This window comes from Pseudomonas sp. NFACC41-3 (genome assembly GCF_900109505.1).
GTDB classification, from domain to species: Bacteria; Pseudomonadota; Gammaproteobacteria; order Pseudomonadales; family Pseudomonadaceae; genus Aquipseudomonas; species Aquipseudomonas chlororaphis.
Window position 1 is genome coordinate 1 of sequence record NZ_FOAE01000002.1, and the last position, 453268, is coordinate 453268.

The window sequence follows — 453268 nt, forward strand, 5'->3', positions numbered from 1 at the left end:
AGTGAAACGATGCATCGCCGATGGTAGTGTGGGGTTTCCCCATGTGAGAGTAGGTCATCGTCAAGATTAAATTCCGAAACCCCAATTGCGAAAGCAATTGGGGTTTTGTTTTTGCGCGCGGAAAACGGTTCTTATCTCCAAACAATTTTGCACAGTTATTTTCGGGACGGACCTCTAGAATAGCTTCACGCCTTTTCAGAGCCAGAGCCTTGTATGTCAGATACGGTTGACGCCCCCCGGCTGTCGGAGTTGCCGCTGGACGATCTGGTGGCCTGCCACGAATGCGACTTGCTGATGCGCAAGCCAGAGCTGGCCCACGGAGAAAAAGCCCAGTGTCCCCGCTGTGGTTACGAGCTATATGCACACCGCCATAACGTCGTGGATCGCAGCTTGGCATTGGTTATTGCCGCGCTACTGCTCTATGTCCCCGCGAACTTTTTACCCATCATGCAGCTCAATCTACTCGGACAATCCTCTGAGGACACCGTGTGGAGCGGCGTTATCGGTTTGTTCAATACCGATATGCAAGGCGTGGCGGTGGTGGTGTTTCTCTGCAGCATGGGTATTCCATTGCTCAAGCTGGTCTGCCAGTTGCTCGTGCTCCTGAGCATTCGCCTGGACATAGGTCGCAGTTACGGCCTGTTGCTGTACCGCATTTATCACCACTTGCGGGACTGGGGCATGCTCGAGGTCTACCTGATGGGGGTATTGGTTGCCATCGTCAAGCTGGCGGACCTGGCTGCCATGACGGTCGGCCTGGGGTTGGTGTGTTTTGTCAGCCTGTTATTGGTTCAGGTGTGGCTTGAGGTGGTCATGTCGCCCCATCAGATATGGGATGCCCTGGCCGGGGAGGATGCGTATGCGGGCGATTGATGCGGGCATTCTGGTCTGTAATGAATGCCACGAGCTGAACCGGCAGGAACCCGATACCGATGAGCAGATCTGCACTCGCTGCGGAGCCCTGGTGCATGCTCGTCGCCCCAACAGCATCATGCGTACCTGGGCACTGCTGATCACCGCGGCGATCCTGTACATCCCGGCCAATGTGCTGCCGATCATGACGGTCACGTCACTCGGCCAGGGTGACCCCAGCACCATCATGTCGGGGGTGATCGTACTGGTGCAGCACGGCATGATCCCGATTGCGGCGGTGGTGTTCATCGCCAGTATCCTGGTGCCCACCTTCAAGCTGGTGGGGATTGCCCTGTTGCTGTTTTCGGTCCAGCGCCACCAGCCATTATCGGCGCGGCAACGCATTTGGATGTACCGCTTTATCGAGTTCATCGGCCGTTGGTCGATGCTGGATATCTTTGTGATCGCCATCCTGGTGGCGGTGGTGAATTTCGGCCGACTTGCCAGTATCGAGGCCAATCTCGGTGCAGTGGCCTTTGCCAGCGTGGTGATTCTGACGATGCTCGCCGCAGTAACTTTTGATCCCCGACTGATCTGGGATAACACGGAGTCGGACGACGACAATGAGTGATTTGCCTAAAGCTAAAACCCGTCCGGCTTCGAACTGGTCGGCCATCTGGGTCCTGCCCCTGATCGCGTTGCTGATCGGCGGATGGTTGGGCTGGCGTGCCTACAGCCAGACCGGTATCGAGGTCCAGGTGCGCTTTGAAAGCGGCGAGGGCATCCAGGCCAACAAGACCGAGGTGGTCTACAAAGGGATGTCGGTGGGCAAGGTCAAGGCCCTGGCCCTGGACGACGAAGGCAACACCAGAGGGGTGATTGCCACTGTCGAGATGAACAAGGACGTCCAGCAATACCTGAAGAGCAGCACACGCTTCTGGCTGGTCAAGCCGAGCGTGACCCTGGCCGGGATCACCGGACTGGAGACGCTGGTTTCAGGCAACTACATCGCCATCAGCCCGGGAGAGGGCGAGCCTGCTCGCAAGTTCAAGGCGCTGGCCGAAGAGCCGCCGTTATCGGATGCCAAGCCGGGCCTGCACGTGACCATCAAGGCGGATCGCCTGGGTTCGCTGAACCGCGGCAGCCCGGTGTTCTACAAGCAGATCCAGGTGGGGCAGGTGAAAAGCTACCTGCTCTCCGAAGACCAGAACACGGTGGAGATCAAAGTCTTTATCGAGCCGACTTACGCCAACCTGGTGCGCAAACATACGCGTTTCTGGAACGCCAGCGGCATCAGCATCGACGCCAACCTGTCCGGTGTGAAAGTGCGTAGCGAATCCCTGGCCAGCATCGTCGCCGGCGGTATCGCCTTCGCCACCCCGGAGAATCGCCGGGACAGCCCGCCAACCGACCCGACCCTGCCGTTCCGTCTCTACGAAGACTTCGACGCGGCGCAGGCGGGCATCCGGGTCAAGGTCAAGCTGAGTGATTTCGAAGGGCTCCAGGCAGGCCGCACGCCGGTCATGTACAAGGGGATTCAGGTCGGCAACCTCAAGGCCCTCAAGGTCGACCCGGATCTGTCCAGCGCCACGGCGGAACTGACCCTGGACCCCTTGGCCGAGGATTATCTGGTGCAAGGCACCCAGTTCTGGGTGGTCAAGCCTTCGATCTCCCTGGCGGGTATCACCGGTCTGGAAGCCCTGGTCAAAGGCAACTACATCGCGGTGCGCCCAGGTGACAAGGGCGCTGCTCCGCAACGCGAATTCGAGGCCCGGCCCAAGGCACCGCCGCTGGACCTGCGCTCCCCTGGCCTGCACCTGGTGCTGTTCACCGAGAACCTCGGTTCGCTGGAGGTGGGCAGCCCGATTCTGTACAAGCAGGTCAAGGTCGGCTCGGTGCAGAGCTACCAGTTTTCGCGGACCCGCAAGCAGTTGGTCATCGGCGTGCACATCGAGAAGGAGTACGAAGGGCTGGTGAACGGCTCGACGCGCTTCTGGAATGCCAGCGGTGTCACCTTGACCGGTGGCCTGACCGGCGGCATCCAGGTCAAGAGCGAGTCGTTGCAAAGCCTGATGGCCGGCGGTATCGCCTTTGACACGCCGGAACCCAACGTGCCGCTGAAAAAGCGCATCCCACGTTTCCGCTTGTATGCCGACAAGGAGCAGGCGACACAGAAGGGCACCCTGATCAGCATCAAGGTCGATCGCGCCGATGGCCTGCGTCCAGGTACGCCTATCCGCTTCAAGGGGCTGGATGTCGGCAAGGTCGAAGACGTCGACCTGAGCGGCGATCTGCAGTCGGTGCTGCTCAAGGCTCGGATTACCGAGGTGCCGGAGCGAATCGCGCGGGTTGGCAGCCAGTTCTGGGTGGTCAAGCCGGAGCTTGGCTTGATCAAGACCGCCAACCTGGAAACCCTGGTGACCGGGCAGTACATCGAAGTGCAGCCGGCGGCGAAGAACCTCGGCGCACAAACCAGCTTTGTCGCCTTGCCCCAGCCACCGGAAGCTGCGATCGCCGAGGCCGGCCTGAGCCTGGTGCTGAGCGCGGCGCGGCGCGGCTCGCTGAAGGTCGGCGTGCCGGTGACTTACCGCGAGGTAACGGTGGGCAAGGTCACGGGCTACGAACTGGGCCAGACCGCCGACCGGGTGTTGATCCATATCCTGATCGAGCCGAAGTACGCGCCGCTGGTGCGTGGCGGTACGCGTTTCTGGAACAGCAGCGGGTTCGGTATCGACATTGGCCTGTTCAAGGGTGCAACTGTCCGTACCGAGTCGCTGGAGACCCTGATCCAGGGCGGCATCGCCTTTGCCACGCCGGATGGCGAGCGCATGGGCAACCCGGCACGGCCGGAACAGACCTTCCCGTTGTTCGACAAGTTCGAGGACGAATGGCTGACCTGGGCACCGAAGATCCCCCTGGGCAAATAACCCAGAAAACAAAAAGGCCGTGATCGAAAGATCACGGCCTTTTTGTTTTACGGCTTCGGGCGGGTTACACCTCGTCCAGCTCCGCTTCGGCTTCCGGTTCGACGTTCAGGGTGGCCTTGACCTGATCGTGACGGCGGATGTACTTCCAGTCCGACTCGTCGATGTAGATACCGTTCGGGCCGCTGCCGCCTTCCAGGTCGATGGCGACCTGGGCCGACACCTGCGGCTTCACACTGGCCAGGATCGGCACAAAACCCAGTTGCAGGCTGGTTTCCAGCAGCGCTGCCTGGTTCTTCTCGTCGATGTCCGCGGCCTCGTCGAGGTAGTACGGCAGGCGGATGCGCCCGGCCTGTTCGCGATCCATCAAGTGCAGCAACAAGTACATGTTGGTCAGCGCCTTGATGGTCATGGTGGTGCCGTTGGACGCCGCGCCATCGATATCGGTGTGGATCACCGGCTGGCCATGGACCTTGGTGATCTCGAACGCCAGCTCGAACAGGTCCTTCAGGCCCAACTGGTTGTGGTTGGCCGCTACCAGGCGGGCCAGGTATTCCTTGGCCTCTTCGTTCTTGCTGTCCTGTTCGGCGCTCTGGCTCAGGTCGAACACCGACAGGGTCTCGCCTTCTTCGTACTGGCCGGCGCTGTGGATGATCTGGTCGATGTGCTTGAGGGCTTCCTTGTTCGGCGCGAGCACGATACGGAAGCTCTGCAGGTTGGACACCTGGCGTTTGTTGATCTCACGGTTGAACAGCGCCAACTGGTGCTCGAGGCTGTCGTAGTCGCTGCGGATATTGCGCAGGGTCCGGGCGATGTCGGTGACGGCCGCGCGACGCGCCTTGCCCAGGGTCAGGGCTTCGTCGGTGCGGTGCGCATAGGCGTTGATCAGCAGTTGCAGGCGGCGCTCCATGTCGTCTTCGCTGTCGAACTTGGCCACGCCCTTGAGGCGCACCTGGGCGTACAGCGCCTCGATCTGGCCATCGACCCGCTGCAGGCCCTGCCAGCTGTCCTGATAGTCGTTGAGCAGGGGCAACAGGTTGTCCATGGAGTCGTCCACCGGCTCCATGAACGGCGTGCCGAACGGCAGGTCCGCCGGTAACAGCTGGCGACGGCGCAGGGCGTCGTCGAGGGTGCGTTGCTTGGCTTCCATGTCGCCGATCTGCCGGCCCACCAGTTGCAGCTTGGCCGACAGTTGCTGGACGCGTTCGGTGAAGGCGTCGCTGGAGCGCTTGAGTTCGTCCTGGGCGGCTTCCATCTGCGCCAGCTGTTCCAGCTTCTCGCCTTCCTCGGCGCTCAGGGTCTGCGCGCGGCGGAAATCTTCCAGGGCTTTCTGCGCATCCAGCACCTGCTGGTACAGCGCTTCGGTCTGGGTCTTGCTCGCGGCGCGGTCGGCGGCCACCGCGGCCTGGGTTTTCAGCTGCTTGAGTTCTTTGTCCAGGCGCTCTTTCTGGTCGCGCAATGCCGCGCGGTCCGCCAGGGCCTGCAAGGCCGGTGGCTCGATGTGGGAAATGTCGATGGACAGCCCCGGCACTTCGAAGCGCTCGCCCTTGAAGCCATCGAGGATCAGCTCCACGGATTTGACCCAGTCGCCGTTCTCGTCCAGGGCGATGCCGTGTTCGCCCAGCGGCAGGCTGAACAACTGGCTGTTGAACAGGCGCATCAGGCGCTCGACGTCCTGTTGCGAGAATTCCTCGCGCAGGCGCGCATAGCTGTTGTTGTCGGCGTTATCGAGCTGCTGCTTGACCGACTTCAGGCGTTTTTCCAGGTCCCGCAGGCGCTCTTCCAGGTCCTCGGCGGAGAACTGCCGGGACTGGGCCAGGGCGCCGGCCAGTTCGTCGTGGGCATCCTTGGCCGCCAGCAGTTGCTGCTCCAGGACCTTGACGTCATCCACCAGGGCGAAACGATGCTTGAGCACCGAGAGCTCGCCGAGCCAGCGCTGGGTGCCGGTGATTTCCCGCTCCAGGCGCATCATTTCCTGGGTGCTGCTGCGCTGGTCGTTCTGCAGTGCGTCCTGCTCGTTGCGGTAGTGCTCGGCCTGGATGGTCAGCTCTTCCTTGCGCGCGCTGGCGTAGTCGGACCAGGTGCCCAGCAGCGAGTCGAGCAGCGGCGACAGGCGATGCAGTTTGCCGCGCAGGATGTCGCGCTGTGTCACGCCGTTGGCCAGGGCTTCCACCAGGGGACCCGCGGCCACCAGCGAGTTGTAGTCCTGCTCCATGCGGCGCACGTCGCGGAAGGCGTCTTCGCAGGCGGCGATGTAGTCGACGCTGCCGGAACGCAGGCTGTGCTCGAAGGCATCGAGGAACAGCTGCTTGAGCTTGGCCGCGGTGATTTCGCGCATGTGCAGCAGGTTGATGAACAGCGCGCGGAAGGTCTTCAGGCTCTGCTCGCTGGTGGAGCGCAGCGGGATCAGGGTCAGGTCCAGCGGAATCGAGGTATGCCCGCCCACCAGCAGACGGCGCAGTTCATCCGGCTTGAGTTCATAGGCCTTCAGGCCCTGGCGCTCGAGGTTGGTGAACAGCTCTTTCTGCCGCAGGCAGGTGTCGTCTTTCTGGTAGTGCGCCAGGTCCAGCGAGCCGGCATAGGCGAAGAACTGGTGACCGAAACTGCCGCCCGGACCGCGCCCGGCCACGCCGATCACATGCGGGCCATGGGGCAGGGACACTTCCACCAGGATGTAGCTGGTATCGGTGGCGAAGTAGAAACGCCGCGACTGTTCCAGGCTGTACTTGCCGAAGCTCATGTCCGACATGCGTGCCAGGATCGGGAATTGCAGGGCGTTGATCGAAGCGGACTTGCCCAGGTTGTTCGCGCCGTAGACCGACAGCGGTTCTTCCAGCGGGAACAGGCCCAGGCTGTAGCCGGCGGTGTTCAAAAGGGCAAAGCGGCGGATGCCGTAGCGTTCCTTGCTCATGCGTCGAGCTCCTGTTCTTCGGCAATGGCGCGGGCCAGTGCGTCCTCTTCACTTTCCGATTCGACGAATTCGCTGAGGTCCAGCGGGTCGTCGGTCTGCAGCAGTTTTTCGTCGCTGTCTTCGTCGATCAGCACCGGCGTCGGCAACGGCAGCACGCTGTGCAGGCTGGCGGCCAGGTCACGGTCCTGCTGCACCGACAGGCACACATCGAGGAAGCGGTGCATCGGCGGCAGGAAGCGGTAGATGCCCGGCTCCTCGCCGGCAAAACCCAGTTGGGTCATGCGCCGCATGATTTTTTCTTCCAGTTCTTCATGGGTCTGCACTTCGGCCTGGATGAACAGGTCGCGGTACTTCTCCAGCAAGGACGGCAGTTCGTCGCGGCCGAGGCTGCCGCCGTCGAGCACGGCGACCGGGTCGCGGCCCTGGTCGGCCAGGTGCTCCACCAGGATGAAGGTGAACAGCGCCAGGCGCTGGGCGGTCTTGTTCACCTGGGCGGCGGCGTTCTCCGGCACGAAGTAGTAGAAGCCACGGGTGTCGCACACCAGTTCGAAGCCCAGGGCTTTGAACAGGGTGCGGTACTGGTCCTGGAAGTTCGACAGCTGGGAGTACAGCTCCGGGTCGCGGCGGCTGACGTGATAACCCTTGAACAGCTCGCGAAAGATCGGCGCCAGCTGGGACAGTTCGGAAAGATCAAGATGCATGGGGAGTGCTCGCAGAATTCTCAGCGGCGTCATCGCGGGCCGAGAGCAGGGCGAAGGAGCGCAGGCTGACCTGGTGCTCGTGGGTGTGGTAGTCGCGGCGTTCCAGACGCTCGCGCTTGAAGCGTTTTTCCCGCGACAGGCGGGAGAACCAGTACAGCAACTCGTCGGTGGCACCGTCCGGTTCCTGCTCCAGCAGCCAGGTCATCAGGTCCGGCATCGGCAGGGCATCTTCGCAGCGGTCGAGCATCTCGCGGACCGTACGTGGCGCCCGTGGCGCATTGCCGCCCTTGTGGGTCTTGTGCGCCTTGGGGAAGCGCGTCGGCTTCGGCTCGAAGCTGGCCAGGGCATAGACATAGGCCTCGACCTGGCCGGAGCTGCCGAGGAAGGTGCTTTGCGGACGGGTGAACAGTGGCATGGCCGCTTGCGGCACGGCGTCGATGCCCTTGCGCCGGATGGCCGACAGGGCCAGGGCCGCGCCGCGGGTCACGGCGTTGTGCCGGCGGGCTTCTTCACGCAGCGGCAGCAGCAGTTCCCGGGCGTGACGCAGGGTCAGCTGGGCGCTGGTCTGCATTTCCAGGATCCGCGCGTGGGTGCGCAGCAGCATGTCGTCGTCCACCAGGTGGCCCAGGCGCTGCTGTTCGGTGAGCATGCGTAGCAGGACGTTCTCGACCTTGCGCACGCCTTGCTCGAAGGCGCCGTCGGCGTTCACCAGCTGGATCATCGGCTCGACGTATTCGTCCCAGGTGGCCAGTACCTCGGCGTACCGCTGGCGCAGGGGAATCTGCCGGTCGCTGGTCTTGGCCCGCTCGGCGACGGCCACCAGGGCCTGTTCGTCGTTGGCGAGCTTTTTCAATACATCGCGCACGCGCATGTCCAGCAACCGCAGCTGGCGGGCCAGGTCATGGCCGTCGCGGATGTCGAAGGCGTCCTGGATGTAACCGGCCAGGCGTTCGAGGTGGCGCAGGTAGGCTTCGATTTCCAGGCACAGGCCCAGGCGGTGCTCGCGCCGCAGGTAGGCGAGGAAGTCGTGGATCTGTGCGTTGAGCTCGAAACGGTTCGGGCTTTTCGCCACCGGAACCAGGATATCCAGGCGGATCCACACGTCCAGCAGGCTGGTAATGTCCTGTGGCGTACTGTCAATTTGCTGGGTGGCCAGCTGTGAACGCAGTTCGGCGAGGCTCAGGGTGCCTTGGTCGAAGTGCTCGCACAGTGGCTCCAGAAGTGCCCAGTGTTCGGCGAGGGCGCGCAACACGCGCTTGGGTTCGATCATCGGAATGGCCGGCTGGTTGGCAATGAAAAGCAGCGATTGTACTGCATCGGAAGGCCGACGATTCACCCCTCGGTCTTGTCATGGGCTGGACCGGTGTTTTTGTGACGAATCAACTGCGGGCGATCTTCGGCGAAGGACGGTAGAATCCCCCCACTTCAGTTATCCACAAGTGGCCGACCTTTGCTTATCGAGTCCCGCCGTCGCGCTTATCTGTCCGCCATGCAGGTGGTCAGCTGGCTGCCGCGCACCGAATTGCCCTTTGCGGCGCCGTCCCGTCCCGAGTTGCTGGTGATTGCCGAGCCCGTGGTCGAGGCCCCGGCAGCCCCTGCACCTGTGGCCAAAACGGTTGCCGAGCCTGTGGCCAAGCCTGCCGAGCGGCCGAAAATCGAAGTGCCGCGTCCCACCGGCGCTGCCGTTCGTCCGGTCAGCAAGCCCGTGGTCGATGCCGAGGAAGCCCCGGCGCCGGTCAAGGCCCCGCCCGTGCCGCCACCGCGTTTCGCCCTGCAATTGCTGCGCGCCGGTCGTTGCCTGCTGCTGGTGGAGTTACCCACAGGCGAAGCCTTCCAGAGCCGCGACCCGGCCTATCTGCTGCTCAAGGACATGCTGCGCGCCGCCGGCCTGCCGGACAGCCCGCAGATCCTCGCCGAGCCGGTGCGCTGGCCGATGCTGACCCGCGGCAATCTCGACCAGGGGCCGGACGCGGCGCGGGATTTCGTCCAGGCCTTTGTCGGGGCGCGGGTCGAAGAAGAACCTTGTGTCTGCCTGTGGCTGATCGGCCTGCCGGCGGTGCGTTTCGCGGGCGAGGCTGATGCGCAGTCCTACAACCGTGAACTCCAGGTCGAAGGCCTGGGCTCGGCCTGGGCGCTGCCTGGGCTGGAACTATTAATGGAAGAGCCACAGCGTAAGGCTGATGTCTGGCAAGCCATGCGTCGGCTGATGGCGCGTTGGAAAAGTAGCAATGAGTGACGCTTTATCGTTCCGCCAGGCTACCGAGGCGGATCTGGATGCCATCCTGAAAATCGAATACGCGGCGTTCAGCCATCCCTGGACCCGCGGCATTTTCACCGATGCCCTGAAATCCTATGAAGTCTGGCTGATGTTCGAAGGCAGCCAGCAGGTCGGCCACGGGGTGATCCAGGTGATCATCGACGAAGCCCACCTGCTCAATATCACCGTCAAGCCGGAAAGCCAGGGCCGTGGCCTGGGCCTGCGCCTGCTGGAAGAATTGATGAAGCGCGCCTACCAGAAAGACGCGCGCGAATGCTTCCTCGAAGTGCGTTCCAGCAACCAGACCGCCTACCGGCTGTACGAGCGCTACGGTTTCAACGAAGTGGGCCGCCGCCGCGATTACTATCCGGCGACAGGCGGGCGCGAAGATGCGCTGGTGATGGCCTGTACCCTGGTCGATTGATCGCACTGGCTGATGTAGGAGCGAGCTTGCTCGCGATGGCGTCAGCGGTGACGCCGCCTGCTGTCAGGTTTTAGGTGTGATGCTGGTCCTGCTGGCGCTATCGCCGGCAAGCTGGCTCCTACAGGGGCTCGGATAGCGCTTCAGCGTTTTCCATCCAGCGGATCGCGCTGGGCCAGCTCGGCTTCGTCCAGGCCATTGCCGCCGCCGATATCGTCTTCATCGACAATGCTCAGGTCCCAGTCGGCCGGCTGGTCTTCACCGGCTTCATGGGCGGAGCGGGCGCCGTCTTCGCGGATCAGGTTTTCCGGGGTCAGCTCATCGTCGTTGGGCTCATCCTCGGCGTTGCCGGTCAGGCCGGAGCCATGGATGTGCCTGTGGGGAGTACGATGCTCCACAGGGCTGGAAGCAGGGTCGCCGACCCTGGCGCCGGGTTCTTCTTCATCGAAATCCAGCTCTTCCATGGAACCCATGCGGTCTTCGTTGTCGTCGATGGGCTCGGGCTGAGGCGCGCCATAGGGACGTCGTGATTCAGTCATGACGGTTGCTCATACTTTTGGGCTTAAAGAGTGGACCCACCAGACCTGGCAAGATTCAAAGGGGTGGATAAGCGGTATCTGCATAGACGCGCGTGACCCCGACAGACAGTCGTCTGTCATAGCAACGCATCAATCCTGAGGCTTCATAGCATGAACGAACTACAAGACCTGATTGATAACAACGAGCGTTGGGCCGAAGCGATCAAGCAGGAAGATCCTGAATTCTTCTCCAAGCTGGCCCGCCAGCAGACGCCGGAATACCTGTGGATCGGTTGTTCGGACGCCCGTGTACCGGCCAACGAGATCGTCGGCATGCTTCCCGGGGATCTGTTCGTACACCGCAACGTGGCCAACGTGGTGCTGCACACCGACCTCAATTGCCTGTCGGTGATCCAGTACGCGGTGGACGTGCTCAAGGTCAAACACATCCTGGTCACCGGTCACTATGGCTGTGGCGGCGTGCGCGCCTCGATGCAGGATCGCCAGCTGGGCCTGATCGACGGCTGGCTGCGCTCGATTCGCGACCTGTACTACGAACATCGCGAAGTCCTGGGGCAACTGGCCACCGAGGAAGAGCGGGTCGACCGCCTCTGCGAGCTGAACGTGATCCAGCAAGTGGCCAACGTCGGCCACACCAGCATTGTGCAAAACGCCTGGCATCGCGGGCAGAGCCTGTCGATCCACGGTTGCATCTATGGCATCAAGGACGGTCGCTGGAAGAGCCTGAACGCCACCATCAGTGGCTTCGAGCAGCTGCCGCCGCAGTATCGCCTGCGTCCGGTCGGGGCGCTCTGAGGCGCTGAAAACCCATCGCGAGCAAGCTCGCTCCTACGGGCGATGTGCCGTTCTGTAGGAGCGAGCTTGCTCGCGATGGGATGTAGCCGTTACCGCTTGTCCGTCAGATATGCGGCGGTGCTTCGGTACTCATCGACGGTGCCGGCGCCTTCAGCTGCTTCAGCTGGGTCTGCACCGGCGTGGTGGCGCACTTGGCCTGGGCCTGTTCCGGCGTCAGCTTACGGATCGAGGTGTAGAACAGGGCGCAGGTCTGCTCTTTGTTGGTCACCTGCCAGTTCTGCGTGCAGCTTTTGAGCTGCACTGTCGGGTCGCTGCCCGGCTTGCTGCCCATCCCGGCCTGCCAGCAGGCCGCGCTCAGATCCTGCCCCATCACCTTCAAACCGGCCGCGTCGGCCTTGGCCTCGTCGCCGTCGTAGTTCTCCGGATCCGCCGCGTACCAGATGTAACTCGGGTGGTTGGAGCCCAGCACCGGCACCTTCAGGCCCGCGCTCGGGCTGATCTGCGCCAGGCCCAGCACGTTCACGGTCGGGCCGTACTGCTGCTTGATCCAGTTACGCACCGGCGCGCCGAACGCCACCATTGGCAGGGCGGCGCCGCTGGCACTCTGGCTGATTTGTTTGACCATGGTGGTCTGGTAGTCCTGGAAGTAGCCGTAGACGCCTTCCAGGTCCTTGCCCGCGCTGGAGGGGGCGGCGATCGGTGCAATGTCGATGATGGTCTGGTAGCCCGGGGTCTGCTCGGCGGGAATGCCATTGGTGGTGAGCAGGGTGGCCCAGCGGTCGGTGGTGGCCGATTTCAGGTAGTCCTGGGCCTGAGTCAGCGAGTAGTCCGGCGGGAAGTGCAGCAACTCGACGCTCTTGCGGTTTTCCAGGGCCATGCCCAGGGGCAGGAACAGGTACCAGCTGTAGGTCCATTTACCGTCGCTGTTGAGCTTGCTGGCGCCCTGGTAGGCCAGGTCGCCGGCATCCAGCAGGGCGGTCAGCGGCTTGCCATAGTCCTTCGGAACACCGCTGATGTTGGCGTACAGCTGGTTGTTATCGGTCTTCACCTTGACCTTGGCGGTGCTGTAGCCATCGCGCTTCACGCTTTGGGTCAGGTAATGCTCGACGGTCTGTTCCAGCGTCCAGTTGCGAAAGCAGATCACGTTGCAGTTGTTGGGGTAGGAGAAGAGTTGGGTGACGCGCTGGGTGTTGCCCAGCTTCAGATCGACGTTGGCCTGGGCTGCGGTGCTCAGGGTCAGGCTACTTAGGGTCAGGCCGCCCAGGGTCAGGGCGGCGAGGGGGAGGGACAATCCTGCGAGTTTCATGCTTGGCTCCTTGTCAGCGTTGGCCTCGTCTGGGCGAGGTAAGTTCCGTACTGAAACAGTAGCGGGTGACAAGGAAAAGGGTGGATTTCTTTTGCACCCGCAGACGGCCGCCCGGGCGGCCGCTGCCGTCGGTTCAGGCCGGGAAGTGCAGGGCATTGCTCAGGTCGCCCATGGGCGCCTGCCCCCGGGCGGTCATCGCCGCGTCCCGTTGCTTGAGGCCGTCGAGCGGTTCCAGCTGGAACACCCGGGTGATCAGCCGCAGGATCGACGCGGTGTCGTACACCGTATGGTCCACCGTGCCCTTGCGGGCGAACGGTGACACCACCAGCGCCGGGATGCGTGTCCCCGGCCCCCAGCGGTCGCCCTTGGGCGGGGCGACGTGGTCCCACCAGCCGCCGTTCTCATCGACCGTGACGATCACCACCATGTTCTGCCACTGCGGGCTTTCGCGCAGCACCTTCAGGGCACGCACGATATGCCGGTCGCCCGCGGCCACATCGGCATAACCGGCGTGCATGTTGAGGTTGCCCTGGGGCTTGTAGAACGCCACCGGCGGCAACTTGCCGGCCTTGGCATCGGCGAGGAAGCGGTTGCTGCTCGACTCATCGCCCAGGCCCGCATCGCGCAGGTGATGGTTGCGTTCGTTGGGATGCTCGGGACCGAACTGCGCGAAGTAGTTGAACGGCTGGTGGTGGTACTGGAAGTTGGGGATCTTCGGAATCCCCGCCGAATCCTTGTAGGCGTCCAGCGTGACCTGCCAGGCGCCGGCGTACCAGGCCCAGTCGATGTCCTTGCGCGAGAGCTTGTCGCCGATGGTGTCGTGGCGCTGCGGCACCAGCACATTGGGCAGGTCGGCCTTGGCATAGGCCGGGCGCTGCGGGTCGCGGATCCAGGTCGGCCAGTACGGCGGGGCCATGGTATTGACCGCGTAGCCGTCCGGGGTCAGCAGGCTCGGGCCGAATTGCGGCGGGCCGCTCATGGCGCTGGCCGGGGATTGCTCCAGCGGCTTGAGGCGGGTGTCGAGCGGGTCGTCGCTCTGCAGGGTGGCGATCTGCGGCTTGGCCACCGAATTGGCCGCGTCCGGATAGAACGGCACGGCGGCGCTGATCAGGTACTGGTGGTTGAGAAACGAGCCACCGAAGGTGCCCTGGAAGAAGTTGTCGCACAGCACGAATTCCCGGGCCACATCCCACAGGCGCAGCTCATAGCGGCTCTGGGCGTAATGCCCCATGGGCAGGCCGCCGGAGTCGGCCCAGGCGACGAAACCATCGTTCTTGCCGCCGTTGATCTGCATCTGGTTCTGGTAGAACACGTGCCACAGGTCGCGGGTGACCAAGCCCAGGGGCAGGTCTTCGCCATCGGGGCCCTTGAGGGCGAAGGGCGCGTTGGGCAGGTGCTCCTGGTACTGGGTGCCGACCGGATAGGTCACGCCATCCAGGGCCTGGGGCCCGACCTGGGTGACGCCACCCCAGACCGGCGGCAAGACCGACAACAGGCTGCCGTCGCGGTCGCGTTGCTGATAGTCGGCGGGCTTGAGGGCCGAGAGCGGTTTTTCCAGCCCCGGGAAGTCGGCGAACAGATTGTTGAAGCTGCGGTTCTCGGCATAGATCACCACCACGTTCTTCACGTTGTCGCGCAGCGCGCGGTCCAGTTCGGCCGGCGACAGCGGGCGTTCCACCGGCTTGCCCGGCGCCGGGTCGTTGTGGCCGCAGGCGCTGAGCGTCGCGCCGACCCCCAGCACCGCCACGCCGCCGAGAAAACGCCGGCGGCTGGTGTCGGTGGGTGGCTCCGTGGCCTTGGAATGTTCTGGGTCTTTCGAGTGTTCGTCGCTCATGCGGGTCCCTGATTACCTTTCGATCAATTCGTAACAAAGTATTTCGGCTGCACGGTAGCAACCGAATATGACGGAAAGACTACAGAAAAGGCTCTGGGACGGGGCTTAGACGCTGGTAGGGGGAAGCTGGAAGGCGTGTAGGGTTGCTTCTGCAGGAGCGGCTGGTCGACGCTCGATTGCCTGCGATGACGGCATGACGGCGCCCTCGGCCTGGCGGCCGATCGCGAGCAAGCTCGCTCCTACAGGGGAGCGAGCCGCTGGCAACAGATTACGGCGCCACGGGCGGCATGTAGCTCAAGGTGGTGCCCAGTGCCCACAGCAGCACCAGCACCAAGGGTGCGTGGACCAGCAACTGGACGAAGGAGAAGCCGATCAGGTCCCGCGCCTTGAGCCCCAGCACCCCCAGCAGCGGCAGCATGTAGAAGGGGTTGATCAGGTTCGGCAGTGCCTCGGCGGCGTTGTAGATCTGCACCGCCCAGCCCAGGTGGTATTGCAGGTCATTGGCCACCTGCATCACGTAGGGCGCCTCGATGATCCACTTGCCGCCGCCCGAGGGAATGAAGAAGCCCAGCACCGCCGAGTAGACCCCCATCAGCAGCGCGTAGGTGTCGTGGGAGGCGATCTGCACGAAGAAGGTCGAGATGTGGTGGGCCAGGGTCTGGCCGTCGACGCCTTTGACCACCGTCAGCAAGGCCGCGATGGAGCCGTACAGCGGGAACTGGATCAGCACCCCGGTGGTGGTCGGCACGGCGCGGGCCACGGCTTCGAGGAAGCTGCGCGGGCGCCAGTGCAGCAGCGCGCCGAGCATCAGGAACAGAAAGTTATAGGTGTTGAGCCCGGAAATCGCGGTGATCGCCGGCTTGGTGGCGAACTCATGGTAGAGCCAGCCGGCCGCCAGCAGGGCCAGCAGGATGGTCAGCAGCGGGCTGTATTCCAGCCACTCGCCGGGGCGGGTGCGCGGTTGTGGCTTGGGCATGCTGAAGCTCGGGTCGATGCCGCAGGCCTTGGCGTCGCGCGCCGAGCTCGGACCGGGGGCGGTGGCATAGGCGATGACCAGCGAGACGACGATCAAGGCCAGCAGCAACACGCCCGACTGCCAGAGAAAGATGGTCTGGGTGAACGGAATCACCCCGGTGATCGACAGGATCGACGGCGGTAGGCTGCCGGGGTTGGCCTGCAATTGCGCGGCGGAGGACGACAGGCCCAGGGCCCAGACCGCGCCCAGGCCCAGGTAGGCCGCGGCACCGGCGGCGCGGTAGTCCATGCGCAGCTCGGTACGCCGGGCCAGGGCCCGCACCAGCAAGCCACCGAACACCAGGGACAGGCCCCAGTTGAGCAAGGAAGCGACCATGGAAATCAGCGCCACCCAGGCCACGGCGGAACGGCCGTTCTTCGGGATGCGCGCCAGTTTGTCGATCAGCTTCACCGCCGGCGGCGAGCTGGCGACCACATAACCGCCGATGACCACGAAGGCCATTTGCATGGTGAAGGGGATCAGGCTCCAGAAACCGTCGCCGAAGGCCATGGCGGTGTCGGTGGGCTTGGCACCCATGGCCATGGTGGCGAGGGCGACGATGATCACCGCCAGCGCGGCGAACACCCAGGAGTCGGGGAACCAGCGCTCGGCCCAGTTCGAGCAGCGCAGGGCAAAACGGGCGGAACGGCTGTCTTCAATGTCTGTGGACACGTCGATACCTCAAGTCTTTTTTATGTTTATCAGGAGGTCGGTCGCCTCAGGCTGGGGCGATCGAGAACTGTGCAAGAATGCGGCAATTGGTACCCACTGCAAAGGATTGAAGTACATGCCATTCCCGCTCGAAGAACGCCAGGCGCTGCTCAAGCTCAAGGGTGTCGGCGAAACCGTGGTCGCCCGCCTCGAACAACTGGGTATCGATTCCTTCGCCCAACTGGCCCGGGCCGATGCCCTGGAGATCGTCACCCAGTCCTCGGCCCTGGTCGGTTCCAGCTGCTGGAAAAACAGCCCCCAGGCCCGCGCGGCGATCCGGGCGGCGATCGCTCTGGCCAAGGGTGCCTGAAGCGGTGAGCCGCGAAACGCCTTTCGCCTATCAGGCCGTCTACCGCTACCTGGTGGAGTGGCTGGACGGTGCCAGCGCGGCCGAGCAGCGCCTGCCGTCATTGCGCGCCCTGGCCCAGCGCCTCAAGGTCTCGGTTTCCACCACCAAGTACGCCTACGCGTTGCTCGAAGACGAAGGGCGGATCTACGCCCGGCCCAAGCGGGGCTACTTCAGCCGCCCCGTGCCGGCGCCAGGGCTGGCGCCGGATACGGAGCTGCTGGACAGGGTCTATGCCTACGCCCGCCAGCCAGGAATGCTGGCGCTGTGCAGCGACGCCCCGGCGATATTGCTGTCGCTGGACAATCCCCTGTTGACCGCCGAGCGCGAGCTGGTGCGCCAGTACCCGCGCTCCCAGGCACCGCTGTACCAGCCGTTTGGCGAGGCGGAACTGCGCACGGCGCTGGCCGAGCGCTACACCCGCTCGACCACGGATTACTGGCAGGCCGAGCAGGTGTTTCTCGGCACGGATTTGCGCGCGGTGCTGGCGTTGTCGCTGGATGCCCTGGAGCTGAACGGCAGCGTCGCCCTGGTGGAGTCGCCTTGTTCCTGGGCGATCCTGCGGCAATTGCAGGCGGCGAAGATCCGCGTGATCGAGCTGCCGCTGGACGCCGCAGGACGCTTCGATCGCCAGCGCCTGCAGGAGGTGCTGCAACGCGAACCGGTGCGCCTGGCGCTGCTGTCTTCGACCCTGAGCGCGCCCCACGGCAGCCTGATGCCCGCGGCGGACAAACGGCAGCTGTGCCGCTGGCTGGGGGAGCGCGGCATCTGGCTGTTGGAAAATGACAGCTATGGCGAGTTCTGCTTCACCCCGGGGCCGGCGCGGTATCGCGATTACGCCGATCCCGAGCGGCTGCTGGTGTTTTCCACCTTCGACAAAGTCATAGGTTCCGAGGCGCCCTTCAGCTATGTGTTGTGCCGTGGCCAGGGCGCGCGCTTGCAGCGGCACTTTCTCGAGCGCGCGTTCCGCCTGTCACCGATCCGCCAGAAGGCCGTGGCCAAACTGCTGGGCAGCGGCCGGGTCGATCAGCACCTGGTTCAGTTGCGCGGCTTGCTGCGCGAACGCATGGGCCAGCTGCAGGCGCTGCTGGCCGAACACGCCGCCGAGCAGTTGCGGGTGGTCACCCCGGCCGGGGGCGCGACCCTGTGGGCCGAGGCCACGCGCCCGGTGGAGATGCTCCAGGTCTATGAGCAATTACTGGGGCAGGGCATCGTCATCGCCCCGGGGCAGATGTTCAGCCAGCAAGGCCTGTGGCGCCATCACCTGCGCCTGAGTTTCACCCTCGACTGGCGCCAGGACATTGCCGGCGCCGTGCAACGCCTGGCCCGGGCCATCGATCAGACGCCGTAGCAGTGTCGCGCCTCGGGGAAGCGGCCGTCGCGCACCTCGGCGGCGAACCGCTCGCAGGCCTGGCTGATCAGCGCGCCGGCATCGGCGTACTGTTTGACGAAGCGCGGCACCTGGGGCCCGCCCAGGCCCAGCAGGTCCTCGGTCACCAGCACCTGGCCGTCGCAGGCGGGGGAGGCGCCGATGCCGATGGTCGGCATCGCCGAGAAGTCGCTGATGCGCCGCGCGAGGTTTTCCGCCACCCCTTCCAGCAGCAGGCTGAACGCCCCGGCCTCGAGGTGGGCGCGGGCGTCGGCCTCGATGGCCTGGGCGGTGGCATCGTTCAGGCCCTGGGCCTTGAAGCCGCCCATGACATTCACGTACTGGGGCATCAGGCCGATATGCGCCATAACCGGAATCCCGCGCTGCACCAGGAATTCTACGGTCGGCGCCAGGGCCAGCCCGCCTTCGAGCTTGAGCGCGTCACAGCCGGTGCGCGCCAGCACCTCGGCACAATTGCGGTAGGCCTGTTGCGGCGATTCCTGATAACTGCCGAACGGCATGTCGGCGATCACGCAGGCCAGCCGGGTGCTGGCGACCACGGCGCGGGTGTGGCCGATGATCTCTTCCAGGCTCATGTCCAGGGTCGAGGTGCGGCCGTAGCCGACCATGGCCGTGGAGTCGCCGATCAGCACGAAATCGACGAACGGGTCCATCAGCCGCGCCATGTGGCTGGTGTAGGCGGTCAGGGAGACGATCTTCTGCTGGCCTTTCATGGCCACCAGTTGCGGCACGGTCAGGCGTTTGCTGCGGGTATGGATGCTCATGGCGGCTTTCCTGTTGCGGGTGGGAAAGTCGCCGATTATTGGCGTCCGCGGCGCCGATTCAATGCACAGGAAAAGCCTAAAAACCGACCCAGAAGGGGGTTGCGGTTGTCCCTCGCGGCGTTTGCGTAGACCATGGGCGCCTTGAATTTCGCCCAACACCGAGTGGCTTTATGTCCTTTTCCCCTGACGCGCGGCCGGCGCCGTTTTCCCGGTCCGACTACAAGACCCTGGGCCTGGCGGCACTGGGCGGCGCCCTGGAAATCTACGATTTCATCATCTTCGTGTTTTTCGCCCTGACCCTGAGCCAGCTGTTCTTCCCGCCGGAAATGCCCGAGTGGCTGCGGCTGTTGCAGAGCTTCGGGATCTTCGTTACCGGCTACCTGGCGCGCCCGCTGGGCGGCATTCTCATGGCGCACTTCGCCGACCGCCTGGGGCGCAAGAAGGTGTTCAGCCTGAGCATCCTGATGATGGCCCTGCCGTGCCTGCTGATCGGCATCATGCCGACCTACGCGCAGATCGGTTATTTCGCGCCGCTGTTGCTGCTGGTGCTGCGGGTGCTGCAAGGCGCGGCGGTGGGCGGTGAAGTGCCGAGCGCCTGGGTGTTCGTCGCCGAGCACGCACCGGCCGGCCATCGCGGTTACGCCCTGGGCTTTCTGCAGGCCGGGCTGACCTTCGGCTACCTGATCGGCGCGCTGACCGCGACCCTGCTGGCGCAACTCTTCACCCCTGCGGAAATCCTCGATCACGCCTGGCGTTATCCGTTCCTGCTCGGTGGAGTGTTCGGCGTGATCGGCGTCTGGCTGCGCCGCTGGCTCAGCGAAACCCCGGTGTTCATGGCCATGCAGGAACAGCGCGACAGCGCCGTCGAACTGCCGTTGCGCACCGTGCTGCGCGAGCATCGCCTGGCCCTGTTGCCGGCGGCGATTCTCACCTGCGTGCTGACCTCGGCGGTGGTGGTGTTCGTGGTCATCACCCCGACCATGATGCAGAAAACCTTCGGCATGAGCGCCAGCCACACCTTCGCCCTGAGCAGCCTGGGCATCGTGTTCCTGAATATCGGTTGTGTGCTGGCCGGGCTGATCGTCGACCGCATCGGCGCCTGGCGCACGGTGATGCTCTACAGCCTGCTGCTGCCGCTGGGCATCGGCCTGCTCTACGGTTGCCTGATCAGCGGCGGCGCCTGGGTCGGCCTGGCTTACGCCATCGCCGGCCTTGGCTGTGGCGTGGTGGGCGCGGTGCCATCGGTGATGGTCGGCTTGTTCCCGGCGCGGATTCGCGTCTCCGGCATTTCCTTTACCTACAACATCGCCTACGCGCTGTGGGCGAGCACCACGCCTTTGCTGCTGATCGGCCTGATGCCCTGGAGCCCGTGGATCTGCGTGATCTATTGCGCGGTGATGGGCGCGGTCGGGGTGGTCAGCGCGGGGTACTTCGGTACGCGCATGCCGAGGCTGGCAGGCAGTGGGGCGCCTGGGGTCTGTGCCGGGTCCTGAAGGCGCTTTCGCGCAGGGGAAAATCGCCCCCGGCAAACGCCTGAAGACGCCGGGGAACGCGGGCTAGAGCCTTCGCTGCCAGCCCGCGTTTTAGCCCGGCCAAGACCGCTGAAAGTTGTGCTTAGCCAAGGCCCATTTACCCGCTAATCTCTCGAAAAAAACGCGCGGTCCACGCGCCAGTTTTCGGGAGCTGCCTTGATCCGGTCCGCCCTTCGTTCCCTGCGTGATTTCTCCACGCTGCCCCCGCTGCTGCAGGCGGCGTGGTTGTCCTTTGCCATTGGCCTGTTCATGGCCCTGCTGCATCTGTGGATCTTCAACTTTGTCGACTATGGGCTGGACGGTGCCAATGTCGAATCCCTCAGCGGCAAGGTGCTGTATGCCGACCGTGGCGGGATGCTGATAGAGGACGCGGAGAGTGGCGAATACACCCGGCTCAAGGTGGTTCGTGGCATCAGCTATCTGAACGTCGGCCATGACCAGATCCTGGGTCGCACGCTGAGCTTCACTCACCTGCGCGACGCGGTGCTGACCTGCACCCTCGATGGCCAGGAGCTGTGCATCGCGCAATGCGCCAACGCCATGGAATGCCTGGACAGCCGCCGCGAGCGCGAGACGCCGCAGGGCATGTTGATCGTCGCGTTCGGTACCAGCCTGGTGTGCCTGGGCTTGCATGGGCTGCGCCGGCGCAAGCCCGCGTCGGGTAGCGGGATCTTTTGAATTGCCGCCGGGCACCGTTGCCCCTAGGCTGTGCGGCATCCGTTTCAGACCAGGAGCCCCGCATGCAGGTCGTGCCGATACTCGAGACTTGTGCACAGGTGCAGGCGCGTGTGCGCGAGCTGCGTAACCAGCCGGATGTGCGCAAGTACATGTACACCTCCCACGAGATTTCCGAGGCCGAGCACCGTGCCTGGCTCGACTCGCTGGCGGGCAATCCGCGGCAGTCGGTGTTCGTGGTGCTGCAAGAGGGAGTCGCCTGTGGCGTGGTGTCGCTGAACGCGATCAATGCCCTGCACAAGAGCGCCGACTGGGCGTTCTATCTGGACAGCGGCTTGCAGGGCAAGGGCCTGGGCAGCCAGCTGGAATTCTGGCTGCTCGACCATGCCTTCGGCGCCGCCGGCCTTGCGAAGCTCAACTGCGAGGTGCTGGCGCTGAACCAGGCGGTGATCCGCCTGCACCAGAAATTCGGTTTCACCCTCGAGGGCGTGCGCCGGCAGAACGTCGAGAAGGACGGCCAGCGCATCGACGTGGTGCTGCTCGGCATCACCCGCGAGGAATGGGCCGCCCGGCGCCCGGATATGCTCGCGGTGATGGCGCGCCTGGGGCGCTGAAAGCCGTCATCCATAACCGCCAGATGGCAGCAGCATGACCATTGCGTCATTTTGCCGGGGCCGGCTGCCCGGGCCGGCTATCATCAGCCACGACGATTTCCACAGGTGGGGGCTTTCATGGGCGCAGGGCACAGTCACGGACAGGTTCGGGCCGGACACGAACGCAAGTTATGGATGGCCCTGGGGCTGACCGGCAGTTTCATGATCGCCGAGGTGATCGGCGCCTTTGTCACCGGCAGCCTGGCGCTGCTGTCCGATGCCGCCCATATGATGACCGACGCGCTGGCGCTGGCGATCTCCCTGGTGGCGATCCAGGTCGGCAAGCGCGCGGCCGATCGCAAGCGCACCTTCGGTTATGCGCGCTTCGAGATTCTCGCCGCGGCGTTCAACGCCCTCCTGTTGTTCGTGGTCGCCTTCTACATCCTGTTCGAGGCCTGGCAGCGCCTGTCCGCACCGGCGGAAATCCAGTCCACGGGCATGCTGGTGATCGCGGTGCTGGGGCTGGTCGTCAACCTGATTTCCATGCGCCTGCTGGCCTCGGCGAGCGCCGAAAGCCTTAACGTCAAGGGCGCCTACCTGGAGGTGTGGAGCGACATGCTCGGCTCCATCGGCGTGATCGTCGCGGCCTTGGTGATCATGTACACCGGCTGGGGCTGGGTCGATTCGCTGGTGGCCGCGGCCATCGGTTTCTGGGTGCTGCCGCGCACCTGGACATTGCTCAGGGAGAGCATGAACGTACTGCTGCAAGGCGTGCCGGACGGCATCGATATCGATCAGGTCGAGCAGGGCATTCGCGCCATCGACGGGGTGACCGAGGTGCACGACTTGCACCTGTGGGCCCTGACCAGCGGCAAGAACGTGATGAGCACGCATCTGGTGGCCGACCTGGGGCGGCGCAGCGAGCAGCAGATCCTGGCCGAGGTCACCGAGTTGATGCACGAGCGCTTCGATATCTCCCATGTGACGGTCCAGGTCGAACAGGCCGGCTTTCACGAACAGGGGCACGAAGAGCACGTACATTAATCACCTGTAGCCGCTGCATCTTGCGGCTACATCCGAACCTGTAGCCGCTGCCGAGCCCGCGAGGCTGCGATCGACCGCGCAGCGGGCGCTGCTCTTGAACTCGCAGGAGGTCCTTCGGACCTATCGCAGCCTGCGGCAGCGGCTACACCGATCCCATGCACCGAACTATCGGGTTGCACCCTGTAGCCGCTGCCGAGCCTGCGAGGCTGCGATCGACCGCGCAGCGGGCGTCGCTCTTGAACTCGCAGGAGGTCCTTCGGACCTATCGCAGCCTGCGGCAGCGGCTACATCTGCATCTTGCGGTTACCCCCGCGCTGTCAGTCGCGCTCTTCGAGCACGTAGCCGACGCCGCGCAGGGTGTGGATCAGTTTGCTCTCGAACGGGTCGTCGATCTTGGCCCGCAGGCGGCGGATCGAGACTTCCACCACATTGGTGTCGCAATCGAAGTTCATGTCCCACACGAACGAGATGATCTGGGTCCGCGACAGCACCACGCCGCTCTGGCGCATCAGCAGATGCAGCAGGGCGAACTCCTTGGTGGTCAGGTCGATGCGCTGTTTGCCGCGAAACGCCCGGTGGCGGCCCTGGTCCAGCTCCAGGTCGGCCACCCGCAGCACGTCGGGGGTCGGCGACTGCTCGCTGCGTCGCAACAGGCTGCGCACCCGCGCCAGCAACTCGGGGAATTCGAACGGCTTGACCAGGTAATCGTCGGCGCCCAGGTCCAGGCCCTTGATCCGGTCCACCAGGCGTCCCTGGGCGGTGAGCATCATGATCCGCGTATTGCTGTTCTGGCGAATGCGCTGCAGCACTCCCCAACCGTCCAGCTCCGGCAGATTGACGTCGAGAATCACCAGGTCGTAGGCGTGCTGGCGGGTCAGGTGCAGGCCGTCGGCGCCGTTATTGGCGCAATCGACGACGTAGCCGCTTTCGCTCAATCCCTGATGCAAGTAGTCGGCGGTTTTCGGTTCATCCTCGATCACCAGAATGCGCATGCTGAATTAGCCTCGGTGTTTAATGCAGTGGGGCAGTCCCATAACTTCGTTGGAAGTAACGGGCTGGATGATTCAACTTTCAAAGTTCTTGATTTAAAACTTTCGAAGTGGCGTGCGGGGAGAAGTTGTTTCTCTATATTTCAAGTTGTTGGTTGTTGCACTTGCCTTCGGGGCGATGGCCCGGATGTTAATACACAAGCCCGTGGCAGAGCGTTTGCTAACGGATTTGTAATCTTTGCGCCACCCTGTCGATAAGTACCGAAGGCTACATTTGGCCGGCACTAAATACTCACCTGTTAGTTGTTTTATGGGTGGAGTGTGGATGCGTCGTGCCGGTTCAATTTCCTCGCACCGCAGAGCCTCCGCCGTCACTCTGTACCGGTAAGGGGCCAGAACGCGTTATGCCAACCCTCATTAAAAAACTTGCCTGGATAGTCGGGGCATTGTCCGGCGTTCTGTTGTTGGCCAGTGCCGCGCTGCAGGACGCCGCGGCGGCCGAGAGCCGGGTGCTGAACCTCGACAACGCCTTGGCCAGTGCCTTTGCCAACAACCCCGAACTGGCGGCGGCGCGCTGGGAAATCGACATCGCCCAGGGTGGTCGCCAGCAGGCCGGGTTGATCCCCAATCCGGTGTTGTCCTGGGACGCTGAAGACACCCGCCGCAGCTCGCGCACCACCACCGTCAAGCTCAGCCAGACTCTGGAGCTGGGCGGCAAGCGCGGCGCGCGCATCGATGTCGCCAGCCGTGCCCAGGACGCCGCGGCGCTGGAGCTGGAACGCCAGCGCAACCAGCTGCGCGCCGATGTGATCGCCGCCTTCTACGGCGCCTTGCGTGCCCAGGAGCGCAGCGATCTGGCCGGCCGCTCCCTGGCCCTGGCCGAGCGCGGGCTGACGGTGGCCAAGGGCCGGGTGAGCGCCGGCAAGGCCTCGCCCGTGGAGGCCACTCGCGCTCAGGTCCAGCTCTCGGAAGTGCGCCTGGAGCTGAGCCGCGCCGAGATGGACCGGGCCAACGCCTATCGCCAGTTGGCGACCGTGACCGGCGCCGCCACCACCGACTTCAGCGCCGTCGCGGAGCCGGCCAGCGGGCTGCCGTCGCTACCGCCTTCGGCGCAATTGCTGGCGCGCCTGCAACAGACCATCGAACTGCGCCTGGCCGAAATGCAGGTGGTGCAGCGCGAAGCCTCCCTGGGGTTGGAAAAGGCCCAGCGCATTCCCGACCTCGATATCAGCGTAGGCAGCCAGTACGACGCCAGCGTGCGTGAGCGGGTCAACCTGGTCGGGGTGTCGATGCCGATTCCGCTGTTCAACCGCAACCAGGGCAACGTCCTGTCGGCCGCGCGCCGCGCTGATCAGGCCCGGGACCTGCGCAACGCCGCGGAGCTGCGCTTGCGCAGCGAAACCAAGCTGGCGCTGGATCAGTGGAGCACCGCCAGCAACGAAGTGCAGTCGTTCAACCAGGTGATCCTGCCGGCCGCGCAAAACGCCGTGGACACCGCGACCCGCGGCTTCGAGATGGGCAAGTTCAACTTCATCGAGGTGCTCGACGCCCAGCGCACGCTGATCAGCGCCCGCACCCAGTACATCGCCGCCGTGGCCCAGTCCACCGATGCCTGGGTGCGCATCGAGCGCATCTACGGCGATCTCGCCGGCCCCGATCGCACGCTGTGAGAACCGCGTTGTTCGTCCTGTTGGGCCTGGGCGCGCTGCTGGTCACCGATTGCAGCGTGCCGCTGCCGAGCCGGGTCGAGGAGGACTCGGCCCATTGGTGCCTGCATGAGTTGCATCGGGCGCTCGGCGATTTCTTTTTTCCACAGACCTCATGACGCGTCGCTGTTGCCGGTTGGCGCGTCGAGTCGATTTTTTCAGGAGCATGCATGGACAAGAAACGAAGCACAGCCTTGGCGTTGGCCGTGGCGGTCGCGCTCGGCGTGGCCGGGTTGATGTGGCAGGAGCTGTTCCAGGCGGCGTCGGTGGCCGCGCAGGCGAAACCCGCGGCCAAGGCGGACACGCACAAGGACGGCGAGGCGCATCAGGAAGGCGAAGAGCGGCAGTCGGAAGGTGAGGCCCATGCCGAGGAAGAGGGCAAGGTCGAACTCAGCGCCGAGCAGATCCAGGCCGCCGACATCCAGCTGGCCGAGGCCGCGCCACGGGATCTCAGCAGCTTGCTGACGCTGACGGGGGAGATCCGCTTCGACGAGGACCGCACCTCGCACATCGTGCCGCGCGCGGCCGGGGTGGTGGAATCGGTGGCGGTCAATCTCGGCCAGACGGTGAAGAAGGGCGAGCTGCTGGCGGTGATCGCCAGCCAGCAGATCTCCGACCAGCGCAGCGAGCTGGCCGCCGCCGAGCGCCGGGTCGAGCTGGCGCGCACCACCTTCCAGCGCGAGCGCCAGTTGTGGGTCGACCAGATCTCCGCCGAGCAGGATTACCTGCTGGCGCGCCAGACCCTGCAGGAAGCCGAAATCGCCCTGAACAACGCCCGGCAAAAGATGAACGCCCTGAGTGGCAGCGCGGTGCTGGCGGGCGGCAACCGCTATGAGATGCGTGCGCCGTTCGACGGCGTGGTGGTGGAAAAACACCTGAGCGTCGGCGAGGTGGTGGGCGAGACCAGCGCCGCTTTCACCCTGTCCGACCTGTCCCGAGTCTGGGTCACCTTCGGCGTGTTTCCCAAGGACTTGAACAAGGTCCGAGTCGGCAAGCCGGTCCGGGTGCAATCCACGGAACTGGGCACCCAGGTGCAGGGCACGGTGGCCTATGTCGGCAGTCTGCTGGGCGAGCAGACCCGGACCGCCACGGTGCGGGTCACGGTGCCCAACCCGGACGATGTCTGGCGGCCGGGGCTGTTCGTCTCGGTGCAGGTGGCGACCGACACCTACCAGGCCGGGGTAACCGTGCCGCAGAGCGCGGTCCAGACCGTGGAAGACAAGCCTGCGGTGTTCGTGCGCGTCGCCGACGGTTTCCAGGCCACCCCCGTGGTGCTGGGCGGCAGCGAAGGCGGCTTCGTCGAGATCCGCGAAGGCTTGCGCGTCGGGGCCCAGGTGGCGACCACCGGCAGCTTCATCCTCAAGTCCGAACTGGGCAAGGGCTCGGCCGAGCACGGCCATTGATCCGCACTGAGTGTTTCCCTGGAGAGTGACTTCCCATGTTTGAACGCATCATTCAATTCGCCATCGAGCAGCGCATCATCGTGCTGCTGGCGGTGCTGCTGATGGCCGCCGTGGGCATCGGCAGCTACCAGAAACTGCCGATCGACGCGGTGCCGGACATCACTAACGTGCAGGTCCAGGTCAACGCCAGCATGCCCGGCTACTCGCCGCTGGAAACCGAGCAGCGCATCACCTACCCGGTGGAAGTGGCCATGGCCGGCCTGCCGGGCCTGGAGCAGACCCGTTCGACTTCGCGCTCGGGCCTGTCCCAGGTGACGGTGATCTTCAAGGAAGGCACCGACCTGTACTTCGCCCGACAACTGGTCAACGAGCGCCTGCAGGTGGCCCGTGAACAGCTGCCCGAAGGTGTGGAGGCGAGCATGGGGCCGATCTCCACCGGCCTCGGCGAGATCTTCTTCTGGACGGTGGAAGCCGAGCCCGGCGCGCTCAAGGAAGACGGCACGGCCTATACGCCGACCGATCTGCGGGTGATCCAGGACTGGGTCATCGCCCCGCAACTGCGCAACGTGCCGGGGGTGGCCGAGATCAACACCATCGGCGGTTTCGCCAAGCTCTATCAGATCGCCCCGGACCCCAGGCGCCTGGCGGCCTACAACCTGACCCTGAGCGACCTGATGACCGCCCTGGAGCGCAACAACGCCAACGTCGGCGCCGGCTACATCGAGCGCAACGGCCAGCAGTTGCTGATCCGTGCGCCGGGGCAGGTGAAGTCCATCGAGGACATCGCCAACATCGTGATCAACACCGTGGATGGCACGCCGATCCGCGTCAGCAACGTGGCCACCGTGGACATCGGCCGTGAGCTGCGCACCGGCGCGGCCACCGAGAACGGCCGCGAAGTGGTGCTCGGCACGGTGTTCATGCTGGTGGGGGAAAACAGCCGCACGGTGTCCCGGGTGGTGGCGGAAAAACTCGCCGAGATCAATCGCTCGCTGCCCAAGGGGGTGACGGCGGTCACCGTGTACGACCGCACCAACCTGGTGGACAAGGCCGTGGCCACGGTGAAGAAAAACCTCATCGAAGGCGCGCTGCTGGTCATCGCCATTCTGTTCCTGTTCCTGGGCAATATCCGCGCCGCGCTGATCACCGCCATGGTGATCCCGCTGGCCATGCTGTTCACCTTCACCGGCATGTTCACCAACAAGGTCAGCGCCAACCTGATGAGCCTCGGTGCGCTGGACTTCGGCATCATCGTCGACGGCGCGGTGGTCATCGTCGAGAACGCCATCCGCCGCCTGGCCCATGCCCAGCAGCATCACGGGCGCATGCTCACTCGCTCCGAGCGCCTGCACGAAGTCTTCGCCGCGGCCAGGGAAGCGCGCCGGGCGCTGATCTACGGGCAACTGATCATCATGGTGGTGTACCTGCCGATCTTTGCCTTGTCCGGGGTGGCCGGGAAGATGTTCCACCCGATGGCCTTCACCGTGGTGATAGCCCTTCTGGGGGCGATGATCCTCTCGGTGACGTTCGTCCCGGCGGCGATTGCGCTGTTCGTCACCGGCAAGGTCAAGGAGGAAGAAAACTTCGTCATGCGCGGCGCCCGCCGGGGTTACGAACCGGTGCTGCGCTGGGTGATGAGCCACCGCTCCCTGGCCTTTGCCCTGGCCGTTCTCAGCGTGCTGCTCTCGGGCCTGGTGGCCAGTCGCATGGGCAGCGAGTTCATCCCCAGCCTCAGCGAAGGCGACTTCGCCCAGCAGGCGATGCGCGTGCCCGACGCCAGCCTCACTCAGTCGGTGGAGATGCAGAAGACCCTGGAGAAAACCCTGCTGGCGCAGATCCCGGAAATCGAGCGGGTGTTCGCCCGTACCGGCACCGCCGAGATCGCTTCGGACGTGATGCCGCCGAACATTTCCGATGCTTACCTGATGCTCAAGCCCAAGGCGCAATGGCCGGACCCGGGCAAGTCGCGCGAGGCGATCATTGCCGACATCGAACGGGTCAGCAACAGCCTGCCGGGCAACGTCTACGAGCTGTCGCAACCGATCCAGCTGCGCTTCAACGAACTGATTTCCGGGGTGCGCAGCGATGTCGCGGTGAAGGTCTTCGGTGATGACATGGCGGTGCTGAACAAGACCGCCGAAGAGATTTCGCAGACCTTGCAGAAGATCGACGGCGCCGCCGAAGTGAAGGTGCAGCAGACCACCGGCCTGCCGGTGCTGACGGTGAATGTCGACCGCGACAAGGCCGCGCGTTTCGGCCTCAACGTCGGTGATGTGCAGGACGCCGTGGCGATTGCCGTGGGCGGGCGCAAGGCGGGCATTTTGTATGAGGGCGACCGGCGCTTCGACATGCTGGTGCGCATGTCCGATGCCCAGCGCACCGATATCGACGGGCTGTCGCGCCTGCTGATTCCGGTGGCCGCCGCCGCGGGCAGCGTCAACGGGCAACTGGGTTTCATCGCCCTCTCGGAAGTCGCCAGCGTCGACCTGGTGCTCGGCCCGGCGCAGGTCAGCCGCGAGAACGGCAAGCGCCTGGTGATCGTCAGCGCCAACGTGCGTGGGCGCGACATGGGTTCCTTCGTCGAAGAGGCGACCCGGGCCATCGGCGACCAGGTGAAGATCCCGACCGGCTACTGGATCACCTGGGGCGGCCAGTTCGAACAGTTGCAGGAAGCCTCCAAGCGCCTGGAGATCGTGGTGCCGGTGGCGCTGCTGCTGGTGTTCGGCCTGCTGTTCATGATGTTCAACAACCTCAAGGACGGGCTGCTGGTGTTCACCGGGATTCCCTTCGCCCTGACTGGCGGGATCATGGCCCTGTGGCTGCGCGACATCCCGCTGTCGATCTCGGCGGGGGTGGGCTTCATCGCGCTGTCGGGGGTGGCGGTGCTCAACGGCCTGGTGATGATCGCCTTTATCCGCAACCTGCGCGAAGAAGGGCGGATGCTCGCCGCGGCGGTCAATGAAGGCGCGCTGACCCGCCTGCGCCCGGTGCTGATGACCGCGCTGGTGGCGTCGCTGGGGTTCATCCCCATGGCCCTGGCCACCGGCACCGGCGCCGAAGTGCAACGGCCGCTGGCCACCGTGGTCATCGGCGGCATCATCTCCTCCACCGCCCTGACCCTGCTGGTGCTGCCGGCGCTGTACCACTGGGCGCACCGCAAGGAAGAAGAACAGGAGCTGCAGGACCTGCTGAACGACTGACCCGCGACTGGCGTCAACCCACCCCGCCGGCGTCATACGCAGGCGGGGTTTTGTTTATCCAGAGAGCACACCCTGTAGCCGCTGCCGCAGGCTGCGAAAGGTCCGCAGGACCTCCTGCGATTTCAGAAGCGGCGCCCGCTTCGCGGTCGATCGCAGCCTCGCGGGCTCGGCAGCGGCTACAGGCCGATGTGTAGCCGCTGCCGAAGGCTGCGAAAGGTCCGCAGGACCTCCTGCGATTTCAGAAGCGGCGCCTGCTTCGCAGTCGATCGCAGCCTCGCGGGCTCGGCAGCGGCTACAGGGGGGAGTGGGGGCAAAAAAAAGCGTCCCATGCGGGACGCTAAAAATTCATCTCTTTCCAAAGGAGCATTCGAAAAAACGCTTCAGAGATGAATGTGCTCGGGGTGGGCCGGCGTCAGCGGGAGGCTGTGCATGCCTGGGGCCCTGCGGTTCTGTGAGGGGCGGCGCCGGTTGCGTCGTTGTGGTTGTTTTCGCCGTTGTGCTGTTGCTGGCCGAGCCAGAATTGTTCCAGGGCATGCCGGGCGCGTTCGCTGCTGTTATCGCTGGGAAGCGCGCTGGGCTGGCCAGGCGGAGTCAGGTGGGCAGGCTTCAAGACATGATCTCCCGCAAGTGGCTGGCCGCCAGCGAAGCGCTGTCGGCTCGGGCATGCGGGCAAGTATACGAAGGCCAACCTGACGAGAAGGTGAGGGCGATATTACAGTTCTGAAAGACAGGCGTCTGTGAAGAAGTTTTAACGTCGGGCGGGCCTCTCACCCGCCCGGCGCAAGGGCTCAGAGAATGGCCAGCGGGTATTCGACGATCAGGCGGAATTCCTCCAGGTCGGATTCGAAGCTGCTGGAGCGCACGGTGGCCTGGCGGATGCGCAGCGACAGGTCCTTGAGCGTGCCGCCCTGCACCACGTACTTGGCTTCGATATCGCGTTCCCAGCGGCGCTGGTCGGTCAGCGGATTGCCGTCCGCGTCGCGGCGCATGTAGACCGCGTTGGCATTGCTGTAGTCGGCGTCGCTGCCTTTGCCATAGCGGGTCATGAACGACAGGCCGGGGATACCCAGGGGTTGCATGTCGAGGTCGTAGCGGACCATCCACGAGCGTTCCTTCGGCGAGTTGAAGTCGCTGTACTGGATCGAGTTGTCGAGGAAGATCGAGTCCGACTGGCGCAGGTAGTCGAAGTCGTCGTCGCCGTTGTTGCGCTGGTGCGACAGGGACAGGGTGTGGGCGCCATAGGTGGCGCCGACCTTGGCGCTCCAGATGTCGTTGTCGAACTCGCCGAGCAGCTTCTTGCCCTCGTCCACCGCCTTGTAATAGTTGAACCCGGCGAACAACGAGAACTGGTCGGAGATTGGCCAGGTCGCCGCGGTGCCGAAGTAATACTGGTCCCAGGCGTCCTTCAGGCGGCTGCTGTAGAGGCTGAAACTGAGGTGCTTGTTCAGGCTGTAGTCGCCGCCGAAGTAGGCGACCCAGGGCGAGTCGACCTTGCCGGCATAGAAGGTGGCGAAACCGTCGCGCAGGCTACTGCTGTCGGGCTGGCTCATGCTGTGCAGGCGCCCGCCCTGGAGGCTCAGGCCGTCGATGCTGGTGTTCTCGAAGGTGGCGCCGCGAAAGCTTTCCGGCAGCAGGCGCGAGTCGCCGTAATGCACCACCGGGGTTTTCGGGAAGACGTCGCCGACCTTGATCACGGTGTCGAGCAGGCGCATTTTCGCCGCGCCGCCGACCTTGCTGTAGTTGTCGGCCGGCTGGTTGTCGCTGTCCACCGGCAGCATGCCGAACGACCCGCGACCGCCACTGCGGCCGGCGCCCGAGTCGAGCTTGAGGCCATACATGGCAAAGGCGTCGAGGCCGAAACCGACGGTGCCCTGGGTAAAGCCGGATTCGAACTTGCCGATCAGCCCCTGGGCCCAGGCCTGCGAATAGCCGTTGCCGGTGGGGCTGGACTGGCCCTTGCGATCGTCGCGATTGAAGTAGTAGTTGCGGGCCAGCACGTTGAGGCTGCTGCCTTCGATAAAGCCTTCGGGCTGGTCGTCTGCCGCGTTCACGGCCAACGGGCTGAGCCCCAGTACCGCGCAAAACACGGACAGGGACCAGCGGGTTTGAGTGCGCATGTTGTTTGCTCCTGGATATGGGCAGCTATCAGCTGTTATGTCGCCTGGGGCGTTCTTGTTAGTTGTACTCGCGAACCGTCTGGTTAACGGCTGGAGTCAGCGTCGATAGTTGCAAACAACAGATAACGCGGAGGTGACCCGGTTATTACAATTCTGCAAGGATAAAAGTTGTAAGTTGTATTTGTTTTTAGTTGGAGGCCTTGTTTTATATGGGGTTTTCTCAAGGGCAAGAAGCGGTCTCGGGTTTATTACATATAAGTAATGTACCCGTGATCTTCCCGACAGGGTCCGCTGGTTATCCTCGTTGCAACTAACCAGAACGAGGAAACAGTCATGAAGTTATTTAAATTGAGTATCGCCGCCCTGGTACTTTCCTTGTCATCCCTGGCCATGGCCGAAGGCGGCGGCGACCGCACCTTCGACCGCGCCATGCAGGCGAACGAGCGGGCCATGGCGGCCTACGCGGCGAAACAGGGCAAGGAGGCGCCGGTGGTGGAAAACTATCGCTACGGCATGCCCCTGGACATCAAGAAGGTGGTCAGCGTGACGCCGCCGGCCAAGGGCTGCAACCCGGTGCCGTCACGCATGACCTATGAGGATTCGGCCGGACAGCTCAAGACCCTGGAGTATCAGGTGATGGGCCAGTGCCGCACCAATGGCAGCTAGGGTCTGTAAGAAAAGTGGCTGCGCTCGGTCATGCTGCGTTAAAAACAGGCTCGGAATGCTCATGTAGGCCCCTACAGTCGAACGCGACCCCGGCCGTTCCTCGCCTGTTTTTGCCTTGCCTGACCTTCGCTCGCCGACTTTTCGTACAGACCCTAATCCTCAACGTCTTCATGGGGCGCGGGAAGCGGTTCGAGGGCCACGATCATGTCGATTTCCACCGCGGCATTCTTCGGCAGCTGATAGACCCCGAGGGACGTGCGGGTGTGCACCCCGGCCTCGGCAAAGATCGAATAGAGCACTTCGGAGGCGGCGTCGGCGACTTCGCTCTGCTGGGTGAAGTCGGCGGCGCTTTGCACATAGACGTTGAGCCGCAGGACTTTTTTCACCCGCTGCAGATCGCCCAGCAACTGGGCGAGGATCGCCAGGGCACGCATGGTGCAAATACGTGCGGCATACCGGCCGTCTTCCAGCGAAACATCGCCACCGACCCGCCCGACCACTTTCACGGTGTTGTCGATGCGTGGGATCTGCCCGCTGACGTACACCTCGTCGCCGTTCTGCACCGCGGGCACGTAGTTGCCGCCGATGCGCATTTCACCGTCGAAAGCGTGTCCCAGACGCGTTGCCACCTGGTCGAACAGGGCCTTGCGTGAAGCCTCCATAGATTGCACTCCGTCGATTGCCGTTGATTTTCCAGAGCACGACTATAGCCCCTCTTCCGGGCTCCGGAGCATGGCTCGTAGCCCCGCAGGGTCGGGGCCTGAGGCGTTTCAAAGTTTTTTGGTCGGATATGTCTTATGGGGTCTTCAGAAAAATACTCAAGCGCCGATGGCTAGAGACAATGCTGCCCACTATTACTGCCCATCGGTGCATCCCATGTTCAACAAAAGCTTGAAGCAAGAGCTGTTGGCTCTACGCGAAGAACTCTCGAGCCTCCAGCAAGTGAAGGACAGTCTCGACAGCGAAATGCTGGTGCTGATTCTCGATCCCGATGGACGCATTTTGTCGGCCAACGACAACTTCAACCAGGAAATGCTCTACAGGGGCAGCGAACTGGTCGGTCGTCACATCGAGGACATTGTGCCGGCCCACGTCAAGACCGATGAATTCCACCACCGTTTCAAGGCGACGCTGACCCGTGGCGAGCATTTTGCCGGCGCGGTACGCCTGCTGCGCGGCAACGGCCAGGAAGCCTGGCTGCGCTCGATCTCCCAGCCGGTTCGCGATTCCCAGGGGCGGATCAAACAGTTCTCGATCTACTCCAGCGACCTGACCCGCACCATCGAAGCCTCTCGCGAACACGAGAACCTGATCGGCGCGCTGGTCCGCTCCACGGCGGTGATCGAGTTCGACCTCAACGGCAACGTGCTGGCGGCCAACGAGCGCTTCCTCAGCGCCATGGGCTACAGCCTGGCGCAAATCCAGGGCAAGCATCACCGCACCTTCTGCGAGCCCGAGGAATACAACAGCGCCGAGTACCTGGCGTTCTGGAAGCGCCTGAACGCCGGCGAGTTTGTCGCCGGGCGGTTCAAGCGTATCGACAGCTACGGCCGCGTGGTCTGGCTCGAGGCTTCCTACAACCCGGTGGTCGATGCCAACAACCGGCTGTACAAGGTGGTGAAGTTCGCCACCGTGATCACCGACCAGGTGAACCAGGAGCAGGCAGTCGCCGAGGCGGCGAACATCGCCTACAGCACCTCCTTGCAAACCGACAACAGCGCCCAGCGCGGCACCACCGTGGTGACCGAGGCGGTGAACGTGATGCGCGACCTGGCCAAGCACATGCAGCAGGCCGGCGAAGGTATCGAGGCGCTGAACGAGCAGTCGCTGGTGATCGGCACCATCGTCAAGACCATCAGCGGCATCGCCGAGCAGACCAACCTGCTGGCGCTCAACGCGGCGATCGAAGCGGCGCGGGCCGGTGAACAGGGACGCGGCTTTGCCGTGGTGGCCGACGAAGTCCGGCAACTGGCCTCGCGCACCAGCAAGGCCACTGACGAAATCGTCGGCGTGGTGCGGCAGAACCAGGACATGGCGCGCGAGGCCGTGGCGCTGATGACCGATGGCAAGGCCCAGGCCGAGCAGGGCCTGGCCCTGGCCGCCGAAGCCGGCACGGTGATCGTCGAGATCCAGGACGGCGCGCAGAAGGTGGTGAACGCCGTCGGCCAGTTCGCCAGCCAATTGTCCAACTGAGTCCTGTCCCGGACCCGGCGTCAGGCCTTTTCCAGGCCATGACGTCGGGTGCCGAGTGGCCGCCAGGTCGACGGCCACGATCTGCTCCAACGCCAGCGCGCCCTGCGCGGGCGGTTAGGAAGTTTCCTGTCTCTATGGAAGATAAATCCTAAAGAGCCTTGAGCGTGTCAAGAACGCGTTCCCAACGCCGATGGTGAGGCTGCTGCAGTCTCCAATCACAGGCTATCGGTGTATCCATGTTCAATAAACGTTTGAATCAGAAGCTCCTCGCGTTGGGTGAGGAGTTTCGTGCGCTCGAGCAGGTCAAGGAAGGTTTCGAGCGCACCCTGCTCAGTGTCCATCTCGATCCGCAGCGCCGGATCCTGGTGGCGAACCGCAACTTCACCCAGTGCCTGCAGTATTCCCCCGAAGCGCTATTGGGCTGGCCCATCGACAATCTGCTGCCGGACGATGCCCGGCCCGAAGAGGCGCACTCGCGTTTCATGACGGCGCTGGCACGCAGCGAGCCTTTCGACGACACCCTGCGCCTGCGTCGTGGCGACGGTCATGACGCCTGGCTGAGGGTGATCCTGCAGCCGATCTTCAGCACCGAGCGGCAACTCAGGTCCTTTTCCCTGATCGCCAATGACCTGACCGAAACCGTGGAGACCGCCTGCGAGCACGACAACCTGATCGCGGCCCTGCTGCGTTCGACCGCGGTGATCGAGTTCGACCTCAAGGGCCGGGTACTGACCGCCAACGAGCGGTTCCTGAGCTGCATGGGCTACAGCCTCGAGCAGATACTGGGCCAGAACCACAGCCTGTTCTGCGAGCCGCAGGAGTACAACAGTCCGGCCTACAAGGTGTTCTGGGAGCGACTGAATGCCGGCGAGTACGTCGCCGACCGCTTCAAGCGCATCGACAGTCTCGGCCGCGTGGTCTGGCTCGATGCCTCGTACAACCCGGTGGTCGATGCCAACGGCAAGCTCTACAAAGTGGTGAAATTCGCCACGGTGATCACCGAGCAGGTCAAGCAGGAGCAGTCCGTCGCCGACGCCGCGGAGATCGCCTACACCATCTCGCAGCAGACCGACAGCAGCGCCCAGCGCGGCTCTTCGGTGGTGACCGAGGCGGTGCAGGTGATGCGCGACCTGGCGACCCACATGCAGCAGGCCAGTGACAGCATCGAGGCGCTGAACGAGCAGTCGCGGGTGATCGGCAGCATCGTCAAGACCATCAGCGACATTGCCGAACAGACCAACCTGCTGGCGCTCAACGCGGCCATCGAAGCGGCCCGCGCGGGTGACCAGGGGCGCGGCTTCGCGGTGGTGGCGGACGAGGTCCGGCAACTGGCCTCGCGCACCAGCAAGGCCACCGACGAGATCGTCGGCGTGGTCCGGCGCAACCAGGACATGGCCCGCGACGCGGTGGTGCTGATGGCCGACGGTAAGACCCAGGCCGAGCAGGGCCTGGGCCTGGCCGCAGAAGCCGGCACGGTGATCGTCGAGATCCAGGACGGCGCGCAGAAGGTGGTGAGCGCCGTCGGCCAGTTCGCCCATCAGTTGTCCGGCTGATGGGTTGGCATGGAGGGGGCCGCTGTCAGTCCTGCCGGTTGTTTTCCAGATGGGGCGCGATCAGGGTTTCGAACCATTCGATAAAGGCGTTCAGCCGGCGCGAGCGATGGTTGCGATTGGGATAGAGCGCGGAGATCGCCATGGATGCGGGGCGAAAACCGGGCAGGACTTCCACCAATTCGCCCCGCTCGAGCAGGTACTGCACGTCGAAGCGCGGGATCTGGATCAGGCCCAGCCCGGCCCTGCAGCAGGTGATGTAGTTTTCGGCATTGTTGACGATCACTCGGCTGGGCAAATTCAGTTCCAGCTCGTGACCTTCGGCCAGGTATTCCCAGGGCTGTTCGCGGCCCGTGCTGGGGGAGCCGTAGCCGACCATCCAGTGACCGTCGGCCAGGTCGCCCGGCGTTTGTGGCTGGCCGTGCCGGGCCAGGTAGGCGGGGCTGGCGCAATTGATCAGGGCCAGGTGGCCCAGGCGCCGGACGATCAGGCTGCTGTCGCGCAGGGCGCCGACGCGGATCGCGCAATCCACGCCTTCCTGCACCAGGTCGATGGAACGGTCGGTGGAACCCAGCGCCAGCTTCAGGCTGGGGTAGCGGGCGAAAAGTTCGGGCAGGGCGGGGGCGATGAGGCGCCGGGCAATGCGGCTGGGCACGTCGACATTGAGCCGGCCACAGACGTCCAGTTGACGGGTGTGAAACAGCTGCTCGAGTTCCACCGCATCGCTCAGCAACAGGCGCGCGCGCTCCAGCAGGACCGCGCCGTCGGCGGTCAGCTGAACCTGGCGCGTGGTGCGGTGCAACAGGCGCGTGGCGAGGGCGGTTTCCAGTTGCTGCACCGCTGCCGAGACGGTAGCCCGGGGCAGTTCAAGGGCGTGCGCGGCCTTGATGAAACTACCCATGTCAGCCACCTGGATGAATACACGGTACTGCTCGAGCTTATCCATGGATGGGGCATTGTTCCGGAGCTTGTGGGTGGTGCGCTGGGTACTGTTGTAGGTGCGAGCAAGCTCGCTCCTACGGAATCATGTCGCACCTGATGGCGATCTTTTGCAAACGCCAATCTACCTCGCCCCTTGGCGGATTACTCGGGTCGATGACAACCGTCGATCAGAAGGACGGGCCTCACTTGGTGGTGTAGCCACCGTTGATCAGCAGGGTCTGGCCGGTGATCCACCAGCCGTCGGTGACCAGATGACGGATGAAGGGCACCACGTCCTTGATGTCGGTCAGGCCGGTCTTGCTGAAGCCGGACAGCGCCGCGGCGGTCTTGTGGTAAGCCACGGCGTCCGCGCCCTCGGCCGGGTAGAAGAATGGCGTGTCCATCGGCCCAGGACCTACGGCGGTCACCGAGATACCGCGGGCACCGAACTCCTTGGAGGCGGCGCGGGTAAAGTGTTCCACCGGAGCCTTGGCCCCGCCGTAGGCGGCATAGAAGGGCGTGTAGGCGCCGAGCAGCGAGGTCACCAGCGACACCAGCTTGCCGTGGTCCTCCAGGTGCTTGCCGGCTTCCTTGATAAAGAAGAACGCGCTCTTGGAGTTGACCGCGAACATGTCGTCGTACTCGGCTTCGCTGATCTCGACTATGGGTTTTTTCAGGACCTTGCCCACGGTGTTGATGGCGATGTCGATCTTGCCGAAACGCGCCTTGGCGTCGTTGAAGAGTTGCTCCACGGCCGCGGCGGCGGTCAGGTCGGCCTGCCAGGCGTGGGCATCGACGCCCAGGTTCTTGATCGCCGCCACGGTCCGGTCGGCGTCGGCCTTGCTGGCGGCGCTGTTGTAATGCACGGCGATGGCCTTCACGCCATGGGCGGCCAGGTCCCGGGCGATCAGGCCGCCCAGGTTCTTCGCGCCACCGGCGATCAACGCCACCTTATTGTTCAAGGAATGGTCTGCCATGGAAAAACTCCTTCAGCCTGTGAGGTGAAGGCCCAGTCTAAGCAGCCGCGAGTCAGGGATAAGCCCGGTCAATCTGGATGGATTGTCCAGGGAAATTGCCCAATCCCGACTGCGGTGCCGGACCGGGATGCCGCTACAATCGACGTTTTTTCTCCTGGAGCCTTACCCATGAGCCCATCCCATCGTCGTCCGGTTCCGCTGGCCAAGGCCTACCGTCTGCTCAACCACGGGCCGACCGTGCTGGTCAGCGCCACCCATGGCGGCCAGCGCAACATCATGGCCGCGGCCTGGGCCATGCCGCTGGATTTCGAGCCGCCGAAAGTCGCCGTGGTGCTCGACAAGTCCACCTGGACCCGGCAACTGCTGGAAGCCTCCGGCACCTTCGTGCTCAACGTGCCGTGCGCCGCCCAGGTCGATATCGCGCAGACCGTGGGTTCCACTTCCGGCCTGGAACTGAACCGCGACCAGGGCCGCGACAAGTTCGAGCGCTATGGCCTGTCGACCTTCGCCGGCGAACTGATCGACGCGCCGCTGCTCGAGGGCTGCGTGGCCTGGCTCGAATGCCGGCTGCTGCCGGAACCGCACAACCATGAACGCTACGACCTGTTCCTCGGCGAAGTCATCGCCGCCCAGGCCGATGAGCGAGTGTTCAGCGACGGCCGCTGGCATTTCACCGGGCACGATGCCTTGCGCACCCTGCACCATGTGGCGGGCGGGCATTTCCTGACGATTGGCGATGCGCTGGATGGCAAGACCCTGGCGCCGTGATCCGGTTCAGGGAATCAGCCGACGCTCGCGCAGGTTCTGCAGGTGCTCGCGGATGCTCTGGTGGGTGTCGATGCAGCCGTGGAAACCGGCCTGGCGGATCTTGATGGTGCTCTGCACCATGTCGTAGCCGGTATTCAGCCAGCCGTCGACGAACGGCCAGGCGGCGAGCTGCTCCCAGGGCGTCGGTTGCAGGCCGTGCCTGGCCACGATGCGTTGCCACAGCGCGGCCTTGTCGGCCATTTGCACCTGCAGGTTCATCGGCTGCGGCGCGGCGGCCGGCAGGTCGAAGAACTCGGCGATCTCCGGCCACACCTGCTGCCAGCGGAAGTGGTCGCCATTGGTGATATTGAAGATTTCATTGCGTGCGCCGCTGGCGCTCAGCGCCCAGAGCACGGCCTGCGCCAGCAGGCGGGCATCGGTGCTTTGATGCAGTGCATTCCAGGCCGGCAGGCTGCCGGGGAAACGCAGGGGCACGCCCAGCTCCTGGCTGATCGCGGCAAAGGCCGCCACCCCGGTGAGGATGTTCATCGGCGAGCCCAGGCTGGTGCCCATTACTCCGTCCGGGCGCAGCACGGTCCAGCCGAATCCGTCCTGCTCGGCACGCTTCCACAGCAGGTCCTCCTGATCGTTGTAGAAGATCGGTCCCATCATCCGGCCGTCGCTCTCCTTGGCCGGGGTCTTGTAGTGGCCCAGGTGCTCGCCGTAAGACTTGCCGCCACCGATCAGCACCACATGCCGCAGCTTCGCCCCGGCCTGTTTCAGGGCCAGCAGGCTGTGCTCGAGCATGGCCACGTTGGGCGCCACGCTGGCGGCCATGGTTTCGCGTTCGCTGTAGGCGCAGAACACCAGGTCGGTGACCTCGCGCAGATCGCTGAAGGCACGGATCACCGTGTTGGCGTCCAGCAGGTCGACGCTGACGTGGGCCGGCGCGGGGCTGCCGTCGGCCAGTTGCGCGGGGGCGCCGCGGCGGGCGGCGGTGGTCAGTCGCCAGTCGGGTTGGCGAACCATGTGTTCGACGATGGCGCTGCCGGTGACGCCGTAGCCGCCGACCACCAGCAAGTGGCGCGCGGGGGAGGTTGGAGTGTTCATGCCTGAGGTCCTTGAGTGGGTGTGCGGACCATCATAGAGTTGGCCTCTGCCGTGAAATAGACGGCTATCCGGCACATCATCTGTGAGTTGAATTCATATGGCTGGCAGCGACATCAACCGCTTCGCCGAGATGGAAACCTTCGTCAGGGTCGTGGAATCCGGCGGCATGTCCGCCGCCGCGCGGCTCAAGCGCACCACGCCGTCCTCGGTGAGCAAGCTGCTGGGTCGCCTGGAGTCGCGCCTCGGCGTGCGCCTGCTCAGCCGCTCGACCCGCCAGTTGCAACTGACCCCGGAAGGCCGGGCGTTCTATGACAACTGCGTGCGGGTCCTGGCCGATGTCCGCGAGGTGGAGCGCGAGGCCACCAACGGTCGCGAGCCGGTGGGGCGCATTCGGGTCAACACCAGTGCGTCGTTCGGCCTGCATGTGTTGGCGCCGTTGGTGACGGAGTTTCTCGGACGTTATCCGGCGGTGTCCCTGGATATCGTGCACACCGATTCGCTGGTCGACCTGTTGGGTGAGCAGACCGATGTCGCGGTGCGCGCCGGGCCGCTGGAGAACTCGCGGCTGGTGGCGCGCAAACTCGGCGAGAGCCGTTCGATCATTGTCGCGGCGCCTGCTTATCTGGCACGCCACGGGGCGCCCCAGACACCTTCGCAACTGGAGCGGCACAACCTGATCGGCTTCGACTATGCGCGGGCGGTGAAGGGCTGGCGCCTGATGGAGAACGGCACTCCCGTGCCGGTCCAGCCCAACGGCCGGGTGCAGGCCAGCGACGGCGAGGCCCTGCGGCATCTGGCCCTGAACGGGGTCGGCATCGCCCAACTGGCGGCCTTCACCATTGTCGACGACCTGGCCCGGGGGCGGCTGATTCCGTTGCTGGAAACCTTCGACGACAGCCGGCCGGAAAGTTTCTACGCGGTGTACCTGGGGCAGGGCGGGCACCTGCCGTCCCGGGTCAGGGCCTTTATCGATTTCCTCGCCGAGCGGGTACGCCTGTAGCCGTGGGTTACCAGCTGACGGTGCTCAGGGCGTCGGCGAAGACCTTGAGTTTGGGCGAGTACTGGCGCGACGGCGGGTAGACCAGCGACAGTGCCCGGCTGCGCCCGGAAAAGGCCTGCAGGATCGGCACCAGGCGGCCGTCGGCGAGGGCGTCCTCGACGGCGAAGTTCATCAACTGGGCGATGCCGAAGCCTCCCAGCACACCGTCCACCAGCGCGTCGCCGATATCGAAGATCAGCCGGCTGGGCACGCTGACATCGCGCACCTTGCCGTCGCGCATGAATTGCCAGTCCACCAGGCGCCCGCTGCGCAGGTTACGCACGGTCAGGCAGTTGTGCTGTTGCAGCTCTTCCACCGTCTGCGGCGTGCCATGGCGCGCCAGGTAGGCCGGGGAGGCCACGGTGACCCAACGCAGTGGCGCCAGGGGCCGGGCGATCAGGCGCTGGTCCTGGATCTCGCCGGTGCGCAGGATGGCGTCGAAGCCTTCGTCGACGATGTCCACCAGGCGATCGGTCATCACCGCCTCGATGCTCAGGTCCGGGTATTGCTCGGTCAGGCGGCCGATCAACGGCATCACCACCTTGCGTCCGAACAGCGACGGCGTGCTGATCTTCAGCAGCCCGGTGGGCGAGTCGCGACGGTCCAGCAGCAGGCTTTCGGTCTGCGCCAGTTCGGCCAGCAGCGGCGCGGCGCGCTCCACCAGCAGCTGGCCGTCCGGGGTCAGGCTGACGCTGCGGGTGTTGCGTTGCAGCAGGCGCACGCCCAGTTGCTGCTCCAGGCGCGAAATGGCCCGCGACAGGCCGGACTGGGTCAGCCGCAGATCGCCGGCGGCGCGGGTAAAGCTGCGGGTCTCGGCGACCCGGACCAGCAAACGAACGGCGTTCAGATCCATGATTAAAGTCATCACTGAAAGAGCAATGACGGTATTTATCATCTAATCGGCATCAAAGAAACTGAGGGTCCTTGATTCATCCCCCCTTTATTTTCCACACAAGGACTCGACGTGATGCCCGCTACCTCTTCAGCCAGGCCGTCAGGCTGGATGCTGCTCCTGCTGGCCAGCGCGCAGCTGATCATCGCCCTGGACGCGACCATCGTCTTCGTTGCCTTGCCGGAGATCGGCAGCCACCTGGGGTTTTCCGCGCAACAGCTGCAATGGGTGGTCAGTGCCTACAGCGTGGCCTTCGGCGGCTTCCTGCTGCTGGGCGGTCGGGCGGCCGACCTGCTGGGCAAGCGGCGTTTCTATATCGTCGGACAAAGCCTGTACGCCCTGGCTTCGCTGGCTGGCGGCCTGGGCGGCAGCGCACTGCTGCTGGTGCTGGCGCGGGCGGTGCAGGGTGTCGGCGGGGCCATGCTGTTCCCGGCGACGCTGGCGCTGATCAACAGCCATTACCCCGAAGGGCCGGCGCGCAACCGGGCGTTCGCGGTGTGGAGCGCGGCCTCGGCGGCGGGCCTGGCCCTGGGCGCGTTGCTCGGTGGCGTGCTGACCCAATGGTGGGGCTGGGAGGCGGTGTTTCTGGTCAACGTTCCGCTGGCTGGGGCCTGCGCCTTGCTGGCCCGGCGCTGGATTCCGGCCGATGGCCAGCGCGAGCGTGGCCGGCGTTTCGACCTCAGCGGCGCCTTGACCGTGACGGTGGGCGGCACGCTGTTGGTGTTCGCCATCGTCCAGGGCCCGGAATGGGGCTGGAGCGCCCCGGCGACCCTGGGCTGCGGGGCGCTGGCGCTGTTGCTGCTCGGTGTGTTCGTGTGGCTCGAACAGCGTGGCCACGACCCGCTGATGCCGTTGCGCCTGCTGGCCCATCGCGAGCTGCGCCTGGCGATGTTCCTTACGGCCTTGTTCATGAGCAGCTTCGGCGTGCAGTACTACTTCCTCGCGTTGTACTTCCAGCAGGTCTACGGCTACAGCGTGCTGCAAAGCGGCGTGGCGTTTTTGCCGGCGACACTGCTGTGCACCGTGGGCATCTGGCTGGCCGAACGTTCGTTGCTGCGCTTCGGGCTGCGGGCGACCCTGGTCAGCGGCTTGCTCCTGGGTGCGCTGGGCATCGGCGGGGTGTATGTGGCGCTGCCCGACGGGGCGGGGTTCTGGAGCCTGATGCCGGGCATCGTGGTGCTGAGCATCGGCCAGGGCATGACCTGGACCGCCATGTGGGTTTCGGCCGGGCAGGGCATCGCGCCGGGCGAGCAGGGCGTGGCGGCGGGCATTGCCTCCACCAGCCAGCAGATCGGCGGCGCGCTGGGGCTGGCGCTGCTGGTGTCCCTGGCCAACGCCGGGCTGGGCGGCTCACAGGCGGCCGGCATCGAGCAGGCGGTAGGCGCCAGCGCCTTGCTCGCCCTGCTGGGGGCGCTGCTGGCTCTGCGTTTGCGAGTGCCGACAGGCCAAGGCCTGGCGGCAGCCGCCGAACGCGGTTGAGTGGCAGCCGATGACGGTGCTGTAGCCGCTGCCGAGCACCGCGAGGCTGCGAACGAGGACGCAGTCCTCGCCAAACCTGCGCATGCGGTTTGCCTTGAGGAACGCATTGCCCGCCTTTACGGCCGCTGCGCTGCCGATCGCAGCCTCGCTTCGCTCGGCAGCGGCTACAGAGGCTCAATCCCGGGGCAACTCAGATCCACACATCATTGGCGGCCGTGCGTTCGCCGCCTTCTTCACCGGTGTTGCGCACGCCCTTGGGTTCGATCAGCAGCAGCTTGACCTCCTGCTCGGCGTACGGCTTGTGCTTCATGCCCTTGGGCACGACAAACATCTCGCCCTGGTTGATGGTCACCTGGCCGTCGGCGAAGTCGATGCGCAATTGGCCTTCGAGGACGATAAAGGTCTCGTCGGTGTGCGGGTGGTCGTGCCAGATGAAGTCCCCTTGCAGCTTCACCAGTTTGAACTGGTAGTCGTTCATTTCGGCGATGACGCGGGCTTGCCAGTGATCGTCGAACAGGCTGAGTTTGTAGGCGAAATTCAGGCTCTGGTAAGTGATGGGCGTGGTGTTGGCCGGGTTCATGCTGCGGCTCCGTAAAGAGGGGATCGAGCCTCTACGGTAATCAGCGCGGTGCTGCAGTTCTTGTACGATTGTGCGTGCCGGGGCGGCGTTCAGCGGCCGTGCATTTTCAGCCAGCGCGCCGGGGGCAGGCCGTAGGTCTTGCTGAATTGCCGGGTCATATGGCTCTGGTCGGTAAAACCGGCCAACAGCGCCGCGCTGACCAGCGACTGGCCTTGCAGCAACAGCGCCCGCACCAGGTCCAGGCGGCGCATGGTCAGGTAGCGATAGGGGCTGGTGCCGAACAACAGGCGAAAGTCCCGCGACAGGCTCCAGCGGTCGCGGCCGCTGTGGGTGGCCAGTTCGTCGAGGGTGATGCTCTGGTCCAGAGCGCTGTGCATGTATTCCCGCGCTCGCTCCGCGGCCTGATAGTCGAAGCGCTGCGCCGGCCGGGAAACGCCGGATACGGCATTCAGCGCATGGGCCAGATCGAACAGTGCGTCTTCCTGTTCCAGCGGGTCCAGCGGGCCGTCCATGCTGCGCAGCAAGGTGTCGGTGGCGGCGAACAAGCGTGGGTCGGTGGACAGGCCGTTCTTGATGAAGGGCAGCGGCTGGCCGCCGAGGATCTGCTGGATCAGCGCCGGCTCGATATACAACATGCGGTAATGGAAACCGTCCTGGGTGCCGGCTTCGCCGTCGTGCACTTCATCCGGATGCAGCACCATGGTCCCGCCCGGCAGGTTATGGCGCCAGCCACCGCGGTACTGGAAGCTCTGCACCCCCGACAGCGTGCGACCGATGGCGTAGGTGTCGTGACGGTGCAGGTCGTAGCCATGCCCGGCGAAAAACGCCTCGATACGCTCCAGCCCCCGGGCGGGAGGCGCGCGGTGGACCCAGTCTTTGCGGGGGGCGGGCTTGCCCATGAAACTGTCCTCGACACAACGTCAGGCCCGTACGGTAACCCAGGCGCGTGCGACTGTCTTCAGCGCGTCATCCGCCCGCGTCGGCTTTCCTGGCCTCTTTGCCGAGGGTGCCGAACTCGATCGGCGTCTTGATGTAGAACAGCGCAATGTCCTCGTCCTCCAGGCGTTCGAACAGCCGGGCCGACTCCTCTTCGGAGAGTGCCAGGCGCACCTCGATGGGCTGGTCGGCCAGTTCGAAAAAGTGTGCGGAGTGCAGCCGGCCGGTGTGGCCGAAGCCTTCGATGGCGGTGCTCATCGTCGCGCCGCGCAGGCCCAGTTCGTTGGCCAGGTCGACGAGCCAGTCACCCAGCATTTTGCCGTGGTAGCGGCGGTTTTGCTGGGTGAAGAAAATCACCAGGAAACCGTTCATGAGCGTTCTCCAATGGCCTCCATTACTTTCAGCATAGCCCCGGGGGTATCGCGGGAGCGCTATGTCCATTGTCGTTCTGCCGGGCGGGATACGGGCCCGACGCAAGGTCAAGTCCAAGGGCCTGCGGCTCGCGACCCTGGACGCGATCTGCCAATACCTGGAGTGTCAGCCGGGCGACCTGTTGATCCATGAGCCCGAGGTGGAGTAGCGTCAGCGTCCCCTCTCATGTGACAAAAGGCGGTCTGTGTCATGGCGCTTGAACATTGGCTGTATGCCGGCCCGCTGCTGTCGCTGGCGTTGCTCTGGACCGTGGCCGTGGTCACGCCGGGGCCGAATTTCTTTACCACGGCGCAACTGGCCGCCAGCTGTTCGCGCCGGCATGGCATGACCGCGGCGCTGGGCGTCGCCACCGGCACGGTGCTGTGGGGGCTGGCCGGCGGCCTGGGGATCAAGTCGCTGTTCAGCGCGGCCCCGGCCTTGTACCTGGCCTTCAAGATCGCCGGCGGCTGCTATCTGATCTACCTCGGCCTCAAGCAGTTCAGGCGCAAGCCGGCGCCGACCGGGGCAGGCAATGGCTTGCCTGGCGAGTCGGGCCGTAGCCTGTTCTCGGCCTATCGCCTGGGCTTTCTCGGCAATATGACCAACCCCAAGTCGGCGCTGTTCGTCGCCACCATTTTCGCCACCTCGATGCCGGCGTCACCGCCGCCGTTGCTGCTGGCCCTGGCCGTGCTCACCATGGCTTCGCTGTCATTCACCTGGTACTGCTGCGTCGCGCTGTTCTTCGCCAGCAGCCGCATGGTTGCCGTCTATAGTCGTTCACGCAAATGGCTGGACCGTTTTGCCGGCAGTTGCTACCTGCTGTTCGGCGCCCATCTGGTGGCCAATCGCTGAAACCGCGGCCGGGTGTATTACATGGATTTCCAGGGTCAGGAGACAGGACATGAGCTTCACTTTTCGCCCCGTGCAGGATCGGGATATTCCACGGATCTGCGGTTTTGCCGGTAATCCTGAGGAGCTGTTTTTCTTTTTCCCGGCGGCCACCTGGCCGCTGACCCACGAGCAACTGCGCGACGCCATTGCCCAGCGCTCCGATTCGACAGTGATCGAGCGGGACGGCCAGGTGCTGGGTTTCGCCAACTTCTACCAATGGGGCACCCACGGCACCTGCACCATCGGCAATCTCATCGTCGATCCCGAGGCCCGCGGCGTCGGTGTCGCCGGGCAGTTGATCGGCGAGATGCTGCGCATCGCCCGGGACAAGCACCAGGCCGCGCAGGTGACCCTGTCCTGCTTCAATGACAACGTGGCGGGCCTGCTGCTGTATCCCAAGCTCGGTTTCGTGCCGTTCGCCATCGAAGAACGCCGGAACAAACAAAATGAGCGGGTGGCGCTGATTCACCTGCGACATCAGCCGGCTTGAGCGGTCCGATACAAGCGCTGAACCACTTTTTTAACGGGAACAAACCATGAGCAAGCTGCGGGTCGGGATTATTTTTGGTGGCCGTTCGGCCGAACACGAAGTGTCGCTGCAATCGGCGCGCAACATCGTCGATGCGCTGGATCGCGAACGCTTCGAGCCGGTGCTGATCGGCATCGACAAGAACGGCCACTGGCACCTCAACGACACCTCGAACTTCCTGATCAACCAGGAAAACCCGGCGCTGATCGCCCTCAACCGGTCCAACCGCGAACTGGCGGTGGTGCCGGGCAAGGCCAGCCAGCAACTGGTGGAAACCTCCAGCCAGGAACTGCTGGGCCACGTCGATGTGATTTTCCCCATCGTCCACGGCACCCTCGGCGAAGACGGTTGCCTGCAGGGTCTGCTGCGCATGGCCGACCTGCCGTTCGTGGGTTCCGATGTGCTGGGTTCGGCGGTGTGCATGGACAAGGACATCAGCAAGCGCCTGCTGCGCGATGCCGGCCTGGCGGTGACGCCTTTTATCACCCTGAACCGGGCTACCGCGGCGCGCACCGACTTTGCCCAGGCGCAAAGCAAGCTGGGCCTGCCGATGTTCGTCAAACCGGCGAACCAGGGTTCGTCCGTAGGCGTGAGCAAGGTCACCAGCGCAGCGGAGTACCACGCGGCCATCGAGCTGGCGCTGGGCTTCGATGAAAAGGTCTTGGTGGAGTCGGCGGTCAGTGGTCGCGAGATCGAATGCGCGGTGCTGGGCAACGATCAGCCGATTGCCAGCGGTTGTGGGGAAATCGTGGTCGGCAGCGGTTTTTATTCCTACGACAGCAAGTACATCGACGACCAGGCGGCCCAGGTGGTGGTGCCGGCGGACCTCAGCGAAGAGGTCAGCGAGCGCATTCGCACCCTGGCTGTCGAGGCGTTCCAGGTGCTGGGCTGTTCGGGGTTGGCGCGGGTCGATGTGTTCCTGACCCAGGGCGGCGAAGTGTTGATCAACGAGATCAATTCGCTGCCCGGCTTCACCCGCATCAGCATGTATCCGAAGCTGTGGCAGGCCGCGGGCATGACCTACAGCGAACTGGTCAGCCGCCTGATCGAGTTGGCGCTGGAACGCCATGCGGCGCGCCAGGCGTTGAAAATCAGCCGCTGAATTCCGGAGTGAACAATGAGCGTTGCCACTGAAGCGTCGCAGTACCTGTTTTCCTACGGCACCTTGCAGGACAAGGCCGTGCAACTGGCCAACTTCGGTCGCGAGCTGGAGGGCAGCGCGGACGCGCTGCCGGGGTATGAACAGGCCTGGGTGCAGATCACCAACCCCGAAGTGCTGGCCACCAGCGGCAAGACCCATCACCCGATCCTGCGCCCGGGCAGCGCGGCCAGCGCGCCGATCCCGGGGACGGTGTTTCGCATTACTGCCCAGGAGCTGGCTGCGGCGGACAGCTACGAGGTGGCGGACTACAAACGCGTGAGTGTGGTGCTGCTGTCCGGGATCGAGGCGTGGGTGTATGTGAGCGTTTGAGGCCCGGGGTCAGTTCACAGTCGTGGCCATGTAGTACAGCATCGTGCACCACAGCGTTGCCCCGAGAGCCATGAACACATAGTTGATCGGGGTAAACCGCGCGTTGCTTTCGCCCAGCGGGTCACCAGCGGCGGCGTTGAGGCCGCGCTGGCCCTTGAAGGTCACCAGTGCCTGGATCGGCAACAGCACCAGGCTGGCGATATCCAGCCACAGATTGTCGGGATGCCTTTTGGACATGCCATCAAGGCCGTGGCTGATCAGCAGTATCACTACGAACTGCGAAGCCAGGTCCCAGGGTAGCCAGTCATGGCGACGGCCGTTTTTCTTGATCAGGGTATTGGCTTCGCGGTACAGCGCGTGGGTGTAGAACAGCATGAGCATGGCCCGGGCAATGGGCCACATGGGTTGTCCGCTGGCCTGCTTGAACTGCTGCCAGTTCTTGTAGGCCCAGTACAGCAGGTAGAGGCCGAAGGTCAGCATGAACAGGGTCATGAACTTGGTCTTGGACACTACGTAGAAAGGGTGCTGCACGTCGCTGGCAGTGGCCAGCTGGGCTTGAGGCGGGGCATAGAGCTTGTCAGACACGATCATTCCTTTGTGGGTCTACAGGGCGCGCAAGATTAACCCGGTGCGGCGCCAAGGACCTATCGCGATAAATCTGAAGATGCGGTTTCAGGCGCGCCCGATCCAGGAATACTGAAAGGACTTCTCCTCGCCCCGGTGGCCGCGGCGGCGATAGCTGGCCAGGGTCGCGCTGGAACAGTAGGTGCAGTGCTCGCAGTGTTCGATCTGCTCCTCATCGATGCCTGCCGCGCGCAACAGGTTCAGGGCATAGAGGCTCAGGTCGAACCACAGCGAGTCCGGCCGGGTTGGCGCTGGCGGGGCAATCTCCGGGGGCAGTCGTGGCGCGGGGCGCTGCTGGCTCCAGGGTGTCTGCTCCGGCGACCACAGGTGGCCTTGGCTGGTCGACAGGGTGTTAATGAAATCCGGGCTGACTTCGTAGCAGCAAGGCTTGATCGACGGGCCGAACGCCACCCGCAACTGATGGGCGGCGATGCCCTTGGCGGCGAAGTGCTGCAGCACATTGTCGATGATGCCGCCGTGCAGGCCTTTCCAGCCGGCATGGACCGCGGCGACCCACGAGGCGTCCTCGCTGCTGATCAGCAGCGGCAGGCAGTCGGCGGTGATCACCGCAATGGGGCGACCGGTGCGGGTGAACACCGCGTCGCCGCGGATGATGCCGCTCGGCAGGGTGGTGCTGGCCTCCACCACCTCGCCGGTGTGGGCTTGGGAGCAGAAGAACAGGTTGGCGGGCTTTGTCGCCCCGATACGCGAAAACTCGTGACGGATGCCCGGTATCTGCTTCAACACTGGCGCCTGGAAACTCATCGGACCTTCGCTCTGTTGCCTTGGACTGCTACAGAGCATAGCGGGATCATGAGTCCTTTTGCTGACAGAGGCCTGTCAACTGGTCGGCAGCTCATCCGATCGCGGCATCAGTTTTTCAGCGGGATATAGAGTTCGACCATCTGCTCCGGCTTGTAGTAGCGATAACCGTTGTCCTGCCCGGTCAGCGACGGGGTGAACAGACCGATGCTGTCGTAGTGGCGCAAGGTCTTGGTGGTGAGGCCATGGCAGCGGGCCATTTGACCGATGGTGAGCATGCAAACGTCCTTTTTTGTGGTGAAGGTCGAGCGGCACTTTAGGGGTTTACCTAGGGGCAAACTCAAGGCTGTTCCAGGGTGTTTTTTAAGTGTCCGAGAATCTTTCAGAGAAGTCTGGAGGGTAAATAGGCGCGGGATGACAGCCAGGTTTTGTTCATAACCCTATAACGCGTAAGTGCTGAGCATTGGCGCTTTGTATTTCTATGTGGGTATGAACATGAAACGACTGGTTTGCCATCTAGATGTTGGGGGGTATTCCCTGACGCAAATAGAAAGCCCTTTTTTTGCGCTTTATGAGGTTAAGCGAGCACTGGCAGATCCAGAGGGGTTAACGGGACTGCGCGATCTGTTTGAGGCTTGTGGATTGTCAGTTGGGCAAAACTACACCGAGCAAGACCGGTGCAAGGTTCTGGAAAAAGTTGAATCGGGTGATTGGTTGATGGTGTCGGATGATCCCTTCAGCCCCCTGAGCGCTGATACGTTTGGTAAATACTCAAACCTCTCGGGCAGGACGTTCTCTTTGGGGAGTTACACCTTGCGCCAGCTTTCCGCCTCGGATTTGCCATTGGTTCAGGGTGAGGTGCTCACGCTGGAGAGGGTGGCGACAGATTCTCAGAAGGTAGACGGTCCGGGCAAATGGGTTCTCAAGAAAATTGATTACGATGGTGTCAGGAATTCATTAGTGGTCTTTGCCAACCGGCTGACTTCATTTGGCGAGGAGGGGCGGATGTTTTTGGGAGAGGGAAAGGATTTTATGAATACTTCCCGAACCTTGATTCAAGAGTGGGTACCTCTCACTGAGGAAGAGCGTCATTTTTCACATCAGTCTTCTGTTCATCGATATGGCGAGTTGCGTCATATCAGTCAGCGCTTCATTGAAGGGGCAGACAGCTGGCCTGTCTCTGGGAGTTCCTGGCACTGGCAGCCAGTGACCGCTGACGTTGTCTATGAGTACAAAAAGGAGTGGTAATGTTTTTTTTCAGGAAGCTGAGCCGGACCCGAATCTGGCAGTTTTGGGGCGGGCTCGATGTGCTCTATTTGTTGTGGTACGTCACGAGCAGTGTACGGCTGGGCAAGACTCCGTTCTGGAATGACCTGACTGTGGCGACTGAAGTGCTCAAGGATCATGGAACCGCTGCTGTGGTTATGGTGATGATCAATTGGGGTTTGCAGCTATCGATAGTCGTCAGCGCTTTCCTGTTTCTGTTTCAGCGCAAAGAAGCCAAGTGGCTGGGGCTTGCACAAATCCCTTTGCGTTTGGTGTTTGTCGTGCCGTCTTTTTCCGTGCTTCTGATCGGCGCGTATCTTTTCCCGAACTACAACCCGCTGATGCTGCTGGGGATGATTGTGCTGTCTGAAATCATCAAGGGCTGGAGTTTATGCGCGATCAGGAATAACCCCCGCTAAGGGCGAGGGTGCAAGGCCTGAGTCATTGGAGCCTGATCGAGGATAGAACCGCTCAGACCGACTTCACCGGCTTGATCAGGCTCTCGGCGGGGATGCCGAACAGTTGGTGCAGTTTCCAGATCATTGGTAGGGTCAGGGCGCGTTTGCCGTTGAGCACTTCGTAGACCCGGTTGGTTCGGCCGATGGCGGGAGCCAGGTCGGCGGCCGACAGGCCCGATTGCTCCATGCGGAATTTGATGGCATCGATCGGGTTGGGCAGGTCGACCGGGAAGTGCTTGGCTTCATAGGCTTCGATCAGGGTGACCATCACGTCGAAGTAGTCGCCTTCTGCGGTGCCGGGTTCCGGCTCGTTATCGAACAGCACCGACACTTGTTTGAGCGCCGCGCGGTAATCCTGGTCGGTGTGGATGGGGCGAATCTGCATGCTCGTTACTCCATTTCAACGCGGTCGGCGTCGATGGCATCGTACTGCTGGTGAGTGCCAACGAACTTGATGTAGAGGGCGCCAAAGCGGTAAGCCACGGCGACTACCAAGCGGTAGTCATTGCCTTTGATGTTGAACACCACGCGACGGCTTTTAAGAATGCTGGCGCTGCAAAACTGCTCCTTGATCTGTGCCGGGTTGGACCAGTTGGCGTTGCGCGCTTCATCGATCCAGGCCAGAAGCGGTTGTTCGACATCCGGGTGCTGTTCCCAGAACGTCTTCAAATGACTGACGGCGATAATCCTCATATCTCGATCCTAGTCCCGCCATGGGACTTAAGCAATGAGGTGAGAGAGGAAGGCGATGGACGGATAGTCATCGAGGCTACCCGTCCCAGAGGTGTTGCTTAGTGTCGATCAGCGCCTGCTGTCATCGCGGTGTGCACATCATCCATCACCGCTTTACCCATCTCACCCAGGTAATGTGCCGCCCAAGCATAGCGGTCCGCCTGTGGTTCCATGGCCGCGTCCAGGGTCAACTGTTTTGCCAGATGTAGCAGCAACGAAGCGTGTTCCAGGGCGTCGGCCAGGGGCACGTCGGCGTTGACCCGCAGCAGCGGGCGTTGGCCTTCGCCACAATTGGCAAAGGTTATTTCGCCGAGGGTGTGCAGGGAGGAAGGGGACGGATTGAGGGTGTGTTTCATGGTGAACCTCCTTGATTCGAAGAATCATCACCGTCTGCCGCCAAACAGATCAGGGTGACGGGTTACGCAGGATTGGCGGACCGGGAATCAAGGCAACCGGCGAACCCGAAGGTTCTCCCACGCAACCCGTCATAACGCAGGTATGCGGGCGCAAAAAAAAGCGCCTGCAAGGGTGGGGGCGCTTTTGCGCCTCGATTCTATCAGGCCGCCAAGCCTGTTCGCTGGTTTTGCAGCGATGGTCGAACCATAGGTTGGAAGAGATGGAGTCGCAACGCTGTTACTGCGACATTCTGTGACTATGGGATATGCGCATTTCTTGAAGCCATAAAGGATTCTGTAGCCGCTGCCGAAGGCTGCGATCGACCGGAACGGTCGCGGCGATCTTTCTGGCGCCGAAGGCCCTTCGGTCCTTATCGCAGCCTTCGGCAGCGGCTACCCAAAAGGCCTAACGCACCAGTCGAAGGCCCACTGGTTCCTGTAGCCGCTGCCGAAGGCTGCGATAAGGACCGAAGGGCCTCCAGCGGTCTCAAGATTCCTGCGCCCCCTGCGGGGTCGTTCGCAGCCTCGCGGGCTCGGCAGCGGCTACAGGCCGGTGTTCAGTGCCTTGGCCATTTCCGCGGTGGCCGCCCAGCCCAATCCGGCATACACCGGCTTGCCCACCTCGGTCGCATGCAGCACGGCAAAGCTCAGCCCGCGCTGGATGAATTCGGCTTCCGCCAGCTTCCACCCCCCATGCCTGTACTTGCGCGGCGTGAAAAATAAAAAGGGCCCACCTCGCGGCAAGCCCCTTGGGTTCTCCTGCGTTGGCCTCAATCCCCCAGCGCTGCCCCTTCACGGCGTGGATCGGCGCCGCCGGCCCACGAGGTTTTACCCTGGGCATCGCGCACCCGCACGATCGCCTGGGTGCCGCTGGTCATGTCGATGTCGCTCAGCTCATGCCCCTTGGCTTTCAGCGCTGCTTTCAACCCTGGGGTGAACTGGCCTTGTTCCAGTTCGGTCGGGCCGTTGCGGCTGCCGAAGTTGGGCAGGCTGATGGCGGCTTGCGGGTCGAGGTTCCAGTCGAGCATGCCGATCACTGACTTGGCCACGTACTCGATGATCTGCGAGCCGCCCGGCGAGCCGACGGTGGCCAGCAGTTCACCGCTGTCGCGGTCGAAGACCAGGGTCGGCGCCATGGACGAGCGTGGGCGTTTGCCCGGCTGCACGCGGTTGGCCACCGGCTGGCCATTCTCTTCGGGGATGAAGGAGAAGTCGGTCATCTGGTTGTTGAGCATGAAGCCCTGGACCATCAGGTGCGAGCCAAAGGCCGCTTCCACGGTGGTGGTCATGGACACCGCGCCGCCCTGGTCATCCATCGCCACCACTTGCGAGGTGGAGATGCGCATCGGCGAACGGTCCGGGGCGTAGGCCACCTGGATGCCCTGGGGCTTGCCGGGCTCGGCCTTGGCCATGCTGCGCTCGCCGATCAAGGCGGCGCGCTGGGCCAGGTATCGCGGGGCGACCAGGCCGGCGATCGGCACCGGGGCGAAGTCCGAGTCCGCCACGTACAACGCGCGGTCGGCGTAGGCCAGGCGTTCGGCTTCGGCGATCAGATGCACGGCTTCAGGCGCCGGTTCGAGGCCGGCCGGCAGATGGGTCTTGGTCGGTTTCAACGGTGGCAGCGCATAACGCGGATCGCGGGCTTCCAGCGCCTGCAGGGTGCCGAGGATCTGCGCCAGGGCGATACCGCCCGACGAAGGCGGCGGCATGCCGCAGACCTGCCAGCGCTTGTAGTCGGTGCACAGCGGTTCGCGCTCCTTGGCGCGGTAGCCTTGCAGGTCGTTGAGCGACAGGCTGCCCGGGTTGGCGTGGCCCTGCACCTTGGCGACGATTTCCCGGGCGACCGGCCCTTGGTACAGAGCGTTCGGGCCTTCCTTGGCGATGCGTTCGAGCACCGCGGCCAGCTGCGGGTTTTTCAGCAGGGTGCCGACGGCTTTCGGCGTGCCATCGGCCTGCAGGAAGTAGGCGGCCATATCCGGCGATTTCGCCAGGTACGGATCGGCGACGATCATGCTGTGCAGGCGCGGGGAGATCGGGAAGCCCTGGTCCGCCAGGCGAATCGCCGGCTCGAACAGCTGCGCCCACGGCAGGCGGCCGTGTTTTTCATGGGCCAGTTCCAGGGCGCGCAGGACGCCTGGCGTACCCACCGAGCGGCCGCCGATCTGTGCCTGGGGGAACGGCATGGGCTTGCCGTCGGCTTGCAGGAACAGCTTCTCGGTGGCCCCGGCCGGCGCGGTTTCGCGACCGTCGTACGTGCGCACCGCCTTGCCGTCCCAGAGCACGATCAAGGCGCCGCCGCCGATCCCCGACGACTGCGGCTCCACCAGGGTCAGCACCGCTTGCATGGCAATCGCCGCATCGATGGCCGAACCACCCTTGCGCAACATTTCGCGCCCGGCTTCGGCCGCCAACGGGTTGGCCGCGGCCGCCATATGCCGGTCGGCGTGCTGCACTTGCAGGTCGGTGCGATAACCCGAAGCGATTTCCGGGGCGGGGGGCAGGGCGGTGTGGGAAGGGGCGGAAGCGTTGCAGGCGGCGAGGCTTAAGGCCACGGCTAGCAACGAGAAACTGGCAAGCCGGCGGTGACGCGGATTGAGGGTCGAGAACACGCGTTGAACTCCGTTCACTGGGTAAATGATGTGTCGTCCGTGGGGAGGAATGTACAACAGTGAGCGGGCCCATGCTGACCCTTTCGCTGGTCGCTACGGTGCCGATATGGCTGGCGCTTCTGGGCCGAGGGTCGATGCTGGACGCTGGCCTGGAGGTGGCGCTTGGGGGGCTGTGACGGGTCTTGGGCTTTGGTATTGAAAGCGCGGCGCACCTGTGTGCATGGGCGCTGGTGAGCGCCTTGTTTTCTCCGGTGGCTGGCGCCTGGGCCTGGAACCAGGCGACGCGTTTCACTGCATTCCCGGATGCCACCCGGACCAAGCGCCCTACTGACGTTCGGTACGGGTGGCAAGCCAACCGGCGACAGGCTGACCGCTACAACTGAACGAGCCTGCCAAGTGGCATGGCTCGAACAAAGGGGGGGTCGGTAAACCTGGCTTGTCTCGGACCGAGATCCCGTGCAAGCGTAGCCAGGCATCCAGCGCCAGCGCTGTAACGGGCTCCTGCTGTATTCATTTGGATGCTAATGGGGCGGTGTACTACCGTTGAAGGTTGGAAGCTTACGGGATGCCAGGGGCCGGAGGCGGACAACCCTTCATTCGTGCCGAGTTCAGTCGGCACGAATGAAGGGTTGCGCGGCGCCTACACGGCAATCAGGTCTATTTGGCGTTGAGCCCCACTAGGCGGCGTATCAGGTTTGTGCTTTCGCGGTAGTCGTAGTCCAGCACCAGGTTATCGCGCAGCAGGGGCTCGCTGAGTGCGTGCTGTTCTTCAAACACCAATGCACGTGTGGAGTGCTCACTGGCAGCCACGTCCCACACTAGGTTCATCAGCAGGTTCTTCTCTCTGGCGCCCACGCTTTGCGTGTCAAGAAACCAGGAGAACTTCTGGCCAAAGGTGGCGTCGGCGGCCAAGTCTTTCTCGTTGAACCTGAGGATCAAGCCCTGTCCGCACAGCTCTCTGAGCAAATGCAGCACCCGAGGCAATTTCTCCATGGCAAAAACCCTTCCGGCGGCCAGTGCGTTGGGGCCAGGCAGCAATATGTCGCCGTCGGACATCTCGGCCGTTTCGATGGAGGCGATGCACATGCCTTTGAGTATTTCCGCAAGCTGCACTATTTCGCTGACCCGCTGGCGAACCACCGCAATCCCCTCAAGGCCCAGGACTTCCATGATCACCTTGGCCAGTCCGGCATACAGGTCAGCCTTGGTTTCCAGGCGCACGAGCGTGTACCAATGGCTGTATGAGGTCCACAGGCTGAAGAAGCCGGCGCTGGCCAGTTCCGGCACGTTCGCCGCCATGATTCGCCAGCGTGGAATGAACACGTTATCGAATACCACCATCGCCTCGGCTTCTTCACCTTTGGATATGAGCGGGTGGTCATAGGCGCTGGCGTGAGGCTGGGAGACAATCTCTCGGCAAAAAATCTTCACCCCCGGCGCATCGACAGGGACGTAAGCCCAGAATGACTCCTCGGGCGCTGCGGGGAACAAGCTGCCAACAAATATTTCATTGGACTGCGGTGCTGCCGTGCCCACGCCTTTGACGCCGCTGATCCAGATGCCCTCGGCGTTCTGCTTGTTGATCCTCATCACGGCACGATCGGGCGGCGGCAGGTTGAGGTCGGTGCCGTGGGTACGTGCCCGATAGCCCTGTGGATCAACAATGGTCTCAGACAAATACAGGCTGTTGCGCTCGGCGTAGTCATGGTATTCGGTAATGTTTTCTGCGTACTCAGGGCATTTTTTCCTGAATGTCGGCAGATATCCCATCATGCCGACGGTGAAGCTGGCGATCATGTCCAGGTTACGGCAGTGGGTGCCCCAGGTTTTTTGCGAGACGTACATGATTGCGCGGCGTCGCGACGCCAAGTCTTCTTTGTTTCTAGGGGGCATATAGGCAGAAGAGGCCAGGTAACCGTCGGGGCGTACGTAAGTCAGAATGTCGTCGTGTTCACCGCTGAATTGTTCTTCGTAGATTTCTGCAACTTGCGATATGCCTCCAGCCGTAGAGAAGTGTGTAGTCACATCCTCAACAACTTGGCCTTGATAAATAACAGTGCGGTTATCACGCAGTGAAGCTTTGAAGGATTCTGCACTTTTCAGATATTTACGCTTGTTTTGAAAATCTAGCATGGTAGCAGCCTCAGTAATGTCTGACTTTGTTTATGTAGGTTCTGGCCCGATGTCTATCGCTGGGTCAAGGACAACGTTCTAGAGCAACTATAAAATTCAGATAGGAGTTAATGTCGTTACACACTTTGGTGATCCGGACTCTCTGTTTGGTATTTCGAATACGCGTTCTTTCGCATCTGGACTTTTCTCATGTTGACCGGGTGTCATAAGTGTTGAAGTTTACGCAATGAGTTCGAAGCTGGAGCAGCCAGGCACTTCAAAGCATGTTTATCGCGGGACCCTATGGCTGTAACCGGCGATGTTTCCAGCCTTCAGCGCTGCGGTCATAGCGCAAGCGTTCATGCAGGCGCTCCTCGCCGTTACCCCAGAACTCCAGCGATTCAAGCCGTAACTCAAACACGCAATAACCCTCGGGACGCGGCAGCGGACCTTGAACCTCGGCCAGTTCCCTGGCGGCGTTGCGCATGGCTTGAACATCCTTGAGTTCTTCACTCTGGCGAGACACCGATGACATCGGATGCGTGGCATAAGGGCGCTTCAACCAGGCCTCGTCAGCCTTGGCATCCGGCATGCGCACGGCCTGGCCATTGAGGATGATCTGCTGGCTGGTTTCGCGCCAATACAGCGTCCCCGAGGCCCAGGGGTTCTCTGTCAGTTCGCGGCCTTTCTGGCTTCCGGCATGGGTGCTGAACAGCACCCCGGTGTCGCTGATCTCACTGATCACCACGATGCGTGTCGAAGGCCGGCCCTGGCTGTCAGCCGTGGCCAGCGCCAGCGCACGGGGTTCGCGGATGCCCACGCGGCGTGCGCGTTCGAGCCAGTTGTGCAGCACGCTCATGGGATCGGCAGGCGGCTTCTGGTATTCGGGGAACGGCGCATCCAGTGTGCCGGTCAGCGATTCCGACATGCCTTTACCCAACAGCGGCTTGCCTAATACTGAACTGTTCATAGAACGATGGTCCCCCGTCCGAAGGTGATGCCATTGCCTGATACTTCGACCCGCGTCAGTTGATCGGCGCAGCCCTCGGCCCGGGCGAACATGAGTGAGGGGCGGCCGATTTCCACGCCCTGAAGAATTTCGATCTGCTGGCCGAACTCGATCTGGCCATGCCGCGCCAGATGGATCGCCAAGGGCCCGGCAGCGGAGCCCGTGGCCGCATCCTCGACCACCCCATAGGCCGGCGAGAACATCCGGCTGCGCCAGCGCCGTCCCGCACCGGCAAAACAGTTGATGGCCATGTCGTGGAAGCTGCACAGGGCACGGTGGTCGGGGTGCAGGGCCGACAGCGCGGCGATGCTTGGCAGGCCGACAAACACATGACGCGGGCCGTTGTGATAGATCTCGATGGGAAAGGTCGAGTCGCTGATGCCCAGGGCCTTGAGCAACTCGGCGTCGCGCCCCAGGGCCGTCCAGGTCGGTATCGGCTGGTCCATGCTGGCGGCGATGACGCTGCCATTCTGGCGCTCCAGCTCAAAGGCGATGGTGCCCATCTGGGTTTCCAGGAACAGCCGGTGATTGTCGGTGCGCGCACCCAGGGCAATGGCCGTGCCCAGCAACGGGTGCCCGGCGAAGGGCAGTTCGTTGACCGGGGTGAAGATCCGGATCAGCGCATCACCACAGTTACGTGGCTTGAGCACGAAAGTGGTTTCCGACAGGTTCATCTCCCGGGCAATGCGTTGCATTTGCTCGGCCGACAAGTCATCGGCGTCAAAGAACACCGCGACCGGATTGCCTTCCAGCGGGACGCTGGCAAAGGCGTCGATGATGACGTAATGGTGCATGGTTATCTCCCGGCGGCCGAAGCGTTGTTCTCGACAGGTGTGTGGATCAGGGCGTGCCGCAGCAGGTCGGCGATGATGCGCGGACCTTCCTGGGTCAGCAGCGACTCGGCATGAAACTGCATGGAGGCGAATGAGGGGCCACGCAGGGCATGCACCTCGCCGGTCTCGCTGTCGCGGCTGATTTCGACGGTGCCGATGCCGTCGATGTCCAGGCGGTCACTCGAGCTCTGGGCGGCGAAGGTGTTGTAGAAACCCACCCGTTCGGCGTTGCCAAACAGGTCGATCTGTTTTTGCACGCCCTGGTTGGGAATGGCTTTGCGCTGCAGTTCCAGGCCCAGGCACAGGCTCAGCACCTGATGGCTCAGGCACACCGCGAGGAATGGCCGCTGCTGGCTGAGCAAGGAGCGGATGGCCACGTGCAGGTGGTTGATTTTCGGCTGTTGGACTTCGCTCGGGTTGCCGGGGCCGGGGCCCATGATGACCAGGTCGTAGCCGTCAAAGCTGTATTCGTCGCTGAAGCTGCACACCGTCACTACCAGGCCCAGGGCCCGCAGTTGCTTGGCGATCATCGAGGTGAAGGTGTCTTCGGCGTCGACGATCAGCACCTGGCGCCCACTGAAGTCGGCCTGGATCTGCTCCCGCTGCTGGCTGTCCATCAGCCAGAAATCCGAGACGTAGGCATTGCGGCTGGCCAATGCGGCGCGCACTTGCAGGTGATTGCCGAAGCGCGAGGGCGCCTGGTTTTTCAGTGCGCTGATCAGGCCAGTGGCCTTGGCCCGGCTTTCGGCAGCCTCGGTCATCGGGTCGGAATGGCGCACGATGGTCGAGCCCACGCTGATCCGCACCTCGCCGCTGTTATCGATGTCGGCGGTGCGAATCAGGATCGCCGAGTCCAGGGAACGCCCGCCCTTGCCATCGCTGCCGATCAGCGCGGCCATGCCGCTGTAGTACGCGCGGCCTTGCGGCTCATAGCGCTGGATGACCCGGCAGGCGCTTTCCAATGGGCTGCCGGTGACGGTCGGGGCAAACAGGGTTTCGCGCAGGATTTCCCGCACATCGCGATGGGTCTTGCCTTCGATGAAGTACTCGGTGTGGGCCAGGTGCGCCATTTCCTTGAGGTAAGGGCCGAGGACGTGGCCGCCGTCCTCACAAATGCGCGCCATCATTTTCAGCTCTTCATCCACCACCATGTAGAGCTCGTCGGCTTCCTTGCGATCCGCCAGGAAGTCCATGACTTCCGTCAGGTTAGGGCCGGCGGGCGGATAGCGGTAAGTGCCGCTGATGGGGTTCATCACCGCGAGCCCATCCTTGATGCTGATGTGGCGCTCGGGGGACGCACCCACGAAGGTACGGCTGCCGGTGTGGATGATGAACGTCCAGTAGGCGCCTTTCTCCCGTTCCAGCAGATGGCGAAAGAACGACAGCGCACTGGCCGGGCCGTACTCGCTGATCTCGGCCAGGAAGGTGCGCTTGATGACGAAGTTGGCGCCTTCCCCGGAGCCGATTTCATTGGCGATCACCTGGCTGACGATCTCGGCGTAGCTCGCGTCGCTGAGGTCGAAGCGTTCGCTGTTCAACTGGATCGGCACGTTGGGCAGCATTCCCAGCAAGCGCTCGATGCTGATGGATTGCTGCTCGGTGATGTTCATCGCCAGCAGCGGCGACTCATCGTCCACCGCCTCGAAACCGCGTTCGGCGATCTGGCGGTAGGGGATCAGCGCCAGTACATCCAGGCGAGGCGCGCCGATCGAGGTGGCAGGCAAGTCGATATCGGCCAGGACCTGCGGTTCCGACATTTCGCCGATCAGCACGTCCAGCAGGCCGGGGCCACTGGATTCCGGGCGGTACAACAGGGCAAACGGCTCGGGAGCCGGTTGCAGGATGCGTTCCATGAGGTGGGCTGCGGTCTGGCTCATAGCACCACCTCGTCGGTGGTGATGACCATGGCGCAACGGCTGGCGGCGTATTCGATGGCCATCCAGTGGTGCTCCTTGCTGAAGTCGGCGATCGCGTCGGCAACGAGGAACGGCTGGATATCGTTGGAGTAGGCATCCACGGTGGAAATCAGTACCCCGACATGGGCGTACACCCCGCACAGGATCAACTGATCGCGCCCGTTGGCGCGCATGCGTTCCAGCAGGTCGGAGTTGAAGAACGCGCTGTAGCGCCACTTGGTCAGCAGCCAGTCGCCGGGCTTGGGCGTCAGGGCGCCGACCACCTCGCGGTCGGCGGGGCTGGCCTTCATGCCCGGGCCCCAGAAGTCCTTGAGCAGCCCGCGTTGCTCCTCGCTCATGCTGCCGGGCTGGGCGGTGTAGGCCACCGGAACGCCGTTGTCGGCAGCCCACTGGCGAATGCGCGCGGCATTGCTCACGACTTCGTCACGCAGGGCGTCGGGCAAGGGCCGCAGGAAGTAGCGTTGCATGTCATGCACCAGCAGCACGGCACGCTCGGGGTCGATGCTCCATTGCGCGAGGTTGACGGGCAGGTCGCGGTTGGTAGGCAAGGCGTAAGGGACGATCGATGGAATGCCGGTCATGACGACAAACTCCAGTCAAAAGGAGGCAAGGGTTGAAGAGGGCTGGTTTTTCCAGGCCATCACTGCAGTAATGGCTTGCCAGGGGTTCAGGCGCGGGTCGCACAGGCTTTTGTAGCGGCTGGCGACCTGATGCAGGCCGGCGGCATCGGAAGCGCACTCGCTGACGTCGTCAGGGGTGGTTTCCAGGTGCAGGCCGGCGGCCACGCCACCGGCGGAGGTCACGGCATGCTTGAAGGCGGCGATTTCCTCGGTGATGGCCTGCACCATGCGGGTCTTGTTGCCGCAGGGCGCGACGATGGTGTTGCCGTGCATCGGGTCGCTCAGCCAGATGATCTTGTGGCCGGCCTGGCGCACCGCTTCGACCAGCGGCGGCAGGCGCTCGGCGACCTTCTGGGCACCCATGCGGGCAATCAGGGTCAGCCGGCCGGGTTCGCGCTTGGCGTCCAGGCGTTCACACAGGCTCAGCAGCTGGTCCTGGGTAATGTCCGGGCCGACCTTGCACGCCACCGGATTGAGCACTTCGCTGAGCAGCGTCACGTGAGCGCCCGTTAACTGACGGGTACGCTCGCCGATCCACGGCCAGTGGGTAGAGCCGAGAAATACCCGGCCCTGTTCGTCCTGGCGCAGTTGTGGCAGTTCGTAGTCGAGTACCAGCATTTCATGGCTGGTCCAGGCCGGTGAACCGCTGAGTTGTTCCTGGCTTGCCGACGCTTTCCAGCCCAGGTGTTGCATGATGTCCCGCGCGGCGCTATAGCCTCGAACCAGGCGTTGCGCATCGTGCTGGCGATGACCGCAGACGGCCTCGCGACCGTTGACCATGTCGCCGCGATACACCGGTAATTCGACATCGCCGATGCGTTCGTTGTTGTTGGAACGCGGCTTGGCAAACTGCCCGGCAATCCGTCCCACCCGTACCACCGGTTGTTGGGTCACCAGCCGGAACGTACCGGCCAGGATGTCCAGCACCGCGGCTTTGCGGGTCACATGGTCGGGAGTGCTTTCATCCATGTCCTCGGCGCAGTCACCGGACTGGATGACCATTGCTTCGCCGGCCGCTACACGCGCCAGCGTGGCGCGCAGCACCAGGATGTCTTCCACTCGTATCAATGAGGCGCTGTCCCTGAGGTAGGCCTGCGCGTCATGCAATTGTGAGGGCTCGCTCCATTGAGGCTGCTGGAACGCTTCACAACTTAAAACCCGTTTCAGTAAGTCTTCCATGATGCGATCACTCTCACGAGGGATTAAGTTGGAATGCCTTCGCGCTTGATTTGCGGTACTGGAATACCCAGGGCGCGCAGTTGCTGAAAGACGTTCATGAATTCGCGATTGCGTTTTACTTTGCCGTCTTCCAGTTCGAAGGAGTGCAGGAAGTGGTTCTCGTAATAGCCTTCCGGATAGCCGGGAAAGAGGATCTTGCCGTGGCCATCACACTCGACCCAGATATGGTTAGGGTCATCGGTTTCAAATACTTTGACGTTGTACCACTCCCAGTCCGGGAAGCACTTGAGTGACCAAACAGCATGTTCGGCCAACTTGGCTTTGCCACTGATTACAATCGGCGCGCCGGTATCGGTGGTCCATAAGCCGCCTGTACCATCTTCGGTAAATAGTTCATGGCGGCGCAGGCGGTCCTGGCCTTTGGTGCGCATATATTGCTCGACCGTGGCGCGGTTCTTGCGGCGAAGTTCAGTGGTGTCGTTAGCGGTTAGTTGTTGCGCTGCACTATTAGACATGCTCAATCTCCAATGAATCAGGGGGTTATGAGGCGGGGATACCTTCACGCTTGATTCTTGGAACGGGGATGCCCAAGGCGCGAAGTTGTTCGAAGGGGTTCATGAACTCACGGCTCTGCGTGATCTTGCCGTCATCCAGTTCGAAAGAATGGATGTAATGATTTTCGCAATAACCTTCGGGATAACCGGGAACCAGAGTCTTGCCGCGACCGTCGCTTTCCACCCAGAAGTGGTTGGGGTTATCGGTTTCAAACACCCGGACGTTGTGCCATTGCCAGTCCGGAAAGCACTTCTCCAGCCATACGCCGAGGGCCGCCAGCTTCGTGTGGCCTTTAAACACAAGGGGTTTACCGGTTTCGGTGTTCCAGGAACCGCCACTGCCATCCTGAGTGAACAGTTCATGTCGACGCAGGCGATCTTTGCCGTTAGTGCGCATGTACTGTTCGACCGTGGCGCGATTTTTCTGGCGAAGTTCAAGGTGATCATTAAAGCCGCTAGGGGAAAGCGAAGCAGGCATGGGCAGCATCCTCCTTAGTTGGGGGTGATAGTGTTGAAAGTAAATATTTAGTTAACTGACGTGGGTAAATATTTACAGCGTTTAACTGTTGTTCCTGCGTGGCGGTGCTGAGTGGGTGTTGTTTATACACCTGCATTTCTTGGGGGTGGAACTACCAGATCTTGTAGTGATTAGGGGCATGAGTGGGCTGGCTGCAGCCCGCCGGATGAACTGTTGCATTATTGTGAAGAGGCGGGTTCATTCGTCGGCTGAGAGACGGTAATGGCTTACTAACATCGCCCGGATGCAATGTTCTAAGTAGTTAGTTGGATTAGGCACAATGAATCTAGTGCTAGCGCGAAGCCGTCTATGACGGTGTGATTTTGCTTGTTGACAGAGGTTCAGGTTGGTCTAGTCTAACGGCCTGTTTTCAACTTTGGTGGTGCTCAAAATGGAATTAGGGCAGCAGTTGGGATGGGATGCGTACTTTTATAGTATCTTTGCGCGAACCATGGATATGCAGGAGTTTACGGCTGTCGCGTTGAGGGCCTTGCGCGAACTACGGTTTGATTTTTTTGCCTACGGCATGTGCAGCGTGACTCCGTTCATGCGGCCCAGGACTTATATGTATGGCAATTATCCCGAGGACTGGGTGCAGCGATATCAGGCGGCTAACTACGCGGTGATCGATCCCACGGTGAAGCACAGCAAAGTCTCGTCGTCCCCTATTTTGTGGAGCAATGAGTTGTTCCGTGGGTGCCCGGATCTGTGGTCCGAAGCCAACGACTCGAATTTACGCCACGGCCTGGCACAACCCTCGTTCAACACCCAGGGGAGGGTTGGGGTGTTAAGCCTGGCGCGCAAGGATAATCCCATCAGTCTTCAGGAATTTGAGGCGTTGAAGGTGGTGACCAAGGCGTTTGCCGCAGCGGTCCACGAGAAGATTTCCGAGCTGGAGAGCGACGTGCGTGTGTTCAATACGGATGTGGAATTCAGCGGTAGGGAATGTGATGTGCTGCGCTGGACGGCCGACGGCAAGACCTCGGAGGAAATCGGCGTGATCATGGGGGTGTGCACCGATACGGTGAATTACCACCACCGCAACATCCAACGCAAAATCGGCGCCAGTAACCGCGTGCAGGCAGTCTCTTACGCCGTCGCGATGGGCTATATCTGAGGGTCATTCAAGAAGGACGACTCGGCCTGTATCAAGCGGTCTCTCTCAATAATGTGTCGGACATGAAGGCTGACGGTGCGACTGCGCTGCGGTGATGCTCGCGGTGGGCCGAGAGTTTGATGGCGAGGATTTTTTCATTCTGGTGCACCGTGACCGGGCCCAGTCGTTCGTAGTGGACGCCGTTGATTTTGTAATAGCGCTCCATGGTGCTGTTGACGATCCCGACGATGGCATCTGCGCCCGCCAGGCTGGCTGTCTTGAGGCTTCTCCAGAACAACGGCATCGCCAGTTGCGGTTCGCGGGTGGTGAAGCGAGTCATTTCCCAGATGGCTGGATGCTTGGGCGGGGCCCCGGCGCAGGTATGGCCGAACACGCCTTCAAGCAGGTTGGGGAACGTGGTGGGAATCAGGCGGGCGCAGCCAACGATGGCGCGGTCTTCATTGAACGCCAGGAGGTAGCGGGCGTGCTCGGTGTCGTATTGATCCCATTCACAACCTGCCTGGCTCGGATGGGCCGGCAGCCGCCATCCGAGTTTCTCGACGAACTGTTCGTGCCGAAAGCGGCCGAGCATGAGTTTCAGCTCGTCGCTCATTTGGTTCAGTGTGTGCTCTTCCATGTGCATTACTGAAGTTTTCCTTAGGGATAAAGGGAGTGCAGTTTTATAGAGGACTTGTACCGGCTTGGCACCTGCAAGATCTGGTAGGGGCATCGGTGGCATCGAGGTGAAGCCATTCGCTGGGGACTTTGCCGAAACGAACGGCGGCGACAGTGGCGTTGATCCGGCCGCCGGCATTGAAGGCGGCAGTCTGGCCCAGGTAGTCGTAGAGAATGATTCGTGCGCTCATGCGGTAAGGAAGTGGAGTTTTATCTCGGATTGCTTCGTTTGGCGAGGATAGGGGGATACGAAGAGGGACAGCCAGAAACAAGAAAGCCCGCACTAGGCGGGCTTCTTGAGGTGATTCATAGACTGCTGTAGCCATCTATGGAACGGTACTCAACCCTACGAAGACAATCCCAAACCGTGGATACCAGCCGGTCGGATGGTCAATGCCTAGGCAATTGTTTTAGCGAGATACGTCGCTGTCGATGGGCAAAGCGACTTGAACTGTTCTGATTGATTTATATGGTCTGGAGCTAAGGCGCGAGGACACTCTGAGTAGCCATGGGCCTTGAAGAAATTTGCGGCAGTGTTGGTAAGCAGATGCAGTTTTATCGCGCCAAAGGTTGCTGCCATGGCTTCCATTTGTTCAAGCACTGCAGCTCCCCAGCCTTGGCCACGTTTTTCAGATTCAATGACTAGCGAGCGAAGCAGCACATCCTGTCCTTGCCCTTCCAGTCCTCCGTAGCCAAGCGGCACACCCTCATAGTCGAAGCGAAAGAACTGTCGCGCAGGTAATACCAAGTCAGCGGTAGGCAAGCCCGCACGTTCGAGAGACAGGCGCAGAGCGTCTATTTGGTCAGCACCAATTGGTACCACTTGGATGTCTACCGCATTCTTCATGAAGAGCTCCCTTGAATTCGGCCTAAGCTGGATATCTGCCGATCTGGCCAGCTTCAGCAACCTGACATTGACCAGCTCAAGGTCAGAGGCCGCTGGATGACTCCGTAACGCAGATTCCTTTTACGGAGGTAACCAGGCTGAGGTGGTTACTTTTGGTGGTTACCGCGCAATTCAATCTGATGAATAGTGGTAGGTGGCTCACGCATGTGAGCCGCCTGTCGTTCCCTATCCCCTCGGTTCGATTATTTTTCGAGGATACACAGCGGGAAGGTATAGGGGGAGACAAGGAGATACAGCCAGAAACAAGAAAGCCCGCACTAGGCGGGCTTCTTGAGGTGATTCATAGACTGCTGTAGCCATCTATGGATCGGTACTTGGTGGTACACAGACATTTGAACCGGATAAGTAAGCTACTGTATTTACTGGTTATTTGTGATCTTTTGTTTTAGAGGGATACACGTGGGGATACACGGTGCAGTCTGCTGGGGTGTTTTTGGCCCGCTTCAGACCGCTGGTGAAGGTCGTAACGGATCGTTGTTTCGTAAGCGTATAGCCAACACATGTTCACATGACCGACGGTGTGTGGTTCAGCCCGTCGACTGCATCCAGTATTTGCCGTACCCGATCTGTAACGGACATGTCCCCCTCAAGCTTTAAGACAGCACAAGTAAGCACAGACAGCCATTCCTGATGCCTGGCCAAGCTCCGCCCAGGGACGCATCCCTCATCATACTGAGCTGCCCAAGCCAGAAACTCCGGACTTGCTTGACCGAAGCGTTTTACCTCTCGACGTTTTAGTCTCTCTAACCTGAGTTCAACAGGAAGATAAAGGAACACCACAAGATCAAATTCATCCTCAAGCGGTTGACCCCAGCCCATTACTGATCCGGCAACCACGGCACGGCCATGAGAGCGCATTTCTTGTAGCAAGCGCTCTCCTCGCTGCGTTTTGTCTGCCAGATGCTGATATGGAGGGTTACTCGGCAGCCACAAAAAATCATCTGCTTCCAGGTGAGTTGTGCTCAGTTCCTTTGCTAAAGCATCCGCTAAGGTCGTGGTGCCGGTACCTGCCGCGCCTGTGATCAAGATGTAACGTGCCGTCTCTTTTGTCATTTCGCTTTCAGCCACTCTAAAACGAGTTTGCCATCTCCGATAAATTAACAGTGCCCCACTGATGCGGCAGCAGTCGAGCGATCTCACTCGCCCGCTGCGTTGGCAGGCGAGTAAGAACGTCCTTCAGGTACGCATACGGATCATGCCCATTCATGCGCGCAGATTGGATCAAGCTCATGATTGCTGCCGCCCGTTTGCCACTGCGAAGCGACCCGGCAAACAACCAGTTTGAGCGCCCAAGTGCCCATGGCCGAATCTGATTCTCCACTTGGTTGTTGTCGATGGGCACGGCTCCGTCTTCCAGATAGCGCGTCAGCGCTACCCAGCGTTTAAGGCTGTAATCCAGGGCTTTGGCCGTTGATGATCCATTGGGCACAAGATCGCGCTGGGCCAGCATCCAGTTATGCAGCGTTTTGATGATCGGGGCTGCCTTTTCCTGGCGTATTCGCCAACGATCCTCATCACTCATGTCCCGAGCTTGGCGTTCGACTTCGTACAAGCCGCCAATCGAGTACAGCGCTTGTTCAGCCAGCTGGCTTTTGTTCGCCACGTGCAGATCGAAAAACTTGCGGCGGGCGTGGGCCATGCAGCCAATTTCGGTGATGCCTTTCTCGAAACCGGCTTTGTAGCCAGCGAGATCGTCGCATACCAGCTTGCCGTTCCACTGCCCAAGGAAGTTGCGCGCATGCTCGCCTGCACGGCTGGGACTGAAGTCATAAACCACAGCCTTGAGTGCCGAAAACGGCGTGGTGCTGTAGGCCCAGACGTAAGCGCGGTGAGTTTTCTTCTCGCCTGGCGCGAGCATCTGAACCGGAGTCTCATCGGCGTGGATCACGCCTTGAGCCAACACTTGTTCACGCAGCGCGTCGACCAGAGGCTGGAGTTGCACACCGGTCTGTCCGACCCATTGCGCCAGTGTCGAGCGAGCAATCGCCAGCCCGGCCCGACCAAAAATCTTCTCCTGCCGGTACAGCGGTAAATGGTCGGCGAACTTCGCCACCATTACATGGGCCAACAGGCCTGCGGTCGGGATGCCCTTGTCGATAACTTGGGCCGGTACAGGCGCCTGGATCAGTGTTTCGCACTGGCGGCACGTCCATTTTCCACGCACATGCTGCTCAACGGTGAACACGCCTGGGGTGTAATCCAGCTTCTCGCTGACGTCCTCACCGATGCGCTGAAGTTGACAGCCGCACGCGCACTGGGTGTCTTGCGGTTCGTGATGGATCACAGTGCGAGGAAACTGCGGCGGCAGTGGTGCACGCTTGGGCTTCTGACTTGGCTCGGCCGGTGCGGCCGGCGGATTGGCTGCCTTCAGCTCGGCTTCGATAGCTGCGATATCGGTATCGAGCAGATCGTCGAGCAGTCTGCCTTGGTCGGGGCTCAGTTGCTCGCTGCGCTTGGCGAACTTGTGCCGCTTGAGGATGGCGATCTCATGAGCGAGTTGCTCGTTGACCGTTTCAAGGCGGTGGATTTTCTGGCCCATCGAGTCGACCTGGGACAGCAACTGCAAGGCCTGTTCTGCCAAGGCACGTAGCTGTTCCGGTGTCATTTGATCGAGATTGGGCGAGGAAGTCATGCCGCCGATTGTGCCAGAGCCGGAAGTCAGCAGCGATAAACTGATGGGCTAATGGCAGGCGTTACAGCACTGTGATCAAGCCGCCAGCACCGACCCGTTGCCATGGCAAACCCAGTACCAAAGCCTGAAGTTGCTCGTTATCGAGTTCGACCTCCGATCCGTGCCGAATGCCGGGCCAGTGAAACTTGCCTTGATTCAATCGTCGCGCCGCCAGCCAGATGCCCATGCCGTCATGCACCAAGACTTTCATCCGGTTGCCTCGGCGGTTGGCGAAAAGATAAGCACAGTGCGGCTTTGCCGCACCGAATACGGCAATCACTCGGGCCAATGCAGTCTCGGTGACTGCGCGCATGTCCATCGGCTCGGTGGCGAGCCAGATGGAGTCGATGCGGATCATCGCAGCAGGTCTCGAAGAAAGGTCGCGCAGGCAGCGGCATTGTCGGTTGGCCAGTTCACTTTGACGGTACCACGCGGGTGCTGGATCTCAACGCAGATGTTCGACGATGTCGCTTGAGAGTTTGCTCCGGCCGACGGTAGGGGTAACGGAATAAATGCAGGTTGCAGCGCGGCACTGTTCTGCGTGTGTACCCGAATCCATTTATGGACGAGGTTTGCGTTGAGGCTATGGCCGAGTGCGATGCTGGCAATCGACGCGCCGGGCTGGACACACTCTTGAATGACTTGGGCCTTGAAGGATTTTGAATAGGAACGGCGTGTTGGCTGCATGAAATACCCGCTTAAAAGGCTAGAACTGGTGCCCACTTAAATTTAAGTGCACACCATGTCTTGGCTTTGCGGGGCCGGGTAGATGACTTGGCCAGACGCATACGTTGTTTCGCCCCCGACGAATGGTAAGCCCATTTTGATAAACCGCCGAAGGTGAAGGCGTGGTCATCATCACCATACCTTGAATCGATCCAAATCTGGATCGACCGACCATCTCCACACTTTTGTGGTGATGCCGCCGGCGCCATGTGGCATTTCCATCACACTGAGGCGTTCTTGCCGGCACCACCCTGAATCGGGGTAGTGGTCATTCATGGGGCGTTTCCGCAATGGGGTTATTCAACATCGGATGGGTGCGCTTTTGCCTCATTCGTGGTTTTTTCATGACCGGCGTTGGCGATCACGGGAGGGGTGTTCTTACCCATTGTTTAAGCGATCGGGTGGGTGGTGTTCTTAGCCTGTGCACTGATCACCGCTTCGACCCTTTTGTCTCAATGCTAACGCAGGGGCTGGGCTCACATTTAGGAAGCGCGGTATGCGGCTGTAATTCGCAGGGCTATTTACGTGCTGGAGGCTGATCGATGTATTAGGTAGACGGTTATATGGCACTTTGCTAGCCTCGCGAGCGGTTAGGATCTGCAGTTAGCACAGGACGGGGCTTTTCCGATTGCACAAGTGATGGTCATCGCCAGCGCTTCCTGAGGATTTCTAAGAGGTGATTCGCACAGGATTCTCTTGATCCTTTAGTGATAAGTAAATCAGGCTACGACCTTTCCATGGTGAGGTAGTGCTTTGGACAATTTAGAGTTCACCGCAAAGGTGATAGAAGCATTGGCGTGGCCTGTCGGAGTGGTCACGCTTGTCGCCATGCTGCGCAAGGAAGTGCTGGAGCTGATTCCGAAGCTCACCAAACTGGAAGCGGGACCATTGAAGGCGGAGTTCTCAATCGAGGCAAAGAAGGTATTGGTCGAGGCACAAGAGATTCAGCTTGCTCCCTTGGAGGGGGCGGAGGTTAGTGTGCCGAGTGATATTCCACGGGACGATGGGATGGACCAAGACCCCTTGTCCATAGCCATGTGGCGCACTGCTGCTTTCAGTCCTTCGACGGCAATTGTTGATGCCTGGAAGGATATCGAAGAGGCGTTATTAGCGATAATTGCGGATCGTGGAGTATTTATACCCGAGCGCAGCACGCGCAACGTTGCAGTTTGGATCAACGCAATCTCTCAGGAAGGTATCCTCCCTCTTGATACTGTATCTGTGATCCATGAGCTTAGGGAATTGAGAAACAAGGCCGCGCACGCTGGTTTTGATCCCACACCTGAAGCAGCTCAAGATTATCTGTTAGCAGCTCAGCGGCTAGTGAGAGTACTGCGCAGTTATCTGAGTAAAGGTGCCTAGTTAGGGTATTTTTTAGCCCACAGAAATTGATGGTTAGGAAATATCGAAGCGATTTTTTCTTCAGTGATAGGGTTTTAGATCAGAAGTCCCGTACCTAAGTTTGGGTGGTGCGATGTTTTCTGTCAGAAAATGGGAGCTCATGAAGTTGTTTAAACATTTGCCTAAGCAGGCTGAGCCTTGCATCGATCTTCGCGCTGGTCGAGTAGAGGATCTAAAAGCCTTTGGTGGCCTGCTGCAGTTTGAGGCTGCGAATGCGCATTTTTTTGGCTTAAGCACCTCTAAGGAAATAGAGGGATATTTAGTCGAGCTGCAATCTCAGATTGAAACCTTAGCTAAAGAAAAGCCGGTTCGTGTGTCACTCATTGTAATCACGGTTGATGTTATTCCAGTTGGCTATCTGGTACTTATGGCTACTCCTGATGTGAGGGTGATGGATCTGAATGTACTGGTCATTGATCCGCAGTGGCGTGGTCGCGGGTTGGCGCGCTTTGCTGTTCGTGAGTTGGTTTCACAACTGAGGTTGGGAAGCCGGCGGATGCTGGTTCGTTGCCTACCTGCGTCGAAAAGTATGATGACCTTGTTAAAGCGATTAGGGTTTAAGGAAGTCCCCAGTACTGATCTGATTGTGCGCCACTTCATGTCACCGATATTGGCCTCCGAAGGCCGCGCATAAAAACGCCTAGGCAGTAGCCGGCGGCTGAGCAAAGCATCCACGCCAGTCGATCCTCATAAGTTTTTTCCTTGACGGTGTTTTGACGAGCACGCCGACAATTTTAGACGCTACTAGTGGTGCTTTGATGGTCTTTGACGCTCGTAACCCTTATATTCCGTGGCTCTCAGCTTCTCCTTCAGCGTCGGCGGTCGCAAATACGTCTAGAGCCTGTCAAAAAAATCGTCAAGGCCCTGTCAAGGCTGGTCAAGGATTTCGGGAGTGCTTTTCCATGTGCTGCTCTGGGCTTCCGGCCTCACAAGTCAACGTCGCGGGCTCCTCCCGGCTTCTGGACGTGGCAGCTATCCGGTCGCCCGCCTGATCTGCCGCCGCCCATGTTGGCCGTGGCTCCTAGGCGGAGCCAGAAACCTACCGCCGCCGGCCGTCCAGAGCCTGTCCAGAATCCGTCAGGGGGCTGTAGGGGGTATGAGACGACCAAGCCTGCTAGTTTGACAGCCTCCGCATGGATAAAGCCTCAGACACCGATCAGGCGCGAGTTTCGTCTCATACCTGTCTCACATTCCGTCAAAGCGTGGTCTGTGTGGCGCTGTGATGAATAGCTTTCCTGAAGGAGCAGGAGGAGGGGGAGAACATAGGTGCTATAGGCTGTGCTGCTTCAGGAATCGAGCAATCTTTATTTTGACGTCGGGGGAAGTGTCAAAACCTCCTCGAATCCGTAGGTACTCGTCGGTGAGGAACGGATCGTGAGTTCTGATCTGGTTTTGCGCTACGCCGGTCTCGAGAGCGTCCACTCTTTTTATCACCGCTTCACGGTAAACGACCCAGCTGTCATGTTTAACGAATCGGTGTGAGCCCGGCGAAAGTATGCATGTCGTGTCTGCGTATTTACCCGGATAGACGGAAGAGATGTTCACGAGCAATACAACGTTATCACCCTGAAACGGACAATAAACTGGGTCGTTGATCACTATGTGTAAATGATCAGAGCCGCCAGTAGGGATCAACAAAGTTCCTTTCTGAAGTATTGTCCCTGGCATCAAATGAACTCAGATATTTTCCTAGCAAGGGCCCGCCGCTCACGGAGATCCTGCGCTTTGCTTTCAGCAAGATCTTCACCAACACCGAGGGCTATGAAGGTAGATTTCGGATCAATATCTACCGAGGTGCCGTGCGGGTCGTGCCATTCGGGGATGTGTTTATGAGTGTAGTCCCGAAGCTGGTATTTGCTCATGTACCCAAATTGTTGCCAAACGGAGTCAAGTACCGAAAAGTCCGAACGGCTCAGTTCATCCAGGTCGTCGAAGTTTTGCAGTTCCCTAGCCAATTTCACTTCGTTATCAGACGGCGGAGAAATCCATGAGCTCCACTCAGCCGATCCGCGCTTACCTTTGATTAAATCTAAGGTCGCAGACAAAACGGGGCCGTGAGGCATCGAAACTGCTCGATCCTCTGACATTGGAACGTCAAACCTATTCATCGACTCTCTATCAGCCAAATACATCAGCTTGATGAGCTTCAGATTTGGCAGCGAACCTTCGGCGCGGGCCAAGAAGAAAGCCGCAATCTGCGCTACCTTCTGTTCACTGAAAATCACGTGCTACCTCTCTTCCCCGTTCCTTGGGGGTAGTCCAGCATACAAACGGTCGCGAATTATCAGCCGACCTACAGGTTAGTCAATAGGCCTGCCCACAGGTTCAGCCCAACGGTATCGACCTCTCCGGCGAACGGCGCACGCTATTTGCGTTAGCTATAGCACTCGTTGGGCACCCACGCACGTCCAGCACCATAAAGAATCGATATAACCCTTCTGCTCGACTGAGTAAACCGTTGAGAGCGGGAAGTGTTTTGTTCATGACGCGGGTACTCCACTGCAGAACGTTTGCTCTAAAAGTTTCGAGATTTCCAGTCGAAACACCTGCTTTTGGATGAAACTGCCGTGGAAACTTCGCGTCTGGCAACCGTTCGATCTGGTGGCCGCGGCGATAACTGTCAGCCAGGTTCGCACCAGCATCGTGTAGGAGGGTGCGAGCCATGCGGTCGGTACTTGACTGCGTACCGTGACGGATTGCACGTATGCGGAGTGCGTGACAATGATGCGTGATGGCTGAGTGAAACCGCGGCACGGTATACCATCAATACCCTTGGCATACGCTCTGATCGGGCATGACTTCTCCCGCATAGTGCTTCTGGGCACATACGGCTACATCCACTCCGTATGGAAGCGGCAGGTGCACTACCTCCCCATAGGCCACCTCGATTATCTTCGAGATCACCTGGTTGGCATGCAACACCTGCACATCAGACGGTATCTCTTGCTTGAATTGGTGGCCATTTGCATTGAGCGAGTAACTCCGCCCCACCTGGTAGCTCAGGTTGATTGCCACTGTTGCACTGGTTGCGCTCGACGAAATGATTTTGGCGGTGCCATCGACTACCCCGATGCCCAACAAACAGGCTGTGTTGGATTGGTTACAGGAACGCAAATCCATAGGCGGATAGCTGAGCTGGGTTGCTCCTTCCGAAGACTCTAGGACATCCGAGCGCCCCCCGACACCATGGGCGTGCTGACCGAACAGATCAGGGCCATAGGCGGATACAGTGACAACAGCCGAATTTCCCGGGACAGATTTTCCACCTGCACAACCCGCAATTACCGCGTAGGCAAACACCGCGACGAATCGAAAGCCCATCTGCATGAAGCGTGCTCCTTTAATACATTGAATGCGCCTACCTTCATTTTCGGCGCTAGGGGCAACATATAGGGGATGCAGGCAGAATGCATTCCAACTCAATGCAGTTTGAGCGCAAAGCAATCGGCGCTTGGCCAGACTGAACGTCGCTATCTCGCGAAAACCTAACATTGGAACGGCTTATGCAGCGGATTGCATGGGGCATAATTAGGGCTAGGGTTGCCAGGAAGTCACTGCAATACCGCGGAAACCACACTGGAAAGCAGCGCCCGGCAACATCAACATTTCTCACCAGGCAGGTCGCCCAGGTTCGCACAATGGTGAATGCGAACCAGGCGTGCGAACCTCGGGTGTGAACTTGCGGCTGGTTCGCATTGACGAGTACGTACCGGTGGTGTGTATCTGGCTGTGTACTTGGTGAATACCACCACTGAGGCTGGTATTCAAACTATCCATTGGGTGTTTCGGCGCTTCTCTTTCTGACCGGCTTTCGCCGCTTGAGGGACGCGGGCTCTTCGAAGGGCGGCCAGCCAGGCGTCATATCGCTTCAGGCTGTACATGATCGACCGTCGACCTCTCTCTATGTCTGGGGGGAATCGCACCTCTTGAGCGCCTTCCCTGTAGAGCCCTTGAGGTGGCCCCTATCAGCTCAGCCATAAGCGCCTCAGAAACCTTGTCCCAGTTGTCCGTGATTTCGACAAGGCTAGGCATAGGTTCGATCGGGAGCTCCGAATCTGGCTGAGCTGGATCAAGCTTGTTTAGTAGCGTTTGTCGAGCGACCTTGGGCTGACCATCACCACCACGGATGAATGGAATTGCGTTAGCTCGAAGCCAGCGAGCCTGGATTGCGGGGCGTGGATGTCCGGTCAACTCTGCAATGTCCTGTTGACTGATGAACATCGATTCCGACGGGTTGGTCATGTGAATGTGATCTCAGGGCTCTCATATCTGCGACAGCGTAGTACTTGCCTGAGTCGGCGTGCGTGCCGTTCAAAGTGCGTGAGGACGCTGCGTGAAGGGCTGTGTGAAACGTTGCCGGTCGCCGCACAGGCCGGGTACGTGATGGGTGTGCGCGAAAGATGGTCACCGCTTGATCTGGTCAGCGTCAGCGACTTAGTAAAACCTAACCCTCAGCGGCTTCGGTTTTTATTCTCGGTCTAGATCGGCATTCAGCTGCGCCCAGATGTTATGTAGTTCGTCCTCGTAGGTATCACCGAAGGCTATACGCGCCGATACGATGTTCGCTATCGCATCAAGCCGCTCTTGGAAGTCAACAATCGGGATCAGAATCTCTTCTGGAATGTGTTCTACGTGTCTGCGGGCGCCGCCCTTCGGCTTTTCCGATGACGAACTGTATCTCGACCAGGTGTCCGTTATCTCGACTCGTCCCATATCTTCGATCAGACTGCCTAGAGTCACTGGCGGCATTGGGACATCAAGTGCGGCGCCAAACTCTAGGAGATGCCCATGGAGAGTCTGGAGGTTATGGCTCCTGCGCAAAGCTGCCATCAGCTCGTCGCTTGCTTCCTGTTGGGATCGTCCTAACTCGTTGCGAAGGTCGGAGATGCTGGTTAGCCACGTCAGCAAACCTTTCAACAACAATTCTATAGCGTGTCTCTGAAGGTAAAAGGCCGGTAGCCCTATTTCATCCAATGTCCCGGTTTCTCGTCCCTGTTCGATAAGCAGAGATGCTGAGTGCAGGTAGGCTTCAAAGTAATTCGGGTGACGCCAAAATCCACCGATCCGAGCCACGCCCGCTTCAAGGTCTCTCGTCGTTTGCTCAGGGCTCTTACCCCCAATCATTACTTTTCGGGTGTTGAGATTGACGTGAAGAGTTTCATCAAATTTCACCATACCCAGCTCTCCTATTGGCTGATTGCTGCCGTCTACATATCCGGTGGTGCTGTTAACAATTGTCAAGGTTGACCGGCGTCGGGCGGTTCCGTGATTGCTATGGCTCATCTACAGGCTTCGTATCTATTACGATCACGTTTGTGGATTTTTGAAGCAGCTTTTGAACTTCAGAAGCCGAATAGCCTTTTGCATGGATCGAGTCACCCGTTTCTGTATGAATGATTATTTCTCGGCTTTTTCTTGCCTCAATCCACGCAACCGCCACCTTCGCTATAGCGTTCCAAGGCATAGCGTCGGACAGGGCCGTGATTGCTTCAACAAAGCCCGAACCTTGAGGATTGGTTGAGAACATATGGATGGGGGCATGAGGAATTTGGGCCTCATCTAGCGCAGCCAAGAATGGCCCAGCGCTATGTTTGAAGAGTGTTAATCGGACCAATGCATATGTCTGTGTGCTCATTCTGTTCTCGTTGGCAGGCTTGAAAGTGGTAGCCACGTCAGCTGATAGTAAATGTTAGTGACTAAGCTGGAACTGGCGGGCGATCTATTAACAATTGTCTTGAATAGGCGAGGGTTACGCGGGGTAAGTGGCATACACCTTTGTGGCGACGAAACAGAAAAACGAAAGCAGCATTGTGCGGTTTCGCAGCAAATACATTGTCTTGGTTCGATCGGCTACCCTATCAACTGCCTCTCGAGCCATATGACGCATTGAGGTGTCGTTTAACTGGCCCATCTCAATCATGTGCAGATAGCTTGAGTTGGCATTCATAGTTGAGATCGTCGCTTCAATCCGAAGAAATCCGAATACCGCGCTCAGTGCCATTAAAAACAAGGTCGCCAAGTACATCGTAGACACGTTAAGGCCGACGGGGCCGAAGGGCATTGTCTGCGCGAGATAGGCGCAAGCCGCCATTGAGGCCCCGAGGACGAAGCGATCAAAGTTTGCAGATTCGGTGCTCGCGCTTTGGTGGAGCTTTACGCTCCTTTCATCCGCACTCATTTTCAGCTTCCCTGATTGGTTAGCACGTTATTGGTGCATCATGGCTCGATACAGACCATATGGTCTACCTCACCTTAGAATGCGGTAGGCGAGAGGTCCATACTCATGCTTGTGTCGATCGAGATCTGATACTTCTTGGTGCCGCCCGGCTCCATGACGAGGGATCGCTCTTTCAGCCCACTTCCACACATTGAGGTGGAGTTCACTCCGATGATTCTTTCGCCGGCAGGAATCAAGAATCTAGCAGTTTCGCCACTTCCTACCTCGGCAGACTTCTTGCCATCGATGTAAAACAGAGTGTTACAGGCAGCGCCCGTAAACCCTGTATCGTGAGTTACGATCAACGTTCCGAACTGCCCAGATGGCTTGCTTTGATACGCTGAAAGTCTTTCTGCTGGCACTGGGTCAGCCAGGCTGGAAGAAATTGGGGAGGTAGAGCAACCGGCAAGGAATATTGATGAAAGCGCTAGCAGTCCGATTAATCGCATAGTCCTATTTCCATTTATGACTCAAAGAAGCGTGGAAGCTACCACGCTCCCAAGTGAGTTTTAAGCGTTAGGCGATCGGCCTTACGTTTTGTCTTCGGCGTAGATTGATGTGGAAATGATCATGTCACCCCACCTGCGTTTACCGATGGGGATCAGGACATTGTTGCCACTCGCAGTGGTGTTCCGCGAGCATTCCAAATGCATAACTCGGCAGGTTCCCGGGTAGTGCACACAGCAAGATATAAGGAGGGAAGGTGCAGAGGGGGGGCGTCAGGGAGATACAGCCAGAAACAAGAAAGCCCGCACTAGGCGGGCTTCTTGAGATGATTCATAGACTGCTGTAGCCATCTATGGATCGGTACTTGGTGGCTACACAGGGACTTGAACCCCGGACCCCAGCATTATGAATGCTATGCTCTAACCAACTGAGCTATGTAGCCAAGTGGCGCGCATTATTCGCGTAGAACGGTAAGGCGTCAAGCGCTTTTTATAAAAAAAATTATCTACGCTATCAACCGTTTATCCAATTCCCTCCTGTAGCCGCCAGCGCATCCTGCGATTGCACGCGCAACGCGCCGTGAACCCTGGCCCGCGTTTTAGTCGCTACACCGTATTGGCCGGTTTGCGTCGGCCGTGCCGCTGAACGCAGGCTTCGATGTTTTGCCGTGCCGCGCATCAAGAAAAATATTCAAGTCGTTAGCAAGCTAAGGGGATAGCCTCGGTGCACCGAAAAATGGCACATTGGCCACCCCTGCAACTGCGCATCCATCTGCTGTACGGAAACTCTCATGGCTATCAGCAATGTTCAGTCCGCCTCTGTGGCGACTCCCGCGCCTTCCCACAGCAGCCCCCTGGTGCTGCGCATCATTGGCGCGGTGGCGCTGGCGCATTTGATCAACGACCTGATCCAGGCGGTGCTGCCGGCGATCTACCCGATGCTCAAGGCCAGCTACGGCCTGACCTTCACCCAGGTTGGCCTGATTACCCTGACCTTCCAGCTCACGGCTTCGCTGTTGCAGCCGTGGGTCGGTTATTACACCGACCGCCATCCCAAGCCGTACCTGTTGCCGGTGGGCATGGTCTGCACCCTGATCGGCATTCTGATGATGTCCCAGGTCGGCAGCTTTGCCTTGATCCTGCTGGCGGCGGGGCTGATCGGTGTCGGCTCCTCGACCTTCCACCCGGAAGCCTCACGGGTGGCGCGGCTGGCCTCCGGCGGGCGTTATGGCCTGGCGCAATCGACCTTCCAGGTCGGCGGCAATGCCGGCACGGCCTTCGGCCCGCTGCTGGCGGCGGCCATCATCATTCCCTTCGGCCAGGGCAATGTGGCCTGGTTCGGCCTGTTGGCGGTGTTCGCCGTGGCGCTGCTCTACGCCATCAGCCGCTGGTACGCCAACCACCTCAAGCTGTTCAAGCTCAAGCAGGGCCAGGCGGCGACCCACGGCCTGTCCAAGGGGCGGGTGCTCAGCGCCCTGGTGGTACTGGGGCTGCTGGTGTTCTCCAAGTATTTCTACATGGCCAGCCTGACCAGCTACTTCACCTTCTACCTGATCGAGAAGTTCGACCTGTCGGTGGCCAGCTCTCAGCTGCATCTGTTCCTGTTCCTCGGCGCGGTGGCGGCCGGGACCTTCTTCGGCGGGCCGATCGGCGACAAGATCGGGCGCAAGGCGGTGATCTGGTTCTCGATCCTCGGCGTGGCGCCGTTTACCCTGCTGCTGCCCCATGTCGACCTGTTCTGGACCAGCGTGCTCAGCGTGGTGATCGGCTTCATCCTGGCGTCGGCGTTCTCGGCCATCGTGGTCTACGCCCAGGAGCTGGTGCCGGGCAATGTCGGCATGATCGCCGGGGTGTTCTTCGGCCTGATGTTCGGCTTCGGCGGGATCGGCGCGGCATTGCTGGGCCACCTGGCGGACATCCACGGCATCGAGTACGTGTACTTCCTGTGCTCGTTCCTGCCGCTGTTCGGCCTGCTGGCGATCTTCCTGCCGCGGACCCGAAAAGCCTGAGTGCATGCCTTGAGCGAAAGGGCCCGGGATGTGCCGAGCTTGGGCCTGGCCGAAGAGTCGCTGGCAGCTGCCGACAGTGAGTTGATCTGCCGGGAACATCCGTTCTCCGCTGAAACCATGGAGTAAGGTCATGACCCCTGAGCGTATAACCCTCGATGCCCTGTTGACTGGCCGCGCCGTGGCCTACAGCCGGCCGGGGTCCATGAGCGCGATCGCCAAGACCCCGCGCGCCGGCAGCCTGCAGGTCGGTCCCCTGGGCCTGCTGGAAGACGAGCAGGGCGACCGGCGGGTGCATGGCGGCACCGAGAAAGCCATTCATCACTATCCCCGCGAGCATTACGCCGCCTGGGCCGCCGAGCTGGGGCCGCATGCGTTGCTGGAGCAGCCGGGCGCCTTTGGCGAGAACTTCAGCAGCCACGGCTGGACCGAGCAGAACGTCTGCCTGGGCGACCGGGTCCGGGTCGGCAGCGTGTTGCTGGAGGTGTCCCAGGGCCGCATGCCGTGCTGGAAACTCAATGACCGCTTTGCCGTGAAAGACATGTCGCTGCGGGTCCAGCAGAGCGGGCGCACCGGCTGGTATTACCGGGTGCTGGAGGCGGGCAGCCTGAGCGCCGGGGACATGTTGCAGCAGGTCGAGCGCCCCTTCGAGCAGTGGCCGCTGTCGCGCTTGAGCGCGGTGCTGTTTTCCCGCGAGGTGGCACTGGAGGAGATTCGCCTGTGCCTGGAGCTACCGCTGGTGCCCTCCTGGCGCCGCACCCTGGAGCGCCGGGTCGAGCAGGCGGCGGTCGAGGATTGGGGCCCACGCCTGCAGGGCACTGAGCGGGTCGATGAGGAGTCGGCCCGCTGAGCGGCGGGCGCGATCAGTTCGCCTCCAGGGTCAGGCGCGCCTGGACCAGGGCCTGAGGGTCGACCTCCAACTGCAGCGACACCAGGTTGACGCCCTGGTTTTCCACCTCGTCCAGCCAGGTCAGCAGGTCTTGCAGCGCGCCGCCCAGGTTGAGATTGAGGCGTCCGGATTCTTCGCTGTCCATGCGTTCGATGCTCAGGTTGGCCGCGGCCGTGCTGGCGGTGATCAGGCCGGCCAGGGTCCGGCCGTTGGCCTGTTGGCCGCGGGCCTGGGTGGACGAAGGGAGCTTGAGCAGATCGGTTTGCAACTGTAGGGCCTCCTGGAACTGCTGTTCAGCCTCTTGCAGGGCCTGGCGCTGAGGACTCCAGAGCAGGGTCCAGAACAGCGTCACGGCCAGAAACAGACTGAGCAACTTCAGGGCCAGGCGATCGCGAGGCGGTAGCTGCTGCCAGCGGTTCGAGTAACGATTGAAAAGGGTGGTCATGGGTTAGTCCGTGATTTTCAGGCGGGCGCTGACCCCGTCGGGAGCGAGCACGGCCGAGTCGGCCTGCACATTCGCGCCCTGCTGCGCGAGGGCTTCGCGCAGGCGTTCGAGGGTGGAGAAATCCGGCGCGTTGACTTGCAGGGTCCAGCCTTGCGCCTGTTGGTAGTCCAGCCGGCGGATTCGCGTATCGCCGCCATCGCTGCCGGTCCATTGGCTGGCCAGGCTGTCGAGCCGGCGCGCCAGGCTTTGCTGGGGCTGGCCGGCCAGCTGGGCACGGGCCTGGACCTGGCGGGCGAGGTCGATCACCCGGGGCTCGTCGGGGAAGCGTTGGCGCCAGAGTTCCAGGCTGGCCTCGGTCACCTCGGCGGCCTTGTGTTGCAGCAACCAGCGATGGCCCACGTCCTGGGCCACTTGAGCGCCGCAGGCGATGACCAGGATTGCCAGCAGCGCCCGCCATGGCGTGCGCGACGGGCTGCGCAGGGCGAATGCCCCTTGGCGCAGATCGATGGCCTGCGCGCTGCCCCGGGCCAACAGCGGCCAGGGCGTTTCCTCGCTGCGTTGCAGGTTGTCGGGCAGCAGCGGGGCCAGCTCTTCGAGGGCCTGGTCGTCGAGCACCAGGCGTTGCTGGCAGGCCCCGCCGATCAGCCAGCGGTCGTGGCAGCGCAGGGCCAGGGCCTGGCTGTCCGGCAGGCAGTCGGCATCGACATGAATGCGCTCGGCCGTCAGGCCATGGCTGGCCAGGCGCTCCAGCAGTTGCTCCAGCCACTGGCGTTGCAGGACGAACAGCCGGCAGTGCCGGCGCGCCTGCAACGGCCCACGGGCCAGGTGCAATTGCTCGGGGTCGTCCAGCAACCGTTCTTCCAGTACCGAATGGATGGCTTGCTGCAACCAGCGGCCGCTGCGCGGCGGTACGTCGAAGCGGTGATGGCTGGCGATTTCCGCCGGCAGCAGCAGGGTCAGGCGCTGGCCGGCCAGCACCGCCGCCTGTTGCAGCGTGCCGTGCACCGGCTCGCCGTCGGTTTGCCACCAGGTGACGGGCGAGTCGTCGTCCACGGTCACGGTGGTGAGGTAAAGCCAGGCTTGCATGGGGTTACTCCGGAAAACGGGAAGGGGCGGCGAGGGTGCGCTGCAGTACGCTGACCTGACCGTCCGGCTCGATGCGCAGGCGGCTGATCAGGCGCAATTGGCGGTCGCCCAGTTCGACATCCAGCACCGCCTGGAAATAGCGGCTGCTGACATCGAGCCCCTGGCTGTTGATCTCGTGCTGTTTCAGCACGGGGGTGTCGAGAAACTCCTGCACCGTCTTGTAGCCATCGACGGGACGCGCCTGCACCAGGGCGATGGCCTGGGCCAGGTCGAGCTTGCCCAGGCTGGCCAGTTGTTCGGCCGGGGCGGTGTTGAGGTTCAGCGCCCCCGGCGTGGTCCTGACCCAGGGCCGCAGGCGTTCCATGACCGTCGTGTCGACGCCTTCCAGGCGCATCAATTCGCTGCTGTCGTTCCAGGCCAGCGGCTTGCCGTCGAAACCACGCACCGGCGGCAGGCGCCTGGGGTCGTGGGGCGGCAGGCCGAGCACTTGCAACAGGCGTTGATAACGCAGGCGACTGATGCGGTCGTTGGGCGTGCGCAGGGTGCCGAGGTTGAAACGCGCGCCGAGGTCTTGCAGCTGGATGCGGATACGCCCGCCGTCGATGTCGAAGGTCGGCGTGCTGTGCGCCCAGCGTTGGCCCAGGTGTACGCGCTTGGGTTCCGGCTCGTCGCGCCAGTCGTCGCGCAGTTGGCCACGGGCCCAGGCTTCGCCGCTGAGCGCCAGTTGCCACAGTTGTTGCTGCAACAGCTGGTTGGAACTGCCGATCAGGCTCAGGCGCTGGCGGGCCAGCATGTCACTGACGATCAGGGTCGCCAGGGAGGTGATCAACAGCACGCTGATCAGCGCGATGCCTCGTTGTCTACAGGCATTAACCATGGTCCAGCCCCTTGAAGCCCGGCAGCAGGATCACCCGCCGCAGGCCGGGATAACCAGGGGCGTCGAGTTCCAGCTCGATGGCCTGGGGCAGGCTCAGCGGTGCCTGGCCGACGGGCCAGTTGGGGTGGGCCTGACCCTGGTCGTCGATGTAGCGCAGGCGTTCGAGGCGGACGCCATCGAGCAGCAGTTGTTGCGCGGCAGTGCCGGACAGCTCGGGACCGTCCACCGGGCTGCGGTACTCGCGCAGCCATTGGCTGTCGCTCCAGCGATAGGTGACCAGCAGCAGGTCGTTGCGCGCCTGCTGCAAGGGATTGCTCCAACCACCGCGTACCAGCTGGATGCGCCCGGGTTCTCCGATCAGGGCCTGGCGCGCCGAGCTGCCGTTGACCGGGTAGGCGATGGCCTGGGTCAGGTCGCGCTCGAAGATACCCACCGCGCGTTGCAGGCGCCGCAGTTGCAGTTCGTGCTGATGAATCCGCTGGTCGGTGTGCATCATGCGTTCGAGCAACTGATAGCAGGCCAGGCCGAGCAGGCTGAACAGGGCCATGGCGATCAGCACTTCGAGCAGGGTGAAACCCTGTTGCCGGCGTTTCATGGGCGGGCCTCCAGGTAACCAGCCAGGCGCGCGCGCTGCCGCGGCATGGGGGCGTCGGTGGAGACTTCGAGCACGATCTTCAGCAGGCGCGGGTCGGGCGCGGCGGCGGTTTCGCTGGTCAGCAGCCAGTCGCGCCCGGCGAAGCGCACCGGTTCCTGGCGCTGGCTCTGGGGTTGGCGCATGCCGGCGCGCAGCTCGTTCAGGCGGTTGTCCGCCAGCCACTGCGCCAGGGTCCGTTCGCTGAGGCCGCCGTTGTTGCCGATCAGGTGTTCGGTGGCGCTGTAGAGCGACAGCGACAGCACGGCGAAGATGGCCAGGGCGACCATCACTTCCAGCAGGGTGAAGCCCGCCTGTTTATTGCACCGGCGCAAGACGCACCTCCTCGACACCGTCGCTGGACAGCGACAGCAGCGGCTGCTGGCGGTATTCCAGCAGTAGATTGAAGGGCGAGATCTGGTCGTTGGCCAGCACCCAGAGTTGCGGCTCCTTGCCCTGGCCCAGGCCTTTATTTGGGCCTCGTGGCTCCTGCAGGTTCAGGCGCAGTTCGCCGGGCAGCCGGTGTTCCTTGAAGCGTTTGTCGGCCTGCCACTGGCCGCCACGGTCGAGGCTCAGCACTGTGTAGTGGTCCGGCTCCAGGCGCAGGCCGTGATTGAGGTTGTTCAACACCGCGTCTTCGCGCAGCAAGCCAATGAGGTTTTGCAGGCGCTCGGCCTCGCGCCGGGCCTTCTGCCCGCCCGAGTCGCTCTGGACCAGCCCGACCATGCCGGCCAGCAAGCCGATGATCACCATGACCACCAGCAGCTCCAGCAGGGTGAAACCCGCCATTGGCTTGCGCACTTCAAGGCTCCCAGTTGCCGATGTCGGCGTTGGTGCCGTCGCCGCCGTTGCGGCCGTCGGCACCGAAGGAATACAGGTCGTAGGCCGAGCCTTCGCGACCCGGGGCGAGGAACTGGTAAGGGTTGCCCCAGGGGTCCTTGGGCAGGCGCTTGAGGTAGCCGTCGGGGTTCCAGTTGAGGGCCGCCGGCATGCCTGCCGGTTTCTTCACCAGAGCTTCCAGGCCCTGCTGGGTCGACGGGTAGTGGTGGTTGTCGAGCTTGTAGATTTCCAGGGCGGTGGCCACGGCCTTGATGTCGCTGCGGGCGGCGGTGACCTTGGCCTGGTCCGGGCGGCTCATGATCTGCGGGACCACCAGGGCGGCCAGGACACCGAGAATCACCACGACCACCATGATCTCGATCAGGGTGAAGCCGCGTTGGCGGGAAGGGTTGCGCATGTTGTGTGCTCTTCAGGTGATGAGTTGGTTGAGGTTGAGAATGGGCATCAGGATCGCCAGGACGATCACCAGCACGCTGGCGCCCATGAACACCAGCATCGCCGGCTCGAACAGCCCGACCAGCATGGCGATGCCGTTGGACAGCTGGGTCTGCTGCTGGTGGGCGGCGCGTTCGAGCATGCCGTCCAGTTCCCCTGAGCGTTCGCCGCTGGCGATCATGTACAGCATCATCGGCGGGAAATCGCCGCTCTGTTCCAGGGCCCGGGTCAGCCCGCTACCTTCGCGTACGGCACGTGCCACGTCTTTCATACGAGTACGAATCTGCTGGTTGGCGACCACTTCGCCGGAAATCTCCAGAGCATCAACAAGTGGTACGCCGCTGCGTCCGAGAATCGCCAGGGTGCTGACAAAACGGGTGCTGTTGCTGGCCTGGATGACCCGCCCGATCACCGGCAAGCGCAGCTGGGCCTGATGCCAGCGCATGGCCAGGGCGGGCTTGCGCAGGGCCACGCGCAGGCCGGCGGCGAGGCTGCCGAGCATCAGCAGCAGGAGCAGGCCGTAGTCCCGGGCGAAGTCGCTGGTAGCGATCAGGCCGCGGGTCAGCACCGGCAGTTGCTGGCCACTGTCGATGAACACCTTGACCACATCCGGCACCACGAAACTGAGCAGGAAGCCGACGATGCCGAAGGCCGCCAGCAGCAGGATGCTCGGGTACAGCATGGCCAGTTGCAGCTGCTGGCGGGCGGCATGCCGGGCCTCGGTGTAGTCGGCCAGTTGCATCAGTACCTGGGCCAGGTGGCCGGCGCGTTCGCCGGCGGCCACCGTGGCCCGGTACATCGAGGTGAAGGCGCGCGGGTATTCGCCCATGGCTCGGGCCAGGTCATGGCCTTCCAGCACCCGTGCGCGGATCGCCAGCATCATGCTTTGCTGCGCGCGTTTGCTGCATTGCGCGGCGACCGCGGCCAGCACTTCTTCCAGGGGCAGAGCGGCCTGGACCAGGGTCGCCAGCTGGCGGGTGAGCAAGGCCAGTTGCGCCGGGCTGAGGCGTTGGCTGCTGGTCAGCGTGGCGCCGGAGCGGTCCTTTTGCCCGCGGGCCGGCTTGACCTGCAGGGCGATCAGGTTGCGTTCGCGCAGCAACTGGCGGACCTGCCGCTCGCTGTCGGCTTCCTGCACGCCACGGGTCTTGCGCCCGGCGTTGCACATGGCGAGGTATTCGTAGGCGGCCACGGTCAGTGCTCCCGGGTTACACGTAGCAGTTCTTCGACGCTGGTGACGCCTTGCAGCACCTTGTCCCGGCCGTCGGCGAACAGGCTGTGGGCATGCTGGCGCGCGTAGTGGGTCAAGGCGGCCTCGCCAGCCCCTTCATGGATCAACTGGCGCAGCGGTTCGTCGAACAGCACCAGTTCGTAGATGCCCTGGCGGCCGCGATAGCCGCTGTGCTGGCAGGCCGGGCAGCCGACCGGGTGATAGAGCAGCGGGGCCTGTTGCGGGTCGAGGTGCAACTGGCGGCAGGCCGCGGCGTCGGCCGGCGCGGCGCTCTTGCAATCGCCGCAGAGCACCCGCACCAGGCGCTGGGCGACCACGCCGAGCAGCGAGGTGCACAGCAGGAAGGGCTCGATGCCCATGTCCAGCAGGCGGGTGACGGCGCCGATGGCGCTGTTGGTGTGCAGGGTGGACAGCACCAGGTGGCCGGTGAGGGAGGCCTGCACGGCGATGTCGGCGGTTTCCCGGTCACGGATCTCGCCGACCATCACCACATCCGGGTCCTGGCGCAGGATGGCGCGCAGGCCACGGGCGAAGGTCATGTCGACCTTGGTGTTGACCTGGGTCTGGCCGATGCCGGCCAGGTGGTATTCCACCGGGTCTTCGATGGTCAGGATGTTGCGCGTCTGGTTGTTCAGGCTGCTGAGCCCGGCATACAGCGTGGTGGTCTTGCCGGAGCCGGTAGGGCCGGTGACCAGCAGGATGCCGTGTGGGCGCAGCAGGGCGTCTTCCAGCTTGTCGCGGATCGCCTCGGCCATGCCCAGCCGCCCCAGGTTCAGGCGTCCGGCCTGTTTGTCGAGCAGGCGCATGACCACCCGCTCGCCGTAGGCCGAAGGCAGGGTGGAGACCCGCACGTCCACTTCATGGCCGCCGATGCGCAGGGCGATGCGGCCGTCCTGGGGGATGCGCTTCTCGGCGATGTCGAGCTTGGACATGACCTTGATCCGCGACACCAACAGGCCCGCCAGTTCCCGGCGCGGACGCAGCACTTCGCGCAGCAGGCCGTCGACCCGCAGGCGCACGGACAGGTGCTGCTCGAAGGTTTCCAGGTGGATATCCGAAGCCTTGACCTTCACCGCCTCGCCGAGGATCGCGTTGATCAGGCGAATGATCGGCGCGTCGTCTTCCTGCTCCAGCAGGTCGGTGATCTGCGGCAGTTGCTCGGCCAGGCTGGCCAGGTCGTCCTGGCCGGCGATTTGGTCGCCCAGGCCCTCGGCCATTTGCATGGCGTCGTCGCGGCCATCGCGATAGTGCTCGGCCAGCAACTCGGCGAACTGTGCGGCGTCGAGTATCCGCTGGCCCCGCAACGGGCCATGGCAACGGCGGACCTCGGCGAGGATTTCCACCGGCGTGTCGGCCCGGCAATAAAGCCGCAGGCCGTTTTCCAGGGATTCCAGCAGGACCCCATGACGCTTGGCGAAGCCAAAGGGCAGGCGCGCGACCGGGTTCATCGGCGTGGCTCTCTGGCGCGAATGTCGAGGGTCCCATCCTGCGGCGCGGCATCGAACAACTGGCGCGAGTCGGCGGGCAGGGCCAGGCCGCTGCGGCTGTCACCGTTGGCGCGCAGCTTGCGCAGGTCGTCGTACTTGCGCTGGCTGACGTTGACGGCATCGGCGCTGCCGCGCACCAGGGTCGGCCGCAGGAAGACCATCAGGTTGGTCTTTTCGGTGACGTCCTTGGTGCTGGTGAACAGCCGGCCGAGCAGGGGAATGCTGCCCAGCACCGGCACCTTGCTGACCTGGGTCTTGACGTTGTCCTTGATCAGGCCGCCGAGCACGATGATCTGCCCGTCGTCGGCGAGGATGGTGCTTTTCACCGAGCGCTTGTTGGTGATCACGTCGCTGGTGGTGATGCCGGGCGGGGCGCTGGCCAGCTCCGAGCTTTCCTGCTCGACCTTCAGGCGCAGGGTGTTGCCCTCGTTGATGTGCGGCGTCACCTTGAGGGTCACGCCGACGTCCTGGCGTTCCACGGTGGTGAAGGGGTTGCTGGCGCCGGCGGTGTCGGTGGTGTACGAGCCGGTCTGGAAAGGCACGTTCTGGCCGACGAGGATTTCCGCCGCTTCGTTGTCCAGGGTCAGCAGGCTCGGGGTGGACAGCAGGTTGTTTTTCGAGTCGCTGGACAGGGCGGTGACCAGCGCGCCGAAATTGCTGGTGCCGATGCCGATGATGGCGCCGTCCGGCAGGGTGATGTTCTTGTCCTTGCCGTTACCCAGCAGGGTGCCGATCGACAGGCCGGTGCCACTGAAGTTGGTGCCGCCGGCGACGTTGCCGGCGCGCGCCGCCCATTGCACCCCGAGGGCTTCGTTGATGTCGCCGCTGACTTCGACGATGGCCGCTTCCACCAGCACCTGGGCCCGTGGCTGGTCCAGCTGGGTGATGACTTTATCGAGCATGCTCAGTTGCGCCGGGTCGGCCATCAGCACCAGGGCATTCTGGCTTTCGTCGGCGCTCACCAGTATCGAGTTGCCGCCGCCCTTGCCTTCGCCGCCACCGCGATTACCGTCTTCCAGGCGCTTGCCGATGCCGTCGAGCAGCTTCGAGAGTTTTTTCGCATCGCTGTGGTGCAGGCGTACCACCCGCGCGCTGTCATTGGCATTGCTCGGCACGTCGATGGCCTTGACCAGATCGGCCATGCGCTGGCGGGCCTGGGCGGAGCCCGCGAGGATCACCCGGTTGCTGCGGGCGTCGCCCACGGCCTTGGCGTCGCTGGGGCCGTTGCCCGTCTGGCTGATGCTTTCGTTCAGGGTCCGGGCCACATCGCTGGCCCAGGCGTGCTTGAGCGCCACGGTGCTGAACGAGCGGTTGCCGGCCTGGTCCAGTTCGCTGACCACCTGGCGGATGCGTTCGACGTTGCTGGCGCTGTCGGAAACCACCAGCGCGTTGGAGCTGGCCGAGGGCGCGACATAGGCGTCGTCGCTCACCAGCGGGCGGACCACCCCGGAGATTTCCGCGGCGTTGGCGTTGCGCAGGTCCAGGACCCGGGTCACGAACTCATCGCCCGATTGCTCGCTGGATTTGGTCTTGGCTTCCACCGCCGGCACGATCAGCACCCGGTCGCCCTGGTCCAGGGCGACGAAACCCTGGCTGCGCAGCACGCTGAGGAACAGCGAGTAGATACCGTCCTTGTCCAGTGCATTGGACGATTGCACGCTGACCTTGCCTTGCAGCCGGGCATCGACCACCAGGGTCTTGCCGGTGATTTCACCGACTTCGCTGGCCAGGTCGCGCAGTTCGGCGTCCTTCATGTTCAGCGTCCACAGGCGCTGGGTGGTGAGGGCCGCGCTACTGGGCATGGCACTCAAAAGAAGGCCGAGGCTGAGCACGGCGCCTGCAATCTTGGACAGTTTCATGGTGTGTTCTCTATCGCTCGCAGAAGGGCCGTGGCTTTTCGGTCGGCGACCTCCGGTGGGGTTGTCTGGGGGCTGAGCAGGCGCAGCTGGCGCCCGGGTAGCAGCAGGTTCTGTTCACGGCCGTTGCGCAGCACCACCACCTGATCGGCGTTGACGCTCTTGAGCAGCGTGCCGTCGGGCAGGCGTTCGCCCGGGGAGTAGAAGGCCCGGCTGTCGGCGTACTGGATCAGGGCCCTGGATTGTTCGGGCTGGTTGCCCAGCAGGCTGGCGAGCAGGACCAGCGGCAGGCTGGCCTGCGCGCTGTCGAATTCGACCGGCACGGCGCCGAACACCCTGGCGATGTTGCGATCGTCCAGGGGCGCGGGCAGCAGCTTTTCGGCGCTGGCGCTCGGTACCGCGCTCGGCACCGGCTGGCCCGCCACGACTTGCCGGTAGCTCCAGCTGTCGAGGCCGAGCCAGCTCAGCCAGAGACCCAGGGCGACCAGGCTGGCGGGCAGCAGGTAGCGTTGGCCGGAGCCGCGCGGGCGCCATGAGAGCAGCGTTTTCATGGGCGTTTGGGCAGCATGCGTCTGAGCACGCCCTGCCCGCGCCATTGGTGGAGGATCACCGCGGCGATATGGCCGGCCACCAGCAGGGCCAGGGCCATGCAGCTGTAATGGTGAAGCTCTTCGAAAAAGGTGATGGCCGCCGGGTCCTGCAAGGGTTGCGGGAGCCGCAGGCCGAACAGGTCGATCGGGCGCGACATCATCAGCACGCCGCTGAACAGCACGGTACCGAGGGTGACCAGCAGGGCGGCATGCCCGGCATGCACCAGCTTGCGCTCAGCCGCGCTCTGATGGGCGGGCGCCGCCGGAGCGGGATGGCGCAGGAGGTAGAACAGCCGCAGGACGAACAGCGGCACCAGCAGGGTGGTCAGCGAGACATTGATAAAGGCGATCGCCTGTTGGACCGAGCTTGGCGGCTGCAACAGGGCGCTGGCATAGCCGCTGATCGTGGCCCACAGCACAACGGCGGCGAACAGCCAGTGCAGCAGCCTGCGCGGTCTTGAGTAGTGAGGGTGATTCATGTCGATTCCCAAGGTCCGCAACGCGGTGCCGGGGCACCACGCTGCGGTTGGTCAGGTTATGGATTACTTGCGAATCCAGGCGTCCTTCCAGTTGCTGCCCACGCCAGGCTCGAACTGAGTCGCGCCAGCGTTCCACTGGATGCAGTAGCCGCTGTAAGGGAACGGCTTGCACTCATAGACGTTGCCGTCCTTGGCCAGGACCTTGGTGCCGGCCTTGTAGCCGGTCAGGCCTTTGGGGAAGACGAAGTCGTAATCACCGCCGCCGCCCACTTCTTCGGCTTTGAGGGTGATGCGCTGGCTTTGTTGCAGCTGCTCGCCTTTCTCCGGCTTGGCCACGACTACCACGTCGTACTCACCTTCGCTGACGTTACGCAGCGGGATGGAGAAGTGCGGCGTGTTGTTGCCAGGCTCGGCTTGTACGTGAGCAATGCTTTCGTTCTTGCCGTTGAAGACCGTCGAGCTGATGGTGTACTTGCCGCCCTGGGCAATGGCGTTGAAGTGCAGGTCGGTGGCGTTGTCCTTCAAGGTGTACTCGGCCTGCAGGCCGGAAAGTTTCAGCTCGCCAGGAATGCTCGGCTGCTCTTTCTGGATTTCCACACGCACCACGTCGCTGTTGTTCTTGGCGTACATGGTGTTCTTGCCGTAGTTGGGCACGACTTCGTTGTTGGCGTTGAGCTCGCCCATCACATAACCGGCATTGGCCTTGTTGACCTTTTCCGCCAACAGGAACGGCCAGGTGTTGGCGTTGGCCTGCTCGGCGGTCTCGATGTTCAGGCGGGTCTGGCGGTTCTGCTGTTCGCCGGCATTGGTGAACACGCGAGTGCTGACCTTGTCGCCGACTTGCAGTTGTTCAGGCTGTACGGCACCGAGGATTTTCCAGTCAGGAATCGGCGCGCCATCGTTGTCGATGTTGACGTCGATGGCCTGGTAGAAGGTGGCGGCGGTGTCGGCGATTTTCCAGGTCGCCAGGATCACGTGGTAACCGCTGCGGTCAGCAGGAATGTTGACCTTGTGCTTGGTCTTGCCACCGGCCGGCGGACGCACGCCACCGGCGTTTTCATTGAGCAGCGGGGTCATCTCGAAGGAGTCGCGGGTCAGCGGCTGGTTCGGGTTCCAGTCTTTCTTGGTGATGTAGAACTGGTAGTAGGCGCTGGCGTGACCGGCGGAGTAGTGCCAGGTGAATTCATTCATGCCCGGCTTGATCGTGGTTTTCTGCCAGCGGGTCGCCGTCTGCTCGTTGAGCTGCGAGAAGCTGGTGATACCGCCCGCCGGGATGGTGCCGTTCGCCGGACCGCATTTGGTGAAGTCGCCCGAGCAGTAATCCTTGGGGTAGTGATGCTGGACCGATGGCGAGTACTCGACACTCTGCGGTTCGTAAGTGACGGGGCCGCAATCGCGGTTGAGGTTGCCGCCGGTGGCGGAGCACATGAAGGCACGGGATTTCGGACTTTCGACATAACCGTGGGCGAAGGCTTGCTGGCTGGCCAGTGAAGCCAGGCCGAGGGTGATGGCCAACGGAAGCTTGCGCATGGCGCTGGCGCGGGTGTTATGAAGCATCGAATCACCTTGAATTAGGGATGTGAAAGAGTCTTTTTTGAGTTCTTCGATGCCGGCCGCCCAATGAGTCGACCTGGAATGTTCCTGGTCCGCGGCGCCCGGTTTCGAAGGGGGCCTAGGATGCCGAGCGGGGCTTTTGCCTTGTATGAGACGAGTACGAAACGGCGAGCCAGGGAATGGAACAAAATGTTTCAGGAGGGCAGCCTGGGGTTACCCAGGGCCGGAATTGTTGCTCAGGGCTGTCCGGGATGGGTCAGGCGTGGCGTTCGATATCGCGCAGCATGCGTTCGATGACCGAGAGCACCGCGTGGCGTTGCGCCTCCAGGGCCTGCTCGCCTTCATGAGTCGCACGTTGCAGGTCGAGGCAGGCCCGCATCAACGCCGGCGAATCGACCGTGCAGGCCAGGCCGCTGACCCGGTGGACCCACTGTTCGAGGAACTCCGGCGTGTCGGGCAGCGGGGCGCTCAGCAGCTCGCGCTCCTGTTCCAGGTTCCGGCGCAGCTCCTGGAGCAAGCGCTCCTTGAGCTGCGGATCGTTCTGGAAACCCTCCAGGTAGGACAGGTCGAACGTCGCGGCAGCCTCCGCGTCAGGCGCTGGGGCGGGGGGCGGGGTGAGGGGGGCGTTGAGGGATGAACTGGATAGCCCGGGCGCTTTCAGCTTGCCGAGTACTTCCCGCAGACGCTCGAGGACGATGGGCTTGATCATCAGGTCGTCCATGCCGGCCGCCTGGCAACGCTGCTTTTCGTCTGCCAGGGCACGGGCGGTGTAGCCGATGATCGGGATCCTGGGCAGCCCGCGCGCCTGTTCTGCGGCACGGACATTGCGGGCCAGGGCGTAGCCGTCCATGTGCGGCATGTTGCAATCGGTGACCAGCACATCGAAGTGGCCCTGTTCCCAGGCTTGCAAGGCCGCCTTGCCATTGCTGACGTAGGTCCCGCGATGGCCGAGCCTGAGCAGTTGCTGTTCGAGCACCAGGCCGTTGGTGGAAACGTCGTCGACGATCAGTACATTCAACCCGGCCACCGCCGTAGCGCCTTGAAGGGCATGCTGCGGCTCGTCCTCGTCCGGTTGCCAGGGCAGGGTCAGTTCGAAGCTGACCCGGCAACCCTGGCCCGCTGCACTGGCGAGGCGGATGCTGCCGCCCATGAGTTCGACCAGCTGTTTGCAGATGCTCAGGCCCAGGCCGGAACCGCCGTGCAGGTGGGCGATCTCGGCGTGGGCTTGCTGGTAAGGCGCGAAAATCTGCGGCTGCTGATCCTCGGCGATGCCGATGCCGGTGTCGCTGACATGGAACATCAGGCGGCTTTGCCGAGGCCCCGAGTCCAGCTCCTGGACCGACAGCTCGACCCAGCCCTGGTTCGTGAACTTCAAGGCGTTGGACAACAGGTTGTGAAGGATCTGCGTCAGGCGCAGGGCGTCCACCTGGTAGCGCCGCTCGGGGGGCAGGCGGTGTCGCAGCTTCAGCTCCAGGTGTTTTTCCCGGGCCTGCGCGGCGAACAGCTCAAGGCAGTTGGCCAATAGTTGATCGAGGGCGGTGGGGCTGGGCACCAGCTCCATCTGGCCGGTCTCGACCTTGTCCAGATCGAGAATGTTGCCGATCAGGTCGATCATCGATTGCGCCGACTGCTGGGCGATGCTGAGGTTTTGCGAAGGGGTGGACGCGCCGCTGGTTTCCAGCTCCAGCAGGCCGACCATGGCATTCAGCGGGGTGCGCAGCTCATGGCTCATGGTCGCGAGGAACTGGCTTTTCGCGGCGCTGGCGTCGACTGCCTGCTGCTGGGCTTCGAGCAGCTTGTGTTCCAGGTGCTTGCGCACGCTGATGTCGATCCAGCCGCCCAGCAGGCCCTGCTGCTTGCCGAGTGCGGTGTAGAAGGGCACCAGCCATTGGTAGATATGATGGGCCTGGCCATCGACCTCGATCACGCTGTCGAGGAATTGCGACTGGCGGTTATCCAGCAGCCGTTGGTGTTGCTCCTCCAGGTCCAGGGCCAGGGCGCGTGGGGCGATGCCTTGCTCTTGCGGCGTGGTGCCGCGCATCTCGTCCAGGGACCGGCCGAAGAACTGCTCATAAGCGTGGTTGCAGGTGCTCAGGCGCCCTTGCAAGTCACGCACGTAAAGCGGGATGGGCAAGCCGTTGAGCAAGGCGAACTGGAAGGCCAGTTGGTCCTTGAGCTGATTCTGCGCGACGCGCCGCTGGCGGATCTGAATCCGCAGGCGCCAGTTCCAGTAAAACGACAGCAGTACCAGCACCAGGACCAGCGCGGCGCTTTGCCAGACCCAGCTCGGCAGATAGGCCCAGAGCGAACCCTTGGTGGCGGGCCGCGCCAGGATGCTGATGCGGTGCTGATTGCCGTCCGAAGTTTTCAACGAATACAGGAGCTTGTTGAGAATACTCAGGAGTTCGGGGTGCTTGGCCGATACGGCGAACACCAGGGGCTCGGCCTGGGCCTGGAACTGCTTGCCGGCCCGGAGCCGGGGATTGTCCAGCTGTTGGGCATCGGCTGCGCTGTTCAGCGTGGCGTCGACCATGCCCTGTTCGACCAGATGCAGGGACTGGGAGTAGTGGTCGGTGAGTACCAGTTCGATGCTCGGATAGCGGCTCTGGAGCAGAGGCTGCAGGGGATGTCCGGCGGCGATCGCCAGGCGCCTGCCCCCCAGGGCCGCCAGCGAACTGGGGGAACTGGCGCCTTCGCGGGTAATGAAGGCCCAGTAGTCGGTGCCGAAGCCATCGCTGAATAACAGGCGCTTCTGCCGGACCGGAGTCGGTGCCAGCGACAGGGCGATTTGCGCCTCATCCCGTTCCAGGCGCTGGCGGTCGATGTCCGGGGACTGGCTGTCGATGATGTTCAGTTGCAGTTGATAGTCGTCGGCCAGGCTGCGCAGCACATTGAACGCCAGTCCGGCCCATTGGCCGTCGTCCTTGCGGTACAGGTAATTGGGGATTTCGTGGGCGATCAGGTTCAGCGAAGGAAGATGCTTGAGCCAGTTGTCTTCCGCGCTGTTGAGGGCGAAGGAGTCGGTCGGCGCGAACAGCCAGGGCGAGCGTTCCCAGTGCTGCAATATCTCCTGCTTGCGCTCCCGGGAAACCGTCTTCAGCGCGGCGTTGATCAGGGGCACCAGATTGTCCTCATGCCCGCGGGCGGCGAAGCTGAAACCCATGGCCGGCAGATTGGCGACGTACTTGTTCTGCAACTTGAGGTTGGCCAGGCTGCGCATGTAGAAATTGGTGCGCAGCTGATCGCCGATCAGGGCGTCGGCTTCGCCGTCGGACAGGCGCTGCAGGCCTTCGACAATGCTGTTGATCACGATCAGTTCAGCCTTGGGATAGGCCTTGCCGACTGTTTCAGCCTGCACATAGTAGGCTGGAACCAGCACGCGTTTGCCCGCCAGGTCAGGGGACAGATCCTTGTCGGCGATGCGCCCGACGATGATCGGCTCGTTGTCCAGGTAGGGCTGGCTGTAGACGAACCCTGGCTGTTTTCTTTCGTACTCGGTGGCGCGGGGCATCAGATCGATGTCCCCGTTTGTCAGGCCGGCGATGGCACTGTCCACCGAAGGGTAGGGCACGCGCTGGATCGGCAGTTCGAGAAACTGGCTGATGTGTTCCAGGTAATCGTTGGTGATCTGGTTGAGCACATCGTTGCCACGAGGCTCGGGTTGCTCGTTGGAGGCGCTCACTTCGGCGACCCGTAGCGGGCGAGGGGGCAGCGTCTGACGCATGGCCATCAGCGTGGCCAGGGACAGCGGAGCAGGCTCAGGCTCGGCGGCGCCCAGGGACGCGACACTGGTCAGCAAGAGCATGATCCAGAGGATCAGGCGCAGCAGGCCGGCTAGAGGGTTCGGCATAGTCTCAGGCCAGCCCGACTTCCTGGATGTACAGGTAGAGGCTGGCGTTGCTGTCCAGGCCCAGCTTGCGCATGGCACTGCTCTTCTGGCTGCTGATGGTCTGCTTGGAACGATTGAGGTGCGTGGCTATTTCATTGACCGACAACCCGGCGCCGTAGAGGCGTAGCACCTCGACTTCGCGAGGGGACAGTTGTTCGACCTCGGCCAGAGGCTCCACGGAGTCGAACAGATGACGGATGGACGGGGAGACGAAGGGTTTGGCCTGGCTGGCGCGAATGGCCTTTTGCAGGTCGCCTTGTACCCCGCGTTTGCTGATCAACCCCTGGACCCCCAGCTTGAGGATCGAGGCCAGCAGCGCCGGGTTGTTGAGCATGGTCACCACGATGACCGCGATCTGGGGGTAACGGCGGCGCAACTGTTCGATCAGACGGATGCCGTCGGCCTGTTCGCTGTGGGGCATCATCAGATCGGTGATGACCAGATCGCAGGGCTGTTCGGCCAATAGCTGGAACAGCCCTTCGACATTCTGTGCTTCGCCGACGATCTGCAGCGTCCTGTCGCTGCTGAGCGAGGCGCGGATGCCAATGAGCGTGAGCAGGTGATCATCGGCGACGATAACTTTCTTTTGCATCTTGTGGCTGCCCCTATCCAGTCATGGCAATGAGCGAGTGCATAGAGTTAAGCAGAGCGGTTGCAAGTGTCTGCTTGTATCGGCGCTGCTGTGGGTTTCAGCAGAAGTGCTACCAATTAACCTTGGCCGGAAACGGGCATGGGGCATCGTCGGAGAGTGGAGCGTCCGGGAAATATTGGCAAGAGGGGAGCGTTGAGTAACGGTGGGTTGTCGTGACAGCTACCGGGTGAAAGACTCGCCCATGTGCGATAGAACCACGCAACGAGCCCCTGGCTTGTCGTATCAAGCCAGGGGGCACTGCTGTTGCAGCGTTGGATCAGACGTTGAAGCGGAAGTGCATCACGTCGCCGTCCTTGACGATGTAGTCCTTGCCTTCCAGGCGCCATTTGCCGGCTTCCTTGGCACCGGCTTCACCCTTGAACTGGATGAAGTCGTCGTAGGCGATCACTTCGGCGCGGATGAAGCCTTTTTCGAAGTCGGTGTGGATCACGGCGGCGGCCTGCGGGGCGGTGGCGCCGACGCGAACGGTCCAGGCGCGTACTTCCTTTACACCCGCGGTGAAGTAGGTCTGCAGGTTGAGCATTTCGTAACCGGCGCGGATCACGCGGTTCAAGCCCGGCTCTTCCAGGCCCAGGGCCTCGAGGAACATGTCTTTCTCTTCACCGTCGTCCAGCTCGGCGATTTCCGCTTCGATCTTGTTGCAGACCGGAACCACCATGGCGCCTTCTTCTTCGGCGATGGCCTTGACCACGTCCAGCAGCGGGTTGTTCTCGAAACCGTCTTCGGCGACGTTGGCGATGTACATCACCGGCTTGGTGGTCAGCAGGTGGAAGCCGCGGATCACCAGCTTCTCCTCGGCGCTCATGTTCTTCATCAGGCTGCGCGCTGGCTTGCCTTCGGTGAAGTGCGCGATCAGTTGCTCGAGCAGGGCTTTCTGCGCCACGGCGTCCTTGTCACCGCCCTTGGCGTTGCGCGCGACTTTCTGCAGTTGCTTTTCGCAGCTGTCGAGGTCGGCGAAGATCAGTTCCAGGTCGATGATCTCGATGTCGCGTTTCGGGTCGACGCTGTTGGACACGTGGATCACGTTGTCGTCTTCGAAGCAGCGGACCACGTGGGCGATGGCATCGGTTTCGCGGATGTTGGCCAGGAACTTGTTACCCAGGCCTTCACCTTTCGAGGCACCCGCCACCAGGCCGGCGATGTCGACGAACTCCATGGTGGTCGGCAGCACGCGCTCGGGCACCACGATGGCGGCCAGGGCGTCCAGACGCGGATCCGGCATCGGCACGATGCCGCTGTTCGGCTCGATGGTGCAGAAGGGGAAGTTCTCGGCCGCGATACCGGATTTGGTCAGGGCGTTGAACAGGGTGGACTTGCCGACGTTAGGCAGGCCGACGATGCCGCAGTTGAATCCCATGGTGTTTCCCCTCGGGTAAGAGTCAGGCCTTCTGGCTGTGCAGGTTTTTCATCGCACGGTTCCATTCACCGGCGAAGATATCCGGCAGCACGCCGAGGGCAAAATCGATGCTGGCATCGAGCTTTTCCTGTTCGGCGCGCGGCGCACGACCCAGGACAAAGTTCGAGACCATGCTGGCGACGCCTGGGTGGCCGATGCCAAGCCGCAAGCGGTGAAAGGTATTCTGGTTGCCCAGTTGCGCGATGATGTCGCGCAACCCGTTGTGCCCGCCATGCCCGCCGCCCTGTTTGAGCTTGGCGACGCCGGGTGGCAGGTCGAGTTCGTCATGCGCCACCAGGATTTCTTCGGGCTTGATGCGGAAGAAACCGGCCAATGCCGCCACGGCCTGGCCGCTGCGGTTCATGTAGGTGGTGGGTATCAGCAGACGAATGTCCTGACCCTGGTGCGAAAAGCGCCCGGTCAGGCCGAAATATTTGCGATCGGCCACAAGGCTGACGCCTTGTTTCTCGGCGATGCGCTCAACAAAAAGGGCCCCTGCGTTATGCCGGGTCTGTTCGTATTCGGCGCCTGGATTACCCAGGCCAACGATCAGTTTGATGGCAGTCACGATAGGGGCCCTTCCTTGGAGTTGTGGATAACATCGCCGCGACTGGAACGTGCGGCGAAAGTGGACGACAAGTGCTCATTTACCATTATGTAAACTCCGCGTTCCCGCCCGCTTTCTCGCTACGTTCCAGTCCGCGATGTTTCCGGTAACTCCGGCAAGCAGAGTGAATTACTCTGCAGCGCCTTCTGCAGCTTCTGGAGCAACACGTGGAGCGTGAACGTTGGCAACAGCCAGGTCGTTACCGTGAGCCAGAGCAACGAACTCAACGCCTTTAGGGGCTTTGATGTTCGACAGGTGAACGATGGTGCCGATTTCAGCGTCGCCCAGGTCGACTTCGATGAACTCAGGCAGGTCTTTCGGCAGGCAGGACACTTCGATTTCAGCGATAACGTGCGAAATCTCGCCGCCTTTCTTGACCGGAGCAGCTTCGTTGATGAAGTGCACTGGAACGATAGCGGTCAGTTTCTGACCAGCAACAACGCGTACGAAGTCAGCGTGCATCACGTGGCCTTTGGCCGGGTGACGTTGCAGCGCCTTGATCACGACGTTTTGCTTGGTGCCGCCAACGTTCAGTTCGATAACGTGGCTGAAAGCCGCTTCGTTTTCGAGCAGTTTGGCAACTTCTTTGGCCAGCATGCTGATGGATTCAGGGGCTTTGTCGCCACCGTAAACTACAGCTGGAACCAGGCTTGCGAGACGACGCAGGCGGCGGCTCGCACCTTTCCCCAGGTCGGAACGCAGTTCAGCATTCAGAGTAAAATCGTTCATGTTGTATCTCCAAAATAACCACACTCGCCCCAGCGTTTGCGACCAGCGCTAAAGGCGATATGGGCAAAAAAGCCCCGCCCCAACAGGAATGCTGGGGCGGGGCGCTTTTCGTCATCGAGATGTAAGGCTAGGGCAGGGCCCTAGCGGAACATCGCGCTGATCGATTCTTCGTTGCTGATACGGCGAACCGCTTCGGCAACAACCGGTGCGATATCCAGTTGACGGATACGCGCACAGGCTTGTGCTGCAGCGGACAGCGGGATGGTGTTGGTCACCACCAGCTCGTCCAGCACGGAATTTTCAATGTTCTCGATTGCTCGACCCGACAGCACAGGGTGTGTGCAGTAGGCAAAGACCTTGGCAGCGCCATGCTCTTTCAGGGCCTTGGCCGCGTGGCACAGGGTGCCGGCGGTATCGACCATGTCGTCAACCAGGATGCAGGTACGGCCTTCAACGTCACCGATGATATGCATCACTTCAGAGTGATTGGCTTTCTCGCGGCGCTTGTCGATGATCCCGAGATCCACGCCCAGGGATTTGGCCACGGCACGTGCACGCACGACGCCGCCAATGTCCGGGGAGACGATCATCAGGTTTTCGAAACGTTGGTCTTCGATGTCATCCACCAGAACCGGGGAGCCGTAGATGTTATCTACCGGAATATCGAAGAAGCCCTGAATCTGGTCAGCATGCAGATCAACCGTGAGAACACGGTCGATGCCGACTACGGTAAGCATGTCAGCCACGACTTTCGCGCTGATAGCCACACGTGCGGAACGCGGACGGCGATCCTGACGGGCATAACCAAAGTAAGGAATTACAGCAGTGATTCGAGTCGCTGAGGAGCGGCGGAAGGCATCAGCCATCACGACGAGTTCCATCAGGTTATCGTTGGTCGGAGCGCAAGTCGGCTGAATAATGAAGACGTCTTTACCGCGGACATTTTCATTGATCTCAGCGGTAATTTCGCCGTCGGAAAATTTACCGACAGAGATGTCACCGAGAGGGATATGCAGCTGACGTACGACACGCCGAGCCAGATCGGGGTTAGCGTTCCCCGTAAAGACCATCATCTTGGACACGCGCAGTACCTGAAGGCTGAGGGTATACCTGGATGAGTATAAGGAAAATGGCAGGGGCGGCTGGATTCGAACCAACGCATGGCAGGATCAAAACCTGCTGCCTTACCGCTTGGCGACGCCCCTGTATCTGTTGCATCAAGTGCCTGGCACTTGGTTCCTTTTAGAGCAGACTTTGCAGCTTGCGATGCAACATCGAAACGTTGCTTCCTTTTGCTACAAACCCTGTAAGGGTCTCTGTAAGAAGGGCCGAGACTTTATCAGCTTCAGCTTTGCTTGGGAAGCCCCCAAACACACAACTTCCAGTTCCGGTCAGTTTTGCTTCGGTAAATTTACCTAGCAAATTCAATGCGTTACGTACATCTGGATAACGCCTTGCAACCACCGGCAAACAGTCATTTCTGCCGTTTCCCTTGGGAACGGGGCGCACTTTAATGGGCGGAGTGTCACGTGTCAACAGCGGATCTGAAAAAATTTCTGCTGTACTTACAGAGACTTGCGGCACCAGCACGAGATACCAAGGTTCCTCGGGGTCTACCGGGGTGAGTTTTTCTCCCACGCCCTCGGCGAAAGCTGCATGCCCACGCACGAAAACCGGCACGTCGGCGCCCAGGGAAAGGCCCAGCGCGGCCAGGCGATCTTCGCTCCAGCCCAGTTGCCAGAGGTGATTCAGGCCCAGCAGAGTGGTCGCCGCATTGGAACTGCCGCCACCGATGCCGCCGCCCATGGGCAGGACTTTCTCGATCCAGATATCGATGCCCAACGGGCATGCGGACTGTTCCTGAAGCTGTTTGGCCGCGCGCACGATCAGGTTACTGTCGTGGGGGACGCCGGCGAACTCCGTATGCAGGCGAATGACGCCGTCATCGCGCACGGCAAAGGTGATTTCATCGCCGTAATCGAGAAACTGAAAAATCGTCTGCAGTTCGTGATAGCCGTCTTCACGGCGGCCGAGGATGTGCAGCATCAGATTGAGTTTTGCCGGGGAGGGCAGGGTCAGTCGTGGCGCGTTCATGCTTACTGCCCCAGCTTGCGTGGTTGCCATTCCTTGATCACCAGCGTGACGTCAAGGTCGCGGCCATGCAGCTTGATCCGCTCCGGCAGCCAGTAACCGCTCTGTTGTGCATAACTGAGGTATTCGACCTGCCAGTTGTCCTGTTCGAGATTGGACAGGCGGCTGTCGCCGTCCAGGGTCAGGCGACTCTTGCTGTCGGGGGCGGGCAGCCCGCGAACCCACCAGGCCAGATGCGAGACCGGCAGGTTCCAGCCCAGCTGTTCCTCGAGCAGGGCTTCCGGAGTCGGGGCTTCGTAACGTCCCTGGTTGGCGACTTCCAGCGCGACCTTGCCGGGGCGTCCGGTCAGGCGGGCGGCGCCGCGACCCAGCGGGCCGGACAGGCGGATATCGTAGTAATCCTGGCGCTGCAGCCAGAACAGCGTGCCGCTGCCCGAATCCTTGGGGGCGCGAATGCCGATCTTGCCGTTGATCTGCCAGCCGTCGAGGCCGCTCAGTTGCTGTTTGTGCTCGCGCCATAGCGCGGGGCTGCCGTGACCCTCGACAGATTCGCGGGTGCCGAAACCCGAGCAGCCGGCGAGCAGAGCGATAAAGCTGAAAACGATAAGGTGGCGCAAAAACATAGTCTTAAAGGGTCTCTGATCCGGTCAGGCGCTTGATGGTGCTGCGCAGGATAGGGCTGTCGGGCTGGTCCTTGAGGAACTTGCTCCAGATCTGCTTGGCTTCGCGTTGCTTGCCATTGGCCCAGAGCACTTCGCCCAGGTGCGCGGCGACTTCCTGGTCGGGAAAGCGTTCCAGCGCCTGGCGCAGCAGGCGTTCGGCCTCCGCGAGGTTACCCAGGCGATAGTTCACCCAGCCCAGACTGTCGAGTACCGCCGGATCGTCCGGGGTCAGCTGGTGGGCCTGTTCGATCAGGGCCTTGGCTTCGGCGTAACGGGTCGTGCGATCCGACAGGGTGTAGCCGAGGGCGTTCAATGCCATGGCGTTGTCCGGTTCGCGCTTGATGATCAGGCGCAGGTCCTTTTCCATCTGGGCCAGGTCGTTGCGCTTCTCGGCCTGCATCGCACGGGTGTAGAGCAGGTTCACATCGTCCGGGTATTGCTGCAGGGCTTGCTGGAGAATCTTCCAGGCCTTGTCGCCCTGTTTGTTGGCGGACAGGGTTTCGGCTTCGATCAGGTACAGCTGGATGGCGTAGTCCGGCTGGGTGTCGCGGGCGGAGGCCAGGCGTTTTTCGGCTTCGGCGGTACGGCCGTTGTTCATCAGGATGTCGGCCTGGCGCAATTGTGCCGGCAGGTAGTCGGCACCTGGGCCGACCTGGCCGTATTCCGCCAGCGCGCCTTGCGGGTCGTTGAGCTCTTCGGCGATGCGGCCCAGGTTCAGGTGTGCCGAATCGACGTGGCTTTCCCGGGCGATCAGGTCTTCCAGGTAACCCTTGGCCTCTTCCCAGTCCTTGGCTTCCAGGCAGACCAGCGCCAGGGAGTAACGCAGCTCGTCGTCTTCCGGATACTGCTGGACCAGGCTGGAGAACTGGGCCTTGGCGTCGTCCATGCGATCCTGCTCGACCAGCATGCGCGCGTAAGTCAGGCGCAGGCGCTTGTCGTCCGGGTACTTGCGAATGCTTTTTTCCAGTAACGGCAGGGCTTCGTCGGCGCGGCTGAGGCTCTGCAGCAGGCGGGCGCGCAGGAGGATCGGCGCGATCTCGCCTTCTTCCGGCGGGTTCTGCTCCAGCAGCTTCAGGGCTTCGCGGGTGTCGCCGTCCTGTTGCAGCAGCAGCGCCTTGCCGAACACCAGTTGGCCGTTGTTCGGGTGTTTTTGCAGCAAGCGGTCGAAACTCTTCATCAGACCGTTGCGGGTATCCTGGTCGGTGTCGGCGGCCGACAGCGCGAGGAAATCGAAATGGGTATCGCCCTTGCCCTGCAGGACTTTCTCCATATAGACCATGGATTCGTCGTAACGCCCGGTGCGGGCCAGCTGGATGGCGGCGGCACGCTGGGCTTCCAGGTCGTCCGGGGCGTTTTTCGCCCAGATCAGCGCAGTGTCCAGCGCGGCCTGGTCGGCACCCAGGTATTCGGCGATGCGGAATGCCCGCTCGGAGATGCCCGGGTCCTGGGTATTGATGGCCTGGGTGACATAGTTGTCCAGGGCAATGTCGAAACGATTGCGTTGGCCAGCCAGTTCCGCGCTCAGCAGGCTGAAGACCGTGTCTTCGCTGAACGAGGAGTAAACCTTGGGCTTTTCAGGAGCCGGGGTAGTGTCTTCGACCGGCGGCGTACCGTCCGGTGAAACGGGTGCCAAGGCCTGGCAGCCGCTGAGGAAGACAAAAGCGAGGAGCAACGCGGAAGATCTATTCATATAGGAAGAGGACGACTAACCTGCGGTCGGATCATCATGACACAAGCCTTCGGCCAAACATAACCGAGACTCAGCGGATGCCTTACAGAGGCAGTCTATTGGGACAATAGTCGGCAGTGGTTGTTCTGAATCTTTCGAAGTAGGACAATTGTCGGCTTCTCGACATCATCAGCGACCTTGAATGGCCTTCCTCGCACTCGGTATTAACCACAAGACTGCTTCAGTAGACGTCCGCGAGCGCGTGGCCTTTACCCCTGAGCAGTTGGTTGAGGCCTTGCAGCAGCTCTGCCGCCTCACCGACAGCCGCGAAGCTGCGATCCTCTCCACCTGCAATCGCAGTGAACTCTATATAGAACAGGATCACCTTTCGGCGGATGTCGTGCTGCGCTGGCTGGCCGAGTATCACCATCTGAGCCTCGAAGACCTGCGCGCCAGTGCCTATGTGCACGAAGACGATGCGGCCGTTCGTCACATGATGCGTGTCGCCTCGGGGCTGGATTCGCTGGTGCTGGGCGAACCGCAGATCCTCGGGCAGATGAAGTCCGCCTACGCCGTGGCGCGTGAGGCCGGAACCATTGGTCCGCTGCTGGGGCGGCTGTTCCAGGCCACCTTCAGCGCCGCCAAGCAGGTACGTACCGACACCGCCATCGGCGAAAACCCGGTTTCCGTGGCCTTTGCCGCGGTGAGCCTGGCGAAACAGATTTTCAGCGATCTGCAGCGCAGCCAGGCGCTGCTGATCGGCGCCGGCGAGACCATTACCCTGGTCGCCCGCCACCTGCATGACCTGGGGGTCAAGCGCATCGTGGTCGCCAACCGCACGCTGGAGCGCGCCAGCACCCTGGCCGAACAGTTTGGAGCCCATGCCGTGCTGCTGTCGGATATTCCTCAGGAGCTGGTGCACAGCGATATCGTCATCAGTTCCACCGCCAGCCAGTTGCCGATCCTTGGCAAGGGCGCGGTGGAAAGCGCGCTGAAGCTGCGCAAGCACAAGCCGATCTTCATGGTGGATATTGCCGTGCCGCGGGATATCGAGCCGGAAGTCGGCGAGTTGGACGACGTTTACCTCTATACCGTCGACGATCTCCATGAAGTGGTCGCCGAAAACCTCAAGAGCCGCCAAGGCGCGGCGCAGGCGGCGGAAGAGCTGGTGAACATCGGCGCCGAGGACTTCATGGTGCGCCTGCGCGAGCTGGCTGCGGTGGACGTGCTCAAGGCGTATCGTCAGCAGAGCGAGCGCCTGCGCGATGAAGAACTGCAAAAGGCCCTGCGCATGCTGAGCAACGGCAGCAGCGCCGAAGACGTCCTGATGCAACTGGCTCGCGGCCTGACCAACAAACTGCTGCATGCGCCCAGCGTCCAGTTGAAAAAACTGACCGCTGAAGGCCGCCTGGATGCGCTGGCCATGGCCCAGGAACTCTTTGCCCTCGGTGAGGGCGCTTCGGACTCTTCGGATAAAAAACCGCAATGAAAGCGTCACTGCTCAATAAGCTGGATGTCCTCCAGGACCGTTTCGAAGAACTGACCGCGTTGCTTGGCGACGGCGAAGTCATTTCCGATCAGGCCAAGTTCCGCGCCTATTCCAAGGAGTACGCCGAAGTCGAGCCGATCGTCGAGACCTATAAACAGGTGCTCAAGGTCCAGGCCGACCTCGAGGGCGCCCAGGCGCTGCTCAAGGACAGCGATCCGGACATGCGGGAAATGGCGGTGGAAGAAGTCCGCGAGGCCAAGGAACAACTGGTCGAGCTGGAAAGCACCCTGCAACGCATGCTGCTGCCCAAGGACCCCAACGACGGGCGCAACGTGTTCCTGGAAATCCGCGCCGGCACCGGTGGCGACGAGGCGGCGATCTTCTCCGGCGACTTGTTCCGCATGTATTCGCGTTATGCCGAGCGGCGTGGCTGGCGGTTGGAGATCCTCTCGGAAAACGAGGGCGAGCACGGCGGCTATAAAGAAGTCATCGCCCGGGTCGAAGGCGAGAACGTCTACGGCAAGCTGAAATTCGAATCCGGCGCCCACCGCGTGCAGCGGGTGCCGGCCACCGAGTCCCAGGGCCGCATCCATACTTCGGCCTGCACCGTGGCGGTATTGCCCGAGCCGGACGAACAGGAAGCCATCGAGATCAACCCCGCGGACCTGCGGATCGATACCTACCGCTCCTCCGGTGCCGGTGGCCAGCACGTCAACAAGACCGACTCGGCGATCCGCATCACCCACATCCCGTCGGGAATCGTGGTCGAGTGCCAGGAAGAACGCTCCCAGCACAAGAACCGGGCGCGGGCCATGTCCTGGCTGTCGGCCAAGCTCAACGACCAGCAGACCAGCGCCGCGGCCAACGCGATTGCCAGCGAACGCAAGCTGCTGGTGGGTTCGGGCGACCGTTCCGAGCGCATTCGCACCTACAACTTTCCCCAGGGCCGGGTGACCGATCACCGCGTCAACCTGACTCTCTATTCCCTCGATGAAATCCTCGCCGGTGGCGTCGAAGCCGTGATCGAACCGCTTCTGGCCGAATACCAGGCCGATCAACTTGCGGCACTGGGCGAGTAAACATAAATGACCATCATCGCCAGCCTGTTGCGCGCCGCCCAATTGCCCGATTCGCCCACGGCCCGCCTGGATGCCGAGTTGCTGCTGGCCGCTGCCCTGGGCAAGCCGCGCAGCTTCCTGCACACCTGGCCCGAGCGGATCGTGCCCAGCGAAGCGGCGCTGACCTTCTCCAGTTACCTGCAGCGGCGCCGTTCCGGCGAACCGGTGGCTTACATCCTTGGCCAGCAGGGCTTCTGGAAGCTCGACCTGGAAGTGGCGCCACACACCCTGATTCCGCGTCCCGACACCGAATTGCTGGTGGAGGCGGCGCTGGAACTGCTGCCCGCCACCCCGGCCAGAGTGCTCGACCTGGGCACCGGCAGCGGCGCCATCGCCCTGGCCCTGGCCAGCGAGCGCCCGGCGTGGCGGGTCACCGCGGTCGACCGGGTGCTGGAAGCCGTGGCCCTGGCCGAACGCAACCGTCAGCGCCTGCAACTGGACAATGTCACGGTGCTGAGCAGCCATTGGTTCAGTGCCCTGCAAGGCGAGCGTTATCAGTTGATCATCAGCAATCCGCCCTATATCGCCGACGCCGACCCGCACCTGGCGGCCGGCGATGTGCGTTTCGAGCCGGAGAGCGCCCTGGTCGCGGGCAAGGACGGGCTGGACGACCTGCGCCTGATCATCGCCCAGGCGCCAGAGCACCTCGAGGCTGGCGGCTGGTTGATGCTCGAGCATGGCTACGACCAGGCGCCGGCCGTACGCGACCTGTTACTCAGCCAAGGGTTTGCCGAGGTGCACAGCCGTGTCGACCTGGGCGGTCATGAACGCATCAGCTTAGGAAGCCTGCCGTGCTGAACGATCAGGAGTTGTTGCGCTACAGCCGGCAGATTCTGTTGCAGCACGTCGACATCGACGGCCAGTTGCGACTCAAGGCCAGCCGCGTATTGATCGTCGGCCTGGGTGGCCTGGGCGCTCCGGTGGCCTTGTACCTGGCCGCCGCGGGCGTCGGCGAGCTGCATCTGGCCGACTTCGATACGGTCGACCTGACCAACCTGCAACGCCAGATCATTCACGACACCGACAGCGTCGGCCTGAGCAAGGTCGATTCGGCGATGGGGCGTTTGTCCGCGATCAATCCCGAGATCCAGCTGGTGCCCCATCGCGTCGCGCTGGATGCCGACTCCCTGGCGGCCGCGGTCACGGCGGTGGACCTGGTGCTCGATTGCACCGACAACTTCTCGACCCGCGAGGCAGTGAATGCCGCCTGTGTCGCCGCCGGCAAGCCGCTGGTCAGCGGCGCGGCGATTCGCCTGGAAGGGCAACTGTCGGTGTTCGACCCGCGGCGTCCCGAGAGCCCGTGCTACCACTGCTTATATGGGCACGGCAGCGAAGCCGAATTGACCTGCAGCGAGGCCGGTGTGCTCGGGCCGCTGGTGGGGCTGGTGGGCAGCCTGCAGGCCCTCGAGGCCTTGAAGCTGCTGGTGGGGTTCGGCGAGCCGCTGGTGGGCCGCCTGTTGTTGATCGATGCCTTGGGCACGCGCTTTCGCGAACTGCGGGTCAAGCGCGACCCGGGCTGCAGCGTCTGTGGAGGCCAGCATGCGTGAAGCGCCGATCGGCGTCTTCGACTCCGGCGTCGGCGGCCTGTCGGTGCTGGCGGAGATCCAGCAGCGCCTGCCCCATGAATCGCTGCTGTATGTGGCCGATTGCGGCAACATTCCCTACGGCGAGAAAACCCCCGAATTCATCCGTCAGCGTTGCAGCCTGGTCGCCGGGTTTTTCCGCGAGCAGGGCGCCAAGGCGCTGGTGCTGGCCTGCAACACCGCGACCGTGGCCGCTGTCGCTGACCTGCGTCGGGACTACCCGGACTGGCCTATCATCGGCATGGAGCCTGCGGTCAAGCCGGCTGCCGCCGCCACCCGTAGTGGCGTGGTCGGCGTGCTGGCCACCACCGGTACCTTGCAGAGTGCCAAGTTCGCTGCCTTGCTCGATCGTTTCGCCACCGATATCAAGGTCATCACCCGGCCATGCCCGGGCCTGGTGGAACGGATCGAAGCCGGGGACCTGCACAGCCCCGCGTTGCGCCAACTGCTGCAGGGTTATGTCGAACCGCTGCTGGCGGCCGGCTGTGACACCCTCATCCTCGGTTGCACCCACTATCCGTTTCTCAAGCCGTTGCTCAAGTCGATGATCCCCGAGGACATCAGCCTGATCGATACCGGGGCCGCGGTTGCCCGCCACCTGGAGCGCCTGCTCGGCGAGCGCGAGCTGTTGGCTGCGGGGCCTGCACGCCAGGCCCGGTTCTGGACCAGTGGCGATCCGTGTCACTTCAGACATATTCTGCCGTTGCTCTGGAAAGAGGCGGGAGAGGTGCAAAGCTTCGCTTTATAAAAAATCCTGCAGAAGCGCTGATTTGCGCTGAACTTCTGTTCAAGCACAGATTTCTATTAACGTGTCTGCGGAATCTGTACAACACCATACAAATCGTTTGAAAAGGATGTTCCTGATGAGACGAATGTTTTGTTTGGCTGCACTTGCAGCTGCACTACTGGGGCAAAGTTTTTCGGCACAAGCGGCCGGCGTCGAGTTTTCGGTGGGGCAGACCGGCGATTCGACCCAGACCTATCGCCTGGGCATGCAATTCGATTGGGACAAGAGCTGGCTGCAAAGCGATGTCGGTCGCCTGACCGGCTACTGGAGCGGCGCCTATACCTTCTGGGATGGCGACGAGAAGTCCAGCAACCACAGCCTGTCGTTCTCGCCGGTGCTGGTGTACGAATTTGCCGGGCAGAACATCAAGCCTTACATCGAGGCGGGGATCGGCGTGGCGGTATTCGCCAACACCGAGGTGGAGGACAACAAGCTCGGTTCGGCGTTCCAGTTCGAGGACCGCTTCGGTTTCGGCCTGCGGTTCAACGGCGGGCATGAAGTCGGTCTCCGTGCCACGCACTATTCCAACGCTGGCATCGCGACGCCCAACGACGGTGTAGAGAGCTACTCGCTGCATTACACCATGCCGTTGTAAGACCCTTTCAGCGATACGCCGTGGCGATGCCGCGGCGTTCGTTGAGGCAGTCCACTTCCCCCATCTCGAACTCCCGGCAGATCAGTGGCCGTTGTTCGTAGATGCTGCACAGCATGCTGTTGCGATCCAGCGCGGCACACCAACCATCATCCAGTCGCAACATGACTTCGCCGCCCCACTCGTCGGTGTCGATAAAACGTTCGGGCACCCCGGTTTCGGTGATCAGCATCACTTCCAGTTGGCAGCAGCAGGCCGCGCAGCTTGCGCAGGTGACCGCCGTTTCGGCGATCTGGGTGACAGGAATAGTGGTCATAGGCGCGCAGTGTAAGGCAGTGGCCGCAGGCTGTGTGAAACCACTGACGGACGCCTGCCGCCTCTTACTCCCGATATTCCTCGGCAGCCACCCGTGACGGCAGGTTCTTGAAGGCCGCCAAAGCGCGCTCGCGGGACATCGACAGATCGACCATCGGCGGCGGGTAATCGGCCACGCCGAACAGGCCGCCCATGGCGGCCGGGTTGTGGATATCTTTTGCATTCAACCCCGCCAGCTCTGGCAGCCAGTGCTTGATGAAAGCCCCTTGGCTGTCGAACCTCTGCGACTGGCTCAAGGGGTTGAAGATGCGGAAGTAGGGCGCCGAATCGGTGCCGGTGGATGAACTCCATTGCCAGCCACCGTTATTTGCCGCCAGATCGCCGTCGATCAGGTGGCGCATGAAAAAGCGCTCGCCCTGGCGCCAGTCGATCAGCAGGTTCTTGGTCAGGAACATCGCCACGATCATCCGCAGGCGATTGTGCATCCAGCCGGTTTCCAGCAACTGGCGCATGGCTGCATCGATGATCGGCAGGCCGGTGCGGGCCTGCTGCCAGGCCGCCAGCTCATCGGGGGCATCGCGCCAGGCCACGGCTTCGGTTTCCGGGCGGAAGGCCCGGTGCCGGGACACCCGCGGGTAGCCCACCAGGATGTGTTTGTAGAACTCGCGCCAGAGCAGTTCGTTGATCCAGGCGACGGCGCCGGGGCTGCCGCTGGCGAACTCGCCCCGGTTGTTCTGCAGCGCCGCGTGCAGGCATTGGCGTGGCGACAGCACGCCGGCGGCGAGGTAGGGCGAAAGCTGACTGGTGCCGGGCCTGGCCGGCAAGTCGCGCTCGGCCTGGTAGTGGTCGAGCTGGGCCTCGGCAAAATACGCCAGGCGTTGTTGCGCCGCGGTTTCTCCGGCCGGCCAGAGCGCTTGCAGGTGCGGGCCGGGTGTCGGGAAGCCCTCGACCTGCCGGGGCAGCGCATCGGCCTTTATCCTCAGCGCGGCTTGCGCCCTGGGAGCCGCCAGCTGTGGCGGCAAGGCGCTGTGCAGCCGGTTGTAGCAGACCTTGCGAAACTGGCTGAAGACCTGGAAGTAGCCGCCGCTCCTGGTCAGCACGCTGCCGGGCCGGAACAGCAGTTGGTCGAGGTAACTGTGGAAGCCCACGCCCTGGCTCTCCAGCAGGCTGGCCACCGCCATGTCACGGCGACTCTCGTGAATGCCGTATTCCTCGTTGACGTGCAGCGCCTCGATGGCCAGTTCCCGGCACAGTTGCAACAGCACCTGGGGTGCCTGCTCCCAGCTTGGCGCCTGGCGGATCAGCAGCGGGATGTTCAGCCGGGCCAGGTCGCCGCTCAGTTGTTCAAGGTTACGCAGCCAGAAGTCGACCTTGCACGGCGCATCGTCATGCGCCTGCCACTGCCGCGGGCTCAGCAGGTACAGGGCCACAGTCGGCCCGCGCTGGGTTGCGGCGCTCAGCGCGGTGTTGTCATGCAGGCGCAGGTCGCTGCGTAGCCAGATCAGTTGCATGGGAATTCCTGCATTAGAGAAGCCTTAGCCCGATCAGGGCCTGGTGCGCGGAGAGCGGGTCTGCGGCGAGGTGCAGATTGGCGATCTCGGTAGTGCAGATGGCCAGTTCGGCGTGGTGGATGCTCACTGCTGGGCCGACGATGAGTACCGGGCAGTCGAGGCCGCCGAGCAGGCGTGGCAGTTGCCGCAGGTTGATCGACTGGCTCGAGTACAGCAGCACGCCTCGCGCTTTCAGGTGTTCGGCGGCCAGGGCCAGTTCACCGGGGGGCAGCGGCCAGTCGAAGACTTCCACGGGGCAGTCGGCATTGCTGATCAGCCAGGCGCAGAGCCACAGGTGTGGCTCCAGCGGCAGGTCCGAGTGATTGATCAGCAGCAGCGGGGCGCCTTGTAGCTGGCGATTGTTGTGATAGACCCGCACCGCGAATTTGCTACGCAGCCAGGAATGGAAAAACACCCGCTCCATCTGCATGCCGAAGCGGCCCTGCCAGCGCTGTTCGAGTTCGTCCAGCAGCGGTAGCAGCAGGTGCTCGCACAAGGTTCGTGGCGGATAGAGTGCCATGACCTGGTTGAAGCTTTCGTCGACCTGACGCTCGGCCAGTTGGCTGATGGCCTGGACCAGGCGCTGGCGTTGCAGGTGCCAGTCGTTATGGGCCGGTTCGCTGGGCGCCGGCTCGGCGTCCAGCAGGTGCTTGACCTGGCTGACCGCCACCCCGCGATCGAGCCAGGTCAGGATCTTCAGGATGCGCTGCACGTGTTCGTTGGAAAACAGTCGGTGACCCTTGGCGGTGCGTTGCGGCACGATCAGCCCGTAACGGCGTTCCCAGGCGCGCAGGGTGACGGCGTTGACCCCGGTCTGGCGGGTCACCTCGCGAATCGGCAACCAGCCTTGCTCATGGGTGCCATCGGATTCGCTGGCGGGTGCATCCGGGTCGAGCCTCGAGTCGTTCATGGTTCAGAGCGCGTTGCGCAGGCTGAGGCTTTCCGGGTGGGGCTGCAGGTACACCTGTTGCGCGATGTAGGGATCGGGGTGCCGGCGCAGGTGATGCTTGAGCAGGGTCAGCGGCACCACCAGCGGCACGATGCCGCGGCGGTACTGGCCGATGAGGTGCTGCATTTCCTGTTTGTCGTCGCGGCTGATGGCTTGCTTGAGATAGCCGCTGATGTGTTGCAGTACGTTGCTGTGGGTACGGCGGGTGGCGCACTTTTTCAGGGCCGCCATCAGTTGGCTGAAATAACGTGGGCCGATTTGCGCCGGATCGCTTTGGCCCATGCTGCCCAGCAGGGTGCCGAGGGCCTTGTATTGCTCCGGGTTGTGGGCCATCAGCAGGTATTTGTAGCGCGCGTGAAAATCGGTCAGGCGGCGACGGCTCAGGCCTTGCCTGAGCACGTCCTGCCAGGCGCTGTAGGCGAATACCCGAGTCAGGAAGTTTTCCCGCAGCACCGGATCATTGAGCCGACCGTCTTCTTCCACCGGCAGGTCCGGATGGCGGCTGCAGAAAGCCTGGGCATGGATACCGCGTCCGCTGAGCTCGGCGGGGCGGCCCTGGTCCTGGTAGACCTTGACCCGCTCCAGGCCGCAGGACGGAGATTTCTGCATGAAGATGTAGCCGCAGAGGCTGTCCAGTTCAGCGGCCATGCGCTGGCCGTAATCGGTGAGTGCCCGGGTGACATCCATGGTTTGGTCGACGCTGCCAACGGCCCGCGGTTGCCGTGGATCGCCCACCAGGCGGATCGGTTCGCGGGGTGTACCCAGGCCAATGGCGACTTCCGGGCACAGCGGGACAAACTCGAAAAACTCAGCGAGGGCTTGGCTGCACAGGCGCGATTCCTTATGCCCGCCGTTGTAGCGCACAGGCGCTCCCAGAAGGCAGGCGCTGATGGCGATTCTCGGCTTGTCGGCCTGGGCTGGATTGTCGGGCATGTGAGAGGCTCCGGGTTTCATGTACAAAAATAAGATCTTGTACAACTTTTCATCATCATAGGATCAAAGGTGTGCAAGTCAAATATTTTGTACAGCTTTGCCGCCCAGCCCTTCGGGTTGCGTCCTGCTCATCTGTCGTTCGATTGCTGGCTGGCTAACGCATGAGATTTTTGGCGCGCGCTTTTCTTCGTCTCGGAACGGTCCGATCGGCAGAAGTGTGTTCGAGTCTTGAGCGGAGGAGACAGGCTGCTGTCCATTGCGACAGCAGCAAAACGTTACGCGGGGTGATGCGCTTACAGGTTTTCGTGCAACCGGCGGGCGGCCTCCTGCCCGCTGAGCCAGGCCCCTTCGACGCGACCGGACAGGCACCAGTCGCCGCACACATAGAGTCCCAGGTCGACATCCGCCAGGGCTCCCCATTCATGGCTGCTCGCTGGGCGGGCGTAGAGCCAGCGGTGGGCGAGGCTGAAGGTCGGGGCGGGCATGGCGCTGTGCAGCAGTTCGGCGAATGCGCCGTGCAACTGTTCGATCACTGCTTCTTTCGGCAGATCGATGTGCTGGCGGCTCCAGGTGCTGCTGGCGTGCAGGACCCAGGTGTCGAGGCCGTTGTCGCGCCCTGGCTTGCTGCGGTTGCGGGCCAGCCAGTCCAGCGGGCTGTCCTGTACGAAGCAGCCTTCCACCGGGGTTTCCAGCGCGGTCTCGAATGCCAGGGCGACAGCCCAGGTCGGGTCCATTTTTACCCCGGCGGCGGCACTCGCCAGTTTCGGTGCGGCGGCCAGCAGGGCGGTGGCCTGGGGGGCCGGCGTGGCGATGATCACGTGGCTGAACGGGCCGTGGGTGAAACCTTCGGCATCCTGCAGGTGCCAATGCTGTTCGCCGCGGTAGACCTCGGTGATGCGGCAGGCGAAATGCACCTCCGTTTCGCCCAGCAGGCCACGGGTAATGGCACTCATGCGCGGGGTGCCGACCCAGCGGGTCTGTTCGTCCGGCGACGGGGTGAGCTGGCCGCCATGGAAGTTGTACAGCTGCGGCGTCCATTCGGCGGCCCAGCCATTGGCTTGCCAGCGCTGGACTTCGGTGACGAAGCGCCGGTCGCGGGCGGTGAAATATTGCGCGCCCATGTCCAGCGCGCCGGCGTCGCTGCGCTTGCTGGACATACGTCCGCCGCTGCCGCGGCTCTTGTCGAAGAGTTGCACGACATGCCCGGCGTCTCTCAGCGCCTGGGTGGCGGAGAGTCCGGCGATGCCGGTACCAATGATTGCGATGGGTACGGTCATAGGGGCCTCGTTTACCTTTCTGTGCAGACTACGCCGTCGTTAAAATCTGTACAATTTTGTTTTTTGGTATAACTTTCGGCGTTATCGGTTTTACAGGGTGTCCTATTGTTAAACACAGAGCCTGCCCGATTGAAAAGATCCCTGCTTATAAAAATAGACTAGTGATCCGGGTAAAACGCCACGCGAGGAAGATGTCATGCACATATTGCTGACCGGCGGTACTGGTTTGATAGGACGTCAGCTCTGCCGTCACTGGCTGACTCAGGGCCATCAGTTGACCGTATGGAGTCGTCGGCCCACCGAGGTGCCCAAACTCTGTGGCGCTCAGGTTCGCGGCATCGCCCGCCTGGACGAACTTGCAGAGGAACCGGTCGACGCCATTATCAACCTGGCGGGAGCACCGATCGCCGATCGGCTCTGGACTCACAAGCGCAAGGCACTGCTCTGGAGCAGCCGCATTACCCTGACGGAAAAGTTGTTGGCCTGGCTGGAAAGCCGGAGGCAGAAACCCGGGTTGCTGATCTCCGGGTCGGCCGTGGGCTGGTATGGCGATGGCGGGGAGCGCGAGCTGAACGAGGATTCGCCCCCGGTCAGTGAGGATTTCGCCAGCCAGTTGTGTATCGCCTGGGAGGAGACCGCGCAGCGTGCCGAGGCCATGGGCCTGCGTGTGGTGCTGATTCGCACGGGCCTGGTGCTGGCGGCCGAGGGCGGCTTTTTGTCGCGCTTGCTGCTGCCCTTCAAACTGGCCCTGGGCGGGCCGATCGGTAACGGTCGGCAGTGGATGCCGTGGATTCATATCAAGGATCAAATCGCCCTGATTGATTTTCTTCTGCACCGCAGTGATGCCAGCGGTCCTTATAATGCCTGCGCGCCGAAGCCGGTGCGCAATCGCGAGTTCGCCAAGACCCTGGGCAGCGTCTTGCACCGGCCGGCGGTAGTGCCGCTGCCGGCCTTTGTCTTGCGTGTCGGCCTGGGGGAATTGTCGTTGTTGCTGCTGGGTGGTCAGCGCGCGGTCCCCGCGCGGTTGCTGGCCGCCGGATTCACTTTCCAGTTCACTGATTTGCGCGCGGCCCTGGACGACTTGTCCAGCCGCCTCTGAAATAGGACGTTGCATGACCGATCACGCGTTGCTCCTGGTCAACCTGGGTTCGCCGGCCTCCACCTCGGTGGCGGATGTGCGCAGCTACCTCAATCAATTCCTGATGGACCCTTACGTGATCGATCTGCCGTGGCCGGTTCGGCGGTTGCTGGTATCGCTGATCCTGATCAAGCGTCCGGAGCAATCGGCCCATGCCTACGCTTCGATCTGGTGGGAGCAGGGTTCGCCGCTGGTGGTGCTCAGCCGCCGCTTGCAGGAAGCCATGACGAGTGAGTGGAAGCACGGCCCGGTGGAACTGGCGATGCGTTATGGCGAGCCGTCCATCGAATCGGCGCTGCTGCGCCTGGTGGCCCAGGGGCAGAAGAAGATCACCCTGGCGCCGCTCTATCCACAATTCGCCGACAGCACCGTGACCACGGTGGTGGAGGAAGCCCGGCGGGTGATTCGGGACAAGAAGCTGGATGTGCAGCTTTCGGTGCTGCAGCCGTTTTACGATCAGCCGGAGTACCTCGACGCGCTGGTGGCCAGTGCCAGGCCGCACCTGCAACAGGACTTCGATCATCTGCTGCTGAGCTTCCATGGCTTGCCCGAGCGGCACCTGAAAAAGCTCAATCCCGGCCATAGCCTGGAAGGTGATTGCTGCCGCGACGCGACCCCTGAGGTGGCCGCCACCTGTTACCGCGGCCAGTGCCTGAGCACGGCCCGGGCGTTCGCCAAGCGCATGGGGCTGGCGGACGGCAAGTGGTCGGTGTCGTTCCAGTCCCGTCTGGGGCGTGCCAAATGGATCGAGCCCTACACCGAGGCGCGCCTGGATGAATTGGCCCGACAGGGCGTGAAGAAGATCCTGGTGATGTGCCCGGCGTTTGTCGCCGACTGCATCGAGACCCTGGAAGAGATCGGTGATCGCGCTCGCGAACAGTTCCGCGAAGCGGGAGGGGAGGAGTTGGTGCTGGTGCCGTGCCTGAACGACGACCCGCAATGGGCCAAGGCATTGAACACCTTGTGCGAGCGCGCGCCTTTGGCGTTGTAAACGTATCGCGGGCAAGCCTCGCTCCTACGGCAATACCGTCTGTAGGAGCGAGGCTTGCCCGCGATGGATTTCCGGCTGACGCGGATCCTCAGATCAGCGGTTCCTCAGCCCTCTTGTTCTTCCAGCTGTCGTTGCCCGGCAGGATCAGGTTCAGCGCAATCGCGACGACGGCGCACAGGGCGATCCCTTTCAGGCCGAAGTCGTCCGGACCGGTCCCGGTACCGATCAACACCCCGCCAATGCCGAACACCAGGGTTACCGAGACGATCACCAGATTGCGGGCTTCGCCCAGGTCGATCTTGTGACGGATCAGGGTGTTCATGCCCACCGCCGCGATCGAACCGAACAACAGGCAGAGAATCCCGCCCATCACCGGTACCGGAATGCTTTGCAGCAGCGCACCGAACTTGCCGATAAACGCCAGGCTGATGGCGAAGATCGCCGCCCAGGTCATGATTTTCGGGTTGTAGTTCTTGGTCAGCATGACCGCGCCAGTCACTTCGGCGTAGGTGGTATTGGGCGGACCGCCGAACAGGCCGGCGGCGGTGGTGGCGATGCCGTCACCGAACAGGGTGCGATGCAGGCCCGGCTTTTTCAGGTAGTCGCGACCGGTCACGCTGCCGACCGCGATCACCCCGCCGATGTGCTCGATAGCGGGGGCCAGGGCCACGGGGACGATGAACAGGATCGCCTGCCAGTTGAACTCCGGCGCGGTGAAGTGCGGCAGGGCCAGCCAGGGGGCCGCGGCGATCTTCGCGGTGTCGACCACGCCGAAGTAGAACGACAGGGCAAAGCCCACCAGCACCCCGGAGATGATCGGCACCAGGCGGAAGATGCCTTTGCCGAACACTGCGACGATCAGGGTGGTCAGCAGCGCCGGCATCGAGATCATCATCGCCGTCTGGTAATGAATCAGCTCGCTGCCGTCGCCGGCCTTGCCCATCGCCATGTTGGCGGCGATCGGCGCCATGGCCAGGCCGATGGAAATGATCACCGGGCCGATCACCACTGGCGGCAGCAGCCGATCGATGAAACCGGTGCCCTTGATCTTCACCGCCAGGCCCAGGAAGGTATAAACGAAACCGGCCGCCATCACGCCGCCCATGGTCGCGGCCAGGCCGAACTGGCCCTTGGCGAGAATGATCGGGGTGATGAAGGCAAAGCTGGAGGCCAGGAATACCGGTACCTGGCGCCCGGTCACGAGCTGGAACAACAGAGTCCCGAGACCCGCCGTGAACAGCGCCACGTTGGGGTCGAGACCGGTAATCAGCGGCATCAACACCAACGCGCCAAAGGCCACGAAGAGCATCTGCGCGCCAGACAGCACTTGGCGCCAGAGCGGATCGTTGAACTCATCCCGCATGCTCAGGCGTCCTTCTGCTTGGTGCCGAAGATCTTGTCGCCGGCATCGCCCAGGCCCGGGATGATGTAGCCGTGCTCGTTGAGTTTCTGATCGATGGAAGCGGTGTAGATGGTCACGTCCGGGTGCGCTTTCTCGACGGCTTCGATGCCTTCGGGGGCGGCGACCAGCACCATGGCGCGGATGTCCTTGCAGCCAGCCTTTTTCAGCAGGTCGATGGTCGCGACCATGGAGCTGCCGGTGGCGAGCATCGGGTCGATGATCATGGCCAGGCGTTCGTCGATTTCCGGAACCAGTTTCTCCAGGTAGGTGTGCGCCTGCAGGGTTTCCTCGTTGCGGGCCACGCCCACGGCGCTGACCTTGGCGCCCGGGATCAGGCTGAGCACGCCTTCGAGCATGCCGATACCGGCGCGCAGGATCGGCACCACGGTAATCTTCTTGCCGGCGATCTTCTCGACCTGGACGGGGCCGCACCAGCCCGGAATCTCATAGGATTCGAGCGGCAAGTCTTTGGTGGCTTCGTACGTCAGCAGGGCACCGACTTCCTGAGCGAGCTCGCGGAAGTTCTTCGTGCTAATGTCGGCGCGGCGCATAAGGCCAAGTTTGTGTCGGATCAGCGGATGGCGGATCTCACGGATGGGCATAGGGAAAGGCTCCGGCGGCGGGCAAAAAAACCGGCCTAGATTAATCTATCCGAGGGTGTTGTCCTATAGACATCTAAGTACGTTAGTCCAGAAACGCTTGATCTGACCGGGCCGGATGCGTACCTTTGCTCGCTTTTCCGAAACTGCCACCCCCCTGGAGAGCGCCATGTCCGCTGATCTCGAGCATATCCGTCAAATCATGCGCGAGGCTGACTGCCTGTACACCGAAGCTGAGGTCGAGGCGGCCATCGCCCGAGTCGGTGCACAAATCAATGAACAACTGGCGGAGCGCAATCCGGTGGTTTTCTGCGTGATGAACGGTGGCCTGATCTTCTCCGGCAAGCTGCTGACCCACCTGAAATTCCCGCTGGAAGCTTCCTACCTGCACGCCACCCGCTATCGCAACGAAACCAGCGGCGGCGAGCTGTTCTGGAAGTCCAAGCCGGAAGTGTCCTTCATCGACCGTGATGTGCTGATCATCGACGACATCCTCGACGAGGGTCATACCCTGGGCGCGATCATCGACTTCTGCAAACACGCCGGTGCCCGCGCGGTGCACACCGCCGTGCTGATCGACAAGGACCACGACCGCAAGGCCCGTCCCGACCTGAAAGCCGACTACGTCGGCCTGCCCTGCGTGGACCGCTACATCTTCGGTTACGGCATGGACTACAAGGGTTACTGGCGCAACGCTGCCGGCATCTTTGCCGTCAAGGGCATGTAAGCCATGAGCGGGCCGAGCTATCTGGATCAGTCGCTGTTTGCCGAACTGGCCGAAAAAGCCTCGGCCAGCCCCCGTGGTCGCCATCACCACAATTTCCATCAGATGCAAGAGCCTTGTCACCGCATGGCGGTGGGGCTGCAGCCATCCACCTATATCCCGCCCCATCGCCACCTGAGTGACGACAAGGCCGAGACCCTGCTGGTACTCAAGGGACGCCTGGGCCTGCTGATTTTCGACGACGCCGGTCAGGTGCTGGAAAAACGTGTGCTGCAGGCGGGTGGCGATTGCATGGGCGTCGACCTGCCGGTCGGCGTCTACCACGGCCTGGTGGTGCTTGAGCCCGATAGCTTGATGTTCGAATGCAAGGCCGGGCCTTATCGTCCGGTCGGCGAAGGTGAACTGGCTGCTTGGGCGCCCCGCGAAAGCGAGCCGGGTGTGGCTGAATACCAGGCCTGGATGCGCGCCCAGTTCGACTGAGCGCCATCCTTGCGCTGGAGCTGTAGCCGCGCCTGCAAAAATCTGCGCTGACCCATGCTAGAGTGCCAGGCCTTGTGTCCGGAGCCTGTCATGAGCCTTTTGATTCGCAGTTGCGCGGCCTTTGTTCTGATCCTGAGCCTGCCCCTGGCCGCTGCCCCGGCGCCCATGCACGCGCAGTTCCTGCCCCCCGATGACCTGACTCTGCGTGACGTTGCTCCCGAGCAGCAACAGTTGTTGCAGGTCACCGAATACTCGGTGGTCATCGGCAGCCAGCGCCAATCCAACCAGCAACCGATCCCGGTCACTTCGCCGCTGCTGGTCCGGCTCAAGGGCAAGCCGCTGAACAAGGGCGCGACCATCAGCCAGGTGCTGGTGAATTTCGACGGCGAGAGCAAAAGCCTGAAAAAGCCCCAGTTCGATGCCAAGAGCAAGACCCTCACCCTGTTCTATCCACTGGCCCAGTATCGGGTGGTGATGGACCTGTTGCGCAACGACACGGTGTATTGCCAGTTCCTCAGCTACGCCAACGGCCACATCTGGGCCGATCTGCACACCGGCGCCGTACGCTCGCGTTGAGGCCCGACGCGGCCTGGGGGTAAACTGCCTGCCCCGTGAAATGTCTGCGAGCTGGAGTCGGCAATGCGTAAAGATAAGAAACAAGTGATTGGTGACGAGATCGGCGATGCGCAGATCAAACTGTTCCTCGATTTCGAGCCGGCCGACGCCACTTCGCCGTCCCTGCACAAGCTGATCAAGGCCTATCGTGGCCTGCGTATCGACGATTTCGAGCGTTTCCTGGTGTTCTTCGTCGAGGCCGGCTACGACCTGGACGGCAAGGACGAACATGGCAAGGACTTTGTGGCCCTGATCCAGGACCAGCGCAATGCCGCCGACTACATCGAACTGATCGAAAAAGCCCGCGGCTGAAAACTCACCGCCCCGGTTGTGGCTGTGGGTAAGCGGCCATAAAAAAACGCCCCGTTCTCCAAGAGAGCGGGGCGTTTTTCATGAGCGCGGCTTAAGCGTAGCTTTCGGCTTCGCTGCTCTGTTCGACCAGCTCCAGGCTGACGTTGTTCTCGCTGTTGATCTTGCGGTACAGCGCGGCGTCGGTTTCCAGGGCCTTTTCACGGGCCGGGAAGATTTCCTTGAGCTTGCTGGCCCACTCGCCGCTGGCCTTGGCCGGGAAGCAGCGCTCGATCAGTTCCAGCATGATCGAGACGGTCACCGAAGCGCCTGGCGAAGCGCCGAGCAGGGCGGCGAGGGAGCCGTCCTTGGCCGCGACCAGCTCGGTACCAAACTGCAGCACGCCGCCTTTCTTCGGATCCTTCTTGATGATCTGCACCCGCTGGCCGGCCACTTCCAGGCGCCAGTCTTCGGCCTTGGCCTCCGGATAGAAGCGACGCAGGGATTCCAGGCGCTGCTCCATGGATTGCATCACTTCGCTGACCAGGTACTTGGTCAGGTCCATGTTGTTCTTGGCCACGGCCAGCATCGGGCCGATGTTGCCGGCGCGAACCGACATCGGCAGGTCCATGAACGAGCCGTGCTTGAGGAACTTGGTGGTGAAGCCGGCGTATGGCCCGAACAGCAGGGACTTCTTGCCATCGACCACGCGGGTGTCCAGGTGCGGCACGGACATCGGTGGCGAACCGACCGCGGCCTGGCTGTAGACCTTGGCCTGGTGATGCTTGACCACTTCCGGGTTGTCGCAACGCAGCCACTGGCCGCTGATCGGGAAGCCGCCGAAGCCTTTGCTTTCCTCGATGCCCGAGGCCTGCAGCAGCGGCAGTGCCGCGCCACCAGCGCCGAGGAACACGAACTTGGCATCGACTTCACGGGTGTTGCCGCTGTTGACGTCCTTGATGCTGACGGTCCAGCCGTTGTCCTTGTTGCGTTTCAGGCCGGTCACGCGCTTGCAGTACTTGACCTGGGCATCGGGTGCGCTGGTCAGGTGCTTGAGCAACTGGTTGGTCAGGGCGCCGAAGTTGACGTCGGTGCCGTTGATCACACGGGTGGCGGCGAGGACTTCGTCTGCCGGGCGGCCCGGCATCATCAACGGCATCCACTCAGCCATCTTGGCCTTGTCTTCGGTGTATTCCATGTCCGCGAAAGCGTGGTGCTTGCTCAGCACTTCAAAGCGCTTCTTCAGGAAGGACACACCGCTGTCGCCCTGGACGAAGCTCAGGTGCGGCACCGGGCTGATAAAGGACTTGGACGAGCCAAAGGTGCCTTTCTTGGTCAGGTAGGACCAGAATTGCTTCGACACCTCGAACTGGGTGTTGATGTGCACGGCTTTCTTGATATCGATGGAACCGTCGGCGGCCTGTGGCGTGTAGTTCAGCTCACAGAGGCCGGCGTGGCCGGTACCGGCGTTGTTCCACGGGTTGGAGCTTTCCGCGGCACCCGAATCCATCAGCTCGACGACTTCCAGCTTGATCGCGGGGTCGAGCTCCTTGAGCAGTACAGCGAGGGTGGCACTCATGATGCCGGCCCCAACCAATACGACGTCTACTGCTTCGTTATGCGCCATTAACGCGTCTCCAAAATCTGCAGCACCAAATTGACGGCATAGCTGCCAGGAGTAAGGGGCGGTTCACGTTATGCCCCGGGTCACTCATGGCCAGGATCGCCATGTCCGAATCTTCGCAATTTTTCGCAACTTCGACGGACGCTACCAACCGGGCCTGATCCGCGTATGAACGCATTTCAGGGCAGGGCGGGCAATTCGACTTATGGTCAAGAGTCCGTTTGTGCAACCAAAATCCGTAGCGGACAGGCTTCAAGCGCAAGTATCTGAGGCGTGCTCGGTCCTGTGTAATCGGGCTGTTGTAGACGCTAATGGTGCCAGTACAGACGCAAAACTATTCATTTGCTCGCCACACTCTTGTGAAGTTGTGAAAACCCGTTTTTTCACGCTCTTTTGAAGACGTGAACCTCAAAAAAGGGCTGTCCAAGCCTGGCACCGGCCCGAGGGGTGAATGCCGACATGGAGCACGTGGCATTAACGGGCGAACAGCTTAGTGGCCGAGCAATGGCAGCTCTGCAGATGCGCGAAAAGCGGTGGGTTGCAAGATGAACAGCAAGCACGCCGGCTTCACTCGATCTGTGTGGGCGGCTCTCTGTGGGCAATGCGGGGGAGCTGAAGCTGATGCATCAGCGATGCTGCGAGGCCCGATCAGGAGACGTCCTTATAATCGGGGGGAGATTGTAACGAAGAAACGCGCAGAAATGATCCTGTTTAATGACTTTTATTAGGCTTTTGGTCAGGCGGCCATCATCGGTTGCACCCGGGTGCGGGCAATGCGTGGGCTGACGCGGGCGCTGGCGGGTAGCTGCTGGTGCAACCAGTTGAGACGGATTTCCTCGATTTCCACCCAGCCGTCGCCCATTGGCGGCACTTTGCAGTGCTTGAAAGCCTGGCAGCGGCCCTGCGGGTCGAGCATGACGAAGCTGCGGTATTTCTGGCGCGGAGCGAACAAGGACCAGAGGAAGTGCATGGCGATGTACCTGTTGGGCAGTTGCGATGAAGAATGCCGCCCGGGCGTTACATGGCCATGTAACGCTCGTGACGGGGAGGTTACAGCAAGCGCCTGGTACCGAACCTGTATGAGAGCTGACTGACTCGCGCCGGGCCGCTGGTTAGCGGCCGCTGACCCCCGCTATACTGCGCGTCTGTCTGTGCCTGATTTCTGGAGAAATGAGCATGTTGCAACGCCTGTTGTTCGGTTTGATCACTGTGACCAGTTTGACGCTGGCTGGTTGCGCCCATAGCCCGCAACAACTCAGCCCGGAACCGAAGCTCACCACTCAGCTTGCGCCGGTCGGCCATGGCCAGCCCGTGGTCGTGAAAGTGGTCGATGGCCGTCCGTCGCCAACCCTGGGTACCCGCGGCGGGCTGTACCCTGAAACCAGCGCGATTACCGTCCAGGGCGCGCAGATCCTGCCGAAGCTGCAGGCCCAGGCCGAAGCCGCGGTACGCCTGCTGGGCTTTACTCCGACTGCCAACGCGCTGAACGCTCCGCAACTGACCGTGACCCTGGCCGAGCTGAAGTATCAGTCGCCCAAGGAAGGCCTGTACGTGACCGAGGCCACCATCGGCGCGACCTTCCGTTCCGATGTGCAGAACGCCAACCGCCGCTACAGCGGTCGCTACGGTGCGTCCCTGGACCAGCGTTTCGGCATGGCGCCGAACCAGGAAACCAATACCAAGCTGGTCAGCGACGTACTCAGCGACGCCTTGACCCGTCTGTTCAAGGACCCGAGCATCGGCCAGATTCTCGGCGAATAATGTGAGCCCTGTAGCCGCTGCCGCAGGCTCGGGCCGCGTTCGGACGATAAGGCCCGAAGGGCCTTGCTTGACGCCTTGAGCTCCCTGCACAAAAAAGCCCGGCTTCCACAGAAGCCGGGCTTTTTATTGGCTGTCGATTTGTTTCGAGTCCGGCCTCACGCCGCCTCGACGTAAAAATCCAGCACGCTGACGCCTGTCAGCAGGTCGGTTTCCGGCAGGTCGGCATGCTGGTGCCCGCCGAGGGCGCAATACACCAGCCAGTGGCGGTCCTGGACGTTGAAGGCCAGGGCGCCGACCAAGGCTTCCTGTTCGTCGCTGGGGGCGATCAGGTAGAGGCGGTCCTGGTTTTCTGCGTGCAGCATGACAAGCTCCGTGTCGGTTTCGAGGGGCGCCAGACTGGCCTGTTTGTATGACGAACGTATGACAGAGCGAATTAACCGGCAGGCGGCTTGTTATCTGTCGGAAAGCCCAGGCAGAAAGTGGGCCTTTGGGTAAAATCCGCGCCGCGAGCCGCCAGGGCTCGTTATCCGGTTTCATTCGAGGTTCGTGATGTCGCTGCAACTGATCTGGTCGCTGTTCAGCGCCCACCCCGCCAAGCTGATCAATATTCTTGCCTTGCTGTTCGCCTTTCCCGGTAGCTGGTTGCTGCACGCCACCCGACGCCGTGAGCAGCGTGCGCTGGCCAATCTGGCCGCCCAGGGCCAATCCCGCTCCCAGGATCTGCCGGCGCAGGCGTTGGACGATGCGACCTTGCGCATGAACCGGTTCTTCTACCGCTTCGGTTTTGCCTGCCTGGGGCTGGCGTTGCTGGTGTCCTGGATCAGCACCCGATTCTGAAAGCCGAAGCCGCTCTCGCGAGCAAGCTGGCGATCGGCAGCGTTTCCCGGCACACATTGCACAAACGACAACGGCGCCTTACTGGCGCCGTTGTCGTGTGCGGTCAGCGTTATGGCAATGCCAGTCCCGCCTTGACCCGATACTGATTGCGCACCGGTGTCGCATATTGCAGCACCAGGTACGGGCGATGTTCCTCCGGGCAGGCGTCCAGGCGCCGTTGCCACTCTTCCTGGGCCTTGGCCAGTTCGTCCGCCGGGAACACCTGGGCCGCGCTCGGCACCTGCAGCGCCGGGTCGGCATCGCTCCACTGGGCGTAGGCCAGGTAATGCACCGGGAACAGGCGATAACCGCCGAGAATCTGCCGGTCCATCTCCACCGCCAATTGCTTGGTGTCCTCGAACAACTCGCTGATCGGCGCGGCGAAGTTCACGTGGACCCGGCCTTTATAGCCGGTGATGCCCTTGGCGATGCTGATGTCGTCCTCACCCGGGGCCTTGGTGTAGCTGCCGGTGGTGGCGCGGATATACAGCTCGCGGGCCTTGGCCTGATCGCAAGGGTCGTATTCGTAGCTGATCGACACCGGGGTCAGGTTCAGCGACTGGATGACCTCGCCGAACGGCTCATCCTTGCGGCTCATGTGGAACATCTTGAGGATCGCCGACTCGGTACGGTCGTCGCCGTCCTTGGCCCGGCCTTCGGCCTGGGCGATCCAGATCGACGCGCAATCGTTGCGGATCGAGTGGTTGATGTAGGCCGACAGCAGCTGGTAGGCGGCCATCTTTTCCCGGCGTCCGGTGATCGAACGGTGCACGATGAAGCTCTTGTTCAGGCGCATCAGGTCGCTGACGAAAGGCTTCTGCAGCAGGTTGTCGCCGATGGCGATGCGCGGGGTCGGCAATCCGGCGTGGTACACCGCGTAATTGACGAAGGCCGGGTCCATCACGATGTCGCGGTGGTTGGCGATGAACAGGTAGGCGCTGCCGGACTTGAACTGCTCGACACCGGTGTAGGTCACGCCGTCGGTGGCCCGTTCGATGGTGTGGTCGACGTAGAACTCGACCTTGTCCTGCAGGGTCGCCACCGACGTGACCGCGGCGAACTCACGGCGCAGCCGATGAGCTATAAGGGGTTTGAGCAGCCAGCCGAAAGCGCCGGCAAAGCGCGGGAAGCGGAAGTGGGTGAGGATATCTAGAAACGCCTTGTCGCCGAGCAGTCGAGCCAGCACCGCTGGTACTTCACTGTCGTCGTAAGGTCGGATGGCATCGAATTCGCCCATCATGCTCTCTTGTTGGAAACGGCTAGGTAAGAAAAGGTTTGGATCGAAAAATAGCCGGGCGCGGTCTGAAAAGTAAGCTCAGATCTCAATAGCCCTGCAAATAGACCGGCGATTATACGCACAAGTCACTCCGGAGGCCGCGATGCTGGAAACCGAGCGCTATCAATGTCCCTACTGTGGTGAAGAGGCCGAGGCTGTACTGGACCTGTCCGGGGGCGATCAGCAATACATCGAGGATTGTCCGGTCTGTTGTCGGCCCATTGTGTTCACCCTGCAGACCGACGGTCAGGAATGGATGCTCGACGTGCGCAGCGAAAACGAGTGACGGGGGGCTTTATGCAGCGAATCTACGAACCGGAAAACCTGCTGGAGGCGGAGTTGCTCCAGGGCATGCTGGCCAGCGAGGGGGTCGAGGCGCATCTGGTGGGGCGGGATTTGCTTGGCGGTACCGGGGAGTTGCCCATGTTCGGCCTCCTTGGGCTGGCGGTGGATAACGACCAGGCGCAATACGCTCGGGAGCTGATCGCCGCGTACAATGCCGCGCTGCCGATGCCCGGCGACGAGCCGGCCAATCATGCCGGCGTGCTGATCTGTTAGGCTGGCCGCCGATTTTCCGAGAGTTGTTTGCCCCATGTGTGGACGTTATGCCCTGTTTCGCTGGAACCAAGCGTTTGCCGCCTTGCCCGGATTTCCGGCGGACCAGCAGGCGCAGTGGAACATTTCGCCCAACGATTCGGTGCTGATCCTGCGCAGCAGCGACGGCCAGCGCAACCTTGCTCGCGCCCGCTGGGGCCTGACGCCGCCCTGGCTGACCGATCTGTCGCGCACCCCGGCCCATGCCCGCGCCGAAACCCTGGCCGAACAGCCGATGTTCCGCGAAGCCTTTCGCCAGCGCCGCTGCCTGCTGCCGGCCAACGGTTTTTACGAATGGCGCGGCGGCACCCGCAAACGCCCGTACTGGCTGACGCCGGGGGAGGGTTCGTCGCTGTTCTTCGCGGCGATCTGGGAAGCCTATCCGGTGCAGGAACAGGTCTGGCTGAGCACCGCGGTGGTCACCCAGCCGGCGGCCAGCCAGCGTCGGCCATTGATCCTCGATGCCCAGGGCCAGGAAGCCTGGCTCGACCCCGATACACCGTTGCCGGTGCTGCAAGCCTTGCTGGCCAGCCCACCGGCGGCCTTGCGCGAGCGGGTGCTGGCCAACCTGGTGAACGATCCGAAGCTCAACGCCCCGGAATGCCTGACCCCGGGTTGACGCCGTCCCTGAATCGCGTGACCTGATTCGGCGAGCGCTTCGCACGGAGTGCCGCCCAACTCGATCGCTGCCGCAGGCTGCGCAAGGTCCACAGGACCTTTTTTACACCTTGAACTGATTGATCAGGCGCCGCTGCTGCTCGGCCAGCTTGGTCAGGCCGGCGCTGGCCGCGCTGGACTCGTCGGCGCCGCCGGCCACTTCGTTGGCCACCTGGCCGATATTGATCACGTTGCGGTTGATGTCCTCGGCGACGGCGCTCTGCTCTTCGGCGGCGCTGGCGATCTGGGTGTTCATGTCATTGATCACCGACACCGCCTGAGTGATGGTTTCCAGGGCTTCGGCCGCTTTCGCCGCGTGCTGCACGCTTTCGTCGGTGCGGTTCTGGCTGTCCTCCATGACCCGCACCACATCGCGGGTGCCTTGCTGCAGTTGCTGGATCATCGACTGGATTTCTTCGGTCGCCTGCTGGGTCTTCTGCGCCAGGTTGCGCACTTCATCGGCCACTACAGCAAAGCCGCGGCCCTGTTCGCCGGCGCGGGCGGCTTCGATGGCGGCGTTGAGGGCCAGCAGGTTGGTCTGCTCGGCGATACCGCGAATGGCGATCAGGATTGCGTTGATGTTCTCGCTGTCCTTGGCCAGGGTCTGCACGACGCCCACCGCCCGGCCGATTTCAACGGCCAGGGCGCCGATGGCAGTCGAGGTGTCGCGCACGATCCGCATGCCCTGGCTGGCGGCCTGGTCGGCATGGTTGGCGGCTTGCGCGGCCTGGGTCGCGTTGCGGGCCACGTCCTGGGCGGTGGCGGTCATTTCATGCACGGCGGTGGCCACCTGGTCGATCTCGGCCATCTGCTTGTGCACGCCCTGGTTGGTGCGAATGGCAATATCGGCGGTGTGTTCGGAGGAGTCGCTGACGCTCTGCACCGAGGTCACCACCTGGCTGATCATTGCCTGCAGCTTGGCCAGGAAGGTATTGAAGCCCTTGGCGATCGAGCCCAGTTCGTCGGCGCGGTCGCTGCTCAGGCGGCGGGTCAGGTCGCCTTCGCCCTGGGCGATATCGTCGAGCATGGCCACCATTTGCTTGAGCGGACGGGCGATGCCGTGGCCCACCAGCCAGATCACCAGCAGGCCGAGGCCGGCGATGACCAGGCCGACCATGGCCATGCCGAAGGTGTCGGCCTTGCGTTGTTCGGCCAGGTCGTTCTGCAGTTTCTGCAGGTCGGCCATGACAGCGTCCAGCGGCAGTTGCAGCATCAGGGTCCAGCGGGCGTCGGTCTGGCCAATGCCGAACGGCAGGTACAGCTCGATCCGTCCGTTGGCTTGATCGACGTTGTAGTTCACTTCGCCGCGCTTGAGGTTGCCCAGCTTGGCGACTTCCTCGCTGTCGAGAATGTCGCTGACTTTTTCGCCGAACTTGCTCGGGTCCTTGGTGTAGGCCACCAGCCGGCCATTGCCACCGATCAGGGCCATTTCGCCCACGCCGTTATAGAGTTGCCGGTTGGCGCCCAGGAGCATGTCCTGGATGAAGTTCACCGACAGGTCGGCACCGACTATGCCCTGGAAGGCCCCATCGAGCAGGATGGGTTCAATAAAGGAGGCGAGCATGACGATCTTGTCGCCGACCTTGTACGGCGCCGGGTCGATCACGCAGGATTTCTTGCTTTCCTTGGAGCACAGGTAGTACTCGCTGGCGCGTACGCCGGTGGACAGGACTTTCTGGTCGTCCACGTCCACCAGTTTGTCCAGGCCCAGGCTGCCGTCTTCGTTGCGGAACCACCACGGCAGGAAGCGTCCGTTGCTGGCATCGATACCCACCACCTTGGTGTCGACATAGGCGCTGTCGTTATGGTCGATGGCGTTCTTTTCCCAGCCTATATAGGCACCGAGAATCTTCGGGTTCTGCGCGACGTTTTCCTTGATCAGGTTGATCAGCTGCTCGCGGCTGAGATTGAGCTGTGGGTTGCCGTCCGCGCCCTTGCTGCCGATCAGTGCGTTGACCCGCACCAGCCCGCCGGCGATCAGCAGGGGCGCCTCGAGTTCACGCTGGATCTGGCTGACCTGGGTCTGCGCCAGGCCGACCAGTCGCTGCTCGATGACTTGCTCGAACTGAGCCTGGGTTTGCTGCTGCACCATCTCCTGGGTCCGGGCGCCGGCGAACAGGGCGTACAGCACCAGGGCAACGACCACGCTGAGGACGATGGCGCCGGCCAGGGCGGCCACGGAAAACTGGATCGACTTGAATTTCATAAGGGCTCCGGACGCAGGAATGACGTCTGCCCCGTTGTATCGGCAAGGCCCTCGCCGACCATGAGCGAGGATCGGAAAAATGACTGTTTTGTAGGCTGGCATGTCGCAAATGGACAGCTGCCGGCCGTTGTCGGGCGCGGCGGGGAGGGCTCTGTGAATTTTTTCCTACGCTGCTCCGTATCTGAAAACAGCGTGCTACACGTCCGTTGTATCTGGCGTCGATACACAACTGAGCCTAGGATACGCGCCATGTTTTCAGGGAGCGTTTTCATGAGTAAGAAGCAGGTTTTGGGTGCACTCACCGCTGCGTTGCTGCTGTCGGGTTGCCAGTCGGTCAACACCACCAGCGGTGGCGCTGTCGGCGTCGATCGCAAGCAGTACATGTTCAGCATGCTGTCGACCGATGAGGTCAACCAGTCCTACGCGCAGTCCTATCAACAGACGATCGGCGAGGCGAGCAGCAAGAACGTGCTGGACAAGTCCAGTGCCAATGCCAGGCGCCTCCAGGCGATCGCTAATCGGCTGATTGCCCAGGCCCCGGTGTTCCGCCCGGATTCCGCGCAGTGGAATTGGGAAGTCAACCTGATCAAGAACGATGAGCTCAACGCCAACTGCGGCCCTGGCGGCAAGATCATTTTCTACACTGGGATCATCGACAAGTTGCAGCTGACCGACGATGAAATTGCCGCGGTCATGGGCCATGAAATCGCTCACGCCTTGCGCGAGCACGGTCGTGAAGCGATGTCCAAGGCCTACGGTGTCAGCGCGCTGAAGCAGATCGCCCTGATCGCCGGCGCGCCTCAGGAAGCGGTCGCCGTGGGCGACAACGGGGTCAACCTGTTGATGACCCTGCCCAACAGTCGCGGCAATGAAAACGAAGCCGACCTGATCGGCCTGGAACTGGCGGCCCGCGCCGGCTACAACCCGAACGCGGCCATCACCCTGTGGAACAAGATGAGCAAGGCTTCGGAAGGCGCGCCACCTGAGTTCCTCAGTACTCACCCGGCGTCCGGCAGTCGTATTTCCTCTTTGGAAGCGGCGATTCCGAAGGTGATGCCGTTGTACCAGCAGGCCAAGAGGCCCTGATCGCCTGGCGTCGTTGTTGACGACAGGGTCGTGAACAAGCCGGCCCCTGCAAAAGAAAGCCCCGACTGGTTCGGGGCTTTTTTGTGCTCGCAGGTTTGCCTGGAGGCGTGCCTGCTGAGGGTGCGCTTACAACCAGCCGCTGCTCTGCATGGCCTTGTACACCGCGACAATGGCCAGGATGAAGAACGCCGAAGCCGCGAGGCGACGGATCAGGGTCAGGGGCAGTTTCTCCGCCGCGAAGTTGCCGGCCAGTACCACCGGGACGTTGGCGATCAGCATGCCGGCGGTGGTGCCGATGATGACCAGCCACAGTTCCGGGTATTGCGCCGCGAGCATGACGGTGGCGATCTGGGTCTTGTCGCCGATTTCAGCGAGGAAGAACGCGATCAGCGTGGTCAGGAAGGGGCCGAACTTGCGGGCAGTGCTGGCTTCGTCGTCGTCCATCTTGTCCGGCACCAGGGTCCAGAGCGCGGTTGCGGTAAAGCTCGCGGCGAGGATCCAGTGCAAGGTCGCGTCCGAGAAGAAGCTGCCGAACCAGGCGCCTACCGCACCGGCTGCCGCATGGTTGGCCAGGGTCGCGGCGACGATGCCGGCGATGATCGGCCAGGGTTTGCGAAAGCGCGCGGCGAGAATGAGGGCAAGCAGTTGCGTCTTGTCGCCGATTTCGGCCAAGGCAACGATCGCGGTGGGAACCAGTAGAGAATCCAGCATCAGGGCATTCCTAAGGGGCGGGTCGACACGGCTATGACACGTACAGCCTTCCCGCCCCGGGTAAGGTGTGCGTGTCATAGGTCTTGTCAAACCCTGCGGTCCGTCTGTGCGGACTCTTGGGTCGCATGCGCCATGATCTGAGGATCAAGTATGTTGACGCATGCCGGGCGAGCGTGGCGCTCGCGGGAGACTACTCCCCTAGGACGGAGCGGATTCTGCCTAGGCAAAATCCATTCGGCAAGCGTTCTTTTGCAAAAAGGTTTTCAGCCGCGCTTGGCACTGTAGATGCGAAAACCCTGGCCTTCGGCCTTGATCGAACAAGGGCCGAGATGCTCTTCGATCAGCGGTTGATAACGCAGGAAGCTGTTGGCCACCAGCCGAAGTTCGCCCCCTGTTTTCAGATGTTTGGCTGCTTTTCGCAGCAGGTTCTCTGTTGCCTGGTAGTCCGTGTGGACCCCGACATGGAACGGCGGATTGGTTAGGATGGTGTTCAAGCCCATGGGCGCGGCATCGATGCCGTCCCCGGTCAGGACCTCGGCTTCCAGGCCATTGGCGGCCAGGGTCAGGCGACTGCTGGCAGCGGCGAAGGCATCGACATCCAGCAGGGTCACATTGTTATGCGGGTAGCGACGTTTGATCGCCGCGCCCAGAACCCCGGCGCCGCAACCGAAATCCAGCAGGTGGCCGCTGGGCAGTTTGTCCAGGTGTTCCAGCAACAGGGCGCTGCCGCGATCCAGGCGACCATGGCTGAACACCCCCGGCAGGCTGACCACTTTCAGCGGCCCTTCGGCCAACGGCAGTTCATATTCCTGGGCCAGGTTTTCCAGGCTGACGGCTTGTGGCGCGTTGTCTACTGTCACTTGCCACAGCTGGCAGTGCCGCGCGCTGTCGAGCTTGCGCGGTTTGCCGAAGGGGTTGAGCTGCTTGGCCGCGCGTTCGATGCCGCTGCGTTTTTCCCCGACCAGATACAGCTCGCGCCCGGCCAGGCGCGAGGCGAGGGCGTTGAGCAGGTAGTCGGTCAGTTCCTTGGACTTGGGCAGGAACAGTACGGCGTTGGCAAAGGCTTGCTCGGGGGCCGTCACGCCGAAGTGGCTGCGCCCGGCGAAACGCGCATCCAGGGCGGCCTGATCGCCGGCGTGCCAGCACCAGCCATGGGCGCCCGGCAGGCGGCCGAGCAGGTCATCGGCGGGCAGGCCGGCCAGCAGCAGCGAGCCTTGAAACAAGTCAGCCTGACGAAGCAGTACTTCACTGCGCGGATCCATAATCTGCTCCTGGGAAAAAAGTGGCGCAGTTTATCAACTGACGACCCGCAGCGCTGTACCGCTGAAAAACGCCTGGGCGTTTTCCGCCAGCTGGCCGACGATGCGCTGCCGGGCTTCGCGGCTGCCCCAGGCGTTGTGTGGGGTCACGATCAGCCGCGGGATGTCATGGGCCAGCAGCGGGTTGCCAGCGGTCGGTGGCTCGACGCTCAACACGTCGGTGGCCGCACCACCCAGGTGACCGCGGCGCAGGGCGTCGGCCAGGGCCTGCTCGTCGATCAGGCCGCCACGGGCGGTGTTGACCACAAAGGCCTGGGGCTTGAGCAGGGCCAGCTCCCGGGCGCCGATAAAGTGCCGGGTATGTTCGTTGAGCGGGCAGTGCAAGGTCAGTGCATCGACTTGTGGTAGCAATTCATCCAGCGGCAGGCGGTCGGCGCGGGCCGGGCGGCCGGGAATCTGCCCCAGCAGCACGCGCATGCCGAAGGCTTCGGCCAGGCGGGCGACGGCGCCACCCAGTTCGCCATGGCCCAGCAGGCCCAGGGTCTTGCCTTGCAGTTCGACGATCGGGAAGTCCAGCAGGCAGAACTGCCGGGCCTGCTGCCAGCGACCGTCGCTGACCGCCTGGCGGTAATCGCCGAGGCGGGTGGCGAGGTTAAGCAGCAGCATGAGGGTGTGCTGGGCCACCGATGGTGTGCCGTAGCCCTGGCAGTTGGCGACGGTGATGCCCTGGGCGCGGGCGGCGGCCAGATCGACATTGTTGGTGCCGGTGGCCGCCACCAGGATCAGTTTCAGTTGGGGGCAGGCGGCCAGGGTTTCGGCATTGAGCAACACTTTGTTGCTGATCGCCACCTGGGCTCCCCGCAGGCGCTCGACCACCTGTTCGGGGCGGGTCCGGTCATGCAGTTGCAGTTCGTCGAAGCTGTGGCGCAGCGCGCTGAGGTCGAGGTCGCCGAGGTCCAGGGAGCTGTGGTCGAGGAAGACGGCGCGGCGATTGTTAGTCATCAACTGTACCTTTTGCACGAGGGTCTGAAGGCGTAATCTGCCGAGCCTAACAGATGAAATAATTAGAAACACAGGAGTGTCCATGTACCTCGCCGAGTTCTTGACCGTCGCCCTTATTCACCTGCTCGCAGTGGCCAGCCCGGGCCCGGATTTCGCCGTCGTGGTGCGCGAAAGCGTGACCCACGGGCGCCGCGCCGGCACCTGGACCGCCTTGGGCGTCGGCACCGCGATCTTCCTGCACGTGGGGTATTCGCTGCTGGGTATCGGCCTGATCGTGTCGCAGTCGATCGTGCTGTTCAACGCGCTGAAATGGGCCGCCGCCGCTTACCTGCTGTACATCGGCTACAAGGCCCTGCGGGCGCAGCCGGCCAAGCCCGCTACCGAGAACCTGCACCTGGAAGCTGGCGAGCGCACCGCGCGCGGCGCCTTCACTTCCGGCTTCGTGACCAACGGCCTGAACCCGAAAGCGACGCTGTTTTTCCTGTCGCTGTTCACCGTGGTCATCAATCCGCATACGCCCCTGGCCATTCAGGCCGGTTATGGCGTGTACCTGGCGGTGGCGACGGCTACCTGGTTTTGCCTGGTGGCGCTGCTGTTCAGCCAGCAGAAAGTCCGCGCCGGTTTTGCCCGCATGGGCCACTGGTTCGACCGCACCATGGGCGCGGTGCTGATCGCCATCGGGGTGAAGCTGGCCTTTACCGAGATGCATTGAGGCGGTCTTTCTCGTTCAGGTTGATCGGATATTTCTGATCCTTAATTGGGATTAATCGTACAATCGTCCGCTTTTATGCCACTCCGGCCGGTCGAGCCCGTTGACCGGCCGGAGAGCGCGCGAGACCGGACGCTTGATGACGATACAAAAAGTACCGCAGCAGTTGCTCTATCTGGTTTATGGCGGCAAAGAGGTTTATCGCCATGAAGCGAAATTCAGCATTCTGACGGCCCTCGACCAGAGCAAGAGTGCCGAACCGCTGGTGATTCGGGTCATGACCGACCGCCCCGAGGATTACCGCGGCTGGCCGGTGCAAGTGGTGCCGTTGAGTGAGCAAACGCTGGTCGAGTGGCAGGGTGACCAGGGCTACTACCACCGGCGCAAGGCCTGTGCCTTTGCCGCAGGCCTCGCGCTGGCGGACAAGACCCTGTTTGTCGATACCGACACCTTGTTCGAGGCCGACCCGCAGCGGCTGTTCGATCGCATCGCCCCCGGCCAGTACCTGATCGATGAAGACGAGTTTCTCTGGTCCGAGGTCCGTACCCGCCCCGAGTTCGTCAAACTCGACCGCTACCTGCAGGCCAGCGGTCAGTCGGTAGCCGACGACCAGCGTCTGTTCAACAGCGGGGTTTGTGGCCTGACGGCCGGCGATGGTCCGCTGATGCAAGCCTCGATTGCCTTGATTGACGAATGGAGCGCCCACATCAAGGACCTGCACACCCTGGAACAGATCGCCTTGTCATTTGCCTTGCGCGGTCAATCCGTGGGCGAGAGCAAGAGTTGCATCTATCACTACTTCTCCGACAAGGACTTCTTCCACGCCATGCAAGCGCTGTTCTTCCAGCGCCATGGCGAAGCCTTCCGGCCGGAGTTGCTGCGCCTGCAGCGCGAGGTCCCACGGCGTAAACCCTTGCCGTCGCTGTTTCAGCGCTCGCGGATCAAGTTTTACTTGAGGCGGCAGAACAAGGACATGCAAAAAGTCGGACGCGACCTGCTGTATGGCAGCTGCGGTCCGATCTCGCCCTATGTCGAGGCTTGCCGCCATGTCTGGTGGGATCAGGGGCTGCGCCAGATCCAGCGCCGGGACATGAGCCAGCAGGCGCCGATTCGCGCGCTGGCGCGTGGCGAATGGCCGGCCGGGTTGCCCAGGCCGCGTAACCGCGATGTGGAAAAACGTCTGCGCAGCTACCTGCAACAGCATTTGCAACCGCACGGGCCTGCACACGGGGCTAAGTGATGGGGCCTAGCGCCTTGAACTGATTCAGGGCGCCGAGGTATTCCCGCGGAGGGTGGCCGAGCAAGCGGCAGAACATCGCGCTGAAGGCTCGGGCGCTGCCATAACCCAAGGCCGTCGCCACTTGCTGCAGGCTCTCGCCGGCGATCAAGCGTGGCAGGGCCTCCATCAGGCGCAGTTGCTGGCGCCAGGCATTGAAGCTCATGTGCAATTCCTGCTGAAACAGCCGCGCCAGCGTTCGTGAACTGGCGCCGACCTGCTGCGCCCAGTCTTCCAGGGTATTGGCATGATCCGGCATCTGCAGCAGCGCCTGGCAAATGGCTTGCAGGCGCCGGTCGCGGGGCATGGGAATATGCAGCGGCAGGTTCTCCAGGCGGGCGACTTCTTCCAGCATCAGTTGCTGGATCAGTGGGTTTTCCGCGTGTTCGCGACCCTGCACGGCCCGCAGGATCAGTTCGCGCAGCAGCGGCGTGACCGCCAGCACGCAACATTGCTGCAACGAGGGCGGTGACAGCTCGGGGGCGATGAACAGCGAACGCATGTGCACATCGCCGGCCATGAAGATTTCATGTTCCACCAGGGGCGGAATCCACACCGCTCGGGTCGGTGGCAAGACCCATGCGCCCTGGGCCGTTACCACGCGCATGGTCCCGCGCACTGCGTACAGCAGTTGCGCCTCGCGATGCCGGTGCAACTCCTGGTGGGCGCCGTCGAGATAATCGCGTGGATAGGCGCTGACCGGGCCGTGCTGAAAGTGGCTGATTAACATGTCCGATCCGATGACTTTATTGTCAGGAGTGCGTTTTATAGCCAACCTAGCATAACGGCATACCTACAACGAAGCAGTGTGCCGTCATGAATCAATCTCGAAACGTAATCCGCTACATCAACGCCGCCCATGTGATCGATCACATGTTCATGCTGATCTTCCCCGCCGCTGTGCTCGGGATGACCCGGGCCTTCGACCTGGACTATGCCGCGCTGATCGGTCTTTCCCTGGGTGGCTTCATTGCCTTCGGTGCCTGTTCGCTACCGGCCGGCTGGCTGGGCGACCACTGGAGCCGGCGGCAGATGATGCTGCTGTTCTTCTTCGGTATCGGCGCCTCGGCGATTTTCACCGGCCTGAGCAGCAGCCCGACGATGCTGGTGGTCGGCCTGACGCTGATGGGGGTGTTTGCCGCGATCTACCACCCGGTGGGCACGGCGATGCTGGTGGCCTATGCGCAGAACCGCGGGCGGGAGATCGGCATCAACGGCATGTGGGGCAATCTCGGCGTGGCCTTTTCGGCATTGATCACCGGGCTGCTGGTGGCGCATTTCGGCTGGCGTTCGGCGTTCATCCTGCCGGGCGTGGTGGCGATTGCCCTGGGCCTGGGGTTTGCCTGGCAGGTGCGTGAAGAAGCCATCCCGGCAAGGCCTCATGTGCGGCTCAAGGGCGCGGATGGCCAGCGTATTTCCATGGCCATGGTGTTTGGCGTCCTGGCCCTGGCAACCGCGACCGGTGGGGTGGTGTTTAACGCCACCACCATGACCTACCCGAAGCTGTTCCAGGAGCGCCTGCAGGACCTGTTCGCTTCGCCGCAGACCCTGGGCCTGGTGGTCAGTCTGGCGTATGCCTTCGGCGCTGTGGCACAACTGAGCATTGGCCGGGTGCTGCATCGCTTCAGTCTGAAATGGCCCTTTATCTTCTTGACCCTGTGCCAGGCGCCGCTGCTGTTCGGCCTGGCCGAGGTCGAGGGCTGGTCGGTCATCGTCCTGGGAGCGGCCTTTATGTTCGTGGTGTTCGGGCAGGTCACGGTGAACGATGCGATGGTCGCCAATTTCGTTGCTCCGCAGTGGCAGTCCCGGGTGTTTGCCTTGCGCTATTGCCTGTCGTTTGGCGCGAGCGCCACGGCTATTCCGTTGATTGCCTTTGTCGAACCGCGCCAGGGGCTGGCCGGGCTGTATCTGATCCTGAGCGGTTTCGCTGCGCTGACCTTCGCCGCCGCGTTGATCTTCCCGCGTACCCCGGCGGAAGCCGCGGCGGGGCAGGCCGCTTGAGGGGGCACAGGAGTGTCTTCGCGTGAATCCACGGTCGCGCGAATGCTGGCTTGGAGCTAGCATTCGTACGGCTCTGCAAATCATTCCTTTGGCTGATTTGGCAGAGCCAGCGGCGCTCTAGAGTGAGCGTTCTTCAGCCACGACCGTGCAGTCACGAAAAGGGATGCTTATGTTGCAGACTCGCGTTATTCCGCCAGCCGAAGGCGCCTACCAATACCCGCTATTGATCAAGCGGCTGCTGATGTCCGGCACCCGTTACGAGAAGACCCGTGAAATCGTCTACCGGGACAAACTGCGTTACAGCTACCCAACCCTGATCGAGCGCGTGGCCAGGCTGGCGAACGTGTTGACGGCTGCCGGGGTCAAGGCCGGGGATACCGTGGCGGTGATGGACTGGGACAGCCATCGCTATCTGGAGTGCATGTTCGCCATCCCGATGATCGGCGCGGTGATCCATACCATCAACGTGCGCCTGTCGCCGGAACAGATCCTGTACACCATGAATCACGCCGAGGACCGCTTCGTGCTGGTCAACAGCGAGTTTGTCGGGCTCTACCAGGCGATCGCCGGGCAACTGAGCACGGTGGAGAAAACCCTGCTGCTGACCGACGGCCCGGACCAGAGCGCCGACCTGCCCAACCTGGTGGGCGAATACGAGCAGCTTCTGGCGGCTGCCAGCACCCAGTACGCCTTCGAGGATTTCGACGAAAACTCGGTGGCCACCACCTTCTACACCACAGGCACCACCGGCAATCCGAAGGGCGTGTACTTCACCCACCGCCAGCTGGTACTGCACACCATGGGCGTGGCGGTGATTATGGGCAGCATCGACAGCGTGCGCCTGCTGGGCACCAGCGATGTGTACATGCCCATTACCCCGATGTTCCATGTGCATGCCTGGGGCCTGCCTTATGTGGCGACCATGCTCGGCCTCAAGCAGGTCTACCCCGGCCGTTACGACCCGGAACTGCTGGTGGAGCTGTGGCGCAAGGAAAAGGTCACCTTCTCCCATTGCGTGCCGACCATCCTGCAGATGCTGCTCAATGCCAAGGCGGCCCAGGGCACGGATTTCGGCGGCTGGAAGATCGTCATTGGCGGCAGTGCGCTCAACCGTGCGCTGTACGAGGCCTCCAAGGCCAAGGGTATTCAGCTGACGGCGGCCTATGGCATGTCGGAAACCGGGCCGCTGGTGTCCTGTGCCCACCTCAACGAAGAACTGCTGGCGGGTACCGAGGATGAGCGCACTACCTACCGGATCAAGGCCGGCGTACCCGGACCTCTGGTGGAGGCGGCGATTGTCGATGGCGACGGCAACTTCCTGCCGGCCGATGGTGAGACCCAGGGTGAGCTGGTGCTGCGTGCGCCCTGGTTGACCGAAGGCTATTTCAACGAGCCGCAGAAGGGCGCGGAGCTGTGGGAAGGCGGCTGGCTGCACACCGGCGACGTGGCGACTCTCGACGGCATGGGCGTGATCGATATTCGCGACCGGATCAAGGATGTGATCAAGACCGGAGGCGAGTGGGTATCGTCCCTGGCCCTGGAAGACCTGATCAGCCGCCACCCGGCGGTACGCGAAGTAGCAGTGGTGGGGATCCCCGATCCGCAATGGGGCGAGCGCCCGTTTGCTTTGCTGGTGGTCCGTGAAGGGCATGCGATCGAGGCCAAGGAGCTCAAGGAGCATCTCAAGCCGTTTGTCGAACAGGGGCACTTGAGCAAGTGGGCGATTCCCAGCCAGATCGCCCTTGTTACTGAAATTCCCAAGACCAGTGTCGGCAAGCTCGACAAGAAGCGCATCCGCCTCGACATCACCGAATGGCAGGCCAACAACAGCACCTTTCTTTCGACGCTATAAACACCCTCTACCGTGCCCGAAAGGGCACGGTAGAGCCCACCAAGCAAGCGCTTGCCTTGTCAAATCCGAATTTTCAGCCATCCTTGCCGTGCCGGCATTTGCCGGACTGGCGAAAGGACCGTTCCAGAGTGGTTGGAGGCTGCAAATCACACTTTAGAGGGATCAAGCCGTACCACCCGCTGGCTATAGTCCGCCCAAGGATTTTTAAGAACGGGGCAACCGCACAACATGGGGCGATGCAACTTTGAACGACTTCGGGGCTGACTGGGTTCCGCCCGTTCAGAGCGTTTTTAAAAGTGCTCACTGCCATAACAATAAAGCACATGGAGTAGCGTCGATGACATCAGTAAACCAGTTCTGGCGCCGGGCGAAACTGCCTCTGGCCGTCAGTCTCGCCTCTACGCTCGCCGGACCTGCCTTCGGCGTCAGTTTCAACATCGGTGAAATCGAAGGTCAGTTCGACTCTTCTCTATCGCTGGGTGCGAGCTGGTCTACCCAGAGCCCCAACAAGAATCTGATTGGTGTCAACAACGGCGGTCATGGCCTGTCCCAGACCTCCGACGATGGCCACGCTAACTTCAAAAGCGGCGAAACCTTTTCCAAGATCTTCAAGGGTATCCACGACCTTGAACTGAAATACGGCGATACCGGCGTCTTCGTCCGTGGCAAATACTGGTATGACTTCGAGCTCAAGGACGAAAGCCGCGAGTTCAAGGACATCAGCGACAGCAACCGTAAGGAAGGCGCCAAGTCCTCCGGCGGGCAGATCCTCGACGCCTTCATCTACCACAACTACTCGATCGCCGAGCAGCCGGGTTCCGTGCGCCTGGGCAAGCAAGTCGTGAGCTGGGGTGAAAGTACCTTCATCGGCGGCGGCATCAACTCGATCAACCCGATCGACGTATCGGCTTTCCGCCGTCCTGGCGCGGAGGTCAAGGAAGGCCTGATCCCGGTCAACATGTTCTACGTCTCCCAGAGCCTGACCGACAACCTCTCGGCCGAAGCCTTCTATCAGCTGGAATGGGACCAGACCGTCGTCGACAACTGCGGCACCTTCTTCTCCCAGCCGGACATCATCGCCGACGGTTGCACCGACAACCTGCGGGTGCTGAACAAGCGCTCGACCATACCGTCGATTGCCCTGGGGCCACTGGCCGCCGCGGGCGTCGACGTCAATCAGGAAGGCGTGCTGGTGCGTCGTGGACCGGACCGCGATGCACGGGACAGCGGGCAGTGGGGCGTGTCCTTCAAGTACATGTACGAGCCGCTCGACACCGAGTTCGGCGCGTACTTCATGAACTACCACAGCCGTGCGCCGATCTTCAGCGCCACCGGTGCTCCGCAGTCGGTCTTCGACCGTGTCGCGGCCTTGCCTCCAGCGTTCCGCGCCCTGGGCCCACTGGTGGTGGCGGGCAGCTCCGAGTACTTCGTCGAGTACCCTGAGGACATCCGTCTCTACGGCCTGAGCTTCTCCACCACCTTGCCTACCGGTACCGCATGGAGCGGTGAGATCAGCTATCGCCCGAACGCTCCGGTGCAGCTGAACTCCACCGATATCCTGTTCGCCGGTGTTCGCCCCCTGGGTGGCACCCTGGCCAATGCCTCGCTGCTCGACGGCTCCCCGGGTCAGGACCTGCACGGTTATCGCCGTAAAGAAATCACCCAGCTCCAGACCACCTTCACCCACTTCTTCGATCAGGTCATGGGCGCGAGCCGCCTGACCCTGGTTGGTGAAGTCGGCCTGACCTACGTGGGCGGCCTGGAAAGCACCTCCAAGGTTCGTTATGGCCGCGATCCGGTCTATGGCCCGGGCGAACTGCCTGCCACCGGTAGCCTGGACACCTGCTCGCAGATCCTCAACACCAGCACCATCAACGGCGCGGGTCCAGGAACGGCAACCAACAATCGCAGCCGCAACTGCAACGACGACGGCTTCACCACCTCGACTTCCTGGGGTTATCGCGGTCGTGCCATCTGGGAATACAACGACGTGTTCGCCGGTGTGAACCTCAAGCCGAACGTGGCCTGGTCCCATGACGTCAGCGGTTACTCGCCTGGCCCTGGCGGCAACTTCGAGGAAGGTCGCAAGGCCATCAGCCTGGGCGTGGATGCCGAGTACCAGAACACCTACACCGCGAGCCTGGCGTACACCAACTTCTTCGACGGCAAGTACACCACCGTGGATGACCGTGACTTCGTGGCCCTCAGTTTCGGCGTGAACTTCTAAGCACTGCATTTTCAGGAAGAACAAGAATATGAAAGTAACCAAGAGTCTGTTGCAGGTCGGTGTCCTCGGGCTGTCGCTGCTGGCGACCGGGGTCATGGCCGCGGTCTCGGCCGATGAAGCGGCCAAGCTGGGTACCTCCCTGACGCCGATGGGCGCGGAAATGGCCGGTAACTCAGCCGGCACCATTCCGGCCTGGAAAGCCTTGCCGACCAACGCCGGCAGTGTGGATGGCAAGGGTTTCCTGTCCAACCCGTACGCCAGCGAGCAGCCGCAGTTCACCATCACCGCGCAGAACGTCGAGCAGTACAAGGACAAGCTGGCGCCAGGGCAGTACGCGATGTTCAAGCGCTACCCGGAAACCTACAAGATGCCGGTCTATCCTTCCCACCGCGGCGCCACGGTGCCAGCCGATGTGTTCGCCGCGATCAAGGAAAACGCCACCAAGACCAACCTGGTCAGCGGCGGCAACGGCCTGGAGAACTTCAAGACCGCCATTCCGTTCCCGATTCCGAAAAGCGGCGTGGAAGTTATCTGGAACCACATCACCCGCTATCGCGGCGGCAGCGTGACCCGCCTGGTGACCCAGGCGACGCCACAGGCCAACGGCTCGTTCAGCCTGGTGTACTTCCAGGACCAGTTCGTGTTCCGCGACAAGATGAAGGACTACGATCCGGCGAACCCGGGCAACATCCTGTTCTACTTCAAGCAGAAAGTGACCGCGCCGGCGCGTCTGGCCGGTGGTGTGCTGCTGGTGCACGAAACCCTCGACCAGGTGAAGGAGCCACGTTCGGCGTGGGTCTACAACGCTGGCCAGCGTCGTGTGCGTCGCGCCCCGCAAGTGTCGTATGACGGTCCGGGTACCGCCGCCGACGGCCTGCGTACCTCCGACAACCTCGACATGTACAACGGCGCGCCGGACCGCTACGACTGGAAGCTGGAAGGCAAGAAGGAGATGTACATCGCCTCCAACAGCTACAAGCTCGACTCGCCGCAGCTGAAGTACGCCGAGATCATCAAGGCCGGCCACATCAACCAGGACCTGGCTCGCTACGAGCTGCGCCGTGTCTGGCACGTGGTCGCGACCCTGAAGGAAGGTCAGCGCCATATCTACGCCAAGCGTGACTTCTACATCGATGAAGACACCTGGCAGGCCGCGGTGATCGACCACTACGACGGTCGTGGTCAACTGTGGCGCGTGGCCGAGGCGCATGCCGAGAACTACTACGACAAGCAAGTGCCGTGGTACGCCCTGGAAACCCTCTACGACCTGCAGTCCGGCCGTTACCTGGCACTGGGCATGAAGAACGAAGAGAAATCAGCCTACGACTTCGGCTTCACCGCCACCACCAGCGACTTCACTCCGGCGGCCCTGCGCCAGGATGGCGTTCGTTAACCCGCGGTAAATCGAGGCGCATCCTCGATCGACGCCCCGACTGGTTCGGGGCGTTTTTTATTGTCTGCGTTTTTCTACAAGGCGCGGGGTGGCCTCTGTAGGAGCGAGCTTGCTCGCGAAAAAAACTCCAGACAATGCCATCTCCCGGTAAAACCGCGCTGCCCTATCGCGAGCAAGCTCGCTCCTACAGGTATGCGGGGAGTGCTGACAAACCTGGTTGTATTCTTTTTCTATCCATCTGTAGCAAAAATCTTCAACAGGGGGCTTTTTACCGCTAGTCTGCCGACATCTGTATTGCCGACAACAGCACTTCAATAAGAGTTGGCCATGACTGATCTGTCCCGTATCCAGGGGCCTGCCGGTGCGGCCATTCCCGCGCCGGAAGGGCGCTTCTACCGACCTCCCTTGCCCGACGGCTACGTACTGCGGCCGCGTCTGTGCGAGCGCCTGAGCGCGGGCCTCAATGGCCGGCTGCTGTTGGTCAGCGCACCGGCCGGTTTTGGCAAGAGTTCGCTGGCGGTGGAGTTCTGCCAAAGCCTGCCGCCGCACTGGCGCAGCCTGTGGCTGGGGCTCAGTCGCCGGGACAGCGATCCGGGACGTTTTCTCGAGCGCCTGCTTGAGGGGCTGCAACAATATTTCGCCCAACTGGGCAACCAATCCCTCGGGCTGCTGAAGATGCGCCAGCGCCACCAGCCCTTCGCCTTCGAAGAGTGGCTGGACGGGCTGCTCGATGAGTTGGCGGCCCATCTTTCCAGTGCATCTCCCTTATTGCTGGTACTGGACGATTACCACCTGGCCCAGGGGCCGGTGCTCGATCGCTGCCTGCAGTTCTTCCTCAATCATTTGCCCGACGGCTTGCTGGTGCTGGTAACCAGCCGCCAGCGCCCGGACTGGCACCTGGCGCGTCTGCGCCTGTCGCGGCAGTTGCTGGAACTGCATGAGCAGGACCTGCGCCTGACCTACGACGAATCCCTGACCCTGCTCGACCGGCACAGCAGTTCGCTGCGCGGCGAGGCGCTGGAAAGCCTGATTCTGCGCAGCGAAGGCTGGGTGGCGGGGCTGCGTTTCTGGCTGTTGGCGGCCTCGGAGGCGGGCAGTGGCGCGACCTTGCCGCAGTCGCTGAATGGCGGCGAAGGCCTGATTCGCGATTATCTGCTGGAAGAGGTCATCGATTGCCTGCCTGCCGAAGTGCAGTCGTTCCTCTACGACACGGCGCCCCAGGAACGTTTCTGCAGCGACCTGTGCGATGCATTGCGCGAGTCCCACGACAGTGCCGAGATCCTGCGTTACCTGTTGGCCCACCAAGTATTCCTGGTGCCGCTGGACGAGCAGGGGCACTGGTACCGTTATCACCACCTGTTCTCCGACCTGCTGCGCACCCGGCCCACCGCCAACGCGATATTGCCGCCGGCCAGCCTGCACCTGCGGGCCTGTCGCTGGTTCAACGCCCAGGGGCTGCTGGACGAAGCGGTGGAGCAGGCGTTGCGCGCCGGGCACCTGGACGTGGCGGCGAACCTGGTACAGAACCTGTCCGAGGAACAACTGCTGGCCGAGCAGAACGTCGGCATGCTGCTGCGCTGGAAAATGGACTTGCCCGACAGCCTGCTGATCAGCACCCCGCGGCTGATCGTGCTGTACAGCTGGGCGCTGGGGCTGGCGTGCCAGCTGGACGCCGCCGAGGAGCTGGCCAGCCATTTGAGCCGCTTTCTGCCGGCCCCTTCGGCCACCGCGCAGAAATCCATGCTCGCGCAATGGCTGGCCTTGAGCGGGATCGTCGCCCGGGGGCGTGGGAATCGCGAGCTGACCCTGCTGTATTGCACCGAAGCCCTGGAAACCTTGCCGCAGAAGCGTTACGGGCAGCGGCTGGTGTGCCTGTCGACCCTCTCCAACCTGGCGATCGCCGATGGCGACCTGTGGCGTGCCCGGGGGCTCAACCGCGAGTCCCTGGAACTGGCGCAGCGGGTCGGCAACCCCTTGTTCGAGGCCCTGGCCCATTACGACCGGGCCCGGGTGCTGCAAGCCCGCGGTGAGATCTTGCGGGCGCTGGATGAAGTCCGCCAGGGCTTGCAGCGCTTGTATGGCCTGTCCGCGCAACGCCTGTACGCGGTGCGGGCGCGGCTGACGTTGTATGAGGGTTACCTGCTGGCGTTGCGCTGCCAGCCCGAGACCGGACTGGCGCGCCTGCGGGCGGGGCTGATCGAGGCGCGGGCCTGTCGCGATATCAGCGTGCTGATCGGCCATTGCGTGATCGCCAACCTGGAAGGTCACAACGGTGAGTTTGCCAAGGCCTTTGCCGAACTGGCCGAGGCCGAACGCCTGATGCACATCTGGGACGTACCGCCGATCTACTACCTGGCGATGATCACCCTGGTCAAATGCGAACTCTGGCTGGCCCAGGGCCGCACGGACCTGGCGCAGGCCTGGCTGGCTCGCCTGGGGCAGACCTACACCGGCGACCAGGCCGCCGCGGCACCGGAATTTCATCCACAACTGCCGCTGCATATCGAGTTGCAGCAAGCCTTGCTCGACAGCATCCAGGGCGAGCCGGCCCTGGCCGAGCAGCGCCTGGACAAACTGCTGGAGCATGGCCGGCAGACCGGGCGGCAGATGCTCAATGTGATGGCGTTGAACCAGAAGGTCGCGCTGTTGCTGGCCCAGGGGCGCGACCCCGAGGCCCGGCAGGCCTTTGCCCAGGCGCTGGAGGCTGCCGTGGGCGGGGCATTGCAACCGTTCGAATGGGCGGTGCGGGCGCATCCGGCCTGGGTTCGCGAGCAACTTCAGCAGGGGGCGGCGACACCATTGCGCCAGACCTTGCTCGAACGCCTGCCGGTCGCCGTGGCACGTGATTCCCTGGAGCAGCATCACGGCGAAGCCCTCAGCTCCCGCGAGCTGGCGGTGCTGCAACTGATCGCCCAGGGCTGTTCCAACCAGGAAATCAGCGATCAGTTGTTTATCTCGCTGCACACCGTGAAGACCCACGCCAGCCATATCAACAGCAAGCTGGGGGTGGAGCGTCGCACCCAGGCCGTGGCCCGGGCCCAGGAGTTGGGATTACTGGGCTGATTGAGCGGTCAGCTGATCTTGCTGGTATCGTCCTCGGCTCGCTCCTGGGGCGAAGCAGGGGGCTCTGCGGTGTTGAAGTCCAGGGTCACGGTGAAGCGCTGTTGTTCGGTGAGGACCTGGATGTGCCAGCCCAGCCTGGCGCACAGCTGGCGCATCAGCTCCAGGCCCAGGCCGTAGCCGAAGTCGCTGGATTCTTCCGCCTGGCTGGTATCACGGATACGGTTGACGATGCGCAGTTGCAGCTGTTCGAAGGTGATTTCGATGCTGCCTTCTTCAGCATATTGCAGGGCATTGCGCAGAAAATTACCAACCACGATTCGGCAGGCGGTCAGGGGCAGGCGACAAGGCTCGTTGCTGATGTCGAGGATCAGTTCGATATCCCGCTTGCCGATCAGGTAGCGATGCTCCTGGATCAATTCGTTGAACAATTCGGCCATGTCGATGGCTTCTTCCGGCAAGGGTTCAACGCGCTCGCGGCTCATCCACAGTAGCGTCTCGGCAATGCGCTGCATGTTCAGCACCGAGCGTTCGATACGTTGCAGAGGCAGGGGCAGCGAACCGCCGGCCTGCAGGGTCAGCAGTTCCAGGTTGGCCTTGAGCACCGCCAGCGGCGTGCGTAACTCATGGCTGGTGTAGCGCAGCAGGCGCCCTTCGCGCTGGCTGGCGGCCTGCACCTGCTGCACGCTCTGGGCCAGGGAGTCGGCCAGGACATTGAACTCCTTGAAACGGAAATTCGGGCGTTGGCTGGACACCTTCTCCGGATCTTTCAGGGTGGTGGACCACTGGGCCAGCCGGCCGAGGGGGCGCACCAGCCACCAGACCAGCAGGGCGATGATGATCAGTGCCGGGATGAATACCGCCAGACTGATGACATTAATGCTGTTCAGTTCGTGATCGAGATAGGCATCGGACAACGGGGTCTCGACCTCGCCACCTTCTTCATGGTCGTGGTCGACATCGAACATGTAGAGGATTTTGCCGTCACCCAGGGGCTGGGCCAGGATCGCCTTGACTTCATCCTGTCCATCGGCGTCCAGTTCACCGAACACCTGCACGGCACCGAAGGACAGGGTTGGCGGCGTATCCAGCAACTGGCGAATTTTCGGCGGCAGCGCTTCCTTGCCAATAACGCTGCTGAAGAAGTAGTTCTGCGGCGGGGCAAGGCTTGGGTCTTTCTTGTAGTGCCTGACGAAATACAGGGCTTCTTCTTCCATCATGGCGCTGGCGGTATAGAGCAGGCCTCGGATGCTATAGCTCGATAGCAGCTGGCTGTAGATCAGCAGCACCACGGCGATCAACAGCAGGAAACTGCCGCTGATCACCCATTTCAGACTCAGCCCTTTACGCATGGGGTCCTCAGCTGCACACCGACGCCAGAAATAGTGTGGATCAGCGTTTGGCTGAAATCCTTGTCCACCGCCTTGCGCAAGCGGTGCATGTGTACCTTGAGGGTATTGCTGTCCGGCGGCTCGTCGCCCCAGACCGTCGCCTCGAGACGTTCGCGCCCCACCGGCTCGGGACTGGCACGCATCAGGCATTCCAGCAGGGTCCAGCAGGTGGGCGACAGGTGCAGTTCCTGTCCGGCGCGGCTGACCTTGCGGGTGGACAGATCCATGGTCAGGTCGGCCACCTGTAGGCGGCTGGCCTGGCCGCTGCGCCGCAGGCTCAGGGCGCGGATCCTGGCCACCAGTTCGGCCAGTTCGAAGGGCTTGACCAGGTAATCGTCGGCGCCCATGGCAAAGCTGGCGAGCTTGTCCGGCAGGGCATCCAGCGAGGTGAGCATCAGGATCGGTGTCTGTTTGCCCTGTTCGCGCAGCTGTTTGCACAGCTGTTGGCCGTCCAGGCGCGGCAGCATGATGTCCAGCAGGATCACATCATAGTGTTGGCTCAGCGCCAGGTTCAGGCCGGTCTGGCCATTACTGGCGTGATCGCAGACGATCCCGGTGATTTCCAGGTATTCGATAACGGTGTTGGCCAGGTCGAGGTTGTCCTCGACCAGCAGCAGGTGGATATGCACGGGAACGTCCCCTTGGACCTGTGTCGCTCAGTGGCCCAGAGGATAACGGAGCCGGCGCGTTTTTTACCGATGTTTACCTGGCGTTAACCTGTCGGACTCTAGGGTGGCGGCTTTTACACCAAGAGAGCGCCACCATGAACCTGTCTCCTGTCGCCAAAGGCATTCTGCTGGTCTTGATTGTCATCGGCCTGATGGCCTGTGCCTTGTCGCCCGGCACGTCTGTGGCGCGCCTGGGCGGGGGTGGGCCGCTGTCAGGGTTCTTGACCGGGAATGGGGGCGGGCTGGCAGCAGGATCGGGCTCTATTGCCTATGCCTTCTGAAAAGACCTGCGCGGATTACACCGACCAGTTGGTGCTGTGCCTGTTGCTGATTCTTTGCGTGGCGCTTGCGCTGGGCACCTATATCGTCCGGCTCAATGCGCGTATCGATCAACAGCGTGAGCTGTCGCCGGTGCATCTGCTGGAGTGCGGCAACGGGCGCGGGGCTTTTATCGTCGATCCCCATGGCCGGCGCAGCAGCAGTGACAATTGTTATCTGATCGAAGAGGATGAGTAGCCGATGTAGCGGCCCCGGGAAAATCCGGCACTGAGTTCAAGCGCAAGAAACGTAGTTCTTGCGCTTGAATGTCGATCTACAGTGCAGGCGTACCGAGATGAAGGCCAGGTCCGGGCCTGATCTCCCTGGAAGATAAAGGAGGCTTGTCATGTCCTGCGTATTCAAATTGATCAACTCGCCTGTCGGTCAACTGACCCTGGTTGCCAGAGGCACGAAGCTCGCCGCGATTCTCTGGGAGAACGAACGCGAAAACCGGGTGCGTCTCGGCCCGTTGCAGCCTGCCGACGATCATCCGGTCTTGCTGGAAACCGAGCGCCAGCTCAAGGAGTACTTTGCCGGTAGCCGCGATCGCTTCGAGCTGGAACTGGACTTTGTCGGCACCGAGTTCCAGCGCAAGGTCTGGCAGGCGCTGCTGACCATTCCTTTCGGTGAAACCCGCAGCTATAGCCAGATTGCCGCGCAGGTGGGCAGTCCCAAGGCCGTGCGAGCAGTCGGTGCGGCCAATGGCCGGAACCCGATCTCGATCATCGCGCCTTGCCACCGGGTGATCGGCGCCTCGGGCAGCCTCACCGGTTTTGCCGGCGGCCTGCAGGCCAAGCAGTTTCTGCTGGCGTTGGAAGGCGAGGAAACCCTGCAGTTGGCGTTCTGACTGTGAATGATTGCCGCCCCGGGGGCGCGGGCGGCAGTTGTCGTTGTCTGCATTACGCGGCAAAGCAGTGGCTGCAAGCTGTGCGAGAATGGCCTATCGATTTCTTCAGGAACATCCCATGGAAGCCGCCAAGCCTGCTCTTATTCGCGAAACCTTCCCCGTCGGTCCCTTGCAGTGCAACTGCACGATCATCGGCGACCCTGTTACAAAGAAGGCCATAGTCGTCGACCCGGGCGGCAATCCCGACCTGATCATGGCGCGGCTCGACGCGCTGGGGCTGAAGGTGGTGAGCATCATTCATACCCATGCCCACCTGGATCACTTCCTGGCCTCCGGACAGATGAAGGAGAAAACCGGCGCGACCCTGCACCTGCACAAGGAGGATCAGTTCCTCTGGGACAACCTGGAGATGCAGTGCAGCATGTTTGGTGTGCCTTACACGCCGGTACCAGCACCGGATCGCTGGTTGGCGGATGACGAAGAGCTGGCCTGCGGTTGCGGCGTGGCCCTGCATACGCCGGGACATACCCCAGGTTCCATGAGCTTCTGGTTCGCAGAGGCTAAGCTGCTGATTGCCGGCGACACGTTGTTCAAGCGCGGGGTAGGGCGCACGGATCTGTGGGGGGGCGACCAGGCCACCATCGTGCGTTCGATCAAGCAGCGTCTGTACACCCTCGACGAAGACGCGACTGTGGTGGCCGGGCATGGTCCGGACACCCGCCTGGGCGATGAAATGCGTGAAAATCCCTTTGTCAGGGCCTGACCTTTGCTGTCAAAAGTTTCACGGAATTTTTGTCATTGGCCGTGTTCAAACGCCTGCAAAGGTCTGTTGCCAACGTCCGCTGCATCACAGAATGAAAAAAGTAGGAGCTTCTCCATGTTCACCTCGCGTCGTTTGATCGTTGTTGCTACCGCTGTGGCCTTGTTGTCCGGCTGTGCTTCGCCTAACCCCTATGACAATCAGGGGCAGGCCGACGGCTCCACGGGCATGAGCAAAACTGCAAAATACGGTGGCCTGGGTGCCTTGGCCGGTGCGCTGGCCGGTGCCGCCATCGACCACAACAACCGTGGCAAGGGCGCGCTGATCGGCGCCGCGGTAGTCGGTGCTTCCGCCGCCGGCTACGGCTACTACGCCGACCAGCAGGAAAAGAAACTGCGTGCCAGCATGGCCAATACCGGGGTCGAAGTGCAGCGCCAGGGCGATCAGATCAAACTGATCATGCCGGGCAACATCACCTTCGCCACCGATTCGGCGAACATCGCCCCAAGCTTCTATCAACCGCTGAACAACCTGGCCAACTCCCTCAAGGAGTTCAACCAGAACCAGATCGAAATCGTCGGTTACACCGACAGCACCGGCAGCCGCCAGCACAACATGGACTTGTCCCAGCGTCGCGCCCAGAGCGTGGCGACCTACCTGACCTCGCAAGGTGTCAGCGGTGCCAACCTGTCGGCCCGTGGCGCTGGCCCGGATAACCCGATCGCCAGCAACGGCGACGTCAATGGCCGTGCGCAGAACCGTCGGGTGGAAGTGAACCTCAAGGCGATTCCTGGCCAGCAGTATGGTGGTCAGCAGCAACAGCCGGGTACGGTTCAGCAGTATCCGTAACTGATCGTTTGAATGAAGAAATGCCCGATCCTGTGATCGGGCATTTTTGTGTGTGGCCTTTGCCGACCTCTTCGCGGGCTTGCCTGCGAAGAGGTCGGCACAGTCGCTATCAAATCACCAGATACAAAAAAGCCCCCGGACAACCGAATGGTCCGGGGGCTTTTTATTGGACGCGAAGCCTGATTACTTCTTCAGACCATAATGCTCGTCGAGCATGCCAGGCGCGTTAGGCGTCTTTGGCGCGTAGTCCCGTGGCGGTTCCTGGTCGCGCGGTGGCGTCAGGCGTTCCCGTGGAGCCTGCACCGAGTCGGAGTGCAGCGCGGCCAGCAGGCGTTGGCGGGTCAACTCGTCCAGGGCCAGGCGGTTGGCGCCCTCGGCGAGGTGGTCCTGCACTTCCTGATAGCTTTGAGTGAGTTTTTTCACCAGGGTGGCGGTGCTGTTGAAGTGGGTGACCACTTCGTTCTGATAGCTGTCAAAACGTTCCTGAATATCATCCAGCTGACGTTGCGTGCGGTTAGGCGCGGCATTCGGCAGCAGGCGAGCGACCAGAAATCCAATGGCGACACCCGCGATCAGGGCAAGAGTCGGCAACAACCAAACTAAGAGCGAGTGTTCCACGAGTCCTTCCTCTATAAACGGCTTTGCTTTACGTTAACGGCTCGAACCTGCGCTGTATACCGCGATTCACTCGCAATAGATTGGCACAGACAATTTGCTAGACGAGTCGACCCGATTCGAGGTCACGGAGTTCCTTCCTTGCTTATGCGTGAAACCCCCGTAGTGATTGCCGGCCCGGTCGGTCAACTGGAAGCCCTGTATCTGGATGTCGCCGACGCCCGTGGCGTGGCGCTGATCTGCCATCCGAACCCGGTGCAGGGCGGCACCATGCTCAACAAGGTGGTCTCGACCCTGCAACGTACGGCGCGTGACGCCGGCCTGATCACCTTGCGTTTCAACTACCGTGGCGTCGGCGCCAGCGAAGGCAGCCACGACATGGGCAGCGGTGAAGTCGACGACGCGCAGGCGGCTGCCGAATGGCTGCGGGCCAGGCACCCGGACTTGCCGATGACCCTGCTCGGCTTCTCCTTCGGCGGCTTCGTCGCCGCCAGTCTCGGCGGACGCCTGGAAGCCCGCGGCGAGCCGCTCAAGCACCTGTTCATGGTTGCCGCCGCCGTGATGCGTTTGCGCGATAGTGACCTGCTGCCGCAGAACTGCCCGCTGACCCTGATCCAGCCGGAAACCGACGAAGTGGTCGACCCGCAGCTGGTCTACGACTGGTCCGACGCGCTTGAGCGCCCCCATGAGCTGCTGAAAGTGGCAGAATGCGGACACTTTTTTCATGGCAAGCTCACCGATCTCAAGGATCTGGTGCTGCCACGACTCTCGAATTGATTGCAGTCTGATAAGCGATTACCCATGACTACTCGTACGCGCATCCTCACCGGCATCACCACCACCGGCACGCCGCACCTGGGCAACTACGCCGGCGCCATCCGCCCGGCGATTCTCGCCAGCCGCGACAGCAATGCCGATTCGTTCTACTTCCTGGCCGACTATCACGCGCTGATCAAGTGCGATGACCCGCTGCGTATCCAGCGCTCGCGCCTGGAAATCGCCGCGACCTGGCTGGCCGGTGGCCTGGATGTGGAACGCGTGACTTTTTACCGCCAGTCGGACATCCCGGAAATCCCGGAACTGACCTGGTTGCTGACCTGCGTGGCGGCCAAGGGCCTGCTCAACCGTGCTCACGCCTACAAGGCTTCGGTGGATAAAAACGTCGAGACCGGCGAAGACCCGGATGCCGGCATCACCATGGGCCTGTACAGCTACCCGGTGCTGATGGCCGCGGACATCCTGATGTTCAACGCGCACAAGGTGCCGGTCGGTCGCGACCAGATCCAGCACGTGGAAATGGCCCGTGATATCGGCCAGCGCTTCAACCATCTGTTCGGTCAGGGCAAGGAATTCTTCACCATGCCCGAGGCGCTGATCGAGGAAAGCGTCGCCACCTTGCCGGGCCTCGATGGCCGCAAGATGTCCAAGAGCTACGACAACACCATCCCGTTGTTCAGCAGCGCCAAGGACATGAAGGACGCGATCTCGCGCATCGTCACCGACTCCCGCGCTCCTGGCGAAGCCAAGGACCCTGACAACGCTCACCTGTTCACCCTGTTCCAGGCTTTCGCGACGCCGGCCCAGGCCGACGAATTCCGCAGCGAGCTGCTGCAGGGCCTGGGTTGGGGCGAGGCGAAGAATCGTCTGTTCCAGCTGCTGGACAACCAGTTGGGCGAGGCGCGCGAGCGTTATCACCAGTTGATCGAGCGTCCTTCGGACCTGGAAGACATCCTCCAGGCCGGCGCCAAGAAAGCCCGCGCCGTGGCCACGCCATTCCTCAACGAGCTGCGCGAGGCCGTGGGCCTGCGTTCGTTCGTCAATCAGGTACAAGTGGCGGCGGCGACCAAGAAGAAAGCGGTCAAGGCCGCGCGCTTCGTCAGCTTCCGCGAAGACGACGGCAGCTTCCGCTTCCGTCTGCTGGCCGCCGATGGCGAGCAACTGTTGCTGTCGCGTAACTTCCCCGACGGCAAGACCGCAGGTGCGGTGACCAAGCAACTGCAATCCGGCCAGGCGCTGGATCTGCGCAGTGAAGCGCTGGGTTTCAGCGTCTGGTTGGAAGGCGAGTGCGTGGCCGACAGCCCGGCCTTTGCCGACGCGGCGGCCCGCGATGCGGCAATCGATGCGCTGCGCGTCGCCCTGACGCCTGTGCAGGACTAACCGCAATCTCCCGACCAAGGGCTGATTGCCATTCTCAAGGGCCGTCGCTACAGTGACGGCCCGTTTTTGTTGCCTTGCTAACGAATTATGACGCCCCTAGAACGATACCAAGCTGATCTGAAACGCCCGGAGTTCTTCCACGACGCCGCGCAGGAAACCGCCGTGCGTCATTTGCAGCGCCTGTACGACGATCTGATCGCCGCGTCGAACAACAAGCCGGGCCTGCTGGGCAAGCTGTTTGGCAAGAAAGACCAGGTGCCGGTCAAGGGCCTGTACTTCTGGGGCGGAGTAGGGCGTGGCAAGACGTATCTGGTCGATACCTTCTTTGAAGCCCTGCCGTTCAAGCAGAAGGTCCGTACTCACTTCCACCGCTTCATGAAGCGTGTGCACGAAGAGATGAAGACCCTGGGCGGCGAGAAGAACCCGCTGACCATCATCGCCAAGCGCTTCGCCGATGAGGCCCGGGTGATCTGCTTCGACGAGTTCTTCGTTTCCGACATCACCGACGCCATGATCCTCGGCACGCTGATGGAAGAGCTGTTCAAGAACGGCGTGACCCTGGTGGCGACCTCGAACATCGTGCCGGACGGCCTGTACAAGGACGGCCTGCAACGTGCGCGTTTCCTGCCGGCCATTGCCCTGATCAAGCAGCACACCGAGATCGTCAACGTCGACAGTGGCGTTGACTACCGCCTGCGTCACCTGGAACAGGCCGAGTTGTTCCATTTCCCGCTGGACGAAGCGGCCCACGAAAGCCTGCGCAAGAGCTTCCGCGCGCTGACGCCGGAATGCACCCAGGCGGTGGAAAACGATGTGCTGATCGTCGAGAACCGCGAAATCCGCGCCCTGCGTACCTGCGATGACGTGGCCTGGTTCGACTTCCGCGAACTGTGCGATGGCCCACGCAGCCAGAACGACTACATCGAACTGGGCAAGATCTTCCACGCCGTGCTGGTCAGCGGTGTCGAGCAGATGAGCGTCGCCACCGACGATATCGCCCGTCGCTTCATCAACATGGTCGACGAGTTCTACGACCGTAACGTCAAGCTGATCATTTCCGCTGAAGTCGAGCTCAAGGATCTGTACACCGGCGGTCGCCTGACCTTCGAGTTCCAGCGCACCCTCAGCCGTCTGCTGGAAATGCAGTCCCACGAGTTCCTCTCGCGGGCGCACAAGCCTTAACGGTTTCCAGATAAAAAGAAGGGCCTGCATTGCAGGCCCTTTTTCATTTACGCGGCTTGTTGGTGAAACTGCTGCCGGTACTGGTTCGGCGACAGCTCGGTGTGCTGGCGGAACAGGCGGGCGAAGAAGCTCGCATCGTCATAGCCGACCTCGTAGCTGATGGTCTTGATGCTCTTGCGCGTCCCCGAGAGCAGGCCCTTGGCGGTTTCGATGCGTAGGCGCTGCAGGTAATGCAGGGGTTTGTCGCCGGTGGCGGTCTGGAAGCGGCGCATGAAATTGCGAATGCTCATGCCATGTTCGCGGGCTACGTCCTCGAAGCGGAACTTGTCGGCGAAGTGCTCTTCGAGCCAGTGCTGGATCTGCAGGATGATCACGTCCTGGTGCAGCTTCTGGCCGCCAAAGCCGATACGCCCCGGGGAATAGCTGCGCTGCACTTCATAAAGGATGTCGCGGGCCACGGCCTGGGCCACGTTGGCGCCGCAGAAACGCTCGATCAGATAGATGTACAGGTCACAGGCCGAAGTGGTGCCGCCGGCGCAATACAGGTTGTCGGCGTCGGTCAGGTGCTTGTCCTGATTGAGTTGGACCTTGGGGAAGCGCTCGCTGAAGGCATTGAAGAAACGCCAGTAAGTGGTGGCTTCCTTGCCGTCGAGCAACCCGGCTTCGGCCAGCCAGAACACCCCGGTGGCCTCGCCGCAGAGCACGGCGCCGCGGGCGTGTTGCTGGCGCAGCCAGGGCAGGATCTGTGGATAACGTTGGCAGAGGGTTTCGAAATCGTCCCAGAACGCCGGGAGGATGATCACGTCGGTATCTTCCAGGCCGCCGTCCACCGGCATGATCACGTTGCTGAAACTGCATACCGGTTTGCCATCGGGGCTGACCAGGCGGGTTTCGAAGGCCGGGGTCAGGCCCTGGCCCAGCTGCTTGCCGTAGCGCAGGCTGGCCAGATGGAAGAAATCCTTGGCTTGCATGAGGGTGGAGGCGAAAACCCGGTCGATGGCCAGGATGCTGACGCGCCGCAAGGGCGTGGAGGTTTGGTTAGACATAATTCAATTGTTCTTATAGGGGAAAGTGGTCACCAGACGGCTGGATCGTCTTATTTTTTGTCGGATGTGTCCAGTGTCCTGTGTCGTACGCGTGGGCTTAGGCTCTGTGGGCCAATCCCGGCTAACAATAACGACAGGTGGCCCCATGATCCCCAGAACCTTGTTCAGCTCCGAGCACGAGCTCTTTCGTGACAGCGTACGTACCTTCCTGGAAAAGGAGGCCGTGCCGTTCCATGGGCAATGGGAAAAGCAGGGCTACATCGACCGCGCCTTGTGGAACAAGGCCGGTGAGGCGGGAATGCTCTGCTCCCATCTCCCCGAGGAGTACGGCGGACTGGGGGCTGACTTTCTCTATAGCGCGGTAGTGATCGAGGAGGTGGGGCGCCTTGGTCTGACTGGTATCGGCTTCTCCCTGCATTCCGATATCGTCGCGCCTTACATCCTGCATTACGGCAGCGAGGAGCTTAAGCACAAGTACCTGCCGAAACTGGTGTCCGGCGAGATGGTCACGGCCATCGCCATGACCGAGCCGGGCGCCGGCTCCGACCTGCAGGGGGTCAAGACCACTGCAGTGCTGGACGGTGATGACTATGTGATCAACGGCTCCAAGACCTTTATCACCAACGGCTATCTGGCCGATCTGGTGATTGTCGTGGCCAAGACCGATCCGAAGGCCGGCGCCAAGGGCACCAGCCTGTTCCTGGTGGAGGCGGATACGCCCGGTTTTTCCAAGGGCAAACGCCTGGAAAAGGTCGGCATGAAGGCCCAGGACACTTCCGAACTGTTCTTCCAGGACGTCCGCGTACCCAAGGAAAACCTGCTGGGGCAGGCCGGAATGGGCTTTGCCTATCTGATGCAGGAGCTGCCGCAGGAGCGTTTGACGGTGGCGGTAGGCGGTCTGGCGTCAGCCGAGGCGGCATTGCAGTGGACCCTGGAGTACACCCGCGAGCGCAAGGCTTTCGGCAAATCGATCGCCGACTTCCAGAACACCCGCTTCAAACTGGCGGAAATGGCCACCGAGATCCAGATCGGCCGGGTCTTCGTCGACCGCTGCCTGGAATTGCACCTGCAAGGCAAGCTCGATGTACCGACCGCCGCCATGGCCAAGTACTGGGGCACGGACCTGCAATGCAAGGTGCTCGACGAATGCGTGCAGTTGCACGGCGGTTACGGCTTCATGTGGGAGTACCCGGTGGCCCGGGCCTGGGCGGATGCGCGGGTGCAGCGGATCTATGCCGGGACCAACGAGATCATGAAGGAAATCATCGCGCGTTCCCTGTAGCGCGTTGTCTCCCGCGTAGAGGCGAGCTTGGCGGGCCAGCTCGCTTCTATGCGGGAGGGCAGGTTACGGCGCCGGGTTCGGGTGGTCCTTGTGGATTGCCTCGATGCCGGCCAGCACCTCATTCGACAGCTTCAGCTCAAGGCTGGCGATATTGCTGTCCAGTTGTTCGAGGGTGGTCGCACCAATAATGTTGCTAGTGACGAACGGTTGCTGGGTGACGAATGCCAGAGCCATTTGCGCCGGGTCCAGGCCGTGCTCGCGGGCCAGGGCGACATAGCGGCTGCAGGCCGCTTCCGATTGCGGGTTGAAGTAGCGGCTGAAGCGGCTGTACAGGCTCAGGCGGCCTTTGGCCGGGCGGGCGCCGCCTTCGTATTTGCCGGAGAGGAAGCCGAACGCCAGTGGCGAATAGGCCAGCAATCCACATTGTTCGCGAATGGCGATTTCCGCCAGGCCCACTTCAAAGCTGCGGTTGAGCAGGTTGTAGGGGTTCTGGATCGATACCGCCCGTGGCCAGCCGCGGCTCTCGGCGAGGGCCAGGAACTTCATGGTGCCCCAGGGCGTTTCGTTGGACAGGCCAATGTGGCGGATCTTGCCGGCCTTGACCTGCTCGTCCAGGGCTTCGAGGGTTTCCTCCAGCGGGGTGAAGTCTTCTTCCTTGTGCTTGTAGCCCAGTTGGCCGAAGAAGTTGGTGCTGCGCTCTGGCCAATGCAACTGGTAGAGGTCGATCCAGTCGGTCTGCAGGCGCTTGAGGCTGGCGTCCACGGCTTGGACTATGTGCTTGTGGTTGTGTTTGAGCTGGTTGTCGCGGATGTAGTCGATGGTGTTGCCGGGGCCGGCGATCTTGCTGGCGAGGATCCAGTCGGCGCGATCGCCGCGAGCCTTGAACCAGTTACCGATGTAGCGCTCGGTGGTGGCGTAGGTTTCGGCCTTTGGCGGCACCGGGTACATCTCGGCGGTGTCGATGAAATTGATCCCTGCAGCCTTGGCCCGTTCGATCTGGGCGAAGGCCTCGGACTCGCTGTTTTGCTCGCCCCAGGTCATGGTTCCCAGGCAGATTGCACTCACGTTCAGGTCGGTCCGGCCTAGCTGGCGATAGTCCATCGGGTGCTCCTTCGGCAAAACAATCATAAAAGCAGGTTGAATTTTTTTTCGCAATCTGCATAATTCCGCAGCTCTTTCTGCAGTGGAAGTGATGCGCCGCCTGCCGAAGAATCTTGCCGTATAACGGACGCGCTGACCCGAGCCCCCGATAGCGTCTGTATCCGGCTGCCTTTGACTTGTCAAAGTACGCACTATTCAGTAAGATCCGCCGTCTAATTTACAGGGCGGCCCCTGAGGCTATAAAGAATGAAAACTTTTACTGCTAAACCGGAAACAGTTAAGCGCGACTGGTTTGTCGTCGACGCTGCTGGTCAGACCCTGGGTCGTCTGGCCACCGAAATCGCGAGCCGTCTGCGTGGCAAGCACAAGCCTGAGTACACCCCTCACGTCGACACCGGTGACTACATCGTCGTGATCAACGCTGAGCAAGTACGTGTTACTGGCGCTAAAACCACTGACAAAATGTACTACTCCCACTCCGGTTTCCCGGGCGGCATCAAGTCGATCAACTTTGAAAAGCTGATCGCCAAGGCCCCTGAGCGCGTGATCGAGACCGCGGTAAAAGGCATGCTGCCTAAGAACCCGCTGGGTCGCGACATGTACCGTAAGCTGAAAGTCTATGCGGGCGCTGCACACCCTCATACTGCTCAGCAGCCCCAAGAACTGAAGATTTAACGGAATAGTTCATTATGTCGGCGACTCAAAATTACGGCACTGGCCGTCGCAAGACTGCAACCGCACGCGTTTTCCTGCGTCCGGGCACTGGCAACATCTCCATCAACAACCGCTCCCTGGATAACTTCTTCGGCCGCGAAACTGCCCGCATGGTAGTTCGTCAGCCGCTGGAACTGACCGAGACCGTCGAGAAGTTCGACATCTACGTCACCGTTATCGGCGGTGGTGTGAGTGGCCAAGCTGGCGCAATCCGCCACGGCATCACTCGCGCTCTGATGGATTACGACGAAACTCTGCGCAGCGCTCTGCGTAAAGCCGGTTTCGTAACCCGTGACGCACGTGAAGTTGAACGTAAGAAAGTTGGTCTGCGTAAAGCGCGTAAGCGTCCGCAGTACTCGAAGCGTTAATTCGCTTTCGCGTTCAAAAAACGCCCAGTCTCCTTGCGGAGCTGGGCGTTTTTTTATGGGCGATTATTTTGCGCTGTGACAACTTGCCACATCTGCAGAGCCCCTATACTACAGGGCTTGGGGCAGGGCTAAGTTGGTAATTACCTTGTCAGAGTAGGGGCTTTTCATTACCATTCGGCAAAATTTTTATAAGTTCAGATTTTTACTTAGTAGATGCCTGATTTAACAGGCCACAAAGCTGATGGGAGAGGACTGAATGAGCAATGACGGCGTGAATGCAGGCCGGCGTCGCTTCCTTGTAGCAGCCACATCCGTGGTGGGTGCTGCAGGAGCGGTGGGGGCTGCGGTCCCGTTCGTGGGGTCATGGTTTCCCAGTGCCAAGGCGAAAGCCGCAGGGGCACCGGTGAAAGTGAATATCAGCAAGATCGACCCAGGTCAGCAGATGATTGCTGAGTGGCGTGGTCAGCCGGTATTCATCGTCCGCCGCACACAGGAAATCCTGGGGAATCTCAAAAAGATCGAGGGTCAACTTTCCGACCCCGACTCCAAGAACTCTGTCCAACCAACCTACGTCGACCCGCAAGTGCGTTCGATCAAGCCAGAGATTCTGCTGCTGATCGGTATCTGCACCCACCTGGGTTGCTCACCGACTTTCCGCCCTGAAGTGGCGCCTGCGGATCTGGGCAAGGATTGGGTAGGTGGCTATTTCTGCCCTTGCCACGGTTCCCACTACGATCTGGCTGGCCGCGTCTACAAGTCGCAACCCGCGCCTTTGAACCTGCCAGTACCCCCGCATTCCTATGAGTCGGACGACCTTATTGTCATCGGCGTCGATACGGAGAAAGCGTGATGAGCAAGTTCATGGATTGGGTTGATGCGCGCTTCCCCGCGACCAAAATGTGGGAAGACCATCTCAGCAAGTATTACGCCCCGAAGAACTTCAACTTCTTCTACTTCTTTGGTTCCCTGGCTCTGTTGGTTCTGGTTAACCAGATCGTCACCGGTGTCTGGCTGACCATGAGCTACACCCCGTCGGCGGAAGAGGCTTTCGCTTCCGTCGAATACATCATGCGCGACGTCGAGTACGGCTCGATCCTGCGTCTGCTGCACTCCACTGGCGCCTCGGCGTTCTTCATTGTGGTCTATCTGCACATGTTCCGTGGTCTGCTCTACGGTTCGTACCAGAAGCCGCGTGAGCTGGTGTGGCTGTTCGGCATGCTGATCTACCTGGCGCTGATGGCCGAAGCCTTCATGGGCTACCTGCTGCCTTGGGGGCAAATGTCCTATTGGGGCGCCCAGGTGATCATCTCGTTGTTTGGTGCGATCCCGGTCATCGGTAACGACCTGACCCAGTGGATTCGTGGTGACTACCTGATTTCCGGTATTACCCTGAACCGCTTCTTCGCCTTGCACGTAGTGGCCCTGCCAATCGTGATTCTCGGTCTGGTGGTGCTGCACATCCTGGCGCTGCACGAAGTCGGTTCGAACAACCCGGATGGTGTGGACATCAAGAAGCACAAAGACGAAAACGGCGTACCGCTGGATGGCATCGCTTTCCACCCGTACTACACCGTGAAAGACATCGTCGGCGTGGTGGTGTTCCTGTTCATCTTCTGCTCGATCGTGTTCTTCTTCCCGGAAATGGGTGGTTATTTCCTCGAGAAGCCGAACTTCGAACAGGCCAACCCGTTCAAGACGCCTGAGCATATTGCCCCGGTTTGGTACTTCACCCCGTTCTACGCGATTCTGCGCGCGGTTCCGGACAAGCTCTTGGGTGTCATTGCGATGGGCGCGGCGATCGCCGTGCTGTTCGTGCTGCCATGGCTTGACCGCAGTCCGGTCAAATCCATGCGCTACAAGGGCTGGCTGAGCAAGATCTGGCTGGTGGTGTTCTGCATCTCGTTCGTGATCCTGGGGATCCTCGGCGTTCTGGCGCCGACGCCGGGTCGTACGCTGCTGTCGCAGGTATGTACCTTCCTGTACTTCGCCTACTTCATTCTGATGCCGTTCTACACCAGGCTCGAGAAGACCAAACCGGTTCCGGAAAGGGTGACTGGCTGATGAAAAAGCTATTTGCTGTACTGATTCTTGCTGCTATGCCTGTACTGTCCTTTGCGGCCGAACACGGTGGTCCCGAGCTGGAAAAAGTCGACATCGACGTCTCCGACAAGGCCGCCATGCAGGATGGCGCACGGACATTCGCCAACTACTGCATGGGCTGTCACAGCGCCAAGTTCCAACGCTATGAGCGCGTTGCCGACGATCTGGGGATTCCTCACGATCTGATGATGAGCAAGCTGGTGTTCACCGGTGCGAAAATCGGCGATCACATGAGCATCGGCATGCAGCCGGCTGATGCCAAGACCTGGTTCGGCGCGGCTCCGCCCGACCTGACCCTGGTGGCTCGTGTGCGTGGTACCGACTGGCTCTATGGCTACCTGCGCTCCTTCTACGAAGACCCTGCGCGTCCATGGGGCGTGAACAACAAGGTCTTCCCGAACGTAGGTATGCCTAACGTCCTGGTCGGCCTGCAGGGTCGCCAGGTTGTTGGCTGCAAACAGGTGCAGATCGTCGAAGACGGCAAGAAGCAATACGATCCGCTGACCGGTACCGCTTTGACCCATGAAGCTTGCGACCAGCTGACCGTGCTGCCAAAAACCGGCACGCTCAACGAAGAGCAGTTCGACGAGAAGGTCAAGAACCTGGTGACCTTCCTGGCCTACTCGGCCAACCCGGTCAAGCTGGAGCATCAACGTATCGGCACCTATGTGTTACTGTATCTGGCCTTCTTCTTCGTATTCGCCTATCTGCTCAAGCGCGAATACTGGAAAGACGTTCATTGATAAAGCTGTAATTCATTGCTGTTAATCGTGCGCGCCCAAGGGCGTCTCTGAAGGTGTAACGAGTCTGGATCATCCAGGCGTTACGGGAGGCGCCCTCTGGGCGCGCTCGTTTTTCTGCTTCCGATAATTTCAACAAGCGAGGAGGACCGCCATGGGCGTGACCAATCGGTTGGCCTGTTACTCCGACCCCGCCGACCACTATTCCCACCGGGTACGTATCGTGCTCGCAGAGAAGGGTGTCAGCGCCGAGATCATCAGTGTGGAGGCGGGGCGTCAGCCGCCGAAGCTGATCGAAGTGAACCCTTACGGCAGTCTGCCCACCCTGGTCGATCGTGACCTGGCGTTGTGGGAGTCGACCGTGGTGATGGAATATCTGGATGAGCGTTACCCGCACCCGCCACTACTGCCGGTTTACCCTGTGGCGCGTGCCAACAGCCGTCTGCTGATCCATCGGATCCAGCGTGACTGGTGTGGGCTGGTGGATCTGATCCTGGATTCCCGGACCAAGGAAGCCGCTCGGGCTCAGGCTCGCAAAGAGCTGCGCGAGAGCCTGACCGGCGTTTCGCCGCTGTTCGCGGAGAAGCCGTTTTTCCTCAGTGAGGAACAAAGTCTGGTGGATTGCTGCCTATTACCAATACTCTGGAGGCTACCGATCCTGGGTATTGAATTGCCACGGCAAGCCAAGCCGTTGCTTGATTACATGGAGCGCCAGTTCGCCCGTGAGACGTTCCAGGCAAGTCTGTCTGGCGTCGAACGCGACATGCGCTAAGGCTTAAGGAGCCGCTATGAACTCCAGTCGACCTTATCTGGTCCGCGCGCTCTACGAGTGGATTGTGGACAACGATTGCACCCCGCATATGCTGGTCAATTCCGAATATCCGGCGGTGCAGGTGCCTCAGGGTTTCGCCAGTGACGGACAGATCGTCCTGAATATTTCGCCGAGTGCCGTGCGCCATTTGCATATGGATAACGAGGTGGTGACTTTCGAGGGGCGCTTTGGTGGCGTCCCGCATAGCTTGTACGTCCCTGTGCCGGCGATCCTGGGCATTTACGCCCGGGAGAATGGTCAGGGCATGGTGTTCGATCTGGAGTCGCCCGTGGATGATGAGGACGATGAAATCGAGCCAGATGATGATATTCCACCACCGGATAGCGAGCCGCCGCGTCCAAGTGGTCGACCCAGTCTGAAGGTCGTGAAGTAATAAAAAAGGCGATCCATCCGGATCGCCTTTTTTGTGCCTGTGCCTTTCGTTCACATCAGTCGATGTATTCGAACAGTTTGACGATTTTCTGCACGCCGGAAACGCCCTGTACCAGATTGGTCGCCTGGGTGGCTTCCTGTTGGGTCAGCAGGCCCAGCAGGTAGACGATGCCGTTTTCCGTCACAACCTTGATGCGCGAGCCTGGAATGCTGGCATCGGTCAGCATCTGGGTCTTGATCTTGGTGGTCAGCCAGGCATCGTTCTGCCGGGCCAGCAGAGAAGAGGGCGGCAGAACCTGCAGTTCGTTATGGACCTTCTTCACCCGCTGCACGGCGCTGGCGGCCTGCTCGGCGAGTGTCTTGAGGTCGGCACGCGGGGTCTGGCCGGCCAGCAGGACGATACCGTTGAAACTGGTCACCACGATGTGCGAATTGTGGTCCAGGTCCGGACTGGCCTTGGCGACGTTCACTTCGACTTTGGTCTGGATCAGTGAGTCATCGATCTTGCTGCCGAAGGTGCGGGTGCCACGGTCATCTTCGATCGGGCTTTCGCGGGTGGCGGTAATCACCGAGCTGCAACCGCTGATGCTCAAGGCTAGGGTCAGGGCCAGTAGGCCAAGGCGATTAGGGGTCATTCTTCACTCCCGAACAGTTGGCTGTCGATCAGGTCGCAGAGGCAGTGGATCGCCAGCAGGTGGACTTCCTGGATACGTGCAGTGACATTGGCCGGTACGCGAATCTCGACATCTTCCGGCAATAACAGGGATGCCATGCCGCCGCCATCGCGACCGGTCAATGCTACGACAATCATTTCTCGATCATGTGCGGCCTGGATCGCTTGAATAATGTTCGCCGAGTTGCCGCTGGTGGAGATCGCCAGCAGGACATCGCCGGGCTGGCCCAGGGCGCGAATCTGCTTGGAAAAGACTTCGTTGTAACTGTAGTCGTTGGCGATCGAGGTGATCGTCGAGCTGTCGGTGGTCAGCGCAATGGCTGGCAGGCTCGGGCGCTCGCGCTCGAAACGGTTGAGCAGCTCGGAAGAGAAGTGCTGGGCATCGCCGGCCGAGCCGCCGTTGCCACAGGAAAGCATTTTCCCTTCGTTGAGCAGGGCGTTGACCATGACCTGGCTGGCTTGCTCGATGTGCGGTGCAAGTACGTCCATCGCCTGCTGCTTGGTGTCGATACTGGCCTGAAAAAGCTGGCGAATTCGGGATTGCATGTCCATCTGTGTGACCTTAAGTGGCGCGGCTTTCTGGCACATGAATGTGCTGCCCGCAAAGCAAAGAGCAAAAATGTTGAGTGAAAATGTCCGGCTCGGCCCGAGAGCGTCGATCAGCTTTCAAAGGCATTCCGTAGCCAGTTCAAATGAGTGGTCGTGCCTGGGGCGCTGTCTATGGCGACCACGTCGAAACGGCAAGGGTGGTTGGACCAGCGCGACTCGCGCTGCAGGAAAAACTGTGCGGCGAGTATCAGTTTCTGACGCTTGCGTGCGTCGATACTGCCCAGTGCGCCACCCCATTGCGTGTGTTGTCTGTAGCGGACTTCGACGAATACTACTGTATCGCCGTCAAGCATGACCAGATCAAGCTCGCCGCGTTTGCACAACCAGTTCTGCGCCAACAGGCGCAGCCCTTGTTGTTCAAGATGCCGGAGCGCTTGGGCTTCGGCATCCTGACCGCTTTGCTGGCGTGATCGTTGTGGCATTAGCGCTGGGTGTCAGGCAGGCGAGTGATCTGGCCGCTGACGAACTCGGCCCATGGCAGCTGGCGTTGAACACGCTGGCTCGGGCTCATGGTCAGGCTGCCCGACAGGCCTTCGATGCGGCTGTCCGGCAGGGCCTTGAGTTGCCCTAGGCGTGGTGCCAGGCGGTAGGCGTCGGCGCCCATCGCATACAGTCGACCCAGGCTGCCACCAGCTTGTGGCCATTGCGCGGCGACTTGCCGGCGCAGCGGGTCATTGGCATCCAGCAGCCAAGGCGTTTCGCAGAAGCGTATGCCGTTCATGTCGTTGTACTGGTTCTGGTCGCCGCTGGCGCTGAAAACATGGGAGGTGGCATAGACAGGTACATCGCCGGCGTACTGAAAGTTCAGGGTCGGCTTGATCTGTTGTGCCTGTTGCGGAGTGGACGCGAGGAAAATGAACTCGATGTCCTGGCGACGCGAAGGTTGTGCGGCCACTTGAGTGCCGGCGGCATTCTGCAGGCTCTTGGCGCGGGCTTCGCTCTGGCGCAGTTGGAACAGGTCGGCAATCTGCTGGGCCAGGGCTACCGGCTGATCGACGCGTTCGATACCGACCACGCTACCGCCGTTGCTTTCCCAGTCCTGACGGAAAGCCTTGAGTACACGGTCACCCCATTCGCCGCGAGGCACCAGGACCGCAGCGCGGTGCAGGCCGTCGGCGCGGGCGCGGCGGGAGACTTCGCGAGCTTCGTCTTCGGCGGCCAGGCCGAACTGGAACAGTTGTGCGGGGCCTTGTTCGCCTTCGCTGTAGTTCAGCGCCAGGGTGGTGATAGGCAGTTGCGGGCGCGCGGCGAGCTGTTTGACCAGCGGTTTTTCCAGCGGGCCGACGACCAGTTGCACGCCATCTGCCTGGGCCTTGCGATAGAAGTCATCCAGCGAAGTCAGGCGCGAGCTGTCATAGAACTCGATGCTGGGTGGTTTCTGGCCGGCTTGCTGGGCCTGATAGTGCGCGGCCATGAAGCCATCGCGCAGGGCCTTGGAGACCGCGGCCAGCGGGCCGTCCTGCGGCAACAGCAGGGCGATCTTGGACAGCGGCTGGCTGGCCAGCTCCTTGAGTTTGGTCAGCGGCAGCGGCAGCTGAATGGCAGCTGGATGCTTGGGGTTCTGTGCGCGCCAGTTGTCGATGGCGGCCTGCTGTTGTTCCAGGGTGCCGGCGGTCTTCACGGCCAGCGCCAGGCTCATCCAACCGCCCAGGTCATCGTTGCTGACGGCTTGCAGTTGATCGGTCGGCAGGCTGGCAATCAATGCCCAGATGGCTTCGTGGTTCTTGCTCGCGGCGTCGTCCTTGAGCAGTGGCGCAATGAAAATGCGCTCCCGTGCCGCGGCGAGGGCCTGGCCGTCAGCCTCTAGTGCGTGAGCGTGGACAGTGCCGGTGCGGATCTGCTGCTCTTCCGGCAGTTCGCTCAGGCGTTGCAGGCTCGGGTGGCTCAGGGCCGTCAGGGCGGCCTTTGGCTGGTTGCGAGTCATGGCCAGTTCGGCGGCCAGGGTGCTGGCGAAAACCTGCTGGCCGGGCTTGAGTTGCTCCATCGGCACTTGTTGCAGGATTTGCGCGGCCTGGCCGGCGTTGCCCTGGCGATAAGCCAGGTCGGCAGCGCTCAAGCGCAGCAGGGCTGCCTTGTCGGGTGTTTTGCTGTTGGCGGCCTGTTCGAGCAGTTGCTCGATGCTGGCATCCGGGGTCCGTGGAAGTTCGCCAAGGCTGGAGGAGGGCGAGCTGGCGCAAGCTGCCAGGAGGGTAGCAAGGCATAAGGCAGAGAACAGCCGCAGGCAAGCGATCATGTAAGTGTTCCTGATACTCGATCAAATTAGCGTGGAATTGTACCCAAGCACTGGCCGGGGCGCGATGTTACTGGCAATAAACCGTCTATTTTAGGTCGAGCAAATGTTGCAGTGCTTTAGAGCGGCTGGCGCTGTCGCAGGCGTGAGGTGCCTGCGACACGCATTCCGAAGGCTTCTACGCGCTACAATGGCGCTTTTACCGATCAAGAGGTGTGCGCTTTGACTGCTCCAGGTCCTTTGAATTCCGCTGCTGGCTCGCTTTATGTGGTGGCGACGCCCATCGGCAACCTGGACGACATCAGTGCCCGGGCCTTGAAGATCTTGCGTGAAGTGGCGCTGATCGCCGCCGAAGACACGCGCCACTCGCAACGCTTGATGCAGCACTTCGGGATTTCCACACCGCTGGCCGCCTGTCATGAACATAACGAACGGGATGAAGGCAGCCGTTTTCTGACCCGTCTGTTGGCGGGAGACAGCGTTGCGCTGATTTCCGACGCGGGCACGCCGTTGATCTCCGATCCGGGTTACCACCTGGTGCGTCAGGCGCGTGCGGCGGGTATCAATGTCGTTCCTGTTCCTGGGGCTTGCGCTCTGATTGCGGCCTTGTCGGCGGCGGGGTTGCCTTCCGATCGTTTTATCTTCGAGGGCTTTTTGCCGGCCAAGGCGGTAGGGCGGCGCGGGCGTCTTGAGCTATTAAAGGAAGAGCCGCGCACGCTGATTTTCTATGAGGCGCCACACCGTATTCTCGAGTGCTTGCAGGATATGGAGTCGGTGTTCGGTGGCGAGCGTCCGGCATTGCTGGCCCGGGAGCTGACCAAGACCTTTGAAACCCTCAAGGGGCTGCCGCTTTCGGAGTTGCGGGCTTTCGTCGAGGCAGACAGCAATCAGCAGCGCGGCGAATGCGTGGTGCTGGTAGCGGGATGGTCAGCACCGGAGAGCGACGAGGCTGTGAGCAGTGAGGCGATGCGGGTTCTCGACCTGCTGCTCAAAGAGATGCCGCTCAAGCGTGCCGCGGCATTGGCGGCGGAAATTACCGGCGTGCGCAAGAATGTGCTCTATCAAGTGGCGCTGGATAAACAGAAAGGCGAGTAAACGCGATCGGCGGAATGGCAAAAGGCTTTTATCACTTGTTCTTCCGCCGCTCTGCCGTTAACCTGCGCGGCGGAGAGTCGATTGGACAGTCGCTGCCCTCTATGAAAATTAGAGGGGGGAGGAAAGTCCGGGCTCCATAGGGCGGAGTGCCAGGTAATGCCTGGGAGGCGCGAGCCTACGGAAAGTGCCACAGAAAATAACCGCCTAAGCACTTCGGTGCCGGTAAGGGTGAAAAGGTGCGGTAAGAGCGCACCGCACGTCTGGCAACAGTTCGTGGCTAGGTAAACCCCACTCGGAGCAAGACCAAATAGGGTTCCAAGGCGTGGCCCGCGCTGGAACCGGGTAGGTTGCTAAAGATGTCCAGTGATGGCCATCGTAGAGGAATGACTGTCCTCGACAGAACCCGGCTTACAGATCGACTCTCCACCTTTTCCCTCCCTGCTTGAATCAATAGCAGAAGCGCTTTTGTAATACCGAAAAGATCTTACTCTTAACAAATTACTTTAACTTCGCGATACAGCCTCTTGAGCTGATTGAAGTTATTGCGCCAAATCCTTCGCCAAATTCCCGTTACCCCTCCTTTTAGTCTCCTAAATCTCCGTTCTATAAGGCTTTTCCGTCGCTCCGTGCCTTGACGGTGTGGTGGGCGCATTCCTATAGTGTGCGCAAGTGGCGGAAAGTGGCATGAAGTGGGTTTTTTGGACGTAAAACGCTAAAATTTGGAGAAACGCTGACGTGTTTCGCGGAGCTAACGCTATCAGTCTCGACGCAAAGGGCCGTCTCGCCATGCCGAGCCGGTACCGTGACGAGCTCGTTTCGCGTAGTTCCGGGCAACTTATCGTCACTATTGATGCCGTTGATCCGTGTTTGTGTGTCTACCCCCTCGATGAGTGGGAAATTATTGAAACCAAGCTGCGCGCGCTGCCTTCGCTACGTGAAGAAAACCGTCGCTTGCAGCGTTTGCTGATTGGTAATGCCGTCGACCTCGAACTCGATGGCAGTGGTCGTTTTCTGGTTCCGCCGCGTCTGCGCGAATATGCCAAGTTGGATAAGCGCGCAATGTTGGTAGGCCAACTGAACAAGTTCCAACTGTGGGACGAGGATGCCTGGAATGCTGTTTCCGCAGCGGACCTGGCGGCTATTCAACAACCGGGCGCCATGCCTGATGAACTGCGTGATTTGATCCTGTGACTATTGATAGCGGCTTTAACCACATCACCGTGCTGCTTGACGAAGCCGTCGAGGCTCTCGCCGTACGTCCTGATGGCTGCTATCTGGATGGCACCTTCGGTCGCGGTGGTCATAGTCGTCTGATCCTCAGCAAGCTCGGGCCGGATGGCCGGCTGCTCGGATTCGACAAAGATCCTCAAGCGATTGCCACCGGGCAAGCGCTAGCGGCCGAAGACGGCCGCTTTGTCGTTGTGCAGCGCAGCTTTGCCGAGCTGGGTTCGGAAGTGGCCGAGCGCGGCCTGGATGGCAAGGTCAGCGGCGTGCTGCTCGACCTGGGTGTGTCTTCGCCGCAGCTCGACGATCCTGAGCGCGGCTTCAGTTTTCTCAATGATGGTCCCCTGGATATGCGCATGGACCCGTCCCGTGGCATCAGCGCGGCGGAGTTCGTCAACACCGCGCCGGTGGAAGAAATCGCCCGTGTATTCAAGGAATACGGCGAAGAGCGTTTCTCCGGTCGCATGGCCCGCGCCGTGGCTGAGCGCCGCGACATCAAGCCGTTCGAGCGCACCGCCGACCTGGCGGAAGTCTTGAAAGTCGCCAACCCGGCCTGGGAAAAGGGCAAGAACCCGGCTACCCGTGCGTTCCAGGGGTTGCGCATTCACGTCAACAACGAGCTGGGCGATCTCGAGGCCGGCCTCGAAGCAGCGCTGGAATCTCTCGAAGTGGGCGGTCGCCTGGTGGTGATCAGCTTCCATTCCCTGGAAGATCGCATCGTCAAACTGTTCATGCGCAAGCTGGTGAAGGGCGAGGCGGACAACCTGCCTCGAAACCTGCCGGTGCGCCACGTGGCTTTCGAGCCGAAAATCAAAGTCCATGGCAAAGCGCAGACGGCCTCCGATGCCGAGCTCAAGGCCAACCCGCGTGCCCGTAGTGCTGTCATGCGCGTTGCGGAGAAGCTGCGGTGAGCAAGCTTTTCGCCAAGCCACTTCCAGGCGGAAGCTTTTTCATGCTTCTGCTGTTCATCGGCGTCCTGGTATCCGCGATTGCGGTGTCCTACAGCGCCCACTGGAATCGCCAACTGCTCAACACGCTGTACGGCGAGTTGAGTGTGCGTGACAAGGCACAAGCGGAGTGGGGCCGGCTGATTCTCGAGCAAAGCACCTGGACCGCCCATAGCCGGATCGAAGTGCTGGCCACCGAACAGTTGAAAATGCGCATTCCCGGCGCGGCAGAAGTCCAGATGGTGGCGCCATGATGAAGCTTGAAGGCGCACTCTTCCCCTGGCGGTTCCGCCTGGTGCTGGGCTTGCTCGGCATCATGGTGGCGGCGATCGCCTGGCGCATCATCGATCTGCAGGTCGTCGATCGCGACTTCCTCAAGGGGCAGGGCGATGCGCGCAGCGTTCGGCATATTCCGATCCCGGCTCACCGTGGCTTGATCACCGACCGTAACGGCGAGCCGCTGGCAGTCAGTACGCCAGTGACCACCTTGTGGGCCAACGCCAAGGAAATGCAGCTGGCCAAGGACAAGTGGCCGGCATTGGCTGCGGCCTTGGGACAAGATCCCAAGGCGCTGGCCGAGCGCCTTGAAGCGCAAGCCAATAAAGAATTCATCTACCTGGTGCGCGGCCTGACGCCCGAGCAGGGCCAGCAAGTTCTCGATCTCAAGGTGCCAGGGGTGTATGGCATCGAAGAATTCCGGCGCTTCTACCCGGCTGGCGAAGTGACCGCGCACATGGTCGGCTTTACCGACATCGACGATCGCGGCCGCGAAGGGGTCGAACTGGCTTATGACGAGTGGCTCGCCGGAGTTCCGGGCAAGCGCCAGGTCATCAAGGATCGGCGCGGCAGACTGATCAAGGATGTCCAGGTCACCAAAAACGCCAAGGCCGGTAAGCCCTTGGCGTTGTCGATTGACCTGCGCCTGCAATACCTGGCCAACCGCGAACTGCGCAACGCCATCGTCGAGAACGGCGCCAAGGCCGGCAGCCTGGTCATCATGGACGTGAAGACCGGCGAGATCCTGGCCATGGTCAACCAGCCGACCTACAACCCGAACAACCGTCGCAACCTGCAACCGGCGATGATGCGTAACCGCGCCATGATCGACGTGTTCGAGCCGGGTTCGACCATGAAAGCCATCTCCATGAGCGCGGCGCTGGAAACCGGCCGCTGGAAACCGAGCGACACCGTCGAGGTGTATCCAGGCACGTTGCAGATCGGCAAGTACACCATTCGCGACGTCTCCAAGAGTGAAGGCGCGGTGCTCGACCTGACCGGGATTCTGATCAATTCCAGTAACGTCGGCATGAGCAAGATCGCCTTCGATATCGGTGGCGAAGCCATCTTCCGCCTGGCCCAGAAAATCGGTCTCGGCCAGGACACCGGCCTCGGCTTCCCGGGCGAGCGAGTCGGCAACCTGCCGAACTACCGCGAGTGGCGCAAGGCCGAGACCGCCACGCTGTCGTACGGCTACGGCATCTCGGTGACCGCGATCCAGTTGGTTCACGCCTTCTCGGCCCTGGCCAATAACGGTCGCATCGCTCCGCTGACTCTGATCAAAACCGACAGGACTCCGGAAACCACCCAGGTGATTCCGGAAAAAGTCGCCAAGACCATGCAAGGCATGTTGCAGCAGGTGATCGAGGCGCCGCGTGGCGTGTTCCGTGCCCAGGTGCCGGCTTATCACGTGGCAGGCAAGAGTGGTACCGCGCGTAAGACTTCGGTCGGTACCAAGGGTTATGCCGAGAACTCCTACCGCTCGCTGTTCGCCGGTTTCGGCCCGATGAGCGATCCGCGCTACGCCATCGTCGTGGTGATCGACGAACCGAGCAAGGCCGGTTACTTCGGTGGTCTGGTATCGGCGCCGGTGTTCAGCAAAGTGATGTCCGGCACCCTGCGTCTGATGAATATCTCGCCGGACAACCTGCCACCTACCCAGCAAGCCAATGCGGCACCAGCTAAAGGAGGGCGCGGCTGATGTCTCTTAGCCTGAACAAGATTTTCGCCCATGCTGGTCGTGATCTGCTGATTCGCGAACTGACCCTGGACAGCCGCAATGTGCGTGCCGGCGATCTGTTTCTCGCGGTGCCTGGCGGCAAGTTCGATGGTCGTGCGCACATCGCCGATGCCTTGCAGCGAGGTGCGGCCGCCGTGGCTTATGAAGTCGAAGGCGCGACCGTCCTGCCGATTACCGACGTGCCGCTGATTCCGGTCAAAGGCCTGGCGGCGCAGTTGTCGGATATCGCCGGGCGTTTTTATGGCGACCCGAGCCGCAATCTCAACCTGATTGGGGTGACCGGTACCAACGGCAAGACCAGCGTGACTCAGTTGGTGGCGCAGGCACTCGATCTGCTGGGCCTGCACTGCGGCATTGTCGGCACCCTCGGCAGCGGTTTTTATGGCGCGCTGCAAAGCGGCATGCACACCACGCCGAACCCGATTGCCGTGCAGGCCACCCTGGCCGACCTGAAAAAGGCCGGCGCCAAGGCCGTGGCGATGGAAGTGTCGTCTCATGGTCTCGATCAAGGGCGGGTCAGTGCTCTGGCCTTCGACGTGGCGGTGCTGACCAATCTGTCTCGCGACCATCTGGATTATCACGGCACCATGGAAGCCTACGGCTCCACCAAGGCCAAGCTGTTCGGCTGGACCGATCTGGGGTGCCGTGTCATCAACCTCGACGATGAGTTCGGTCGGCTGCTGGCCAGTGACGAACAGGATTCGCGGTTGATTACCTACAGTCTCGAGGATCCGCGGGCCTATCTGTACTGCCGCGAAGCGCAATTCGACGACGAAGGCGTGCGTGCAACCCTGGTGACTCCGCAGGGCGAACATCACCTGCGTAGTACCTTGCTCGGTCGTTTCAACCTGAGCAACGTGCTGGCCGCTGTCGGCGCCTTGCTCGGCCTGGATTACGCCCTCGACGAAATCCTTAACGTACTGCCGAAACTGGAAGGCCCGGCCGGTCGCATGCAGCGCCTGGGTGGTGGTTCGCAACCGCTGGTGGTGGTCGATTACGCCCACACCCCGGATGCCCTGGAAAAGGTATTGCTGGCCCTGCGTCCCCATGCCAAGGGCCGTTTGCTGTGCCTGTTCGGCTGTGGCGGCGATCGCGATCGCGGCAAGCGTCCGCTGATGGCGGAAGTGGTCGAGCGCCTGGCCGACGGCGTTCTGGTCACCGACGACAACCCGCGTACGGAAGATCCGGCGCAGATTTTCGACGACATTCGTGCCGGCTTCAGGGCCGTGGACAAGGTCGAGTTCGTTTCCGGTCGCGGCCTGGCCATCGCCCAGTTGGTCGCCGGCGCTTCGGCGGACGACGTCATTGTTTTGGCCGGCAAAGGTCATGAGGACTATCAGGAAATCAATGGCGTGCGTCTCGACTTCTCCGACCTGGTGGAAGCCGATCGAGCGCTGACCGCGTGGGAGGTGGCCCATGCTTAAGGCCCTGAAGCTCAGTGAACTGAGCGGACCGTTGGCGGGTCGCCTGCTGGCTGGCGATTGCAGCTTCGATGGCGTGAGTATCGACAGCCGGGCGATCAAGCCGGGCCAACTCTTTATTGCCCTGGCCGGCCCGCGTTTCGACGGGCACGACTACCTGAATGAAGTCGCCGCCAAAGGCGCCGTCGGGGCCCTGGTCGAACGCGAAGTGCCAGACAGCACGCTGCCGCAGTTGCTGGTCAGCGATACCCGGCAGGCCCTCGGCCAACTGGGGGCGTTGAATCGCGCGGCTTTCACCAAGCCGGTAGCGGCGATTACCGGCTCCAGCGGCAAGACCACAGTCAAGGAAATGCTTGCGAGCATCCTGCGCACGCGCGGGCCGGTGCTTGCCACACGCGGCAATCTGAACAACGACCTGGGCGCGCCCTTGACCCTGCTGGAACTGGCCCCGGAGCACACCGCGGCCGTGATCGAGCTGGGGGCTTCGCGCATCGGCGAAATTGCCTACACCGTGGCGATGACCAAGCCGCAGGTCGCCATCATCAATAATGCCGGTACCGCCCATGTGGGCGAGTTTGGCGGGCCGGAGAAAATCGTCGAGGCCAAGGGCGAGATCCTCGAAGGCCTGGATGCTTCCGGTATCGCCGTGCTCAATCTCGACGACAAGGCCTTCCCGATCTGGAAAGCCCGCGCCGCTGGCCGTCAGGTGCTGAGTTTTGCCCTGACCAACAATGCCGCCGACTTTTACGCCTCGGATATCCAGCGCGATGCCCGTGGCTGCCCGAACTTCACCCTGCACGCGGGCAACGGTTCCGAGCGCGTCCAGTTGAACCTGCTGGGTACCCATAACGTTGCCAATGCCCTGGCCGCTGCGGCTGCCGCGCATGCCCTGGGCGTGTCGTTGTTCGGCATCGCCACCGGGCTCAACGCGGTGCAGCCGGTCAAGGGCCGCACTGTCGCCCAGCTGGCGAAAAACGGTATGCGGGTAATCGACGACACCTATAACGCAAACCCCACGTCAATGTGCGCGGCCGTTGATATACTCGCCGGCTTTTCCGGTCGCACCGTCCTGGTGCTCGGAGATATCGGCGAGTTGGGCGATTGGGCGGAGCAGGGGCACCGCGAAGTGGGTGCTTATGCCGCCGGCAAGGTGTCGGCACTCTACGCCGTGGGCCCGATGATGGCCCACGCGGTCGCCGCCTTCGGTGAGCACGCCCGACACTTCGCCAGCCAGGCCGAGCTGATCGCAGCCCTGGGCGCCGAGCAAGATACAAACACCACTATTTTGATCAAGGGATCGCGCAGCGCGGTGATGGAAAACATCGTCGCGGCTTTGTGTGGTTCCAGCACGGAGAAACATTGATGCTGCTGCTGCTAGCGGAGTACCTGCAACAGTTCTACAAAGGCTTCGCGGTCTTTCAGTACCTGACCCTGCGCGGGATTCTCGGGGTACTGACTGCACTGGTGCTGTCCTTGTGGCTGGGGCCGTGGATGATCCGCACTCTGCAGACCCGTCAGATCGGCCAGGCCGTGCGTAACGACGGTCCGCAATCGCACCTCTCCAAGTCGGGTACTCCGACCATGGGCGGCGCGTTGATTCTTTCGGCAATCGGTATCAGCACCCTGCTGTGGGCAGACCTGAGCAACCGTTATGTGTGGGTGGTGTTGCTGGTCACCCTGCTGTTCGGCGCCATTGGCTGGGTCGATGACTATCGCAAGGTGATCGAGAAGAACTCCCGTGGCCTGCCGAGCCGCTGGAAGTACTTCTGGCAGTCGGTATTTGGCCTGGGCGCGGCGATCTTCCTGTACGTCACCGCGCAAACTCCGGTCGAAACCACCTTGCTGATCCCCATGCTCAAGGACGTCAGCATTCCGCTGGGCATCGGCTTCGTGGTCCTGACCTATTTCGTGATCGTCGGCTCCAGTAACGCGGTCAACCTGACCGATGGCCTCGACGGCCTGGCGATCATGCCGACCGTGATGGTAGGCGGCGCCCTGGGCATCTTCTGCTACCTGTCGGGTAACGTGAAATTCGCTGAGTACCTGCTGATTCCTTACGTTCCGGGCGCGGGTGAACTGATCGTGTTCTGTGGCGCGCTGATCGGCGCCGGGCTCGGTTTCTTGTGGTTCAACACCTACCCGGCACAAGTCTTCATGGGCGACGTCGGCGCGCTGGCGCTGGGCGCGGCCCTGGGCACCATCGCGGTGATCGTTCGCCAGGAAATCGTCCTGTTCATCATGGGCGGCGTGTTCGTGATGGAAACCCTGTCGGTGGTCATTCAGGTGGCCTCCTTCAAGTTGACCGGTCGTCGTGTCTTCCGCATGGCGCCGATTCACCACCACTTTGAACTCAAGGGCTGGCCCGAGCCGCGTGTGATCGTCCGTTTCTGGATCATCACCGTGATTCTCGTGCTGATCGGCCTTGCCACCCTGAAGCTGAGGTAGAACGAGTGTCTCTGATCGCTTCTGACCACTTCCGCATCGTTGTCGGCCTCGGCAAGAGCGGCATGTCCCTGGTTCGCTTCCTGGCGAATCGGGGCGTGTCGTTTGCCGTCGCCGATACGCGGGAAAATCCACCGGAACTGGCCACGCTGCGCCGTGACTATCCGCATGTGGAAGTGCGTTGTGGCGAGCTGGACGTCGACTTCCTGTGCCGCGCCGACGAGCTCTACGTGAGCCCCGGCCTGGCCCTGGCGACCCCGGCCCTGCAAGCCGCCGCCGCCCGTGGGGTGAAACTCTCCGGCGATATCGAGCTGTTCGCGCGTAACGCGAAGGCGCCGATCGTCGCCATCAGCGGTTCCAACGCGAAGAGCACCGTGACCACTCTGGTGGGGGAAATGGCCGCGGCGGCGGGCAAGCGGGTCGCCGTGGGCGGTAACCTGGGCACGCCGGCCCTGGACCTGCTCAGCGACGATGTCGAGCTGTATGTCATGGAACTGTCCAGCTTCCAGCTGGAAACCACCGACCAGTTGGGGGCCGAAGTGGCCACCGTGCTGAACATCAGCGAAGACCATATGGACCGTTACAGCGGCCTGCCGGCGTATCACCTGGCCAAGCACCGGATCTTCCGTGGCGCTCGGCAAGTGGTGTTCAACCGCCAGGATGCCCTGACCCGGCCATTGATCGGTGAAGGCCTGCCGTGCTGGACCTTTGGCCTGAGCAAACCCGATTTCAAGGCGTTCGGCCTGCGTGAAGAGAATGGCGAGAAATACCTGGCCTTCGAATTCCAGAACCTGATGCCGGTGCGCGAGCTGAAGATCCGTGGCGCCCATAACCAGTCCAACGCCCTGGCGGCGCTGGCCCTGGGGCATGCGGTCGGCCTGCCGTTCGATGCCATGCTCTCGGCCCTGCGCACCTTCGCCGGCCTCGAGCACCGCTGCCAGTGGGTTCGCGACCTGGATGGTGTGGGTTATTACAACGACTCCAAGGCCACCAACGTCGGCGCCGCACTGGCGGCCATCGAAGGCCTGGGCGCGGATATCGAAGGCAAGATCGTGCTGATCGCCGGTGGCGACGGCAAGGGTGCCGAGTTCAAGGACCTGCGCGATCCGGTGGCGGCCAACTGCCGCGCCGTGATCCTGATGGGCCGCGATTCCGACAAGATCGGCGAGGCCATCGGCGATGCCGTGCCGCTGATTCGTGTCGGCTCCCTGGTCGACGCCGTGGCGCAATGCCGTGCCGTCGCCCAGTCCGGCGACGTGGTGCTGCTGTCGCCTGCCTGCGCCAGTTTCGACATGTTCAAGAATTACGAAGACCGTGGTCACCAGTTCGTCCGCGCCGTGGAGGATCTGGCATGAACCTGAGAGACATCATCAAGCCTTATCCATCGCCGATCATCACCGGGCGCGGCGTCGACCTCGACTTCCCGATGCTCGCCGGCTGCCTGACGCTGCTCGGCCTCGGGCTGATCATGATCGCCTCGGCCTCCACCGAAGTGGCGGCGGTGCAATCGGGCAGCGCGCTGTATTACATGATTCGCCACCTGATCTACGTGGTGCTGGGCCTGGGTGCCTGCATCGTCACCATGATGATTCCGATCGCTACCTGGCAACGCCTGGGCTGGATGATGCTGCTCGGTGCCTTCGGTTTGCTGGTGATGGTGATCATCCCGGGGATTGGCCGCGAGGTGAACGGTTCGATGCGCTGGATCGGCTTCAGTTTCTTCAACGTCCAGCCTTCCGAGATCGCCAAGGTCTTCGTGGTGATCTACCTCGCCGGTTATCTGGTGCGTCGCCAGAAAGAAGTGCGCGAAAGCTGGATGGGCTTCTTCAAGCCATTCATCGTGCTGTTGCCGATGGCTGGCCTGCTGCTGATGGAGCCGGACTTCGGCGCCACCGTGGTGATGATGGGGGCTGCAGCGGCGATGCTGTTCCTCGGCGGGGTCGGTCTGTTCCGTTTCTCCTTGATGGTGGTCCTGGCGGTCGCGGCGGTGGTCCTGCTGATTCAGATGCAGCCCTATCGAATGGCGCGCCTGACCAACTTTGCCGACCCTTGGGCTGACCAGTTCGGCGCGGGCTACCAGTTGTCCCAGGCCTTGATCGCTTTCGGCCGTGGCGAATGGCTGGGCGTTGGCCTGGGCAACAGCGTGCAGAAGCAGTTCTACCTGCCGGAAGCCCACACCGACTTCGTGTTCTCGGTCCTGGCCGAAGAGCTGGGTGCCGTGGGTTCCCTGTGCACGGTGGCGTTGTTCGTCTTCGTCTGTATCCGTGGCATGTACATCGGCCTGTGGGCCGAGAAAGCCAAGCAGTTCTTTGCCGCCTATGTCGCTTATGGCCTGTCGTTCCTGTGGATCGGCCAGTTCCTGATCAACATCGGGGTGAACGTCGGCCTGCTACCGACCAAAGGCCTGACCTTGCCGTTCCTCAGTTATGGCGGCAGTTCGTTGGTGATCTGCTGCGCCTGTCTTGGCCTGTTGCTGCGCATCGAGTGGGAGAGTCGGACCCACCTGGGCAGTGAAGAGATGGAGTTCAGCGAGAGCGACTTCGCCGAGGAGCCAAGCCATGGGCGCTAACGTGCTGATCATGGCCGGTGGCACCGGCGGTCACGTGTTCCCGGCGCTGGCCTGTGCCCGCGAATTCCAGGCGCGCGGTTATACCGTGCACTGGCTCGGCACCCCGCGCGGCATCGAAAACGAACTGGTGCCGAATGCCGGCCTGCAGCTGCACCTGATCAACGTCAGCGGCCTGCGTGGCAAGAGCAAGCTGTCGCTGCTCAAGGCGCCATTCGTGCTGCTCAAGGCAGTGCTGCAGGCGCGCCGGATCATTCGTCAGCTCAAGCCGGTCTGCGTGCTGGGCTTTGGCGGTTATGTGACCGGGCCTGGTGGCGTCGCGGCAAAACTGTCCGGCGTGCCAGTGATCGTTCATGAACAGAACGCGGTCGCCGGTACCGCCAATCGGCTGCTGGTGCCGTTGTCGGCCCGAGTCTGCGAAGCTTTCCCGGACACCTTTAGTGCCTCCAGCAGCCGGCGTACCACCGGCAACCCGGTGCGCACCGAGCTGTTCCTCGATACACCGCGCGAGGCCCTGGCCGGACGCAAGGCGCGTTTGCTGGTCCTGGGTGGAAGCCTGGGAGCAGAGCCGTTGAACAAGTTGCTGCCTGAAGCCCTGGCGCTGGTCTCCCCCGAACTGCGTCCGGAAGTGTTTCATCAGGCCGGCAAAAACCACGATGAAGTGACTGCAGAGCGCTATCGCGCCGCCGGCGTCGAGGCGCAGGTGCAGCCGTTCATCAAAGACATGGCCCAAGCCTACGGCTGGGCTGACCTGGTGGTCTGTCGCGCAGGCGCGTTGACCGTCAGTGAACTGGCTGCCGCCGGTCTGCCTTCGATGCTCGTGCCTTTGCCTCACGCCATCGACGATCACCAGACCCGCAATGCCGATTATTTGGCTCGTGAAGGCGCTGCCTTCCTGATGCCGCAAAGAACGACTGGCGCAGCGGACCTTGCCGCTCGCCTGACAGAGGTTTTGATGCAGCCGGAACGACTCAACAGCATGGCCGACGCCGCACGTCGCCTGGCCAAACCCGATGCCACCCGTAGCGTGGTCGATATCTGCCTGGAGGTGGCCCATGGTTGAGAATCAGAAAGCCATGCCACAACCGGAAATGCGCCGTATCCGTCGCATCCACTTCGTCGGTATCGGCGGCGTGGGCATGTGCGGGATCGCCGAAGTACTGCTGAACCTGGGCTACCAGGTTTCCGGCTCCGACCTCAAGGCGTCGCCGGTCACCGAGCGCCTCGAGTCCTTTGGTGCGCAGATCTTCATCGGCCACCGTGCCGAGAACGCCGCCAACGCCGATGTACTGGTGGTGTCCAGCGCCGTGAATACCTCCAACCCGGAAGTGGCCACCGCCCTGGAACGCCGCATCCCGGTAGTGCCGCGCGCGGAAATGCTCGCCGAGCTGATGCGCTACCGCCACGGCGTCGCCGTTGCCGGTACCCACGGCAAGACCACCACCACCAGCCTGCTGGCCTCGGTGTTCGCCGCCGGTGGCCTGGACCCGACCTTCGTCATCGGTGGCCGGCTGAATGCAGCTGGCACCAATGCACAGCTGGGCACCAGCCGCTACCTGATCGCCGAAGCCGATGAAAGCGACGCCAGTTTCCTGCACCTGCAGCCGCTGGTGGCCGTGGTGACCAACATCGACGCCGACCACATGGCGACCTACGACGGTGACTTCAACAAGCTGAAGAAAACCTTCGTCGAATTCCTGCACAACCTGCCGTTCTATGGCCTGGCCGTGCTGTGCCTGGACGACCCGGTGGTGCGCGAGATCCTGCCGCAGGTCAAGCGTCCGACCGTCACCTACGGTTTCAACGAAGGCGCCGACGTGCGCGCGATCAATGTACGCCAGCAGGGCATGCAGACCTTCTTCACCGTGCTGCGTCCCGATCGCGAGCCGCTGGATGTCTCGGTCAACATGCCGGGCAACCACAACGTGCTGAACGCGCTGGCGACCATCTGCATCGCCACCGACGAAGGCATCAGCGATGAAGCCATCGTCCAGGGCCTGTCGGGCTTCCAGGGCGTGGGTCGACGCTTCCAGGTCTATGGCGAGCTGCCGGTGGAAGGCGGCAACGTGATGCTGGTGGACGACTATGGCCACCACCCGACCGAAGTCGCGGCGGTGATCAAGGCCGTGCGCGGTGGCTGGCCTGAGCGTCGCCTGGTGATGGTCTACCAGCCGCACCGTTTCAGCCGCACCCGCGACCTGTACGACGATTTCGTCCAGGTGCTGGCGGACGCCAACGTCCTGCTGTTGATGGAAGTCTATCCGGCGGGCGAAGAGCCGATCCCGGGGGCGGACAGCCGTCAGCTGTGCCACAGCATCCGTCAGCGCGGCCAGTTGGATCCGATCTACATCGAGCGTGGGGTCGATCTCGCGCCGCTGGTCAAGCCGCTGCTGCGTGCCGGCGACATCCTGCTGTGCCAGGGCGCCGGTGATATCGGCGGCCTTGCGCCGAAGCTGTTGAACAGTCCGTTGTTTGCGGGTGCCGTGCCTGCCGGTCAGGGGAAGTCGAAATGACCGCCGCCTACGCCTCTCTGTTTTCGACCCTCGCGCCGAAGGATTTTGGCCGGGTCGCCGTGCTGTTCGGCGGCAAGAGCGCCGAGCGCGAAGTCTCGCTGAAGTCCGGTAACGCCGTGCTCGAAGCCTTGCTGAGCGCCGGTGTGGACGCCTTCGGCATCGACGTCGGTGACGACTTCCTGCAGCGCCTGCTGAACGAGAAGATCGATCGCGCCTTCATCATCCTCCACGGTCGTGGCGGCGAAGACGGCAGCATGCAGGGCCTGCTGGAATGCCTGGGGATTCCCTACACCGGCAGCGGCATCCTGGCTTCGGCGCTGGCGATGGACAAACTGCGTACTAAGCAGGTCTGGCACAGCCTCGGTATTCCGACGCCACGCCACGCCGTACTTGGCTCCGAGGCCGATTGTATTTGCGCGGCTACGGAACTGGGCATGCCTTTGATCGTCAAACCGGCGCATGAAGGTTCCAGTATTGGTATGGCCAAAGTGACATCCGCGTCCGAACTGATCGACGCATGGAAAGCGGCCAGCACCTACGACTCGCAAGTCTTGGTTGAACAATGGATTCAAGGTCCGGAGTTCACCATCGCCACGCTGCGCGGCCAGGTATTGCCACCGATCGCCCTGGGCACGCCCCACACGTTTTACGACTACGACGCCAAGTACCTGGCTTCCGATACCCAGTACCGGATTCCGTGCGGCCTCGACAGCAATAAAGAGCAGGAGCTCATGGACCTCACGGCGAAAGCCTGCGGGGCGCTCGGTATCGCCGGTTGGGCGCGTGCCGACGTGATGCAGGACGCCGATGGCCAGTTCTGGTTCCTGGAAGTGAATACCGCTCCCGGCATGACCGATCACAGCCTGGTTCCGATGGCGGCCCGTGCCGCCGGTCTGGATTTCCAGCAGTTGGTTCTGGCCATCCTGGCGGAGAGTGTCGTCAGTAACGCAGAGCCGCGAGGTTAAGGCCATGCAAGGCGCCCAGCTACGTCATCAGCAACCCGCTCCCGGCCGCAAGCCGGTGCCGCGTGGTGCCAGCCGGATGGTGGCCAAGGAGCCGATGTCGGCGCGCCTGCCGAAAGCCAACTTTGGCGTGCTGAAAAGCCTGATGTGGCCAGTGCTGCTGGTCGCGCTGGGATTCGGCACTTACGAGGGCGCGCAGCGCCTGTTGCCCTATGCCGACCGGCCGATCACCAAGGTCGCGGTGCAGGGCGACCTGAGTTACATCAGCCAGCAGGCGGTGCAGCAGCGGATCGCGCCCTACGTCGCGGCGAGCTTCTTCACCATCGACCTGGCGAGCATGCGTACCGAGCTGGAACAGATGCCATGGATCGCTCATGCCGAGGTACGGCGTGTGTGGCCGGACCAGGTGGTGATTCGCCTGGAAGAGCAGTTGCCGGTGGCCCGTTGGGGCGACGAGGCGCTGTTGAACAACCAGGGCCAGGCCTTCACCCCGCGTGAACTGGCGAACTACGAGCACTTGCCACAGTTGTTCGGCCCGCAGCGGGCCCAGCAGCAGGTGATGCAGCAGTACCAGGTGTTGAGCCAGATGCTGCGCCCGATGGGTTTCTCCATTGCCCGTCTGGAGTTGCGCGAGCGCGGCAGCTGGTTCCTGACCACGGGGGCCGGCAGCGCCGGTCCTGGTATCGAGTTGTTGCTCGGACGCGATCACCTGGTGGAGAAGATGCGCCGCTTCATTGCCATTTATGAAAAAACGCTGAAAGAACAGATTACGAACATCGCGCGCATCGATCTGCGTTATGCCAACGGCCTGGCCGTCGGCTGGCGGGAACCTGTAGCGCCCACGACGGCCCAACCCGCCGTCGCGAAGAATTAAGAAGAGGCAGGACCATGGCAAACGTGCAAAGCGGCAAAATGATCGTCGGTCTGGATATCGGCACCTCCAAGGTGGTGGCGCTGGTAGGCGAGGTCGCGGCCGATGGCACGCTGGAAATCGTCGGTATCGGCACCCATCCATCGCGCGGCCTGAAGAAGGGCGTGGTGGTGAATATCGAGTCCACCGTTCAATCGATCCAGCGCGCGGTAGAAGAAGCGCAACTGATGGCCGGTTGCCGTATCCACTCGGCATTCGTCGGCGTGGCGGGCAATCACATTCGCAGCCTGAACTCCCACGGCATCGTGGCGATTCGTGATCGTGAAGTGAGCTCGGCGGACCTGGAGCGGGTACTCGACGCGGCGCAGGCCGTGGCGATTCCGGCCGACCAGCGGGTGCTGCACACCCTGCCGCAGGATTACGTGATCGATAACCAGGAAGGCGTGCGCGAGCCCCTGGGCATGTCCGGCGTACGCCTGGAAGCCAAGGTGCACGTGGTGACCTGCGCGGTGAATGCCGCCCAGAACATCGAAAAGTGCGTGCGTCGCTGCGGCCTGGAAATCGACGACATCATTCTCGAACAGCTGGCCTCGGCGTATTCGGTGCTGACCGACGACGAGAAAGAGCTGGGTGTGTGCCTGGTGGATATCGGTGGCGGTACCACCGACATCGCGATCTTCACCGAAGGCGCGATTCGCCATACCGCGGTGATCCCGATTGCCGGCGACCAAGTGACCAACGACATCGCCATGGCGCTGCGTACGCCGACCCAGTACGCCGAAGAAATCAAGATCCGTTACGCCTGCGCCCTGGCCAAGCTGGCCGGTGCCGGCGAAACCATCAAGGTGCCAAGCGTCGGCGACCGTCCGCCGCGCGAGCTGTCCCGCCAGGCCCTGGCCGAAGTGGTCGAGCCGCGTTATGACGAGCTGTTCACCCTGATCCAGGCCGAACTGCGTCGCAGCGGCTACGAAGACCTGATCCCGGCTGGCATCGTGCTGACCGGCGGTACTTCGAAAATGGAAGGCGCGGTCGAACTGGCCGAAGAGATTTTCCACATGCCGGTCCGCCTGGGCGTGCCGCACACCGTCAAAGGCCTGTCCGACGTGGTGCGCAACCCGATCTACTCCACCGGCGTGGGCTTGCTGTTGTACGGGCTGCAGAAGCAGTCCGACGGTATCTCGTTCTCCGGCATCGGTAGCCGGGACAGCTACAGCAGCGACGAACCCAAGGCCGCCTTGCTCGATCGCATCAAGAGCTGGGTGCAGGGCAACTTCTGAAGATTTACCGCAACACCGTTGTAAGCAGTAGGCGAAAAAACTAGAGAAATGAAAGGAGAGGGAAAATGTTCGAACTCGTAGACAACGTCCCCGCAAGTCCGGTAATCAAGGTTATCGGTGTCGGCGGTGGCGGCGGCAACGCCGTCAATCACATGGTCAAGAGCAACATCGAAGGCGTCGAATTCATCTGCGCCAACACTGATGCTCAAGCGCTGAAAAACATCGGCGCGCGGACCATCCTGCAACTGGGTACCGGCGTGACCAAGGGCCTGGGTGCTGGTGCCAATCCTGAAGTCGGCCGTCAAGCCGCCCTGGAAGACCGCGAGCGTATCGCTGAAGTGCTGGCGGGCACCAACATGGTGTTCATCACGACCGGCATGGGCGGTGGTACCGGTACCGGTGCCGCGCCGATCATCGCCGAAGTGGCCAAGGAAATGGGCATCCTCACCGTTGCGGTGGTGACCCGTCCGTTCCCGTTCGAAGGCCGCAAGCGCATGCAGATCGCCGATGAAGGCATCCGCGCGCTGAGCGAAAGCGTCGATTCGTTGATCACCATTCCCAACGAAAAACTGCTGACCATCCTCGGCAAAGACGCCAGCCTGCTGTCGGCTTTCGCCAAGGCCGACGACGTACTGGCCGGTGCCGTTCGCGGTATCTCCGACATCATCAAGCGTCCGGGCATGATCAACGTCGACTTCGCCGACGTACGCACCGTGATGAGCGAAATGGGCATGGCGATGATGGGCACTGGCTGCGCCAGCGGTCCTAACCGTGCACGTGAAGCGACCGAAGCGGCAATCCGCAACCCGCTGCTGGAAGACGTGAACCTGCAAGGCGCGCGCGGCATCCTGGTGAACATCACCGCCGGTCCCGACCTGTCCCTGGGCGAGTACTCCGACGTAGGTAGCATCATCGAAGCCTTCGCTTCCGAGCACGCCATGGTCAAGGTCGGTACCGTTATCGATCCGGACATGCGCGACGAGCTGCACGTGACCGTGGTAGCCACAGGTCTGGGCGCGAAAATCGAGAAGCCTGTGAAGGTCATCGACAATACCGTGCAAACCTCCATGGCCGCTGCACAGGCGCCAGCACCTGCGCGTCAGGAACTGCCGTCGGTCAACTACCGTGATCTGGACCGTCCGACCGTCATGCGCAACCAGGCCCAGGCCAGTGCTGCGACTGCGGCGAAGCTGAATCCGCAAGATGATCTGGACTATCTGGACATCCCGGCTTTCCTGCGTCGCCAGGCCGATTGATGGAATGTATCAGGGGTATTAGGGTGATTGGTGTTCAGCAAAGGTCTGGTCTGCTATTATCGCCAGCCTTTGTTGATACCAGTTCGCAATTTGCGCTGAAGCGGCCCAAGCCATGATTAAACAACGCACCCTGAAGAATATTATCCGTGCCACAGGTGTAGGCCTGCACTCCGGGGAGAAGGTTTACCTGACCCTCAAGCCTGCGCCTGTCGACACCGGCATTGTGTTTTGTCGTGCCGACCTGGACCCTGTGGTGCAGATTCCTGCTCGCGCGGAAAACGTTGGTGAAACCACTATGTCGACCACCCTGGTCAACGGTGACACCAAAGTGGACACGGTGGAGCACTTGCTCTCGGCCATGGCTGGCCTGGGCATCGATAACGCCTACGTCGAGCTCTCCGCGTCCGAAGTCCCGATCATGGATGGCAGCGCTGGACCCTTCGTATTCCTGATTCAATCTGCCGGCCTGGAAGAACAGGACGCAGCCAAGAAGTTCATCCGCATCCTTCGCGAGGTGACAGTGGAAGACGGCGACAAGCGCGCCACTTTCGTGCCTTTCGACGGTTTTAAAGTGAGCTTTGAGATCGATTTTGATCACCCGGTTTTCCGTGACCGCACCCAGAGTGCAAGCGTGGACTTTTCCAGCACTTCGTTCGTAAAAGAAGTCAGCCGCGCCCGTACCTTTGGTTTCATGAGTGATATCGAGTACCTGCGCAAGCACAATCTCGCACTCGGCGGCAGCGTGGAAAACGCCATCGTGGTCGACGCGGATGGTGTACTGAACGAGGACGGCCTTCGCTACGAAGACGAATTCGTGAAGCACAAGATCCTCGACGCAATTGGTGACCTCTACCTGCTGGGCAACAGCCTGATAGGTGAGTTCAAAGGCTTCAAGTCGGGCCATGCACTGAACAACCAGCTTCTGCGCAAGCTCATTGAGCAGAAAGACGCTTGGGAAGTCGTGACCTTCGAAGATGCCAGCACTGCACCGATCTCTTACATGCGTCCGGTTGCGGCCGTGTAAGTAACACTCTCTTTCCTTTAGTTTTTAAAGGCTGCCCTCGGGTGGCCTTTTTTTATGTCCGCAGATTCCTGCGCGGCTGATGAGGTTATCGCGGGCAGCACGGGACCAATAGAAGCGAGGCGTGGCCACGATGGGCTCAGCCCGCCACCACCCGGTTTCGCCCTTCGGCCTTGGCCTGGTACAGCGCCTTGTCGGCCATCGAGCACAACGCTTCCAGGCTGGACTTCGGCGTGCCCGCCCAGGTGCTGAGGCCGATGCTGATGGTGATTGGCGAGGCGCCATCCCGGATCGGCGGCAGGCGCTCGATCGCCAGGCGGATATGCTCGGCGATACGCCGGGCGCCTTCGTTATCGGTCTCCGGCAGGACCACGGCGAACTCTTCGCCGCCGTAGCGCGCGGCCAAATCGCCGGGGCGACGGATATTGTCACTGATCACCCGGGCCACGATGCGCAGGGCTTCATCGCCGAGCGGGTGGCCGTGGCGGTCGTTGAAGGCCTTGAAGTGATCCACGTCCAACATCAGCAGCGACAGGGCGCTGTGGGAGCGTTGCGCGCGTCCCCATTCGCGGGCCAGGGTCTGGTCCAGGCTGCGGCGGTTGTCCAGGCCGGTGAGAGCGTCAGTGGCGGCCAGTTGCGCGAGTTCCTGCTCGGCGCTCTGGCGGCGACGCAATTCCCGGCAAAGCAGCCAGGTCAGCCACAGCAGGCCCAGGCACAGCGCACCGGTGGCGCCGCCGACCACCAGCGCGGTGCGCTGCCAGGAGGCGAAGACTTCATTGCTGGAGAGCGCCACGATCACGATCAGCGGCAGGTCTCCGACCTGGGAGAAGGTATACAGGCGCGGCTGCTGGGTGCTGGACATGCCTTTGAAGCTGCCGTTCCCCTCGCGCAGGATGCGGATGAAATTGGGCCGTTGGCTGAAGTCCTGACCGATCAGGTTGTCCGCTCGTGGTGGTTCCTGGGCCAGCAGGATACCGTCGCTACTGATCAGGTTGACCGAGCTGTCGCGGCCGACATTCAGGCTTTTGAACAATTGGCTGAAGTAGTCCAGGCGCATGGCCGCTTCGGCCACGCCGAGGAACTCCCCGTGCTCGCCGGACACGCGCCGGCTGAAGCTGATGCGCCAATCCAGCTCGGGCGGGCGGGCACGGAACGGTCGGCTGATCAGCATGCCCGGATCTGGGTTGTTCACATGGGACTGGAAATACTCCCGGTCGGCAAAGTTGCCCTGGCGCGGTTCGACCGAGGCGGAGTCGGCGAGCACGTCGCCGCGCGAGTCGAGCAGCAGGATGTTGCCCTTGTAGGGGGCCGCAGTGGCCCGGTCGAACAGCGCCATATGGCGAATGGTCGGCGATACCTGCTTCAGGTCGTCGCGTTGCGAGGCGCTGATCAGGCCACGCAGGGATACGTCGTACAGCTCGACGTTGCGCAGCACGTCGGCGTCGATCAATTGCACGATGTTGGAAGCCGCGCGGGTGGCGGCCATTTCGGCGCTGCCGCGTTCGCGAATCAGCAAGAAGGTCACGATGCTCAGGATGGAGATGACCATCAGTGAGCTTCCAAGAATCAGCATCCTTTCCGACCGGGTCAAAGTGGTCGTGTTGCGGGGTGTCGCACTACTCACACTCATGGTTCTGACTTCTGCGGTGTGTACGTTTCAGGGGTGTTTCCGGATGAAGCAAGCAGAGTTGCAGAGACCGATCGCGCCTGCGGGCGCATGTATAAATCGCAGACAAAAAAAAGGCCAGCAAAATGATGCTGGCCTTTTGCTTAATCGAGCTTAGAACACATTGAATGGGTAATCGACGATTACCCGGTATTCGTCGGTGTCATTGTCCAGCGCGCCATAACCGTTGCCGCCACGGTTGGTGGCCCACTGCAGGCGGACCGCCAGATCCTTGGCCTGGCCACCCTGTACCACGTACTTGAGGTCGAGGTCGCGTTCCCAGTGCTTGGCGTGCTCGCCGCCGGCGCTGTACCAGTTGGCGTAGCCACGGCTGTGCGGGTCGACCTTGGTCAGGTCCAGCTCGCCGCGCGAGTAGGAGAGCGCCGAAGTCAGGCCCGGCAGGCCGAGGCCGGCGAAGTCGTAGGCGTACTTGAGTTTCCACGAACGCTCGTTGGGGCCGTTGAAGTCCGAATACTGCTGGGAATTGTCCAGGTAGATGCTGTCGCCCTGGTTTATGTAGTCGAACGGGGTGTTGCCGTTCACGCGCTGATAGGCGGCGGTGAGGCTGTGATGGCCGATCCCCAGGGTGAAATGCAGGCTGTAGGTGTTGTTGTCGATGTCGCCCAGCAGCGCGTCGCCGGTGTCCTGGGTGTGATAGAAGTGCAAGCCCGGGTTCAGGGTCACCAGCTCGTTCAGCGCATAGCTGTAGTCGAGGTCGTAGTAGTACTGGTTCCAGATGTCCTTGAGTTCGGCGGCGTACAGGCTGCTGGTCAGCCCGGGCACGCCGCTCCAGGCCACGCCGGCCCAGTTCAGGTGGCGGCTTTCGTCGCCATTCGCCAGTTTGCCGTAGGCCGTGTCGATACGTCGGCGGCCGCTCTGGTTATAGGGCTTGGTGAAGCTGGCCTGGCCGCCTTCGAGCAGCCAGCCGTCGAAGCTGTGGTTGGCCAGGCTGACCCCGCGGAAGGTCTGCGGCAGCATGCGGCTCTGGCCGCCGGCGATCACCGGATTGTTGAGAAACAGATCGCCGGCCTTGAGCTCGGTGTCGAAGGCGCGGATTTTCAGGGTGGCGCCAGCGGTAGAAAACGACGTCGGCGCTTTGCCGCTGCCATCGCTGACCGGCAGGATGCTCGAGCTGTCAGTGCCGCCACCGCCATCGAGTTTCAGGCCGAGCATGGCGTTGGCATCGAGGCCGAAACCGACCGTGCCCTGGGTATAACCCGACTCGAAAATCCCCAGGAAACCCTGGCCCCACTCGATGTTGTCATCGTTTTGCTGGTGGCGGTTGCGATTCATGTAGTAGTTGCGGGCGTTGAGCTTGAGGCTTGCGCCTTCGACGAAGCCTTTGGGGCTGGCCTCGTCGGCGGCCTGGACACAGGGGGCGATAGTTGCAGCCATTGCAATGAACAACGGGCTGAGAGTGGAAGTGACCTTCACCGGTAAAAAGCTCCTTGGATGAATGATGACAGTTGTTATTGTCGATTCGGGTGTTTCTTGTTCTGGGTGAAACGAATGAAACAGGCAGTTCTACATGGCAAAAAAAAGCCGCTGTTATCAGCGGCTTTAAGACAACTTACTCCGGGGGGTAGAGCAGAGAAGTTGTCGAGGGAAACGAGTCGGTAGCAGGTGTCAGCTGTCCTTCTGAACGTCCGGCTGGCGTTGTTCCGCCGTGATGTTCTGCGGCTGCTCGCCGTTCTGTTGCTTGGCAGCCAGCGCTTCCTGGGCGTCCTGGAAGGCAGCGGCGCGCGCGGCGTTATGCGCGGCGAAAGTCTGCGATTCTTCGGCCATGGCCATAGGGACCAAGAACAGGGAGGACAAAACAAACGCGCTGGCAATACCCATACTGTTGGACATTTCTGAAGACCTTCTTGCAGAGCAAGTTCAAATTAGGTGCGACAAAAATATAACTTCAGGGCAGCCGGAAAAAGCGCCGAACAGGATAAGCACTGTTACGCCAAAAGCAATAGTTGACACCGTTTCTGTAGGCGCCAGGCTGGCCAGCGATGCAGGCAATGCGCTGTGTCTGATGCACCGCCATCGCGAGCAATCGAGCGTCGACCGGCTGCTCTTAGAGAGGAGAGGGAGAGCTCAGATCGGCAGGTAGAGGCCGAAGGTGTTCATGCCGTCATCGCTGCGCACGAACACGTCGCCACCGTGCATCAGGGCGATGGCCTTGACGATCGCCAGCCCCAGGCCGTGGTTGGCGCCGCTGTTGCTGCGGGAGGCATCGACCCGGTAGAAGCGCTCGAACAGCCGGGGCAGGTGCTCGCTGGCGATGGCCTGGCCGGGATTGCTCACGGCGATGGTCACCTGATGTTCCTGCACATCGATCTGCACCCGGATCACCTGCCCGGGCTCGGTGTGTTGCACGGCATTGCTCAGCAGGTTGATCAGCGCCCGGCGCAGGTGGGCGATCTCGATCTGCACCTGGGCATCGCCGCGGACCTCGACCTTGACCTGGGCGTCCTCGAGGATGAAATCCAGGTAGTCCAGGGTGGTGGCCACTTCACTGGCCAGGGAGGTGCTGGTGAGCTTGGTGGCCTTGCTGCCCTGGTCGGCGCTGGCCAGGAACAGCATGTCGTTGATGATCGAGCGCAGCCGTTCCAACTCTTCGAGATTGGATTGCAGCACCTCGAAATAATGCTCGGCGGAGCGCCCGCGAGTCAGCGCCACCTGGGTCTGGCCGATCAGGTTGGTCAGGGGCGAGCGCAGTTCGTGGGCGACGTCGGCATTGAAGGATTCCAGGCGCGAATAGGCTTGTTCCACCCGCTCCAGGGTCGAGTTGAACGAGTTGGCGAACTGCGTCAACTCCGGCGGCAGCGATGACAGCTGCAAGCGTCCGGAAAGCCTCGGTGGGGCCAGGCGCTGGGCCTCTTCGGACAGCCCGATCAAGGGTTTCAGGCCAATGCGCGCCACCCAGTAACCCAGCGCCGAGGCCAGCAGCACGCCGACGATGGCCAGGCTGATCAAGGCAATCAGCAGCTGGTGCTGGGTCTCGTAGAAGGTCTCGGTGTCGATGGCGATCAGAAAGCGCAGCGGCGGGCGCAGCTCCTTGGCCGGCAGTTGGCTGACCAGTACTTTCAGCGGATAGGGATGCCCGGGCAGGGTCAGGTCGCGCATGCCCAGCGGGCCCTGGGCGAAGCGGCGGATCTGCGGGTCAGGGTTGCCGTATTCGTAGGCGGGATCGCCGCTGACCACCCAGAAACGGATGCGCTTGTCTTCTTCGCTGAGCAGCTTGAGCTTGTTGTTGATCTTGGCCCAGTGCTCCGGGTTGCCGAAGCGCGTCAGGGCCGACTCCAGCACGCTGTAGCGCGCATCCAGCTCGGCCTCGGGCAGCAGGCCCAGGCCCTTGTCCACCTGTTGATAGAGCGCGCCGCCGATCAGCAGGAAGATCAGCAGGGCCACCAGGGTGAACAGCCCGCTCAGGCGCAGGGCAATCGAATTACGAGGCACCGCGGTTCTCCAGCACGTAACCCATGCCGCGGATGGTGTGCAGCAGTTTCTGCTCGAACGGCCCGTCGAGCTTGGCCCGCAGGCGCTTGATCGCCACTTCGACGACATTGGCGTCGCTGTCGAAGTTGATGTCCCAGACCATCTCGGCGATCGCGGTTTTCGACAGGATCTCGCCCTGGCGCCGGGCGAGCACGCTGAGCAGCGAGAACTCCTTGGCGGTCAGGTCCAGGCGCGTGCCGGCGCGGCTGGCCTTGCGGCTGATCAGGTCGATCCACAGGTCGGCGATGCTGATCTGCACCGGTTCGTGGCCGCCGCTGCGGCGGGTCAGGGCTTGCAGGCGCGCCACCAGTTCGAGGAAGGAAAAGGGCTTGCCCAGGTAGTCGTCGGCGCCGTCGCGCAGGCCCTTGATACGGTCTTCGACGCGCTCGCGGGCGGTGAGCATGATCACCGGCGTCTGCTTGCGCGCGCGCAGCGTCCGCAGCACGCCGAAGCCGTCGAGGCCGGGCAGCATCACGTCGAGCACGATCACCGCGTAGTCGCTTTCCAGCGCCAGGTGCAGGCCCTCGACGCCGTCGCGCGCGAGGTCCACGGTGTAGCCTTGTTCGGTCAGGCCGCGGTGCAGATAGTCCGCGGTTTTCTCTTCGTCTTCGATAATCAGAACGCGCATGACCCCGCCTCAGGATGTGCTTGCCAGCGCTGGCGCTGGTGTGGGCCGATGGAATAGCCGCTCGAGCCACAAGTATATGACCGGAGTGGTGAACAGCGTCAGCGCCTGGCTCACCAGCAGGCCACCGACCACGGCGATCCCCAGCGGCTGGCGCAGCTCGGCGCCGGCGCCATAGCCGAGCATCAGCGGCAAGGCGCCGAGCAGCGCGGCGAGGGTGGTCATGATGATCGGCCGGAAGCGGGTGATACAGGCCTGGTAGATCGCCTCCTGCGGCGACAGCCCGCCCTTGCGCTGGGCTTCGAGGGCGAAGTCGATCATCAGGATGCCGTTTTTCTTGACGATGCCGATCAGCAGCACCAGGCCGATCAGGGCCATGATCGAGAAGTCCTGGCCCAGCAGCCAGAGCATGATCAGCGCGCCGAGGCCGGCCGAGGGCAGGGTGGAGATGATCGTCAGCGGGTGGACGAAGCTCTCGTAGAGCACGCCGAGGATGATGTACACCGCCACCAGCGCCGCGAGGATCAGCCACGGCTGGCTGGCCAGGGAGCTCTGGAAGGCCTGGGCCGCGCCCTGGAAATTGCCGGCGATGGAGGCGGGCATGCCGATCTGGTTTTTCGCCTGCTCGAGCATGATCACCGCGTCGCCCAGGGCCACGCCCGGCGCCAGGTTGAACGACAGGTTGGCGGCCGGGAACATGCCGTCGTGGGCGATGGACAACGGGCCGACGGTGGGCGGGTCGACCTTGGCCAGCGCCGACAGCGGCACCATCTCGCCGCTCAGGGGCGAGCGCAGGTAGAAGTAATTCAGGCTCTCGGCCTTGCCACGCTGCTGGGCGTCCAGTTCGAGGATCACGTTGTACTGGTTGGTCTCGGTCTGGAACTCGTTGACCTGGCGCTGGCCGAAGGCGTCGTAGAGCGCTTCGTCGACGTCGGTGGCGGTCAGGCCGAAACGCGCCGCGGCGCTGCGGTCGATGCTGATATGGGTGATGCTGCCGCCCAGTTGCAGGTCGTTGGACAGGTCGCGAAAGGCCGGGTTGGCCCGCAGCTTTTCCGTCAGGCGCTGGGTCCAGGTATTCAGCGTCGGCCCGTCGTTGCTCTTGAGCACGTACTGGTATTGGCTGCGGCTCGGCCCGGAGCTGAGGTTGATGTCCTGGCCGGCCCGCAGGTACAGGACGATGCCCGGGACCTTGGCCAGCTGCGGGCGAATGCGGTCGATGAACTGGCTGGCGGAGACGTCCCGCTGGCCGCGGTCCTTGAGGGCGATCCAGAAGCGGCCGTTGGCGATGGTCTGGTTGTTGCCGGTGACGCCGACCGAGTGGGAGAAGGTTTCCACCGCCGGGTCGGCGCCGAGGATCTTCGCCAGGGCCAGGTGTTTTGCCACCATGTCCGGGTAGGAAATATCGGCCGCCGCTTCGCTGGTGCCGAGCACGAAGCCGGTGTCCTGGACCGGGAAGAAACCCTTGGGAATGAACACATAGCCGGCGATGGCCAGGCCCAGCGTCAGGCCGAACAGGCCGAGCATCAGCCGTTGATGGGCCAGGGCCCGGCGCAGCCCACGCTCGTAGCGTGCCAGCAGGCGTTCGCCGAAGCCTGGGCGATCGTGGGGATGATTAGTCGGCGCGCGCATGAACAGCGCCGCCAGGGTCGGCGCCAGAGTCAGCGACACCACCACCGAAATCAGGATGGTCGAGGTGGCGGTCAGGGCGAACTCCTTGAACAGCCGCCCGACCACGCCACCCATGAACAGCAGGGGAATGAACGCGGCGATCAGCGAGAAGCTGATGGACACCACGGTGAAGCCGATTTCGCCGGCGCCCTTGATCGCCGCCTCGCGCATGCCGTCGCCGGCCTCCAGATGGCGATGGATGTTCTCCACCACGACAATCGCGTCGTCGACCACGAAGCCCACCGAGATCACGATGGCCACCAGGGTCAGGTTGTTCAGGCTGAAGCCCATCACATACATCAGCGCGAAGCTGGCCACCAGCGACACCCCGAGCACGCTGGAGACGATCAGCGTCGCCGACAGCTGGCGCAGGAACAGCGCCATCACCGCCACCACCAGCAGCACCGCAATCAGCAGGGTGATTTCCACTTCATGCAAGGACGCGCGGATGGTCTTGGTGCGGTCCGAGAGTACGGTCACGTCCACCGAGGCCGGCAGCATGGCTTCCAGACGCGGCAACTCGCCCTGGATGCGGTCCACGGTGTCGACGATGTTGGCCCCCGGCTGGCGGAAGATCACCAGGTTGAGCCCCGGCTGGTCGTTGGACCAGGCCTGCACGTAGGCGTTTTCCGGGCCGCTGATGACCCGGGCGACGTCCTTGAGTTGCACTGGCGCGCCGTTCTTGTAGGAGACGATCAACTGGCCATAGTCATCGGGATGGAACAGCTGGTCGTTGGTCGACAGGGTCGAGATGCTGGACTCGCCATACAGCGCACCCTTGGCCAGGTTGAGGCTGGCCTGCTGCAGGGCGACGCGGATATCGGCCAGGGTCAGGCCGATGGCCGCCAGCCGGTCGGGCGAGGCCTGGACGCGGATCGCCGGGCGTTGCTGGCCGGTGATGTTGATCAGGCCGACGCCGTCGATCTGGCTGATCTGCCGGGCCAGCAGGGTTTCCACGTAGTCGCTCAGTTCGGTCCCGGGCATTTGCGTGGAGCTGATGCTGAGGATCAGCACCGGGCTGTCCGCCGGGTTGACCTTGCGCCAGGTGGGCAGGCTCGGCATGTCGTTGGGCAGCTTGCCCGAGGCGGTGTTGATCGCGGCCTGCACTTCCTGGGCGGCGGTGTCGATGCTCTTGTCCAGGGTGAATTGCAGGGTCAGGTTGGTCGAGCCCAGTGCGCTGCTGGAGGTCATCTGGGTCATGCCGGGGATGGCGCTGAACTGCACCTCCAGCGGCGTGGCCACCGAGGAAGCCATGGTTTCCGGGCTGGCGCCGGGCAGTTGCGCGGTGACCTGGATGGTCGGGAACTCGGCCTCCGGCAGCGGCGCTATGGGCAGCCGGGGAAAGGCGATGGCGCCCAGCAGCATCAGGGCGAAGGTCAGCAGCAGGGTGGCGACCGGATGATCGACGCACCAGGCGGAGATCGAGCCGTGGCCCTTCATGGCTGTGGCTCCGCGTTCGCCGCCTGGATCTGTTGCGGCGGTTCGCTGAGCACTTCGATGTGCGAACCGGCCTTGAGCCGCGACTGGCCGTCACTGACCAGCAGGTCGCCGGCTTGCACGCCCTTGATGATGTTCTGGCCGCTGTCCTGATAGACCATCTGCACCGGGACGATTTCCACCGTGTCGTCCTTGACCCGATACACGAAGTGTTTGTCCAGGCCGCGCTGCACCACGCCGGGCGGCACCACCAGGGCGGCTTTTTCCACGGCGGTCTGGATCTTGATGGTCACCAGCTGGCCAGGCCAGAGCTTTTGCCCGGGGTTGCTGAATTCGGCCTTGGCGCGGATGGTCCCGGTGTTGGTGTCGATCTGGTTGTCGATCAGGCTCAGGTGGCCTTCGCCCAGGCGCTCGCCCGTGTCGGAGTCGGTATCGGCGCCCAGGTAGGCGTCCACCGAGGCCGGGTGCTCGGCGGCCAGCAGGCCCTGCAAGGTCGGCAGCATCTGTTGCGGCAAGGAAAACTCGACCGCGATCGGGTCGATCTGGGTCACCGAGAACAGGCCCTGGGTATCGCTGGTGCGCAGGAAATTGCCTTCGTCGACGGTGCGGATGCCGACGCGGCCGGACACCGGCGAGCGGATCTGGGTATAGGACAGCTGCACCTGCGCGGCATCGATGGCGGCCTGGTTGCCCTGGGCGCCGGCCCTGAGCTGGTTGACCAGCGCTTGCTGCTGGTCGTAGGTCTGCCTGGACACGCCGTCATCCACCGACAGCAGCTTGTAGCGCTTGAGGTTGACCTGGGCCACTTGCAGTTGCGCCTGGTTTTCCGCCAGTTGCGCCCGGGCCTGGTCGAGGCTGGCGCGGATCGAGCGGTCGTCGATGGTCGCCAGCAGGTCGCCGGCCTTGACCAACTGGCCTTCCTTGACCAGCAGCCGGGTGAGGATGCCGTCCACCTGGGGGCGAATCACCACGCTGTGCAGCGACAGCACCGAGCCGATGCCACTGACATGCCGCGGCACATCCTGCTGGGCGACGCTGATCACCCGTACCGGCACGGCGGTCGGCGCCGCCAGCTTGGTGCTGGGCGGCTTGAGCAGGTACCACAGGCCAGCGGTGGCGAGAACGGCGAGCACGCCGGCGAGCACAAGGGTTGTTTTTCGATTACGCATGGACGCCAGCGCCGGGGGGCAAGGGAGACGGGAAGATGGCCAGAATCGATGGTCCCTTTATAGCCGGCCGACCCGGTCAGCAACGTGACGCCTGCCTGACAGCGCTGTCAGCAAAGGCCGACCGATGACCTTGGCCTATGCCGGTCGCGGCCGCTCAACGATCCGCAACGCGGGTATACTGCCGGCCTTCGCGGCCCGCTTCCCCGGGCCCGGCCTTTGCTTTTTACCCGGAGCTTCCATGACTACCCCAGCACAACCGCCTGTGTCCGACGCGCCCAGCGCCGACCAGGTCGACGACGCCAGCGCGCCTGGCGAAGGCAAGCCGGCGATCGCGCCGTTCAAGTTTCCGTTCAAGCCGTCCGAGTTCGCCCAGGCCAGGAATGCCCAGCAACCCTGGTACAAGAACGGCGCCACCAACGGCCACACCAAGACCCCAGGCGCGGCGCCACCCGGCACCCGTCGCTCGATGGGCAAGCGCTGAGTCCAAGCTTCTGTAGCCGCTGTCGAAGGCTCGGGCCGCGTTCGGACGATCGACCGCCAAGCGGGCGCACGACCTTAAGATCGCCGAAGGCCTTCGGCCTTATCGCAGCCTGCGGCAGCGGCTACAAGTTCCGCGAATGCCGCGATATCCCAATCCGTGTAGCCGCTGCCGCAGGCTGCGTACGAGCGGCACGCTCGCAACGATTTGACGGACACCGGAGACTCTGCGGGTCAGCGGCAGGGCTTCATGCTGCCCGCAGGGAAATGAAGGCGTAGGTGAGCGGCGCCTCGGTCACCACCTGGGCGCCGGCGTCCTGCACTTGCCCGGCAATGTCTTCACCGGATACATGGAACAGCCACTCGCCGGCCGGCGTCAGCGGTTGCGCCTGGACCCGCTCGATGGCTTCGGCCAGGGCGGCCATGTCCGGCAGGTAGGCGGTAAAGCCGTCGCCCTTGAGGGCGGTGGTGTGAATGCCCAGCAGTTGGCAGATGGCTTGTTTGCTGTGGATATCGTCGCGGTCGGCCTGGCGCGAGCGCTGGATCAGTTCGGCCAGTTCCCGGTCCACCAGTTCGCCACCGACGATCAGCTCCGGGCCTTTTTCCCAGGACTCGGGCGGGCAATCCTTGACCGTCGGGTTGAGCGGGATGTGCGGATTGATTTCCATCGGGTAGATGCGGCACACCAGCGGCCGGCGTTCATAGATCCGGCACAGCTGGTCTTCGTCAAGATTCCGGCAGGGGCCGACGTTGTAGGCGGCGAAGGTGATCGCCACGTGAGCCTGGGTATTGCCACTGGGCACCACGCAGGAACGCCGTTCGGCGTGCTCACGCTGCTGGGCCGGCAGCCCCAGGCCATTGCTCAGGAAGCCTTCCACCAGCACGATCACCTGGCCGCCATCCAGCGCCCACTGGCGGGCTTCGCCGAGGGTCAGGGGAACGTGATGATCGTTGCAGCACTTGCCGCAGCCTACGCAGGAAAAACGAGTATTCATTGAGCCGGTAGCCATAGTCGAAAGGCGGAAGCGGCGACGGAATGACTCACATCGCCCTCTAAATAGCGCTCTCGAAGCAAGTTATGCGCCAGTCACCGGCCCTTGGCCTCGAGGGCGGGGCGGATCGAATCCCATTCGGTGACATAGGCGCTCTTGCGCTGCTTGTCGTACAGGCACAGTTCCACACCGGTCTGGCCCTTCATGTGTTTTTGCGGGGACTGGCCCTGGAGCAGCAACGCGCTGTAGCCGACCCGGTCGTCGAACTGCGCGGCGTTGCCCAGCACTTTGACATTCTTCAACTGGCTGGCCTTGGTGCAGCTGGCCCGCACCTGCTTGTCGAAGGTCGCCCAGGCATCCGGGCTGGAGGCCTGGGCCTGGCTGGCGAGGAGGGTGAGGCAGGTGAAGATCAGGGACAGGGCTTTCATGGCGGGGCGCTCCTTCGTTCACGGGTATGCGCAGGGAGTATGCCTGAGGCGCGAGTGATGAAAGATCTGTAGCCGCTGCCGCAGGCTCGGGCCGCGTTCGGACGATCGGCCGGAACGGCCGCGGCGATCTTGAAGTCGCTGAAGGTCCTGCGGACCTTATCGCAGCCTGCGGCAGCGGCTACCGGTTACAGCGGCGTGTGGGGAACCTGCTCGCGGCGGATCACCCGCATGCCGACGCTTGCGTAGAGCTCGCGAGCGCGCTGGTTGTCTTCCAGCACCCGCAGGTCGACAAAGGCTTCGCGGCGCTGGCGGAAGACCTCGAAGGCCTGCAGCAGCAAGGCCCGTCCCAGGCCCTGGCGGCGGGCTCGCGGATGCACCACCAGGTCCTTGATATAGGCACTGGTCCAGCACTGGATCACCCCGACGACGCCCTCGGCATCCTGGGCCACCAGGCACAGTTGCGGGTCGTATTCGGCGTCGCTTTCGAAACGCTGGCGCCAGCTGTCCAGCTCCGGCACGCGCCCGCCGCCGTCCTGGTAGCCAAGATGCATCAGGCCATGCACCGCTGCGGCCAGTTCCGGCCGATAGCTGTCGAGGCTGAAGGCGGCTGGCCAACTGGCGGGCTCCGGTTGCCCGGTCAGGTCGCGGCGCATCAGCAGGCAATAGTCGTCGGCCACGGCTCAGGCGCTCTGGGCGGCGACGTGACGGGCCGCTTCGATCAGGCAGCGGGTCAGGTCCGGCGAGGAGAACTTGGTCAGCACCGCGTTGGCGCCGGCCAGGCGGGCCTTTTCCGCGTTCATGGCGCTGTCCAGGGAGGTATGCAGCAAGACGTAGAGGTGGGCGAAGTCCGGGGTCTCGCGCAGGGTGCGGGTCAGGGCGTAACCGTCCATCTCCGACATCTCGATGTCCGAGACGATCAGGTTGATCTCCTGGGCGGTGCCTTGCAGGTCCAGCAGGCAGTCGATGGCCTCCTTGGCGCTGCGCGCGGTATGGCATTGCAGGCCGAGGTTACGCAGGGTATGCACCGACTGCTGCAGGGCCACCTGGCTGTCGTCGACCACCAGGATCCGCGCATTCCCCAGTAGTTCGGCGTCTTGCATGCTCAGCTCGGTCGGCGCGGTTTCGATCTGCGCCGGGGCGATGCCATGGATGACTTTCTCGATGTCCAGTACCTGCACCAGGGTGCCGTCGACCTGGGTGACCCCAGTGATGTAGGACTTGGCCCCACCGGAGCCATAGGGCGGCGGACGGATATCGGTGGTCAGGCAATGCACGATCTTGCTCACCGCCTGCACATGCAGGCCCTGCTTGGAGCGGCTGACGTCGGTGACGATCAGGCAGCCACCCTCCGGGTCTTCCAGCGGCCGTTCGCCGATGGCCCGGCTCAGGTCGATGACCGACAGCGAATTGCCGCGCAGGGTAGCGATGCCTTTCACGTGCGGGTGCGATTCCGGCAATTTGGTCAGCGGCGGACAGGGAATGATTTCACTGACTTTGAGCAGGTTGATCGCCATCAGCTTGCCGCTGCGCAAGGTGAACAGCAGAAGCGAAAGAGAGTCTGCGCGGGCTTTGTTGGAAGACATAAAAACCTTCTGTGGAAAAAAGGTGGTTCGCGCCATGGGCCGCGAACAGCTAGCGATAACGGGTTATCGACGCGCAAAGGGCTGGCTTTAGGCTTAATCCCAATATCCGCGACCCGCGCAATCTGTAGCCGCTGCCGAAGGCTGCGATCGAGGACGCCGTCCTCGCAAGATCAGCCATTGCGTCGTTTCGGTCACCCCTCATGTAGCAGGTCCACGGCCGTTTCGTCGCAATGCCGCCCAGGCCGATCGCCGCCTTCGGCTACAGGTGAGTCACTTCAAGCCTAGCCTCTTGGCCATGCGCCCCAGGTTGGCACGGTCCAGGCCCAGCTCGCGGGCGGCGCTGGCCCAGTTGTGCTGATGGCGTTCAAGGCAGGCACTGATCAGCTGGCGCTGGTAGTTTTCCGTGGCCTGGCGCAAATCGCCGATGCCTGGGTTGTCAGCCAGCTCTGTGGGGGACGGGGCCTGGCGCGCGACCGGCGCCGAGGCGTCCGGCAGGTCCAGGTCGGCGGCGCTCAGGCTGAGGATCTTCGGTCGTTCGCGGCAGTTGCCCAGGGCCTTGAGGGCGCTGCGGCCGATCAGGTGTTCCAGCTCACGCACGTTGCCCGGCCAGGCGTAGGCCAGCAGCGCCGCCTGGGCATCGCTGGTCAGGCGCAGGCTGCCCAGGCCCATGCGCGAGCGATTCTGTTCGAGGAAGTAGCCGCTGAGCAGCAGCACATCGCGGCCGCGGTCGCGCAGGGCCGGCACCAGCAGCGGGTAGACGCTGAGGCGGTGATAGAAGTCCGCGCGATAGCGGCCGCTGCGCACTTCTTCGGCCAGGTCGCGGTTGGTGGCGGCGATCAGTCGCACGTCGACCTGATGTTCCTGGTCCGAACCCAGGCGTTGCAGCTGGCCGCTTTGCAGCACGCGCAGCAGCTTGGCCTGCACGGTCAGCGATAACTCGCCCACCTCATCGAGAAACAGCGTGCCGCCATTGGCCAGCTCGAATTTGCCGCGGCGGTCGTTGGTGGCGCCGGTAAAGGCGCCCCGCACATGGCCGAACAGTTCGCTTTCCACCAGGGTATCGGGCAGGGCGGCGCAGTTGAGACTGATGATCGGTTTGTCGGCCCGGGGCGAGGCGGCATGGATGGCCTGGGCCACCAGTTCCTTGCCGACCCCGGTTTCACCGGTGATCAGCACCGTCAGGTCGCTGCCGCCGACCAGGCCGATTTCCTCCAGCAGGCGTTTGTGGGCTTTGCTCTGGCCGATCATCTCGCGGTTCTGGCCGCTGGCCTGGCGATAGACCTCGGCGCGCTGGTGTTCGTCTTCGGCGCGCAGGGCCAGGCGCTCGATGCGCTCGGCGGCGTTGACGGTAGCCGCCGCCAGGCTGGCGAACGCCTGCAGGGCATCCAGTTCGATCGGCTCGAAGCTCTGCGGGTCGAGGGCATCCAGGGTCAGCAGGCCCCAGGGGCGCTCGTCGATAAATAGCGGGCAGCCCATGCAGTCATGGACTTCCAGGTGTTCGTGCAGGCCATCCACCAGGCCGTCGTAAGGGTCCGGCAAGTCGCTGTCGCTGGCGAAACGGGTCGGGCCGGGGTGGCTGAGCAGGGCGGCGAAACGCGGGTGTTCGCTGATCTTGAAGCGTCGGCCCAGGGTGTCGGTGCTCAGGCCGTCCACCGCCAGCGGCACCAGCCATTCGCCATCCAGGCGCAGCAGTGCGGCGGCGTCGCAGGGCAGCAGGGCGCGCATGGCTTCCAGCAGGCGGCGGTAGCGCTCGCCTTCGGGCAGTTCGCGGGACAGGTCGGAGACCAGGGGCAACAAGGCGGTGAGCAGAGATTTTGCGGTCATAATGACTCCGTATGGTCTTAATGACTATAAATGCGGCTTTGTCGATATGACTACATATATTTTAAGTAATTGATTTATATTGATTTTATTATTGGCACGAAAACTGACTGGTAAAGGGCAACCTGCAAGTAGTCAGAAAGCTCAGGAGTTGTACTTATGCTTAGCGTCGAAGATCGTGCCATCATCAAATCCACCGTTCCGTTGCTGGAAAGCGGTGGCGAAGCCCTGATCACCCACTTCTACCGGATGATGCTTTGCGAGTATCCGCAAGTGCGCCCGCTGTTCAACCAGGCGCACCAGGCCAGCGGCGACCAGCCACGGGCCCTGGCCAATGGCGTATTGATGTACGCCCGGCACATCGACCAGCTCGACCAGTTGGGCGACCTGGTGGCCAAGATCATCAACAAGCATGTGGCCCTGCAGATCCTGCCGGAGCATTACCCGATCGTCGGCAGCTGCCTGCTGCGCGCCATCTCCGAAGTGCTGGGCGAAGAGATCGCCACGCCGGCGGTGATGAACGCTTGGGGCGCGGCCTATAACCAGTTGGCGGACATCCTGATCGGCGCCGAAGGCGCGATCTACGACCAGAAGGCCCAGGCCCCGGGCGGCTGGCGTGGTGCGCGGGAGTTCAAGCTGGTCCGCCGCGAGCAGGAGAGCGCGGAAATTACCTCGTTCTATTTCGAGCCTGTGGATAACGGTCCGATTCTCGCCGCCGAACCGGGGCAGTACATCGGCATGCAGCTGTTCCTCGAGGGTGAGGAAATCCGCCGCAACTACTCGCTGTCGGCCCTGTCCGACGCAGGCCAATACCGCATCAGCGTCAAGCGCGAGGCCGGTGGCCGCGCTTCCAACTACCTGCACGACCAACTGCAGATCGGCGCCAGCATCCAGCTGTTCCCGCCAGCGGGCGAATTCACTCTGGCGGACAGCGACAAGCCGCTGGTGCTGATCAGTGGTGGCGTCGGCATTACCCCGACCCTGCCGATGCTTGAAGCCGCGCTGGCCACCGAGCGTCCGGTGCACTTTATCCACTGCGCGCGCAACGGTGGGGTGCATGCGTTCCGCGATTGGGTCGACGGCCTGGCCGCGCGTCATCCGCAACTCAAGCGCTTCTACTGCTACGCCGAAGACGACGGCGTCAGCCCGGCGGCGGACAAGGTCGGCCTGCTGAGCCAGGAACAACTGGCCGAATGGTTGCCGCAGGAGCGTGACCTGGACGCCTACTTCCTCGGCCCGAAAGCCTTCATGGCGGCGATCAAGCGCCACCTCAAGGCCCTGGGCGTACCGGAAAAACAAAGCCGCTACGAGTTCTTCGGCCCGGCCGCGGCGCTGGAGTAACCCCACCGGCCAGCCTCCGCCCGGAGGCTGGCCGCCTGTAGCCGCTGGCGCAGCCTGCGATCGAGCGCGCAGCGCTCGCAATGCTTTCCCCCGAGTATTCAGGCAAACCGCGAGCTCAGGCTTGACGGTCGCTGCGCAACCGATCGCAGGCTGCGCCAGCGGCTACAGGGCGCACTCGTAAAAATCCTTTAAAGGTTAATCCGTTCTTAACCTGTTTATCGTTAATTCCCCGATGCTGATGATAGGCGCTCGTTCGCACTGATCAGGATCATCCCATGCAACTCTCAGCCATTTCCCGCATCACCCTGGCCGCAACCCTGCTCGCCAGTCCCCTGGTTTTCGCCGAGCCGGCCTTGCTCCAACCGCAGACCCTGATCGTCGATCAGAGCCTGCCCAAGCCCCAGCGTGAAGCTATGGAGCTGGCCGCGCGGCGCTACGGCAGTTTCTGGAACAGCGGCGATGAAAGCCTGGCCAGGGCCGCGCTCGCGGAGAACTTCGTCGATATGACGCCGCCGGAAGGGCGGGTCCAGGGGCCGACGGGGCCGCTACTGGCGTCGCGGTTCTTTCGCACGGCGGTGCCGGACTTGAGCGCGGACATCGAGCAGATGATCGTGGCCGGGGATCGGGTGGTGTTGCACCTGCATTTTCGCGGGCACTTCAGCGGGACCTTCAATGCACTCAAAGGTCATGGTCAGCGTGTAGACTTCCGGGCAACCGACATTTATCAGATCGCCAATGGCCGGATCACCGCCAATTGGCATATCGAAGACAACCTCAGCCTGATGCAGCAGTTGCAAACGCTGCCATCGGGTTGAGCCACAGACAGAAAGGAATTGAGGATGACTGACGACACACTGCGTTTGGGGCGCGAGCGACGTTTTCTGGTGTTGCTGGGGGTGATCTGCCTGGCGCTGATCGGCGGCGCGCTGTACATGCAGGTGGTGCTGGGCGAGGCGCCTTGCCCGTTGTGCATCCTGCAGCGCTACGCGTTTCTGCTGATCGCGATATTCGCCTTCATCGGCGCGGCCATGCGCAGCCGTCGCAGCCTCACCGTGCTGGAAGCGCTGGTGATGCTCAGCGCGCTGTTCGGGGCGGCGGTGGCGGGGCATCACGTCTACACCCAGGCCCATCCCGCAGTCAGCTGCGGCATCGATGTGTTGCAGCCGATCGTCGACAGCCTGCCGCTGGCGACTGTCTTCCCGCTGGGGTTCCAGGTCGATGGTTTCTGCTCCACACCGTACCCGCCGGTGCTGGGCCTGTCCCTGGCGCAGTGGGCGCTGGTGGCCTTTGTGCTGACCCTGGTGCTGGTGCCGCTGGGCATCATTCGTAACCGTCGCCAGAGCGCCTGACCCGGCGCAAAAAGCCCCGGTCCCGATGTTCGGGGCCGGGGCTTTTTTGCGTGTAGGACAATGTGTGAAGGGCGCGTGATATGGGGCAATCGGATGTGCGATAAAAGTGCGACATGTTGTCACATGGTGGTGTCGCAGCTGTGTTTCAGCGGATGACGTCGAGACGATTTTTCTTGCGCCAGGAGCGAAAAAAGTCTGTCAGTTCGTGTCGGCGCGGTGAACGGCCAGGCAAGCATAGCCTGCTATCTAAATAAATCGATTCAGCCCTCGTTTTACAAGGGGTAGCGCGATGCCATCGGTGGATTTTGCAGGGGTGAAAGACGCCTTTTTCGACCTGGCTGGAAGGCGTTTTTGGGGCTTTTTATTGCGAATGAATCTCGATATGATCGCGACCCGTTGCAATAATCGCCACGCATTGTTGCGCGAGCCGATAAAAATTATTTCGGGATAAGACATGGTTTATAAAACGCTACATATCTACAATCGCCCGCACTGAATTTCCGGCGCTGCTCACCCCTGAGCATACGGCGGCGGTCGAGGGGCGTTGGACGCTCCATGCGACCCCAGGTGTCGGCACCTTCCAAATATCCGCACCAAATGGAATTGGTCTGTAAAAGGCCTTTGACCACGAATTCGAATAAGAACTCACTGCTGGCCCAGGATTTGTCAAACAACGCGTAACGCGTCGGGCAGGCCCTTATTCAATCGAAGAAAAAATGCCAACCCTTGGCACGGTGAAGTGTTGGCGATCAAAACCCAACTGCATGGCGCAAGCTGCTTTAGAGGTCGTGAGATGAGTAAAAACAGGTACCCCCGATTACTAGGCTTTTTGCCGCTGCTTGGCATGATGTTAATGCTGGGAGGCTGCAAGTGGACCTTGCTCGACCCGAAAGGACAGGTCGGTCTGGATGAGCGAAACCTGATCATCACCGCTACCCTGCTGATGCTGCTGGTCGTGATTCCGGTGATCGTGATGACCTTCGCGTTCGCCTGGAAATACCGCGCGTCCAACACCAACGCGACCTACGCGCCCAAGTGGTCGCACTCCACCAAGATCGAAATCGCGGTGTGGCTGGTCCCGATCCTCATCATCATTGCCCTGGGTTATGTGACCTACAAGTCCACCCACGCGCTGGACCCGTATCGTCCGCTGGAATCCGACGTCAAGCCGATCAACATCGAAGTGGTCGCGCTGGACTGGAAGTGGCTGTTCATCTACCCGGACCAGGGTATCGCCACTGTTAACCAGATCCGGTTCCCGGAGCACACTCCGCTGAACTTCAAGATCACCTCCGACGCCGTGATGAACTCGTTCTTCATCCCTGCGCTGGGCGGCCAGATCTACGCGATGGCAGGCATGCAGACCAAGCTGCACCTGATCGCCAACCAGAAAGCTGAAATGGAAGGCATCTCCGCTAACTACAGTGGCGCTGGCTTCACCGGCATGAAATTCAAAGCGATCTCGACGAGCCAGGAAGATTTCGACGCCTGGGTAGCCGAAGTCAAGGCCGCACCTAAACAGCTTGATCAAGCTGAATACGAAGCCCTTGCCAAGCCAAGCCAGAACAACCCTGTCGCGCTGTACTCCTCGTACACGCCGGACCTGTTTCAGAAAATCGTCGACAAGTATGAAGGCATGAAACCAGGCAAGCCGGTCAAGCACGAGAAGAAAGAAGTGGCCGCTGTGGAAGGGACTGACATGAGCTCGCATTCAGCTGCTGGGGCAGAGGAGTAAACGATGTTTGGTAAATTAAGTCTGGACGCGATACCGTTCCACGAGCCGATTGTCATGGTGACCGTTGCCATGATCATCCTCGGTGGTCTGGCGCTTGTCGCGGGTATCACGTACTTCAAGAAATGGTCCTACCTGTGGACCGAATGGCTGACTTCGGTCGACCACAAGAAAATCGGCGTGATGTACATCATCGTCGCCATGGTCATGCTCCTGCGCGGCTTCGCCGACGCGATCATGATGCGTACCCAGCTGGCCATGGCCACCGAGGGTTCGCCGGGCTACCTGCCTCCTGAACACTATGACCAGATCTTCACCGCCCACGGTGTGATCATGATCATCTTCATGGCGATGCCATTCTTCACCGGCCTGATGAACCTTGCAGTGCCGCTGCAGATCGGCGCGCGTGACGTTGCCTATCCGTTCCTCAACTCCCTGAGCTTCTGGCTGCTGGTTTCCGGCGTCGTGCTGATCAACCTGTCCCTGGGCGTCGGCGAATTCGCCAAGACCGGCTGGGTTGCGTATCCGCCGCTGTCGGGCCTGCAATACAGTCCGGGCGTGGGTGTCGACTACTACATCTGGGCGCTACAGCTATCAGGGCTAGGGACGACGCTGACGGGGGTCAACTTCCTGGCCACCGTGCTGAAAATGCGTACCCCGGGCATGAAGATGATGGACATGCCGATCTTCACCTGGACCTGCACCTGGGCCAACGTGCTGATCGTGGCTTCGTTCCCGATCCTGACCGCTACCCTGGCACTGCTGACCCTCGACCGTTACATGGATTTCCACATTTTCACCAATGAACTTGGTGGCAATCCAATGATGTACGTGAACCTGTTCTGGGCTTGGGGTCACCCTGAGGTGTACATCCTGATCCTGCCGGCGTTCGGTATCTTCTCCGAAGTCATCTCGACCTTCTCGGGCAAGCGCCTGTTCGGCCACCACTCGATGATCTACGCTTCCGGCGCGATCTCGGTACTGGGCTTCATGGTCTGGCTGCACCACTTCTTCACCATGGGTTCGGGGGCCAGCGTCAACGCCTTCTTCGGCCTGGCGACCATGCTGATTTCCATCCCGACGGGGGTGAAGCTGTTCAACTGGCTGTTCACCATCTACCACGGCCGTCTGCGTATCACCAGCCAGGTTCTGTGGACCCTGGGCTTCATGGTGACCTTCGCCATCGGCGGCATGACCGGCGTACTGCTGGCCATCCCGGGTGCTGACTTCGTCCTGCACAACAGCCTGTTCGTGATCGCGCACTTCCACAACGTGATCATCGGTGGTGCCGTATTCGGCTACATCGCCGGTTTCAGCTTCTACTTCCCGAAAGCGTTCGGCTTCAAGCTGCACGAAGGCTGGGGCAAGGCTGCATTCTGGTTCTGGATCTCGGGCTTCTTCGTCGCGTTCATGCCGCTCTATGCACTGGGCTTCATGGGCATGACCCGTCGTCTGAACGCCACGACCAACCCTGAGTGGGTGCCGTACCTGTACGTCGCCATGTTCGGTGCGGTGATGATCGCCATCGGTATCGCCTGCCAGCTGATCCAGCTGTACGTCAGCGTGCGTGATCGCAAGCAGAACCAGTGTGTTTCCGGCGACCCATGGAATGCCCACACCCTGGAATGGTCGACTTCGTCGCCACCACCGTTCTACAACTTCGCCGTACTGCCGAAGGCCAATGGCATCGACCCGTTCACCGAAGCCAAGGAAAACGGTACCGCGTACCAGAAGCCTGCTCGCTATGAACCGATCCACATGCCGAACAACACCGCCACCGGCCTGGTGATGGGTGCTCTGTTGACCGTCTTCGGTTTCGCGATGATCTGGCACATCTGGTGGCTGGCGATCGCTAGCCTGGCCGGTACCGTGATCTATTTCGTGATCCACGCGGCTCGCGATGATCAAGGCTACATGGTGCCGGTCGACGTGATCGAACGCATCGAAGCCGAGCAGCACGCTCGCCTGGTAGCCGAGAAGAAGATTCCGGCCAACCGTGTAGAAACCTCGTTGGAACAGGCTTAAACCATGTCGAACTTAGTGACCAATGCTGGACACACCCATGTCGATGACCATGGGCACGATGACCATCACCACGACTCGGGCGAGATGACCGTATACGGTTTCTGGCTCTACCTGATGACCGACTGCATTCTGTTTGCGTCGATCTTCGCGGTGTACGCGGTACTGGTAAACAACGTAGCGGGTGGCCCGTCGGGCCACGACATCTTCGAACTGCCTTACGTGCTCGGCGAAACCGCCTTGCTGCTGTTCAGTTCGATCACCTACGGCTTCGCCATGCTGGCGTTCTTCCGGGGCAACAAGAAGCAGGTCCTGGGCTGGCTGGCCCTGACCTTCCTGTTCGGCCTGGGCTTCATCGGCATGGAGATCAACGAGTTCCACCTGCTGATCTCCGAAGGCTACGGCCCTAGCCGCAGCGGCTTCCTGTCCGGGTTCTTCACCCTGGTCGGCACCCACGGTCTGCACGTGACCGCCGGCCTGATCTGGATGGCGATCATGATGTATCAGGTCAACAAGCACGGCCTGACCGCAACCAACAAGACCCGCCTGAGCTGCCTGAGCCTGTTCTGGCACTTCCTGGACGTGGTCTGGATCTGCGTCTTCACCGTTGTTTACCTGATGGGGACTATGTAATGGCTAATGCACACTCCCATGACAGTCATGATGCGGGCCACGGCAGCGTAAAGTCGTACGCCATCGGCTTCATCCTGTCGGTGATCCTGACGATCATCCCGTTCGGCCTGGTGATGTACCCGACCCTGCCGAAGTCCATCACCCTGATGATCGTGCTCGCCTTCGCGGTGATCCAGGTCCTGGTTCACCTGGTGTACTTCCTGCACCTGGACCGCTCCGAGGCCCAGCGTAACAACGTGATTGCGTTCGTCTTCGCTGCCCTGGTGATCGTCCTGCTGGTTGGCCTGTCGCTGTGGATCATGTTCAGCATCCACACGTTCATGATGGCGAAGTGAGGTAAGACCCGATGTCGCTCAAGCACTTTATCCAAATCACCAAACCGGGGATCATTTTCGGTAACGTGCTTTCTGTGGCGGGCGGTTTTTTCCTGGCCTCCAAGGGACATGTCGATCTGGCCATCTTCCTGGCCGCGATGATCGGCACGTCCCTGGTGGTGGCTTCCGGTTGCGTGTTCAACAACTGCATCGACCGCGACATCGACTTGAAGATGGAGCGCACCAAGAACCGTGTGCTGGTTCAGGGGCTGATCTCCCTGAAAGTGGCACTGGTCTACGCGACCCTTCTGGGTGTCGCTGGCGTTGCGTTGTTGTACAAGGTGGCCAATCCGCTGGCGGCGCTGTTTGCCGTGATCGGCTTCGTCATCTACGTCGGCTTCTACAGCCTGTACCTCAAGCGCAAGTCGGTGCACGGCACGCTGGTGGGCAGCCTGTCGGGGGCGATGCCGCCGGTGATCGGTTACGTAGCCGTGAGCAACAGCTTCGACATGGCCGCGCTGACCCTGCTGGTGATGTTCAGCCTGTGGCAGATGCCGCATTCCTACGCCATCGCGATCTTCCGCTTCAACGATTACCTGGCCGCATCGATTCCGGTGCTGCCAGTGAAGCGCGGCATCCTGGTGGCCAAGAAGCACATCCTGCTCTACATCCTGGCGTTCCTGGTGGCGACCCTGATGCTGACCTTCAGCGGGTATGCCGGCATGAGCTACCTGGCCGTCGCGGCCGCGATGGGCATGTACTGGCTGTACATGGCCTGGACCGGCTACAAGGCGGTGGACGACACCGTCTGGGCGCGCAAGCTGTTCGTGTTCTCGATCTTCACCATCACCGCGCTGAGCGTGATGATGTCCCTGGATTTCAAGGTGCCGAGCGAGCTGCTGTTGACCTACGCGCCATAAGCTGCAAACGCTATGAAAAAGCCCCGCCTTCGAGAGAAGCGCGGGGCTTTTTTATTGAGTGTCAGTCAGTGGGCTGTTTAAATATTCAAATGACTCTATTCATGCAGGAAGCAGAATGATGAAGAAAAAAGCCGTTGTCGTATTTAGTGGCGGACAGGACTCGACGACCTGTCTGATCCACGCATTGCCGCTCTATGATGAAGTGCACTGCATTACCTTTGATTACGGTCAGCGCCACCGCGCGGAAATAGAAGTGGCGCAGCAACTCGCGAAGCAATTGGGGGCGACAGTCCACAAAGTGCTGGATGCCTCGCTACTCAATGAATTGGCGATCAGCAGTCTCACTCGGGACAATATCCCGGTTCCCACGGTGAACAGTTCAGGTGAAAGCCTGCCCAGCACTTTCGTGCCGGGAAGAAATATTCTGTTTCTGACCCTGGCCTCTATCTATGCCTACCAGGTAAAGGCTGAAACGGTCATTACCGGGGTGTGTGAAACGGACTTCTCCGGCTATCCCGATTGCCGTGACGAGTTTGTAAAGGCCTTGAACAAGGCCATCGAGTTGGGCATGGAGTACCGCCTGCGCCTTGAGACTCCGCTGATGTGGCTGAACAAGTCGGAGACCTGGGCGCTGGCGGATCATCACCAGCAGTTGAGCCTGGTTCGCGAGCAGACCCTGACCTGCTACAACGGTGTTATCGGCAGCGGTTGTGCCAATTGCGATGCGTGCAATCTTCGTAGCAGAGGGCTGAATGATTATCTGGGGAACAAGGCAGCAGTCATGAACAGCTTGAGAAGCAAGATGAACCTGCAATGAAGGCCTGATCGCCGTATTCATGGAATTCAACACTGCATCTGCCTGGCAGATGAGTGTTGAATCCATCCATTTGAGCTAGAGCGTGCTTGTACTATTTTGCCTGGCTGTCCGTTATATATCTTTTGAACAGTGACCTTGCTCCATAGGCTGGCAAGATGTTGAAGAATGCAAAACATACCTTGATCGCGATCTGCACATAAATCATGTTCAGGATGTCGTTGTTCTGCATCGAGCCATAAAAGGCAATGTAGCAAAACAAGAAGCTGTCAATAATGACCGCGAACAGCGTGCTCAAGAATATCCGCAGGAACAGGAATCTGGAATTCGTCAGCTCTTTTATCTTGCATAGCAAGTATGAGTTTATGTTTTCAGAAACCAGGAAAGACACAGAGGACGCCACCAGCACGGACGACACATGAATGATGACGTCGTTGTACGGGGTGTCGAGCTTCCAGCCCGGCAGGCCGGGGAGAAAGGTCGAGCCATAGAGCAGGATGATAATCATGGCGTTGCTGGCAAAGGCAAAGAAAATCGCTTTTCTTGCCAGCCTGAGTCCAAAATTTTCGTTCAACAGGTCAACGATCAGGAAGGTCAGAGGGTAAAGAAAGGTACCCGGAGTGATAATGATGCCAAGGGATTCAAGATAAATGGGCTTGGTGGCGGCAATGCTGGTGAATATATAAAACGTAAAGAGCAGTAGATTCAGGATGATATAAATCATCCATGAGCTTTCGTGGCGGTCATTCAGGTCGTATGCGGTAAGTGCTCCTCCTTGGGAGTAGAACTTCTTGTAGATGTTTTTAACTTCCATTTTGTTCAGGTTTTCCATTATTTCGCTGTTAAGCACTTCGCTTAATTTGATCTTTATGACTTTGCCTGTGGCGATGATCATGATCACGGCCAGGTTCTTGTTGTTTTCAAAGCCCAGAAGTTTATATTTGCTGTTCTCGAGTTCGCCTTCATAAGCTGCCATTGAATCGCTCCTCGATGATGTCGCCCACCACAAGTACTCGATCTGAGTCGGAGCATGGCTCATTGATGATGAACAGCTTGTTTGTCTGCCTGTCGTAAACCAGTTTTTCCTTGTCGTCGGTCGATGTGCCCTTTTGAATGATCAACAGGTCACCGGCCTCGTACAGGCCCTTGATCCCATTCTCGAGCAGCACCGCTATCAAGTTGTAGGATGCGCCGAAGTAATAGGTCAGTGGGTGAAGTATGGCCAGTTCGCCAATCCGTTTGTCCATGTTGATCATCAGCAGGCTTTCCTTGAGGATCGGAACCGCCGCCGGGTTCATGTTTCCTTGTGGGGAAATACTGCTGTCGATGATTTCCTTCTCTTCAAAATCGACGGTTTCTATTTCTTCGTAGGAGACACCGAAGAAATCGGAGATTTTGCGAATGGTGGATTGCTGTACGTTGCTGACCTTGCCTTCCAGGATGTTGTATATGGTCGTTCGGGTCAGGCCGCTGGCATTGCACAAAGACAGTTGCGTCTCGCCGCGACTTTTTATCAGGTATTTGATGTTGCTCTTCAAATACTCTGTTCTTTCTCTTCTGTGCATCAAATGCTCACCATTTCCTTATAGTCGCCACGCATAGGGTCTTTCATGGAATGCGTGCCGTGCATGACATTCAACTGCTCGACGCCAAAGGTGAGAACAGTCGGATTGATGCGGCAAGAGCTTGTCGGGTTCTTTCGTGGCCTGTACCAACTCGCTAGCACTCCTTTAGCCAGCCTGCATCCACCCTGGGATATTTCACTGTCGGTATGGGGCGCGCTCGGAATTGTCGGGAGGGTCCGGACCGGAGGCGCCGCGGCGGCAAGTGTTGCATGTCCCAGTCATGACAATAAAGCCCCGAAATGTCCGGTGCCCTGGCCTCGATTGACGAACATTCAGCGGCAACGCACATCTGCTGTCCCCTGCTGATTCTCGGAAAAGAAGCATTTTGTTTGGAAAATGTTTAATTCTTTGATTAATTAGCGGCTCGCGAACGTTAAACCAGGAAGCGTGCTGTCGTTCGTGGCACGCAAATGACAAGGAAGGAATACCGAACGATGGCAGCTTATACAGCACCACTGAGGAACCAGGCCGACCTGCTGCGACGAGGTTTGGCGGATCTGCGGGCAGAAGACGCCGAACTGGCTGGGATCCTGGACGCTGAAGTCAGGCGTCAACACCGCACACTGTCCCTGGTTTCATCTTCCTGCGCGGCCAACCCTCGAATCCTCGCGGCGTCTGCCTCGGCACTGGTCAACGTCACCGCCGAGGGCATACCAGGCAAGCGCCATCATGTCGGCTGCGAGAACGTCGATCTGGTCGAATCCCTGGCGATTCGCAGGGCGCGGGAGCTGTTCGGGGCGCAATACGCCAGCGTACAGTCGCATTCCGCCTCCAATGCCAACTACCAGGTGCTCGCTGCCCTGCTCGAGCCCGGGGACACCATTCTCGGCATGGCCCTCGATCATGGCGGACACCTGACCCACGGCAGCCCTGTCGCATTCACGGGCACTCACTACAAGGCGATCCGCTACGGCACCACATCGCAGGGCGTGATCGATTACGCAGAGGTACGCCAACTGGCGCTCGCCCATCGTCCGCGCATCATCATCTGCGGTGCGACGGCCTATTCCCGGGTCGTGGACTTCCAACGCTTTCGCGCTATTGCCGACGAGGCCGGGGCCATCCTGCTGGCGGATATTTCCTCTATCGCCGGGCTGGTGGCAACGGGTCGACATCCGAGCCCGATCGACGTGGCGCACGTCACCACCGCGTGTACCCACAAGCAACTCGCGGGGCCGCGTGGCGGCCTCATCCTTTCCGGCCGGGACGCCCATACCAAGGTTCCCGGCCTGAGGGCGAGCTTCAGTCGTGTCCTTGAGCAAGCGGTATTCCCCGGGATGCAGGGCTCGCCGGCGGTCAACATGATCGCCGCCAAGGCGGCTGCGCTGGGCTACGCGATGACCCCGGAGTTCGACGCCTACATGGGACGGATTCGCAGCACGGCCGATGCAATGGCCAGCGCATTCATGGCGCAGGACTACGAAGTCGTGGGCGGGGGGACGGAGAACCATACGGTCCTGCTCAGGCTGCGTGGGGGAATTAGCGGTTCGATTGCCGCCTCGGCACTGGAGCGATGCGGCATCATCGTGAGTAAAAACCGCGCACTGGGGGAAACCCGATCCTCATTCGTCGCCAATGGCTTGTGTATCGGCACGGGCTCCATCGCCCAACGCTACATCGATCCCCAAGGGTGTCGTGAAGTCGTCGAACTGGTCTGCCGGATACTGGACAAGGTGACGCCCCTCAGCGAGCAGAAGTACCGCCTGGAGCCTGAGCTGCAGGAACAGTTCCGTCTTCAGACCGAGGCTTTGTGCGCGATGTATCCCATCGCCGATTACCGGGGCAACTGAGGGGGCCCCGGCCTTTGATTCGTAGGAGCCAGCCGGCGAAGGGCGCGCTGCACTGTTGCGCGATTCGCCCTCTGCACGAGCCAGCTCGCTGGTACGGGTTATTGCTGTTGTAGAGCGCTGTAGCCTTCGAACGCGGTCTGCTGCTGGATCGCGGTGACGATGTTCTTGCGTGTGGCCGGCTGTTCGTTGCCGTCCTTGTCGAAGAACACTTCGCTTTCCAGTTCCGCTTCGTCGCCTTCGCCGACAAAGGCGAAACCGAGGAACTCGAAGGCTTCACGGTCGACGTTGGCCTTGGAGCGCGGGCGGATCGGCAGGGTGACGCTGATGCCGTCCTTGCTGATGGCGAACACTTCCATTTCCTTCTTGGCCCGCGAGGCCTTGCTCTTGCCGCCACCCGGGCTGCTGATGGCCTGGTGGGTCTGGTTCAGCACCTTCAGCGCCAGGCCGTAGACCAGCTCCTGGAAGCTCGGGTCGTCCTTGTAGCTGGACAGGATGCGGCTGATCGGGAATTTGCTGCTCAGGTCTTCCAGGGCGGCGCTGTCGGCGGCCTCGGCGTCCTTGAGCTGTTTGAGCTGGCCCATGAGTTCATAGGCGCGGTCGTCGTCGAAGCGGTCGTGAGCCTGGCGGATCTCGGCGCGCAATTCGCGGATCTGGTCGCTTTCCTTGGTGGACTGGAAAGCGTCGAGGACCATCTCGCTGATGGTCTTGGCCTGGGAGACATGCTGTGAAAGATTGATGGCGTTTTCGTATTCCGCTTTGGACGACAAGGCGTTTACGGATTCTTCTGTATTGGAATCGGACATTGATATTTCACTACTTCGTTTAACTGGAAATGAGGCTAGAAAAGCACCGGGCCTTTTCAGGGCGCCTAATTTATGGGACCGAGGCCCCATTGTCACGGACCAACGGACCGGTGCGAAAAGGCGTGGCTCTACTGACCCGCGATCGCCGGGAAAATTCCGGCGCCGATCTACCCTGGCGGGCGTTCGCGGGGCAACGCCTCTGCCGCATTTCCTTCAGCGTCGCGCCTGCTGGTGAAACTCGGCGAACGAGACCATGCGCTGGCGCGCCGGGTCCCACAGCTTGAGCCGCAGGCAGCGGTAGATATCCCGCGGGTGCAGTGAGGTGGTGATCGGCGATTGCAGCGCCGGGATCGCCGCCATGGCTTGCGGCAGGCGGTAGAAGGGGATGCCCGAGTTGGCGTGGTGCACATGGTGGTAGCCGATATTGGCGGTGAACCAGGCCATCAGCGGGCCGGTGCGCATGTAGCTGGAGGAGAACACCGCGGTGGCCGCGTAGTCCCAGTCGGCGCGCTCGGGGTAACGCACGCCGGGGAAGTTGTGCTGGCAGTAGAACATATAGGCGCCCAGCGCCGAGCCGGACAGGCTGGGGACCAGCACCCCGTACAGCAGGATGTCCGGCGCCAGCAGCGCCAGGGCGACGGCGCTCGCCAGGTTCAGCGCCAGGGCCAGCAGCGACCACAGTCGATGCCGCGGCTGGGTGATCAGCGAGACCAGGCAGATGCTGAAAATAAAGATACTGAATGACGCCAGCAGGATCATCAGCGGGTGCCGGGCGATGCGGTAGCGCAAGCGCTTGAGGCGCCCGGCCCGGGCATATTCCTCGGTGGACAGCAGGGGAAAGGTGCCCAGGTCAGTGTGAGTAGAGAGCAGCGGCAGGCGGTTTTTCTCCGCGCCGACGTACTGGCAGCTGTGCCCGTGGTGGTAATCGTGGGACTGCTTCCACAGCGTCGGCGGCGCCATCAGCAGCAGGCCGAAGGTCTTGAAAAACACCTCGGCAAAACGCGAGCCCTTGAGGATCGCACCGTGCATGTAGTCGTGGTACAGCACGAACATGCGCACCAGGGACAAGCCCAGCAGCACGCTGCACCCCAGGCGCAGCGGCCACCACAGCGGCATGGCCACGGCCACGCCGAACAGCCCGATCACCAGCAGCGTCGAGTAGAAATGCCACCAGCTCAGGCGGCGGTTTTCCACGGTAAAGGGCAGGGTCTGGCGAATCAGCTCCTTGCCATAACGCGCCAGTTGCTCGCGGTCCAGGCCGTCGGTGGGCCAGGGGATGGCCCCCGGTTGGTGCGTTTCCTGGCCTGCGCCGGCGCGGCAACAAGCAGAGGCGGTCGAGGTGTCCAGCGTGCGCATGCTCGGTGCTCTCCTTAGCCGATAACCGCTTCGTCGGGGCTGTGCTGCAGGAACAGCTGCGGCCGCCGGTCCTTCCACGGGCGTGCCTGTTCCAGCTGGCCGGCCAGGCGGAACAACAGGCCTTCCTCGCCAAAGGCCGCGCTGAGCATCAGGCCGATCGGCAGGCCCTCGGCGTTCCAGTGCAACGGCAGGGAAATCGCCGGTTGCCCCGAGGCGTTGTGGATGGCGGTGAACGGGCTGTAGTCGATCAGCGGGCCATAGGTGCTTTCCAGGTCGCTGGAATGGATATCCACCACCCCGTTGCGCAGCGGCGGCCGGGCCAGGGTCGGGGTCAGCCAGCAGTCGTAGGTCTGGTGGAAACGCGCCATTTCCCGACCGACCTGCTGCAATACCAGTTCGGACATCTGGTACTCCACCGCGCTGACGCCAAGGCCGCGTTGATGCACGGCGTGGGTCAGGTTTTCCAGCTCGCCGGGCAACGGGCCGCGTCCCAGTTGCAGGCTCATCAGTTCCACGGCGAAGGCAATGCCGGAGAACCACAGGGCGCTGAAGGCTTCGGCGAAGCTTTGCAGGTCCAGCTGCGGCGCGGCTTCTTCCACATGGTGGCCGAGGGATTCGAGCAGGCGCGCGGTGCTTTCCACCGCCGCGATGCAGTCGGGGTGCAGCGGCCGCCCGGCCGGGTCGGTGCTGGAATAGGCGATGCGCAGGCGCCCCGGTTCGTGGCCGAGCTGGTCGAGAAAGCGCCCCTGCATCGGCGGCGCGCGATACGGGTCGCCCGGCACCACGCCGTGGGTGGCGTCGAGCAGGGCGGCGCTGTCGCGCACGCTGCGGGTCAGCACATGTTCGTCCAGCAGGCCGCTGAGCAGCTCGCCGAAGTCCGGGGCCAGGGAGTTGCGCGCCCGGGTCGGCTTGAGGCCGACCAGGCCGCAGCAGGACGCGGGAATGCGGATCGAGCCGCCGCCGTCGTTGCCATGGGCCGCCGGGACCATGCCGGTGGCTACCGCGGCGGCCGCGCCGCCACTGGAGCCGCCGGTGGAATATTCCAGGTTCCACGGGTTGCGCGCCGGGCCATGGAAGGCGCCTTCGGTGGTGGGCAGAATGCCGAACTCCGGGGCGTTGGTCTTGCCGACGAACACCAGCCCGGCCTGGCGAAAACGCTTCACCAGCTCGCAGTCCTGGGGCATGACCCGCGCTTGCAGCATGCGTGAGGCGAGGGTCGAAGGCAGGTCCTGGCAGTCGCCGAGAATGTCCTTGAGCAGGAACGGCACGCCGTGCAGCGCGCCGGTCGGCGGCGCCTTGTCCTGTGCGGCGGCCTGTGCCCGGGCCTTGTCGTAGGCTTTGTAGACCACGGCGTTGACCGCCGGGTTGAAGGCTTCGATGCGGCGTATGGCTTCCTCCAGCAGTTCGGAGGGGCGTACCTGCCCGGTTTTGACCAGATCGGCCAGGCCGACCGCATCGAAGGTGGCGTATTCGCTAAAAGACATCCTGTTCTCCCGTGCTGCGCACGCTGCTGGCGATACCGGGGCGCTCCCGCTCCGGCCTGGGTTTGATGACATGGCCGGTTGCACAGGCCCGGCTTGCACGGGCCTGGATATCGGCTTCACATCCTTGGAAAAGGCTGATGGCTGCAAGCGGCATGGCAAAAAGCCATGCATGCATCGAGCTGTGAGGCGAATATGCGCCGGGGGCGGAAATTGCGGGTATACGCCGTTCGGAGTATTAACTTCGACTGCGCGCTCCCAGAGGATGATCAAGCGTAATGGATGCGCAAGGCCGCAGATTTCGGGCCTTGCGGGAGATGGCTAAGTACGGCTGCCTGGACACAAAATAATGACTACGAACGACCACGATAGCGACGTTCCGTATGCGAATTTTTCGGAATGTCTGCAGCTTCACGCCCATACGATCCCGGACCGATTGGCCTATCGTTTTCTGCACAACGGGCGAGACGAAGAAACCCTGATCACCTTCTCTGAACTGGACCGCGCGGCGAGCGCGGCGGCGGCCCGGTTGCAGGGGCATTGCCAGGCGGGGGACAGGGTGCTGATCCTGCTCAAGCCAGGCCTGGACTATGTGATCGCCTTCATGGGCTGTCTGTATGCCGGGCTGGTGGCGGTGCCGGCCTATCCGCCGGGGGCGACCAAGACCCTGGACCGGCTGGACGGCATCATCGACGACTGCCAGCCGACGGCGGCACTGGCCAGTGGCGAGGATGTCCCGACCATCCAGGCCCGGCTGGGGCAGGCGCAGAGTCCGCGGGTACTGGACATGGCGAGCCTCGACCTGGCCCTGGCCAGCGAGTGGCGGGCCGTCCCGGTAACCCGGGACGATATCGCCTTTTTGCAATACACCTCCGGCTCCACCGGGATTCCCAAAGGAGTGGCGGTGACCCACGGCAACCTGATTCACAATTCGCGCAGCATCAGCCGCGGTTTCCTGACCCACAAGGACAGCCACCTGGTCAGCTGGCTGCCGCCGTATCACGACATGGGGCTGATCGGCGGCATCCTGCAATCCTTGTTCGTCGGCTTCGGCTCGACCCTGCTGGCGCCGATCCACTTCCTGCAACGGCCGCTGCGCTGGTTGCAGGCCATCAGCACCTACCGCGGCACCGTCAGCGGCGGGCCGAACTTCGCCTATGAATTGTGCCTGCGCAAGATCAAGGACGAAGAGCTGGCCGGCCTCGACCTGAGCAGCTGGGAGGTGGCGTTCAACGGCGCCGAGCATGTGCGGGCGCAGACCATTGCCGCCTTCCATGAGCGTTTCGCCCGCGCCGGTTTTGCCAGCACCTCGGCCTTTCCCTGCTACGGGCTGGCCGAAGGCACGCTGATGGTCAGCGCCGGCGGCAGCAAGCGCGAGCCGGTGATCCGCCAGTTCCATGCCGGCTTGCTGGAGGACAATGTGGCACGCCTGCATGAAGGACCGGGCAGCGACGCCGAGTTGCGCCTGCGCACCCTGGTCAGCAGCGGTCGCGGCATTCCCGGGCAGGGCCCGTTCATCTGCGACCCGCACACCGAGCAGCCGCTGGAGGACGGGCGGGTCGGGGAGATCTGCATCCTCGGCGACAGCGTCGCCAGCGGTTACTGGCAGCGCCCGGAGAGCACCGCCGCGGCCTTTCGCCCGGCGCCGCCGACGCTTGGCTGGTCGCGCTACTTTCGCACCGGCGACCTGGGCTTCCTGCTCGACGGCGAGCTGTTCGTCACCGGGCGGCTCAAGGACCTGATTATCGTCAATGGCGTCAATCATCACCCCGGCGATATCGAGAACACCGTGCTGCGCACCCATGACAGCTTTCGCCCGGACGGCACCGCGGCCTTCAGCATCGAGACCGGCGACAGCGAGCAGGTGGTGATCGCCCAGGAAATCGAACGGCGTGCCTTGCGCAGCCTCGACCTGCCGCAGCTGTTCAGCGACTTGAAAGCGCGGCTGTGGCAACAGCACCAACTGGCGCGGCCGGTGCTGTTGCTGGTGTTCGGCGGGTCGTTGCCGCGTACCTCCAGCGGCAAGATCAAGCGCCAGGAGTGCCGCAAGCAGTTCGCTCCCTGGCTGGCGGCACTCGATAGCGCCGCGCCGGCCGAAGCCCACCCGCTGGACAAGTCGGTGATCGCGGTGGAGAGCAACGGCCGGGTATTGCGTGACATCACCGTCGACAGCCAGGTCGTGGAAGCATGACCAGTCTATCGATCGGCCCGGTGCATGCGCCCAAGCCCGCGGCGCTGCTGTTCGCCCAGCCGGCCTTCTGCGAACCGCGGCTGGAACTGGCCAGCCGCCCGCGGTCGGTGCTGTCGTTGCCGCCCACCGACAGCCAGCAACGGTTGCAGCTGACCAGCGTGCTCAACTCCATCACCTCGGCGCGCAGCATCGCCGAGCTGACGCAGCAGACCCAGCTGGCGCTGCCGCAGATCCTGCCCTGCGAGAACTTCGTGTTCGCCAGCGGCAGGGTCCGCGCGCACCGGGTGTTCTTCTCGCACCTGATTCATCCGGACAGCGTCTCCGATGACCTGATCAAGGCCATCGTCGGTCGCGACGGCATGATTCCGCCGCTGGGCATCGACCCCATCGAGCACTGCGGGCGCCCCAAGTTCACCACCCTGGAGCGCCTGGGCAATTCGCAGGACCAGGTGTGGGCGAAGATCTTTCGCGAACACGGCATACGCAACCTGGGCTGGACCCTGCTGCCCGGATTGCACCGCAACACCTTCACCGGCTACTTCTTTCACAACATCTCGGCCACCGTGGCCCACGAAAGCAAAATGCGCATGATGGTCTTCGCCCCGTACCTGCACATCGCCCTGAACCGGGCGCTGGGCAGCAAGCTGTTGCGCCACAACCCGGGGCCGAACCATCAACTGTTGTCCATCCTGTCCAGCCGCGAAGCGGAGATTTCGCGCTGGGTGGCCCGAGGCAAGACCAACTGGGAGATTGGCCAGATCCTCGGCATCAGCGACAAGACCGTGAAAACCCATCTGCAGAACATCTTCTCCAAACTCCAGGCGTCGAGTCGGGCGCAGATCGCGGCGTTGTTCTGCGACGAGTGAGTGCTGCCTGCCTGTCTTTCATCCGGTAACCCTTCCACAGTGCTGACGGGGGTCAGTGCTTCGGCGTCGCCTGCGCCTCTGTAGGAGCGGCCGGTCGACGCCCGATTGGTCGTGATGGTGTCTGTTTGGGGGCTGCATTTTTTGGATGGTGTACATATCCATTCTTGGCTGGCGGCAGGGGGAGGCTTCTGTAGGAGCGAGGCTTGCCCGCGATGACGATGGTGGCCTCACTGCTGATGTTGGTCGGTGTACATATCCATTTCTGCGGTAACGGCCACTTAGGGTTTCGCCCTTACGGCGACTCACTTTTTTCAGACGCCAAAAAAGTAAGCAAAAACGCTTGCCCCTGCGTACGGCCTTCGCTGCGCTCAGGTTCCCTCGCTCCGGCGTCCATCAGGGGGCATCGACTCCGGTCGGCTTCGCTTCGACCTCCATACGATGTCCTCGACTGCGTCGAGGGGCGCTGTGCGCCATCCCCCTGATGAACGCCTCCACTCGGCCTCCCGATGGGGCGGGTAGATCAAGATCAAAAGCTGCGCCATGCGCGACCTGCCGGTCGGCGCTAAACCTGTAGCCGCTGCCGAGCCTGCGAGGCTGCGATCGACCCCGCAGGGGGCGCTGGGATTTTGAAACCGCTGGAGGACCTTCGGTCCTATCGCAGCCTGCGGCAGCGGCTACAGGGCTCGCTACTCCTTACGGAGTATTGAGCTGAGCCGGCATGACGCCGAGCATCGGGGTGTAGCAAATAACCTGCTCCGTCGGGTTATCCACACTCAAAACGCGTTTGCATCATGACGCCTGCCCAAGCGTTGATCCGCTGGTTTCACCACGCGGTTGGCGCGGGCCAACGGCCATGCAAAGGAAGCGAAATACGCTGGGAGGCGACTGTGCACATAGACGAAATAACCTTTGCCGTGACCGAAACCCTGGCCAGCCTGCTGGAGGTCGATTCCGGGTCGCTGGACGTCGAGCGCTCGTTCCACGAGATGGGCGTCGACTCGGTGCTGATCGTCGGCCTGTCCGCCGAGTTCGAGGACCGTTTCGGCATCTCCCTGGACCCTGAGCTGGCCTACCTGCACGACACCGTGAGCAAGGTCAGCCAGCACCTGTACGGCGTCATCAACCAGGGCGCGCTCGGCGCGGTGGGGGAGGTCAGTCATGGCTGATTCATTGCTCAATATCACCCGCCAGGAACTGCTGGAATTCGTCGGCCTCAACGAGACCGTGGTGCGCGCCCAGGGCACCCGCATCGAGACCGCCAGCGGCCAGACCCTGATCGATTTCGTCGGCCAGTTCGGCGCGGTGCCCTTCGGTTATGGCGCGGCGCCTATTACCGAGGCGATCCACACCTTTCTCGCCAGCGGCCAGGCTTCGCTGGTCCAGCCGCTGATCAACCCCGGCGCCGAAGAACTGGCGCGGCGCCTGATCGAGCTGGCGCCCGGCACCCACTCGAAGGTGACCTTCACCACCAGCGGCGCGGAGACCGTCGAAGCGGCGATCAAGCTGTGCCGCGCCGCGACCCAGCGCGAGCTGGTGATCGGCACCTTGACCGGTTTTCACGGCAAGACCCAGGGCGCGGTCGGGGTCACCGGCAAGGCCACTTACCGCGAGCCGTTCCAGATCCGCGCCGACGGTTTCAGCCATGTGCCCTATGGCGACCTGGAGGCCCTCGAGGAACTGCTGAAAACCCGACGCGCCGCAGCCTTTTTCGTAGAGGCAGTGCAAGGCGAGGCGGGCATGATCACCCCACCGCCAGGCTACCTGCTGGCGGCGCAGAACCTCTGCCGCCAATACGGCACCTTGTTCGTGCTCGACGAGATCCAGACCGGCCTGGGTCGTACCGGCGAGCTGTTCGCCGCCACCGCCCACGGTCTGGAACCGGACGTGGTGCTGTTGGCCAAGGCCCTGGGCGGCGGCGTCGCGGCCATCGGCGCGTGCATCTACGGCGAGCAATGCTGGAGCCGCGATTTCGACCGGCACCACAGCTCCACCTTCGCCGTGAACGGCTTCAGCGCCGCCATCGGCCTGGCTGTGCTCGACCAGCTCACCGCCAACGACGGTGCACAGCTCAAGCATGCGGCGGAGCAGGGCGCCTACCTGTACGCCGGGCTGTCGCGGCTGGTGCAGGACTATCCCGAAGTGTTCCACAGCCTCGACGGCCGCGGCCTGATGCTCGGCCTGAAGTTCCGCCGCTGGAGCGGCGAGCGCCTGTATACGCTGTCCCTGGCCAGCGCTTTCGGCGCCCTGGTGCCGATCGTCTGCGGCTACCTGAAAAGCCGCCATGGCGTGTACTGCCTGCCGACCCTCACCGAAGGCAACGTGCTGCGCATCCAGCCGCCGCTGTGCATCGAGCGCGCCGACATTGACCTGCTGCTCGAAGGCCTCAAGGCGGTGGCGGAACTGGTGGTGCATAACCAGCAACACCGCTTGATTCTCGAAGCCCACGGTTATGCCGGGCCACGGGGGGCTCTCAGTCCCTGGATCGCAGCGGGCAAACCACGCAGCAGCGGGCGTTGCCTGGGGCGCTTCGCCTTCCTGCTGCACCCGACCACCGCCGAAAGCGTGAATGGCGACAGCGTGGTGGACGGCCTGGGGCTGTCGGCGGCGGAAAAAGCCTTTATGCAGGGCTGGCTCGACGACTTCTCCGAATGGGCCAAGCCCGACCTCGACGCCGGGGTGTCCTATCACGCCCGCCGGGTCTACAACGATGCCGGCGACTACGTCGAAGGCTGGCTGGTCGGCAGCTTGCTGCAACCGCGCGACCTGATGCGCCTGAGCCTGGGCAAGCGGCGCAAGCTGCTGGCCAACTACCTGGACAGCGTCGCCGAGCTGGAGGTGGATTTCGTCGGGCTGGGGGCCTACACCTCGGTGATTTCCAGTGCCGGCGTGGATGTCATCAACGAGCGGTTCCACACCACCACCGGCAACAGCCTGACAGCCATGGTCGGTGTCGATGCGCTGCTGAGCACCTGCGCCAACCGCGGCGCGCCGCTGGCCAAGCGCCTGACCGGGGTGATCGGTGCCTACGGTTCGGTGGGGCGCCTGGCCAGCCTGCGCCTGGGGCGCTTCTGCGAGCACCTGGTATTGCTCGGCAATGGGGCCAATCGGGGCGCCATGGACGAGCTGCGGCTGGTGGCCGGCGAGTTGTATCGCGATGCCTTGCTGCAGATCCAGGGCGGCCACAGCAGCGGCATCGCCAAGACCCTGGTGCTGCTCCTGCCGAGCCTGGCCAGCGTCGAGCAACTGCTGGATCGCGACCTTGGCGACGAGGAGCAATTGCGCACGCTGTTCGACAGCGTCGATGCCCTGGCTCAGGGCAAGCCGCAGGTGCAGCCGCCGCTGGTGATCACCGCGGACCTGGGCCACTGGCTGCCGCGCCTGGAAGCCGTGCTCTCGGCGACCTCCAATGGCTCGGCCTTTATCGACCCGCTGGTGCTGCATCAGAACGCGATCATCTGCGACTGCGCGCAGCCACCGGACATCGGCCACGTCACCCTGGCGCTGCGCCCGGACGTCACGGTGATCGAAGGCGGCCTGATCCATCTGCCCGACCGCAGCCAGCGTTTCGGCCAACAGAACCTCACCGGTCTGCCCACGGGCGTGACCTTCAGCTGCCTGGCCGAAACCATGGTCCTGACCATGGCCGGCCTGCGGCGCGACTACAGCATCGGCAAGCGTCCTCCACTGGAGGATGCCGAAGCGATCTTCGACCTGGCCCGAGCCTTCGGTTTCGCCCCCGCGGTGGAGCAGTTGATCGAAAAAGCCGGTTAACCCTGACAACGAGAAAGGAGTCCACACCATGTCGATGCACAACGCCCGCAACGCCACCGAGAAGTACCTGCCGGGCCTGCTCGCCGCCCTCCGGGAGCGCGGCCTGATGGCCCTGGAGCAAGCCGATCCGGCCGTGCTCTGCGGGCTGTTTCGCGACTACCGCGCCGCCGGCCTGATCATCCCCGAGACCTACGGCGGCCTCGGCGCCTCGCCGGAGGAAACCGTGGAGATCCTGCGCGCCATCGGTTCGCTGTGCCCGTCCCTGGCGGTGATGATGACCATGCACCACCACACCATCGCCACCATCGTGCAATTGGGCGGGTTGATCCCGGCGGCGGAAGAGCTGCTGTGGGGCATCACCCAGGACCAGCTGCTGATCGCCTCGGCCTTCGCCGAGGGCAAGCCGGGCTCGGAGATCTTCAACCGCAGCGTCAAGGCGCGGCCGGTGGAGGGCGGTTTCGTCCTCGACGGCAGCAAGAAGCCCTGCACCATGAGCCACCACATGGACGTGATCGTGGTCGGCGTCGCCTGTGAGCAGGACGACGGCAGTATCAGCCAGGGCTTTGCCGTGGTCTTTGCCGATGGCAGCACGATCACCCGCGAACCCTTCTGGAACGCCACGGTGCTGCGCGCCACCGACAGCAACGAACTGGTGTTCAACGGCGTGTTCGTGCCCAGCGAGCGCATGCTGCTGGCCGACGGCGCCGACAGCGAGGAAGTGGCCGCCACCGCCATGGAAACCTCGCTCAACGGCCTGAGCTGGTTCCAGCTGATGGTCGGCGGCAGCTACCTGGGCGTGGCCTCGGCGCTGGTCGACCGGTTGCTGAGAAAAGCCTTCGCCGACCCCGCGCAACTGGCCCTGCTGTGCATCGAGCTGGAGGGCGCCCATCAGGCACTGCTCGGCACCGCCGGCGAATTGCAGGCGCAACAGGATGCGCCGATGAACACCTACCACAAGGCGCTGTGCACGCGCTTCCTGGTGCAGGCGGCGATCGAGCGGGCAACCAACCTCAGCGTCGAGCTGTTGGGCGGCATGGCGTTCATCGCCTCCGACGAAGTGGCCTATCTGCTGGCGGCCTCCCGGGCGATCGGCTTCCACCCGATCTCCCGCAGCGCCGCCACGCCGTTACTGGCGCAGTTCCTGCGCGAGTCCTACAGCGCCTGATTCGCCTGCTACCGCAGCCGGAGCTTCGGCGCCCCTGGCGTCGCTCCGGCCTCGGCAACATGCCTAATGGAGTAGAAGCATGAGTAGCGATTTTCTCTATCCGCCGCGCCCGGCCAATGTCGGTCGCGGGTTTCACTGCCTGGCTATTCCGCTGTTCAGTCTGCTGCTGGTGTTCAACACCGCGGCCATCGTCGTGATTTTGGCCTTGTCGTGCACCTTGCAGGCCGGGCGCCGGGTGTTGTCGTGGCTGCCGGGAATGAAGGCCCTGGGCGGCTGGCTGGTGACGAGATATCACCGGCTGTTGCAGCCCTTGGCCGACCGCTTGCTCAAGGATCCGCGGGACGAGCCGATCCTGGCCGCCGCCATCAGCCTGGGCCTGACCGCCGGGCCGGTGTTCATTGCCCAACTGTGGCTCAAGGAAATCTCCTGGCTGCTGGTGCTGCTGTTCTACGCCTTCGTCTATGGGCCGAACATTCGCGGCTTTGTCCGCTCCTTCAGCGCCATGCATCAGGAAGGCCATGTGCCCGGTGGTATCTTCAAGCGTTCGAGCCTGCTCGATCGCTGGGTCGGCAATTCCTTCCTGTACATGTTCTTCGCCATTCCCATGGGCCTGATCCCCCATGCGGCGGCGCACCTGCAACAGCATCACCGGGAAAACGCCGGGCCGCTGGATGTCTACGCCACCGCGCGCTACGACCATGCCAGCGCCTGGGATTTCGCCGTGTACATGGTGCGCGAGGTGATGTACCAGCAGTTCATGGTTTCGCCCTGGCTGTACTTCAAGAGCAAACACAAGCGCAGCCAGGCCCGGGCCATGGTCATGGGCAACCTGGTGCATGTCGGGCTGTTCGTCGCGCTGGCGTGCTACAGCCTGCCGATCGCGGTGTTCTACATGCTGGTGCCCTGGTGCGCGAGCAACTTCCTGATGGGCGTCATCCACTGGAGCCAGCACGCCTTCTACGGTGGCCAGCAAGACCCCAAGGACTGGATGTACAACACCGTGACCCTGCTGGAAACACCGGTGAATATCCTCAACGAGGGTTACCACGCCTGCCACCATCACTGGTCCGTCGGCCACTGGTCGGAGAGCCCGGCGCTGTTCGAGCGGCTCAAACCGGAACTGGCGGCCGCGGGTTCCATGGTGTTTCGCGACCTCAGCGTATTCGGCCTGTTCGTGCTGCTGATGCTGCGCCGCTTCGATGCGCTGGCGGACAAGCTCGACTGGTGGCAGCCGCTGGACCACGCAGAGAAAGTCCGCCTGCTGCAATTCCGGGTGCTGCCGGCGCCCATCGCGGCCCATGAACATGCCCATCAACGGCGCCTCGCCACACCGCGCAACGCCGACGAACCCACCCCCGCGCACAGCGCCCTGGGCCAGCCATGAACCGTCCCCTGACCTTGAAAGTCGCCGCCATCGAACGGGAAACCGACGACGCGGTGACCATTCACCTCAAGCAGCCGCTGCTGCGCAAAGTCCGCTACAGCGCCGGGCAGTACCTGACCCTGGAGGTCGACGTCGACGGCGCCAAGGGCTGCCGCGCCTATTCCATCAGCAGCACGCCGGGGCTGGACAAGACCCTGTCGATCACCGTCAAGCGCGTGGCCGGCGGCAAGGTTTCCAACCGCCTGGTGCAGGAACTGAGCGCCGGCGACGCGGTGCAGACCCTCGGCACCCATGGCCGCTTCACCTTCGCCCCGCAGCCGGGCCGGAGGCGGCACCTGGTGCTGCTGGCGGCGGGCAGCGGGATCACGCCGATCTTCTCGATCCTCAAGTCGGCGCTGCACTTCGAGCCGGATGCCCAGGTGTCGCTGATCTACGGCAACCGCAATCAGGAGTCGGTGATCTTTCGCGACAAGCTCGACCAGCTGCGCCAGACCTTCGGCGAGCGTTTGCAACTGGTGCATGTGCTGTCGCGACCGGACACCCCGGGGGCCCACGAAGGGCGCCTGACCCGGCAGCGGGTGATCGACATTCTCGGCGCGCTGCCTGGCCCGCAAGCCCGCGAATACTACAGCTGCGGCCCCAGCGGCATGATGGACGAGGTGACCGCCGCCCTGGAGGCCCTGGGCATCGCCCCGGAAAGCGTGCACCAGGAACGTTTCACCCCGGCCAAGGCGCCAGTGGCCAGCGGCGACACGGAAAAACGCGTGGAACTGCTGATGCAGGGGCAGGCGTTCAGCTTCACGGTCGCCCCGGGCCAGACCCTGCTCGACGCGGCCCTGGCCAGCGGCGTGCAGCCACCGTTTTCCTGCCGCAGCGGTTTCTGCACGGCCTGCGTCTGCACCCGGCTGGCGGGGCAGGTACGCATGCGCGAGGACCATGGGCTGTCGGCGGACGAACTGAACCGGGGCCAGGCACTGTTGTGCGTGGGCTATCCATTGACGGACGACGTGCGCCTGCAAGTCGATTAGCGATACAGACAGAGGAAGGTCAATTCATGAATCATTCAACCCACCACGCCGCCGAGGACGAACTGCGGCTGGCCAAGCGCGCCGAACTGCGGGTCGACCGCGAGCGCCAGGCCCAGCTGCAGGCACTGATGCAGCCGCAGCCGCTGAAGTTCGTGCTCTGGTCGGTGCTGCATGTGCTGGTCTGGTGCGCGGCGGCGCTGTACATCCTGCTCGGCGACAACCCCTGGGGCCTGGCGCTGGCGGTGCTGGTGCTGGGCAACCAGCTGCATGCCTTCACCGTGCTGCAACACGATTGCGGGCATGCCAGCGGCTTTCGTTCGGCGGCGCTGAACCTGTGGGTCGGGCGCTTCATGGCCTGGTTCATCGTGTTCCCGTTTTCCTCCTTCACCGAGTGCCACAAATACCATCACCGCTACCTGGGCGACCCGGACAAGGACCCCGACGACTGGAACTACACCGGCGGGGTGAAGTGGATGTTCCTGCGCATCGCCGTGTTCGTGCCGCGCTTCATCTACTTTTCCCTGGTGCGCTACGGCAAGGCGGTGCGCAACCGGGTGCTGCGCGAGCTGGCGTTCAATCTGCTGTCGCTGGCGGCGATCGGCGCCTGGTGCTACAGCCAGGGGCTGATGCTGCAATTCGTGCTGATTTTCATCGTGCCGCTGCTGTTGCTGGCGCTGGTGATCAACCCGATTTCCCGAGGCTACGAGCACTTCCCCATGGCCACCCTGGCGGTTGGCGACCCGCAGCGCCTGGATCTGGCGAAGAACACCGTGACCGTCAGCGACCGGCTGATCGGCCTGTTGTGGGCCAATATCAACTACCACGTCGAGCATCACATCTACCCCGGCGTGCCCTTCGTCAACCTGCCGCGGCTGGCGGCGCTGCTGGACAACAAGCCCTATTTGCGCGACCGCTGGCTGCTGGCGCGGATGTTCGCGCGACGTCCGGTAACAACTTGCGCCGAACCTCGGCGAGCGGCGTGAGCTACATTTACAGCGCCCGAAGGAGCGCCACCCACCGAGGATTCACGGATGACCTGTATTTTCTGCCAGATCGCGGCCGGCGAATTGCCCAGTGCCCTGGTCTATCGCGACACCCACTGCATGGCCTTCATGGATGTGCATCCGCTGGGGCAGGGGCACTTGCTGCTGATCCCGCTGGCCCATGTGGAAAAACTCGAGCAACTGCCCACGGTCATCCGCCAGCACCTGTACCAGGTGTTCGATACCTTGCTCGCCGCCCAGCGGCGCGCCGGCTTCGGGGTGGAAGGCACGCACCTGATCGTCAACGACGGCAAGGCCACCAACCAGCACATTCCCCACGCCCACCTGCACCTGGTGCCGCGGCAAAGAGGCGATGGGCTGGGTTTCGGCCTGCGCATGTTCATGCACTTCACCGGCCTGTTCGGCCGCCGCACGCCCCTGCAGACCCTGCGCCGCCAGGCCCTGGTGATCGCCGCCGAACTCGACCCGCAGGCGCTGGAGAACCTGGCGCACCGGACCAGCAGGCTGCACGCAACGTCAACCTAACCGCCAGGGCCGGTGAGCGGCCCACCCTCGATCCACAGAACTTCGGAATGAACAGCCGTGCATGCGCTGCGGGCGGTCTCGCCCGGCGTTTGTGCCGCCAGGAGTCAGGAACATGAGTGCGCTACTTCAGGAACAGGCCGACCCCGCGCGGGTCTATCGGGTCGTGATCATCGGCGCCGGCTTCTCCGGCATCGGCATGGCGATCAACCTGCGCCAGCGCGGCGAGCAGGACTTCCTGATCCTCGAACAGGAAGCCGGCGTCGGCGGCACCTGGTGGGTCAATCAGTACCCCGGCTGTGCCTGCGATATTCCTTCCCACCTCTATTCGTTTTCCTTCGAACCCAACCCCGACTGGTCACGGCGCTTTTCGCCGCAACCGGAGATCCGCGACTACCTGCGGCGCTGCGCCGACAAGTATCAGGTGCTGCAACATTGCCGCTTCAACACCGCGGTCACCGGCCTGCGCTGGCTGGAAGAGCGCGCCCTGTGGCAGGTGACGGATGCCCGTGGCGGCGTGCGTTTTGCCCAGGTGGTGGTGGCCGGCACCGGGGCCTTGTCGACCCCGGACTATCCCCGACTACCGGGGCTTGAGCGCTTCAAGGGCCGGATCTTTCATTCCCAGCATTGGGACCATGACTACGTCCTGGCCGGCAAGCGGGTGGGGGTGATTGGCACCGGCGCCTCGGCGATCCAGTTCGTGCCGCAGATCCAGCCGCAGGTGGCCAGCCTGGCGGTGTTCCAGCGCACTCCACCGTGGATCATCCCCAAGCCGGACCGGGTGTTTTCCGCTACCGCCCAGCGTCTGCTGCGGCGTTTTCCCGCGGTGCAGCGGCTGTTGCGCGGGCTGATCTACACCGCCCATGAAACCCGGGTATTGGGCTTCGTGTTCAACCCGCGGCTGATGGCCCTGCACAAATGGCTGGCGCTCAACCTGCTGCGGCGCCAGGTCAAGGACCCGGAACTGCGCCGGCGCCTGACCCCGGACTACGCCATCGGCTGCAAGCGCATCCTGCTGTCCAACGATTATTTTCCGGCCCTGGCCCAGGCCAACACCCGGCTGGTCACCAGCGGCATCCGTGAAGTCACCGAGGACGCGCTGATCACCGTCGACGGCCAGCGCCATGCCCTGGACGCGTTGATCTTCGGCACCGGCTTCAAGGCGCGCACGCCGTTCCCGGCGGGGATGATCCTCGGGCGTGGCGGGGTGGACATAGTCAACACCTGGCAGCAGGGCAGCGAAGCCTACAAGGGCACCACGGTCAGCGGCTTTCCCAATCTGTTTCTGCTGATGGGGCCCAACACCGGCCTGGGGCACAACTCCATCGTCTACATGATCGAGTCGCAGATCGCCTACATCCTCGGCGCCCTGGACACTCTGCAACGCCTGGGCGTGACCAGCGTCGATGTCGATCCGCAGGCCCAGGCGCGCTTCAACCAGGGCCTGCGCCACCGGCTGCGCGGCGCGGTATGGAGCGTCGGCCATTGCCAGAGCTGGTACATGGACCCCGACAGCGGGCGCAACGTCGCCCTGTGGCCAGGGTTCAGCTGGCAGTTCCGCCAGCAGACCCGTTATTTCGATGCCGAGGCCTATCGCCTCACATCGCACCCCCAAGGAGTGAAACCATGAGCCATCCGGGCAAGAGCGTGTTTGTGTTCGGCCTGTACATGTTGGTGCTGGGCGCCGCGTTGGTGCTGGCGCCGAACCTGTTGTTGCCGTTGTTCGGCTTCGCCCTGACTGATGAGGTGTGGATCCGGGTGATGGGCCAGTTGGCCTTGTACCTGGGCGTCTATTACGTCTGGGCCGGCTACACCGAGCGGCGCGAGTTCATGGCCCTGACCGTGGCGATCCGTCTGTCGGTGCCGGTGTTTTTTGCCGCCTTCGTCGCCGCCGGGCTGGTGTCGCCAGTGCTGTTGCTGCTGGCCTTGCCGGACCTGTGCGGCGCGCTGTGGACCTGGCGCGCGCTGAAATCCTCGATGGCTTCCCGCCAGTCATTGGGGGACGCCTGAGCCGGTGCTGTATATCGAGCACTCGCCAGTTAAGCCTGGTGGGGTATTTCTGATGGCCACGCGGTTTTCGCTGGAGCGCCGCCGCGGAAAGTGGGACGGGGCCGGGTATGGCGCCAGGGCAAGAGCGAGAGCCAAGCCTGGGTGGGAGGGGGAGCAATGCCGGCCAGGGGGCAAGCAAGAAGGGAAGGAGCAGAACTGGCTACATCCGTGTAGCCAGTTGCGAAGGGTCGGTACTACGCATTGTTCAATGAAGCTCCTGAGCAAAGTCGCAGTGAGCCAGGCGGGATATCTCGATTCATATCCACAACGGGTTCTTCATCGAACTCGAACCCGCTGCCTGAACGCCCTGTGTCGCTATTACTTGAGCGTTACATCGAGCATTGGCGGGATGTAACCGTAGTCGTACTCGGCCACCACGAAGGTCTGTTGCCCTTTGATCTTGATCCCGACCGTCGGTGCTTCGGTACCGCCGATACGAATCTGCGTGCCGCTTTCGTCGGTCGGTACGCTGTCGATAAAGGAGGTCACCAGGCCGTTGGGCATCACACAGTGCGAGTAGGTCTGGAACGGCTGGGAGGACGGGTTGCCCAGCACCAGGCCGGAACCGTTCAACGGCACGTAAGGACCGAACAGCGAATCGGCGACAAAACCGTACACCCCGTCCGGCCCGGTCACACCGTCGGCATAGGTGAAGGTGTGGCTGATGGTGAACAGGTAGTACTTGCCGTCCTGGAACACGAAGTGCGGGCGTTCGGTCTGGTCGTTGACGCCGACCGCGGTCAGCAGCGGCGGCAGCATTTCCCAGTCGTCGCCGTCTTCGTCACGGGCCACGGCGATACCGACACAGGCGGTCTGGAAACGGGAGTTGCCGACGTCTTCATAACCTGGCGGCACGTCGCCGATTTCTGCTTCGCCCACTTTGTGCGAGCCGCGCTCGCCGGCCACGTTGCCTTCGAACAGCATGTACAGCTTGCCGTCGTTGGGGTCGCGGAACGGCCATGGATCACGGAAGCCCCAGAAGGGGTTTTGCGCTTCGGTCTGGTACATCTTGCCGTCGGCCTCGAACAGCGGCTTGACCTTCTCGAAACCGACCATGCTGACGCCATGCTCGGTGGTCACCACCCGGCCGCGCACCTTGACGATGGTCGCGCCCGGCGTGACGGCGGTGTAATACAGGTCCACTTCACCCTGTTCGTTCAACAGGATCGGCGTGCCGGCCCATTCGCGAGCCGTGGGCGAAACCCCTTCGGCCATCACCCGGCCACCCAGTTCCCAGTCCTTGCCGGTACGGGAAAACCAGTAGTACATCTTTGCCCGGCCGTGGCGGTCGTTCCAGTCGCGGGTGATGTCGTAGTTGCCGTTTTCGTCGATGTACTGCGGGTCGTTCGGATGACGATCCGCGGTCAGGGTGAAGATCACCGACCAGCCATCGACGGAGGTTATGTTTCCGTCCAGGTCGCGCAGCGGCATGGTGTCCCAGATGAACACCTCGTTGCTCAGTACCGGGAAATCCGCACTGACCAGTGGCTGGGTCGTGGTGGGATCGTCCGCATGGACTTTCAGCGCATCGGCGCGAGTCCAGAGGCTGGGTTGATGGGGTGTTTTGCCGAATTTTTCAGTGTTGCTTTTCATAGGTAATACCTCGTCCGTGAATGGATTCACATAAATGTTCATCAAAAAATACTGTATGTGCATACAGCAATTTCACCTTAAGCGAGGCGGTTTTTTGGGTCAAGAATAAATTTGCATTTATGCATATTTGCTGTTTTTGCTGAAGCTGATACGTTTCAGCTCGTTCTGTTTCTAGAAGTTCGTTTTCGGCTCGATCAACGACGATGCCTGCAAAATGCGCGCTTGAAACCGCTGGTCGGTCCGAGGGCGCAGAAGGTGAAAGGAGGGAGGCGGAACAAGGTCAAGGGCGGGAGTCGAGCCTGGGCGGATCGGTCAATGCCGCCGAGCGTCGCGAACATTGTCGCTGCCGTGGCGCGGACGTAGCCTGAGCCCTTCGTCGCCTGGATCACCGTCAGCGGAGGGGATAGATCAATGAAGGGTGCAATCGACGCATGGGCGCAACCGGCCAACGGCCGGGCGCGGAAGTTGTTGCCGGAAGTGGCGCGGCTGTTCGAGAAGTCGGGTTTGGCGCATTGGCTGGACCAGCCGCTGAGCATCGAGCAGACCGTCGAGCTGATGGACCAGGCCGGGGTCGAGAAGCTGATGTTGGCGGCCTGGTGCCGGCCGGAGCGCTGGGTGTTCAGCAACGATGAAATCGCCGCGTTCACCCGCGCCTATCCCGAGCGTTTCGTCGGCGTGGCCACGGTGGACCTGAGCCGGCCGATGGCGGCGCTGGCCGAGCTGGAGCGGGCGGTGGACGAGCTGGGCTGCAAGGCCCTGCGCATCGTGCCCTGGCTGTGGAAACTGCCGCCCAACCACCGCCTGTACTACCCGCTGTACGCCAAGTGCGTGGAGCTGGGCATCCCCTTCTGCACCCAGGTCGGCCACACCGGCCCGCTGATGCCTTCGGAAACCGGGCGGCCGGTGCCTTATCTGGATGAGGTGGCGCTGGACTTCCCGGAACTGCAAATCGTCGCCGGGCACATCGGCCACCCCTGGACCGACGAGATGATCGGCCTGGCCTGGAAGCACGACAATATCTACATCGACACTTCGGCCTACCTGCCGGCCTATTACCCGCCGCAGCTGCTGCATTTCATGCGCACCTACGGACAGGACAAGGTGTTGTTCGGCAGTAATTTCCCGCAGCTGCCGTTCGCCAAATGCATGCAGCAGGTCCAGGCCCTGGAGCTGCCGGAGCCGGTGCGGGACAAGTTCCTGCAGGGCAATGCGCGGCGGGTATTCGGCTTGTAGCGCGGCGCCTCAGGCGTGGTCCTGGTAGCGGCGCCGGCTGAAAAACAGCGAGCTGCCCATGGCCACCAGCGCCACGGCAATCAGCCCGGCATCGATCTCGCCCAGCATGGGCGGCAGGAACAGAATCCACAGCAGCCCGGCGAGGCCCAGGGCCAGGCCTGTCCACTTCCTCAGCGGGTAAGGCTTCATCCAGTAGTACAGCGGCGTCAGCAGCAGGTAGACCAGCACAAAGGGAATGTACTGCTTCATGAGTCGTGCTCGCCGCGGCCGAAGATTTCTGGGCTGGCGGCCATGGGCCGCTCTCTGTAGTTGGGGCATGTCATGTTGCACTTCCTTGTCGATGGCATGAGGCGCGCCAGTGTCCATGGCGCGCGGCTTTTGTGCAAACGCGTGGTGTCATGCCAACCGCGCCAGGCAACCCTCGAGAATATCCAGCCCTTCTTCCAGCACCTGCGGCTCAATGGTCAGTGGCGCCAGCAGGCGGATGATGTGCCGCGACTTGCCGCTGGGCATCAACAGCAGGCCGGCGTCCCGCGCGGCGCTGAGCAGTGCGCTCAGTTGCTCCGGGGCCGGCGAGCCGTCGGCCTTGACCAGCTCGATGCCGCGCATGGCGCCGACCCCGGTCAGGCGCCCTAGATAAGGCGTCAGGCGCTCGGCCCGCCAGCGCTGGTAGCGACTGACGATGGCCTGCTCCTGGCGTTCGCCCCAGGTTTGCAGGTTGTGGTCGCTCATCTCGTCCAGGGTCGCCAGGGCTGCCGCGCAGGCGATGGGGTTGCCGGAATAGGTGCCGCCCAGGCCGCCCCTGGGCAGGTTGTCCAGCAGCGCCTTGCGCCCGAGCACCGCGCCCAGCGGCACACCGCCGCCGATGCTTTTGCCCAGCAGGACCAGGTCCGGTTCGATCCCCAGCCGCGAGAAGGCGAACCGCTGGCCGGTGCGGCCGAAGCCGGACTGGATTTCATCGGCGATCAGCAGGATGCCCTGTTCATCGCAGAAGCGTCGCAGGGCACGGGCGAACTCGACGTCCAGGGCCAGGAAACCGGCCTCGCCCTGCACCGGCTCGACAATGAAGCAGGCCACTTCGGCGACGTCGATTTCCACGCTGAACAGCCGGTCCATGGCCTTCAGCGCCTCCTCGCAGGTCACGCCGTTGTCCGCGCTCGGGTAGGGCAGGTGATACACCGGGCCGGGCAGCACGCCGATCTTCTGCTTGTAGGGTGCGACCTTGCCATTGAGGTTGAGGGTGGCCAGGGTGCGGCCATGAAAACCTCCATCGAAGGCGATCACCGCGGTGCGCCCGGTGGCGCCCCGCACGATCTTCAAGGCGTTCTCCGCCGCCTCCGCGCCGCTGTTGGTGAGCATGCCGCTGACCGGGTAACTCAAGGGCACGAAGCGCGCCAGCCGCGCCATGAACTCCACATAGGGCCCGTGGGGCGCCGCGTTGAACGCGTAGTGGGTCAGCCGGGTGGCCTGCTGCTGGATCGCCGCCACCACCCGCGGATGACAATGCCCCAGGTTGAGCACGCCGATCCCACCGACGAAATCGATGTAGCGCTTGCCATTCTCGTCCCACACCTCGGCATTCTTGCCGTGGCTCAGGCGGATGGGGTGAACGATGGAAATCGACTGGCTGATGCTTTCGCTGCTCATGGGCTAAGGGCTCTGTCTGCCTGGAACATGCGGGCTATCTAAGCCAAGAGCGGGGCGGGGCCGCAAACGAAATAAAGTGCGGGGGTCAGTATGAAAATTCCGGATGTCGGGAGGAGGGTTGGATCAGTCGTTCAGCGGCGCAACGTTCCTGGCTCTGGCCCGGCGCTGGCGCAGCAGTGCGACCGCCACCACCAGCACCACGACACCGAGGACAATCGGCAGGCGATAAGGCTTCAAGTCACCGAACAGATGCTCCAGCGCATCGCCGGCCCAGTAGCCGCCGCAGACGAACAGCGTGGCCCAGAGCAGCGCGCCGAGCATATTCAGCAGGGTGAAACGCAGCGGCGACAGACCGCTGGCGCCGATCACCACCGGGCCGACCCAGCGCATGCCATACATGAAGCGCACCGCTAGCACCGAGGTCGAGGGGTAACGCCGGATCAGCCCGGTCACCCGCTCGATGGCGGCCTGCTGGCCCTTCAGGCGCGGCAACAAACGCCCGCCGAAATGCCGCCCGCTCCAGAACAGCAACTGGTCGCCGAGCATCCCGCTGACCGTGGCCACGGCAATCACCACCCACAGGTCCAGCACTTGCTGATGCGCCGCCATGCCGCCCAGGATCAGCACGGTTTCGCCTTCCAGCAGGCAGCCGAGGACGATCACCCAGTAACCGTAGGTCGCGAGCAGGGCGTGCAGGTCGAGGTGTTCGAACATGGGAATGAAAGGGCCTTTGCAGAAGTAGTCCGTAAGCTCTAGAAGCGCCGAGATATCTCTTGGCCTGCCCAAGCATAGGGGAAAAGTTTGCCTGATCGTTGACCTGTCGGTGACGCGCGATACGCTGGTGGCTCTATTTGAAAACGCCAGGAGATAGCTCGATGGCGCAAGGATCAGTCTTTAGAAACAGCAGCGGTCAGACTATTCACCTGACTGAGGCTACGGCGTTTCCTGGCGATGTTACGCAAGTGGAGATCATCGCTATGGGGCGTACCCGGGTCATCGCTCCGGCTGGAGAAGCTTGGGACAGTTGGTTTGATGAGGCTTCTGTGAGTACGGACTGTATGACGGACAGGGATCAACCTACTGAACCGAAAGACGTCTGAGCGACTTGGTTTTTGCCAAGTCGCTCTCACCCTTCAGTCTTCCTCCGGCGCCAGCATCCGGGTTTTCGGCGCGCCATTGGCGTTGTGCTGGTAGATCTCCCGGGGTTGGCCGTTGTCGTTGAAGAATACCTGGCCAATGCCCGCCGAGTTCCACAGCCGTTCGCCGGCCTCGCGATGTTCGGGGCTGTAGGGCACCACTCGCATCAGCCGGCGGCGGGTGAACCAGTTCAACGGCGAGCGTGGCGAATACAGCCAGCGATTGAGACGGTCGAACCATTCCAGCAGGGTCGGTGGAAACTCGTTCTTGATGCCGCTGCTGGTGATCTGCCAGATCTGCGGGCCGCCCTTGCGGTGGCGGATCAGCACTTCGTAGACGAAGGAATAGTGCACGTCGCCGGAGAGGATCACGTAGTTACCCGGGGTGCGCGAGTGGCGGAAAATATTCAGGATCACCTGGGCCGCGCCGCGGTGCGCCATCCAGTTTTCCGCGTCCACCAGCAGTGGGTGACCGCACCAGCTGAAGACCTTCTGCACCGTCTCGATCAGCTTGACGCCGAACACCGGCGCCGGGGACACGATGATCGCCGACGGGTGATCCAGCAGTTCATGTTGCAGCTCGCTCAGCGCTTCCCAGTCGAGCAGGCCCGAGGGCTGCGCCAGGTTGAATTCGCTGCGCCAGCGCCGGGTGCGGGTGTCCAGCACCACCAGCGCCGGGGTGGTGGGCAGGGTGTATTGCCATTGCTGGAAGCGCAGCAATTCGTCGATCAGGGTGTCCTGGGTGGCGCTGTCCAGGTAGAGCGCATCGCCCTGGGCCTCGGCGCTCAGGGCACGGGTGTGTTGCAGCGGCGTGGCGAAGGCATCCGGATTGTTGCCCCAGCCCTGGCACAGCATGTAGGCGATCAGCGCGTTGCCGATGATGCGTTTGGAAAACGGGTGGCCGTAGGCGGTTTCTTCCCACTGGGCGCTGAGGTTCCAGTCGTCGGTGATGTCGTGGTCGTCGAAGATCATCAGGCTCGGCAGGTGGGCGAGCACCCGCGCCACGCCGCCCAGGCCCTTGGCAAAAGCCTCGATCCGCAGTTGTTCGCGCTGGTAGCGCTGCTGCTCCTTGGCATCGAGCTGCGGCGGTCGTGGATCGATCAGGCGCCAGGGCAGCGGCGACCAGACCAGCAGGTACATGGCCATGACCTCGGCGAAGGTCACCAGGTGATTGTCGGCGCTGCTGCTGGTGAAGATCGGCTTTTTCACCCCGCCGAAGAAGCGCTCGCGCAGGGTCTCGTTGCTTTTCAGCGCCGGCAGCAATTCGGCGCGTTTGTAATAGCTGGCGCGGTGCCGGTAAAGCGCGGCGCTGTCGCTCACCACCGCGCCCTCCAGATGTTCGCCGAACAAGCCCAGGCGCTCGATCAGCGCATGAATCGCCCGCAGCATCGGCCCGGCCACGTCGTCGGCGTACACCTGGTCGCCGGTCATCAGCAGCAGGGCAGGGCGTTGCTGCGGATCGGCTGCTTCCGCCAGCAGGCGATCGACGCAAAGCAAACCCTCGTCCGCCGAATGATGGGGCTTGCGGCAGGAGCCGTGGACCAACTGCTGGATGCGGCTGTGCAGCACAAAATCCGGCTGCTGCTTTTGCCCATAGAGCAGATGCGGCGCCCACTCGGCGATCCCCGAACTGGAGCCGTCGGCGTTGGCGATCAGCAGGTCGTAGTCGATGGGCACATTGCAAGGCAGGGAATTGTCCAGCGGCAGGTCGATCAGGTGGATAAAGGCATATTGGCCCACCGGGATCACCTGGCACTGCTCGGTGGTGAGCGGGTAGTCGCGGCTTTCCGTGTCGCCGCCGGCCTGCAAACGCAACGTCAGCTCCAGCGCCCGCGAGCCCACCAGCCACAGCACCAGCCGCGTGGGTTCCAGGCGGCGCAGCAGAGGGCCGGCGAGGACGCAGGGCAAGGGGATGCTGGAAGCGGTCGATGGCGACGGTTGAGACATGCAGGTTCGAGGCTCTTGCGGCAAACGGAGGCGGGGATAGTACCGCAGCCGATGTCGAAGAATTGTCAGCGAGTGCTCGGGTTGTTTAAGGGGGCGCCGCACAGAGGGGGGAAGAACTGCGCGGTGCTTGTAGGGGGTTACGGGGTCTCGGGTTTATTGATTTCCCGAAGGAGATCGGCAACGGGTAATTGCAAGGTGTTGGAATAGTAAGCTTTGTAGCCATAGGCGGTGATGACGGCTTTGCAGGGGATACTTTGTTTGTTGGCTAAAAGCTCATTCAGTTTGCTTTGGGAAAGAAAAGTATTGGATTGTCCATTGTTGGGCGTTTCGTTAAGAGGTAGTCGAGTCGTGAAGTTAAATGCTGATGTTGAAGTTTGAATAGCATCTTCTTTAATCAAGCCGGCGGCATAGTACATGGGGGTATGACCAACGGATAGGTCTTGGTCATCACCTAAGGCACAGATGAAAAACGCTGCAGCTATCCCGTCTCTTGCACTCTCACCGTAGAGATTTAGTAGTTTTACGTTCGAGTTGTAATGAATGGTGTACAGCGGAAGATCATCTTTTCGTTCGATAGAGAGGAAAGTCAGATCGGCGATTACTTTTCCATGATCTTTGGCGCAGGATGAGCAAATAGCAATTAATAGCAGGAGCAGTATTTTTTTCATTTGCTGAACTCCTTTGTAATGGACTCGAAAATCAGGTCGCAAGCGGACTTTCGACCTGCAATGGCCCCTGTGAACATGCCGAGTGCATTAGCATGGTTTGTATTCATGCTTACATTGAGGTCAGGCCCGCTGCTTATTAACCATTTTTCCCCAAAGTTAGCGACGCCATCCGATCTATCGGGATTGGAGGGTGTGGCTTTGATGTTTATCCACTGCTCGGCGACGGGAGTTGGTACTGATCCGTAAATATCTGATCCGAGCCATACCAGTGCACCCTCGCCTACAGGGTCGAGAGTGACCAGCATTTTGATGGTGTAGCCCCAATTGGCCATGATGCTGGTCAGGTGCCCGCTATTCCAACCACCCAGGCTGTGGCCGATTATATAGATAGGGCAAGACTTATACGGAATGATATTCAGCACATTTTTTTGAATATCTTTTTTTCCTCTGATTTCATTGTACCCCAGCCACTCAGACCGGTACTTGCCTTGTAGCTGGAGTTGTACCGCCCGGTCATCTAGAGGTCTCTTTGCCTCATTGATGTTGGCATAGGGACCAGAAAAATAATAACTTTCCTTGTCCCCTGCACCCCCGACAAAAAACACAATGGCCTTGGTGCTTTCGATAGGAATGACTTTGTCACTCTTGTCTTTTTTATCTGTAAGCGTGTGCTCGGCTTTCAACTTGACGGGTTTACCGTTCGCCGAGGTAATGGTGTTGGCTTCCATGCGTCACTCTTCCAAAAACAACTTGATGCTTTCTGCAACATGCGAGCTGATTTCATGGGTGAAACCAGCGGCGTCCGAAACCCCATGCTCAAGGCGCCCATCGGCCCGTTGGATCACGTAAGCATGATTGGGCATCGGTTCGCCCGTTACATCGTTCACCAGCTTCAAACGGTCGGTGAAGTTCACCGGCATGGGTAGGAGCCCGGAGAAGGGAGCGTTGACCACCGTGTCGCCAATGATGACGGTGCCGGAGCCCCCGATGATGATGTTGCCGTGCCCGCCGGTGCTGTCCAGCGTGGCGGCATTCAAGCCATTGATGAATACAGTGCTGGAAACCGCCCCGGTTATCGGGCTGCCGCAAGCTGATTGGTCACTCTTTCGAGCGGCGGCCAGGCCGTCGAAAATGACATTGGGCGAACCCGTGACGATAGGGTTGGTGCCGTGGCCGGGAAGCGGGCAGGCGGTTGGGTCGCTGACGCGGGCAGCGGGTTTGCCACTCATGATCGGTCCTTGAAGTGTTGTGTTGCGAGTCGTCCATTTGAGGCGCGGATGATGCAGTAGCTGAACAGGTTCTTCAAATCTGAATGCCCATCATCGGATTCAACTTTTAATCGATGCTCAGGCGTATGCGTTTCGTTGCCAGGTGCAAAAAGCCCTCCGCCGGAAACCGAGGGAGGGCTGCACGCAAGACATGGTGAAACTACCTGTTTTTACTCATCGCCGGTTGGGGTCTCAAGTACCCAGTGGGGTTCACCATCGGGAGTCGGAGGCATCTTGTTGCCGATACCGATTGACCGGGTTTTGCTTGGGCTACCTGCGGGGTACCAGGTGCCGCCTTGTGGACATTTGTCGCCGATGTTGGCGGTTGCGCCTGCTTCTAGTGTCATGTTCATTTCTCTTTGAATGTCACCGGGATTAGTGACCTTCGAACCATGACACCGGGACTTTTAAAAACAAACCAAGTCAGAGTTATCATTCTTTTTATGGGAATTATCTGTTTGTCACGGCCGATGATGCTTCACTCAACGTTCAGACGCGGCTCTCCAATCAGACTTTTCATCCGTCGTTTCCAAGGCGGGTGCTTGCCTCGGTTTTAAGCCGAAGCTCTTTGCGACTCTCTACTCTGTACCAACACCTGCGGCTCCCCCTGCTTGATCACCCAACGAATCAACTCGGTCACGCTGATGCGGTGCTGGCGTTCGACCCATTCCAGGCCTTCGGGGCTGTAGTGCTCGCTGTAGCGGCTGAGGGTCAGGTGCTGCTGGTCGTCTGACAGGCGCAGGCTGACTTCGCGGCATTGCAGGGAGGCGTCGCCGTGTTTGGCCACGCGTTGCAGCAGGACCAGGGCGTCGGTTTCAGAAGTCATCATGAGTTGCTCCTTCACAGCGGTTTTTCGCGGGGCTGGTGGCACCTTGCTTGCCTTCCTGCACGAAGGCGGCGCGGTGTTCGGCGTTCACGTCGCGCAGGGCGCTGTAGTAGTCGGGCATGGTTTTCAGGCTGTCGGTCAGCGGCAGCAGGGCGGCGCGGCCGTCCACTACGCCGCCGACCATGGCGACGGTGCCCAGGGTCTGCACGGTGTCGCTGTTGTCGCCGAAGGGGGAGACCACGAAGTTGAGGATCTTGCCCACGGAGTCGCGGCTGTTGTCGGTGCCCAGCAGCGGCAGTTCGACGATGGGACCGTTGCCGATGCCCCACACGCCGAAGGTCTGGCCGAAGTCGGCGGTGTGGCGTGGGATGCCGAGCGGGTCCGAGACGTTGAACAGGCCGAGTACGCCGACCGTGGTGTTGACCGCGAAACGTCCCAGGGTGTTGACCGAGCGCTGTGGGTTGCCTTGCAGCAGGTCGTTGATGAAGACCTTGGGCTCGCCGAAGTTGCTCGCGAAGTTGTGCACACCTTGTTGCATGAAGTCGGGCAGGTGGCGGTAACCGCGGGCGACCGGTGCCAGTGCGTAGTCGTCGACGGCCTTGTTGAAGGCGAACACGCCACGGTTGACCGGCTCGGCGGGATCATGGATCGGATAGTCGACCTTCGCGCAGGCGGTTTGGGTAGTGGGGCCCGGACTGGTACAGCCCGCCAGGTAGGACAGGGACAGCAGCAGGGCGGTATGACGAGGCAGGCGGGCGGAACACAGGAATGAGCGCATGGGCGGCGGACCTTGGGAACAGGGAGGCCGATGCTGGCATGGGCGTTTTGCTTAAAGATGTCTGCTTTATTGCGGGGTTGTCGGTTTGTTACCGCGTTGAAATATATGACGGGCCGCGTCCAATGGTTTTGAATGACAGCTCATTCCGAGCTTGAGTGATACACACTGGTGAGCAGTCTGTTGATCGTGGACGACGACCTTGAGGTCCTCGCGCTGCTGAAGAAATTTTTTGTGCAACACGGCTACTCGGTGGAAGTCGCCACCGAGGGCGCTTCGCTGTGGGCGGCGCTGGAGCGGCAGGTGCCGGACCTGATCATTCTCGACCTGATGCTGCCGGGGGAAAACGGCCTGACCCTGTGCCAGCGCCTGCGCCAGCAGCACGCCGTGCCGGTGATCATGCTGACCGCCATGGGCGAATTGAGCGACCGCGTGGTGGGGTTGGAAATGGGCGCCGACGATTACCTGAGCAAGCCCTTCGATGCCCGCGAGTTGCTGGCCCGGGTGCGCGCGGTGCTGCGTCGGGCCGGGGAGAGTCGGCCGGTGACCGGGGAGGTGCCGCGCCCGTTGATCCGGTTCGCCGACTGGCAACTGGACCTGACCCGCCGCGAACTGCGCTCGCCGGACCAGGTGATGATCCCGCTGTCGGCGGGGGAGTTCGACCTGCTGCTGGTGTTCGTCGAGCATCCGCAACGCATCCTCACCCGCGAGCAGTTGCTCGACCTGGCGCGCGGGCAGGCCCATGACGCCTTCGACCGCAGCATCGATGTGCAGGTCAGTCGCCTGCGGCGCAAGCTGGAGTTCGACACCAAGCGCCCGGCGATGATTCGCACGGTGCGCAATGGCGGCTATCTGTTCACCCCCAGCGTGACCCGCCAATGAGGGCAAGACACAGACCGGGTGGCCCGCGCGACACCATCGCCCGCTGGATCGCCCTGACCACCCTGATGGCGATGCTCACCGCGCTGGCCTTCAATGCGCTGTTCGTGCAGTTGGCCGGGGTCTGGGCCAAGCCGCCGTTGAGCGAATCCGGCCTGGTGGAGCGGATCGCATCTATTACCAACATGATCGAGGCCGCCGAACCGACGCAGCGCTCGCGCCTGGCCGAAGTGGCCAGCAATCCGGTCTTGAGCGTGACCTGGCACAACAGGCGACAAGACATCTCGGTGCCGGTGACCGACGACCCGGAATACCGCACGGATTCGGAGGGGCTTCGGCAGTTGCTCAAATCGCCGAACGGGCATATCGAGGCTTATCAGCCCAGCGATTGGCCCGGGCCGAACGGCCAGTACGCGTTGCTGATCCAATTGGCAGACGATTCCTGGCTGATGTTTTCTTCGGCGTCGCGCAGTTGGGGGCTGGATGAGGGGCCGCGTAACCTGATCGTGATCGGGCTGGTGTTGTTGTCCACCGTCCTGGTCGCCCTGATCGCCACCCGCCGCCTGGCCAGGCCCTTGCAGCAGTTCGCCCTGGGCGCGCGGCGTTTTGGCGTGGACTTTCGCGCGCCGCCCATCGAGCCGGTCGGGCCCCACGAGATTCGCCAGGCGATCCTCGCGTTCAACGCCATGCAGGCCCAGTTGCAGCACTTCATCAAGGACCGCACGCAGATGCTCGCGGCGATCTCCCATGACCTGCGTACCCCCCTGACCCGCATGCGCCTGCGCGGCGAGTTCATCGAGGACCCCGAGCAGCAGCGCCGGCTGTTCCATGACGTCGACGAGATGCAGGCGATGATCAACTCGGCCCTGGACTTCTTCCGTGACGATGCGCGGCTGGAAGAGGCGACGTCCTTCGATCTGGCGGAACTGCTGCAAACCCTGGTCGACGATTACCGCGACCAGTCCATCGACATCGCGTTCAGCGGCCCGCCGCGCCTGGTGTATTTCGGCCGCCCGCTGGGACTCAAGCGGGTCATGAGCAACCTGCTGGAAAACGCCATCAAATATGGCAGCGAACCGGCGATTGAAGTGCTGGCGGATGCCGAGCAGGTGAAGGTCTGTGTGCTGGATCGCGGGCCGGGGATTCCCGTCGAGTGGCAGGAGCAGGTGTTCGAGCCGTTCTTCCGCATGGAAAGCTCGCGCAACCGCAACACCGGCGGCGTCGGCCTGGGGCTTTCCGCGGCGCGGGCGATCGTGCTGGAGCACGGCGGCGAACTGCGCTTGCGCAACCGTGACGGTGGCGGGCTGCAGGCCTGTGTGCTGTTGCCGGTGCAGGGTATCTAGTTGGCTGGCCCCGCTTCAGGATCCTTCAGCGATCCTGGCGCGGGGCCTTCTTCAAGGCTGGCTGCTTAGGCGAGTGTCGCCTGCGGATTGCGCACCGGCTCCGCAGCCGCTTGGTTGTACACCCGCTCGTCTTCCTCCATGACCCGCGACGCTCGGCCGACCAGCACTGGGTCGGGTTGATGGGCCACGCGCAGGTTTTTGCCCGGATAGTCGAGGGAGTGCAGAAAGTGGCGGATGCAGTTGATCCGCGCGCGCTTCTTGTCGTCCGACTTGATCACCGTCCAGGGCGCATCGGCGGTGTCGGTGTGGAAGAACATCGCCTGTTTGGCGGCGGTGTATTCGTCCCACTTGTCCAGCGACTTGATGTCGATGGGCGAGAGCTTCCAGTGCTTGAGCGGGTCGTCGCGGCGCGAAATGAAACGGCGCAGTTGCTCATCGCGATTGACCGAGAACCAGTACTTGAACAGCAGGATGCCGCTGTTGCACAGCATGCGTTCCAGCTCGGGCGTCTGGCGCATGAACTCCAGGTATTGCAGGGGCGAGCAGAAATCCATGACCCGCTCGACCCCGGCGCGGTTGTACCAGGAGCGATCGAAGAACACCATTTCCCCGGCGGTGGGCAGGTGCTGGATGTAACGCTGGAAATACCACTGGCCCTGTTCCTGCGCGCTGGGCTTTTCCAGGGCGACGATCCGCGCGCCCCGCGGGTTCAGGTGCTCCATGAAGCGCTTGATGGTGCCGCCCTTGCCCGCGGCATCGCGCCCCTCGAACAGCACCACGACGCGCTGCCCGGTTTCCTTGACCCAGCTTTGCACCTTGAGCAGTTCGATCTGCAATTCCTGCTTGGCCTTTTCATATTCGGCGCGGCGCATGCGGCTGCGGTACGGGTAACTGGCCGGCAGCTTGGCGGTGGAACTGTCCTCATTGCTACCGTGGGGCGCGCTGGCCACCTGCAGGGCGACCGGCTGCTGGCTGATGGCGCTGATTTCCGCCTCGGCGGTTTTGGCCGCGGCAGGTTTACTGGCCGCACGAGGCCGGCGCGGGCGTGGGGTGGCGGGCTTGCGTGGGGCGCTTTTGCTGCTGGCCGTGACGGTGGGTGTGGGTGTGGCTTTTTCGGGAAGAGGGTTGGGAAGGGGACGCGCGGTGGATTCTTCGCTCATATCGGGCCTGTCTGATCGCTCCAATGTCTTTCAGACAGTCTATGGCGCACAAGCCAGGGCTTCTTGATGCGTATCAAGGAAGCTTTTGAGCAGGTTTGCATTGGCGCTTTTTAGTCCTCTGTAGGAGCGAGGCTTGCCCGCGAAACAGACGCTGCGCAGTGCCAGTTTCTCCGCGTCATCGTTCATCGCGAGCAAGCTTCGCTCCTACGGAATCCTGGCGCACAGGGGCTGCGGCACTTTTCTGCAGGCGAAAAAAAAGACCTTGAATTTCAAGGTCTTTTTTAAGTTTGGTGCCCCGAGGGAGACTCGAACTCCCACTTCTCTCGAAAACGGATTTTGAATCCGCCGCGTCTACCAATTCCGCCATCAGGGCTCAATGGCGGCGAAGTATAGAGACGTGCCTACCGTTGGTCAATCAGGTTTCATGGTCAATTTTGGCTATTTCCGCTAAACTTTCCGGCCCTGCTAGACGAACCCCATCATGCGTGTTGCTGACTTTACCTTCGAGCTCCCTGATTCGCTGATCGCCCGCCACCCCCTGGCCGAGCGTCGCGCGAGCCGCCTGTTGACCCTGGATGGGGTCACCGGCGCCCTGGCCCACCGTCAATTCACTGATTTGCTTGAGCATTTGCGCCCGGGCGACTTGATGGTGTTCAACAATACCCGGGTGATTCCGGCACGCCTGTTTGGCCAGAAGGCCTCCGGCGGCAAGCTGGAAATCCTCGTGGAACGGGTGCTCGACAGCCACCGTGTGCTGGCCCATGTGCGCTCCAGCAAATCGCCGAAACCGGGTTCGAAGATCCTCATCGACGGCGGTGGCGAGGCCGAGATGCTGGCCCGCCACGACACCCTGTTCGAGCTGGGGTTTGCCGAGGAGGTGCTGCCGTTGCTGGAGCGCGTCGGCCATATGCCGTTGCCTCCTTATATAGACCGCCCGGACGAAGACTCGGACCGCGAGCGTTATCAGACCGTGTATTCCGAGCGCCTGGGCGCGGTGGCCGCGCCGACCGCGGGGCTGCACTTCGACCAGCCGCTGCTGGAGGCGATTGCCGCCAAGGGCGTCGAGACCGCATTCGTGACCCTGCATGTCGGCGCCGGGACTTTCCAGCCGGTGCGGGTGGAGCGCATCGAAGATCACCATATGCACAACGAATGGCTGGAGGTCAGCCAGGACGTGGTGGATGCGGTAGCCGCCTGCCGCGCGCGCGGCGGTCGGGTGGTGGCGGTGGGGACCACCAGCGTGCGTTCCCTGGAAAGCGCGGCGCGCGATGGCGTGCTCAAGCCGTTCAGCGGCGACACCGACATCTTTATCTACCCGGGCCGACCGTTCCATGTGGTCGATGCCCTGGTCACCAACTTCCATTTGCCCGAATCCACACTGTTGATGCTGGTTTCGGCGTTCGCCGGTTATCCCGAAGCCATGGCCGCCTACAAGGCTGCCGTCGAGCATGGATACCGCTTTTTCAGCTACGGTGATGCGATGTTCATCACCCGCAATCCCGCGCCACGCGGCCCTGAGGATCAAGCATGAGTCGCACCTGTCGTATGTCTTTCGAGCTGCTCGCCACCGATGGCAAGGCTCGTCGCGGTCGTCTGACCTTCCCCCGCGGCACTGTGGAAACCCCGGCCTTCATGCCCGTGGGCACCTACGGCACGGTCAAGGGCATGCTGCCGCGGGACATCGTCGCCACTGGCGCCGAGATCATCCTGGGCAACACCTTCCACCTGTGGCTGCGCCCGGGCACCGAAGTGATCAAGAAGCACGGCGACCTGCATGATTTCATGCAGTGGAAAGGCCCGATCCTCACCGACTCCGGCGGTTTCCAGGTGTTCAGCCTGGGCGCCATGCGCAAGATCAAGGAGGAGGGCGTGACCTTCGCCTCGCCGGTCGACGGCGCCAAAGTCTTCATGGGCCCGGAAGAGTCGATGCAGGTCCAGCGCGACCTGGGCTCGGACATCGTGATGATCTTCGACGAATGCACCCCGTACCCGGCCGACGAAGACGTCGCACGGGTGTCCATGGAGCTGTCACTGCGCTGGGCCCAGCGCTCGAAGAACGCCCATGGCGACAATACGGCGGCGCTGTTCGGCATCGTCCAGGGTGGCATGCACCAGGACCTGCGCATGCGCTCTCTGGAAGGCCTGGACAAGATCGGCTTCGACGGCCTGGCCATTGGTGGCCTGTCGGTGGGCGAGCCCAAGCACGAGATGATCAAGGTGCTGGACTACCTGCCAGGCCAGATGCCAGCAGACAAACCTCGTTACCTTATGGGTGTTGGCAAGCCGGAAGATCTGGTTGAGGGTGTGCGCCGCGGTGTGGACATGTTCGATTGCGTGATGCCAACCCGTAATGCCCGCAATGGGCACTTGTTCATTGACACTGGCGTGCTGAAGATCCGCAACGCGTTCCATCGCCATGATGATTCGCCGCTGGATCCGACCTGCGATTGCTACACCTGCCAGAACTTCTCCCGTGCTTATCTGCATCATCTGGACAAGTGCGGCGAAATGCTGGGGAGCATGCTCAATACCATCCATAATTTGCGTCATTACCAACGGCTTATGGCTGGTTTGCGCGAGGCTATTCAACAGGGTACATTGGCCGCCTTTGTCGATTCCTTCTATGCCAAACGCGGGTTACCCGTGCCGCCTTTAGAATAAGTTCTAAAGACGTTTAGACCCACTTTTGCAATTATCCGGAGTGTTACATGAGCTTTTTTATCTCGACTGCAATGGCTGATGCTGCTGCACCTGCTGCTGGCCCCGCCGGCACTGGCTTTGAGTGGATTTTCCTGGTCGGTTTCCTGGTCATCTTCTACCTGATGATCTGGCGTCCACAGGCCAAGCGCGCCAAAGAGCAAAAGAACCTGCTGGGCAGCCTGCAAAAAGGTGACGAAGTTGTGACTACTGGCGGTATCGCCGGCAAGATCACCAAAGTGACCGACGACTTCGTAGTGCTGGAAGTTTCCGACACTATCGAGATGAAGTTTCAGAAAGGCGCGATCGCTGCCACGCTGCCAAAAGGCACGCTGAAGGCGATCTAAGTTTCAACTTTTACCAATCGACGGGGCGCGCAAGGCGCCCCGCTTCATAAACGGGCGGCGTGATGCTGAACAAATACCCTCTGTGGAAATACGTACTGATCCTGGCGGTGCTGGCGATCGGTTTTATTTATTCCGCTCCCAATCTATACCCTGATGATCCGGCCATTCAGGTCAGCGGCGCGAGCACCGCGTTGCAGGTCACTCAGGCGGATCTGGATCGTGCGAGCAAAGCGCTCACCGACGCCGGGATCAACGTCAAGGCAGCGACCATCGCGGCCAAGGGCAAGGGCGGCCTGTTGCGTCTGACCAAGCAGGAAGACCAGCTTCCAGCCAAGGACGTTGTGCGCAAGGCCCTGGGTGACGACTACGTCGTTGCATTGAACCTGGCACAAACCACCCCGCAATGGCTGCGCAACCTCGGCGCGCATCCGATGAAGCTGGGCCTGGACTTGTCCGGTGGTGTGCACTTCCTGCTGGAAGTGGACATGGAAAAAGCCCTCGACGCACGCCTGAAAGTCTACGAAGGCGATGTGAAGAGCCTGCTGCGTAAAGAGCGTCTGCGCTATCGCAGCCTGCCGCAGCTCAACGGTGCCATTCAGCTGGGCTTCAGCGACGAAGCGACCCGTGAACAGGCCCGTGCGCTGATCCGCAAGAACTTCAACGATTTCGACATTGTTCCGGCCGACCTCAATGGTCAGGCGGTGCTGCGTCTGGCGATGACCCCGGCCAAGCTGGCGGAAATCCGTGAATACTCCATCAAGCAGAACTTGACCACGGTGCGTAACCGCGTCAACGAGCTGGGTGTTGCCGAGCCTCTGGTTCAGCGCCAAGGTGCCAACCGTATCGTGGTTGAGCTGCCGGGCGTGCAGGACACCGCTGAAGCCAAGCGTATCCTGGGCAAGACGGCCAACCTTGAGTTCCGTCTGGCCGCCGAGCCGGGCGCTTCGAAAGCCACTTCCGAGTCTTTCGAGTTCCGTGAAGGCAATCGTCCTCCTGCGCTGATCGAGCGTGGCCTGATCATCACTGGTGACCAGGTGACCGACGCCCAGGCGGGCTTCGACGAGCATGGTCGTCCACAGGTGAACATCAAGCTCGATGGCCACGGCGGCGAGCTGATGAGTCGTTCGACCCGCAGCAACGTCGGTCGCAGCATGGCGGTGATCTTCATCGAGCAAAAGCCGACCACCACTTACACCAAGCAAGTGGTCGACGGTGTCGAGAAAGACGTCGCGGTGCAGAGCTTCAAGGAAGAGAAGAAGATCATCAGCCTGGCGACCATTCAGTCGCCGCTGGGTAGCCAGTTCCGCATCACTGGCCTGAACGGCCAGGGCGAGTCCTCCGAGCTGGCGCTGCTGCTGCGTGCCGGTGGTCTGGCCGCACCGATGTACTTCGCCGAAGAGCGCACCATCGGCCCGAGCCTGGGTGCCGACAACATCACCAAGGGTATCGATGCATCGCTGTGGGGCATGCTGTTCGTGTCGCTGTTCATCATCGCCATCTACCGTTTCTTCGGCATCATCGCCACCGTGGCGCTGGCGCTGAACATGGTGCTGCTGCTGGCCCTGATGTCCTTGCTGGGGGCTACGCTGACCCTGCCGGGTATCGCCGGTATCGTGCTGACCATGGGTATGGCGGTGGACGCCAACGTACTGATCTTCTCGCGGATACGTGAAGAGATCGCCGCCGGCATGACCGTGCAGCGGGCAATCAACGAAGGCTTCGGCCGGGCATTCACCGCGATTCTCGACTCCAACCTGACCACGTTGCTGGTCGGCGGGATTCTCTTTGCCATGGGCACCGGCCCGGTCAAGGGCTTTGCGGTGACCATGTCCCTCGGGATCTTTACCTCGATGTTCACGGCCATCTGGCTGACCCGCGCGATGGTCAACCTGATCTTCGGCGGTCGTGACTTCAAGAAGTTGTGGATTTAAGGGGCTGCCATGTTACGTACTATCAACTTCATGGGCGTGCGGAACGTTGCGTTCGGCGTCACTTTGCTCCTGACCGTTCTGGCGCTGTTCAGCTGGTTCCACAAGGGGTTGAACTATGGTCTGGACTTTACCGGCGGTACGCTCATCGAGCTGACCTACGAGCGTCCGGCGGATGTGATGAAGGTTCGTGCTCAACTGAGCGAATCCGGCTATCACGAAGCGATCGTGCAGAGCTTCGGTGCGACCACCGACCTGTTGGTGCGGATGCCGGGTGAAGACCCGCAACTGGGCCACCAGGTGGCGGAGGCGCTGCAGAAGACCGGCGGCGACAACCCGGCGCAGGTCAAGCGCGTCGAGTTCGTCGGCCCGCAAGTGGGTGAAGAGCTGCGCGACCAGGGCGGCCTCGGCATGCTGATGGCGCTGGGCGGCATCCTGATCTACCTGGCCTTCCGCTTTCAGTGGAAGTTCGCGGTCGGCGCCATCGTCTCCCTGATCCACGACGTGGTGGTGACCGTGGGTATCCTGTCGTTTTTCCAGATCACCTTCGACCTGACGGTGCTGGCGGCGGTACTGGCGATCATCGGCTACTCGCTCAACGACACCATCGTGGTGTTCGACCGGGTGCGTGAGAACTTCCGTGTGCTGCGCAAGGCTAGCCTGATCGAGAACATCAACATCTCGACCACTCAGACCCTGTTGCGCACCATGGCGACCTCGATCTCCACCCTGCTGGCGATCGCGGCACTGCTGTTCTTCGGTGGCGACAACCTGTGGGGCTTCTCCATCGCCTTGTTCGTCGGTGTCCTGGCGGGTACCTACTCGTCGATCTACATCGCCAACGTGGTGCTGATCTGGCTGAACCTGAGCAGCGAGGACCTGATTCCTCCGGCCAATACCGAGAAGGAAGTCGACGACCGTCCATAACGGTTTCCGCTTCCCGGCAAGCAGTCGAAAAGGCGCGAGTATTGAACTCGCGCCTTTTTTTATGCTCCAAGGCTGGGAGAAGCGCGGGCTTGTCCCGCTTGTGATGGTCAGGAGGTTCACGTGAACAAGTCGATGCTGGTTGGTGCGGTATTAGGTGCCGTCGCTGTGACTGCTGGGGGGGCTGTTGCCACCTACAAGCTGGTCAATAGTGGCCCTGAGTATGCGCAGGTGCTGGCAGTTCAGCCGGTCAAACAACAGATCAAAACACCGCGTGAAGTGTGCAAGGACGTCACCGTGACCCGTCAGGCTCCGGTGAAGGATCAACATCAGATCGCCGGTACGGTGGTCGGTGCGCTGGCCGGCGGCCTTCTGGGTAACCAGATCGGCGGCGGCACAGGCAAGAAGATCGCCACGGTCGCCGGTGCGGTAGGCGGTGGTTACGCCGGTAACAAAGTGCAGGAGGGCATGCAGGAGCGTGACACCTACACCACCACTCAGACTCGCTGCAACACGGTCAACGACATCAGCGAAAAGGTCGTGGGTTATGACGTGAAGTACGAGCTGAACGGCAAGCAGGGTCAGGTGCGTATGGATCGTGATCCAGGCAGCCAGATTCCGGTCAACAAGGAAGGTCAGTTGATCCTGGGCCAGAACGTACCAGCGCAATAAGCGTTTCAGTCTCAATCATGAAAAAGCACCCTGCGGGGTGCTTTTTTATTGCCTGCAGGTTTTTGAGGCTTCTACAGGGAGAGTTGTTTTCCGATAAACCCCAGGCATAAAAAAGCACCCCGAGGGGTGCTTTTTTGTCGCTGGCGCTTAGCGCTTCAGCGAAGCCGGCAGGTGCGGCTGGATGGCGGTGAGGACCGCCTTGAAGCATTTGGTGTTGCCGGCAACCACGTGGCCTTTTTCCAGGAAGTCGTGACCGCCGGTGAAGTCGCTCACCAGGCCGCCGGCCTCTTGGATCAGCAGGGCGCCCGCAGCCATGTCCCACTCGGACAGGCCTGACTCCCAGAAGGCGTCGAAACGACCGGCAGCCACGTAGGCCAGGTCCAGGCTGGCAGCGCCGGCGCGGCGGATGCCGGCGGTCTGGCCGACGAGGGCGCGGAACATGCCCAGGTAGTTGTCGAGGTTGTCCATCTGATCGTCACGGAACGGGAAGCCGGTACCCAGCAGGGCGCCGTCCAGGCTGGTGCGGCCGCTGACGCGCAGGCGACGACCGTTCAGTTGGGCGCCGCGACCACGGCTGGCGGTGAATTCTTCCTGGCGCACCGGGTCCAGAACCACGGCGTGTTCCAGGCGGCCGCGGTATTTGCAGGCGATGCTGACAGCGAAATGAGGAATGCCGCGCAGGAAGTTGGTGGTGCCGTCCAGTGGGTCGATGATCCACAGGTAGTCTTCGCCTTCACCGCTGCCAGCGTGCAGACCGGTTTCTTCACCGAGAATGCCGTGAGTCGGGTAGGCCTTGCGCAATGCGTCGATGATCTTCTGCTCGGCAGCGCGATCAACTTCGGATACGTAGTCTTTGGCGTCTTTTTCGTCGACCTTGATGGTATCCAGGCGCTCGATGGAGCGGAAAATCAGTTCACTGGCGCTGCGGGCGGCGCGCAGCGCGATATTCAGCATTGGCTGCATGGATAGGTCACCTAAGGTTGTTAAAGAAAGCCGAGCATTCTAGCAGAAAACTTTTGCAGATGAAGGTCGACATTCGCTCCGCTTGCCTTGACCTGGCGCTCAAGCCCATAAATACGCGCACATTTTGACGAGTGGTGGTTCGTCTGGAGCTGGTCGGCTTCTATAAGGTGCGATCCAGAAGCAGTTATTTTTGAGGCGGGAGCGCTGGCTGTTCTGTAAGATTTGCTCCCCTTTCCCGTGTCCGAGAGCGCCTCCCTTGCTGCAGAACATTCGTGTCGTCCTGGTCAATACCAGTCATCCCGGGAACATCGGTGGTGCTGCGCGTGCCATGAAGAACATGGGGCTGTCGCGGCTGGTGCTGGTCGAGCCGCGAATTTTCCCTTCCCATGAGGCCGATGCGCGCGCCTCCGGCGCTACCGACATTCTGGAAAACGCTCAGGTCGTCGCCACCCTGGAAGATGCCCTGGCCGGCTGCACCCTGGTGTTTGGTACCAGCGCCCGTGACCGGCGTATTCCCTGGCCGTTGCTCGACCCCCGTGAGTCCGGGGTCAAGGTGGTGGAAGAAGCGGGGCAGGGCGCCGAAATTGCCTTGGTCTTCGGTCGTGAGGATTCCGGCCTGACCAATGACGAGCTGCAGCGATGTCATTTTCACGTGCATATCCCTTCGGACCCGGAGTTCAGCTCGCTGAACCTGGCGACGGCGGTGCAGGTACTGGCTTATGAAGTGCGTATGTCCTGGCTGGCGGCCGAAGGCCAGCCGAGCAAGGTCGAGAAGGATGAAGTGGCGTCGCCGCGCAGTGATGAGCTGGCGACCATGGATGAACTGGAGCGGTTCTACGAGCATCTGGAGCAGACGCTGGTGGCCATCGACTTCCTCGATCCGGAAAAACCACGGCACTTGATGGCGCGCCTGCGCCGGTTGTACGGACGCAGCTCGGTGAGCCGGGCGGAAATGAATATTTTGCGTGGCATCCTCACGGAGACCCAGAAAGCGGCCCGTGGCGAGCTCCTTAAGCGGAAGAATGATGATGTTTGAGCGTTTGCGTGAAGATATCCAGAGTGTTTTCCATCGTGACCCGGCGGCGCGTAATGCATTCGAGGTCCTGACCTGCTACCCGGGCATGCATGCCATCTGGATTCATCGCCTGTCCGGCGCGTTGTGGGGCATGGGCTGGAAGTGGCTGGCGCGCCTGGTGTCGAACTTCGGGCGCTGGTTGACCGGGATCGAGATTCACCCGGGGGCCAAGGTCGGTCGCCGTTTCTTTATCGACCACGGCATGGGCATCGTCATTGGCGAGACCGCCGAGATCGGTGACGACGTCACCCTCTATCAGGGCGTGACCCTGGGCGGCACCAGTTGGAACAAGGGCAAGCGTCATCCGACCCTGGAAGATGGCGTGGTGGTGGGGGCGGGCGCCAAGGTGCTGGGTCCGTTCACTGTGGGCGCGGGCGCCAAGGTCGGCTCCAATGCGGTGGTGACCAAGGCGGTGCCGGCGGGCGCCACGGTGGTGGGTATTCCCGGGCGCATCATCGTCAAGTCCGATGACGAGCAGGAAGCCAAGCGCAAGGCCATGGCCGAGAAGCTCGGTTTCGACGCCTATGGGGTCAGTGAAGACATGCCGGACCCGGTGGCGCGGGCCATTGGCCAGTTGCTCGATCACCTGCAGGCCGTCGATGGACGTCTGGAGGGTATGTGCGGGGCCTTGAAGGATCTGGGCAGTAACTACTGTGCCAAGGATCTGCCGGCGCTGCGCGATGAGGACTTCGCGGGCGTCAAGGACAAGGGCGACAGCCAGGTCGGCTGAGCCTTTCGGGTGCTTTGGCGTTGATCGCGAGCGGGCTCGCTTTGTCGAAATGAGCCTGCTCGTGCAGTGCCCAAAAGGGCGTTAGCGACCCATTAGTCACCGAGCAAATCCAGGGCGTGCCATTACCCTGCAGACTTTGCTATGATTCGCGCGCTCTTTTGCGGGTAAACCTGACTAAAGTAGTAGGTCTTATAGTTGACTTAATTACTCGGGAATTGCATACTCGCTCCCATCCCGAAACACTCCGTGGTACTTGTCCATGCGACTGACTACAAAAGGCCGATACGCGGTAACAGCCATGCTTGACCTGGCGTTGCACGCGCAACATGGGCCGGTGTCCCTGGCCGATATCTCTGAGCGCCAAGGCATCTCCCTGTCCTATCTCGAACAGCTCTTCGCCAAGCTGCGCCGCAGCAATCTGGTGTCCAGCGTGCGTGGTCCAGGCGGTGGCTACCAGCTGTCGCGTGACATGCAAGGCATTCAGGTGGCCCAGGTGATCGATGCGGTGAACGAGTCGGTCGATGCAACCAAATGCCAGGGCCAGGGCGATTGCCATTCCGGCGACACCTGTCTGACCCACCATCTGTGGTGCGATCTGAGCCTGCAGATTCACGAATTTCTGAGCGGTATCAGCTTGGCTGACCTTGTGACTCGCCGTGAGGTGCAAGAAGTAGCCCAGCGTCAGGATCAGCGCCGCTGTAATGGCAAGGCGCAGCACCTGGACAAGATTGAAGCGTCCGCCGTCGAATGACAGCCAAAGAGCTAGCGGCACGCCAGCCAGCCTGATTTAGGAGAGAGTCCATGAAATTGCCGATTTACCTTGATTACTCAGCGACCACCCCGGTTGATCCGCGTGTCGCGCAAAAGATGAGTGAATGCCTGCTGGTCGACGGAAACTTCGGTAACCCGGCGTCCCGCTCCCACGTGTTCGGCTGGAAAGCCGAAGAGTCGGTGGAAAATGCCCGTCGCCAAGTGGCTGACCTGGTCAATGCCGACCCGCGTGAAATTGTCTGGACCTCCGGTGCCACCGAGTCCGACAACCTGGCAATCAAGGGTGTCGCGCATTTCTACCACACCAAGGGCAAGCACCTGATCACCTCGAAGATCGAGCACAAGGCTGTCCTGGACACCATGCGCCAACTCGAGCGTGAAGGCTTCGAAGTCACCTACATCGAACCAGGCGAAGACGGCCTGATCACTCCGGCCATGGTCGAAGCCGCCCTGCGCGACGACACCATCCTGGTTTCGATCATGCACGTGAACAACGAAATCGGCACCATCAACGACATCGCCGCCATCGGCGAGCTGACTCGTTCCAAAGGCATTCTGTTCCACGTCGATGCGGCTCAGTCCACCGGCAAGGTCGACATCGACCTGCAGGCGCTGAAAGTCGACCTGATGTCCTTCTCCGCCCACAAGACTTACGGTCCTAAAGGTATCGGCGCGCTGTACGTCAGCCGCAAGCCGCGGGTTCGCCTCGAAGCGACCATGCACGGCGGCGGTCACGAGCGCGGCATGCGTTCCGGCACCCTGGCCACCCACCAGATCGTTGGCATGGGCGAAGCCTTCCGTGTAGCCAAGGAAGACATGGCTGCCGAAAACCTGCGCATCAAGGCGTTGAGCGACCGCTTCTACAAGCAGGTCGAGCACCTGGAGGAGCTGTACATCAACGGCAGCATGACCTCCCGCGTACCGCACAACCTGAACCTGAGCTTCAACTACGTCGAAGGCGAGTCGCTGATCATGGCGCTCAAGGATCTGGCGGTTTCCTCCGGTTCGGCCTGCACCTCGGCTTCGCTGGAGCCTTCGTACGTGCTGCGCGCCCTGGGCCGCAACGACGAACTGGCACACAGCTCGATCCGCTTCACCTTCGGCCGCTTCACCACCGAAGAAGAAATCGATTATGCCGCGCAGAAAGTCTGCGAGGCCGTGACCAAGCTGCGCGCTCTGTCGCCGCTGTGGGACATGTACAAAGACGGCGTCGATATCTCGAAGATCGAGTGGGCGGCACACTAAATATAGAAGCCGCCAGGTACAGCTCCTGTAGCGACGCGGCGACTGACGCAGGCGTAACTACAGGGGCTCAAGAGCGGCCCTGATGAGTGAGGATTAAGAATCATGGCTTACAGCGAAAAGGTCATCGACCACTACGAGAACCCGCGCAACGTCGGCAAGATGAACGCGGAAGATCCTGATGTCGGCACCGGCATGGTCGGCGCTCCGGCGTGCGGCGACGTGATGCGCCTGCAGATCAAGGTCAACGAGCAGGGCATCATCGAAGACGCCAAGTTCAAGACCTACGGTTGCGGTTCGGCGATCGCCTCCAGCTCCCTGGCTACCGAGTGGATGAAAGGCAAGACTCTGGATGAAGCAGAGACCATCAAGAACACTCAGCTGGCTGAAGAGCTGGCCCTGCCGCCAGTGAAAATCCACTGCTCGGTACTCGCCGAAGACGCCATCAAGGCCGCCGTTCGCGACTACAAGCAGAAGAAAGGTCTGATCTGATTTTCGCGGATCAGCTTTCACAGATTGAGCGACAAGTAAGGAGTCACGATGGCTATCAGCATGACAGAAGCGGCTGCTCAACACGTGCGGCGCTCCCTCAACGGGCGCGGCAAAGGTGATGGGATTCGTCTGGGTGTTCGCACCACGGGCTGTTCCGGCCTTGCCTATGTCCTGGAGTTCGTCGACGAGATCGGTGAAGACGATCAGGTGTTCGAGAGTCATGGCGAGAAAGTGATCATCGATCCGAAAAGCCTGACCTACCTGGACGGCACCGAACTGGACTTCGTCAAGGAAGGGTTGAACGAGGGCTTCAAGTTCAACAACCCCAACGTGCGCGGTGAATGTGGCTGCGGCGAAAGCTTCAACATCTGAGGCGGCTCGTGGGTACTCCTTGTCATTTCGCTTTATTTGAGCTGCAACCGAGCTTCCGCCTGGATCTCGAGCAGCTGGCCACGCGCTACCGTGAGTTGGCGCGTGCCGTTCATCCGGACCGCTTCGCTGACGCTTCCGAGCGTGAGCAGCGGCTGGCGCTGGAACAATCCGCCAGCCTCAACGAGGCCTACCAGACTCTCAAGAGTCCTCCCAAGCGCGCGCGATACCTGCTCGCGATGGGCGGCCATGAGCTGCCGCTGGAGGTCACGGTGCACGATCCGGAGTTCCTTCTGCAGCAGATGCAGTGGCGCGAAGAGCTCGAGGATCTGCAGGACGAGGCCGATCTGGTCGGTATTGCAGCCTTCAAGCGCCGCCTGAAAGTGGCCCAGGATGAATTGAACGAAAGCTTCGCAGCCTGTTGGGATGATGCTGCGCAACGCGAACAGGCCGAGCGCCTGATGCGGCGCATGCAGTTCCTCGACAAGCTCACCTACGAAGTGCGCCAGTTAGAAGAGCGCCTCGACGATTAACCCAGTGCCGCTCCGGTCGCACGCCTGATATACAGATAAGTCCAGATAAACATGGCCCTACTGCAGATCGCCGAACCCGGCCAAAGTCCTCAACCGCACCAGCGTCGCCTGGCTGTGGGGATCGACTTGGGTACTACCAATTCGCTGGTCGCTGCCTTGCGCAGTGGTCTTTCCGAGCCGCTGGCCGATGCCAACGGGCAGGTCATCCTGCCGTCTGCCGTGCGCTATCACGCCGACCGTGTCGAGGTGGGCGAGTCCGCCAGGCTGGCGGCGTCTGCCGATCCCCTGAACACTGTGTTGTCGGTCAAGCGCTTTATGGGGCGTGGTCTGTCCGACGTCAAGCAGTTGGGCGAGCAGCTGCCATACCGCTTCGTCGACGGCGAGTCGCACATGCCGTTCATCGACACCATCCAGGGCCCGAAAAGCCCGGTGGAAGTCTCCGCCGATATCCTCAAGGTCTTGCGCCAGCGTGCCGAGTCGACCCTGGGTGGTGAATTGGTGGGGGCGGTGATTACCGTTCCGGCCTATTTCGACGATGCGCAGCGTCAAGCGACCAAGGATGCGGCCAAGCTGGCCGGTCTCAATGTGTTGCGTCTGCTCAACGAGCCGACTGCGGCGGCCGTGGCCTATGGTCTGGATCAACACGCCGAAGGCGTGGTGGCCATTTATGACCTGGGTGGCGGGACTTTCGATATTTCCATTCTGCGCCTGACCGGCGGCGTCTTCGAAGTGCTGGCCACCGGTGGCGACAGCGCCCTGGGCGGTGACGATTTCGATCATGCGATCGCCGGCTGGATCATCGAGAGCGCTGGCCTGTCCGCCGATCTCGATCCGGGCAAGCAGCGCAATCTGCTGCAAATCGCCTGTGCCGCCAAGGAAGCGCTCACCAATGCCCCGTCGGTCGATGTGACCTATGGCGCCTGGTCGGCACCGCTGACCCGCGAAGCCTTCGATGCCCTGATCGAACCGATGGTGGCGCGCAGCCTCAAGGCCTGCCGTCGCGCCGTGCGTGATTCCAATGTCGAGCTGGAAGATGTCCAGGCAGTGGTCATGGTCGGTGGTTCGACCCGCGTTCCACGGGTTCGCGAGGCGGTCGCCGAAATGTTCGGTCGCCAGCCGCTGACCGAGATCGACCCGGACCAGGTGGTGGCCATTGGTGCCGCGATCCAGGCCGATACCCTGGCCGGCAACAAGCGCGATGGTGGCGAACTGCTGCTGCTGGATGTGATTCCGCTGTCCCTGGGGCTGGAAACCATGGGTGGGTTGATGGAGAAGGTGATTCCGCGTAACACCACCATCCCCGTTGCTCGGGCCCAGGACTTCACTACTTACAAAGATGGCCAGTCGGCCATGATGATTCATGTGTTGCAGGGCGAGCGCGAGCTGATCAGCGACTGCCGTTCCCTGGCGCGTTTCGAACTGCGCGGCATTCCGGCCATGGTCGCCGGGGCGGCGAAGATCCGCGTGACCTTCCAGGTCGATGCCGACGGTCTGCTGAGCGTGTCCGCTCGTGAGCTGGGCTCGGGCGTCGAAGCCAGCATCCAGGTCAAGCCCTCCTACGGTCTGACCGATGGCGAAATCGCCAGGATGCTCAAGGATTCCTTCCAGTACGCCAGCGACGACAAGGTCGCCCGCGTGCTGCGTGAGCAGCAGGTCGATGCCCAGCGCCTGATCGAGGCGGTGCAGGGCGCTCTGGAAGCGGACGGCGAGCGTCTGCTGGATGCCGAAGAGCGCATGGTCATCGAGCTGCAAATGCAGGAATTGAGTGAATTGATGCGTGGCACCGATGGTTACGCCATCGAGCAGCAGACCAAGCGTCTGTCGCAAGTGACCGATGCTTTTGCTGCCCGCCGCCTGGACTCGACGGTGAAAGCCGCTCTGGCGGGGCGCAATCTGAATGAAATCGAGGAATAACTGATGCCGCAGATCATTTTTCTGCCACACGCCGTGTTTTGCCCGGATGGCCTGGTTGTAGAGGCTGCCCCGGGTACCTCGATTCTCGAAGTGGCGCATGACAACCACATCGAGATCGAGAGCGCCTGCGGCGGCGTCTGCGCCTGCACCACCTGCCATTGCATCATTCGCGAGGGTTTCGACTCGCTGAACGAAGCCGACGAGCTGGAAGAAGACTTGCTGGACAAAGCCTGGGGCCTGGAGGCGCAATCGCGTCTATCCTGCCAGGCGATCGTCGGCGAGGAAGACCTGACCGTCGAAATTCCGAAATACTCGCTCAACCATGCAGCCGAAGCGCCGCACTGATTCAAGGAATCATCATGAGTCTGAAATGGGTTGATGTGCTGGAAATCGCGATTCAGCTGGCTGAATCCAAGCCGGATGTGGATCCGCGGTACGTAAACTTTGTCGATCTGCACCAATGGGTTCTGGCACTGCCGGAATTCAGCGACGATCCGGCTCGCGGTGGCGAGAAGGTTCTTGAAGCCATTCAGGCCGCCTGGATCGAAGAAGCAGACTGAGTCTGTCCCGTACGCAGTTAGGCAATCCCTATAAACCCGCGTATAATTCGCGGGTTTAATTTTTCGCTTTAATCACCGTTTCTGGAGTTACACCATGGCTGTTCAACGTACTTTCTCCATCATCAAGCCTGACGCTGTTGCAAAAAACGTCATCGGCGAGATCGTTACCCGTTTCGAAAAAGCTGGCCTGCGCGTTGTAGCTTCGAAAATGAAGCAACTGTCGAAAGCCGAAGCTGAAGGCTTCTACGCTGAGCACAGCGCTCGTGGCTTCTTCGGCGAGCTGGTTGCTTTCATGACTTCCGGTCCGGTTGTCGTTCAGGTTCTGGAAGGCGAAAACGCTATCGCTCTGAACCGTGAGCTGATGGGCGCTACCAACCCTAAAGAAGCTGCTGCCGGCACCATCCGCGCTGACTTCGCTGAATCCATCGACGCCAACGCCGTTCACGGTTCGGACTCCGAAGCCGCTGCCGCACGCGAAATCGCTTACTTCTTCGCTTCCACCGAAGTGACCACTCGCTAAGCCAAAGGCCCGTGAGTGAAGGTGAAACCATGACTACATCGACTGGCAAAACTAACCTGTTGGGTCTGACTCAACCGGAAATGGAAAAATTCTTCGACTCAATCGGGGAGAAGCGTTTCCGTGCCGGTCAGGTAATGAAATGGATTCACCACTTTGGCGTCGATGATTTCGACGCCATGACGAACGTCGGCAAGGCCTTGCGCGAAAAGCTCAAGGCCGTTGCCGAAATTCGTGGTCCGGAAGTGGTCAGCGAGGACATCTCCAGCGACGGCACCCGCAAGTGGGTGGTGCGCGTGGCGTCCGGCAGCTGCGTCGAGACCGTTTACATTCCCCAGGGCAAGCGCGGCACCTTGTGCGTTTCGTCCCAGGCAGGCTGTGCCCTGGACTGCAGTTTCTGCTCCACCGGCAAGCAAGGCTTCAATAGCAACCTCACCGCCGCCGAAGTCATCGGCCAGGTGTGGATTGCCAACAAATCCTTTGGCAGCGTCCCGGCGACCGTCGACCGTGCCATCACCAACGTGGTGATGATGGGCATGGGTGAGCCGCTGCTGAACTTCGACAACGTCATCTCGGCCATGCACCTGATGATGGACGACCTGGGCTACGGCATTTCCAAGCGCCGCGTGACCCTGTCGACCTCCGGCGTGGTACCGATGATCGATGAGCTGGCCAAGCACATCGACGTTTCCCTGGCGTTGTCCCTGCACGCACCGAACGATGCGCTGCGCAACCAGCTGGTACCGATCAACAAGAAGTACCCGCTGAAGATGCTGCTCGAGTCCTGCCAGCGCTACATGTCGTCGCTGGGCGAGAAACGTGTGCTGACGATTGAGTACACGCTGCTCAAGGACGTCAATGATAAGGTTGAACACGCTGTCGAGATGATCGCGTTGCTCAAGGACATTCCTTGCAAGATCAACCTGATCCCGTTCAACCCGTTCCCGCATTCCGGTTACGAGCGGCCGAGCAACAACGCCATTCGCCGGTTCCAGGATCAACTGCATCACGCAGGCTTCAACGTCACCGTGCGCACCACGCGCGGCGAAGACATCGATGCGGCCTGTGGACAACTGGTCGGGCAGGTGCTGGATCGCACCCGTCGTAGCGAACGTTATATCGCCGTGCGCGAGTTGAGCGCCGACGCCGATATGCCGCAAAGCGCTGCGAATCGTACCTGAGAGAGGATCTCCATGACCTTGCGCGTCGCGCTGCTTCTGCTTTTTGTCAGCCTGTCGGCTGGCTGTGTTCTTTCGGGGGATTTCAACCCGATGAAGACAAGCAAGGGGCGGGACGAGGCGCGTGAGGCCTATGTTCAGCTGGGCCTGGGGTATCTGCAGCAAGGCATGACCGAGCGGGCGAAAGTACCGCTGAAAAAGGCCCTGGAGCTGGACGAGTCCGATGCTGACGCCAATGCCGCCCTGGCCTTGGTGTTCCAGGCCGAAATGGAACCTGAGCTGGCTGACCAGCATTACCGCAAGGCCCTGGCTGCTCGTCCCTCCGATGCCCGTATCCTGAACAACTACGGCAGTTTTCTCTTTGAAGAAAAACGTTACAAAGATGCTTATCAGCGCTTTGAACAGGCGGCTGCTGATACCCTGTACCCCGAGCGATCCCGAGTGTTCGAGAATCTTGGCATGACCGCCGCGATGCTGGGTGAGCGTGACCTTGCCCGGCAACACCTGGAAAAAGCCCTGCGCCTGAACCGCCAGCAGCCTCGCGCATTGCTGGAAATGGCTGAGTTGTCCTTCGAAGACAGGCATTATGTGCCCGCACGCGACTATTACGATCGTTTTAGCCTGCTGAGCGAGCAAAATGCACGTAGTCTATTGCTCGGCGTTCGGCTGGCAACGGTGTTTGAAGATCGCGACAAGGCCGCCAGTTACGGCCTGCAATTAAAACGACTCTATCCCGGTACGCCGGAATATCAGCAATACCTGTCGGAGCAATGATGAAAGCGGCGCATCCCGAAGTTCTAGCAGCGACTCGCGTCAACCCCGGTGAGACCCTGCGTCAGGCCCGCGAAAGCAATGGTTGGTCGCTGGCTGAAGTGGCCCTCAAGCTCAATCTGACCGCAAACTCGTTGAGCAATCTGGAAGCCGGCGCTTTCGACAAACTGCCGGGGCATACCTTCGCCCGCGGTTATATCCGTGCCTATGCCAAGTTGCTGGGGATGGACCAGGCCGTTCTGGTCCAGGCCTTCGACCAATACACGGGCACCGATTCCCAGGGCAGCAATGTGCACAGCCTCGGCCGTATCGAAGAGCCAGTACGGGTTTCCCACACCATTTTGCGCATCGTCAGCCTGTTGCTGCTGATCGCGGTGATCGGTGGTGGCTTTATCTGGTGGCAGGATCAAACGTCCGTGCGCACCAAGGAGCTGGTTGGCCTCAATCAGGAACACGTCGAAGTCGAAGGGGCCGACGGCACCACGCAGATTCATCCGATCGATGAGCCGGAAGACCAGGCGGTCGTGGAAGGTCAGACCGAGGGCGAAACCGCCCTGGCCCTGCCTGAAACCCCGGCTCCAGGCCAGGCCCAGGCTGATGCTACAGCCCCTGCGCCAAGCGCCCCGGCTGCCGCACCTGCAGCCCCGGTTGCTCCTGCCCCAGTGGTCGTGGCACCGGCGGCACCAGCGCCGAGCGCTCCGGCCGCGCCTGCCCCTGTAGCGCCTGTGGTTGCAGCAGCGACTATTCCGGCTACCCCGGCAGCGCCAACTGCGCCCGCCGCCGCGCCTGTAGCCGGCGCGGGTCAGGTACAGATCCAGTTCACAGCCGATTGCTGGACCCAGATCACCGACGGCAGCGGCAAAGTGCTGTTGAGTGGCCTGAAGCGCAAGGGCGAGACCGCCGATGTTTCCGGCAAGCCGCCATTTGCCGTGCGCCTGGGTTATGCCCGTGGTGCGCAGGTCAGCTACAACGGACAAGCAGTCGATGTGGCTCCGTTCACCAGTGGCGAGACTGCTCGCCTGAAGTTAGGTCAATAAGTCATGCACGGCGAATCTCCAATCAAACGTCGCGAGTCCCGCAAGATCTGGGTCGGCTCGGTACCCGTGGGTGGCGATGCCCCCATTGCCGTGCAGAGCATGACCAACAGCGACACCAACGATGTGGCGGCCACTGTGGCCCAGATCAACCGTCTGGAAGCCGCCGGTGTCGATATCGTGCGGGTTTCCGTACCGGATATGGACGCGGCCGAAGCTTTCGGCCGTATCAAGCAGCAGGTCAAGGTGCCGCTGGTTGCCGACATCCACTTCGACTACAAGATCGCCTTGCGCGTGGCCGAACTGGGCGTCGATTGCCTGCGGATCAACCCCGGCAACATCGGTCGTGAAGACCGCGTGCGCGCGGTGGTGGACGCGGCCCGTGATCGCGGGATCCCGATCCGTATCGGCGTCAACGCCGGTTCCCTGGAAAAAGACCTGCAGAAGAAATATGGCGAGCCGACCCCGGCTGCATTGGTGGAGTCTGCCCTGCGTCACGTCGAGCACCTCGAGCGTCTGAACTTCAAGGACTTCAAGGTCAGTGTGAAAGCCTCCGACGTGTTCATGGCCGTCGAAGCCTATCGGCTGCTGGCCAAGGAAATCATCCAGCCGCTGCACCTGGGTATCACCGAAGCCGGCGGTTTGCGTTCAGGCACGGTGAAATCCGCCGTGGGCCTCGGTATGCTGCTGGCCGAAGGGATTGGCGATACTATTCGCATCTCGTTGGCGGCCGACCCGGTCGAAGAAGTGAAAGTCGGCTACGACATTCTCAAGTCCCTGCATCTGCGTTCTCGTGGCATCAACTTCATCGCCTGCCCGAGCTGCTCGCGGCAGAATTTCGATGTGGTCAAGACCATGAACGAACTGGAAGGGCGTCTCGAGGATCTGCTGGTACCGCTGGACGTGGCGGTCATCGGTTGTGTGGTCAACGGTCCGGGTGAAGCCAAAGAGGCGCACATCGGCCTGACCGGCGGGACGCCGAACCTGATTTACATCGACGGCAAGCCGTCGCAGAAACTGACGAATGACAATCTTGTGGATCAACTGGAAAAACTGATCCGCGAGAAAGCGGCCGAAAAGGTCGAAGCCGACGCAGCGCTGATCGCGCGCGGCTAATCGAACGAATTAAGGATTTTTTGTGAGCAAGTCTCTGCAAGCCATTCGTGGCATGAACGACATCCTGCCCGAGCAGACGCCCCTGTGGCGCTATTTCGAGGGCACCGTTGCGCGGTTGCTGGATAACTACGGTTACAAGCAGATTCGTATGCCGATCGTCGAGTTCACCGAGCTGTTCAAGCGCTCCATCGGTGAAGTGACCGACATCGTCGAAAAAGAGATGTACACCTTCGACGACCGTAACGGCGACTCCCTGACCCTGCGTCCGGAAGGCACCGCGGCGTGCGTGCGCGCTGTGCTCGAGCATGGCATCACTGGCGGTGGCCAGGTGCAGAAACTCTGGTACATCGGACCGATGTTCCGTCACGAGCGTCCGCAGAAAGGCCGTTATCGTCAGTTCCACCAGATCGGTTGCGAAGTCTTCAACCTCGACGGTCCGGACATCGACGCCGAACTGATCGTGCTGACCTGGCGCCTGTGGGGCGAACTGGGTATCCGTGACGCGGTCAAGCTCGAGCTGAACAGCCTGGGAACCGCCGAAGCCCGTGCGCGTTATCGCGATGCGCTGGTGACGTTCCTCTCGGCACGCATGGACAAGCTCGACGAAGACAGCCAGCGCCGCCTGAAAACCAACCCGCTGCGCGTGCTCGACACCAAGAACCCGGACACTCAAGCCGTACTGGTGGACGCGCCGAAGCTGGCCGACTACCTGGACGAAGAGTCCCGCGTGCACTTCGAGGGCCTCAAGGCCCGTCTGGATGCCGCCGGTATCCCTTATGTGATCAACCCGAAGCTGGTGCGCGGGCTGGATTACTACAGCAAGACTGTTTTCGAATGGGTCACCGACAAGCTCGGCGCCCAGGGCACCGTCTGTGCCGGCGGCCGCTACGACGGCCTGGTCGAGCAGATGGGCGGCAAGCCTACCCCGGGCGTCGGTTTCGCCATGGGTATCGAGCGTCTGGTACTGCTGCTGGAAACCCTGGAGCAGATCCCGGAAGAGATCTCGCGCCAGGTCGACGTTTACCTCTGCGCCTTCGGGGAAGCCGCCGAACTGGCTGCTCTGGCGTTGAGTGAACGGGTTCGTGATCAGTTGCCCAACCTGCGCCTGCAGATCAACGCCGGCGCCGGTAGCTTCAAGAGCCAGTTCAAGAAAGCCGACAAGAGCGGTGCGTTGTACGCATTGATCCTCGGTGACGACGAACTGGCCCAGCAAGTGGTAGGTTTCAAACCCCTGCGTGGCCAGGGCGAACAACAAAGCATTGCCTGGGATGCGCTCGCTGCACACCTGGCCACCTGCGTCGTGCAGGGTTGAAGCTGTCAAACAGCCGATTTAGCGAATAAGGAGTATTGGGGTGTCGAGTACCGAAGATGAACAGCTGGCGGATTTGAAGGACTGGTGGCAGCGCAACGGCAAGCCCTTGGTCACCGGCGGCCTGTTGGCGCTGGTCATCGTGTTCGGCTGGCAGGCCTGGCACAAGTATCAGAACAATCAATCGCAAGGCGCCTCGATGCTCTATCAGCAATTGCTGGAGACCACGCTGACGCCTGACGGCAAGCCGGATGCAGCACGTGTGGCAGACCTGGCCGGCAAGCTCAACAGTGAGTTCGGCGGTACTGCCTACGCGCAATACGGCAGCCTGTTCGTCGCCAAGGTGGCGGTCGACACCGGCAAGCTGGACGACGCGGCGACCGAGCTCAAAGCCATCGCCGACAAGCCGGCCAACCCGACGCTGGGCGAAATCGCCCGTCAGCGCCTGGCCCAGGTCCTGGCCGCGCAGAACAAGGCCGATGAAGCGCTGAAGCTGCTCGAAGGCGATGCCGACAAGGCATTCCTGGCCACTCGCGAAGAGCTCAAGGGCGACCTGCTGGTCCAATTGGGCCGTACCGACGAAGCCCATGCTGCGTATGAAAAAGCCAAGGCCGCGCTGTCCGATGAAGCGGCGGTCGGTGGCCTACAAATCAAGCTGGACGACCTGGCCAAAGGGGATGCGTGACGTGATCCGTTGGAAACATGCAGCATTGCTGGCTCTGGCCGTTCTGGCCGCGGGTTGCAGCAGCAACAGCAAGAAAGAATTGCCACCTGCCGAACTGGTCGACTTCAAAGAAGAAGTGGTCCTGCAGAAACAGTGGAGCCGTTCGGTCGGTGACGGCCAGGGCGAAACCTACAACATGCTGGTTCCGGCGATCGACGGCAGCACCATCTACGCCGCCGACGTCACTGGCGTGGTAGAGGCGCTGGATCGCATGAACGGCGACGTCAAATGGAAACAGGACCTGGAGTTGCCTGTGTCCGGTGCCGTTGGCGTGGGTTATGGCCTGGTCATGATCGGTACCCTCAAGGGCGAAGTGGTCGCTCTGGATGCTTCGAGCGGCGAAGAGAAGTGGCGCGCGCGGGTGACCAGTGAAGTACTGGCTCCGCCGTCCACCAATGGCGATGTGGTGGTGGTCCAGACCCAGGATGACCGTGTGATCGGCCTCGATGCCGCCACCGGCAACCAGATGTGGGTCTACGACAGCACCCCAGCGGTACTGACCCTGCGCGGCACCAGTGCGCCAATCACCACCAACCGCCTGGCGGTTGCCGGTCTGTCGACCGGTAAAGTGGTGGCCCTGGATATCCGTAACGGCGTGCCGGTGTGGGAACAGCGCGTGGCTATTCCGCAAGGTCGTTCCGAGCTGGATCGCGTGGTCGACATCGACGGTGGCCTGCTGTTGTCCGGCGGCACCCTGTATGTCGCCAGCTACCAGGGTCGCGTAGCGGCGCTGGACCTGGAAAGCGGTCGTCCGCTCTGGCAGCGCGATGCTTCCAGCTATGCGGGTGTCGCTCAAGGTTTCGGCAGCGTCTATGTGAGCCTGTCCTCCGGGACAGTCGAAAGCATCGACGAGCGTTCCACCACTGCGCTGTGGAGCAACGACTCGCTGGCCCGCCGTCAACTGTCGGCTCCGGAAGTCTTCTCCAGCTACGTGGCGGTCGGTGACCTGGAAGGTTACCTGCACCTGCTGAGCCAGGTTGATGGTCGCTTCGTCGGCCGTGAGCGTATCGACAGCGATGGTCTGCGTGCGCGTCCGCTGGTAGTGGGCAACATGATTTATGTGTATGGCAACAGCGGCAAACTGGAAGCCCTGACCATCAAGTAATGGTTTGACTATGCTTGGGGTTGATCCCCAAGCGGCCTTGCCCCGGCAAGGTTCGCAGCACGTCATGTGCTGCCCCGAGCACCAGCCGCTGCCTCGCAGCGGCTTTTGTATTTTCTGAATTAACGCAGTGGAGAGCCGCATGGTTCCCGTAATCGCCCTGGTGGGCCGACCGAACGTCGGCAAGTCCACCTTGTTCAACCGCCTGACTCGGACTCGCGACGCCATTGTCGGCGACCTGTCCGGTCTGACCCGTGATCGCCAATACGGTGAGGCCAAGTGGCAAGGGCGTACCTACATTCTGATCGACACCGGCGGTATCTCCGGTGACGAGCATGGCATGGACGAAAAGATGGCCGAGCAGTCGCTGCTGGCCATCGAAGAAGCCGATGTCGTCCTGTTCCTGGTAGATGCCAAGGCCGGTTTCACCGCGGCCGACCAGATGATCGGCGAGCACCTGCGCAAACGTAACAAGACCTCTTACGTGATCGCCAACAAGGTCGACAATATCGACCCTGACATGGCGCGTGCCGAGTTCGCCCCGCTGGGCATGGGCGACGCGATCCCGATCGCCGGTGCTCATGGCCGCGGTATCACGCAGATGCTGGAAATCGCCCTGCGCGAGTTCCCGAAAGACGACGCAGACGAGCCGGAAGAGGGCGAGGAAGAAGTCGTAGCCGAAGGCGAGGAAGCCAAGCGTATTCCGGGCCCGAGCGAAAAAGACGGGATCAAGATCGCCATCATCGGCCGGCCGAACGTGGGCAAGTCCACCCTGGTCAACCGCATGCTCGGCGAAGACCGGGTCATCGTCTACGACCAGCCGGGCACTACCCGCGACAGTATCTACATTCCCTTCGAGCGTAACGAAGAGAAGTACACGCTGATCGACACCGCCGGTGTGCGCAAGCGCGGCAAGATCCACGAGGAAGTTGAAAAGTTCTCGGTGGTCAAGACCCTGCAGGCGATCAAGGACGCCAACGTGGTGATCTTCGTCATGGACGCCCGCGAAGGCGTGGTGGACCACGACCTGAACCTGCTGGGCTTTGCCCTGGAAGCAGGCCGGGCCCTGGTCATCGCCCTGAACAAATGGGATGGCATGGATCCGCGCGAGCGTGACTATGTGAAGACCGAGCTGGAGCGCCGGTTGTTCTTCGTCGACTTCGCCGACATCCACTTCATCTCGGCGTTGCACGGTACTGGCGTGGGCAATCTCTACCAGTCGGTGCAGAACTCTTTCAAGTCCGCGGTAACCCGCTGGCCGACCAGCCGCCTGACGCAGATTCTCGAAGACGCCGTAAGCGAGCACGCGCCACCGATGGTCAACAACCGTCGCATCAAGCTGCGTTATGCCCACCTGGGTGGCGCCAACCCGCCGCTGATCGTGATCCACGGCAACCAGGTGGAGAAGGTGCCGAAGTCCTATGTGCGCTACCTGGAAAACACCTACCGGCGTGTCCTGAAGCTGGTCGGTACGCCGATCCGCATCGAATTCAAGGGCGGTGAAAACCCGTACGAAGGCAACAAGAACACGCTCACCGACCGTCAGGTCAACAAGAAGCGTCGTTTGATGACACACCACAAAAAGGCCGAGAAGAAGCGCAAGGACAAGCGCTGAGACTCGCTGCGGGAACCGGCTTGCCGGCGAAGCCCTGGACCTGGTTCAACGCTTCGCCGGTAAGCTACTTCCTACAGGATCTGCCTTGGAAAAAGGGCGCCTTTGGCGCCCTTTTTCATGCCTGTGGTTTGGGCTATTCTCGGGACCTCCCCCGAGCCGCCGTAGAGCCGGGTGTTCAGCAGGGAATCACCCATGATCACCAGTAAGCTGCCGAATGTCGGCACCACCATCTTCACGCAAATGTCGCAGCTCGCCGTGGAAACCGGCGCGCTGAACCTGTCCCAGGGTTTTCCCGATTTCGATGGCCCGCAGGCCCTGCGCGATGCGGTTGCCCGGCATATCGCCAGCGGCCACAACCAATATGCACCGATGACCGGCCTGCCGGCCTTGCGCCAGCAAGTGGCGGCCAAGATCGCCCGCAGTTATGGCGTGCAGGTGAATGCCGATACCGAGGTAACCATCACTCCGGGGGCCACCCAGGCGATCTTCTGCGCCATCCAGGCGGTGATCCAGGCCGGTGACGAAGTGATCGTCTTCGATCCTTGCTACGACAGCTATGAGCCTTCGGTAGAGCTGGCCGGCGGCCGCTGCGTGCATGTACAGCTTGGCCTGAACGATTTCGCCATCGATTGGCAGAAGCTTGGCGAGGCCCTGAGCCCGCGTACGCGGATGATCATTCTCAATGCTCCACACAACCCCAGCGGTGCGCTGATCAGCCATGCGGAACTGGACCAGCTGGCTGCGCTGATTCGCGATCGGGATATCTACCTGGTCAGCGACGAGGTGTACGAGCACCTGGTGTTCGACGGCATCCCCCACGCCAGCGTGCTGGCCCATGAGGAGCTGTACCAGCGGGCATTCGTGGTCAGCTCCTTCGGCAAGACCTATCACGTGACCGGCTGGAAAACCGGCTACGTGGTCGCACCACCGGCCCTGAGCGCGGAGCTGCGCAAGGTGCATCAATATGTCAGCTTCTGCGGCGTGACCCCTTTGCAGTACGCTCTGGCGGACTACATGGCCGAACACCCGGAACATGTCGAAGAGCTACCCGGTTTCTATCAGGCCAAGCGTGATCTGTTCTGCGACCTGCTGGCACCTTCGCGATTCAGCTTTACCCGGGTGGCCGGTACTTACTTCCAACTGGTGGACTACTCGCAGATCCGCCCGGACCTGAATGACGTCGAGATGGCGATCTGGATGACCCGCGAGCACGGTGTCGCGACCATTCCGGTGTCGGTGTTCTACCAGGAGCCACCGCAAGGACAGCGTCTGGTGAGGCTATGCTTTGCCAAGCGTGAGGAGACGCTGCGTCAGGCAGCGGAGAAGCTATGCGTGATCTGAGTGCTTTGCCCAATCTGAATGTGGCGCTGATCCAGACCTCCCTGGTCTGGCACGACCGCCAGGCCAATCTCGAGCACTTCGAGCTGTTGCTCGAACAGGCCCGGGGCGCCGACCTGATTATCCTGCCGGAAATGTTCACCACCGGATTCTCCATGGAGTCCGAAGCCCTCGCCGAGGCGGAAAACGGCCCGACCAGCAAGTGGCTGCGCAGCCAGGCCGCCAGGCTCGATGCGGTCATCACTGGCAGCGTGATTATCCAGGCCGCCGACGGCAGCCACCGCAACCGCCTGTTGTGGGCTCGCCCTGACGGCGAGGTCTGGCATTACGATAAACGCCATTTGTTTCGCATGGCGGGCGAGCACGATCACTACACGCCGGGCGAGCGCCAGGTGCAGTTCGAACTCAAGGGTTGGCGGGTCAGGCCTCTGATCTGCTACGACCTGCGTTTTCCGGTATGGAGCCGCGATGCCCAGGATACCGACTTGCTGCTGTACACGGCCAACTGGCCGGGGGCGCGGCGCCAGCACTGGAACCGTTTGTTGCCGGCCAGGGCCATCGAAAACCTGTGTTATGTGGCTGCGGTCAATCGGGTTGGTACCGACGGCAAGGGGTTTGCCTACACCGGGGATAGCCAGGTGCTGGATTTCCAGGGCGAGACCCTGCTCAGTGCGGGGGAGGCCGACGGGGTATTCCAGGTCTGCCTGAATGCCGCGGACCTGGCGGCCTACCGCGCGCGCTTTCCAGCCTACCTCGATGCGGATACCTTCGAGTTCACCCAGGCTTAAAGATCTGTCGGGGTGGGCCGTTAAGGGGTAAGAGGATTTTCAGGGAGATTTGTCATGACCACTATCGGTGCCGCGAGCATCAATCCATTCCCGCTGGGGGCCGCGCCGCAAAAGCTCAACATCGCCGAGCAGCAGGCCAGCCCGCTCGAGGTGCAGGACAAGAGCGCTGTCGATGACAGCGACTCGGTGAGTGTCGACATGCGGGAATACGGCGCCAAGGCCGACCTCAGCTCATCCACCGCCGATATCGTCGCGCAGTTGCAGAAGCAGATCGACCAGACGGAAAAGACCCTGTCCGAGCAGCAGTCGCAATTGTCCGGGGTGCAGAAGGGCCAGGCGAGCGAGGAGCAGAAGGCACAACAGGCCTTGGAGGTGCAGGCGCAGATCGCGATCACCGCCAACAACCTGCAGGTGTTGCAGGCGGCCTTGCTCCAGGCGCTGACGGCGCGGATCAATACCACCGCCTGAGCGGGGCAATAAATACACAGCAAAAAAAGCCCCGGATCATCCGGGGCTTTTTTGTCGCCGTAAAACCGTCAGGCGGCTTTGGCGTCCAGCTGGCTCAGGGAGCGGTTCAGCGCGCTGAACAGGGCCTTGAAGCTGGCGGTGGTGATGTTTTCATCGATACCCACACCGTGCACCGCGCGTTCGCCGTTCACGCGCAGTTCGATATAGGCCGCGGCCTTGGCGTTGGTGCCCGCGCCGATGGCGTGCTCGTTGTAGTCCATGATTTCCACCGGAACCGGCAAGCCGGCCACCAGGGCTTCCAGGGCGCCATTGCCCTTGCCGCGCCAGTGCAGGTTGGTCTCGCCCTGGCCCTTGCCGGACACTTCCACTTCCACGGCGCTGTGACCGTTTTCTTCCTGCAGGCGATGGCTGACCAGCGCGTACGGGGTGTTGGCCTGCAAGTATTCGCTGTGGAGCAGCGCGTGGATCTGCTGGGCGGTCATCTCCAGGCCCAGGCGATCGGTTTCACGCTGTACCACCTGGCTGAACTCGATCTGCATGCGGCGCGGCAAGCTGATGCCGTATTCCTGCTCCAACAGGTAGGCGATACCGCCTTTGCCCGACTGGCTGTTGACGCGAATCACCGCCTCGTAGCTGCGGCCGATGTCGGCCGGGTCGATCGGCAAGTACGGTACTTCCCACAGCGCATCGGATTTCTGCTGGGCGAAGCCCTTGCGGATAGCATCCTGGTGCGAGCCGGAGAAGGCGGTGTGAACCAGGTCGCCGACATACGGATGACGCGGGTGAACCGGGATCTGGTTGCACTCTTCGACCACTTTGCGCACGCCGTCGATATCGGAGAAATCCAGTTCCGGATCGATGCCCTGGGTGTAGAGGTTCAGGGCTACGGTGACCAGGTCGACGTTGCCGGTGCGTTCGCCGTTGCCGAACAGGCAGCCTTCGACGCGGTCGGCACCGGCCATCAAGCCCAGCTCGGTGGCGGCTACGCCGGTACCACGGTCGTTGTGGGTGTGCAGGCTGATGATCACGCTGTCACGACGGTTGATGTGGCGGCCGAACCATTCGATCTGGTCGGCATAGATGTTCGGCGTGGCGACTTCGACGGTGGCCGGCAGGTTGAGGATCACCTTGTTGGCTGGCGTCGGGTTCCAGACCTCGATCACCGCATCGCAGACTTCCTTGGCGAACTCCAGCTCAGTGGCGCTGAAGGTCTCTGGCGAGTATTCGAACTGCCATTGGGTTTCCGGCTGCTGGGCAGCGTATTTGACGAACAGCTTGGCGGCATTCACCGCGATCTCTTTCACGCCTTCCTTGTCCTGGTTGAAGACAATGCGGCGGAACGACGGGCTGGTGGCGTTGTACAGGTGGACGATGGCTTTCTTCGCCCCGCGCAACGATTCGAAAGTGCGGGCGATCAGGTCTTCACGGGCCTGGGTCAGCACCTGGATGGTGGTGTCGTCCGGGATGTGGCCGCCTTCGATCAGGGTGCGCACGAAGTCGAAGTCGGTCTGCGAAGCGGCCGGAAAGGAGGCCTCGATTTCTTTCACGCCGACGGCGACCAGGGTTTTCCAGAAGCGCAGCTTCTTCACCGCATCCATTGGCTCGATCAACGACTGGTTGCCATCACGCAGGTCGGAGCTGCACCAGATCGGCGCGCGGGTGATGGTCTTCGACGGCCAGGTGCGGTCCGGCAAGTTGATGGTCGGGAACGCGCGGTACTTCGAGGAAGGGTCTTTGAGCATGCTCATGGGGAAATCCTTATTGTCCGGGCCGAAAAGAGGCGGCCTGCCGGTGAATCAATGGGTGTGTTGTTTGAAGCAGGGGACGAGGTACCGCGACTCAACCTGGCAGTCGTGCGCTGACGAGGCAGAGGCTTCGGTGTTGACGGCGCTGAATGAGGGTGTGAGAGGTTTTCATGCCCTCAACCCTAACCACTGGGGTGAAAGATGGCAAGCAGTCGAAAAAAATTGAGATAAATCTCTTAAAAATGGTTTTTTGCGAGATTTTATTCTGTCGAGCTTATGGCTGGCTCGATCTTATTGCGCAGAGTTTTGAACCTGCGCAATCCCTGCGGGAGCCACGGCTCAGGGCTGGAAGGCCCCGATAAAGATCGCCGGATCGACCCGGGCATCGTTCAGGCTGACGTTCCAGTGCATGTGCGGCCCGGTGGCGCGCCCGGTGGAGCCGACTTTCCCGACCACTCCGCCGCGGGCCAGTTGCTGGCCGACCTTCACGTCGATCTTCGACATATGGCAGAACATGCTGATAAAGCCCTGGCCGTGGTCGACGAATACGGTATTGCCGTTGAAAAAGTAATTGCCGATCAGGATCACCTTGCCGGCCGCCGGCGTCTTGATCGGCGTGCCGGCGGGCACCGCGAAGTCCAGCCCGGCATGCGGATTGCGCTCCTCACCGTTGAAGAAGCGGCGGACGCCGAACTTGCTCGACAGCGGGCCGCTCACCGGCTTGTCCAGCAGCAGGTTGCTCGGGGCGTTAGGGCTGAAACTGCGGTAGGCGCGGACCTGCTCGGCCAACTCGGCGTCGATGCGCTTGAGGTCGGCCGGATCGGGGTTGACCTGGCGTTTGTTCTTCAGCGTGATGTGCTGTTCCGGGTACTTCTTGCTGCCCACACTGAAGTTCAGGTTGCGACCGCCAGCACTGATCTGCTGGGTGCCGGGCTTGACGGTCAGGGGGATGCCGACAATCGCCAGCCAGTTGTTCTGTTCCTTGACCACCAGCAGCGGTTTTCCCTGGTAGCTGGCCTTGGGCGCCTGGGCGGCGCTGCCCAGGTCGATCACCGCCACGCCGCCGGGTACCGGTTTGTTCAGCAGGCGCGTGATGTAGCTATCGGCGTGGGCGTTGAAGGTCAGGCACAGCAACAGCAGGGAGCTCAGAAAACGCGGCATGGATCAATCCAGTAAAGAAAGGGTGACAGGCGTCAGGTGATTGTCCTCGACCCGGACCTGCAGTTCGCCTTCGCCGAGCCGGGCTTTGAGGCGCTGGCCCGGCTGGGTCTGTGCGGCGCTGCGAATGGCCTGGCCGCGTTCGTCCAGCAGGATGCTGTAGCCACGGCCCAGGGTGGCCAGCGGGCTGACCACATGCAGGGTCTGCATCTGGCTTTGCAGTTGTAGGCGACGGGATTTCAGACCTTCGCGCATGGCCCGTGGCAGGCGTTCGGCCAGGCTGTCGAGGCGTTGCCGCAGCAGCGCCAGTTGACGCCCGGGGTGTTGGCCGGCGAGCCGGGTTTCCAGGCGGATCAGGCGCTCGCGGCGGGTATTGAGGCTGCGCTCGAACGCCCGGCGCATGCGCATGTCCAGGTCGTCCAGGCGCTGCGCTTGCTGGCGCAGGCGCTCACCTGGGTGACGCAGGCGCCGGGCCATGCCCTCCAGGCGCAGACGATCACGCAGCAGCCGGTCGCGCATGCGCATCACCAGGCGCCGATGCAGGCTTTCGACGCGGTGTTGCAGGTCGCTGGCGTCCGGCGCGAGCAGTTCGGCCGCCGCCGAAGGCGTTGGTGCGCGCACGTCGGCGACGAAGTCGCTGATCGATACGTCGGTTTCATGACCCACGGCGCTGACGATCGGCGTGACACAGGCATCCACCGCCCGGGCCACGGCTTCTTCGTTGAAGCACCAAAGGTCTTCCAGGGAGCCGCCGCCACGGGCCAGGATCAGCGCATCGAAGCCACGGGCATCGGCCATTTTCAGGGCGCGGACGATCTGCGCGGTCGCCTCGCGGCCTTGTACGGCAGTAGGGATCAGGGTCAGGGCCACCTGTGGCGCGCGGCGCCGGAACACGCTGATGATGTCGCGAATCACCGCCCCGGTCGGCGAACTGATAATGCCGATGCGCTGCGGATGGGCAGGCAGCGGCACTTTGCGTTCGCTGCTGAACAGGCCTTCGGCGCTGAGCTTTTCCTTCAGCGCATCGAAGGCCAGGCGCAGGGCGCCGTCGCCGGCCGGTTCGACCGTATCGAGGATCAGCTGGTAGTCGCCGCGGCCTTCGAACAGCGAGACCTTGCCGCGTACCTTGACCGCCAGGCCGTCCTTCAGCGCCTGGCGCACCCGCGCGGCATTTTGCCGAAACAGCGCGCAGCGCACCTGGGCACCGCTGTCCTTGAGGGTGAAATACACATGGCCGGACGCCGGGCGGGCGAGGTTGGAAATTTCGCCTTCGACCCAGATGTTGCTGAACACGTCTTCCAGCAACACCCGCGCACGGCCGTTGAGCTGGCTGACGGTCAGGACTTCGCGGTCCAGGCCGAGTCTTGCAAAGGGATCTTTAATCATGGGGCGCAGTTTAAAGGCATTCGGCAAACAATCTCCATGGATCGAAACAAAAGGAGACGATGCCTTTGCCGGCCTCGAATACGCCTTCGGCGGTTAGGGCGTGAGAGCGTTGTGGAAGTGTTCGATGAACTGCTTGACCAAAGGTGTCGGATCTTGCCGACAGGCGAGGGCGACCGTGCTCTGGCACGCCGGGTCCGCCAAGGGCAGGAAGTGCAGGCTGGCGGGCGCGATGTCACGCATCGACTCGGGCAGCAGGGCGATGCCGAATCCGGCCTGGATCAACTGCAACTGCGTGGTCTTGCGCGACAGCACCCGCGCCGCCTTGGGGAAAAAGCCCTGGCGCATGCACAGCTCGGCCGACAGGTAACTCAGGCCGCCACGCTGCGGATGGGGAATGGAGATAAAGGCTTCGTCGCGCAGTTGCGCCAGATCCACGCCCTGCTTGGGAGGATTTGCTGCCAGAGGGTGGCGTGGCGGCACGGCCAGCAGCAGGCGTTCGCTGAACAGCGGCGTGATCCGCACGCCCTCGCGCTGGCGCAGTACCGGCAGTCGTAGCAGGCCGATATCCAGCCGGCCTTCGGCGACTTCCTCCAATTGCGCTTCGGAGGACAGGGTGGCGATATCCATCGAGGCCCCCGGGCACCGCTCCAGGTATCTGCTGATGGCGCGCAGCAAGCGGCCGCTCATGGACACGGTGCTGGAGTGGCTCAGGCGCAATGTCCCCAACTGCCCCTGGCCGACCTGGGTCGCCAGTTCGCTGGCCTTGTTCAGCTCATCGAGCAGGTTGCGGGCGCGCAGGTAGAACGCCTCGCCCGCCGCCGTCAGCCTGGGCAGGCGCGAAGTGCGCTCGAACAGCGGGGTCTTGAGGTGGGTTTCCAGTTCCTTGATCTGCCGGCTGAGGGCGGACTGGGCAATGAACAGGCGTTCGGCGGCGGCGCTGAAACTGCCGCTGTCGGCGATTTCCACGAAGTAGCGCAGTTGGCGGGTTGAAATCACGCGTCATGCCTTTTTGAGATGAGTAGATGGCTTTGATGATATTAGTCGCAAGGCTTGTGGCTGGCTAAAGTCATTCCTTGATAAAGAAGGAAGGCGAATCGATGAGCATGGTCGAGTTGTTGGGGCAGTGGTCGTGGGGGACGAGTGGCTGGTTGGCGATCGGCCTGGGGATCGCCCTGGCGTATATCGTGTTTGGCATCGCCGGGTTTGGTACGGCGCTGGTGGCCGGGCCAGTGCTGATCCTGTTCATGCCGCTGTCGAAGATAATCCCGCTGCTGGTGCTGCTGGATTTTGTCGCGGCCTTTGGCAATCTCCTGCCGTCGCGGCGGGATGTCGATCGCTCCGAGCTGTTGCGCCTGCTGCCGTGCATGGCACTGGGCTGCACCCTGGGGGTGATCTTCCTGCTCAACCTCAAGTCCGATGTGTTGCTGCTGTTGATGGGGCTGTTTATCAGTGCTTATGCGGTGTACAGCCTTTGGGTCAAGGCAAGGCCCAAGGCGCTGGCGGCGGGCTGGGCGATTCCCATGGGGACCGTGGGTGGAACGTTCGGCGCGCTGTTCGGCAGTGGCGGCTTTTTATATGCCATCTATTTGAACAGCCGCTTGCCCAAGGATGCGGCGCGGGCTACCCAGAGTGCATTGATCAGTTGCAGCACGGTGGTACGCCTGAGCCTGTTCGCCATTGCCGGCGTTTATGCGCAACTGCCTTTATTGGTGCTGGCGCTGTGCTTGTTGCCGGCCATGGCCCTGGGCCTGTGGATTGGCCGACGGCTGACCATGAGATTGTCCCGCGAGGCGTTCGTCCGGCTGGTGACCTGGCTGGTGCTAGCCAGCGGCATTGCCCTGGTCGGTCGTTACCTGAGCACTTGACCTCTGGGGTTCAGGGATTAAGCTGCGGGCCCTCGGATTTGCCAGGCACGCCGACTTCTACACTTATTGGCAGGTATCGGCTCGCTGACGGTACTGTTCGAGCAGGCGACGCAGACTTCCCTTCAAACGCTTCAGGCCCCATCCATGAACTCGCAAAGCATCATCGTCCCGAAAATCTCCACCTTGCCGGTTCACGAACCCCGCGCCCGGGCGATCGTGCGCTGGCTGGTGCGCAAGAACATCGTCGAGGAAGCCTTGAGCACCTGTGGCCGTACCGGCAATCGCATGGCGCATGCGATCGCCCCAGGCGCGCGGGATGTGGTGCTGCACCCGGAGGCCTTGCCCTTCGGTGAACCGGTCAACGGCCTGGAAATCATTACCAAGCGCTGCATCTATACCCCGGCCAAAGGGTTTCTCGAGGAAGCGGGTTGCGCCGAGTGCCGCCAGGAAGTGGGGGAGGCGCTGTTCGAGAGCCTGGAAGACTGGATGCCCGGGCGCACCGATAACTTCATCTGCCCCGAGTGCGGGCATGAAGATGACATCAATGGCTTTCTGTTCTTGCAGGAGTGCGGGTTTTCCAACCTCGGTTTCATCTTCAACAATTGGGCAGAGGCCGGGTTCAAGCAGAGCTTTCTCGACGAGTTCGCCGAATGGCTGGATCAGCCGGTGAGCTGGGTGAAGGTGGAGTTGTAAGGCGATTTCGGCAGCCGGTTCCGGGGGGGTGAATTCATCATCGGCAGGTGTCATGTCTGTTCGCGAAACAGACGCTGTGTTCCGGCAAATTCCCCATCCATCACCCCGTTGATAATAGACAGAGTTTTACATTGAGCCCGGGTAGGTGTCTGAGTATAATGGCGCGCTTCCATTTTCCCGCTCGGGAGCCCCCGCGATGCTGCGTATCAGCCAAGAAGCTCTGACCTTCGACGACATTCTCCTAGTGCCTGGTTATTCCGAGGTGCTTCCTAACGAAGTCAGTCTCAAGACCCGTCTTACCCGTGGCATCGAGCTGAATATTCCACTGGTTTCCGCCGCAATGGACACCGTCACTGAAGCCCGTCTGGCAATCGCCATGGCTCAGGAAGGTGGCATCGGCATCATCCACAAGAACATGACCATCGAGCAGCAAGCTGCCGAAGTCCGCAAGGTCAAGAAGTTCGAAGCCGGCGTCGTCAAAGACCCGATCACCATCGAGGCTGACGCCACGGTGCGCGACCTGTTCGAACTGACCCGCATGCACAACATTTCCGGCGTTCCGGTACTGCACGATGGCGACCTGGTCGGCATCGTCACTTCCCGTGACGTGCGTTTCGAAAACCGTCTGGACGCCAGCGTCCGTGAAGTGATGACGCCTAAAGAGCGCCTGGTCACGGTCAAGGAAGGCGCCGACAAGAACGACGTGCGCGAGTTGCTGCACAAACACCGCATCGAGCGCGTGCTGATCGTCGACGACAAGTTCGCCCTCAAAGGCATGATGACCGTCAACGACATCGAAAAAGCCAAGGCTTACCCGCTGGCCAGCAAGGACGATCAAGGTCGTCTGCGCGTCGGGGCTGCGGTCGGTACCGGTAAAGACACCGGTGACCGCGTTGCCGCCCTGGTCAACGCCGGCGTGGACGTGGTGGTGGTCGACACCGCCCACGGTCACTCCAAGGGCGTGATCGACCGCGTTCGCTGGGTCAAGGAGAACTACCCGCAAGTGCAGGTGATCGGCGGCAACATCGCCACCGGTGCCGCAGCCAAGGCCCTGGCCGCGGCGGGCGCCGATGCGGTCAAGGTCGGTATCGGCCCTGGCTCGATCTGCACCACCCGTATCGTCGCCGGTGTCGGCGTACCGCAAATCAGCGCCATCGCCAATGTCGCCGCGGCCCTTGAAGGCACCGGCGTTCCATTGATCGCCGACGGCGGCATCCGCTTCTCCGGTGACCTGTCCAAGGCCATCGTCGCCGGTGCTTCCTGCGTGATGATGGGCTCGATGTTCGCCGGTACCGAAGAAGCGCCAGGCGAAATCGAACTGTTCCAGGGCCGTTCCTACAAGGCTTACCGCGGCATGGGTTCGTTGGGCGCCATGTCCCAGGCCCAGGGCTCTTCCGACCGTTACTTCCAGGACTCCTCCGCGGGTGCCGAGAAGCTGGTTCCGGAAGGCATCGAAGGCCGTGTTCCCTACAAGGGCACCCTGACCGCCATCATCCATCAGCTGATGGGTGGCCTGCGTTCTTCCATGGGCTACACCGGTAGCGCCAACATCGAAGAAATGCGCACCAAGCCAGAGTTCGTACGCATCACTGGCGCCGGCATGGCTGAATCCCACGTCCATGACGTGCAGATCACCAAGGAAGCGCCAAACTACCGCGTAGGTTGATGCTTCAAGCAAAACGTTAAATGACCGGGGCTGTTTTATTCAGCCCCGAGTCGTTTCTGAATCACGACTGTTTTCGAATTACCTAGACGAGACTGAATCATGGCCCTCGACATTCACGCCCACCGCATCCTGATCCTCGATTTCGGTTCTCAGTACACCCAATTGATCGCCCGTCGCGTGCGTGAAATCGGCGTGTACTGCGAACTGCATCCGTTCGACATGGATGACGAAGCGATTCGCGAATTCGCTCCCAAAGGCGTCATTCTCGCCGGCGGCCCCGAGTCCGTGCACGAAGCCAACAGCCCGCGTTGCCCGCAAGCGGTGTTCGACCTGGGCGTGCCGGTCTTCGGTATCTGCTACGGCATGCAGACCATGGCCGAGCAAATGGGCGGCAAGGTCGAGGGTTCCGAACTGCGTGAATTCGGTTACGCCCGCGTCGATGTGGTCGGCAAGAGCCGCCTGCTGGACGGCATCGAAGACCACGTCGACGCCGACGGCCTGTTCGGCCTCGACGTGTGGATGAGCCACGGTGACAAGGTCACCAAGATGCCGCAAGACTTCCACATCCTGGCCAGCACCCCGAGCTGCCCGATCGCCGGCATGTTCAACGACGACCTGCGTTACTACGGCGTGCAGTTCCACCCGGAAGTGACTCACACCAAGCAGGGCGGTCGCATCCTGTCGCGCTTCATCCTCGACATCTGCGGCTGCGAAGCCCTGTGGACCCCATCGAAAATCGCTGAAGACGCCATTGCCCAGGTGCGTGCCCAGGTCGGCACCGACAACGTGCTGCTCGGTCTGTCCGGCGGCGTCGACTCCTCGGTGGTCGCGGCGCTGCTGCACAAGGCCATCGGCGACCAGCTGACCTGCGTTTTCGTCGACAACGGCCTGCTGCGCCTGCACGAAGGCGAGCAAGTGATGGCCATGTTCGCCGAGAACATGGGCGTCAAGGTGATCCGCGCCAACGCCGAGGAGCAGTTCCTCAACAACCTGGCCGGCGAAGCCGACCCGGAGAAGAAGCGCAAGATCATCGGCCGTACCTTCATCGACGTGTTCGATGCCGAATCCTGCAAGCTGGACAACATCAAGTTCCTGGCCCAGGGCACCATCTACCCGGACGTGATCGAGTCGGCGGGCGCCAAGAGCGGCAAGGCCCACGTGATCAAGTCGCACCACAACGTGGGCGGCCTGCCGGAAGAAATGAACCTGAAGCTGGTCGAGCCACTGCGCGAGCTGTTCAAGGACGAAGTCCGTCGTCTGGGCCTGGAGCTGGGCCTGCCGTACGACATGGTCTACCGTCACCCGTTCCCGGGCCCGGGCCTGGGCGTGCGCATCCTCGGCGAAGTGAAGAAGGAATACGCCGACCTGCTGCGTCGCGCCGACCACATCTTCATCGAAGAGCTGCGCAAGGCCGACTGGTACCACAAGGTCAGCCAGGCGTTCGTGGTGTTCCAACCGGTGAAATCGGTGGGCGTGGTCGGTGACGGCCGTCGTTACGCCTGGGTCGTGGCCCTGCGTGCCGTGGAAACCATCGACTTCATGACCGCGCGTTGGGCGCACCTGCCTTACGAGCTGCTGGAAACCGTCAGCGGCCGGATCATCAACGAGATCGAAGGCATCTCCCGCGTCACCTACGACGTGTCGAGCAAGCCGCCAGCCACCATCGAGTGGGAATGATCCCGGCCGAGTGATCGGCCACTGATCGTTCAGGCAACAGCAATGGCGATCGAGACCTTCGGGTGTCGATCGCCATTTGTGTTTCAGGGTCTTTAAAAAACCCGCTTTCCAGCCCTCCCGCAATACCAGGAAAGACTTGGGCCCATCGTCGTCCGCCTGGCCTGTATACCCTCGACAGACATTCATCGAACGCCCTGCGGCGGCCTTTGGCGATGCCGGTGCGGGTGTTGAAAGATTTCGTGGTTGTCAGTTGACAACCTTTTCATTGTTGACGAGACTGGAGGCCATGGATGGCTCGCACACCTCATCCCAAGAAAGACATTGAAATGGCGCTGCGCTACGCCGAATGGCAGGGCTGGCGCGTCGAAGTCGGCGGCGGTCATGCCTGGGGCAGGATCTACTGCCCTTACAACAGCGAGGTGTGTCGTTGTGGCGAGTTCTGCATCACCAGTGTGTGGAGCACGCCGAAAAATCCCCTCCAGCATGCCCGGGCGCTGTGCCGGGTAATCGACAACTGCACGCTGAATCAGCTGCGCGGCGGGAAAGTCCCGCAACCTCGTCGGGAGTCATGACCATGGAATACCTGTTTACCCTCAACTACCTGCTGCCCGCCCACGACTGCGACCCGCTAGCGCTGGTGGAGCGCCTGGGCGCGGGGGGCTGCACCGACGCGCTGGTCGGTACCGGGCTGGCGGGGCGCCTGGCCCTGGAGTTCAGCCGCGAGGCCGAAAGCGGCGAAGCGGCCCTGCTCAGTGCCCTGAGCGATATCAAGCGGATCATTCCGGATGCGCGGCTGGTAGAGGCCAGCCCGGATTTCGTCGGCCTGAGCGAGATTGCCGATATCGTCGGGGTCTCCCGGCAGAACATGCGCAAGTTGATGCTCAACCATGCCGGCAGTTTCCCCCTGGCGATCCACGAGGGCAGTGCCTCGCTCTGGCATCTGGCGGAAGTGCTGAGCTGGCTGGCGGCCCGGGGCGGTTACCAGTTGCAGCATCCGGTGATAGAAGTGGCGCGGGTCGCGCAATCCGTGAACGTCGCCAAGGAGGCCCGGCGGGTCGGCACCCCGAGCGCCGAACTGGTGGCGCTGCTGGGCTGAGCGGGCCTGCCGCGGTGGTCAGCGTCGGGCGACGTCCGAGAAGTAGAACTTGTCCAGGGTATGGCGTGATTCGGTGTATTCGAACTGCCGGCCGTCCTGCAGGAAGGTCTGGTTGCTGACCACTATCACGTGGCTCTGGCCCTCCAGGTCCAGGTGCTGCTGGTCATCCCGGGTGCGTGGGGTGGCCTCGATGGTCCGCTGGGCGTAGCTGATCTGCAATTGCAGGGTCTGCTCGATATAGGCGTAGATCGAATGCTCGGCAATCTGCCGGTCCAGCCCCGGGATCAACTCGGCGACGAAGTGGTTGATGTCGAGAATCACCCGTTTGCCATCGATACGCCGCACCCGCTTGATGCGGGTAATCAGGCTGCCTTCCTCGGCCTGCAGGTGTTCGCGCAACGCGCCTTCGAGGGGAAACTGGGTGAACTCCACCACCTCGGTGCTGACGTCGTTGCCCAGGCGCGGATAGGTTTCCTGGAAGCTGACAATGCCGCCCAGCTGGAACTCGATCGGGTGCGGCGACAGCACAAAAGTGCCCTTGCCGTGGATCTTCTGGGCGAAGCCGCGCTCCTGCAGCTGCTCGATGGCCTTGCGCACGGTGCCGCGGCTGGCCTGGTAGCTGTCCATCAACTCGGTTTCGGAAGGCAGACGAGCGCCGCGTTCCAGGCGCTCGGTGGTGATGCTGGCAAGCAGATCGCTGTAGATCTGGTTGTATTTACTCATGGGATGGCTCTGTGCCGTCTGCGCTCAAGGCGGGAACCTTAAGGGCCGTGAGCGGATTTGTCTATTTGAGGCGAGTGGGTCGAACGCCTGACTGCGGGTGTCGAAATGGCAATGAAACACCTTACAGCAGTTTAAGAATTTTCTGTCGCGCATGGCGCGCTTTGCCGAAAAGTGTGGATCTAGAGCCGTTTTTGCGCAGAAGAAACTGCCTGCGACCTGGGTTTCTGAACGATGCCGGCAAACTCGTCTGTACGAGTTGTTGCTTTAACTCGTACAGACGAGTATTTTTCGCTTCGGCGTGCTGCCAATAACAAAAAACCAAAGCGGAAGAACAAGCATGAGCCACGATTACTCCACGATCGCCAGCGAGTTGCTGCACAGCCTCGGTGGCGCCGACAACCTCGAACAAGCCGCGCATTGCGTCACCCGCCTGCGCCTGGCGCTCAAGGACCCGAGCCGGGTGGACAGCGCGACGCTGAACCAGATCGATCTGGTCAAGGGCTCGTTTTTCACCGGTGGCCTGTTCCAGGTGGTCATTGGCCCCGGCGAAGTCGAAAAGGTCTATGCTGCGTTGCGCCAACTCACCGGGCTGGCCGCCTCCACCATCGCCGACGTCAAGCAGAAGGGCGCCGACAAGACCAACGCCATGCAGCGTCTGGTGCGAGTGTTTTCCGATGTCTTCATGCCGATCCTGCCGGCGCTGATCATTGCCGGCCTGCTGATGGGGGTGAACAACCTGATCGGCGCCAAGGGCATGTTCATCGAAGGCCGGACCCTGCTCGAGGCCTATCCGACCCTGGATGGCGTGTGGAGCCTGATCAACCTGATGGCCAACACCTCCTTCGTATTCCTGCCGGCACTGGTGGGCTGGTCGGCGGCCAAGCGCTTTGGCGGCAGCGAAATCCTCGGCATTGTGCTGGGCCTGATGCTGGTGCACCCCGACCTGCTCAATGCCTGGAACTACGGCAAGGCCGTGGCCGGGCTGGAGGGCCAGAGCTTGCCGTACTTCGATATCTTCGGTCTGTTCCAGATCGAGAAGGTCGGCTACCAGGGGCAGATCCTGCCGATCCTGCTGGCGGCCTACGTCATGAGCGTCATCGAGAAATGGCTGCGGGCGCGGGTGCCGAATGCGATCACCCTGCTGGTCGTGCCCATCACCACCATTGTGGTCACCGGCGTGCTGGCGCTGGCGGTGATCGGCCCGGTGACCCGGCACCTGGGGATCCTGATCACCGAAGGTGTGGTCACCCTGTTCGAACTGGCGCCGATGGTCGGCGGGGCGATTTTCGGCCTGCTCTACGCGCCGCTGGTGATCACCGGCATGCACCACATGTTCCTCGCCGTGGACTTGCAACTGATCTCGACCCAGGGCGGCACCTTCATCTGGCCGATGATCGTCATGTCCAACCTGGCCCAGGGCAGCGCGGCGCTGGCGGTATTCAGCATGAGCCGCAACGCGCGGGACCGCAGCATGGCCTCGACCTCGGCGATCTCCGCCTATTTCGGCATCACCGAGCCGGCCATGTTCGGGGTCAACCTGCGCTACAAGTTCCCGTTCTACGCCGCGCTGATCGGCTCGGCGCTGGGCTGCATTTTCCTCTCGCTGAACAAGGTCCAGGCCTCGGCCATCGGCGTCGGCGGGCTGCCGGGATTCATCTCGATCATTCCCCAGTACATCCCGATGTTTGTGGTCGGCATGGTCGTCGCCCTGGTGGTGCCGTTCGTGCTGACCTGCGGCTTGAGCATGAAGATCATCCGGCCGGGGTATCGCGTCGCTTGATAAATCGCATCGCGAGCAAGCTCGCTCCTACATGACCGCATATTCCTCTGTAGGAGCGAGCTTGCTCGCGATGAGGCCCTCAAGGCCAGTACCAACCCCATTGAAGGAGCCCGCCATGCAAGACTGGCAGCGTTCGGTGATCTACCAGATCTACCCGAAGAGTTTCTACAGCCACAGCGGCCAGGCCACCGGCGACCTGCTGGGGGTGGTCGACAAGCTCGACTACCTGCACTGGCTGGGCGTCGATTGCCTGTGGCTCACCCCGTTCCTGCGTTCGCCCCAGCGCGACAACGGCTATGACATCAGCGACTACTACGCCATCGACCCGAGCTACGGGACCATGGCCGATTGCGAGCTGCTGATCGCCGAGGCCGGCAAGCGCGGCATCAAGCTGATGCTGGACATCGTGGTCAACCACACCTCTATCGAACATGAGTGGTTCCAGCAGGCGCGCAGCAGCCTCGACAACCCGTATCGCGACTTCTATATCTGGCGCGACCAGCCGAACAACTGGGAGTCCAAGTTCGGCGGTTCCGCCTGGGAGTACGAAGCGCAGACCGGCCAGTACTACCTGCACCTGTTCGACCATACCCAGGCCGACCTCAACTGGGACAACCCCCAGGTGCGCGCCGAAGTGTTCAAGATGATGCGTTTCTGGCGCGACAAGGGCGTGGGCGGTTTCCGCCTGGATGTGATCAACCTGATCTCCAAACCGGCCGATTTCCCGGAAGACGCCAGCGATGGCCGGCGCTTCTATACCGACGGCCCGAACGTGCACCCGTACCTGCAGCAGATGCATCGCGAGGTCTTCGAGGGCTTTGACCTGATCAACGTCGGCGAGATGTCTTCCACCAGCCTCGAGCACTGCATTCGTTACTCGCAGCCCGAGTCGAAAGAGCTGTCGATGACCTTCAACTTCCACCACCTGAAGGTCGATTACCCGAACCTGCAGAAGTGGATCCGCGCCGATTTCGACTTCCTCCAGCTCAAGCGCATCCTCTCCGACTGGCAGAGCGGCATGCAGGCCGGCGGTGGCTGGAACGCGCTGTTCTGGTGCAACCACGACCAGCCACGGGTGGTCTCGCGTTTCGGCGACGACGGCGAGTACCGGGTGGTCTCGGCGAAGATGCTCGCCACTGCGCTGCACTTCCTCCAGGGCACGCCGTTCGTGTACCAGGGCGAAGAGCTGGGCATGACCAACCCCGGTTTTACCCACATCGACCAATACCGCGATGTCGAGACCCTGAACATCTACCGCCTCAAGCGCGAAACCGGCGACAGCGAGGCGGACAACATGGCGGCGATCATGCAGAAGTCCCGGGACAACGGGCGCACGCCGATGCAATGGAATACCGAGGCCCATGCCGGTTTCAGCAGCGTCGAGCCCTGGATCGGCGTGCCGGCCAATGCCGCGCAAATCAACGTCGCGCAGCAGCTCGAAGACCCGGATTCGGTGTTGCACCACTACCGCCAGTTGATTGCCCTGCGCCGTCGCGAGCCGCTGATCCAGGACGGCGAGTATCGCCAGCTGTTGGCCGAGCACCCGCAGGTCTGGGCCTATCTGCGCGAGGGCCAGGGCGAGCGCCTGCTGGTGGTGAACAATTTCTACGGCAGCGCCTGCGAAGTGCAGTTGCCGGAGGGAGTGATGACCGAGCGCATGGAGCAGCGCCTGGTCATCAGTAACTACGCAGACCATCAAACCCGCAGTCGCGAGCTGTTCCTGCGGCCTTACGAGTCCTTTGTCCTGCACCTGATCGACCGCTGACAACCTTCCCCGCATGAGCGTGGCGTGCCCGGCACACCGCGAGCTTTCGCTCGCCGGTAGGGCGGCGCCTGCGGGGAGCACACACAGAATAAAAATAATGGGGTGGCTTATGAAAACAACAATAAATCGCGGTCTTGCAGCCTCTTGCGTCTGCCTGGCCTTGCCGTTCCCGGCCCAGGCCCTGGAGTTCGCCGGTTACCTGCGTAGCGGCCTCGGGACCTCGGTCAACAGCAGCTCGCAATCCTGTTTCCAACTGCCCGGCGCGCAGTCCAAATACCGCCTGGGCAACGAATGCGAACAGTACGCCGAGCTGGAGCTGCGCCAGGACCTGTACACCCTGGACGACGGCTCGGTGCTCAGTGTCGATGCCATGGCGTCGCTGTACAACCAGTACGACCGCAGCCTGACCTTCCAGGGCGACAACGGCTCGGCGCGCATGCCGCAGATGTATGCCCAGTGGTCGAACATGCCCAGCCTCAATGGCGGCTCGCTGTGGGCCGGCCGGCGTTACTACAAGCGCAACGACATCCATATCTCCGACTTCTACTACTGGAACCAGAGCGCCACTGGCGGCGGCATCGAGGACGTGCTGATCGGCGACCTGAAATACAGCTACGCCTTCTCGCGCAAGGACAACCTGTACCAGAAGGACTACATCAACCGGCACGACTTCAACGTCGCCGGTTTCAAGACCAACCCCGGCGGCGAGCTGGAACTGGGCCTGAGCTACATCGACAAGCCCGACAGTCGCGACGCCCATCGGGGGTGGGCGATCACCGCCCAGCATGTGCAAAAGGACTTCCTCGGCGGCAAGAACAAGCTGGCATTGCAGTACGGCGAAGGCCCGGGCACCGGGCTGGGTTACACCGGCAATGTGCAACTGGACGACAGCAGCAAGAGCTACCGCCTGGTGGAGTTCTTCGACTGGCAATTGACCCCGCGCTTTGGCGGGCAGGTCGAGGCGATCTATCAGAAAGACATCCGCCCCGACGGTAACGACCAGAACTGGATCTCCCTGGGTATCCGCCCGGCCTATGCGATCAGCGAGCAGTTCAAGCTGGTCACCGAGCTGGGCCACGACCAGGTCGAAGCCCCCGGCGGCACGCGCAAGCTCAGCAAGTTCACCTTCGCCCCGACCTGGTCGCCCAAGGGGCCGGAATTCTGGGCGCGCCCCGAGGTGCGCCTGTACTACACCTATGCCAGCTGGAACCAGGCCGCCAAGCGCGCGGCTAATGAGCTGGCGGCGGGGTCGGCACTGTCCGATACCGGTGCCTTCGGCACCGCCAGGCATGGTGCGAACGTCGGATTGCAAGTCGAGTACTGGTGGAAATAAGCGATGCTGTCGGGGCTCGCGCTCCATCGGCACTTACAAGAACAAACAGCAGGTGAAGTCATGGCTACAACCCAACAATTGCAACTGCTCGCGCCGCTGTCCGGGCTGCTGATGCCCCTGGAGCAAGTGCCGGACCCGGTGTTCTCAAGCCGGGTCATTGGTGACGGCCTGTGCATCGACCCGACCTCGCAGACCCTGCGCGCGCCGCTGGCCGGTGTGGTCAGCAATGTGCAGGACAGTGGCCATGCGGTGAGCGTCACCGACGACAACGGCGTGCAGGTGCTGATGCACATCGGCCTGGACACGGTGAACCTGGCGGGCAAAGGCTTTAGCCGCCTGGTGCAGGAGGGCCAGCGGGTCGAGGCCGGGCAGCCGCTGATCGAGTTCGATGCCGACTACATCGCCGTGCATGCCCGCAGCCTGTTGACGCTGATGCTGGTGGTCAGTGGCGAGCCATTCACCTGGCTGACAGGGGACAGTGCGTTGGTGGACAGCGGCCAGCCGTTGTTGCAGCTGAGCCTGGACGCGCCTGCGCCAAGCGCGGAGCCCGAGGAAGAGGGCGAGGCTCTGTTTTCCAAACCGGTGACGCTGCCCAATCCCAATGGCCTGCATGCGCGCCCGGCGGCGGTGTTCGCCCAGGCGGCCAAGGGCTTCAAGGCGAGCATCTGCCTGCACAAGCAGCAGGCCAGCGCCAACGCCAAGTCCCTGGTGGCGATCATGGCGTTGCAGACCGCGCAGGGTGATGCCTTGCAGGTCAGCGCGGCGGGCGCGGATGCTGAGGCGGCGATCAAGACCCTGGCCGAATTGCTGGCGAGTGGTTGTGGCGAGGCGGTGACCGCGGTGATCGCCGCCGAACCTGTGGCGCCGGTTGCCGCGCCAGCGGGCAAGTTGCTGCGGGGCGTCTGCGCCTCGACGGGCTCGGCCTTCGGGCAAGTGGTGCAGGTCGCCGAGCAGAAGCTTGAGATCGTCGAGTTCGCCAGCGATCAGGTCGCGCAGCGCGGGCAGCTGGAGCGGGCGCTGGCGCAGGCCACCGAGGCCCTGCAAGCGCTGCGGGACAAGGCCGCCAGCACAGCCCAGGGCGAGATCTTCAAGGCTCACCAGGAACTGCTGGAAGACCCGAGCCTGCTGGAGCAGGCCCAGGCCCTGATCAGCGACGGCAAGAGCGCGGCATTCGCCTGGAACCGCGCCACCGAAGCCACCGCCGAGCTGTTCAAGGGGTCAGGCAGTTCGTTGCTGGCCGAGCGTGCCCTGGACCTGATGGATGTCGGCCAGCGGGTGCTCAAGTTGCTGCTGGGTGTGCAGGACAGCGCCTGGGCCCTGCCGGAGCAGGCGATCCTGATTGCCGAGCAGCTCACCCCGTCCCAGACCGCCAGTCTCGATACCCGCAAGGTGCTGGGGTTCGCCACGGTCGGCGGCGGGGCCACCAGCCATGTGGCGATTCTGGCCCGGGCCCTGGGGTTGCCGGCGATCTGCGGCCTGCCGGTACAGGTGCTGGCGTTGGCCAGCGGCACACCGGTGCTGCTGGATGCCGACCAGGGTGAATTGCACCTGGAGCCTGCGCCGGCGGTGATCGCGCAGTTGCAGGCACGACGTCAGCAGCAACAGCAGCGCCAGCGCCAGGAGTTGGAGCAGTCGGCCCAGGCCGCGGTGACTCGCGACGGCCATCACTTCGAGGTGACGGCCAACGTCGCCTCGCTGGCCGAGGCCGAGCAGGCCATGGACCTGGGCGGGGAGGGCGTCGGCCTGTTGCGTTCGGAGTTTCTTTACCAGGACCGCGGCGTCGCCCCGAGCCACGAGGAACAGGCCGCGACCTACAGCGCCATCGCCCGGGCCCTGGGGCCGGAGCGCAATCTGGTGGTGCGGACCCTGGATGTCGGCGGCGACAAACCGCTGGCCTATGTGCCGATGGAGCCTGAAGCCAACCCCTTCCTCGGCATGCGCGGGATTCGCCTGTGCCTGGAGCGCCCGCAGCTGTTGCGCGAACAGTTCCGGGCGATCCTCGCCAGCGCCGGGCTGGCCCGCCTGCATATCATGCTGCCGATGGTCAGCCAGCTGGCGGAGTTGCGGCAGGCGCGGCAGATGCTGGAGGACGAAGCCCTGGCCCTGGGGCTCAAGGAATTGCCGAAGCTGGGGATCATGATCGAAGTACCGTCGGCGGCGCTGCTGGCCGACCTGTTCGCGCCGGAGGTGGATTTCTTCTCCATCGGCACCAACGACCTGACCCAGTACACCCTGGCCATGGACCGCGATCATCCGCGCCTGGCCAGCCAGGCCGACAGTTTCCACCCGGCGGTGCTGCGCCTGATCGCCTCCACGGTCAAGGCCGCCCATGCCCATGGCAAGTGGGTCGGCGTGTGTGGGGCGCTGGCTTCGGAAACCCTGGCGGTGCCGCTGTTGCTGGGGTTGGGTGTGGATGAGCTGTCGGTCAGCGTGCCGTTGATCCCGGCGATCAAGGCCGGCGTGCGCGAGGTCGAGCTGAGCCAGTGCCAGGCCCTCGCCGGGCGCATTCTCGGTCTGGAAAGCGCCGAGCAGGTGCGCGACGCCTTGCACCAGCATCGGCAATCGACGCTGGCCCCTTCACCGGTTCTGGAGAACTGAACATGTTCGAGAAATTGCAGCGGGCGTTCTGGAAGGCCCTGACCCCGGACCTGGTGCCCGACCAGCCGAAAGCCACAACCCAAGCCAAGGATGACGCAGCCCTGGGGGAGGCCGTGATTGCGGCGCTGGGCGGCGCCAACAACCTCAAGAGCCGGCAGCGCGTGGCCCTGACCCGGGTGCGGGTGGAATTGCATGACCCGACCTTGCTCGATGCCACGGCCTTGCGTAATGCCGGCGTGCCCGGGGTAATGGCGCTGGTCGGCGGCGTGGTGCATCTGCTCGTCGGCTTATCTCCAACGTAGCCGCTGCCGAGCGAGCGAGGCTGCGTACGGATGCGAAGCGTCCGCAACCCAGGCAATGCGTTGCACCTGAGCCACCACGTTGGATGCCTTGGCGGGCGCTGCGCGTCCGTACGCAGCCTCGCAGGCTCGGCAGCGGCTACAGAGGGCGGTGACGCCTGCGGCCGGTCGCCGCGCCGACCTTACTGTTTCTCAACTGCGGGTGTATCGTATTCGCCTTTTGCGGGCCCCGGCCCGCCGCGGATACGTGAGGTAGTTGAGTCCATGTCCTTTACCCGTCGACAGATACTCGGTGGTCTGGCCGGTCTTGCAGTGGTTGGCGTGGGCGCCGGTGGCGCGGCGCGTTACTGGCTGGGCAAGATGGCCGACGCCGAGGCGGGCCATGATTATCAACTGATCGCCGCGCCGCTGGATGTCGAGCTGGTACCGGGCCACAAGACCGAAGCCTGGGCCTTCGGTCCTTCCGCGCCGGGCACCGAGCTGCGGGTGCGCCAGGGCGAATGGCTGCGGGTGCGCTTCATCAACTACCTGCCGGTGGCCACCACCATCCACTGGCATGGCATCCGCCTGCCGCTGGAAATGGACGGCGTGCCTTACGTTTCGCAATTGCCGGTGATGCCGGGCGAATACTTCGACTACCAGTTCCGCGTGCCGGATGCCGGCAGCTATTGGTACCACCCCCACGTCAACAGCAGCGAAGAGCTGGGCCGTGGCCTGGTCGGCCCGCTGATCATCGAAGAGCGCGAACCCACCGGCTTCAAGTACGAGCGCACCCTGAGCCTGAAAAGCTGGCATGTGGATGAAGCCGGCGCCTTCGTGCCTTTCAGCATTCCCCGCGAGGCGGCGCGTGGCGGCACGGCGGGGCGCCTGTCGACCATCAATGGCGTGTCCCAGGCGGTGGTGGAGATCCCGGCCGGGCAGATCACCCGCGTGCGCCTGCTCAACCTCGACAACACCCTGACCTACCGCATCAACATTCCGGGTGTCGAAGCGCAGATCTACGCCCTGGACGGCAACCCCATCGAGCCGCGGCCGCTGGGCAAGGAATACTGGCTGGGGCCGGGCATGCGCATCTGCCTAGCGATCAAGGCACCGCCGGCCGGCGAAGAATTGTCGTTGCGCAACGGCCCGGTGCGCCTGGGCACCTTGCGTTCGGTGGCCAACAGCGACGCGCCGACCGAGTGGCCGCCGGCGTTGCCGGCCAACCCGATCGCCGAGCCGGACCTGGATAACGCCGAGAAGCTCAACTTCAACTTCGAGTGGGTTGGCTCGGTCTCGGTGAACGTGGACAATGGCAAGCCACCGAGCCTCTGGCAGATCAACGGCAAGGCCTGGGACATCACCGACAAGACCTGCGCCGACCGCCCGATCGCCACGCTCAAGAAGGGCCAGAGCTATATTTTCGAATTGAAGAACATGACTCAGTACCAGCACCCGATCCACTTGCACGGCATGAGCTTCAAGGTCATCGCCTCGAACCGCAAGAAGATCACCCCGTACTTCACCGACACCTACCTGCTGGGCAAGAACGAGCGTGCCCGGGTGGCGCTGGTGGCGGATAACCCGGGGGTGTGGATGTTCCATTGCCATGTGATCGACCACATGGAAACCGGCCTGATGGCCGCCATCGAGGTGGCCTGATGCGGCAGATTCGCCCCGCCCGGATCGTCGATCGCAGCCGCGATCAGGACTTCATGCGTGAAGCCCTGGCCCTGGCCGCCCAGGGCGCGGCCCTGGGCGAGGTGCCGGTGGGTGCGGTGCTGGTGCAGGACGGGGAAATCATCGGTCGCGGCTACAACTGCCCGATCAGCGGCAGCGATCCCAGCGCCCATGCGGAGATGGTCGCGATCCGCGCCGCGGCCCAGGCGCTCGACAACTATCGCCTGCCCGGCAGCACCCTCTACGTGACCCTGGAGCCGTGCAGCATGTGCGCCGGGCTGATCGTGCATTCGCGTATCGCCCGGGTGGTGTACGGCGCGCTGGAGCCCAAGGCGGGCATCGTGCAGAGCCAGGGGCAGTTCTTCAGCCAGGGCTTTCTCAACCACCGGGTATTGGTCGAGGGCGGAGTGCTGGCCGAAGAGTGCGGCGCGGTGTTGAGCGAGTTCTTCAAGGCACGCCGCGCCAGTCGCAGCTGAGTCCCTGCCTCTGTAGGAGCGAAGCTTGCTCGCGATGAACGATAACGCGGTGTGCCTGCAGAAACGCGGCGTCTCGATCGCGGGCAAGCCTCGCTCCTACACGGTGTGGGGCATTTATTTCCTGGCGACGATAACGGCGCGCATCGGCGCCGGCAGGCCTTCGATGGTCTTGCTGTGGTCGTTCGGGTCGAGGAAATCGCTCAGTGACTGGTACTTCATCCACTCGGTGCCGCGCTGTTCCTCGACGCTGGTCACGCTCACATCCACGCAACGCACATCGCTGAAGCCGGCACGGCGCAGCCACAGTTCCAGGGCCGGCACCGACGGCAGGAACCACACGTTACGCATCTGCGCGTAGCGGTCTTCCGGCACCAGCACCTGATGCCGGTCGCCTTCCACCACCAGGGTTTCCAGCACCAGTTCGCCGCCCTTGACCAGGCAGTCCTTGAGTGCCAGCAGATGCTCGATAGGCGAGCGGCGGTGGTAGAACACACCCATGGAAAATACCGTGTCGAAGCCTTCCAGGTTGGGCGGCAGGTCTTCGAACGGGAACGGCAGGTGCCACACCGCAGGCTCCGACAGGTAACGCTGCACCGCCTGGAACTGGCAGAAGAACAGCCAGTTCGGATCGACGCCGATCACGCTGTGGGCGCCGGCGCCGAGCATGCGCCACATGTAGTAGCCGTTGCCGCAGCCGACATCGAGGATGCGTTTGCCGTGCAGGTCCAGGTGCTTTGCTACCCGCGACCATTTCCAGTCCGAGCGCCATTCGGTGTCCACATGCACGCCGAACAGGTCGAACGGGCCCTTGCGCCAGGGCGACAGGCCCATCAGCGCGCTGCGCATCTGGGCGCGGGTGGCGTCGTCGCAGTCGGTGTCCAGGGTCAGGCCGTTAAGCAGGTCGATGGTGCTCGGCTGGATCTTCGGCAAGGCGTCCAGCGCGCTCTGCCAGCGCTCCAGGTCGCCGTGGCCCTTTTCCATCTTGGTGTCGAGTTGCGCTTGCAGGGTGTTGGCCCAGTCGGCCAGCGGAGTACCGGCCAGACGGCGGGCGAGGGGGGACAGATCAATCATGGCAAGGCAATCAACGAGGCAAAGTTAAGACACTGGAACCACGGCACGACTTTCGAGAACCCGGCGGCCAGCAGGCGTTCGCGGTGTTCTTCGAGGCTGTCGGGCTTCATGACGTTTTCGATGGCGCTGCGTTTCTGGGCGATTTCCAGTTCGCTGTAGCCGTTGGCGCGCTTGAAGGCGATGTGCAGGTCGGTGAGCAGCGCGTGCTCCTCGGGGTCGTTGAAGCGCAGCTTCTCCGAGAGAATCAGCGCGCCGCCGGGCAGCAGCGCCTGGCGAATGCGCCCGAGCAGGGCCAGGCGCTGTTCGGGGGCGATGAATTGCAGGGTGAAGTTCAGCGCCACCACCGAGGCCGGCTGGAACTCCAGGGCGAGGATGTCGCCTTCGATCACTTCGACCGGCAACAGCTCCTGGAACATCGAGTCCTGGCCGTTGAGGTACTCGCGGCAGCGCTCGACCATGGCCGCCGAGTTATCCACCGCGATCACCCGGCAGCCGTCGGTGCGCACATGGCGGCGCAGGGCCTGGGTCACGGCGCCGAGGGACGAGCCCAGGTCGTAGAGCACGCTGTTGGGCTGGGCGAACTGGGCGGCGAGCACGCCGAGGTTCTCGACAATGGTCGGGTAACCCGGCACCGAGCGCTTGATCATGTCCGGGAACACCCGCACCACGTCCTCGTTGAAGGCGAAGTCGGGCACCTGGGCCAGGGGCTGGGCGAAAAGGCGGTCGGGTTCTTTGCTCACGGCGGTTCCAGCGGTGGAGATAGAAAGAGGGGCGGCATTGTAGCCGCTGACGCAGGCTGCGATAAGGCCCGAAGGGCCTTCAGGGCCGTAAGGGCGACACAAGGTTGATGCCCACCTGTGGCCCTGTAGCCGCTGCCGAGCTTGCGAGGCTGCGCACGAGGACGCAGTCCTCGCCAAGCCTGTGCATGGGGTTTATCTGAAGAGCCGTGGCGACTGGTTTTACGGCCGCTGCGCAGCCGATCGCAGCCTCGCGGGCTCGGCAGCGGCTACAGGTTCAGCGCGGTTTCTGGCGGAAGGCCGAGGCTGCAATCCCCCATTGCCCCAGCCAGTAACTGAGGATGATCAGGTAGGGCGCGGCATCGAAGGCCACCACAAAACGGCTGATGCCGATCACGCTGTCGGAGAACACAAAGGCCACGGCGCCGGCGGCGGCCAGTTGCGCCGAGCGCTTGGGCACCTCACTGCTCAAGCGAGCCAGGGCGCGCCAGAGCATGGCGCTGATGGCCAGGCCGTAGACGATCACCGGCACCAGCAACGGGCCGAGGCCATGGCTGATCAGGATGCCCAGCAACGCCGCGCCGACGACCAGGGCCAGCAGCAGGGGCAAGGGCGCCAGGCGCCGGCAATCGCTGGTATAGGCCTTGAGATAGGCCAGGTGCGCGACCAGGAAGGCGCCGAGGCCGAACACGAACAGGTCGGCGGGCCAGGCCAGCAGCACGTCGCCGAGCAGGGAGAACAACAGGCCGAGGCTGATCCAGCGGCGATAGTCGCTGGGGGGCGCATCGTGCAACCAGCCGAGCAGGGCCAGCACCGGCAGCGGCTTGACCAGCAGGCACAGCAGGGTGGCGTGGATGCTCAGGCCGTAGAGGAAGGTCACCGCGCCCATCAGCGCCAGGATCAGCCAGCCCATGTCATTTGACCGAAATGGCGCAGTCGAAGGCTTTCACCGGCGCGACTTCCGGAGCCCAGGGCTGTTGATAGGTCAGCAGCAGGCGCCCGGTGCCGGCGGCGAAGGCCTGGAAGCGCCAGGTGGACTGGCCGGCGCTGCCTACCAGGCCGCTGTCTTCGGGGTTGCTGTAGACCTCGGGGCTGATTTTGCGCAGCACGCCGCCGGCCGAGTCCTGGATCGCCCAGCGATAACCCGTGGTCGGGTTGCTCGGCAGGGTCAGGATCAGGTTTTGCCCGTTGCTCAGTTGCACTGGGCATTCGCTCTGGTTCTCGACCGTGACGTTGTGCTTGGGTTGGCTGGCGCAGGCGGCGAGCAGGGCGAGGCTGAGGGGCAGCAACAGACGAATCGGTGACATGGGTCAGAAAGCTCCGGTCATGACAAAGGGCGAGCATAACCGAAGATTGAGGAATATGTGGTGGGGCAGGCAGACGTTGTAGGAGCAGCCGGTCGACGCTGCTCCTACAGATCCGTGTTTAGAACAGCACTTTCGCCACATCGGCGAAACGCTTGGCGAAGTGCACGGTGATGCCTTCCTTGAGGTAGTCCGGCAGCTCTTCGAAGTGGCCGCGGTTGGCTTCCGGCAGGATCAGCTCGTAGAGCTTCTGCCGGCGCGCCGCGATGACCTTCTCGCGCACCCCGCCGATGGGCAGGACATGCCCGGTCAGGGTCAGCTCGCCGGTCATGGCCACGCCCTTTTTCGGCGGCTGGTTGCGCGCCAGGGACAGCAGGGCGCTGGCCATGGTCACCCCGGCGCTCGGGCCATCCTTCGGCGTGGCGCCTTCCGGCACGTGCAGGTGGACGAATGCCTCGTCGAAGAACTTGGCATCGCCACCGAACTGCTTGAGGTGCGAGGTGACGTAGCTGTAGGCGATTTCCGCCGACTCCTTCATCACATCGCCCAATTGCCCGGTGAGCTTGAAGCCACGGTTGAGGGTATGAATCCGCGTGGCTTCGATCGGCAGCGTGGCGCCGCCCATGCTGGTCCAGGCCAGGCCGGTGATCACCCCGGTGCCGCTGAGCACCTGCTCGTTGCGGAACACCGGCATGCCCAGGGAGGCTTCCAGGTCCTTGGTGCCGAGCTTGATCACCGCGTCCGGATCTTCCAGCAGCCGCACCACGGCCTTGCGCACCAGTTTGCCCAGCTGTTTTTCCAGCTGGCGCACGCCGGCCTCGCGGGCGTAACCATCGATCACCGCGCGCAGGGCCGCGTCGCTGATACTCAGGTTGGCCTTGGACACACCCGCCTTTTCCAGCTGCTTGGGCCACAGGTGGCGCTTGGCGATGGCCAGTTTTTCCTCGGTGATGTAGCCCGACAGGCGAATCACTTCCATCCGGTCCAGCAACGGGCCGGGAATCGAATCCAGGGTGTTGGCGGTGCACACGAACAGCACTTTTGACAGGTCCAGGCGCAGGTCCAGGTAGTGGTCGAGGAATTCCACGTTCTGTTCCGGGTCGAGGGTTTCCAGCAGCGCCGAGGCCGGGTCGCCCTGGTAGCTCTGACCCATCTTGTCGATCTCGTCGAGCATGATCACCGGGTTCATCACCTCGACGTCTTTCAACGCCTGCACCAGCTTGCCCGGCAAGGCGCCGATGTAGGTGCGGCGGTGGCCCTTGATCTCGGCCTCGTCACGCATGCCGCCGACGCTGAAGCGGTAGAACGGCCGGCCCAGGGATTCGGCGATGGACTTGCCGACACTGGTCTTGCCCACGCCGGGCGGGCCCACCAGCAGCACGATGGAGCCACTGATCTCGCCCTTGTAGGCGCCGACCGCGAGGAATTCGAGAATCCGGCTCTTGATGTCGTCGAGCCCGGCGTGGTGCTGGTCCAGCACCTTGCGCGCATGCTTGAGGTCGAGCTTATCCTCGCCGTACACGCCCCAGGGCACCGCGGTGGCCCATTCCAGGTAGTTGCGGGTGACCGCGTACTCCGGTGAGCCGGTCTCGAGGATCGACAGTTTGTTCATTTCCTCCACGATGCGCTTTTGCGCTTGAGGAGGCAGGACCTTGCCAGTCAGGCGCTGCTCGAACTGCTCGATGTCGGCGCTGCGATCGTCCTTGGTCAGGCCCAGCTCCTGCTGGATGACCTTGAGCTGTTCCTTGAGGAAGAACTCGCGCTGATGCTCGCCGATCTTGCGATTGACCTCGGCGGAAATCTCTTTCTGCAGGCGCGCGACCTCGACTTCCTTGCGCAGCATCGGCAGGACTTTTTCCATGCGCTTGAGCATCGGAACGCAGTCGAGCACTTCCTGTAGTTCGTTGCCGGTGGCCGAGGTCAGCGCGGCGGCGAAGTCGGTCAGCGGCGACGGGTCGTTGGGGCTGAAGCGGTTGAGGTAGTTCTTCAGTTCTTCGCTGTACAGCGGGTTGAGTGGCAGCAGTTCCTTGATCGCATTGATCAGTGCCATGCCGTAGGCCTTGACCTCGTCGGTCGGCTCGCTCGGCTGGTGCGGGTACTCGACCTCCACCAGGTAGGGCGGGCGATGGTGCTTGAGCCAGGTGCGGATGCGCACGCGGGTCAGGCCCTGGGCCACGAACTGCAACTTGCCGTTCTCGCGGCTGGCGTGGTGCACCTTGACCAGGGTGCCGTACAGCGGCAGGGCCGAGGTGTCGAAATGGCGTGGGTCTTCCGGCGGGGTGTCCATGAAGAACAGCGCCAGGGAATGGTGTTCGGACTTGCTCACCAGCTCCAGGGTTTCGGCCCAGGGTTCTTCGTTGACGATCACCGGCAAGACTTGCGCGGGGAAGAACGGCCGATTGTGGATCGGGATGATGTAGACCTTGTCCGGCAGATTCTGCCCGGGCAGGGCCAGACCCTTGCCGGAGGAGGTATGGAGTTCGGGGTTTTCCGGGTCGGCGTATTCACTCATGGTTTCAGGAAGTTCTTGCTGGTCGCTCATGGGGCACCTGCGCAATGGGGTATGCGAAGTTAGATGGGGCAGGTGACGAGCGGTTTCAATGGTGCCCGGGCCGGATCAATTATTTCAGTCCTTGTCGCCGCAACGCAGGGCAGCCTCCAAAGCGCTGATTGTGAGGCTGTCATTTCTGCGCAAGAACGTTGGTAAATTGGCGGTGACAAAAAAATGACTTTATGAACCCCCTGATTTTATTGCGTGATCTTCTTCTCTTGGCAGTCTAATCTGGACCGATTAAATGTTGTCAGGGAAATGGCATTTATTTGACGCATCTTTAGCTGCCCAGAGGGACGCGTAATGATCAAAGGACTTTTCAGCGGGGAGCGGCGGGTGTCGCCGTGGGGGTGCAGGGGCGACAACAGTGAGGTCGCGGCGACGAGAGCCGTCTCATGAAGTGGCGCCATACGTTCCAGGTAAGGATCACTGGGGTATTGGCGTTGTTGCTGTTGATCGTGATCGGGGTGGTGTATTTCGCCGTCAAGGCCGCGACCAATCATGCGGTGGAAAACCAGGCGCAAGTGCAGCTGCAAACCGGCACCCGGGTCTTCGAACGCCTGCTGGAACTGCGCGGTCGGCGCTTGCGTTATGGCGTGGACTGGCTGGTGGTGGACGCGCAGTTCCGTGAGGCGGTGATCAGCGGCGACTCGCGGGCGATTCTCGAGGCGCTGCGTCAGCATGGTACCGGCACCCGCGGCAGCGAGCTGTTCGTGCTCGGCGCCGAAGGCACGGTGATCGCCAGCACCCTGGGGGCGATCGCCGAGCGTGAGCATTTCCCCTACGACCGAGCCTTGCGCACGGCCCTGCGGCAGAACAAAAGCATGTTGATCGTCGCGCTCAAGGGCCAGCCTTATCTGCTGGTCCAGGGGCAGGTGCTGACGCCGATGCACATGAATCGGGTGGTCATGGCGTTTCGCATGGACGATCTGTTCGCCAGCGAGTTGCGCTCCATGAGCAACCTGGAGGTGTCATTCCTCACCCTGCAGGACGGGCGCGCGGGGGAGCTGTTCAGCACTCAGCCGGATATTTTCTGGGCGACCATCATCACCACCCTGCGCAATGCGTCCTGGCGCGCGCGACCACAGTTGAGCGATGCCCACGGCAAGCGCTTCCTCAATCAGGCCCTGCAACTGGCCAATACCGACGATCCCGACGACCCCAAGGTTCTGGCGTTGCTGCAAAGCCCGCTGGATCACGCCTTGCAGGCCTTCGCGCCGCTGGACCGCGAGTTCCTGGTGATTGCCCTGGCGGCGCTGGTGGTGTCGCTGGCCGGCGCCCTGTTCATGGCGCGGCGGGTGTCGCGGCCGTTGAATGTGCTGGCCGATGCCGCCCAACGCATTGGCGCCGGCAACTATCAGGTGCCGGTGGTGCTCAAGCGCACCGACGAGTTCGGCTTGCTGGCCGAGGCGATTAACGCCATGCAGAGCGGGATTGCCAGCCGCGAGCTGCAACTGGCCCACAACGCCCTGCACGATCCCCTGACCGGCCTGCCCAACCGGGCGCTGGCCATGGAGCGTCTGAGCAATGCCATCAGCGCCGGGCGCAAGGTGGTGCTGCTGTACCTGGGGATCGAGGACTATCGGGCGATCAACGAAGGCCTGGGCCCGGAAGGGGTGGAGCAGATGATGCGCGAAGTCAGCCGGCGGCTGTCGGAGACGGTGTCCACCGGCGACACCGCCGCGCGCATCACCGCCAACGAGTTTCTGTTGCTGCTGGAAAATACCGAGATCGATGGCGCGGTGGCCATGGCCGACCGGCTCCATGCGTTGTTGAGCCGGCCGCAGCCCCTGCGTGGCGATGAAGTGCAGCGCCAGGTGTGCATCGGCGTGGCGGTCTACCCCACCGACGGCCAATCGGCGGAAGAGCTGATCAGCCGCGCCGCCATCGCCCGCCACGACGCGGCCGCCCAGCCTGGTTACCTGCAGATCTACCAGCAGGACCGCGACCTGGCCCATCAGCGCCAGATCGGACTGATCCGCGACCTGCGCCGGGCCGCGGCGGAAGGCGAGCTGTTCTTGCTGTACCAGCCCAAGCTGGACCTGCGCCATGGCCATGTGCACCAGGCCGAAGCCCTGCTGCGCTGGCAGCACCCGGAGTTCGGCATGGTCTCGCCGGCGGAGTTCATCCCCCTGGCCGAGCGGACCGGCAGCATGAACAGCCTGACCCTGTGGGTGATCGAGGAGGGCATGCGGCAACTGGCCGAATGGAACATGCGTGGGCTGCATCTGCAGTTGTCGTTGAACATCTCGGCGGACGACCTGCATGGCCACGACCTGGCGGCGCGGGTGAGCGTGTTGCTGCAGCGTTATCGATTGTCCGCCGAGCAGCTGATTTTCGAGATCACCGAAAGCGCCATCATGCGTCACCCGGAGCAGGCGCTGGAGGTGTTGCAGAGCCTGCGCGACTGCGGTATCAGCCTGTCGGTGGACGACTTCGGCACCGGCTACTCGTCGCTGGCGCAATTGCAGCGGCTGCCGGTGCAGGAGTTGAAGATCGACCAGTCGTTTATCCGCAACCTCGACGAAACCAGCGGCGACGCGGTGATCGTGCGTTCCACCATCGAGATGAGCCACAACCTGGGGCTCAAGGTGGTGGCCGAAGGGGTGGAGCAGGAGCGCAGCCTGCGCCTGCTGGAGCGCTGGCATTGCGACACGGCCCAGGGCTACCTGATCAGCCGGCCGCTGACTGCCACAGCCTTCGAGGCCTGGCTGTTGAAGTCGCGGATTTCCAGCTGAGCAGCCCTGTGTGGCCGCACCGGGCGCTGCAGCCAGAGATCTGCAGGCCCTGCTTCACGGTGTGAAGTCTGGCGCCATGAACCCTCGGCGATGGGCCGCGGCTTACTGCTTGGTGCACTCGGCAGGGAGCGCCACGACGCCGCCCATGGAGGCGAAGGCGACCATGCCGCCACTGGGCAATACGCAATTGTATTCGCCGTTGCTGGTGCTGGCGGTGAAGTAGGTCTGGGATGCGTCGCTACGCACATTGGAGACCGTGGTCACGGGCTTGCCGAGGGTGGTCTGGGCGCGGTTCTTGAGGTCGTCGTTGCTGGGTTTGGCAATGGCGCAACCGCCCAGGGCGAGCGCCAGGATGCCGAGCAGGGCGAGGGGACGAGCAGTGGGGTGGAGGTTCATGGTGATTCTTCCTTGGCATTGTTGTGTTTTCTACGGCGCAGCCGACCCCGACACCGCAGAGCGGCGGTGTTGAGAAGAGCGAGTGAGTGGTTGGCACTATATCGCCGGGGTGGGGGAGGGTCGATTAGCACAGATGGGCTAATGTCCCTTTGCAATGACCGGGTTGAGGACGGCGTCGGCGCAGGGCCGGCTGGAGTCGCCGGCCCCGGATCGAGGTTCAGCTCAGCAGTTGTTCCTGCAGGCGCCGGCCGAGTACGTCCAGCAGGTCGCAACCGTCGCGCAGGGGGATGACGCAGAGCTGGGCGAAATCCTGGAGCAGCGCCGGGTTGCCGTGCAGGTTGGCGTCGCTGGCGAGGTTTTCCAGCAACTGGGCCGCGGCGCGGATGCGGTGGGCAGCGGCTTCGTGCAGCACATCCAATGGCGCCTCGGTGTCGATCAGCAAGGCGGGGATGGTGCAGTCGTTGCTGGTCAGGGCCATGTAGCGGCGGGGTGAGGTGTCGTCGATGAGCGCGGGTGGATCGGGAGTGAGTTTTTTCATTGGTCTGTTCCTAACGTATGAGTCGGAGTCGCCAGAAATCACTTCCACGTAATCAGGTGGCGGCTGTACGCAGGTGTGGAAGACCGGGACGTTAGGCACCCGGCGCACTCGAGAGTGCCCCACGCACAGCCGCCATAAAGTGCAGGCGAAAAAACGCCTGACTCACGTTGCTTTGCGCGCCTAACGATATAAGGGCTTCCACACCCTGTCACTGAGTTTGCAGTGACAGGCAAACCATAGAGTCCGAGACACGGCGGGACAAGGTGATGGGAGTCGACGCGTGTTGTAGGAATTTTCGCTATAACCACTGCCACACCGATCTCGGCTCAACATTGGCCCTGTAGCCGCTGCCGAGCCCGCGAGGCTGCGATAAGGCCCGCAGGGCCTTGGTTCCCGATCTTGCGCCAAACCTCCATCGGACTTCAGAACGCCACGGCCGTACCGGCCGATCGCAGCCTGCGGCAGCGGCTACACGAATCTCTATAGGCCTTGAGATCGCCGTCCGACGCCACCACCGATTTTGGCGCGACATTGGCCCTGTAGCCGCTGCCGAGCCCGCGAGGCTGCGATAAGGCCCGCAGGGCCTTGGTTCCCGATCTTGCGCCAAACCTCCAGAGGCCTTCAGAGCGCCACGACCGTACCGGTCGATCGCAGCCTGCGGCAGCGGCTACATGAATCTCTATCGGCCTTGAGATCGCCGTCCGACGCCACCACCGATTTTGGCGCGACATTGGCCCTGTAGCCGCTGCCGAGCCTGCGAGGCTGCGATAAGGCCCGCAGGGCCTTGGTTCCCGATCTTGCGCCAAACCTCCATCGGACTTCAGAACGCCACGGCCGTGCCGGCCGATCGCAGCCTGCGGCAGCGGCTACATGAATCGTTATCGCCCGGGAGGCTGGTGGTGGTTGGGCGGGCCCTATCGCGAGCAAGCTCTCTCCTACAGGTATTACATCGTCCTTGTAGGAGCGAGCTTGCTCGCGATGACGTCAGGCCGGGCAATACAAAATGAAAGGCCAAAGACACTCCCCCCAAACCCCACCCACAAAAAAAGGCGGCTACCCGCAGGTAGCCGCCTTTTCATTCACCGCCGGTAACGCTTATTCCGACAGTTTGTAGGCGATGATGTAGTCGCCCATCTTGGTGCCCAGCGAGCCGTGGCCACCCACGACCACCAGCACGTACTGCTTGCCATCCTTGCCGGTGTAGCTCATCGGCGTGGCTTGGCCGCCCGCTGGCAGGCGGGATTTCCACAGTTCCTTGCCGTTGTTCACGTCATAACCGCGGATGTACTGGTCCAGGGTGCCGCTGAGGAAGCCCACGCCACCGGCGGTGACCATCGAGCCGCCCATGCTCGGCACGCCGATGGGCAGGCCGATCGGTACTGGCGAGCTGTCGCGGCTGGTGCCGTTCTTGTGCTTCCACACCACTTTGTTGGTGGTCAGGTCGATACCGGCCACGTAGCCCCAGGCCGGGGCCTGGCAAGGTACGCCGAACGGCGACATGAACGGATGCATGATCACCGCGTAAGGCGCGCCGGTGTTGGGTTGCACACCGGAGGTTTCGCTTTCGCGCTTGCTGTCGGCGGCGACTTCGGCGCGCGGCACCAGCTTGGAAACGAAGGCCATGTAGTTCGGGCTGGTGAACAGCAGGTGGCGGACCGGGTCGATCGACACGCTGCCCCAGTTGAACACACCGACGTTACCCGGGTAGACCAGGCTGCCCTGGATCGACGGCGGGGTGTACTGGCCTTCGTAGCGCAGTTCCTTGAACTGGATGCGGCACAGCATCTGGTCGAACGGCGTGGCGCCCCACATGCCTTTTTCTTCCAGCGGCGGCGGCAGCAGGTTCAGGTCCGAACGGGCCTGGGTCGGCGCGGTGTGGTCACCTTCGACCGCACCGCCCGGCGCCGGTACTTCCTGGATCGGCACGATCGGGGTGCCGTCGCGACGGTCCAGCACATACAGGCTGCCTTGCTTGGTCGGCTGGATCAGCGCCGGCTTGATGCCGTCCGCGGTCTTCATGTCCACCAGGGTCGGCTGGCTGCCCACGTCCATGTCCCACAGGTCATGGTGGGTGAACTGGTAGTTCCAGCGCAGCTTGCCGGTGTCGATGTCCAGGGCCACGGTGCCGGCGCTGAACTTCTCGGCGCCCGCGGTGCGGTTGCCGCCCCATTGGTCAGGCATTTGGTTGCCCAGCGGCAGGTAGACCAGGCCCAGCTTCTCGTCGACGCTGGCCAGGGACCACATGTTCGGCGAGTTGCGGGTGTAGGTCTGGCCTTCCGGCAGCGGCGTGGTGACGTCGGGGTTGCCGGCGTCCCAGTTCCACACAAGGTGACCGTCGTGCACGTCGAAGGCGCGGATCACGCCGGACGGTTCGTTGGTCGACTCGTTGTCGGTCACGTGGCCGCCGATGATCACCAGGTTACGGGTGATGGCGGCCGGCGACGTCGAGTAGTAGCCGCCTGGAGTGAACGGGCCAATACCGGCCTTCAGGTCCACGGCGCCTTTGTTGCCGAAGTCTTCGCAGACCTTGCCGGTGTCGGCGTTGATCGCGATCAGGCGCGCGTCGGCGGTCGGCAGGAATAGGCGACGCGGGCAGCTGGCGGCGATCGCCTGGCCGGCGGCCGAGAGGCTGGCCGGAGTGCTGATGGCGTCGCTTTTGTTGAAGCTGGCTTCGTCGTAGTACGACACGCCGCGGCAGGTCATGTGTGCCCAGCCACGGAAGTCATCGCCGTTCGGGCCCTGGATTTTCGGGTCGAAACGCCAGATTTCCTTGCCGGTGTCCGGGTCCAGCGCCAGCACCTGGCTGTGGGCGGTGCAGGCATAGAGCATGCCGTTGACCTTCAGCGGGGTGTTCTGGTTGGTGATTTCCACCGGGTCCTTGGCGGTCGGCATGTCGCCGGTGCGGATGCGCCAGGCTTCCTGCAGCTTGCCAATGTTGGCCGGAGTGATCTGGGTCAGCGGCGAGTAGCGGTCGCCGAACTCGGTGCGGCCATATGCCTGCCAGTCGCCTTCGGGCATGGTCGGCGCGGCGCTGGTGGTGTCGGCGCTTGCACGGCCCAGTTCGCCCGAGATCTCGCCCGGATTGGTGAACTGGCTGTTGATCGCGGCACCACCGGCCAGGACCACGGCCACGCCCAGTACCGCGGTGCTCACAGGTGCCGGGCCGTTGCGCAGCAGCGGACGACGGAACCACGGCAGCAGCAGAACCACACCCAGGGCAAAGAACAGCGACAGGCGTGGCACCAGTTGCCACCAGTCCAGGCCGACTTCCCACAGTGCCCAGACGGAGCTGGCGAACAGCACCACCCCGTAGACGAGCAGCGCGGCACTACGACCGGCCAGCAGCAGCACGCCGCTGATGATCAGGCCGATACCGGCCAACAGGTAGTACAGCGAGCCGCCGAGCATGCTCAGCTTGATCCCCCCGGCCAGCATGGCCAGGCCCATTAGCAGCAGCAAGATACCGAGCAGGCTCGGCAGCAGGCGGCTCGGACTTGAAGCACCCTCAGTGCTCATAGTGTGGTTCTCCGTGACGTTTAAGGTAGTCCCGCGCTTGTTCACTGTAGATGACGATCAGGCGCGGGCATGGTTCAGCAGTGTTTGGGAAAAACAGTTTTATTCAGATTGGGCGCGTTGCCGGTGCGCCTCAGAACGAGCTCTGGATCTTGATCCCACCGATCAGCGCGTCGTCGACCTTGTCCACGCCACCCGGGTGGCGGATGTATTGCAGGTTCGGGCGCACGGTCAGCCAATTAGTGACATGCACGCCGTAGTACAGCTCGGCGCTGTATTCGGTGTCCTGGGGCGGCAGGTAGGCCGGGTTGTCGTAGTCCTGGATGAGGTTGGCCTGGTTGGTCGCTTCGGCGTTCTTGCGGTAGGCCGGGTTGACGTGGACCCGGGCCATGGCGAAACCGATGTCGTCCTTGGCGCGTGCATCGAACAGGCCCTTGTAGACCAGGCCGGCCTGGACGTAGTTGTCGATGGCGTTGGTCTTCTTGTCGTGCATCGTCGCGTTGGCGAACAGGCTCAAGCCGCGCGAGTGGTCGCTGGCCAGGCTGGTGATCTGCTGTTGCGCGCCCAGCCACAGGCCGTGCTTGCTCGAGCTGCTGCGATAGGCCTCGCCGCTCAAGGCCGCCGGCTGGCCGTTGCTGTCCTTGTACACGTCGCTGGCCTTGGCGCTGCTGTAGTAGTAACCGGCGCGGTATTCACCCGGCAGGCCGTTGAGTTTCGGCGTCCACACCAGCTCCACCGGCAGCAGGGTGCCCTGGGTGCCGCTGCCGCTGAGCTTGAAGCCGTTGCCGCGCTCGAGGTTGGACGGGTTCTGCTCATAGGCGCCGATCTGCGCGTAGAGCTCAGGGGTCAGGTGATATTTGACCCGCAGCGCCCACTGGCTGACCGGCCAGTTGTACCAGACGCTACCGGCCCAGTTGCCGACCTGGGAGCCGCAGAACGCGAGGTTCTGGAAGTCGCAGGGGAAGCTGTTGAAGTCTTCGCCCTGGCCGAACCGGCCGACCTTGATATCGAGTTTCTGGTCGAAGAATTTCTGCTGGTACCACATCTGCGTCAGGCGCCAGGTCTGGCCGCGGCCCCAGACTTCCTGGGCCGAGGTGAAGCCACCGACCCGCGGGTCGTTGATGCGGTCGTTGCTGATGTTGTCGCCGTCGCGCTTGGTGATGGTCAGTTGGAACTCGGCGTCGTTCCAGCCGAGGATCTTGCCCAGGTCCAGGTGGCTGCCGAAGGCGAACTGGTCGCTGAAGCGCGCGGTACGGTCATGGTCGTAACCGCCATGCAGGTTGGCGCCCATTTCGCCGACGAAGTCGATCTTGAAGTCGTAGCCTTTTTTCGCCAGCTCGGTGCGGTTGCCATTCCAGTCGCCGAGCATCCACGGGGACTCACTGTCGAAGGCCGGCGCGGCCTGGGCGCAGGTGGCCAGGCCGAGGGCGCCGAGCAGGGTCATGGTTTGGTGCAGGGCGGCAGGGCGAGAGACAGCGCTGTCTTTAAAGGTTTGAACGTCTGGCATAGGTGAAGTCTTGGTCTTATTCAAGGAAATGGGCAGGCAAGCAAAGGCTCGACGTGGCTCGGTTCGCGGCAGTGCGAGCACGTTAATACAGCTGATTCAAAGGGCAGGATTAAAGGTTTCAGCCTGAGCGGCGCGAAGAATAAATCAGGGGCCAGGCGAGAGAAAGGGCTTTTGTTGACATGAATCATTTCGGATTCGGTAACAGTACTGCCTCGCCGCCTGGAGCACAGGACCTGCTGGCGCGATGAACGCCAGGAAAGCCGTGGCGCGACGGCCCGTTGCAGGCCGTCGCGGGTCAGAGCCTCAGAAGGTGGTGCGCAAGCCGACCTCGATGCTGCGCCCCTGGGCCGGGGCGATGTCGCGCAGGATCGAGCTGGCGTAGCGCACGGTCTGGTTGGTCAGGTTCTCGCCCTTGACGAAGGCCAGCCACTGGCTGCTGCCGATGTCGAAGTGGTAACCGGCGCTGGCGCCCAGGGTGGTGTAGCCGTCGGTGCCGCTTTCGTTGTCCGGCACGCGACGCTGGCTGGCGGCGTGTTCGACATCGATGCGTGCCTGCCAGCGATCCAGTTCCCACAGCAGGCCGCTGTTCAGGCGCAGCGGCGCGATGCGTGGCAGGGCTTCGCCGTTGTCCAGGTTCTTGGCGCGGGTGTAGTCGCCGGACAGTTCCAGGGCGAACTTGCCGTAGGCGCTTTCGCCGAGCTTCCAGTGATCCTGGGCCTCGATCCCGGCAAACCGCGCGCGGACCCCGGAGTAGGTGTATTCCGGCATGCCGCCGGCGTCCTCCTCGCCTGCATCGTTGAGGGTGCGCCCGCTGCCGAGCAGCCCGATGTAGTTGGAGAAGTGGCTGTAGAACACCCCGACGCTGCCTTTGTGGGTGCCGTTGTCGAAACGCAGGGCCAGGTCGCTGGACACGGCTTTTTCTTTCGACAGGTTGGCGTCGCCGACTTCATAGGTGCCGGTGGCCACGTGGGCGCCGTTGGCATACAGCTCGTAGAAGGTCGGCGCGCGTTCGGTGTAGCCCAGGGTGGCGGCCACGGACCAGATCGGCGTCAGGGTGTAGACCGCGCCGGACGACAGGCTGCCGGCGGTGAAGCTGTTGGAGCTGTCGGCCTGGCTGAAGCGCTCGTTGCCTTTGCTGTCCGGGTCGACGCGGGTGTGTTCCAGGCGCCCGCCGAGGCTGAGTTTCAGGCGTTCGGTGGCCTGCAATTCTTCGAGGATGAACAGCGCGGCGCTGTCGGTATCGGTCTGGGGCACGAAGGCTTCTTCGCCGAGCGCGGAAAACTCGCTGCGGCTGACCTGGGTGCCGATCACCCCATTGAGCGGGCCGAGGGGCTGGTGGCGCGCTTCGACCCGGGCTTCGTAACCCTTGTTCTTGAAAATGGTGCCGGTCTCGCCGCCTTCGATTTCGCGGTGTTCGTAATCGGTGTAGCCGGCGTCGAATTTCAGCGAGCTGAAAGGGCCGTCGAGGTTGCGCAGTTCCGAGGCGAAGGCGTAGTGATCCTGCTTCATGCGGATGCGCACGTCGTCTTCGGCGGGCGAGCCGTAGTTGGAGTCGTAGTTGCTATAGGACAGCCCGGCGTAACCGTCGTCCCAGGTGTAGGAACCGCCGATGGCGCCGCCGTCCTGGCGGCCGTCGCTGTTGCCCAGGCGGCCCTTTTTGCCATCGCCGTCTTCACTCGCTGGGGCGTGGCGGCTGCGGGCGTAGCCGGGGATTTTCAGGTCGTTGAACTGCCGCGAGTTGGCGTCCAGGTGCAAGGCGAAGGTGCCGTTGCCGGCTTCCAGCTTGCCCGCGCTGCTGCGGGTGGTGTCGGCACCGCCATAGCGCAATTCACCGGCACCGTGGATGCCTTCGATGGCGGCGGTGGGGATGCGGTTGTCGAAGGTGTTGACCACGCCGCCGATGGCGCTGCCGCCATACAGCAGGGCGGCCGGGCCGCGGACGATCTCGATGCGCTCGACGTTGACCGGGTCCAGCGGCACGGCGTGGTCGTAGGACAGCGACGACGCATCCAGGGCGCCGACACCGTTGCGCAGCAGGCGAATGCGATCGCCGTCCAGGCCGCGAATGATCGGCCGGCTGGCGCCCGGGCCGAAGTAGGAGGAAGACACACCCGGCTGTTTATTCAGGGTTTCGCCGAGGCTGCCTTGTTGTTGCAGGGTCAGGTCGTCGCCTTCCAGTACCGTGCTCGGCGCTGCCGTTTGCTGGCTGCCCAGGGGGTTGGCGGTGATGACCTGCGGTTGCAGCTCCAGGGCGTGGGCCTGGGAGGCGAGCAGCAAGGCGGCGGACAGTGGCGTCAGGCGCCAGAGTAAAGAGCGAGAAGGGCGGGGGGCAGAGAGGGACATCGGTCATTCCTTGGCAAGCGCGAGGCTGTGCGCTTTGAGTCAAAAGAGAACAGGCGTGACACGGCGAGGTGTCTGGATCAGGGGTTTGTTTTGTATTGATACAATATAACATCTCTTTTGGCGCAAAAAGGAAGGAACTTTTTCAGGAGAGGGGGGCATTCGTTCCGATGTAGCCGCTGCCGCAGGCTGCGATCGAGCGGAACGCTCGCGGCGATCTCAGGTGCATGAGCGCCTTCGGCGCTATAGCAGCCTGCGGCAGCGGCTACAGTTGATGAGTGTTCGCCCTTCCACCGGATCGAACCCTCGGCTAAGGTGCGCGACTTCCTTTTTCTCTTGCTCAAAGGCCCGGCATGACTGCAACGAACAACGACCCGCTGCACGGCGTCACCCTGGAACAGATCCTCAAGGTGCTGGTGGAACATTACGAATGGCAGGGGTTGGCCGAGCGCATCGATATCCGTTGCTTCAAGAGCGACCCGAGCATCAAGTCGAGCCTGACCTTTCTGCGCAAGACGCCCTGGGCGCGGGAGAAAGTCGAGCAGCTGTACGTGAAATTGCAGCGCACCAAACGCCCGCTCTAAGGACCTTCGATGGCTGTCGAGCCGGTTTTTCCTTCAGGCGGCAAACGGCTGTTCACCGCGCTGGCCGCGTTGCTCGGCTGGTTGGGGCTGACGATCCAGCTGTACCTGATCCTTCATCTGCGCTGGACGGTGGACGCCAGCCTGCTGGGCGGGCTGATCAACTTTTTCAGTTTCTTCACCGTGCTCACCAACACCCTGGTGGCGGTGGTGCTGACCTGTGCCCTGGACCTGCGCAGCTCGCGCGGGCAGCGGTTCTTTCTGCAACCCTGGGTCAGCAGCGGCATCGCGGTCAGCATTGTGGTGGTGGGGCTGGCGTACAGCCTGTTGCTGCGTCACCTGTGGCATCCCCAGGGCTGGCAGTTGGTGGCGGACGAGTTGCTGCACGACGTGATGCCGCTGCTGTTTCTCGTCTACTGGTGGTGCTGCGTGCCCAAGGGGCGCCTGGGGCTGCGACATGTCGCCGGGTGGATGCTCTACCCGCTGCTGTACTTCGCTTATGTGCTGCTGCGCGGGCATGTGCTGGGGCTGTATCCCTATCCTTTTGTTGACGTGGGCAAGCTGGGCTATGCGCAGGCGTTCGTGAATGCGCTGGGGATTCTGGTGGGGTTCGTGCTGGTGGCGCTGCTGTTCGTGGCTGTGGATCGCTGGGCGGGGCAGCGTAGGGCTTGAGTCGTTGGGTGACGGGGAGATTGTTATCGCGAGCAAGCTCGCTCCTACAGGGCTGTTACGCGGACATTGCAGGAGCGAGCTTGCTCGCGATAGGCGGCCAGGCCGCCGCTTTTATTCGTCCTCGCTACTGTCCAGGCGCCAATAACCGGCGGCCTTGACGAACTCGTCGTCGAGCCGGTGCTCGTCCAGCAGTACCCGGCGAATCTGCCGCGATACTTTGCTTTCCGTGGCCACCCAGGCATACAGCTTGCCGCTCGGCACCTGCAGCCCGCGCACGGTACTGATCAGGTCCTGCTGGCCGCCGTCGCGCTCGACCCAGACCACCTCGACCTGCGCCGCGCTCGCCAGCACCTGGCGCTCGGCGGCGTCCTGGATCTCTATCACCGCCAGCACCCGGCGCCCGGCCGGCAATTCTTCCAGGCGCCGGGCAATCGCCGGCAGCGCGGTTTCATCGCCGATCAGCAGGTAGCTGTCGAAGATGTCCGGCACGATCATCGAGCCGCGCGGCCCGCCGATATGCAGGAACTGACCGGGCCTGGCCTGCTCGGCCCAGGTCGAGGCAGGGCCGTCGCCGTGCAGCACGAAATCGATATCCAGTTCACCGATGTCCAGGTCGTAGCGCCGTGGCGTGTAGTCGCGCATGGCCGGCATCGCGCCGTTGTCCTTGCCCGGGCCCAACACCAGGGTTTCCAGGGCCGCCTGCTGTTCGGCGTTCTGCGGGAACAGCAGCTTTATATGGTCGTCGCTGCCCAGGCTGATGAAACCGGCGAGTTCCGGCCCGCCCAGGGTGATGCGGCGCATGCGCGGGGTCAGGTCGACCACCCGCAGCACTTCCAGGCGGCGGCGTTTGATCTCGTGGCTGACCCGATGAATCGATGGCGAAGTGTCTGCGGTCATTCAGCTGACTCCTGAGTGGAAGAGGGGGCCGGGCCGTCGACGATGGCGCGGGCGGTGTTGTTCAGCAGGTCGCGGACGCGCAGGATTTCTTGCGGGTTCCAGCGGCCGTGGTGCATCTGCAGGGCGTGGCGCAGGTTGTGCACCGCCTCGTGGATTTCCGCCGGGCGATCGTGGCCGCGCAGCGAGCGCTTGCTGACGTCGATGCGCATGCGCACGCCATCCAGGGCAATCGCCTGGTCCTGTAAGGACAGACGGCCGGCCTCGGTCACGCTGTAGCGTTTTTTCCCGCCTTCGGCGTCGCCGCTGATCAGTTCGCTCTCTTCGAGGAAGGTCAGGGTCGGGTAGATCACGCCCGGGCTGGGGCTGTAGGCGCCATCGAACATGCCTTCGATCTGGCGGATCAGGTCATAACCGTGGCACGGCTGCTCGGCGATCAGCGCCAGCAACAGCAACTTCAGGTCGCCGGGGGCGAAGACCCGCGGGCCACGGCCGCCGCGTTCGCGCCCGGGGCGTTTTTCGAAACCGTCGTGGCCGTCGCCGTACTCACGGTGGGGGTGGTGGTGTTCTCTCATTTTCTCTTTCTCCTGTGCGATTAAGACATAACTTAAGATATATCTTAAAGGCTGCGCAAGTATTTCCGTGCTGGCCGCACCAGCCGTTTGTCGAAGAGGGGGAGAATCGAGACAGTCCGTAGCCGCTGCCGAGCCTGCGAGGCTGCGATCGAGGACGCAGTCCTCGCAAAACGGCCTCCGCAGTGATTCCTGGAGCAACGGGGTTGCCCGGTTTGCGGCCACTACGCAGCCGATCGCAGCCTCGCAGGCTTGGTAGCGGCTACAGGCGGCTACGTTGCGGGGGGAGGTTTCAGCGTTGGGCCAGGCTGCCCAGGCATTGGGTATTGCTGCCCGGTTGCAGGTACGGCGTGAGGATCGGCGCCATGCCTTTGAGCACCTGGACCGGCAAGGCCGAGGTGAACTTGAAGGCTTGCGCCGAGACACCCGGCACATAGGCGGTCAGGGTGCCGAAGTGGTGTTCGCCGATATAGAACACGAAGGTGGCGGTGCGGTTGATGGATTTCGAACTGAGGATCCGTCCGCCGGAGCCGATGGCCTCGATACGGTTGTCGCCGGTGCCGGTCTTGCCGCCCATGGCCAGCGGTGTACCGTCGGCCAGCTTGAAGCTGCCGGAGAGGCGCTTGGCGGTACCGGCATCCACCACTTGCGACAGGGCGCCGCGCAGCGCCGTGGCCACTTCCGAAGGCATCACCCGCTTGCCCTCGGCCGGGTCGTTGACCAGCTTGGTTTCATACGGCGTATCGGCGGCGAAATGCAGGCTGTCGATGCGCAGGGTCGGCATGCGCACGCCGTCGTTGAGGATGGTGCCGACCAGTTCGGCCAGCGCCGCGGGGCGATCGCCGGAACTGCCGATGGCGGTCGCCAGCGAGGGCACCAGATGGTCGAACGGATAACCGACTTTCTGCCAGCGCTGGTGAATGTCGAGGAACGCCTCGATCTCCAGCATGGTGCGGATGCGGCTGTCCCGCGCGCTCTTGTGCCGGCTCTTGAACAGCCAGCTGTAGACCTCCTGGCGCTCGAATTCGCTGGCTTTGACGATCTCGCTGAACTTGGCGTCGGGGTGGTTCAGCAGGTAGCCGAGCAGCCACAGGTCCAGCGGGTGCACCTTGGCGATGTAGCCCTGGTCGGGCAGGTCGTAGGAGCCGGGGCCGTAGCTGTAATAGAGCTTGTCCAGGCGTTCGTCGGTGAGTTTCTCCGTGAGCTTGGCGCCCTTGAGGTGCGAGCGCACGAAACTGTTGAAACTCTCCTGGCTGGCTTCCGGCAGCAGGTAGCGGTGCACGGCCGCCAGGCGGATCGGCGTCGGGTGCATGCTGTCGAGGAAGGTGTCCAGGCGCGCCTGGGTGTCCTTGTTGCGGTATTTCTTCCAGAACCGCAGGAGGAAAGAAGTGCCCTCGCGGTCGGCGAACTTGGCCAGGTATTCCTGGCGCCGCGGGTCGCCGTCGTCCTTGAGCAGGTTGGCGCTGTTGCTCGGGCCGGCATAGGTGCTGTAGCGCACCAGGTCACGCATCAGGCGGATGAAGGGCAGGTTGATCGACTCGCGCAGGGCGTCGCGCAGGGTCGGTATGCGGCCGTTGTCTTCCTTGCGGAAGTTATGAAAGGTGTGCAGCCCGCCGCCGGTGAAAAAACTCTCGCCGGGGCTGGCCGAGTATTTGCGGTCCAGGGCCGCCTCGAGCATTTTCGGCAGGCTGCGGTCGCTGTTCTGGATCAGGTAGTCCACGGCCCAGCGGCTCAGGCGGTCCTGTTCGGCGATCTCGACTTTCTTCAGTACCGCCGGGGTTTCGGCGCCGTACTGCTCGTACAGTTCGGCAATGATCTGCAGGTAGGTGGTCAGGACCCGCAGCTTGGCGGTGGAGCCCAACTCCAGCTTGCTGCCTTCGTTGATGTCGAAGGGCTGGTCGGTGCTGTCGGTCTGGACCCGCACCCGCGAACCGTCCGGCGTCAGTTCGAGCAGGGTGAAGCTGTAGCGCACCTGGGTGGTGCTGGTCGGTGTCAGCAGGCGTTCGCCGAGCAGGCCGATCTCGGCGGCGAACACCGGGTCGGCCAGGTGCTTGAGGTACTCGGTGGCCTGGCGTTGCAGGTCGCTTTGCAGGGTGCTGGTGGCGGACAGGTCGAGGCGATCGAGGTCGTACAGCGGCCGGTTGAGCAAGCCGGCCAGGCGACTGCGGGCGACGCTGATGCCCTTGTTGGTTTCGATCGGCTGGATCGTCGGTTGCTGCACCCAGTCGCGGAAGGTGGCCTTGCTGGCCAGGGCAGCTTCGGACAGTGGCGTATCGATCACGCCATTCTGGGTCAGCAGGCGGATATGGCTGTCGGTGAGTTCGGCCAGTTCCCGGCGGCCCTTGGACAGGTAATGCGAAGGCCGGCGCTGGGCGATCATCAACGACAGCACCTGGCGCAGGGCCAGGCCGCGTTGCGCCAGGCTCTGCGGATCGCTGGCGGTACTCGCCAGCTGCTCGTTGACCTGGGTGAAGTCGGCGCCGTACCAGACCCGCAGCCCTTCGGCCATGCCATGCACCTCACCGTGGCCGGGCACGGCCGACAGCGGCACGCTGTTGAGGTAGTCGCGAATGATGCGCCGCCGGGCCTCGAGGGTCTGCTGGCCGCCCTGGTAGGCACGCACGCTGGCGGAAATCATCTGCCGGATCTTTTCCGCGCCGGACACGGTCAGGCCGTCCGGCGAGTGCCGGTACTTTTCCAGCTGGGTCGCCAGGGTACTGCCGCCCGCCGTCTGCCCTGGCAAGTGCAGCAGCTTGGCCACTTGCGACCAGGCGGCCTTGGCGAAGCGCGGCCAGTCCACCGCCGGGTTGGCCAGGGGCTGGTCGGGGTCGAGCAACTCGCGGTTCTCGATGAACAGCAGGCTGCGCACCATCACCGGCGGGATGGCGGCAAAGTTCGAATAGAGCTGCTGCGGGTACTTGAATTGATAGAGCGGCGCCGCGCGGCAATCGGTGATCGACAGCCCGGCCTGAATCTTCTCTGTATAGGGTACGAAGAAGCCGTTTTCGCTGTAGTTCATCAAGGCGGGGGAGAAGCGGGTCTGGGCCTCCACCACGTAACCGCGCTTGAGCAGGCGCGCCAGAAAATCATCGAGGGCGCTGTAGCCCAGGCGCTTGTCGAAGGGCCCGGCGCCGGGGTAGACGATGGCATCGCTGGGGCCGGGCGCCATGGAATAGCTCAGGTCCGCGGCGAACTTGCTGAGCTCGCGCGCCTGCAGTTTCGAGGTGCGCATTTCCTTGGACGCGGCAAAGCCCAGGGCGACCAGCGCCATCAGCAGCAATAGCCAGAACAGCCGCCACCAAAGTCGGCTTGAATGGGATTTCTCAGGGATAGGCGCTTCTTCCACGCGATCAGTTGGCACTACTTTTTTACTCGAATCGGTCTGCCACAAAGCACCCATAGTCGACTGATCCATTCACGCAGATTGATCGGACTTGTCTGAAGCTTAGACGGTGGTGGGCAATGGTGAAAAATTTGTGCGCGACCTGAAAGCATTCACCTCCCCCCTGTAGGAGCGAGCCTGCTCGCGACGGTCGTCAACGATGATTCGGTGTATCCGAAGCATCGCGGCGCCCTCGGGTTTATCGCGAGCAAGCTCGCTCCTGCAGGGCATGGGGCGAGGCGAAAGAAGCTTGAGATAGAGCTATCGCGACCGGTAAATAGGTCCTAGGTAGGGGCATGACGCTGCACCATGGCTGTGCAATACTCGGCGCCGTTCAAAAATGACAAACGGCGAAAATTCCAGGTAATGCCACTTCGCGAAACCGGAAAATACCGAGATTTCTCTCTGAATTTAGCTGTTTATAGAGTGAAAAAGCCTGCCGTCAGCTTTTTATACTGCACGCCCCACTGATCTTGCAGGATTTGTCCTACAAGACGTGTCGGCCCACAAGGTCGATCCGATCTGGTTGGCACGGATTATCCGTCCGTGCCTCACAGGCTCGGTGGCTCATATCCAATAACAAGATGAGGTTGTATCCCTATGCCAGTTGGCAACCACCTGCCCCAAGGCGAGACCGCTCAAGGCGGCCCGCTGAAACGCGAACTCGGCGAACGGCATATTCGCTTGATGGCGCTTGGCGCCTGTATCGGTGTCGGCCTGTTCCTCGGTTCGGCCAAGGCCATCGAAATGGCCGGCCCGGCCATCATGCTGTCCTACATCCTCGGCGGCCTGGCGATTCTGGTGATCATGCGCGCCCTCGGCGAGATGGCCGTGCATAACCCGGTCGCGGGTTCCTTCAGCCGTTACGCGCAAGACTATCTCGGCCCGCTGGCGGGCTTTCTCACCGGCTGGAACTACTGGTTCCTGTGGCTGGTGACCTGCGTCGCGGAAATCACCGCGGTGGCGGTGTACATGGGCATCTGGTTCCCCGATGTGCCGCGCTGGATCTGGGCCCTGGCGGCCCTGGTGAGCATGGGCTCGATCAATCTGATCGCGGTCAAGGCCTTCGGTGAGTTCGAGTTCTGGTTCGCCCTGATCAAGATCGTCACCATCATCGCCATGGTCATCGGTGGCGTCGGCATCATCGCCTTCGGTTTCGGCAATGACGGCGTGGCGCTGGGCATCTCCAACCTGTGGACCCACGGCGGTTTCATGCCCAACGGCGTGACCGGCGTGCTGATGTCCCTGCAGATGGTGATGTTCGCCTACCTGGGCGTGGAGATGATCGGCCTCACCGCCGGTGAAGCGCGTAACCCGCAGAAGACCATTCCCAACGCCATTGGCTCGGTGTTCTGGCGCATCCTGCTGTTCTATGTGGGCGCGCTGTTCGTGATCCTGTCGATCTACCCGTGGAACGAAATCGGCACCCAGGGCAGCCCGTTCGTGATGACCTTCGAGCGCCTGGGCATCAAGACCGCCGCCGGCATCATCAACTTCGTGGTGATCACCGCCGCGTTGTCGTCCTGCAACGGTGGCATTTTCAGCACCGGGCGCATGCTCTACAGCCTGGCGCAGAACGGCCAGGCCCCGGCCGGTTTCGCCAAGACCTCGAACAACGGCGTGCCGCGTCGCGCGCTGCTGCTGTCGATCTTCGCCTTGCTGCTGGGCGTGCTGCTCAACTACCTGGTGCCGGAGAAAGTGTTCGTCTGGGTGACCTCCATCGCCACCTTCGGTGCGATCTGGACCTGGGTGATGATCCTCCTGGCCCAGCTCAAGTTCCGCAAAGGCCTGAGCGCCTCGGAACGGGCCGGCCTGAAGTACCGCATGTGGCTGTACCCGGTCAGTTCCTACCTGGCCCTGGCGTTCCTGGTGCTGGTGGTGGGGTTGATGGCCTACTTCCCGGACACCCGCGTGGCGCTGTATGTGGGGCCGGCGTTCCTGGTGCTGCTGACGGCGTTGTTCTACCTGTTCAAGCTGCAACCGAACAATGCCCAACAGGGCGCGGTGCGTTCGGCGTCGTAACGCCATCAGGCGATAAAACCCAAAGCCCCCGGTCAGTGACCGGGGGCTTTTTTATGCGGGCGCTGTTTCTGCGGTTCCGGGTTTTAGTGTTGCAACCGCCCGTTCACCGCAGCCCGGTGAACGGTCAGCTCCCCAACAGCCCCGTGGTGTCCGCATCGAACGCCGCCTTCGCTTGTTGCGCGGCGGGCGCCAGCAGGGCCAGCAACGCGGCCTCGCTGTACAGCTTGGTGCTCGCCAGGTGCTTGGGCGTTGGTTCGATGGGGATCAGCACGTCTTCATCGCTGGCGTGCAGCCAGATCGCCGCGACATGCAGCGCCGAGACAAACAACACGCGCAGTTCAAAGGTCCGGCCTTTGAGGTGCGGCGCCTTTTCCGCCAGGTTCAGCGCATTGACCGTGGCCGACGCCAGGGCGCCGTGGTTCAGCGACGAGAACTCGACCTGGCCGGCGACTTCCGCCAGTTGCGCGTCGGCAATCGAGACTCCGTCGCTGAACACCAGGTAATGCCAGTCCCCCAGCGTGGCCTGCTGCAGGCCTTTGCCTTGGGCCAGGTCTTCCAGGCTCAGCGAGTAGCCGCGGTAGGGCTCGGACAGGCTCACTTTGCTGGCGGTGGCCTGGGCGAACTGGCGGTTGACGCCGAAGCCTTTGCTCTGCAGGGCCGCCTGGAGAGCCGGGCGCAGTACCTGAGCGCCGTTGGCAGGTGCCTTGGGATAAGTCAGTTGCATGCTGCCCTCCTTAGTTTTTCCGGGTGAAGTAGGTGGTGGTCCAGTTGCCGCCGCCGTTGTACGAACGGGGGAAGGTGTTCAGGGCACGGGTCGAATAGCCGTAGATGGAATCCGCAATCAGCAGGTAGCTGCCGTTGGTGCCGTAGATCGCCAGAAAGTGCGCGCCGCCGCCAAACCAGGCACAGCGCAGGCCAACGGGGCGTCCCATGTTGATCTGGTTGTCGATGGCCGACAGTTGGATCGAGCCCTGGCTCATGCCACCAAAGCTGCGGGTGGTTTGCAGGGCCGAGTCCAGGTAGCCATACACGTTGCATGGCCCCGGCTGGTTGCAGCAGGTATTGCGCCCCAGTTGCGCGTTGGCGACCCCGCATTGAGTCCAGGAACCGGTGCGGTAATAGTTGCCGACCGAGGCCGACAGCGCGGCCCAGCACCAGTTGGTCTGGGTTTGCTGCTGAATGCTGAAGTTGAGGCTGGCGGCCAGGGCGGCGTGTTCCGCGCTGTCGTCGACGTCGCTCAGTCCGGCGTTGAGCAGGGTGCCGACCAGGCACTGTGGCAGTGCCTCGGCAGGACCAGTGCGGGTAAAGGGTGTGTCTTCAAGGGTTAACATTTTCATCCTCCATGAGTGAAAACAAGCGTCCAGCTTGTGTCGTTGTTGCGTGTGGCGATGCAGCGTTTTTCGCAAGCCCGTGACCGGCCTGTAGGGTTCGCCATCCTCGATGGCCTGCTCCGGTCGGGCTCAGGGGTAACCTTAGTTGTGTTATGCGTTTGTGCAAGTATAAATATGCATTTATGCAATTTGTTGTGAGTAGGCAATCAGGCCAGAGGAGGGCTGGGAGGGGGGCTTGCACGACAACGGCCCCTGCAGGCCGGCCTGGATGCCACACGTCTGAAAGACCGCCGGATCAGCGATTTCGCCAATCGATGGGCAGAAAAACCTGCCATACAAGTTGAGCGATATTCAACGGGGGAGAGTCACCCATGAGACTCTTATGGAAGGGAATCTCCAGATACACGGTGATCGGCATCGCCAACACCTTTATCCACTGGCTGGTGTTCTTTTTGCTGAGCCTGGTGGCTGGCCTCAGCCAGGCGCTCAGCAACCTGGCGGCCTTTTGCGTCGCGGCGTCGTTTTCTTTCTATATGAATGCGCGCTTCACCTTCGCCGCCAGGGCCTCGGTCGGCGGCTATCTGCTGTTTCTGGGGGGCATGGGGGCGCTGAGCCTGGGTGTCGGGCATGCCGGGGATGTGTGGCGGCTGCCCGGCTTGCTGACGGTGCTGGTGTTTTCCGCCCTGAGCCTGGTGGCGGGTTTTCTGTTCGCCAAGTACCTGGTGTTCCGCGAGTGTGAACGATGAAGATCTCGCTGATCGTTCCGGTCTTCAATGAAGAGCAGGCCATCGGCCTGTTTTACCAGGCGGTGCGTCGCGAGTTGCGGTTCGAGCAGGGCGAAGTCGAGATCGTGTTTATCAACGACGGCAGTTCCGACCGCACGGCCGAGGAGGTCAAGGCCCTGGCGCAGATGGACGAGCAGATGCTGTTGATCAACTTTTCGCGCAATTTCGGCAAGGAGCCGGCGTTGTTCGCCGGGCTGGAACACGCCAGCGGCGATGCGGTGATTCCCATGGATGTCGACCTGCAGGACCCGATCAGTGTCATCCCGCGGCTGATCGAGGAATGGCAGAAGGGCGCCGATGTGGTCCTCGCCAAACGCCGCAGGCGCACGGCCGACAGTTTTCTCAGGCGCAGCAGCGCGGCGCTGTTCTACCACCTGCTGAACCGTATCGCGTACACCCGGATCGAGGAAAACGTTGGCGACTTCCGGCTGATGGATCGCAAGGTGGTCGATGTGATCCGAACCCTGCCCGAGCATCAGCTGTTCATGAAAGGCGTCCTGTCGTGGGCCGGGTTCACCACGGTGGTGGTGGAGTACGAGCGCGCCGAACGGGTGGCGGGCAAGAGCAAGTTCAATGGCTGGAAACTGTGGAACCTGGCGCTGGAAGGCATCACCTCGTTCAGCACCGTGCCGTTGCGCTTGTGGACCTACATCGGTGGCGGCATCTCGATTTTCGCGGTGCTCTACGCGGTGTACATGGTCCTGGACAAGATCTTCTTCGGCAACAGCGTGCCCGGCTACCCTTCGTTGATGACCGCCATTCTGTTTCTCGGCGGCGTGCAGTTGATCGGCATCGGCATCCTCGGCGAATACGTCGGCCGTATCTATATCGAGGCCAAGCATCGGCCGCGCTACGTGATCAAGGACGTCATCGGCGGCAAAGACCGCCTGGGGCTCTAGCATGGACAGAATGGGCCGCTTGCTCAGCGGGGAACTCGGGCGTCGCCAGGCCTGGCTGTTTTTTCTGTGCGCCACCTTGTTGTATGTGCTGCCGCTGATCCTCGCGGACTTTCCCTATATCGATGACAACTGGCGCTCGCTGTCGGCCGGCACCGCCTGGACGGAGCAGGGGCGGCTGTTTACCGAGCTGTTCTACAACGCCCTGACCTTCAGCGGCGCTGCGCCAAACATCTTTCCCCTGCCGCTGCTGATCGCCACGGTCGCCATGGCCGCGGCCCTGACCAGCCTGACGTTCCATTACTATCCGCAGCCGACGGCGGCCTGCTGCCTGGTGCTGTTGCCGCTCTGGTACAACCCGTTCTTTCTGCAGAACCTGTCGTATCAATACGACGGCCCGGCCATGGCCTTGAGCCTGGTGGCGGTGATCTACGCCATCACCTACCGCAACCCGTACCGCGTGCTGCAATGGCTGGTGCCGGCCTTGCTGGTGGCGCTGGCCATCGGGCTGTATCAGATCAGCATCAATGTGTTCCTGGGCCTGTGTTGCCTGGAGGTGATCCGCGGCGCCAATGACAAGAGCGCCTGGCCGCGCTGGTGGGAAATGATCGGCTGGAAGATCGCCCAGGCGGCCTTGGGCTGGATGATTTATTGCGTCACCGCCTACCCCTTCATGGATCAGACCCGCACCTTGCTGCTGAATTGGTCGGCGCAGCCCTTGCTGCAACTGCAAGTCAACATCGCCAGGGTGCTGGAAAAAGTCGCGCTGCTGTTTCACGGCGGGTTTGCCTGGGTGTTCGCCGCGCTGGCGCTGTGCGCCCTGGCCGGTTGCGTGCGGTTGGCGGCGAACCTGTTCCAGCGGCCGGACAGCGGCCTGAAAAAAGTCGTGATGGCGCTGGTCTGCCTGCTGGCATTGCCGCTGGTGTTTGTGCTGGTGTCGGGGATCGCGCTGTTTTTCCGCGACTTCAATGAAGGCGCCCGGACCTTGATGGGCTTCGCGGTGTTGTGGGTGTTGCTGTTCTATCTGAGCCACCTGGCGTTGGCGGCGCTGCATGAACGCTTGCCGCTGCTGCTGGTGGTGCCGCTGCTGGCGATGCTGTCGCTGTCGTTCGCCTATGGCCGGGTGCTGACAGTGCAGAAAACCCTGGTGGCCAGCGCGCTGTCGAGCCTTGAGCGCGACATCACCAGCCACCGGCAGTTGCGTGAGGCCAAGCGTATCTATATGTCGGTGACCTATTCCGATCACTGGCTGCTGGCGGCCGCGGGCTCGTTCAAGCAGATGCCGGTGCTGCACTACCTGCTGAACATCGACTTCTTCATGCTGGCCGAGAACCTGCCCAAGGTGGGCATTACCAACGTGGTCGCGGAAAGGGAGCGGCGCAATGCGACCCTGGTCGGTTACCTGGGCTATCCACCGCTGGTGGACAGCCGCTACTACCGGATCTATCTGCTGGGCGATTACGGTTTTATCGTCATGAAGGAACCGGCGCCGATCAAGACGTTGCACTGGTGAGGCACTGGGCTTATCCGCTGGATCAGAACTGATCCATCAGCAGCACACGGCATTCCCTGGCCTGGAAGGCGTTGATCTGTGGCACCAGGCGGGTGAAGTGCTCGGTCTGGCAATGGGCCTCGAGCGCTGCGCGGTCTGGCCATTGCTCGATAAAGATGAAGTGCCCAGGGTCTTGCTGATCGACGAACAGGTCGTAGGCGATACAGTCCGGTTCCTGGCGGGTTTTCTCCACCAGTTCGGCATACCAGGGGCGCACGGTGTCGAGGTGTTCGGGCTTGATGAAATCTTCGGCGATGACTTTGAGCACTGGGGATGCATCCTTTGCATGATGGATAACGCCCCACCGGCACGGTAGAGCGTCGAGGGTGGCCGGTCAGGCCGCGGCTTCGCTGTTGGGCTCGAAGCTGTCGGCGCGCGCCAGCTGCCACATGCGCGAATAGAACTCGCCGCTGACCGCGCCGGTGAGCAGTTCGCCGGGCTTGAGGAACACATGCAGCTGCGAGAACAGCTTGATCTCGGTGGCCGACATGCGCCGTACCAGATGCTTGGCTTCCAATTGCGAGGGGTGCTGCAGGCCGGCGGCGGCGAGCATTTCGGCCAGGGCCTTGAGGGTGTTGCGGTGGAAGCTGAACACCCGTTGCGCCTTGTCCGGCACCACCAGCGCGCGCTGGCGCAGGTTGTCCTGGGTGGCGACGCCGGTCGGGCATTTGTTGGTGTGGCAGCTTTGCGACTGGATGCAGCCGATGGCGAACATGAAGCCGCGCGCCGAGTTGGCCCAGTCGGCGCCGATGGCCAGCACACTGGCGATGTCGAAGGCGCTGACGATCTTGCCGCTGGCGCCGAGCTTGATCTTGTCGCGCAGGTTCAGGCCCACCAGGGTGTTGTGCACGAACAGCAGGCCTTCGCGCATTGGCACGCCGATGTGGTCGGTGAACTCCACCGGTGCCGCGCCGGTGCCGCCTTCCTTGCCGTCGACCACGATGAAGTCGGGGAGGATGCCGGTCTCCAGCATGGCCTTGGCGATGCCCATGAACTCCCACGGGTGGCCGAGGCAGAACTTGAAGCCTACGGGCTTGCCGCCGGACAGCTCACGCAGCTGCTGGATGAAATGCATCATTTCGATCGGCGTGGAAAAGGCGCTGTGGCTCGATGGCGAGATGCAGTCCTCGCCCATGCGGATGCCGCGGGTATCGGCGATTTCCTGGGTCACCTTGTGCTTGGGCAGGATGCCGCCGTGGCCGGGCTTGGCGCCCTGGCTCATCTTGATTTCGATCATCCGCACCTGCGGGTCCTGCGCCTGCACGGCGAAACGCTCCGGGTCGAAACGGCCGTCGCTGGTGCGGCAGCCGAAATAACCGCTGCCCAGTTCCCAGGTCAGGTCGCCGCCGTTTTCCCGGTGGTAAGGGCTGATGCTGCCTTCGCCGGTGTCATGGGCGAAGTTGCCGAGCTTGGCGCCCTGGTTGAGGGCACGGATGGCGTTGGCGCTGAGGGAGCCGAAGCTCATGGCCGAGATGTTGAACACCGAGGCCGAATAGGGCTGCTTGCACTGCGGGCCGCCGACCGTGACGCGGAAGGTGCTCGGATCGCTCAGGGGGGCCGGGCGCATGGAATGGCCGATGAATTCGAAACCCGACTGGTAGACGTCGACCAGGGTGCCGAACGGCTTGTCGGCGCTTTCGTTCTTGGCTCGCGAATAGACCAGCGAGCGCTGGGCCCGGGAGAAGGGCAGGGCGTCGCTGTCGGACTCCAGCAGGTACTGGCGGATTTCCGGGCGGATGCCTTCCACCAGGTAGCGGATATTGCCCAGGATCGGGTAGTTGCGGCGTACCGCGTGGGGGCTTTGCAGCAGGTCGAAAATGCCCAGCAGGCTGAGCAGGAAGGTGACCAGGGTGATTGGCCAGAGCCAGTCATGTTCGAGAAAGGGCAAGCTGGCGAGGGTGAAAATCACGCAGGCAGCAAAGAAGGCGTAGCGGCTCAGGAGGGACAGGCTCATACGGTTTCCTTGGTTCGGACTCTATAGATTTCGTTTTTGGGTACTCATTCTTCTTGTGTGGCCAACGATCTTGTTGTTGTAGAGAACGGCTGTGGCGCAGCCAGTGTGCGCACATGGCAGCTTCAGGCGTCAGGCAGTGCGCGCCTGGAGAAAAATCGAAAACAGTTCGGACCGGGACTTGATGCCCCGCTTGCCGTAGATGTGTTTCTTATGGACGTTCACGGTTTCGGCAAAGGTTTGCAGCTTACGAGCGATTTCCTTGCTGGAGCAACCGCTGAGCATCAGGTGTCCGCCCTGGTGCCAGGCGTTGACGAGGGCGATAGACGATTTGCTGCTTTTCTTATTGCAACTGGTTCTCGTTTCCATGGTCGAATAATGTTACTGTATAACGCATTCGATCATCACCCAGCCCTCGGAGACTGCCATGAAAGCCAATATCCATCCCGCCTACCGCACCGTACTGTTCCATGACACCGCCGCGGATGTGTACTTCCTGATCGGTTCCACCGTGGACACCGACCGCACCCAGCGCCACAGCGATGGCAACACCTATCCTTATGTCACCCTCGACGTCTCCAGCGCCTCGCATCCGGTCTACACCGGCCAGCAGCGCAAGACTCAGTCCGAAGGGCGGATCGCCGGCTTCAACAAGCGTTTCGCTTCGTTCGGTTCGTCCGGCAAGACCGGCAACGCTTGAGGGCCCCGGCCCTTGCCGCACAGCCGCTCGTTCCTGCACCCCTGTAGGAGCGGGCGGCATCCTCTCGTCCATTCCCCTCTCTAATGACGGCCCCCCATGGAAGGCCTGAACGGCGTCGCTTCGTCCCGCCGGCCGAGGCGCCGGGTGTATGGAAAAAACAGCGGCCGACTGTGTCGTGACGACGACTCGCCAGTCATGGGATCCTTGCCGCCTCGCGTAACCGATCCAGGTTTTTCATGACTCTTTCAAGCGCTACATCCCCCCTTATCCGTATCGCCGCGGCCCTGCTGATCGGCCCCGACGGCCGTACCCTGCTGGTGCGCAAGCGCGGCACCCAGGCTTTCATGCAGCCGGGCGGCAAGATCGAGCCGAACGAGTTGCCGGCCCAGGCCCTGGCCCGTGAGCTGGAAGAAGAACTCGGGCTGCGGATCGCCCCGGCCGCCGCCCGTTACCTGGGACTTTTTTCCGCACCGGCGGCCAACGAGCCGGGTTTTGTGGTCGAGGCCGAATTGTTTCGCCTCGATCTGGACACCCACGAGGTCCGGCCCGCGGCGGAAATCGAGGAGGTCTGCTGGATCGATCCACAGGCTGGCGACGAGCTCACATTGGCCCCATTGACACGCGACCTGATCTTGCCGTTCTATCGCGCCTCGCAACTGGCCTCGGCCTGATTTTTCAAGGACAAAGGATTGCCCATCATGATTCCCCTTCACGACATGTTGATCTTCATCGCCGCAGCCTTGCTGATGGTGCTGACCCCCGGCCCCAACATGATCTACCTGATCTCCCGTTCGATCTGCCAGGGGCGCCGGGCAGGGGTGACCTCGCTGGTCGGCGTGGTGGCCGGCTTCTTCGTCCACCTGTTCGCCGCGGCGATCGGCCTGACCGCGGTCTTCATGGCCGTGCCGGTGGCCTATGAAGTGCTCAAGTGGGTTGGCGCCCTGTACCTGATGTGGCTGGCCTGGCAGGCCCTGAAGCCGGGCGCGCGTTCGCCGTTCGAGGCGCAGCAGTTGCCGCCGGATTCGTCGCGCAAGCTGATCCTGATGGGCTTTCTCACCAGCGCCCTGAACCCGAAGATCGCGGTGTTCTACCTGTCGGTCTTTCCCCAGTTCATCAGCCCGGAACACGGTTCGGTGTTCACCCAGAGCATCATCCTCGGCCTGACCCAGATCAGCGTGAGCTTCAGCGTCAACCTGCTGATCGCGCTGTTCGCTTCGGGCATCGCCGCCTGGTTCGTGCACAACCCGCTGTGGCTGGCGACCCAACGGTATTTCATGGGCTTCGTGCTGGCCGGGCTGGCGGTGCGTCTGCTGCTGGAACAACGCCAGACGGTCTGACCGTTTCATTCACCTGCGGCCCGGGGGCCTCGACCGACCATGTCCATCCAGCGCCTCGATGCCGGTCACGCCGCTGCCTACCGCGCGCTGATGCTCGAAGCCTACGAGCATCATCCGCAGGCCTTTACTTCCAGTGTCACCGAACGTGCGGCGATGCCCTTGAGTTGGTGGGAGTCGCGGCTGAGCAGCCCGCTGGACCTGTTGCTGGGGGCTTTCGAGGATGGCGAACTGATGGGCATCGTCGGCCTGGCGTTCGAGGTCCGGGAAAAAGCCCGGCACAAGGCCACGCTGTTCGGCCTGTATGTGGCGCCGCCTTATCGCCACGGCGGCCTGGGTTACCGGCTGGTCCAGGCGCTGCTGCAGGAGGCGCGCGAACGCCCCGGGGTGCGGCTGGTGCAGCTGACGGTCACCGCCGGCAACGACGCCGCCCTGGCGCTGTACCAGCGTTGCGGTTTCGTCCAGTTCGGCCTGGAGCCGCTGGCGGTGCGGGTGGGCGTCGAGTACTTCGACAAGCTTCACCTGTGGCGTGAAGTTGTCTCCCCCCTCTGAAAGTCCCCGTTCCTACAGGCCGAATACCGCTTTTCAACGCACCGCGCTGACCCCGTCCAGGGTCGAGAACGAGGTGTCCTTGGCGGTCAGCAGGAAGTCGCGCATATAGGGCGCATCCAGCATGTCGGCGCGGATCGCCGCGTACAGCGTGGCGAACAGGCCTTTTTCCCCCAGGCGCTTGGCCTTTACATAGCCCCGCGAGCTGTATTCATGCAGCGCCCAGTGGGGCATGCCGCACACGCCACGGCCGCTGGCCACCAGTTGCATCATCATCACCGTCAGCTCCGAGGTGCGGACCTGGGCCGGTTCGATGTCGGCGGGCTCCAGGAAGCGAGTGAAGATATCCAGGCGGTCGCGCTCCACCGGGTAGGTGATCAGGGTTTCGCTGAGCAGGTCTTCCGGAACGATGTAGGGCTTGCTGGCCAGGCGGTGCTGGTTGGCCACCGCCAGCATGGCTTCGTAGGTGAACAGCGGCACGTAGGTGATGCCCGCCAGTTCCAGCGGGTCGGAGGTCACCACCAGGTCCAGGTCGCCACGGGCCAGAGCCGGCAGCGGGGCGAAGGAGAAACCCGAGGCCAGGTCCAGCTCGACTTCCGGCCAGGCGTCGCGGAACTGGTCGATGGTCGGCATCAGCCACTGGAAGCAGCTGTGGCATTCGATGGCCATGTGCAGGCGCCCGGCGGTACCGCCGGCCAGGCGGGAAATGTCTCGTTCGGCGGCGCGCAGCAACGGCAGGGTGGCGTCCGCCAGTTGCAGCAGGCGCAGGCCGGCGCTGGTGAAGCGCACCGGCTTGGTCTTGCGCACGAACAGCGGCATGCCCATGCGCTCTTCCAGTTCCTTGAACTGGTGGGACAGGGCGGACTGGGTCAGATGCAGGCGTTCGGCGGCTTCGACCAGGCTGTCGGCTTCGCGCAGGGCGTGCAGGGTCTTCAGGTGACGGATTTCGAGCACCAGGGTCTCCATGAGTAAATTTTGTGATCAACACGAAAAGGTTGAGTTTGTCTCATGTTGGCTGGGCTGTCGACAATAGCGCCATCTTTTACCGGGAGGAACCCACTCATGGCCTTGGCCCACACCCTTGGTTTTCCGCGCATCGGCGCCGACCGCGAATTGAAAAAAGCCCTCGAATCCTACTGGAAGGGCGACCTTGACCGGCAGGCGCTGCAAGACGTCGGACGCCAACTGCGGGCCCGGCACTGGCAGCTGCAAAAGGACGCCGGCATCGACCTGCTGCCGGTGGGCGACTTCGCCTGGTACGACCAGGTGCTGACTCACTCGCTGACCTTCGGCGTGGTTCCCGAGCGTTTCGACGGCAGCCAGGACGCCCAGGGCCGGCCGACCCTCGACACCCTGTTCGCCATGGCCCGCGGTGCCTCGGCGGGCTGCTGTGGCGGCGACCACGCCAAGACCCAGTACGCCCAGGAACTGACCAAGTGGTTCGACACCAACTACCACTACCTGGTCCCGGAATTCAGCGCCGACCAGTCGTTCAAGCTGAGCTGGGAGCAGCTGTTCGACGAGGTCGACGAAGCTCACGCCCTGGGGCACCGGGTCAAGCCGGTGATCATCGGCCCGCTGACCTACCTGTGGCTGGGCAAGGCCAAGGGCAACGACTTCGACAAGCTCGAGCTGCTGCAGCGCCTGCTGCCGGTCTACGGTGAAATCCTCAACCGCCTCAAGGCCCAGGGCGTGGAGTGGGTGCAGATCGACGAACCGATCCTGACCCTCGACCTGCCGCAGGAATGGAAGAGCGCCTTCGAGCGTGCCTACCACATCCTCCAGTACTCGCCACTGAAAAAGCTGGTGGCCACCTACTTCAGCGGCCTGCAGGACAACCTCGGGCTGGCCGTCGGCCTGCCGGTGGACGGCCTGCACATCGACGCCGTGCGGGCGCCGGAGCAACTGACCCAGGTGCTCGACCGCCTGCCGACCTACAAGATTCTGTCCGTGGGCCTGGTCAACGGTCGCAACGTCTGGCGTTGCGAGCTGGAGCAGGCGCTGGCGCAGCTGCAAGCGGCGCAGGAACGTTTTGGCGACAACCTGTGGGTCAGCAGTTCCTGCTCCCTGTTGCACAGCCCGGTGGACTTGTCCCGGGAAGACCAGCTGGATGCCGAGCTGAAAAGCTGGCTGGCCTTTGCCGTGCAGAAATGCGGCGAGATCTCGGTGCTGCGTGACGCCCTGAACGATCCCCAGGCCCCGGCGGTGCAAGCGGCCCTGGCCGCAAGCCGCCAGGTGCAGGCCAGCCGCGCGCGGTCGCCACGCATCCACAAGGCCGAGGTCCAGGCGCGGCTCAAGGCGGTCAGCGCCGCCGACAGCCAGCGTCATTCGCCCTTTGCCCAGCGCATTGCCCGGCAGCATGCCCGCTTGAAGCTGCCGGTGTTCCCGACCACCACCATCGGTTCGTTCCCGCAGACCGCGTCGATCCGCCTGGCCCGTCAGGCATTCAAGCAGGGCAAGCTGTCGAACAACGACTACACCGATGCCATGCGCTGTGAAATCCGCCATGCGGTGCAGGTCCAGGAGCGCCTGGGGCTGGACGTGCTGGTGCACGGCGAGGCCGAGCGCAACGACATGGTCGAGTACTTCGCCGAGCAACTGGACGGGTACCTGTTCACCCGCTTCGGCTGGGTGCAGAGCTACGGTTCGCGCTGCGTGAAACCGGCGGTGATCTACGGCGACCTGAGCCGTCCGCGGGCCATGACCATTGACTGGATCAGCTACGCCCAGAGCCTGACCGACAAGGTGATGAAGGGCATGCTCACCGGGCCGGTGACCATGCTGATGTGGTCCTTCCCCCGCGAGGACGTGCCGCGTGAAGTGCAGGCGCGGCAACTGGCGCTGGCCCTGCGCGATGAGGTGGTGGACCTGGAAAAGGCCGGGATCAAGATCGTGCAGATCGACGAGGCGGCGTTCCGCGAGGGCCTGCCGCTGCGCCGGGCGGACTGGCAGCCGTACCTGGACTGGGCGGTGGAAGCTTTCCGCCTGACCGCCTCTGGGGTGCGCGACGATACCCAGATCCACACCCACATGTGCTACAGCGAGTTCAACGACGTGATCCAGGCCATCGCGGCCATGGATGCCGACGTGATCACCATCGAGACGTCGCGTTCGGACATGGAGTTGCTGGAGGCGTTCGAAGCCTTCGACTACCCGAACGACATCGGCCCGGGGGTATACGACATCCACTCGCCGCGAGTGCCGGACACCGCCGAGATGGTCAAGCTGATGAGCAAGGCGGCCCGGCGCATCCCCGCCGAGCGCTTGTGGGTCAACCCCGACTGCGGCCTGAAGACCCGCGCCTGGCCGGAGACCGAAGCCGCCCTGGTCAACATGGTCGCCGCCGCCCGTCAGCTGCGTAACCAGCAGGCCTGAGCACCCACAGCCCTGTAGCCGCTGCCGCAGGCTGCGATAAGGCCCGAAGGGCCTTCAGCGAACTCAAGATTGCTATGTCCCTTCGGGCCGATCGCAGCCTGCGGCAGCGGCTACAGGGTTTTATGACCGCTGGGCAATCTTCATCAAACTGTCACGTAACTGTGGCAGCGCGCTCGATCAAAGTTCATCAGACTCGCGCTCTACTGGGCTTCTGCGTTTCGGTGTTTCTTCATGTGGGCAAGATTTTTTTCAACGACTGTTTTCCTGGCTGCGCTGTTGCTCGGCCTGCCGTCTCAGGCGGCGTCTCGCTGTGATGTCAACGTACCGACCCAACGGGTCGAACTGGAGCAGGTGAGCCTGGCCTACCAGAGCATCGGCCGTGCCTCCGATCCGGCCCTGCTGCTGGTGATGGGCCTGGGCGGGCAGTTGATCCACTGGCCGGACGAAGTGGTCGTTGCCCTGTGCCAGCAGGGTTTTCGGGTGATCCGTTACGACAACCGCGACGTCGGCCTGTCCACCTGGCGCCAGGCGCCGGTCAGCGCCAACCTGACGTTCGAGGTGCTGCGCTACAAGCTCGGCCTGCCGGTGGCCGCGCCCTACAGCCTGACCGACATGGCCGACGATGCCTTGGGCCTGATGAATGCCCTGCAGGTCGAGCAGTTCCATGTCCTGGGCGCGAGCATGGGCGGGATGATCGCCCAGCACCTGGCGGCCATGGCGCCGCAGCGGGTCGAGAGCCTGACCCTGATCATGACCAGCTCCGGCGCCGAAGGCCTGCCGGCGCCCAATGCGGCGCTGGTGCAACTGTTGTCGCGGCGCGGCGCGCCGAACCGTGAGGTGGCGCTGGAGCAACAGGCCGACCTGCTGGCCGCCCTCGGCAGCCCGCAGGTCACCGACGATCGGCAGGTGCTGCTGCATCAGGCGGCGGAGGCCTATGACCGGGCCTTCAACCCGGAAGGGGTGAAGCGCCAGATCATGGCGATCCTCGCCGAACCGAGCCGGGTGGCCCTGCTCAACCAGCTGCGCGTGCCGACCCTGGTGGTGCATGGCACCGCCGATCCGCTGCTGCCGGTGATGCACGGCGTGCACCTGGCCGCGCATATCCAGGGTAGCCAGTTGAAGCTGATTCCGGGCCTGGCCCATCGTTTCCAGGAAGCCTTCAAGGCGCCGTTGCTGGCGGCGGTGCTGCCGTACCTGCAACGCCATCGCGAAGACACTTCGCACTGGGCGCAGATCGATCCGCTGCCTGCGCCGAACCTGCTCTGACCCCGGCTTCCGTGGGAGCCAGGCTTGCCGGCGATGCAGGCACCGCTGCGTGTCTGGAGTACCACTATCGGGGGTAAGCTTCATTCCTACAGTTGGATCAGTTGGCTGGAATGGCAGGCCGCACCTGAGGGTGAATAGAAAATATATCAATATGCCACTATGGTTTTTGCAATGACAGCCGACACAGGCAGCGTCATTCTTAATTCATAGGGACTTGATTCATGAGTTTTCGTATCTTGCGTACTTGGGGTGTGCTGACTTTGTTGGCCTGCCTGGCACTTACCGGCTGTGCCAACGTGCAGCAACCGATTGCCCTGGACCAGCAGTTCTGGGGGGCCAAGGAGCCGACTATCGGCGTGGCCATCACTGTGTTGCCTGCTCCCGAGCTCATGCTGACGGGTAGCCAGGGGTTGCTGGATGTGGCTATCAACAAGGGCGTCAACAGCAAGCTCAGCGACAACGTCAAAACCTGGGAAGTGCGCGACCTCGACACCCTGCCGGACGTGATCGTGGCCAAGTTGCAAGCCAAGGGCTACAAGGCTAAGCGCATCATCGACCAGATCGACCTGAAGAATTACAAAAACATCTCGTTCCGCGAAGGCTATATGACCAAGGACATGACTCCGATGAAAGCCATGTATGGGGTCGATCGCCTGTTATTGGTGAACGTTTTTGTAACCGGTGCCACCCGTAGCTACTACAGCCTCGTCCCGACCAGCGTGCCGATGGCCCAGGTGGGTGGGCAGGGCATGGTGGTCGATCTGGCTGACAACAAACTGCTGTGGTTCCAGCCGTTCGCCGCAGTGCAGGCGGCCCAGGGCGAATGGGATGAGCCGAACTACGCCAACCTGTCCAACGCTTTCTACCAGGCCATTGATAACAGCCGCCAGCAAATGATTACGCCGTTCTCGCAATGAAAGGCTGGTTGACTGTTGCCCTGGCGTTGTTGCTGGCATCAGGTGGCTGTGCGCAGAAAGCACTGCCACCGGCCGGCTTCAAGGATCAGGGGGCGTTGCCCTATGTGCAGAAGCATGGGCTCAAGCTCGAGGTGCTGCTCAACGAGCAGGACTTCGTCGGCGCCAGCACTGTGATCGATATCAAGGACGCGACCCGCGCTGCGTCTGCCAGCAATACTCTGCTGCAAAGCTCCGGGGCCAGTGCTGGCCTGGCCGGAGTGCTGGTGGCCAGCCTGATCAATACGCAAATGGGCAGCGGCAGTTTGCAGCGCGAGGCCGAACAGGCCGCGCACAACGAGTCACGGCCGATGGCCACGTTGCTCGGTGGGATGCCGTTGCAGACACGCCTGCAACAGCGCTATCAGGAGGCTTCACAAGCCGCTGGCCTGAAGCAGGGCGAAGGGGCAATCACCGCCCGTTTGCTTGTCGAGCCCAAGCTGATGTTGGGGCCTGATCGCGGCAGTTTTGTGCTGATCAATCAGGTTCGGATCGAGGACATCGCGGGCTCCGCGCTGTACCGCACCCGGATCGAAGTGGTCAGCCAGCCATTCCGTCGCTGCGGTGCGCAGTGCATCGATGACGGCGGTCTGGAACTGGATAAGGTGCTGGCCTTGCTCGACGAGTGTATCGAGGAGTCGATGCGTGTGCTGGCGGCCGATCTGAGCCAGCCGGCGAGGCCGGCGGCCCAGGAAACCCTGCGTTACATGCTCGACGGTCAGCGGGTGGTCGAGCGTGGTTATCAGTTGGCGGGTAATGGCAGTTACTCGCGCTACCGTAATCTGCAGGGCGCTGTGAAGTCAGTGCCGGTGGCCTTCGAGGATGCGCTCACCGAAGAGCAACTGCAGAAAATCTACGGGCAGTAGAACTCCGTGCTGAGCCCTTAGCGAACGATCTTGTCGACCTGGATCCCGAGCTTTTTCAGGCGGTACCAGAAGCTGCGTTCGGAAATGCCGATCAGCTGCGCGGCGGCGGCTTGCACGCCGTTGCTCTGTTGCAGGGCGGCGAGGATGTAGGCCTTCTCCACTTCGGCCAGGGCCGCGTCCAGGTCGCTGGGCACGCTGAGGCTGTCGCCGGGCAGGGCGCAGGCCCCGGCGTTCATCGGCGGTGAGCTGAACAGATAACCCGGCAGGTCGCTTTCTTCGATCACCGCGCCCGCGGCGACTATGGTCGCGCGTTCGACGCAGTTCTGCAGTTCGCGGATATTGCCCGGCCAGGCGTAATTGGCCATGGCCTGCAGGGCCTGCGGGCTGAAGCCGGTGATGCGTTTGCCGGCGGTGGCGCCCAGGGTATGGGCGAAGTGCCGGGCCAGGGGCGCGATATCCTCGACCCGCTCGCGCAGGGCGGGCAGGGGGATCGGGAAGACATTGAGGCGGTAATACAGGTCTTCGCGAAACTCCTTGTTGGCCACCGCTTCCAGCAGGTTCTTGTTGGTGGCGGCGATCACCCGCACATCGACCTTGCGCTCGCGCGGGTCGCCCACCGGCTCGATCACCCGCTCCTGCAAGGCGCGCAGGATCTTCGCTTGCAGGGCCAGGGGCATGTCGCCGACCTCATCGAGGAACAGCGTGCCCTTGTCCGCCTGCTGAAAGCGCCCGACCCGGTCGGCCACGGCGCCGGTAAAGGCGCCCTTGCGATGGCCGAACATTTCGCTTTCCAGCAGGCCTTCGGGGATCGCCGCGCAGTTGACCGCGACAAAGGGTTTGTTGGCACGGTTGCCGTGCTGGTGGATGGCCCGGGCGACCATCTCCTTGCCGGTGCCGCTTTCGCCGGTCAGCAGGATGGTGGCGTTGCTTTCGCGCACCGAGTCCACCGCTTGCAGGACCCGGCGGAAGGTCGGGCTGTCGCCCACCAGGCTGTCGATCTGCCGGTGCTCGTCGAGCTCGGCGCGCATGCGCTGGTTGTCTTTGAGGATGTCGCGAAACTGCAGGGCCTTGCTGACGGTGATGTCCAGCTCGTCGATGTCGAAGGGCTTGGCGATGTAGTCGTAGGCGCCGTTGCGCATCGACTGCACGGCGTTTTTCACCGTGCTGTAGGCGGTCATGACGATTACCGGGATCTGCGGGTAGCGCTGCTTGATCTCGGCCAGCAGCTGCGGGCCGTCCATGCCGGGCATGCGCCAGTCGCTGATCACCAGGTCGATCTCTTCCTGCTCCAGCACCTTGAGCGCATGCAGGCCGTTGCCGGCGGTGAACACCTGGATGCCGTCCTGGCTTAGCGCCGAGGACAGCAGGTCGCAAAGCTTGGGCTCGTCGTCGACCACCAGCAGGTTATGCGTCATGGCTGGGCCTTTTGCTCGTCTTGATCATCTTCGTCGTCCTCACCTTTGGCCGGAATGTACAGGCTGAAGGTGGCGCCGGCATCTATTTCGCTGCTGCATTCGATGTGTCCGTCATGGTTTTCCATGATCGAGAACACCTTGGCCAGGCCCAGCCCGGTGCCCGAGGCCTTGGTGGTGACGAAGGGGGTGAAGATGCGTTCGAGCATGTCCGGCTCGATGCCCTGGCCGGTGTCGGCGACCCGCAGGATGGTGTGCTCGGCGTCCTGGGCGATGCCCAGGGTCAGGCGCCCGCCGGCGGGCATGGCGTCGATGGCGTTGAGGATCAGGTTGAGGCAGGCCTGCTTGAGCTGGCGGGCGTCGGCGTACAGGGTCGCGCCCGGCGCCTGGTCGTCGATCTGCGCGTCGATCTTGTGGCTGGCCAGTTCCGGCTCGCAGAAGCCGATCAGCTCCTCCACCAGTGGCCGCGCCAGCAGGGTCGAGCGGATCGGCGCGCTGGGTTTGGCGAAGTCGAGGAAGTCGGTGATCAGGTCGTTGATCCGGCTGACTTCGCTGATCACGTATTCCAGGTGGCGCTTGTCGCCTTCGGGCAGGTCCGCACGGCGGTGCAGCAACTGGGTGGCGGTCTTGATGATGCCCAAAGGGTTGCGGATTTCGTGGGCCAGGCCCATTGCCACTTCGCCGAGGGCGTGCAGGCGGTCGCGGCGGCGCAGCTGGGCTTCCAGGTGCTGCAGTTCGCCCAGGCGTTCGCTCATATGGTTGAAGGTACTGCTCAGCTCCGCCAGTTCGTCGCCGCCAATCACCGGCACGCGTTGTCGGTAGTCGCCGGCGATCACCGCCTGGACCCCCTTGGACAAGCCGCGCAGGGGCATGGTCAGGCGTTTCGACACCAGCCAGCCGACGGCCAGCGACGCCGCCGAGCTGAGCAGGAAGATCAGGATGAACAGGTTGCTCTGGTTGACCAGCCCCACCAGGCTGCTGTGGCGCAGCAAGCCGCTGAAAATCACCCCCACCAGCTCGCCGCTGTCGTTGAAGATCGGCCGGTACAGCCCGCTGTAGCGGCTGGTGAACTGCTCGGTGGGTTGGCGGGTGTCGCGCAGGATGTTCTCGATCTTTTCCGGCACCTGGGTCGGGTGGTCCTCGAAGCGCTGGGTGGCGAAGATCTCGGCGAAGTCGTTGGCCTTGGCCAGGTACAGGCGCAGGTCGAGGGAGTGCACGTCGGCCACGCTGGTGAGGAAGCTGGCGTCCAGGTAGGTGGCGATCAGCAGCTGGTAGTCGATGCCGTCGAGGGTGGTCTGGAAGGTCGAGACCACCGCTCCCGTGGCCACGCCGCCGACCTGCAGGGTCTGCAGCACGGCGTTATGGGCCAGGCTGATCTGCCCGACGATATCGTCGGCGGCGGTGCTGAACACCACCTGCTGGTCGCGCTTGCGGATCAGCGCCACCACATCGATGCCCATGGAGTCGGCGATGTCGGCGGTGAGCTTGTCGTGCCTGGCCGCGTTGCGGTCGGTGGGCGGCCTGGCATAACGCAGGAACAGCTGGGCGATGCGCGCGTTGTCGCGCAGGGTCTCGGTGATTTCGTCCTCGACGATCTTGGTCGACTCCTGCAGCCAGATGCGCACGTTGCTGTCGAAGATCTGCGACAGGGTGGTGGCCGCCAGCTCCGCGGCGATCATGGTGGGGATCACGCTGACCATCCAGAACGCCAGCACCAGCTTGCGCTGCAGGCTCCAGCGGGAGATGGCGAAAGGGCGAGGGGCGCGGCGGTCTTTTCTGGTCATGAACTTTCGCTTAGTGCAGCAGCCATGGCGGGGTCGGTGCGATCCGGCCGGAGAACATATTTCAGCCCTTTGAGCAGGGTGTCGAGCAGCGGGTTGCGATGCTGGAAAAACAGGCTGTTGCCGGTGAAGGTACAGCCCAGGCGCAGCTTGCTGGCATAACCGGCCTGGCCACATTCGTAGAGCGCGATCCGGTGCTGGATACAGTAGTCGACATTGGCCATCCAGCTGCGCAAATACAGGTTGTGCTCACGACTGATATCCAGGTCGTGGGCGAAGAATTTGTCGATCAGCCGATGCTCGTCCAGCAGCACCAGGTTGAAGGCCACCAGTTGGTCGTCGACCCAGTACAGCACGCAGGCGGCCCGTTCCCCCAACTGCTGGAGGATACCGGTGAAATAGGGCGCGGGTAAGCGTTCGAATTGCAGTTCGCTGCGCCGCAGGGTGGCTTCGTACAGGCGCATGACCTCGGGCAGCACGTCGTCGATGTTGTGTCGCCATTCGGTTCGCAGCCCGGGCGCGCGCAACTTGCGGCGCAGGTCCTTGCGCGTGGACTTGCCCAGGGTGCCGAGGTAGGCATCCAGCGAGCCGAAGGGCACCGGCAGCAGGGCGCTGGGCAGACTGGGCATGGCTTGCAGGCCGAACGCCTGGCAGCTGGCGGCCCATTGCCGATCCTGGCTGGCAGCATCCTTGACCGCCAGCAGGCCGATGCCCTGGGCGTCGGCGTCGCGCCGGGCCAGGTGTAGCAGTTGCCCGAGCAGGGCCTGGCGGCGCACCGCGGGAATATGGCTGGCGGTGCCGGCGTGGCACTGTTCGGCCACCGGCGAACCGATGGCGTACAGGCGCAGTTGCAGCAGCCCCGGCCACCAGCGTTGCAGGCGTTCGCTCAGGCGCTTGGCCGGGCCCGAGACGGTGGTGTCCAGGCGATAGCAGGTGGTGAAGGCCGGAGCGACGGCCACCAGCTTCGAATCTTCGAACACCGCCAGGTAGCGCCAGCTGAAGCCCTCGATGCCGGCGTTCTGTACCGCCAGGTAATAATCCCAATCTTCCAGGGCGCCGGGAAAACAGTCGTTCCAGGCGTTGCGGTCGATGGCCTGGATGCTCGAAAAGACTTGGCTGGTGATCACGTGCGGTCCTTGAATCAGGCGAACTGGCGCAGGTCGTCGTACGCCACGGGCCGCGGGCCAGCCTGCCTTTCGATGAAGTCCGCGCTCAACTCCACCACCCGGCGGTACTGCAGGTCGACGGTGATCATGTGGTAGCAGTTGTCGAGCAGTACCTTGACCACCGGGCCGCCGAGCTTGCGCTCGACATAGTCGGCGTTCCAGCGGCTGGTGATGTCGTCCTCGATGGAGTGCAGCACCAGGGCCGGGGTGGTGATCGACGGCATGCGTTTTTTCACCACCGCGTTCATCCGGTGCAGTTCGCGCACGGTCACCCCTTCCATGGTCAGCAGGCCGGCACTGCTGCTTTCGCCGGCCTTCATCTGCCGCTCGACCACCGCCCGCAGGCGCTTGTTCTTGATGCCGTACGGCGGCTTCTCCTCGAAGCTGCAGATGTGCACGCCGAACGGGATCTTCATCAGCAGCGGGGTGAGGAACGCCAGCTTGTTGATGCTCCAGCCGTCGTACTTGAGGGTGGTCGAATACATCAGCAGGCCGCTGACCTGGCCCGGGTGTTCCGAGGCCAGGTACATGGACATGACGGCGCCCATCGACAGGCCGCCGACGAACACCTGCCGGTGGCGGCGACGGATGCCGACGAAGGTCCGGCGCACGCCCTCGTACCAGTCCTGCCAGCCGGTGGCCTGCAGGTCGGCGTTGTTGCCGCAGTGCCCGGCCAGGGTCGGCACGTACACCTTGCACCCCGCGTTGGCCAGGCCGACGGCCACCCGACGCAGTTCCGTCGGGGTGCCGGTGAGGCCGTGGATCAACAACACCGCGACCTCGCCACTGCCGAGCACGAACCCGGCATCGCCCTGGCCCAGGTCGATGCCTTCGTCCAGATCGATCAGTGCGCTCATCGCTTCATGGCCCGGTCCAGCAGACGGTCGAGCAGGGCGATACCGAGGTCGATCTCCGCGTAGCTGATTTCCAGCGAGGGGGCCAGGGTGATGACGTTCTTGTAGTAGCCGCCCACATCGAGAATCAGCCCCAGGCGCTGGCCGTTGATTTCGATGTCACCCTTCATGCCTTCCTCGACCATGTAGTCCAGGGTCGCCTTGTCCGGGGTGAAACCGTCGGTGGCGCAGATCTCGCAGCGCAGGGCCAGGCCCAAGCCGTCGACGTCGCCGATGATCGGGTAGCGCTTCTGCAGATCCTGCAATCCGGCCAGGAAGTACTTGCCCTTGTCCATGACCATCGCGCCGTAGTCGATTTCGCTGGTCATCTTGAACATTTCCAGGCCCACCGCGGTGCCCAGCGGGTTGGAGGCGAAGGTGGAGTGGGTCGAACCCGGCGGGAACACCTTGGGGTTGATCAGCTCTTCGCGGGCCCAGATGCCGCCCAGGGGGTTGAGGCCGTTGGTCAGGGCCTTGCCGAAGACGATCACGTCCGGCTTGACGTCGAAGTGCTCGATCGACCACAGCTTGCCGGTGCGGTAGAAGCCCATCTGGATCTCGTCGACCACCATCAGGATGCCGTGCTGGTCGAGCACATGCTTGAGCTCGCTGTAGAAGTTCATCGGCGGGATCACGTAGCCGCCGGTGCCCTGGATCGGCTCGACGTAGAAGGCGGCGTATTCGCTCTGGCCGACTTTCGGGTCCCACACGCCGTTGTATTCAGTCTCGAACAGCCGGGCGAACTGCTGCACGCAGTGGCTGCCGTACTCTTCCTTGGTCATGCCCTTGGGGCCGCGGAAGTGGTAGGGGAAGGGAATAAAGTTGGCGCGCTCGCCGAAGTGGCCGTAGCGGCGACGGTAGCGGTAGCTGGAGGTGATCGACGAAGCGCCGAGGGTACGGCCGTGGTAGCCGCCTTCGAAGGCGAACATCAGGCTCTTGCCGTTGGTGGCGTTACGCACGACTTTCAGCGAGTCCTCGATGGACTGCGAGCCGCCGACGTTGAAATGCACGCGGCCGTCGAGACCGAACTTCTTCTTGGCATCGACCGCGATCATTTCCGAGAGCTCGATCTTGCCCTTGTGCAGGTACTGGCTGGCGATCTGCGGCAGGGTATCGATCTGTTGCTTGAGGGCGTTGTTCAGGCGTGGGTTGGCATAGCCGAAGTTCACCGCCGAGTACCACATCTGCAGGTCGAGGTAGGCCTGGTCGCTGGTGTCCCAGACGTAGGAGCCTTCGCAGCGGCTGAAGATCCGTGGCGGTTCGATGTAGTGGACGGTGTCGCCGTAGGAGCAGTACTTGGCTTCTTTTTCCAGAAGCACCTGGTCTTCGGCGGTCGCGATACGAATGTCAGACATGGTGGAAGAGTTCCTGAGTGGGTACGCAATGTTCGGTGGTGTTGTCGAGGGTGAAGGTGCCGGCGTTGGCCGCGTCGTTGGGCAACAGCGCCAGCAGTGCCGGCAGTTCGGCGAAGGAGTCGAAGGTCGCGTGGGGAATGGCGTTGCGTTGGCAGTACTCGGCCAGGCGACCCTTGGCGAACACGAAGTCGGCGCTGGCGGCCACGCACATGTCGGACTGGCCGTCGCCGATCACCAGCACCCGCTTGCCCTTGGGCGTGGATTTGCATTTGCAGTTGCCGGACGCGGCGCGGCAGGCGTCGCTGGAATGCGGGAAGTCGATGCGCCAGCTGTGCTGGTCGACCTGGCGCAGGCGGTTGGCGAGGATCGGCAGCAGGCTCACGTAGTGGCGCGCGAGGATGCGCGCGATGCCTTGCTCGATGCCGTCGCTGACCACTTCCAGGGACGCGCCCAGGCCGATCACGTGATCGACGAAGTCGGGGAAGTCGGGATCGATCTCGACGCTGTCGAAGTAGGCCAGCAATTCGGCGGGCGAGGCCTTGACCAGCGCCAGTTGGCGGCTGAGGCATTCCCGGGAGCCGATATGGCCGTCCAGCCATTGTTGCTCGATGTCTTCCCAGCTCGGGTCGGCGAAGCGTTGGAGGACGTTGTCGATCACGTCGGTGCGGGTGATGGTCCCGTCGAAGTCACACACGATATGCCAGTGCATCATCTGCAGTTACCTGTTGTAGAGGAGCGCACTTTGCGCATGCCAGGCACTGGAGCAGGGACTGTGCCAAGTGGCTCAAACCCAGGCGGGCCGGGCTTTGCGCGGGAACAAGGCGTTGGATGGGCGGGTTGGAGCTACAAATTTTGTAGCTCGCTACAAACAACATCAGTGCTTGCGGGGAGGGGGCAGGGTGGTGATTGATGCGCGCATCTTCACTTAAGGAACCCCGCGCCATGTTCAGCTTCACACGCTCCGCCCTGCTCGCCGCCGTGCTGTCTCTGGGGGCTGTCTGCGGGGCTTTCGCCGAGGACGGAGGCCGGGATGGATTGAGCGGCGCGCTGGGCCTGGGCATCGGTTACCAGCCCCATGACCCCAGCGGCAGCCGGCATGACACCGTGCCCTTGCCCTATGTCGATCTGGAGTGGGGCGATGTCAGCCTCGACACCGACGACGGCCTGACCTGGGACGCCTTCAAGGCCAAGGGTTTCAGCGCCGGGCCCTATATCAACTACCTGCCGGGACGCAACGCCAACGGCTCGCTGCGCGGCCTGCGGGATGTGCCGAACATGGCCGATGTCGGCGGCTACATCCAGTATGCGCCGGACGACTTCTGGCGCCTGTTCGCCTCCCTCGGCAGCGCGGTGGCCGCGGGCGAGGGCCAGGGCGGCCTGCTGGGCAAGGTCGGCGGCGAAATCGGTTATCCCCTGGGCCTTGGGATCATCGGCAGCAGCAACCTCACCGCGCATTTCGCCGACGCCCGGCAGACCCAGACCTTCTTTGGCATCAGCGACGCCGAAGCCCAGGCGACGGGCATCGGCCGCTACAGCGCCGGCGGCGGTTTGCAGAACCTGACCCTGACCCAGAACCTGCAGGTGCCCCTGGGCGGCAACTGGTCGTGGATGACCAGCGCCAGCTGGATTCACCTGACGGGTTCGGCGGCCGACAGCACCCTGGTGCGCGAGCGCGGCGAAGTGAACCAGGGCCAGGTCCAGACCGCCCTCAGCTACCAGTTCTGAGGCCGGCCAAGGCCTTATCGCCGGGCTTGCGGGGCGTTCTCCAGGCCATCATCGCGGGCAAGCCTCGCCCCTACAAAAGCGGGGCTGAACAGCTCTGCCGGCATGCGCTGTTTCTGTAGGAGCGAGCTTGCTCGCGATGCAGGCGTAGCCTGCCTTTTGTGCTGTATTTCTCTCCGGCTATCTGGGGGATCTCGGGGGGGGCGCGAGCAAGCTCGCTCCTACAGGGAGAGCCTGTGTCATTGCTGTCGCGAACCGTTTCGTTATTACGTCTGAGAAATTGGTCCACCCTTTGCACTGGCAGCCATGAACCCACTTTTCAGGAAGTTCTTCATGGCTCGTCCCGCTTATCGCCTGCTTGCCCATTCGCTGTGGGACCTTGTCCCGATCCTGATGGCCCTGGCGCATTTTTCCTTCGTCCTGTGGCTGGTGCTGGCTTTTCACAGCCTGTCCTGGTGGGTGATCCTGCCAGCGGCGCTGCTGTATGCGCTCAGCCTGTCGTGGAGCATCAACAGCATTTCCCACAACCAGATCCACAACGCCTATTTCAGCCTGCCGTGGCTGAACCGCGGCTTCGATCTGCTGCTGTCGGTGACCATCGGTTTTTCCCAGACCCTGTACCGCGATATCCACAACCGCCATCACCGTGGCAACTCGGATCGGCCCGGGCCGGACGGCACCACGGTCGATCCGCTGTCGATCTACCTGCATGGCCGCAACGGCCAGCCGGACAATGTCTGGGCCTACACCTTCCTGAGTTTTTTCCGCGACGACCCCAAGGCCATCTACCAGGAAATGCAGCGCAAGCGCCCGGCGGACGCGCGTTGGGTCAAGGTGGAAATCGGCGTGACGGTATTGGCCTACGTGGCGCTGGCGCTATACGACTGGCATGCGCTGCTGGTGCTGCTGCCGTTCTGGTACCTGGGACAGTCGCTGTCCTCGCTCAACGGCTATTACGAGCACCTGGGCGGCAACCCGGACCTGCCGATCGCCTGGGGCGTGAGTAGCTACAGCCGGCTCTACAACCTGATCTGGATGAACAACGGCTACCACGCCGAACACCACTACCGGCCGAAGATGCACTGGACCCGGATCAAGGCCTTCCACCGGGAGATCCGCGAGCAGCAGCGGGCGGCGGGGGTGAAGGTGATTCCGCTGGCCCATGGCCTGGGCTTTCTGCTGAAACACCCCAAGCGCTGACACCCGCGCACCTGTAGCCGCTGCCGCAGGCTGCGATCGACCGGTACGGTCGTGGCGTTCTGAAGATCGCGAAAGGTTCTGCGGGAGATTGGGAACCAAGGCCCTGCGGGCCTTATCGCAGCCTCGCGGGCTCGGCAGCGGCTACAGGGGCGTTATGCGCCCCCATATCCTAGGCCTCCTCGCCCTCGGCCAGCAGGGCGATCCCACCGACAATCACCAGCACGCCGACCCAGTGCAGCAGGCTGATCTGCTCGCCCAGGCCCAGCCAGGAGCCGAGCAACACCACCACGAACACCAGCGAACTCAGGGGGAAGGCCAGGGACAGGCTGCTGCGCCGCAGGATCAGCATCCACACGAAGAACGCGCCGATGTAGCAGGCAATCGCCAGCAGCACCCCCGGGTTGACCGCCACCGCGGCCAGCCATTGCAGGTTGAAATCCATCTGGCCCAGTTGGTCGCCGCCGACCTTGGTGGCGATCTGGCCGGCGCTTTCGAAGCCGATCAGCAGGGCCCAGAGCACCAGGGTGCCGAGGCGCCCGTGGAGCCAGCCGTGAGTCTGTGCAGTCATGAAATCTTTCCTTGTGAAGCGTTGAGGGGGCTCAGCTGCTGGCGACGCACACCAGCATCACACCGAGGGTGATGACCAGGGTGCCCAGCCAGCGCCGGCGGCTGACGTGCTCGCCGAGAATCAGCTTGCCGGCCAGGACCACGCCGCAATAGGCCAGGGCCGCCGCCGGGAACAGCAGGCTCAGCGGTGCGCGGGACAGGGCTTCGAGCCAGACGAAAAACTCGATCACATAGGCGCCGATGCCGCACCACAACAGCGGCGCGTTGAACACCTGGCCCCAGAAGGCATTCAGGCGAAAACCGCCTTCCAGCTCCGGCAGGCGGTCCAGGCCGAGCTTGAAACAGAGCTGGCCAATCACGTCGAGGACGATGGAAAAGGCCACCAGCAAGACAACGGTCGGGGTCACGGGAACAGCTCCTCGAACAACGCCATCAGGGCTTCGTTGGTGGTCGAATTGCGCAGCAGGTCGGCCGCGCTCCAGCGTTCGGCCGGCGGTTGGTCGGAGCGTGCTTCCCAGCGCTTGAAGGCGTTGCTGAAGGCCGGCGCGGCGAACTCGCCGCAGATGTCGATACCGAGGATGCGCTTGCCCGCCGCCAGGCTGCGCAGGGCCTGCAGCAGGTGGCTCAGGCGCATGCCGCCCTGGTCCCAGTTGGTCGCGGCGTCGGCACTGGCCAGCACGTCCTTGTCGATGGTGATCCAGATCGCCTGGGTCGGCAGGCTGGCGATCAACTGGTCGAGGAAGGCTGGCCAGTCGAGCCCGGCCAGGTTGAGCCAGTGCAGGTGGTTTTCCTGCTGCTGGTGCCCGGCGCCGTCACCGACCCGGCCCCAGACCTTGGAGGGCGCATGCTCCCAGGGAAACAGCTGCAGCTTGCCGTGGCGCAGCGCGCCGAGGTTGCCGCCGCGCAGCTGCGGGTTGTGCAGGTCGTCGCTGCACGGCCCGAGGGTGACAATGCGCTGGATGTGCGGCAGCTGCAGCGCTCGGTTGACCCAGGAACCGCAGTGCCGGCGCGGCGCGAAGCGCACCCAGTCGGGGTGGTTGTCGAAGTGGATCAGGCTGACCGGCTGTTGCAGGTCGGCGAGGAAGGCCGGGGTCAGGTGGTGATAGTCACCGGAGCCGACAAAGAAGATTTCCGGCTGCGGGCCGCTGTGGGCGGGCCTTTGCCGCAGGCGCTCGGTGAAGTGACGGTAGGTGCGTTCGGTGGACCAGAGCCGCAGTTTCGGGCCCAGGTCCAGCAGGTCCAGGCGTCGCGCCTGGCCGCTGCGCAGCCGGCGCTGGACAGGCTCCTGGGCGGTCAGGCTGTGGTCGAGATCGAGAATGTTCAAAGCAGGATTTACCCATGGCAGCGCCCCTCGGAAAAGCCGGCGTCACAGGTCGCGGACGCAGGCAGAGCGGGCTTTACAGGGTAAATGCAAGGGGCGGGCCAGGGCGCTGAACGGCACCTGTAGCCGCTGCCGAGCCCGCGAGGCTGCGATCGCTCCCGCAGAGGTCTTGAGATCGCTGAAGGCCTTCGGCCTTATCGTCCGAACGCGGCCCGAGCCTGCGGCAGCGGCTACAGAAGCGCGAGGGGAGTCAGGCGTGGACGCGCACCCAGACGCTGACCAGCACAGTGGCGGCCATCAGCCAGGCCACCGCGGCCACCGCCAGGGAGGCTTCCAGGCGCAGGCGGTCGACCATCACGTAGAGGGTCGCCAGGTACACGAAGTAGGGAATGATCGACCACATGCCGAACACGATTGTGGTCTTCAGGTCGTCGATGGAACGACCCTTGCCGACGATGTAGTGGGCGATCAGGGCGAAGGTCGGGAACAGCGGCACCAGGCCGGCGATGTAGTAATTCCGGGTCTTGGCCAGGGCGGCGAGAATCACCACCACGGCGGCGCCCAGGCAGGCTTTGAGCAATAAATCCACGGTACTTCTCGCAGGCGTTGGTTAGTGGCTCAGGCCGTATTTCTTGACCTTGTCGAACAGCGTGGTCTTGGCCATGCCCAGTTCCTGGCTGGCCTGGGTCAGGTTGCCGCCGCTGCGTTGCAGGGCGTCGTTGAGTAGGTTGCGCTCGAAGGCCTCGACCGCCTCGGCAAAGCCCAGGCCCTGCGCGGCGTTGCCGCTGGATTTCTTGAACGCCGGCAGGCCCAGGGCAAAACGTTCGGCGACGTTGCGCAACTCGCGCACGTTGCCCGGCCAGTCGTGGCTCATCAGGTTCGACAGGGTCTGGTTGTCCAGCTCCGGCGCGGCGCGGTCGAAGCGCAGGGACGACTGCTGCAGGAAGTGTTCGAACAGCTGCAGGATGTCCTCGCGCCGTTCGCGCAGCGGCGGCAGCTCCAGGGTCACCACGTTCAGGCGGTAATACAGGTCGCTGCGGAACTGGTTGGCGCGCCCCAGTTCGTCGAGGTCGGACTTGGTCGCCGCGATCACCCGGCAATCCACCGCCACGCTCTGGTTCGAGCCCAGGCGCTCCAGGGTGCGCTCCTGCAATACCCGCAGCAGTTTGATCTGCAGGTTCATCGGCATGCTTTCCACTTCGTCGAGGAATAGCGTGCCTTCGTGGGCGTGCTCGATCTTGCCGATGCGTCGCTTGCCGGCGCCGGTGAAGGCGTTGGCCTCGTGGCCGAAGATCTCGCTTTCGAACAGGTTTTCCGGCAGGCCGCCGCAGTTGAGGGCGACGAACTGGTGGGTGTGGCGGCGGCTGAAGTCATGCAGGCAGCGGGCGACCAGTTCCTTGCCGGTACCGGTCTCGCCTTCGATCAGCACGTTGGCCGAGGTGTCGGCGACGTTGGCGATCAGCTCCCGCAGGTGCTGCATGGCCGGCGAACGGCCGATGATCCGTCCTTCGAGGGAGTCGCGCTCGGCCAGCTGGCGGCGCAGCGACGACACTTCCCGGGCCAGCCCGCGCTGCTCCAGGGCGCGGCGGGCGACATCCACCAGACGCTCGGGGGAGAAGGGCTTTTCCATGAAGTCATAGGCGCCTTTCTGCATCGCGCCGACGGCCATGGAGATATCGCCGTGGCCGGTGATCAGCACCACCGGCAGGCTGCGGTCACGGGCCTTGAGGCGGGTCAGCAGCTCCAGGCCGTCGATGCCCGGCAGGCGGATATCGCTGATGACGATCCCGGCGAAGTTGTCGCCGACCCGCTCCAGGGCTTCTTCGGCGCTGCCGACGCCGACACAGGGAATGTCTTCCAGGGCCAGGGCCTGCTGGCAGCCGAGCAGGACATGGGGGTCGTCTTCGACGATCAGGACGGTAAGGTCGTTGTTCATAGCGGCTCGGCTTGTGTAGGGCTGACCAGGGGCAGGCTGAGGACGAAGGCGGTACCGCCGTCGGCCGGGTGCTCGACGCCCAGGTTGCCACCCGTGGCGGCGGCCAGGCTGGCGGACAGGGTCAGGCCGAGGCCCAGGCCCTGTTCGCCGGGTTTGGTGGTGAAGAAGGGTTCGAACAGATGCTTGCGCGCCTCGGCGTCGATGCCGTGGCCGTTGTCGCGGACCCGCAGGCGGTATTTGCCTTCGACGCTTTCGCCTTCCAGCCACAGCTCCGGCCGCGGCTGGGCCTGCATGGCGTCCAGGGCGTTGCCGATCAGGTTGACCAGGATCTGCTCCAGGCGGGTCTGGTCGATCTTGACCTGGACCTCGTTGAAGTCGCGGTGCAATTGCAGCGGCAGGTTTTCCAGGCGCGCATTGAGCAACTGCAGGGCAGCGTCCACGGCCTTGCCGAGGCTGGCTTCGCCCTGGTCCTCGCCACGACGGGCGAAGGAACGCAGGCTGGCGGTGATGCGGCCCATGCGGTCGATCAGTTCGTTGATGGTCTTGAGGTTGGTGCTGGCGGTATCCAGGGCGCCGCGCTCGAGGAAACGCACGGTGTTGCCGGACAGGGTGCGCAGGGCGGCCAGCGGCTGGTTCAGTTCATGGGCGATGCTGGTGGACATCTGGCCGATGGCGGCGAGCTTGCCGGCCTGGACCAGTTCGTCCTGGGCGCGGCGCAGGGTTTCCTCGGCCTGGCGGCGCTCGCGGATCTGGCCCTTGAGCCGTTCGTTGCTGGCGCGCAGGTCGCTGGTGCGTTCGGCGATCCGCCGTTCCAGCTGGTTGTTGGCTTCCTGCAGGGCTTCGCGGGCGGCGAGGCGGGTGGCGATGACCTTGCGCCGCTCGTTCCAGGCAATCAGCAGGAAAGCCACCAGGGCGAAGGCCACAGCCACCAGGATGCCCTGGTTGATGGCTTCGCGGCGCAGGTCCTTGAGCGGGGTCAGCAGGGTGAAGTTCCAGGGCGTATCGCTCAGGGGCCGGGTCTGGGACAGGTAGCTGATTTCCTTGTCGTCGGACACCAGCTCGGTGTTGGCCGGGAAGGTCAGCTTCTCCACGCCTTCGGCCAGGCGTTCGCGGGCCAGCGGCTCCAGCTCGTTGAGGGTGAACCAGTAATACTGCAGGCTGCGCGCCAGGCGCTCCTTGGTGTCGTCGCTCAGCGGGCGTACCGAGCGGAGGCGTCGGGCCGGGTCGCTGGAAAGGATGATGATGCCGTTCTCGTCGCTGACAAAGCCTTCCAGGCGGGCGCGTTGCCAGCGTTCTTCCAGGGCCTCCAGGCGCACCTTGACCACCGCCACGCCGATGATCTTGCCCTGTTCTTCCAGGCCGTGGGCGAGGTAGTAGCCGGGCTCGCCGTTGGTACTGCCGATGCCGTAGAAGCGCCCGGGCTGGCCGCGCACGGCATTCTGGAAATAGGCCCGGAACGACAGGTCTTCACCCAGGTAGCTGTCGACGTCGCGCCAGTTGCTGGTGGCCAGCACGCGGCCGGTGGTGTCCATCACGTAAATGGCCCGACTGCGGCTGCGCCGGTTCAGGCCTTCGAGGTAATTGTTGACGGTCTGCCGGTGCTCCGGCGTCGGCTCGTTGAGCAGCAGCGACACACTGGATTCGAGTTCCAGCAGGCTGGGCAGGTAGGTGTACTTGCTGATCTCGCTTTCGACCGCGCGGGCGTGCAGTTCCAGCTGGCGTTCGCCGTTCTCGCTGAGGCTGCGGATGCCGTAGTGCTCGCTGATCCAGAAGCCGATGTAGCCCAGGCCGATCATCAGCGCGATGACCAGTGGCGGCAGGAACAGGTGGCGGATCAGACGGGGTTTCACGGCGAGTGATGGCGGCGCGGCGCGATAGAGAGTGGGGTCGCATTTCATCACAGATGCCTTGGGTCAACCAGCGCTCGCCCGCTTCCTGTAGGAGCGAGCTTGCTCGCGAAGAACTCAAGGACAACGCATTATCCAGGATGCACGCGTTATCGTTAACGACCATCGCGAGCAAGCTCGCTCCTACAGGGGCGAGCCGCATCGTTTTTAGTGCTGCAGGATTTTCTCGAGGAAATGCTGCGCACGCTCGGAGCGGGCGTTGATGTCGCCGAAGAATTCCTCTTTCGGGCAGTCTTCGATGATTTTGCCGGCGTCCATGAAGATCACCCGGTCCGCGACCTTGCGGGCGAAGCCCATTTCGTGGGTCACGCACATCATGGTCATGCCTTCGTGAGCCAGTTGCACCATCACGTCCAGCACTTCGTTGACCATTTCCGGGTCGAGGGCGGAAGTCGGTTCGTCGAACAGCATGACGATCGGGTCCATCGCCAGCGCGCGGGCGATCGCCACACGCTGCTGCTGGCCGCCGGACAACTGGCCCGGGTGCTTGTGGGCGTGGGCGGACAAGCCGACGCGCTCCAGCAATTGCAGGCCTTTCTTGGTGGCTTCTTCCTTACTGCGGCCCAGCACCTTGATCTGCGCGATGGTCAGGTTTTCGGTGATGGTCAGGTGCGGGAACAGCTCGAAGTGCTGGAACACCATGCCCACGCGCGAGCGCAGTTTCGGCAGGTTGGTCTTCGGGTCGGCGATGGAGGTGCCGTCGACCACGATGTCACCTTTCTGGAACGGCTCCAGGGCGTTGACGCATTTGATCAGGGTGGATTTGCCGGAGCCGGACGGTCCGCACACCACGATCACTTCGCCTTTCTTGACCTCGGTGCTGCAATCGGTCAGCACCTGGAAGTCCCCATACCACTTGTTGATGTTCTTGATAGAGATCATACGGCAAACCTTTTTTGCAGACGCTTGACCAGCAGCGAGGCGGCAAAGCTGATTGTGAAATACACCAGACCGGCAACGATCAGGAACTCATTGGAGCGGCCGATGATGTCGCCGCTGGAGCGCGAAGCATTGAGGAAGTCCACCAGGCCCACGGTGTACACCAGCGAGGTGTCCTGGAACAGGATGATGCTCTGCTGCAGCAGCAGCGGGGTCATCTTGCGGAACGCCTGGGGCAGGATGATCAGGCGCATCATCTGGCCATAGCTCATGCCCAGTGCCTGGGCGGCGCCCATCTGGCCCTTGGGGATCGACTGCACGCCGGCGCGGACGATTTCGCAGAAGTACGCCGCTTCGAACATCATGAAGGCCACGATGCACGAGCCGAACGCACCGATCGGGGTGTCTTCGCCGGTGATCCAGCGCAGCACGAAGGGGACCGCCAGGTAGAACCAGGTGATCACCAGCAGCAGCGGGATGGAGCGGAAGTAGTTGACGTAGACGCCGGCGATGTTCGACAGCAGCTTGCTGTGGGACAAGCGCATCAGCGCCAGGATGGTGCCGAGGACGATCCCGCCGACGACGCCCAGGGCCATCAGCTTGAGGGTCATCAGCATGCCGTTCCACAGGCCGGGAATGGCCGGGACGACGCCAGTGAAATCGAATTCCATTATTTGCCCCCCACGGAGATCAGGCCGGGCACCGCAACTTTCTTCTCGACCATGCGCATCAGCAGCATCAGGCTCATGTTCAGGGTGAAGTAGATCAGCGTGGCCAGGGTGAAGGCTTCAAACAGGTTGGCCGAGAACTCGGCGGTCTGCTTGGTCTGCGCCAGCAACTCCATCAGGCCGATCAGCGAGGCCACGGAGGAGTTCTTGAAGACGTTGAGGAATTCCGAGGTAAGCGGCGGAATGATGATCCGATAGGCCTGGGGCAGCAGCACGTTCCAGTAGATCTGCGGCAGCTTGAAGCCCATGGCGCGGGCCGCGGATTCCTGGCCGCGTGGCAGCGCCTGGATACCGGTGCGCACCTGTTCGCAGACACGGGCGGCGGTGAACAGGCCCAGGCACACGACGACGCTCAGGTAGGCCGAGGTGGTCGGGTTGAGGTCCTGCTTGTACCAGTCCTGCAGGTTTTGCGGCAGCAGGTCCGGCACCAGGAAGTACCAGATGAACAGCTGAACCAGCAGCGGTACGTTACGGAAAATCTCCACGTAGACGGTGGCGATGCCCGACACCAGGCGGTTCGGCACGGTACGCATGACGCCCAGGATCGAGCCCAGCAGCAGCGCGACGATCCAGGCCACCACGGCGATGGCGATGGTCCAGCCCAGGCCCGCGATGTACCAGTCGAGATAGGTCTCGCTGCCCACGCCGGTGGACTTGAAGAACACGCTCCAGTCCCAGTTGTAATTCATTAGGGGCTCCCCTCTGATCGATCGATGTACAAGCACCCGCTTGGGGAAATCCGTTCCCGCCTGGATGACGCCCAGGCACACGCGATCGGCTCGACAACCACCGGTTCGAGTGTTTCCAAAAAAAGCCAGCAGGTAGTGACAGGCTCCTGAAAGGGCCGCGCCCTTTCAGGAGACAAGGTTAGTCAGGAATCAGGACTTTTTATCGTCAGCCGCTTTGTCGGTCGGGTTGGCGATCAGGGCCTTGAGCTCGTCGCTCATCGGGAACATCAGGTTCAGGCCTTTTGGTGGAATCGGCGACTGGAACCATTTGTCGTAGATCTTGTTGATCTCGCCCGACTTGAAGGTGGCGACGATGGCGTCGTCCACGGCCTTCTTGAACGGTGCGTCGCCCTTGCGGACCATGCAGCCGTAGATTTCGTAGGATTGCGCGGTACCGGTCACGGCCCAGTCGGTCGGTTTGCGGGCCTTGGCCATTTCACCGGCCAGCAGCGCGTCGTCCATCATGAAGGCGACGGCGCGGCCGCCTTCGAGCATGTTGAAGGACTCGCCATGGTCCTTGGCCGAGATCACGTTCATGCCCATCTGCTTGTCGGCGTTCATTGCCTTGAGGATGCGCTCGGACGTGGTGCCGGCGGTGGTCACGACGTTCTTGCCCTTCAGGTCGGCGAAGTCCTTGTAAGGCGAATCCTTCTTGGACAGCAGACGGGTACCGATCTCGAAGATGCCGACGGAGAAGTCGACCTGCTGCTGACGCTCGACGTTGTTGGTGGTGGAACCGCACTCGACGTCCACGGTGCCGTTCTGCACCAGCGGGATACGGGTCTGCGAGGTAACCAGGTTGTATTTGACCTTGAGATCCGGCATGTCGAGGTCTTTCTTGATGGCTTCGACGATTTTCAGCTGGATGTCGTGGGAGTAGCCGACTGGAACGCCGGATGCATCCGCGATGTAGGAGAACGGAATGGAAGCGTCGCGATGTCCGAGGGTGATGGTGCCGGAGTCTTTGATTTTCTTCAGGGTGCCGGTGAGTTCGGCGGCGACCACTGGAGTGCTAATCAGAGCAGCAGCAATGGCTGCGCCCAACAGATGGGGAACGATGCGCATCAATATTTCCTCGACATTTGTTTTTTTTATGAAGCCAGTTCGACGGCTCTCTTATACAGCGAATGCCTTGACGGCTCCTGATGTGTGTTGGCCCATCAGGCATTCGTCGAAGAGTGTAGAGCATGAGTCGTGCCAGGCCAGCTGATCCGTATCAAGACCTTGATTTGAAAGGCTATTAAATATTTATGGCGGATATTGTCGGCGGTCTTTATCCGGTTATCCGAATTGACCCGAAAGTCGCGTTCGGAAAACCGAATGCCCAGCAGGGCCGGGCTCATTCCCCTGTAGGCGCGAGGCTGCGGCCAGAAAAAAGCCCCCGGGCCGTATGGCGCAGGGGCTTCTTTATAGGAGGGGCGATCAGGCCGCTTCGATCTTCGCCCGGTTCTGCTCGACCTTCTGCAGGTAGTGCTGCAGTTTTTCCTGTTCTGCCGGGGTGGTGAACAGCCCCAGCTTGCTGCGGCGCCACAGGATGTCCTGGGCATTGACCGCCCATTCTTCGCTGCACAGGTAATCGACTTCACGGGTGTACAGGCCGCCACCCAGGTGCTCGCCCAGGTCGCTCAGGTTGTGTACGCCTTCCAGCAGGCGCCAGGTGCGGCTGCCGTAGCTGGTGGCCCAGCGGCGGGCGATTTCGCTGGGTACCCAGTCGAACTTCTGGCGAATCGCTTCGGCCAGTGCCTGCGGGGTGGTCATGTCTTCGCCGCCGGGCAGGGTCGAGTGGGCGGTCCAGCTCGGCTTGATGCCCTTGAAGAACGGCGTCAGCTGGGCCATGGCCGATTCGGCCAGCTTGCGGTAGGTGGTCAGCTTGCCGCCGAACACCGACAGCAGCGGCGCTTCGTCGGCATTGCCGGACAGCGCCAGGGTGTAGTCGCGGGTCACGGCCGACGGGTTGTCGGATTCGTCGTTGCACAGCGGGCGCACGCCGGAGTAGGTGTGCACGATGTCTTGGCGGCTCAGCTGCTTCTTGAAGTGGGCGTTGACCACTTTCAGGATGTAGTCGGTTTCGCCTTCGGTAATCGCCACCTTCGCCGGGTCACCGGTGTACTCGCGGTCGGTGGTGCCGATCAGGGTGAAGTGGTTCAGGTACGGAATGGTGAAGACGATGCGCTGGTCTTCGTTCTGCAGGATGTGCGCATGTTCGCCTTCGTACAGCTTCGGCACGATCAGGTGGCTGCCCTGGATCAGGCGGATGCCGTAAGGCGAATCCAGCTTCAGGTCGTCCTTGATGAACTTGGCGACCCATGGGCCGGCGGCGTTCACCAGGGCCTTGGCTTGAATTGAGAACAGGCTGCCGTCGGCGCGCTCCAGGTGCAGGTGCCACATGCCCTTGCTGCGGCGGGCGCTGATGCAGCGGGTCTGGGTGTGCACATGGGCGCCTTTTTCGCGGGCGGCCATGGCGTTCAACACCACCAGGCGGGCGTCGTCGACCCAGCAGTCGGAGTATTCGAAGCCTTTGGTGATCTCGGCTTTCAACGGGCTGTCGGCACCGAATTTGAGGCTCTTGGAACCGGCGAGTTTTTCCCGCTTGCCCAGGTGGTCATAAAGGAACAGGCCGGCGCGGATCATCCACGCCGGACGCAGGTGCGGGCGGTGCGGCAGGACGAAACGCATGGGCTTGACGATATGCGGGGCCTTGGCCAGCAGCACTTCGCGTTCGGCCAGGGCTTCGCGCACCAGACGGAATTCGTAATGTTCGAGGTAGCGCAGGCCGCCGTGGATCAGCTTGCTGCTGGCCGAGGAAGTGTGGCTGGCCAGATCGTCTTTTTCGCAAAGGAACACGGACAGGCCGCGCCCGGCGGCATCGGCGGCGATGCCGACACCATTGATCCCACCGCCGATCACGGCAATGTCATAAATCTCGGCGAGAGGGGGCGCGGGCAAGGTGGAAGTGGGCATCGACTGGCCTCGTGTTCTTCTGGTATTTGAAATCGAACATTAATGTTCATTTGCGAAAATACTAGCGCAGAAACACGCCGACAGCCAGCGGGATTCGATTGAAAAAACTCATCGAAAGGCGGGGAAAGGAAAATTTACGAACATTGTCGGACGCAAGGTGTCCGCGGCTTGCGGAGGAGCGAACTGTAGCCGCTGCCGAAGGCTGCGATCGCGCCCGAAGGGGGCGCAGGATCTCCAGTTCGCTGAAGGCCTTCGGCCTTATCGCAGCCTGCGGCAGCGGCTACACGGGGAGGGGGTCAGACGACTTCCAGGCGAATCTTGTGTTGCTGCAGCAACTGGGTCAGCGCTGGAACCGGCTGCTGGTCGGTGACCAGGCAGTCGATCAGGCTGATGGGGCCGAGGCGGATCATGGCATTGCGCCCGAACTTGCTGGAGTCGGCGGCCAGGATCACCTGCCGGGCATTGGCGATGATCGCCTGGGATACCCGCACTTCCTGGTAGTCGAAGTCCAGCAGGCTGCCGTCTTCGTCGATACCGCTGATGCCGACCAGGGCGAAGTCGACCTTGAACTGGTTGATGAAGTCGACGCTGGCCTGGCCGACCACACCGCCATCGCGACGCACATTGCCGCCGGTCAGCAGCACGTCGAAGTCGTCCTTGGCGCTGAGCATGGACGCCACGTGCAGGTTGTTGGTGATGATCTTCAGGTGGCTGTGATTGAGCAGCGCCCGGGCAATGGATTCGGTGGTGGTACCAATATTGATGAACAGCGAGGCGTGATCGGGGATCTGCGCGGCGATGGCTTCGCCGATGCGTTGTTTCTCGTCGCGCATCTGATCGGCGCGCATGGCGTAGGCGGTGTTTTCGACACTGGAGTCGTAGGCTGCGCCGCCATGGTAGCGACGCAACAGGTTCACTTCCGCCAGTTGGTTGATATCGCGGCGGATGGTTTGCGGTGTAACGACGAACAGCTGGGCCATTTCCTCGATGCTGACATAGCCGCGTTCGCGGACCAGCTCGAGGATTTGCTGCTGACGGGGAGGCAGATTCATGGGGCTTCCTTTGGGCTGCCATGCAAAATTTGCCCATGATGCCGCAGGAATCTACTCCCGACCAGTTACCCGATCACGTGAAAACTACTACGCTCGGAAATCCTGCGTTAAAAACAGACTCGGACTGCTCATTTACAAACACGTAAAGTCGGGTGCGACCCCAGCCGGTCCTCGTCTGTTTTTGCCTTGGCTTTCCTTCGCTCGCTACGTTTTCACCCGATCGGCCACCCGATACGAATCCGCGACCTGGCTTATTCAGCGCCTTCGTGCGGTTCCCAGTCGCGGGTGCGGCTGACGGCTTTTTTCCAGCCGGCGTAGAGTTTTTCCTTCTCGGTTTCGGCCAGCTGCGGTTCGAACTCGCGCTCGATCACCGCCTTGCCGCGCAGCTCTTCCAGGCTGCCCCAGAAGCCGCAGGCCAGGCCGGCCAGGTAGGCCGCGCCCAGAGCCGTGGTTTCGCGCATTTGCGGGCGCTCGACCTGGGTGCCGAGGATGTCGGCCTGGAACTGCATGAGGAAGTTGTTGGCGACCGCGCCGCCGTCCACGCGCAGGGCCTTGAGGCGTTCGCCGGAGTCCTGCTGCATGGCGTCGAGGACGTCGCGGGTCTGGTAGGCGATCGACTCCAGCGCGGCGCGGATGATGTGGTCCACGCGCACGCCACGGGTCAGGCCGAACAGCGCGCCACGGGCGTAGGGGTCCCAGTACGGAGCGCCCAGGCCGGTGAAGGCCGGGACCAGGTACACGCCGTTGCTGTCCTTGACCTTGCTGGCGAAGTATTCGGTGTCGTGGGCGTCGTTGATGATCTTCAGTTCGTCCCGCAGCCACTGCACGGTGGAGCCGCCGTTGAACACCGCGCCCTCCAGGGCGTAAGCCACTTCGCCGCGAGGGCCGCAGGCGATGGTGGTGAGCATGCCGTGCTTGGACTTGACCGCCTTGTCGCCGGTGTTCATCAGCAGGAAGCAGCCAGTGCCGTAGGTGTTCTTCGCCTGGCCCGGCTCGACGCACATCTGGCCGAACAGCGCCGCCTGCTGGTCGCCGGCGATACCGCCGATGGCGATGCCGCTTTTGGTGCGGCCGTAGATTTCCGAGGAGGACTTCACTTGCGGCAGCATTTCCCGCGGGATATCCAGCACCTCCAGCATCTTCGCATCCCACTCCAGGGTGTGGATGTTGAAGAGCATGGTGCGCGAGGCGTTGGTGTAGTCGGTGACGTGGGTCTTGCCGCCGGTGAATTTCCAGATCAGCCAGCTGTCGACGGTGCCGAACAGCAGTTCGCCGTTGCGCGCGCGTTCGCGGCTGCCTTCGACGTTGTCGAGGATCCACTTCAGTTTGGTGCCGGAGAAATACGGGTCGGTGACCAGGCCGGTGGTGTCGCGGATGTACTCTTCCAGGCCGTCACGCTTGAGCTGCTGGCAGATTTCGGTGCTGCGGCGGCACTGCCAGACGATGGCGTTGTAGATCGGCCGGCCGGTGGTCTTGTCCCAGACCACGGTGGTTTCACGCTGGTTGGTGATGCCGATGGCGGCGACCTGGTCATGGTGCAGGCCGGCTTGCGCCAGGGCCTCGACCATCACCGCGCTCTGGGTGGCGAAGATTTCCATCGGGTCATGTTCGACCCAGCCGGCTTGCGGGTAATGCTGGACGAATTCGCGTTGGGCGGTGCACACGACGTTGGCGTCGCGATCGAAAATGATCGCGCGCGAGCTGGTCGTACCCTGATCGAGGGCAATGATGTAGTTCTTATTCTGAATGTCGGTCATGTCGATTGCCTTGGACAAAAATAAGGAAGTGGGCAAGAGGCGCAGGTCGGGGTTGGGCAGGACCTTGCGCCGCCGGTTTCAAGAAGTTCTTACTTTGCCGTCAATGGCTTTTTCGGCATCCGTTGGAGCAGGGGCGACGGTTGGCAGGTGGCGGGCAATCAGCCCACGGTAAGCCACGGCGCCGAGGCAGGCACCGATAATCGGCGCGAAGATCGGAACCAGGAAGTACGGAATATCGCGGCCGCCGGTAAAGGAAACCTCGCCCCAACCCATGAAGAATGTCATCAGTTTAGGGCCAAAATCCCGCGCCGGGTTCATCGCGAAACCGGTCAGCGGCCCCATGGCGCTGCCGATCACGGCGATCAGCAGGCCGATCAGCAGCGGCGCCATCGGGCCGCGCGGCAAGCCGTTGTTGTCGTCGGTCAGGGACATGATCACGCCCATCAGGATCGCGGTAATCACCACTTCGACCAGGAACGCCTGGGCGGTGGACAGCGCCGGGTTGGGATAGGTGGAGAATACCGACGCCAGTTCAAGGCTGGCCTGGGAGCCGCGGACCATCTGGTGGGCTTGTTCGTAATCGAAGAACAGGTTGCTGTACAGCGTGTAGACCAGCAGCGCCGCGCAGAAGGCGCCGGCGATCTGGGAGACGATGTAGAACGGCAGTTTGCGTTTCTCGAAGTCGGTAAAGATGCACAGCGCGATACTGACCGCGGGGTTGAGGTGCGCGCCGGAAACGCCGGCGGTGAGGTAGATCGCCATGCTCACGCCGATCCCCCAGATGACGCTGATTTCCCACAGGCCAAAGCTGGCGCCCGCGACCTTGAGCGCGGCGACGCAGCCGGTACCGAAGAAGATCAACAAGGCTGTACCCAGGAACTCGGCCATGCACTGGCCGGAGAGCGACGGTTGTTGTAACGCAGTTGTCATGGAAAACCTCGGTTTTTGTTGTTGTCTGGCACTGGCGTGAAGGGCGCCGAGCGCGATTTTCACCGTCGGCAGGATCCCCATCCTGGACGCGGCTTACTGCTGGGTACGGCTGTTGGATCTACCACATGATATTCGCAAACGAAAAAATATAGACAAGAAACATTACTGTCAAAGGTCGAAAGTGAACCATTGGTCATTTTATAACTATCAGTTGTGTGAATGATCTTGCGGGAAGCGCATGGGTTTTGCGCAAAAGGCACGGCCAGCCTGGTGCCGGCGGCCGTCGGGACTGAGGTATGGGCCTTGGAATAGAGCCTTTTACTGGCGGATATCCTAGAATCGCCGGTGTTCTTTTCCCTGCCTATGGAGTTGCCATGACCCCTGCACTGGATCTGCTGAAAAAAGTTCGCGCCGAACATCGGGTGCACAGTTATGAACATGACCCGAAGGCGGCCTCCTATGGTCTGGAGGCAGCGGAAAAGCTCGGCCTCGATCCGGCGCAGGTGTTCAAGACACTGTTGGCCAGCAGTGAAAAGGGCGAATTGCTGGTGGCCGTGGTGCCGGTCGTCGGAAGTCTCGACCTCAAGGCCCTGGCGCACGCGGCGGGGGTGAAAAAAGCCGAGATGGCCGACCCGGCCGCCGCGCAGCGAGCGACCGGTTATCTGCTGGGCGGGATCAGCCCCCTGGGCCAGAAAAAGCGCCTGCGCACCTTTATCGATAACAGTGCGCAACCCTTTGCCAGCATCTTCGTCAGCGCCGGGCGGCGTGGGCTTGAGGTCGAACTCTCGGCCGCCGTGCTGGCCGAGCACACCCAGGCGGCATTCGCCGATATCGGGCGCGACTGACCGTCAGTGCGCCGATAAGTATCGGCGCTGTATGGCAAAAAATAACTTTCTCTGTGGCTGTCGGCGCCAGGACGGGCAGCCCCATGCTTGCGCGGCATGTTCAAGGAGAAATGTTTATGCAGCTTGAGTTTCATCAGGTCGACGCGTTCAGCGATCGTCCATTTAGCGGCAACCCGGCGATGGTCTATCGACTGCCGGCCTGGCCGGCCGATGAGTTGATGCAGAACATCGCCGCCGAGCACAACCTGGCGGAGACCGCTTTTGTCGTGCGCGAGCCTCAAGGCTGGCGTATCCGCTGGTTTACCCCGACTACCGAAATCGCCTTGTGCGGCCATGCCACCCTTGCCAGCGCCCATGTGCTGTTCGAGGTGTATGGCGAGCCGGGACCGCGTATCGACTTCATCTGCCAGTCAGGCTCCTTGAGCGTCAGTCGCGAAGGCGCGCAGCTTTGGCTGGACTTCCCGGTTCGTGCGCCGCGCGCGATCGATGGTCGCGAACAGCTGGAGCGCGTTTTGGGCACGAGGGTCTTGGCATTACTGGGGGCCAACGAGTTGTTCGCGGTGCTGGAGTCCGAGCAGGCGGTGCTCGACTGTCAGCCGGACATGGCGGCGCTGGCCAAGCTGCCCTGGCCTGGCGCGATCGTGACCGCGCAGGGCAGCCAGCATGATTTTGTCTCGCGCTATTTCGCGCCGGCCATTGGCATCAACGAAGACCCGGTCACCGGCTCGACCCACTGCGCCCTGATTCCGTATTGGGCCGAACGCCTGGACAAGACGAGCCTGACGGCCTATCAACGCTCGACGCGCGGAGGGGCGTTGTTCTGTCGGCTGGAAGGGGAGCGGGTGAAGATTGGCGGGCAGGCGACGCTGGTAGCCAGCGGCAAGCTGTTCCTGGATTGAAACCGCAGGCGCCGGTTGAGCGGCGCCTGCGCTTTCCGCTGGATCAGTGGGCGCTGCTGTAGCGGCGAACGCCCGATTCAGCCTGTGGCAGCTGCGCCGCGGTGCTGCCGGAGGCCTGGAATAGCACCAGGTGTTCGGCGGCGACGCGGATTCCGACGTCAGCGCCTATCAGATGATCGGCATGGCTTGGGAAGATCGACTCGAGCTGGCTGCCGGTCGGCAGTTGCAGGCGGTACAGGGTCGATGCGCCCTGGAAACTCTTGCCGACGATCCGCGCCTTGAGGGCGCTGTCCGGTGCATAAACGATGTCGTCCGGGCGTAGCAGCACATCCACCGCGCCGCCGGGGGGCCAGGTGTAGGCACGGTTGCCGCGCAGTACGCCGAGTTCGGTCTGCACCGATTCCGGGCTGTCCAGCTGGCCACGGATGAAATAGCCCTGGCCGATAAAGCTCGCCACGAACGGTGTCAGCGGTTCGTGATAGAGGTTGTACGGCGTGTCCCATTGCTCCAGGCGGCCTTCCTTGAACACCCCGACATGATCACTGACGGCGAAGGCTTCTTCCTGGTCGTGGGTCACCAGGATCGCACTGGTGCCCCGCGCCTTGAGGATGTCGCGCACTTCGTGGCTGAGCTTGCGCCGCAGTTCGCCATCGAGGTTGGAAAAGGGTTCGTCGAGCAGCAGCAACTGCGGCTCCGGCGCCAGGGCCCGGGCCAGTGCGACGCGCTGTTGCTGGCCGCCGGACAGCTCATGAGGGAAGCGCTTGCCGAGGTTCTTCAGGTTGACCAGTTCCAGCAGCTCCTCGACCACCCGGTTCTTCTGCGGGTGCTTGCGGATGCCGAAGGCAATGTTGTCCGCCACGCTCAGGTGCGGGAACAGGGCGTAGTCCTGGAACACCATGCCGATCCGCCGGCGTTCCGGCGCGAGGGTGAAGCCAGCGCTGGAGATGGTTTCGCCGGCCAGCTGGATTTCACCTTCGTGCACCGGCTCGAAACCGGCAATCGCGCGCAGGGTGGTGGTCTTGCCGCAGCCGGAGGAACCGAGCAGGCAACCGATATCGCCGGCGTTGAGGTGCAGGTTGAGGTTCTGCACGACCCGTTGGTCCTGGTAGCCGCAGGCGAGATTGCGCAGGTTAAGCAGTAATGGCTGGCTCATGCGTGGTGGTACGCCGGCTCGACCAGAAACTCGAGCAGGGCCTTTTGTGCGTGGAGACGGTTTTCTGCCTGGTCCCACGCCACGGAGCGTGGATCGTCCAGCAGGTCGAGGCTGATTTCTTCGCCGCGGTGGGCGGGCAGGCAGTGCATGAACAGCACGTCTTCGGCGGCCAGGTCGAGCAGCGCGCGATTGACCTGGAACGGCGCGAACAGCTTGAGACGCAGGGCGGTTTCTTCTTCCTGGCCCATGGAGGTCCAGACATCGGTGCTCACCAGATGGGCGCCGATCACCGCGTCTTGCGGATCGCGCACGATGCTCACCCGGTCGCCGGCGCGGGCGACGAATTCAGGGTTGGGGTCGTAGCCTTCAGGGCAGGCGATGCGCAGTTGGAAGTCGAACTGGATCGCCGCTTCTATATAGCTGTTGCACATGTTGTTGCCGTCGCCGATCCAGGCCACGGTCTTGCCCTGGATCGAACCGCGGTGCTCGAGGAAGGTTTGCATGTCGGCCAGCAACTGGCACGGGTGCAGGTCGTCGGACAGGCCGTTGATCACCGGTACGCGGGAGTTGGTCGCGAACTCGGTCAGGGTGCTGTGGGCAAAGGTACGGATCATCACCGCGTCGAGCATGCGCGACATGACGATGGCGCAGTCGCTGATCGGCTCGCCGCGACCCAGTTGGGTGTCGCGCGGGGACAGGAAGATTGCCTGGCCGCCGAGCTGGATCATGCCGGCTTCGAAGGACAGGCGGGTGCGGGTAGACGACTTCTCGAAAATCATCCCGAGAACGCGGTTTTTCAGGGGCTCGAAGAGTACGCCGCGGTTACGCAGGTCCTTCAGCTCGATGCCTCGACGAATCACGCTGACCAGCTCTTCGGGCGTGCAATCCATCAGGGAGAGAAAGTGCCTTGCGCTCATCATTAACTACCTTTTTGCAACAGACCGCAGATACTCAAAGCCTTGTTTTATCGAGAAACGGGCGAGACCTGCGGCGAAAGCCGCACGGGGCGACGAAATAGGGGAAGGCGCGATCTTATAATTAAATGTCGCGTCTTACCAATAGCAGGCTTGGTTTCTAAGGCTTTCACCACTTGCAGAGAGTGGCTTGGGCCAAAAAAGTGGGCCATTCGTGACGTTTTACAGCATGTTCAGATGGGCCCAGTCGGATGTGGAGTCAATCCACTTTGCATAGGTCCGCAGCAGCATTTGTACACTGCGCCTCGGCCGCTTTGCAACGCGCCTCGTGGCGCATGCCGCTATCAGGCATATGGCTGGCGCGAGGCCTCCTTTTCCCTGGCCGATCATTCGAGCGGCATAGGGAGCAGCGGCTTGTTGCTGGAAGGTGTTCGGCCTATAAGGCAGACTTGCGAGCCAACATCTCTGTGAGTGCAAGCCTTGGAAGCAGGTAAAGACTATTTCGTGCACGCCAATGCCCTGTGTGAGTCCGAGACAATCGGCGCGGGAACGCGTGTCTGGGCGTTTTCTCATATCCTGCCCAAAGCCCTGATCGGTCGCGAATGCAATGTCTGTGACCACGTGTTCATCGAGAACGAGGTGACGATCGGTGATCGGGTCACTATCAAGTGCGGTGTGCAAATCTGGGACGGTATCACCCTTGAGGATGATGTCTTCGTCGGGCCTAATGCGACGTTCACCAACGACTGTTTCCCGCGCAGCAAGGTCTATCCGGAGAAGTTTCCGAGTACCACGGTCAAGCGTGGTGCATCGCTGGGGGCCAATTGCACCATTCTTCCTGGTATCACCATTGGCGAAAATGCCATGGTCGGCGCGGGGGCGGTCGTGACCAGGGATGTGGCGGCCAACACGGTCGTGGTAGGTAACCCGGCCCGTGTTATCGGGCAAGTCTGCGATATCGGTTGCTTCGACTGAAGTCTGAGTCCAGCTGCTTTGCCGACTGCATCCAGGACGGATGTCAGCCGGAAATATTTCCAAGGCAAAGGGCTGGGGTTATAAATGCGCACCGGCAACAGGGAAGTGCTTGGAATGGACTCGAAAGAACAGCAATTGAAGACACTGTTGGGGTTGACGACACGAACCCTGACCGACCTGACGGCATCGATCACCTCGATGTCCTTCGAGTTGCTACGCAGCGAGGACGGCACAACGCGCAACGCCGCGCGACAGATGATCGAGCGCATGCTGACCATCAGCAGCCATCTCGATGAGCATTGGCGGCTGCTTGCCGAATTCAGCGGGGTGCAGGGCGGAGAGGCGCCGATGGACGGCATGACGCCGATCGCCCGGCAGGACGATCCACCGAGGCTGCCCTCCAACTGAGTCATCGGCTGGCTTGATGCTTGCCGATTCACAAGACGAACGTCTCTGGTGCTGATGCCGGTCTGGCACCATAGTTTTGTTCCCGCGGCCTGACGCTGGCCGCCCCGAATAAAATAGAGACTGGCCATGACCAAGACTCTCCATCACCGTGCCTGCCACCTGTGTGAAGCCATCTGCGGTTTGACCATCGAAACCACTGAAGTCGACGGCGCCGGCCCGCAGATCACCTCGATCAAGGGCGATGCCCAGGACAGTTTCAGCCGCGGCCATATCTGCCCCAAGGCGGTGGCGCTGCAGGACATCCAGAACGACCCGGATCGGCTGCGCCAGCCCATGCGCAGGGTCGGCGGCGATTGGCAGGCGATCGAGTGGGACGAGGCCTTCAAACTGGTGGCCGAGCGCCTGGCGGCGATCCAGGAGCGGCACGGCAACCATGCGGTGGCGGTCTATCAGGGCAATCCCAGCGTGCACAACTATGGGTTGATGACCCACAGCAACTATTTCCTCGGCCTGCTGAAAACCCAGAACCGCTTTTCCGCCACCTCGGTGGATCAGTTGCCGCAGCACCTGAGCAGCTATCTGATGTATGGCCATGGGTTGCTGCTGCCGATCCCGGATATCGATAACACCGATTTCATGCTGATCCTGGGCGGCAACCCGCTGGCCTCCAACGGCAGCATCATGACCGTGCCGGACGTGGAGAAGCGTCTGAAGGCGATCCAGGCGCGAGGCGGCAAAGTAGTAGTGGTCGACCCACGGCGAAGCGAGACGGCGGTGATGGCCGACCAGCATGTGTTTGTCCGTCCCGGCGGTGATGTGGCGCTGCTATTCGGCATGCTGCATACGATTTTCGCGCAGGGGCTGACGCGTGACAGCCATCTGCCGGTGGACGGCCTGGCCGAGGTGCGTGAGGCCATTTCCCGTTTCAGTGCCGAAGCCATGAGTCCTTTGTGTTCGGTGCCGGCGCAGCAGATCCGCCAGTTGGCGCGCGACTTCGCCACGGCGGACAGGGCGGTGTGTTATGGCCGGATGGGCGTGTCCACCCAGTCGTTCGGAACCCTCTGCCATTGGCTGGTGCAACTGCTCAACCTGGTGACCGGCAACCTGGACCGGGTCGGCGGCGCCCTGTGCACCGAGCCGGCGGTGGATCTGGTGGCGGCGACTTCGGGCGGGCACTTCAATGCCTGGCAAAGCCGGGTTTCCGGACGCCCTGAATATGGCGGCGAACTGCCGGTCTCGGCCCTGGCCGAAGAAATGCTGACCGCAGGCGAAGGGCAGGTACGGGCGCTGATCACGGTGGCCGGCAATCCGGTGCTGTCCACCCCCAACGGACGGCAGCTGGAGCAGGCGCTGGATGGCCTGGAGTTCATGCTCAGTATCGACCTGTACATCAACGAAACCACTCGTTATGCGGACCTGATCCTGCCATCGACCTCGGCCCTGGAGAACGATCACTACGACACCACGTTCAATATGTTCGCGGTGCGCAATGTCAGCCGTTTCAACCGGGCGATCCTGCCCAAGCCGGAAGGCGCGCTGCATGACTGGGAAATCTTCGTTGGCCTGGCCAGGGCCTTCGCCGCGCAGACCGGCAAGGAACTCAAGCCGACCGTGCCGCCGGCGCAGATGATCGACAAGGGGCTGCGCGCAGGGCGGTATGGCGAGGTGTCCGGATTCAATCTGTCGGTGGCGACGCTGGCCGACCACCCTCACGGGATCGATCTGGGGCCGCTCAAGCCCAACCTGGCAGCGCGCCTGAAAACCGAGAACCGCCGGGTACAGGCCGCTCCCGCGGCGATCATGGCGGACCTCGAGCGCTTTGCCGCGTTGCAGGCTCCGGCCGCGGATGAGTTGGTGATGATCGGCCGGCGCCATGTGCGCAGCAATAATTCGTGGATGCACAACTACCATCGGTTGGTGAAGGGCAAGCCACGGCATCAGTTGCTGATGAATCCCGATGATCTGGCCCGGCGAGGACTGACTGACGGACAGCGCGTGCGGGTCAGTTCGCGGGTCGGGGCGATCGAGGTGGAAGTCCTCGCCAGCAGCGAGATGATGCCCGGGGTGGTCAGCCTGCCCCATGGCTGGGGGCATGGTCGGCCGGGGGTGCAGATGAGCATCGCCATGGCCCAACCCGGGTCGAGTGCCAATGACCTGACCGACGAGCGTCAGCTGGACGAGCTATCGGGCAATGCGGCGCTCAATGGCGTGCCGGTGAAGGTGGAGGCGGCCTGAGGAGTCTGTCGGAGAGGCCGAGCATGGCGCTCGGCTTTCCGTTACAATGCGCCACCGTGTCGACAACAGAGTCGGAAAGTTCAGCCGAGGTGCTCCATGGATATCATCGAAACTATTAAAGAGCAGATTGCCAACAACACCATTCTGCTTTACATGAAAGGCTCGCCGAATGCCCCGCAGTGTGGCTTCTCCGCGAAAGCCGCTCAGGCCGTGATGGGGTGTGGTGAGAAGTTCGCTTACGTGGACATCCTGCAGAACCCGGAAATCCGCGCCAACCTGCCTAAATACGCCAACTGGCCTACTTTCCCGCAACTGTGGGTAGCCGGCGAGCTGGTCGGTGGCAGCGACATCATGGCTGAGATGTTCGCCAATGGTGAGTTGCAGACCCTGATCAAGGCTGCCGCTGAAAAAGCCGCTGCCAAGACCGAAGCCTGATTCGCCCTCGGCAGGAGCGACAAGTTCGCTCTTGCCGGGTTGTGTGGATTTATCCACGCAATTAAAAAGCCCCGCCCTCGTGAAGAGAGGCGGGGCTTTTTTATGGGCTGAACCTTGAGGGGAATTACTCGTCGCCCATCTGCGATTGCAGGTAGTTCTCCAGGCCGACTTTATCGATCAGGCCCAGTTGGGTTTCCAGCCAGTCGATATGTTCTTCTTCCGATTCCAGGATGTCTTCCAGCAGCTCGCGGCTACCGAAGTCGCCGACCGATTCGCAATGGGCGATGGCGGCTTTCAGGTCGGCGTGGCCGGTACGCTCGATGCGCAGGTCGCATTCGAGCATTTCCTTGGTGTGTTCGCCGATGTGCAGCTTGCCCAGGTCCTGGACGTTCGGCAGGCCTTCGAGGAAGAGGATGCGCTTGATCAGCTTGTCCGCATGCTTCATCTCGTCGATGGACTCGTGGTATTCGTGCTTGCCCAGCTTGTTCAGGCCCCAGTCTTCATACATGCGTGCGTGCAGGAAGTACTGATTGATCGCGACCAGTTCATTGGCAAGGATCTTGTTGAGATGCTGGATGACTGTGACGTCGCCTTTCATGATGGGGTCCTGCCCTGTAATTAGCGGTATATAAGGCAGAGTCTGAGCCGCACGATGATTAGTGTCAAACCTAAGTTATTGAATAATATATGAAAATTAATCGGAATAAGAATGTTTGTGTTCCGCGTTTTGACGCTAAGCGATTGAATTACAGGCATAAAAAAGCCGGACATGAAGTCCGGCTCTTTTAAATGGCGTTAATTACGCAACATTAAATTCTACTGGGTAAGGAATCGCTGGCTGGCTGCTTTGCAGTTCGGTCAGGGTTTCACGTACCACCTGCTTGGCGAGGCAGGCACATTTGCCACATTGACTGGCCACGCCGGTCGCTTGGCGTACTTCACGATAGTTGCAGCAACCGTCGTAGATTGCATCGCGGATTTGTCCGTCGGTGACGCCAGTGCAGAGGCAGACATACATAAGGTGAGAACCGTCGTTGGTTATGGCTCAATGCGACGGATCTTAATGTTAACGAGAATGATTGTCAAAGTGGTTTCCTGGGGCTTTTTGCCAGATGCGTATCTGGCAGACGAACGGTTTTTTCTAGCACGGGTGACGAGCTGTCCAGCAAGGCGGCTTTTTTGCGGCCTGAACCCAGGGGATGGAAAAACCACTAAGGACAGCTCAAAAACGCGGTGTATGATGTGCGGTCCTTACGAAGCGGGATCGAGTCACAGGGCTGTCGCTTGGCGGCGGCACACTGGGCTGGATCTCATTCTTCATTCGATCACACCAGGAGATATCCAATGAGCGTACTCGTAGGCAAACAAGCCCCTGACTTCACCGTTCCCGCCGTTCTCGGCAATGGCGAAATCGTCGACAGCTTCACCCTGTCCTCGGCCATCAAAGGCAAATACGGCCTGGTGTTCTTCTACCCGCTGGACTTCACCTTCGTCTGCCCGTCCGAGCTGATCGCCCTGGACCACCGCATGGCTGACTTCAAGGCACGCAACGTTGAAGTGATCGCTGTTTCGATCGACTCGCACTTCACCCACAACGCCTGGCGCAACACCCCGATCAATGCCGGTGGCATCGGTCAGGTCCAGTACATCATGGCTGCCGACATGAAGCACGACATCGCCAAGGCCTACGACGTTGAGTCCGAAGGCGGCGTGGCTTTCCGTGGCGCGTTCCTGATCGACGACAAAGGTGTCGTTCGTTCGCAGATCGTCAACGACCTGCCGCTGGGCCGTAACATGGAAGAGCTGATCCGTCTGGTCGACGCTCTGCAGTTCCACGAAGAGCACGGCGAAGTCTGCCCGGCCAACTGGAAGAAAGGTGACAAGGGTATGACCGCTTCGCCAGAAGGCGTTGCTGCTTACCTGAGCGAGAACGCCGGCAAGCTGTAAGCTGCGCTTCACGCATAAAAAAACCGGCCCCAGGGCCGGTTTTTTATGCGCGGTCGTTCAGCGACGGTATCAGTCGTTGAAGTCTTGCCAGCCGCCCATTTCCTTCCAGCGATTGACGATGCCGCAGAACAGGTCGGCAGTCTTCTCGGTGTCGTAGCGGGCGGAGTGTGCCTCACGGCCATCGAAGTCGATATCGGCAGCCTGGCACGCCTTGGCCAGCACGGTTTGGCCATAAGCCAAGCCGGCAAGCGTCGCGGTGTCGAAGCTGGAGAACGGATGAAACGGGTTGCGCTTCATGTCCAGGCGCGCGACAGCCGCGTTGAGGAAGCCCAGGTCGAAGCTGCTGTTGTGCCCGACCAGGATCGCGCGCTTGCAGCCGTTGGCCTTCAGCGCTTTGCGCACGCTGCGGAAGATATCGTTCAGCGCGGTTTCTTCGCTGACGGCCATGCGCAGCGGATGGTCGAGCTTGATCCCGGTGAACTCCAGCGCCGCGGCTTCGATGTTGGCGCCTTCGAAAGGCTCTACCCGGAAAAACAGGGTGTGCTCGGGGAACACGAAGCCCTTTTCGTCCATGCCGATGATGGTCGCGGCAATTTCCAGCAAGGCGTCGGTGGCCGAGCTGAAACCACCGGTTTCAACGTCGACGACTACCGGCAGGTAACCACGAAAGCGTGCCGCCATTGGATGACGCGAGCCACCACCGTTGTGACCGTCCTGCTCGTCGTCGAAATGGTCTTCACTCACGCGTGTTCCTCCAGCAGGCGCCAGCGCAGTTTTTCACCGGCGCGCAGCGGGATGACGGTCAGCTCGCCGAAAGGCAGGCTGGCAGGGGCGGTCCATTCTTCGCGAACCAGGGTGATGCGATCGGTGTTGGCCGGCAGGCCGTAGAAGCGTGGGCCGTTGAGGCTGGCGAAGGCTTCCAGCTTGTCCAGCGCGTTGCGCTGTTCGAAGGCTTCGGCGTACAACTCGATCGCGGCATAGGCGGTGTAGCAGCCGGCACAGCCGCAGGCCGCTTCTTTGGCATGCTGGGCGTGGGGCGCGGAGTCGGTGCCGAGAAAGAACTTCTGGCTGCCGCTGGCGGCGGCGTCGAGCAGCGCTTCCTGGTGCACGTTGCGCTTGAGAATCGGCAGGCAATAGAAGTGCGGGCGAATGCCGCCAACCAGCATGTGGTTGCGGTTGTACAGCAGGTGATGGGCGGTGATGGTCGCGCCAACGTTGGCCGAGGCCTCGTTGACGAACTGCACGGCGTCACGGGTGGTGATGTGTTCGAACACCACCTTGAGCGTCGGGAAGCGCTCGACGACACGGCGCATGTGCTCGTCGATGAACAACTTCTCGCGGTCGAACACGTCGACTTCACCGCGGGTGACTTCACCGTGGATCAGCAGCGGCAGGCCGACTTCGGCCATGGCCTCCAGTGCCGGGAAGATCTTGTCGATGCTGGTGACGCCCGAGTCCGAGTTGGTGGTCGCACCGGCCGGGTAGAGCTTGGCGGCATGGACGAAACCACTGGCCTTGGCCGCGCGAATTTCTTCGGGCTGGGTGCGATCGGTAAGGTAGAGCACCATCAGCGGCTCGAAGCGGCTGCCGGCCGGCCGCGCAGCGAGAATGCGCTGGCGATAGGCATCGGCTTCAGCGGCGTTGCGCACTGGAGGTACCAGGTTAGGCATGATGATGGCGCGACCAAAGGTGCGCGCGACATCCGCGACAGTATTGGTCAACACGGCACCATCGCGAAGATGAATATGCCAGTCGTCGGGACGCAGCAGGGTCAGGCGGTCGGACATTGGGGATTCCAGGCGGGTCAAACTCCAGTGAATGCTACCGGAAAAGACTCTTCCAGGCACTCGCTATCAAGTTTTGCGTGAAGCTTCCGATATCCCGAAGGTATGCCATAAACAGGCATTTCGATTTTCGTGATGTACAAGTCAGTGGAGCCTCCCGTGCGCCAGCGTTATCTAGCCTTGCTCAGTGTGTTCGCCAGCCTTCCCGCGATGGCGCTGACTTTCCAGACCCGTCTGGAGAGCATTGAGTGGACGGTCGAAGGCGATAAATTCGAGTGCCGTCTGAGCCAGCCGATCACCGATTTCGGTTCCGGGGAGTTCGTGCGTCGCGCCGGCGAGCAGGCGACCTTTCGTCTCAAGGCCTACAACCCGATGCTCGCTGGCGGTTCGGCCACGCTGCTCGCGGCGGCCGCGCCGTGGCAGCCGGGTCGGGGCGACATCAACCTGGGTTCGGTACGGCTCGGCAGCGGCGATGTGCTGTTCAACAGTTCGCAACTGCAGGCCGGGCGACTGATCGGTGGATTGATGGATGGGCGCAGCCCGGTGGTTCGCCACTACTCCCGCGAGGGTGGGGTGTCCGAGGTGCGCTTGTTGCCGGTCAAGTTCAGCAAGGCGTATGGCGACTACCAACGCTGTGTCGCCAAGTTGCTGCCGCAGAACTTCGATCAGGTCAGGCAATCCGAGGTCGGCTTCCCCGGGGGCGGCATCGATCTGGACGCCAAAGCCAAGGCCAGGCTGCAGGTGATGCTCGAGTTTCTCAAGGCCGATCCGACGGTCAATCACATCCAGCTCGATGGCCACTCGGACAACAGCGGCAACCGCTTGACCAACCGTGACCTGTCGCGGCGCCGGGCGCTGGCGGTGATGGAGTTCTTCAAGGCCAATGGCATTCCCGAGTCGCAGATCGAGATGCGTTTCCACGGTGAGCGCTACCCGTTGGCGCCCAACACCAACGCGGCGAACCGGGCGAAGAATCGTCGGGTCAACGTACAGCTTCAGCGTGTCCCGGTCGCAGAAAAACCGGTACCCCAGGCCGCTGCCCCCGCCAACGCCGCGGCGACGTCCTGAAACGGCTGTCGTCGCCCGCTCGACATAATCTGTCGCTTCGTCGTCATAAGCTGTCGCGCCTCTGTAAATTATCCGCGTTGATCGGTAGACTTGACGGCTTTCCGTAGAACCCCGTGGAGTGATGGCATGGCGGACGTAAACAAGGTCGTTCTGGCGTATTCCGGCGGCCTGGACACTTCGGTGATCCTCAAGTGGCTGCAGGATACTTATAACTGTGAAGTGGTGACGTTCACCGCTGACCTGGGTCAGGGCGAAGAGGTCGAACCTGCACGTGCCAAGGCGCAAGCCATGGGCGTGAAAGAGATCTACATCGACGATCTGCGCGAAGAGTTCGTGCGCGATTTCGTTTTCCCGATGTTCCGCGCCAACACCGTTTACGAAGGTGAGTACCTGCTGGGTACCTCCATCGCTCGTCCGTTGATCGCCAAGCGCCTGATCGAGATCGCCAACGAAACCGGTGCCGACGCCATTTCCCACGGCGCTACCGGCAAGGGCAACGACCAGGTTCGTTTCGAACTGGGCGCCTACGCCTTGAAACCAGGGGTGAAAGTGATCGCTCCCTGGCGTGAGTGGGACCTGCTGTCCCGCGAGAAGCTGATGGACTATGCCGAGAAGCACGCGATCCCGATCGAGCGTCACGGCAAGAAGAAATCTCCGTACTCGATGGATGCCAACCTGCTGCACATCTCCTATGAAGGCGGTGTGCTGGAAGACACCTGGACCGAGCACGAAGAAGACATGTGGCGCTGGACCGTCTCCCCGGAGAAGGCTCCCAACACCCCGACCTACATCGAGCTGACCTATCGCAACGGCGACATCGTGGCGATCGACGGCGTCGAGATGACCCCGGCCACTGTGCTGGCGACCCTGAACCGCATCGGCGGTGAAAACGGCATCGGTCGTCTGGACATCGTGGAAAACCGCTATGTCGGCATGAAGTCCCGCGGCTGCTACGAAACCCCTGGTGGCACCATCATGCTGCGCGCTCACCGGGCGATCGAATCGATCACCCTGGATCGTGAAGTCGCTCACCTGAAAGACGAGCTGATGCCCAAGTACGCCAGCCTGATCTACACCGGCTACTGGTGGAGCCCTGAGCGTCTGATGCTGCAACAGATGATCGACGCCTCCCAGGCCCACGTGAACGGCGTGGTTCGCCTGAAGCTGTACAAGGGCAATGTGATCGTCACCGGTCGCAAGTCCGATGAGTCGCTGTTCGATGCCAACATTGCGACCTTCGAAGAAGACGGCGGCGCCTACAACCAGGCGGATGCGGCTGGCTTCATCAAGCTCAATGCCTTGCGCATGCGTATTGCGGCCAACAAGGGTCGGACTCTGTTCTGATGCCTTGAGTCGTTTTAAAAGAGCCCCGCCATGAGCGGGGCTTTTTTATGCCTGATGTTTTAATCGATCAAGCGGGTGTCTGGAGACCATAACTAAAAGTTTCCACTGACCATTGTTTCAATGGGATCTCGACTATCTTTCAGTCCGTTCTTTTCAATACGAAGTGTAGGAAAGTCAGGAGTAGTTATATATAGGGGGCGACGTTCAATTTTTCCTTGTAGGGCAAATCCGTATTGTTTGTAAGGAACTTCTCGGGGCGATGCTGGCCAAGGGCATGGCCATGCCACGGGCCAAATGACTGGGTTATGGTGTTTGCTTGAAAAACCAATAGCGGACTCTGGACTTACCCATGAAGAAAGTTTTGATCGTAGATGATCATCCCGTCACTCGTCTGGCTGTGCGCATGCTGATGGAGCGGCACGGTTTTGAAGTAGTTGCCGAGGCGGACAATGGCATGGATGCCCTGAAACTGTCTTATGAACATGTTCCAGACATCCTTATTCTTGATATTGGTATTCCCAAACTCGATGGCCTGGAAGTTATCGCCAGACTTTCGTCAAAAGCCATGTCGACCAAAGTGCTGGTATTGAGCCTGCAAGTACCTGGGCCTTTCTCCATGCGCTGCATGCAGGCTGGTGCGGCCGGTTATGTGTGCAAGCAGCAGGACATCACTGAATTGATCAGCGCCGTCAGGGCCGTCCTGGCCGGCTACAGTTATTTTCCCAACGAAGCCTTGCATACCTTGCGTTCGAGCCTGGGCATCGCCAGCGAGGAGGGGATGTTGTCCAGCCTGTCGGGTCGAGAGTTGATGGTCCTGAAGCAACTCGCCGGTGGGCAGACCAACAAGGAGATTGCCGAGGGCCTGTGCTTGAGCAGTAAAACGGTGAGCACCTACAAAAGGCGGCTGTTGGGGAAACTCAACGCTCGCTCGCTGGTGGACCTGATCGAGTTTGCCAAGCGCCATCAGCTGGTATGAAGGTTGAGGCGCTACAACAAGGCGCGGAAGGAAAAAAACAGCGGCTTCTGCGAGCTTTCATTGCGTTGCGGGCCTGCCGGTCTGTCGGCGATGTTGGATCCCTCAGCCGCGCATGGCCTGGTTTGAAAAGACGCGACTTGGAATGTTGGCTGGTGTAACAAAAAAGCCTCCGTCAAAGGAGGCTTTTTGTTACTAAAGATCAAAGTCGTAATCGGCCAGTTGCTTTTGCAAGCGCCGCTCTTCCAGAAGGTTGTCGATGGTCCGACGTTTGCTCAAGTTGGTCTTGGCCACCTCTACCACAGGCTCCGCATCTTCTGTTTCAACAGGGGTGAAGTCGTCTTCTACGTCCAGTTGTTCTTTGCCAGTACTCATAAGGTTAACTCCAGGCTAAGACTGCCATTGGCGCTCCTTATATCGATATTCTCGGGACTGGTAAAAAAGATTTTTTCAATCGACCTATCATCAAAATCAATGATTGCTCAATCGTCAGAGGTCTTGTGCTTGTATTCGCACAGGTCCTCGATCCGGCAGCTTCCGCAGCGCGGCTTGCGGGCCAGGCACACATAGCGGCCATGGAGGATCAGCCAGTGATGGGAGTCGAGGAGATACTCCTTGGGCACGAATTTCATCAGTTTCTTTTCGACCTCCACGACATTCTTTCCAGGGGCCAGCCCTGTGCGGTTGCTGACCCGGAAGATGTGCGTATCGACGGCCATGGTCAGTTGGCGGAAAGCCGTGTTGAGTACCACGTTGGCGGTCTTCCTGCCGACGCCTGGCAGGGCTTCGAGCTCCTCCCGGGTCTGCGGGACTTCGCTGTTGTGACGTTCCACCAGCAGGCGGCAGGTCTCGATCACGTTTTTGGCCTTGCTGTTGTACAGGCCGATGGTCTTGATGTACTCGGACAGGCCTTCGACGCCCAGGGCATAGATGGCGGCCGGCGTATTGGCCACGGGGAAGAGCTTGGCCGTCGCCTTGTTGACCCCGACATCGGTGGACTGGGCCGAAAGGATCACGGCAATCAGCAGCTCGAAGGGCGACGAATAAGCCAGTTCGGTTTTCGGTTCCGGATTGTCTTCGTGCAGCCTGCGGAAAATTTCCAGGCGTTTTGCGGCATTCATGGGTGAGTCATTTCCTTGAAGGCGGTCGATGTAAGGTCGAAGAAGCGGCCCAGGCTTGCCTGGCGGCCAGCAGCAGCCCCAGCAGGATAAAACCGCCAGGTGCGAGTGTAAGCAGGTGCAAGCCGCCCTGGGCGGTCAGAACCCAGCCTGGCCAGTCGACGTCGTTCATCCCCAGCAGCCATTGCAGATGATTGCCGAGGGTGCCACTGCCGAAGGCTTCGCGCAGCGCGCCCAGGATAACCAGCAGCAGGCAGAACAGGCCGGCAAGACGCAAGCGCACGGGACGCTGGAAAAAATCCTGGTACTCCAGCACTACGCATTGCACGGCAATCAGGCCCAGGTAGAGGGCCAACTGTTGTTGCAGCTCGAACGCCCAGGCCTGCGCGGCCAGCATGGCACAGCTGGTGAGCGTGGCGCTGAGCAGGATACTGGCGCCCAGGCGGCCCTGGCCAGCCAGGTGTGGGCGCAGGGCATTCATGCACAAGCCGAACACCGCGCTCACACAGAGAAATACCAGGGCCAGGCCGAGGGCCTTGACCAATGAGTCGCTGGCGCCGATCAACGGCGTGAGCATCAGGGCGTTCTGCAGGGTCGAGGATTTATTCATGGGCGGGACTTCCCAGCAGTTGTTCGCGGTGCTCGTCGAAATAACGCAGGCTGTCGTGAATCCCCTCGACCACCGCCCGTGAGGTGATGGTGGCCCCGGCCATCTGGTCGAATTGGCCATTGTCTTTTTTCAGCGCCCAGCCGGCGTCGCCCGGGTCACCCAGTGACTTGCCGATAAAACCCTGCAGCCAGGCATTCGGGCGCTCGGCGATGCGCGCGCCCAGCCCGGGCGTTTCCGAATGCCGCAGAGCCTTGCTGCCCAGCAGTTTGCCGTTGGCGGCGACGCCGATCAGCAGCTCGATCGGGCCGCCATAACCGTTGACCTGGCTGTGCAGCAGCACGGCGCTGGGTTGGTCGTTGCGCGTGGCGCGATAACCGGCGAGCAGGGTGCTGTGGCTGAGCTGGATGTTATCGATGGCCAGCGGCTGATCCAGCGGCTGATTGTCGTAGCTGTCGACGGGCAGGAGATCCAGCAGGTTGCGTGCCTGGATGGCGCGCTGTTCGCGCTCGATGCGGGGAGCCGTCGTCTGATGGACGAAGAAAGTGCCAGTGGCGCCGACAGCCGCCAGCAGCGCCAACACTCCCAGGCTCGTTGCGCGGCTCATGGCAGGGAAGGCTCGGGGGGCGGAGCAGCCAGGCGCTCCAGGGCGGGGACGGCGAGGTTCATCAGCAGTACGGCGAAGGCGACACCGTCCGGGTAACCGCCCCAGGTGCGGATCAGGTAAGTCAGCAGGCCGACGCCGACCCCGAACAGCAGGCGTGCCTTTGCGCTCCTGGGGCCGGAGACTGGCTCGGTGACGATAAAAAAGGCGCCAAGCATGGTCGCGCCGCTCAGCAGGTGGAAAAACGGCGAGCCGTGGGAGTCCGACCCGGAATCGTTCCAGCACAGCAGGCTGATGACGAACAGGCTGCCGAGCATGCCGGCCGGGGCGTGCCAGCTGAACACCCTTTGCTGCAGCAAAAAGGCGCCGCCGGCGAGAAAGGCCAGGTTGACCCATTCCACGCCCTTGCCGCCGAAATGGCCGAAGGCGGCATTGCCGGCGAACAGTTCATCGATGGTCAGGCTCTTGTTGATGCGCAGGCTGTCGAGTGCCGTGGCCTGGGCCCAGGCATCGGGCGCCGTGCTGTCGAGGGCTATGCCGAAGATCTGCTGCAAGCCGCCCAGCAGGTCCAGGCCATGGGAGGCCGGCCAATGAGTCATCTGCTGGGGGAAAGAGACCAGCACCAGGGCATAACCGAGCATTGCCGGGTTGAACGGATTCTTGCCGACGCCACCATACAGGTGCTTGCCGAACAGCAAGGCACAAGCGGCCGCGCTGACTGTCAGCCACCACGGGCAATACGGCGGCAAGGCCAGGGCCAGCAAGGTGGCGCTGACCAGGGCACTGCCATCGCCCAGGAAAGGACGCAATGGCCACTGGCGCAATCGCAGCACCGCGGCTTCGACGGCAAGGGCGCTGGCACAGGCCAGCAGCAGGTTGATCAGAATTCCCCAGCCAAACAGCCAGAAGAGCGCCAGCAGCCCCGGCAGGGTGGCAAGAAGCACACGCTGCATGGCTTGTCGCAGGCGTTCGTCCGGTTGCTCAAGGGGCGTCATGGGCTTGTACCTGGCGCTCGGCTTCGGCCAGTCGCTCGCGGGCCTTGGCCAACAGTGGCGGCGGGGTGTCGCTGTGGCGCTCCAGCTTGCTGACTTCTGCCCGCGCGTAAGCCAGTTCGGTTTTCAGTTGCCGCAGGCGGGCGTCGATCGGGCGTTTTTCGACTCGCACCAGATTGGGCGCCGGTTGCCCGCTGGCTTCTTCGGTCGCGTGCAAGGCCTGTTCTGCGTCTTTCAGTGCCTGCTCCAAGCTGGTCAGCTGTTCGGCAGGCGCCTGGCTGTCCTGGGCCTTTTTCAGTTCCGCGCGGCGCATCGCCAGCTGGATTTTTGCGCGCTTGAGCTCGGCGTCTTTGGCCGGGGGCGCTGAGGCCAGGGTTTCGACGGTGGTTTCGACAGCGCCTTCCAGCTGCGCGAGCGCTTGCTCGGCGGCCTCGAACTGGCGCTGCAGGACGATCAGTTGCGACTGTTGCTCGAAGGTCGGCGGATGGCCGAAGGCTTTCAGCGATTTGTTCAACTGGGCCCGGCTCATTGCCAGATCGATCTTGGCTTTTTTCACCGCGGCATCGGCGGCGGCCGCCTTTTGCGCGCGCACCCGCTCGATGGCCGCCTGCACCGGGTCCAGGCTGGTTTCACTGGGCTGCGCCGCGCGTTGCGCGCGGGCGGCCCGTTCGGCCTGCTTGTGCTGTTCTTCGCGTTGCAGCCGGGCGTTGCGGCGCTCGAAGCGCTGGCGCGCGTGATCGCGCTTGGCGGTCCGGGCGCGCAGTTCTTCGAGATTGGTGGCCAGGCCACCGACGATCGGCAATACGTCATTCAGCGGCAGCGGGTGCATCTCGATGCAGTCCACCGGGCACGGCGCCACGCAGAGATCGCAGCCGGTGCATTCGTCGATCAGCACCGTGTGCATCTGCTTGGCCGCGCCGACTATGGCATCCACCGGGCAGGCCTGGATGCACTTGGTGCAGCCGATGCATTCGGCTTCGCGGATAAAGGCCACCTGGGCCGGCGCCGGGCCGCGACTGATGTCCAGTTCCATGACCGGGATATTCAGCAGCCTGGCCAGGCCGGCAATGGTTTCGTCGCCGCCGGGCGGGCACTTGTTGATCGCCTCGCCGTTGGCGATGCCTTCGGCGTAGGGCTTGCATCCCGGGTGGCCGCACTTGCCGCATTGGGTCTGCGGCAGCAGGGCGTCGATGCGTTGAATCAGACTCATGGGTTGAGCAGTCCGTTGAAACCGAGAAATGCCACCGCCATCAGGCCGGCGCTGATCAGGTCGATCGGCAGGCCGCGAAAGGGCAGGGGCACATCGTTGTTGAAAATGCGCTGGCGCAGGTCGCTGAACAGACTCAGCACCAGCCAGAAGCCGAGGCCCGCGCCCAGGCCCAGGGCGAGGCTATGACCGAGTCCGCGATTGGCCTGGACCGCCAGCAGCAACGCGCCGAGCACGCCGGCATTGCCCAGCAGCAGCGGCCAGAGGCCGTCGAATGGCAGCCCGGGCAACATCCGGCTCAGCAGCTTGAGCAGCGGTGCGATCAGCAGCACCCCCAGCGGCAGGAACACGAACAGTTGCAGCGAGGTCAGGCCCAGCGGTACCAGCAGCGTCTGATAAAGCCCGTAGCCCAGCAGGCTGCAGAGCAGCATCAGGCAACTGGTGGCGATCCCCAGGGCATGGATCCGCCGTCGCGCAACCTGCGGCTCGGCACTGGCCTGAAACAGCGGATCGACGCCCAGCGGCCACTGCAACACGAAGTTGTTGATCAGGGCAGCACTGATGAGCGTGAGGACAATCTCGGTCATGTTCGTGGCCGGTGAGGGCGGGCGGATACCTGAAGACTAGGCAATTATCCGGCAAGGGCGCAGGCCCATCCAGATATGAAAATCCCCCCGCCACGCAGCGGCGCGACGGGGGGATCGATCCAGCAAGCGGAGTTACTTGATCCGCTGGCCCGGCTTGGCGCCGCTGTCCGGGCTCAGCAGGTAGATCTCTTCGCCGCCGGGGCCGGCCGCCATCACCATGCCTTCGGAAATGCCGAATTTCATTTTCCGTGGCTTGAGGTTGGCGATCATCATGGTCAGGCGACCGTCGAGCTTGGACGGATCCGGGTAGGCGCTCTTGATCCCGGAGAACACGTTGCGTTGCTCGTCGCCGATATCCAGGGTCAGGCGCAGCAGCTTGTCGGCGCCTTCCACGTGCTCGGCCTTGACGATCAGCGCCACGCGCAGATCGACGGCGGCAAAAGTGTCGAAGTCGATTTCCGGCGACAGCGGATCCTTGGCCAGCTCGCCGTTGCCCGCAGGCTTGGCTTCACCGGTGTCGGTCTGGCTGGCGGTCAGGTCTTCTTTCGAGGCGTCGGTCATGGCTTGTACTTTCACGGGGTCGATCCGCGTCATCAGCGGCTTGAATGCGTTCAACTGGTGGTTGCTCAGCAGGTGCTGGTGGTCGTTCCAGGTCAGCGGGGCGACATTGAGGAACGCCTCGGCGTCGGCGGCCAGCAGCGGCAGCACCGGCTTGAGGAAGATCACCAGTTGGCGGAACAGGTTGACGCCGGTGGCGCAGATGGCCTGGACTTCATCCTGCTTGCCTTCCTGCTTGTTCAACGACCACGGCGCCTTGTCGGCGATCCAGGCGTTGGCGCGGTCGGCCAGGGCCATGATTTCACGCATGGCGCGGGCGAAGTCACGGGCCTCATAAGCGTCGGCGATGCTCGGCGCGGCCGCCAGGAAGGCCTCGGTCAGCTCCGGCGCGGCATTCTGGTCCACCAGCACGCCGGCATTGCCTTTGTGGATGAAGCCGGCGCAACGGCTGGCGATGTTCACCACCTTGCCCACCAGGTCGGAGTTGACCTTCTGCACGAAGTCTTCGAGGTTCAGGTCCAGGTCGTCGACGCCACGGCCCAGCTTGGCCGCGTAGTAGTAACGCAGGTATTCCGGCGACAGGTGGTCGAGGTAGGTCCGGGCCTTGATGAAGGTGCCGCGGGACTTGGACATCTTCTGGCCGTTGACGGTCAGGTAGCCGTGCACGTTGATGCCGGTCGGCTTGCGGTAGCCGGCGCCTTCGAGCATGGCGGGCCAGAACAGCGCGTGGAAGTTGACGATGTCCTTGCCGATGAAGTGGTACAGCTCGGCGGTCGAGTCCTTGCCCCAGAACGCGTCGAAGTCCAGCTCCGGCGTGCGGTTGCACAGGTTCTTGAAGCTGGCCATGTAGCCGATCGGCGCGTCCAGCCAGACGTAGAAGTACTTGCCCGGCTCGTCGGGGATCTCGAAGCCGAAATACGGCGCGTCGCGGGAGATGTCCCACTGCTGCAGGCCGACATCCAGCCATTCGGCGATCTTGTTCGCCACGGCGTCCTGCAGGGTGCCGCTGCGGGTCCATTGCTGCAGCATCTGCTGGAAGTCCGGCAGCTTGAAGAAGAAGTGCTGGGAATCCTTGAGCACCGGGGTGGCGCCGGAAATCGCCGACTTCGGATCCTTCAGATCGGTCGGCGCGTAGGTGGCGCCGCATTTTTCGCAGTTGTCGCCGTACTGGTCCTCGGTGCCGCATTTCGGGCAGGTGCCCTTGATGAAGCGGTCGGCCAGGAACATTTGTTTTTCCGGGTCGAAATACTGGGTGATCGAGCGCGTGGCGATGTGCCCGGCGTCGCGCAGCTTCAGGTAGATCTGGCTCGACAGCTCACGGTTTTCTTCGGCGTGGGTCGAGTGGAAATTGTCGAAGTCCACCAGGAAGTCGGCAAAGTCGGCGCTGTGTTCGGCCTGGACGTTGGCGATCAGTTGTTCCGGGGTGATGCCTTCCTTTTCCGCGCGCAGCATGATGGCCGAGCCGTGAGCGTCGTCCGCGCAGACATAGATGCATTGGTTGCCGCGATGCTTCTGGAAGCGCACCCACATATCGGTCTGGATGTACTCAAGCATATGGCCAAGATGGATGGAACCATTGGCATAGGGCAGGGCGCTGGTGACGAGGATCTTGCGTGGCTCGGACATGGGGCTCGGCTACTTGATGAAACGGAGGTCGGCCACTATAAAGCGCCGAGAAATATATTTCACCCCGTGAGCCCGGTTTTCCACGGCCGTCCTAGCCATCGGCGGGCGTGCTATATGATGTTTTGGCATCCCGCCCACGCCACGGAACAGGTAGGATAGCCGCCTGATTTTCCCGTCTTGTTATCGGAGTTGCCCATGAGCGCCGTCAATCGCGCAGCGGTGGAAGCCGTTCTTCGCCAATACACCGACCCCTACCTGAACCAGGACCCGGTCAGCGCCGGTTGTGTCCGTTCCATCGACATCCAGGGCGACGAGGTGCGTGTCGAGCTGGAGATCGGTTATGCCGCCGGTCTGTTCAAGAGTGGCTGGGCCCAGTTGCTGAAGCTGGCCATCGAAAACATGGACGGCGTGGTCATCGCTCGCGTCAATGTCACCAGCGTGATTGCCGCGCACAAGGCCCAGGCGCAGATTCCCGGCCTGGCCAACGTCAAGAACGTGGTGGCGGTGGCATCCGGCAAGGGCGGGGTGGGCAAGTCCACCACCGCGGCCAACCTGGCCCTGGCCCTGGCCCGCGAGGGCGCCAAGGTGGGGATTCTCGATGCCGACATCTATGGCCCTAGCCAGGGCATCATGTTCGGCATCGCCGAGGGCACCCGGCCGCAGGTCAAGGACCAGAAATGGTTCGTGCCGATCAAGTCCCACGGCGTCGAGGTCATGTCCATGGCCTTCCTGACCGACGACAACACGCCGATGGTCTGGCGCGGGCCAATGGTCTCCGGTGCCCTGCTGCAACTGGTGACCCAGACCGCCTGGGGCGACCTGGACTACCTGGTGATCGACATGCCGCCGGGCACCGGCGATATCCAGCTGACCCTGGCGCAGAAGGTCCCGGTGGCCGGCGCGGTCATCGTCACCACCCCGCAGGACCTGGCGTTGCTGGACGCGCGCAAGGGTGTGGAGATGTTCCGCAAGGTCAACATCCCGGTGCTGGGCGTGGTGGAGAACATGGCCGTGCATATCTGCTCCAATTGCGGCCATGCCGAGCATCTGTTCGGCGAAGGCGGTGGCGAGAAGCTGGCGACCCAGTACGGTGTCGAGCTGCTGGCCTCGCTGCCGCTGTCGATGCTGATTCGCGAGCAGGCCGACGGTGGCAAGCCGACCGTGATCGCCGAGCCGGAAAGCCAGATCGCCATGGTCTATCAGGAACTGGCCCGCCATGTCGGCGCGCGCATCGTGTTGCAGGAAGCCGCGGCACCGGCGATGCCGAACATCACCGTCAGCGACGACTGAGCCGGTTGGGCCAACAAAAAAGCCCGGTGCGCTGCACCGGGCTTTTTTATGAGCATTTCATGGGTGGGTTTCAGATCCGCAGGCCGCCGTCCAGCTCGAGAATCCGGCCGGTGTAATAGTCGTTCTCGAAGATGTAGGCCGCCGAATGAGCGATTTCTTCCGGCTTGCCCATGCGCTTGAGCGGGATGCCGGAGGTCATTCTTTCCAGGGCCTCGGGTTTCATGCCCTGGGTCATTTCGGTTTCGATGAAGCCCGGTGCGATGCCGGCCACGCGGATGCCGTAGCGCGCCAGTTCCTTGGCCCAGGTCACGGTCGCCGCGGCGACCCCGGCCTTGGCCGCGGAGTAGTTGGTCTGGCCGATATTGCCGGCGCGGGAAATCGACGAGATGTTGATGATCGCGCCACTGGTTTTCAGCTCGACCATCTTCGCCGCGACTTCGCGGGTGCAGAGGAACACGCCGGTCAGGTTGACGTCGATCACCGACTGCCACTGGGCCAGGCTCATCTTGCTCATCTCGCCGTCCTTGACCTTGAGCAGCAGGCCGTCGCGCAGGATGCCGGCGTTGTTGATCAGGCCGTGAATGGCGCCGAAGTCTGCGGCGACCTGGGCGACCATGTGTTCCACCTGCTCTTCATGGGCAACGTTGCACAGGTAGGCGCGGGCTTCGACTCCCGCCGCCTGGCAGGCGGCAACGGCCTGGTCGAGTTTCTCCTGGTTCAGGTCGACCAGCGCGAGCCTGGCGCCTTTGCTGGCGAAATACTCCGCCATGGAGCGGCCCAGACCCTGGCAACCGCCGGTGATAATGATTACTTTGTCATTGAGTTGCATTCGCATGCTCCGAAAGCAGAACTGGAGTGGTGTCCTTCAAGGCGCCTCTCTTGTGCGTCGGGCATGGCCTGGCTGCAGATTGAGAATTGCCCCCGATGGCGTCGCTGGAACTTTGCTCCAGGCGCCCGTCCGTTTTAGACGGATTCTATATAAGGAGTCATAAATTGAGCGTTGAAGCTGCGAAGCATGCACGAGAATTACTGCTCAAGGAATACCGTGGCGTGCTGTCGACGCACTCCAAGGCCATGCCGGGTTTTCCCTTCGGCTCGGTGGTTCCTTATTGCCTGGACGAGCAGGGGCTGCCGCTGATCCTGATCAGCCGCATTGCCCAACACACCCATAACCTGCAGAAGGATCCCAAGTGTTCGCTGCTGGTGGGCGAACGCGAAGCCGAGGACGTCCAGGCAGTGGGGCGCCTGACCTATCTGGCCGAAGCCGAAAAGCTCGAAGACGCCGCGGCGATCGAGGCGGCCGCCGAACGCTACTACCGGTATTTCCCGGAATCGCAGAACTACCACAAGGCCCACGATTTCGATTTCTGGCGGCTCAAGCCGGTGCGTCATCGCTACATCGGCGGCTTTGGCGCGATCCACTGGATCGACCAGGTGACGCTGGCCAATCCGTTCGCCGGCAAGGCCGAGCTGAGCATGGTCGAGCACATGAACAGTGATCACGCCAAGGCGATCGCCCATTACGTGGACCTGGCCGGCCTGCCGAAAACTGCTGCGGCGCAACTGGCTGGCATCGATACCGAAGGCATGCACCTGCGGATCGGCCAGGGGTTGCACTGGCTGCCGTTCCCAAGCCCTTGTAATACGCCGACACAAGTACGCGAGGCCTTGGTTTTTCTGGCTCACGCCGAGCAATGGCCGAAAAATGCCGGGGCCGAGGCTTGAATTCACGAATTGCCGACGTCATCTAGGGTCTACTGGAAGGCATTCTTCCGTAGAGGAAACCATTTGATGCGCCCTTTTCTGTTGCTCTTTCTGCTGTTCCCGGTGCTAGAGCTGTTCGTCTTCGTCAAAGTCAGCGGTGCGATCGGGTTTTTCCCGGCGCTGCTGCTGATCATCCTGGGTTCGATGCTGGGTGTGCTGATCCTGCGCGTCGCGGGGCTGGCCACGGCATTGCGTGCCCGTGAAAGCCTGAACCGCGGCGAATTGCCGGCCCAGACCATGCTCGAAGGCCTGATGCTGGCCCTGGCGGGCGGCCTGTTGATCCTGCCTGGCTTCATCAGCGACATCTTCGGCCTGTTCATGCTGTTGCCGATCACTCGTCGCCTGCTGGCCAACAAGATGCGCCAGCGCGCCGAAGAACAGGCCATTCGTCAGCGCGCCTTCGCCGACGACATGCAGGCCGCTCGTGGCGGGCCCGCGCCGCAGCGCCCCCTGGGGCGTGAGCCGAATGTGATCGAAGGCGAGTTCGAGCACCGCGATTCCTGAGTCTCTCAATGATCGACACGGCACCTTCGGGTGCCGTGTTCGTTTTGCCCGACTGAAAATCTAAAAAATTTCACTGGGCAGCCCTTGTAATAAGCATATGCGCCCACATGTATCGGTCACCGCAAGGTTTCTGGTGGCGACACCAGACAGACTTCCGCGTCTCGCTCGTCGAGCCGCAACCGGCCACGCCGGATTTGTTAACCCGCCGGTAACGACACCGGCCGCTGAAAACCATAATTAGGAGAGATCGACAATGAAGCTTCGTCCTCTGCATGACCGCGTCGTCATCCGTCGCAGCGAAGAAGAGAAGAAAACCGCTGGCGGTATCGTTCTGCCAGGTTCGGCTGCTGAAAAAGCCAACACCGGTGAAGTTCTTGCTGTAGGTCCAGGCCGCGCTCTGGAAAACGGTGAAGTACGTGCGCTGGCCGTGAAAGTGGGTGACAAGGTTGTGTTCGGCCCTTACTCCGGCAGCAACACTGTGAAGGTAGACGGCGAAGACCTGCTGGTAATGGCTGAGAACGAAATTCTCGCCGTTATCGAAGGCTGATTACCCGCTCATTTTCCCGTTACTACAAAGTATTTAAGGAATATCGATCATGGCTGCTAAAGAAGTTAAATTCGGCGACTCCGCCCGCAAGAAAATGCTCACCGGCGTTAACGTCCTGGCTGACGCGGTAAAAGCGACCCTGGGCCCGAAAGGCCGTAACGTGATCATCGAGAAGAGCTTCGGCGCTCCGACCATCACCAAGGACGGCGTTTCCGTCGCCAAAGAAATCGAGCTGAAAGATCGCTTCGAAAACATGGGCGCGCAGCTGGTAAAAGACGTTGCTTCCCGTGCCAACGATGACGCCGGCGACGGTACCACCACCGCTACCGTACTGGCTCAGTCGATCGTCAACGAAGGCCTGAAAGCCGTCGCTGCCGGCATGAACCCGATGGACCTGAAACGCGGCATCGACAAGGCGACCATCGCCATCGTCAAAGAGCTCAAAGGTCTGTCCAAGCCATGCGCCGATTCCAAGGCCATCGCTCAGGTCGGCACCATCTCCGCCAACTCCGACAACTCCATCGGCGACATCATTGCCGAAGCCATGGAAAAAGTCGGTAAAGAAGGCGTGATCACCGTTGAAGAAGGCTCGGGCCTGGAAAACGAACTGTCTGTCGTTGAAGGCATGCAGTTCGACCGTGGCTACCTGTCCCCTTACTTCATCAACAAGCCGGACACCATGGTCGCCGAGCTGGACGGCCCGCTGATCCTGTTGGTGGACAAGAAGATCTCCAACATCCGCGAAATGCTGCCAGTGCTGGAAGCCGTTGCCAAAGCCGGCCGCCCACTGCTGATCGTGGCTGAAGACGTTGAAGGCGAAGCCCTGGCGACTCTGGTTGTGAACAACATGCGTGGCATCGTCAAAGTCGCTGCCGTCAAGGCACCAGGCTTCGGCGACCGTCGCAAGGCCATGCTGCAGGACATCGCCGTCCTGACCGGCGGTACCGTCATCTCCGAAGAGATCGGCCTGAGCCTGGAAAGCACCACCCTGGAGCACCTGGGTAACGCCAAGCGCGTGATCCTGTCCAAAGAAAACACCACCATCATCGACGGTGCTGGCGTTGAAGCGGACATCCAGGCTCGTGTGACCCAGATCCGTCAACAAGTGGCCGACACTTCGTCCGACTACGACCGTGAAAAACTGCAAGAGCGTCTGGCCAAGCTGTCCGGCGGCGTTGCGGTGATCAAGGTTGGCGCCGGTTCCGAAGTTGAAATGAAAGAGAAGAAAGCCCGCGTTGAAGACGCCCTGCACGCTACCCGTGCAGCCGTTGAAGAAGGCGTGGTACCTGGCGGTGGCGTAGCCCTGATCCGTGCCCTGCAATCGATCAGCGGCCTGAAAGGCGACAACGCCGACCAGGACGTGGGTATCGCTGTTCTGCGTCGCGCTGTCGAAGCACCTCTGCGCCAGATCGTTGCCAACTCCGGCGACGAGCCAAGCGTAGTGGTCGACAAGGTCAAGCAGGGTGAAGGTAACTACGGTTACAACGCTGCTACCAGCGAATACGGCGACATGATCGAAATGGGCATCCTGGACCCAACCAAGGTGACCCGTTCGGCGCTGCAAGCGGCATCCTCCATTGGCGGTCTGATCCTGACCACCGAAGCGGCTGTTGCTGAAATCGTTGAAGACAAGCCTGCGGCTGGCGGCATGCCAGACATGGGCGGCATGGGTGGCATGGGCGGCATGATGTAAGCCAGCCTTACCCCTGTACGAAAAAGCCCCGCCGGCGAAAGCCGGCGGGGCTTTTTTATGGACGGGAGTTTTTGCCTGGGCCATCGCCGCGAGCAAGCGCGCTCCTACAGGTGTGCATCGTTTTGTAGGAGCGAGCTTGCTCGCGAAAAGACCTCAGGCCTTCACCGCTTCCGTCTCCATCACCGGCTCGGCCTTGGCTGCCGGTCGATAGAGAATGAAGTAGTACGCCCCCAGGCAGATCAGCCAGCAGAAGATCGCGGTCCAGACGTTGTGGGAGAAAAAGTGCGCGCCCTGCAGCATGCGCCCGACCGAGAACACCGTGCCGAGGGCAAAGGCGAACACCAGCGCCTTGCGCGCCAGGCGCGGACGGCGATCACGCAGGACAAAAAACAGCGCGAACAGGGTGAAGCCGGTGGCGGCATGGCCGCCTGGCCAGCAGCGACCAGGCTTGTCGGTCGCTGGCCGGGGGCTGAGCAGTTCGCTGTAGGTTTCCTTGCCGCCGAACTCTTTCAGGCTCCACGGGCACTGCACGGCGGTGACCGCCTTGACCGGGGTGACAAAGGCGGTGGCCAGGCCCAGGGACAGCACCAGGCAACCCAGCTCGCGCTTGAACGGCTTGAGACGCTGGACAAAGAAGGCGCCGATGAAGCCGACAATGGCCAGCACCGAAAAGACGATGACCAGCTGCTTGGCCCGGTCATGCAGGATATTTTCCAGGAAATAACTGTGGCCGCCGATGAAACTGCCAGCGGCGGGGTCATAAAAGTACCGGGCCAGGTCCATGTCCAGGGTGGTCAGTTCAAGCAGCAGCAGGATGACGGCAGCCAGGGCGGGAACGCCCAGGCAGATCCACCAGTTCAGCGCTCTGGAGGCGGGGCGGGCGAGGGTCAAAGCCATGGAAAGTCCTTCGAGGGAAGCGTTGCGGTCGCGGGTTCCCGCGGAGTCTGGAACTGTCCTTGTCGTCAGCGTGTGAACCCTGGGTGAAAAACTCGTCAAGGCCCTGGAACCCTGCGGCGGCATTCGCCGCGGGGGCTTGAACAACCCTAGCCGTCAGCCACGCTTGGCCTTAAGCTGCGCGAGCCAAGACGGGCGTAACTGTGTGCGGAGAGAGTGCCCATGCGAATTCTACTGGTTGAAGACAACCGCGATATTCTGGCCAACCTGGCCGACTACCTGGGGCTTAAAGGCTACACCGTGGACTGCGCCCAGGACGGTCTGTCGGGCCTGCACCTGGCCGCCACCGAACATTACGACCTGATCGTGCTCGACATCATGCTGCCGGGTATCGACGGTTACACCCTGTGCAAGCGCCTGCGCGAAGACGCCCGCCGCGATACGCCGGTGATCATGCTCACCGCCCGCGATCAACTGGACGATCGCCTGCAGGGCTTCAAGTCCGGGGCCGACGATTACCTGGTCAAGCCTTTCGCCTTGTCCGAGCTGGCCGCGCGCGTCGAGGCGGTCATGCGCCGGACCCAGGGCGGCGGGCGTCGGGCCTTGCAGGTCGGCGACCTGAGTTATGACCTCGACACCCTGGAGGTCACCCGCGAAGGGCGCCTGCTCAAGCTCAACCCGGTGGGGCTCAAGTTGCTGGCGGTGCTGATGCAGAAGAGCCCCCATGTGCTGCGCCGGGAAATTCTCGAAGAAGCGCTGTGGGGCGACGACTGCCCGGACAGCGACAGCCTGCGCAGCCACGTCCACCAATTGCGCCAGGTGATCGACAAGCCGTTCGGCAAACCGTTGCTGCATACCGTGCACGGTGTCGGTTACCGCCTGGCCGAGGGTCGTGATGGAGTTTAAGCAAAGCCTTTCCCAGCGGATCATCATCGCCTTTGCGCTGATGAGCGCGCTGGTCGCTGGAGCCTTCGCCCTGGGTATCGTGGCGACGGTGCACCTGGTGGAAGAGAAGCTGATTTCCGCGGGCCTGGGGGGCGACCTTCAGCGTCTGCTGTTGATGGACAACGTTTCCGACTGGAGCCACCGTCCCGAGCCGGACCAGCTGTTTTACTTCAGCGGTGGGCGCGGCGACTTCGAGTTGCCCAAGGATCTGCGGCATCTGGATCCGGGCTTTCATGAGGTCTTCCGCGAACAGCTGTCGTATCACGCCATGGTCGAAGTGGTCGACGGTCGACGCTATGTGTTGCTACAGGACCAGAGCGATTTCGAAGAGCGCGAACGGGTGCTCTTCGCGGTGGTGCTGGTGGGCTTCGTGCTGAGCCTGGCCTTGGCGGTGTTCCTAGGCTGGGTGCTGGCGCGTCGGGTCATGGCGCCGGTGGTGAGGCTGGCGCGGCAGGTGCGCCATCGCGACCAGTTGCTGGGGCTGGCGCCGCCATTGGCACCGGACTACGCGGCCGACGAAGTGGGGGAACTGGCGGTGGCCTTCGACGCCACCCTGGGGCGCCTGCGCCAGGCCCTGAACCGCGAGCGCCTGTTCACCAGCGATGTCAGCCACGAACTGCGTACGCCGCTGATGGTGCTGGCCAGTTCCTGCGAGCTGTTGCTGGAAAACCCGGCGATCGATCAGCGCGGTCGGGCCCAGGTCGAGCGCATCGCCCGGGCGTGCGGCGAAATGCGTGAGCTGGTCCAGACCTTCCTGATGTTGGCCCGCGCCCAGCGCGAAGACGGCGGCATGTCGCCCCAGGCGACCTTGAGCCAGGTGGCCGAGGACCTGGTGAGCCTGTGGGGCGGACCGATCCGGCAAAAGGGCCTCGAACTGATCTTCGACGCCGGCCAACCGCTGGACACCCGCTATAACGCCACCTTTTTGCACGCGGTGATGGGCAACCTGCTGCGCAATGCCTTGCATTACACCGAGCATGGCTTCATTCGCTTGAGCCTTGAGCCGAGCGGCTTTGTGGTCGAGGACAGCGGTGTGGGCATTCCCGAGGAGAAACGCGAGGCGATGTTCGAGCCTTTCGTGCGCGGCAACGAGAAGCGCGGCGAGGGCCTGGGCCTGGGTCTGTCGCTGGTGCAGCGGATCTGCGAGGACCAGGGCTGGAGCGTCAGCCTCAGCACCATGGAGCCCAACGGCTGCCGGTTTCATGTCGAGTTGAACCGCCGCACGGCATGATGGGTCTCCATGACTGCTGAGCGGGTCGTCACGGGAATTTCCCCGGTTGATGGCCCCAGGCCACTTATGGGAGCCTGTAAAACTCTGAAATATTTCCACTCTGGACCGGACGAAGTTTTCACAAAGACATGACCTGACGCTGACAAGCCGCTGCCTAAGGTGGGGCCATCAGATTCAGGAGACTGTGTGATGGCGACCCCGATCAAGCTGGAATTTTCCGAGAAGTACGACGAACAGCATGCTCAGGAGTATCTGCTCAAGCATCAGGATGGCGTCGCTCGCCGTCTGTCCCACAAGCGTGACGAGCAGTTGGCGCGTGCGGCGCTGGCCATGGCCGGAGAGCCGGGGCTGGTGCTTGACCTGCCTTGTGGTGCCGGGCGTTTCTGGCCGTTGCTGGCGGAGAAACCCAACCGCGTGATCATCGGTGCGGACAATTCCGCGGCGATGTTGAAGATCGCCACGGTGGCGCAACCGGCCGACGTGGTGAAACGGGTACAACCCTTGCAGACGTCTGCCTTCGACATCGACTTGCCGGACAACGCCGTCGACAGCATTTTCTGCATGCGGCTGCTGCACCACATTGGCGAGTCGTCCCATCGCCTGGCTCTGCTCCGGGAGTTCCAGCGGGTTACCCGGGACAGCGTGATCGTTTCACTGTGGGTCGACGGCAATTTCAAGGCCTGGAAACGCAAGCGCATGGAAGTGCGGCGCAAGGAGGAATCCGGGCAGGAAGGTTACCAGAACCGTTTTGTGTTACCGGCTGCCACGGTTGAAGAAGAATTCAAGCAGGCCGGGTTTCGCGTTCAGGATCATCTGGACTTTTTTCCGCTCTACGCCATGTGGCGAGTCTACGTATTACGCAAGAGGTAACAGGATGGCCGTTGAATGTGCACCGGGAATGGAAGTCGCTGCTGCGGACCGTTTCGACTACTTCTGGAATCAGCAGGGGGAGTGGGTCGAAGAGCCCAATCAACGTCGAGGCGGGGAAAGTGGCGTCCAACGTCTTCCGGGCACTGACGGGCGTGTGCTGTATGCCAAGCGCCAGGTCGGCCATATCTATCGCAGCTGGTTGCACCCCTTCGGCCGCCCCACGGTGCTGCGCGAACAGGATGCGCTCAAGGGCCTGAGCCAGCTCAACGTGGCGGTGCCGCACCTGGTGTTCTGCGGTGCGCAGCGTGATTCCCAGGGCCAGTGGCGTGCGTTGCTGGTGACCGAGGCGCTGGACGGCTTCGTGGAAATCGACCACTGGTACGCCGCTGGCGAGCGCGAGCGCCACGGCGAGGCCCTGCACGAGCGTGTGCTCAAGGAACTGGCGGCCACGCTGGCGCGCATGCACCGGGGCCGCTGGCAGCATGGCTGCCTGTATAGCAAGCATGTGTTCGTGCGGGTCACGGGTGAGGGCGAAGCGGCGAAGGTGGATATCGCGCTGCTGGATTTCGAGAAATGCCGCCAACGCCTGACCGCTAAACGGGCCGCCGCCCATGACATCAAACAATTGCGGCGCCACTCGTCGTGGAGCACCACGGACTGGGACAAACTCTACTATTTTTATAGGACGGCGTTTGGCAGCGCTATCAAAGGCTTATAGTGATGAAGCTCGAAATTGCACGAGGTTTGTTTTTAGTAGGAGCCTTGGCAGTTGCATCCTTGGCGGTGGCTGCATGGGAGCAGCCACGCATGGAAGTCCTCAGTACGGCGCAGGGTGATGCGCATTGCCCGTTGCCACGGGTCGTCAAGACGACCCAGGGAGCCCAACCCGATCGTGACCTGTTGTTGTTCATGTTCGGCCTGACTCAGGGAATGAGGCCACAGAGTTGAAGACCATCAAGCCCGATAAAAAGGCCTCGCATCGCGAGGCCTTTTTTATTGCGCGCCCTTCACTTGTCCGGCCTGGCCAGCAGGGTGTAGATGCAGGGCAGCACGAACAGGGTGAACAGGGTGCCGATAGACATCCCCGTGGCGATCACCGTGCCGATGTCGAACCGGCTGACCGCGCCGGCGCCCGTGGCCAGGATCAGCGGCACCATGCCGAAGACCATCGCCGCGGTGGTCATCAATACCGGCCGCAGGCGAATGGCCGCGGCGGCTTCCACGGCCTCGCGCGGCGTCAGTCCCTGGTCCTTGCGCAGCTGGTTGGCGAACTCGACGATCAGGATCCCGTGCTTGCTGATCAGGCCGATCAGGGTCACCAGCCCGACCTGGGTATAGATGTTCATGCTCGACCAGCCGAGAAACAGTGGGATCAAGGCCCCGCAGATCGACAGCGGCACCGTCACCAGGATCACCACCGGATCGCGGAAACTCTCGAACTGCGCCGCCAGCACCAGGAAAATGATCGCCAGTGCCAGGCCAAAGGTCACCCACAGCGCGCTGCCTTCCTGGACGAACTGTCGTGAGGCCCCGGCATAGTCGAAGGCGTAGCCTGGTGGGGCTTCTTCCTCGGCGATCTGGCGCACGGTATCGATCGCTTCACCCATGCTCACGATCGGGAATCCGGAAATGGTCGCGGCGTTGAGTTGCTGGAACTGGTTGAGCTGTCGCGGACGGGCCCGATCGTGGACAGTGATCAGGGTCGACAGCGGCAGCGCCTCGCCCTTGGCGTTTTTCACGTAGTAGTTGTTCAGCCATTCGGGGTTGTCGCGATAAGGCCGTTCGACCTGGGCGATGACCTTGTAGCTGCGTCCCTCGATGGTGAAACGATTGATTTCCGCCTCGCCGAGCAAGGTGGCCAGGGTCCCGCCCAGGTCCAGCATCGACACCCCCATCTGCGCCGCCTTGGCGCGGTCGATGTCGACCACCACTTCCGGCTTGTCGAAGGCCAGGTCGATATCGACAAAGGCGAACTTGCCCGATTCCATGGCGCGCTTCTTCACCCGGTCGGACAGTTCCAGCAGCGACTCGTAATCGTTGGGGCTATTGATGATGAAGGCGAATGGCAGCCCTTCGCCGGTGCCCGGCAGGGACGGCAGGTTGAAACCGAAGACCTGCAGCCCGGCAATGCCCGTGAGCCGGGCCTGGACTTCGGGCAGGATCTGCATCTGCGTGCGCTTGCGCTCATTCCAGGGCTTGAGCAGGAAGCCGCCGATACCCGATTGCACGCCGTTGAAGCCGTTGATCTGGAACGAGGAGTAGTACTCGGGGAACGTCTTGAAGATCTCCAGGAACTCGTCGGTGTAGGCGTTGAGGTAATCCAGGTTGGCCGGCTGGGGCGCGGTGGCCATCATGAAAATGATGCCCTGGTCCTCGTCCGGGGCCAGTTCCGACTTGGTGAACTTGAGCAGGGCCGGGATCAGGCACAGCACGAGCAGGGCGAACACCAGGACCACCGGCCGGGTGTTGAGGGTGCCATGCAGCAGGCTCTGGTAGCGGCGCTTGAGGCTTTCGAAAATCAGGTCGAGGCGGTGGGCCAGGCCGCTGGGGTTTTCATCGTGGCGCAGCAGCAGGGCGCACATCATCGGCGACAGGGTCAGGGCGACGATGCCGGAAATCACCACCGCGCCGGCCAGGGTCAGGGCGAACTCCTTGAACAGCGCCCCGGTGAGCCCCTGCAGAAAGCCGATGGGGGCGTAGACCGCCGCCAGGGTGATGGTCATCGACACCACCGGCATGGCGATTTCCCGGGCGCCTTCGAGGGCCGCGTCCAGCGGCGTCTTGCCTTCCTCGATATGGCGGTGGATGTTTTCCACCACCACGATCGCGTCGTCCACCACCAGGCCGATGGCCAGCACCATCGCCAGCAGGGTCAGCAGGTTGATCGAGTAGCCCATCAACTGCATGAAGAACATCACGCCGATCATCGACAGCGGAATGGTCACCACCGGGATCACCACCGAACGCAGCGCGCCGAGGAACAGGAACACCACCACGATCACGATCAGCACGGCTTCGAACAGGGTCTTCACCACCTCGTTGATCGAGGCCTGGATGAACAGCGTGGCGTCGTAGGCGATCTCCGACTTGAGGTTGGGCGGCAGCTGGGCCTCCAGCTCCGGCATGATCTTGCGCACTTCCTTGATCACGTCCAGCGGGTTGGCGTTGGGGGTCGCCTTGATGCCGATATAGACCGAAGGAATGCCGCCAAAGGAACTGATGGCGTTGTAGTTCTCCGCGCCCATCTCCACCCGTGCCACGTCGCTGAGCAGCACCCGGCTGTCGCCCTCGGTCCGCAGGGGAATGGCGGCGAAGGCTTCGGCGGATTTCAGTTCGGTGCTGGCGTTGATGCTGGTGACCACGTACTCGCCCTTGATCTCACCGGCCGCGGACAGGAAGTTGTAGCGGCGCACCGCGCTGGTCACGTCGCTGGCGCTCAGGCCGTAGCCGGCGAGCTTGACCGGGTCCAGCCACAGGCGCATGGCGAATACCTGGTTGCCGAGGATCTCGGCCTCGGCCATGCCCGGCAGGGTCGCCAGCTTCGGCTGGATCACCCGCGACAGGTAGTCGGTGATCTGCGGGTTGCTCAGCTCCTGGCTGAAGAAGCTGATGTACATCAGCGCCGAGGCGTCGGCGGCTTCCTTGCTCAGCACCGGGTCCTCGGCGTCCTGGGGCAGCTTGTTCTTCACCTCGTTGGCCTTGGCCAGCAGCTCGGTGAACAGGCGGTCGCTGTTGGCGCCGATACGGGCGTAGATCGAGATCACCGAGAAGTTCTGGCGACTGACCGAGGTCATGTAGTCGATGCCTTCGGCACTGGCCAGGCTCTGCTGCATCGGTTGGGTGATATAGCCCTGGATGGTCTCGGCGTTGGCCCCGGGGTAGGCGGTGGTCACCGTGATCAGGGCGTTTTCCATTTGCGGATACTGGCGCAGCGGCAGTTTGCTCCAGGCCTGGAAGCCCAGCAGCACGATCAGCAGGCTGACCACGGTGGCCAGGACCGGACGACGGATGAACGGATCTGTAAAAGCCATGAGGATTCCTTGATCAGTTCGCGCGTGGCTGGCCGCTCTGTTCGGGGGGCAACATCTTGTCCGGGGTGATGGCGATATGGGCGCCATGGTCCAGCTTGATTTGCCCGGCGCTCACCACCTGTTCGCCGCTGCGCACGCCCTTGTTGATCAGCACCAGGCCGTTGCGCCGTTCGCCGGTTTCGATGAAGCGCCGCTCGGCGATCAGCACCGGCTGGCCCTTGTCGTCTTTCTCCGGGCTGCCATCGGCGGCCTTTTTCTCGGCCACCACGTACAGCGAGTTACCGTACAGGGTGTAGGTGATGGCGCTCTCCGGTACCACCACCCGGGGCTGGGGATCGGGCAGTAGCACCTGCAGGTTGGTGAACATGCCCGGCAGCAGCTTGCCGTCGGGGTTGGCCAGGGTGGCGCGCACCTGCACGTTGCGCGTGGTGTCTTCGACCTTGGGGTTGATGGCGCTGATGGTGGCGGTGAACTGCTCCTCCGGATAGGCGGAGACCATCACGCTGACCGATTGGCCCAGGGCGATTTTCGGCACGGCCTGTTCCGGGACGAAGAAGTCCACGTACAGGCTGCTGAGGTCTTGCAGGGTGGCGATCACCGTGCCGCTGGCGAGGTAGTCGCCGACATCCACATGGCGAATGCCGATGGTGCCGCTGAAGGGCGCGAGCAGGCGTTTTTTCGCCAGCGAAGCCTTGAGCTGATTGACCGTGGCCTTGTTCTTTTGCAGCACCGCCGATAGCCGATCATATTCGCCGCGGGAAATCGCCTGGCTGCCCACCAGTTGGCTGCCGCGGCCGAAGTCCAGCCGGGACAGGCCCAGGTCGGCCTGGGCGGTTTCCAGCAGGGCGCTTTCCACGTCGCTGTCGAGTTGCAGCAAGGGCTGGCCGGCCGTGACCTTCTGCCCAGACTCGAACTGCAGCTCCTTGACGGTGCCGGCCACTTCCAGGCTGAGGTTGACCCCCTGCAGGGCCTTGAGGGTGCCGACCGTGGGCAGGCGGGTTTGCCACGGTTGTTCGCGAGCCGTGGCCACGGCCACGCTGATCGGCGGCTTGGGCACCGAGAAGAGCTTGACCTGCTGATAGATGGAGAAGGCCTTGTAGCCTGCCAGCAACAGCACGATCAGCAGGACGACACCCAACATGATAAACATGCGGCGACGCAGCATATTCCGGTTCCTTGGAAAACGAAGCTGGGAAAACCAAGCTGATTGCCGAAGACATTACTCCGACTTTCCGGGGGCTTCCAGATGACAATCCGGTCATCCAGAGTCCCGTTTTCCAATCCTGCGCGGCGGCGAAAAACTAGACCAGGTGCAAATGGTTGTCCCAGAGCCCTGCCGGCAAATCCAGGGGTTTTGCCACCAGTTGTTTCTGGCGACAGTCATAGAAGCGGCAACGCCCCTGGCCCGAGGTCACGACAAAACCATCCGCCACCGCACCGACCCCGGCACAGTCCGGCAAGGGCGCGTCCAGGCGCACTTCGGCGCTGTCCAGGTCCCAGATGAAAAAGCGGTTGCCGCGCGGGGCGGTGAGGGCCACCAGGCGCAGTTCGCTGTGCACCGCGACGCTGGCGGTGTAATGCCCCATTGCCTGCAACTGGTGCTCGGCCACCGGGAAGGCCTGGAACGGCTGCCCCGGGCGCTTGATCGCCAGCAGTTGCGACGACTCATGGGCATCGCCCATGAACTGCTGGCCGGTGACGATGGTGCCGTCGCCGGCGATGCCCATGTGGCGCACGCTGTTCATCTGCTGGGCCAGGGTTTCCTTGCTCAGCAGGCTGCCGTCGCGCTGCATCAGCACCAGGCTCGGCTCCATGGCGTCGAGGTTCATCTCGACGCGGCTTTCCGCCTCGGTGCGAATCCCGCCGTTGGCCACCACCAGGGTTTCGCCGTCCGGCATCCATGACACCTGGTGCGGGCCGATGCCGTGGGTCGGGATCTCGCCGCTGTGCACCAGGCGTTCGCCCTCGAACCGGTATACCCCGAGCAGGCCACGACCCGGATCGCTTGTGTCGTTCTCGGTGGCGTACAGCCAGTCGCCGCTCTTGTGGATCACCGCGTGGCCATAGAAGTGCCGGTTCGGCTGCGAGGCCAGGGTTTGCAGGAGGGTGCCGTCGCGCAGGTCGATCAGGTAGCTTTCGGTGCCCGGGCGACGGGCGACGAACAGGGCGATTGGCAGCGTCGGGTGGTTGACGATGTCATGGCAGCGTTGGCCAACCTGGGTGGCGAACACTTGCGTGCCGTCCAGGCGATAGCCGACGGCGTAGTGCTTGCCGTCGCCGTCATCGCGCGCCGAGAGCAGCAGCGGGCCTTGGTCCTTGTGCTTGAACAGCGTCCAGCCACCCAGCGTGACGGCGCTCAGCAGCAGGCTGCCGAGTGCCAAAGCCTGACGTCGCAGCATGATCAGTCACCGTCGTTGGCGTTGAAGCCCAGTTGGATGCCCAGCGCCTTGGCCAGCTCGCCTTCGTGCAGGCGGTGGACGACGTTGAGGCTGTCGTAGATATCGTTCAGTTGCTGGCGGCCGGCGTCGTCGGCCAGCAGCTCGGTCAGCGAACGCTGGGTACTGGCGAACAGCTTCAGCGAGGCGGTGTAGGCAGCATCGATCTTGTCGGCCAGCGGCTTCTGCTCGGCCGGCAACAGGCCGCGCAGGCCCTTGTTGTCGACCCCGGCCCAGACGGTCTGGGCCGCGGCGAGGCTGGCTTCCAGGCTCTGCATGGACGACTGGCTGCGCCAGGCGTCGGCCTGGAACGGCTGTGGAATGCCCTTGCTCTGACGGCCCATCGGCGTGCCGAGCTTCTTCTTCAGGGTATCCAGCGCGGTGACCTGGACCCGCAGCAGATCGGCGATGGCCTCATGGGAGTCGGCGTAGCGCTGGTTGGGGAACTTGCTCATCTGCGCGAGCATGCCGTCGCTGGTGTTCCAGCGCGACAGGATCTCTTCGGCGAGCTGCTTCTGGCGTTCGCCAATGGCGCTCAGCAGCGGGCAGTAGCGGGCTTTCTGCTCGCTGTTGGCCATGTCGATCTTGCTGTCGAACAGGATGTATTCGTAGGCCGAGAGGCCTTGCACCACGACGCTGGACTTGGCCAGGGCGGCGGCGTCGATCTGCGGCGTGGCGCTGACCAGCTGTTCGACCTGACGGCCGACCAGGTTCTTCTTGTCCGGCCAGAACTGCACTTGCCAGGAGCGGTTGCCCTCGGCCAGCGGCCCGATCAGCAAGGGTTGCAGTTCGGCCCAGGCTTTCTGCGCGTGCAGGAAGTCGGCACGGGCGGTGTCCAGGCTTTGCTTGCCTTCACAGAAGGCCAGGGCGCTGATCGCCAGCTGGCGGTCGGCTTCGACCCAACGGCTGTAGGTCGGCAGGATCACCTGTTTGGCGATGGCCGCCGAGGTCACGGCTTGTGGGTCCTGCGGCGAGCAGGCGCCCAGGGCGAGCGCGGCAAGGCTGGTGAACAACAGCTTGGGACGGAACATGTTCGGGCTCCCGTTTCTTGTAAGAAGGCGTTAAAGAGAATTCAGGAATGCCAGCAACGCAGCGCGCTGTTCGGCATTGAAGGATAAAACCTGTCGCTGCGCCGCCTGGGCCTCGCCGCCGTGCCAGAGCACAGCTTCGAGCAGGTTGCGGGCGCGACCGTCATGCAGGAACTGGGTGTGGCCGCTGACCGTTTGCGTCAGGCCGATCCCCCACAACGGCGGCGTGCGCCAGTCGCGGCCGCCGGCCTGGAATTCGCTGCGGTGGTCGGCCAGGCCTTCGCCCATGTCATGCAGCAGCAGGTCGCTGTAGGGGCGTATCACTTGATTGGCCAGCTCGGGTTCCGCGGCGTCGGCGGCGGTGGTGAACCGGGGGGTATGACAGGACTGGCAGCCGGCCTGGTAGAACAGGTTCTTGCCGGCCAGCACCTGTGGCGAGCCAACCTCGCGACGCGCCGGCACCCCGAGGTTGCGGCTGTAGAACAGCACCAGGCGCAGGATGTTGTCGCTGACTTCCGGTTCGCCATCCGGCCCGTTGCCGTTGGGGGCCTGCTTGCAGGCGGTCTGGGCGTCGGTGCAGTCATCGAAGGGTCTCAGGCTGGTGGTCAGGCCCATATCACCAGAGAACGCGTGAACATTTTGTTGATTGAGGTTGGGCTGTCCGGCTTTCCAGCCAAAACGCCCGAGTACGGTCTTTTGCTGGGCATCGTCCCAGACCCGGTTCGGCCGTCCGGCAATGCCATTGCCAGCCTTGGCTTGCGCTTGGGCATTGGCCAGGATCGCCGCCTCGGGGATGGCTTCGAGCAGGCCCAGGCCGATCATCGGTGGCGCCACGCGGGCCGAGAAGCGGGTGTCGGGATGCATCGGGCCATAACCGAGCTGGGTGATCTGCAGCTTCGGCTTGCGCAGTTCGACTTCGCTGCCGTCCTTGAAGCGTACGGTCAGCGGCTCGTACTCGACCCGCACCTTGCCTTCCGGGGCGACACCAGGCACCGCCATGTCCTGGAACTGCCCGCCGTACACCGGCTCGGGCACTATGCCCAGCTGCTCGATGACCTTGGCATAGGCCGGCTCATTGGGGATCGACAGGCGCACCAGCATCGACACGGCGTTGTCCGAGTCGGGCGTCGGCGGGTGGCCGCGGCCGTCCTTGATATGGCAATTCTGGCAGCCGTTGGTATTGAACAGCGGGCCCAGACCATCGCGGGCGGTGGTGGTCGAAGGAGCGATCACCCAGGGGCTGCGGAAGAAACTGTTGCCGACGCTGAAGTCCAGGCGCCGGGTCGGCGACAGGTTGGCCGACGGCATGGAAAAGGCGTTCTGGTCGCTCTTGCGCACGGTCGCTTCACCGCCGGAACGCGCTTCGCCCGGCTCGGCCTGGGTAAAACGCGGGGCGTCATCGCAGGCACTCAGGCTCAAGGCCATGAACAGCGCAGACCAGCGAAGCAGCGACGGGGGCATCGGATATCCTGCGGGACGAGCAAAACAAGGGCGCAAAGTCTAACAGGGCACGGGAGTTTGAATAAGAGGAATTATCGTTCCGCTTGACGTGGGACAACGCAAGCGAAGCCTGCCTGTCGCTGTCCCCCGGCTCTGGTCTGGTCCTGTAGCCGCTGCCGCAGGCTGCGATCGCCACCGAAGGGCGCGCAGGGTTTCAAGAGCGCTGAAGGCCTGCGGCCTTATCGCAGCCTGCGGCAGCGGCTACAGGGGCCGCGTCATAGGCAGGCACAAAAAAGGCGACCCGAAGGTCGCCTTTTCATTCCCGCAACGCTGATCAGAACTCGTGATCGGCGTTGTCCGGGTTCAGGTCGCTGATGCCCAGCTTGCCCGCGGCCTGTTCGATCGAACCGGTCTGCTTGACCAGCGCGGCGATGGCGTCACGCACGATCTGGTTGCCCGCGTCGTTGCCGGCAGCGATCAGCTGGTCGTAGTGCTCACCCTTGTTGGCGTGATCGACCATGACCTGGATCTTGGCTTCGGTGGCGGCCAGGTCGGCTTTCAATGCGGTGTCGGCGGCCGGGTCGATTTTCGCCACCAGCGACGACAGGCTGGCGCCGGTCAGCTTGGTGCCGTCGACGCGGGTGTATTCGCCCAGGTACACGTTGCGGATGCCCTTGGCATCGTAGAAGTGCGAGTTGTGGGTGTTGTCGCTGAAGCAGTCCTGTTCGTCTTCAGGGGAGTTGGCTTCCAGGGACACCTTCATGCGCTCGCCCGCCAGTTCGCCCAGGGACAGGCTGCCCATGCCGAACAGCATTTTGCGCAGGCCGCTTTCAGCCGGCTCGGCTTCCAGGGTGGCGCGGTAGTTGTCGGCCACGTTCGGCTTCCAGTTGCCGACCATTTCTTCCAGGTCGTTGACCAGCAGTTGGGTCACGGCTTTCAGGTAGGCACGGCGACGGTCGTTGTGGCCGCCGGTGGCGCCGGCGCCTTCCAGGTAGTCGGAAGCCGGACGGTTGCCGGCGCCAGGGCCGGTGCCGTTCAGGTCCTGGCCCCAGAGCAGGAATTCGATGGCGTGGTAGCCGGTGGCGACGTTGGCCTCGGAACCGCCCAGCTCGTTGAGGCTGGCGAGTTTTTCCGGAGTGATGTCTTTCACGTCGACCTTGTCTTCGCCGACCTGGACTTCAGTGTTGGCGATGATGTTGGCGGTGGCGCCCGGGTTACCCAGCGCGTGCTCGTAGGACTTGTCGACGTAGTCGATCAGGCCTTCGTCCAGCGGCCAGGAGTTCACCTGGCCTTCCCAGTCGTCGACGATGGTGTTGCCGAAGCGGAACACTTCGCTCTGCAGGTAAGGCACGCGAGCCGCGACCCAGGCAGCCTTGGCGGCTTTCAGGGTGTCGGCGTTGGGCTTGGCGAGGAAGGCGTCGATCGCGGTCTGCAGGGTCTTCGCGGTGGATTCGGCATCGCTGTACACGGCGAAGACCATGTCGGCGTAATGCGCGACGACCGCCTTGGCCGCCGCTTCATCGACCTTGCCGGCCGCAGGAGCGGTGGCCGGGGCTGCGGTGCTGGCGGCTGGGGTAGCGGCTTGCGGCGCGGCAGCCTGGTCTTTGCCTTCGCCGCAACCGGCGAGGGAAATAGCGATGGCCAACAGACTGGCGGTAGCCAGAGGCATACGAATCATGGCGAACATCCTGCTTCGAGAGAGGGGTGGAGTGGCGCGGGGGACGCGCAAAACTGCGACATAATGCGAAAGATTTGCATTATGTGTAAAGGGTTGTGGTTGTAAATATTTCCTATTCAGAACGCGATTGCGCTGGATCAGGCTTATGCGCGCAATCGGGTCTTCAGAGGATGGCCGCGTTACTGCGCTGGGCCTGTTTCAGGTAGGCGCTCAGCTCCCGTGCCGGCAGGGGTTTGCTGTAGTGATAACCCTGACCTTCGTGGCAGCCTTCGGAGATGATGTAGGCCTCTTGCTCGGCGGTTTCCACGCCCTCTGCGATCACCTGCATGCCCAGGCTTTTGCCCAGCTGGATGATCGCCCGCACGATGGTCGCATCGTCGTCGTCATCCAGCAGGTCCTGGACGAAGCTCTTGTCGATCTTGATCTTGTCCAGCGGCAGGCTCTTGAGGTAGCTCAGGGACGAGTAGCCGGTACCGAAGTCGTCGATGGCGATCAGCGCCCCCGAGCGGCGCAGGCTCAACAGGTGCTGGGCGGCGGTGCTGATGTCTTCCATCAGGCCGGTTTCGGTGACTTCCAGCTCCAGGCTGCGCGGCGGCAGGCGATAGATCTGCAGCAGGTTGTTGACCACCCGCGGCAGCTCGGCGTGGTGCAGTTGCACGGTGGACAGGTTGACCGCCATGCGCAGGTCGCTGAAGCCCAGGTCATGCCATTCGCGCAGTTGGCGGCAGGCCTGGTCCAGCACCCATTCGCCGATGGCGATGATGGTGCCGTTCTGCTCGGCCAGGGGAATGAACAGGTCTGGCGGGACGAAGCCGTGTTCCGGATGCTGCCAGCGCAGCAGCGCCTCGACCCCGACCACCCGATGATCGCGGTAGCTGATCTGCGGCTGGTAGACCAGGTGGAACTGCTCGCGGCTCAGGGCTTCGCGCAGGTCTTTTTCCAGCTCGCGGCGCCGGCGCATCTCGCTGTCGACGCTGGCGATATAGAACTGATAACGGTTGCGCGACCGGCTCTTGGCCAGGGTCATGGTCTGCTCGGCTTTCTGTAGCAGCTTCTCGGTGCTGTCGCCATCTTCCGGGAACAGGGTGATGCCGATGGTGGCGCGCAGGCGGATTTCCTGGTGGTCGAGGGCGAACGGTGCTTCCAGGTCGTCGAGAATGCTCTGCGCCAGTTCGGCGGCTTCGTAGGGTTGTTCGATATCGGCCTGGACCAGGGCGAACTGGTCGCCGCCGAGGCGGGCGAGGGCGCCCAGGCGGCCACTGTGGGCCCGCAGGCGATCGGCCAGGGCCAGCAGCAACTGGTCGCCGGTCTGGTAGCTAAACTGTTCGTTGATGCCCTTGAAGTCGTCGAGGCCGACACAGAGCACCGCGACCCGGCGTTGCAGGCGGCCGGCGTCGATCAGGATCTTGTCCAGTTGCTGCTGCAGTTGCTGGCGGTTGGGCAGGCCGGTGAGGAAGTCGTACTGGGCCATGCGCAACAGGCTGTTTTCCGCTTCATGGCGCAGGTGCGTGTTGCGTTCGATCGATGCCAGCAACTGGTTGGCGGTATTGATCCAGATCCCCAGCTCGTTTCGCTCGTGGCCCTTGAGCAACGGGATCTGATGTTCGCTGGGGCGGTCCGGGTTGATGGTGGTCAGGTGCTCGATGATCCGCGACAGCGGCTTGGTCAGCAGCCAGTGGTAAACCAGGTACAGCACCAGGCCCATGGCCAGGGCGCGCAGTACGCCGGAAATGAAAATGATCACCGAGCTGACGATAAACCCCTGGCCGTAGGTGGCCGTGTCGAGGGTGATGCTCAGGTCGCCGTAGTATTCGCTGTAGGGCCCGCGACCCACCAGTTGGGTGGTGAAGGTGCGCTCCTTGCCGAGGATCAGATCGGTCAGCCAGCGGCTGGGGGAGTTCTGCAATTCACGGGTTTTTTCCGCGAGCATGGTTTCGTTGGGATGGCCAATGGAGGCCATGCGCACAGCATCGTCCTGGAACAGGCCTTCGATGACTTGCATGCCCATTTCGCGGTCCAGGCTGTAGACGGCCTGGGTCGAGGGGTCGCGAAACATGTCGAGAATGCGCTGGGCATCATTAGCGACCGCCTGCCGAGTCTTATAAGCATCGAAGACGATTTGTGCGCAGCTCAGCACTACGCCCACTATCAGTGCCGACAGCAGCACAACCCGGAGCAACTTCACCGACAAGCTGTTTTTGAGTTCCAGCTTCAAAGGGTTATTCCTTGTTCCGTGCGGGTAGCGTCAAGTTGCCATGAGTATTGGCAATCCCGTGATGGCAGTCAAAGGGACAATCAGGCCCAGGATATTTCACCTGGAGGCTTGGTTGGAATGCCGGGAGCCAGCATATCCGCGCTTATCGGTTATATGTCGGTAGCCAAGCCTTGCAACTTGAGGGACAGCGGCGATTTTTTACCTGAGCGGATGTTAGCGCGCCGGGCTGGCGCGGCAAGCCGGCCGCTTGCCGGTAAAACGAAAAAACCCGGCAATGCCGGGTTTTTTTGACCGCAAACGGGCTTAGGCGACGAAGGTCTTGCCTTCGAACTGCTCGGCCACGAATTTCCAGTTGACCAGGTTCCAGAACGCTTCGACGTATTTAGGACGCAGGTTGCGATAGTCGATGTAGTAAGCGTGTTCCCAGACGTCGCAGGTCAGCAGCGGGGTGTCGCCGCTGGTCAGCGGGTTGCCGGCGCCGATGGTGCTGGCCAGGGCCAGGGAACCGTCAGCCTTTTTCACCAGCCAGCCCCAACCGGAACCGAAGGTGCCGACGGAAGTCTTGGTGAATTCTTCTTTGAACTTGTCGAACGAACCGAAAGCGGCGTTGATGGCTTCAGCCAGAGCGCCGGTTGGTTGACCGCCGGCGTTTGGCGCCAGGCAGTTCCAGTAGAAAGTGTGGTTCCAGACCTGAGCGGCGTTGTTGAAGATACCGCCCGAGGAAGACTTGACGATCTCTTCCAGGGTCTTGCCTTCGAACTCGGTGCCTGGCACCAGGTTGTTCAGGTTCACGACATAGGTGTTGTGGTGCTTGTCGTGGTGGTATTCCAGGGTTTCCTTGGAAATGTGCGGCTGCAGGGCATCGTGTGCGTAAGGCAGCGGCGGCAATTCGAAAGCCATGATGATTCTCCTAATCAGGTCAGTTGCGGTGAGCGCAAGGCCGATCACGGGCGGCCAGACAAGCGCCGGGGAGTTTGTACTCTTTGCGGCGCAGGGTTCGGATCATAGCACCGGGGGTGCGGCTTAACCACGCAACAACTGTGTGGGATAGAGGTTCAAGGGGATGCCCTCGCTAAATGACGAAACGCGTTGGCGCTGTGATCGTGCCAGGCAAGGCGCGGGATGCAGAGGATGCTTTTTGCCTCTTCAAGTCCCGCAACGCAGCATGGCACGATCACAGCGCCAACCCGAAGGGCCGTCGCCCCGCAAAGCGCAATCCGTCGTTGTTCGTCGCTCATTTGGACCACCAAACCACGCTCCTCACGCCTAGTCTTGCGCTTTGCGGGGCGGCGGCGCGCTCGTCATTTAGCGAGGGCATCCCCTTAGCCTTTTGGAATAAATCATGCGGCAGTGATGAGTTGAACCGCGACGCTGAACATCATCACCGCCACCAGCAGGTCGAGAATGCGCCAGGTGCTCGGCCGTGCCAGCCACGGAGCCAGCCATGCGGCGCCGAGGGCGAGGGTGAAAAACCACAGCAGCGAAGCACTGGCCGCCCCGACCACATAGGCGCCGGGTTCGGTCTGTTGCGCGCCCAGCGAGCCGATCAGCAACACCGTGTCCAGGTACACATGGGGGTTGAGCAGGGTCACCGCCAGCGCACTGAGCAGCACCGCGCGCAGCGAGCGCACGGTCTGGTTCTCGCCCTGCTGCAGGCTCTGTCTGGAACAGGCGCGACGCAGGGCCTGGCTGCCGTACCAGATCAGGAACGCGGCGCCGCCCCAGCGGGCAACCGCCAGCAGTGTCGGGCTCTGCGCCAGCACTGTGGCCAGGCCGAATACCCCGGCCGCCACCAGCAACGCATCGCAGGTCACGCACAGCACGGCCACCGGCAGGTGGTGTTCGCGCCGCAGGCTCTGGGCCAGGACAAACGCATTCTGGCTGCCGATCGCCATGATCAGCCCGGCCGCCACCAGCAGCCCGTTAACGTAGCTCTGCCACATGGCGTTTACTCCTCGCCCGAGGCCAGTTGCCGCAGCACATGCATGGCGCGCTCGGCATCGGCCTTAGCGACAAACAGATGATCGTGGTAGTAGCCGGCGATCACGTTGCAGCTGATCCCGGCCTTGCCCAGGGCGCTGGCGAACGCGGCGGTCAGGCCGACGGCTTCCAGGGCCGAATGCACGTTCAGGGTGATCCAGGCCGCGACGTAATCGAAACCCAGCCCCAGCCGCTCGGCCTGCTGGCGCTCGAGGATCACCGTGAGTCCTTCCTGCTCGCGAAAGCTGCCCAGTACGTCGCTACCTTCGAGCAGCGCGCGATCGGCGATGGAGCAGAACACGTAGTCGCCGTGGTTGAGCTGCGGGCTCATGCTGCGCAGCAGGGTATCGAGGGAGGTTTCGCCAGCCATGAAAAAGGTCCTTGAACGAGAAAGCATGCTGGCTATTCTCCGGTTGCAGGCTGTATAAGAAAAACCAATATTGCTGATCGCTCATTAGGAAAACTGATGTTCGACTATAAATTGCTGTCCGCCCTGGCCGCGGTGATCGAACAGGCCGGATTCGAGCGTGCCGCGCAGGTGTTGGGCTTGTCGCAGTCGGCCATTTCCCAGCGGATCAAGCTGCTCGAAGCGCGGATCGGCCAGCCGGTGCTGGTGCGGGTCACGCCGCCGGCGCCGACGGAAATCGGCCGGCGCCTGCTCAACCATGTGCAGCAGGTACGCCTGCTCGAACGCGACCTGCAGAGCCAGGTGCCGGCCCTGGACGAGGAAGGTTTGCCGGAGCGTCTGCGCATTGCCCTCAACGCCGACAGCCTGGCCACCTGGTGGGCCGAGGCGGTGGGCGACTTCTGTGCCGAGCAGCACTTGCTCCTCGACCTGATCGTCGAAGACCAGACCGTGGGCCTCAAGCGCATGCGCGCCGGCGAAGTGGCGGCCTGTGTCTGCGCCAGCGAGCGGCCGGTGGCGGGCGCCCGCAGCGTGCTGCTGGGCGCCATGCGCTACCGTGCCCTGGCCAGCCCGGCCTTCCTTGCGCGGCATTTTCCGCAGGGTGTGCAAGCCGAGCGCCTGGCCCGCACGCCAGCCCTGGTGTTCGGCCCGGACGATTTCCTGCAGCACCGCTACCTGGCGGCGCTGGGTGTCGACGGCGGGTTCGAGCATCACCTGTGTCCCTCGTCCGAGGGTTTTATCCGCCTGACCGAGGCTGGCCTGGGCTGGGGGTTGGTGCCCGAATTGCAGGTGCGCGACCAGTTGGCGCGGGGTGTGTTGGTGGAGCTTTTGCCAGATAAGCCGATCGATGTGCCGCTGTACTGGCATCATTGGCGCAATGGTGGCCAACTGCTGGGCCTGCTCACCGAGCACCTGGCGCGTTCTTCGGCGCAATGGCTGGTGCCGTTGGCGTGACACAAGGCGTCAAGGCATCAGGCAATAGCGTTAAGCAATACATAGTGCGACAGGCATGAAACACGAAAGCAATCGGAGCAAGTCATGAAAATTCTGGTCACCGGCGCAAGCGGCTTCATTGGTGGACGCTTCGCGCGTTTTGCCCTTGAGCAGGGCCTGGATGTACGGGTCAACGGGCGTCGGGCCGAAGGTGTGGAGCATCTGGTGCGGCGCGGGGCCGAGTTCGTCCAGGGCGACTTGAGCGACGCGGACCTGGTGCGCGACCTGTGTCGCGATGTCGACGCGGTGGTGCATTGCGCGGGGGCGGTGGGGCTCTGGGGGCGCTATCAGGATTTTCATCAGGGCAACGTGCTGGTCACCGAAAATGTGGTCGAAGCCTGCCTCAAGCGCCATGTCCGGCGCCTGGTGCATCTGTCGTCGCCGTCGATCTATTTCGACGGTCGCGACCATCTGGGCCTGACCGAGGAGCAGGTGCCCAAGCGCTTCAAGCACCCTTATGCCGCCACCAAATACCTGGCGGAGCAGAAGGTGTTCGGCGCCCAGGAGTTCGGCCTGGAGGTGCTGGCGCTGCGCCCGCGATTTGTCACCGGCGCCGGCGACATGAGCATTTTTCCGCGCCTGTTGAAGATGCAGCGCAAGGGCCGCCTGGCGATCATCGGCAACGGCCTGAACAAGGTCGATTTCACCAGTGTGCAAAACCTCAACGAAGCGCTGCTCAGCAGCCTGCTGGCCAGCGGCTCGGCCCTGGGCAAGGCCTACAACATCAGTAACGGCGCGCCCGTGCCGTTGTGGGACGTGGTGAACTACGTGATGCGCCAGATGGGCGTGCCGCAGGTCACGCGCTACCGCTCCTTTGGCCTGGCCTACAGCGTGGCGGCCCTCAATGAAGGCTTCTGCAAGCTCTGGCCGGGCCGTCCGGAGCCGACCCTGTCGCGCCTGGGCATGCAGGTCATGAACAAGAACTTCACCCTGGATATCAGCCGCGCCCGCCATTATCTGGATTACGAACCGAAGGTCAGCCTGTGGACGGCCCTGGATGAGTTCTGTGGCTGGTGGAAGGCCCAGGACATACGCTGAAAATAAACACTGAACCGAGTTCGGGGTTCAGGGTCGATCAGGGCGGCGGGTTAGCGGTTTATACTCGCCGCATTCAGCTATCACCGCGGTTTTAGAAAGGTTGCCCCATGCGTAACGATGCCAACGACGACTTCGACGATGTTCCAAGCCTGCGTGCCGATACCCTCGACGATGATTTCCCGACCACCGCCGCGGGCCGCGCGCGTACTTCGGTGCATTCGCGCAGCGTGCCGGCAGCCAAGGTCAAGGCACCGAGTGCCGGGCCGCTCTGGGCGCTGGTCGGCGCCTTGTTCTTCGCCTTTATCGGCCTGGCCTGGTGGAGCTTCCAGCAGATCTCGCTGATGGAGCAGCAACTGGTCGCTACCCAGGAAAGTTTCGCCCGCATCAGCGAAGAAGCGGCGGGGCGCCTGCAGGATATTTCCGGCAAGGTGGTGGCCAGCCAGTCCAGCGTCAACAGCGACAGCGAAGCTTTGAAGTTGCAGATCAAGCAGCTGGAAAGCCGCCTGCAGGACCAGGGCAAGCAGCAGCAAGGCGTGGCCGGGCAGGCCACGGACCTGGACAAGCGCCTGGCCCAGATGACCGCGCAAGCCACCGAGCAGCAGGCGGCCAATACCCAGTTGCAGGCACAGGTGAAAACCTTGGGCAGCGAACTGGCCGCCCTGAAAAGCGCGCCTGCCGACACCAGCAAGGTCGATGCCCAGTTCAAGAGCCTGAACGCCGAGATCGCCGCCTTGAAGAAACAGGGCAACCCGAGCGCCGCCATCGAGCGTCTGGAGCAGGACATCATCGTGCTCAAGAGCCAGCAGGACAATCGTCCCGCCGCGGCCCAGGGCGGCACCAACACCGCCGAGTTCGACGCTTTCCGCGGCCAGGTCACTCGCAACATCAATACCCTGCAGAGCCAGATCCAGAATCTGCAGCAGCAGCTCAATACCCGTCCCTGACCCTGGCGACCTTCCCGCGCGTGGCGTGGGAAGGTCGCGGTTTGCCTCTTCGCCTCCCTGCTTCGCTGAATACTCGACCATATCCCGCAGCCGTCTACGCTCTTGAAACACCAACAAGAACGAGGGATGCGCAATGAGGGGATTGCTTAGAGCCACGGTGCTGGGAGGGTTGCTGATGTTCTGCGCCAGCCAGGTCCAGGCGGCGGACGATGCCACGGCGGCCAAGGCCCTGCTGGAGAAGGCCCTGGCCTATTACCACGACCACGGTGACAAGGCCTTCGCCGCGTTCAGCCGCCAGGGCGAGTTCGTCGACAAGGACCGTTATGTGTTTGTGGTCGACACCCAGGGGGTGATGCTGGCCAGTGGCGGGCCGTCGTCGGCGCTGATCGGCCGCGATGTTTCCGAGGTGCTCGGGCCGGATCTGCAAAAGGCCTTCAAGGACGCGCTGAAGATTCCCGAGGGCAATGGCATCCAGCAAGCCGAATACCGCTGGCAGAACTGGGCCGACGGCAAGGTCGAGCGCAAGCATGTGTATTACCAGCGGGTCGGCGAGCGGATCCTGGCGGTCGGCTATTACCTGCCACGGGCTTCCGCCGAGCAGGCCAAAGCCTTGCTGGACAAGGCGGCGACCGAACTGGTCAAGGACGAAAAGGGCACGCTGACGGCGATCAACTCGCTCAAGGGCGGCTTCCTGCAGGACGATCTGTATGTGTTCGTGGTTGACCTGGACAACCAGCGCTACGTGGCCCACGGCACCAATCTGCGGCTGATCAATACCGACTTCGGCAAGGTCAAGGACCCGGACGGCAAACCGGTGGGTGAGCCGATCCTGGCGCTGATGGCCACCCAGGATCAGGGCGAGTATGAGTACCGCTGGAAGAACCCGGTGACGGCCAAGGTGGAAGACAAGCACGCCTACCTGCGCAAGGTCGGGCACTTCCTGGTGGCGGTGGGGTACTACAGCCCGTGACGGTCGGTCGCCAGCCAGCTCGCCTGTAGCAGAGCTGGCTGGCGATGCCGTTATTTGACCTTGTCTTCGCGCCCGCGCAGCAGCGCGTTGGGCATGGCCAGCGCCGCCGCCAAGCCGAGCAACGACACCGCCGCACTGACCATCAGCAAGTGTTTGAAGGTCAGCAGCAACTCAGCCCGCAAGGCTCCCTGTTCCGGACCCGGCGCGGCGTTCAGGCCGTCGAGCAGTACATTGCCCGAGTGGCCTTCGCCGATCAGCGCCGAGCCGCTCAACCGGGCGAAGCTGGAATCCTGCAGCAGCGCCAGCAACAGCGCCGACATCAAGGCCACGCCTACCGCACCGCCCAGGGAGCGGAACAGGTTGGTGGTGCTGGTGGCGACCCCGATGTCCCGTTGTTCCACCGAGTTCTGGCTGCCCACCAGCGACGTCGGGAACTGCATGCCGGAGGCAATCCCGCTGAACAACATGAACACACTGCTCAGTAGCACCGCCTGGGGCGGGCTGAAGGCCATGCCGAGAACGGTCAGCGGCATCAGCAGGGCGCCACCGAGGATCATCGGCTTGTAGCGGCCGGTCACCGAGGTCATGCGCCCGGCGAAGTAGGCGCCCATCGGCAGGCCGATGGCCAGCGGCAGCAGGTGCAAGGCGGCGCTGTCGGCACCGGCGCCGGTGACGCTCTGAAAGCGCAACGGCATCAGCACCGTCAGCGAGATGGCCTGGAAGCTGGTGAAGAACACCGTGCACCAGCACAACATGGCGTTGCGATTGGCGAACAGGTGCATGGGCAGCAGCGGCTCTTGCGTGCGCCGTTCATGCCAGGCGAACAGGGCCAGGGCGACGACGGCACATACCAGCAGGCCCAGCACTTCGCTGCTGCGCCAGGCGTGACCCTGGCCGAAATGGGTGATCGCCAGCAGCAGGGCCGTCAGGCCGATGATCATCAGCAGCGTGCCGAGGTAGTCGATGATCGGTTTGCGCTGCGGAATCGGCAGCCCGCGCAGGTTGCGCCGGGCCACCAGCCAGGCGCCCAGGCCCAGGGGCAGGTTGATCAGGAACACCCAGCGCCAGGACAGGTATTCGGTCATGTAGCCACCGAGCACCGGGCCGGCGACGCTGGCCGCCGCGTACATGCTGCTGAAATAGCCCTGGTAGCGCCCGCGCTCGCGGGGCGGCACGATGTCGCCGATGATCGCCTGGCTGACCGAAATCATCCCGCCGGCGCCGATGCCCTGGAAGATCCGTGCCAGCACCAGCTGTTCCATGTTCTGCGCCATGCCGCAGAACAGCGACGCCAGGGTGAACAGGCCCATGCCGAACAGCATCAGCTTGCGCCGCCCGTAGAGGTCGCCGAGCTTGCCGTAGATCGGCACCGACACGGTCATGGCCACCATGTAGCCGGAAATCACCCAGGCCAGCAGGCTGACATCCTTGAATTGCGCGGAGATGGCGGGCATGGAGACCGCGACTATGGTCTGGTCCAGGGCGCCGAGGAAGATCGCCAGCATCAGGGCGATCAGTACGCTGCGAAGAGCCAATTGGGGTTGGCCAGGCTGGTTGGGATGGGTCACGAAATAACCTGCGGGCAGTGATTGACCCGCAGGGTGCAAGGCGAGCGGGAATGCTCGCCAGTGTACTCGATAGGCTCCTACTCGATAGCCTCGTAAGGAAGGCCGACGTAATTTTCCGCGATGGTTTTGCGCCCGGCCTCGGAGTCGACGAAGTACGCCAGCTCCGACTCGGCGATGCGCTGGCTGAAGTCGTCGGAGTCGGGGAAACGGTGCAGCATCGCGGTCATCCACCAGGAGAAACGCTCGGCTTTCCAGATCCGCCGCAGGCAGATTTGCGAATACTTCTGCAGCAGGTCGGTGCGCTGCTCGCGGTAGACCTTGAGCAGGATGTTGAACAGCGTGCTGACATCGCTGGCGGCCAGGTTCAGGCCCTTGGCCCCGGTGGGCGGCACTATGTGCGCGGCGTCGCCGACCAGGAACAGTCGCCCGTATTGCATCGGCTCGACCACGAAGCTGCGCAGCGGCGCGATGCTTTTCTCGATCGACGGCCCGGTCACCAGGCGTTCGGCCAGCTCCTCGGGCAGGCGCTTCTTGAGCTCGTCCCAGAAACGTTGATCGGACCAGTCGGCGACATTTTCCTCTGCCGGTACTTGCAGGTAGTAGCGGGTGCGGGTGGTCGACCGCATGCTGCACAGGGCAAAGCCGCGTTCGTGGCGGGCGTAGACCAGTTCGTCATGGACCGGTGGGGTGTCGGCGAGAATGCCGAGCCAGCCGAACGGATAGACGCGTTCGAACACCTTGAGCTTGTCGGCCGGGATCGACTGCCGGGCGACTCCGTGGAAACCGTCGCAGCCGGCGATGTAGTCGCAGTCCAGGCGATGGGGTTCGCCCTGGTAATCGAAGGTCAGGTAGGGCTGGTCGCTGTGCATGTCGTGAGGGCGCACGTTGTCGGCCTGGTACAGGGTCCGGGCGCCGACGGCCTGGCGGGCCTGCATCAGGTCGCGGGTGACTTCGGTCTGGCCGTAGATCGTGACGCTCTTGCCGCCAGTGAGGGCGTGCAGGTCGATGGCCACCCGACGGCCGTCGAGGGCCAGTTCGAAGCCACCGTGCACCAGCCCTTCGGCGTCCATGCGCTGGCTGACCCCGGCCTGGCGCAGCAGGTCGACCATGCCTTGTTCCAGCACCCCGGCGCGGATGCGCCCGAGTACGTAATCCGGGGTTTGTCGTTCGAGGATCAGGGTATCGATGCCGGCCTTGTGCAGCAGTTGGCCAAGCAGGAGTCCGGAGGGGCCGGCGCCAATGATGGCGACTTGAGTTTTCAGGGTTTTCATTGTTTTTATGACTCGCAAGCTTCACGCGAACAGGTTCGCTGACTGATTTTTATGTTTCGAGTGCCTGCATTTTTCACTTGTGATGCTGTCAGTTGAAGGTGAAAACTGAGCCGATACCTGTTCATTTCACCAATTGGTGCGATTATCGCCCGTCACCCAGAGGCCTGGATTGCAGTTATGAATAAGCCTGCCTTGCCTTCAATTCCGGTGTTCAAACTCTATGGGGAAAGCCTGGATTGGCCGACACCGGACCTGCTGCACTGCGAAACCATTTCCAAGCGCAGCCGCGAGCACCATTGGGAAATCAAGCCGCATCGGCATGCCGATCTCTGTCAGTTGCTGTTCGTGCATCGCGGCCAGGCCGAGCTTGAGATCGAAGGCCAGCGCACGCTGCTGGGAGAGTCGGCGCTACAGATCCTGCCGGCCCTGTCGGTGCACGGCTTTCGTTTTTCCGAAGACATCGACGGTTATGTGGTGACCCTGGCGGCGCCCTTGATGGCCCATCTGCAAGCCCAGCTGGGGCATTCGGTAAATGCCCTGGCCGTGGCCGAGAGCTACCCGGCGGGCGCCGACGGCGACTACCTGAACAGCCTGTTTGCCGCGTTGCAAAACGAGTACCAGGGGCGTGAGCCGGCGCGGGAAATGCTCATGCACTCCCTGGTCAGCGTGATCATGGTGTGGGTCAGCCGCCAGGCGATCCGGCGCCGCAGCGCCAGCCAGCGACCGCAGCGGGCACGGGAGTATTTCAATGGGTATATCCAACTGGTGGAGGCCCACTATCGCGAGCATGTGAAGGTCGAGGACCTGGCGCACAAGCTGGGGATTTCCGTTTCCCACCTCAATGGCACCTGCCGTGAACTGGCGGGCCAGCCGGCCCTGCAGATCATGCATGAGCGTCAGCTGCTGGAGGCCAAGCGCCTGCTGACCTACACCAGCATGACCATCTACGAGATTTCCGACACCCTGGGGTTTTCCGATCCCACCAACTTCACCCGGCTGTTCCGCCGCCGGGTCGGGATCTCGCCCAAGGCTTTTCGCGACCGGCTGAAGACCGATCACGAACAGTGACGCCGCGCGCCTGCATCATTTCAGGGAGTTGAGGGTCGCGGTATGCGGGATGCACTGGTCGACGTTGCAACTGGCGTAGACACGGGGCTGTTGCCGGGCCTGTTCGACGCGATAGGCCGCTGTTCCATACAGCGCCAGGGTCGCGGTGCAGGTGACGAAAATGGCCAGGTATCTTCTTGTTTTGATGTTCATGGCAAACACCTCTGAACGAATACCCCTGCGCGTGTGGGGGTACTGTTATCAGCATAGATCAGCCATTGGGATCAGCCATGGCCGCCGGCCAGGTCGCGGGCAGCGTGTTGACGCGGTATTCAGCGGTCTTATCGGGCTTTAAAGGCCCTTGTCCCACTCCGGCTCCTCGGGGAAGCGCAGCACCAGGAAATCCAGCATGCTGCGCAGGGCCGCCGGCATGTGTTTGCGTGAGGCGTAGACCGCGTACATGTTCATTTGCCGGGGCTCTGCGTGGGGCAGCAGGCGCACCAGTTCGCCGCTGTGGATATGCACCCCGGCCAGGAAGCTGGGCAGCATGGCCACGCCGGCCCCGACCATGGTCGCGCGCAACAGGGTGCTGGCTTCGTTGGCGCTGATATTGCCCTGCACCGGTACCGAAACCTGTTCGCCGTCCTGCTCGAAATGCCACAGGCTCTTGCCGAAATAGGAGTGGGTCAGGCAGTTGTGCTGGCTGAGTTCCTCGACGCGTTGCGGCGCCGGGTGCTCACGCAGGTAGTCCGGGGAGGCGCAGATCACCGAGCGGCAGACCGTCAGCCGCCGGGCGATCAGGTTCGGGTCCAGGTCGTTGCTGGTGCGGATCGCCAGGTCGATGCGCTCGTCCACCAGGTTCACCGTGCGGTCGAGCATCTGCAGGTCGATGCTGACGCCGGGGTAACGCTTGACGTAGGTGGCCATGGCATCGGCCAGCTGGGCCTGGCCGAACGAGGTGCTGACGCTGATGCGCAGCAAGCCGCGGGGCGCGTCGTCGGGTTCGCTGACGGCGGCCTGCATGTCCGTCGACAACTCGAGCATCTGCCGGCAGCGGGGCAGAATCTCCGTGCCCGCCGCGGTCAGGCTCAGCTTGCGGGTGGTGCGGTGCATCAGCCGGGCGCCGACCCAGTCCTCCAGCTCCGCCAGATAGCGCGAAACCACCGGCCGCGAGAGGTCCAGGTGGTCGGCGGCGGCCGACTGGCTGCCAAGGTCGACCACGGTGACGAAGACGCGCATTGCTTGAAGACGATCCATGATTTGCCCGCTTTCAGAAACAAACTATGTCCAAGCATCGCATTTTTTGTAACGAGTGCGGCAACTAAGCTTCATCCCCATCGCCTACCCCTGGCCACTTACGGCCGACAGACATCGGAGCTGCACATGATCGGATTCACCTCACTCAAGCGCCTGCTGCTGGCGACCGCTACCCTGGGTTTCGCCGCCCATGCCGCCGCCGTCGAGCCGGCCCTGAGCCTGGATGTGTACAACCCGGGCGCCGCGGCGATCTTCCCGGTGACCTCGGTGCTGGTCAGCGGCAAGAAGGAAGCGATCCTGGTGGATGCGCAGTTCGGCAAATCCCAGGCCGAGCAGTTGGTGGAAAAGATCCGCGCCAGCGGCAAGCAACTGACCACCATCTACATCAGCCACGGTGACCCGGACTACTACTTCGGCCTGGACACCATCACCCGGGCCTTCCCCAAGGCCAAGGTCGTGGCGTCGCAGCCGACCGTCGAGCACATCAAGGCCACGGTCGACGGCAAGCTCGCATTCTGGGGCCCGAAAATGGGCGCCGACGTGCCGGCCAAGACCATCGTGCCGGGCGTGCTCAAGGGCCACAGCCTGACCCTGGAAGGGCAGAAGCTGGACATCATCGGCCTGGACGGCAAGCAACCTGACCGTACCTTCGTCTGGATCCCGTCGATCAAGGCGGTCGTCGGTGGCGTGGTGGTCGCGGAAAACATCCATGTGTGGATGGCCGACACCCAGACCGCGCAATCCCACAAGGACTGGCTGACCACCCTGGACACCATCGCCGCGCTGAAACCCCAGACCGTGGTGCCCGGCCATTACCTTGGCGAAAGCGCCCGCTCCCTGGCTCCTGTGCATTTCACCGCCGACTACATCAAGGCCTTCGATGAAGAGACCGCCAAGGCCAAGGATTCCGCCGAACTGATCGCGGCAATGAAAAAGCGTTACCCGGACCTGGGCGAAGACAGCTCCCTGGAGCTGAGCGCCAAGGTCGCCAAGGGCGAAATGAAGTGGTGATTCGACCGTCCCCGCGTCTGGCGCGGGGGCATTTCCTGTATGGCTTTGTATCACTTGTCGAAACTGGAGAACTGTCATGAGCAAGATCGCAATCATTGGGGCCACCGGCCGTGCCGGTAGCCAACTGCTGGAAGAAGCCCTGCGTCGTGGTCACAGCGTTACCGCGATTGCCCGTAACCCGGCGAAAATCGGCAATCGCGCCGGTGTGGTGAGCAAGGCGGTCGACGTGCTGGACGGCGCGGCGTTGCAAGCGGCGATCGCCGGTCACGATGCGGTGATCAGCGCGGCGCACTTTTCCACCATCGCGCCCAAGGCCGTGATCGAGCCGGTGAAAAAGGCTGGGGTCAAACGCCTGCTGGTGGTGGGCGGTGCCGGTTCGTTGCTGCTGCCCGACGGCAGCCGGGTGATCGATGCCGCCGGTTTTCCGGACGAATACAAGGCCGAAGCCAGTGCCGGCAGTGTGTTCCTCGATACCCTGCGCCAGGAACAAGAGCTGGACTGGACCTTCCTGTCGCCATCGGCGGAGTTCGTCGAAGGCGAGCGCCGCGGGCAGTTCCGCCTGGGCCAGGACCATCTGCTGGTGAGCGCCGAAGGCAAGAGCTGGATCACCTTCGCCGACTACGCCATCGCCATGATCGATGAGCTGGAAACACCGAAGCATTCCCGCCAGCGTTTCACGGTCGGCTACTGAGCCTGTAGCCGCTGCCGCAGGCTGCGATCGGCTGCGCAGCAGTCGTAAAACCAGACACCGCGTTTTTGCAGGTACAACGTGTTGACTGGATTACGACCGCTACGCGCTCGATCGCAGGCTGCGCCAGCGGCTACAGGGCTACAGGGCTATCGTGCCCGGGCCTGTTCCACCAGCCAGTCCAGCAACGCCCGCAACTGCGGCGACGGTGCCGAGCGATCGGGGTGCACCAGGTAATAACCCAGCCCCGTACGGACCTTCAGTTCAAATGGCATGACCAGCCGCCCGGCGCTCAGGTCTTCGCCGATCAATGCCCAATCGCCAATGGCCACTCCCGTCCCCTGGGAGGCGACCGACATCGCCAGGTCCAGGGTTTCGAAATGCTGGCCCTTGCCGATGTTGTTCAGCGCCGTCCCCGAGGCTTTCAGCCAGGTATTCCAGTCATGGGTATCCAGGGTCGGGTGCAGCAGCATGTGTTGCTGCAGGTCGGCCGGGGTCTGGAGCGGTATCGCCCCTTCGAGCAATGCAGGTGAACACACCGGCGTCAGCTGTTCGTCGAACAGGTGATAGGCGCCGAGGGTGGAAGGGGGCGGGGCACCGTAAATCACCGCGGCGTCGAACTGCTCGCGGCTGAAGTCCACCCCGTGTTGCACCGTGGTGGTCAGCCGGACGGGAACGTCCGGACGCTCCTTCTGCCATTGCATCAGGCGTGGCAACAACCAGCGCATCACGCAGGTGGACGCCTTGAGTTGCAGGGTGTCGCGGTTCACCCCGACCTGTTCCACCCCCTCGCTGATCAGGCCGAACACCTGTTCCACCCGTGGCAGCCATTCCCGTCCTTCGGCCGTCAGGCTCAGGCCGCGGGCCTGGCGCTGGAACAAGGCATAACCCAGGTGACTCTCCAGGCCGGCGATCTGCCGGCTCACCGCACCCTGGGTGATATGCAGCTGCTCGGCCGCGTGGGTGAAGTTGCAGCAGCGCGCGGTGATCAGAAAGGTGTGCAGCGCGGGTAGGGGCGGGAGGCGTTTCATAAAGGGCCAAGGCATGACGTGAGGACATGGCGAGTATGACTTTTTATCCATTGTTCCCGCTACACGCGGCCCGTTCCAATGACGCCTTCCCCGTGCCTGGCCATGCAGCGGCCAGCCAGGCACACCGTCTCAAGCGAACAAAAAGGGCAAGACATGGCGACGTGCGGCGAAGTGTTGGTCAAGTTACTCGAAGGTTATGGCGTCGAGCAGGTCTTCGGCATTCCCGGGGTGCATACCGTCGAGCTGTATCGCGGCCTGGCCCGTTCGAGCATCCGGCATGTCACGCCGCGCCACGAGCAGGGCGCCGGTTTCATGGCCGACGGCTATGCCCGCACCAGCGGCAAGCCGGGGGTGTGCTTCATCATCACCGGCCCAGGCATGACCAACATCACCACCGCCATGGGCCAGGCCTATGCCGACTCGATTCCGATGCTGGTGATCTCCAGCGTGCAATCGCGCAGCCAGCTCGGCGGCGGCCGCGGCAAGCTGCATGAACTGCCGAACCAGGGCGCCCTGGTGGGCGGCGTGGCGGCGTTCTCCCATACCCTGATGTCCGCGGCGGAACTGCCGGGGGTGCTGGCCCGCGCCTTCGCCCTGTTCCAGGCCGGTCGCCCGCGCCCGGTGCACATCGAAATCCCTCTCGACGTGCTGGTGGAGGAGGCCGACGACCTGCTCGACAGCGAGCCGGTGAGCATCGCCCGGGCCGGCGCCGCGCCCGCCGCCATCGCGCGGATGAGCCAGCTGTTGGCGGGCGCCAGGCGTCCGCTGATCCTCGCCGGCGGTGGCGCGATCGATGCCGCCGCGTCCCTGACCCGCCTCGCCGAATGGCTCCAGGCGCCCGTGGCCCTGACCATCAATGCCAAGGGCATGCTGCCGTCCCGGCACCCGCTGCTGATCGGTTCGACCCAGTCGCTGGTGGCGACCCGCGCCCTGGTGGCCGATGCCGACGTGGTCCTGGCCATCGGCACCGAGCTGGCCGAAACCGATTACGACGTGACTTTCGCCGGCGGTTTCGAGATTCCTGGCGCCCTGCTGCGCATCGACATCGACCCTGACCAGACCGTGCGCAACTATCCGCCGAAAGTGGCGCTGGTGGCCGACGCGCACAGCGCAACCGAAGCCTTGCTGGCCGAGCTGGGCAAACAACCGCTGAGCGAGCGCGACAGCGCCTGGGGCGCGGCCCGTGCCGCTGCCCTGCGTAGTGCACTGGAGCAGCAGTGGGACGCGCCGACCCGGGCGCAGACCCTGTTCCTCGAAACCGTCCTGCAGGAGTTGCCGCAGATCGTCATCGTCGGCGACTCCACGCAGCCGGTGTACAGCGGCAACCTGGCCTTCAACCCCGAGCGTCCACGCCGCTGGTTCAACTCCTCGACCGGCTACGGCACCTTGGGTTATGCCTTGCCGGCGGCGATCGGCGCCTGGCTCGGTGGCGCTTCCGAACGCAACGCCCGGGGGCCGGTGGCGTGCCTGATCGGCGACGGCGGCCTGCAGTTCACCCTGTCGGAATTGGCCTGCGCGGTGGAAGCGCGCACACCAATCATCGTGCTGCTGTGGAATAACCAGGGCTATGAAGAGATCAAGAAATACATGGTCAACCGCGACATCGAGCCGGTGGGCGTGGACATCTACACGCCGGACTTCATCGGCGTGGCCAAGGCCCTGGGCTGCGCCGCCGAGTCCATCGACAGCGTCGACGGATTGCGCGATGCGTTGCGCGCGGCCAGCGATCGCCAGGGCCCGACCCTGATCGAAATCGACCAGGCCGGCTGGATGCGGGCGGTGCAGGCATGAACCCGACAAGCCTGTTGAACGGCCTGTACATCGATGGCCAGTGGCATGCCGGCAGCGAGCGGTTGCCGGTGATCAATCCGTCTACCGAAGAGCCACTGGCCGTGGTCGGTGGCGGCGACCCACACAGCGTCGAGCAGGCGGTGAGTGCCGCCCAGGCCGGGCTCGCCGAGTGGGCCGCGACCTGCGGCGCCGAGCGTGGCGCGGTGTTGCGGCGGATCGCCGCCGGTGTCGCCGAGCGTCGTGAACACCTGATGCACCTGCAGTCGAGCAACAATGGCAAGCCGCAATTCGAAGCGGCCATCGACGTCGATGACGTGATTGCCACCTTCGAGTACTACGCGGGGCTGGCCGAAGGCCTGGACGCCGCCCAGGACCGCGATGTGCCGCTGCCCAGCGATGATTTCAGCGCCCGTGTGCGGCGTGAGCCCTGTGGCGTGGTCGGCCTGATCGTGCCGTGGAACTTCCCGATGGTCACCACCGCCTGGAAGCTTGCGCCGGCCCTGGCCGCCGGTTGCAGCGTGGTGCTCAAGCCCTCGGAAGTCACGCCGCTGCCGGAACTGGAGCTGGCGGCGATCATCGCCGGGAGCGGCTTGCCCAAGGGCGTGTTCAACCTGGTCTGTGGCACCGGCCTGGCGGTGGGCGCGCCGCTGGCGGCCGATCCGCGGGTGGCGAAGATTTCCTTCACCGGCAGCAATGCGGTCGGGGTCCAGGTCATGCAGCGCGCGGCGGAGACGGTCAAGGGCGTGAGCCTGGAACTGGGTGGCAAATCTTCGCTGCTGGTGCTGGCCGATGCCGATCTCGAACTGGCGGTGGAGCTGGCCTGCGGCGGCGGTTTTTTCAACGCCGGGCAGATGTGCTCCGCCACCAGCCGGGTGCTGGTGGCCGACGAACTGGCGGACGAATTCCTCCTGCGCCTCAAGGCACGGGCCGAGGCGATTCGGGTGGCGGACCCTTTCGATCCGGATGTGGAGATGGGTGCGCTGGTCAACCAGGCGCAATACCAGCGCGTGCTGGGCCATATCGATCGCGGGCTGAGTGTCGGGGCCAAGTTGGTATGCGGTGGCGAGCGCCCGGCGGACCGTGCGCGCGGCTTTTTTGTGCGGCCGACGATCTTCACCGAAGTGCCCCTCGACAGTGCGCTGTGGCGTGAGGAGATCTTTGGCCCGGTGCTCTGCGTGCGCAGTTTCGCCAGCGAGGCCGAGGCCATTGCGTTGGCCAACGACAGCGAATTCGGCCTGGTGGCCAGTGTGGTCGGCGCCGATGTGCAGAACGCCGAACGAGTCGCCAATGCCTTGCAGGCCGGGCTGGTGTGGATCAACGCACCGCAAGTGATCTTCCCGCAGACCGCCTGGGGCGGCTACAAGCAGAGCAGCATCGGCCGCGAGCTGGGGCCTTGGGGTTTGCAGGCGTTCCAGGAGATCAAGCACGTGGTTCGCGCGCGGTAACAGTCTTTTGGAGCGAGATGGTTTTCTGTAGGGGGGGAGTCAGACGCTGCTGCGCAGGCGCGCCATATCGCGCAGCGGCGGGGCGCCGAACTGGCGGCTGTATTCGCGGCTGAACTGCGAGGGGCTTTCGTAGCCGACCCGGTAACCGGCGGCGGACGCCTCCAGCCCTTCAGTCAGCATCAGGCGCCGGGCTTCCTGCAGGCGCAGTTGCTTCTGATACTGCAAGGGGCTCATGGCGGTCATGGCCTTGAAACGGTGGTGCAGGGTGGACACGCTGAGGTTCACCCCTCGCGCCAGATCGTCGATGCGCAGCGGTTGCTCGTAGTTGCCGTTCAGCCACTTGATGGCCTGGCTGACCCGGTGGCTCTGGCTGTTGGCGATGGCGATCTCATACAACCGGTGGCCCTGCGGGCTGCGCAACAGCCGGTAGAGAATTTCCCGACGAATCAGCGGCGCGAGCATGGCGATGTCTTTGGGTGTGTCCAGCAGGCGGGTCAGGCGCAGCACGGCGTCGAGTATCGGCGTGTCCAGGCGCTCCACATACAGGCCGCGGCCGACAGGACGGTTCGGCACCCCCAGCGGCCCGGCATCGGCGATCAGCGTGCTGATCTCGGCCGGGTCGATGTCCAGGCGCAGGGCCAGGACCGGCTCCAGCGGCGAGACATCGGCCAGGCGCCCGCTCAATGGCATGGAAACCGAGACCACCAGGTAGTTGAGCGGGTCGTAGTTGAACTCCTCGTCGGCCAGCCGCACTTCCTTGCGCCCCTGGGCCATGATGCACAGGGCCGGCTGGGCCAGCACCGAGGCGAAATCGTGGGAGTGGCTGTGGCGCGAGACGAACAGCGACTGGATCGCCGTGGCATAGCTGCCGTCTTCGCCGGTATTGCGAGCAATGATCCCGGCCAGCTCCGCCCGCTGTTTTTCCATCTCCGCATCCAGTGGCGGCTGCTGGGTTTCGAGCGATGACATGAAGGCCCCTCCGGGAAGATTGCGAATGGCCACAGCTTAAATTTGTGCAAGCGCCAGGGGTAGGCGATTCCTGCGTAAATCTTGCCTGATCCTGCCACGCGTGCGCGCGTGAGTAGAGCCGACTCCTGTGCGCGGGTTGTCACTTGCTTGAAACAACGTTGTGGGTTTTTTCCGCTTACCGGGCAGGATTCGGCGTTCCCGGGCAAGACTCGCAGGATTGTGCAATAGGCCGGCAGGAATCGACTAACGAGCATTACGTCGGGCGCTTAATCTTGGATCCTGTCGCAGCCCGTCCCATGGCTGCCTCGACACCACCCTGGGAGGGTCGCACATGTCCACGCATATTCCCGTCAGCCACATGGCATTCGTTCGCGCCCGCGCCGGCCGCTCAACGGAGTTGGGTGCTCGCTTGAGCAGTCTGATCGAACCATCCCGCCAGGCCACAGGTTGCCTGCAGTTCGCCTTGCAGCATTCGCAGTGCGACGCTGACCTGTGGCTGATATCCGGATTCTGGAGCAGCCAGCAGGCGATGACCGATTACTTCTGTTCGCCGGCCATGGCGATCTTCGCCGAGCTGGTCCAGGACCTGGTGGTCAACAGCCTGGATTTCCATACTTTCAGAGACGTCTCGGCGGCCCAGGCCGAAGGCGAATACGCGCAACTGAACGGGGCACCGGTACACCAGCTGGCCAGCTGAGGGTTTAGAATGGCCGACTTTCCATTGGCCAGGACCAGCAACATGGCACGTAAAGAGTTTGCAGCATACGAAGCGGTTTCCGCCGTGGTTCCAAGTGAAGGGGGCTACAGCGCCGCCATCGCGGTCAAGGCCCTGGGTGGTTCAGGGGCACCGCGCTTTCACAAGGTCCTCGACGACCAGAAATTCAAGACCGCCCATGACGCCGACCAGGCTGCCGCGCAGAAGCTTGAGCAGTTGATCGACGTGACCGAAGACGGCGAACTGGCCTGGGAAATGGCCTGATCCGGGTCGCTACCTGATCTGAGCAGCTAGTTGGATTGAGCCGCTACCTGACCGCCCCCGGGCGGAACATCTTGAACAAGGCCTCTGGCCCCAGCTGGAAATAATCCGCCGGCCCGCCGCCGCGCAGAATCGGCTCTGCCGCGGCGGTGTCGTATACCCCATCCTTGAGCAGCCACTTGGCGATATGCACGGCGACCACTTCGCCGAGGATCAGCCAGCTGGGCACCAACTCCTGATCCGCGCGCTGCAATTGAATGATCTGCGTGACCTTGCACTCGAAGGACACCGGGCTTTCGGCCACCCGCGGCACCGCAATCACTTTCGAGGCCATGGGCGTCAGCCCCGCCAGTTCGAACTCATTGACCTCGGCCGGCACGGCCGCGCAGCTCTGGTTCATCCGCTCGGCGAGCGGGCGGGTGGCGAGGTTCCAGGCGAACTCGCCGGTCTGCTCGATGTTGTTCAGGCTGTCTTTGCGACCGACGCTGGAGAAACCGATGATCGGTGGAATGTAATTGAAGGCGTTGAAAAAACTGTAGGGCGCCAGGTTCAGCCGGCCTTGCTGGTCCTGGGAGGAGATCCAGCCGATCGGGCGCGGGCCGACGATGGCGTTGAACGGATCGTGGGGCAGGCCGTGGCCCTGGGCGGGTTCGTAGTAATGGATGTCTTCGGACATGGCAGGCTCTTGCGCGGACAAAGAGGGAAGGCCGCCATAGTGCAAGCCATTGAACGTGAATACCAGCCTTGCGCCGTGCGGTTTTCCCCGGGCCAGAAACAACTAAGCCCGGCCGAAGCCGGGCTGCGGGGCATCCCTGAGGGTTAGCCGATGGCGGCGGCAGTCCCGGTGCGATCGAAGCCGTCGGCAGCGATTGCGCCTGCGGTACCGGTATGGTCGAAGCCGTCGGCAGCGATTGCGTCAGCGGTGCCGGTGTGGTCGAAACCATCGGAAGCGACTGCGCCTGCGGTGCCGGTGTGATCGAAGCCATCGGAGGCGATAGCGGCGGCGGTGCCGGTGCGATCGAAACCGTCGGAAGCCAGGCTGGCGCTGGCCGAGCTGCCCGAGGTGAAAGTGGCCGAGCCGGTGCGGTCGTAACCATCGGCGGCAAAGGTATTGGCAGCCAGTACGGAAAGGGTCAGGGCGAGGATCAGTTTGCTTTTCATGGTGGTCACTCCAGGTTCGTTGACGTTTTGTGCAGTGGGTGTGAAATGGATGGTACGCCAGTTAATTTGATTAAAAAGCGCAAATAAATGCTTAAAAATATCGAATTAATAGATGTTTTTGGCGTCAAGAATCAATGCATAAAGCCTCTTTCCTGCTTCTGCCGCGTTTGAGGCACCGACACCGATTTCGATGGAGGCAGAGTGAGGGCTGGGCATTAACCGGTCATTAACCTGTCCGCACCACTGAAAAAAAACCTGCTCAACGGTTTTTTCATACACCCCTTACCTATTTTTCACCGCTCGCCCCGCAGCCTTCGCTCCCACATAGAAGTCCAAGACGGACCGTCTTCACTCGAGCTCTGGAGCACTGCAACGAATGAATAAACTTCCTCAGATCACCCTGGCGTTCTGGGTCATGAAAATCTGCGCGACGACCCTCGGGGAAACCGCCGGCGACTTGCTGTCGATGACCCTGAATGTTGGCTACGCCATCAGCTCGATGATCCTGATCAGCGTGTTCCTGCTGACCCTGGTCACCCAGCTGTTTTCGAAAACCTACAACCCGGTGCTGTACTGGATCGTGATTCTCTCCACCAGCACCGCCGGCACCACCATGTCGGATTTCATGGACCGCACCCTGGGCCTGGGTTATGCCACCGGCTCGGCGATCCTGATCGCGATCCTGATGGCGATCTTCGCGGTCTGGCGCCTGAGCGGCGATCCGCTCAACGTCAACAAAATCCAGACCCTGCGCGGCGAGCTGTTCTATTGGCTGGCGATCCTGTTTTCCAACACCCTGGGCACCGCGCTGGGAGACTACCTGGCGGACGATTCGGGGCTGGGTTTTGCCGGTGGCGCGCTGCTGATCGGCTCGACCATCGCCCTGGTGGTTGTGCTCAAGTACTGCACCCGGATTTCCTCGGTGCTGCTGTTCTGGGTGGCGTTCGTGCTGACCCGGCCGTTCGGCGCGACCCTGGGCGACTTCCTGACCAAGCCCCTGGAGAAGGGCGGCCTGGACTTCGGCACTATCGGTTCGTCGGCGGTATTGGCGGGGATTCTGCTGGTGATGATTGCCGGGGCTTCGTACTACAAGAACCGTAGCGAGCGGCAGGTGGCAGCTGAATTGGGGTGATGATCCGCGCACCGCGTTGCGGTTATCGCGGGCAAGCCCCGCTTCTGTAGGAGCGACGCTTGCCCGCGATAGGGTTTAGCTGATGACACCATAGCGCGAGGGCCTTGCACCCTCGCGCTTTTTCTTGCCGGTCAGTCAGTCTCGATCCGCGAGTGTTTGCGCGTGTCTTTCATGGTGATGTAGACCAGCAGCGACACGGCGATGCAGGCGGTGACATACCAGTAGTAACCGGTTTCCATGCCGACGCTCTTGAACCACAGCGCGATGTATTCGGCGGTGCCGCCGAAGATCGATACGGTCAGCGCGTAGGGCAGGCCCACGCCCAGGGCGCGGATCTCGGTCGGGAACAGCTCGGCCTTGACCACCGCGTTGATCGAGGTATAGCCGCTGACGATGATCAGCGCCGCCATGATCAGGAAGAACGCGCCCCACCAGCTCTGGATGGTGTGCAGGGTGGTGAGGATCGGCACGGTGAAAAGGGTACCGAGGATGCCGAAGGCGATCAGGATCGGACGGCGGCCGATCTTGTCCGACAGCGCGCCGACCACTGGTTGCAGGCACATGAACAGGAACAGGGTCGCCGCGGAAATGGTGGTGGAGTCGGAGATGCTCATGCCGACGGTGTTCACCAGGTATTTCTGCATGTAGGTGGTGTAGGTGTAGAAGGCCAGGGTGCCGCCCATGGTCAGGCCGACCACGGTCATCAACTCTTTCGGATGACGCATCAGGGTGCGCATCAGGCTTTCTTTCGGCTTTTCCTTCTTCTTGGTGAAGGACTCGGTTTCTTCCATGCCACGACGCAGGTACAGCGCGACGATCGCGCACAGGGCGCCGATGCCGAACGGAATGCGCCAGCCCCAGGATTGCAGCTCCTCGGTGGTCAGTACGTTTTGCAGCACGATCAGCACCGCCAGGGCGATGAGCTGGCCGGAGATCAGGGTCACGTACTGGAAGCTGGAGAAAAAGCCACGACGTTCCTTGGTCGCCATCTCGCTGAGGTAGGTGGCCGAGGTGCCGTACTCGCCGCCGACCGACAGGCCCTGCATCAGGCGCGCCAGCACCAGCAGGATCGGAGCGCCGACGCCGATGGTCTCGTAGCCGGGAGTCAGGGCGATGATCAGCGAGCCGAAGCACATCAGCAGCACCGAGGCCATCAATGCGGCCTTGCGGCCCTTGCGGTCAGCGTAGAGCCCCATCAGCCAGCCGCCGATCGGACGCATCAGGAAGCCCACGGCGAAGATCGCGGCGGTGTTCAGGAGTTGCGCGGTGGTGTCGCCCTTGGGGAAGAAGACTTTGGCGAAGTACAGGGAGAAGGCGGCGTAGACGTACCAGTCGTACCACTCGACCATGTTGCCGACCGAACCGCTGAAGATCGATTTCAGGCGGCTGGCGGTGGTCTTTTCTTTGGCAGGCGCAGCTGCCGACCCAAGAGGCAGGGTTTGCGAGTTATCCATGACGGATCCTTCATTTAATTGTTTTTGTGGAGCGCGCCGAAACGCAGCCTGCTGGAGCTATAGCAGGAGCTGTGCCAGGAGCCGAAAGGCCTGGTTTAGAAGGGTCTTGAGAATTCGATGAGCGGAAATCCGCTCATTGGCGAAAGTGCGTGAGCGGAAAATTGCCGATGAAGGCGGTGTGGGTGAGGGCGTCTTCGCGAGCATCACTCCTCCCCGAGAAACATCTCCCGCGCCAGCCCATGGCGCTGCATCTTTTCATTGAAGGTGCGGCGCGGCAGTTGCAGCTCGACGAGCACCGCCTTGATGTCGCCCTTGTGCCGGGTCAGCGCGGCCCGCAGGCATTGCGCCTCGAAAGCTTCCTGCTGCGCCGCCAGGGACTGGCCGGGGTCGATGGTTTCCGGCTCGGGCTCGCCCAGGCCGAGCACCTGGCGTTCGGCGACATTGGCCAGTTCGCGCACGTTGCCCGGCCAGTCGTGGCTCAGCAGGCGGCTCAACTGCGCCCCGCTCAGGGGCGCGACGCTACGGCCCAGACGCTCGGCGGCGGCGTGGGCGAAATGTTCGTACAGCAGCGGGATGTCTTCGCGCCGATCCCGCAGCGGCGGCAGGCGCAGCTGCGCGACGTTCAGGCGGTAGGCCAGGTCTTCGCGAAAGCGCCCGGCGCGGGCTTCGTCCAGCAGGTCCGGTTTGGTCGCGGCAATGATCCGCAGATCCACCTCGATGCTTTGGTTGGACCCTAGGCGTTCGAGCTTCTGTTCCTGCAGCACCCGCAGCAGCTTGACCTGCTGGGCCAGTGGCATGCTTTCGATCTCGTCGAGGAACAGGGTGCCGCCGTCGGCGTATTCCAGCTTGCCGATGCGCTTGCCCTGGGCGCCGGTAAAGGCGCCGCTTTCATGGCCGAACAGCTCGGCTTCGAACAGTTGCTCGGGGATCGCCGCGCAGTTCAGGGCGACAAAGGGCTTGTCGGCGCGCGGCCCGAAGTCGTGCAGGCAGCGGGCGACCAGTTCCTTGCCGCTGCCGGTCTCGCCACGGATCAATACGTTGACCGGCAGCGCGGCCAAGTCGACCACCTGGCGCCGCAGGGTCTGCAAGGCGCGGGATACGCCGAGCAGGGTGGAGTCGATTTTCTCCCGGGTATCGGCCTGTTCGTGGAGGCGCCGGTTTTCCAGGACCAGGCCGCGCTTGTCCAGGGCCCGGCGCAGGCTGCTCAACAGGGTTTCCGGGCTGAAGGGTTTTTCCAGGAAGTCATAGGCACCGTCGCGCATCGCTTCCACCGCCATCGGCACGTCGCCGTGGCCGGTCAGCAGGATCACCGGCAGGTCGGCGTCGCGTTGCTGCACCTCTTTGAGCAGCTCCAGGCCGCTGATGCCAGGCATGCGCACGTCGCTAAGGATCACCCCGGGGAAGTCCCTGGGCAGCCGGGCCAGGCAGTCCTCGGCGCGACTGAACAGCTGCACCTCGAAGCCCGATAGGCTCAGCCATTGTTCGACGGCGGTGCGAATACTGGCTTCGTCGTCGACCAGCATTACCGAATTCAACATGGGATATGCGCCTCCAGGTCGATGGGCAGGCTCAGGGTGAAGATCGCGCCCTGGCCTTGATTGCCGGCGCTCAGGCGTCCACCGAGTTCGTGGACGATAGCGTAGGACACCGCCAGGCCGAGGCCCAGGCCGTCGCCCACCGGCTTGGTGGTGAAGAACGGATCGAAGACGTTCGGCAGGTGTTCTTCGGCGATGCCGCCACCGCTGTCGATGACGCTCAGGCTCCACAGCTGCTGGTCGGCTTCGAGGTGGATTTCCAGGTGCTTGAGGGGCTTGTCGCGCATGGCGTCCAGGGCGTTGCGCAGCAGGTTGATCAGCACCTGCTCCAGGCGTATGGCATCGCCGCGGACCCAGGCCGGGCGCGTCAGTTGCAGGCGTGTGTCGACCTGTTCGTCGCGCAGTCGGGTGTCCAGCAGTTGCAGGGCCTGATCCACCACCGCCGCCAGGTCCAGGCGTTCGCGCAGGCCGCTGGGGCTTTTGCGGGCGAAGGTTTTCAGGTGGCCGGTGAGGCTGGCCATGCGGGTCAGCATATCGTCCAGCGGTTTCAGGGCCTGGTAGGCCTCGTCGATCCGCCCGTGATCGAGCAGCAGGCGCAGGGTGGCCAGTTGCATGCGCTGGGTGGTCAGCGGTTGGTTGATTTCATGGGCCAGGGCCGCGGACATCTGCCCCAGGGCGGCGAGCTTGGCCGATTGCACCAGGCCGTCCTGGGCGGTGCGCAGATCGCGAGTGCGCTCCTCGACCAGGCGTTCGAGCTCTTCGCGGCTGCGCTGGCGCAGCTTGGCCAGGCGCCAGCGCTGGTTGAGGAACAGCAGCAGGAACACCAGGGTCAGCCAGGCACCGGCGGCGGCCAGGCCGGCGTTGCGGCGGTCCTCAAAGGCGATCTGCGGACGCCGCAGCAAATGCAGGGTCCAGCCTTCGGTGGCCAGGGGCAGGGATTCCCACAGGTAGTCGACGCTGCCGTCCGGGCCCTCGACCCGGGTCAGCGCGCTGTCGTCGTCAAAGCGTCGCAGCGGCCGATGTTCGAGCGGGGTCAGCCGTTGCTTGTCGTATTGCCGGGTGGCCTGGAGTTCGGCGCGGTCGCTGTCCGACAACGGGCGCAGCTGGCGATAGCGCCAGCCCGGCTGGTTGGCGATGAACACGATGCCCCGGGCATCGCTGACCAACAGGGTGTCGCTGCCCTGGCTCCATTCGCGCTCCAGTTCGGGGAATTCCAGCTTCACCACCATGGCGCCGAGGAACTGCTCCTGCTCACCCTTGACCGCGCTGGAGAGGAAATAACCGGGAATGCCGCTGGTGACGCCCACGGCATAGAAGCGTCCGCTGCCCTGGCTGCGGGTCTGGCTGAAGTAGGGACGAAAGCCGTAGTTGTGCCCGACGTAGCTGCTGGGCAGGCGCCAGTTGCTGGCGGCCACGGCGAGGCCGGTGTGGTCCAGCAGCTCCAGGGTCGAGGAGCGGGCGGCGCCGTTGATTTGTTCCAGTTTGCGGTTCAGGGCGTCCTGCTGCGGGCCGACCGGGCCCTTGAGCGCCGAGCGCAGTTCCGGGTCCAGCGCCAGCACGGCGGGCAGGGCGCGGTAACGTTCGATCAGGGTATGCAGGGAGTTGGCGTACAGCGCCAGTTGCTCGCTGGCGCGGGCGGCATCGTCCTCCAGCGCCTGGCGCTCGGCATGGCGCATGGCGAAGGTCGCGCTGACCACGGCGCCGGCGAGAATCACCAGGGTATAGAAGGTCAAGCGCAGCGGGCGGGAGATCTGGACCATGAGTCAAGGGCAGGCTGAAAGGGGGCAGGAAAGATAACACGCCTGTCCGAGGCTTCGTTGACCGTGGACAGCCCTGGCCCGGGCAGGCATGAAAAAGGCGGCGCTGCTCATCGAGCAACGCCGCCTTGGGTAACAGCAAGCAGCGCTTACTGCACTTCTACCGCCAGGCTTTCACTGATCTTTTTCTGCCAGATGGCAGGACCGGTGATGTGCACCGACTCGCCTTTGCTGTCGACCGCGACAGTGACCGGCATGTCTTTGACTTCGAACTCGTAGATCGCTTCCATGCCCAGTTCGGCAAAGGCCAGGACCTTGGACTTCTTGATCGCCTGGGCCACCAGGTAGGCAGCGCCGCCGACGGCCATCAGGTACACGGCCTTGCTGTCCTTGATCGCTTCGATCGCGGTCGGGCCGCGCTCGGACTTGCCGATCATGCCCAAGAGGCCAGTCTGCTCGAGGATCTGGCGGGTGAACTTGTCCATCCGCGTCGCGGTGGTCGGGCCAGCCGGGCCAACCACTTCGTCACCGACCGGATCGACCGGGCCGACGTAGTAGATGAAGCGACCCTTGAGGTCAACCGGCAGGGTTTCGCCCTTGTTCAGCATCTCGACCATGCGCTTGTGCGCGGCGTCGCGACCGGTGAGCATCTTGCCGTTGAGCAGGACGGTTTCGCCCGGCTTCCAGCTCTGCACTTCTTCCGGGGTCAGGGTGTCGAGGTTGACGCGACGGGCCGACGGACCGGCTTCCCAGACGATTTCCGGGTAGGCGTCCAGAGGTGGCGCTTCCAGGGACGCAGGGCCCGAGCCGTCGAGCACGAAGTGTGCGTGGCGGGTCGCGGCACAGTTCGGGATCATGCACACCGGCAGCGAGGCGGCGTGGGTCGGGTAGTCCATGATCTTCACGTCGAGCACGGTGGTCAGGCCGCCCAGGCCCTGGGCGCCGATGCCCAGCTGGTTGACCTTCTCGAACAACTCCAGGCGCATCTCTTCGATACGGTTCTGTGGGCCGCGGGCCTTCAGCTCGTGGATGTCGATGGACTCCATCAACACTTCCTTGGCCATCACCGCGGCTTTCTCGGCGGTGCCGCCGATGCCGATGCCGAGCATGCCCGGCGGGCACCAGCCGGCGCCCATGGTCGGAACGGTCTTCAGCACCCAGTCGACGATCGAGTCGGACGGGTTGAGCATGGCCATCTTCGACTTGTTCTCGGAGCCGCCGCCCTTGGCCGCCACGTCCACTTCCACGGTGTTGCCGGGAACGATGGAGTAGTGGATGACCGCCGGGGTGTTGTCCTTGGTGTTTTTACGAGCGCCCGCCGGGTCGGCGAGGATCGAGGCCCGCAGGACGTTTTCCGGCAGGTTGTAAGCGCGACGCACGCCTTCGTTGATCATGTCGTCCAGGCTCATGGTCGCGCCGTCCCAGCGCACGTCCATGCCCACGCGTACGAATACGGTGACGATACCGGTGTCCTGGCAGATCGGGCGGTGGCCGGTGGCACACATGCGCGAGTTGATCAGGATCTGCGCCATGGAGTCACGGGCCGCTGGCGATTCTTCGCGCAGGTAGGCTTCGTGCATCGCCTGGATGAAGTCCACGGGGTGGTAGTAGGAAATGAATTGCAGGGCGTCGGCAACGCTCTGAATCAGGTCGTCTTGCTTGATCACGGTCATGAGTCGCGCTCCTCTAAAAGACGGGAACATTTAATAAGGTGCTTGCAGCTTGGGTGCATCGGTCGGTTGCAAGCACCTTCAAGGCACGCCGGACACACTGGCGCGACGCTAAAAAGGCGCGGCAGTATACCGCGCCTCGGGGCCGGGCACACGCGCCGGCAGTCAAACCAAAGTCGCATGCCGGGCATGCGCCGGTCGGGGGATGGCGCCAGGCATGACGGTGGGCGCGGTCCCGGGTCGGATGGCGCTGGGCGGGAACAAAAATGGGATAGTTATTTTTTGGCGACACCACTAAAGTGGCAAGTGGCCTGTAGGGTAGGAAACTCTTTAAAGCCCCCTTTCGCATGGTGAGTCAACGATTGACCCATAACGCTATCCAGAGTCTTTTACTCAAGCGCTTCGTTCTTGCGGCGGGTACCTATGGACTGGCGTTGCTGCTGCTCTGGCTGGCCATTTTCAGTGGCTACTATTCGGCGCCGGTGCATTCGGCGCTGATCGATACCGGCCTGGTGGTGCTGAGCCAGGCGCTGCTGTTCTGGCTGTTTGTCTCCGGGCGCAACCTGCGCTTTCCCGACCCGAGCCTGACCGAGATCCAGATACTCCTGGCCATCGGCTGGCAGACCTGGCTGCTGGCCCACCTCGATACGGCGCGCGGCACCTTCCTGGTGTTCTACCTGCTGACACTGCTGTTCGGCCTGTTCCACCTTCCGCGCCGGGCCTTCGTGCGGTGCGCCCTGTGCATTTTCATCGGCTTTTCCGGGATCACGCTGTGGGATGGCTACCACTTCCGGTTGGCCGATCCGATGCTCGCCGCCTTGCAGGTGTGCGTGCTGTTCGCGGTGCTGATCTGGCTGTGCCTGTACGCCAGCTATGTGCAGACTTCCCGGCAGCGCATGCGGCAACGGCGCTTCGCCTTGCAGGCGCACCAGGACACTTTGCGCGGCATGATGCGACAACTGGAGGACCTGGTCGCCACTGACGAACTGACCGGCCTGTACAATCGACGGCATTTCCTGCGGCTGGCGTCGCGCGAACTGCACGCGATGAGCCTGGAGCAGATGCATGGCCTGGCGCTGATCGATCTCGATCACTTCAAGCGGATCAACGACGTGCACGGCCATGCCGCGGGCGATCAGGTGCTGCAGGCGTTCGCCGCCGTAGCCAGCGCCTGTCTGCGCGATGGCGATGTATTGGCCCGCTACGGCGGCGAGGAGTTTGTCATGTTGTTGCCCGATTGCGATCCCGAACGCCTGACCTCCTGCTGCGAGCGTCTGCGCGTGGCCTTTATGGACGCCCAGTTGATCGGGGTCGAGGTGCCTGGCCTGAGCCTGTCCGTCGGCATGACCCTGGTGGAGCTGGGCGACGACCTGGACGATGCCCTGCAACGTGCCGACCAGGCGCTGTATCGGGCCAAGCGCGACGGACGCAATCGCTGCGCCGCGGCCTGGGAAAATATCGATGCCTGAGCTGCGTGTCGGTGAGCGGCAGTGGTCGGTGGTCGCTGGCAGCAATCTGCTGGATGCCTTGAATCAGGCCGGCGTGGCGGTGCCTTACAGCTGCCGCGCCGGCAGTTGCCACGCCTGCCTGGTGCACTGCGTCGAGGGCCTGCCCAGCGACAGCCGGCCCGATGCCTTGAGCGACGACCAGCGCCAGCGCGGCTGGCGGCTGGCCTGTCAGTGTCAGGTGGTGGAAGACCTGCGGGTCGAAACCTACGACCCGCTGCGCGATGGCGCGCCAGCCGAGGTGGTCGGTGCGGACTGGCTGTCGGCCACGGTGCTGCGCCTGCGTTTGCGGCCGGAGCGCAACCTGCGTTATCAGGCCGGCCAGCACCTGGTGCTGTGGACGGCTTCCGGCGTGGCGCGGCCGTATTCGCTGGCGAGCCTGCCCGGTGAAGACCGCTTTCTTGAGTTCCACCTCGATTGCCGCCAGCCCGGCGCGTTCAGCGACACGGCGCGCCAGCTCAAGCCCGGCGATGGGTTGCGCCTGGGCGAGCTGCGCGGCGGGGCGCTGCACTACGACCCGGACTGGCAAACCCGGCCATTGTGGCTGCTGGCGGCGGGCACCGGGCTAGGGCCCTTGTTCGGTATCCTGCGCGAAGCTTTGCGCCAGGATCATCAGGGCGACATCCGCGTCATTCACCTGGCCCATGACGCCAGCGAACATTACCTGGCCAAGCCCCTGGTGGCGCTGGCGGCGAGCCACGCCAACCTCAGTGTCGAGCTGTTGACCGCGACCGAGTTGCCAGCGGCTTTGGCACAACTGCGGCTTGTTTCGCGGCAAACCCTGGCCTTACTCTGCGGGCACCCCGACAGCGTCGATGCCTTCGCCCGACGCTTGTACCTGGCGGGGCTGCCGCGCAATCAACTGCTGGCCGACGTATTCCTGCCCCGTGGTTGAGCGCTGATCCGGCCTGAGCGAGACCACCCATGACCGATACCATCCTGCTTGAACGCGAGGGCGGGCTGCTGACCCTGCGCCTGAACCGCCCGGACAAGAAAAATGCCCTGACCCGGGCCATGTACAGCCAGCTGGCCGAAGGACTGCGGCAAGCCGACGCCGACCCTGAGGTCCGCGCGGTACTGATCAGCGGCAGCAGCGATTGCTTTACCGCCGGCAACGACATTGCCGACTTCCTCCAGCAGCCACCTACCGGTCTCGACAGCCCGGTCTTCCAGTTCATGCTCAGCCTGTTCGAGTGCCGCAAGCCGGTGGTCGCCGCGGTTGCCGGGCCGGCCGTGGGGATCGGCACCACCCTGCTGCTGCATTGCGACCTGGTGTACGTCAGCCGCGATGCCCGGTTGCGCATGCCTTTCGTCAATCTCGGTTTGTGCCCCGAGTTCGGTTCCAGCCTGATCCTGCCGCGCTTGCTCGGGCAGGCCAGGGCCGCCGAGCTGTTGCTGCTGGGCGAAGGTTTCAGCGGTGAACAGGCTGCGCAGTGGGGCATTGCCAACCTGGCCTTGGCCGACGGTGCGGCGACCCTGGACAAGGCCCGGGAGATGGCGCTGCGTTTCGAGAAGCTGGCGCCGCAGGCGGTGCAGATCAGCAAGCAGCTGATGCGCACGCCCGATCGCGAACAACTGCGCAAGGTGATCGAGGAGGAGGGCGCCCTGTTCACCCAGCGCCTGCATTCGCCGGAAGCGCTGGCGGCTTTGTCGGGGTTTCTTGCCAAGAGCTGAAATCGGCACCGCTCGTGTAGCCGCTGCCGGAGGCTGCGATCGATTTGGGCGGGGGCGTAAGGTCTCAAGATCGCTGAAGGCCTGGCGGCCTTATCGCAGCCTGGCGGCAGCGGCTACAGGTTCGTGAGTTCCATAAGCGTGCCCCATGAAAAAAGCCCCGCAGTCTTCACTGCGGGGCTTTTTATTGTTGCGTCAGGGGACTCAGACCATCGGGTCGCCAACGTGCAGGATCTTCATGCCGTTGGTGCCGCCGGTGGTGTGGTAGCTGTCGCCCTTGGTCAGGATCACCCAGTCGCCTTTCTTCACGACGCCGCGCTTGACCAGCTCGTCGATGGCCTTCTGGCTGACTTCGCTTGGCGGCAGGGACGCCGGGTCGAACGGGATGGTGTAGACGCCACGGAACATCGCGGTGCGGGCCTGGGCTTCGCGGTGCGGGGTGAACGCGTAGATCGGCACCGAGGAACGGATACGCGACATGATCAGCGGGGTGTAGCCGCTTTCAGTCAAGGCGATGATCGCCTTCACGCCCGGGAAGTGGTTGGCGGTGTACATGGTGGCCAGGGCAATGCTCTCGTCGCAGCGCTCGAAGGTCTTGCCGATGCGGTGGCTGGAGGTCTTGCTGGTCGGATGCTTTTCCGCGCCGATGCAGATGCGGTCCATGGCCTGGACGGCTTCGAGCGGGTAGGCGCCGGCGGCGGATTCGGCCGAGAGCATCACGGCATCGGTGTAGTCGAGCACGGCGTTGGCCACGTCGGACACTTCGGCGCGGGTCGGCATCGGGTTCTGGATCATCGACTCCATCATCTGGGTCGCGACGATCACCGCCTTGTTGTGGCGACGGGCGTGCAGAATGATTTTCTTCTGGATACCCACCAGCTCGGCGTCGCCGATTTCCACGCCCAGGTCGCCACGGGCCACCATCACGGCGTCGGAGGCCTTGATCAGGCCGTCGAGGGTTTCGTCGTTGGCCACGGCTTCGGCGCGCTCGATCTTCGCCACCAGCCAGGCGGTGCCGCCGGACTCGTCGCGCAGTTGGCGGGCGTATTCCATGTCAGCGGCGTCGCGCGGGAAGGACACGGCCAGGTAGTCCAGGTCCATGGCCGCGGCCAGCTTGATGTCGGCCTTGTCTTTTTCGGTCAGGGCCGGGGCGGTCAGGCCACCACCGCGACGGTTGATGCCCTTGTGGTCCGACAGTGGGCCGCCGATGGTCACGGTGCAATGCAGTTCGGTGCTGGTGGCGGTGTCGACGCGCATCACCACGCGGCCGTCGTCGAGCAGCAGCTCGTCGCCCACGCCGCAGTCCTTGACCAGGTCCGGATAGTCGATGCCGACGATGTCCTGGGTACCTTCGGTCAGCGGGTGGCTGGTGGAGAAGGTGAACTTGTCACCGATCTTCAGCTCGATGCGCTTGTTGGCGAATTTGGCGATACGGATCTTCGGGCCTTGCAGGTCACCCAGCAGCGCGACGAAGCGCCCATGCTTGGCGGCCAGGTCACGCACCAGCTTGGCGCGAGCCTTGTGCTCGTCCGGGGTGCCGTGGGAGAAGTTCAGGCGGGCGACGTCCAGGCCAGCCAGAATCAGCTGTTCGAGAACTTCCGGCGAGTTACTGGCCGGGCCAAGGGTAGCGACGATTTTGGTACGACGGACGGACATGCAAAGACTCCTGAGTTCAAGCGCAACGAGAGGCTACTATGGTCCGCAGCTGTAGTCATTGTTCGTTTGCACTACTTATTCGTTTGTTTCTTTAAACGAACATTCCTGAAGATTTTCCAACGCGGGTCGATAACGTGCACAAGACAGGAGAACTCCCATGCGATTCGTGCTCATTGCTGCCCTGGCCGTCAGTGTTGTCGGCTGTACCCGCTGGTCGATGGACCATCATCTGAATACCGCCTACCGCGCCTACGACGCCGGCAACTGCGAACGGGTGATGCTCGAACTGAGCCAGGTCGACCGCACGAGTCGCTCGCGCCCTTATATCCAGCCCGAAGTATCGATGCTGCGCGGACAGTGCCTGGAGCGGCAGAAGCTGTTCCTCGATGCCGCGCAGACCTACCAGTACATCATCACCGAACACCCCAGCAGCGAGTACGCCTACCGCGCCCGCGCGCGCCTGGAAACCCTGCAGCAACTGGGTCATTACCCTTCGCGCAACAGCGCTCAGGCGCGTCCGACCGCGTTGTAACAATCGTCATCAGGCTATTGCTGATCTCGCGTGAGCCTTGAGCTAACATCTGTGGGCCTGTTTTAGAGTATTGTTTCTAAAATGGGCCGGCCGGGGCCGACAGTCCTCGGCGCGACGATGCGCAATGACCTTCTTAAATAGCGATGCATGACATGTTCACGGACCGGCGGATCGAGCGGCACCAGTTGCCGTGTTTTTTGAAAGTCTTCAATCGGCTGACCGATCGGCCCATCGGTTATCTGGGCAACGTTTCCGAAGATGGCTTCATGTTGATCAGCCAGTTGCCGATGCTGATCGGCGCCGATTTTGAGTTGCGCCTGCAGGTGCCCGGCCGCGACGGCCAGCTGCAACCGATCGAGATCACCGCCTCTTGTCGTTGGTGCCATGAAGATGTCACGCCCCATCATTACGACACCGGCTTCGTGCTGCTGCGTTCGCCTCCCGAGTACCGCGAGCTGGTGACGGCATTGCGCACCTATTTCAGTTTCTACCCGGTGCAGACCTCCGCCTGACCGCTACAGGGTCCCGGCCTTTTTCCAGCTGAGGTAACGGGTCACCAGTTCCGCCCCCAGTTCACCCGGCCGCACATCGAGCAGGGCAACGCCCTGGGCGCTCAGGCGTTCATGCAGGTCGGTGCGGGCATTCAGGTAATTGATCGTGCCGCAGTAGGTCAGGGCGTCGGACAGGTTGTGCACCGGCGCCTGGCGCAACTGATCGAGGACCTCCTCGCGCAGGCTGGCCACCAGCACCCGGTGCTGGCGCCCGAGGCGCTTGACCGCGGTCAGCAGCTCCTCGTCGTCTTCGTCCCGCAGGTTGGTCACCAGCACTACCAGGGCCCGGCGCTTCTGCCGGGCCAGCAGCTCGCTGGCGGCGGCCTGGAAGTCGGCGCAGCGCTGGCTGCTGTCCAGGTCGTAGACAGTGTTGAGCAAGGCGCTCAACTGGCCCGCGCCCTTGACCGGCGCCAGATAGCGGCGGCGTTCGCCGGCAAAGGTGCTCAGGCCCACCGCGTCGCCCTGGCGCAAGGCGACATAACTGAGCAGCAGGCAGGCGTTGAGCGCGTGGTCGAAATGCGCCAGTTCGCCGTCCTGGCTGCGCATGCGCCGCCCGCAGTCGAGCATGAAGACGATCTGCTGGTCGCGTTCGTCCTGGTACTCGCGGGCAATCGGCGTGCGTTGCCGGGCGGTGGCTTTCCAGTCGATCTGGCGCAGGCTGTCGCCCTCGCGAAACTCGCGCAGCTGATTGAACTCCAGGCCCAGGCCACGGCGCGGCTGTTGCCGCACGCCGATCTGGTTCAGCCAGTTGTCGACGGCCAGCAGCCGGGCGCCGTAGAGGCGGGCGAAATCCGGGTAGACGCGCGTGCTGTCGTCGAGCTTCAGCAACCGACGCGCCGACCACAGGCCCAGCGGACTGGGCAGGCTGACCTCGCAGCGCTCGAAGTTGAAATGGCCGCGCTTGAGCGGACGCACCCGATAACCCAGTTCCTGCGACTGACCCGGCTCCAGGAGCAGCGACTGCGGCAGGTATTCGAAGCCCAGGCCATCGGGCACATGATCGAACAGCTCCAGGGTCAGCGGCTGGGTAAAGTCGTGGCGAACGTCCAGGCGCACTTCGCTCCAGCGCCCCAGGGGCAGGCTGCCGGGCAACTGGCGCCGCAGTTGGGGCGAAGGCAGGCGCCTGAGCCGGAAGGCGTCCAGCACGGCCAGCAGCAACAGGGCCAGGAGCAGGCCCCAGGCAATCGCTTGCAGGCTGGCCGCGACCGCCAGGCCGTAGGCACGCGCGGCGCCGAGCAGCACGTCCAGCGCCAGCAATACGCCGAGCCAGGTCAGAAACAGGCGTGAGGGTTTCATCGCTTTGGCGGGCTCACAGTCGCGGCGCCGGCACTTGATCGAGCAGTTGCTTGAGCACCTGCTCCACCGACAAGCCTTCGATATCCAGCTCCGGGGCGATCCGTACGCGATGCCGCAGCACCGCCAGGGCGCAGCCCTTGATGTCATCCGGAATGACGAACTCGCCACCCCGCAGCAGGGCCCTGGCCCGGGCCCCACGGACCAGGGCGATCGACGCCCGTGGCCCGGCGCCGAGGGTCAGCCCCGGCCAGCTGCGGGTGGCCCGGGCCAGCCGTACGGCGTAGTCGAGGACCTGTTCGTCCAGCGGCAGGTCGCTGGCGATCCGCTGCAGGGCCAGCACGTCCTTGGCCTGCAGCAGGGTACGCAGCGGCTGCACGTCGAGCATGTCGGCCCGGGGCGAGCGGGTGACCTGGCGGACCATGTTCAATTCCTGGTCGCTGTCCGGGTAATCCATGCGCAGCTTGAGCATGAAACGGTCGAGTTCGGCTTCCGGCAGCGGGTAGGTGCCTTCCTGTTCGATCGGGTTCTGCGTGGCTAGGACCATGAAGGGCTGGGCGATGGGCAGCGCCCGGCCTTCGAGGGTGACCTGGCGCTCCTGCATGGCTTCGAGCAGGGCGGCCTGGGTCTTGGCCGGCGCGCGGTTGATCTCGTCGGCCAGCAACAAGTTGGTGAACAAGGGGCCCTTGCGCAGCTTGAACTGCTCGGTCTGCAGGTCGTAGACCGCATGGCCGGTGACGTCGCTGGGCATCAGGTCCGGGGTGAACTGGATGCGCGCGAACTCGCCGCCAAAGCAACGGGCCAGGGCGCGCACCAGCAAGGTCTTGCCCAGCCCGGGCACGCCTTCGAGCAGCACGTGGCCACCGGCGATCAGGGCAGTGAGCACGTCGTCGATCACCGCGTCCTGGCCGATCACGACCTTTTGCAGTTCGTGGCGCAGGGCCTGGGCCAGCTGGCTGGCGCGCTGGCGTTGCTGGACGGCATGCGCTTGGGCATGACCGGGCTCGGTGGCGGGAAGCGGTTCGGCGGGAAGGTCGCTCATAGGGCATTCCTGAGAGTTTGCAGGTGGGTGACCAGGCGGCTGAAGTCGGCGCTGGAAAGGCGTTGTGCCGGCTGGGGAGCCAGGGCCTGGCTGATGACGCTGTCCGGTTGCCGGGTAAGGCGGGCCAGGACCTGCCCTTGTTCGGTGGCGGTGAGTCGTTCGAAACCGGGATGACGATGCTGCGCGCGGCGCAGGATGTCCTGCTGCAGGCTATGCAGCAGCCCCTGCTGACCGGTGTGGCGCAACAGGAAGTGGGCGCTGGCTTGCAGGTGCTCGCGCAACTGGCGCCGGGCCCTGGGCATCGGGGCCTGCATCGGTCCGTGGCGAACCCCGACATGCCACAGCCACAGGCCGAGCAGTGCCGCCAGGGCCACCAGCGCCTGGGGGAAATACTTCAGCAGCAGGCTCCAGAGGCTGTCGTGATCAGTGTCGAACAGCAGGGTGACGTCGCTGTCAGCGCTCAGGTACCAGAGCAGCCAGGCGTTGTCGTACTTGGCGATCAACGGAGTCTTCCAGATCTCGGCATCGGTGAGCACGGTCACCGAACCCTGGCCGTAGCTCAGTTGCATCATGTGGGTGGCCCGGGCGCTGTTGGCCCAGGACTGGGCGAGGTTGTCCGGGTCTTCCAGGTGGAAGTCGGTGTCGAAACCGATGTAGGCCGGCGCGTCTTGGTCTTCCAGGTAGAGCTTGGTCAGTTTCGGGTAGGGCTCTTTGCCGGCGCCTGGCGGCGGGGCTTTGAGGTCCTTGCTGAGAAACTGGCGCAGGTGCAGGCGATCGAGCAACAGGTCGCCGCTGCGTCCGGCCTCTTTATTCCACAGCGCTTCGGCGACGAACAGCAGGCGCCCGCCGGCCCTGGCCCAGTCCAGCAGTTGCTCGACCTGCTGCGGCGTCATGTTCGAGCGCTCGCCCAGCAGCAACAGGCTGTTCTGCTGCGGCTTGAGGGTCGGCAGCACCTCCAGGCCGTTGGCGTGGTGAACCTGCAAGCCGCGCTGGCGCAGGAACATTTCCGCCGCCAGGTATGGGTTGGCGCGGGCTTGCGGGGAGGGGCCGTGATCGATGGTTTCCTGGTAGGGCCGGGCGTTGAGGTAGAGGTACAGCAGCAAGCCGCCGAGCAGGCCGGCGACCAGCAGCGCGAGCAGCGGCAGCAGGCGCCGGTTCATCGTGGGGCTCCTGGGCCGAACAGGGTGCGCCAGCCATCGCACAGTTCCTGCTTCAACTGCGCGGGAGGCAGGCGATGACCGTAGGCCAGGTTCTGCCAGTGCTGGGTCAGGCTGTTGCTGAACGCCTGCAACTGGGGCAACTGCAAAGCCTTGATCTGCTCGAGGACCTGGCCCTCGGTGTCCGCCGGTTTCAACGGCAGGCGGAAGTCATGTAGGAGCCGGCTCAGCAGCGCGCGGTACAACAGCCCGAGGGCTTCGCGTGGCTGCTGTGGCCAGAGTGCCTCGGCAGCGGCGGCGACATCCTCGGGCAAGGCGTCGGGGCTGAGGTCCAGGCCGAACAGCTGGTGCGGAGCGGCTCGCGCGGGTAGCTTGCCCGGCAGCGGACGGCGGCCGACAAAGGCCCGCAACCCTTCACGATGACGCCATACCAGCAGGGCCAGCGCCCCCAGCAGCAGGGCCCAGAGCAGGATCTCCAGGGCCTTGGCCGCGGCGCTGAAGACGCTGCTGTCGAGCCGATCGATCAGGGCCTTGAGCCAGCCCGGCAGCTCAGAGTGTTCAGCGCTTTTCGGGCTGTCTTCGTCGAACCGGTAGCGGGTCACGGTCTGCGGGTTCTTGAAGGGCGGCTGGTCGAGGATCTGGTTGATGCTGTCTTTCGCGGCCTGGCTGGTCAGCGGCTGATCCAGCAGGCGCGGGCTGTCAGGGCCAGTGGCCGGCTCGGCGGCCCAGGCTTCTGGCGCCAGGGGCAGCAGGCTCAGGCTGCCCAGGACCAGCAGCAGGGCGGCGCCACTCAAGCGCTGCCGCAGGCGGCGCAGCACCAGTTCGATATCCCAGGCCTCCAGCAGCGTGCGGCGATTGAGGTAGAGGCTAAAGCCGCAGGCAACGTACACCGGCTCCCAGACAATCAAGACCAGAGCATAGAAAGCGTTGGTCAGGTGTTCGAGCCAGAGCCAGTCCTGCTCGGCGGCGGCAATCAACGTCTGCCAGTCCCAGTCCAGTTCGATCTGTTGTGGCAGCAGCAGATAGAACAACGCCAGCAGGCCGATCCACAAGATACCTTCCAGGTGCACGCCGATCAGGGTCAGCCAGTGCGCGGCCCCGGCATTACGCTGTTGCAGCACCCGCACCCGTTGCTGGCGCGCCTCGCCGCTCAGGCCCTCGAGCTGCACCACGGGCATGATGAAACTGCGGCTCAGGCTCAGGCGGCGCCAGGTCAGGCTGGCCAGCAGTTGCGGCTTGAGCAGCCTGGGCCATTGGCGCAGGGCCTGGCGCAAGGTCGGGGTTTCGCCGAACAGGGCTTTGGCGAGGATGTACAGCGGCAGCCGTTCGAAGGCCGGCTTGAGCCACCAGAACAGCAGCAGGGCGAGGGTGGGCGAGTCCCAGAGCAACAGGCTGAGCAGGGCGAATACCGGCAGGGTGATCAGCGCCCAGCTGGTCATCAGCAGGCGTCGGTGGCGCTGGCTCAGCAGTACTCCCAGGTCCATGGCTTCCCAGGTCGTGCGCGGGCGAATCACCACGCTGGCTTCACTCAGGCGCATGGCGGCGTCCAGCGAATATCAGGTAGGCCAGGACCAGCAGCCAGCAGATGCCGCCGGCCAGGTATTTGATCCAGGCCGCGGGCCAGGTCAGGGAGGACCAATAGGCTTCGATAAAGGCAGCGATCAGCAGGAACAGGATGACCCCGCAGATCAACTGCACGCTGGTGCGCGCGGCCAGCAGCAAGGCTTCGCCGCGGGGCAGGCGTCCGGGGGCGATCAGCGCCCAGCCCATTTTCAATCCCGCCGCGCCGGCCAGGGCGATGGCGCTGAGCTCGAAGGCACTGTGGCCGACGACAAACGACCAGAAGGTGGCGCCATAGCCGATCTGGGTCAGGTGCCCGGCCACCGCGCCGATGGTCAGGCCGTTGAAGAACAGGAAGAACAGGCTCCCCAGGCCAAACAGCAGGCCGCTGGCAAAGGTCTGAAAAGCGATGCCGATGTTGTTCATGATGTAGTAGCCGAACATCATCCAGTCTTCGCCGGCGGCCCGGTTGGCGAGGCGGCCCAGGCGACTGGCACCTGGATCGTAGAGGCGTTGCATTTCGGCCACTTGTTGCGGGCTGACCACGCTGTAGATCAGTTCGGGCACCAGATACACCAGCAGGCCGATACCCAGCAGGCTGCCAAAGAACACCAGGCTGGCGGCCAGGACGAAGCGCCATTGTTCGCGCACCAGTTGCGGGAAGCCGGCCAGGACAAAGCCCAGGACCCGGGCGCCCAACGGGCTGCGTTGGCGATAGAGCTGCTGATGGCCGCGCAGCGCCAGTTGTTGCAACGGGTCGACCAGGAAGCTGCTGTAGCCGCGTTCCTGGGCCAGGGCCAGGTGTTGGCACAAGCGGCGGTAATCCTCGGGGAAACGGGTATAGGTCTCGGGCGTCGCCTGGCCGCGTTCCAGTTGTTCGAGCTGTTCGCGCAGGCGCTGCCACAAGGCTTGATGACGGTTTTCGAACAGGCTCTGTTTCATGTCGGCCCCAGCAGTCCGCGGGCGATGCCATTGAGTTCGTCACGGGCCTGCGCGGGCGTTACATGCAGAGGCTCGGCGAGTAGCGCGGCCAGCTCCTGGACCCGGTCCGCGGACAGTTGTTCCTGGCGTTCGGCGAAGCTGAGGATGGCCCGTTGTTCAGTCAGGCTCAGGGCGAAGGCGGCGGTCCTGGCGGGCACTGCCGGCAAGGTCGGACGAACCATCGGCTGCTCGCGGTAGATCACCAGGGTACCGGCCGCCAGGTCGCCGAGGCGCTTGAAGGTCGGGTGCTGCAGGCAACTGATGGCGCCGAGGCAATAACCGAACGGCAGCATGTCGACAAATCGCAGCAGGTTGCGGGTCAGGGAAGGGCCCCAGCCGATGGGCGTGCCATCGTCCTGCACGACCCGCAGGCCCATCAGTTGCTTGCCTGGCGAGCAGCCCTGGTTCAACACCTCGAACAGCACCATGTACCACCAGCTGACCAGAAACAGCAGGATCGAGCCCAGCCCCATGCCGAGCTGGCCGAGAAACCCCAGGACAATAAACAGCACACCGAGGATCAGGCCACGAAAGCCCAGGTCGATGGCAAAGGCCAGGGCACGCGACATCAGCCCCGCCGGCCGCAGCGGCAGGTCGATGCCTTCTGGCGTTTCGACCTGGTAGCGGGTGTCCAGTGGCGGGGGCAATGCTTTCCCTGGCAGTGCTGTCGTCTCGAGCATAGGCAACTTGAGGCTGGCCTGGTGGCGATGGATGACCGCCTGATGCTAGCAGTGTCGGAGGGGCGAACGACATCATTTACTGTGCCGCGTGACGTGCGCCGTTACCCTTGAATCATCACAAGGCTGGCCGCGGCCGGTGCCAAGCGCCTAGACTTTGCCGGTCTTTTGCTCAGGAACAGCCCGTGACTTCCATCTTCTGGTACGACTACGAAACCACCGGCATCAACCCGCGCTGCGATCGGCCGTTGCAGGTGGCGGGGATTCGCACCGATTTCGAACTCAACGAGATCGGCGAGCCGGTCAATCTTTACTGTCAGCCCAGCGACGACATCCTGCCCCATCCAGCGGCCTGCATGATCACCGGCATTACCCCGGGCCGGCTGGCCGAACAGGGGCTGAGCGAAGCCGATTTCATGACCCGGGTGCACGCTCAGCTGGCGGCGCCGGGCACCTGTGGCGCCGGCTACAACACCCTGCGCTTCGACGACGAGATGACCCGCTACAGCCTGTACCGGAATTTCTTCGACCCTTATGCCCGCGAGTGGCAAGGCGGCAACAGCCGCTGGGACCTGATCGATGTGGTGCGCACCGCCTATGCCTTGCGCCCGGAAGGAATTGTCTGGCCGCGGGACGAGGAGGGGCGGGTGACCCTGAAGCTGGAGCGCCTGACCGCCGCCAATGGCATTGATCACGGGCATGCCCACGAAGCGCTGTCCGATGTGCGCGCCACTATTGCCTTGGCCAGGCTGATTCGGGACAAGCAGCCGAAGTTGTATGAATGGCTGTTCCAGTTGCGCAGCAAGCAGAAAGTCATGGACCAGGTTCGTCTGCTGCAACCGCTGGTGCATATTTCCGGACGCTTTTCCGCGGCGCGCAGTTATGTCGGCGTGGTCCTGCCGTTGGCCTGGCATCCGCGCAACCGCAACGCCCTGATTGTCTGTGACCTGCACCTGGACCCGCAGGGATTGCTCGACCTGGACGCCGAGACGCTGCGCCAGCGTTTGTATACCCGCCGCGAAGACCTGGCCGAAGGCGAGTTGCCGGTGCCGTTGAAGCTGATCCATATCAACCGCTGTCCGGTCGTCGCGCCGCTGAATGTGTTGCGTGGCGAAGACCAGCAGCGTTTGCAACTGGACATGGCGGAATATAAGGCCCGGGCGCTGCGGCTAAGTGACGCACAAGAAGTTTGGCGGGATAAACTTGCGGCTATTTATGCCAGCGAGGACTTTGCCCCCAGCGTCGATCCCGAGCAGCAGTTGTACGACGGTTTTATCGGCGATCGCGACCGACGCTTATGCGAACAAGTGCGCAATGCCGAGCCGCTTCATTTAGGGCAAGAGCAATGGCCGTTCGATGATGAACGTTTGCCCGAATTATTATTTCGTTATCGCGCCCGTAACTTTCCTGAAACCTTGAACGGGGAGGAGCAAGAACGCTGGAAGTCATTCTGTCAGCAGCGCCTGTGCGACCCGCAGTGGGGAGCGCCCAATACCCTGGAAAGTTTCAATCAGGCGGCTGCCGAACTACGGCTGAGTGCTACAACGATTCAGCGTCAGGTGCTGGATGAATGGCAGGATTACAGCCAGTCGCTGGCCCTGCGTTTCGGGCTTTGATTGTTCGGCTTAGTACATTCCGGGCATTTGCCGGAAATAAAAAAACGCCAGCAAGCTGGCGTTTTTTCATAAGGTCGCAAATCCCTCTGTGACGGGTGTACGGCTTAACCCAGCAGGGTTGCCCAGCCTTCGACCACGTCGCCGCCCCACTTGGCTTTCCACTCTTTCAGGGTTTTGTGGTTGCCGCCCTTGGTTTCGATGACTTCACCGTTGTGCGGGTTCTTGTATTGTTTGACCTTGCGCGCGCGCTTGGTGCCGGTAGTTTTGGCGGCAACACGTGGCGCCTTAACTTTCGAGTCCGGATCCAGCAGCGCGATGATGTCGCGCAGGGACTTGGAGTATTCACCCATCAGGGCGCGCAGTTTGCCTTCGAATTCCAGCTCGGCTTGCAGTTTGTCGTCTTGCGACAGGTTCTTCAAACGGGCTTGCAGCTCTTTGATAGCTTCTTCTGTGGCGCGGTATTCGTTGATCAGGGACATGAGAATTGCCTTATGTTGAGTGCTGAGTGGCAGGTGACAGTGGCGTAATAATAGTCAGGCAGTTTCCTCAAGTAAACAATAAAGCCGGCTTTTATTTAATTTGATTAGAGTGTTTAGCAAAGATCCTGATTGATGAGTTAAATATTGTGAACGAGTCCGCACGACTATTTCCCACAAAGTTATAGGACTATTTCCAAGTGTGGCTGATTTCCCTCTCGCATCGGGCATGAGCCCTACAGGCTGCTCAGAGGAATCGGATTCCGACATCACGAATACTGCAGTTTTGTCGCGCAATCGCTAGAATGGCGGCCTTTGCGAAGTTCTGGAGTTTTCCCCTCATGCGCACTTTTCGGTTGGTGATTTCCTGCCCGGACCGCGTTGGCATCGTTGCCAAAGTCAGTAACTTTCTGGCGTCCCACAACGGCTGGATCACCGAAGCCAGTCACCACTCGGATGACCTGAGTGGCTGGTTCTTCATGCGTCACGAAATACGTGCCGACTCTTTGCCGTTCGGCCTTGAAGCCTTTCGTGAAGCCTTTGCGCCGATTGCCGAAGAGTTCTCGATGGACTGGCGCATCACCGATACCGCGCAGAAGAAGCGCGTGGTGTTGATGGCCAGCCGTGAGTCCCACTGCCTGGCGGACCTGTTGCACCGCTGGCACAGCGACGAACTCGACTGCGAGATCTCCTGTGTGATTTCCAACCACGACGACTTGCGCAGCATGGTCGAGTGGCATGGCATTCCTTATTACCACGTGCCGGTCAACCCTCAGGACAAGGAGCCGGCGTTCGCCGAGGTCTCGCGCCTGGTCAAGCAGCACGACGCCGAAGTGGTGGTGCTGGCGCGCTACATGCAGATCCTGCCGCCAGAGCTGTGCCGCGAATACGCGCACAAGGTGATCAATATTCACCACAGCTTCCTGCCGTCGTTCGTCGGCGCCAAGCCTTACCACCAGGCTTCCCTGCGTGGTGTGAAGCTGATCGGCGCGACCTGCCACTACGTGACCGAAGAGCTGGATGCCGGCCCGATCATCGAGCAGGACGTGGTCCGTGTCAGCCACAGCGACAGCATCGAAGACATGGTGCGTTTCGGTCGTGACGTCGAGAAGATGGTCCTGGCCCGCGGCCTGCGCTACCACCTGGAAGACCGCGTGCTGGTGCACGGCAACAAGACTGTCGTGTTCTGATCCAGAGTGTTCTGATTAAAAACGCTCTGATCGAATCCGCCGGGCCCGGGCATCCAGGCCCCAGGTCCGGCGGTTTTTCATGAGGATCGACCGATGAGTGATCCACTGGACAAAGCCACATCCAAGGCGCCCGCCACCCTCGGCGAGGGCTGCCTGAGCCGTTACGATCCGGACGACATGAGCGCCGAGAACGGTACCGAGTTTCCCGGCGCCGCCGAGTTGTGGCAGCAGTTGCAGCAGGATGCCCCGGATAAAGAGCCGCCTAAGCCTGCTTGAGCTTCATCAGGGTGCGCAGCAAGGGGCGCCCGACCATCATCAGGAATACCGGCCCGCCGGCCAGCAGATAGAAATAGTAGGTAACGGCCCGCCAGATCAGGATGGCCGCGGCCGCCGTCGATTTCCCCACCATGGGCGCCAGCAGCGCCGCCGATGTCAGCTCCGCCGCTCCCGCGCCGCCGGGCAGGAGGCTGAATTGCCCTGCGCTCAGGGCGAGCATCTGGATCAGAAAGGTCCAGGCCCATTGCAGGTCCACCCCCAGCCCGCGCAACGCCAGGTACAGCACGCTGTAGCGCAGCGCCCAATGCATGCAGGTCAGGGCAAAGACCCCCGTCAGGGTCTGCCAGGGCAGTTTCAGGCTATCGCCGAAGGCCTTGAGGAAATGCAGCCATTTGCGCGCCCGGCGCCGACGGGTCGCGGGGCGAATCTTGAAGGGCGCAAGCAGATGGCCGCTGAGCAGGATCAGGCGACGGTGGTAGCGGGCTATCGCCAGGCAGATGCATAACCCGCCGAACAGCGAAAGACTGCTGAGGGCCAGCAGCCATTCCAGGCGCTGACTGAGGTTCTGGAACAGCGCGTAGAACAGGATCCCCAGCAGCGCGCAGAGGAAGAACAGCAGGTCGCTCAATTGATCCATGGCGAACACCGCGCTGCCGTGAGCCGGGCGCACGCCGTTACGCGCCAGCAGGGCCATCAGGGTCAGGGGGCCGCCACTGCCGCCGGGCGTGGCGCACATGGCGAACTCGGTGGACATCACTACCGCCAGACTCTTCCAGCGTCCCAGCCGGCCGCGGTGTCGACCCAGCAGCAGGCTCAGGCGCAGCGAATTGATGATCCAGCACAGCAGAATCATGCTCAGCATGCCCAGCAGCAACGGCAGGGAAAAACGCTGGACCCGCCCCCACAGTTCGCCGCCGCCCAGCAGCAGCGGCACCAGGAGCGCCGCCAACAAGGCCATGGCCAGCCAGATCGCCCGGCTCATGGGGTACCGCGTGCCCTTGGCGGCTGGGTGTCGAGCCAGTCGGCCTTGGTCAGTGGCTGGCGTCCTTGCTCCAGCAGGCGTTCGAGGGTGTCCAGCCAGTACTGGCGCGAGTCGGGGTGACGCATGTCCACCGGGTGCAGGCCGAGGCGAATCACCGATGCCTGCTGCCAGCGTCGTTCGCGTTGCAGGCTGACCAGCCGGGAGGCTTTGCGGCGCCAGGCGCTGCGGGCGCTCCACACCAGGCCGGGGGCGGCGATTGGCGAGAAGTCCGGCAGCCGGTATAGGTGCTGCGGGCCGCTGGTGTAGCGCAGGGGCAGTTGGCGCAGGGCCTGGCGCGTACCCGGGCTCATCAGCCAGGCGGGGGCGACGAACCCCTGCAAGGGCCAGTTGTAACGCTGGAACAGTTCCAGCCCGGCATGCAGGCGTGCCAGGGCGGCGTTTTCCGAGAGGCTGTAGAACTCACCCTCATGGGTGTACACGCGACGCATGAACCAGTCATACGGGGTGCGCGGTGGCGGACCCTCGTCGCAATGGAAGTAACCGTGCAGCACCAGTTCGTCGCCGCGTTCCAGGCGCGCGCTGAGCAGCCGGCGAAAGCCGGGATGAGCATCGAGCGGGTTGTGCCGGTGAAAATCCGGTACCACCAGCCAAGTCATCGGCACGTTGCCCATGGCGTCGACGGCTTCGACGAAGGGTTGGTAGTCGATCCAGGTTTGTGGCGCGACATCGTGCAATACCAGCAGCACGCTGGGCACCCCGGCGGACTCAACCATGGGCCAGCATCGGCTGCTGGGTGCCGAGCACGGCGCGATAGTGCTCCAGCAGGCTGGCGACCACCGTATCCCAGGCGTAATAACGTTCGACATGGCGACGCGCCCGTTGGCCTCGCTCGGCGCAGCCTTGGGCGAACAGCTCCTGCACGGCATGGGCCATCGCCAGCGGATTGTTCGGCGCACAGAGCAAGCCGCCTTCCGCGGTGACGATTTCCTGGAAGGCCCCGGCGGCCACCGCCACCACGGGAACGCCGCTGGCCATGGCTTCGAGGATTACCAGGCCAAAGGTTTCCTGGTCCCCGGCGTGGACCAGGGCATCGGCGCTGGCCATCAGGCGGGCGACCTGAGGGGCCGGGCAGAACTCGTCGATCACCGTGACATTCTCCGGCACCGCCGTCGGCATGGCCGAGCCCACCAGCAGCAGGTGGTAGCGCTTGCCCAGGCGTTGCATGCAGTTGAGCAGCACCGGCAGGTTCTTTTCCTTGGAGCCGCGACCGGCAAAGATCAGCAGGCGGCGGTCTTCGGCAATCCCCAGTTCGGTGCGCAGGCCGGGGTCGCGATGACTCGGGTGGAAGGTCTGCAGGTCGACGCCCAGCGGTTGCACATAGACGTTGCGCACGCCCAGGCCGATCAGTTTGTCGGCCATGATCTGGCTGGGGGCCAGGACCCGGTCGAAGTTGCCGTACAGCTTGCGCACGTAGGCCTCGACATTCGGGGTGAACCAGGGGCCCATGCGGTTGCTGACCAGCAGCGGCAGGTCCGAGTGATAAAAGCCGATCACAGGTACATCCAACTGGCGCCGCGCATCCAGGGCCGCCCAGGCGGTGAGGTAAGGGTCGCCGACTTCGATCAGGTCCGGTTGCAGGCCATGGAGAATATTGCGCCAGGGCCCCAGGCGCAGGGGAAAACGGTAGCCCTTGCCAAAGGGCAGGGCGGGAGCGGGGACTTCATAGATGCCGTCGCGTTCGCTGAAGTGGGCCCCGGGGATCAACAAACTGTGGCGGATTCCTGGTTGGCGTCCCAGGCGACGATGTTTGGCGTCCAGATAAGTGCGCACGCCACCGCTGGCAGGGGCGTAGAACATGGTTATGTCAGCGATATGCACGATGATCATCCCTCCGATCCGGTGTTCTCCCTAGGGTTGACCCTTATCAAGGATAGATGTTCGGTCGGGATGCCGTGGCGGTTGGCGATGCGTCTGGATGAACGGCTTGCTGCGGATGCGGGAGGGATTGTCGGCAGTCCGGTGCCTGGGTGTTGCCCAGGCACCGGATGGCTGAAGGGATCAGATACGGAAACTGCCGACCAGTTGCTTCAGGCGTGCGGCCTGCTGCTCGAGGTCGGAACAGGCGCGCAGGGTCGACTGCAGGTTTTCCACCCCTTCCTGGTTCAGGGTGTTGATCTCGGTGATGTCCATGTTGATCGACTCCACCACCGAGGTCTGTTCCTCCGTCGCGGTAGCCACGGACTGGTTCATGCCGTCGATCTCGCCGATGCGCTGGGTCACGCTGTTCAGGCGTTCGCCGGCC

Annotated in this window: 431 protein-coding genes, 3 tRNA genes, 1 other RNA gene, 3 pseudogenes and 1 riboswitch (1 of these 439 cut by a window edge); of the genes and pseudogenes, 218 read left to right on the top strand and 220 right to left on the bottom strand. The window is 62.6% G+C overall.

The genetic code is table 11. The features are described from left to right. The first annotated feature begins 213 nt into the window (after positions 1-213). From BMY68_RS09250 to BMY68_RS09260, 3 genes are read left to right on the top strand one after another with little or no spacing between them, the layout of a single operon-like run. Entirely contained in the window at positions 214-873 is a 660-nt protein-coding gene (locus BMY68_RS09250) for a paraquat-inducible protein A (protein WP_062824589.1), read from the top strand. Then, complete coding sequence (locus tag BMY68_RS09255) at positions 860-1483, top strand: paraquat-inducible protein A (protein WP_085532507.1); 624 nt, start codon at positions 860-862, stop codon at positions 1481-1483. The genes BMY68_RS09250 and BMY68_RS09255 overlap by 14 nt, the downstream gene beginning before the upstream one ends. Beyond that, positions 1476-3779, top strand: a complete 2304-nt coding sequence (locus BMY68_RS09260) for a PqiB family protein (protein WP_085532505.1) — start codon at positions 1476-1478, stop codon at positions 3777-3779. Before BMY68_RS09255 ends, BMY68_RS09260 begins: the two co-directional genes overlap by 8 nt. Positions 3780-3843: 64 nt before the next feature. Here BMY68_RS09260 and mksF read toward each other — a convergent pair whose 3' ends face one another. From mksF to mksB, 3 genes are read right to left on the bottom strand one after another with little or no spacing between them, the layout of a single operon-like run. Next, the gene (mksF, locus tag BMY68_RS09265) at positions 3844-6687 is read right to left on the bottom strand and encodes an Mks condensin complex protein MksF (protein WP_085532503.1); all 2844 of its coding nucleotides are present in this window, start codon (positions 6685-6687) and stop codon (positions 3844-3846) included. Next, positions 6684-7388 carry an Mks condensin complex protein MksE gene (gene mksE, locus BMY68_RS09270; protein WP_007930132.1) on the bottom strand — a complete coding sequence of 235 codons (705 nt, stop codon included), beginning with the start codon at positions 7386-7388 and terminating at the stop codon, positions 6684-6686. The genes mksF and mksE overlap by 4 nt, the downstream gene beginning before the upstream one ends. After that, positions 7378-8658: an Mks condensin complex protein MksB gene (gene mksB, locus BMY68_RS09275; RefSeq protein WP_037005321.1), complete on the bottom strand. Its 1281-nt coding sequence runs from the start codon at positions 8656-8658 to the stop codon at positions 7378-7380. Before mksB ends, mksE begins: the two co-directional genes overlap by 11 nt. A 180-nt stretch (positions 8659-8838) precedes the next feature. Between mksB and BMY68_RS09280 the strand changes: the two genes are divergently transcribed. Together BMY68_RS09280 and rimI are read left to right on the top strand one after the other, a co-directional pair. Beyond that, positions 8839-9624 (top strand): energy transducer TonB, encoded by a 786-nt coding sequence (locus BMY68_RS09280; protein WP_085532501.1) that lies wholly within the window; start codon positions 8839-8841, stop codon positions 9622-9624. Beyond that, entirely contained in the window at positions 9617-10069 is a 453-nt protein-coding gene (gene rimI / locus BMY68_RS09285; RefSeq protein WP_009045633.1) for a ribosomal protein S18-alanine N-acetyltransferase, read from the top strand. The genes BMY68_RS09280 and rimI overlap by 8 nt, the downstream gene beginning before the upstream one ends. A 140-nt stretch (positions 10070-10209) precedes the next feature. Here the strand turns inward: rimI and BMY68_RS09290 are convergent, their stop codons facing one another. Further along, positions 10210-10605 (bottom strand): hypothetical protein, encoded by a 396-nt coding sequence (locus tag BMY68_RS09290; RefSeq protein WP_062824592.1) that lies wholly within the window; start codon positions 10603-10605, stop codon positions 10210-10212. A 150-nt stretch (positions 10606-10755) separates the two neighbouring features. Between BMY68_RS09290 and can the strand changes: the two genes are divergently transcribed. Next, positions 10756-11400, top strand: a complete 645-nt coding sequence (gene can, locus BMY68_RS09295; RefSeq protein ID WP_007930139.1) for a carbonate dehydratase — start codon at positions 10756-10758, stop codon at positions 11398-11400. A gap of 103 nt (positions 11401-11503) precedes the next feature. Here the strand turns inward: can and BMY68_RS09300 are convergent, their stop codons facing one another. The 3 genes from BMY68_RS09300 to BMY68_RS09310 all read right to left on the bottom strand — a co-directional run bounded on the left by BMY68_RS09300 (position 11504) and on the right by BMY68_RS09310 (position 16227). Further along, a complete protein-coding gene (locus tag BMY68_RS09300) occupies positions 11504-12706 on the bottom strand; it encodes a hypothetical protein (protein WP_009045631.1) in 1203 nt (400 codons plus the stop codon). Positions 12707-12839: 133 nt separating this feature from the next. Beyond that, positions 12840-14540 (bottom strand): acid phosphatase, encoded by a 1701-nt coding sequence (locus BMY68_RS09305; protein ID WP_085532499.1) that lies wholly within the window; start codon positions 14538-14540, stop codon positions 12840-12842. Between the two features lie 268 nt (positions 14541-14808). Continuing rightward, positions 14809-16227 carry a short-chain fatty acid transporter gene (locus tag BMY68_RS09310; protein ID WP_085532497.1) on the bottom strand — a complete coding sequence of 473 codons (1419 nt, stop codon included), beginning with the start codon at positions 16225-16227 and terminating at the stop codon, positions 14809-14811. Between the two features lie 115 nt (positions 16228-16342). On the opposite strand from BMY68_RS09310, the gene BMY68_RS09315 reads away from it, so the two are divergent. Continuing rightward, the gene (locus tag BMY68_RS09315) at positions 16343-16576 is read left to right on the top strand and encodes a Pathogenicity locus (RefSeq protein ID WP_085532495.1); all 234 of its coding nucleotides are present in this window, start codon (positions 16343-16345) and stop codon (positions 16574-16576) included. A 4-nt stretch (positions 16577-16580) separates the two neighbouring features. Next, positions 16581-17963, top strand: coding sequence for an aminotransferase-like domain-containing protein (locus tag BMY68_RS09320; protein ID WP_085532493.1), 1383 nt, complete (start codon positions 16581-16583; stop codon positions 17961-17963). On the opposite strand, the gene panB is transcribed toward BMY68_RS09320, so the two are convergent. Next, positions 17951-18766, bottom strand: coding sequence for a 3-methyl-2-oxobutanoate hydroxymethyltransferase (gene panB, locus BMY68_RS09325; RefSeq protein ID WP_062824598.1), 816 nt, complete (start codon positions 18764-18766; stop codon positions 17951-17953). The genes BMY68_RS09320 and panB overlap by 13 nt on opposite strands. A gap of 170 nt (positions 18767-18936) precedes the next feature. On the opposite strand from panB, the gene BMY68_RS09330 reads away from it, so the two are divergent. The 4 genes from BMY68_RS09330 to BMY68_RS09345 all read left to right on the top strand — a co-directional run bounded on the left by BMY68_RS09330 (position 18937) and on the right by BMY68_RS09345 (position 22610). Further along, positions 18937-20259, top strand: coding sequence for an MFS transporter (locus BMY68_RS09330; protein WP_085532491.1), 1323 nt, complete (start codon positions 18937-18939; stop codon positions 20257-20259). A 195-nt stretch (positions 20260-20454) separates the two neighbouring features. Then, positions 20455-20976, top strand: coding sequence for a hypothetical protein (locus BMY68_RS09335; RefSeq protein WP_239694087.1), 522 nt, complete (start codon positions 20455-20457; stop codon positions 20974-20976). 62 nt (positions 20977-21038) lie between these two features. After that, positions 21039-21587 carry a UDP-4-amino-4,6-dideoxy-N-acetyl-beta-L-altrosamine N-acetyltransferase gene (pseH, locus tag BMY68_RS09340; RefSeq protein WP_085532489.1) on the top strand — a complete coding sequence of 183 codons (549 nt, stop codon included), beginning with the start codon at positions 21039-21041 and terminating at the stop codon, positions 21585-21587. A 117-nt stretch (positions 21588-21704) separates the two neighbouring features. After that, positions 21705-22610, top strand: a complete 906-nt coding sequence (locus BMY68_RS09345) for a cation diffusion facilitator family transporter (RefSeq protein WP_007930163.1) — start codon at positions 21705-21707, stop codon at positions 22608-22610. Between the two features lie 317 nt (positions 22611-22927). Here BMY68_RS09345 and BMY68_RS09350 read toward each other — a convergent pair whose 3' ends face one another. Continuing rightward, positions 22928-23602, bottom strand: a complete 675-nt coding sequence (locus BMY68_RS09350; RefSeq protein WP_007930804.1) for a heavy metal response regulator transcription factor — start codon at positions 23600-23602, stop codon at positions 22928-22930. Between the two features lie 401 nt (positions 23603-24003). Here BMY68_RS09350 and BMY68_RS09355 point away from each other — a divergent pair, with 401 nt between their 5' ends. Genes BMY68_RS09355 through BMY68_RS09365 form a run of 4 tightly spaced genes read left to right on the top strand, consistent with a single transcriptional unit; the run spans position 24004 to position 29908 of the window. Continuing rightward, positions 24004-25269 (top strand): TolC family protein, encoded by a 1266-nt coding sequence (locus tag BMY68_RS09355; RefSeq protein ID WP_085532487.1) that lies wholly within the window; start codon positions 24004-24006, stop codon positions 25267-25269. After that, on the top strand, positions 25266-25424 hold the full coding sequence (locus BMY68_RS29860; protein ID WP_160166694.1) for a hypothetical protein: 159 nt from the start codon (positions 25266-25268) through the stop codon (positions 25422-25424). The genes BMY68_RS09355 and BMY68_RS29860 overlap by 4 nt, the downstream gene beginning before the upstream one ends. Positions 25425-25475: 51 nt before the next feature. Continuing rightward, on the top strand, positions 25476-26708 hold the full coding sequence (locus tag BMY68_RS09360; protein WP_085532485.1) for an efflux RND transporter periplasmic adaptor subunit: 1233 nt from the start codon (positions 25476-25478) through the stop codon (positions 26706-26708). Positions 26709-26743: 35 nt separating this feature from the next. Continuing rightward, on the top strand, positions 26744-29908 hold the full coding sequence (locus BMY68_RS09365) for an efflux RND transporter permease subunit (protein WP_085532484.1): 3165 nt from the start codon (positions 26744-26746) through the stop codon (positions 29906-29908). A 788-nt stretch (positions 29909-30696) separates the two neighbouring features. Here the strand turns inward: BMY68_RS09365 and BMY68_RS09375 are convergent. After that, the gene (locus BMY68_RS09375) at positions 30697-32025 is read right to left on the bottom strand and encodes an OprD family porin (RefSeq protein WP_085532480.1); all 1329 of its coding nucleotides are present in this window, start codon (positions 32023-32025) and stop codon (positions 30697-30699) included. A gap of 333 nt (positions 32026-32358) precedes the next feature. Between BMY68_RS09375 and BMY68_RS09380 the strand changes: the two genes are divergently transcribed. Then, the gene (locus BMY68_RS09380) at positions 32359-32691 is read left to right on the top strand and encodes a DUF2790 domain-containing protein (RefSeq protein ID WP_085532478.1); all 333 of its coding nucleotides are present in this window, start codon (positions 32359-32361) and stop codon (positions 32689-32691) included. A 152-nt stretch (positions 32692-32843) separates the two neighbouring features. On the opposite strand, the gene BMY68_RS09385 is transcribed toward BMY68_RS09380, so the two are convergent. Continuing rightward, positions 32844-33353 carry a RidA family protein gene (locus BMY68_RS09385; protein ID WP_007928830.1) on the bottom strand — a complete coding sequence of 170 codons (510 nt, stop codon included), beginning with the start codon at positions 33351-33353 and terminating at the stop codon, positions 32844-32846. Positions 33354-33567: 214 nt separating this feature from the next. On the opposite strand from BMY68_RS09385, the gene BMY68_RS30275 reads away from it, so the two are divergent. Continuing rightward, positions 33568-34884, top strand: a complete 1317-nt coding sequence (locus tag BMY68_RS30275; protein WP_085532476.1) for a methyl-accepting chemotaxis protein — start codon at positions 33568-33570, stop codon at positions 34882-34884. A 236-nt stretch (positions 34885-35120) separates the two neighbouring features. Further along, positions 35121-36437 (top strand): methyl-accepting chemotaxis protein, encoded by a 1317-nt coding sequence (locus BMY68_RS09395; protein WP_009045614.1) that lies wholly within the window; start codon positions 35121-35123, stop codon positions 36435-36437. Positions 36438-36462: 25 nt separating this feature from the next. On the opposite strand, the gene BMY68_RS09400 is transcribed toward BMY68_RS09395, so the two are convergent. Next, complete coding sequence (locus tag BMY68_RS09400; protein WP_085532474.1) at positions 36463-37380, bottom strand: LysR family transcriptional regulator; 918 nt, start codon at positions 37378-37380, stop codon at positions 36463-36465. Between the two features lie 178 nt (positions 37381-37558). After that, the gene (locus tag BMY68_RS09405) at positions 37559-38332 is read right to left on the bottom strand and encodes an SDR family oxidoreductase (protein ID WP_085532472.1); all 774 of its coding nucleotides are present in this window, start codon (positions 38330-38332) and stop codon (positions 37559-37561) included. A 168-nt stretch (positions 38333-38500) separates the two neighbouring features. Here BMY68_RS09405 and BMY68_RS09410 point away from each other — a divergent pair, with 168 nt between their 5' ends. Further along, the gene (locus BMY68_RS09410; protein ID WP_085532470.1) at positions 38501-39100 is read left to right on the top strand and encodes a flavin reductase family protein; all 600 of its coding nucleotides are present in this window, start codon (positions 38501-38503) and stop codon (positions 39098-39100) included. A gap of 6 nt (positions 39101-39106) precedes the next feature. Here BMY68_RS09410 and BMY68_RS09415 read toward each other — a convergent pair whose 3' ends face one another. After that, a complete protein-coding gene (locus BMY68_RS09415) occupies positions 39107-40189 on the bottom strand; it encodes an SDR family oxidoreductase (RefSeq protein ID WP_175534827.1) in 1083 nt (360 codons plus the stop codon). 97 nt (positions 40190-40286) lie between these two features. Between BMY68_RS09415 and BMY68_RS09420 the strand changes: the two genes are divergently transcribed. Then, positions 40287-41189 carry a LysR family transcriptional regulator gene (locus BMY68_RS09420; protein ID WP_085532468.1) on the top strand — a complete coding sequence of 301 codons (903 nt, stop codon included), beginning with the start codon at positions 40287-40289 and terminating at the stop codon, positions 41187-41189. A 7-nt stretch (positions 41190-41196) separates the two neighbouring features. On the opposite strand, the gene BMY68_RS09425 is transcribed toward BMY68_RS09420, so the two are convergent. Then, complete coding sequence (locus BMY68_RS09425) at positions 41197-42081, bottom strand: LysR family transcriptional regulator (protein ID WP_062824610.1); 885 nt, start codon at positions 42079-42081, stop codon at positions 41197-41199. Positions 42082-42195: 114 nt separating this feature from the next. Between BMY68_RS09425 and BMY68_RS09430 the strand changes: the two genes are divergently transcribed. Then, a complete protein-coding gene (locus tag BMY68_RS09430) occupies positions 42196-43599 on the top strand; it encodes an MFS transporter (protein ID WP_085532466.1) in 1404 nt (467 codons plus the stop codon). A gap of 190 nt (positions 43600-43789) precedes the next feature. Here the strand turns inward: BMY68_RS09430 and BMY68_RS09435 are convergent, their stop codons facing one another. The 3 genes from BMY68_RS09435 to BMY68_RS09445 all read right to left on the bottom strand — a co-directional run bounded on the left by BMY68_RS09435 (position 43790) and on the right by BMY68_RS09445 (position 45487). Further along, positions 43790-44179 (bottom strand): cupin domain-containing protein, encoded by a 390-nt coding sequence (locus BMY68_RS09435; protein WP_009045608.1) that lies wholly within the window; start codon positions 44177-44179, stop codon positions 43790-43792. Positions 44180-44268: 89 nt separating this feature from the next. Then, positions 44269-45078 (bottom strand): AraC family transcriptional regulator, encoded by an 810-nt coding sequence (locus BMY68_RS09440; RefSeq protein WP_007926240.1) that lies wholly within the window; start codon positions 45076-45078, stop codon positions 44269-44271. A gap of 67 nt (positions 45079-45145) precedes the next feature. Next, positions 45146-45487 carry a DUF190 domain-containing protein gene (locus BMY68_RS09445; protein ID WP_062824613.1) on the bottom strand — a complete coding sequence of 114 codons (342 nt, stop codon included), beginning with the start codon at positions 45485-45487 and terminating at the stop codon, positions 45146-45148. Between the two features lie 61 nt (positions 45488-45548). Here BMY68_RS09445 and BMY68_RS09450 point away from each other — a divergent pair, with 61 nt between their 5' ends. The 5 genes from BMY68_RS09450 to BMY68_RS09470 are packed head-to-tail and all read left to right on the top strand — an operon-like array spanning position 45549 to position 48417. Then, positions 45549-45695: a helix-turn-helix domain-containing protein gene (locus BMY68_RS09450; RefSeq protein WP_009045605.1), complete on the top strand. Its 147-nt coding sequence runs from the start codon at positions 45549-45551 to the stop codon at positions 45693-45695. A 41-nt stretch (positions 45696-45736) separates the two neighbouring features. Next, positions 45737-46378: a LysE family translocator gene (locus tag BMY68_RS09455; RefSeq protein WP_085532464.1), complete on the top strand. Its 642-nt coding sequence runs from the start codon at positions 45737-45739 to the stop codon at positions 46376-46378. Positions 46379-46427: 49 nt separating this feature from the next. Continuing rightward, on the top strand, positions 46428-46907 hold the full coding sequence (locus BMY68_RS09460; RefSeq protein WP_085532462.1) for a GNAT family N-acetyltransferase: 480 nt from the start codon (positions 46428-46430) through the stop codon (positions 46905-46907). 46 nt (positions 46908-46953) lie between these two features. Beyond that, entirely contained in the window at positions 46954-48048 is a 1095-nt protein-coding gene (ddlA, locus tag BMY68_RS09465; RefSeq protein ID WP_062824616.1) for a D-alanine--D-alanine ligase, read from the top strand. Positions 48049-48063: 15 nt separating this feature from the next. Beyond that, positions 48064-48417: a gamma-glutamylcyclotransferase family protein gene (locus BMY68_RS09470; protein WP_085532460.1), complete on the top strand. Its 354-nt coding sequence runs from the start codon at positions 48064-48066 to the stop codon at positions 48415-48417. 9 nt (positions 48418-48426) lie between these two features. Here BMY68_RS09470 and BMY68_RS09475 read toward each other — a convergent pair whose 3' ends face one another. The 3 genes from BMY68_RS09475 to BMY68_RS09485 all read right to left on the bottom strand — a co-directional run bounded on the left by BMY68_RS09475 (position 48427) and on the right by BMY68_RS09485 (position 50081). Next, positions 48427-49002, bottom strand: coding sequence for a hypothetical protein (locus tag BMY68_RS09475; protein WP_085532537.1), 576 nt, complete (start codon positions 49000-49002; stop codon positions 48427-48429). 87 nt (positions 49003-49089) lie between these two features. Beyond that, positions 49090-49806, bottom strand: a complete 717-nt coding sequence (locus BMY68_RS09480; RefSeq protein WP_085532458.1) for a purine nucleoside phosphorylase YfiH/LACC1 family protein — start codon at positions 49804-49806, stop codon at positions 49090-49092. A 107-nt stretch (positions 49807-49913) separates the two neighbouring features. Next, entirely contained in the window at positions 49914-50081 is a 168-nt protein-coding gene (locus BMY68_RS09485) for a MerR family DNA-binding transcriptional regulator (RefSeq protein WP_239694089.1), read from the bottom strand. Between the two features lie 217 nt (positions 50082-50298). Here BMY68_RS09485 and BMY68_RS09490 point away from each other — a divergent pair, with 217 nt between their 5' ends. Continuing rightward, complete coding sequence (locus BMY68_RS09490; protein WP_124298134.1) at positions 50299-51051, top strand: hypothetical protein; 753 nt, start codon at positions 50299-50301, stop codon at positions 51049-51051. Continuing rightward, positions 51051-51488, top strand: a complete 438-nt coding sequence (locus BMY68_RS09495) for a hypothetical protein (RefSeq protein WP_085532456.1) — start codon at positions 51051-51053, stop codon at positions 51486-51488. The genes BMY68_RS09490 and BMY68_RS09495 overlap by 1 nt, the downstream gene beginning before the upstream one ends. A 52-nt stretch (positions 51489-51540) precedes the next feature. Here the strand turns inward: BMY68_RS09495 and BMY68_RS09500 are convergent, their stop codons facing one another. From BMY68_RS09500 to BMY68_RS09560, 13 genes and pseudogenes are all read right to left on the bottom strand, one after another. After that, positions 51541-51912: a helix-turn-helix domain-containing protein gene (locus tag BMY68_RS09500; RefSeq protein WP_009045598.1), complete on the bottom strand. Its 372-nt coding sequence runs from the start codon at positions 51910-51912 to the stop codon at positions 51541-51543. 5 nt (positions 51913-51917) lie between these two features. Then, positions 51918-52220, bottom strand: coding sequence for a type II toxin-antitoxin system HigB family toxin (locus BMY68_RS09505; RefSeq protein ID WP_009045597.1), 303 nt, complete (start codon positions 52218-52220; stop codon positions 51918-51920). 98 nt (positions 52221-52318) lie between these two features. Beyond that, on the bottom strand, positions 52319-52615 hold the full coding sequence (locus BMY68_RS09510; protein ID WP_007926256.1) for a DUF3077 domain-containing protein: 297 nt from the start codon (positions 52613-52615) through the stop codon (positions 52319-52321). 582 nt (positions 52616-53197) lie between these two features. Continuing rightward, positions 53198-53338, bottom strand: a pseudogene (locus BMY68_RS09515) (GNAT family N-acetyltransferase); the annotation flags it as partial. Between the two features lie 86 nt (positions 53339-53424). Continuing rightward, the gene (gene ggt / locus BMY68_RS09520) at positions 53425-55263 is read right to left on the bottom strand and encodes a gamma-glutamyltransferase (protein WP_085532454.1); all 1839 of its coding nucleotides are present in this window, start codon (positions 55261-55263) and stop codon (positions 53425-53427) included. 657 nt (positions 55264-55920) lie between these two features. Further along, positions 55921-57396 carry a 4-hydroxyphenylacetate 3-hydroxylase N-terminal domain-containing protein gene (locus BMY68_RS09525; protein ID WP_085532452.1) on the bottom strand — a complete coding sequence of 492 codons (1476 nt, stop codon included), beginning with the start codon at positions 57394-57396 and terminating at the stop codon, positions 55921-55923. A 280-nt stretch (positions 57397-57676) separates the two neighbouring features. Beyond that, complete coding sequence (gene phzG / locus BMY68_RS09530; protein WP_009045592.1) at positions 57677-58345, bottom strand: phenazine biosynthesis FMN-dependent oxidase PhzG; 669 nt, start codon at positions 58343-58345, stop codon at positions 57677-57679. Further along, positions 58342-59178, bottom strand: a complete 837-nt coding sequence (locus tag BMY68_RS09535; RefSeq protein ID WP_085532450.1) for a PhzF family phenazine biosynthesis protein — start codon at positions 59176-59178, stop codon at positions 58342-58344. Before BMY68_RS09535 ends, phzG begins: the two co-directional genes overlap by 4 nt. A 2-nt stretch (positions 59179-59180) precedes the next feature. Then, a complete protein-coding gene (locus BMY68_RS09540; protein ID WP_085532448.1) occupies positions 59181-61094 on the bottom strand; it encodes an anthranilate synthase family protein in 1914 nt (637 codons plus the stop codon). Beyond that, complete coding sequence (locus BMY68_RS09545) at positions 61091-61714, bottom strand: isochorismatase family protein (protein ID WP_009045589.1); 624 nt, start codon at positions 61712-61714, stop codon at positions 61091-61093. The genes BMY68_RS09540 and BMY68_RS09545 overlap by 4 nt, the downstream gene beginning before the upstream one ends. Before the next feature lie 15 nt (positions 61715-61729). Continuing rightward, on the bottom strand, positions 61730-62932 hold the full coding sequence (locus BMY68_RS09550) for a 3-deoxy-7-phosphoheptulonate synthase (RefSeq protein WP_085532447.1): 1203 nt from the start codon (positions 62930-62932) through the stop codon (positions 61730-61732). 23 nt (positions 62933-62955) lie between these two features. Further along, positions 62956-63447: a PhzA/PhzB family protein gene (locus tag BMY68_RS09555; protein ID WP_009045587.1), complete on the bottom strand. Its 492-nt coding sequence runs from the start codon at positions 63445-63447 to the stop codon at positions 62956-62958. A 25-nt stretch (positions 63448-63472) separates the two neighbouring features. After that, entirely contained in the window at positions 63473-63964 is a 492-nt protein-coding gene (locus BMY68_RS09560; RefSeq protein WP_009045586.1) for a PhzA/PhzB family protein, read from the bottom strand. 430 nt (positions 63965-64394) lie between these two features. On the opposite strand from BMY68_RS09560, the gene BMY68_RS09565 reads away from it, so the two are divergent. Continuing rightward, positions 64395-65120: an autoinducer binding domain-containing protein gene (locus tag BMY68_RS09565; protein WP_009045585.1), complete on the top strand. Its 726-nt coding sequence runs from the start codon at positions 64395-64397 to the stop codon at positions 65118-65120. Positions 65121-65151: 31 nt separating this feature from the next. Here BMY68_RS09565 and BMY68_RS09570 read toward each other — a convergent pair whose 3' ends face one another. From BMY68_RS09570 to BMY68_RS29865, 7 genes are all read right to left on the bottom strand, one after another. Beyond that, positions 65152-65742 carry an acyl-homoserine-lactone synthase gene (locus BMY68_RS09570; RefSeq protein WP_009045584.1) on the bottom strand — a complete coding sequence of 197 codons (591 nt, stop codon included), beginning with the start codon at positions 65740-65742 and terminating at the stop codon, positions 65152-65154. A 429-nt stretch (positions 65743-66171) separates the two neighbouring features. After that, positions 66172-66621 (bottom strand): arsenic resistance N-acetyltransferase ArsN2, encoded by a 450-nt coding sequence (gene arsN2 / locus BMY68_RS09575; protein ID WP_085532535.1) that lies wholly within the window; start codon positions 66619-66621, stop codon positions 66172-66174. 564 nt (positions 66622-67185) lie between these two features. After that, positions 67186-67734: an AAA family ATPase gene (locus BMY68_RS09580; protein ID WP_092160449.1), complete on the bottom strand. Its 549-nt coding sequence runs from the start codon at positions 67732-67734 to the stop codon at positions 67186-67188. Positions 67735-67750: 16 nt separating this feature from the next. Then, positions 67751-69313 carry an IS66 family transposase gene (locus tag BMY68_RS09585; RefSeq protein WP_085532443.1) on the bottom strand — a complete coding sequence of 521 codons (1563 nt, stop codon included), beginning with the start codon at positions 69311-69313 and terminating at the stop codon, positions 67751-67753. Positions 69314-69374: 61 nt separating this feature from the next. Next, positions 69375-69710: an IS66 family insertion sequence element accessory protein TnpB gene (gene tnpB / locus BMY68_RS30090; protein WP_085532441.1), complete on the bottom strand. Its 336-nt coding sequence runs from the start codon at positions 69708-69710 to the stop codon at positions 69375-69377. Then, a complete protein-coding gene (locus BMY68_RS09595) occupies positions 69707-70039 on the bottom strand; it encodes an IS66-like element accessory protein TnpA (RefSeq protein ID WP_092160453.1) in 333 nt (110 codons plus the stop codon). Before BMY68_RS09595 ends, tnpB begins: the two co-directional genes overlap by 4 nt. Before the next feature lie 171 nt (positions 70040-70210). Next, on the bottom strand, positions 70211-70354 hold the full coding sequence (locus BMY68_RS29865; protein ID WP_175534828.1) for a hypothetical protein: 144 nt from the start codon (positions 70352-70354) through the stop codon (positions 70211-70213). 477 nt (positions 70355-70831) lie between these two features. Here BMY68_RS29865 and BMY68_RS09605 point away from each other — a divergent pair, with 477 nt between their 5' ends. After that, a complete protein-coding gene (locus BMY68_RS09605) occupies positions 70832-71440 on the top strand; it encodes a DUF4145 domain-containing protein (protein WP_085532437.1) in 609 nt (202 codons plus the stop codon). Between the two features lie 139 nt (positions 71441-71579). Further along, the gene (locus tag BMY68_RS09610; protein ID WP_175534829.1) at positions 71580-72113 is read left to right on the top strand and encodes a GNAT family N-acetyltransferase; all 534 of its coding nucleotides are present in this window, start codon (positions 71580-71582) and stop codon (positions 72111-72113) included. A gap of 1033 nt (positions 72114-73146) precedes the next feature. On the opposite strand, the gene BMY68_RS09620 is transcribed toward BMY68_RS09610, so the two are convergent. From BMY68_RS09620 to BMY68_RS09660, 7 genes and pseudogenes are all read right to left on the bottom strand, one after another. After that, the gene (locus tag BMY68_RS09620; RefSeq protein ID WP_175534830.1) at positions 73147-73704 is read right to left on the bottom strand and encodes a Panacea domain-containing protein; all 558 of its coding nucleotides are present in this window, start codon (positions 73702-73704) and stop codon (positions 73147-73149) included. 538 nt (positions 73705-74242) lie between these two features. Continuing rightward, positions 74243-74806 (bottom strand): hypothetical protein, encoded by a 564-nt coding sequence (locus BMY68_RS09625; protein ID WP_085532432.1) that lies wholly within the window; start codon positions 74804-74806, stop codon positions 74243-74245. 1140 nt (positions 74807-75946) lie between these two features. Next, positions 75947-76762, bottom strand: a complete 816-nt coding sequence (locus tag BMY68_RS09635) for a hypothetical protein (protein WP_139214885.1) — start codon at positions 76760-76762, stop codon at positions 75947-75949. Next, positions 76752-77114, bottom strand: a complete 363-nt coding sequence (locus BMY68_RS09640; RefSeq protein WP_085532426.1) for a hypothetical protein — start codon at positions 77112-77114, stop codon at positions 76752-76754. Before BMY68_RS09640 ends, BMY68_RS09635 begins: the two co-directional genes overlap by 11 nt. A 114-nt stretch (positions 77115-77228) precedes the next feature. Continuing rightward, positions 77229-77657 carry a hypothetical protein gene (locus tag BMY68_RS09645; protein WP_085532424.1) on the bottom strand — a complete coding sequence of 143 codons (429 nt, stop codon included), beginning with the start codon at positions 77655-77657 and terminating at the stop codon, positions 77229-77231. Positions 77658-78226: 569 nt separating this feature from the next. Continuing rightward, positions 78227-78374: pseudogene (locus BMY68_RS30095) on the bottom strand (tail assembly protein); the annotation flags it as partial. Positions 78375-78508: 134 nt separating this feature from the next. Next, positions 78509-78585, bottom strand: a tRNA-Met gene (locus BMY68_RS09660). A 348-nt stretch (positions 78586-78933) separates the two neighbouring features. Here BMY68_RS09660 and BMY68_RS09665 point away from each other — a divergent pair. Together BMY68_RS09665 and BMY68_RS09670 are read left to right on the top strand one after the other, a co-directional pair. Continuing rightward, positions 78934-80151: an MFS transporter gene (locus tag BMY68_RS09665; RefSeq protein ID WP_085532420.1), complete on the top strand. Its 1218-nt coding sequence runs from the start codon at positions 78934-78936 to the stop codon at positions 80149-80151. A 130-nt stretch (positions 80152-80281) separates the two neighbouring features. Beyond that, entirely contained in the window at positions 80282-80998 is a 717-nt protein-coding gene (locus BMY68_RS09670; RefSeq protein ID WP_085532418.1) for an MOSC domain-containing protein, read from the top strand. Between the two features lie 13 nt (positions 80999-81011). Here the strand turns inward: BMY68_RS09670 and gspM are convergent, their stop codons facing one another. The 23 genes from gspM to BMY68_RS09785 all read right to left on the bottom strand — a co-directional run bounded on the left by gspM (position 81012) and on the right by BMY68_RS09785 (position 104261). Next, a complete protein-coding gene (gspM, locus tag BMY68_RS09675; protein WP_085532416.1) occupies positions 81012-81482 on the bottom strand; it encodes a type II secretion system protein GspM in 471 nt (156 codons plus the stop codon). 3 nt (positions 81483-81485) lie between these two features. Beyond that, entirely contained in the window at positions 81486-82568 is a 1083-nt protein-coding gene (gene gspL, locus BMY68_RS09680) for a type II secretion system protein GspL (RefSeq protein ID WP_085532414.1), read from the bottom strand. A gap of 4 nt (positions 82569-82572) precedes the next feature. Further along, a complete protein-coding gene (gene gspK / locus BMY68_RS09685; RefSeq protein ID WP_085532412.1) occupies positions 82573-83445 on the bottom strand; it encodes a type II secretion system minor pseudopilin GspK in 873 nt (290 codons plus the stop codon). Continuing rightward, positions 83438-84040 carry a type II secretion system minor pseudopilin GspJ gene (gene gspJ, locus BMY68_RS09690; protein ID WP_085532410.1) on the bottom strand — a complete coding sequence of 201 codons (603 nt, stop codon included), beginning with the start codon at positions 84038-84040 and terminating at the stop codon, positions 83438-83440. The genes gspK and gspJ overlap by 8 nt, the downstream gene beginning before the upstream one ends. Continuing rightward, positions 84037-84411, bottom strand: a complete 375-nt coding sequence (gspI, locus tag BMY68_RS09695; protein WP_009045577.1) for a type II secretion system minor pseudopilin GspI — start codon at positions 84409-84411, stop codon at positions 84037-84039. The genes gspJ and gspI overlap by 4 nt, the downstream gene beginning before the upstream one ends. Next, positions 84395-84877 (bottom strand): type II secretion system minor pseudopilin GspH, encoded by a 483-nt coding sequence (gene gspH / locus BMY68_RS09700; protein WP_085532408.1) that lies wholly within the window; start codon positions 84875-84877, stop codon positions 84395-84397. The genes gspI and gspH overlap by 17 nt, the downstream gene beginning before the upstream one ends. 1 nt (position 84878) lies before the next feature. Beyond that, positions 84879-85313 carry a type II secretion system major pseudopilin GspG gene (gene gspG, locus BMY68_RS09705; protein WP_009045575.1) on the bottom strand — a complete coding sequence of 145 codons (435 nt, stop codon included), beginning with the start codon at positions 85311-85313 and terminating at the stop codon, positions 84879-84881. A gap of 12 nt (positions 85314-85325) precedes the next feature. Continuing rightward, entirely contained in the window at positions 85326-86540 is a 1215-nt protein-coding gene (gene gspF / locus BMY68_RS09710; RefSeq protein ID WP_009045574.1) for a type II secretion system inner membrane protein GspF, read from the bottom strand. 2 nt (positions 86541-86542) lie between these two features. Beyond that, positions 86543-88027, bottom strand: coding sequence for a type II secretion system ATPase GspE (gene gspE / locus BMY68_RS09715; protein ID WP_085532406.1), 1485 nt, complete (start codon positions 88025-88027; stop codon positions 86543-86545). Continuing rightward, positions 88024-89925: a type II secretion system secretin GspD gene (gene gspD, locus BMY68_RS09720; RefSeq protein ID WP_085532404.1), complete on the bottom strand. Its 1902-nt coding sequence runs from the start codon at positions 89923-89925 to the stop codon at positions 88024-88026. Before gspD ends, gspE begins: the two co-directional genes overlap by 4 nt. Next, positions 89922-90473 carry a type II secretion system protein N gene (locus BMY68_RS09725; RefSeq protein ID WP_085532402.1) on the bottom strand — a complete coding sequence of 184 codons (552 nt, stop codon included), beginning with the start codon at positions 90471-90473 and terminating at the stop codon, positions 89922-89924. The genes gspD and BMY68_RS09725 overlap by 4 nt, the downstream gene beginning before the upstream one ends. Beyond that, on the bottom strand, positions 90470-90991 hold the full coding sequence (locus tag BMY68_RS09730; RefSeq protein WP_085532400.1) for a cytochrome b: 522 nt from the start codon (positions 90989-90991) through the stop codon (positions 90470-90472). The genes BMY68_RS09725 and BMY68_RS09730 overlap by 4 nt, the downstream gene beginning before the upstream one ends. 63 nt (positions 90992-91054) lie before the next feature. Next, positions 91055-92548: an N-acetylglucosamine-binding protein GbpA gene (gbpA, locus tag BMY68_RS09735; protein WP_085532398.1), complete on the bottom strand. Its 1494-nt coding sequence runs from the start codon at positions 92546-92548 to the stop codon at positions 91055-91057. 253 nt (positions 92549-92801) lie between these two features. Beyond that, positions 92802-96395 carry an ATP-binding protein gene (locus tag BMY68_RS09740; protein ID WP_085532396.1) on the bottom strand — a complete coding sequence of 1198 codons (3594 nt, stop codon included), beginning with the start codon at positions 96393-96395 and terminating at the stop codon, positions 92802-92804. A gap of 4 nt (positions 96396-96399) precedes the next feature. Further along, a complete protein-coding gene (locus tag BMY68_RS09745) occupies positions 96400-97026 on the bottom strand; it encodes a response regulator (RefSeq protein WP_085532394.1) in 627 nt (208 codons plus the stop codon). 316 nt (positions 97027-97342) lie between these two features. Beyond that, positions 97343-98443 carry a redox-regulated ATPase YchF gene (gene ychF / locus BMY68_RS09750; RefSeq protein ID WP_062824652.1) on the bottom strand — a complete coding sequence of 367 codons (1101 nt, stop codon included), beginning with the start codon at positions 98441-98443 and terminating at the stop codon, positions 97343-97345. A 22-nt stretch (positions 98444-98465) separates the two neighbouring features. Continuing rightward, positions 98466-99050 (bottom strand): aminoacyl-tRNA hydrolase, encoded by a 585-nt coding sequence (gene pth, locus BMY68_RS09755; RefSeq protein ID WP_007928340.1) that lies wholly within the window; start codon positions 99048-99050, stop codon positions 98466-98468. A 168-nt stretch (positions 99051-99218) separates the two neighbouring features. After that, positions 99219-99818, bottom strand: coding sequence for a 50S ribosomal protein L25/general stress protein Ctc (locus BMY68_RS09760; protein ID WP_007928342.1), 600 nt, complete (start codon positions 99816-99818; stop codon positions 99219-99221). A 140-nt stretch (positions 99819-99958) separates the two neighbouring features. After that, on the bottom strand, positions 99959-100900 hold the full coding sequence (locus BMY68_RS09765; RefSeq protein WP_003171603.1) for a ribose-phosphate pyrophosphokinase: 942 nt from the start codon (positions 100898-100900) through the stop codon (positions 99959-99961). Between the two features lie 48 nt (positions 100901-100948). Beyond that, a tRNA-Gln gene (locus tag BMY68_RS09770) sits at positions 100949-101023 on the bottom strand. 37 nt (positions 101024-101060) lie between these two features. Next, on the bottom strand, positions 101061-101912 hold the full coding sequence (gene ispE, locus BMY68_RS09775; protein ID WP_009045565.1) for a 4-(cytidine 5'-diphospho)-2-C-methyl-D-erythritol kinase: 852 nt from the start codon (positions 101910-101912) through the stop codon (positions 101061-101063). 2 nt (positions 101913-101914) lie between these two features. Beyond that, a complete protein-coding gene (gene lolB / locus BMY68_RS09780; protein ID WP_007928346.1) occupies positions 101915-102532 on the bottom strand; it encodes a lipoprotein insertase outer membrane protein LolB in 618 nt (205 codons plus the stop codon). Positions 102533-102536: 4 nt separating this feature from the next. After that, complete coding sequence (locus BMY68_RS09785) at positions 102537-104261, bottom strand: tetratricopeptide repeat protein (protein ID WP_085532392.1); 1725 nt, start codon at positions 104259-104261, stop codon at positions 102537-102539. 181 nt (positions 104262-104442) lie between these two features. On the opposite strand from BMY68_RS09785, the gene hemA reads away from it, so the two are divergent. The 6 genes from hemA to BMY68_RS09815 all read left to right on the top strand — a co-directional run bounded on the left by hemA (position 104443) and on the right by BMY68_RS09815 (position 109812). Beyond that, positions 104443-105729: a glutamyl-tRNA reductase gene (hemA, locus tag BMY68_RS09790; RefSeq protein WP_009045563.1), complete on the top strand. Its 1287-nt coding sequence runs from the start codon at positions 104443-104445 to the stop codon at positions 105727-105729. Continuing rightward, entirely contained in the window at positions 105726-106808 is a 1083-nt protein-coding gene (gene prfA / locus BMY68_RS09795) for a peptide chain release factor 1 (protein WP_007928353.1), read from the top strand. Before hemA ends, prfA begins: the two co-directional genes overlap by 4 nt. Positions 106809-106814: 6 nt before the next feature. Beyond that, positions 106815-107645, top strand: coding sequence for a peptide chain release factor N(5)-glutamine methyltransferase (gene prmC, locus BMY68_RS09800; RefSeq protein ID WP_085532390.1), 831 nt, complete (start codon positions 106815-106817; stop codon positions 107643-107645). Beyond that, the gene (locus tag BMY68_RS09805) at positions 107639-108394 is read left to right on the top strand and encodes a molybdopterin-synthase adenylyltransferase MoeB (protein ID WP_085532388.1); all 756 of its coding nucleotides are present in this window, start codon (positions 107639-107641) and stop codon (positions 108392-108394) included. Before prmC ends, BMY68_RS09805 begins: the two co-directional genes overlap by 7 nt. Then, positions 108387-109178: a glutamate racemase gene (murI, locus tag BMY68_RS09810; RefSeq protein ID WP_085532386.1), complete on the top strand. Its 792-nt coding sequence runs from the start codon at positions 108387-108389 to the stop codon at positions 109176-109178. Before BMY68_RS09805 ends, murI begins: the two co-directional genes overlap by 8 nt. A gap of 115 nt (positions 109179-109293) precedes the next feature. After that, on the top strand, positions 109294-109812 hold the full coding sequence (locus tag BMY68_RS09815) for an acyloxyacyl hydrolase (RefSeq protein WP_007928361.1): 519 nt from the start codon (positions 109294-109296) through the stop codon (positions 109810-109812). A gap of 7 nt (positions 109813-109819) precedes the next feature. Here BMY68_RS09815 and BMY68_RS09820 read toward each other — a convergent pair whose 3' ends face one another. The 5 genes from BMY68_RS09820 to BMY68_RS09840 all read right to left on the bottom strand — a co-directional run bounded on the left by BMY68_RS09820 (position 109820) and on the right by BMY68_RS09840 (position 114833). Further along, positions 109820-110125, bottom strand: a complete 306-nt coding sequence (locus BMY68_RS09820; protein WP_085532384.1) for a YkgJ family cysteine cluster protein — start codon at positions 110123-110125, stop codon at positions 109820-109822. Positions 110126-110189: 64 nt separating this feature from the next. After that, positions 110190-111635 carry a deoxyribodipyrimidine photo-lyase gene (gene phrB, locus BMY68_RS09825; protein ID WP_085532382.1) on the bottom strand — a complete coding sequence of 482 codons (1446 nt, stop codon included), beginning with the start codon at positions 111633-111635 and terminating at the stop codon, positions 110190-110192. 13 nt (positions 111636-111648) lie between these two features. Continuing rightward, positions 111649-112584: a MerR family transcriptional regulator gene (locus tag BMY68_RS09830; RefSeq protein ID WP_085532380.1), complete on the bottom strand. Its 936-nt coding sequence runs from the start codon at positions 112582-112584 to the stop codon at positions 111649-111651. A 3-nt stretch (positions 112585-112587) separates the two neighbouring features. Further along, a complete protein-coding gene (locus BMY68_RS09835; RefSeq protein WP_085532378.1) occupies positions 112588-113556 on the bottom strand; it encodes a YbgA family protein in 969 nt (322 codons plus the stop codon). A 293-nt stretch (positions 113557-113849) separates the two neighbouring features. Then, positions 113850-114833, bottom strand: a complete 984-nt coding sequence (locus BMY68_RS09840) for an NAD(P)/FAD-dependent oxidoreductase (protein ID WP_085532376.1) — start codon at positions 114831-114833, stop codon at positions 113850-113852. Positions 114834-115029: 196 nt separating this feature from the next. Here BMY68_RS09840 and BMY68_RS09845 point away from each other — a divergent pair, with 196 nt between their 5' ends. Beyond that, a complete protein-coding gene (locus tag BMY68_RS09845; RefSeq protein ID WP_085532374.1) occupies positions 115030-115932 on the top strand; it encodes a TIGR01777 family oxidoreductase in 903 nt (300 codons plus the stop codon). Positions 115933-115945: 13 nt separating this feature from the next. Beyond that, on the top strand, positions 115946-116962 hold the full coding sequence (gene hemH, locus BMY68_RS09850) for a ferrochelatase (RefSeq protein ID WP_085532372.1): 1017 nt from the start codon (positions 115946-115948) through the stop codon (positions 116960-116962). 88 nt (positions 116963-117050) lie between these two features. On the opposite strand, the gene BMY68_RS09855 is transcribed toward hemH, so the two are convergent. Together BMY68_RS09855 and upp are read right to left on the bottom strand one after the other, a co-directional pair. Then, positions 117051-118325, bottom strand: coding sequence for a uracil-xanthine permease family protein (locus BMY68_RS09855; protein ID WP_085532370.1), 1275 nt, complete (start codon positions 118323-118325; stop codon positions 117051-117053). A 2-nt stretch (positions 118326-118327) separates the two neighbouring features. Continuing rightward, positions 118328-118966, bottom strand: a complete 639-nt coding sequence (gene upp, locus BMY68_RS09860; protein WP_007928379.1) for a uracil phosphoribosyltransferase — start codon at positions 118964-118966, stop codon at positions 118328-118330. A 166-nt stretch (positions 118967-119132) separates the two neighbouring features. Here upp and BMY68_RS09865 point away from each other — a divergent pair, with 166 nt between their 5' ends. The 4 genes from BMY68_RS09865 to BMY68_RS09880 all read left to right on the top strand — a co-directional run bounded on the left by BMY68_RS09865 (position 119133) and on the right by BMY68_RS09880 (position 121094). Continuing rightward, complete coding sequence (locus tag BMY68_RS09865; protein WP_007928381.1) at positions 119133-119690, top strand: hypoxanthine-guanine phosphoribosyltransferase; 558 nt, start codon at positions 119133-119135, stop codon at positions 119688-119690. 3 nt (positions 119691-119693) lie between these two features. Then, entirely contained in the window at positions 119694-120167 is a 474-nt protein-coding gene (locus BMY68_RS09870) for a WbuC family cupin fold metalloprotein (protein ID WP_085532368.1), read from the top strand. A 90-nt stretch (positions 120168-120257) separates the two neighbouring features. Beyond that, positions 120258-120743: a hypothetical protein gene (locus BMY68_RS09875; protein WP_009045551.1), complete on the top strand. Its 486-nt coding sequence runs from the start codon at positions 120258-120260 to the stop codon at positions 120741-120743. Between the two features lie 63 nt (positions 120744-120806). Further along, on the top strand, positions 120807-121094 hold the full coding sequence (locus tag BMY68_RS09880; protein WP_007928384.1) for a PA4642 family protein: 288 nt from the start codon (positions 120807-120809) through the stop codon (positions 121092-121094). Positions 121095-121185: 91 nt separating this feature from the next. On the opposite strand, the gene mqo is transcribed toward BMY68_RS09880, so the two are convergent. After that, positions 121186-122697 (bottom strand): malate dehydrogenase (quinone), encoded by a 1512-nt coding sequence (gene mqo, locus BMY68_RS09885; protein WP_085532366.1) that lies wholly within the window; start codon positions 122695-122697, stop codon positions 121186-121188. A 733-nt stretch (positions 122698-123430) separates the two neighbouring features. Next, on the bottom strand, positions 123431-123664 hold the full coding sequence (locus tag BMY68_RS09890; RefSeq protein WP_085532364.1) for a hypothetical protein: 234 nt from the start codon (positions 123662-123664) through the stop codon (positions 123431-123433). A 206-nt stretch (positions 123665-123870) separates the two neighbouring features. Between BMY68_RS09890 and BMY68_RS09895 the strand changes: the two genes are divergently transcribed. Further along, complete coding sequence (locus tag BMY68_RS09895) at positions 123871-124455, top strand: YajG family lipoprotein (protein ID WP_009045547.1); 585 nt, start codon at positions 123871-123873, stop codon at positions 124453-124455. 155 nt (positions 124456-124610) lie between these two features. On the opposite strand, the gene BMY68_RS09900 is transcribed toward BMY68_RS09895, so the two are convergent. Next, on the bottom strand, positions 124611-124817 hold the full coding sequence (locus tag BMY68_RS09900) for a hypothetical protein (RefSeq protein ID WP_007928392.1): 207 nt from the start codon (positions 124815-124817) through the stop codon (positions 124611-124613). Between the two features lie 187 nt (positions 124818-125004). Between BMY68_RS09900 and BMY68_RS09905 the strand changes: the two genes are divergently transcribed. After that, a complete protein-coding gene (locus BMY68_RS09905; RefSeq protein WP_009045546.1) occupies positions 125005-125292 on the top strand; it encodes a hypothetical protein in 288 nt (95 codons plus the stop codon). A gap of 109 nt (positions 125293-125401) precedes the next feature. On the opposite strand, the gene BMY68_RS09910 is transcribed toward BMY68_RS09905, so the two are convergent. Continuing rightward, positions 125402-126571, bottom strand: a complete 1170-nt coding sequence (locus BMY68_RS09910) for a 1-acyl-sn-glycerol-3-phosphate acyltransferase (RefSeq protein ID WP_036997981.1) — start codon at positions 126569-126571, stop codon at positions 125402-125404. Positions 126572-126710: 139 nt separating this feature from the next. On the opposite strand from BMY68_RS09910, the gene BMY68_RS09915 reads away from it, so the two are divergent. The 3 genes from BMY68_RS09915 to BMY68_RS09925 are packed head-to-tail and all read left to right on the top strand — an operon-like array spanning position 126711 to position 127820. After that, positions 126711-126893 (top strand): CPXCG motif-containing cysteine-rich protein, encoded by a 183-nt coding sequence (locus BMY68_RS09915; protein WP_007928395.1) that lies wholly within the window; start codon positions 126711-126713, stop codon positions 126891-126893. A gap of 11 nt (positions 126894-126904) precedes the next feature. Then, positions 126905-127165, top strand: coding sequence for a putative signal transducing protein (locus BMY68_RS09920; RefSeq protein ID WP_007928396.1), 261 nt, complete (start codon positions 126905-126907; stop codon positions 127163-127165). Positions 127166-127199: 34 nt separating this feature from the next. Next, a complete protein-coding gene (locus BMY68_RS09925; RefSeq protein ID WP_009045543.1) occupies positions 127200-127820 on the top strand; it encodes an SOS response-associated peptidase in 621 nt (206 codons plus the stop codon). Between the two features lie 102 nt (positions 127821-127922). Here BMY68_RS09925 and BMY68_RS09930 read toward each other — a convergent pair whose 3' ends face one another. Next, positions 127923-130064 (bottom strand): methyl-accepting chemotaxis protein, encoded by a 2142-nt coding sequence (locus BMY68_RS09930; protein ID WP_085532362.1) that lies wholly within the window; start codon positions 130062-130064, stop codon positions 127923-127925. 270 nt (positions 130065-130334) lie between these two features. Here BMY68_RS09930 and BMY68_RS09935 point away from each other — a divergent pair, with 270 nt between their 5' ends. Continuing rightward, positions 130335-131150 (top strand): M48 family metallopeptidase, encoded by an 816-nt coding sequence (locus BMY68_RS09935; protein ID WP_007928401.1) that lies wholly within the window; start codon positions 130335-130337, stop codon positions 131148-131150. Positions 131151-131276: 126 nt separating this feature from the next. Here BMY68_RS09935 and BMY68_RS09940 read toward each other — a convergent pair whose 3' ends face one another. The 3 genes from BMY68_RS09940 to BMY68_RS09950 form a co-directional block, all read right to left on the bottom strand. Further along, the gene (locus BMY68_RS09940) at positions 131277-131861 is read right to left on the bottom strand and encodes a TMEM165/GDT1 family protein (RefSeq protein ID WP_009045541.1); all 585 of its coding nucleotides are present in this window, start codon (positions 131859-131861) and stop codon (positions 131277-131279) included. Between the two features lie 89 nt (positions 131862-131950). After that, positions 131951-132072, bottom strand: a riboswitch (yybP-ykoY riboswitch). Between the two features lie 52 nt (positions 132073-132124). Further along, positions 132125-133123 (bottom strand): class I SAM-dependent methyltransferase, encoded by a 999-nt coding sequence (locus BMY68_RS09945; RefSeq protein WP_085532360.1) that lies wholly within the window; start codon positions 133121-133123, stop codon positions 132125-132127. A gap of 33 nt (positions 133124-133156) precedes the next feature. Next, positions 133157-134122 (bottom strand): 2-hydroxyacid dehydrogenase, encoded by a 966-nt coding sequence (locus BMY68_RS09950; RefSeq protein ID WP_085532358.1) that lies wholly within the window; start codon positions 134120-134122, stop codon positions 133157-133159. 82 nt (positions 134123-134204) lie between these two features. On the opposite strand from BMY68_RS09950, the gene BMY68_RS09955 reads away from it, so the two are divergent. Together BMY68_RS09955 and BMY68_RS09960 are read left to right on the top strand one after the other, a co-directional pair. Further along, complete coding sequence (locus BMY68_RS09955; protein WP_007928409.1) at positions 134205-134834, top strand: LysE family translocator; 630 nt, start codon at positions 134205-134207, stop codon at positions 134832-134834. 136 nt (positions 134835-134970) lie between these two features. Further along, positions 134971-136071, top strand: coding sequence for a hypothetical protein (locus tag BMY68_RS09960; RefSeq protein WP_085532356.1), 1101 nt, complete (start codon positions 134971-134973; stop codon positions 136069-136071). Here the strand turns inward: BMY68_RS09960 and BMY68_RS09965 are convergent. Beyond that, a complete protein-coding gene (locus BMY68_RS09965; RefSeq protein WP_009045537.1) occupies positions 136064-136837 on the bottom strand; it encodes an AraC family transcriptional regulator in 774 nt (257 codons plus the stop codon). The genes BMY68_RS09960 and BMY68_RS09965 overlap by 8 nt on opposite strands. 86 nt (positions 136838-136923) lie before the next feature. Between BMY68_RS09965 and BMY68_RS09970 the strand changes: the two genes are divergently transcribed. The 5 genes from BMY68_RS09970 to BMY68_RS09990 all read left to right on the top strand — a co-directional run bounded on the left by BMY68_RS09970 (position 136924) and on the right by BMY68_RS09990 (position 146643). Continuing rightward, positions 136924-138108, top strand: coding sequence for an MFS transporter (locus tag BMY68_RS09970; RefSeq protein ID WP_009045536.1), 1185 nt, complete (start codon positions 136924-136926; stop codon positions 138106-138108). 169 nt (positions 138109-138277) lie between these two features. Then, complete coding sequence (locus BMY68_RS09975) at positions 138278-139960, top strand: fatty acid--CoA ligase (protein WP_009045535.1); 1683 nt, start codon at positions 138278-138280, stop codon at positions 139958-139960. A 337-nt stretch (positions 139961-140297) separates the two neighbouring features. Next, a complete protein-coding gene (locus BMY68_RS09980; RefSeq protein WP_009045534.1) occupies positions 140298-142187 on the top strand; it encodes a DUF1302 domain-containing protein in 1890 nt (629 codons plus the stop codon). Positions 142188-142215: 28 nt separating this feature from the next. Then, on the top strand, positions 142216-143580 hold the full coding sequence (locus tag BMY68_RS09985; protein ID WP_007928419.1) for a DUF1329 domain-containing protein: 1365 nt from the start codon (positions 142216-142218) through the stop codon (positions 143578-143580). Between the two features lie 327 nt (positions 143581-143907). Next, entirely contained in the window at positions 143908-146643 is a 2736-nt protein-coding gene (locus BMY68_RS09990) for a winged helix-turn-helix domain-containing protein (protein ID WP_085532354.1), read from the top strand. 8 nt (positions 146644-146651) lie between these two features. Here the strand turns inward: BMY68_RS09990 and BMY68_RS09995 are convergent, their stop codons facing one another. Both BMY68_RS09995 and BMY68_RS10000 read right to left on the bottom strand, forming a co-directional pair. Continuing rightward, positions 146652-147992, bottom strand: a complete 1341-nt coding sequence (locus tag BMY68_RS09995) for a sensor histidine kinase (protein ID WP_085532352.1) — start codon at positions 147990-147992, stop codon at positions 146652-146654. Beyond that, positions 147977-148660, bottom strand: a complete 684-nt coding sequence (locus BMY68_RS10000; RefSeq protein WP_085532350.1) for a response regulator transcription factor — start codon at positions 148658-148660, stop codon at positions 147977-147979. The genes BMY68_RS09995 and BMY68_RS10000 overlap by 16 nt, the downstream gene beginning before the upstream one ends. A gap of 134 nt (positions 148661-148794) precedes the next feature. Here BMY68_RS10000 and BMY68_RS10005 point away from each other — a divergent pair, with 134 nt between their 5' ends. The 5 genes from BMY68_RS10005 to BMY68_RS10025 all read left to right on the top strand — a co-directional run bounded on the left by BMY68_RS10005 (position 148795) and on the right by BMY68_RS10025 (position 151473). Further along, positions 148795-148980, top strand: a complete 186-nt coding sequence (locus tag BMY68_RS10005) for a hypothetical protein (protein WP_037004992.1) — start codon at positions 148795-148797, stop codon at positions 148978-148980. Further along, positions 148970-149215 carry a hypothetical protein gene (locus BMY68_RS10010; protein WP_037004990.1) on the top strand — a complete coding sequence of 82 codons (246 nt, stop codon included), beginning with the start codon at positions 148970-148972 and terminating at the stop codon, positions 149213-149215. Before BMY68_RS10005 ends, BMY68_RS10010 begins: the two co-directional genes overlap by 11 nt. Positions 149216-149363: 148 nt before the next feature. Continuing rightward, entirely contained in the window at positions 149364-149864 is a 501-nt protein-coding gene (locus BMY68_RS10015; protein WP_009045529.1) for a methylated-DNA--[protein]-cysteine S-methyltransferase, read from the top strand. Positions 149865-149982: 118 nt separating this feature from the next. After that, a complete protein-coding gene (locus BMY68_RS10020) occupies positions 149983-150627 on the top strand; it encodes an MBL fold metallo-hydrolase (protein ID WP_009045528.1) in 645 nt (214 codons plus the stop codon). A gap of 114 nt (positions 150628-150741) precedes the next feature. Further along, a complete protein-coding gene (locus BMY68_RS10025; RefSeq protein WP_009045527.1) occupies positions 150742-151473 on the top strand; it encodes a YiaD family glycine zipper/OmpA-like lipoprotein in 732 nt (243 codons plus the stop codon). Between the two features lie 183 nt (positions 151474-151656). Here the strand turns inward: BMY68_RS10025 and BMY68_RS10030 are convergent, their stop codons facing one another. Next, on the bottom strand, positions 151657-152091 hold the full coding sequence (locus tag BMY68_RS10030) for a Z-ring associated ZapG family protein (protein WP_007928428.1): 435 nt from the start codon (positions 152089-152091) through the stop codon (positions 151657-151659). 144 nt (positions 152092-152235) lie between these two features. On the opposite strand from BMY68_RS10030, the gene BMY68_RS10035 reads away from it, so the two are divergent. The 3 genes from BMY68_RS10035 (at position 152236) to zapE (ending at position 155427) form a co-directional block, all read left to right on the top strand. Continuing rightward, entirely contained in the window at positions 152236-152865 is a 630-nt protein-coding gene (locus tag BMY68_RS10035; protein ID WP_037035259.1) for an alpha/beta hydrolase, read from the top strand. Between the two features lie 24 nt (positions 152866-152889). Further along, positions 152890-154245: a tryptophan--tRNA ligase gene (locus BMY68_RS10040; RefSeq protein ID WP_085532348.1), complete on the top strand. Its 1356-nt coding sequence runs from the start codon at positions 152890-152892 to the stop codon at positions 154243-154245. A gap of 87 nt (positions 154246-154332) precedes the next feature. After that, positions 154333-155427 carry a cell division protein ZapE gene (gene zapE, locus BMY68_RS10045; protein WP_007928431.1) on the top strand — a complete coding sequence of 365 codons (1095 nt, stop codon included), beginning with the start codon at positions 154333-154335 and terminating at the stop codon, positions 155425-155427. Between the two features lie 47 nt (positions 155428-155474). Here the strand turns inward: zapE and BMY68_RS10050 are convergent, their stop codons facing one another. After that, on the bottom strand, positions 155475-156374 hold the full coding sequence (locus BMY68_RS10050) for a GlxA family transcriptional regulator (RefSeq protein WP_172963002.1): 900 nt from the start codon (positions 156372-156374) through the stop codon (positions 155475-155477). Between the two features lie 226 nt (positions 156375-156600). Between BMY68_RS10050 and BMY68_RS10055 the strand changes: the two genes are divergently transcribed. Further along, positions 156601-157755: an acyl-CoA dehydrogenase family protein gene (locus BMY68_RS10055; protein WP_175510588.1), complete on the top strand. Its 1155-nt coding sequence runs from the start codon at positions 156601-156603 to the stop codon at positions 157753-157755. Between the two features lie 63 nt (positions 157756-157818). On the opposite strand, the gene BMY68_RS10060 is transcribed toward BMY68_RS10055, so the two are convergent. Continuing rightward, positions 157819-158856, bottom strand: a complete 1038-nt coding sequence (locus tag BMY68_RS10060) for an NADP(H)-dependent aldo-keto reductase (protein ID WP_085532346.1) — start codon at positions 158854-158856, stop codon at positions 157819-157821. A gap of 246 nt (positions 158857-159102) precedes the next feature. On the opposite strand from BMY68_RS10060, the gene rplM reads away from it, so the two are divergent. The 7 genes from rplM to BMY68_RS10095 all read left to right on the top strand — a co-directional run bounded on the left by rplM (position 159103) and on the right by BMY68_RS10095 (position 163983). Then, complete coding sequence (rplM, locus tag BMY68_RS10065) at positions 159103-159531, top strand: 50S ribosomal protein L13 (RefSeq protein ID WP_007928449.1); 429 nt, start codon at positions 159103-159105, stop codon at positions 159529-159531. 14 nt (positions 159532-159545) lie between these two features. Continuing rightward, positions 159546-159938, top strand: coding sequence for a 30S ribosomal protein S9 (rpsI, locus tag BMY68_RS10070; protein ID WP_003228056.1), 393 nt, complete (start codon positions 159546-159548; stop codon positions 159936-159938). A 256-nt stretch (positions 159939-160194) separates the two neighbouring features. After that, positions 160195-160788, top strand: coding sequence for a ubiquinol-cytochrome c reductase iron-sulfur subunit (gene petA, locus BMY68_RS10075; RefSeq protein ID WP_009045522.1), 594 nt, complete (start codon positions 160195-160197; stop codon positions 160786-160788). Next, positions 160788-161999 (top strand): cytochrome b, encoded by a 1212-nt coding sequence (locus BMY68_RS10080; protein WP_007928456.1) that lies wholly within the window; start codon positions 160788-160790, stop codon positions 161997-161999. The genes petA and BMY68_RS10080 overlap by 1 nt, the downstream gene beginning before the upstream one ends. After that, a complete protein-coding gene (locus tag BMY68_RS10085) occupies positions 161999-162781 on the top strand; it encodes a cytochrome c1 (RefSeq protein ID WP_007928459.1) in 783 nt (260 codons plus the stop codon). The genes BMY68_RS10080 and BMY68_RS10085 overlap by 1 nt, the downstream gene beginning before the upstream one ends. Before the next feature lie 151 nt (positions 162782-162932). Beyond that, positions 162933-163550 (top strand): glutathione S-transferase N-terminal domain-containing protein, encoded by a 618-nt coding sequence (locus tag BMY68_RS10090; RefSeq protein ID WP_007928460.1) that lies wholly within the window; start codon positions 162933-162935, stop codon positions 163548-163550. Between the two features lie 16 nt (positions 163551-163566). Next, entirely contained in the window at positions 163567-163983 is a 417-nt protein-coding gene (locus tag BMY68_RS10095) for a ClpXP protease specificity-enhancing factor (protein ID WP_062824693.1), read from the top strand. A 55-nt stretch (positions 163984-164038) separates the two neighbouring features. On the opposite strand, the gene BMY68_RS10100 is transcribed toward BMY68_RS10095, so the two are convergent. The 4 genes from BMY68_RS10100 to BMY68_RS10115 form a co-directional block, all read right to left on the bottom strand. Beyond that, entirely contained in the window at positions 164039-164617 is a 579-nt protein-coding gene (locus tag BMY68_RS10100; protein WP_007928462.1) for a BON domain-containing protein, read from the bottom strand. Beyond that, complete coding sequence (locus BMY68_RS10105) at positions 164614-165207, bottom strand: phosphoheptose isomerase (RefSeq protein ID WP_007928463.1); 594 nt, start codon at positions 165205-165207, stop codon at positions 164614-164616. The genes BMY68_RS10100 and BMY68_RS10105 overlap by 4 nt, the downstream gene beginning before the upstream one ends. Positions 165208-165314: 107 nt before the next feature. After that, the gene (locus BMY68_RS10110; RefSeq protein WP_007928464.1) at positions 165315-165686 is read right to left on the bottom strand and encodes a YraN family protein; all 372 of its coding nucleotides are present in this window, start codon (positions 165684-165686) and stop codon (positions 165315-165317) included. Continuing rightward, the gene (locus BMY68_RS10115; RefSeq protein WP_085532344.1) at positions 165686-167497 is read right to left on the bottom strand and encodes a penicillin-binding protein activator; all 1812 of its coding nucleotides are present in this window, start codon (positions 167495-167497) and stop codon (positions 165686-165688) included. The genes BMY68_RS10110 and BMY68_RS10115 overlap by 1 nt, the downstream gene beginning before the upstream one ends. A 237-nt stretch (positions 167498-167734) precedes the next feature. Between BMY68_RS10115 and rsmI the strand changes: the two genes are divergently transcribed. From rsmI to lpxC, 18 genes are all read left to right on the top strand, one after another. Continuing rightward, positions 167735-168589, top strand: coding sequence for a 16S rRNA (cytidine(1402)-2'-O)-methyltransferase (gene rsmI, locus BMY68_RS10120; protein ID WP_175510587.1), 855 nt, complete (start codon positions 167735-167737; stop codon positions 168587-168589). A gap of 73 nt (positions 168590-168662) precedes the next feature. Continuing rightward, positions 168663-169016: RNase P RNA component class A (gene rnpB, locus BMY68_RS10125), an RNA gene on the top strand. Positions 169017-169324: 308 nt separating this feature from the next. After that, the gene (mraZ, locus tag BMY68_RS10130) at positions 169325-169780 is read left to right on the top strand and encodes a division/cell wall cluster transcriptional repressor MraZ (RefSeq protein ID WP_003205355.1); all 456 of its coding nucleotides are present in this window, start codon (positions 169325-169327) and stop codon (positions 169778-169780) included. A 2-nt stretch (positions 169781-169782) separates the two neighbouring features. Beyond that, on the top strand, positions 169783-170724 hold the full coding sequence (gene rsmH, locus BMY68_RS10135; protein WP_092160480.1) for a 16S rRNA (cytosine(1402)-N(4))-methyltransferase RsmH: 942 nt from the start codon (positions 169783-169785) through the stop codon (positions 170722-170724). Continuing rightward, positions 170721-171014, top strand: coding sequence for a cell division protein FtsL (ftsL, locus tag BMY68_RS10140; protein WP_009050721.1), 294 nt, complete (start codon positions 170721-170723; stop codon positions 171012-171014). Before rsmH ends, ftsL begins: the two co-directional genes overlap by 4 nt. Continuing rightward, a complete protein-coding gene (locus BMY68_RS10145; RefSeq protein WP_164485859.1) occupies positions 171014-172738 on the top strand; it encodes a peptidoglycan D,D-transpeptidase FtsI family protein in 1725 nt (574 codons plus the stop codon). Before ftsL ends, BMY68_RS10145 begins: the two co-directional genes overlap by 1 nt. Beyond that, positions 172738-174201, top strand: a complete 1464-nt coding sequence (locus tag BMY68_RS10150; protein WP_085532340.1) for a UDP-N-acetylmuramoyl-L-alanyl-D-glutamate--2,6-diaminopimelate ligase — start codon at positions 172738-172740, stop codon at positions 174199-174201. The genes BMY68_RS10145 and BMY68_RS10150 overlap by 1 nt, the downstream gene beginning before the upstream one ends. Next, positions 174194-175561 carry a UDP-N-acetylmuramoyl-tripeptide--D-alanyl-D-alanine ligase gene (murF, locus tag BMY68_RS10155; protein WP_085532338.1) on the top strand — a complete coding sequence of 456 codons (1368 nt, stop codon included), beginning with the start codon at positions 174194-174196 and terminating at the stop codon, positions 175559-175561. The genes BMY68_RS10150 and murF overlap by 8 nt, the downstream gene beginning before the upstream one ends. Further along, entirely contained in the window at positions 175561-176643 is a 1083-nt protein-coding gene (gene mraY, locus BMY68_RS10160) for a phospho-N-acetylmuramoyl-pentapeptide-transferase (protein WP_007928475.1), read from the top strand. Before murF ends, mraY begins: the two co-directional genes overlap by 1 nt. A gap of 5 nt (positions 176644-176648) precedes the next feature. Then, entirely contained in the window at positions 176649-177995 is a 1347-nt protein-coding gene (murD, locus tag BMY68_RS10165) for a UDP-N-acetylmuramoyl-L-alanine--D-glutamate ligase (protein WP_085532335.1), read from the top strand. A 2-nt stretch (positions 177996-177997) separates the two neighbouring features. Next, positions 177998-179209: a putative lipid II flippase FtsW gene (gene ftsW / locus BMY68_RS10170; protein WP_169914962.1), complete on the top strand. Its 1212-nt coding sequence runs from the start codon at positions 177998-178000 to the stop codon at positions 179207-179209. Next, positions 179199-180269: an undecaprenyldiphospho-muramoylpentapeptide beta-N-acetylglucosaminyltransferase gene (gene murG, locus BMY68_RS10175; protein ID WP_085532333.1), complete on the top strand. Its 1071-nt coding sequence runs from the start codon at positions 179199-179201 to the stop codon at positions 180267-180269. The genes ftsW and murG overlap by 11 nt, the downstream gene beginning before the upstream one ends. Beyond that, on the top strand, positions 180262-181719 hold the full coding sequence (gene murC / locus BMY68_RS10180) for a UDP-N-acetylmuramate--L-alanine ligase (RefSeq protein WP_025806185.1): 1458 nt from the start codon (positions 180262-180264) through the stop codon (positions 181717-181719). Before murG ends, murC begins: the two co-directional genes overlap by 8 nt. Continuing rightward, complete coding sequence (locus BMY68_RS10185; protein ID WP_085532330.1) at positions 181716-182684, top strand: D-alanine--D-alanine ligase; 969 nt, start codon at positions 181716-181718, stop codon at positions 182682-182684. Before murC ends, BMY68_RS10185 begins: the two co-directional genes overlap by 4 nt. 4 nt (positions 182685-182688) lie before the next feature. Then, positions 182689-183555: a cell division protein FtsQ/DivIB gene (locus BMY68_RS10190; protein ID WP_007922133.1), complete on the top strand. Its 867-nt coding sequence runs from the start codon at positions 182689-182691 to the stop codon at positions 183553-183555. Positions 183556-183569: 14 nt separating this feature from the next. Then, on the top strand, positions 183570-184829 hold the full coding sequence (ftsA, locus tag BMY68_RS10195; protein ID WP_007922131.1) for a cell division protein FtsA: 1260 nt from the start codon (positions 183570-183572) through the stop codon (positions 184827-184829). 65 nt (positions 184830-184894) lie between these two features. Further along, positions 184895-186085 carry a cell division protein FtsZ gene (gene ftsZ / locus BMY68_RS10200; protein ID WP_007922129.1) on the top strand — a complete coding sequence of 397 codons (1191 nt, stop codon included), beginning with the start codon at positions 184895-184897 and terminating at the stop codon, positions 186083-186085. A 112-nt stretch (positions 186086-186197) separates the two neighbouring features. Beyond that, positions 186198-187109: a UDP-3-O-acyl-N-acetylglucosamine deacetylase gene (lpxC, locus tag BMY68_RS10205; RefSeq protein ID WP_009045509.1), complete on the top strand. Its 912-nt coding sequence runs from the start codon at positions 186198-186200 to the stop codon at positions 187107-187109. Between the two features lie 136 nt (positions 187110-187245). On the opposite strand, the gene BMY68_RS10210 is transcribed toward lpxC, so the two are convergent. The 7 genes from BMY68_RS10210 to BMY68_RS10240 all read right to left on the bottom strand — a co-directional run bounded on the left by BMY68_RS10210 (position 187246) and on the right by BMY68_RS10240 (position 197160). Beyond that, positions 187246-188736, bottom strand: a complete 1491-nt coding sequence (locus BMY68_RS10210; protein ID WP_085532327.1) for a sensor domain-containing diguanylate cyclase — start codon at positions 188734-188736, stop codon at positions 187246-187248. 150 nt (positions 188737-188886) lie between these two features. Continuing rightward, on the bottom strand, positions 188887-190167 hold the full coding sequence (locus BMY68_RS10215) for an OprD family porin (protein WP_085532531.1): 1281 nt from the start codon (positions 190165-190167) through the stop codon (positions 188887-188889). A 231-nt stretch (positions 190168-190398) separates the two neighbouring features. Further along, entirely contained in the window at positions 190399-190623 is a 225-nt protein-coding gene (locus BMY68_RS10220; protein WP_085532324.1) for a hypothetical protein, read from the bottom strand. Positions 190624-190857: 234 nt separating this feature from the next. Further along, positions 190858-192222: a heavy metal sensor histidine kinase gene (locus BMY68_RS10225; RefSeq protein WP_062824702.1), complete on the bottom strand. Its 1365-nt coding sequence runs from the start codon at positions 192220-192222 to the stop codon at positions 190858-190860. After that, a complete protein-coding gene (locus tag BMY68_RS10230; RefSeq protein ID WP_085532322.1) occupies positions 192212-192889 on the bottom strand; it encodes a heavy metal response regulator transcription factor in 678 nt (225 codons plus the stop codon). Before BMY68_RS10230 ends, BMY68_RS10225 begins: the two co-directional genes overlap by 11 nt. Before the next feature lie 9 nt (positions 192890-192898). Continuing rightward, positions 192899-195994: a multidrug efflux RND transporter permease subunit gene (locus BMY68_RS10235; protein WP_085532320.1), complete on the bottom strand. Its 3096-nt coding sequence runs from the start codon at positions 195992-195994 to the stop codon at positions 192899-192901. Then, positions 195991-197160 (bottom strand): efflux RND transporter periplasmic adaptor subunit, encoded by a 1170-nt coding sequence (locus tag BMY68_RS10240; RefSeq protein ID WP_085532318.1) that lies wholly within the window; start codon positions 197158-197160, stop codon positions 195991-195993. Before BMY68_RS10240 ends, BMY68_RS10235 begins: the two co-directional genes overlap by 4 nt. A 238-nt stretch (positions 197161-197398) precedes the next feature. Here BMY68_RS10240 and BMY68_RS10245 point away from each other — a divergent pair, with 238 nt between their 5' ends. Beyond that, the gene (locus tag BMY68_RS10245; RefSeq protein WP_009045501.1) at positions 197399-197641 is read left to right on the top strand and encodes a hypothetical protein; all 243 of its coding nucleotides are present in this window, start codon (positions 197399-197401) and stop codon (positions 197639-197641) included. A 244-nt stretch (positions 197642-197885) separates the two neighbouring features. Here BMY68_RS10245 and BMY68_RS10250 read toward each other — a convergent pair whose 3' ends face one another. The 5 genes from BMY68_RS10250 to norR form a co-directional block, all read right to left on the bottom strand. Then, positions 197886-198632 (bottom strand): YkgJ family cysteine cluster protein, encoded by a 747-nt coding sequence (locus BMY68_RS10250; RefSeq protein ID WP_085532316.1) that lies wholly within the window; start codon positions 198630-198632, stop codon positions 197886-197888. Positions 198633-198724: 92 nt separating this feature from the next. After that, positions 198725-199057, bottom strand: a complete 333-nt coding sequence (locus tag BMY68_RS10255; protein ID WP_085532314.1) for a hypothetical protein — start codon at positions 199055-199057, stop codon at positions 198725-198727. Between the two features lie 185 nt (positions 199058-199242). Continuing rightward, positions 199243-199734, bottom strand: coding sequence for a GNAT family N-acetyltransferase (locus BMY68_RS10260; protein WP_085532312.1), 492 nt, complete (start codon positions 199732-199734; stop codon positions 199243-199245). Positions 199735-199737: 3 nt separating this feature from the next. Then, positions 199738-200640 (bottom strand): chemotaxis protein CheV, encoded by a 903-nt coding sequence (locus BMY68_RS10265; RefSeq protein WP_085532310.1) that lies wholly within the window; start codon positions 200638-200640, stop codon positions 199738-199740. Positions 200641-200910: 270 nt separating this feature from the next. Next, positions 200911-202464 (bottom strand): nitric oxide reductase transcriptional regulator NorR, encoded by a 1554-nt coding sequence (gene norR / locus BMY68_RS10270; protein WP_085532308.1) that lies wholly within the window; start codon positions 202462-202464, stop codon positions 200911-200913. Positions 202465-202620: 156 nt separating this feature from the next. On the opposite strand from norR, the gene hmpA reads away from it, so the two are divergent. The 10 genes from hmpA to queC all read left to right on the top strand — a co-directional run bounded on the left by hmpA (position 202621) and on the right by queC (position 211589). Further along, positions 202621-203802, top strand: a complete 1182-nt coding sequence (hmpA, locus tag BMY68_RS10275; RefSeq protein ID WP_085532306.1) for an NO-inducible flavohemoprotein — start codon at positions 202621-202623, stop codon at positions 203800-203802. Positions 203803-204077: 275 nt separating this feature from the next. Then, positions 204078-204617 (top strand): ester cyclase, encoded by a 540-nt coding sequence (locus BMY68_RS10280; protein ID WP_085532304.1) that lies wholly within the window; start codon positions 204078-204080, stop codon positions 204615-204617. A 24-nt stretch (positions 204618-204641) separates the two neighbouring features. Further along, positions 204642-205151, top strand: coding sequence for a disulfide bond formation protein B (locus BMY68_RS10285; RefSeq protein WP_009045493.1), 510 nt, complete (start codon positions 204642-204644; stop codon positions 205149-205151). Between the two features lie 289 nt (positions 205152-205440). Continuing rightward, positions 205441-205602, top strand: a complete 162-nt coding sequence (locus tag BMY68_RS29870; RefSeq protein WP_155500344.1) for a hypothetical protein — start codon at positions 205441-205443, stop codon at positions 205600-205602. 342 nt (positions 205603-205944) lie between these two features. Further along, the gene (gene cyoA / locus BMY68_RS10295; protein WP_009045491.1) at positions 205945-206886 is read left to right on the top strand and encodes a ubiquinol oxidase subunit II; all 942 of its coding nucleotides are present in this window, start codon (positions 205945-205947) and stop codon (positions 206884-206886) included. A gap of 3 nt (positions 206887-206889) precedes the next feature. Then, positions 206890-208908 (top strand): cytochrome o ubiquinol oxidase subunit I, encoded by a 2019-nt coding sequence (gene cyoB, locus BMY68_RS10300; protein WP_009045490.1) that lies wholly within the window; start codon positions 206890-206892, stop codon positions 208906-208908. Positions 208909-208911: 3 nt separating this feature from the next. Beyond that, positions 208912-209538: a cytochrome o ubiquinol oxidase subunit III gene (locus tag BMY68_RS10305; protein ID WP_007929702.1), complete on the top strand. Its 627-nt coding sequence runs from the start codon at positions 208912-208914 to the stop codon at positions 209536-209538. Then, positions 209538-209873: a cytochrome o ubiquinol oxidase subunit IV gene (gene cyoD, locus BMY68_RS10310; protein WP_053262544.1), complete on the top strand. Its 336-nt coding sequence runs from the start codon at positions 209538-209540 to the stop codon at positions 209871-209873. The genes BMY68_RS10305 and cyoD overlap by 1 nt, the downstream gene beginning before the upstream one ends. 11 nt (positions 209874-209884) lie before the next feature. Further along, positions 209885-210772, top strand: coding sequence for a heme o synthase (cyoE, locus tag BMY68_RS10315; protein WP_007929705.1), 888 nt, complete (start codon positions 209885-209887; stop codon positions 210770-210772). Positions 210773-210890: 118 nt separating this feature from the next. Further along, positions 210891-211589 (top strand): 7-cyano-7-deazaguanine synthase QueC, encoded by a 699-nt coding sequence (gene queC / locus BMY68_RS10320; RefSeq protein ID WP_062826245.1) that lies wholly within the window; start codon positions 210891-210893, stop codon positions 211587-211589. 91 nt (positions 211590-211680) lie between these two features. On the opposite strand, the gene BMY68_RS10325 is transcribed toward queC, so the two are convergent. Both BMY68_RS10325 and BMY68_RS10330 read right to left on the bottom strand, forming a co-directional pair. After that, complete coding sequence (locus tag BMY68_RS10325; protein ID WP_062824711.1) at positions 211681-212562, bottom strand: queuosine precursor transporter; 882 nt, start codon at positions 212560-212562, stop codon at positions 211681-211683. Continuing rightward, positions 212549-213151, bottom strand: coding sequence for a helix-turn-helix transcriptional regulator (locus BMY68_RS10330; protein ID WP_085532302.1), 603 nt, complete (start codon positions 213149-213151; stop codon positions 212549-212551). The genes BMY68_RS10325 and BMY68_RS10330 overlap by 14 nt, the downstream gene beginning before the upstream one ends. Before the next feature lie 494 nt (positions 213152-213645). Here BMY68_RS10330 and BMY68_RS10335 point away from each other — a divergent pair, with 494 nt between their 5' ends. Next, positions 213646-215001, top strand: coding sequence for a serine hydroxymethyltransferase (locus BMY68_RS10335; RefSeq protein WP_085532300.1), 1356 nt, complete (start codon positions 213646-213648; stop codon positions 214999-215001). Between the two features lie 98 nt (positions 215002-215099). Here BMY68_RS10335 and BMY68_RS10340 read toward each other — a convergent pair whose 3' ends face one another. The 3 genes from BMY68_RS10340 to BMY68_RS10350 all read right to left on the bottom strand — a co-directional run bounded on the left by BMY68_RS10340 (position 215100) and on the right by BMY68_RS10350 (position 218644). After that, positions 215100-215804: a hypothetical protein gene (locus BMY68_RS10340; RefSeq protein WP_007929715.1), complete on the bottom strand. Its 705-nt coding sequence runs from the start codon at positions 215802-215804 to the stop codon at positions 215100-215102. 213 nt (positions 215805-216017) lie between these two features. Continuing rightward, positions 216018-217160, bottom strand: a complete 1143-nt coding sequence (locus BMY68_RS10345) for a fatty acid desaturase family protein (protein WP_085532299.1) — start codon at positions 217158-217160, stop codon at positions 216018-216020. Positions 217161-217174: 14 nt separating this feature from the next. Next, on the bottom strand, positions 217175-218644 hold the full coding sequence (locus tag BMY68_RS10350; RefSeq protein WP_085532297.1) for an amidase: 1470 nt from the start codon (positions 218642-218644) through the stop codon (positions 217175-217177). Positions 218645-218990: 346 nt separating this feature from the next. Here BMY68_RS10350 and BMY68_RS10355 point away from each other — a divergent pair, with 346 nt between their 5' ends. From BMY68_RS10355 to BMY68_RS10405, 11 genes are all read left to right on the top strand, one after another. Beyond that, the gene (locus tag BMY68_RS10355) at positions 218991-220832 is read left to right on the top strand and encodes a fatty acyl-AMP ligase (RefSeq protein WP_085532295.1); all 1842 of its coding nucleotides are present in this window, start codon (positions 218991-218993) and stop codon (positions 220830-220832) included. Beyond that, on the top strand, positions 220829-221698 hold the full coding sequence (locus BMY68_RS10360) for a LuxR C-terminal-related transcriptional regulator (protein ID WP_007929724.1): 870 nt from the start codon (positions 220829-220831) through the stop codon (positions 221696-221698). Before BMY68_RS10355 ends, BMY68_RS10360 begins: the two co-directional genes overlap by 4 nt. An 887-nt stretch (positions 221699-222585) precedes the next feature. After that, entirely contained in the window at positions 222586-222864 is a 279-nt protein-coding gene (locus BMY68_RS10365) for an acyl carrier protein (RefSeq protein WP_009045481.1), read from the top strand. Next, complete coding sequence (locus BMY68_RS10370) at positions 222857-225469, top strand: aminotransferase class III-fold pyridoxal phosphate-dependent enzyme (RefSeq protein ID WP_085532293.1); 2613 nt, start codon at positions 222857-222859, stop codon at positions 225467-225469. The genes BMY68_RS10365 and BMY68_RS10370 overlap by 8 nt, the downstream gene beginning before the upstream one ends. Before the next feature lie 28 nt (positions 225470-225497). Continuing rightward, positions 225498-226634, top strand: coding sequence for an acyl-CoA dehydrogenase family protein (locus tag BMY68_RS10375; protein ID WP_009045479.1), 1137 nt, complete (start codon positions 225498-225500; stop codon positions 226632-226634). Between the two features lie 79 nt (positions 226635-226713). Next, entirely contained in the window at positions 226714-228018 is a 1305-nt protein-coding gene (locus tag BMY68_RS10380; protein WP_085532292.1) for a fatty acid desaturase, read from the top strand. Further along, positions 228015-229046 carry a ferredoxin--NADP reductase gene (locus BMY68_RS10385; RefSeq protein WP_085532290.1) on the top strand — a complete coding sequence of 344 codons (1032 nt, stop codon included), beginning with the start codon at positions 228015-228017 and terminating at the stop codon, positions 229044-229046. The genes BMY68_RS10380 and BMY68_RS10385 overlap by 4 nt, the downstream gene beginning before the upstream one ends. A 26-nt stretch (positions 229047-229072) precedes the next feature. After that, a complete protein-coding gene (locus BMY68_RS10390; protein ID WP_062824722.1) occupies positions 229073-230029 on the top strand; it encodes a fatty acid desaturase family protein in 957 nt (318 codons plus the stop codon). Between the two features lie 48 nt (positions 230030-230077). After that, positions 230078-230575, top strand: coding sequence for an HIT family protein (locus tag BMY68_RS10395; protein ID WP_009045475.1), 498 nt, complete (start codon positions 230078-230080; stop codon positions 230573-230575). A gap of 112 nt (positions 230576-230687) precedes the next feature. Beyond that, positions 230688-232202 carry a flavin-containing monooxygenase gene (locus BMY68_RS10400; RefSeq protein WP_085532288.1) on the top strand — a complete coding sequence of 505 codons (1515 nt, stop codon included), beginning with the start codon at positions 230688-230690 and terminating at the stop codon, positions 232200-232202. After that, entirely contained in the window at positions 232199-232582 is a 384-nt protein-coding gene (locus tag BMY68_RS10405) for a hypothetical protein (protein WP_085532286.1), read from the top strand. Before BMY68_RS10400 ends, BMY68_RS10405 begins: the two co-directional genes overlap by 4 nt. Before the next feature lie 357 nt (positions 232583-232939). Here the strand turns inward: BMY68_RS10405 and BMY68_RS10410 are convergent, their stop codons facing one another. Further along, positions 232940-234214, bottom strand: a complete 1275-nt coding sequence (locus BMY68_RS10410) for a glycoside hydrolase family 68 protein (RefSeq protein WP_085532284.1) — start codon at positions 234212-234214, stop codon at positions 232940-232942. A gap of 411 nt (positions 234215-234625) precedes the next feature. On the opposite strand from BMY68_RS10410, the gene BMY68_RS10415 reads away from it, so the two are divergent. Then, a complete protein-coding gene (locus BMY68_RS10415; protein ID WP_085532282.1) occupies positions 234626-235447 on the top strand; it encodes an amidohydrolase family protein in 822 nt (273 codons plus the stop codon). Between the two features lie 9 nt (positions 235448-235456). On the opposite strand, the gene BMY68_RS10420 is transcribed toward BMY68_RS10415, so the two are convergent. The 3 genes from BMY68_RS10420 to BMY68_RS10430 all read right to left on the bottom strand — a co-directional run bounded on the left by BMY68_RS10420 (position 235457) and on the right by BMY68_RS10430 (position 237808). Continuing rightward, positions 235457-235696 (bottom strand): hypothetical protein, encoded by a 240-nt coding sequence (locus BMY68_RS10420; RefSeq protein ID WP_007929469.1) that lies wholly within the window; start codon positions 235694-235696, stop codon positions 235457-235459. A gap of 147 nt (positions 235697-235843) precedes the next feature. Then, positions 235844-237094, bottom strand: a complete 1251-nt coding sequence (locus tag BMY68_RS10425; protein WP_009045470.1) for a 2-aminoadipate transaminase — start codon at positions 237092-237094, stop codon at positions 235844-235846. Positions 237095-237217: 123 nt separating this feature from the next. Further along, positions 237218-237808 (bottom strand): DedA family protein, encoded by a 591-nt coding sequence (locus BMY68_RS10430; RefSeq protein WP_085532280.1) that lies wholly within the window; start codon positions 237806-237808, stop codon positions 237218-237220. Between the two features lie 161 nt (positions 237809-237969). Between BMY68_RS10430 and vapB the strand changes: the two genes are divergently transcribed. Then, positions 237970-238194 carry a type II toxin-antitoxin system VapB family antitoxin gene (vapB, locus tag BMY68_RS10435; protein WP_085532278.1) on the top strand — a complete coding sequence of 75 codons (225 nt, stop codon included), beginning with the start codon at positions 237970-237972 and terminating at the stop codon, positions 238192-238194. Positions 238195-238227: 33 nt separating this feature from the next. Here vapB and BMY68_RS10440 read toward each other — a convergent pair whose 3' ends face one another. From BMY68_RS10440 to BMY68_RS10465, 6 genes are all read right to left on the bottom strand, one after another. Next, positions 238228-240177 (bottom strand): alkaline phosphatase D family protein, encoded by a 1950-nt coding sequence (locus BMY68_RS10440; protein WP_085532276.1) that lies wholly within the window; start codon positions 240175-240177, stop codon positions 238228-238230. A 137-nt stretch (positions 240178-240314) separates the two neighbouring features. Then, the gene (locus BMY68_RS10445) at positions 240315-240845 is read right to left on the bottom strand and encodes a hypothetical protein (protein WP_037004977.1); all 531 of its coding nucleotides are present in this window, start codon (positions 240843-240845) and stop codon (positions 240315-240317) included. Continuing rightward, positions 240842-241573 (bottom strand): alpha/beta hydrolase family protein, encoded by a 732-nt coding sequence (locus tag BMY68_RS10450; protein ID WP_085532274.1) that lies wholly within the window; start codon positions 241571-241573, stop codon positions 240842-240844. Before BMY68_RS10450 ends, BMY68_RS10445 begins: the two co-directional genes overlap by 4 nt. A 3-nt stretch (positions 241574-241576) precedes the next feature. Beyond that, the gene (locus BMY68_RS10455; protein ID WP_085532273.1) at positions 241577-242074 is read right to left on the bottom strand and encodes a PAAR domain-containing protein; all 498 of its coding nucleotides are present in this window, start codon (positions 242072-242074) and stop codon (positions 241577-241579) included. A 592-nt stretch (positions 242075-242666) separates the two neighbouring features. Next, the gene (locus tag BMY68_RS10460) at positions 242667-242942 is read right to left on the bottom strand and encodes a hypothetical protein (RefSeq protein ID WP_085532271.1); all 276 of its coding nucleotides are present in this window, start codon (positions 242940-242942) and stop codon (positions 242667-242669) included. Continuing rightward, the gene (locus tag BMY68_RS10465) at positions 242929-243717 is read right to left on the bottom strand and encodes an MlaA family lipoprotein (RefSeq protein WP_085532269.1); all 789 of its coding nucleotides are present in this window, start codon (positions 243715-243717) and stop codon (positions 242929-242931) included. Before BMY68_RS10465 ends, BMY68_RS10460 begins: the two co-directional genes overlap by 14 nt. A 168-nt stretch (positions 243718-243885) precedes the next feature. Between BMY68_RS10465 and BMY68_RS10470 the strand changes: the two genes are divergently transcribed. Together BMY68_RS10470 and BMY68_RS10475 are read left to right on the top strand one after the other, a co-directional pair. Next, complete coding sequence (locus BMY68_RS10470) at positions 243886-244596, top strand: response regulator (protein ID WP_009045463.1); 711 nt, start codon at positions 243886-243888, stop codon at positions 244594-244596. After that, positions 244593-245936 carry an ATP-binding protein gene (locus BMY68_RS10475; protein ID WP_085532267.1) on the top strand — a complete coding sequence of 448 codons (1344 nt, stop codon included), beginning with the start codon at positions 244593-244595 and terminating at the stop codon, positions 245934-245936. Before BMY68_RS10470 ends, BMY68_RS10475 begins: the two co-directional genes overlap by 4 nt. Positions 245937-246001: 65 nt before the next feature. On the opposite strand, the gene ppk2 is transcribed toward BMY68_RS10475, so the two are convergent. Continuing rightward, positions 246002-247096, bottom strand: coding sequence for a polyphosphate kinase 2 (gene ppk2 / locus BMY68_RS10480; protein WP_085532265.1), 1095 nt, complete (start codon positions 247094-247096; stop codon positions 246002-246004). A 288-nt stretch (positions 247097-247384) separates the two neighbouring features. After that, positions 247385-247469 (bottom strand) — tRNA-Leu (locus tag BMY68_RS10485). Between the two features lie 108 nt (positions 247470-247577). Between BMY68_RS10485 and queA the strand changes: the two genes are divergently transcribed. The 6 genes from queA (at position 247578) to BMY68_RS10515 (ending at position 253664) form a co-directional block, all read left to right on the top strand. Next, on the top strand, positions 247578-248627 hold the full coding sequence (gene queA / locus BMY68_RS10490) for a tRNA preQ1(34) S-adenosylmethionine ribosyltransferase-isomerase QueA (RefSeq protein ID WP_085532263.1): 1050 nt from the start codon (positions 247578-247580) through the stop codon (positions 248625-248627). Positions 248628-248641: 14 nt separating this feature from the next. Then, the gene (gene tgt, locus BMY68_RS10495) at positions 248642-249757 is read left to right on the top strand and encodes a tRNA guanosine(34) transglycosylase Tgt (protein WP_162096445.1); all 1116 of its coding nucleotides are present in this window, start codon (positions 248642-248644) and stop codon (positions 249755-249757) included. Between the two features lie 47 nt (positions 249758-249804). After that, positions 249805-250140: a preprotein translocase subunit YajC gene (gene yajC / locus BMY68_RS10500; RefSeq protein ID WP_007929510.1), complete on the top strand. Its 336-nt coding sequence runs from the start codon at positions 249805-249807 to the stop codon at positions 250138-250140. 62 nt (positions 250141-250202) lie between these two features. Then, positions 250203-252071 (top strand): protein translocase subunit SecD, encoded by a 1869-nt coding sequence (gene secD, locus BMY68_RS10505; RefSeq protein WP_016703493.1) that lies wholly within the window; start codon positions 250203-250205, stop codon positions 252069-252071. Positions 252072-252080: 9 nt separating this feature from the next. Then, a complete protein-coding gene (gene secF, locus BMY68_RS10510) occupies positions 252081-252995 on the top strand; it encodes a protein translocase subunit SecF (RefSeq protein ID WP_007929512.1) in 915 nt (304 codons plus the stop codon). A gap of 120 nt (positions 252996-253115) precedes the next feature. Beyond that, positions 253116-253664, top strand: coding sequence for a glycine zipper 2TM domain-containing protein (locus BMY68_RS10515; protein WP_023967173.1), 549 nt, complete (start codon positions 253116-253118; stop codon positions 253662-253664). A gap of 147 nt (positions 253665-253811) precedes the next feature. On the opposite strand, the gene suhB is transcribed toward BMY68_RS10515, so the two are convergent. Further along, positions 253812-254627, bottom strand: a complete 816-nt coding sequence (gene suhB, locus BMY68_RS10520; protein ID WP_007929514.1) for a type III secretion system regulator SuhB — start codon at positions 254625-254627, stop codon at positions 253812-253814. 256 nt (positions 254628-254883) lie between these two features. Here suhB and trmJ point away from each other — a divergent pair, with 256 nt between their 5' ends. The 22 genes from trmJ (at position 254884) to BMY68_RS10630 (ending at position 274273) form a co-directional block, all read left to right on the top strand. Continuing rightward, a complete protein-coding gene (gene trmJ / locus BMY68_RS10525) occupies positions 254884-255663 on the top strand; it encodes a tRNA (cytosine(32)/uridine(32)-2'-O)-methyltransferase TrmJ (protein WP_009045443.1) in 780 nt (259 codons plus the stop codon). Next, positions 255656-256432, top strand: a complete 777-nt coding sequence (cysE, locus tag BMY68_RS10530) for a serine O-acetyltransferase (protein WP_007929518.1) — start codon at positions 255656-255658, stop codon at positions 256430-256432. Before trmJ ends, cysE begins: the two co-directional genes overlap by 8 nt. A gap of 259 nt (positions 256433-256691) precedes the next feature. Further along, positions 256692-257183 carry a Fe-S cluster assembly transcriptional regulator IscR gene (gene iscR, locus BMY68_RS10535; RefSeq protein ID WP_009045442.1) on the top strand — a complete coding sequence of 164 codons (492 nt, stop codon included), beginning with the start codon at positions 256692-256694 and terminating at the stop codon, positions 257181-257183. Between the two features lie 50 nt (positions 257184-257233). Continuing rightward, complete coding sequence (locus BMY68_RS10540; protein WP_009045441.1) at positions 257234-258448, top strand: IscS subfamily cysteine desulfurase; 1215 nt, start codon at positions 257234-257236, stop codon at positions 258446-258448. Positions 258449-258550: 102 nt separating this feature from the next. Next, positions 258551-258937 (top strand): Fe-S cluster assembly scaffold IscU, encoded by a 387-nt coding sequence (gene iscU, locus BMY68_RS10545; RefSeq protein ID WP_007929523.1) that lies wholly within the window; start codon positions 258551-258553, stop codon positions 258935-258937. Between the two features lie 48 nt (positions 258938-258985). Further along, complete coding sequence (iscA, locus tag BMY68_RS10550; RefSeq protein WP_007929524.1) at positions 258986-259309, top strand: iron-sulfur cluster assembly protein IscA; 324 nt, start codon at positions 258986-258988, stop codon at positions 259307-259309. 8 nt (positions 259310-259317) lie between these two features. Continuing rightward, a complete protein-coding gene (gene hscB / locus BMY68_RS10555; RefSeq protein ID WP_085532261.1) occupies positions 259318-259839 on the top strand; it encodes a co-chaperone HscB in 522 nt (173 codons plus the stop codon). 51 nt (positions 259840-259890) lie between these two features. Then, positions 259891-261753, top strand: a complete 1863-nt coding sequence (gene hscA / locus BMY68_RS10560) for a Fe-S protein assembly chaperone HscA (protein WP_085532259.1) — start codon at positions 259891-259893, stop codon at positions 261751-261753. A gap of 3 nt (positions 261754-261756) precedes the next feature. Further along, positions 261757-262098 carry an ISC system 2Fe-2S type ferredoxin gene (gene fdx, locus BMY68_RS10565; protein WP_007929527.1) on the top strand — a complete coding sequence of 114 codons (342 nt, stop codon included), beginning with the start codon at positions 261757-261759 and terminating at the stop codon, positions 262096-262098. Between the two features lie 14 nt (positions 262099-262112). Then, positions 262113-262313, top strand: a complete 201-nt coding sequence (gene iscX, locus BMY68_RS10570; RefSeq protein ID WP_007929528.1) for a Fe-S cluster assembly protein IscX — start codon at positions 262113-262115, stop codon at positions 262311-262313. Positions 262314-262407: 94 nt separating this feature from the next. Next, a complete protein-coding gene (gene ndk, locus BMY68_RS10575; protein ID WP_007929529.1) occupies positions 262408-262833 on the top strand; it encodes a nucleoside-diphosphate kinase in 426 nt (141 codons plus the stop codon). Positions 262834-262862: 29 nt separating this feature from the next. Further along, a complete protein-coding gene (gene rlmN / locus BMY68_RS10580) occupies positions 262863-264011 on the top strand; it encodes a dual-specificity RNA methyltransferase RlmN (protein WP_007929531.1) in 1149 nt (382 codons plus the stop codon). A gap of 12 nt (positions 264012-264023) precedes the next feature. After that, complete coding sequence (gene pilW, locus BMY68_RS10585) at positions 264024-264782, top strand: type IV pilus biogenesis/stability protein PilW (protein WP_053262508.1); 759 nt, start codon at positions 264024-264026, stop codon at positions 264780-264782. After that, entirely contained in the window at positions 264782-265816 is a 1035-nt protein-coding gene (locus tag BMY68_RS10590; RefSeq protein WP_085532257.1) for a RodZ domain-containing protein, read from the top strand. Before pilW ends, BMY68_RS10590 begins: the two co-directional genes overlap by 1 nt. 3 nt (positions 265817-265819) lie before the next feature. Next, a complete protein-coding gene (gene ispG, locus BMY68_RS10595) occupies positions 265820-266929 on the top strand; it encodes a flavodoxin-dependent (E)-4-hydroxy-3-methylbut-2-enyl-diphosphate synthase (RefSeq protein ID WP_007929536.1) in 1110 nt (369 codons plus the stop codon). A gap of 22 nt (positions 266930-266951) precedes the next feature. Then, a complete protein-coding gene (hisS, locus tag BMY68_RS10600) occupies positions 266952-268241 on the top strand; it encodes a histidine--tRNA ligase (RefSeq protein WP_009045435.1) in 1290 nt (429 codons plus the stop codon). A gap of 40 nt (positions 268242-268281) precedes the next feature. Beyond that, on the top strand, positions 268282-268923 hold the full coding sequence (locus tag BMY68_RS10605; RefSeq protein ID WP_007929540.1) for a tetratricopeptide repeat protein: 642 nt from the start codon (positions 268282-268284) through the stop codon (positions 268921-268923). After that, positions 268916-270067, top strand: coding sequence for an outer membrane protein assembly factor BamB (gene bamB, locus BMY68_RS10610; protein WP_009045434.1), 1152 nt, complete (start codon positions 268916-268918; stop codon positions 270065-270067). The genes BMY68_RS10605 and bamB overlap by 8 nt, the downstream gene beginning before the upstream one ends. A gap of 139 nt (positions 270068-270206) precedes the next feature. Then, entirely contained in the window at positions 270207-271679 is a 1473-nt protein-coding gene (gene der, locus BMY68_RS10615) for a ribosome biogenesis GTPase Der (protein ID WP_007929542.1), read from the top strand. A 192-nt stretch (positions 271680-271871) separates the two neighbouring features. After that, on the top strand, positions 271872-273020 hold the full coding sequence (locus BMY68_RS10620) for a pyridoxal phosphate-dependent aminotransferase (protein WP_085532255.1): 1149 nt from the start codon (positions 271872-271874) through the stop codon (positions 273018-273020). After that, entirely contained in the window at positions 273008-273805 is a 798-nt protein-coding gene (locus tag BMY68_RS10625; RefSeq protein ID WP_085532253.1) for an amidohydrolase, read from the top strand. The genes BMY68_RS10620 and BMY68_RS10625 overlap by 13 nt, the downstream gene beginning before the upstream one ends. A gap of 54 nt (positions 273806-273859) precedes the next feature. After that, entirely contained in the window at positions 273860-274273 is a 414-nt protein-coding gene (locus BMY68_RS10630) for a hypothetical protein (protein ID WP_085532251.1), read from the top strand. A gap of 68 nt (positions 274274-274341) precedes the next feature. Here BMY68_RS10630 and leuA read toward each other — a convergent pair whose 3' ends face one another. The 4 genes from leuA to BMY68_RS10655 form a co-directional block, all read right to left on the bottom strand. Further along, positions 274342-276021 carry a 2-isopropylmalate synthase gene (leuA, locus tag BMY68_RS10635; RefSeq protein ID WP_007929549.1) on the bottom strand — a complete coding sequence of 560 codons (1680 nt, stop codon included), beginning with the start codon at positions 276019-276021 and terminating at the stop codon, positions 274342-274344. A gap of 336 nt (positions 276022-276357) precedes the next feature. Beyond that, entirely contained in the window at positions 276358-277179 is an 822-nt protein-coding gene (locus tag BMY68_RS10645) for a peptidoglycan DD-metalloendopeptidase family protein (RefSeq protein WP_085532249.1), read from the bottom strand. A gap of 3 nt (positions 277180-277182) precedes the next feature. Continuing rightward, positions 277183-278562, bottom strand: a complete 1380-nt coding sequence (gene xseA / locus BMY68_RS10650) for an exodeoxyribonuclease VII large subunit (RefSeq protein WP_085532247.1) — start codon at positions 278560-278562, stop codon at positions 277183-277185. Between the two features lie 93 nt (positions 278563-278655). Continuing rightward, positions 278656-279558 carry a LysR family transcriptional regulator gene (locus BMY68_RS10655; protein WP_085532245.1) on the bottom strand — a complete coding sequence of 301 codons (903 nt, stop codon included), beginning with the start codon at positions 279556-279558 and terminating at the stop codon, positions 278656-278658. A gap of 101 nt (positions 279559-279659) precedes the next feature. On the opposite strand from BMY68_RS10655, the gene BMY68_RS10660 reads away from it, so the two are divergent. The 6 genes from BMY68_RS10660 (at position 279660) to BMY68_RS10685 (ending at position 285559) form a co-directional block, all read left to right on the top strand. Then, on the top strand, positions 279660-280427 hold the full coding sequence (locus BMY68_RS10660) for a sulfite exporter TauE/SafE family protein (RefSeq protein ID WP_085532243.1): 768 nt from the start codon (positions 279660-279662) through the stop codon (positions 280425-280427). Positions 280428-280571: 144 nt separating this feature from the next. After that, on the top strand, positions 280572-281120 hold the full coding sequence (locus BMY68_RS10665) for a sugar ABC transporter ATPase (RefSeq protein WP_085532241.1): 549 nt from the start codon (positions 280572-280574) through the stop codon (positions 281118-281120). A gap of 196 nt (positions 281121-281316) precedes the next feature. Then, a complete protein-coding gene (gene guaB, locus BMY68_RS10670) occupies positions 281317-282786 on the top strand; it encodes an IMP dehydrogenase (protein ID WP_007929561.1) in 1470 nt (489 codons plus the stop codon). A 99-nt stretch (positions 282787-282885) separates the two neighbouring features. Next, the gene (gene guaA / locus BMY68_RS10675) at positions 282886-284463 is read left to right on the top strand and encodes a glutamine-hydrolyzing GMP synthase (RefSeq protein WP_007929562.1); all 1578 of its coding nucleotides are present in this window, start codon (positions 282886-282888) and stop codon (positions 284461-284463) included. Between the two features lie 290 nt (positions 284464-284753). Next, positions 284754-285035, top strand: a complete 282-nt coding sequence (locus BMY68_RS10680) for a hypothetical protein (RefSeq protein ID WP_009045425.1) — start codon at positions 284754-284756, stop codon at positions 285033-285035. A 2-nt stretch (positions 285036-285037) separates the two neighbouring features. Beyond that, positions 285038-285559 (top strand): helix-turn-helix transcriptional regulator, encoded by a 522-nt coding sequence (locus BMY68_RS10685; protein WP_085532239.1) that lies wholly within the window; start codon positions 285038-285040, stop codon positions 285557-285559. 18 nt (positions 285560-285577) lie between these two features. On the opposite strand, the gene treR is transcribed toward BMY68_RS10685, so the two are convergent. Next, positions 285578-286282 (bottom strand): trehalose operon repressor, encoded by a 705-nt coding sequence (gene treR, locus BMY68_RS10690; RefSeq protein ID WP_007929570.1) that lies wholly within the window; start codon positions 286280-286282, stop codon positions 285578-285580. 337 nt (positions 286283-286619) lie between these two features. Here treR and treP point away from each other — a divergent pair, with 337 nt between their 5' ends. From treP to tadA, 7 genes are all read left to right on the top strand, one after another. Beyond that, entirely contained in the window at positions 286620-288062 is a 1443-nt protein-coding gene (treP, locus tag BMY68_RS10695; protein ID WP_009045423.1) for a PTS system trehalose-specific EIIBC component, read from the top strand. A 115-nt stretch (positions 288063-288177) separates the two neighbouring features. Beyond that, positions 288178-289827 (top strand): alpha,alpha-phosphotrehalase, encoded by a 1650-nt coding sequence (gene treC / locus BMY68_RS10700; protein ID WP_085532237.1) that lies wholly within the window; start codon positions 288178-288180, stop codon positions 289825-289827. A gap of 109 nt (positions 289828-289936) precedes the next feature. Further along, positions 289937-291160, top strand: a complete 1224-nt coding sequence (locus tag BMY68_RS10705) for a maltoporin (RefSeq protein WP_085532235.1) — start codon at positions 289937-289939, stop codon at positions 291158-291160. A 60-nt stretch (positions 291161-291220) separates the two neighbouring features. Then, complete coding sequence (ptsP, locus tag BMY68_RS10710; RefSeq protein WP_085532233.1) at positions 291221-293758, top strand: phosphoenolpyruvate--protein phosphotransferase; 2538 nt, start codon at positions 291221-291223, stop codon at positions 293756-293758. A 2-nt stretch (positions 293759-293760) separates the two neighbouring features. After that, entirely contained in the window at positions 293761-294060 is a 300-nt protein-coding gene (locus BMY68_RS10715) for a PTS sugar transporter subunit IIB (RefSeq protein ID WP_085532231.1), read from the top strand. A 261-nt stretch (positions 294061-294321) separates the two neighbouring features. After that, positions 294322-295698: a multicopper oxidase family protein gene (locus tag BMY68_RS10720; RefSeq protein ID WP_085532229.1), complete on the top strand. Its 1377-nt coding sequence runs from the start codon at positions 294322-294324 to the stop codon at positions 295696-295698. Beyond that, on the top strand, positions 295698-296192 hold the full coding sequence (gene tadA, locus BMY68_RS10725; protein ID WP_085532227.1) for a tRNA adenosine(34) deaminase TadA: 495 nt from the start codon (positions 295698-295700) through the stop codon (positions 296190-296192). The genes BMY68_RS10720 and tadA overlap by 1 nt, the downstream gene beginning before the upstream one ends. A 114-nt stretch (positions 296193-296306) precedes the next feature. Here the strand turns inward: tadA and cmoB are convergent, their stop codons facing one another. The 5 genes from cmoB to lon form a co-directional block, all read right to left on the bottom strand. Further along, positions 296307-297263 carry a tRNA 5-methoxyuridine(34)/uridine 5-oxyacetic acid(34) synthase CmoB gene (gene cmoB / locus BMY68_RS10730; protein ID WP_085532225.1) on the bottom strand — a complete coding sequence of 319 codons (957 nt, stop codon included), beginning with the start codon at positions 297261-297263 and terminating at the stop codon, positions 296307-296309. Beyond that, positions 297260-298003: a carboxy-S-adenosyl-L-methionine synthase CmoA gene (gene cmoA, locus BMY68_RS10735; protein ID WP_009050613.1), complete on the bottom strand. Its 744-nt coding sequence runs from the start codon at positions 298001-298003 to the stop codon at positions 297260-297262. The genes cmoB and cmoA overlap by 4 nt, the downstream gene beginning before the upstream one ends. Positions 298004-298277: 274 nt before the next feature. Then, positions 298278-298913, bottom strand: coding sequence for a lysoplasmalogenase (locus tag BMY68_RS10740; RefSeq protein ID WP_085532223.1), 636 nt, complete (start codon positions 298911-298913; stop codon positions 298278-298280). Position 298914: 1 nt separating this feature from the next. Next, a complete protein-coding gene (locus BMY68_RS10745; RefSeq protein ID WP_007930776.1) occupies positions 298915-299307 on the bottom strand; it encodes a protease inhibitor I42 family protein in 393 nt (130 codons plus the stop codon). Positions 299308-299425: 118 nt separating this feature from the next. Continuing rightward, complete coding sequence (gene lon / locus BMY68_RS10750) at positions 299426-301846, bottom strand: endopeptidase La (RefSeq protein ID WP_085532221.1); 2421 nt, start codon at positions 301844-301846, stop codon at positions 299426-299428. Between the two features lie 404 nt (positions 301847-302250). Here lon and BMY68_RS10755 point away from each other — a divergent pair, with 404 nt between their 5' ends. Next, entirely contained in the window at positions 302251-304593 is a 2343-nt protein-coding gene (locus BMY68_RS10755; protein WP_062824754.1) for a putative bifunctional diguanylate cyclase/phosphodiesterase, read from the top strand. 102 nt (positions 304594-304695) lie between these two features. Here BMY68_RS10755 and BMY68_RS10760 read toward each other — a convergent pair whose 3' ends face one another. The 5 genes from BMY68_RS10760 to BMY68_RS10780 all read right to left on the bottom strand — a co-directional run bounded on the left by BMY68_RS10760 (position 304696) and on the right by BMY68_RS10780 (position 312890). Then, positions 304696-304989 (bottom strand): hypothetical protein, encoded by a 294-nt coding sequence (locus BMY68_RS10760; RefSeq protein ID WP_062824755.1) that lies wholly within the window; start codon positions 304987-304989, stop codon positions 304696-304698. A gap of 217 nt (positions 304990-305206) precedes the next feature. Next, positions 305207-305527: a hypothetical protein gene (locus BMY68_RS10765; protein WP_062824756.1), complete on the bottom strand. Its 321-nt coding sequence runs from the start codon at positions 305525-305527 to the stop codon at positions 305207-305209. Positions 305528-306622: 1095 nt separating this feature from the next. After that, entirely contained in the window at positions 306623-309043 is a 2421-nt protein-coding gene (locus BMY68_RS10770) for a glucose/quinate/shikimate family membrane-bound PQQ-dependent dehydrogenase (protein WP_085532219.1), read from the bottom strand. Between the two features lie 130 nt (positions 309044-309173). Further along, a complete protein-coding gene (locus tag BMY68_RS10775; RefSeq protein WP_062824758.1) occupies positions 309174-310547 on the bottom strand; it encodes a carbohydrate porin in 1374 nt (457 codons plus the stop codon). 303 nt (positions 310548-310850) lie between these two features. Next, complete coding sequence (locus BMY68_RS10780) at positions 310851-312890, bottom strand: TonB-dependent receptor (protein WP_085532218.1); 2040 nt, start codon at positions 312888-312890, stop codon at positions 310851-310853. 350 nt (positions 312891-313240) lie between these two features. Here BMY68_RS10780 and BMY68_RS10785 point away from each other — a divergent pair, with 350 nt between their 5' ends. Together BMY68_RS10785 and BMY68_RS10790 are read left to right on the top strand one after the other, a co-directional pair. Next, the gene (locus BMY68_RS10785) at positions 313241-313471 is read left to right on the top strand and encodes a VF530 family protein (RefSeq protein WP_085532216.1); all 231 of its coding nucleotides are present in this window, start codon (positions 313241-313243) and stop codon (positions 313469-313471) included. Positions 313472-313480: 9 nt separating this feature from the next. After that, the gene (locus tag BMY68_RS10790; protein WP_085532214.1) at positions 313481-314140 is read left to right on the top strand and encodes a Pr6Pr family membrane protein; all 660 of its coding nucleotides are present in this window, start codon (positions 313481-313483) and stop codon (positions 314138-314140) included. A gap of 111 nt (positions 314141-314251) precedes the next feature. Here the strand turns inward: BMY68_RS10790 and BMY68_RS10795 are convergent, their stop codons facing one another. The 3 genes from BMY68_RS10795 to BMY68_RS10805 form a co-directional block, all read right to left on the bottom strand. Beyond that, positions 314252-315037: a siderophore-interacting protein gene (locus tag BMY68_RS10795; RefSeq protein WP_085532212.1), complete on the bottom strand. Its 786-nt coding sequence runs from the start codon at positions 315035-315037 to the stop codon at positions 314252-314254. Next, positions 315034-315609, bottom strand: coding sequence for a PadR family transcriptional regulator (locus BMY68_RS10800; RefSeq protein WP_009045406.1), 576 nt, complete (start codon positions 315607-315609; stop codon positions 315034-315036). Before BMY68_RS10800 ends, BMY68_RS10795 begins: the two co-directional genes overlap by 4 nt. A gap of 289 nt (positions 315610-315898) precedes the next feature. Continuing rightward, positions 315899-319006, bottom strand: coding sequence for a transglycosylase domain-containing protein (locus tag BMY68_RS10805; protein ID WP_085532210.1), 3108 nt, complete (start codon positions 319004-319006; stop codon positions 315899-315901). A gap of 582 nt (positions 319007-319588) precedes the next feature. Between BMY68_RS10805 and BMY68_RS10810 the strand changes: the two genes are divergently transcribed. After that, positions 319589-321010, top strand: coding sequence for an amino acid permease (locus BMY68_RS10810; RefSeq protein WP_007923136.1), 1422 nt, complete (start codon positions 319589-319591; stop codon positions 321008-321010). 124 nt (positions 321011-321134) lie between these two features. Here the strand turns inward: BMY68_RS10810 and BMY68_RS10815 are convergent, their stop codons facing one another. Then, on the bottom strand, positions 321135-321734 hold the full coding sequence (locus BMY68_RS10815; protein ID WP_007923139.1) for a hypothetical protein: 600 nt from the start codon (positions 321732-321734) through the stop codon (positions 321135-321137). Positions 321735-321744: 10 nt separating this feature from the next. Next, positions 321745-322341, bottom strand: coding sequence for a papain-like cysteine protease family protein (locus tag BMY68_RS10820; protein WP_009045403.1), 597 nt, complete (start codon positions 322339-322341; stop codon positions 321745-321747). 371 nt (positions 322342-322712) lie between these two features. Between BMY68_RS10820 and BMY68_RS10825 the strand changes: the two genes are divergently transcribed. The 3 genes from BMY68_RS10825 to BMY68_RS10835 are packed head-to-tail and all read left to right on the top strand — an operon-like array spanning position 322713 to position 325535. Further along, on the top strand, positions 322713-323087 hold the full coding sequence (locus BMY68_RS10825; protein ID WP_007923142.1) for a GtrA family protein: 375 nt from the start codon (positions 322713-322715) through the stop codon (positions 323085-323087). Next, positions 323084-324025 carry a glycosyltransferase family 2 protein gene (locus BMY68_RS10830; RefSeq protein WP_085532208.1) on the top strand — a complete coding sequence of 314 codons (942 nt, stop codon included), beginning with the start codon at positions 323084-323086 and terminating at the stop codon, positions 324023-324025. The genes BMY68_RS10825 and BMY68_RS10830 overlap by 4 nt, the downstream gene beginning before the upstream one ends. Before the next feature lies 1 nt (position 324026). Continuing rightward, positions 324027-325535, top strand: coding sequence for a glucosyltransferase domain-containing protein (locus BMY68_RS10835; protein ID WP_085532206.1), 1509 nt, complete (start codon positions 324027-324029; stop codon positions 325533-325535). A 22-nt stretch (positions 325536-325557) separates the two neighbouring features. Here the strand turns inward: BMY68_RS10835 and BMY68_RS10840 are convergent, their stop codons facing one another. The 3 genes and pseudogenes from BMY68_RS10840 to BMY68_RS10850 form a co-directional block, all read right to left on the bottom strand. Further along, on the bottom strand, positions 325558-325842 hold the full coding sequence (locus tag BMY68_RS10840) for a putative quinol monooxygenase (protein WP_007923147.1): 285 nt from the start codon (positions 325840-325842) through the stop codon (positions 325558-325560). A gap of 66 nt (positions 325843-325908) precedes the next feature. Next, on the bottom strand, positions 325909-327528 hold the full coding sequence (locus tag BMY68_RS10845) for an FMN-binding glutamate synthase family protein (RefSeq protein WP_009045399.1): 1620 nt from the start codon (positions 327526-327528) through the stop codon (positions 325909-325911). A gap of 129 nt (positions 327529-327657) precedes the next feature. Further along, positions 327658-327819: pseudogene (locus tag BMY68_RS10850) on the bottom strand (LuxR C-terminal-related transcriptional regulator); the annotation flags it as partial. Between the two features lie 133 nt (positions 327820-327952). Here BMY68_RS10850 and BMY68_RS10855 point away from each other — a divergent pair. The 4 genes from BMY68_RS10855 (at position 327953) to BMY68_RS10870 (ending at position 330111) form a co-directional block, all read left to right on the top strand. Continuing rightward, positions 327953-328225 (top strand): type B 50S ribosomal protein L31, encoded by a 273-nt coding sequence (locus BMY68_RS10855; RefSeq protein ID WP_009045397.1) that lies wholly within the window; start codon positions 327953-327955, stop codon positions 328223-328225. 236 nt (positions 328226-328461) lie between these two features. Next, positions 328462-328896, top strand: a complete 435-nt coding sequence (locus BMY68_RS10860; RefSeq protein ID WP_085532204.1) for an NUDIX hydrolase — start codon at positions 328462-328464, stop codon at positions 328894-328896. A 27-nt stretch (positions 328897-328923) separates the two neighbouring features. After that, positions 328924-329562, top strand: a complete 639-nt coding sequence (locus BMY68_RS10865) for a LysE family translocator (RefSeq protein ID WP_007930534.1) — start codon at positions 328924-328926, stop codon at positions 329560-329562. 39 nt (positions 329563-329601) lie between these two features. Beyond that, a complete protein-coding gene (locus BMY68_RS10870; RefSeq protein WP_085532202.1) occupies positions 329602-330111 on the top strand; it encodes a GNAT family N-acetyltransferase in 510 nt (169 codons plus the stop codon). A 33-nt stretch (positions 330112-330144) separates the two neighbouring features. Here the strand turns inward: BMY68_RS10870 and metR are convergent, their stop codons facing one another. Continuing rightward, complete coding sequence (gene metR / locus BMY68_RS10875) at positions 330145-331062, bottom strand: transcriptional regulator MetR (protein ID WP_007930536.1); 918 nt, start codon at positions 331060-331062, stop codon at positions 330145-330147. A 108-nt stretch (positions 331063-331170) separates the two neighbouring features. Here metR and metE point away from each other — a divergent pair, with 108 nt between their 5' ends. From metE to BMY68_RS10895, 4 genes are all read left to right on the top strand, one after another. Beyond that, the gene (gene metE / locus BMY68_RS10880) at positions 331171-333483 is read left to right on the top strand and encodes a 5-methyltetrahydropteroyltriglutamate--homocysteine S-methyltransferase (protein WP_085532200.1); all 2313 of its coding nucleotides are present in this window, start codon (positions 331171-331173) and stop codon (positions 333481-333483) included. 231 nt (positions 333484-333714) lie between these two features. Next, positions 333715-334749 carry an alpha/beta fold hydrolase gene (locus tag BMY68_RS10885; RefSeq protein ID WP_085532198.1) on the top strand — a complete coding sequence of 345 codons (1035 nt, stop codon included), beginning with the start codon at positions 333715-333717 and terminating at the stop codon, positions 334747-334749. Between the two features lie 221 nt (positions 334750-334970). Further along, on the top strand, positions 334971-335666 hold the full coding sequence (locus BMY68_RS10890) for a hypothetical protein (RefSeq protein WP_009045392.1): 696 nt from the start codon (positions 334971-334973) through the stop codon (positions 335664-335666). Next, complete coding sequence (locus BMY68_RS10895) at positions 335663-336568, top strand: hypothetical protein (RefSeq protein ID WP_085532196.1); 906 nt, start codon at positions 335663-335665, stop codon at positions 336566-336568. The genes BMY68_RS10890 and BMY68_RS10895 overlap by 4 nt, the downstream gene beginning before the upstream one ends. 17 nt (positions 336569-336585) lie before the next feature. Here the strand turns inward: BMY68_RS10895 and BMY68_RS10900 are convergent, their stop codons facing one another. From BMY68_RS10900 to BMY68_RS10925, 6 genes are read right to left on the bottom strand one after another with little or no spacing between them, the layout of a single operon-like run. Then, positions 336586-337983, bottom strand: a complete 1398-nt coding sequence (locus BMY68_RS10900; RefSeq protein WP_009045390.1) for a sigma-54-dependent transcriptional regulator — start codon at positions 337981-337983, stop codon at positions 336586-336588. Beyond that, positions 337980-339764: a sensor histidine kinase gene (locus tag BMY68_RS10905; protein WP_085532194.1), complete on the bottom strand. Its 1785-nt coding sequence runs from the start codon at positions 339762-339764 to the stop codon at positions 337980-337982. Before BMY68_RS10905 ends, BMY68_RS10900 begins: the two co-directional genes overlap by 4 nt. Then, positions 339761-340888: a GNAT family N-acetyltransferase gene (locus BMY68_RS10910; protein WP_009045388.1), complete on the bottom strand. Its 1128-nt coding sequence runs from the start codon at positions 340886-340888 to the stop codon at positions 339761-339763. The genes BMY68_RS10905 and BMY68_RS10910 overlap by 4 nt, the downstream gene beginning before the upstream one ends. A 14-nt stretch (positions 340889-340902) precedes the next feature. Next, entirely contained in the window at positions 340903-341784 is an 882-nt protein-coding gene (locus tag BMY68_RS10915; protein WP_085532192.1) for an alpha/beta hydrolase, read from the bottom strand. Continuing rightward, positions 341781-343175 carry an aspartate aminotransferase family protein gene (locus BMY68_RS10920; RefSeq protein ID WP_009045386.1) on the bottom strand — a complete coding sequence of 465 codons (1395 nt, stop codon included), beginning with the start codon at positions 343173-343175 and terminating at the stop codon, positions 341781-341783. The genes BMY68_RS10915 and BMY68_RS10920 overlap by 4 nt, the downstream gene beginning before the upstream one ends. Next, on the bottom strand, positions 343168-343887 hold the full coding sequence (locus tag BMY68_RS10925; protein ID WP_085532190.1) for an MtnX-like HAD-IB family phosphatase: 720 nt from the start codon (positions 343885-343887) through the stop codon (positions 343168-343170). The genes BMY68_RS10920 and BMY68_RS10925 overlap by 8 nt, the downstream gene beginning before the upstream one ends. A 230-nt stretch (positions 343888-344117) precedes the next feature. On the opposite strand from BMY68_RS10925, the gene BMY68_RS10930 reads away from it, so the two are divergent. Then, on the top strand, positions 344118-344900 hold the full coding sequence (locus BMY68_RS10930) for a MipA/OmpV family protein (RefSeq protein ID WP_085532188.1): 783 nt from the start codon (positions 344118-344120) through the stop codon (positions 344898-344900). Positions 344901-345230: 330 nt separating this feature from the next. Continuing rightward, positions 345231-346097, top strand: a complete 867-nt coding sequence (locus BMY68_RS10935) for a fatty acid desaturase family protein (protein ID WP_085532187.1) — start codon at positions 345231-345233, stop codon at positions 346095-346097. A 169-nt stretch (positions 346098-346266) separates the two neighbouring features. On the opposite strand, the gene BMY68_RS10940 is transcribed toward BMY68_RS10935, so the two are convergent. The 14 genes from BMY68_RS10940 to BMY68_RS11005 form a co-directional block, all read right to left on the bottom strand. Next, on the bottom strand, positions 346267-346665 hold the full coding sequence (locus tag BMY68_RS10940) for a DMT family transporter (protein WP_007927148.1): 399 nt from the start codon (positions 346663-346665) through the stop codon (positions 346267-346269). A 31-nt stretch (positions 346666-346696) separates the two neighbouring features. Beyond that, complete coding sequence (locus tag BMY68_RS10945; protein WP_085532185.1) at positions 346697-347071, bottom strand: DMT family transporter; 375 nt, start codon at positions 347069-347071, stop codon at positions 346697-346699. Beyond that, a complete protein-coding gene (locus BMY68_RS10950) occupies positions 347068-347988 on the bottom strand; it encodes an arginase family protein (RefSeq protein ID WP_009045381.1) in 921 nt (306 codons plus the stop codon). Before BMY68_RS10950 ends, BMY68_RS10945 begins: the two co-directional genes overlap by 4 nt. 247 nt (positions 347989-348235) lie before the next feature. After that, a complete protein-coding gene (locus BMY68_RS10955; RefSeq protein ID WP_162096444.1) occupies positions 348236-348565 on the bottom strand; it encodes a GlpM family protein in 330 nt (109 codons plus the stop codon). Between the two features lie 30 nt (positions 348566-348595). Beyond that, positions 348596-349921 (bottom strand): two-component response regulator AauR, encoded by a 1326-nt coding sequence (locus tag BMY68_RS10960; RefSeq protein ID WP_007927143.1) that lies wholly within the window; start codon positions 349919-349921, stop codon positions 348596-348598. Continuing rightward, positions 349918-351819 carry a two-component sensor histidine kinase AauS gene (locus BMY68_RS10965; protein ID WP_085532183.1) on the bottom strand — a complete coding sequence of 634 codons (1902 nt, stop codon included), beginning with the start codon at positions 351817-351819 and terminating at the stop codon, positions 349918-349920. The genes BMY68_RS10960 and BMY68_RS10965 overlap by 4 nt, the downstream gene beginning before the upstream one ends. Positions 351820-351975: 156 nt before the next feature. Continuing rightward, positions 351976-352710 carry an amino acid ABC transporter ATP-binding protein gene (locus BMY68_RS10970; protein ID WP_007927141.1) on the bottom strand — a complete coding sequence of 245 codons (735 nt, stop codon included), beginning with the start codon at positions 352708-352710 and terminating at the stop codon, positions 351976-351978. Further along, the gene (locus BMY68_RS10975) at positions 352707-353378 is read right to left on the bottom strand and encodes an amino acid ABC transporter permease (RefSeq protein WP_007927139.1); all 672 of its coding nucleotides are present in this window, start codon (positions 353376-353378) and stop codon (positions 352707-352709) included. Before BMY68_RS10975 ends, BMY68_RS10970 begins: the two co-directional genes overlap by 4 nt. Next, a complete protein-coding gene (locus tag BMY68_RS10980; RefSeq protein WP_009045378.1) occupies positions 353378-354124 on the bottom strand; it encodes an amino acid ABC transporter permease in 747 nt (248 codons plus the stop codon). Before BMY68_RS10980 ends, BMY68_RS10975 begins: the two co-directional genes overlap by 1 nt. 189 nt (positions 354125-354313) lie before the next feature. Continuing rightward, on the bottom strand, positions 354314-355228 hold the full coding sequence (locus tag BMY68_RS10985) for a glutamate/aspartate ABC transporter substrate-binding protein (RefSeq protein WP_009045377.1): 915 nt from the start codon (positions 355226-355228) through the stop codon (positions 354314-354316). Positions 355229-355585: 357 nt separating this feature from the next. After that, positions 355586-357124, bottom strand: coding sequence for a glycerol-3-phosphate dehydrogenase (glpD, locus tag BMY68_RS10990; RefSeq protein WP_009045376.1), 1539 nt, complete (start codon positions 357122-357124; stop codon positions 355586-355588). A gap of 296 nt (positions 357125-357420) precedes the next feature. Continuing rightward, positions 357421-358176, bottom strand: a complete 756-nt coding sequence (locus tag BMY68_RS10995; RefSeq protein ID WP_007922413.1) for a DeoR/GlpR family transcriptional regulator — start codon at positions 358174-358176, stop codon at positions 357421-357423. A 251-nt stretch (positions 358177-358427) separates the two neighbouring features. Continuing rightward, entirely contained in the window at positions 358428-359933 is a 1506-nt protein-coding gene (gene glpK, locus BMY68_RS11000) for a glycerol kinase GlpK (protein ID WP_009045375.1), read from the bottom strand. Positions 359934-360011: 78 nt separating this feature from the next. Further along, positions 360012-360863: an MIP/aquaporin family protein gene (locus BMY68_RS11005; RefSeq protein ID WP_009045374.1), complete on the bottom strand. Its 852-nt coding sequence runs from the start codon at positions 360861-360863 to the stop codon at positions 360012-360014. Positions 360864-361237: 374 nt separating this feature from the next. Here BMY68_RS11005 and ybaK point away from each other — a divergent pair, with 374 nt between their 5' ends. Then, positions 361238-361708: a Cys-tRNA(Pro) deacylase gene (gene ybaK, locus BMY68_RS11010; protein WP_062824779.1), complete on the top strand. Its 471-nt coding sequence runs from the start codon at positions 361238-361240 to the stop codon at positions 361706-361708. Between the two features lie 116 nt (positions 361709-361824). After that, the gene (locus BMY68_RS11015; RefSeq protein ID WP_085532181.1) at positions 361825-362607 is read left to right on the top strand and encodes a PhzF family phenazine biosynthesis protein; all 783 of its coding nucleotides are present in this window, start codon (positions 361825-361827) and stop codon (positions 362605-362607) included. Between the two features lie 43 nt (positions 362608-362650). Here the strand turns inward: BMY68_RS11015 and BMY68_RS11020 are convergent, their stop codons facing one another. Both BMY68_RS11020 and argF read right to left on the bottom strand, forming a co-directional pair. Next, complete coding sequence (locus tag BMY68_RS11020; RefSeq protein WP_009045371.1) at positions 362651-363760, bottom strand: ABC transporter ATP-binding protein; 1110 nt, start codon at positions 363758-363760, stop codon at positions 362651-362653. Then, entirely contained in the window at positions 363757-364677 is a 921-nt protein-coding gene (gene argF, locus BMY68_RS11025; protein WP_085532179.1) for an ornithine carbamoyltransferase, read from the bottom strand. Before argF ends, BMY68_RS11020 begins: the two co-directional genes overlap by 4 nt. A gap of 477 nt (positions 364678-365154) precedes the next feature. On the opposite strand from argF, the gene BMY68_RS11030 reads away from it, so the two are divergent. From BMY68_RS11030 to grxD, 4 genes are all read left to right on the top strand, one after another. Then, entirely contained in the window at positions 365155-365649 is a 495-nt protein-coding gene (locus BMY68_RS11030) for an acyltransferase (RefSeq protein ID WP_085532529.1), read from the top strand. Between the two features lie 114 nt (positions 365650-365763). Beyond that, positions 365764-366057: a hypothetical protein gene (locus BMY68_RS11035; RefSeq protein WP_009045368.1), complete on the top strand. Its 294-nt coding sequence runs from the start codon at positions 365764-365766 to the stop codon at positions 366055-366057. A gap of 126 nt (positions 366058-366183) precedes the next feature. After that, a complete protein-coding gene (locus BMY68_RS11040; protein WP_085532177.1) occupies positions 366184-368292 on the top strand; it encodes a molybdopterin oxidoreductase family protein in 2109 nt (702 codons plus the stop codon). A 96-nt stretch (positions 368293-368388) separates the two neighbouring features. Next, positions 368389-368727 (top strand): Grx4 family monothiol glutaredoxin, encoded by a 339-nt coding sequence (gene grxD, locus BMY68_RS11045; RefSeq protein ID WP_007922425.1) that lies wholly within the window; start codon positions 368389-368391, stop codon positions 368725-368727. Between the two features lie 124 nt (positions 368728-368851). Here grxD and bfr read toward each other — a convergent pair whose 3' ends face one another. Both bfr and BMY68_RS11055 read right to left on the bottom strand, forming a co-directional pair. Next, entirely contained in the window at positions 368852-369325 is a 474-nt protein-coding gene (gene bfr / locus BMY68_RS11050; protein ID WP_007922427.1) for a bacterioferritin, read from the bottom strand. Positions 369326-369526: 201 nt separating this feature from the next. Next, positions 369527-369745 carry a bacterioferritin-associated ferredoxin gene (locus BMY68_RS11055; RefSeq protein ID WP_085532175.1) on the bottom strand — a complete coding sequence of 73 codons (219 nt, stop codon included), beginning with the start codon at positions 369743-369745 and terminating at the stop codon, positions 369527-369529. A gap of 326 nt (positions 369746-370071) precedes the next feature. On the opposite strand from BMY68_RS11055, the gene BMY68_RS11060 reads away from it, so the two are divergent. Next, entirely contained in the window at positions 370072-370674 is a 603-nt protein-coding gene (locus tag BMY68_RS11060) for a peroxiredoxin (protein ID WP_007922432.1), read from the top strand. Between the two features lie 69 nt (positions 370675-370743). On the opposite strand, the gene rnt is transcribed toward BMY68_RS11060, so the two are convergent. Together rnt and pyrC are read right to left on the bottom strand one after the other, a co-directional pair. Next, positions 370744-371418, bottom strand: a complete 675-nt coding sequence (gene rnt, locus BMY68_RS11065) for a ribonuclease T (protein ID WP_085532173.1) — start codon at positions 371416-371418, stop codon at positions 370744-370746. Further along, a complete protein-coding gene (gene pyrC / locus BMY68_RS11070; protein ID WP_009045366.1) occupies positions 371415-372461 on the bottom strand; it encodes a dihydroorotase in 1047 nt (348 codons plus the stop codon). The genes rnt and pyrC overlap by 4 nt, the downstream gene beginning before the upstream one ends. A gap of 156 nt (positions 372462-372617) precedes the next feature. Between pyrC and BMY68_RS11075 the strand changes: the two genes are divergently transcribed. The 3 genes from BMY68_RS11075 to BMY68_RS11085 all read left to right on the top strand — a co-directional run bounded on the left by BMY68_RS11075 (position 372618) and on the right by BMY68_RS11085 (position 375846). Beyond that, the gene (locus BMY68_RS11075; protein WP_085532171.1) at positions 372618-373526 is read left to right on the top strand and encodes a flagellar protein MotY; all 909 of its coding nucleotides are present in this window, start codon (positions 372618-372620) and stop codon (positions 373524-373526) included. 126 nt (positions 373527-373652) lie between these two features. Beyond that, a complete protein-coding gene (locus BMY68_RS11080) occupies positions 373653-374870 on the top strand; it encodes an argininosuccinate synthase (protein ID WP_009045364.1) in 1218 nt (405 codons plus the stop codon). 349 nt (positions 374871-375219) lie between these two features. Next, a complete protein-coding gene (locus BMY68_RS11085) occupies positions 375220-375846 on the top strand; it encodes a response regulator transcription factor (RefSeq protein WP_007922442.1) in 627 nt (208 codons plus the stop codon). Positions 375847-376038: 192 nt separating this feature from the next. On the opposite strand, the gene BMY68_RS11090 is transcribed toward BMY68_RS11085, so the two are convergent. From BMY68_RS11090 to metG, 8 genes are all read right to left on the bottom strand, one after another. Then, positions 376039-376218 (bottom strand): PA3496 family putative envelope integrity protein, encoded by a 180-nt coding sequence (locus BMY68_RS11090; protein ID WP_007922443.1) that lies wholly within the window; start codon positions 376216-376218, stop codon positions 376039-376041. A gap of 107 nt (positions 376219-376325) precedes the next feature. Further along, positions 376326-376964 carry an endonuclease III gene (gene nth / locus BMY68_RS11095; protein WP_007922445.1) on the bottom strand — a complete coding sequence of 213 codons (639 nt, stop codon included), beginning with the start codon at positions 376962-376964 and terminating at the stop codon, positions 376326-376328. A 7-nt stretch (positions 376965-376971) separates the two neighbouring features. After that, entirely contained in the window at positions 376972-377571 is a 600-nt protein-coding gene (locus BMY68_RS11100; protein WP_085532169.1) for an Rnf-Nqr domain containing protein, read from the bottom strand. Next, positions 377564-378175, bottom strand: coding sequence for an RnfABCDGE type electron transport complex subunit G (locus BMY68_RS11105; protein WP_085532167.1), 612 nt, complete (start codon positions 378173-378175; stop codon positions 377564-377566). Before BMY68_RS11105 ends, BMY68_RS11100 begins: the two co-directional genes overlap by 8 nt. Then, entirely contained in the window at positions 378172-379167 is a 996-nt protein-coding gene (locus BMY68_RS11110; RefSeq protein WP_085532165.1) for an RnfABCDGE type electron transport complex subunit D, read from the bottom strand. The genes BMY68_RS11105 and BMY68_RS11110 overlap by 4 nt, the downstream gene beginning before the upstream one ends. Further along, complete coding sequence (rsxB, locus tag BMY68_RS11115; protein WP_085532163.1) at positions 379154-380374, bottom strand: electron transport complex subunit RsxB; 1221 nt, start codon at positions 380372-380374, stop codon at positions 379154-379156. The genes BMY68_RS11110 and rsxB overlap by 14 nt, the downstream gene beginning before the upstream one ends. Next, a complete protein-coding gene (locus BMY68_RS11120) occupies positions 380371-380958 on the bottom strand; it encodes an Rnf-Nqr domain containing protein (RefSeq protein ID WP_085532161.1) in 588 nt (195 codons plus the stop codon). Before BMY68_RS11120 ends, rsxB begins: the two co-directional genes overlap by 4 nt. Before the next feature lie 132 nt (positions 380959-381090). Continuing rightward, positions 381091-383142 carry a methionine--tRNA ligase gene (gene metG, locus BMY68_RS11125; RefSeq protein ID WP_007932694.1) on the bottom strand — a complete coding sequence of 684 codons (2052 nt, stop codon included), beginning with the start codon at positions 383140-383142 and terminating at the stop codon, positions 381091-381093. 195 nt (positions 383143-383337) lie between these two features. Between metG and apbC the strand changes: the two genes are divergently transcribed. Then, positions 383338-384432: an iron-sulfur cluster carrier protein ApbC gene (gene apbC / locus BMY68_RS11130; RefSeq protein ID WP_009045357.1), complete on the top strand. Its 1095-nt coding sequence runs from the start codon at positions 383338-383340 to the stop codon at positions 384430-384432. A gap of 70 nt (positions 384433-384502) precedes the next feature. Here the strand turns inward: apbC and BMY68_RS11135 are convergent, their stop codons facing one another. After that, entirely contained in the window at positions 384503-385261 is a 759-nt protein-coding gene (locus tag BMY68_RS11135; RefSeq protein ID WP_085532159.1) for an SDR family oxidoreductase, read from the bottom strand. Positions 385262-385425: 164 nt separating this feature from the next. Here BMY68_RS11135 and BMY68_RS11140 point away from each other — a divergent pair, with 164 nt between their 5' ends. The 4 genes from BMY68_RS11140 to groL all read left to right on the top strand — a co-directional run bounded on the left by BMY68_RS11140 (position 385426) and on the right by groL (position 388940). Further along, on the top strand, positions 385426-386157 hold the full coding sequence (locus BMY68_RS11140; RefSeq protein WP_085532157.1) for a HugZ family pyridoxamine 5'-phosphate oxidase: 732 nt from the start codon (positions 385426-385428) through the stop codon (positions 386155-386157). Between the two features lie 66 nt (positions 386158-386223). Further along, positions 386224-386700 carry an FxsA family protein gene (locus tag BMY68_RS11145; RefSeq protein ID WP_085532155.1) on the top strand — a complete coding sequence of 159 codons (477 nt, stop codon included), beginning with the start codon at positions 386224-386226 and terminating at the stop codon, positions 386698-386700. Positions 386701-386953: 253 nt separating this feature from the next. Further along, complete coding sequence (locus tag BMY68_RS11150; protein ID WP_007932704.1) at positions 386954-387247, top strand: co-chaperone GroES; 294 nt, start codon at positions 386954-386956, stop codon at positions 387245-387247. Between the two features lie 49 nt (positions 387248-387296). Next, complete coding sequence (gene groL / locus BMY68_RS11155; protein ID WP_007932705.1) at positions 387297-388940, top strand: chaperonin GroEL; 1644 nt, start codon at positions 387297-387299, stop codon at positions 388938-388940. A gap of 153 nt (positions 388941-389093) precedes the next feature. Here groL and BMY68_RS11160 read toward each other — a convergent pair whose 3' ends face one another. Continuing rightward, positions 389094-389837 (bottom strand): phosphatase PAP2 family protein, encoded by a 744-nt coding sequence (locus tag BMY68_RS11160; RefSeq protein WP_085532153.1) that lies wholly within the window; start codon positions 389835-389837, stop codon positions 389094-389096. Between the two features lie 219 nt (positions 389838-390056). Between BMY68_RS11160 and colR the strand changes: the two genes are divergently transcribed. The 5 genes from colR (at position 390057) to BMY68_RS30100 (ending at position 393828) form a co-directional block, all read left to right on the top strand. After that, positions 390057-390740 (top strand): two-component system response regulator ColR, encoded by a 684-nt coding sequence (colR, locus tag BMY68_RS11165; RefSeq protein WP_009050537.1) that lies wholly within the window; start codon positions 390057-390059, stop codon positions 390738-390740. After that, the gene (locus BMY68_RS11170) at positions 390730-392010 is read left to right on the top strand and encodes a sensor histidine kinase (protein WP_009045351.1); all 1281 of its coding nucleotides are present in this window, start codon (positions 390730-390732) and stop codon (positions 392008-392010) included. The genes colR and BMY68_RS11170 overlap by 11 nt, the downstream gene beginning before the upstream one ends. 189 nt (positions 392011-392199) lie before the next feature. Continuing rightward, the gene (locus BMY68_RS11175; RefSeq protein WP_009045350.1) at positions 392200-392880 is read left to right on the top strand and encodes a class I SAM-dependent methyltransferase; all 681 of its coding nucleotides are present in this window, start codon (positions 392200-392202) and stop codon (positions 392878-392880) included. A 4-nt stretch (positions 392881-392884) separates the two neighbouring features. Then, positions 392885-393598: a lipopolysaccharide kinase InaA family protein gene (locus BMY68_RS11180; protein ID WP_009045349.1), complete on the top strand. Its 714-nt coding sequence runs from the start codon at positions 392885-392887 to the stop codon at positions 393596-393598. A 2-nt stretch (positions 393599-393600) separates the two neighbouring features. Beyond that, complete coding sequence (locus BMY68_RS30100) at positions 393601-393828, top strand: hypothetical protein (RefSeq protein ID WP_037004964.1); 228 nt, start codon at positions 393601-393603, stop codon at positions 393826-393828. 59 nt (positions 393829-393887) lie between these two features. Here BMY68_RS30100 and BMY68_RS11190 read toward each other — a convergent pair whose 3' ends face one another. The 10 genes from BMY68_RS11190 to BMY68_RS11235 form a co-directional block, all read right to left on the bottom strand. Then, positions 393888-396911: a multidrug efflux RND transporter permease subunit gene (locus tag BMY68_RS11190; RefSeq protein WP_085532151.1), complete on the bottom strand. Its 3024-nt coding sequence runs from the start codon at positions 396909-396911 to the stop codon at positions 393888-393890. A gap of 13 nt (positions 396912-396924) precedes the next feature. Continuing rightward, entirely contained in the window at positions 396925-398076 is a 1152-nt protein-coding gene (locus BMY68_RS11195; RefSeq protein WP_085532149.1) for an efflux RND transporter periplasmic adaptor subunit, read from the bottom strand. 136 nt (positions 398077-398212) lie between these two features. Next, positions 398213-399310 (bottom strand): DUF1513 domain-containing protein, encoded by a 1098-nt coding sequence (locus BMY68_RS11200; RefSeq protein ID WP_085532147.1) that lies wholly within the window; start codon positions 399308-399310, stop codon positions 398213-398215. 2 nt (positions 399311-399312) lie between these two features. Continuing rightward, complete coding sequence (locus BMY68_RS11205; protein ID WP_053262432.1) at positions 399313-400377, bottom strand: imelysin family protein; 1065 nt, start codon at positions 400375-400377, stop codon at positions 399313-399315. A 30-nt stretch (positions 400378-400407) separates the two neighbouring features. After that, complete coding sequence (locus BMY68_RS11210; protein ID WP_085532145.1) at positions 400408-401835, bottom strand: di-heme oxidoreductase family protein; 1428 nt, start codon at positions 401833-401835, stop codon at positions 400408-400410. A 313-nt stretch (positions 401836-402148) separates the two neighbouring features. Further along, complete coding sequence (locus BMY68_RS11215) at positions 402149-403492, bottom strand: imelysin family protein (protein WP_009045343.1); 1344 nt, start codon at positions 403490-403492, stop codon at positions 402149-402151. 163 nt (positions 403493-403655) lie between these two features. Continuing rightward, positions 403656-405707: a putative bifunctional diguanylate cyclase/phosphodiesterase gene (locus BMY68_RS11220; protein WP_007929764.1), complete on the bottom strand. Its 2052-nt coding sequence runs from the start codon at positions 405705-405707 to the stop codon at positions 403656-403658. Positions 405708-406010: 303 nt separating this feature from the next. Next, positions 406011-406607: a superoxide dismutase gene (locus tag BMY68_RS11225; RefSeq protein ID WP_007929765.1), complete on the bottom strand. Its 597-nt coding sequence runs from the start codon at positions 406605-406607 to the stop codon at positions 406011-406013. 440 nt (positions 406608-407047) lie between these two features. Further along, the gene (locus BMY68_RS11230) at positions 407048-407650 is read right to left on the bottom strand and encodes a LysE/ArgO family amino acid transporter (protein WP_085532143.1); all 603 of its coding nucleotides are present in this window, start codon (positions 407648-407650) and stop codon (positions 407048-407050) included. 5 nt (positions 407651-407655) lie between these two features. Continuing rightward, the gene (locus tag BMY68_RS11235; protein ID WP_085532141.1) at positions 407656-408057 is read right to left on the bottom strand and encodes an ACT domain-containing protein; all 402 of its coding nucleotides are present in this window, start codon (positions 408055-408057) and stop codon (positions 407656-407658) included. Between the two features lie 96 nt (positions 408058-408153). On the opposite strand from BMY68_RS11235, the gene BMY68_RS11240 reads away from it, so the two are divergent. The 4 genes from BMY68_RS11240 to BMY68_RS11255 all read left to right on the top strand — a co-directional run bounded on the left by BMY68_RS11240 (position 408154) and on the right by BMY68_RS11255 (position 412038). Next, positions 408154-409047 (top strand): LysR family transcriptional regulator ArgP, encoded by an 894-nt coding sequence (locus tag BMY68_RS11240; protein ID WP_009045339.1) that lies wholly within the window; start codon positions 408154-408156, stop codon positions 409045-409047. Between the two features lie 84 nt (positions 409048-409131). After that, a complete protein-coding gene (locus BMY68_RS11245; RefSeq protein WP_009045338.1) occupies positions 409132-410124 on the top strand; it encodes an NAD-dependent epimerase/dehydratase family protein in 993 nt (330 codons plus the stop codon). 107 nt (positions 410125-410231) lie between these two features. Next, the gene (locus BMY68_RS11250; RefSeq protein WP_085532139.1) at positions 410232-411068 is read left to right on the top strand and encodes an ATPase; all 837 of its coding nucleotides are present in this window, start codon (positions 410232-410234) and stop codon (positions 411066-411068) included. Between the two features lie 133 nt (positions 411069-411201). Further along, positions 411202-412038 carry a cache domain-containing protein gene (locus tag BMY68_RS11255; RefSeq protein ID WP_062824803.1) on the top strand — a complete coding sequence of 279 codons (837 nt, stop codon included), beginning with the start codon at positions 411202-411204 and terminating at the stop codon, positions 412036-412038. Positions 412039-412088: 50 nt separating this feature from the next. Here the strand turns inward: BMY68_RS11255 and BMY68_RS11260 are convergent, their stop codons facing one another. Further along, positions 412089-413606, bottom strand: a complete 1518-nt coding sequence (locus tag BMY68_RS11260; RefSeq protein ID WP_085532137.1) for an MDR family MFS transporter — start codon at positions 413604-413606, stop codon at positions 412089-412091. A gap of 77 nt (positions 413607-413683) precedes the next feature. Then, positions 413684-414868 (bottom strand): 4-hydroxybenzoate 3-monooxygenase, encoded by a 1185-nt coding sequence (gene pobA / locus BMY68_RS11265; protein WP_175510584.1) that lies wholly within the window; start codon positions 414866-414868, stop codon positions 413684-413686. Between the two features lie 186 nt (positions 414869-415054). Between pobA and BMY68_RS11270 the strand changes: the two genes are divergently transcribed. Beyond that, positions 415055-415945, top strand: a complete 891-nt coding sequence (locus tag BMY68_RS11270; RefSeq protein ID WP_085532135.1) for a helix-turn-helix domain-containing protein — start codon at positions 415055-415057, stop codon at positions 415943-415945. A 15-nt stretch (positions 415946-415960) separates the two neighbouring features. Here BMY68_RS11270 and BMY68_RS29875 read toward each other — a convergent pair whose 3' ends face one another. Together BMY68_RS29875 and BMY68_RS11275 are read right to left on the bottom strand one after the other, a co-directional pair. Then, the gene (locus tag BMY68_RS29875) at positions 415961-416137 is read right to left on the bottom strand and encodes a hypothetical protein (RefSeq protein ID WP_009045332.1); all 177 of its coding nucleotides are present in this window, start codon (positions 416135-416137) and stop codon (positions 415961-415963) included. 138 nt (positions 416138-416275) lie between these two features. Then, on the bottom strand, positions 416276-417181 hold the full coding sequence (locus BMY68_RS11275; protein ID WP_009045331.1) for a LysR family transcriptional regulator: 906 nt from the start codon (positions 417179-417181) through the stop codon (positions 416276-416278). A gap of 126 nt (positions 417182-417307) precedes the next feature. Here BMY68_RS11275 and BMY68_RS11280 point away from each other — a divergent pair, with 126 nt between their 5' ends. Next, positions 417308-418192, top strand: coding sequence for an MBL fold metallo-hydrolase (locus BMY68_RS11280; RefSeq protein WP_085532133.1), 885 nt, complete (start codon positions 417308-417310; stop codon positions 418190-418192). Positions 418193-418268: 76 nt separating this feature from the next. Next, entirely contained in the window at positions 418269-418883 is a 615-nt protein-coding gene (locus tag BMY68_RS11285) for an NAD(P)-dependent oxidoreductase (protein WP_009045330.1), read from the top strand. Between the two features lie 146 nt (positions 418884-419029). Here the strand turns inward: BMY68_RS11285 and BMY68_RS11290 are convergent, their stop codons facing one another. Then, positions 419030-419911 carry a LysR substrate-binding domain-containing protein gene (locus tag BMY68_RS11290; protein WP_062826249.1) on the bottom strand — a complete coding sequence of 294 codons (882 nt, stop codon included), beginning with the start codon at positions 419909-419911 and terminating at the stop codon, positions 419030-419032. A 153-nt stretch (positions 419912-420064) separates the two neighbouring features. Here BMY68_RS11290 and BMY68_RS11295 point away from each other — a divergent pair, with 153 nt between their 5' ends. Both BMY68_RS11295 and BMY68_RS11300 read left to right on the top strand, forming a co-directional pair. Continuing rightward, positions 420065-421702, top strand: coding sequence for a 5-guanidino-2-oxopentanoate decarboxylase (locus BMY68_RS11295; RefSeq protein ID WP_085532131.1), 1638 nt, complete (start codon positions 420065-420067; stop codon positions 421700-421702). Further along, positions 421699-423147, top strand: a complete 1449-nt coding sequence (locus tag BMY68_RS11300; protein WP_085532129.1) for an aldehyde dehydrogenase family protein — start codon at positions 421699-421701, stop codon at positions 423145-423147. The genes BMY68_RS11295 and BMY68_RS11300 overlap by 4 nt, the downstream gene beginning before the upstream one ends. A gap of 39 nt (positions 423148-423186) precedes the next feature. Here the strand turns inward: BMY68_RS11300 and BMY68_RS11305 are convergent, their stop codons facing one another. Further along, positions 423187-424116, bottom strand: a complete 930-nt coding sequence (locus BMY68_RS11305) for an AraC family transcriptional regulator (RefSeq protein ID WP_085532127.1) — start codon at positions 424114-424116, stop codon at positions 423187-423189. A gap of 331 nt (positions 424117-424447) precedes the next feature. Here BMY68_RS11305 and BMY68_RS11310 point away from each other — a divergent pair, with 331 nt between their 5' ends. Together BMY68_RS11310 and BMY68_RS11315 are read left to right on the top strand one after the other, a co-directional pair. Then, complete coding sequence (locus BMY68_RS11310) at positions 424448-424813, top strand: antibiotic biosynthesis monooxygenase family protein (protein ID WP_007931229.1); 366 nt, start codon at positions 424448-424450, stop codon at positions 424811-424813. A gap of 9 nt (positions 424814-424822) precedes the next feature. Then, positions 424823-425095: a hypothetical protein gene (locus tag BMY68_RS11315; protein ID WP_085532125.1), complete on the top strand. Its 273-nt coding sequence runs from the start codon at positions 424823-424825 to the stop codon at positions 425093-425095. A 43-nt stretch (positions 425096-425138) separates the two neighbouring features. Here the strand turns inward: BMY68_RS11315 and BMY68_RS11320 are convergent, their stop codons facing one another. Next, positions 425139-425768 carry a flavin reductase family protein gene (locus BMY68_RS11320; RefSeq protein WP_085532123.1) on the bottom strand — a complete coding sequence of 210 codons (630 nt, stop codon included), beginning with the start codon at positions 425766-425768 and terminating at the stop codon, positions 425139-425141. A gap of 143 nt (positions 425769-425911) precedes the next feature. Continuing rightward, a complete protein-coding gene (locus tag BMY68_RS11325) occupies positions 425912-426253 on the bottom strand; it encodes a hypothetical protein (protein WP_062824814.1) in 342 nt (113 codons plus the stop codon). Between the two features lie 376 nt (positions 426254-426629). Between BMY68_RS11325 and BMY68_RS11330 the strand changes: the two genes are divergently transcribed. Next, the gene (locus BMY68_RS11330) at positions 426630-427385 is read left to right on the top strand and encodes a COG4705 family protein (protein WP_085532121.1); all 756 of its coding nucleotides are present in this window, start codon (positions 426630-426632) and stop codon (positions 427383-427385) included. Between the two features lie 131 nt (positions 427386-427516). Here BMY68_RS11330 and BMY68_RS11335 read toward each other — a convergent pair whose 3' ends face one another. The 4 genes from BMY68_RS11335 to BMY68_RS11350 form a co-directional block, all read right to left on the bottom strand. Continuing rightward, complete coding sequence (locus BMY68_RS11335) at positions 427517-428839, bottom strand: MFS transporter (RefSeq protein WP_009045321.1); 1323 nt, start codon at positions 428837-428839, stop codon at positions 427517-427519. Between the two features lie 203 nt (positions 428840-429042). Continuing rightward, positions 429043-430377 (bottom strand): sigma-54-dependent transcriptional regulator, encoded by a 1335-nt coding sequence (locus tag BMY68_RS11340; RefSeq protein ID WP_062824815.1) that lies wholly within the window; start codon positions 430375-430377, stop codon positions 429043-429045. After that, a complete protein-coding gene (locus tag BMY68_RS11345) occupies positions 430371-432134 on the bottom strand; it encodes an ATP-binding protein (protein WP_085532119.1) in 1764 nt (587 codons plus the stop codon). The genes BMY68_RS11340 and BMY68_RS11345 overlap by 7 nt, the downstream gene beginning before the upstream one ends. A 146-nt stretch (positions 432135-432280) precedes the next feature. Then, positions 432281-433804: a fumarate hydratase gene (locus BMY68_RS11350; protein ID WP_007931196.1), complete on the bottom strand. Its 1524-nt coding sequence runs from the start codon at positions 433802-433804 to the stop codon at positions 432281-432283. Positions 433805-434163: 359 nt separating this feature from the next. Here BMY68_RS11350 and BMY68_RS11360 point away from each other — a divergent pair, with 359 nt between their 5' ends. The 3 genes from BMY68_RS11360 to BMY68_RS11370 are packed head-to-tail and all read left to right on the top strand — an operon-like array spanning position 434164 to position 436980. After that, positions 434164-435270: a GGDEF domain-containing protein gene (locus BMY68_RS11360; RefSeq protein ID WP_085532117.1), complete on the top strand. Its 1107-nt coding sequence runs from the start codon at positions 434164-434166 to the stop codon at positions 435268-435270. Next, complete coding sequence (locus tag BMY68_RS11365) at positions 435263-436201, top strand: iron-sulfur-binding ferredoxin reductase (protein ID WP_085532115.1); 939 nt, start codon at positions 435263-435265, stop codon at positions 436199-436201. Before BMY68_RS11360 ends, BMY68_RS11365 begins: the two co-directional genes overlap by 8 nt. A gap of 29 nt (positions 436202-436230) precedes the next feature. Further along, positions 436231-436980 (top strand): enoyl-CoA hydratase-related protein, encoded by a 750-nt coding sequence (locus tag BMY68_RS11370; protein WP_085532113.1) that lies wholly within the window; start codon positions 436231-436233, stop codon positions 436978-436980. 201 nt (positions 436981-437181) lie between these two features. Here BMY68_RS11370 and pyk read toward each other — a convergent pair whose 3' ends face one another. After that, positions 437182-438633 (bottom strand): pyruvate kinase, encoded by a 1452-nt coding sequence (gene pyk / locus BMY68_RS11375; RefSeq protein ID WP_085532111.1) that lies wholly within the window; start codon positions 438631-438633, stop codon positions 437182-437184. 157 nt (positions 438634-438790) lie between these two features. Between pyk and BMY68_RS11380 the strand changes: the two genes are divergently transcribed. Both BMY68_RS11380 and BMY68_RS11385 read left to right on the top strand, forming a co-directional pair. Continuing rightward, complete coding sequence (locus BMY68_RS11380; RefSeq protein WP_009045314.1) at positions 438791-439165, top strand: hypothetical protein; 375 nt, start codon at positions 438791-438793, stop codon at positions 439163-439165. 152 nt (positions 439166-439317) lie between these two features. Further along, positions 439318-439677, top strand: a complete 360-nt coding sequence (locus tag BMY68_RS11385; protein WP_009045313.1) for a PilZ domain-containing protein — start codon at positions 439318-439320, stop codon at positions 439675-439677. Between the two features lie 3 nt (positions 439678-439680). Here the strand turns inward: BMY68_RS11385 and BMY68_RS11390 are convergent, their stop codons facing one another. The 6 genes from BMY68_RS11390 to BMY68_RS11415 are packed head-to-tail and all read right to left on the bottom strand — an operon-like array spanning position 439681 to position 446429. Continuing rightward, a complete protein-coding gene (locus BMY68_RS11390; RefSeq protein WP_085532109.1) occupies positions 439681-441012 on the bottom strand; it encodes a DUF58 domain-containing protein in 1332 nt (443 codons plus the stop codon). A 13-nt stretch (positions 441013-441025) separates the two neighbouring features. Continuing rightward, on the bottom strand, positions 441026-442051 hold the full coding sequence (locus BMY68_RS11395; protein ID WP_009045311.1) for an AAA family ATPase: 1026 nt from the start codon (positions 442049-442051) through the stop codon (positions 441026-441028). Beyond that, positions 442048-443211, bottom strand: coding sequence for a DUF4350 domain-containing protein (locus tag BMY68_RS11400; protein WP_053262411.1), 1164 nt, complete (start codon positions 443209-443211; stop codon positions 442048-442050). Before BMY68_RS11400 ends, BMY68_RS11395 begins: the two co-directional genes overlap by 4 nt. Further along, the gene (locus tag BMY68_RS11405; protein WP_085532107.1) at positions 443208-444746 is read right to left on the bottom strand and encodes a DUF4129 domain-containing protein; all 1539 of its coding nucleotides are present in this window, start codon (positions 444744-444746) and stop codon (positions 443208-443210) included. Before BMY68_RS11405 ends, BMY68_RS11400 begins: the two co-directional genes overlap by 4 nt. Next, positions 444733-445710, bottom strand: coding sequence for a stage II sporulation protein M (locus tag BMY68_RS11410; protein ID WP_085532527.1), 978 nt, complete (start codon positions 445708-445710; stop codon positions 444733-444735). Before BMY68_RS11410 ends, BMY68_RS11405 begins: the two co-directional genes overlap by 14 nt. Beyond that, positions 445707-446429, bottom strand: coding sequence for an RDD family protein (locus BMY68_RS11415; protein WP_085532105.1), 723 nt, complete (start codon positions 446427-446429; stop codon positions 445707-445709). The genes BMY68_RS11410 and BMY68_RS11415 overlap by 4 nt, the downstream gene beginning before the upstream one ends. A 182-nt stretch (positions 446430-446611) precedes the next feature. Here BMY68_RS11415 and sbcB point away from each other — a divergent pair, with 182 nt between their 5' ends. After that, positions 446612-448042 (top strand): exodeoxyribonuclease I, encoded by a 1431-nt coding sequence (gene sbcB / locus BMY68_RS11420; protein WP_085532103.1) that lies wholly within the window; start codon positions 446612-446614, stop codon positions 448040-448042. Between the two features lie 104 nt (positions 448043-448146). On the opposite strand, the gene mvaT is transcribed toward sbcB, so the two are convergent. Continuing rightward, entirely contained in the window at positions 448147-448521 is a 375-nt protein-coding gene (gene mvaT / locus BMY68_RS11425; protein WP_007931174.1) for a histone-like nucleoid-structuring protein MvaT, read from the bottom strand. A 338-nt stretch (positions 448522-448859) separates the two neighbouring features. Here mvaT and purU point away from each other — a divergent pair, with 338 nt between their 5' ends. Together purU and BMY68_RS11435 are read left to right on the top strand one after the other, a co-directional pair. Continuing rightward, on the top strand, positions 448860-449708 hold the full coding sequence (purU, locus tag BMY68_RS11430; protein ID WP_062824826.1) for a formyltetrahydrofolate deformylase: 849 nt from the start codon (positions 448860-448862) through the stop codon (positions 449706-449708). Positions 449709-449801: 93 nt separating this feature from the next. Further along, positions 449802-449984: a hypothetical protein gene (locus tag BMY68_RS11435; RefSeq protein ID WP_085532101.1), complete on the top strand. Its 183-nt coding sequence runs from the start codon at positions 449802-449804 to the stop codon at positions 449982-449984. Here the strand turns inward: BMY68_RS11435 and BMY68_RS11440 are convergent. The 4 genes from BMY68_RS11440 to BMY68_RS11455 form a co-directional block, all read right to left on the bottom strand. After that, the gene (locus tag BMY68_RS11440; protein ID WP_085532099.1) at positions 449971-450966 is read right to left on the bottom strand and encodes a glucosaminyl phosphatidylglycerol flippase; all 996 of its coding nucleotides are present in this window, start codon (positions 450964-450966) and stop codon (positions 449971-449973) included. The two genes, BMY68_RS11435 and BMY68_RS11440, sit on opposite strands and share 14 nt — an antisense overlap. Next, entirely contained in the window at positions 450963-451739 is a 777-nt protein-coding gene (locus BMY68_RS11445; RefSeq protein ID WP_175534831.1) for an N-acetylglucosaminyl phosphatidylglycerol deacetylase, read from the bottom strand. Before BMY68_RS11445 ends, BMY68_RS11440 begins: the two co-directional genes overlap by 4 nt. Next, the gene (locus BMY68_RS11450; protein ID WP_085532097.1) at positions 451732-452853 is read right to left on the bottom strand and encodes an N-acetylglucosaminyl phosphatidylglycerol synthase; all 1122 of its coding nucleotides are present in this window, start codon (positions 452851-452853) and stop codon (positions 451732-451734) included. Before BMY68_RS11450 ends, BMY68_RS11445 begins: the two co-directional genes overlap by 8 nt. Before the next feature lie 171 nt (positions 452854-453024). Beyond that, positions 453025-453268 carry the 3' portion of a methyl-accepting chemotaxis protein gene (locus BMY68_RS11455; protein WP_009045301.1) on the bottom strand. The gene runs 1646 nt beyond the window's last position, so only the last 244 of its 1890 coding nucleotides appear in the window; its start codon lies off the right edge, out of view; its stop codon occupies positions 453025-453027.

Coding starts and splice junctions, on each gene's coding strand:
- BMY68_RS11175 (WP_009045350.1), top strand. CDS start 392,200: ATGGCGACCCCGATCAAGCTGGAATTTTCCGAGAAGTACGACGAACAG.
- BMY68_RS11275 (WP_009045331.1), bottom strand. CDS start 417,181: ATGGATCGTCTTCAAGCAATGCGCGTCTTCGTCACCGTGGTCGACCTT.
- BMY68_RS10015 (WP_009045529.1), top strand. CDS start 149,364: ATGTCCTGCGTATTCAAATTGATCAACTCGCCTGTCGGTCAACTGACC.
- BMY68_RS10185 (WP_085532330.1), top strand. CDS start 181,716: ATGACCGCCGCCTACGCCTCTCTGTTTTCGACCCTCGCGCCGAAGGAT.
- BMY68_RS11305 (WP_085532127.1), bottom strand. CDS start 424,116: ATGTCATCGCTCGAAACCCAGCAGCCGCCACTGGATGCGGAGATGGAA.
- upp (WP_007928379.1), bottom strand. CDS start 118,966: ATGCCCATCCGTGAGATCCGCCATCCGCTGATCCGACACAAACTTGGC.
- BMY68_RS11180 (WP_009045349.1), top strand. CDS start 392,885: ATGGCCGTTGAATGTGCACCGGGAATGGAAGTCGCTGCTGCGGACCGT.
- BMY68_RS09345 (WP_007930163.1), top strand. CDS start 21,705: ATGGGCGCAGGGCACAGTCACGGACAGGTTCGGGCCGGACACGAACGC.
- ddlA (WP_062824616.1), top strand. CDS start 46,954: ATGAGCAAGCTGCGGGTCGGGATTATTTTTGGTGGCCGTTCGGCCGAA.
- BMY68_RS09540 (WP_085532448.1), bottom strand. CDS start 61,094: ATGAGCCAGACCGCAGCCCACCTCATGGAACGCATCCTGCAACCGGCT.
- BMY68_RS11135 (WP_085532159.1), bottom strand. CDS start 385,261: ATGCAACTCAATGACAAAGTAATCATTATCACCGGCGGTTGCCAGGGT.
- BMY68_RS11285 (WP_009045330.1), top strand. CDS start 418,269: ATGAGCAAGATCGCAATCATTGGGGCCACCGGCCGTGCCGGTAGCCAA.
- groL (WP_007932705.1), top strand. CDS start 387,297: ATGGCTGCTAAAGAAGTTAAATTCGGCGACTCCGCCCGCAAGAAAATG.
- tadA (WP_085532227.1), top strand. CDS start 295,698: ATGCGGCAGATTCGCCCCGCCCGGATCGTCGATCGCAGCCGCGATCAG.
- BMY68_RS10660 (WP_085532243.1), top strand. CDS start 279,660: ATGAGCATGGTCGAGTTGTTGGGGCAGTGGTCGTGGGGGACGAGTGGC.
- BMY68_RS10645 (WP_085532249.1), bottom strand. CDS start 277,179: ATGCCGCGTTTTCTGAGCTCCCTGCTGTTGCTGTGCCTGACCTTCAAC.
- BMY68_RS09930 (WP_085532362.1), bottom strand. CDS start 130,064: ATGAAATTCAAGTCGATCCAGTTTTCCGTGGCCGCCCTGGCCGGCGCC.
- BMY68_RS09480 (WP_085532458.1), bottom strand. CDS start 49,806: ATGAGTTTCCAGGCGCCAGTGTTGAAGCAGATACCGGGCATCCGTCAC.
- BMY68_RS10330 (WP_085532302.1), bottom strand. CDS start 213,151: ATGCACAGAAGAGAAAGAACAGAGTATTTGAAGAGCAACATCAAATAC.
- BMY68_RS09865 (WP_007928381.1), top strand. CDS start 119,133: ATGTCCGCTGATCTCGAGCATATCCGTCAAATCATGCGCGAGGCTGAC.
- BMY68_RS10620 (WP_085532255.1), top strand. CDS start 271,872: ATGATCACCAGTAAGCTGCCGAATGTCGGCACCACCATCTTCACGCAA.
- BMY68_RS10445 (WP_037004977.1), bottom strand. CDS start 240,845: ATGAAAAAAATACTGCTCCTGCTATTAATTGCTATTTGCTCATCCTGC.
- BMY68_RS10090 (WP_007928460.1), top strand. CDS start 162,933: ATGGGCGTGACCAATCGGTTGGCCTGTTACTCCGACCCCGCCGACCAC.
- BMY68_RS09330 (WP_085532491.1), top strand. CDS start 18,937: ATGTCCTTTTCCCCTGACGCGCGGCCGGCGCCGTTTTCCCGGTCCGAC.
- gspG (WP_009045575.1), bottom strand. CDS start 85,313: ATGCGCAACCCTTCCCGCCAACGCGGCTTCACCCTGATCGAGATCATG.
- BMY68_RS09560 (WP_009045586.1), bottom strand. CDS start 63,964: ATGCCTGCTTCGCTTTCCCCTAGCGGCTTTAATGATCACCTTGAACTT.
- BMY68_RS10250 (WP_085532316.1), bottom strand. CDS start 198,632: ATGAATACTCGTTTTTCCTGCGTAGGCTGCGGCAAGTGCTGCAACGAT.
- BMY68_RS11370 (WP_085532113.1), top strand. CDS start 436,231: ATGACCGATACCATCCTGCTTGAACGCGAGGGCGGGCTGCTGACCCTG.
- ptsP (WP_085532233.1), top strand. CDS start 291,221: ATGGCTACAACCCAACAATTGCAACTGCTCGCGCCGCTGTCCGGGCTG.
- BMY68_RS09490 (WP_124298134.1), top strand. CDS start 50,299: ATGAAACGACTGGTTTGCCATCTAGATGTTGGGGGGTATTCCCTGACG.
- pilW (WP_053262508.1), top strand. CDS start 264,024: ATGACCTTGCGCGTCGCGCTGCTTCTGCTTTTTGTCAGCCTGTCGGCT.
- BMY68_RS10240 (WP_085532318.1), bottom strand. CDS start 197,160: ATGCGTAATCGAAAAACAACCCTTGTGCTCGCCGGCGTGCTCGCCGTT.
- iscU (WP_007929523.1), top strand. CDS start 258,551: ATGGCTTACAGCGAAAAGGTCATCGACCACTACGAGAACCCGCGCAAC.
- BMY68_RS10815 (WP_007923139.1), bottom strand. CDS start 321,734: ATGCAACTGACTTATCCCAAGGCACCTGCCAACGGCGCTCAGGTACTG.
- BMY68_RS09920 (WP_007928396.1), top strand. CDS start 126,905: ATGCAGCGAATCTACGAACCGGAAAACCTGCTGGAGGCGGAGTTGCTC.
- BMY68_RS09880 (WP_007928384.1), top strand. CDS start 120,807: ATGCGTAAAGATAAGAAACAAGTGATTGGTGACGAGATCGGCGATGCG.
- BMY68_RS09955 (WP_007928409.1), top strand. CDS start 134,205: ATGTACCTCGCCGAGTTCTTGACCGTCGCCCTTATTCACCTGCTCGCA.
- BMY68_RS11110 (WP_085532165.1), bottom strand. CDS start 379,167: ATGACGCCCCTTGAGCAACCGGACGAACGCCTGCGACAAGCCATGCAG.
- suhB (WP_007929514.1), bottom strand. CDS start 254,627: ATGCAGCCAATGCTGAATATCGCGCTGCGCGCCGCCCGCAGCGCCAGT.
- bfr (WP_007922427.1), bottom strand. CDS start 369,325: ATGAAAGGCGACGTCACAGTCATCCAGCATCTCAACAAGATCCTTGCC.
- BMY68_RS09375 (WP_085532480.1), bottom strand. CDS start 32,025: ATGCGCACTCAAACCCGCTGGTCCCTGTCCGTGTTTTGCGCGGTACTG.
- BMY68_RS11400 (WP_053262411.1), bottom strand. CDS start 443,211: ATGAACCGGCGCCTGCTGCCGCTGCTCGCGCTGCTGGTCGCCGGCCTG.
- BMY68_RS10190 (WP_007922133.1), top strand. CDS start 182,689: ATGCAAGGCGCCCAGCTACGTCATCAGCAACCCGCTCCCGGCCGCAAG.
- phzG (WP_009045592.1), bottom strand. CDS start 58,345: ATGAACAGTTCAGTATTAGGCAAGCCGCTGTTGGGTAAAGGCATGTCG.
- lolB (WP_007928346.1), bottom strand. CDS start 102,532: ATGTTTTTGCGCCACCTTATCGTTTTCAGCTTTATCGCTCTGCTCGCC.
- ftsA (WP_007922131.1), top strand. CDS start 183,570: ATGGCAAACGTGCAAAGCGGCAAAATGATCGTCGGTCTGGATATCGGC.
- BMY68_RS10245 (WP_009045501.1), top strand. CDS start 197,399: ATGACTACCCCAGCACAACCGCCTGTGTCCGACGCGCCCAGCGCCGAC.
- BMY68_RS11170 (WP_009045351.1), top strand. CDS start 390,730: ATGGAGTTTAAGCAAAGCCTTTCCCAGCGGATCATCATCGCCTTTGCG.
- hemH (WP_085532372.1), top strand. CDS start 115,946: ATGACCGATCACGCGTTGCTCCTGGTCAACCTGGGTTCGCCGGCCTCC.
- BMY68_RS10210 (WP_085532327.1), bottom strand. CDS start 188,736: ATGAGTGTGAGTAGTGCGACACCCCGCAACACGACCACTTTGACCCGG.
- BMY68_RS11015 (WP_085532181.1), top strand. CDS start 361,825: ATGCAGCTTGAGTTTCATCAGGTCGACGCGTTCAGCGATCGTCCATTT.
- BMY68_RS11230 (WP_085532143.1), bottom strand. CDS start 407,650: ATGTGGCAGAGCTACGTTAACGGGCTGCTGGTGGCGGCCGGGCTGATC.
- BMY68_RS09400 (WP_085532474.1), bottom strand. CDS start 37,380: ATGGATAAGCTCGAGCAGTACCGTGTATTCATCCAGGTGGCTGACATG.
- BMY68_RS11145 (WP_085532155.1), top strand. CDS start 386,224: ATGCGCCCTTTTCTGTTGCTCTTTCTGCTGTTCCCGGTGCTAGAGCTG.
- BMY68_RS11020 (WP_009045371.1), bottom strand. CDS start 363,760: ATGAGCCAGCCATTACTGCTTAACCTGCGCAATCTCGCCTGCGGCTAC.
- der (WP_007929542.1), top strand. CDS start 270,207: ATGGTTCCCGTAATCGCCCTGGTGGGCCGACCGAACGTCGGCAAGTCC.
- BMY68_RS10370 (WP_085532293.1), top strand. CDS start 222,857: ATGGCTGATTCATTGCTCAATATCACCCGCCAGGAACTGCTGGAATTC.
- BMY68_RS10770 (WP_085532219.1), bottom strand. CDS start 309,043: ATGAGCACTGAGGGTGCTTCAAGTCCGAGCCGCCTGCTGCCGAGCCTG.
- BMY68_RS09670 (WP_085532418.1), top strand. CDS start 80,282: ATGACCCCTGAGCGTATAACCCTCGATGCCCTGTTGACTGGCCGCGCC.
- BMY68_RS10105 (WP_007928463.1), bottom strand. CDS start 165,207: ATGGACATGCAATCCCGAATTCGCCAGCTTTTTCAGGCCAGTATCGAC.
- BMY68_RS10785 (WP_085532216.1), top strand. CDS start 313,241: ATGACTGCAACGAACAACGACCCGCTGCACGGCGTCACCCTGGAACAG.
- BMY68_RS10410 (WP_085532284.1), bottom strand. CDS start 234,214: ATGAAAAGCAACACTGAAAAATTCGGCAAAACACCCCATCAACCCAGC.
- BMY68_RS10790 (WP_085532214.1), top strand. CDS start 313,481: ATGGCTGTCGAGCCGGTTTTTCCTTCAGGCGGCAAACGGCTGTTCACC.
- BMY68_RS11365 (WP_085532115.1), top strand. CDS start 435,263: ATGCCTGAGCTGCGTGTCGGTGAGCGGCAGTGGTCGGTGGTCGCTGGC.
- purU (WP_062824826.1), top strand. CDS start 448,860: ATGCGCACTTTTCGGTTGGTGATTTCCTGCCCGGACCGCGTTGGCATC.
- hmpA (WP_085532306.1), top strand. CDS start 202,621: ATGCTTAGCGTCGAAGATCGTGCCATCATCAAATCCACCGTTCCGTTG.
- BMY68_RS11005 (WP_009045374.1), bottom strand. CDS start 360,863: ATGACAACTGCGTTACAACAACCGTCGCTCTCCGGCCAGTGCATGGCC.
- rplM (WP_007928449.1), top strand. CDS start 159,103: ATGAAAACTTTTACTGCTAAACCGGAAACAGTTAAGCGCGACTGGTTT.
- guaA (WP_007929562.1), top strand. CDS start 282,886: ATGGCCCTCGACATTCACGCCCACCGCATCCTGATCCTCGATTTCGGT.
- BMY68_RS11100 (WP_085532169.1), bottom strand. CDS start 377,571: ATGAATAAATCCTCGACCCTGCAGAACGCCCTGATGCTCACGCCGTTG.
- BMY68_RS10390 (WP_062824722.1), top strand. CDS start 229,073: ATGAATCATTCAACCCACCACGCCGCCGAGGACGAACTGCGGCTGGCC.
- BMY68_RS10665 (WP_085532241.1), top strand. CDS start 280,572: ATGAACTCGCAAAGCATCATCGTCCCGAAAATCTCCACCTTGCCGGTT.
- BMY68_RS09875 (WP_009045551.1), top strand. CDS start 120,258: ATGAGCCTTTTGATTCGCAGTTGCGCGGCCTTTGTTCTGATCCTGAGC.
- BMY68_RS09665 (WP_085532420.1), top strand. CDS start 78,934: ATGGCTATCAGCAATGTTCAGTCCGCCTCTGTGGCGACTCCCGCGCCT.
- BMY68_RS09535 (WP_085532450.1), bottom strand. CDS start 59,178: ATGCACCATTACGTCATCATCGACGCCTTTGCCAGCGTCCCGCTGGAA.
- BMY68_RS11245 (WP_009045338.1), top strand. CDS start 409,132: ATGAAAATTCTGGTCACCGGCGCAAGCGGCTTCATTGGTGGACGCTTC.
- pyk (WP_085532111.1), bottom strand. CDS start 438,633: ATGTCCGTCCGTCGTACCAAAATCGTCGCTACCCTTGGCCCGGCCAGT.
- BMY68_RS09870 (WP_085532368.1), top strand. CDS start 119,694: ATGAGCGGGCCGAGCTATCTGGATCAGTCGCTGTTTGCCGAACTGGCC.
- BMY68_RS10265 (WP_085532310.1), bottom strand. CDS start 200,640: ATGTCTTCCAACAAAGCCCGCGCAGACTCTCTTTCGCTTCTGCTGTTC.
- BMY68_RS09935 (WP_007928401.1), top strand. CDS start 130,335: ATGAGTAAGAAGCAGGTTTTGGGTGCACTCACCGCTGCGTTGCTGCTG.
- cyoA (WP_009045491.1), top strand. CDS start 205,945: ATGAGTAAAAACAGGTACCCCCGATTACTAGGCTTTTTGCCGCTGCTT.
- BMY68_RS09485 (WP_239694089.1), bottom strand. CDS start 50,081: ATGCTCACCATCGGTCAAATGGCCCGCTGCCATGGCCTCACCACCAAG.
- BMY68_RS09985 (WP_007928419.1), top strand. CDS start 142,216: ATGAAAGTAACCAAGAGTCTGTTGCAGGTCGGTGTCCTCGGGCTGTCG.
- BMY68_RS09730 (WP_085532400.1), bottom strand. CDS start 90,991: ATGAATCACCCTCACTACTCAAGACCGCGCAGGCTGCTGCACTGGCTG.
- queA (WP_085532263.1), top strand. CDS start 247,578: ATGCGTGTTGCTGACTTTACCTTCGAGCTCCCTGATTCGCTGATCGCC.
- BMY68_RS11345 (WP_085532119.1), bottom strand. CDS start 432,134: ATGGTCCAGATCTCCCGCCCGCTGCGCTTGACCTTCTATACCCTGGTG.
- murC (WP_025806185.1), top strand. CDS start 180,262: ATGGTTGAGAATCAGAAAGCCATGCCACAACCGGAAATGCGCCGTATC.
- BMY68_RS11415 (WP_085532105.1), bottom strand. CDS start 446,429: ATGCTCGAGACGACAGCACTGCCAGGGAAAGCATTGCCCCCGCCACTG.
- BMY68_RS09250 (WP_062824589.1), top strand. CDS start 214: ATGTCAGATACGGTTGACGCCCCCCGGCTGTCGGAGTTGCCGCTGGAC.
- BMY68_RS11445 (WP_175534831.1), bottom strand. CDS start 451,739: ATGGTTGAGTCCGCCGGGGTGCCCAGCGTGCTGCTGGTATTGCACGAT.
- BMY68_RS10405 (WP_085532286.1), top strand. CDS start 232,199: ATGAGCCATCCGGGCAAGAGCGTGTTTGTGTTCGGCCTGTACATGTTG.
- BMY68_RS09760 (WP_007928342.1), bottom strand. CDS start 99,818: ATGAACGATTTTACTCTGAATGCTGAACTGCGTTCCGACCTGGGGAAA.
- BMY68_RS10820 (WP_009045403.1), bottom strand. CDS start 322,341: ATGTTAACCCTTGAAGACACACCCTTTACCCGCACTGGTCCTGCCGAG.
- mksE (WP_007930132.1), bottom strand. CDS start 7,388: ATGCATCTTGATCTTTCCGAACTGTCCCAGCTGGCGCCGATCTTTCGC.
- mksB (WP_037005321.1), bottom strand. CDS start 8,658: ATGATCGAACCCAAGCGCGTGTTGCGCGCCCTCGCCGAACACTGGGCA.
- BMY68_RS10385 (WP_085532290.1), top strand. CDS start 228,015: ATGAACCGTCCCCTGACCTTGAAAGTCGCCGCCATCGAACGGGAAACC.
- BMY68_RS09360 (WP_085532485.1), top strand. CDS start 25,476: ATGGACAAGAAACGAAGCACAGCCTTGGCGTTGGCCGTGGCGGTCGCG.
- BMY68_RS09845 (WP_085532374.1), top strand. CDS start 115,030: ATGCACATATTGCTGACCGGCGGTACTGGTTTGATAGGACGTCAGCTC.
- BMY68_RS10970 (WP_007927141.1), bottom strand. CDS start 352,710: ATGATCTCTATCAAGAACATCAACAAGTGGTATGGGGACTTCCAGGTG.
- BMY68_RS10830 (WP_085532208.1), top strand. CDS start 323,084: ATGAAGATCTCGCTGATCGTTCCGGTCTTCAATGAAGAGCAGGCCATC.
- BMY68_RS10450 (WP_085532274.1), bottom strand. CDS start 241,573: ATGGAAGCCAACACCATTACCTCGGCGAACGGTAAACCCGTCAAGTTG.
- vapB (WP_085532278.1), top strand. CDS start 237,970: ATGGCGCAAGGATCAGTCTTTAGAAACAGCAGCGGTCAGACTATTCAC.
- BMY68_RS10885 (WP_085532198.1), top strand. CDS start 333,715: ATGTGGGCAAGATTTTTTTCAACGACTGTTTTCCTGGCTGCGCTGTTG.
- BMY68_RS11325 (WP_062824814.1), bottom strand. CDS start 426,253: ATGAAAAGCAAACTGATCCTCGCCCTGACCCTTTCCGTACTGGCTGCC.
- BMY68_RS11225 (WP_007929765.1), bottom strand. CDS start 406,607: ATGGCTTTCGAATTGCCGCCGCTGCCTTACGCACACGATGCCCTGCAG.
- BMY68_RS10395 (WP_009045475.1), top strand. CDS start 230,078: ATGACCTGTATTTTCTGCCAGATCGCGGCCGGCGAATTGCCCAGTGCC.
- BMY68_RS10905 (WP_085532194.1), bottom strand. CDS start 339,764: ATGACCAGAAAAGACCGCCGCGCCCCTCGCCCTTTCGCCATCTCCCGC.
- BMY68_RS09555 (WP_009045587.1), bottom strand. CDS start 63,447: ATGTCTAATAGTGCAGCGCAACAACTAACCGCTAACGACACCACTGAA.
- murG (WP_085532333.1), top strand. CDS start 179,199: ATGGGCGCTAACGTGCTGATCATGGCCGGTGGCACCGGCGGTCACGTG.
- BMY68_RS09965 (WP_009045537.1), bottom strand. CDS start 136,837: ATGTTAATCAGCCACTTTCAGCACGGCCCGGTCAGCGCCTATCCACGC.
- BMY68_RS10775 (WP_062824758.1), bottom strand. CDS start 310,547: ATGCCAGACGTTCAAACCTTTAAAGACAGCGCTGTCTCTCGCCCTGCC.
- BMY68_RS11330 (WP_085532121.1), top strand. CDS start 426,630: ATGAATAAACTTCCTCAGATCACCCTGGCGTTCTGGGTCATGAAAATC.
- iscX (WP_007929528.1), top strand. CDS start 262,113: ATGAGTCTGAAATGGGTTGATGTGCTGGAAATCGCGATTCAGCTGGCT.
- BMY68_RS09350 (WP_007930804.1), bottom strand. CDS start 23,602: ATGCGCATTCTGGTGATCGAGGATGAACCGAAAACCGCCGACTACTTG.
- tnpB (WP_085532441.1), bottom strand. CDS start 69,710: ATGATCCGCATCGACTCCATCTGGCTCGCCACCGAGCCGATGGACATG.
- BMY68_RS09895 (WP_009045547.1), top strand. CDS start 123,871: ATGTTGCAACGCCTGTTGTTCGGTTTGATCACTGTGACCAGTTTGACG.
- cyoE (WP_007929705.1), top strand. CDS start 209,885: ATGTCGCTCAAGCACTTTATCCAAATCACCAAACCGGGGATCATTTTC.
- BMY68_RS09430 (WP_085532466.1), top strand. CDS start 42,196: ATGCCCGCTACCTCTTCAGCCAGGCCGTCAGGCTGGATGCTGCTCCTG.
- BMY68_RS10680 (WP_009045425.1), top strand. CDS start 284,754: ATGGCTCGCACACCTCATCCCAAGAAAGACATTGAAATGGCGCTGCGC.
- BMY68_RS10890 (WP_009045392.1), top strand. CDS start 334,971: ATGAGTTTTCGTATCTTGCGTACTTGGGGTGTGCTGACTTTGTTGGCC.
- BMY68_RS10085 (WP_007928459.1), top strand. CDS start 161,999: ATGAAAAAGCTATTTGCTGTACTGATTCTTGCTGCTATGCCTGTACTG.
- BMY68_RS09450 (WP_009045605.1), top strand. CDS start 45,549: ATGTCCATTGTCGTTCTGCCGGGCGGGATACGGGCCCGACGCAAGGTC.
- BMY68_RS09990 (WP_085532354.1), top strand. CDS start 143,908: ATGACTGATCTGTCCCGTATCCAGGGGCCTGCCGGTGCGGCCATTCCC.
- treR (WP_007929570.1), bottom strand. CDS start 286,282: ATGAGTAAATACAACCAGATCTACAGCGATCTGCTTGCCAGCATCACC.
- BMY68_RS10715 (WP_085532231.1), top strand. CDS start 293,761: ATGTTCGAGAAATTGCAGCGGGCGTTCTGGAAGGCCCTGACCCCGGAC.
- BMY68_RS10705 (WP_085532235.1), top strand. CDS start 289,937: ATGAAAACAACAATAAATCGCGGTCTTGCAGCCTCTTGCGTCTGCCTG.
- BMY68_RS09415 (WP_175534827.1), bottom strand. CDS start 40,189: ATGAACACTCCAACCTCCCCCGCGCGCCACTTGCTGGTGGTCGGCGGC.
- BMY68_RS09580 (WP_092160449.1), bottom strand. CDS start 67,734: ATGACAAAAGAGACGGCACGTTACATCTTGATCACAGGCGCGGCAGGT.
- BMY68_RS09945 (WP_085532360.1), bottom strand. CDS start 133,123: ATGGATCCGCGCAGTGAAGTACTGCTTCGTCAGGCTGACTTGTTTCAA.
- lon (WP_085532221.1), bottom strand. CDS start 301,846: ATGAGCGACCAGCAAGAACTTCCTGAAACCATGAGTGAATACGCCGAC.
- BMY68_RS09525 (WP_085532452.1), bottom strand. CDS start 57,396: ATGCTAGATTTTCAAAACAAGCGTAAATATCTGAAAAGTGCAGAATCC.
- BMY68_RS10020 (WP_009045528.1), top strand. CDS start 149,983: ATGGAAGCCGCCAAGCCTGCTCTTATTCGCGAAACCTTCCCCGTCGGT.
- BMY68_RS11390 (WP_085532109.1), bottom strand. CDS start 441,012: ATGAAACCCTCACGCCTGTTTCTGACCTGGCTCGGCGTATTGCTGGCG.
- BMY68_RS11405 (WP_085532107.1), bottom strand. CDS start 444,746: ATGCGCCTGAGTGAAGCCAGCGTGGTGATTCGCCCGCGCACGACCTGG.
- grxD (WP_007922425.1), top strand. CDS start 368,389: ATGGATATCATCGAAACTATTAAAGAGCAGATTGCCAACAACACCATT.
- BMY68_RS09645 (WP_085532424.1), bottom strand. CDS start 77,657: ATGAGTGCGGATGAAAGGAGCGTAAAGCTCCACCAAAGCGCGAGCACC.
- BMY68_RS10540 (WP_009045441.1), top strand. CDS start 257,234: ATGAAATTGCCGATTTACCTTGATTACTCAGCGACCACCCCGGTTGAT.
- BMY68_RS10825 (WP_007923142.1), top strand. CDS start 322,713: ATGAGACTCTTATGGAAGGGAATCTCCAGATACACGGTGATCGGCATC.
- BMY68_RS09635 (WP_139214885.1), bottom strand. CDS start 76,762: ATGAGCCATAGCAATCACGGAACCGCCCGACGCCGGTCAACCTTGACA.
- secF (WP_007929512.1), top strand. CDS start 252,081: ATGTTACGTACTATCAACTTCATGGGCGTGCGGAACGTTGCGTTCGGC.
- BMY68_RS09290 (WP_062824592.1), bottom strand. CDS start 10,605: ATGACTGAATCACGACGTCCCTATGGCGCGCCTCAGCCCGAGCCCATC.
- gspL (WP_085532414.1), bottom strand. CDS start 82,568: ATGCAAGCCTGGCTTTACCTCACCACCGTGACCGTGGACGACGACTCG.
- BMY68_RS11055 (WP_085532175.1), bottom strand. CDS start 369,745: ATGTATGTCTGCCTCTGCACTGGCGTCACCGACGGACAAATCCGCGAT.
- BMY68_RS10460 (WP_085532271.1), bottom strand. CDS start 242,942: ATGATGACTTCTGAAACCGACGCCCTGGTCCTGCTGCAACGCGTGGCC.
- BMY68_RS10150 (WP_085532340.1), top strand. CDS start 172,738: ATGTCTCTTAGCCTGAACAAGATTTTCGCCCATGCTGGTCGTGATCTG.
- cyoD (WP_053262544.1), top strand. CDS start 209,538: ATGGCTAATGCACACTCCCATGACAGTCATGATGCGGGCCACGGCAGC.
- phrB (WP_085532382.1), bottom strand. CDS start 111,635: ATGCAACTGATCTGGCTACGCAGCGACCTGCGCCTGCATGACAACACC.
- BMY68_RS09950 (WP_085532358.1), bottom strand. CDS start 134,122: ATGACTAACAATCGCCGCGCCGTCTTCCTCGACCACAGCTCCCTGGAC.
- hemA (WP_009045563.1), top strand. CDS start 104,443: ATGGCCTTCCTCGCACTCGGTATTAACCACAAGACTGCTTCAGTAGAC.
- BMY68_RS10375 (WP_009045479.1), top strand. CDS start 225,498: ATGTCGATGCACAACGCCCGCAACGCCACCGAGAAGTACCTGCCGGGC.
- ppk2 (WP_085532265.1), bottom strand. CDS start 247,096: ATGAGCGAAGAATCCACCGCGCGTCCCCTTCCCAACCCTCTTCCCGAA.
- gbpA (WP_085532398.1), bottom strand. CDS start 92,548: ATGCTTCATAACACCCGCGCCAGCGCCATGCGCAAGCTTCCGTTGGCC.
- BMY68_RS11150 (WP_007932704.1), top strand. CDS start 386,954: ATGAAGCTTCGTCCTCTGCATGACCGCGTCGTCATCCGTCGCAGCGAA.
- cyoB (WP_009045490.1), top strand. CDS start 206,890: ATGTTTGGTAAATTAAGTCTGGACGCGATACCGTTCCACGAGCCGATT.
- fdx (WP_007929527.1), top strand. CDS start 261,757: ATGCCGCAGATCATTTTTCTGCCACACGCCGTGTTTTGCCCGGATGGC.
- BMY68_RS09260 (WP_085532505.1), top strand. CDS start 1,476: ATGAGTGATTTGCCTAAAGCTAAAACCCGTCCGGCTTCGAACTGGTCG.
- BMY68_RS11105 (WP_085532167.1), bottom strand. CDS start 378,175: ATGAGCCGCGCAACGAGCCTGGGAGTGTTGGCGCTGCTGGCGGCTGTC.
- BMY68_RS10795 (WP_085532212.1), bottom strand. CDS start 315,037: ATGACCGCAGACACTTCGCCATCGATTCATCGGGTCAGCCACGAGATC.
- BMY68_RS10915 (WP_085532192.1), bottom strand. CDS start 341,784: ATGAGCGCACTGATCGATCTGGACGAAGGCATCGACCTGGGCCAGGGC.
- BMY68_RS10805 (WP_085532210.1), bottom strand. CDS start 319,006: ATGGGTGCTTTGTGGCAGACCGATTCGAGTAAAAAAGTAGTGCCAACT.
- queC (WP_062826245.1), top strand. CDS start 210,891: ATGAAGAAAAAAGCCGTTGTCGTATTTAGTGGCGGACAGGACTCGACG.
- BMY68_RS10255 (WP_085532314.1), bottom strand. CDS start 199,057: ATGAAAGCCCTGTCCCTGATCTTCACCTGCCTCACCCTCCTCGCCAGC.
- BMY68_RS10305 (WP_007929702.1), top strand. CDS start 208,912: ATGTCGAACTTAGTGACCAATGCTGGACACACCCATGTCGATGACCAT.
- bamB (WP_009045434.1), top strand. CDS start 268,916: ATGCGTGACGTGATCCGTTGGAAACATGCAGCATTGCTGGCTCTGGCC.
- BMY68_RS10685 (WP_085532239.1), top strand. CDS start 285,038: ATGGAATACCTGTTTACCCTCAACTACCTGCTGCCCGCCCACGACTGC.
- BMY68_RS10940 (WP_007927148.1), bottom strand. CDS start 346,665: ATGACTGCACAGACTCACGGCTGGCTCCACGGGCGCCTCGGCACCCTG.
- BMY68_RS09725 (WP_085532402.1), bottom strand. CDS start 90,473: ATGAAAACGCTGCTCTCATGGCGCCCGCGCGGCTCCGGCCAACGCTAC.
- BMY68_RS09925 (WP_009045543.1), top strand. CDS start 127,200: ATGTGTGGACGTTATGCCCTGTTTCGCTGGAACCAAGCGTTTGCCGCC.
- BMY68_RS10380 (WP_085532292.1), top strand. CDS start 226,714: ATGAGTAGCGATTTTCTCTATCCGCCGCGCCCGGCCAATGTCGGTCGC.
- metE (WP_085532200.1), top strand. CDS start 331,171: ATGGCCTTGGCCCACACCCTTGGTTTTCCGCGCATCGGCGCCGACCGC.
- BMY68_RS11250 (WP_085532139.1), top strand. CDS start 410,232: ATGCGTAACGATGCCAACGACGACTTCGACGATGTTCCAAGCCTGCGT.
- BMY68_RS09455 (WP_085532464.1), top strand. CDS start 45,737: ATGGCGCTTGAACATTGGCTGTATGCCGGCCCGCTGCTGTCGCTGGCG.
- BMY68_RS11440 (WP_085532099.1), bottom strand. CDS start 450,966: ATGAGCCGGGCGATCTGGCTGGCCATGGCCTTGTTGGCGGCGCTCCTG.
- BMY68_RS10220 (WP_085532324.1), bottom strand. CDS start 190,623: ATGTCCAACAGTATGGGTATTGCCAGCGCGTTTGTTTTGTCCTCCCTG.
- BMY68_RS10630 (WP_085532251.1), top strand. CDS start 273,860: ATGACCACTATCGGTGCCGCGAGCATCAATCCATTCCCGCTGGGGGCC.
- BMY68_RS10350 (WP_085532297.1), bottom strand. CDS start 218,644: ATGTCTTTTAGCGAATACGCCACCTTCGATGCGGTCGGCCTGGCCGAT.
- BMY68_RS10005 (WP_037004992.1), top strand. CDS start 148,795: ATGAACCTGTCTCCTGTCGCCAAAGGCATTCTGCTGGTCTTGATTGTC.
- petA (WP_009045522.1), top strand. CDS start 160,195: ATGAGCAATGACGGCGTGAATGCAGGCCGGCGTCGCTTCCTTGTAGCA.
- gspM (WP_085532416.1), bottom strand. CDS start 81,482: ATGACCACCCTTTTCAATCGTTACTCGAACCGCTGGCAGCAGCTACCG.
- BMY68_RS10345 (WP_085532299.1), bottom strand. CDS start 217,160: ATGCGCACGCTGGACACCTCGACCGCCTCTGCTTGTTGCCGCGCCGGC.
- glpD (WP_009045376.1), bottom strand. CDS start 357,124: ATGCCCACTTCCACCTTGCCCGCGCCCCCTCTCGCCGAGATTTATGAC.
- rimI (WP_009045633.1), top strand. CDS start 9,617: ATGAGTGACGCTTTATCGTTCCGCCAGGCTACCGAGGCGGATCTGGAT.
- BMY68_RS10440 (WP_085532276.1), bottom strand. CDS start 240,177: ATGTCTCAACCGTCGCCATCGACCGCTTCCAGCATCCCCTTGCCCTGC.
- BMY68_RS09740 (WP_085532396.1), bottom strand. CDS start 96,395: ATGCCGAACCCTCTAGCCGGCCTGCTGCGCCTGATCCTCTGGATCATG.
- ybaK (WP_062824779.1), top strand. CDS start 361,238: ATGACCCCTGCACTGGATCTGCTGAAAAAAGTTCGCGCCGAACATCGG.
- cmoB (WP_085532225.1), bottom strand. CDS start 297,263: ATGATTGATCTGTCCCCCCTCGCCCGCCGTCTGGCCGGTACTCCGCTG.
- BMY68_RS11060 (WP_007922432.1), top strand. CDS start 370,072: ATGAGCGTACTCGTAGGCAAACAAGCCCCTGACTTCACCGTTCCCGCC.
- ndk (WP_007929529.1), top strand. CDS start 262,408: ATGGCTGTTCAACGTACTTTCTCCATCATCAAGCCTGACGCTGTTGCA.
- murI (WP_085532386.1), top strand. CDS start 108,387: ATGCGTGAAGCGCCGATCGGCGTCTTCGACTCCGGCGTCGGCGGCCTG.
- BMY68_RS10355 (WP_085532295.1), top strand. CDS start 218,991: ATGACTACGAACGACCACGATAGCGACGTTCCGTATGCGAATTTTTCG.
- BMY68_RS09445 (WP_062824613.1), bottom strand. CDS start 45,487: ATGAACGGTTTCCTGGTGATTTTCTTCACCCAGCAAAACCGCCGCTAC.
- BMY68_RS10145 (WP_164485859.1), top strand. CDS start 171,014: ATGAAGCTTGAAGGCGCACTCTTCCCCTGGCGGTTCCGCCTGGTGCTG.
- BMY68_RS10340 (WP_007929715.1), bottom strand. CDS start 215,804: ATGTCCGATTCCAATACAGAAGAATCCGTAAACGCCTTGTCGTCCAAA.
- BMY68_RS09855 (WP_085532370.1), bottom strand. CDS start 118,325: ATGCGGGATGAGTTCAACGATCCGCTCTGGCGCCAAGTGCTGTCTGGC.
- BMY68_RS09610 (WP_175534829.1), top strand. CDS start 71,580: ATGAAGTTGTTTAAACATTTGCCTAAGCAGGCTGAGCCTTGCATCGAT.
- BMY68_RS10720 (WP_085532229.1), top strand. CDS start 294,322: ATGTCCTTTACCCGTCGACAGATACTCGGTGGTCTGGCCGGTCTTGCA.
- BMY68_RS10110 (WP_007928464.1), bottom strand. CDS start 165,686: ATGCCACAACGATCACGCCAGCAAAGCGGTCAGGATGCCGAAGCCCAA.
- zapE (WP_007928431.1), top strand. CDS start 154,333: ATGACGCCCCTAGAACGATACCAAGCTGATCTGAAACGCCCGGAGTTC.
- BMY68_RS29870 (WP_155500344.1), top strand. CDS start 205,441: ATGCCATCGGTGGATTTTGCAGGGGTGAAAGACGCCTTTTTCGACCTG.
- BMY68_RS09900 (WP_007928392.1), bottom strand. CDS start 124,817: ATGCTGCACGCAGAAAACCAGGACCGCCTCTACCTGATCGCCCCCAGC.
- BMY68_RS09365 (WP_085532484.1), top strand. CDS start 26,744: ATGTTTGAACGCATCATTCAATTCGCCATCGAGCAGCGCATCATCGTG.
- BMY68_RS11380 (WP_009045314.1), top strand. CDS start 438,791: ATGCGATTCGTGCTCATTGCTGCCCTGGCCGTCAGTGTTGTCGGCTGT.
- BMY68_RS10925 (WP_085532190.1), bottom strand. CDS start 343,887: ATGATGCACTGGCATATCGTGTGTGACTTCGACGGGACCATCACCCGC.
- BMY68_RS09570 (WP_009045584.1), bottom strand. CDS start 65,742: ATGCACATGGAAGAGCACACACTGAACCAAATGAGCGACGAGCTGAAA.
- BMY68_RS11280 (WP_085532133.1), top strand. CDS start 417,308: ATGATCGGATTCACCTCACTCAAGCGCCTGCTGCTGGCGACCGCTACC.
- BMY68_RS10765 (WP_062824756.1), bottom strand. CDS start 305,527: ATGAAAAAACTCACTCCCGATCCACCCGCGCTCATCGACGACACCTCA.
- treP (WP_009045423.1), top strand. CDS start 286,620: ATGAGCCACGATTACTCCACGATCGCCAGCGAGTTGCTGCACAGCCTC.
- cysE (WP_007929518.1), top strand. CDS start 255,656: ATGTTTGAGCGTTTGCGTGAAGATATCCAGAGTGTTTTCCATCGTGAC.
- BMY68_RS30275 (WP_085532476.1), top strand. CDS start 33,568: ATGTTCAACAAAAGCTTGAAGCAAGAGCTGTTGGCTCTACGCGAAGAA.
- gspJ (WP_085532410.1), bottom strand. CDS start 84,040: ATGAAACGCCGGCAACAGGGTTTCACCCTGCTCGAAGTGCTGATCGCC.
- rsxB (WP_085532163.1), bottom strand. CDS start 380,374: ATGAGTCTGATTCAACGCATCGACGCCCTGCTGCCGCAGACCCAATGC.
- BMY68_RS09835 (WP_085532378.1), bottom strand. CDS start 113,556: ATGCCCGACAATCCAGCCCAGGCCGACAAGCCGAGAATCGCCATCAGC.
- pyrC (WP_009045366.1), bottom strand. CDS start 372,461: ATGTCCGACCGCCTGACCCTGCTGCGTCCCGACGACTGGCATATTCAT.
- BMY68_RS09255 (WP_085532507.1), top strand. CDS start 860: ATGCGGGCGATTGATGCGGGCATTCTGGTCTGTAATGAATGCCACGAG.
- BMY68_RS11435 (WP_085532101.1), top strand. CDS start 449,802: ATGAGTGATCCACTGGACAAAGCCACATCCAAGGCGCCCGCCACCCTC.
- BMY68_RS10760 (WP_062824755.1), bottom strand. CDS start 304,989: ATGAACCTCCACCCCACTGCTCGTCCCCTCGCCCTGCTCGGCATCCTG.
- BMY68_RS11080 (WP_009045364.1), top strand. CDS start 373,653: ATGGCGGACGTAAACAAGGTCGTTCTGGCGTATTCCGGCGGCCTGGAC.
- BMY68_RS09355 (WP_085532487.1), top strand. CDS start 24,004: ATGCCAACCCTCATTAAAAAACTTGCCTGGATAGTCGGGGCATTGTCC.
- mksF (WP_085532503.1), bottom strand. CDS start 6,687: ATGAGCAAGGAACGCTACGGCATCCGCCGCTTTGCCCTTTTGAACACC.
- BMY68_RS09300 (WP_009045631.1), bottom strand. CDS start 12,706: ATGAAACTCGCAGGATTGTCCCTCCCCCTCGCCGCCCTGACCCTGGGC.
- BMY68_RS10835 (WP_085532206.1), top strand. CDS start 324,027: ATGGACAGAATGGGCCGCTTGCTCAGCGGGGAACTCGGGCGTCGCCAG.
- BMY68_RS10475 (WP_085532267.1), top strand. CDS start 244,593: ATGAGGGCAAGACACAGACCGGGTGGCCCGCGCGACACCATCGCCCGC.
- BMY68_RS09975 (WP_009045535.1), top strand. CDS start 138,278: ATGTTGCAGACTCGCGTTATTCCGCCAGCCGAAGGCGCCTACCAATAC.
- murF (WP_085532338.1), top strand. CDS start 174,194: ATGCTTAAGGCCCTGAAGCTCAGTGAACTGAGCGGACCGTTGGCGGGT.
- BMY68_RS10935 (WP_085532187.1), top strand. CDS start 345,231: ATGGCTCGTCCCGCTTATCGCCTGCTTGCCCATTCGCTGTGGGACCTT.
- BMY68_RS11190 (WP_085532151.1), bottom strand. CDS start 396,911: ATGGCTTTTACAGATCCGTTCATCCGTCGTCCGGTCCTGGCCACCGTG.
- BMY68_RS09545 (WP_009045589.1), bottom strand. CDS start 61,714: ATGACCGGCATTCCATCGATCGTCCCTTACGCCTTGCCTACCAACCGC.
- BMY68_RS11385 (WP_009045313.1), top strand. CDS start 439,318: ATGTTCACGGACCGGCGGATCGAGCGGCACCAGTTGCCGTGTTTTTTG.
- colR (WP_009050537.1), top strand. CDS start 390,057: ATGCGAATTCTACTGGTTGAAGACAACCGCGATATTCTGGCCAACCTG.
- BMY68_RS11200 (WP_085532147.1), bottom strand. CDS start 399,310: ATGCTGCGACGTCAGGCTTTGGCACTCGGCAGCCTGCTGCTGAGCGCC.
- yajC (WP_007929510.1), top strand. CDS start 249,805: ATGAGCTTTTTTATCTCGACTGCAATGGCTGATGCTGCTGCACCTGCT.
- treC (WP_085532237.1), top strand. CDS start 288,178: ATGCAAGACTGGCAGCGTTCGGTGATCTACCAGATCTACCCGAAGAGT.
- BMY68_RS10415 (WP_085532282.1), top strand. CDS start 234,626: ATGAAGGGTGCAATCGACGCATGGGCGCAACCGGCCAACGGCCGGGCG.
- BMY68_RS11315 (WP_085532125.1), top strand. CDS start 424,823: ATGGCCGACTTTCCATTGGCCAGGACCAGCAACATGGCACGTAAAGAG.
- iscA (WP_007929524.1), top strand. CDS start 258,986: ATGGCTATCAGCATGACAGAAGCGGCTGCTCAACACGTGCGGCGCTCC.
- BMY68_RS10335 (WP_085532300.1), top strand. CDS start 213,646: ATGGCAGCTTATACAGCACCACTGAGGAACCAGGCCGACCTGCTGCGA.
- BMY68_RS09820 (WP_085532384.1), bottom strand. CDS start 110,125: ATGACCACTATTCCTGTCACCCAGATCGCCGAAACGGCGGTCACCTGC.
- BMY68_RS10740 (WP_085532223.1), bottom strand. CDS start 298,913: ATGGGCTGGCTGATCCTGGCGCTGATGGGCGCGGTGACCTTCCTCTAC.
- BMY68_RS09380 (WP_085532478.1), top strand. CDS start 32,359: ATGAAGTTATTTAAATTGAGTATCGCCGCCCTGGTACTTTCCTTGTCA.
- rpsI (WP_003228056.1), top strand. CDS start 159,546: ATGTCGGCGACTCAAAATTACGGCACTGGCCGTCGCAAGACTGCAACC.
- BMY68_RS09980 (WP_009045534.1), top strand. CDS start 140,298: ATGACATCAGTAAACCAGTTCTGGCGCCGGGCGAAACTGCCTCTGGCC.
- iscR (WP_009045442.1), top strand. CDS start 256,692: ATGCGACTGACTACAAAAGGCCGATACGCGGTAACAGCCATGCTTGAC.
- BMY68_RS11310 (WP_007931229.1), top strand. CDS start 424,448: ATGTCCACGCATATTCCCGTCAGCCACATGGCATTCGTTCGCGCCCGC.
- BMY68_RS11085 (WP_007922442.1), top strand. CDS start 375,220: ATGAAGAAAGTTTTGATCGTAGATGATCATCCCGTCACTCGTCTGGCT.
- BMY68_RS11350 (WP_007931196.1), bottom strand. CDS start 433,804: ATGACCGTGATCAAGCAAGACGACCTGATTCAGAGCGTTGCCGACGCC.
- norR (WP_085532308.1), bottom strand. CDS start 202,464: ATGACCGCAAAATCTCTGCTCACCGCCTTGTTGCCCCTGGTCTCCGAC.
- mraY (WP_007928475.1), top strand. CDS start 175,561: ATGCTGCTGCTGCTAGCGGAGTACCTGCAACAGTTCTACAAAGGCTTC.
- BMY68_RS09425 (WP_062824610.1), bottom strand. CDS start 42,081: ATGGATCTGAACGCCGTTCGTTTGCTGGTCCGGGTCGCCGAGACCCGC.
- BMY68_RS11295 (WP_085532131.1), top strand. CDS start 420,065: ATGGCGACGTGCGGCGAAGTGTTGGTCAAGTTACTCGAAGGTTATGGC.
- BMY68_RS09595 (WP_092160453.1), bottom strand. CDS start 70,039: ATGCAGCCAACACGCCGTTCCTATTCAAAATCCTTCAAGGCCCAAGTC.
- BMY68_RS11335 (WP_009045321.1), bottom strand. CDS start 428,839: ATGGATAACTCGCAAACCCTGCCTCTTGGGTCGGCAGCTGCGCCTGCC.
- BMY68_RS30100 (WP_037004964.1), top strand. CDS start 393,601: ATGAAGCTCGAAATTGCACGAGGTTTGTTTTTAGTAGGAGCCTTGGCA.
- BMY68_RS09625 (WP_085532432.1), bottom strand. CDS start 74,806: ATGCAGATGGGCTTTCGATTCGTCGCGGTGTTTGCCTACGCGGTAATT.
- BMY68_RS10325 (WP_062824711.1), bottom strand. CDS start 212,562: ATGGCAGCTTATGAAGGCGAACTCGAGAACAGCAAATATAAACTTCTG.
- BMY68_RS11215 (WP_009045343.1), bottom strand. CDS start 403,492: ATGATTCGTATGCCTCTGGCTACCGCCAGTCTGTTGGCCATCGCTATT.
- BMY68_RS10865 (WP_007930534.1), top strand. CDS start 328,924: ATGATTCCCCTTCACGACATGTTGATCTTCATCGCCGCAGCCTTGCTG.
- BMY68_RS10930 (WP_085532188.1), top strand. CDS start 344,118: ATGTTCAGCTTCACACGCTCCGCCCTGCTCGCCGCCGTGCTGTCTCTG.
- BMY68_RS10115 (WP_085532344.1), bottom strand. CDS start 167,497: ATGATCGCTTGCCTGCGGCTGTTCTCTGCCTTATGCCTTGCTACCCTC.
- BMY68_RS09500 (WP_009045598.1), bottom strand. CDS start 51,912: ATGCAGATTCGCCCCATCCACACCGACCAGGATTACCGCGCGGCGCTC.
- BMY68_RS10080 (WP_007928456.1), top strand. CDS start 160,788: ATGAGCAAGTTCATGGATTGGGTTGATGCGCGCTTCCCCGCGACCAAA.
- lpxC (WP_009045509.1), top strand. CDS start 186,198: ATGATTAAACAACGCACCCTGAAGAATATTATCCGTGCCACAGGTGTA.
- ispE (WP_009045565.1), bottom strand. CDS start 101,912: ATGAACGCGCCACGACTGACCCTGCCCTCCCCGGCAAAACTCAATCTG.
- BMY68_RS11120 (WP_085532161.1), bottom strand. CDS start 380,958: ATGACCGAGATTGTCCTCACGCTCATCAGTGCTGCCCTGATCAACAAC.
- BMY68_RS10455 (WP_085532273.1), bottom strand. CDS start 242,074: ATGAGTGGCAAACCCGCTGCCCGCGTCAGCGACCCAACCGCCTGCCCG.
- BMY68_RS10980 (WP_009045378.1), bottom strand. CDS start 354,124: ATGAATTACAACTGGGACTGGAGCGTGTTCTTCAAGTCCACCGGCGTG.
- BMY68_RS10855 (WP_009045397.1), top strand. CDS start 327,953: ATGAAAGCCAATATCCATCCCGCCTACCGCACCGTACTGTTCCATGAC.
- arsN2 (WP_085532535.1), bottom strand. CDS start 66,621: ATGAAGAATGCGGTAGACATCCAAGTGGTACCAATTGGTGCTGACCAA.
- BMY68_RS10895 (WP_085532196.1), top strand. CDS start 335,663: ATGAAAGGCTGGTTGACTGTTGCCCTGGCGTTGTTGCTGGCATCAGGT.
- BMY68_RS09305 (WP_085532499.1), bottom strand. CDS start 14,540: ATGAGCGACGAACACTCGAAAGACCCAGAACATTCCAAGGCCACGGAG.
- glpK (WP_009045375.1), bottom strand. CDS start 359,933: ATGACCGACATTCAGAATAAGAACTACATCATTGCCCTCGATCAGGGT.
- mvaT (WP_007931174.1), bottom strand. CDS start 448,521: ATGTCCCTGATCAACGAATACCGCGCCACAGAAGAAGCTATCAAAGAG.
- BMY68_RS11450 (WP_085532097.1), bottom strand. CDS start 452,853: ATGATCATCGTGCATATCGCTGACATAACCATGTTCTACGCCCCTGCC.
- prmC (WP_085532390.1), top strand. CDS start 106,815: ATGACCATCATCGCCAGCCTGTTGCGCGCCGCCCAATTGCCCGATTCG.
- BMY68_RS10465 (WP_085532269.1), bottom strand. CDS start 243,717: ATGCGCTCATTCCTGTGTTCCGCCCGCCTGCCTCGTCATACCGCCCTG.
- panB (WP_062824598.1), bottom strand. CDS start 18,766: ATGAGCATCCATACCCGCAGCAAACGCCTGACCGTGCCGCAACTGGTG.
- BMY68_RS11270 (WP_085532135.1), top strand. CDS start 415,055: ATGAATAAGCCTGCCTTGCCTTCAATTCCGGTGTTCAAACTCTATGGG.
- BMY68_RS10810 (WP_007923136.1), top strand. CDS start 319,589: ATGCCAGTTGGCAACCACCTGCCCCAAGGCGAGACCGCTCAAGGCGGC.
- BMY68_RS11040 (WP_085532177.1), top strand. CDS start 366,184: ATGACCAAGACTCTCCATCACCGTGCCTGCCACCTGTGTGAAGCCATC.
- BMY68_RS09405 (WP_085532472.1), bottom strand. CDS start 38,332: ATGGCAGACCATTCCTTGAACAATAAGGTGGCGTTGATCGCCGGTGGC.
- BMY68_RS09785 (WP_085532392.1), bottom strand. CDS start 104,261: ATGAATAGATCTTCCGCGTTGCTCCTCGCTTTTGTCTTCCTCAGCGGC.
- BMY68_RS09510 (WP_007926256.1), bottom strand. CDS start 52,615: ATGAAACACACCCTCAATCCGTCCCCTTCCTCCCTGCACACCCTCGGC.
- prfA (WP_007928353.1), top strand. CDS start 105,726: ATGAAAGCGTCACTGCTCAATAAGCTGGATGTCCTCCAGGACCGTTTC.
- leuA (WP_007929549.1), bottom strand. CDS start 276,021: ATGAGCATGCTCAAAGACCCTTCCTCGAAGTACCGCGCGTTCCCGACC.
- BMY68_RS11410 (WP_085532527.1), bottom strand. CDS start 445,710: ATGAAACAGAGCCTGTTCGAAAACCGTCATCAAGCCTTGTGGCAGCGC.
- BMY68_RS10755 (WP_062824754.1), top strand. CDS start 302,251: ATGAAGTGGCGCCATACGTTCCAGGTAAGGATCACTGGGGTATTGGCG.
- BMY68_RS10975 (WP_007927139.1), bottom strand. CDS start 353,378: ATGGAATTCGATTTCACTGGCGTCGTCCCGGCCATTCCCGGCCTGTGG.
- BMY68_RS10800 (WP_009045406.1), bottom strand. CDS start 315,609: ATGAGAGAACACCACCACCCCCACCGTGAGTACGGCGACGGCCACGAC.
- BMY68_RS09385 (WP_007928830.1), bottom strand. CDS start 33,353: ATGGAGGCTTCACGCAAGGCCCTGTTCGACCAGGTGGCAACGCGTCTG.
- BMY68_RS10430 (WP_085532280.1), bottom strand. CDS start 237,808: ATGTTCGAACACCTCGACCTGCACGCCCTGCTCGCGACCTACGGTTAC.
- BMY68_RS10900 (WP_009045390.1), bottom strand. CDS start 337,983: ATGACGCATAACCTGCTGGTGGTCGACGACGAGCCCAAGCTTTGCGAC.
- BMY68_RS29865 (WP_175534828.1), bottom strand. CDS start 70,354: ATGAATGACCACTACCCCGATTCAGGGTGGTGCCGGCAAGAACGCCTC.
- BMY68_RS10095 (WP_062824693.1), top strand. CDS start 163,567: ATGAACTCCAGTCGACCTTATCTGGTCCGCGCGCTCTACGAGTGGATT.
- BMY68_RS09550 (WP_085532447.1), bottom strand. CDS start 62,932: ATGGAAGACTTACTGAAACGGGTTTTAAGTTGTGAAGCGTTCCAGCAG.
- BMY68_RS10060 (WP_085532346.1), bottom strand. CDS start 158,856: ATGGACTATCGCCAGCTAGGCCGGACCGACCTGAACGTGAGTGCAATC.
- BMY68_RS09460 (WP_085532462.1), top strand. CDS start 46,428: ATGAGCTTCACTTTTCGCCCCGTGCAGGATCGGGATATTCCACGGATC.
- BMY68_RS10280 (WP_085532304.1), top strand. CDS start 204,078: ATGCAACTCTCAGCCATTTCCCGCATCACCCTGGCCGCAACCCTGCTC.
- BMY68_RS10625 (WP_085532253.1), top strand. CDS start 273,008: ATGCGTGATCTGAGTGCTTTGCCCAATCTGAATGTGGCGCTGATCCAG.
- BMY68_RS10215 (WP_085532531.1), bottom strand. CDS start 190,167: ATGGCTGCAACTATCGCCCCCTGTGTCCAGGCCGCCGACGAGGCCAGC.
- BMY68_RS10230 (WP_085532322.1), bottom strand. CDS start 192,889: ATGCGCGTTCTGATTATCGAAGACGAAGAGAAAACCGCGGACTATCTG.
- BMY68_RS09440 (WP_007926240.1), bottom strand. CDS start 45,078: ATGGGCAAGCCCGCCCCCCGCAAAGACTGGGTCCACCGCGCGCCTCCC.
- rlmN (WP_007929531.1), top strand. CDS start 262,863: ATGACTACATCGACTGGCAAAACTAACCTGTTGGGTCTGACTCAACCG.
- BMY68_RS11035 (WP_009045368.1), top strand. CDS start 365,764: ATGGACTCGAAAGAACAGCAATTGAAGACACTGTTGGGGTTGACGACA.
- pseH (WP_085532489.1), top strand. CDS start 21,039: ATGCAGGTCGTGCCGATACTCGAGACTTGTGCACAGGTGCAGGCGCGT.
- BMY68_RS10425 (WP_009045470.1), bottom strand. CDS start 237,094: ATGAGCAGCGAAAGCATCAGCCAGTCGATTTCCATCGTTCACCCCATC.
- BMY68_RS09830 (WP_085532380.1), bottom strand. CDS start 112,584: ATGAACGACTCGAGGCTCGACCCGGATGCACCCGCCAGCGAATCCGAT.
- BMY68_RS09960 (WP_085532356.1), top strand. CDS start 134,971: ATGACGATACAAAAAGTACCGCAGCAGTTGCTCTATCTGGTTTATGGC.
- tgt (WP_162096445.1), top strand. CDS start 248,642: ATGTCTTTCGAGCTGCTCGCCACCGATGGCAAGGCTCGTCGCGGTCGT.
- BMY68_RS10235 (WP_085532320.1), bottom strand. CDS start 195,994: ATGAAGGGCCACGGCTCGATCTCCGCCTGGTGCGTCGATCATCCGGTC.
- mqo (WP_085532366.1), bottom strand. CDS start 122,697: ATGGCGCATAACGAAGCAGTAGACGTCGTATTGGTTGGGGCCGGCATC.
- BMY68_RS09995 (WP_085532352.1), bottom strand. CDS start 147,992: ATGCGTAAAGGGCTGAGTCTGAAATGGGTGATCAGCGGCAGTTTCCTG.
- BMY68_RS09745 (WP_085532394.1), bottom strand. CDS start 97,026: ATGCAAAAGAAAGTTATCGTCGCCGATGATCACCTGCTCACGCTCATT.
- BMY68_RS10965 (WP_085532183.1), bottom strand. CDS start 351,819: ATGAAATGCGACCCCACTCTCTATCGCGCCGCGCCGCCATCACTCGCC.
- BMY68_RS11090 (WP_007922443.1), bottom strand. CDS start 376,218: ATGAGTACTGGCAAAGAACAACTGGACGTAGAAGACGACTTCACCCCT.
- BMY68_RS09840 (WP_085532376.1), bottom strand. CDS start 114,833: ATGACCGTACCCATCGCAATCATTGGTACCGGCATCGCCGGACTCTCC.
- gspE (WP_085532406.1), bottom strand. CDS start 88,027: ATGAACCCGGTCGCGCGCCTGCCCTTTGGCTTCGCCAAGCGTCATGGG.
- BMY68_RS09905 (WP_009045546.1), top strand. CDS start 125,005: ATGTCGCTGCAACTGATCTGGTCGCTGTTCAGCGCCCACCCCGCCAAG.
- BMY68_RS10745 (WP_007930776.1), bottom strand. CDS start 299,307: ATGTCACCGATTCGTCTGTTGCTGCCCCTCAGCCTCGCCCTGCTCGCC.
- BMY68_RS10780 (WP_085532218.1), bottom strand. CDS start 312,890: ATGTCCCTCTCTGCCCCCCGCCCTTCTCGCTCTTTACTCTGGCGCCTG.
- hscA (WP_085532259.1), top strand. CDS start 259,891: ATGGCCCTACTGCAGATCGCCGAACCCGGCCAAAGTCCTCAACCGCAC.
- BMY68_RS11210 (WP_085532145.1), bottom strand. CDS start 401,835: ATGCCCCCGTCGCTGCTTCGCTGGTCTGCGCTGTTCATGGCCTTGAGC.
- BMY68_RS10995 (WP_007922413.1), bottom strand. CDS start 358,176: ATGAATCTGCCTCCCCGTCAGCAGCAAATCCTCGAGCTGGTCCGCGAA.
- argF (WP_085532179.1), bottom strand. CDS start 364,677: ATGAGCGCAAGGCACTTTCTCTCCCTGATGGATTGCACGCCCGAAGAG.
- guaB (WP_007929561.1), top strand. CDS start 281,317: ATGCTGCGTATCAGCCAAGAAGCTCTGACCTTCGACGACATTCTCCTA.
- BMY68_RS10035 (WP_037035259.1), top strand. CDS start 152,236: ATGCGTGAAACCCCCGTAGTGATTGCCGGCCCGGTCGGTCAACTGGAA.
- BMY68_RS11160 (WP_085532153.1), bottom strand. CDS start 389,837: ATGGCTTTGACCCTCGCCCGCCCCGCCTCCAGAGCGCTGAACTGGTGG.
- BMY68_RS11235 (WP_085532141.1), bottom strand. CDS start 408,057: ATGGCTGGCGAAACCTCCCTCGATACCCTGCTGCGCAGCATGAGCCCG.
- BMY68_RS09890 (WP_085532364.1), bottom strand. CDS start 123,664: ATGCACTTCCTCTGGTCCTTGTTCGCTCCGCGCCAGAAATACCGCAGC.
- BMY68_RS11290 (WP_062826249.1), bottom strand. CDS start 419,911: ATGAAACGCCTCCCGCCCCTACCCGCGCTGCACACCTTTCTGATCACC.
- nth (WP_007922445.1), bottom strand. CDS start 376,964: ATGAATGCCGCAAAACGCCTGGAAATTTTCCGCAGGCTGCACGAAGAC.
- BMY68_RS10420 (WP_007929469.1), bottom strand. CDS start 235,696: ATGAAGCAGTACATTCCCTTTGTGCTGGTCTACCTGCTGCTGACGCCG.
- BMY68_RS10010 (WP_037004990.1), top strand. CDS start 148,970: ATGCCTTCTGAAAAGACCTGCGCGGATTACACCGACCAGTTGGTGCTG.
- BMY68_RS11195 (WP_085532149.1), bottom strand. CDS start 398,076: ATGCTGCGTCGCCGCATGTTTATCATGTTGGGTGTCGTCCTGCTGATC.
- BMY68_RS10860 (WP_085532204.1), top strand. CDS start 328,462: ATGACTCTTTCAAGCGCTACATCCCCCCTTATCCGTATCGCCGCGGCC.
- BMY68_RS09505 (WP_009045597.1), bottom strand. CDS start 52,220: ATGAGGATTATCGCCGTCAGTCATTTGAAGACGTTCTGGGAACAGCAC.
- BMY68_RS11300 (WP_085532129.1), top strand. CDS start 421,699: ATGAACCCGACAAGCCTGTTGAACGGCCTGTACATCGATGGCCAGTGG.
- BMY68_RS10100 (WP_007928462.1), bottom strand. CDS start 164,617: ATGACCCCTAATCGCCTTGGCCTACTGGCCCTGACCCTAGCCTTGAGC.
- BMY68_RS09315 (WP_085532495.1), top strand. CDS start 16,343: ATGCCATTCCCGCTCGAAGAACGCCAGGCGCTGCTCAAGCTCAAGGGT.
- BMY68_RS09410 (WP_085532470.1), top strand. CDS start 38,501: ATGAGCCCATCCCATCGTCGTCCGGTTCCGCTGGCCAAGGCCTACCGT.
- BMY68_RS09395 (WP_009045614.1), top strand. CDS start 35,121: ATGTTCAATAAACGTTTGAATCAGAAGCTCCTCGCGTTGGGTGAGGAG.
- secD (WP_016703493.1), top strand. CDS start 250,203: ATGCTGAACAAATACCCTCTGTGGAAATACGTACTGATCCTGGCGGTG.
- BMY68_RS09970 (WP_009045536.1), top strand. CDS start 136,924: ATGAATCAATCTCGAAACGTAATCCGCTACATCAACGCCGCCCATGTG.
- BMY68_RS11255 (WP_062824803.1), top strand. CDS start 411,202: ATGAGGGGATTGCTTAGAGCCACGGTGCTGGGAGGGTTGCTGATGTTC.
- ychF (WP_062824652.1), bottom strand. CDS start 98,443: ATGGGATTCAACTGCGGCATCGTCGGCCTGCCTAACGTCGGCAAGTCC.
- BMY68_RS09585 (WP_085532443.1), bottom strand. CDS start 69,313: ATGACTTCCTCGCCCAATCTCGATCAAATGACACCGGAACAGCTACGT.
- BMY68_RS09940 (WP_009045541.1), bottom strand. CDS start 131,861: ATGCTGGATTCTCTACTGGTTCCCACCGCGATCGTTGCCTTGGCCGAA.
- BMY68_RS11340 (WP_062824815.1), bottom strand. CDS start 430,377: ATGTTGAATTCGGTAATGCTGGTCGACGACGAAGCCAGTATTCGCACC.
- gspK (WP_085532412.1), bottom strand. CDS start 83,445: ATGGTTAATGCCTGTAGACAACGAGGCATCGCGCTGATCAGCGTGCTG.
- BMY68_RS11240 (WP_009045339.1), top strand. CDS start 408,154: ATGTTCGACTATAAATTGCTGTCCGCCCTGGCCGCGGTGATCGAACAG.
- BMY68_RS09915 (WP_007928395.1), top strand. CDS start 126,711: ATGCTGGAAACCGAGCGCTATCAATGTCCCTACTGTGGTGAAGAGGCC.
- BMY68_RS09495 (WP_085532456.1), top strand. CDS start 51,051: ATGTTTTTTTTCAGGAAGCTGAGCCGGACCCGAATCTGGCAGTTTTGG.
- BMY68_RS10285 (WP_009045493.1), top strand. CDS start 204,642: ATGACTGACGACACACTGCGTTTGGGGCGCGAGCGACGTTTTCTGGTG.
- metG (WP_007932694.1), bottom strand. CDS start 383,142: ATGTCCGAGCCACGCAAGATCCTCGTCACCAGCGCCCTGCCCTATGCC.
- ftsZ (WP_007922129.1), top strand. CDS start 184,895: ATGTTCGAACTCGTAGACAACGTCCCCGCAAGTCCGGTAATCAAGGTT.
- BMY68_RS11395 (WP_009045311.1), bottom strand. CDS start 442,051: ATGAGCGACCTTCCCGCCGAACCGCTTCCCGCCACCGAGCCCGGTCAT.
- BMY68_RS09640 (WP_085532426.1), bottom strand. CDS start 77,114: ATGAGCACACAGACATATGCATTGGTCCGATTAACACTCTTCAAACAT.
- BMY68_RS09910 (WP_036997981.1), bottom strand. CDS start 126,571: ATGATGGGCGAATTCGATGCCATCCGACCTTACGACGACAGTGAAGTA.
- gspD (WP_085532404.1), bottom strand. CDS start 89,925: ATGAAACTGTCCAAGATTGCAGGCGCCGTGCTCAGCCTCGGCCTTCTT.
- apbC (WP_009045357.1), top strand. CDS start 383,338: ATGAGCGCCGTCAATCGCGCAGCGGTGGAAGCCGTTCTTCGCCAATAC.
- BMY68_RS10870 (WP_085532202.1), top strand. CDS start 329,602: ATGTCCATCCAGCGCCTCGATGCCGGTCACGCCGCTGCCTACCGCGCG.
- BMY68_RS09470 (WP_085532460.1), top strand. CDS start 48,064: ATGAGCGTTGCCACTGAAGCGTCGCAGTACCTGTTTTCCTACGGCACC.
- BMY68_RS09420 (WP_085532468.1), top strand. CDS start 40,287: ATGGCTGGCAGCGACATCAACCGCTTCGCCGAGATGGAAACCTTCGTC.
- BMY68_RS29875 (WP_009045332.1), bottom strand. CDS start 416,137: ATGAACATCAAAACAAGAAGATACCTGGCCATTTTCGTCACCTGCACC.
- BMY68_RS10845 (WP_009045399.1), bottom strand. CDS start 327,528: ATGAGCCTGTCCCTCCTGAGCCGCTACGCCTTCTTTGCTGCCTGCGTG.
- BMY68_RS09435 (WP_009045608.1), bottom strand. CDS start 44,179: ATGAACCCGGCCAACACCACGCCCATCACTTACCAGAGCCTGAATTTC.
- BMY68_RS09815 (WP_007928361.1), top strand. CDS start 109,294: ATGAGACGAATGTTTTGTTTGGCTGCACTTGCAGCTGCACTACTGGGG.
- BMY68_RS10590 (WP_085532257.1), top strand. CDS start 264,782: ATGAAAGCGGCGCATCCCGAAGTTCTAGCAGCGACTCGCGTCAACCCC.
- BMY68_RS09565 (WP_009045585.1), top strand. CDS start 64,395: ATGGAATTAGGGCAGCAGTTGGGATGGGATGCGTACTTTTATAGTATC.
- BMY68_RS10400 (WP_085532288.1), top strand. CDS start 230,688: ATGAGTGCGCTACTTCAGGAACAGGCCGACCCCGCGCGGGTCTATCGG.
- can (WP_007930139.1), top strand. CDS start 10,756: ATGAACGAACTACAAGACCTGATTGATAACAACGAGCGTTGGGCCGAA.
- BMY68_RS11320 (WP_085532123.1), bottom strand. CDS start 425,768: ATGTCCGAAGACATCCATTACTACGAACCCGCCCAGGGCCACGGCCTG.
- BMY68_RS10960 (WP_007927143.1), bottom strand. CDS start 349,921: ATGAACAACGACCTTACCGTCCTGATCGTCGAAGACGACCCCCATGTC.
- BMY68_RS10985 (WP_009045377.1), bottom strand. CDS start 355,228: ATGCGCATCGTTCCCCATCTGTTGGGCGCAGCCATTGCTGCTGCTCTG.
- ispG (WP_007929536.1), top strand. CDS start 265,820: ATGCACGGCGAATCTCCAATCAAACGTCGCGAGTCCCGCAAGATCTGG.
- BMY68_RS11205 (WP_053262432.1), bottom strand. CDS start 400,377: ATGTTCCGTCCCAAGCTGTTGTTCACCAGCCTTGCCGCGCTCGCCCTG.
- BMY68_RS10025 (WP_009045527.1), top strand. CDS start 150,742: ATGTTCACCTCGCGTCGTTTGATCGTTGTTGCTACCGCTGTGGCCTTG.
- BMY68_RS10920 (WP_009045386.1), bottom strand. CDS start 343,175: ATGTCTGACATTCGTATCGCGACCGCCGAAGACCAGGTGCTTCTGGAA.
- BMY68_RS10360 (WP_007929724.1), top strand. CDS start 220,829: ATGACCAGTCTATCGATCGGCCCGGTGCATGCGCCCAAGCCCGCGGCG.
- BMY68_RS10040 (WP_085532348.1), top strand. CDS start 152,890: ATGACTACTCGTACGCGCATCCTCACCGGCATCACCACCACCGGCACG.
- xseA (WP_085532247.1), bottom strand. CDS start 278,562: ATGATTAAAGATCCCTTTGCAAGACTCGGCCTGGACCGCGAAGTCCTG.